This window comes from Arachidicoccus sp. BS20, assembly GCF_001659705.1.
Classification (GTDB): Bacteria; Bacteroidota; Bacteroidia; order Chitinophagales; family Chitinophagaceae; genus Arachidicoccus.
The window spans coordinates 1785194-2246566 of record NZ_CP015971.1 but is presented as its reverse complement, the minus strand read 5'-3'; the positions used below and the strand labels follow the sequence as shown (position 1 = coordinate 2246566).

417 protein-coding genes, 5 tRNA genes, 1 other RNA gene, 1 pseudogene and 1 riboswitch (2 of these 425 only partly in view) are annotated in these 461373 nt (G+C 39.5%); of the genes and pseudogenes, 233 read left to right on the top strand and 191 right to left on the bottom strand.

What is annotated here, in order from left to right; all coding sequences use genetic code 11:
- The 7 genes from A9P82_RS10115 to A9P82_RS10085 form a co-directional block, all read left to right on the top strand.
- Positions 1-949, top strand: the 3' end of a protein-coding gene (locus A9P82_RS10115; protein WP_197492141.1) for a SusC/RagA family TonB-linked outer membrane protein. It extends 2462 nt beyond the left edge of the window; only the last 949 of its 3411 coding nucleotides appear in the window; the start codon falls outside the window, past its left edge; its stop codon occupies positions 947-949.
- A gap of 188 nt (positions 950-1137) precedes the next feature.
- On the top strand, positions 1138-2520 hold the full coding sequence (locus tag A9P82_RS10110; RefSeq protein ID WP_066207488.1) for a RagB/SusD family nutrient uptake outer membrane protein: 1383 nt from the start codon (positions 1138-1140) through the stop codon (positions 2518-2520).
- 23 nt (positions 2521-2543) lie between these two features.
- Positions 2544-3479, top strand: a complete 936-nt coding sequence (locus A9P82_RS10105; RefSeq protein WP_066207486.1) for an ABC transporter ATP-binding protein — start codon at positions 2544-2546, stop codon at positions 3477-3479.
- 40 nt (positions 3480-3519) lie between these two features.
- Positions 3520-5832: a DUF4350 domain-containing protein gene (locus A9P82_RS10100; protein ID WP_066207484.1), complete on the top strand. Its 2313-nt coding sequence runs from the start codon at positions 3520-3522 to the stop codon at positions 5830-5832.
- Between the two features lie 187 nt (positions 5833-6019).
- A complete protein-coding gene (locus tag A9P82_RS10095; RefSeq protein ID WP_066207483.1) occupies positions 6020-7375 on the top strand; it encodes a MutS-related protein in 1356 nt (451 codons plus the stop codon).
- 53 nt (positions 7376-7428) lie between these two features.
- Complete coding sequence (locus A9P82_RS10090; RefSeq protein WP_066207482.1) at positions 7429-8772, top strand: MutS-related protein; 1344 nt, start codon at positions 7429-7431, stop codon at positions 8770-8772.
- A 282-nt stretch (positions 8773-9054) separates the two neighbouring features.
- Entirely contained in the window at positions 9055-11853 is a 2799-nt protein-coding gene (locus A9P82_RS10085; protein WP_066209824.1) for a M16 family metallopeptidase, read from the top strand.
- Between the two features lie 158 nt (positions 11854-12011).
- Here A9P82_RS10085 and A9P82_RS10080 read toward each other — a convergent pair whose 3' ends face one another.
- A complete protein-coding gene (locus tag A9P82_RS10080; RefSeq protein WP_066207480.1) occupies positions 12012-13028 on the bottom strand; it encodes a nucleoid-associated protein in 1017 nt (338 codons plus the stop codon).
- A 232-nt stretch (positions 13029-13260) separates the two neighbouring features.
- On the opposite strand from A9P82_RS10080, the gene A9P82_RS10075 reads away from it, so the two are divergent.
- The 8 genes from A9P82_RS10075 (at position 13261) to A9P82_RS10040 (ending at position 24615) form a co-directional block, all read left to right on the top strand.
- Positions 13261-13980, top strand: coding sequence for an SDR family oxidoreductase (locus A9P82_RS10075; protein WP_066207478.1), 720 nt, complete (start codon positions 13261-13263; stop codon positions 13978-13980).
- A gap of 56 nt (positions 13981-14036) precedes the next feature.
- Complete coding sequence (locus tag A9P82_RS10070) at positions 14037-14954, top strand: helix-turn-helix domain-containing protein (protein WP_066207476.1); 918 nt, start codon at positions 14037-14039, stop codon at positions 14952-14954.
- Positions 14955-14977: 23 nt separating this feature from the next.
- Entirely contained in the window at positions 14978-15955 is a 978-nt protein-coding gene (locus A9P82_RS10065) for an amidohydrolase family protein (protein WP_066207474.1), read from the top strand.
- A 250-nt stretch (positions 15956-16205) separates the two neighbouring features.
- Positions 16206-16802 carry an RNA polymerase sigma factor gene (locus A9P82_RS10060; RefSeq protein WP_066207471.1) on the top strand — a complete coding sequence of 199 codons (597 nt, stop codon included), beginning with the start codon at positions 16206-16208 and terminating at the stop codon, positions 16800-16802.
- A gap of 69 nt (positions 16803-16871) precedes the next feature.
- Complete coding sequence (locus A9P82_RS10055) at positions 16872-18050, top strand: FecR family protein (protein ID WP_066207470.1); 1179 nt, start codon at positions 16872-16874, stop codon at positions 18048-18050.
- Between the two features lie 128 nt (positions 18051-18178).
- Positions 18179-21430, top strand: coding sequence for a SusC/RagA family TonB-linked outer membrane protein (locus tag A9P82_RS10050; protein WP_197492140.1), 3252 nt, complete (start codon positions 18179-18181; stop codon positions 21428-21430).
- A 20-nt stretch (positions 21431-21450) separates the two neighbouring features.
- Positions 21451-23235, top strand: coding sequence for a RagB/SusD family nutrient uptake outer membrane protein (locus tag A9P82_RS10045; RefSeq protein ID WP_066207466.1), 1785 nt, complete (start codon positions 21451-21453; stop codon positions 23233-23235).
- Between the two features lie 63 nt (positions 23236-23298).
- Positions 23299-24615: an alkaline phosphatase family protein gene (locus A9P82_RS10040; RefSeq protein ID WP_082915307.1), complete on the top strand. Its 1317-nt coding sequence runs from the start codon at positions 23299-23301 to the stop codon at positions 24613-24615.
- Between the two features lie 89 nt (positions 24616-24704).
- Here A9P82_RS10040 and A9P82_RS10035 read toward each other — a convergent pair whose 3' ends face one another.
- Positions 24705-25082, bottom strand: coding sequence for an STAS domain-containing protein (locus A9P82_RS10035; protein ID WP_066207465.1), 378 nt, complete (start codon positions 25080-25082; stop codon positions 24705-24707).
- A 503-nt stretch (positions 25083-25585) separates the two neighbouring features.
- Between A9P82_RS10035 and A9P82_RS10030 the strand changes: the two genes are divergently transcribed.
- Positions 25586-28129, top strand: coding sequence for an ATP-dependent Clp protease ATP-binding subunit (locus tag A9P82_RS10030; RefSeq protein WP_066207463.1), 2544 nt, complete (start codon positions 25586-25588; stop codon positions 28127-28129).
- A gap of 96 nt (positions 28130-28225) precedes the next feature.
- On the opposite strand, the gene msrB is transcribed toward A9P82_RS10030, so the two are convergent.
- The 7 genes from msrB to A9P82_RS09995 all read right to left on the bottom strand — a co-directional run bounded on the left by msrB (position 28226) and on the right by A9P82_RS09995 (position 32891).
- Positions 28226-28741, bottom strand: a complete 516-nt coding sequence (gene msrB / locus A9P82_RS10025) for a peptide-methionine (R)-S-oxide reductase MsrB (protein WP_066207461.1) — start codon at positions 28739-28741, stop codon at positions 28226-28228.
- An 11-nt stretch (positions 28742-28752) separates the two neighbouring features.
- A complete protein-coding gene (msrA, locus tag A9P82_RS10020) occupies positions 28753-29454 on the bottom strand; it encodes a peptide-methionine (S)-S-oxide reductase MsrA (protein ID WP_082915306.1) in 702 nt (233 codons plus the stop codon).
- A gap of 30 nt (positions 29455-29484) precedes the next feature.
- Positions 29485-29961, bottom strand: a complete 477-nt coding sequence (locus A9P82_RS10015; RefSeq protein WP_082915305.1) for a DoxX family protein — start codon at positions 29959-29961, stop codon at positions 29485-29487.
- 3 nt (positions 29962-29964) lie between these two features.
- On the bottom strand, positions 29965-30258 hold the full coding sequence (locus A9P82_RS10010; RefSeq protein ID WP_066207457.1) for a putative quinol monooxygenase: 294 nt from the start codon (positions 30256-30258) through the stop codon (positions 29965-29967).
- Positions 30259-30282: 24 nt separating this feature from the next.
- The gene (locus A9P82_RS10005) at positions 30283-30741 is read right to left on the bottom strand and encodes a thioredoxin family protein (protein ID WP_082915304.1); all 459 of its coding nucleotides are present in this window, start codon (positions 30739-30741) and stop codon (positions 30283-30285) included.
- Between the two features lie 7 nt (positions 30742-30748).
- Positions 30749-31459: a peroxiredoxin-like family protein gene (locus A9P82_RS10000; RefSeq protein ID WP_066207455.1), complete on the bottom strand. Its 711-nt coding sequence runs from the start codon at positions 31457-31459 to the stop codon at positions 30749-30751.
- Positions 31460-31595: 136 nt separating this feature from the next.
- On the bottom strand, positions 31596-32891 hold the full coding sequence (locus A9P82_RS09995) for a spondin domain-containing protein (RefSeq protein WP_066209815.1): 1296 nt from the start codon (positions 32889-32891) through the stop codon (positions 31596-31598).
- Positions 32892-33038: 147 nt separating this feature from the next.
- On the opposite strand from A9P82_RS09995, the gene A9P82_RS09990 reads away from it, so the two are divergent.
- The 3 genes from A9P82_RS09990 to A9P82_RS09980 all read left to right on the top strand — a co-directional run bounded on the left by A9P82_RS09990 (position 33039) and on the right by A9P82_RS09980 (position 37104).
- Positions 33039-33749 carry a response regulator transcription factor gene (locus A9P82_RS09990; protein WP_066207452.1) on the top strand — a complete coding sequence of 237 codons (711 nt, stop codon included), beginning with the start codon at positions 33039-33041 and terminating at the stop codon, positions 33747-33749.
- Between the two features lie 192 nt (positions 33750-33941).
- On the top strand, positions 33942-35426 hold the full coding sequence (locus A9P82_RS09985) for a HAMP domain-containing sensor histidine kinase (protein ID WP_066207449.1): 1485 nt from the start codon (positions 33942-33944) through the stop codon (positions 35424-35426).
- A gap of 184 nt (positions 35427-35610) precedes the next feature.
- Positions 35611-37104 (top strand): carboxylesterase/lipase family protein, encoded by a 1494-nt coding sequence (locus tag A9P82_RS09980; RefSeq protein ID WP_197492139.1) that lies wholly within the window; start codon positions 35611-35613, stop codon positions 37102-37104.
- Positions 37105-37114: 10 nt separating this feature from the next.
- Here the strand turns inward: A9P82_RS09980 and A9P82_RS09975 are convergent, their stop codons facing one another.
- Both A9P82_RS09975 and panC read right to left on the bottom strand, forming a co-directional pair.
- Entirely contained in the window at positions 37115-38353 is a 1239-nt protein-coding gene (locus A9P82_RS09975; RefSeq protein ID WP_066207445.1) for an MFS transporter, read from the bottom strand.
- 148 nt (positions 38354-38501) lie between these two features.
- A complete protein-coding gene (panC, locus tag A9P82_RS09970; protein ID WP_066207441.1) occupies positions 38502-39347 on the bottom strand; it encodes a pantoate--beta-alanine ligase in 846 nt (281 codons plus the stop codon).
- Positions 39348-39417: 70 nt separating this feature from the next.
- Here panC and A9P82_RS09965 point away from each other — a divergent pair, with 70 nt between their 5' ends.
- From A9P82_RS09965 to A9P82_RS09945, 5 genes are all read left to right on the top strand, one after another.
- Complete coding sequence (locus tag A9P82_RS09965; protein ID WP_066207439.1) at positions 39418-40263, top strand: hypothetical protein; 846 nt, start codon at positions 39418-39420, stop codon at positions 40261-40263.
- A gap of 90 nt (positions 40264-40353) precedes the next feature.
- Positions 40354-41169 carry a glycogen/starch synthase gene (locus tag A9P82_RS09960; protein ID WP_066207437.1) on the top strand — a complete coding sequence of 272 codons (816 nt, stop codon included), beginning with the start codon at positions 40354-40356 and terminating at the stop codon, positions 41167-41169.
- A 92-nt stretch (positions 41170-41261) separates the two neighbouring features.
- Positions 41262-42515 (top strand): methionine adenosyltransferase, encoded by a 1254-nt coding sequence (gene metK / locus A9P82_RS09955; protein WP_066207435.1) that lies wholly within the window; start codon positions 41262-41264, stop codon positions 42513-42515.
- A 67-nt stretch (positions 42516-42582) separates the two neighbouring features.
- The gene (locus A9P82_RS09950) at positions 42583-44493 is read left to right on the top strand and encodes an SPFH domain-containing protein (protein ID WP_066209814.1); all 1911 of its coding nucleotides are present in this window, start codon (positions 42583-42585) and stop codon (positions 44491-44493) included.
- A 182-nt stretch (positions 44494-44675) separates the two neighbouring features.
- A complete protein-coding gene (locus A9P82_RS09945; protein ID WP_066207433.1) occupies positions 44676-45800 on the top strand; it encodes a bifunctional riboflavin kinase/FAD synthetase in 1125 nt (374 codons plus the stop codon).
- A 3-nt stretch (positions 45801-45803) separates the two neighbouring features.
- Here A9P82_RS09945 and A9P82_RS09940 read toward each other — a convergent pair whose 3' ends face one another.
- From A9P82_RS09940 to A9P82_RS09925, 4 genes are all read right to left on the bottom strand, one after another.
- Positions 45804-46175: a DMT family protein gene (locus A9P82_RS09940; RefSeq protein WP_066207431.1), complete on the bottom strand. Its 372-nt coding sequence runs from the start codon at positions 46173-46175 to the stop codon at positions 45804-45806.
- 7 nt (positions 46176-46182) lie between these two features.
- Positions 46183-46485, bottom strand: a complete 303-nt coding sequence (locus tag A9P82_RS09935) for a type II toxin-antitoxin system RelE/ParE family toxin (RefSeq protein WP_066207430.1) — start codon at positions 46483-46485, stop codon at positions 46183-46185.
- Entirely contained in the window at positions 46478-46702 is a 225-nt protein-coding gene (locus A9P82_RS09930) for an addiction module protein (RefSeq protein ID WP_066207428.1), read from the bottom strand. Before A9P82_RS09930 ends, A9P82_RS09935 begins: the two co-directional genes overlap by 8 nt.
- A gap of 223 nt (positions 46703-46925) precedes the next feature.
- Entirely contained in the window at positions 46926-48734 is a 1809-nt protein-coding gene (locus A9P82_RS09925) for an ABC transporter ATP-binding protein (RefSeq protein WP_066207426.1), read from the bottom strand.
- 62 nt (positions 48735-48796) lie between these two features.
- Between A9P82_RS09925 and rbfA the strand changes: the two genes are divergently transcribed.
- From rbfA to A9P82_RS09910, 3 genes are read left to right on the top strand one after another with little or no spacing between them, the layout of a single operon-like run.
- Entirely contained in the window at positions 48797-49159 is a 363-nt protein-coding gene (rbfA, locus tag A9P82_RS09920; protein ID WP_066207422.1) for a 30S ribosome-binding factor RbfA, read from the top strand.
- Positions 49160-49188: 29 nt separating this feature from the next.
- Entirely contained in the window at positions 49189-49539 is a 351-nt protein-coding gene (locus A9P82_RS09915) for a four helix bundle protein (protein WP_066207420.1), read from the top strand.
- A gap of 42 nt (positions 49540-49581) precedes the next feature.
- Entirely contained in the window at positions 49582-50808 is a 1227-nt protein-coding gene (locus A9P82_RS09910; protein WP_066207419.1) for an FtsX-like permease family protein, read from the top strand.
- Between the two features lie 107 nt (positions 50809-50915).
- Here A9P82_RS09910 and A9P82_RS09905 read toward each other — a convergent pair whose 3' ends face one another.
- Positions 50916-51614 carry a YjjG family noncanonical pyrimidine nucleotidase gene (locus A9P82_RS09905; protein WP_066209812.1) on the bottom strand — a complete coding sequence of 233 codons (699 nt, stop codon included), beginning with the start codon at positions 51612-51614 and terminating at the stop codon, positions 50916-50918.
- A gap of 110 nt (positions 51615-51724) precedes the next feature.
- Here A9P82_RS09905 and A9P82_RS09900 point away from each other — a divergent pair, with 110 nt between their 5' ends.
- The 3 genes from A9P82_RS09900 (at position 51725) to A9P82_RS09890 (ending at position 54987) form a co-directional block, all read left to right on the top strand.
- A complete protein-coding gene (locus tag A9P82_RS09900; protein WP_066207417.1) occupies positions 51725-53113 on the top strand; it encodes a dihydroorotase in 1389 nt (462 codons plus the stop codon).
- 9 nt (positions 53114-53122) lie between these two features.
- Positions 53123-54436 carry a MutS-related protein gene (locus tag A9P82_RS09895; RefSeq protein ID WP_066207415.1) on the top strand — a complete coding sequence of 438 codons (1314 nt, stop codon included), beginning with the start codon at positions 53123-53125 and terminating at the stop codon, positions 54434-54436.
- 104 nt (positions 54437-54540) lie between these two features.
- Positions 54541-54987, top strand: coding sequence for a DUF3276 family protein (locus A9P82_RS09890; RefSeq protein WP_066209810.1), 447 nt, complete (start codon positions 54541-54543; stop codon positions 54985-54987).
- A gap of 59 nt (positions 54988-55046) precedes the next feature.
- On the opposite strand, the gene xerD is transcribed toward A9P82_RS09890, so the two are convergent.
- Complete coding sequence (gene xerD / locus A9P82_RS09885; protein WP_066207414.1) at positions 55047-55949, bottom strand: site-specific tyrosine recombinase XerD; 903 nt, start codon at positions 55947-55949, stop codon at positions 55047-55049.
- A gap of 60 nt (positions 55950-56009) precedes the next feature.
- Between xerD and A9P82_RS09880 the strand changes: the two genes are divergently transcribed.
- From A9P82_RS09880 to A9P82_RS09870, 3 genes are read left to right on the top strand one after another with little or no spacing between them, the layout of a single operon-like run.
- Entirely contained in the window at positions 56010-56777 is a 768-nt protein-coding gene (locus A9P82_RS09880) for an HNH endonuclease (RefSeq protein ID WP_066207412.1), read from the top strand.
- Positions 56774-57544, top strand: coding sequence for an HpaII family restriction endonuclease (locus A9P82_RS09875; RefSeq protein ID WP_066207411.1), 771 nt, complete (start codon positions 56774-56776; stop codon positions 57542-57544). Before A9P82_RS09880 ends, A9P82_RS09875 begins: the two co-directional genes overlap by 4 nt.
- Positions 57545-57562: 18 nt before the next feature.
- Positions 57563-58066: a YkgJ family cysteine cluster protein gene (locus A9P82_RS09870; RefSeq protein WP_066207409.1), complete on the top strand. Its 504-nt coding sequence runs from the start codon at positions 57563-57565 to the stop codon at positions 58064-58066.
- Positions 58067-58151: 85 nt separating this feature from the next.
- On the opposite strand, the gene A9P82_RS09865 is transcribed toward A9P82_RS09870, so the two are convergent.
- The 3 genes from A9P82_RS09865 to A9P82_RS09855 all read right to left on the bottom strand — a co-directional run bounded on the left by A9P82_RS09865 (position 58152) and on the right by A9P82_RS09855 (position 60615).
- Positions 58152-59123: a YeiH family protein gene (locus A9P82_RS09865; protein ID WP_066207407.1), complete on the bottom strand. Its 972-nt coding sequence runs from the start codon at positions 59121-59123 to the stop codon at positions 58152-58154.
- A 69-nt stretch (positions 59124-59192) separates the two neighbouring features.
- Positions 59193-60086: a LysR family transcriptional regulator gene (locus tag A9P82_RS09860; RefSeq protein ID WP_066207405.1), complete on the bottom strand. Its 894-nt coding sequence runs from the start codon at positions 60084-60086 to the stop codon at positions 59193-59195.
- A gap of 175 nt (positions 60087-60261) precedes the next feature.
- Entirely contained in the window at positions 60262-60615 is a 354-nt protein-coding gene (locus A9P82_RS09855; RefSeq protein WP_066207402.1) for a YraN family protein, read from the bottom strand.
- A gap of 41 nt (positions 60616-60656) precedes the next feature.
- Between A9P82_RS09855 and manA the strand changes: the two genes are divergently transcribed.
- Entirely contained in the window at positions 60657-61871 is a 1215-nt protein-coding gene (manA, locus tag A9P82_RS09850; RefSeq protein WP_066207400.1) for a mannose-6-phosphate isomerase, class I, read from the top strand.
- Between the two features lie 56 nt (positions 61872-61927).
- Here the strand turns inward: manA and A9P82_RS09845 are convergent, their stop codons facing one another.
- Complete coding sequence (locus A9P82_RS09845) at positions 61928-62683, bottom strand: L,D-transpeptidase family protein (RefSeq protein WP_231891136.1); 756 nt, start codon at positions 62681-62683, stop codon at positions 61928-61930.
- 331 nt (positions 62684-63014) lie between these two features.
- Here A9P82_RS09845 and efp point away from each other — a divergent pair, with 331 nt between their 5' ends.
- The 5 genes from efp (at position 63015) to fusA (ending at position 68561) form a co-directional block, all read left to right on the top strand.
- Positions 63015-63581, top strand: a complete 567-nt coding sequence (gene efp / locus A9P82_RS09840) for an elongation factor P (RefSeq protein WP_066207398.1) — start codon at positions 63015-63017, stop codon at positions 63579-63581.
- Between the two features lie 264 nt (positions 63582-63845).
- The gene (gene accB, locus A9P82_RS09830) at positions 63846-64328 is read left to right on the top strand and encodes an acetyl-CoA carboxylase biotin carboxyl carrier protein (protein ID WP_066207393.1); all 483 of its coding nucleotides are present in this window, start codon (positions 63846-63848) and stop codon (positions 64326-64328) included.
- 73 nt (positions 64329-64401) lie between these two features.
- Positions 64402-64794: a four helix bundle protein gene (locus A9P82_RS09825; RefSeq protein WP_066207391.1), complete on the top strand. Its 393-nt coding sequence runs from the start codon at positions 64402-64404 to the stop codon at positions 64792-64794.
- A gap of 53 nt (positions 64795-64847) precedes the next feature.
- On the top strand, positions 64848-66191 hold the full coding sequence (gene accC, locus A9P82_RS09820) for an acetyl-CoA carboxylase biotin carboxylase subunit (RefSeq protein WP_066207389.1): 1344 nt from the start codon (positions 64848-64850) through the stop codon (positions 66189-66191).
- 210 nt (positions 66192-66401) lie between these two features.
- Complete coding sequence (fusA, locus tag A9P82_RS09815; RefSeq protein ID WP_066207387.1) at positions 66402-68561, top strand: elongation factor G; 2160 nt, start codon at positions 66402-66404, stop codon at positions 68559-68561.
- Between the two features lie 265 nt (positions 68562-68826).
- On the opposite strand, the gene A9P82_RS09810 is transcribed toward fusA, so the two are convergent.
- On the bottom strand, positions 68827-70341 hold the full coding sequence (locus tag A9P82_RS09810) for a peptide MFS transporter (RefSeq protein WP_066207385.1): 1515 nt from the start codon (positions 70339-70341) through the stop codon (positions 68827-68829).
- Positions 70342-70436: 95 nt separating this feature from the next.
- Here A9P82_RS09810 and A9P82_RS09805 point away from each other — a divergent pair, with 95 nt between their 5' ends.
- Positions 70437-70943: a DUF2480 family protein gene (locus A9P82_RS09805; protein WP_066207382.1), complete on the top strand. Its 507-nt coding sequence runs from the start codon at positions 70437-70439 to the stop codon at positions 70941-70943.
- A 93-nt stretch (positions 70944-71036) separates the two neighbouring features.
- On the opposite strand, the gene A9P82_RS09800 is transcribed toward A9P82_RS09805, so the two are convergent.
- The 5 genes from A9P82_RS09800 to metE form a co-directional block, all read right to left on the bottom strand.
- On the bottom strand, positions 71037-72257 hold the full coding sequence (locus A9P82_RS09800) for a pyridoxal phosphate-dependent decarboxylase family protein (RefSeq protein ID WP_066209807.1): 1221 nt from the start codon (positions 72255-72257) through the stop codon (positions 71037-71039).
- A 43-nt stretch (positions 72258-72300) separates the two neighbouring features.
- Positions 72301-73038 (bottom strand): PmeII family type II restriction endonuclease, encoded by a 738-nt coding sequence (locus A9P82_RS09795; RefSeq protein ID WP_066207381.1) that lies wholly within the window; start codon positions 73036-73038, stop codon positions 72301-72303.
- Complete coding sequence (locus A9P82_RS09790) at positions 72998-73876, bottom strand: DNA-methyltransferase (protein WP_066207380.1); 879 nt, start codon at positions 73874-73876, stop codon at positions 72998-73000. Before A9P82_RS09790 ends, A9P82_RS09795 begins: the two co-directional genes overlap by 41 nt.
- Positions 73877-73962: 86 nt before the next feature.
- Positions 73963-74859 (bottom strand): ribonuclease Z, encoded by an 897-nt coding sequence (locus A9P82_RS09785; RefSeq protein WP_066207378.1) that lies wholly within the window; start codon positions 74857-74859, stop codon positions 73963-73965.
- A gap of 112 nt (positions 74860-74971) precedes the next feature.
- Positions 74972-77281 (bottom strand): 5-methyltetrahydropteroyltriglutamate--homocysteine S-methyltransferase, encoded by a 2310-nt coding sequence (gene metE / locus A9P82_RS09780; RefSeq protein WP_066207377.1) that lies wholly within the window; start codon positions 77279-77281, stop codon positions 74972-74974.
- 150 nt (positions 77282-77431) lie between these two features.
- Positions 77432-77621: riboswitch (cobalamin riboswitch) on the bottom strand.
- A 132-nt stretch (positions 77622-77753) separates the two neighbouring features.
- Here metE and A9P82_RS09775 point away from each other — a divergent pair.
- From A9P82_RS09775 to arsB, 11 genes are all read left to right on the top strand, one after another.
- The gene (locus tag A9P82_RS09775) at positions 77754-78665 is read left to right on the top strand and encodes a polysaccharide deacetylase family protein (RefSeq protein ID WP_066207375.1); all 912 of its coding nucleotides are present in this window, start codon (positions 77754-77756) and stop codon (positions 78663-78665) included.
- 116 nt (positions 78666-78781) lie between these two features.
- The gene (locus A9P82_RS09770; RefSeq protein ID WP_066207372.1) at positions 78782-79549 is read left to right on the top strand and encodes a Bax inhibitor-1/YccA family protein; all 768 of its coding nucleotides are present in this window, start codon (positions 78782-78784) and stop codon (positions 79547-79549) included.
- Positions 79550-79736: 187 nt separating this feature from the next.
- A complete protein-coding gene (locus A9P82_RS09765; RefSeq protein ID WP_066207369.1) occupies positions 79737-82187 on the top strand; it encodes a TonB-dependent receptor domain-containing protein in 2451 nt (816 codons plus the stop codon).
- A 108-nt stretch (positions 82188-82295) separates the two neighbouring features.
- The gene (locus tag A9P82_RS09760) at positions 82296-84404 is read left to right on the top strand and encodes a peptidylprolyl isomerase (protein ID WP_066207366.1); all 2109 of its coding nucleotides are present in this window, start codon (positions 82296-82298) and stop codon (positions 84402-84404) included.
- Positions 84405-84583: 179 nt separating this feature from the next.
- Positions 84584-85531: an N-acetylmuramoyl-L-alanine amidase family protein gene (locus A9P82_RS09755; RefSeq protein ID WP_082915301.1), complete on the top strand. Its 948-nt coding sequence runs from the start codon at positions 84584-84586 to the stop codon at positions 85529-85531.
- A gap of 172 nt (positions 85532-85703) precedes the next feature.
- Positions 85704-86717, top strand: coding sequence for an MlaD family protein (locus tag A9P82_RS09750; protein WP_066207360.1), 1014 nt, complete (start codon positions 85704-85706; stop codon positions 86715-86717).
- Positions 86718-86720: 3 nt separating this feature from the next.
- Positions 86721-88868 (top strand): OstA-like protein, encoded by a 2148-nt coding sequence (locus A9P82_RS09745; RefSeq protein ID WP_066207356.1) that lies wholly within the window; start codon positions 86721-86723, stop codon positions 88866-88868.
- Between the two features lie 96 nt (positions 88869-88964).
- On the top strand, positions 88965-90113 hold the full coding sequence (nhaA, locus tag A9P82_RS09740; RefSeq protein WP_066207354.1) for a Na+/H+ antiporter NhaA: 1149 nt from the start codon (positions 88965-88967) through the stop codon (positions 90111-90113).
- Positions 90114-90184: 71 nt separating this feature from the next.
- The gene (locus A9P82_RS09735) at positions 90185-90511 is read left to right on the top strand and encodes an ArsR/SmtB family transcription factor (RefSeq protein ID WP_066207351.1); all 327 of its coding nucleotides are present in this window, start codon (positions 90185-90187) and stop codon (positions 90509-90511) included.
- A gap of 52 nt (positions 90512-90563) precedes the next feature.
- Positions 90564-91070, top strand: a complete 507-nt coding sequence (locus A9P82_RS09730) for an arsenate reductase ArsC (RefSeq protein WP_369815710.1) — start codon at positions 90564-90566, stop codon at positions 91068-91070.
- A 5-nt stretch (positions 91071-91075) separates the two neighbouring features.
- On the top strand, positions 91076-92104 hold the full coding sequence (arsB, locus tag A9P82_RS09725; RefSeq protein ID WP_066207348.1) for an ACR3 family arsenite efflux transporter: 1029 nt from the start codon (positions 91076-91078) through the stop codon (positions 92102-92104).
- 41 nt (positions 92105-92145) lie between these two features.
- On the opposite strand, the gene A9P82_RS09720 is transcribed toward arsB, so the two are convergent.
- From A9P82_RS09720 to A9P82_RS09705, 4 genes are all read right to left on the bottom strand, one after another.
- Entirely contained in the window at positions 92146-93144 is a 999-nt protein-coding gene (locus tag A9P82_RS09720; protein ID WP_066207345.1) for a vWA domain-containing protein, read from the bottom strand.
- Positions 93134-94054, bottom strand: coding sequence for a hypothetical protein (locus A9P82_RS09715; protein ID WP_156522658.1), 921 nt, complete (start codon positions 94052-94054; stop codon positions 93134-93136). Before A9P82_RS09715 ends, A9P82_RS09720 begins: the two co-directional genes overlap by 11 nt.
- Before the next feature lie 129 nt (positions 94055-94183).
- The gene (locus tag A9P82_RS09710; RefSeq protein ID WP_231891135.1) at positions 94184-95092 is read right to left on the bottom strand and encodes a DUF58 domain-containing protein; all 909 of its coding nucleotides are present in this window, start codon (positions 95090-95092) and stop codon (positions 94184-94186) included.
- A gap of 109 nt (positions 95093-95201) precedes the next feature.
- Positions 95202-96197, bottom strand: coding sequence for an AAA family ATPase (locus A9P82_RS09705; RefSeq protein ID WP_066207336.1), 996 nt, complete (start codon positions 96195-96197; stop codon positions 95202-95204).
- Positions 96198-96351: 154 nt separating this feature from the next.
- Between A9P82_RS09705 and A9P82_RS09700 the strand changes: the two genes are divergently transcribed.
- From A9P82_RS09700 to A9P82_RS09680, 5 genes are all read left to right on the top strand, one after another.
- Complete coding sequence (locus A9P82_RS09700) at positions 96352-97563, top strand: HD domain-containing protein (RefSeq protein ID WP_066207334.1); 1212 nt, start codon at positions 96352-96354, stop codon at positions 97561-97563.
- 213 nt (positions 97564-97776) lie between these two features.
- The gene (gene lpxD / locus A9P82_RS09695; RefSeq protein WP_066207331.1) at positions 97777-98811 is read left to right on the top strand and encodes a UDP-3-O-(3-hydroxymyristoyl)glucosamine N-acyltransferase; all 1035 of its coding nucleotides are present in this window, start codon (positions 97777-97779) and stop codon (positions 98809-98811) included.
- Positions 98812-98903: 92 nt separating this feature from the next.
- Positions 98904-100313, top strand: a complete 1410-nt coding sequence (locus A9P82_RS09690) for a bifunctional UDP-3-O-[3-hydroxymyristoyl] N-acetylglucosamine deacetylase/3-hydroxyacyl-ACP dehydratase (RefSeq protein ID WP_066207328.1) — start codon at positions 98904-98906, stop codon at positions 100311-100313.
- Between the two features lie 71 nt (positions 100314-100384).
- Positions 100385-101302 (top strand): helix-turn-helix domain-containing protein, encoded by a 918-nt coding sequence (locus A9P82_RS09685; protein WP_066207322.1) that lies wholly within the window; start codon positions 100385-100387, stop codon positions 101300-101302.
- 103 nt (positions 101303-101405) lie between these two features.
- The gene (locus A9P82_RS09680) at positions 101406-102011 is read left to right on the top strand and encodes a DNA-3-methyladenine glycosylase family protein (RefSeq protein WP_066207320.1); all 606 of its coding nucleotides are present in this window, start codon (positions 101406-101408) and stop codon (positions 102009-102011) included.
- An 81-nt stretch (positions 102012-102092) separates the two neighbouring features.
- Here A9P82_RS09680 and A9P82_RS09675 read toward each other — a convergent pair whose 3' ends face one another.
- Together A9P82_RS09675 and A9P82_RS09670 are read right to left on the bottom strand one after the other, a co-directional pair.
- Positions 102093-102698 carry a hypothetical protein gene (locus A9P82_RS09675; protein WP_066207317.1) on the bottom strand — a complete coding sequence of 202 codons (606 nt, stop codon included), beginning with the start codon at positions 102696-102698 and terminating at the stop codon, positions 102093-102095.
- A gap of 270 nt (positions 102699-102968) precedes the next feature.
- Complete coding sequence (locus tag A9P82_RS09670; protein WP_066207315.1) at positions 102969-103364, bottom strand: hypothetical protein; 396 nt, start codon at positions 103362-103364, stop codon at positions 102969-102971.
- A 149-nt stretch (positions 103365-103513) separates the two neighbouring features.
- Between A9P82_RS09670 and A9P82_RS09665 the strand changes: the two genes are divergently transcribed.
- On the top strand, positions 103514-103942 hold the full coding sequence (locus A9P82_RS09665) for a helix-turn-helix domain-containing protein (protein ID WP_066207312.1): 429 nt from the start codon (positions 103514-103516) through the stop codon (positions 103940-103942).
- A gap of 63 nt (positions 103943-104005) precedes the next feature.
- On the opposite strand, the gene A9P82_RS09660 is transcribed toward A9P82_RS09665, so the two are convergent.
- The 3 genes from A9P82_RS09660 to A9P82_RS09650 form a co-directional block, all read right to left on the bottom strand.
- On the bottom strand, positions 104006-104593 hold the full coding sequence (locus tag A9P82_RS09660) for a hypothetical protein (protein WP_066207309.1): 588 nt from the start codon (positions 104591-104593) through the stop codon (positions 104006-104008).
- A gap of 81 nt (positions 104594-104674) precedes the next feature.
- Positions 104675-105994, bottom strand: a complete 1320-nt coding sequence (locus A9P82_RS09655; protein WP_066207305.1) for an MFS transporter — start codon at positions 105992-105994, stop codon at positions 104675-104677.
- 8 nt (positions 105995-106002) lie between these two features.
- Positions 106003-106632, bottom strand: a complete 630-nt coding sequence (locus A9P82_RS09650) for a deoxynucleoside kinase (RefSeq protein ID WP_066207302.1) — start codon at positions 106630-106632, stop codon at positions 106003-106005.
- Between the two features lie 112 nt (positions 106633-106744).
- Here A9P82_RS09650 and A9P82_RS09645 point away from each other — a divergent pair, with 112 nt between their 5' ends.
- Entirely contained in the window at positions 106745-107221 is a 477-nt protein-coding gene (locus A9P82_RS09645) for a DUF983 domain-containing protein (protein ID WP_066207299.1), read from the top strand.
- A gap of 69 nt (positions 107222-107290) precedes the next feature.
- Here the strand turns inward: A9P82_RS09645 and A9P82_RS09640 are convergent, their stop codons facing one another.
- Positions 107291-107887 carry a TetR/AcrR family transcriptional regulator gene (locus tag A9P82_RS09640; protein ID WP_066207297.1) on the bottom strand — a complete coding sequence of 199 codons (597 nt, stop codon included), beginning with the start codon at positions 107885-107887 and terminating at the stop codon, positions 107291-107293.
- A gap of 90 nt (positions 107888-107977) precedes the next feature.
- Here A9P82_RS09640 and A9P82_RS09635 point away from each other — a divergent pair, with 90 nt between their 5' ends.
- Both A9P82_RS09635 and A9P82_RS09630 read left to right on the top strand, forming a co-directional pair.
- Complete coding sequence (locus tag A9P82_RS09635) at positions 107978-108304, top strand: hypothetical protein (RefSeq protein WP_156522657.1); 327 nt, start codon at positions 107978-107980, stop codon at positions 108302-108304.
- A 19-nt stretch (positions 108305-108323) separates the two neighbouring features.
- Positions 108324-108734 carry an acyl-CoA thioesterase gene (locus A9P82_RS09630; protein ID WP_066207293.1) on the top strand — a complete coding sequence of 137 codons (411 nt, stop codon included), beginning with the start codon at positions 108324-108326 and terminating at the stop codon, positions 108732-108734.
- 8 nt (positions 108735-108742) lie between these two features.
- On the opposite strand, the gene A9P82_RS09625 is transcribed toward A9P82_RS09630, so the two are convergent.
- Entirely contained in the window at positions 108743-109705 is a 963-nt protein-coding gene (locus A9P82_RS09625; RefSeq protein ID WP_066207290.1) for a polyprenyl synthetase family protein, read from the bottom strand.
- 296 nt (positions 109706-110001) lie between these two features.
- On the opposite strand from A9P82_RS09625, the gene A9P82_RS09620 reads away from it, so the two are divergent.
- The 9 genes from A9P82_RS09620 to A9P82_RS09580 all read left to right on the top strand — a co-directional run bounded on the left by A9P82_RS09620 (position 110002) and on the right by A9P82_RS09580 (position 122664).
- Positions 110002-111678 carry an OmpA family protein gene (locus tag A9P82_RS09620; RefSeq protein ID WP_066207288.1) on the top strand — a complete coding sequence of 559 codons (1677 nt, stop codon included), beginning with the start codon at positions 110002-110004 and terminating at the stop codon, positions 111676-111678.
- A 150-nt stretch (positions 111679-111828) separates the two neighbouring features.
- Positions 111829-112542: a peptidase associated/transthyretin-like domain-containing protein gene (locus tag A9P82_RS09615; protein ID WP_066207285.1), complete on the top strand. Its 714-nt coding sequence runs from the start codon at positions 111829-111831 to the stop codon at positions 112540-112542.
- Positions 112543-112637: 95 nt separating this feature from the next.
- Positions 112638-114977: an efflux RND transporter permease subunit gene (locus A9P82_RS09610; RefSeq protein WP_066207282.1), complete on the top strand. Its 2340-nt coding sequence runs from the start codon at positions 112638-112640 to the stop codon at positions 114975-114977.
- Between the two features lie 175 nt (positions 114978-115152).
- Positions 115153-115986 carry a glutamate racemase gene (gene murI, locus A9P82_RS09605; protein WP_066207279.1) on the top strand — a complete coding sequence of 278 codons (834 nt, stop codon included), beginning with the start codon at positions 115153-115155 and terminating at the stop codon, positions 115984-115986.
- Positions 115987-116064: 78 nt separating this feature from the next.
- On the top strand, positions 116065-117051 hold the full coding sequence (locus A9P82_RS09600; RefSeq protein ID WP_066207277.1) for a Gfo/Idh/MocA family protein: 987 nt from the start codon (positions 116065-116067) through the stop codon (positions 117049-117051).
- 93 nt (positions 117052-117144) lie between these two features.
- Positions 117145-118560 carry a sugar transferase gene (locus A9P82_RS09595; RefSeq protein ID WP_066207274.1) on the top strand — a complete coding sequence of 472 codons (1416 nt, stop codon included), beginning with the start codon at positions 117145-117147 and terminating at the stop codon, positions 118558-118560.
- A gap of 139 nt (positions 118561-118699) precedes the next feature.
- Positions 118700-120850: a gluzincin family metallopeptidase gene (locus A9P82_RS09590; RefSeq protein WP_156522656.1), complete on the top strand. Its 2151-nt coding sequence runs from the start codon at positions 118700-118702 to the stop codon at positions 120848-120850.
- Complete coding sequence (locus tag A9P82_RS09585) at positions 120851-121756, top strand: hypothetical protein (RefSeq protein ID WP_066207268.1); 906 nt, start codon at positions 120851-120853, stop codon at positions 121754-121756.
- A 29-nt stretch (positions 121757-121785) separates the two neighbouring features.
- Positions 121786-122664: a radical SAM protein gene (locus tag A9P82_RS09580; RefSeq protein WP_082915300.1), complete on the top strand. Its 879-nt coding sequence runs from the start codon at positions 121786-121788 to the stop codon at positions 122662-122664.
- On the opposite strand, the gene A9P82_RS09575 is transcribed toward A9P82_RS09580, so the two are convergent.
- The gene (locus tag A9P82_RS09575) at positions 122654-123337 is read right to left on the bottom strand and encodes a 2-C-methyl-D-erythritol 4-phosphate cytidylyltransferase (RefSeq protein ID WP_066207265.1); all 684 of its coding nucleotides are present in this window, start codon (positions 123335-123337) and stop codon (positions 122654-122656) included. The two genes, A9P82_RS09580 and A9P82_RS09575, sit on opposite strands and share 11 nt — an antisense overlap.
- A gap of 10 nt (positions 123338-123347) precedes the next feature.
- Positions 123348-123884 (bottom strand): ORF6N domain-containing protein, encoded by a 537-nt coding sequence (locus tag A9P82_RS09570; protein ID WP_066207262.1) that lies wholly within the window; start codon positions 123882-123884, stop codon positions 123348-123350.
- Between the two features lie 85 nt (positions 123885-123969).
- Between A9P82_RS09570 and A9P82_RS09565 the strand changes: the two genes are divergently transcribed.
- Both A9P82_RS09565 and A9P82_RS09560 read left to right on the top strand, forming a co-directional pair.
- The gene (locus tag A9P82_RS09565) at positions 123970-124896 is read left to right on the top strand and encodes an SPFH domain-containing protein (protein ID WP_066207257.1); all 927 of its coding nucleotides are present in this window, start codon (positions 123970-123972) and stop codon (positions 124894-124896) included.
- A complete protein-coding gene (locus A9P82_RS09560; protein WP_066207254.1) occupies positions 124886-125350 on the top strand; it encodes an NUDIX hydrolase in 465 nt (154 codons plus the stop codon). Before A9P82_RS09565 ends, A9P82_RS09560 begins: the two co-directional genes overlap by 11 nt.
- Here the strand turns inward: A9P82_RS09560 and ytxJ are convergent.
- Positions 125347-125673 (bottom strand): bacillithiol system redox-active protein YtxJ, encoded by a 327-nt coding sequence (gene ytxJ, locus A9P82_RS09555; protein WP_066207251.1) that lies wholly within the window; start codon positions 125671-125673, stop codon positions 125347-125349. The two genes, A9P82_RS09560 and ytxJ, sit on opposite strands and share 4 nt — an antisense overlap.
- An 87-nt stretch (positions 125674-125760) precedes the next feature.
- On the opposite strand from ytxJ, the gene A9P82_RS09550 reads away from it, so the two are divergent.
- The 3 genes from A9P82_RS09550 (at position 125761) to A9P82_RS09540 (ending at position 128764) form a co-directional block, all read left to right on the top strand.
- A complete protein-coding gene (locus A9P82_RS09550; RefSeq protein ID WP_066207246.1) occupies positions 125761-127119 on the top strand; it encodes a UDP-N-acetylmuramate--L-alanine ligase in 1359 nt (452 codons plus the stop codon).
- A gap of 79 nt (positions 127120-127198) precedes the next feature.
- Positions 127199-127966 carry a 3'-5' exonuclease gene (locus tag A9P82_RS09545; RefSeq protein WP_066207243.1) on the top strand — a complete coding sequence of 256 codons (768 nt, stop codon included), beginning with the start codon at positions 127199-127201 and terminating at the stop codon, positions 127964-127966.
- A gap of 57 nt (positions 127967-128023) precedes the next feature.
- Positions 128024-128764: a polyprenol monophosphomannose synthase gene (locus A9P82_RS09540; RefSeq protein ID WP_066207240.1), complete on the top strand. Its 741-nt coding sequence runs from the start codon at positions 128024-128026 to the stop codon at positions 128762-128764.
- On the opposite strand, the gene A9P82_RS09535 is transcribed toward A9P82_RS09540, so the two are convergent.
- The 3 genes from A9P82_RS09535 to A9P82_RS09525 form a co-directional block, all read right to left on the bottom strand.
- A complete protein-coding gene (locus A9P82_RS09535; protein ID WP_066207237.1) occupies positions 128765-129001 on the bottom strand; it encodes a hypothetical protein in 237 nt (78 codons plus the stop codon).
- A gap of 75 nt (positions 129002-129076) precedes the next feature.
- Positions 129077-131536 (bottom strand): cytochrome c biogenesis protein CcsA, encoded by a 2460-nt coding sequence (gene ccsA, locus A9P82_RS09530; protein WP_066207234.1) that lies wholly within the window; start codon positions 131534-131536, stop codon positions 129077-129079.
- 31 nt (positions 131537-131567) lie between these two features.
- Entirely contained in the window at positions 131568-131987 is a 420-nt protein-coding gene (locus A9P82_RS09525) for a cytochrome c maturation protein CcmE domain-containing protein (protein WP_066207231.1), read from the bottom strand.
- Between the two features lie 247 nt (positions 131988-132234).
- Here A9P82_RS09525 and A9P82_RS09520 point away from each other — a divergent pair, with 247 nt between their 5' ends.
- From A9P82_RS09520 to A9P82_RS09500, 5 genes are all read left to right on the top strand, one after another.
- Complete coding sequence (locus tag A9P82_RS09520; protein ID WP_066207229.1) at positions 132235-132705, top strand: LSm family protein; 471 nt, start codon at positions 132235-132237, stop codon at positions 132703-132705.
- A 37-nt stretch (positions 132706-132742) separates the two neighbouring features.
- Positions 132743-133990, top strand: a complete 1248-nt coding sequence (nusA, locus tag A9P82_RS09515) for a transcription termination factor NusA (protein WP_066207226.1) — start codon at positions 132743-132745, stop codon at positions 133988-133990.
- Positions 133991-134043: 53 nt separating this feature from the next.
- Positions 134044-137058, top strand: a complete 3015-nt coding sequence (infB, locus tag A9P82_RS09510; protein ID WP_066207222.1) for a translation initiation factor IF-2 — start codon at positions 134044-134046, stop codon at positions 137056-137058.
- A 134-nt stretch (positions 137059-137192) separates the two neighbouring features.
- A complete protein-coding gene (locus A9P82_RS09505) occupies positions 137193-138656 on the top strand; it encodes a peptidylprolyl isomerase (protein ID WP_156522654.1) in 1464 nt (487 codons plus the stop codon).
- A gap of 81 nt (positions 138657-138737) precedes the next feature.
- A complete protein-coding gene (locus A9P82_RS09500; RefSeq protein WP_066207217.1) occupies positions 138738-139889 on the top strand; it encodes a hypothetical protein in 1152 nt (383 codons plus the stop codon).
- Between the two features lie 11 nt (positions 139890-139900).
- Here the strand turns inward: A9P82_RS09500 and A9P82_RS09495 are convergent, their stop codons facing one another.
- Positions 139901-140275, bottom strand: coding sequence for a winged helix-turn-helix transcriptional regulator (locus A9P82_RS09495; RefSeq protein ID WP_066209798.1), 375 nt, complete (start codon positions 140273-140275; stop codon positions 139901-139903).
- A 101-nt stretch (positions 140276-140376) separates the two neighbouring features.
- On the opposite strand from A9P82_RS09495, the gene A9P82_RS09490 reads away from it, so the two are divergent.
- Both A9P82_RS09490 and purL read left to right on the top strand, forming a co-directional pair.
- Positions 140377-141036, top strand: coding sequence for an NAD(P)H-dependent oxidoreductase (locus A9P82_RS09490; protein ID WP_066207214.1), 660 nt, complete (start codon positions 140377-140379; stop codon positions 141034-141036).
- A gap of 205 nt (positions 141037-141241) precedes the next feature.
- Positions 141242-143470, top strand: a complete 2229-nt coding sequence (gene purL / locus A9P82_RS09485; RefSeq protein WP_066207211.1) for a phosphoribosylformylglycinamidine synthase subunit PurL — start codon at positions 141242-141244, stop codon at positions 143468-143470.
- Between the two features lie 716 nt (positions 143471-144186).
- Here the strand turns inward: purL and A9P82_RS09480 are convergent.
- Both A9P82_RS09480 and A9P82_RS09475 read right to left on the bottom strand, forming a co-directional pair.
- Positions 144187-144867, bottom strand: coding sequence for a hypothetical protein (locus A9P82_RS09480; RefSeq protein ID WP_066207208.1), 681 nt, complete (start codon positions 144865-144867; stop codon positions 144187-144189).
- A 36-nt stretch (positions 144868-144903) separates the two neighbouring features.
- Positions 144904-145611, bottom strand: coding sequence for an HmuY family protein (locus A9P82_RS09475; protein ID WP_066207204.1), 708 nt, complete (start codon positions 145609-145611; stop codon positions 144904-144906).
- 188 nt (positions 145612-145799) lie between these two features.
- On the opposite strand from A9P82_RS09475, the gene A9P82_RS09470 reads away from it, so the two are divergent.
- Positions 145800-146129 carry an antibiotic biosynthesis monooxygenase family protein gene (locus A9P82_RS09470; RefSeq protein WP_066207201.1) on the top strand — a complete coding sequence of 110 codons (330 nt, stop codon included), beginning with the start codon at positions 145800-145802 and terminating at the stop codon, positions 146127-146129.
- A 184-nt stretch (positions 146130-146313) separates the two neighbouring features.
- Here A9P82_RS09470 and A9P82_RS09465 read toward each other — a convergent pair whose 3' ends face one another.
- The gene (locus A9P82_RS09465) at positions 146314-147303 is read right to left on the bottom strand and encodes a helix-turn-helix domain-containing protein (protein WP_156522653.1); all 990 of its coding nucleotides are present in this window, start codon (positions 147301-147303) and stop codon (positions 146314-146316) included.
- 270 nt (positions 147304-147573) lie between these two features.
- On the opposite strand from A9P82_RS09465, the gene A9P82_RS09460 reads away from it, so the two are divergent.
- The 4 genes from A9P82_RS09460 (at position 147574) to A9P82_RS09440 (ending at position 153324) form a co-directional block, all read left to right on the top strand.
- Positions 147574-149934, top strand: a complete 2361-nt coding sequence (locus tag A9P82_RS09460) for a TonB-dependent receptor plug domain-containing protein (RefSeq protein ID WP_066207192.1) — start codon at positions 147574-147576, stop codon at positions 149932-149934.
- Positions 149935-150117: 183 nt separating this feature from the next.
- Complete coding sequence (locus A9P82_RS09455; protein ID WP_066207190.1) at positions 150118-151092, top strand: ribonucleotide-diphosphate reductase subunit beta; 975 nt, start codon at positions 150118-150120, stop codon at positions 151090-151092.
- Positions 151093-151125: 33 nt separating this feature from the next.
- Positions 151126-152835: a ribonucleoside-diphosphate reductase subunit alpha gene (locus tag A9P82_RS09450; RefSeq protein WP_082915298.1), complete on the top strand. Its 1710-nt coding sequence runs from the start codon at positions 151126-151128 to the stop codon at positions 152833-152835.
- Positions 152836-153000: 165 nt separating this feature from the next.
- Entirely contained in the window at positions 153001-153324 is a 324-nt protein-coding gene (locus A9P82_RS09440; RefSeq protein ID WP_156522652.1) for a DUF6686 family protein, read from the top strand.
- A gap of 152 nt (positions 153325-153476) precedes the next feature.
- Here the strand turns inward: A9P82_RS09440 and gcvH are convergent, their stop codons facing one another.
- Positions 153477-153857 carry a glycine cleavage system protein GcvH gene (gcvH, locus tag A9P82_RS09435; protein ID WP_066207179.1) on the bottom strand — a complete coding sequence of 127 codons (381 nt, stop codon included), beginning with the start codon at positions 153855-153857 and terminating at the stop codon, positions 153477-153479.
- A gap of 288 nt (positions 153858-154145) precedes the next feature.
- Here gcvH and ileS point away from each other — a divergent pair, with 288 nt between their 5' ends.
- The 6 genes from ileS to tgt all read left to right on the top strand — a co-directional run bounded on the left by ileS (position 154146) and on the right by tgt (position 161128).
- Positions 154146-157568, top strand: a complete 3423-nt coding sequence (ileS, locus tag A9P82_RS09430) for an isoleucine--tRNA ligase (RefSeq protein ID WP_066207176.1) — start codon at positions 154146-154148, stop codon at positions 157566-157568.
- Between the two features lie 4 nt (positions 157569-157572).
- On the top strand, positions 157573-158520 hold the full coding sequence (locus A9P82_RS15440; protein ID WP_156522651.1) for a TraR/DksA family transcriptional regulator: 948 nt from the start codon (positions 157573-157575) through the stop codon (positions 158518-158520).
- Positions 158521-158592: 72 nt separating this feature from the next.
- Positions 158593-158742, top strand: coding sequence for a hypothetical protein (locus A9P82_RS15655; RefSeq protein ID WP_197492137.1), 150 nt, complete (start codon positions 158593-158595; stop codon positions 158740-158742).
- Between the two features lie 54 nt (positions 158743-158796).
- Positions 158797-159615, top strand: coding sequence for a 5'/3'-nucleotidase SurE (gene surE, locus A9P82_RS09415; protein ID WP_231891134.1), 819 nt, complete (start codon positions 158797-158799; stop codon positions 159613-159615).
- A gap of 19 nt (positions 159616-159634) precedes the next feature.
- On the top strand, positions 159635-159889 hold the full coding sequence (locus A9P82_RS09410; RefSeq protein WP_066207167.1) for a hypothetical protein: 255 nt from the start codon (positions 159635-159637) through the stop codon (positions 159887-159889).
- 99 nt (positions 159890-159988) lie between these two features.
- Positions 159989-161128, top strand: a complete 1140-nt coding sequence (gene tgt / locus A9P82_RS09405; RefSeq protein WP_197492136.1) for a tRNA guanosine(34) transglycosylase Tgt — start codon at positions 159989-159991, stop codon at positions 161126-161128.
- A gap of 10 nt (positions 161129-161138) precedes the next feature.
- Here the strand turns inward: tgt and A9P82_RS09400 are convergent, their stop codons facing one another.
- The 14 genes from A9P82_RS09400 to A9P82_RS09335 form a co-directional block, all read right to left on the bottom strand.
- Positions 161139-162674 (bottom strand): TSUP family transporter, encoded by a 1536-nt coding sequence (locus tag A9P82_RS09400; RefSeq protein WP_197492135.1) that lies wholly within the window; start codon positions 162672-162674, stop codon positions 161139-161141.
- A gap of 20 nt (positions 162675-162694) precedes the next feature.
- On the bottom strand, positions 162695-164350 hold the full coding sequence (locus tag A9P82_RS09395) for an NADPH-dependent assimilatory sulfite reductase hemoprotein subunit (protein ID WP_066207163.1): 1656 nt from the start codon (positions 164348-164350) through the stop codon (positions 162695-162697).
- Positions 164351-164430: 80 nt separating this feature from the next.
- Positions 164431-166131 (bottom strand): diflavin oxidoreductase, encoded by a 1701-nt coding sequence (locus tag A9P82_RS09390; RefSeq protein WP_066207160.1) that lies wholly within the window; start codon positions 166129-166131, stop codon positions 164431-164433.
- Positions 166132-166141: 10 nt separating this feature from the next.
- Positions 166142-166978, bottom strand: a complete 837-nt coding sequence (gene cobA, locus A9P82_RS09385; protein ID WP_082915297.1) for a uroporphyrinogen-III C-methyltransferase — start codon at positions 166976-166978, stop codon at positions 166142-166144.
- Between the two features lie 93 nt (positions 166979-167071).
- Positions 167072-168313 (bottom strand): sulfate adenylyltransferase subunit 1, encoded by a 1242-nt coding sequence (locus tag A9P82_RS09380; protein ID WP_066207155.1) that lies wholly within the window; start codon positions 168311-168313, stop codon positions 167072-167074.
- A 121-nt stretch (positions 168314-168434) separates the two neighbouring features.
- A complete protein-coding gene (cysD, locus tag A9P82_RS09375; RefSeq protein ID WP_066207151.1) occupies positions 168435-169343 on the bottom strand; it encodes a sulfate adenylyltransferase subunit CysD in 909 nt (302 codons plus the stop codon).
- Positions 169344-169372: 29 nt separating this feature from the next.
- On the bottom strand, positions 169373-170074 hold the full coding sequence (locus A9P82_RS09370) for a phosphoadenylyl-sulfate reductase (protein WP_066207149.1): 702 nt from the start codon (positions 170072-170074) through the stop codon (positions 169373-169375).
- A 175-nt stretch (positions 170075-170249) separates the two neighbouring features.
- Positions 170250-172400 carry a carboxy terminal-processing peptidase gene (locus A9P82_RS09365; protein WP_066209785.1) on the bottom strand — a complete coding sequence of 717 codons (2151 nt, stop codon included), beginning with the start codon at positions 172398-172400 and terminating at the stop codon, positions 170250-170252.
- A gap of 201 nt (positions 172401-172601) precedes the next feature.
- Complete coding sequence (gene hpt / locus A9P82_RS09360; protein ID WP_231891133.1) at positions 172602-173180, bottom strand: hypoxanthine phosphoribosyltransferase; 579 nt, start codon at positions 173178-173180, stop codon at positions 172602-172604.
- On the bottom strand, positions 173170-174219 hold the full coding sequence (locus A9P82_RS09355; RefSeq protein ID WP_066207146.1) for a glucosaminidase domain-containing protein: 1050 nt from the start codon (positions 174217-174219) through the stop codon (positions 173170-173172). The genes hpt and A9P82_RS09355 overlap by 11 nt, the downstream gene beginning before the upstream one ends.
- Positions 174220-174867, bottom strand: a complete 648-nt coding sequence (locus A9P82_RS09350) for an O-methyltransferase (RefSeq protein ID WP_066207145.1) — start codon at positions 174865-174867, stop codon at positions 174220-174222.
- A 60-nt stretch (positions 174868-174927) separates the two neighbouring features.
- Entirely contained in the window at positions 174928-175932 is a 1005-nt protein-coding gene (locus A9P82_RS09345) for an N-acetylmuramoyl-L-alanine amidase (RefSeq protein ID WP_066207142.1), read from the bottom strand.
- Between the two features lie 12 nt (positions 175933-175944).
- Positions 175945-176799, bottom strand: coding sequence for an MBL fold metallo-hydrolase (locus A9P82_RS09340; protein WP_066207139.1), 855 nt, complete (start codon positions 176797-176799; stop codon positions 175945-175947).
- 75 nt (positions 176800-176874) lie between these two features.
- Positions 176875-178188, bottom strand: coding sequence for a (Fe-S)-binding protein (locus A9P82_RS09335; protein ID WP_066207135.1), 1314 nt, complete (start codon positions 178186-178188; stop codon positions 176875-176877).
- Positions 178189-178324: 136 nt separating this feature from the next.
- Between A9P82_RS09335 and A9P82_RS09330 the strand changes: the two genes are divergently transcribed.
- On the top strand, positions 178325-179029 hold the full coding sequence (locus tag A9P82_RS09330) for an ROK family protein (protein ID WP_066207132.1): 705 nt from the start codon (positions 178325-178327) through the stop codon (positions 179027-179029).
- Between the two features lie 16 nt (positions 179030-179045).
- Here the strand turns inward: A9P82_RS09330 and A9P82_RS09325 are convergent, their stop codons facing one another.
- Positions 179046-180035, bottom strand: a complete 990-nt coding sequence (locus tag A9P82_RS09325) for a bifunctional heptose 7-phosphate kinase/heptose 1-phosphate adenyltransferase (protein ID WP_066207130.1) — start codon at positions 180033-180035, stop codon at positions 179046-179048.
- 110 nt (positions 180036-180145) lie between these two features.
- On the opposite strand from A9P82_RS09325, the gene A9P82_RS09320 reads away from it, so the two are divergent.
- Positions 180146-181765 (top strand): S8 family serine peptidase, encoded by a 1620-nt coding sequence (locus A9P82_RS09320; RefSeq protein WP_197492134.1) that lies wholly within the window; start codon positions 180146-180148, stop codon positions 181763-181765.
- A 123-nt stretch (positions 181766-181888) separates the two neighbouring features.
- On the opposite strand, the gene A9P82_RS09315 is transcribed toward A9P82_RS09320, so the two are convergent.
- Positions 181889-182698, bottom strand: coding sequence for a helix-turn-helix domain-containing protein (locus A9P82_RS09315; RefSeq protein ID WP_066207128.1), 810 nt, complete (start codon positions 182696-182698; stop codon positions 181889-181891).
- A gap of 157 nt (positions 182699-182855) precedes the next feature.
- On the opposite strand from A9P82_RS09315, the gene A9P82_RS09310 reads away from it, so the two are divergent.
- The 5 genes from A9P82_RS09310 to A9P82_RS09290 are packed head-to-tail and all read left to right on the top strand — an operon-like array spanning position 182856 to position 190011.
- Positions 182856-183998 (top strand): efflux RND transporter periplasmic adaptor subunit, encoded by a 1143-nt coding sequence (locus A9P82_RS09310; protein ID WP_066207124.1) that lies wholly within the window; start codon positions 182856-182858, stop codon positions 183996-183998.
- A gap of 38 nt (positions 183999-184036) precedes the next feature.
- Positions 184037-187234 (top strand): efflux RND transporter permease subunit, encoded by a 3198-nt coding sequence (locus A9P82_RS09305; protein ID WP_066207121.1) that lies wholly within the window; start codon positions 184037-184039, stop codon positions 187232-187234.
- Between the two features lie 38 nt (positions 187235-187272).
- On the top strand, positions 187273-188709 hold the full coding sequence (locus A9P82_RS09300; RefSeq protein ID WP_066209777.1) for a TolC family protein: 1437 nt from the start codon (positions 187273-187275) through the stop codon (positions 188707-188709).
- Positions 188710-188746: 37 nt separating this feature from the next.
- Complete coding sequence (locus A9P82_RS09295; protein ID WP_066207120.1) at positions 188747-189376, top strand: LamB/YcsF family protein; 630 nt, start codon at positions 188747-188749, stop codon at positions 189374-189376.
- Between the two features lie 41 nt (positions 189377-189417).
- On the top strand, positions 189418-190011 hold the full coding sequence (locus tag A9P82_RS09290) for a TetR/AcrR family transcriptional regulator (RefSeq protein WP_066207118.1): 594 nt from the start codon (positions 189418-189420) through the stop codon (positions 190009-190011).
- Positions 190012-190050: 39 nt separating this feature from the next.
- Here A9P82_RS09290 and A9P82_RS09285 read toward each other — a convergent pair whose 3' ends face one another.
- The 4 genes from A9P82_RS09285 to A9P82_RS09270 form a co-directional block, all read right to left on the bottom strand.
- Positions 190051-190863: an O-methyltransferase gene (locus A9P82_RS09285; RefSeq protein WP_066207116.1), complete on the bottom strand. Its 813-nt coding sequence runs from the start codon at positions 190861-190863 to the stop codon at positions 190051-190053.
- 86 nt (positions 190864-190949) lie between these two features.
- A complete protein-coding gene (locus A9P82_RS09280) occupies positions 190950-193559 on the bottom strand; it encodes an outer membrane beta-barrel family protein (RefSeq protein WP_082915294.1) in 2610 nt (869 codons plus the stop codon).
- 195 nt (positions 193560-193754) lie between these two features.
- Positions 193755-194321: a hypothetical protein gene (locus A9P82_RS09275; protein ID WP_066207111.1), complete on the bottom strand. Its 567-nt coding sequence runs from the start codon at positions 194319-194321 to the stop codon at positions 193755-193757.
- A 59-nt stretch (positions 194322-194380) separates the two neighbouring features.
- Positions 194381-194454: transfer RNA gene (locus A9P82_RS09270), tRNA-His, on the bottom strand.
- Positions 194455-194692: 238 nt separating this feature from the next.
- Between A9P82_RS09270 and A9P82_RS09265 the strand changes: the two genes are divergently transcribed.
- Entirely contained in the window at positions 194693-195229 is a 537-nt protein-coding gene (locus A9P82_RS09265; RefSeq protein ID WP_066207106.1) for an LOG family protein, read from the top strand.
- Here the strand turns inward: A9P82_RS09265 and A9P82_RS09260 are convergent.
- The 7 genes from A9P82_RS09260 to A9P82_RS09230 form a co-directional block, all read right to left on the bottom strand.
- Positions 195216-195854, bottom strand: a complete 639-nt coding sequence (locus tag A9P82_RS09260; protein WP_066207101.1) for a hypothetical protein — start codon at positions 195852-195854, stop codon at positions 195216-195218. The two genes, A9P82_RS09265 and A9P82_RS09260, sit on opposite strands and share 14 nt — an antisense overlap.
- 71 nt (positions 195855-195925) lie before the next feature.
- A complete protein-coding gene (locus A9P82_RS09255) occupies positions 195926-197320 on the bottom strand; it encodes an FAD-binding oxidoreductase (RefSeq protein ID WP_066207098.1) in 1395 nt (464 codons plus the stop codon).
- Between the two features lie 34 nt (positions 197321-197354).
- On the bottom strand, positions 197355-198071 hold the full coding sequence (gene dapB / locus A9P82_RS09250; RefSeq protein ID WP_066207095.1) for a 4-hydroxy-tetrahydrodipicolinate reductase: 717 nt from the start codon (positions 198069-198071) through the stop codon (positions 197355-197357).
- Between the two features lie 104 nt (positions 198072-198175).
- A complete protein-coding gene (locus A9P82_RS09245) occupies positions 198176-198877 on the bottom strand; it encodes a DUF5683 domain-containing protein (RefSeq protein WP_231891132.1) in 702 nt (233 codons plus the stop codon).
- A 105-nt stretch (positions 198878-198982) separates the two neighbouring features.
- On the bottom strand, positions 198983-199930 hold the full coding sequence (locus A9P82_RS09240) for a ParB/RepB/Spo0J family partition protein (RefSeq protein ID WP_066207088.1): 948 nt from the start codon (positions 199928-199930) through the stop codon (positions 198983-198985).
- Positions 199931-199953: 23 nt separating this feature from the next.
- Positions 199954-200754: a ParA family protein gene (locus A9P82_RS09235; RefSeq protein WP_066207085.1), complete on the bottom strand. Its 801-nt coding sequence runs from the start codon at positions 200752-200754 to the stop codon at positions 199954-199956.
- 116 nt (positions 200755-200870) lie between these two features.
- Complete coding sequence (locus A9P82_RS09230) at positions 200871-201551, bottom strand: metal-dependent hydrolase (RefSeq protein ID WP_066209775.1); 681 nt, start codon at positions 201549-201551, stop codon at positions 200871-200873.
- Positions 201552-201863: 312 nt separating this feature from the next.
- Here A9P82_RS09230 and A9P82_RS09225 point away from each other — a divergent pair, with 312 nt between their 5' ends.
- The 3 genes from A9P82_RS09225 (at position 201864) to rnpB (ending at position 204045) form a co-directional block, all read left to right on the top strand.
- Positions 201864-203099, top strand: a complete 1236-nt coding sequence (locus tag A9P82_RS09225) for a metallophosphoesterase (protein ID WP_066207082.1) — start codon at positions 201864-201866, stop codon at positions 203097-203099.
- Positions 203100-203139: 40 nt separating this feature from the next.
- A complete protein-coding gene (locus tag A9P82_RS09220; RefSeq protein WP_156522649.1) occupies positions 203140-203667 on the top strand; it encodes a thioredoxin family protein in 528 nt (175 codons plus the stop codon).
- A gap of 17 nt (positions 203668-203684) precedes the next feature.
- Positions 203685-204045, top strand: an RNA gene (rnpB, locus tag A9P82_RS09215) — RNase P RNA component class A.
- A 72-nt stretch (positions 204046-204117) separates the two neighbouring features.
- On the opposite strand, the gene A9P82_RS09210 is transcribed toward rnpB, so the two are convergent.
- Positions 204118-206202 (bottom strand): hypothetical protein, encoded by a 2085-nt coding sequence (locus A9P82_RS09210; protein WP_156522648.1) that lies wholly within the window; start codon positions 206200-206202, stop codon positions 204118-204120.
- 102 nt (positions 206203-206304) lie between these two features.
- Here A9P82_RS09210 and infC point away from each other — a divergent pair, with 102 nt between their 5' ends.
- The 3 genes from infC (at position 206305) to A9P82_RS09195 (ending at position 209278) form a co-directional block, all read left to right on the top strand.
- Positions 206305-206889 carry a translation initiation factor IF-3 gene (gene infC / locus A9P82_RS09205; RefSeq protein ID WP_066207076.1) on the top strand — a complete coding sequence of 195 codons (585 nt, stop codon included), beginning with the start codon at positions 206305-206307 and terminating at the stop codon, positions 206887-206889.
- A 97-nt stretch (positions 206890-206986) separates the two neighbouring features.
- Entirely contained in the window at positions 206987-207892 is a 906-nt protein-coding gene (ypfJ, locus tag A9P82_RS09200; protein ID WP_066207073.1) for a KPN_02809 family neutral zinc metallopeptidase, read from the top strand.
- A 138-nt stretch (positions 207893-208030) separates the two neighbouring features.
- A complete protein-coding gene (locus tag A9P82_RS09195; protein WP_066207070.1) occupies positions 208031-209278 on the top strand; it encodes a PQQ-dependent sugar dehydrogenase in 1248 nt (415 codons plus the stop codon).
- A gap of 72 nt (positions 209279-209350) precedes the next feature.
- Here A9P82_RS09195 and A9P82_RS09190 read toward each other — a convergent pair whose 3' ends face one another.
- The gene (locus tag A9P82_RS09190) at positions 209351-210037 is read right to left on the bottom strand and encodes a FadR/GntR family transcriptional regulator (protein ID WP_066207068.1); all 687 of its coding nucleotides are present in this window, start codon (positions 210035-210037) and stop codon (positions 209351-209353) included.
- 264 nt (positions 210038-210301) lie between these two features.
- On the opposite strand from A9P82_RS09190, the gene A9P82_RS09185 reads away from it, so the two are divergent.
- Positions 210302-212728 (top strand): TonB-dependent receptor, encoded by a 2427-nt coding sequence (locus A9P82_RS09185; RefSeq protein WP_066207064.1) that lies wholly within the window; start codon positions 210302-210304, stop codon positions 212726-212728.
- A 139-nt stretch (positions 212729-212867) separates the two neighbouring features.
- Here A9P82_RS09185 and A9P82_RS09180 read toward each other — a convergent pair whose 3' ends face one another.
- From A9P82_RS09180 to A9P82_RS09170, 3 genes are all read right to left on the bottom strand, one after another.
- A complete protein-coding gene (locus tag A9P82_RS09180; protein ID WP_066209771.1) occupies positions 212868-213680 on the bottom strand; it encodes a helix-turn-helix domain-containing protein in 813 nt (270 codons plus the stop codon).
- A gap of 116 nt (positions 213681-213796) precedes the next feature.
- Entirely contained in the window at positions 213797-214468 is a 672-nt protein-coding gene (locus A9P82_RS09175; protein WP_066207061.1) for a hypothetical protein, read from the bottom strand.
- A gap of 4 nt (positions 214469-214472) precedes the next feature.
- Positions 214473-215285, bottom strand: a complete 813-nt coding sequence (locus tag A9P82_RS09170; RefSeq protein WP_066209768.1) for an oxidoreductase — start codon at positions 215283-215285, stop codon at positions 214473-214475.
- 242 nt (positions 215286-215527) lie between these two features.
- On the opposite strand from A9P82_RS09170, the gene A9P82_RS09165 reads away from it, so the two are divergent.
- From A9P82_RS09165 to A9P82_RS09150, 4 genes are all read left to right on the top strand, one after another.
- Positions 215528-217375, top strand: a complete 1848-nt coding sequence (locus A9P82_RS09165) for an amidophosphoribosyltransferase (protein WP_066207059.1) — start codon at positions 215528-215530, stop codon at positions 217373-217375.
- Positions 217376-217543: 168 nt separating this feature from the next.
- Positions 217544-217879 (top strand): RNA recognition motif domain-containing protein, encoded by a 336-nt coding sequence (locus A9P82_RS09160; RefSeq protein ID WP_066209766.1) that lies wholly within the window; start codon positions 217544-217546, stop codon positions 217877-217879.
- Positions 217880-218152: 273 nt separating this feature from the next.
- Entirely contained in the window at positions 218153-219478 is a 1326-nt protein-coding gene (locus A9P82_RS09155) for a citrate (Si)-synthase, eukaryotic (RefSeq protein WP_066207056.1), read from the top strand.
- 64 nt (positions 219479-219542) lie between these two features.
- A complete protein-coding gene (locus A9P82_RS09150; RefSeq protein ID WP_066207053.1) occupies positions 219543-220700 on the top strand; it encodes an amidohydrolase family protein in 1158 nt (385 codons plus the stop codon).
- On the opposite strand, the gene A9P82_RS09145 is transcribed toward A9P82_RS09150, so the two are convergent.
- The 4 genes from A9P82_RS09145 to serS all read right to left on the bottom strand — a co-directional run bounded on the left by A9P82_RS09145 (position 220697) and on the right by serS (position 224254).
- Positions 220697-221347, bottom strand: a complete 651-nt coding sequence (locus A9P82_RS09145; RefSeq protein ID WP_066207050.1) for an HAD family hydrolase — start codon at positions 221345-221347, stop codon at positions 220697-220699. The two genes, A9P82_RS09150 and A9P82_RS09145, sit on opposite strands and share 4 nt — an antisense overlap.
- 44 nt (positions 221348-221391) lie before the next feature.
- Positions 221392-222069 (bottom strand): ribose 5-phosphate isomerase A, encoded by a 678-nt coding sequence (gene rpiA, locus A9P82_RS09140; RefSeq protein ID WP_066207047.1) that lies wholly within the window; start codon positions 222067-222069, stop codon positions 221392-221394.
- Positions 222070-222258: 189 nt separating this feature from the next.
- Positions 222259-222918, bottom strand: a complete 660-nt coding sequence (locus A9P82_RS09135) for a phosphatidylserine decarboxylase family protein (RefSeq protein WP_066207043.1) — start codon at positions 222916-222918, stop codon at positions 222259-222261.
- A 67-nt stretch (positions 222919-222985) separates the two neighbouring features.
- Positions 222986-224254 (bottom strand): serine--tRNA ligase, encoded by a 1269-nt coding sequence (gene serS, locus A9P82_RS09130; protein WP_066207040.1) that lies wholly within the window; start codon positions 224252-224254, stop codon positions 222986-222988.
- A 106-nt stretch (positions 224255-224360) separates the two neighbouring features.
- On the opposite strand from serS, the gene A9P82_RS09125 reads away from it, so the two are divergent.
- The 5 genes from A9P82_RS09125 to rny all read left to right on the top strand — a co-directional run bounded on the left by A9P82_RS09125 (position 224361) and on the right by rny (position 233144).
- Entirely contained in the window at positions 224361-224708 is a 348-nt protein-coding gene (locus A9P82_RS09125) for a hypothetical protein (RefSeq protein ID WP_066207037.1), read from the top strand.
- Between the two features lie 157 nt (positions 224709-224865).
- Positions 224866-226125, top strand: a complete 1260-nt coding sequence (locus A9P82_RS09120) for an ABC transporter permease (RefSeq protein WP_066207034.1) — start codon at positions 224866-224868, stop codon at positions 226123-226125.
- A 177-nt stretch (positions 226126-226302) separates the two neighbouring features.
- Positions 226303-228708: an ABC transporter permease gene (locus tag A9P82_RS09115; protein ID WP_066207031.1), complete on the top strand. Its 2406-nt coding sequence runs from the start codon at positions 226303-226305 to the stop codon at positions 228706-228708.
- A 96-nt stretch (positions 228709-228804) separates the two neighbouring features.
- On the top strand, positions 228805-231240 hold the full coding sequence (locus A9P82_RS09110) for an ABC transporter permease (RefSeq protein WP_066207025.1): 2436 nt from the start codon (positions 228805-228807) through the stop codon (positions 231238-231240).
- A 335-nt stretch (positions 231241-231575) separates the two neighbouring features.
- Complete coding sequence (rny, locus tag A9P82_RS09105) at positions 231576-233144, top strand: ribonuclease Y (RefSeq protein ID WP_066207022.1); 1569 nt, start codon at positions 231576-231578, stop codon at positions 233142-233144.
- Positions 233145-233236: 92 nt separating this feature from the next.
- Here rny and A9P82_RS09100 read toward each other — a convergent pair whose 3' ends face one another.
- From A9P82_RS09100 to A9P82_RS09090, 3 genes are read right to left on the bottom strand one after another with little or no spacing between them, the layout of a single operon-like run.
- The gene (locus A9P82_RS09100; protein ID WP_066207020.1) at positions 233237-233992 is read right to left on the bottom strand and encodes a zinc ribbon domain-containing protein; all 756 of its coding nucleotides are present in this window, start codon (positions 233990-233992) and stop codon (positions 233237-233239) included.
- A gap of 18 nt (positions 233993-234010) precedes the next feature.
- Entirely contained in the window at positions 234011-235108 is a 1098-nt protein-coding gene (locus tag A9P82_RS09095) for a Nif3-like dinuclear metal center hexameric protein (RefSeq protein ID WP_066207018.1), read from the bottom strand.
- A gap of 12 nt (positions 235109-235120) precedes the next feature.
- Positions 235121-235966, bottom strand: coding sequence for a 1,4-dihydroxy-6-naphthoate synthase (locus A9P82_RS09090; RefSeq protein WP_066207016.1), 846 nt, complete (start codon positions 235964-235966; stop codon positions 235121-235123).
- A 227-nt stretch (positions 235967-236193) separates the two neighbouring features.
- Between A9P82_RS09090 and A9P82_RS09085 the strand changes: the two genes are divergently transcribed.
- Positions 236194-237468: an NRAMP family divalent metal transporter gene (locus tag A9P82_RS09085; RefSeq protein ID WP_066207011.1), complete on the top strand. Its 1275-nt coding sequence runs from the start codon at positions 236194-236196 to the stop codon at positions 237466-237468.
- 50 nt (positions 237469-237518) lie between these two features.
- Here the strand turns inward: A9P82_RS09085 and rho are convergent, their stop codons facing one another.
- From rho to A9P82_RS09055, 6 genes are all read right to left on the bottom strand, one after another.
- Positions 237519-239249, bottom strand: a complete 1731-nt coding sequence (rho, locus tag A9P82_RS09080; protein ID WP_066207007.1) for a transcription termination factor Rho — start codon at positions 239247-239249, stop codon at positions 237519-237521.
- Positions 239250-239482: 233 nt separating this feature from the next.
- Positions 239483-239773 (bottom strand): cell division protein ZapA, encoded by a 291-nt coding sequence (locus tag A9P82_RS09075; protein ID WP_066207004.1) that lies wholly within the window; start codon positions 239771-239773, stop codon positions 239483-239485.
- 6 nt (positions 239774-239779) lie between these two features.
- Positions 239780-240061 (bottom strand): hypothetical protein, encoded by a 282-nt coding sequence (locus A9P82_RS09070; RefSeq protein WP_066207002.1) that lies wholly within the window; start codon positions 240059-240061, stop codon positions 239780-239782.
- Positions 240062-240256: 195 nt separating this feature from the next.
- Positions 240257-242695 (bottom strand): phenylalanine--tRNA ligase subunit beta, encoded by a 2439-nt coding sequence (pheT, locus tag A9P82_RS09065; RefSeq protein ID WP_231891131.1) that lies wholly within the window; start codon positions 242693-242695, stop codon positions 240257-240259.
- Between the two features lie 98 nt (positions 242696-242793).
- On the bottom strand, positions 242794-243870 hold the full coding sequence (locus tag A9P82_RS09060) for an acyl-CoA dehydrogenase family protein (protein ID WP_066209763.1): 1077 nt from the start codon (positions 243868-243870) through the stop codon (positions 242794-242796).
- Complete coding sequence (locus A9P82_RS09055) at positions 243857-246343, bottom strand: PIG-L family deacetylase (protein ID WP_066206997.1); 2487 nt, start codon at positions 246341-246343, stop codon at positions 243857-243859. Before A9P82_RS09055 ends, A9P82_RS09060 begins: the two co-directional genes overlap by 14 nt.
- Positions 246344-246571: 228 nt before the next feature.
- Between A9P82_RS09055 and A9P82_RS09050 the strand changes: the two genes are divergently transcribed.
- The 7 genes from A9P82_RS09050 (at position 246572) to A9P82_RS09020 (ending at position 259187) form a co-directional block, all read left to right on the top strand.
- The gene (locus A9P82_RS09050; protein ID WP_231891130.1) at positions 246572-249559 is read left to right on the top strand and encodes a glycoside hydrolase domain-containing protein; all 2988 of its coding nucleotides are present in this window, start codon (positions 246572-246574) and stop codon (positions 249557-249559) included.
- Positions 249560-249807: 248 nt separating this feature from the next.
- Positions 249808-250482, top strand: a complete 675-nt coding sequence (locus A9P82_RS09045; protein WP_066206987.1) for a response regulator transcription factor — start codon at positions 249808-249810, stop codon at positions 250480-250482.
- Positions 250483-251799 carry a sensor histidine kinase gene (gene porY / locus A9P82_RS09040; RefSeq protein ID WP_066206985.1) on the top strand — a complete coding sequence of 439 codons (1317 nt, stop codon included), beginning with the start codon at positions 250483-250485 and terminating at the stop codon, positions 251797-251799.
- Positions 251800-252189: 390 nt separating this feature from the next.
- Positions 252190-253581, top strand: a complete 1392-nt coding sequence (locus A9P82_RS09035) for a TolC family protein (protein WP_066206982.1) — start codon at positions 252190-252192, stop codon at positions 253579-253581.
- A gap of 31 nt (positions 253582-253612) precedes the next feature.
- Positions 253613-254563 carry an aldo/keto reductase gene (locus tag A9P82_RS09030; protein ID WP_066209761.1) on the top strand — a complete coding sequence of 317 codons (951 nt, stop codon included), beginning with the start codon at positions 253613-253615 and terminating at the stop codon, positions 254561-254563.
- Between the two features lie 117 nt (positions 254564-254680).
- Complete coding sequence (locus A9P82_RS09025) at positions 254681-257959, top strand: efflux RND transporter permease subunit (protein WP_066206979.1); 3279 nt, start codon at positions 254681-254683, stop codon at positions 257957-257959.
- 88 nt (positions 257960-258047) lie between these two features.
- Complete coding sequence (locus tag A9P82_RS09020; protein WP_066209759.1) at positions 258048-259187, top strand: efflux RND transporter periplasmic adaptor subunit; 1140 nt, start codon at positions 258048-258050, stop codon at positions 259185-259187.
- A gap of 190 nt (positions 259188-259377) precedes the next feature.
- Here A9P82_RS09020 and A9P82_RS09015 read toward each other — a convergent pair whose 3' ends face one another.
- Entirely contained in the window at positions 259378-261270 is a 1893-nt protein-coding gene (locus A9P82_RS09015) for a M56 family metallopeptidase (RefSeq protein WP_066206976.1), read from the bottom strand.
- Positions 261267-261638, bottom strand: coding sequence for a BlaI/MecI/CopY family transcriptional regulator (locus A9P82_RS09010; RefSeq protein ID WP_066206969.1), 372 nt, complete (start codon positions 261636-261638; stop codon positions 261267-261269). The genes A9P82_RS09015 and A9P82_RS09010 overlap by 4 nt, the downstream gene beginning before the upstream one ends.
- A gap of 289 nt (positions 261639-261927) precedes the next feature.
- Here A9P82_RS09010 and hemA point away from each other — a divergent pair, with 289 nt between their 5' ends.
- The 6 genes from hemA to A9P82_RS08980 all read left to right on the top strand — a co-directional run bounded on the left by hemA (position 261928) and on the right by A9P82_RS08980 (position 268782).
- Positions 261928-263163, top strand: coding sequence for a glutamyl-tRNA reductase (hemA, locus tag A9P82_RS09005; protein ID WP_066206966.1), 1236 nt, complete (start codon positions 261928-261930; stop codon positions 263161-263163).
- The gene (gene hemC / locus A9P82_RS09000) at positions 263160-264101 is read left to right on the top strand and encodes a hydroxymethylbilane synthase (RefSeq protein WP_066206963.1); all 942 of its coding nucleotides are present in this window, start codon (positions 263160-263162) and stop codon (positions 264099-264101) included. The genes hemA and hemC overlap by 4 nt, the downstream gene beginning before the upstream one ends.
- A 19-nt stretch (positions 264102-264120) precedes the next feature.
- Complete coding sequence (locus A9P82_RS08995) at positions 264121-264825, top strand: uroporphyrinogen-III synthase (RefSeq protein ID WP_197492133.1); 705 nt, start codon at positions 264121-264123, stop codon at positions 264823-264825.
- A 123-nt stretch (positions 264826-264948) separates the two neighbouring features.
- Positions 264949-265557, top strand: coding sequence for a SatD family protein (locus A9P82_RS08990; RefSeq protein WP_066206957.1), 609 nt, complete (start codon positions 264949-264951; stop codon positions 265555-265557).
- Complete coding sequence (locus A9P82_RS08985; RefSeq protein WP_066206954.1) at positions 265554-266279, top strand: DUF3307 domain-containing protein; 726 nt, start codon at positions 265554-265556, stop codon at positions 266277-266279. Before A9P82_RS08990 ends, A9P82_RS08985 begins: the two co-directional genes overlap by 4 nt.
- A gap of 115 nt (positions 266280-266394) precedes the next feature.
- Positions 266395-268782, top strand: coding sequence for an alpha-ketoacid dehydrogenase subunit alpha/beta (locus tag A9P82_RS08980; protein ID WP_066206951.1), 2388 nt, complete (start codon positions 266395-266397; stop codon positions 268780-268782).
- A 73-nt stretch (positions 268783-268855) separates the two neighbouring features.
- Here the strand turns inward: A9P82_RS08980 and A9P82_RS08975 are convergent, their stop codons facing one another.
- On the bottom strand, positions 268856-269296 hold the full coding sequence (locus A9P82_RS08975) for a SufE family protein (RefSeq protein ID WP_066206948.1): 441 nt from the start codon (positions 269294-269296) through the stop codon (positions 268856-268858).
- A gap of 330 nt (positions 269297-269626) precedes the next feature.
- Between A9P82_RS08975 and A9P82_RS08970 the strand changes: the two genes are divergently transcribed.
- On the top strand, positions 269627-270637 hold the full coding sequence (locus tag A9P82_RS08970; protein WP_066206944.1) for a hypothetical protein: 1011 nt from the start codon (positions 269627-269629) through the stop codon (positions 270635-270637).
- 6 nt (positions 270638-270643) lie between these two features.
- Here the strand turns inward: A9P82_RS08970 and porG are convergent, their stop codons facing one another.
- The 3 genes from porG to A9P82_RS08955 are packed head-to-tail and all read right to left on the bottom strand — an operon-like array spanning position 270644 to position 273414.
- On the bottom strand, positions 270644-271507 hold the full coding sequence (gene porG, locus A9P82_RS08965) for a type IX secretion system protein PorG (RefSeq protein WP_066206939.1): 864 nt from the start codon (positions 271505-271507) through the stop codon (positions 270644-270646).
- Between the two features lies 1 nt (position 271508).
- Positions 271509-272387 (bottom strand): NAD kinase, encoded by an 879-nt coding sequence (locus tag A9P82_RS08960; RefSeq protein ID WP_066206937.1) that lies wholly within the window; start codon positions 272385-272387, stop codon positions 271509-271511.
- A 49-nt stretch (positions 272388-272436) separates the two neighbouring features.
- Positions 272437-273414 carry a DUF3078 domain-containing protein gene (locus tag A9P82_RS08955; protein ID WP_066206931.1) on the bottom strand — a complete coding sequence of 326 codons (978 nt, stop codon included), beginning with the start codon at positions 273412-273414 and terminating at the stop codon, positions 272437-272439.
- Between the two features lie 175 nt (positions 273415-273589).
- On the opposite strand from A9P82_RS08955, the gene miaB reads away from it, so the two are divergent.
- Positions 273590-275011 (top strand): tRNA (N6-isopentenyl adenosine(37)-C2)-methylthiotransferase MiaB, encoded by a 1422-nt coding sequence (gene miaB / locus A9P82_RS08950; protein ID WP_066206929.1) that lies wholly within the window; start codon positions 273590-273592, stop codon positions 275009-275011.
- A 100-nt stretch (positions 275012-275111) separates the two neighbouring features.
- Positions 275112-276383 (top strand): sigma-54 interaction domain-containing protein, encoded by a 1272-nt coding sequence (locus A9P82_RS08945; RefSeq protein ID WP_066206925.1) that lies wholly within the window; start codon positions 275112-275114, stop codon positions 276381-276383.
- A gap of 82 nt (positions 276384-276465) precedes the next feature.
- Here the strand turns inward: A9P82_RS08945 and A9P82_RS08940 are convergent, their stop codons facing one another.
- Entirely contained in the window at positions 276466-277053 is a 588-nt protein-coding gene (locus A9P82_RS08940; RefSeq protein ID WP_066206921.1) for a hypothetical protein, read from the bottom strand.
- A 168-nt stretch (positions 277054-277221) separates the two neighbouring features.
- Here A9P82_RS08940 and A9P82_RS08935 point away from each other — a divergent pair, with 168 nt between their 5' ends.
- Positions 277222-278112: an AraC family transcriptional regulator gene (locus A9P82_RS08935; protein ID WP_066206918.1), complete on the top strand. Its 891-nt coding sequence runs from the start codon at positions 277222-277224 to the stop codon at positions 278110-278112.
- A gap of 186 nt (positions 278113-278298) precedes the next feature.
- On the opposite strand, the gene A9P82_RS08930 is transcribed toward A9P82_RS08935, so the two are convergent.
- Complete coding sequence (locus A9P82_RS08930) at positions 278299-279714, bottom strand: alpha-L-fucosidase (RefSeq protein ID WP_066206915.1); 1416 nt, start codon at positions 279712-279714, stop codon at positions 278299-278301.
- A gap of 430 nt (positions 279715-280144) precedes the next feature.
- Here A9P82_RS08930 and A9P82_RS15435 point away from each other — a divergent pair, with 430 nt between their 5' ends.
- The 3 genes from A9P82_RS15435 to dinB (A9P82_RS08920) all read left to right on the top strand — a co-directional run bounded on the left by A9P82_RS15435 (position 280145) and on the right by dinB (A9P82_RS08920) (position 283311).
- Positions 280145-280327 carry a hypothetical protein gene (locus A9P82_RS15435; protein WP_156522647.1) on the top strand — a complete coding sequence of 61 codons (183 nt, stop codon included), beginning with the start codon at positions 280145-280147 and terminating at the stop codon, positions 280325-280327.
- A gap of 248 nt (positions 280328-280575) precedes the next feature.
- A complete protein-coding gene (gene chrA, locus A9P82_RS08925; protein ID WP_066206910.1) occupies positions 280576-281730 on the top strand; it encodes a chromate efflux transporter in 1155 nt (384 codons plus the stop codon).
- 483 nt (positions 281731-282213) lie between these two features.
- A complete protein-coding gene (gene dinB, locus A9P82_RS08920) occupies positions 282214-283311 on the top strand; it encodes a DNA polymerase IV (RefSeq protein ID WP_255363934.1) in 1098 nt (365 codons plus the stop codon).
- A 479-nt stretch (positions 283312-283790) separates the two neighbouring features.
- Here dinB (A9P82_RS08920) and A9P82_RS08915 read toward each other — a convergent pair whose 3' ends face one another.
- Entirely contained in the window at positions 283791-284879 is a 1089-nt protein-coding gene (locus A9P82_RS08915) for an IS110 family RNA-guided transposase (RefSeq protein ID WP_066206903.1), read from the bottom strand.
- 547 nt (positions 284880-285426) lie between these two features.
- On the opposite strand from A9P82_RS08915, the gene A9P82_RS08910 reads away from it, so the two are divergent.
- The 5 genes from A9P82_RS08910 (at position 285427) to A9P82_RS08890 (ending at position 288499) form a co-directional block, all read left to right on the top strand.
- Positions 285427-285717, top strand: a complete 291-nt coding sequence (locus A9P82_RS08910; protein WP_066206900.1) for an RNA recognition motif domain-containing protein — start codon at positions 285427-285429, stop codon at positions 285715-285717.
- 357 nt (positions 285718-286074) lie between these two features.
- Entirely contained in the window at positions 286075-286506 is a 432-nt protein-coding gene (locus A9P82_RS08905; RefSeq protein ID WP_066206896.1) for a cold-shock protein, read from the top strand.
- 184 nt (positions 286507-286690) lie between these two features.
- Positions 286691-286978 (top strand): RNA recognition motif domain-containing protein, encoded by a 288-nt coding sequence (locus tag A9P82_RS08900; protein ID WP_066206893.1) that lies wholly within the window; start codon positions 286691-286693, stop codon positions 286976-286978.
- A gap of 113 nt (positions 286979-287091) precedes the next feature.
- Positions 287092-287355 (top strand): hypothetical protein, encoded by a 264-nt coding sequence (locus A9P82_RS08895; RefSeq protein WP_066206889.1) that lies wholly within the window; start codon positions 287092-287094, stop codon positions 287353-287355.
- 106 nt (positions 287356-287461) lie between these two features.
- Positions 287462-288499 carry a fatty acid desaturase gene (locus tag A9P82_RS08890; protein ID WP_066206887.1) on the top strand — a complete coding sequence of 346 codons (1038 nt, stop codon included), beginning with the start codon at positions 287462-287464 and terminating at the stop codon, positions 288497-288499.
- A 101-nt stretch (positions 288500-288600) separates the two neighbouring features.
- Here the strand turns inward: A9P82_RS08890 and A9P82_RS08885 are convergent, their stop codons facing one another.
- Positions 288601-289389, bottom strand: a complete 789-nt coding sequence (locus A9P82_RS08885) for a Fic family protein (RefSeq protein ID WP_066206884.1) — start codon at positions 289387-289389, stop codon at positions 288601-288603.
- 3 nt (positions 289390-289392) lie between these two features.
- Positions 289393-290460, bottom strand: coding sequence for a site-specific integrase (locus A9P82_RS08880; protein ID WP_066206880.1), 1068 nt, complete (start codon positions 290458-290460; stop codon positions 289393-289395).
- A gap of 383 nt (positions 290461-290843) precedes the next feature.
- Here A9P82_RS08880 and A9P82_RS08875 point away from each other — a divergent pair, with 383 nt between their 5' ends.
- The 9 genes from A9P82_RS08875 (at position 290844) to A9P82_RS08835 (ending at position 296798) form a co-directional block, all read left to right on the top strand.
- Positions 290844-291782, top strand: a complete 939-nt coding sequence (locus A9P82_RS08875; protein ID WP_066206878.1) for a CHC2 zinc finger domain-containing protein — start codon at positions 290844-290846, stop codon at positions 291780-291782.
- 56 nt (positions 291783-291838) lie between these two features.
- A complete protein-coding gene (locus A9P82_RS08870) occupies positions 291839-292096 on the top strand; it encodes a hypothetical protein (protein ID WP_156522646.1) in 258 nt (85 codons plus the stop codon).
- 49 nt (positions 292097-292145) lie between these two features.
- A complete protein-coding gene (locus tag A9P82_RS08865) occupies positions 292146-292556 on the top strand; it encodes a plasmid mobilization protein (RefSeq protein WP_066206871.1) in 411 nt (136 codons plus the stop codon).
- Between the two features lie 23 nt (positions 292557-292579).
- Complete coding sequence (locus A9P82_RS08860) at positions 292580-293632, top strand: relaxase/mobilization nuclease domain-containing protein (RefSeq protein WP_066206866.1); 1053 nt, start codon at positions 292580-292582, stop codon at positions 293630-293632.
- A gap of 40 nt (positions 293633-293672) precedes the next feature.
- Positions 293673-294215 (top strand): hypothetical protein, encoded by a 543-nt coding sequence (locus A9P82_RS08855; RefSeq protein ID WP_066206860.1) that lies wholly within the window; start codon positions 293673-293675, stop codon positions 294213-294215.
- A gap of 141 nt (positions 294216-294356) precedes the next feature.
- The gene (locus A9P82_RS08850) at positions 294357-295391 is read left to right on the top strand and encodes a helix-turn-helix domain-containing protein (protein ID WP_066206857.1); all 1035 of its coding nucleotides are present in this window, start codon (positions 294357-294359) and stop codon (positions 295389-295391) included.
- Positions 295392-295648: 257 nt separating this feature from the next.
- On the top strand, positions 295649-295867 hold the full coding sequence (locus A9P82_RS08845; protein WP_066206855.1) for a hypothetical protein: 219 nt from the start codon (positions 295649-295651) through the stop codon (positions 295865-295867).
- Between the two features lie 6 nt (positions 295868-295873).
- Positions 295874-296320, top strand: coding sequence for a MauE/DoxX family redox-associated membrane protein (locus A9P82_RS08840; RefSeq protein ID WP_066206853.1), 447 nt, complete (start codon positions 295874-295876; stop codon positions 296318-296320).
- 85 nt (positions 296321-296405) lie between these two features.
- Positions 296406-296798, top strand: a complete 393-nt coding sequence (locus tag A9P82_RS08835) for a hypothetical protein (protein ID WP_156522645.1) — start codon at positions 296406-296408, stop codon at positions 296796-296798.
- Positions 296799-296852: 54 nt separating this feature from the next.
- On the opposite strand, the gene A9P82_RS08830 is transcribed toward A9P82_RS08835, so the two are convergent.
- Genes A9P82_RS08830 through A9P82_RS15285 form a run of 3 tightly spaced genes read right to left on the bottom strand, consistent with a single transcriptional unit; the run spans position 296853 to position 302030 of the window.
- Positions 296853-298235, bottom strand: a complete 1383-nt coding sequence (locus tag A9P82_RS08830; RefSeq protein ID WP_082915289.1) for a RagB/SusD family nutrient uptake outer membrane protein — start codon at positions 298233-298235, stop codon at positions 296853-296855.
- Between the two features lie 17 nt (positions 298236-298252).
- Positions 298253-301465 (bottom strand): SusC/RagA family TonB-linked outer membrane protein, encoded by a 3213-nt coding sequence (locus A9P82_RS08825; RefSeq protein ID WP_066206843.1) that lies wholly within the window; start codon positions 301463-301465, stop codon positions 298253-298255.
- A gap of 10 nt (positions 301466-301475) precedes the next feature.
- A complete protein-coding gene (locus tag A9P82_RS15285; RefSeq protein ID WP_082915288.1) occupies positions 301476-302030 on the bottom strand; it encodes a TlpA family protein disulfide reductase in 555 nt (184 codons plus the stop codon).
- Positions 302031-302626: 596 nt separating this feature from the next.
- On the opposite strand from A9P82_RS15285, the gene A9P82_RS08810 reads away from it, so the two are divergent.
- The 7 genes from A9P82_RS08810 (at position 302627) to A9P82_RS15280 (ending at position 309657) form a co-directional block, all read left to right on the top strand.
- Entirely contained in the window at positions 302627-303157 is a 531-nt protein-coding gene (locus A9P82_RS08810; RefSeq protein WP_066206835.1) for a helix-turn-helix domain-containing protein, read from the top strand.
- A gap of 141 nt (positions 303158-303298) precedes the next feature.
- Positions 303299-304774 (top strand): hypothetical protein, encoded by a 1476-nt coding sequence (locus A9P82_RS08805; protein WP_082915287.1) that lies wholly within the window; start codon positions 303299-303301, stop codon positions 304772-304774.
- A gap of 85 nt (positions 304775-304859) precedes the next feature.
- Positions 304860-305333: a hypothetical protein gene (locus tag A9P82_RS08800; RefSeq protein WP_066206829.1), complete on the top strand. Its 474-nt coding sequence runs from the start codon at positions 304860-304862 to the stop codon at positions 305331-305333.
- Between the two features lie 152 nt (positions 305334-305485).
- The gene (locus tag A9P82_RS08795) at positions 305486-305860 is read left to right on the top strand and encodes a hypothetical protein (protein WP_156522644.1); all 375 of its coding nucleotides are present in this window, start codon (positions 305486-305488) and stop codon (positions 305858-305860) included.
- Positions 305861-306111: 251 nt separating this feature from the next.
- Positions 306112-307428 carry a hypothetical protein gene (locus A9P82_RS08790; RefSeq protein ID WP_156522643.1) on the top strand — a complete coding sequence of 439 codons (1317 nt, stop codon included), beginning with the start codon at positions 306112-306114 and terminating at the stop codon, positions 307426-307428.
- 128 nt (positions 307429-307556) lie between these two features.
- On the top strand, positions 307557-309215 hold the full coding sequence (locus A9P82_RS08785) for a hypothetical protein (protein WP_156522642.1): 1659 nt from the start codon (positions 307557-307559) through the stop codon (positions 309213-309215).
- A gap of 10 nt (positions 309216-309225) precedes the next feature.
- On the top strand, positions 309226-309657 hold the full coding sequence (locus A9P82_RS15280; RefSeq protein ID WP_156522641.1) for a hypothetical protein: 432 nt from the start codon (positions 309226-309228) through the stop codon (positions 309655-309657).
- A gap of 26 nt (positions 309658-309683) precedes the next feature.
- On the opposite strand, the gene A9P82_RS08775 is transcribed toward A9P82_RS15280, so the two are convergent.
- The 5 genes from A9P82_RS08775 to A9P82_RS08755 form a co-directional block, all read right to left on the bottom strand.
- Complete coding sequence (locus A9P82_RS08775; protein WP_156522640.1) at positions 309684-310313, bottom strand: hypothetical protein; 630 nt, start codon at positions 310311-310313, stop codon at positions 309684-309686.
- A complete protein-coding gene (locus A9P82_RS08770; protein ID WP_066206810.1) occupies positions 310310-311593 on the bottom strand; it encodes a hypothetical protein in 1284 nt (427 codons plus the stop codon). Before A9P82_RS08770 ends, A9P82_RS08775 begins: the two co-directional genes overlap by 4 nt.
- A gap of 20 nt (positions 311594-311613) precedes the next feature.
- On the bottom strand, positions 311614-313125 hold the full coding sequence (locus A9P82_RS08765; protein WP_066206807.1) for a glycosyltransferase family protein: 1512 nt from the start codon (positions 313123-313125) through the stop codon (positions 311614-311616).
- Between the two features lie 25 nt (positions 313126-313150).
- Complete coding sequence (locus A9P82_RS08760) at positions 313151-313531, bottom strand: GtrA family protein (RefSeq protein WP_066206804.1); 381 nt, start codon at positions 313529-313531, stop codon at positions 313151-313153.
- Positions 313532-313763: 232 nt separating this feature from the next.
- Positions 313764-314495 carry a hypothetical protein gene (locus A9P82_RS08755; protein WP_066206803.1) on the bottom strand — a complete coding sequence of 244 codons (732 nt, stop codon included), beginning with the start codon at positions 314493-314495 and terminating at the stop codon, positions 313764-313766.
- Positions 314496-314698: 203 nt separating this feature from the next.
- Between A9P82_RS08755 and A9P82_RS15430 the strand changes: the two genes are divergently transcribed.
- From A9P82_RS15430 to A9P82_RS15735, 3 genes and pseudogenes are all read left to right on the top strand, one after another.
- Complete coding sequence (locus A9P82_RS15430; RefSeq protein ID WP_156522639.1) at positions 314699-314839, top strand: hypothetical protein; 141 nt, start codon at positions 314699-314701, stop codon at positions 314837-314839.
- A 61-nt stretch (positions 314840-314900) separates the two neighbouring features.
- A pseudogene (locus A9P82_RS15865) lies at positions 314901-315629 on the top strand (recombinase family protein); the annotation flags it as partial.
- Between the two features lie 34 nt (positions 315630-315663).
- Complete coding sequence (locus A9P82_RS15735; protein ID WP_231891129.1) at positions 315664-315885, top strand: hypothetical protein; 222 nt, start codon at positions 315664-315666, stop codon at positions 315883-315885.
- Between the two features lie 522 nt (positions 315886-316407).
- On the opposite strand, the gene A9P82_RS08735 is transcribed toward A9P82_RS15735, so the two are convergent.
- Positions 316408-316494 (bottom strand) — tRNA-Leu (locus A9P82_RS08735).
- A 147-nt stretch (positions 316495-316641) separates the two neighbouring features.
- Positions 316642-317361 carry a tRNA1(Val) (adenine(37)-N6)-methyltransferase gene (locus A9P82_RS08730; protein ID WP_066206791.1) on the bottom strand — a complete coding sequence of 240 codons (720 nt, stop codon included), beginning with the start codon at positions 317359-317361 and terminating at the stop codon, positions 316642-316644.
- A 90-nt stretch (positions 317362-317451) separates the two neighbouring features.
- Here A9P82_RS08730 and gatC point away from each other — a divergent pair, with 90 nt between their 5' ends.
- From gatC to A9P82_RS08715, 3 genes are all read left to right on the top strand, one after another.
- Positions 317452-317745 (top strand): Asp-tRNA(Asn)/Glu-tRNA(Gln) amidotransferase subunit GatC, encoded by a 294-nt coding sequence (gene gatC / locus A9P82_RS08725; RefSeq protein WP_066206788.1) that lies wholly within the window; start codon positions 317452-317454, stop codon positions 317743-317745.
- Positions 317746-317887: 142 nt separating this feature from the next.
- A complete protein-coding gene (locus A9P82_RS08720) occupies positions 317888-318595 on the top strand; it encodes an ABC transporter ATP-binding protein (protein ID WP_066206785.1) in 708 nt (235 codons plus the stop codon).
- Between the two features lie 95 nt (positions 318596-318690).
- Entirely contained in the window at positions 318691-319254 is a 564-nt protein-coding gene (locus A9P82_RS08715) for a cob(I)yrinic acid a,c-diamide adenosyltransferase (RefSeq protein WP_066209756.1), read from the top strand.
- Between the two features lie 125 nt (positions 319255-319379).
- Here A9P82_RS08715 and A9P82_RS08710 read toward each other — a convergent pair whose 3' ends face one another.
- From A9P82_RS08710 to A9P82_RS08700, 3 genes are read right to left on the bottom strand one after another with little or no spacing between them, the layout of a single operon-like run.
- Positions 319380-320174, bottom strand: a complete 795-nt coding sequence (locus A9P82_RS08710; protein WP_066206783.1) for a TIGR00266 family protein — start codon at positions 320172-320174, stop codon at positions 319380-319382.
- Between the two features lie 24 nt (positions 320175-320198).
- The gene (locus tag A9P82_RS08705) at positions 320199-320648 is read right to left on the bottom strand and encodes a hypothetical protein (protein WP_066206780.1); all 450 of its coding nucleotides are present in this window, start codon (positions 320646-320648) and stop codon (positions 320199-320201) included.
- Positions 320649-320669: 21 nt separating this feature from the next.
- Positions 320670-320867 carry a hypothetical protein gene (locus A9P82_RS08700; protein ID WP_066206777.1) on the bottom strand — a complete coding sequence of 66 codons (198 nt, stop codon included), beginning with the start codon at positions 320865-320867 and terminating at the stop codon, positions 320670-320672.
- A 100-nt stretch (positions 320868-320967) separates the two neighbouring features.
- Here A9P82_RS08700 and yihA point away from each other — a divergent pair, with 100 nt between their 5' ends.
- The 4 genes from yihA to A9P82_RS08675 all read left to right on the top strand — a co-directional run bounded on the left by yihA (position 320968) and on the right by A9P82_RS08675 (position 325349).
- The gene (gene yihA, locus A9P82_RS08695; protein WP_066206775.1) at positions 320968-321588 is read left to right on the top strand and encodes a ribosome biogenesis GTP-binding protein YihA/YsxC; all 621 of its coding nucleotides are present in this window, start codon (positions 320968-320970) and stop codon (positions 321586-321588) included.
- Positions 321589-321719: 131 nt separating this feature from the next.
- Positions 321720-322793 (top strand): 3-phosphoserine/phosphohydroxythreonine transaminase, encoded by a 1074-nt coding sequence (gene serC, locus A9P82_RS08690; RefSeq protein WP_066206771.1) that lies wholly within the window; start codon positions 321720-321722, stop codon positions 322791-322793.
- 178 nt (positions 322794-322971) lie between these two features.
- Positions 322972-324201 (top strand): DUF1015 domain-containing protein, encoded by a 1230-nt coding sequence (locus tag A9P82_RS08680; RefSeq protein ID WP_066206766.1) that lies wholly within the window; start codon positions 322972-322974, stop codon positions 324199-324201.
- A 134-nt stretch (positions 324202-324335) separates the two neighbouring features.
- Positions 324336-325349, top strand: a complete 1014-nt coding sequence (locus A9P82_RS08675; RefSeq protein WP_066206763.1) for a tetratricopeptide repeat protein — start codon at positions 324336-324338, stop codon at positions 325347-325349.
- Between the two features lie 71 nt (positions 325350-325420).
- On the opposite strand, the gene A9P82_RS08670 is transcribed toward A9P82_RS08675, so the two are convergent.
- From A9P82_RS08670 to A9P82_RS08660, 3 genes are all read right to left on the bottom strand, one after another.
- The gene (locus tag A9P82_RS08670; protein ID WP_066209754.1) at positions 325421-325996 is read right to left on the bottom strand and encodes an adenylate kinase; all 576 of its coding nucleotides are present in this window, start codon (positions 325994-325996) and stop codon (positions 325421-325423) included.
- Between the two features lie 92 nt (positions 325997-326088).
- The gene (gene gatB, locus A9P82_RS08665) at positions 326089-327540 is read right to left on the bottom strand and encodes an Asp-tRNA(Asn)/Glu-tRNA(Gln) amidotransferase subunit GatB (RefSeq protein ID WP_066206761.1); all 1452 of its coding nucleotides are present in this window, start codon (positions 327538-327540) and stop codon (positions 326089-326091) included.
- 62 nt (positions 327541-327602) lie between these two features.
- A complete protein-coding gene (locus A9P82_RS08660; RefSeq protein WP_066206759.1) occupies positions 327603-327947 on the bottom strand; it encodes a winged helix-turn-helix transcriptional regulator in 345 nt (114 codons plus the stop codon).
- A 95-nt stretch (positions 327948-328042) separates the two neighbouring features.
- Between A9P82_RS08660 and A9P82_RS08655 the strand changes: the two genes are divergently transcribed.
- Positions 328043-328642, top strand: a complete 600-nt coding sequence (locus tag A9P82_RS08655; RefSeq protein ID WP_066206756.1) for a nitroreductase family protein — start codon at positions 328043-328045, stop codon at positions 328640-328642.
- A 56-nt stretch (positions 328643-328698) separates the two neighbouring features.
- Here the strand turns inward: A9P82_RS08655 and A9P82_RS15425 are convergent, their stop codons facing one another.
- The 5 genes from A9P82_RS15425 to A9P82_RS15270 form a co-directional block, all read right to left on the bottom strand.
- Positions 328699-328839, bottom strand: a complete 141-nt coding sequence (locus tag A9P82_RS15425) for a hypothetical protein (RefSeq protein ID WP_156522638.1) — start codon at positions 328837-328839, stop codon at positions 328699-328701.
- A 203-nt stretch (positions 328840-329042) separates the two neighbouring features.
- Positions 329043-329115: transfer RNA gene (locus A9P82_RS08650), tRNA-Phe, on the bottom strand.
- A gap of 64 nt (positions 329116-329179) precedes the next feature.
- Entirely contained in the window at positions 329180-330376 is a 1197-nt protein-coding gene (locus tag A9P82_RS08645) for a DegT/DnrJ/EryC1/StrS family aminotransferase (protein WP_066206755.1), read from the bottom strand.
- 89 nt (positions 330377-330465) lie between these two features.
- Positions 330466-330966 carry an ankyrin repeat domain-containing protein gene (locus tag A9P82_RS08640; RefSeq protein WP_066206753.1) on the bottom strand — a complete coding sequence of 167 codons (501 nt, stop codon included), beginning with the start codon at positions 330964-330966 and terminating at the stop codon, positions 330466-330468.
- 70 nt (positions 330967-331036) lie between these two features.
- Positions 331037-331771 carry a MerR family transcriptional regulator gene (locus A9P82_RS15270; RefSeq protein ID WP_231891128.1) on the bottom strand — a complete coding sequence of 245 codons (735 nt, stop codon included), beginning with the start codon at positions 331769-331771 and terminating at the stop codon, positions 331037-331039.
- 101 nt (positions 331772-331872) lie between these two features.
- On the opposite strand from A9P82_RS15270, the gene A9P82_RS08630 reads away from it, so the two are divergent.
- From A9P82_RS08630 to A9P82_RS08610, 5 genes are all read left to right on the top strand, one after another.
- Positions 331873-332868, top strand: a complete 996-nt coding sequence (locus A9P82_RS08630) for an NAD-dependent epimerase/dehydratase family protein (RefSeq protein WP_197492132.1) — start codon at positions 331873-331875, stop codon at positions 332866-332868.
- Positions 332869-333140: 272 nt separating this feature from the next.
- A complete protein-coding gene (locus A9P82_RS08625) occupies positions 333141-333983 on the top strand; it encodes a murein L,D-transpeptidase catalytic domain family protein (RefSeq protein WP_066206750.1) in 843 nt (280 codons plus the stop codon).
- A 119-nt stretch (positions 333984-334102) separates the two neighbouring features.
- Positions 334103-334486 (top strand): RidA family protein, encoded by a 384-nt coding sequence (locus A9P82_RS08620; RefSeq protein WP_066206747.1) that lies wholly within the window; start codon positions 334103-334105, stop codon positions 334484-334486.
- 122 nt (positions 334487-334608) lie between these two features.
- Positions 334609-336813 carry a catalase/peroxidase HPI gene (gene katG / locus A9P82_RS08615; protein WP_066206745.1) on the top strand — a complete coding sequence of 735 codons (2205 nt, stop codon included), beginning with the start codon at positions 334609-334611 and terminating at the stop codon, positions 336811-336813.
- Between the two features lie 200 nt (positions 336814-337013).
- Positions 337014-338006, top strand: coding sequence for a fatty acid desaturase (locus tag A9P82_RS08610; protein ID WP_066206742.1), 993 nt, complete (start codon positions 337014-337016; stop codon positions 338004-338006).
- 63 nt (positions 338007-338069) lie between these two features.
- Here the strand turns inward: A9P82_RS08610 and A9P82_RS08605 are convergent, their stop codons facing one another.
- The 5 genes from A9P82_RS08605 to A9P82_RS08585 all read right to left on the bottom strand — a co-directional run bounded on the left by A9P82_RS08605 (position 338070) and on the right by A9P82_RS08585 (position 345521).
- The gene (locus A9P82_RS08605; protein ID WP_156522636.1) at positions 338070-339236 is read right to left on the bottom strand and encodes a BamA/TamA family outer membrane protein; all 1167 of its coding nucleotides are present in this window, start codon (positions 339234-339236) and stop codon (positions 338070-338072) included.
- 12 nt (positions 339237-339248) lie between these two features.
- Entirely contained in the window at positions 339249-340817 is a 1569-nt protein-coding gene (locus A9P82_RS08600) for a peptide MFS transporter (protein WP_066206738.1), read from the bottom strand.
- A gap of 644 nt (positions 340818-341461) precedes the next feature.
- Positions 341462-343249, bottom strand: coding sequence for a helix-turn-helix transcriptional regulator (locus A9P82_RS08595; protein WP_066206734.1), 1788 nt, complete (start codon positions 343247-343249; stop codon positions 341462-341464).
- 133 nt (positions 343250-343382) lie between these two features.
- Complete coding sequence (locus tag A9P82_RS08590; RefSeq protein ID WP_066206731.1) at positions 343383-344684, bottom strand: radical SAM protein; 1302 nt, start codon at positions 344682-344684, stop codon at positions 343383-343385.
- An 81-nt stretch (positions 344685-344765) separates the two neighbouring features.
- Entirely contained in the window at positions 344766-345521 is a 756-nt protein-coding gene (locus A9P82_RS08585) for a hypothetical protein (RefSeq protein WP_066206728.1), read from the bottom strand.
- 129 nt (positions 345522-345650) lie between these two features.
- Here A9P82_RS08585 and A9P82_RS08580 point away from each other — a divergent pair, with 129 nt between their 5' ends.
- Positions 345651-346337 carry a VIT1/CCC1 transporter family protein gene (locus tag A9P82_RS08580; RefSeq protein ID WP_066206726.1) on the top strand — a complete coding sequence of 229 codons (687 nt, stop codon included), beginning with the start codon at positions 345651-345653 and terminating at the stop codon, positions 346335-346337.
- A gap of 585 nt (positions 346338-346922) precedes the next feature.
- On the opposite strand, the gene A9P82_RS08570 is transcribed toward A9P82_RS08580, so the two are convergent.
- The 16 genes from A9P82_RS08570 to mobV (A9P82_RS08495) all read right to left on the bottom strand — a co-directional run bounded on the left by A9P82_RS08570 (position 346923) and on the right by mobV (A9P82_RS08495) (position 360412).
- Positions 346923-347552, bottom strand: a complete 630-nt coding sequence (locus A9P82_RS08570; protein WP_066206719.1) for an NADAR family protein — start codon at positions 347550-347552, stop codon at positions 346923-346925.
- A gap of 1 nt (position 347553) precedes the next feature.
- The gene (locus A9P82_RS08565; RefSeq protein ID WP_066206716.1) at positions 347554-348678 is read right to left on the bottom strand and encodes an RHS repeat domain-containing protein; all 1125 of its coding nucleotides are present in this window, start codon (positions 348676-348678) and stop codon (positions 347554-347556) included.
- Positions 348679-349175: 497 nt separating this feature from the next.
- Positions 349176-349454 (bottom strand): Imm53 family immunity protein, encoded by a 279-nt coding sequence (locus A9P82_RS08560; protein WP_066206715.1) that lies wholly within the window; start codon positions 349452-349454, stop codon positions 349176-349178.
- Positions 349455-349464: 10 nt separating this feature from the next.
- Positions 349465-351084 carry an RHS repeat domain-containing protein gene (locus tag A9P82_RS08555; RefSeq protein WP_066206712.1) on the bottom strand — a complete coding sequence of 540 codons (1620 nt, stop codon included), beginning with the start codon at positions 351082-351084 and terminating at the stop codon, positions 349465-349467.
- Between the two features lie 29 nt (positions 351085-351113).
- Positions 351114-351416: a hypothetical protein gene (locus A9P82_RS08550; RefSeq protein ID WP_066206711.1), complete on the bottom strand. Its 303-nt coding sequence runs from the start codon at positions 351414-351416 to the stop codon at positions 351114-351116.
- Between the two features lie 12 nt (positions 351417-351428).
- Positions 351429-352409 (bottom strand): RHS repeat domain-containing protein, encoded by a 981-nt coding sequence (locus A9P82_RS08545; protein ID WP_066206709.1) that lies wholly within the window; start codon positions 352407-352409, stop codon positions 351429-351431.
- A 469-nt stretch (positions 352410-352878) separates the two neighbouring features.
- Positions 352879-353100 (bottom strand): hypothetical protein, encoded by a 222-nt coding sequence (locus A9P82_RS08540; RefSeq protein ID WP_066206705.1) that lies wholly within the window; start codon positions 353098-353100, stop codon positions 352879-352881.
- A 9-nt stretch (positions 353101-353109) separates the two neighbouring features.
- Positions 353110-354327, bottom strand: coding sequence for an RHS repeat domain-containing protein (locus A9P82_RS08535; protein WP_066206701.1), 1218 nt, complete (start codon positions 354325-354327; stop codon positions 353110-353112).
- Positions 354328-354411: 84 nt separating this feature from the next.
- Positions 354412-354666, bottom strand: coding sequence for a hypothetical protein (locus A9P82_RS08530; protein WP_066206695.1), 255 nt, complete (start codon positions 354664-354666; stop codon positions 354412-354414).
- A 238-nt stretch (positions 354667-354904) separates the two neighbouring features.
- Positions 354905-355294: a hypothetical protein gene (locus A9P82_RS08525; protein ID WP_066206692.1), complete on the bottom strand. Its 390-nt coding sequence runs from the start codon at positions 355292-355294 to the stop codon at positions 354905-354907.
- Between the two features lie 121 nt (positions 355295-355415).
- A complete protein-coding gene (locus tag A9P82_RS08520) occupies positions 355416-355976 on the bottom strand; it encodes a hypothetical protein (RefSeq protein ID WP_082915283.1) in 561 nt (186 codons plus the stop codon).
- A gap of 4 nt (positions 355977-355980) precedes the next feature.
- Positions 355981-357171 (bottom strand): RHS repeat domain-containing protein, encoded by a 1191-nt coding sequence (locus A9P82_RS08515; protein ID WP_066206689.1) that lies wholly within the window; start codon positions 357169-357171, stop codon positions 355981-355983.
- 361 nt (positions 357172-357532) lie between these two features.
- Positions 357533-358000, bottom strand: coding sequence for a hypothetical protein (locus A9P82_RS08510; protein ID WP_066206686.1), 468 nt, complete (start codon positions 357998-358000; stop codon positions 357533-357535).
- Entirely contained in the window at positions 357981-358835 is an 855-nt protein-coding gene (locus tag A9P82_RS08505; RefSeq protein WP_066206683.1) for an RHS repeat domain-containing protein, read from the bottom strand. The genes A9P82_RS08510 and A9P82_RS08505 overlap by 20 nt, the downstream gene beginning before the upstream one ends.
- Positions 358836-358955: 120 nt before the next feature.
- The gene (locus tag A9P82_RS08500) at positions 358956-359339 is read right to left on the bottom strand and encodes a hypothetical protein (RefSeq protein WP_066206676.1); all 384 of its coding nucleotides are present in this window, start codon (positions 359337-359339) and stop codon (positions 358956-358958) included.
- Between the two features lie 77 nt (positions 359340-359416).
- Complete coding sequence (gene mobV, locus A9P82_RS08495) at positions 359417-360412, bottom strand: MobV family relaxase (protein WP_066206673.1); 996 nt, start codon at positions 360410-360412, stop codon at positions 359417-359419.
- Between the two features lie 519 nt (positions 360413-360931).
- Here mobV (A9P82_RS08495) and A9P82_RS08490 point away from each other — a divergent pair.
- Complete coding sequence (locus tag A9P82_RS08490) at positions 360932-361135, top strand: hypothetical protein (protein WP_156522634.1); 204 nt, start codon at positions 360932-360934, stop codon at positions 361133-361135.
- Here A9P82_RS08490 and A9P82_RS08485 read toward each other — a convergent pair.
- From A9P82_RS08485 to A9P82_RS08470, 4 genes are all read right to left on the bottom strand, one after another.
- Positions 361119-361679: an ORF6N domain-containing protein gene (locus tag A9P82_RS08485; RefSeq protein WP_066206668.1), complete on the bottom strand. Its 561-nt coding sequence runs from the start codon at positions 361677-361679 to the stop codon at positions 361119-361121. The genes A9P82_RS08490 and A9P82_RS08485 overlap by 17 nt on opposite strands.
- A gap of 80 nt (positions 361680-361759) precedes the next feature.
- Positions 361760-362692 (bottom strand): tyrosine-type recombinase/integrase, encoded by a 933-nt coding sequence (locus A9P82_RS08480; protein ID WP_066206664.1) that lies wholly within the window; start codon positions 362690-362692, stop codon positions 361760-361762.
- Between the two features lie 15 nt (positions 362693-362707).
- Entirely contained in the window at positions 362708-363679 is a 972-nt protein-coding gene (locus tag A9P82_RS08475; protein WP_066206659.1) for a tyrosine-type recombinase/integrase, read from the bottom strand.
- Between the two features lie 39 nt (positions 363680-363718).
- Complete coding sequence (locus tag A9P82_RS08470) at positions 363719-365362, bottom strand: hypothetical protein (protein WP_066206656.1); 1644 nt, start codon at positions 365360-365362, stop codon at positions 363719-363721.
- A 143-nt stretch (positions 365363-365505) separates the two neighbouring features.
- Between A9P82_RS08470 and A9P82_RS08465 the strand changes: the two genes are divergently transcribed.
- Positions 365506-365838, top strand: a complete 333-nt coding sequence (locus tag A9P82_RS08465) for a helix-turn-helix domain-containing protein (protein ID WP_066206653.1) — start codon at positions 365506-365508, stop codon at positions 365836-365838.
- A 66-nt stretch (positions 365839-365904) separates the two neighbouring features.
- On the opposite strand, the gene A9P82_RS08460 is transcribed toward A9P82_RS08465, so the two are convergent.
- Both A9P82_RS08460 and A9P82_RS08455 read right to left on the bottom strand, forming a co-directional pair.
- Positions 365905-366354, bottom strand: coding sequence for a hypothetical protein (locus A9P82_RS08460; protein ID WP_156522633.1), 450 nt, complete (start codon positions 366352-366354; stop codon positions 365905-365907).
- A gap of 18 nt (positions 366355-366372) precedes the next feature.
- Positions 366373-367206 (bottom strand): HEPN domain-containing protein, encoded by an 834-nt coding sequence (locus tag A9P82_RS08455; protein WP_066206650.1) that lies wholly within the window; start codon positions 367204-367206, stop codon positions 366373-366375.
- A gap of 143 nt (positions 367207-367349) precedes the next feature.
- On the opposite strand from A9P82_RS08455, the gene A9P82_RS08450 reads away from it, so the two are divergent.
- Entirely contained in the window at positions 367350-367721 is a 372-nt protein-coding gene (locus A9P82_RS08450; protein ID WP_066206647.1) for a helix-turn-helix domain-containing protein, read from the top strand.
- A 175-nt stretch (positions 367722-367896) separates the two neighbouring features.
- Positions 367897-368409: an O-acetyl-ADP-ribose deacetylase gene (locus tag A9P82_RS08445; RefSeq protein WP_066206645.1), complete on the top strand. Its 513-nt coding sequence runs from the start codon at positions 367897-367899 to the stop codon at positions 368407-368409.
- Between the two features lie 31 nt (positions 368410-368440).
- On the opposite strand, the gene A9P82_RS08440 is transcribed toward A9P82_RS08445, so the two are convergent.
- From A9P82_RS08440 to mobV (A9P82_RS08425), 4 genes are all read right to left on the bottom strand, one after another.
- Positions 368441-368737, bottom strand: coding sequence for a hypothetical protein (locus A9P82_RS08440; protein ID WP_066206643.1), 297 nt, complete (start codon positions 368735-368737; stop codon positions 368441-368443).
- A 2-nt stretch (positions 368738-368739) separates the two neighbouring features.
- Positions 368740-369750 (bottom strand): TreTu family toxin, encoded by a 1011-nt coding sequence (locus A9P82_RS08435; protein ID WP_231891232.1) that lies wholly within the window; start codon positions 369748-369750, stop codon positions 368740-368742.
- A gap of 132 nt (positions 369751-369882) precedes the next feature.
- A complete protein-coding gene (locus tag A9P82_RS08430) occupies positions 369883-370266 on the bottom strand; it encodes a hypothetical protein (RefSeq protein ID WP_066206676.1) in 384 nt (127 codons plus the stop codon).
- 77 nt (positions 370267-370343) lie between these two features.
- On the bottom strand, positions 370344-371339 hold the full coding sequence (gene mobV / locus A9P82_RS08425; protein ID WP_066206673.1) for a MobV family relaxase: 996 nt from the start codon (positions 371337-371339) through the stop codon (positions 370344-370346).
- Between the two features lie 519 nt (positions 371340-371858).
- Between mobV (A9P82_RS08425) and A9P82_RS08420 the strand changes: the two genes are divergently transcribed.
- Entirely contained in the window at positions 371859-372062 is a 204-nt protein-coding gene (locus A9P82_RS08420) for a hypothetical protein (RefSeq protein ID WP_156522634.1), read from the top strand.
- Here the strand turns inward: A9P82_RS08420 and A9P82_RS08415 are convergent.
- From A9P82_RS08415 to A9P82_RS08400, 4 genes are all read right to left on the bottom strand, one after another.
- Complete coding sequence (locus A9P82_RS08415; RefSeq protein ID WP_066206668.1) at positions 372046-372606, bottom strand: ORF6N domain-containing protein; 561 nt, start codon at positions 372604-372606, stop codon at positions 372046-372048. The genes A9P82_RS08420 and A9P82_RS08415 overlap by 17 nt on opposite strands.
- Positions 372607-372686: 80 nt before the next feature.
- Entirely contained in the window at positions 372687-373619 is a 933-nt protein-coding gene (locus A9P82_RS08410) for a tyrosine-type recombinase/integrase (protein WP_066206664.1), read from the bottom strand.
- Positions 373620-373634: 15 nt separating this feature from the next.
- Positions 373635-374606 carry a tyrosine-type recombinase/integrase gene (locus A9P82_RS08405; RefSeq protein WP_066206659.1) on the bottom strand — a complete coding sequence of 324 codons (972 nt, stop codon included), beginning with the start codon at positions 374604-374606 and terminating at the stop codon, positions 373635-373637.
- Positions 374607-374645: 39 nt separating this feature from the next.
- Positions 374646-376289, bottom strand: coding sequence for a hypothetical protein (locus A9P82_RS08400; protein WP_066206656.1), 1644 nt, complete (start codon positions 376287-376289; stop codon positions 374646-374648).
- Positions 376290-376432: 143 nt separating this feature from the next.
- On the opposite strand from A9P82_RS08400, the gene A9P82_RS08395 reads away from it, so the two are divergent.
- Positions 376433-376765: a helix-turn-helix domain-containing protein gene (locus tag A9P82_RS08395; RefSeq protein ID WP_066206653.1), complete on the top strand. Its 333-nt coding sequence runs from the start codon at positions 376433-376435 to the stop codon at positions 376763-376765.
- 66 nt (positions 376766-376831) lie between these two features.
- Here A9P82_RS08395 and A9P82_RS08390 read toward each other — a convergent pair whose 3' ends face one another.
- Together A9P82_RS08390 and A9P82_RS08385 are read right to left on the bottom strand one after the other, a co-directional pair.
- Positions 376832-377281, bottom strand: a complete 450-nt coding sequence (locus tag A9P82_RS08390; RefSeq protein WP_156522633.1) for a hypothetical protein — start codon at positions 377279-377281, stop codon at positions 376832-376834.
- Between the two features lie 18 nt (positions 377282-377299).
- Positions 377300-378133 carry a HEPN domain-containing protein gene (locus A9P82_RS08385; protein ID WP_066206650.1) on the bottom strand — a complete coding sequence of 278 codons (834 nt, stop codon included), beginning with the start codon at positions 378131-378133 and terminating at the stop codon, positions 377300-377302.
- Positions 378134-378276: 143 nt separating this feature from the next.
- Here A9P82_RS08385 and A9P82_RS08380 point away from each other — a divergent pair, with 143 nt between their 5' ends.
- Positions 378277-378648 carry a helix-turn-helix domain-containing protein gene (locus A9P82_RS08380; protein ID WP_066206647.1) on the top strand — a complete coding sequence of 124 codons (372 nt, stop codon included), beginning with the start codon at positions 378277-378279 and terminating at the stop codon, positions 378646-378648.
- A 175-nt stretch (positions 378649-378823) separates the two neighbouring features.
- Complete coding sequence (locus tag A9P82_RS08375; protein ID WP_066206645.1) at positions 378824-379336, top strand: O-acetyl-ADP-ribose deacetylase; 513 nt, start codon at positions 378824-378826, stop codon at positions 379334-379336.
- A gap of 31 nt (positions 379337-379367) precedes the next feature.
- On the opposite strand, the gene A9P82_RS08370 is transcribed toward A9P82_RS08375, so the two are convergent.
- The 13 genes from A9P82_RS08370 to A9P82_RS15645 form a co-directional block, all read right to left on the bottom strand.
- Positions 379368-379664 (bottom strand): hypothetical protein, encoded by a 297-nt coding sequence (locus A9P82_RS08370; RefSeq protein WP_066206643.1) that lies wholly within the window; start codon positions 379662-379664, stop codon positions 379368-379370.
- A 2-nt stretch (positions 379665-379666) separates the two neighbouring features.
- Entirely contained in the window at positions 379667-383680 is a 4014-nt protein-coding gene (locus A9P82_RS08365; RefSeq protein WP_066206640.1) for a DUF6443 domain-containing protein, read from the bottom strand.
- Positions 383681-383771: 91 nt separating this feature from the next.
- Positions 383772-387701: a DUF5977 domain-containing protein gene (locus A9P82_RS08360; RefSeq protein WP_082915280.1), complete on the bottom strand. Its 3930-nt coding sequence runs from the start codon at positions 387699-387701 to the stop codon at positions 383772-383774.
- Between the two features lie 10 nt (positions 387702-387711).
- Complete coding sequence (locus A9P82_RS08355) at positions 387712-389085, bottom strand: T9SS type A sorting domain-containing protein (protein WP_197492131.1); 1374 nt, start codon at positions 389083-389085, stop codon at positions 387712-387714.
- 66 nt (positions 389086-389151) lie between these two features.
- Complete coding sequence (locus A9P82_RS08350; protein WP_066206631.1) at positions 389152-390045, bottom strand: tail fiber domain-containing protein; 894 nt, start codon at positions 390043-390045, stop codon at positions 389152-389154.
- Between the two features lie 189 nt (positions 390046-390234).
- Positions 390235-391056 carry a hypothetical protein gene (locus tag A9P82_RS08345; protein WP_066206629.1) on the bottom strand — a complete coding sequence of 274 codons (822 nt, stop codon included), beginning with the start codon at positions 391054-391056 and terminating at the stop codon, positions 390235-390237.
- An 894-nt stretch (positions 391057-391950) separates the two neighbouring features.
- Positions 391951-392850: a DNA-methyltransferase gene (locus A9P82_RS08340; protein ID WP_066206623.1), complete on the bottom strand. Its 900-nt coding sequence runs from the start codon at positions 392848-392850 to the stop codon at positions 391951-391953.
- A complete protein-coding gene (locus tag A9P82_RS08335) occupies positions 392851-393417 on the bottom strand; it encodes a hypothetical protein (protein WP_066206620.1) in 567 nt (188 codons plus the stop codon).
- Positions 393411-394253, bottom strand: a complete 843-nt coding sequence (locus A9P82_RS08330; RefSeq protein WP_066206617.1) for a type II restriction endonuclease — start codon at positions 394251-394253, stop codon at positions 393411-393413. Before A9P82_RS08330 ends, A9P82_RS08335 begins: the two co-directional genes overlap by 7 nt.
- The gene (locus A9P82_RS08325) at positions 394237-395160 is read right to left on the bottom strand and encodes a DNA adenine methylase (RefSeq protein ID WP_066206615.1); all 924 of its coding nucleotides are present in this window, start codon (positions 395158-395160) and stop codon (positions 394237-394239) included. The genes A9P82_RS08330 and A9P82_RS08325 overlap by 17 nt, the downstream gene beginning before the upstream one ends.
- A gap of 293 nt (positions 395161-395453) precedes the next feature.
- Positions 395454-395771, bottom strand: coding sequence for a hypothetical protein (locus A9P82_RS08320; RefSeq protein ID WP_066206612.1), 318 nt, complete (start codon positions 395769-395771; stop codon positions 395454-395456).
- A gap of 86 nt (positions 395772-395857) precedes the next feature.
- Positions 395858-396034 (bottom strand): hypothetical protein, encoded by a 177-nt coding sequence (locus A9P82_RS15420; protein ID WP_156522632.1) that lies wholly within the window; start codon positions 396032-396034, stop codon positions 395858-395860.
- A gap of 10 nt (positions 396035-396044) precedes the next feature.
- The gene (locus tag A9P82_RS15645) at positions 396045-396458 is read right to left on the bottom strand and encodes a DUF6934 family protein (RefSeq protein ID WP_066206609.1); all 414 of its coding nucleotides are present in this window, start codon (positions 396456-396458) and stop codon (positions 396045-396047) included.
- On the opposite strand from A9P82_RS15645, the gene A9P82_RS08310 reads away from it, so the two are divergent.
- On the top strand, positions 396436-397281 hold the full coding sequence (locus A9P82_RS08310; protein ID WP_197492130.1) for a RagB/SusD family nutrient uptake outer membrane protein: 846 nt from the start codon (positions 396436-396438) through the stop codon (positions 397279-397281). The genes A9P82_RS15645 and A9P82_RS08310 overlap by 23 nt on opposite strands.
- Positions 397282-397423: 142 nt before the next feature.
- Here the strand turns inward: A9P82_RS08310 and A9P82_RS08305 are convergent, their stop codons facing one another.
- Positions 397424-397822 (bottom strand): hypothetical protein, encoded by a 399-nt coding sequence (locus A9P82_RS08305; RefSeq protein WP_066206605.1) that lies wholly within the window; start codon positions 397820-397822, stop codon positions 397424-397426.
- Between the two features lie 640 nt (positions 397823-398462).
- Here A9P82_RS08305 and A9P82_RS08295 point away from each other — a divergent pair.
- Positions 398463-398732, top strand: coding sequence for a hypothetical protein (locus A9P82_RS08295; RefSeq protein WP_066206599.1), 270 nt, complete (start codon positions 398463-398465; stop codon positions 398730-398732).
- 100 nt (positions 398733-398832) lie between these two features.
- Here A9P82_RS08295 and A9P82_RS08290 read toward each other — a convergent pair.
- Both A9P82_RS08290 and A9P82_RS08285 read right to left on the bottom strand, forming a co-directional pair.
- A tRNA-Arg gene (locus tag A9P82_RS08290) sits at positions 398833-398906 on the bottom strand.
- Between the two features lie 68 nt (positions 398907-398974).
- A complete protein-coding gene (locus A9P82_RS08285; RefSeq protein WP_066206596.1) occupies positions 398975-400552 on the bottom strand; it encodes a S41 family peptidase in 1578 nt (525 codons plus the stop codon).
- Positions 400553-400744: 192 nt separating this feature from the next.
- Between A9P82_RS08285 and A9P82_RS08280 the strand changes: the two genes are divergently transcribed.
- The 15 genes from A9P82_RS08280 to A9P82_RS08210 all read left to right on the top strand — a co-directional run bounded on the left by A9P82_RS08280 (position 400745) and on the right by A9P82_RS08210 (position 414789).
- Complete coding sequence (locus tag A9P82_RS08280; protein ID WP_066206592.1) at positions 400745-403291, top strand: DNA translocase FtsK; 2547 nt, start codon at positions 400745-400747, stop codon at positions 403289-403291.
- A 98-nt stretch (positions 403292-403389) separates the two neighbouring features.
- Positions 403390-404208 carry a 3-methyl-2-oxobutanoate hydroxymethyltransferase gene (gene panB, locus A9P82_RS08275; protein ID WP_066206589.1) on the top strand — a complete coding sequence of 273 codons (819 nt, stop codon included), beginning with the start codon at positions 403390-403392 and terminating at the stop codon, positions 404206-404208.
- Positions 404209-404336: 128 nt separating this feature from the next.
- Positions 404337-405392: a sensor histidine kinase gene (locus A9P82_RS08270; RefSeq protein ID WP_156522631.1), complete on the top strand. Its 1056-nt coding sequence runs from the start codon at positions 404337-404339 to the stop codon at positions 405390-405392.
- 173 nt (positions 405393-405565) lie between these two features.
- Positions 405566-406264, top strand: coding sequence for a LytR/AlgR family response regulator transcription factor (locus tag A9P82_RS08265; RefSeq protein WP_066206584.1), 699 nt, complete (start codon positions 405566-405568; stop codon positions 406262-406264).
- 70 nt (positions 406265-406334) lie between these two features.
- The gene (locus tag A9P82_RS08260; protein WP_066206581.1) at positions 406335-407105 is read left to right on the top strand and encodes a Rossmann-like and DUF2520 domain-containing protein; all 771 of its coding nucleotides are present in this window, start codon (positions 406335-406337) and stop codon (positions 407103-407105) included.
- A gap of 167 nt (positions 407106-407272) precedes the next feature.
- The gene (locus tag A9P82_RS08255; RefSeq protein ID WP_066206578.1) at positions 407273-407614 is read left to right on the top strand and encodes a hypothetical protein; all 342 of its coding nucleotides are present in this window, start codon (positions 407273-407275) and stop codon (positions 407612-407614) included.
- Between the two features lie 103 nt (positions 407615-407717).
- Positions 407718-408734 carry a c-type cytochrome gene (locus A9P82_RS08250; RefSeq protein WP_066206573.1) on the top strand — a complete coding sequence of 339 codons (1017 nt, stop codon included), beginning with the start codon at positions 407718-407720 and terminating at the stop codon, positions 408732-408734.
- Positions 408735-408766: 32 nt separating this feature from the next.
- Positions 408767-409234, top strand: a complete 468-nt coding sequence (locus A9P82_RS08245) for a DsrE family protein (protein ID WP_066206571.1) — start codon at positions 408767-408769, stop codon at positions 409232-409234.
- Between the two features lie 30 nt (positions 409235-409264).
- On the top strand, positions 409265-410170 hold the full coding sequence (locus tag A9P82_RS08240) for a molybdate ABC transporter substrate-binding protein (protein ID WP_066206569.1): 906 nt from the start codon (positions 409265-409267) through the stop codon (positions 410168-410170).
- A 132-nt stretch (positions 410171-410302) separates the two neighbouring features.
- Positions 410303-411262, top strand: a complete 960-nt coding sequence (locus A9P82_RS08235) for a cytochrome P460 family protein (RefSeq protein WP_066206566.1) — start codon at positions 410303-410305, stop codon at positions 411260-411262.
- 23 nt (positions 411263-411285) lie between these two features.
- Positions 411286-411774: a cytochrome P460 family protein gene (locus A9P82_RS08230; protein ID WP_066206563.1), complete on the top strand. Its 489-nt coding sequence runs from the start codon at positions 411286-411288 to the stop codon at positions 411772-411774.
- 4 nt (positions 411775-411778) lie between these two features.
- The gene (locus A9P82_RS08225) at positions 411779-412210 is read left to right on the top strand and encodes a hypothetical protein (protein ID WP_066206561.1); all 432 of its coding nucleotides are present in this window, start codon (positions 411779-411781) and stop codon (positions 412208-412210) included.
- A gap of 38 nt (positions 412211-412248) precedes the next feature.
- The gene (locus tag A9P82_RS08220) at positions 412249-413259 is read left to right on the top strand and encodes a sensor histidine kinase (RefSeq protein ID WP_231891127.1); all 1011 of its coding nucleotides are present in this window, start codon (positions 412249-412251) and stop codon (positions 413257-413259) included.
- Positions 413234-413989: a LytR/AlgR family response regulator transcription factor gene (locus tag A9P82_RS08215; protein WP_066206559.1), complete on the top strand. Its 756-nt coding sequence runs from the start codon at positions 413234-413236 to the stop codon at positions 413987-413989. The genes A9P82_RS08220 and A9P82_RS08215 overlap by 26 nt, the downstream gene beginning before the upstream one ends.
- Positions 413990-414180: 191 nt before the next feature.
- Positions 414181-414789 (top strand): DUF3347 domain-containing protein, encoded by a 609-nt coding sequence (locus tag A9P82_RS08210; protein ID WP_066206557.1) that lies wholly within the window; start codon positions 414181-414183, stop codon positions 414787-414789.
- Positions 414790-414857: 68 nt separating this feature from the next.
- On the opposite strand, the gene A9P82_RS08205 is transcribed toward A9P82_RS08210, so the two are convergent.
- A complete protein-coding gene (locus A9P82_RS08205) occupies positions 414858-418607 on the bottom strand; it encodes a DEAD/DEAH box helicase (RefSeq protein WP_066209739.1) in 3750 nt (1249 codons plus the stop codon).
- 294 nt (positions 418608-418901) lie between these two features.
- Here A9P82_RS08205 and A9P82_RS08200 point away from each other — a divergent pair, with 294 nt between their 5' ends.
- From A9P82_RS08200 to A9P82_RS08155, 10 genes are all read left to right on the top strand, one after another.
- Entirely contained in the window at positions 418902-419603 is a 702-nt protein-coding gene (locus A9P82_RS08200; protein ID WP_066206554.1) for a hypothetical protein, read from the top strand.
- Positions 419604-419750: 147 nt separating this feature from the next.
- Positions 419751-419948 (top strand): 30S ribosomal protein S21, encoded by a 198-nt coding sequence (rpsU, locus tag A9P82_RS08195; RefSeq protein ID WP_066206551.1) that lies wholly within the window; start codon positions 419751-419753, stop codon positions 419946-419948.
- A 70-nt stretch (positions 419949-420018) separates the two neighbouring features.
- Positions 420019-420948, top strand: coding sequence for a tyrosine-type recombinase/integrase (locus A9P82_RS08190; protein ID WP_066206549.1), 930 nt, complete (start codon positions 420019-420021; stop codon positions 420946-420948).
- Positions 420948-421319, top strand: coding sequence for a diacylglycerol kinase family protein (locus tag A9P82_RS08185; protein ID WP_066206546.1), 372 nt, complete (start codon positions 420948-420950; stop codon positions 421317-421319). The genes A9P82_RS08190 and A9P82_RS08185 overlap by 1 nt, the downstream gene beginning before the upstream one ends.
- Positions 421320-421669: 350 nt before the next feature.
- Positions 421670-421936: a histone gene (locus A9P82_RS08180; protein ID WP_066206544.1), complete on the top strand. Its 267-nt coding sequence runs from the start codon at positions 421670-421672 to the stop codon at positions 421934-421936.
- Positions 421937-422031: 95 nt separating this feature from the next.
- The gene (locus tag A9P82_RS08175) at positions 422032-423699 is read left to right on the top strand and encodes a DNA polymerase/3'-5' exonuclease PolX (RefSeq protein WP_082915278.1); all 1668 of its coding nucleotides are present in this window, start codon (positions 422032-422034) and stop codon (positions 423697-423699) included.
- 124 nt (positions 423700-423823) lie between these two features.
- Complete coding sequence (locus A9P82_RS08170; protein ID WP_066206542.1) at positions 423824-425329, top strand: SprT-like domain-containing protein; 1506 nt, start codon at positions 423824-423826, stop codon at positions 425327-425329.
- A gap of 33 nt (positions 425330-425362) precedes the next feature.
- The gene (locus A9P82_RS08165; protein WP_066206540.1) at positions 425363-426208 is read left to right on the top strand and encodes a hypothetical protein; all 846 of its coding nucleotides are present in this window, start codon (positions 425363-425365) and stop codon (positions 426206-426208) included.
- An 8-nt stretch (positions 426209-426216) separates the two neighbouring features.
- Complete coding sequence (locus A9P82_RS08160) at positions 426217-426477, top strand: hypothetical protein (RefSeq protein ID WP_066206538.1); 261 nt, start codon at positions 426217-426219, stop codon at positions 426475-426477.
- A gap of 17 nt (positions 426478-426494) precedes the next feature.
- Positions 426495-427205 carry a hypothetical protein gene (locus A9P82_RS08155; RefSeq protein WP_066206536.1) on the top strand — a complete coding sequence of 237 codons (711 nt, stop codon included), beginning with the start codon at positions 426495-426497 and terminating at the stop codon, positions 427203-427205.
- Between the two features lie 195 nt (positions 427206-427400).
- Here the strand turns inward: A9P82_RS08155 and A9P82_RS08150 are convergent, their stop codons facing one another.
- The 3 genes from A9P82_RS08150 to A9P82_RS08140 form a co-directional block, all read right to left on the bottom strand.
- A complete protein-coding gene (locus tag A9P82_RS08150) occupies positions 427401-428795 on the bottom strand; it encodes an OmpA family protein (protein WP_066206533.1) in 1395 nt (464 codons plus the stop codon).
- A 99-nt stretch (positions 428796-428894) separates the two neighbouring features.
- Complete coding sequence (locus tag A9P82_RS08145) at positions 428895-429974, bottom strand: Ldh family oxidoreductase (RefSeq protein ID WP_066206530.1); 1080 nt, start codon at positions 429972-429974, stop codon at positions 428895-428897.
- A 105-nt stretch (positions 429975-430079) separates the two neighbouring features.
- The gene (locus tag A9P82_RS08140) at positions 430080-431342 is read right to left on the bottom strand and encodes an aspartate kinase (RefSeq protein ID WP_066206528.1); all 1263 of its coding nucleotides are present in this window, start codon (positions 431340-431342) and stop codon (positions 430080-430082) included.
- A 162-nt stretch (positions 431343-431504) separates the two neighbouring features.
- Between A9P82_RS08140 and A9P82_RS08135 the strand changes: the two genes are divergently transcribed.
- Genes A9P82_RS08135 through A9P82_RS08110 form a run of 6 tightly spaced genes read left to right on the top strand, consistent with a single transcriptional unit; the run spans position 431505 to position 434907 of the window.
- The gene (locus A9P82_RS08135) at positions 431505-431936 is read left to right on the top strand and encodes a hypothetical protein (protein ID WP_156522630.1); all 432 of its coding nucleotides are present in this window, start codon (positions 431505-431507) and stop codon (positions 431934-431936) included.
- A 47-nt stretch (positions 431937-431983) separates the two neighbouring features.
- Positions 431984-432745: an ABC transporter ATP-binding protein gene (locus A9P82_RS08130; protein ID WP_066206523.1), complete on the top strand. Its 762-nt coding sequence runs from the start codon at positions 431984-431986 to the stop codon at positions 432743-432745.
- Positions 432746-432785: 40 nt separating this feature from the next.
- Complete coding sequence (locus A9P82_RS08125; protein ID WP_231891126.1) at positions 432786-433349, top strand: YfiT family bacillithiol transferase; 564 nt, start codon at positions 432786-432788, stop codon at positions 433347-433349.
- 19 nt (positions 433350-433368) lie between these two features.
- Positions 433369-433938, top strand: a complete 570-nt coding sequence (locus A9P82_RS08120) for an NUDIX hydrolase (protein ID WP_066206520.1) — start codon at positions 433369-433371, stop codon at positions 433936-433938.
- A 12-nt stretch (positions 433939-433950) separates the two neighbouring features.
- The gene (locus A9P82_RS08115) at positions 433951-434343 is read left to right on the top strand and encodes a hypothetical protein (RefSeq protein WP_066206517.1); all 393 of its coding nucleotides are present in this window, start codon (positions 433951-433953) and stop codon (positions 434341-434343) included.
- Positions 434344-434346: 3 nt separating this feature from the next.
- Positions 434347-434907 (top strand): AAA family ATPase, encoded by a 561-nt coding sequence (locus A9P82_RS08110; protein WP_231891125.1) that lies wholly within the window; start codon positions 434347-434349, stop codon positions 434905-434907.
- A gap of 23 nt (positions 434908-434930) precedes the next feature.
- Here A9P82_RS08110 and A9P82_RS08105 read toward each other — a convergent pair whose 3' ends face one another.
- Together A9P82_RS08105 and A9P82_RS08100 are read right to left on the bottom strand one after the other, a co-directional pair.
- Positions 434931-435944 carry a cytochrome d ubiquinol oxidase subunit II gene (locus A9P82_RS08105; protein WP_066206514.1) on the bottom strand — a complete coding sequence of 338 codons (1014 nt, stop codon included), beginning with the start codon at positions 435942-435944 and terminating at the stop codon, positions 434931-434933.
- A gap of 1 nt (position 435945) precedes the next feature.
- Positions 435946-437274: a cytochrome ubiquinol oxidase subunit I gene (locus A9P82_RS08100; RefSeq protein WP_066206511.1), complete on the bottom strand. Its 1329-nt coding sequence runs from the start codon at positions 437272-437274 to the stop codon at positions 435946-435948.
- 260 nt (positions 437275-437534) lie between these two features.
- Here A9P82_RS08100 and rplS point away from each other — a divergent pair, with 260 nt between their 5' ends.
- Positions 437535-437885 (top strand): 50S ribosomal protein L19, encoded by a 351-nt coding sequence (rplS, locus tag A9P82_RS08095; protein ID WP_066206508.1) that lies wholly within the window; start codon positions 437535-437537, stop codon positions 437883-437885.
- 73 nt (positions 437886-437958) lie between these two features.
- On the opposite strand, the gene rfbD is transcribed toward rplS, so the two are convergent.
- Positions 437959-438828, bottom strand: coding sequence for a dTDP-4-dehydrorhamnose reductase (rfbD, locus tag A9P82_RS08090; protein ID WP_066206505.1), 870 nt, complete (start codon positions 438826-438828; stop codon positions 437959-437961).
- A gap of 1 nt (position 438829) precedes the next feature.
- Positions 438830-439954, bottom strand: a complete 1125-nt coding sequence (locus tag A9P82_RS08085; RefSeq protein ID WP_066206502.1) for a DegT/DnrJ/EryC1/StrS family aminotransferase — start codon at positions 439952-439954, stop codon at positions 438830-438832.
- Positions 439955-440065: 111 nt separating this feature from the next.
- On the opposite strand from A9P82_RS08085, the gene A9P82_RS08080 reads away from it, so the two are divergent.
- Both A9P82_RS08080 and A9P82_RS08075 read left to right on the top strand, forming a co-directional pair.
- Positions 440066-440139, top strand: a tRNA-Arg gene (locus tag A9P82_RS08080).
- Between the two features lie 215 nt (positions 440140-440354).
- Positions 440355-441926 carry a site-specific integrase gene (locus A9P82_RS08075; protein WP_066206500.1) on the top strand — a complete coding sequence of 524 codons (1572 nt, stop codon included), beginning with the start codon at positions 440355-440357 and terminating at the stop codon, positions 441924-441926.
- A 63-nt stretch (positions 441927-441989) separates the two neighbouring features.
- Here the strand turns inward: A9P82_RS08075 and A9P82_RS08070 are convergent, their stop codons facing one another.
- From A9P82_RS08070 to dinB (A9P82_RS08060), 3 genes are read right to left on the bottom strand one after another with little or no spacing between them, the layout of a single operon-like run.
- Complete coding sequence (locus tag A9P82_RS08070; protein WP_066206498.1) at positions 441990-443381, bottom strand: exonuclease domain-containing protein; 1392 nt, start codon at positions 443379-443381, stop codon at positions 441990-441992.
- 10 nt (positions 443382-443391) lie between these two features.
- Positions 443392-446328: a DNA polymerase III subunit alpha gene (locus A9P82_RS08065; protein WP_066206495.1), complete on the bottom strand. Its 2937-nt coding sequence runs from the start codon at positions 446326-446328 to the stop codon at positions 443392-443394.
- A 3-nt stretch (positions 446329-446331) separates the two neighbouring features.
- Positions 446332-447489, bottom strand: a complete 1158-nt coding sequence (dinB, locus tag A9P82_RS08060; RefSeq protein WP_066206487.1) for a DNA polymerase IV — start codon at positions 447487-447489, stop codon at positions 446332-446334.
- A gap of 263 nt (positions 447490-447752) precedes the next feature.
- Here dinB (A9P82_RS08060) and A9P82_RS08055 point away from each other — a divergent pair, with 263 nt between their 5' ends.
- The 13 genes from A9P82_RS08055 to A9P82_RS07995 all read left to right on the top strand — a co-directional run bounded on the left by A9P82_RS08055 (position 447753) and on the right by A9P82_RS07995 (position 460639).
- Positions 447753-448088, top strand: coding sequence for a helix-turn-helix domain-containing protein (locus tag A9P82_RS08055; protein ID WP_066206484.1), 336 nt, complete (start codon positions 447753-447755; stop codon positions 448086-448088).
- Positions 448085-448378, top strand: coding sequence for a hypothetical protein (locus tag A9P82_RS08050; protein WP_066206482.1), 294 nt, complete (start codon positions 448085-448087; stop codon positions 448376-448378). Before A9P82_RS08055 ends, A9P82_RS08050 begins: the two co-directional genes overlap by 4 nt.
- Positions 448368-449342 carry an AAA family ATPase gene (locus A9P82_RS08045; protein WP_066206479.1) on the top strand — a complete coding sequence of 325 codons (975 nt, stop codon included), beginning with the start codon at positions 448368-448370 and terminating at the stop codon, positions 449340-449342. The genes A9P82_RS08050 and A9P82_RS08045 overlap by 11 nt, the downstream gene beginning before the upstream one ends.
- A 111-nt stretch (positions 449343-449453) precedes the next feature.
- Positions 449454-449588 (top strand): hypothetical protein, encoded by a 135-nt coding sequence (locus tag A9P82_RS15775; protein WP_255363920.1) that lies wholly within the window; start codon positions 449454-449456, stop codon positions 449586-449588.
- Between the two features lie 27 nt (positions 449589-449615).
- Positions 449616-450083: a hypothetical protein gene (locus tag A9P82_RS08035; protein ID WP_066206472.1), complete on the top strand. Its 468-nt coding sequence runs from the start codon at positions 449616-449618 to the stop codon at positions 450081-450083.
- 2 nt (positions 450084-450085) lie between these two features.
- Complete coding sequence (locus tag A9P82_RS08030) at positions 450086-451075, top strand: CHC2 zinc finger domain-containing protein (RefSeq protein WP_066206470.1); 990 nt, start codon at positions 450086-450088, stop codon at positions 451073-451075.
- A gap of 259 nt (positions 451076-451334) precedes the next feature.
- Positions 451335-451724, top strand: coding sequence for a plasmid mobilization protein (locus A9P82_RS08025; RefSeq protein ID WP_066206468.1), 390 nt, complete (start codon positions 451335-451337; stop codon positions 451722-451724).
- Positions 451709-453190 carry a relaxase/mobilization nuclease domain-containing protein gene (locus A9P82_RS08020; RefSeq protein ID WP_066206465.1) on the top strand — a complete coding sequence of 494 codons (1482 nt, stop codon included), beginning with the start codon at positions 451709-451711 and terminating at the stop codon, positions 453188-453190. Before A9P82_RS08025 ends, A9P82_RS08020 begins: the two co-directional genes overlap by 16 nt.
- 21 nt (positions 453191-453211) lie before the next feature.
- On the top strand, positions 453212-455200 hold the full coding sequence (gene mobC / locus A9P82_RS08015) for a conjugal transfer protein MobC (RefSeq protein WP_066206462.1): 1989 nt from the start codon (positions 453212-453214) through the stop codon (positions 455198-455200).
- Positions 455201-455720: 520 nt separating this feature from the next.
- Entirely contained in the window at positions 455721-456605 is an 885-nt protein-coding gene (locus tag A9P82_RS08010; RefSeq protein WP_066206458.1) for an IS982 family transposase, read from the top strand.
- On the top strand, positions 456605-457855 hold the full coding sequence (locus A9P82_RS08005) for a Gldg family protein (RefSeq protein ID WP_066206455.1): 1251 nt from the start codon (positions 456605-456607) through the stop codon (positions 457853-457855). The genes A9P82_RS08010 and A9P82_RS08005 overlap by 1 nt, the downstream gene beginning before the upstream one ends.
- A 31-nt stretch (positions 457856-457886) precedes the next feature.
- On the top strand, positions 457887-459242 hold the full coding sequence (locus A9P82_RS08000; protein WP_231891124.1) for a MutS-related protein: 1356 nt from the start codon (positions 457887-457889) through the stop codon (positions 459240-459242).
- Positions 459243-459295: 53 nt separating this feature from the next.
- On the top strand, positions 459296-460639 hold the full coding sequence (locus A9P82_RS07995) for a MutS-related protein (RefSeq protein WP_066206450.1): 1344 nt from the start codon (positions 459296-459298) through the stop codon (positions 460637-460639).
- A gap of 243 nt (positions 460640-460882) precedes the next feature.
- Here the strand turns inward: A9P82_RS07995 and A9P82_RS15415 are convergent, their stop codons facing one another.
- Positions 460883-461053 carry a lmo0937 family membrane protein gene (locus A9P82_RS15415; RefSeq protein ID WP_156522629.1) on the bottom strand — a complete coding sequence of 57 codons (171 nt, stop codon included), beginning with the start codon at positions 461051-461053 and terminating at the stop codon, positions 460883-460885.
- A gap of 259 nt (positions 461054-461312) precedes the next feature.
- Here A9P82_RS15415 and A9P82_RS07990 point away from each other — a divergent pair, with 259 nt between their 5' ends.
- On the top strand, positions 461313-461373 hold the start of the coding sequence (locus tag A9P82_RS07990) for an ATP-dependent helicase (protein ID WP_066206447.1). 2318 nt of this gene lie beyond the right edge of the window; the window shows 61 of its 2379 coding nt (coding positions 1-61); its start codon is at positions 461313-461315; its stop codon lies off the right edge, out of view.

The following is a 461373-nucleotide window of genomic DNA, read 5'->3' as shown; positions in this document are numbered from 1 at the left end:
TGGCGGTTCGTGGTATCAAAACAGGACGGGTAACCAGCTTACCAGCTATCCGCTTCCTGCCATCACGGGCTTCAATTCCGTTGTGGAAAACATGAAAGCAAATGTACAGGACAGAGGTGTTGAATTTACCCTGAGTACTAAGAATATTCAACATAAAAATTTCAGTTGGAATACAACATTCAATATTTCTACCAACAGAAACAAATTGTTGTCATTTCCCGGATTGGCAAATTCCTCTTACTCGGGAACTTATGAAATTGGTAAATCCGTGACACTTTTACGCGGTTTCAAATATGCAGGTATCAATGATACAACGGGCGTATTCCAGTTTTATAAAGGCGATGGTAAAACCATAACGGCACCAACCGGTTTGATTTATACATCTGTATCTAAAGGTGGCGACCAGGTAATAATTGGAAATTCCGAACCTAAGTTTTATGGTGGCTTCGGCAATGATTTTACCTATAAAGGAATTTCATTAAGCATATTCTTCCAATTCAGCAAGTCGTATGCAAGAAACTATTTGACAGCTATTTATAATGGTGGAGGTGGTCCGGGATATATGGCTAACTATCCGGATTTTGTTTTAGGCAAAGTATGGCTGAATCCCGGCGATGCTGCTAAAGGTGCGATATTCCAGAGACCAACAACAGGAGCCAGCTATACGACTTTGGCATCGCAGGCACAGAGCGGGGCATATTATTTTGCGTCTTCTTCAGGAGCGTATAGCGACGATACTTATATGCGGTTAAAAACTTTGTCAATCTCTTACACATTGCCGCCCAAATGGGTAAAGGCGATGCACATGACCAATTTTAGCATATATGTAAATGCGCAAAACGTATTGACATTTACCGATTACAAAGTTGGCGACCCTGAACTTCCGGGACAACTATACGGTATTCCCACACAAAGGACTTTTCAAGGTGGACTAAGCATGAGTTTTTAATTGAAATAATCAAAAAACGAGAGTGAGCTGTAGTGGCTTATACATCGGTCTTCAGCTCATTTTTTGGACTATTAAAAAACAATAAAAATTAAACCGGATGAAATGCCCATAAGAATTGAGCTTATCCAAAGCAATAATTATTTAGGAGCATTCCGTGTGGCAATTAAAAACATTAAAAATATAAACACATGAAACTATATCATCGTATCATCAATAAATTATCTGTCGCACTTATGGTTATGTCTGTGGCAGGAATTACTTCTTGCAAAAAGCTGATAGAAATTCCTGGCAATCCGCCTACGGAGGTGCAGCAAGAAATGGTGTTTAACGACAGCTCGGATATTATGAGCGCTATGGCAGGCGTTTACCTGAATTTCAAAATAGCCGGCGGCGGACAGAATATATTCAGCGGTATGATTACAGAATATATTGGATGTGCTTCTGATGAGCTGGCTTATTCCTATGGCAATTCATTTTTGACGAATACTTATGTGGCTACCGATGGAACAGCCGGCAATTTCTGGTCATCGGCATATCAGAATATTTATTACATAAATGCTTGTTTGCAAGGTATTACTTCTACCGGTGCTATCAGTGATTCTTTAAAGGAATCGTTGCTCGGAGAGTTGAAGATGGTAAGAGCTATGAACTATTTTTATCTTGTCAATTTGTATGGTGGAGTTCCCATTGTTACGAGCATAGATTATAAAGCAAATGCTATTTTACCGCGCTCATCGGTAGATTCGGTATATGATTTTATTCTTTCTGATCTCATGGATGCCCGCAAAGTACTGAAACCTTCTTATCCCTCTGAGGGAAGGGCACGCCCCAATTTGTACACAGCTGATGCGTTGCTCGCCCGTGTTTATTTGTACAGAGGGCAATATGCACAAGCCGATGCATTGGCAAGTGACGTAATCAATTCCGGTTTATATAGTTTGGTGGCGCCCGGCAGCGTTTTCCTGCAAGGCAGTAATGAAGCAATATGGCAAGTACCGGCAATAGGTACAAGTCAGCAAACAGCAGAAGCTTATGCTTTATTACCTTTTAGCATCTATTCCGCTCCAAACTGGCAGGCTACAAATTATCTTTTGGATAGCTTTGAAACAAATGACCTGCGGAAAACCTCGTGGATTGGTGTAAGTACAATTAACGGAACGAGCTATAATTATATAAACAAATACAAACAACGTTCTAAAGATTCACTTCCGGCTGAAGGCTATGTAATGTTTCGCCTGGCAGAGCAATATCTGATACGCGCAGAGGCATTGGCACAGCAGAATAAATTAGATAGTGCATCCGCTGATTTGAATAAGATTCGAACCAGAGCAGGATTGCCAAATAGTACGGCATCTACCAAAGAAGAAATCATCAATGCCGTGATGCACGAAAGAGAAATAGAGTTTTTCTGCGAATGGGGACACCGTTGGTTTGACCTGAAACGCACAGGAAGAATTGATGCGGTATTGAGCAAAATCAAATCGGGCTGGGTGCCGGAAGCGGCGCTTTTACCTGTGCCTTATAACGAATTGCAGAATGACCCATACTTAACGCAAAACCCCGGCTATTAATTTCAATTATTTATATTAAAAATATGGAAGAACCAATCGTACGTATCAGTCATTTGTCCCACAAATATAATGGCAGCAATTGGGCGATACGCGACATCAATATAGAAATATATAAAACAGGAATAGTAGGTTTACTCGGCTCCAACGGAGCCGGTAAATCCACTACGATGAATATTCTGTGCGGCGTCATCAACCAGACGGAAGGTAAAGTTGTTATTGGCGGTATAGATATGCGCGAGCATCCCGAAGAGGCAAAAAAGCAAATCGGTTTCCTGCCGCAAAACCCGCCGTTATATACCGACCTTACAGTAGATGAATACCTTGAGTTTGCTGCCAATATGCGGGATATTCCCCAAAGTAATATCAAAAGCGCGATGGATGAAGCGAAAGAACGTTGCGGTATTGCACATTTCAGCAAGCGTTTGATTCGTAATCTTTCCGGCGGTTACAGGCAGCGTGTGGGCATTGCGCAGGCAATTATCCATAAACCCAAACTGGTTGTTCTGGACGAACCGACCAATGGTCTTGACCCTAACCAGATTATCGAAGTAAGGGCTTTGATTAAAGAAATAGCAGAAGAAAGGTCGGTCATTTTTTCTACACACATCCTGTCGGAAGTGCAGGTATTATGTAAGGATATTAAGATGATTGACTCAGGAAAGATTGTTTTTTCCGACACAATGGATGCTTTCAACAATTACGTTACACCGCACAGTATGATACTTATTCTTGCTAATCCGCCGGCAGAGAATGCTGTTTTGCAAATACCGGGAGTAACCAAAGCGGAATTTCTGACAGCGCAAAGGCTTCGTATTTATTTTGATGGTTCGCAAGACGTGTCGCAGAAGATTATCGAAACGGCGGTTTTAAACAAATGGCTTGTACAGGAAGCTTTTCTCGAAAAAAGTTCCTTGGATGAAGTGTTTGCAGAACTATCCGGAAAAGGAAAAAATAAATAAAGCATTCTTATTTAAAGATTAAAATTCATTCAAATAAATAATGAAAAAAATATTCAAGATAGCGAAGTTGGAGTTAAGCAATCTTTTCTATTCGCCTATTGCATGGTTCCTTTTAATTGTGTTTGTGTTTCAGGCGGCATTTAATTTTACCCACACGCTGGACGGACTGATGCGGTCAAAACATTTGATGGACAAAGATGATATATTTGGCTTCCTTACCAATTATATTTTCAGCGGTTGGGCTACAAGTTTGTTTCCCGGTTTGTTGGATAAATTGTATCTCTATCTTCCGTTGCTGACAATGGGGCTAATCAGCCGGGAAATGAATAGCGGTACTATCAGCCTGCTATATTCATCGCCTGTAAAAGTCCGGGAAATTGTTTTCGGTAAATTTCTGGCGATGGTAGGCTATGCACTCGTGCTTATCGGTGTTTTGATGCTGTTTGGGATTACTGCGTTTTGGTTTATTCCGCACATGGATGTAGCATTATTTCTTTCGGGTTTGTTTGGTGTTTTTCTGTTGCTGTGTACTTATGCGGCTATCGGTTTGTTCATGTCCTGTTTAACGAGTTACCAGGTGGTTGCAGCGCTCAGCACGTTTGTGGTATTTGCTGCTTTGACTTATGTGGGACAAATATGGCAAAAAGTAGATTTTGTGCGCGACCTTACGTATTTCTTGTCCATTTCCGGGCGTACAAGCAAAATGATTGCCGGGCTTATTACGACAAAAGATGTTTTTTATTTTGTGTTGATAGCCGGGATGTTTTTGGTTTTCAGTATTATTAAATTACAATCCGGCAGGGAAACCAAGGCGTGGTATATCAAAGCCGGAAAATATGTGGGTATATTTGCGTTTGTATTACTGGCGGGCTATATTACTTCAAGACCGGGATATGTCGGTTATTGGGATGTAACGGCTACTAACGTGAATACAATTACCGAAAGTGCGCAAAAAATTATTAAGGAGCTGGATAGCCCTTTAGAAGTAACGACGTACATTAATTATCTCGACCGTAATTATTATCTCGGTTCTCCCGATAAGCGCAATGCAGATTTGGACAGGTGGGAAAAATATATCCGCTTCAAAAAAGATATTACATTGAAGTATGTGTATTATTATGACGATGTACCGAGCGACCCTTATCTGCACAAATACATGAATAAAAATAAGACCATATTGCAAATTGCACAAAAACGGGCGGAAGCGGATAAGGATGACTTGGACCGGTTTAAAACGCCGGCTGAAATACATAAGGAAATAAATCTTCTCCCGGAAGGAAACAAATACGTAATGCGGCTGAAATACAAAGGCAGAACTACTTTCCTGCGAATATTTGACGACCCTGAAACTTGGCCCAGCGAAACAGAAGTATCTGCTGCTTTAAAAAGGCTGATTTCCATTCCGCCGAAAATAGGCTTTCTGCAGGGCGACTATGAAAGAAGTATCGACAAAGATGGAGATGATGCGTACAAAAATATTGTCAATCTCAAACCATTTCGTTATTCGCTCATCAATCAGGGTTTTGATGTAACACCTGTTATGGCAGACAGCACACACAGTATCCCTGCCGATATTGCGGCATTGGTAATTGCCGACCCGCGAAAAGAATTAAGTCCGGCAGCCTTGAATGCAATCAGGAAATACGTTGCTGCCGGCGGTAACTTGATGATTCTCGGAAAGCCCGGCAAACAGGAGATACTTAATCCGTTATTAAAAATGCTGGGCGTTCAGTTAATGCCGGGTCAGATTCTCCAGGACAGTAGCGCTTATGCGCAAAATATCGCTACCGTTTATCTTACCAAAGAAGCGGCACAATGGTCGCCTGTTTTGCAAGGCGCATATAACGACAGTACTTTCGTAAGTATGCCGGGCGTGTGCGGTATTAATTATAAAGACAGTGAGGGATTTAGGATAACGCCTTTATTATTAACAGACAGCGCCAAAAGCTGGAATCATGTTGGTAATGTTGTTTTAGATTCTTCGGCTATTAAATATAATCCGGCTTTAGGAGATGGGAAAGGTCCGTTTGCGACCACAATTGCATTAACGCGTACCGTGAATGGCAAAGAGCAACGTATTATTGTGAGCGGCGACGCTGATGTGATGAGCAATGCGGAATTAGGGCGCAAGAATATGGGTAGAACGGTAAATTTTCAATTCAATACTGTGTTGTTCGGCTGGTTTACTTATGGAAAATTTCCCGTGAACTCTTACCGTCCGAAAGCAAAAGACCACTTTTTTACACTAAGCGATGCCGGTTTTAAAATTATCAATATCGGATTGTTATGGATATTGCCTGTAGCGTTATTGCTGTTCGGAACTATTTTATTAATCAGGAGAAGACGGAAATAATGTTGAAATAATATTCTAAAACAGGTTATTAATGAGAATTGATTTTTATTGCAAGTAATAAAAAGACTTTTCCTTGTGAATGTAGGAATGTTCTACCTCAAGAGTTTTATAACAGCTTGATTTGAAGTAAAATAACATTTATAGATACTGCAATAAAATTCTTTGTTTTTAAAAAAATAGGACACTCATGTTTTTTACAGACAGTCAGACGTTAGTTGATTTAGGTATATTTGGAAAGGGCGGTGGTATTTTTGGTATGTATGACCGTTCTTTCACGCGTGGCGGTGGAGCGGTGCTGGAAGAATGGCTTCGTTATCCTTTGGATAATGCGGACAGCATCAACCGCCGCACGGGCATTATTCGGTACTTCGGGGCAGCGGGCACATCTTTTCCGTTTAACAGAGAGCTGTTCGATGGGGCGGAGCAGTACTTGTCGGAGCGTGACGAGCGCACGCGTCTGACGGCACAGCAGCAAAGCCTGGGGCAGAAGCTGTCCGGGTTGGTAGCGGCAGATACAGGCTATAAAACGATTGTTAAAGGCATCAGCTCGCTGACAAGGCTGCTGCAACAGCTGAACGCTTTTATACAGGGGGAAGCTGCCCTGCACAACAAGGATTATTCGGAAGAAAGAAAAAATATAGAAGCCCTCTTGTCGGAAGCAGCTTTTGTTCCGCTGTTATCGGAGAACACCCAAGGCAAGCTGCCGCAGGACAAGCTCGTTGCTTATGACAACATCCTTCGCTTCCGGCACTACAAGGAATCCAAAAGGCTGCTGCACTATATGTATTGTGTGGATGCTTACCTTTCCGTGGGTCAAACTGCCAAAGAACACGGGTGGAATTTTGCGGCAGCAAAATATGCAGAGGGCAATGCAACAAGCCTTCAGCTGAAAGACGTGAAACACCCTGCTGTAGCCAATGCCAAAGGCAACGATATCACGATAGACGAAGAGCATAATGTCGTCTTTCTCACAGGGGCGAACATGGCAGGCAAGAGCACGTTTATGAAAAGCGTGGGGATTGCTGTTTATCTGGCGCATTGCGGTTTCGCGGTAGCTGCAAAGGAAATGACGTTCACGCCGCTGGAAGGCATGTTCTCCACCATCAACCTGCCGGACAACCTCGGGATGGGCGCCAGCCATTTTTACGCAGAAGTACTGAGGGTAAAAAAAGTAGCACAGGAACTGCACGCCGGCAAAAGACTGTTCGTGTTGTTCGATGAACTGTTTAGGGGAACGAACGTGAAAGATGCCGGGGAAGCCACGGTAGCTGTAGTCGAAGGGTTCGCCAAAAAGACGGGCAGTTTGTTCATCATCTCCACGCATATCATTGAAGCCGGGGACATCTTACAACAACAAACGAATCATATCCAATACCAATACCTTCCCACGAAGATGGAGGGGCACAACCCCGTCTATACCTACAAGCTGGAAGAAGGCATCACGGCAGACCGCCACGGGATGGTCATCATCCGCAATGAAGGTATCATAGAGATGCTGGAAAAGAATGCCGCCGGGCAATTAACAATGGACAATCGACCGTAAACAATTATCCCTTATCCGCTTCAATTATTCATTACTCATTATTCATTTAGAAAATGTCTTTTATAACCGATAAGCAAACGACGGACGAGCTCAATCTTTTAGGCAGGTACCAGTCCGGTTCGGTGTATGCACTATTCAACCGGACACATACACCCGGCGGGGAACAATTGCTGGAAAAGCTGCTGAAAACGCCGCTGACGGACGAAGAGCAAATCAACCGGAGGGCAACCGTTTTCCGGTACTTTCAGCAAAGCGGCTACCGTTTTCCCTTAGAGCGGGAACAGGTAGAGCTGTTCTCCAACCGTTTAGACGGCGGCGGCAGTAAAACGACTGTCGGCAGTATGTTCTCCACGCTAAAGAAAAAGGCGTTATCGTCATTAGTGCATGACGAAGCGTACGGCTTACAGGCAAAAGGACTGACCGCAGCGGCAACGGTGCTGCAACTGCTATACGGTTTTCTCACAGAAGATATGAATATGCAGGACAATCCTTACGAAGAAAAGATAAGGGAAGTCCAAACCATTCTTACAGACAAAGACATCACGAAACTGCGGTTGCTTTCCGGGAAAAAGGGAGAAAAAGAAGGAGAAAAAAAAGAAGACCTTTCCGTAAAAGACACTGCTTATTTTGACCGGCTGCTGACGCACACAAAGCGGAAAGACATGGAAGTTGTTTTGCAGTTTATTTACGAGCTGGATGTCTTCATGGCGGTAGGGAGCGTAGCCGAAGATAGGAACTTTACGTATGCCGAAGCCAAACCAAAGGAAGGCAATGAACTAAAGGTAAAAGGGCTAAGGCATCCTGCATTAAAAAATGCTGTTGGAAACGACATAGCCTTCAACCGGGAACACAACCTTCTTTTTCTCACGGGAGCGAACATGGCAGGCAAAAGTACGCTGATGAAAAGCATCGGCATAAACCTTTATCTGGCGCACTGCGGTTTTCCGGTAGCAGCGGACGAGATGTGTTTTACGGTAAAAGACGGCTTGTTCAGTTCGATAAATGTGCCTGACAACATCAGTCTGGGTTACAGTCATTTTTATGCGGAAGTATTGCGGGTAAAGCAGGCAGCGGAATTGGTATCCCAAAAGAAGAACTTATTGGTAATGTTTGATGAGCTGTTCAAGGGTACGAATGTGAAGGATGCTTACGAAGGCACATTGGAAGTAACGAAAGCGTTTTCGAAATACCGGGATTGTTTATTCATCATTTCTACACACATCATCGAAGTAGGGGAAGCCCTACAAAACAACATGAATATTCAATTTGGTTACATGCCGACGGAGATGGAAGGCAGCACGCCGCGCTATCCGTACACATTAACCGAAGGTATCACGGAAGACCGTCAGGGTATGCTCATTATCCAAAATGAAGGAATCTTGGATATGTTGAAATAGGCATTAAACAATTGGGGCAGAAAGCCATATTAGCCGAAATAATTGTTAAAAACTTATTTTGACACAGGGGTAAACACTTTTTATTCGTCTTTATTATAAACAATGTGTAACTAACTAAGGATAATACAAATACCTGTACAGGCTTTTTGTGATGATATTGGCTTGGCAGGTTTCTTTTGCCTAAGAACTTAGGTACACCGGAAATACTCGCTTAAACGGGAAAAAATTTATTTAAAAAGAACAAGTGCAGTCTGCCTGCACATGGTACAAAAACAAGACAGAATGAAACTAAACAACAAATGGCTACTGACCGCTTTACTTTCAACGGCTGCCTGCGGATTGTATGCACAGCAGATTCCGTTGGATACTGCTATTCACACGGGAAAATTACCTAACGGACTTACTTACTATATCAGGCACAATGAAGAGCCGAAGAAACGGGTAGTGATGTACCTGGTAAATAAAGTTGGCTCTATATTAGAAGATAATGACCAGCAAGGTTTAGCGCATTTTATGGAGCACATGAACTTCAACGGTACAAAGCATTATCCCAAAAACGAATTGGAAGATTATCTTCAAAAAGCCGGTGTCCGTTTCGGTGCAGACCTTAACGCTTATACAAGTTACGACGAGACCGTATTTGAACTTCCTATTCCATTGGACGACCCGTCTATGCTGAATAAAGGCTTGGGCATTATCAGAGACTGGGCACAGGATGCTTTGCTGGACTCGACCGATATTGCGCAGGAGCGTGGCGTGGTGTTGGAAGAAGAAAGGCTGGGCTTGGGTGCAGGCGAAAGAATGCGCCGTCAATATATGCCGATACTGCTGAACAATTCGAGATATGCCGTGCGCACTCCTATTGGTTTACACAGTATTCTTACAACTTTTAAACCGGAACAAATCAGGCGTTTTCACAGCGACTGGTATCGTCCGGATTTGCAGGCGGTAATCGTGGTCGGAGATATAAATGTAAAGCAAGTGGAAGCTTACATTAAAGCGCATTTTAGCGATGAAAAAAATCCAAAGAACGAAAGAGTCCGCACACATTACAGCATTCCGCTTACTGGCGAAAATCGTTTTGTAGTTGTAACAGATAAAGAGCAACCGCAAACGGAGTTGAATCTTATTATCAAACACAAAGCCGGCAATATCAAAACCGAGGCGGACTATTTAGCAGCAATCAAGCGCGGACTGTTCGGTCAAATGTTGGGCGCGCGTTATGGCGAACAAAGCCTGAAACCGGATAAAACTTATTTGTCTGCAAGCGCCGGAATTTCCGGGTTGCTTGGCGGTTTGGATGCCTTTAGTTTTTCGGTGGTACCAAAACAAGGACAATTGGAAGCAGCCGTAAAGCAAGGCTGGACAATTGTAAAGCAGGTAGAAAAATACGGCTTTACGCAAGATGAATTGGACAGGGCAAAAAAGAATTATCTCAGCGGCATGGAAGCCTCGCTAAAAGAAGCAAGCAAAGTATCATCCCAAAATTATGTAAAAGCCTTACAATCTTTGTTTTTGCATGGCGAAGCGCAACCTTCTATTCAATGGGAATATGATTTTGTAAAATCGCATCTGGATGCTATCACCACACAAGAAGTGAACAGCGTAGCATCGGAATATATCAAAGATAATAATCGCGACATTTTGCTGATAGCGCCTGACTCGGCAAAAGCAAATCTACCGGACTCTGCAACGGTTACAGGCTGGTTCAGCAGTATAGAAAACGGTAACATTGCACCATACAAAGAAATCGCAACGGCGGCAAATGCTATGCTTTTGAAAACATTGCCCACTCCGGGAAAAGTTGTTAAGGAAGACAGTATTCCGAAGCTCGGTATCACGGAAATGACTTTGAGCAATGGCGTTAAAGTATTACTTAAACCTACCACTTACCAGAATGACGCCATCAGTTTTATGGGATTTGCGCCGGGAGGCACGTCGTTAAGCACATTGAGCAATTATGTATCTGCGGGTAATGCAACATCTATGTTGAGCAATATGGGCTTGGGTAATTACGACCCGATACAATTGTCAAGATTATTGACAGGAAAAATAGCGAGCGCAGGCACGTTTATCAGTGATAGAACTGAAGGTGCGCAAGGTTCATCTAACCAAAAAGATTTGGAAACAGCGCTGCAACTTTTATATCTGAAATTTACGCAGCCGCGTATGGATACGGCTATTTACCGTAACATCATCACAAGTGCCAAACAGAGTCTTGCGCATAAATATTCCAATCCTGCGAATATTTTCCGCGATACGGTCAGCTATTTCCTGAGTAACTATAATGAACGCAGCCGCCCGTTTACGGTGGACAGGATCGATGAATTGAATCTGGATACCGCATATAATTTCTATAAAGAACGCTTTGCAGATGCCTCGGCTTTCACATTTGTTTTTGTAGGTAATTTTAATGTGGACAGCATTCGTCCGTTGTTGGAAACTTATCTCGGCAGCTTGCCCGCTACACACGCAAATGCAGCGGCAAAGGATTTAGGTATTCGTCCGCCAGAAGGCAGACTCACAAAAATAGTGAGAGCCGGAACGGAAGATAAAGCGAGCGTAGAAATATTGCTGACTGGCAAGTATCAATACAGCGCTGTGAATAACTTATTGTTATACACTGCCGGCGAGGTATTGGAATTAAAACTGCTTCGCGACATCCGCGAAAAAGAAGCGGAAGTGTATTCTCCTTCGGTAAAGACCAATGAAGCCAAAGAGCCGGAACAGCGTTATTCACTGGCAGTTTCTTTCGGCTGTGCTCCCAAAAATGTGGACCATTTGGTAGCTATGGTCGAACAGGAAATTGATTCCATGAAAAACAACATTTCCGACGAAGATGTGCAGAAAGTAAAACTTGCTTATCAAAAACAAATGGAACAGGCTATGGAGACCAACGGTTTCTGGCTGAGCTATATTGTCGGAAAAGAACAAGTGCATGAAAACCTGAATGATATTTTCGACAGACAGAAAAACCTGGATGCCGTAACGCCGGAAACAGTTCGGAATTGGGTTAAAGAACATCTGACCGGTAAGAATTTTATATCACTGGAATTATTGCCGCAGGAAGATGTGAAATAACAAACACGTTTAATGATTTTTTCTCATGTACTTTTTAAGTACTACAGCCTGCTTTTCTAAGCGGGCTGTTTATTTTGAGAAAATCAAAATGCTTTTGGACGAGATATTGGTTTGGATAAAATTTCTTTCAGGAATATAAGGCTTGAATGCCGGAAGAATTAAGACTCCGTCTCATAATAAATCTTGTAAAATTTTCTTCCTTTTTCGTCTATGCCATGCTCAATCAATTCGCGGTTGCCGTGAACATAAATATGGAAATTTTTGTCCAGCTTAATCACGCTTTTGTAAGAACGGTTTTGCCGTTTTACGGCAGCGTCTGAAATAGTAAAATTGTCGGCGATTTCAATATCGCGCTCTTTTTCATATTCTTCTTTGTATTTATCAAAACTGTTGATATATTCAGGATATTGAAGTACCTCGTTTTTAAATTCGTCCAGTTCAAAATTATCTTTTTCTTTAAAAAATTTCATGGAACGGTTCAGGAAATCTGCCTGGTCGGCGCGCGTTACACTATATTCTTCCGGCAATTGTTTTACAATATAATCTTTGTATAACGACATTGTATTTTCCGTATTATAATATTTATCCTGCCGTTGCCGCAGATGCAAAAAATTATCCGTCCAATACTGTGCTTCTGCACCTTTATTGGTATTGTCCACAACGGATACGATATAACCGTTTTCTTTTTCGGTATTGAAGATGATGCAACCTTTGTCCAGCTTGTTGATATTAATGCCCTGCTCGCTTTCTATTTCAAAGCCTTCGTCTTTGGGAAATACTTTTAAGAAAGTGTCTTTATTTTCCGATTTGAATAATCCGACGGCATCCATTCTGTCTCCGCTCAATGCTGCATCTTTAAAATACGCTACATAGAACTCGCCGCCTTTTATTTTGGGATGCGTGCTTTGATTATATAAATGTTTTGCAAGGTTTATCGATTGTTCATGGAGCGCTGCAACATTATCAAAGATTGCGGAAACATACGCATATACTTCGTTTAACGCTAAGTCCGCATCGTGGTGTAATTGATAATATTCTTCGGATTTAAAAGAAGAAAGAAAATAAGTTGTAAGCAATTCAGAAAGTTCCTGGTTAACCGCAATCTCCGAACCGGACAAAGAAAGCGTTTCTGTTTCTTTATTGCCAACTTTATGAATGGATAAATTGAGTTCCAATGTTTAAATTTTAAAATATAAAATCGTATTGAATGCCTCAAAAATAGTGAAATTCATTTCTCCAAACCTTGTCTTGCAGATTAGTTATCAGAAAATCGCGTATTGGAAATTCTTTCATTTATGGATAAAACAGTTCGGGTAATTGTATTCTTTTTGGCTACAACAACCTGTCTTTCGGCTACAATTGTTTTTCGTTTAGTGAGGAACTTTGCACCAACAAAAACAATTAAAAATGAAAACAGTATTTATAACAGGTGCCAATCAGGGAATCGGTTTTGAAACTGCCAAGCAATTAGCAGAACTTGGCTATTATATCTATCTCGGAAGTCGAGATGAATCCAAAGGAATTGAAGCAACAGAGCAATTAAAAGCATCGGGATTGAACAATGTGGAATGTATAGAAATAGATGTAACGGATATTGTATCCATAAAATCTGCAAGAAAAGAATTGGGAAATAAAACGCCGCATTTAGATGTGTTGATAAATAATGCAGGCATTGCAGGCAAACAACCTCAGAATATTTCCACTGTTGATATGGAAAATCTGCGGACAGTTTTTGAAACCAATTTTTTCGGTGCAATACAAACAACACAGCAATTTATCGACTTATTGAAAAAATCGGACGAACCACGAATTATAAATGTTTCAAGTCCGTTAGGCTCGCTGTCGTTTCAAAGCAATTCGCAAAATCCTAATCACAGAATTTACGATGTGTACAGTTGTTCAAAAACGGCATTGAATGCTTTTACCGTATTGCTTGCAAGGGAGTTTCAGGATACAAATTTTAGAATTATCAGCATTGAACCGGGCTACACGGCAACCAATCTCAATCAGCATCAAGGAACGCAAACTGCAGCACAAGGTGCAAGCATCATTGTAAAATTTGCCACCTTAGCAGATGTGCCGACGGGAAAGTTTTTCGACAGGAACGGCGATGAACTGGCTTGGTAAAACAAACGCTGTGGGATTAGACTATTCATCAAAAAAACAATTTCTACTTTTGTATTATGGAACAACGGCAAACGATAAGGATAAAAACCATCAGCGAATTTCATCAGTCGCGCGGATTGCCTGCGCCGGAGCATCCGCTGATTAGCGTGATAGATTATTCAAAAATCGAACGCCCTGCCGATATTGGCGAAACAAATTGGATGTTTGATTTTTACCAGATTGCCGTAAAGCGCGGAACACCGAAGATGAAATACGGACAGCAGGAATATGATTTTGATGAAGGCGTAATGTTTTTTATTTCGCCGAACCAGATTTTCGGAATAGAACCCGATGCAAATACAAAAGTTAAACGTTCAGGCTGGATGTTATTAATTCATCGGGATTTTTTGTGGAACACATCCTTAGCGAAAACCATTAAGCAATACGAATACTTTGATTATTCCGTAAACGAAGCTTTGTTCCTTTCGGAAAAAGAAGAAGAAACCCTCAATTGCATTATTCAAAATATCCGGCAGGAATATCATTCCAATATCGATAAGTTCAGCAAGCAAATTATTATTTCTCAAATAGAAACTTTGCTGAACTATTCCGAGCGGTTTTATAACCGGCAATTCATTACCCGCGAAAAATCCAGTCACAAAATATTAGAACGATTGGAAGAAATATTGAATGATTATTTTAAAAATGATGATGTTGCAATCAAAGGATTGCCAAGCGTTCAATTCATCGCCGGCGAACTGAATGTATCGCCTAAATATTTAAGCAGTCTATTAAAGGTGTTGACAGGACAAAATACGCAACAACACATTCACGAAAAACTGATTGAAAAAGCCAAAGAGAAACTTTCAACAACCGATTTGTCTGTGAGCGAAATTGCTTATGAGTTAGGCTTTGAACATCCGCAAAGTTTCAGCAAATTGTTTAAGACAAAGACAAGGCAAAGTCCGTTAAAGTTTCGGGCGAGCTTTAATTGAGAAACAATAAATAAAATTGTCAAATGAAATTAATCGCAATAGAAGAACATTTTCTTACAAAAGCCGTCCGCAATGAATGGCAAAAATATGCCGATAAAGACGACCCTACACAAAATCTTCATCTTGGCGAAATCGAAAATCGCTTAGATGACATTGGCGATACACGCCTGAAACTGATGGACGAAACGGGCATTGATGTGCAAGTACTTTCGCTCACAAGTCCGAGCCTGCACAATCTGGGAAATGAAAGCGTTGCGCTTGCGCAACAAACCAATGACTATGTTGCAGAGATTATTAAAAAACATCCGGAAAGGTTTCAGGGATTTGCCGCGTTGCCCATGCCTGTGCCGAAAGAAGCGGCGAAAGAATTGGAACGTTCCGTAAAAAATCTTGGCTTAAAAGGCGCAATGCTTTGCGGTCGCACACGCGAAAAAAATTTAGACCACAAAGATTTTTGGGAATTGTTTGAATGTGCGGAAACGCTTGGCGTTCCTTTGTTTATTCATCCGCAAATTCCGCAAAAAGCCGTAAGAGATATTTACTATTCCGGCTTTGACGATGACACAAATCTTGCTTTTTCCACTTACGGATTAGGTTGGCATTACGAAGCCGGAATACAATTTGTTCGCATGGTATTGGCAAAAGTTTTCGACCGTTTTCCCAATCTTCAAATCATTCTCGGACATTGGGGCGAAGTGATTTTATTTTATGCTGAAAGACTGGCTTCGCTGGGAAGAGCTGCAAAACTTGATAAACAGTTCATAGATTATGTTCGCCAAAATTTGTATGTAACCGCAAGCGGAATGTTCAGCCAAAATTATTTACAACGTTCCGTTGAGATTATTGGCGCGGACAGAATTCTTTTTTCTTCGGATTATCCTTATCAATACCGTGCAGGAAGGGATGCGCGCAATTTTCTGGAAGCAACAAATTTGAATAGTGATGATAAAGAAAAATTTGCTTTTGCAAATTGGGAACGATTGACTTCAACGACCTTTTAGCACATACTGCATGCATCTGGTAAATTGCACGTTTTACTGCTATATTGAGCTTTCTAATTAGTCATAAATTTCGGCGTAGCGATAAAGTTGAAATTTCCAAGACCCGATCTGCTGTTGAAATAACAATTCTCGCTAATAAATAACATTAATATAATCAATACACAATGCAGAAATAATATTTTCTTAATCATTAACATTGAAGTAACCTTTTCTCTTGAGTCTATTTTTGCCGGCAAAATGATGATATTCCATGAGTATATTCTCTAACCGGGAGCTTATTGAGAAGTTGAAGAAGAATGATGAAGCCGTTTTTGCTTATCTGTATAAGAAATATCACAATGCGGTTTATGCTAATATCCGCAAATTGGTAAATGATGAAACCAATGCAGAAGATATTTTACAGGATGTGTTTCTGCTACTGTGGTCGCGCCGGGAAAAGCTTACTTCGGAACAGGAAATAGGCGGCTGGCTGTTTTCGGCGAGCTATTATAAGTCATTGGAGTTTTTGAAAAAGTCTATTAAGCAAAGCCTTGCTGTTTTTGATGAAGCTAAGCACGATATGATTCCGGTTGAAGAAGGAACTTCAGAAGCTGCTTATGAAGAAAAACTAACCATACTTAATGCAGGCATAGAACTGCTTTCTCCGCAAAAGAAGTCGGCATTCACATTGTGCCGTATCTACGGCAAATCTTATGAAGAAGCTGCTGACCAAATGGGCGTATCTGCCGAAACAGTACGCGGTTACGTGAAAGATTCTGCCAAGTTTCTCAAACATTATGTACTGAAGGAATCCACATCTCTTTCAATATTCGCCATTTTTCTTTTTGCGAGATTTCTCGGCGTTTAAGTTTGGTAACAATTCGTTAATGGTAATCTCCACCCCCTTTTTTAAACAATCGGTCATTTTATAGTGTAAATGGAAAAAAATTGGTTTCTTCTTGAGAAATACAGAAAAGGTATTGCTACGGCAAGCGAAAAAGCGTTTTTGTTAGAAGCCTTGTCTGTTGACGAAAGTGAACTTCGCGCATGGTTGCAGAAAGAATTTGATGCGAGCGTGGAGCGCGATATAAAAGTGTTGAACGACGAGAAATCGAAAGAAATTTTTGAAAAAATTTTTGCAAGAAAGTCCGCGCAGGATAAATCTAATGACGAAAAAAAAATTGACTCCTTCCGAAGGAGAAAATTGTTGTATGGCTGGGCGGCTGCTGCGTGCGTAGTATTTGGATTGCTGTTGGGCATTGATGTGTGGACGTCCCACAAAGAAGCGCATATTACAAAGCAAACCGTTGCCAAAATCTTGCCTACTGATAAGCAATTGCCGGCTATAAAAAATATTGTGAATACGACAAATGCGATAATAAAAAGCCGCTTAGAAGACGGGACAGAAGTTGCATTATCGCCGAAAAGTTCTCTTACATACGAGCCGTTTGCCGGCAAAGCGGTAAGGGCAGTAGCGCTGAACGGGAAAGCGACATTCAAAGTTAAGCATGACGAAGCGCACCCGTTTTCGGTTACGGCAAACGGGATTGTGGTTACCGATTTGGGTACAGTCTTTTCCGTCAATTCATTCAACAATAAGGTTTATGTAAAATTGTTCAAAGGAAAAGTAATGATACACGCATCCGATTCGATTTTATCCATGAAAGATGCTTATCTGAAACCGGGAGAACAGTTTAAATTTTCGGCTGCCGACGGAACGTATGCGCTGTCCGTATTTGAAAGAAAAAATAAAAATATTGCATTACCCAAGCCGAAAACAGATTCTGTACAAGCCGAGCCGGTTACATTTTATACCGACAGTTTGAACAGGTTGGTTTTTGACAAAACGCCGTTGCACAGCGTGTTTGATGAGATAAGCAAAAGATATAAAGTGCAAATCGGTTACGATGCAAAAACAGTTGCTAAAATGTCGTTCACAGGGCTGGTAAGTCCCACGGATTCTCTGCCGGTTATACTTGAAATAATATGTAATACAAATGACTTGCGCGCAGAACAAAATGAAGGAAAATATTTTATAGAACGGCAAACCGTAACGCCGTCGCCTGCTGCTCTTCCTCCCGGAGAAAGCGCAGACAGTTTAAGCAACAGGGAATAAACATCTTTGTTTGCTACAGAAGCATTACGAAATAATTATTCACATAATACAATATAAAAAAAAACTGCCTCAAAAGGCAGGTGGGAAATTTTTGTCCATAAACTAAAGCAAATTATATGCATCACAAATTGAAACATTCATTTCTCCTGATTATGCTTCTTGTTGCAGGCATTGCTGTTCTCCGGGCGCAGCAACGCGAAGCAATTGTAAAAGGGGTGGTTACAGATGAGTCCGGAAAATTTTTAACAGGCGTCAATGTTGCCATACAGGAAACCTCCGGTGGCACTGTGCATCATGCACTTACCGGTTCGGGCGGCGAATTTACCGTCGATAATTTATTGGCAGGTCATAAGTACAATTTCCGTTTTAGCTATACGGGATATGAAGATTACAAAATGGAAGCTTACACCATAAGCGCCGATAACAATAATAGCTTACTGGTAAGAATGCAGCCTGCGGAAAAAACGCTGGAAGATTTGGTAATTGTAGGGTACGGTACGCAAAAGAAAATTAATCTTACAGGTGCGGTAACGCAAGTGAGCGGAGCCGTACTGGAAAATAAATCGCTGCCCAACGTTACACAAGGCTTGCAAGGGATGATTCCTAACCTGAACCTGATAATGGGCGATGGTAAACCTATCCAGTCGCCGGTGTATAATGTACGCGGAAACCCATCCATTGGTCAGGGAGGTAACGCTTTGGTATTGATTGACGGTGTGCAGGGCGACCCAAGCCTTTTGAATCCAAATGATATAGCTTCCGTTACCGTATTGAAAGATGCCTCTTCTGCCGCAGTTTACGGAGCGCGTGCCGCATACGGCGTGGTATTGATTACGACCAAATCGCCGAAAAAAGGCTCTACATCCATTACTTATTCTTCGGACTATGCATCTAAAAGCCCAACTGTTGTACCAGATATTGTGAGCAATGGTTATCAGTATGCGTTAATGTTTGATTCGGCATGGTCGTCGTGGAACAACGGACAGATACCGCAGAATATCAACAAAACGCAGCCGTTTTCCATGGCTTATCTGGCAGCATTAAAGCAGCATAATGACGATCCGAGCCTGCCGCAAGTAGAAGTTGATCCCACTACGGGAAACTATGTTTATTATGGCAATACCAACTGGTACGATTTGTTGTACAAAAAAAGTTTGTTAGCGCTTAGCCAGAATTTGTCTGTTTCCGGAAGTACGGATAAAGCAAGTTATTATATAAGCGGAAGGTATTACAATCAAAACGGGCTTTTCCGTTACAATTCCGACGATTATAATATGTACAACCTCACGGCAAAAGGCTCGGTACAGGCTACGCCCTGGTTGTTGATTACTAATAGTACATGGTTCGACAGCAGGTTCTATCACAACCCTTTGAATGTAGGCGAAGGCGGTGGCATCTGGCGCAATATGGCAGACAACTCACAGCCGAGCTCCGTAATGTTCAATCCTGATGGAACGCTTACTGCATCAGCAGCGTATGGTGTGGGAGATTTTTGGTATGGAAAAAATGGTATTGATATGAGAACGCAGGAAATCAAAAATACATCTGCATTTTCAGCGACATTTTTAAACGACCATTTTCATGTTAAAGGCGATTTGACGTTCCAGAATTTGCGTTTAAATCAGGACCAGATAAGGGTTCAGTTGCCTTATAGCCTTGCGCCGGGAGTAATAAATTATTTAGGTACGAGCTATAATGATATTTCCGCAACGCGGCAAACGACCAATTATCTCGCAACCAACCTGTATGCCGATTATGACCACACTTTTGGTAAAGACCATTATTTCAAAGCCTTGATTGGTTATAACTATGAACAATCTGTTTACAATAATATTTCTGTTACCAGAAACGGGTTGGTTTATGGGGATGCAAAAGACTTGAGTCTTGCCACGGGAGATAAAATATCTACTTCAGGCGGATATGAAAAATGGGCAATTTTAGGCGGCTTTGGAAGACTTAATTATGCGTTCAGAGATAAATATTTATTGGAACTTGATGCCCGTTACGATGGCTCGTCTAAATTTCCGCACGACCAGACATATGGTTTCTTCCCGTCCGCATCTGCGGGCTGGGTGGTGTCGAAAGAATCATTTTGGCACGTGTCTCCAAAGTTTATTTCCAATTTAAAAATCAGAGGTTCTTACGGTTCTTTGGGTAACGGTAATATTTCTTCTTACCAGTACGAAGAACTGTTCAATATATCAAAATCGGGTCGTGTGCTTAACGGAATCCAGCCGCAATATACGAGTGTACCGGGCTTGATTCCGGATGGATTAACATGGGAAACAGCCACGACTGCCGATTTGGGATTAGACCTTACCATGCTGTCCAACCGGCTTGATTTTACGGGCGATATTTATCGCCGTAAAACAACAAATATGTATGTACTTGGACCTACGTTACCTGCCGTGTTAGGTACAAGTTCGCCGAAAGGAAACTTTGCCGATATGCGTACTGATGGCTGGGAAGCCAACATCAGTTGGAAAGACCAATTTCGCCTTGCGGGCAAGCTATTCCATTACAACATCGGCTTTTGGATGTCGGATTACATATCAACAATCACAAAATATGTGGGTAATTCTTCAGGACTGTTGAGCGATTATTATCCCGGCGAAAAATTGGGCGAAATATGGGGTTATGTCAATGACGGATATTGGACGGCAGATAACGTATCTCAGGCTAAAGCGTTCCAGCCTTTGGTAAAATCTACCAACAATGGTACATGGTTGCCGGGCGATATCAGGTTTAAAGATTTAAACGGCGATGGTGTTATCAATAGTGGGACAAATACCATTGGCGACCCGGGCGACAGAAAGATAATCGGGAATACTACGCCGAGATATCAATTCGGTTTTAACCTCGGCGGCGATTGGGACAACTTCTTTATCAGCGCTTTCTTTCAAGGCGTGTTGAAGCAAGACTGGTACCCGGGTTCAGAAGCAGATGCCTTTTGGGGGCAATACAACAGACCTTACAATTACCTGATGAAATCTCAATTGGGCAATATATGGTCGCCTACCAATACCAATGCTTATTTCCCAAGATACAGTGGTTATGTGGCACAAAATGGAAGCGGGGAGCTGGCTGTAAATCAAACAAAATACCTGCAAAATGTTCGCTACATCCGGTTGAAAAATATACAGCTTGGATATAATTTCCCTAAAAGCTTTTTCAAAAAAATTCCTATCAGCAATGCACGTCTGTATGTTTCCGGCGACAACCTGTGGACGGCGTCGCCTTTGTACAAGCATACCAAAGCGCTGGATGTAGAAAACATTGGTAAATCTGATGTGGTACTTACAGGAAATTCTAACAATGGTAACGGCAACAACTATCCTATACTCAAAAGTTATACGGTAGGTGTACTGGTTAATTTTTAAAATAAAATTTATTAATAGTTATGATACAGATTAAAACAAATCGAAGCATTGTTGTTCTTTCCCTGGCAATTCTGCTATTTGGCGCCTGCACCAAAGAATTAAATCAGGCTCCTGTAAGCAATGCCGATAAAACTGCCATTTTCGGCAGTCAGGATGGATTGCAGTTGTATGCCAATTCTTTTTACAATATTCTACCTGGCATATCCGATGTGTATAAAACAGACCCAAGCCTTTCCGATTACGGAGCCGTCCAGTCTGTACCTAATTTCATTGTACCCGGCGCTTACACTTCGGTACAGAGTAGCGGTTGGGATTGGGGAGATTTGAGAAACATCAATTATTTTATTGCTGGTTTGGCAACATCTCCGGTACCGGACGCGGTAAAAGAAAATTATATGGCGCTGGCAAAGTTTTTCAGGGCTTATTTCTATTATGCCAAAGTACAGCGTTTTGGCGATGTGCCCTGGTACAGCACGCCGTTGAGTATAAGCGATACAGCATTATTATACAAAGGAAGAGATTCCCGCGTGTTGATTATGGATTCTATTGTAGCGGATTTGGATTATGCTGCCCAACATATTGCTTCTAATAACGATAATACGCGCAGCACCATCAGTAAAGGCGTAATATTCGGGTTTAAGTCAAGAGTATGTTTGTTTGAAGGAACGTTCCGTAAATACCAAACTTCCTACAACCTGCAATCTACGGCAAATGATTATTTGAAAATGGCGGTAGATGCGGCAGATTCCGTTATCGAAAGTAAAGTGTATAGCCTTAATACTGTAGGTGACAGTTTGGCGTACCGGAATCTGTTTATAAGTGCAACGCCGGTAACAAGTGAAATAATGCTGGCAGATGTTTCCAGTACATCTCTTGCGGTCTATAACGATGCCAACTGGTATTATACAAGTGCTACGTACGGACCTCGTTTCAGTTTTATCAAAACATTTATCAATACCTATCTTAACCGTGACGGAACACCATTTACCGACAAACCGGGGTATGATACCATCACATTTGTAAATGAAACCAAAAACCGTGATTGGCGCTTGCAGCAGACCATTCGTACGCCGGGTTACAAAAGAGTAAACAGCAACGGAACTACGTCGCCTGCACCGCCTGTGTTTTCCAATACTTACACCGGTTATCAGCCAATCAAATGGTGCCTGGACGGTACAACTTATGACAATGGTGCAACAAATACGAACTCTATCAGCCTGATGCGTTATGCGGAAATATTGCTGAACTACGCCGAGGCAAAAGCTGAATTGGGTACTATTACAGATCAGGATTGGGCAATGACCATAGGTGCATTGAGAGCACGTGCAGGGATTACCGGCGGATTAACCTCACTGCCGACAACGGTAGATAAATATTTGCAAACACATTATTTCCCCGACATTACCAACCCGGTAATATTGGAAATACGACGCGAGCGCGGAATAGAACTCGCTTTGGAAGGACTTCGCTTTGCTGATTTGATAAGATGGAAAAGAGGCGACCTTTTGCTCAATACCTGGGATGGAATGTACGTGCCTAAAACAGGTGTGCGTATGGATTTGAACGGCGACGGCGTGAATGATGTATTATTCTATACACAGTCTTCTGATACGGTAGGTGTAAGAGATGTAACACTCATTAATGTTTCAAAAGACCCGCAAAAGCTTGACAAAGGTACTTACGGCAATTTGAACTGGCTGGATAATATTCAAAGAGAATGGGCGGATTACAAATATGTGTACCCGATTCCTTTTAGCGATTTGCAGCTCAATCCAAAACTTGGACAAAATCCGGATTGGAAATAAACTTCACATTGTTTATGTGCTTTTCCCACCGCGGGAGAAGCACTTTTTAAAATAAAATAAATTATGATAAAAAAAATATTTTCTGCGGCAGCGGCTCTTTGGTTTATTTCGTGTGCAAACGCGCAAATAGCAAAGCACGTTATCATTGTAACTGTTGACGGTGGTCGCCCCGATTTTTATTTAGACTCGTCGTGGCATACAACAAATATGCGTGCGCTGATGAAGCAAGGCGCTTATGCCGAAGGGGTCAACAGTATGTTTCCATCTATCACTTATCCGTCGCACACGGCAATCGTTACAGGTGTAGCGCCTGCAAAGCATGGCGTCTATTACAACGGTATGTTTGAACCCGACAGTGCTACGGGAAAAATTTATTGGAATTACAGTTCCATAAAAGTTCCCACTCTTTGGTCTGTTGCCGATGAGCACGGCTTGAAAACTGCGAGTTTGCTTTGGCCAGTAACCGGCGATGCGCCTGTAGCATACAACATTCCTGACATCGGTTCGCTGGGCGAAAAAGTACGTGAGCAATATTCCAAGCCGGAAGGATTTGTCGATGAAGTAAAAAAGAATGTGTTTGACAATGCAGCTAAAATCGAATACGGTAAAAATGTAAATATTGCAAAAATTGCGGCTTATGTAATTCAAAAAGACCAGCCGAATCTGATGACGGTTCATTTTTTTGCAACCGATGGAGCACAGCATCGTGTGGGGCGCGAAGGCGATTTGGTAAAACGGGCTGTATTGGATGCGGATAGCGGCGTTGCTATTATTGTCAAAGCTTTGAAAGATGCAGGTATATGGAATCAAACGGTTTTGATTATTACCGGCGACCACGGTTTCTGCACAATTAAAAAAACTGTTGCGCCTAATGTATGGCTTAGTAATGCAGGATTGATAACAGATAAAAATCACGGACAGTGGAAAGCACAGTTCCTTACCGAAGGCGGTGCTGCATTTCTCTATCTGAAAGATAAAAATGATGTGGAAACGCTAAATAAAGTAAAACAGTTACTGAACAACCTTCCTGCTGAACAAAGGGCTTTGTTTCGTGTGATTAATAAAAAACAAATTGACTCCGTAGGTGCAGACCCCAATGTGGTTTTGGCTTTATCCGGTTTGGATGGAACTGCATTCAATGGCGTGCTGAAAGGCGACCCTGTGAGACAAGGTAAGGGCGGTACGCATGGCTATTTCCCCGATTTTCATCAAATACAAACAGGTTTTATTGCCGTTGGTCCCGGCATTAAAAAAGGAACCGTGATTCCTGTAATGAGCTTGAAAGACATTGCACCGCTTGTTGCCAAACTGCTTGGTTTCTCATTTCCGACGGCAGACGGGCATATTCCTGCAAATATATTAATCGGCAGTATTCATTGATTTCTATAGTTGTGATTTTAAGTAAGGGTGTTCCCGCTTTTGCGGGAGCACTTTTTTTATCGTAATGGTTGCATTTTGTGAATAATATTTTACTCTTCATCTCCGAACAATTCTCTCTCGATTTCCTCCATCTGCACAATGTCCCATGCCTCGCTTTCTGTGGGCGTAATGTTTAGAACATCGGTCAAATCCAGCTCGTCCAACAACGTTTTTATTGCCGCTTTTAAGTTGCAGACAACAAATGATGCGCTGTTCTTGTAAACAATTTGGTGTATTGTCGCAAGTTCAATCAGCGCTTGTTTTTCGGCTGTTTCAATGGCGGTAAAATCAACAATTACATTTTTTACTGGCGCTTGCAATCGTTGCATGACGATTGTTGTCAATTCTTCTGCCATATTAACAGAAAACACCGCTTCTGTCGGGCGTAGCACGCTGAATTTTTCTTTGGTATCAACTTTGATTTTCATTCGTGTGTTTTTTCATTTGCAGCTTTGCTGCGATTATATTGTCAAATGGAACCCCCGTTATATCTTTTTCTCCTCGTGAGAAAATTTATCATACTCGGTTTCATTTATATATTTTTAGTTTTAATAGTCGGAAGAAATTTCGCTGATTCATTTTTTACTTTTACAAAAATTATCATGCCTTTTCCACGCCAACTATTTGTCAATTTTTGAAGCAATAACGGGATATTTTATTATGTTATTTACAGATGTGTAAAAATTTTTTTTGTCTTATTCCATTATTGCTTAACTTTAAAAAAGGAAATTAGAAAAGAAGATTAAACTTCTGTTTTACAAAACCGTTCAAAGATAATCTTCAACCAATTGAATTGATACGTTTACTTCGTTCAAATTTTTAAAAAGCTGCATAAAAGTATCCGAAGTATCGCAAAGCAAACGTACCTTGACACAAACAATGAAGTGAAGAGTGTTTTTTGAGGCGTTCACATTTTAATCAAATTATGACTATGGACAATAATTTTTCACCACAAGTAAAGGAAATCATTACTTTCAGCCGCGAAGAGGCTTTGCGTTTGGGGAATGATTTCATCGGTACGGAACATTTGCTTTTAGGCTTAATCAGAGAAGGCGACAATGCCGCTATACGCATATTGAAACAATTGAATGTAGATTTATACGAATTGCGCAAAGAAGTGGAACTTGCCGTGAAAGACAAAACGGGCAAGAACATAGGCGACATCAACAGTCTGCCTTTGACTAAGCAAGCCGAAAAAGTAATACGCATTACCGTGCTCGAAGCAAAGTCGCTGAAAAGCGCACAGATAGAAACGGAACATCTGATGTTATCTATCTTAAAAAATAAAGAAAATATCGCTACGCAAATTCTCGGTCAGTTTGATATTGATTACGATTTGTTCCGCAACGAAATCGGCATTGTACGCGACACGGAAATACGTGCAGAATTTGATGAGCATGAAGAAGATTTTGATGATGAAAAGCGCGGCTTCGGCGGCGTACCACGCGGCGGCGCAGCACGTCCTACAGCAACAGCGGCAAACCCGAAAAGCAGAACGCCCGTTTTAGACAATTTCGGTCGCGACATTACGCGCCTTGCGGAAATGGGGCAGCTTGACCCGATTGTCGGTCGCGAAAACGAAATAGAACGGGTATCGCAAATTTTGTCAAGAAGAAAAAAGAACAATCCTATTTTAATAGGCGAACCCGGTGTAGGTAAAACGGCAATCGTCGAAGGCCTGGCGTTGCGGATTATCCAAAGAAAAGTAAGCCGTGTATTGTTTGATAAACGTGTGGTTTCACTCGATTTGCCTGCATTGGTTGCCGGAACAAAATATCGCGGGCAGTTTGAAGAGCGCATGAAAGCCATCATGAACGAACTCGAAAAAAACCGTGATGTGATTTTGTTCATCGATGAAATTCACACAATTGTTGGTGCCGGCGGCGCAAGCGGTTCGTTGGATGCAAGCAACATTTTTAAGCCGGCTTTGGCGCGCGGCGAATTGCAATGCATCGGCGCAAGCACGTTGGACGAATACAGAATGTACATCGAAAAAGACGGCGCGCTCGACAGACGTTTTCAAAAGGTATTGATTGAACCGCCGAGCGTTGAGGAAACCATTCAGATTCTCAACAACATCAAAAGTAAGTACGAAGATTATCATAGTGTGGTTTACGATCAGGAAGCAATTGAAGCGTGTGTGAAATTGAGCGACAGATATATGACCGACAGGCTTTTGCCCGACAAGGCGATTGATGTGCTGGACGAAGTAGGTGCGCGCGTGCATCTGAAAAATATCAGCGTGCCGCAAAATATCCTCGAACTTGAAAAGAAAATTGAGGAAATAAAAGTCGAGAAAAATAAGGTTGTAAAAAATCAGCGCTTTGAAGAAGCCGCAACGCTTCGCGATACGGAAAAAAGATTGGGCGAAGAACTGGAAAAAGCGAAAGCCGATTGGGAAGAAGAAAGCAAGAACAAACGCTATCCGATTACCGAAGATGCGATTGCAGAAGTTATCAGCATGATGACGGGTATTCCCGTGAAACGCATGGCGGAAGCCGAAACCGAAAAGCTCCGCAAGATGCAGGACGATATGAAAGAAATGGTGATTGGTCAGGACGAAGCAATTACGAAAGTTGTGAAAGCTATTCAGCGCAACCGTGTTGGTCTGAAAGACCCAAAGAAGCCGATTGGAAGTTTCATTTTCTTAGGTCCTACGGGCGTTGGTAAAACGGAATTGGCTCGCTCGCTCGCTCGTCATTTGTTCGATTCGGAAGATTCGTTGATAAGAATTGACATGAGCGAATACATGGAGAAATTCTCTGTAAGCCGCTTGATTGGCGCACCTCCGGGTTATGTAGGTTATGAAGAAGGCGGACAGCTTACCGAAAAAGTCCGTCGTAAGCCATACAGCGTAATTCTGTTAGACGAAATAGAAAAAGCGCATCCTGATATTTACAATATTCTCTTGCAAGTGTTGGACGACGGCGTTTTGACCGATGGATTGGGCAGAAAAATTGATTTCAAAAATACGCTCATCATCATGACGTCAAACATCGGTGTTCGCCAGTTGAAAGAGTTTGGCGACGGCGTTGGTTTTGCAACTGCGGCGCGTATTCAAAACCAGGAAGAGAACAATAAAGCCGTGATTGAAAAAGCTTTGAAACGCACATTCTCGCCCGAGTTTCTGAACAGAATTGATGATGTGATTATCTTTAATTCGCTCACAAAGGAAAACATCTTTGCGATTATCGATATTCTGATGAAGAAAGTTTATGCACGCCTCAACGGTATGGGCTTAACTTTGGAAATAACCGAGGATGCAAAGAATTTTATTGCCGATAAAGGTTACGATGTTCAGTTTGGCGCAAGACCTTTGCACCGAGCTATTCAGAAATATCTGGAAGACCCGTTGGCAGAAGAAATTCTCAATCATGCCGTGAAAGACGGCGATACACTTACGGCGAATTTCGATAAAGAGCAAAGCAAAATTTTCTTTGATGTGAAGAAGAAAGAAACAAGCACGGCAGAATAATTTTTAATTAATAAACAGAAAAAAGCGGCAGGAATAAAATCCTGTCGCTTTTTGTTAAACCATGAGTCGCTTATAAGAAGATGGTTGATTTTTATATCAATTTTCATCCGGCACAAAATCCAGGCTGATGGAGTTCATGCAGTAGCGTTTATAAGTCGGCGCAGGACCATCGTCAAAAATATGCCCTAAGTGCGAATGACATCTTGCGCATTCTACTTCAATGCGGTGCATTCCGTAAGAGTTATCTTCTTTATAAATAACGCTGTGGGGTCTGTCCGTCTCGAAAAAACTGGGCCAGCCGCAGGTGCTTGCAAATTTTGCATCGGAACGAAAAAGTTCGTTACCGCACACGGCACAGTAATAAGTTCCTTTCGCATCGCTGTTCCAGTACTTGCCTGTGAAAGCGCGCTCCGTTCCTTTTTCTCTTGCCACTTCATACAAGTCGGGCGAAAGAATTTTTTTCCATTCTGCATTGCTCACGTGCAATTCAGTTGTGTCTGTTCTTGAGTAATACGGATTGTTTTTGTGCATCATTATATCATTTTGCTGTGCATTGCTCTTGCAGGAGAAAAGTGTGCAAACTGCAAAGAACAAAATTATTGTTGCTTTCATGTGTATACATTTTATTGTTTCAATTTACCTTTAAATACTTCTTCAAATTTATCCACTTTCGGTTTGATGACCAATTGACAATAAGGAACAGAACCATTTTTGGCATAATAATCCTGATGATAACCTTCTGCTTTATAAAAAACAGTAAACGGCTGTACTTCCGTAACAATCGGATTTGGATAAGCTTTTTCTTCGTTCAGCTTTCCGATATAATATTCGGCTAATTTTTTTTGTTCTGCATTATGATAAAAAATAGCGGAACGATATTGCGTGCCTACATCTGCGCCTTGTCTGTTCAACTGCGTTGGGTCATGCGCTACAAAGAAAGCAGCAAGCAATGCGTCGTAAGAAATTTCAGAAGGATTATAAATGATATTACAAGCCTCCGCGTGTCCAGTTGTGCCTGTACAGACTTCCTCGTAACTCGGATGCGGAACGGTTCCGCCGGTAAATCCCGAAACCACTTTTTTCACACCTTTCAGTTCTTTAAACTGCGCTTCTACGCACCAAAAACAGCCTGCGGCAAAAGTGGCTGTGTCGGGTTTTTTATCCATCATCATATTATCTTTTTTAGTTTGTTCCATTTCTTTGAAAGCATTGGTATTGCTGACGTTTGAAGCGTTTTGCGCGCAAGCCGTAAAAGGCATTAAAAATGGAAATATGAATTTGATAATATTGTTCTTAATTTTTATATTAAAAAATCTGTATTGCATAATATTAAATTTTAGATGTCGAAAAGATTGTCATTCTTTTAGTTTTATTTTGTTTATCAAATTATCAACAGAAAATTTACCACTTCCTGTCAGTATGAGGGAAATCAGACATGAGATGTATAATAAATTAATCTCATATCCGGGTGGTCCGAATTTAGGACCTTGCGGTGTTAAACCGATTGTATTTACTGAACTGAAACCATAATGTATCTGAATCGTAAACATTGCCACGAGCATTGTTACAATGAGAGGAATTGATATTATGCTTACGAATATTCCCAACAGCACAAAGATACCGCCTATTAATTCCAAATAAGGAACAATTAGCGAGCTTGCGTGCGCAAATGGCATTCCGGTTTGTAACAACAGCTTTTCAAAGCCTTGAGTTCCTCTGCTTATTTTTGCCCATCCGTGAGCAGCAAAGCCGAAGCCTGTCATTAATCTTATACATAGTGAAGAGTATTGAATATAGTTGCCCTCTTTTGTCATAACACTTCGTTTTATCATTTTTTACTTAAAAGCCAACACATCAGCCTTCTTTATTACAGGCACTTCCGCCAAGAGCTCGGATGCTTTTGCCATTAATGCCTTAGCGATTTCTCCCGCGAGATGTGCGTTACGACCATCCTCGTTTTCAAAAGTATCGAATATGCCGAACGTTGCTTCATCGGTCTGAAACGCGTACCAATTCAATGTTTCGGCTTCTGCCAGAACAAGTGGTAATGCACTTTTTAAAAATTCGGAAACTTCTTTTTCTTTGCCTGCTTTGGCTTTCAAAGTAACAGACAATGCAAGTTTGCTCATTGTATTTATTTTTTGTTGAAAAATTTAGTTATTTAACTTTTTGGATAATGCCTGTTTGGCAAAATCAATTAAATCTTTCGGTTCAACATAGCCTATTTTTTCCAGCACAATTTCGCCTTTCATATTCAAAATAATCAAAGAAGGATAAGCGTCCACTTTCCATTTATCGGCAAGCGCAACGCCTTCGCCTTTTTCCATATCGAAAGAAGCATTGATGAAATGATTGTTGAAAAATGCGGCAACACTTTTGTCTTTAAACGTAGTTGTTTTCAGCAGTTTGCACGGTCCGCACCATGAAGTATTGGCATCCACAAAAATATATTTGTCCTTCATTTTTGCTTCCGACAAAATATGCTTCCAGTTTTTATGAACAAATACAATGCTGTCTTTTGCAGAAACCGAATCCATGCTTTTCTGCTGCGAAAATGCGCTGCAAAAAATGCTTATAAACAGCATTATTAAAAACAATTTATACTTCATCATTTTTCGTTTAAAGATTCTTGTAAAGCGTTTGTGCTGCGGCTTTCAGCAAGTCGGGACTGAGCCTCTGCATAAAATCCGGATTGATATATTCAAACTGAATATCGCCTTTTTTGTCCAATATAAAAACAGAGGGAACAGGTAAAAGGTTGCCCGTATTTTTTCCGCCGGATGAATTTGGCAAAATTTTATCGTAAGCCGCAGGCGCTTTGTAAGCAAGCCCGAATTGCTTTGCAACGCTTAAATCCGCATCGGACAAAAGCGTAAAGTTCAAACTTTCTTTCATTGCTGTTTTTGATAAATTATCAGGACTGTCGGTGCTGATGGCAATCAATTGATAGCCCATATTTTCCAAATCCTGATGAATATCCTGCAAGCCGGAAAGTTGCTTAGAACAATACGGACACCAGCCGCCGCGATAAAAAACAAGTATCGTAGGCTTTGCAGCAACTGCCGCATTCAAATCAAAATTTTTGCCCATTGCATCGGGAATATTAACCATAGGAATTTTTTCGCCGTCGAGCAAAGGGCTTATGTCTTCGGGCTTTGCAGGCACATGATACATCATGGTTTTGTTCATGCTCATGTTGTCATTCATCATGTCGCTTTTTTTATCGCTCATCATTTTATCGTTGCTTTGTGCAAAGGCATTCCCGCCTATAAATAGCATAATGCCGATGAATGCTGCAAGCATACTGTGTTTCAGAATGTTCTTGTTCATCTGTTTGTTTTTTATAATTATGAATAAAGTTTTACATTGTATTGCGGCGATCGCGTATAATATTCATGAGTTGTTTTAAGGGAAGTATGTTGTCTGTTTTGAATGATACAACATACTTCCTTATGATTTATGGATGCTATTGCAACGTAACTTTTATGATGTTGTTGATAGCCGGTAATGTTGTAAATGCGTTCGGATTAGGAACTGCTGCAATTGGTTGGCTTTCCGCAAGTGGCGTACCTGCAAGGTTGAATTGCGTAACGCCCGCGCCGGGATATTGATTCACTGCCGTGCCATCGTCAAACAATCCTACCTGAGAAGATATATCGCCTTTTTGCGTAGCATCAATATCGCCTGTGGTTGCAAAAAACCAGTCGTTGGAAAACCCGTACATAGTTGCTATTGCAATTTTATCGCCTTTTACAACCGCCAGTTGCTGCGATACGCTGCTGCCTTCCGCTCCGTCTATTACCGGAAGCAAAACATTTGAATTAGCCGCCGGCAATACATACACATTTTTCACGCCTTGTACGGTTTTTAAATAATCTGACAATGCGGTGGCATCTCCTTTTTGCGCAATGTCTTTTAAGCCGTGTCCTGCATCATTTTGTCCAACCGTATAAATAGGGTTTTCGATTCCGTTATACACTACAACCAGCACAGGAGATAATGGTGTAAAAATTCCTGTAATGCCTTTGATATAACTGTACAATGCAGTGTTATCGCCGGCTTCAGCAATGTTTGTCAATCCGTTTACAGAAGGTTTTCCTTCGGTATAAAGCGGATTGGCGTTTAATAAATTGCCGCCAACGATATAAGAAATAGACCAGACACCCGGACTGAATGGCGTTTCGTTTGCTGTGCCTTTTGAATTATTTTCAATGGTAAGCGTGAACATAGAATTACCATTGTATTTCAAACTTACTTTCATCAATGAAGATGCAGGCAAGTAAGTGTTACCGGCAGCATCGCTTCCTTTAATTTCCATAATATTTTGCGGCGTGGTTTCTGCTGTGCCGGGATGCGTTACTTCGCTCAGCTTTTGGTTTACGCGCGTTCCATTATCCCACAATTTTATTTGTGAAGACACATCGCCTTCGATTGGATTGCCGTTTGCATCATAAACCTGAATGCCCGGATTTGCCGGCGCGAAAAACAAATCGTTGGATGCGCCGTACATCGTAGCGAAAGAAACGGCTTCGCCTTTAGCTGCCGAAAACTGAAATGATACAGACTCGCCGGGCATAATTAACGGCGATGCGCCTGCGTTTTGAAAAGTGCCCGATTCTACCAAAGGCTGCGACTGCAATACATTTTCAATCGTAATGGTATTGCTTGTAGGCGTAGGTGCATTGTTGTTGTCTTTACTGCAAGATGCGAACGATGCCAATGCCGAGAGTACCGTAAATGATTTTAAGAATGTTGCTTTCATTTTCTTATTTTTTTGTGTTGAATAATTTGTTTGATGATGCAAAAAAATGAAGACAATATCCCAAAGTGGTTGCGGAATTATAACAAAAGTATCACAGCCGTTTTTGCATCGTTTTTTTAATCGACCTTTGTTTGAGATTATATTTTTATGGATACAAAATCGGTTTTAATAATAGAAGACGACGCTAACATTGTGGAGTTACTAACCATTCATCTTCATGATTTGGGATGCAAAGTGTTGTCGTCTTCCGATGGCTGGCAGGGACTGACTTTGGCGAAAGAAGAGCAGTTTGATTTAATCATTCTGGATATTATGCTGCCGGGATTAAACGGTATGGAAATATGCAGAAAGATAAGGCAAACAGACAGACAAACGCCAATACTAATGCTCACGGCGCGCTCTGAAGAAATCGATAAAGTGATGGGGTTGGAAACGGGCGCGGACGATTATCTTACCAAGCCTTTCAGCGTGCGGGAATTTATTGCGCGGGTAAAAGTGATATTCCGCAGGCAGGAAGATAAAGATGCTTTGCAGGATAATGTCGCTTCATCATCCATCGTTAATTATGACGGCTTGGAAATTGATTTGGATAAAAGAAAAGTAACATTGGATAATACAAGAATAGAACTTTCGCCGCGAGAGTTTGAACTGTTGGCTTTGCTGGCATCCAATCCGGGCAAGAGTTACAGCCGAAAGCGTTTACTGAATTTGGTTTGGGGTTACGATTTTGAAGGCTATGAGCACACGGTTAATTCACACATCAATCGCCTGCGCGGCAAGATTGAAAAAGACGTTTCCAATCCGAAATATATTTTGACGAGTTGGGGCGTGGGGTATCGCTTTAATGAAGAATTATGAGTTTAGTTTCACGCGAATAAATCTCTGCGAAACTCTGTGAAATCTTTGTAGCACTCTGTGTAATAGCCGTATCACAGAGAAACACAGAGGTTACACGGAACTACACAAAGAATGGATTTGGCTCAATGTAAATGATAATAAGTTTATCGAATTAAACGTTGCATCGTTGCGTGAAAAAATAAATCAATTTTTATGTCTATAAAAACTATCAAAGGCAATTTGTTATTCTGGAAAATCACGGCTGTGTTCACGGTGCTGTTGATTGTATTGGGTATTGTGTTTGTACAAATCGCTTCGCGTTTTTCCAAATCATATTACACCGCAGCGCATCAGGAATTGTACGGCGATGTTGCCAAGCACCTTGCCACTTTCACGCAACCTTTTAAAAACGGCAAGCCCGATACAAGCGTTACGCACGACATTATTCATTCCACCATGGTTGCCAATCCAAGCGTGGAAGTTTATTTGTTGGATACGGCAGGTAAGATTGTAGATTATGTTGTGCCTGATACAACCGTGCAAATTCATCATGTAAACATTGCCAAAGTAAAACAATGGCTCGCCGCCGATGCCATGCACCGACCGATGGGCGATAATCCGAAACAGCCGAATGAACCAAGTATTTTTTCCGCTGCACCCGTGTATGAAAACAGCAAACTTGAGGGTTATGTTTATGCGGTATTGGCAAGCGAAAAGCAGAAAGAAATTTTAAGCGCGCTCAATATGCATTTGCATTCCCGCTTGAGCAGTTATATATTTTTCACGGCGCTTACTGTGGCGTTTATCGTAGGCATTGTTACTTTCTTTTTGATAACGGATAGTATTTGCAGAATTGCGGCAGTGGTAAAGCGATTTAAAGAAGGAGATTACACTGCGCGCATTCATGGATATGCCGAAGGTAATCTTGGAATGCTCACTTCTACGTTCAATGAAATGGCGGATGTGATTGTAGATAATTTCGACAAGATAACCGCGACCGATAAATTTCGTCAGGAACTGATTGCAAATGTGTCGCACGATTTGCGCACGCCGTTGTCCATAATGCAAGGCTATGTGGAAACAATGATGATGAAAAAAGATTCGCTTTCGCAAAGCGATAAAGAGAAATTTTTATCCGTCATTCACGATAGTACCAAAAAACTTTCAGGGCTTGTAGAACAATTATTTCAGTATGCAAAACTCGAAGCGAATCTGGTAACACCCGAAAAAGAATCGTTTTTAATAAGCGAATTGGCATCGGATATTTTAATGGCTTATCAATTAAAAGCCGATGAAAAAAACATTCATTTAAAGATAGATGCTCCGTCTAATTTGCCGCCTGTTTTCGCAGACATTGCTTTGACCGAACGTGTGCTGCAAAACCTGTTGGACAATGCTTTTAAATTCACGCCCGAAGGCGGCAGCATTACTATACGATTGACTGAAACACAAGCGGGCATTGGCGTTCAGGTTGCAGACACAGGCATCGGTATTGCGCCGGAAGAGCAGGCTTTTATTTTTGAACGATACAAACAATTAGACAATAAAAACGTTCCGAAAAAAGGAATGGGCATTGGTTTGGCAATTGTGAAAAAAATATTGGAATTGCATCAATCTACCATTGAGGTTATCAGCGAGCCGGGCAAAGGGACAGCGTTTAAGTTTGTGCTGCCGATGTTCGGTAAAGCTGCAATTTGAATATTAACGTAACACTTTCATTGGAATACTGCCGTTTTAATTGCTGTTATTGCGGTGTGGGAAAATTGACGACGGTCAATTGTGCTCTGCCAATTTATTTGATATGAAATGTACTACAGATTTTTGAAAAAGAAAAGAGTACCTTTAAATGATTAAATTTTTTGCTTTCTTAATCTGTACAAAAATGTTCATCACGAAAATTATAGGTCGCAACATTGTTTATTGTTTAAGCGTTTTCTGCATGGCTTCTGCTGCAAAAGCCCAGTCTGAAATTGTTCATATTCGCAACGGATATATTGAGGGACTAAAAGAAGAAAATTCTTATGTATTCAAAGGTGTTCCCTATGCTAAAACGCCTGTTGGCGAATTTCGTTTTAAAGCACCGCAACCTACAACAAATTGGATAGATACTTTGGATTGTACCAAATTCAGCCCGGTTGCACCTCAGGCAAGTCATCCTGTTGATGAAGAAAATTTCTTGTCTTTAAATATTTATTCCAATGATTTGAAATCCTCAAAGGCGTGTCCTGTAATGGTTTGGATTCATGGCGGCGGCATGACCGGCGGCACAGGGAAAGACTTTAATGGTCATGCGTTTTCCGACAGAGACAGCATAGTTGCCGTTACCTTTAATTACCGATTGGGTGCATTCGGATTTTTGGAATTAAACGATTTGGGAAAAGATTATGCAACGTCGGGAAACAATGCGGTATTAGATTGCATAACAGCATTGAAATGGATAAAAAATAATATCGGTAAGTTTGGCGGCGACCCCGATAAAATCACGGTCATGGGCGAATCTGCGGGCGCAAAATTAGTCGCGGCATTATTGGCAACACCTTTATCCGACGGGCTAATTCATCAAGCTGTAATGGAAAGCGGTGGCGTGCAGTGCATTCACGATTCTGCTACTGCATTTGCTATTCGGAAGCGGTTATTTGAAGCGTTGAACATTACAAATCCAAAAGATATTCTGTCTATTTCTACGGAAAAAATTATCCGCGCGCAGGAAAAAGTTTTATCGGGTGCGCAGGGAACTAATTATTTCGGTCCGGTTATCGACGGTATTGTTTATAAAGAAAATCCGTACAAATATATTCTCCACCACCGGCGTAAAATCAGGATTCTTATCGGCACAAATAAAAGTGAAGCAAAGCTCTTTATGGATTTTGACAAAAGGTTATATCATCCAACAGAAAAAGTTTTGACAGATTGGTTTGGCGCAAATGGCTCGGTTGTTTACTGCGCATTTAAAAAAGCAATTGCAGGCGTTGCCGATACTGCTTCGGTAGCTGTTCCGTTATTGACACAGTATATGTATCAAATGCATTCTTATCGTTTAGCGAAAGCTTTTTCGGAAGCAAATTATCCGACATGGGTGTATCGTTTTGATTACGGAAAGGGCAAATATGGTGCGGTGCACGGCGACGAACTGAAATACGTTTGGTACATCCCCAATGCTGTACATAATAAAAATATAAATGATTCCTTAGCAGAAGAAATCCATAGCGACTGGGTCAATTTTATTAAAGGAAAAAATGTTGATAACAGCTGGATTCGTTATAATGCCGCGCATCCGGAAATTAAAGTTTATGACAATAAAGCCGGAATCCAACGCCTGTCAAGCGTATATGACGATATAGTATTTCCGTCTTCGGTATTTGTATTGAAGCCGTAATGTTTTTATATCAGTTTGTTTTTTTTTCCGGCGGATGACGAAATATGAGCGTTGCAACCAAACAAATGGTTCCCATGGCGCACATTGCCCAAGTGCCTCCGAACCAGCTTGCGAACGTGCCGGCAACCAGACTGCCGAAAGGCATTGTACCTTGTAAACATACTGTATAAAAGCTCATCACACGGCCGCGCTTATCATCGTCCACATGAAGCTGTAATAATGTGTTCGTACTTGCCGTGTGCATCATTTGCGCAAAGCCTGTGAACGCAATAAAGACCAATGAGAGCGCGAGTATTTTTGAGAAAGAAAAACACATCATCATTGCGCCGAGCAGCAATCCAGTGAAAGAAACAATTCGCCGCAGCATATAAGAATTTTTTCTTTTGGTTAGAAATATTGCGCCGCAAATAGCGCCTACGCCTGCCGCCGTCATCAAAAAACCCAGTGTATTGGCATTACCTTTTAAAACATCCTGTGCAAATACTGGAGCCAATGTGCGCAGTGAAGCATTGCTAAAACTTACAATTGCCAGCAGTAGCAATAGGTTGCTCATTACTTTGCGTGATTTGATATAAACAATTCCTTCTTTCAGCTTTTCAAATACATGACCGCTTTCCTGAACAATCTTTTCCATCGGCAATACTTTCATCAGTAACAAAGAAATTGTAACGACTGCGTAGCTGATAGCATTTGCCATAAAACACCAGCCTTCGCCTACCGTACTAATTAAAATGCCTGCAACGGAAGGACCAATTAATCTTGACAAATTAAACAACGTGGAATTGAGTGCGATGGCGTTGGGTAAAGCTTCTTTGTCGCGATTGACCATTTCTACAACGAATGACTGGCGAATGGGAACTTCAAACGCATTAATGACGCCAAGACATAGGCTCAAAACAATAATGTAAGCGATATGTATTACTCCCGTGAAAGTAAGAATGCCAAGTATTGCAGCTTGAATCATAGCGAGTGATTCAATTCTTATTAATGCTTTATGTTTATCCCAGCGGTCGGCAAAAACGCCAGCAAAAGGTGCAATGAGAAAGATGGGAATCTGCTCGCAAAATCCTACCAAACCCAGCAGAAATGCAGAGTTTGTGAGTTTGTATGCGAGCCAAATCATTGCCAGGCGTTGAATCCATGTTCCGACTAAGGATAACGTTTGCCCTACAATAAATAAACGGTAATTACGATAATAAAAAGCTTTCTGTTGTTTGAAATAAGATTGAAAACCCTGTGTAATGCTCATGAAATATGCCGAACAATTTAAAGTTATAACAATTAATCAAAAATACGACAAAACGATTTTATAAACCTGTTTAAAATTCTACGCATCGGTACGTGTCTCACGTACCGAAACATAAGGCTCGTGAAGACACGTGTCTTGGCAGATGATTTTATAAAATCATGTTATCAATCAATCTTACTTCGCCAATGAATGCGGCAATTAGTGCGACTAATTTTATGGTTTTGTCATATTTTTCCAAGGGCTCCAGCGTTTCCGCATTACAAATTTCTATATAATCAATCTTCTGAAATTCGCTGTTCATCAGCATTTCGGCAACCTGCTGTTTTATTTCAACAAAGAAAAGCCTGCTGATATTTTCTTTAATAAAAATCAAACTTTGGTAAATCGCCGTGGCTTTTTCTTTTTCATCATTAGTCAAACGCATATTTCTGCTGCTGCTTGCGAGTCCGCTTGGCTCTCTGAAGATAGGTACAACTATGACTTTGGCTTTATGATTTTTCAACTCAATCATTTTCTTCACAACCATGATTTGCTGGTAATCTTTTTGTCCCATGAACAGTAAATCGGGCTGAACAATTTCGAGCAATCTGTCCACTACCTGGCACACACCTTGAAAGTGTCCGGGACGGAAAGCACCTTCCAGAATGGATTCTATAAAACCTAAATCGTAAAGCTGTTTTAGTTCTTTTCCGTTCGGATAAATTTCGTTTACGGACGGAAGAAACAGTATATCGCAACGTTGTTTTTCTAATAGATAAATATCGTTGTCAATTGTGATAGGATATTTCTCAAAATCCTTGCTGTCGTTAAATTGTGTTGGATTTACAAATATGCTGCAAATCGTAATATCCACTTCTTCCTGAGAGGCTTTTATGAGCGATAGATGTCCTTCGTGCAGCGCACCCATTGTAGGGGCAAAACCGATGGTTTTGTTCTCCTGTCTGAGCTTTTGAAGATGCGTTTGTAAATCTGAAATTCGTTTGAATAAAATCATTCGTTAAAAATTGATAATGCAAAAGTAATTGACTAATTCATTTTAAATTGCCATATATTTTATACATAAAATGAAAAATAGATTATTCGTTCAATTACTGATAACTGTTTTTTTAGTTATCCCATTTTTTATTTTTTCCCAACCGCACATTTTACGCTCCGAGAAAAACGGCACATACTATGGAACGTGGCGTTACAAAAACTCAAAACACGTGGATACAACATATTTTAGAATTGCGTTTCTCAACGATTCAGCTTTTGCTTTTACAATTGGCGATGCCACAAGCTTAAACTATAATAAAAGCATGGCATTCCTTAGTTTAATCGGAGAGAAAATAAATTATCAGGGACAAGAAAAATGGCTTGCGATATTTGATAATGGCGGAAGTGGAACATGGGGCTTTGAGAACTTCGAGAAAGATTATCCTGATACTTCTCAACGGTTTGATTTGAAAGAGGCGGTAAATAAAGATTTCACTCAACTTACAGAAGAGCAATACACGAAGAATCTCTATACAATTTATGAGTTTAACTTTTTTAAAGATTCTATGCGAATGACTCTCTTTAAAGAAGATGCTCATGAAAGAGATAACGGAGAACTTGGCGTTCATTATAAAATAAATAATATTCCGTTGGATTTCGATATGGCAAAAAATTCATATCTGATTGCAAATTACTCTGCAGAAATAAAGCAGGAATGTATAGGCAAATTTTTGCCGATTGAAGAAGATGTTAAAGGTAATTTGACCAATTATAAATTCAATGCAGGGGACAAAGTTTTGCTTGTAAATGCGTACGTGAAATATGCATTAATCGCAGTTGTTGCCGATGATAGAATAGCAAAATTCGGCTGGATATTGCGAAGCAATCTACAAAATGTACAAAGAAAGCATATTGATATTTCTATTAAGAATTAATGCCGATTGTGTTCATTTATATGCTAAAAAAGCAATTGAACTATTTTCTTTACCTTTGCAGACCTGTTTAAGGACAAAATTGGTATAAGAATGTCTAATAAAAAAAGAATTTTATTTATTTCTACGGAAATGTCGCCCTATTTAGAACTGACAGAATACGCAGAAATAATCAATAAGCTGGCAATTAAAAGTAATGAAGCAGGACTGGAAGTGAGATGTATTATGCCACGCTTTGGCGTTATTAACGAGCGCCGTCATCGTTTGCACGAAGTAGTGCGTTTATCAGGAATTAATGTTCCGGTAGGTAATGACGATTATCCTCTTCAAATAAAAGTTGCTTCGTTGCCCAACGCAAGATTGCAGGTTTATTTTTTAGACAATGAAGAGTTTTTCAAAAGAAAATTTGTTTTTCACGACGAGAACGAACAATGGTTTGACGACAACGGATTGCGTACCGTGTTCTTTGCAAAAGGCGCGCTGGAAACCGTTAAAAAATTCGGTTGGGCGCCCGACATTATCCATTGCAGCGGCTGGATGACGAGCCTGATTCCTTTGTATGTAAAAACGGCTTATAAAAAAGATCCGGTATTTACCAATAGCAAAGTATTATTTTCTGTATCGCCTAACACATTTGAAGAAAAGGTAGAAAAAGATTTTCTGGAACTTGCGGCTATCAACGCAAATATCAAACCGAAGGATTTAGAACCGTTTAAAACGCTCGATAATACAGGTATGAACAAAGGCGGTGCCACTTACGCCGATGGAATTATTTTTGCATCCGATGCTATCGATAAAAAATTAATTGCCGAATTTTCTAAAGCCAAAGGCAAAAAAATATTGCCGTTCAAAGGTTGGGATACCGACCTCAGCGAATACATTGAACTGTACAATGAAATTGCCCCGTAAATAAAAAACGTTTACATCATTTTCTGATTTTGATGCAAGTTGTATATTCGCCTGACACTTTTAATTCATTAAATCAATAGACAAAAGCTTTTATGCCTTATTTGTTTACTTCCGAGTCCGTATCAGAAGGACATCCCGACAAAGTCGCTGACCAGATTTCAGATGCATTAATCGATAATTTTTTGGCGTTTGACCCGCAGTCAAAGGTGGCTTGCGAAACGCTCGTAACCACAGGGCAAGTGGTGCTTGCAGGCGAAGTAAAATCAACCGCTTACCTTGATGTACAAACCATCGCGCGCGACGTAATCAAAAAAATCGGTTACACTAAAAGCGAATATATGTTTGAAGCAAATTCCTGTGGTGTGATTTCTGCAATCCACGAACAATCGCCGGATATTAACCAAGGCGTTGTGCGGAAAAACAAGGAAGAGCAAGGCGCCGGCGACCAGGGAATGATGTTTGGTTACGCAACCAACGAAACCGAAAATTATATGCCTTTGGCATTAGACCTGGCGCATACTTTACTGATTGAACTGGCTGCGCTTCGCAGAGAAAACAAGCAAATCAAATATCTTCGTCCCGATGCAAAATCGCAGGTAACGCTGGAATATGATGATAACAACAAACCAGTTCGTATCGATGCCATCGTAATCTCTACACAGCACGACGATTTTGATACGGAAGAAAAAATGCTGTCAAAAATCGAGAAAGATATTAAGACCATTTTGATTCCGAGAATTGTAAAAAAATATCCTGCCTACAAACACTTTTTCAACGATGCAATTAGATATCATATCAATCCAACAGGTAAGTTTGTAATCGGCGGTCCGCACGGCGATACAGGCTTGACAGGAAGAAAAATTATCGTAGATACTTACGGCGGAAAGGGCGCGCACGGCGGCGGCGCTTTCAGCGGAAAAGACCCAAGCAAAGTGGACAGAAGCGCGGCGTATGCAACACGCCACATTGCGAAAAACCTTGTAGCGGCGGGCGTTGCAGACGAAGCGCTGGTGCAGGTTTCTTATGCAATCGGCGTAGCAAAACCGATGGGTATTTATGTAAATACTTTCGGTACGGCGAATGTGGAATTAACCGACGGCGAGATTTCTACAATTGTAGAAGAAGTATTTGATATGCGTCCTTATTTCATTGAAGAAAGATTGAAATTGCGCACACCCATTTACAGCGAAACTGCAGCTTACGGACACATGGGACGCCAAAACGAAGTGATTACAAAAGTCTTCAAATCGCCCGACGGTAAAGAGAAAAAAGTGAAAGTGGAATTGTTCACTTGGGAAAAACTGGACTATGTAACGAAGGTTAAGAAAGCGTTTAAATTGAAATAAAACGAAATTAAAAAAGGCTTACATTTGATAAAAATTGTAAGCCTTTTTTAATTAACATTACATGAATATGCAATCATTACTAACCAACTATTGGTGGGTTTTACTCATCATTCTTGGTCTTATTCTTTACAAATTTATTCTTCGTGTTTTCTTTGGAATGGTCATTGTTCCCGAAAACAAAATCGGATTGGTTACCAAGAAATTCGTTCTTTTCGGTGCAAATAAAAATCTTCCCGATGGCAGAATTATTGCCACCAATGGCGAAGCCGGCTTTCAGGCAAAAACTTTAGCGCCCGGTTTGTATTGGGGAATGTTTCCCTGGCAATACGGCGTTGAAATGCAGCCATTCACTATTATTCCCGAAGGGAAAATCGGGCTGGTACTTTCCAACGACGGCGCCGAAATTCCTACAGGTTCTATTTTAGCAAGAAGGGTGGAAAGTGACAATTTCCAGGATGCAGAAAAGTTTCTGAAAAACGGCGGACAGAAAGGTCGTCAAACATCTTATATCACGGCGGGAACATACCGTATTAATACTTTCGCATTTACGGTTACGATTACCGACATGGTTATCATCCGCGAAAATATGGTCGGCATTATTACAACGCTTGACGGCAAACCTATCGAAAGCGGACAAATCGCGGGCAAACATATTGAAGGGCATAATAACTTTCAGGACTTTGACATATTCCTCGAAAACGGCGGTAATCGTGGCTTGCAGCAAAATATTATTCTTGCGGGAAGCTACAACATTAATCCTTGGGCTGTACAAATTGAAGAAACACCAATGACTGATGTTCCTATCGGCAATGTAGGCGTTGTGATAAGTTATGTGGGCGAAGACGGCAAAGATGTTACAGGCGAAAGTTTCAAGCACGGTAACATTGTAAGCAAAGGTCAGCGCGGCGTGTGGACAGAACCTTATGGTCCGGGAAAATATCCGTTCAATAAATACACGATGAAAGTGGAACTCGTTCCTACAACCAATCTTGTTTTGAACTGGGCAAATGCACGCAGCGAAGCGCATGCATTGGATAAAAACCTAAGCACCATCACAGTTCGTAGCCGCGACGGCTTCCCGTTCAATTTGGATGTGGCGCAAATCATCCACATACCTGCGAATGAAGCTCCGAAAGTAATTGCACGTTTCGGCAGCATGAACAATCTTGTGTCGCAAGTTCTGGAACCCACGATTGGCAACTATTTCAGAAACTCTGCACAGGACAGTGATGTAATTTCTTTTCTTACCACGCGCAAAGAAAGACAACAAGCGGCACGCGAACATATCAAAGCCGTGTTGGACGAATACAACGTAAATGCAGTAGATACGTTAATCGGCGACATTGTTCCACCTGAAGCATTGATGAAAACGTTGACCGACAGGAAGATTGCAGAAGAAGAACAAAAAACATATCAGACACAGAAAATGGCGCAGGAACAACGGCAAGGCATGGAAAAAGAAACTGCGATCGCCGATATGCAAAAAGAAATTGTGAAGGCGCAACAAAGTGTTGAAATTGCGCAACGAACAGCCGATGCAACTGTGAAGAAAGCAGAAGGTGATGCGAATAGTTTAAAGCTGCAAGTGGAAGCAGAAACCATTGCTACAAAAATGCGCGCCAATGCAGAAGCCGAAGCAACCAAAGCGCGGGCGGGCGCTCAGGCAGAAGCTACGAAACTCAATGCAAGTGCGGATGCAGAAAAAATCAGTAAAACCGGTTTGGCAGAAGCCGAAAAAATTATGGCAATCGGTAAGTCCACCGCTGAAGCGTATGAATTACAAGTAAAAGCAATGGGCGGCGATAATTTTACCAAATTTAAAATCACGGAAGAAATTGCGAAAGGCAATATCAAAATCATTCCCGATATTTTAATCGGCGACAGCAACAGTACAGAAGGCGGCATCAGCGGATTACTTGGATTACAATTGCTGGAAATGGTAAAAAATAAAAAGGAGAAAGACACCAATCAGCAATAACCGATAACAATAAAAAATATTCAAACCGATAGGCAACTAAGTTTATCGGTTTTTTGTTTGTATTTCTCAAAGAATGCACAGAGAAAATGAGGCACGGAATTTTGTTGCTCGGTGTCTCAATTACTTTGTATTCTCTGTGAGAAATCATATCTCTGTGTGAAACATAATTTTATCTTTGTCCCATGCGTGTATTTTACGACTTGGAAAATCTCCCTTTATTCAACAATGCAGTTGTTACAATCGGCACGTTCGATGGCGTGCATTTGGGACATCAAAAAATTATCCATCAACTGAAAGATGAAGCAAAGCAAATCGCCGGAGAGACCGTTATTGTTACGTTTCATCCGCATCCGAGAAAGATTGTACAACAAAATGAAACGCCGCTGCGCTTGCTCAATACGCTAAACGAAAAACTTAGTTTGCTCAAAAAACACAACGTTGAAAATGTTATCGTAGTTCCATTTAACGAAGCCTTTGCTTCGCAAACGGCGGAAGAATATGTGCAGGATTTTCTGGTAAAAAAAATTCATCCGCATACGATTATCATTGGCTATGACCATCGTTTCGGCAAAGGCAGAACGGGCGATTATCATACGTTGGAAAGCTATGGCAAACTGTTGAATTTCCGGGTAAAAGAAATTCCAGAAAAATTGTTGAACGAAGTAACCATCAGTTCTACAAAAATACGCGAAGCCCTGCTGCATGGCGATATTGCGACAGTAACTAATTTTTTAGGTTATCCTTATTTCTTGCAAGGAACGGTTGTGAAAGGCAATCAAATTGGCAGAACCATCGGCTATCCTACTGCGAATATTCAGGTGGAAGATGCGGATAAATTAATTCCCGCGATTGGCGTGTATGCCGTGAAAGTGATTGTGAATGAGGCGGCTTACGGCGGAATGTTAGGCATTAGTTTGCGCCCGACGATTGAAGAAAGTACAAGGATTTCCATTGAAGTAAATATTTTTGATTTCGCACAGGATATTTACGGAAAGAATATCAAAGTTGAATTGCTTGCATGGTTGCGCAGTGAAGAAAAATTTAACGGCTTGGATGCACTGAAAGCTGCGCTGGCAAAGGATGAGGAAGATGCGAGGGAAATATTAAATAAGATTATTACTATTATAAAGGGTGATTTAGTTTATGAAAAGCTAAAACAGCTAACACTAATCAAACAATTAAATTGGGAGAATTATTATCTTGATGAAAAGAATAATGAAAAATGGATTGAAGAATATCCAAATTCTTTTTATCAAGGTGGTGGAGAACCGCAGTTGAGAAAATTGGATAAATTTTCTTGGGAATAAATATTATTTCTTAAAAATAAAATACACCGCCAACACCAAAAATCCGAAGCCAATCAAATGGTTCATTTTAAAAGTTTCTTCCTTAAAAAATACAACAGTGAAAATGGTAAATACCGTGAGCGTTACGGCTTCCTGAATTACTTTTAATTGCCAAAGATTAAACGGTCCGCCGTTTTCGTTAAAGCCGATTCTATTGGCAGGCACTTGAAATGAATATTCAAATAATGCAATTCCCCAACTAATAAGAATGACGCCTGCAAGATTCAGTTTGTTAAACCATTCATATTTGCTGAATTTCAAATGCCCGTACCACGCAAACGTCATGAATGTGTTGGAAATAATGAGTAAACCGATAGTGAGCAAAGTTTTTTTCATAAATAGTTTATTTATTTCTGTTCAACCATTTTTCAGGATTTAACGCAGCATGAAAAACGGCGAGTACAACAACAATATTTTCTTCAACAGTATAATGAATGGCGTAAGGAAATATCGGTAAGTTGGCAATGCGTATGTTGTTGTAACGGATTGCGTGCGTTGTCGGTCGCAATTTTACTTGCTCAATTGTAGTTCTCACTTCTGTTGCAAAACGTCTTGGCAGCGTCGGGCTTTTATCTTTATACCAAAGCTTGGCTTCGCGTATATCATAGCGAACTTCAGGAGCAACAATCAGTTTATACTCACTCATCATCACTTAGTTCTTCTGCCACAAAGCTATCCCAATCAATCATCGCTTCTGGATTTTTTCTGTACGCTTCCACGCGTTCATCAAGCAACCTCTTTTGCCATTCAGGCAAGTCCAAATGCAACTCTTCCGTAATCGCATTCCAATCGTCTATCGGCAAAAAAACACCCACAGGATTTCCTGCGTTGTCGAAGGTATATTGCGGATGAATGTTTTCCATAAAATTATTTTTTGATTACACGAATTTAGAGAAATTATACGAATGTGTTGGATTGTTTAATTGTCTTATTGTTTCAATTGTTTTTGGAGTAAAGGAACGCATATTTTTATTGAGATTGCCACGTCGCTCGTACCTCGCTCCTCGCAATGACGTGCAAGCGTGTTCCGAATTATTCTTTGTGTCCCTTCGTGCCGTTGTGCCTTTGTGGTTCAAATAAAACCGTCTATTTCACTTCCTGCATTCTAACCAATCTACTGTAAATACCATTTTCTATTTTCAGCAATTCATCGTGGGAGCCGCGTTCGGCAATTTCGCCTTTATCCAAAACAATGATTTCATCAGCATTTCGCACAGTTGAGAGTCTGTGGGCAATTACTAATGAAGTGCGGTTTTCCATCATTTTATCAATCGCATCCTGTACCAATCTTTCACTTTCCGTGTCGAGCGAAGAAGTGGCTTCATCCAAAATCAGTATCGGTGGATTTTTTAAAACGGCGCGCGCAATGGTTACACGTTGTTTTTCGCCGCCGCTTAATTTATTGCCTCTGTCGCCAATGTTGGTGTCAAATTTTTCTTCTTTCTGTTGGATAAAATTAAACGCATTGGCAACCTTTGCCGCGTCTTCAATTTGCTGTTCGCTTGCATCATTTTTTCCCAAAGCAATATTGCTTGCAATAGAATCATTAAACAAAATCGGTTCCTGTGTTACAATGCTGATATGCTCGCGCAAAGATTTGAGCGAATAATTTTTAACGTTGATTCCATCAATCAGCAACTCGCCCGAACTCACGTCGTGAAAGCGCGGAACCAAATCGGCAATCGTACTTTTTCCTGCGCCGCTGCTGCCTACAAGCGCCACGGTTTTGCCTTTAGGAATAGTAAGGTTAATATTCTTTAAAACGGCAGTCCCGTCTGGATAACTAAAAAATACATTTTTAAACTGTATTTCTCTTTCAAAACTTAATTCATTCGTTCCTCCGTCTTCAATCACTTCGGGCGTAGCCAGAAAATCTTCAATTCGCGTGAGCGCAGAGCTTCCGCGCTGAATGTTGAAAAATGATGTGGACAAAGTTTTCGCAGGATTAATAATGAAAGCAAACATGCCGATATATGCCAGCAAATCGCCGCCTTTCATCAATTGATATTTTACCACCAACATGCCGCCGAAATACAAAATTGCCGCAAGCACTGTTACGCCCAATACTTCCGTCAAAGGCGAAGCCAGATTGCGGCGATACGACATTTTATTGCGCAGCACAAACATATCTTCATTCACGGCGTCAAATTTTTTGTGCATCATTTTTTCCGCCAGAAAAGCCTTTACAACTCTTATTCCCGTAAGCGTTTCGTCCAAAATAGAGAGCGCAACACTTTGTCGCTCGCTCATGGCTTTGGATTGTTTCTTTAATAAACGACTTACACGACCGATAACAAAACCTGTCAATGGCAAAAGAATTAATAAACCAATGGACAATGCCGGGCTAATCAAAATCATCGCAATCAAATAACCGACTATTGTGAACGGATCTTTGATTAAGCCTTCCAGCGTGCTTACAATTGAACTGTCCACTTCATTAATATCATTTGTCATACGCGACATTACATCGCCTTTTTTCTGCTCGGTAAAAAATCCGATGGGGAGTTGCAGAGCTTTTACATACATTTCATCGCGCAGCCTTTTGATAATGGAACTTCGGACAGGCGCAGAAATAACAGCCGATAAATAAATAAAAATATTTTTCAGCAAGGTGGATACAATAATAATTATACAAACCGCAGCAATAGCAGCGAGTTTGCCGTGTTGCTGTACTTCGCTGTTCAGAAAATTAAGGATAAATTTTCCGCTTGATTTTGACTGCAACAAATTAGCAGAAGAATTTTTTTCATCGCCGATAATCAAGGTAAGAAACGGCGACAACATTCCGATTGATAAAATGCCGAACAATGTTCCTAAAACCGTAAATAATGTATAGCTGAACAGCTTGGATTTGTAATGCCCGAGATACGTGAATATGCGTTGAAATTTCTTCATAATTCTTATTAGAATAGAACGGCAAAAGTAACTAATTTTACAGCCAACAAAACGCAAAGATTATGGAACAGGGAAAAAGACAGCGGCAGGTTGCCAACGTGATTAAAGAAGAGATTAACCAAATCTTTCGTCATCTTGGTTTGAACATGATTGGCGGCGGCATGGTTTCCATCAGCGATGTGCAGGTTACGCCCGATTTGCTGGAAGTGCGTATTTACCTGAGTTTCTTTCAGGTGCAAGACAATGCTGCGGCATTAAAATCAATTGAACAAAAAGCCTGGGAAATAAAAAAAGAATTGTCGCATAAATTGAAAAACCAGTTGCGCCGCATTCCCGTGATTCATTATTATGCCGATGATACGCTGGAACACGTTTTTCATATGGAAGAATTGTTTAAAAAAATTAATGAGGAGTCGAATAAGTGAATTAATAATTAGTAATTAAAAATTAATAATTGAAGGACGATAATATTATATTGGATAAAAGTTTTCTATTTGCATTGAGAATAACCAAGCTCTTCTTGCATTTGCGAAAAAACAAAGTTGAAAGAGAATTATGTGTTCAATTATTAAAAAGCGGAACTTCTGTCGGAGCTAATGTTGAAGAAGCTGTTGGCGGTTCTTCAAGAAAAGATTTTATACACAAACTCGAAATAGCATACAGAGAAGCGCGTGAAACCCGATATTGGTTGAGAATTCTGAAAGAAACTAAATTTATAGAAGAAAAAATTGCAGATTCTTTTATCAATGATTGTGAAGAAATTATAAAAATCCTTACCTCAATTATTAACTCTTCAAAAGGATAACCCACAATTATTAATTTTTAATTACTAATTCTTAATTACTGCATGAACTTCCTCTTCGCATGGCGATATTTTAAAGCAAAAAAATCCACGAATGTCATCAACATTATTTCGTGGATAAGCATTGTTGCCATTGCGGTTGGTTCGGCGGCGCTCATTCTCGTGCTTAGTGTTTTCAATGGTTTTGAAGGATTGGTTAAATCCATGTACGGCGATTTTTATTCTGATTTGCGCGTGTCTGCAACGCAAGGGAAGTATATTCAACCAACGGCGTCTCAGCTGAAACAGTTGCATCAAATAAAGTCTGTAAAAAATTTCAGTTTGACTGTTGAAGAAAAAGCGCTGGTGGTAAATGGCGATTACCAGTCCATTGTTTATCTCAAGGGCGTGGATAGCAATTACTATGAAGTTGTTTCCATAAAGAAAAATATTATCGATAACGGCGAATATAGTTTAGGAACTAAAGATTCTCCATCCGTTGTTCTTGGCGGCGGCATTGCCAACGCCATTGGCGCAGACCCTTTGTCCACAGACCCTTTGACGGTTTTTTTCCCAAACAGAAATGCTAATGATTTTTCCAATCTTCAAAATGCCACTTATTCGTTCGATATTCACGAAGCAGGTATTTTTAGAATACAGGAAGATTTTGATAATAAATATGCTTTTACCAATATCGGTTTTGTAAGATATATGGCAGATATTCCCGAAAATAGTTATACGGCGATTGATATAAAAATAAATTCGGAAGAGAATGTTTCAGGTGCGCAAAAGCAGGTGGCATCAATATTTGGTCAGCATTATAAAGTGCAGACACGCTTTCAACAGAATCAAAGTTTGTTCAGCGTGATGCAAATGGAAAAATGGATTATCTACATTATTCTTTCCATCATTTTAGTGATTGCAGCGTTCAATATGGTGGGCGCATTAACGATGTTGATTTTGGAAAAACGAAAAGATATTGCTGTGCTGAAGGCGTTGGGCGCGCACAATGGTTTTATACAAAAAATATTTTTGAATGAAGGCTTTTTATTAGCTGGAATCGGCGGCATTGCAGGAATGTTGATTGCATTTTTAATTTGTTACGCGCAGCAAAAATATCATCTCATAAAACTCGAAGGCGGTTCGTTTGTTGTAGATTATTATCCGGTAACTATGCGTATTGCAGACTTTCTGATGGTAACGGCGACTATATTTATCGTTGCTGTTTTGGCTTCGTGGATTCCAGCACGAAAGGCGGCAGTAAAAGATTTTTCTTTGAAAGGAAATGAATAAAATTTCCCGCAGACAGCGCAGATTTTCGCAGATTGAAAACTCGCAGATAACGCGGATTTTTCTGCGCATATCAGCGAAAAAATCTGTGTTATCTGCGGGGAAAATTCTCAAAAAATATCTTCTAATTGTTTTAAGTGAGTTATCTCAAACGTCGGCTGCACTTCGGTTTCAGCTTTTATATGATTGACAAAAACTGTATCTAATCCAAAATTTTTTGCACCTCTAATATCGGCTTCAATATTGTCGCCGAGCATAATGCTCTCATTAACTAATGCTTTAGTTTTGTTCAAAGCAAATTCAAAAATTTCTTTATTTGGTTTTAAACTTCCGCTTGCTTCGGATGTAATCAATTCTTCGAAAAAGTGCGTCAGTCCTGCATTTTGGAGCTTTTGTGTTTGAATATAATTGAAGCCGTTGGTGATTAAATGCAAACGATAATTTTTATTTTTCAAATAAGTCAATATCTCAAAAGTGTACGGAAAAACTTTTTTTCTCAACGGAAGAAACTGCAAAAAATCGTCGCTTAATTTTTTCGCCAATGCTTCATCGGCAATTTTATAATCAAGCATAGTAAGCCACATTCTTTTCCATTTTAATTCATCTTGTTTGATGAAACCTTTGGAATATCTGTCCCATAAACGATGATTATGCGCGGCATATTTTTCATAAAAAATTTCATAATTATCAATACCTTTTTCAATCAGCTTGTTTTCGCTGAAAGCCTCGTACAGCGCGTCTTTTGCATTAGCTTCAAAATCCCAAATCGTATGGTCGAGGTCGAAAAATAAGTGTGTGTATTTTGTCATCAAAGATTTCATTCTGTAAAAATAATAAAAGCCGCATTGATGTACTTAAATTAAATTGTTATGTTACGCTTTGCGTCTTAACTTTAAACGCAGATAACAATAAAAATTTAATGAGCAATTATTTAATCAAAAACGCAAACATTGTAAACGAAGGAAAAATTTTTAACGCCGATGTGCTGATTCGCAATAAAAGAATTGAACGCATCGACAACAATATTCAGGTTGATTTTGCGGTTGAAGAAATCGATGCCGAAGGCTTGTATTTATTGCCCGGCGTGATTGACGACCAGGTGCATTTTCGCGAGCCGGGACTCACGCACAAAGCCAATATTTATACGGAATCCAAAGCTGCGGTTGCGGGCGGCGTTACCAGTTTTATGGAAATGCCAAACACGATTCCGCCGGCGTTTACGCACGATTTATTGGAAGAAAAATACACGACGGCAAGCCAAACTTCGCTTGCAAATTATTCGTTTTATCTCGGCACTTCGAATAATAATCTGGAAGAAATAAAGAAATTAAATGACCGGAAAAACGACATCTGCGGACTGAAAATTTTTATGGGTTCTTCCACCGGAAATCTATTGGTAAATGACCCTTTGGTGTTGGACAATGTTTTCTCGACTTGTGAAGTTTTAATCGCCACACATTGCGAAGAAGAAAGCATTATCCGTGCAAATTATGAAAAATTAAAAGCCGAAAAACCAAACCTCGAAGCGAGTGACCATCCTGTAATTCGCAATGAAGAGAATTGTTTTGAATCGTCTTTCAAAGCCATTCAGTTTGCGAAAAAGCACGATGCGCGTTTGCATATTTTGCACATCACTACGGAAAAAGAATTGCAACTTTTTGGCAATATGTTGCCTTTGGAAGAAAAGAAAATTACGGCGGAAGTTTGCGTGCATCATCTGCATTTTTCGGCGGACGATTATGCCGAAAAAAGTTATCTGATTAAATGCAATCCTGCGATTAAAGCCGCGTTCAACCGAGATGCAATCTGGCAGGCATTGTTGGACGATCGACTCGATGTAATCGCCACGGACCACGCGCCGCACCTGCTTTCCGAAAAAGGTTTTGAGCGAAATGCAGCCGGAAAATTAGTTCAATTGAAAGATGCGACTTATGAACATGCACACGCCGGTTTGCCCTTGATTCAACATTCGTTGCAGCTTATGTTGCATTATGTGAAAGAAGGAAAAATTTCTTTGGAAAAAGTCGTTGAAAAAATGTCGCACGCTGTTGCCCGTTGTTTTCAAATCAAAGAACGAGGCTTTATTCGCGAAGGATATTTTGCCGATTTGGTCTTGGTCGATTTGAATAAAAATTACAAAATTTCGCCCGAAAACATTTTGTACAAATGCGGCTGGTCGCCGTTGGAAGAGTTTGTTTTTCCCGCAACTATTGAAAAAACTTTTATAAATGGCAACTTAATTTATGGAAATGGCGTGTTTAATGAATCTATTAAAGGAGAGAGATTGAAATTCGAGAGAAACGCATAATTTATAAAAATGGACATCGATAATTCAACGTTACACGATTTAAACATCTTCGGCAGATATGAGCAGGAAACCATTTTGCATTTGCTGAATTATACGCGCACCAATGGCGGCAAGGAAGAATTGAAACGTATCTTTTATGAACCTTTCGGCGATGTTAAACAAATAAAAGAATCGCAGGAAGTAATTAAGAAATTTATAGAAACGCTGCCGCATTTTCCTGAAACTATTACCAACGGAACGGTTATGGTTTTGGACAAATATTATGATGCTCCTGTAACATCTATTCCGCTTGGCGCCGGAGCTTTAACGGGTTTTCTGTATAAAATTTTCAGCCGGGGAGACTATACTACCGTTCGCTATTCCGTGAAACATTTTATCGATTTTGTAAAGGGTATGCGTGAGTTGCTACGACTTTTCCCCGATAATAATTATGCTGAACCGCTGCAAAAAACATTGGACGGAATAAAGCAGCAATTGGACAAGCCGGTGTTTCAAAAAATAGAAACATTTTCAAAAGACTATAAGCCGTCTGTTAAAGATAATCTGGCGCTGGGATTTTTTTTCAATCACAATAAATTAGCCATTCAGTCTTTGGAAGATTTGTTTTTCAGAATCGATGCTTGGTATAGTTTGGCAAAAGCAACGGTTGAACACAACTTTCATTTTCCCGAAATCGTCGAAAGCGAAACGCCTTTGATTGAAGCCAGAAATTTATATCATCCATTGCTGGAAAATCCGGTGGGTTATGATTTTTCTTTGACGGAAAGAAACAATTTTCTTTTTCTCACAGGTGCAAATATGGCGGGCAAAAGCACGTTTATTCGCGCGGTAGGCATTTCGGTTTATCTCGCATCGCTCGGCATGGGCGTTCCCGCGGACGATATGAAAATGAGCAGTTTTGACGGATTGCTCAGCAATATCGAAGTTGCAGATAATACACTAAAAGGCGAAAGCTATTTCTTCAACGAAGTGCAACGTATCAAAACTACCGTAGGTAAAATTGAAAATGGCAAAAAATGGCTGATACTTATTGATGAATTATTCAAAGGAACGAATATTCAGGATGCGATGAAATGCAGTACTGCCGTGATTGAAGGCTTGAGAAAAGTAAAATCATCGCTGTTTATTCTCTCGACGCACTTGTACGAAATAGGAGAGAACCTGAAGCAGTATCCGAATATTCAGTTTAAATATTTTGAAACCGAAGCAAAAGACGATACCTTAATTTTTAGTTATAAGCTGAAAGACGGCATCAGCAACGACAGGCTCGGCTATTTAATTCTGCGAAGAGAGAAAGTGGTAGATATGCTCGACAAACTTTAACTACTGCCTGTAAAAAAAACTGCTCAAAATTTTTGCTGAAAAAAAAACAACATTATATTTGTAAGGGTTTTGAAAAGGTATTTGTTGAATTAAATTTAAAAAACTTGGATTACGAACAAAACGAGCGCAAACAAGATAGCGTGTACAGCAAACGCTTGAAAGCAGGAAAAAGAAGAACCTACTTTTTTGACGTGCGCGCCACAAAAGGCAGCGACTATTATCTGGTTATAACTGAAAGCAGAAAACGCTTCAATGAAGATGGTTATGACAGGCACAAGATTTTTTTGTACAAAGAAGATTTCAATAAGTTTGTAAAAGGTCTAAGTGAAGCGGTTGATTATATCAAAACCGAATTAATGCCCGATTATGATTTTGACGCTTTTAATCATGATGAAAATTTTATTAGCGGCAACGATAATACTAATACAGAAATTCCGGCTGAAAGTAATATCGTTTCGCAAGAAGAAAAAAGCGTACCTAATGAGGAAACCAAAAATACTGCTGCCGCTCCCGATGCTAAATTAGCGTCTGAAGAAGTAGACAAGTGGTAATTGTTTTTATACCAATAAATATTCAAACACGAATAAAAGCAGTCGACAGACTGCTTTTATTATTTTCTGAATGCCGGATGATGTTCCTGCAAAGTGCTGCGCAAAAAATGCTTATCCAAATGCGTATAAATTTCTGTTGTGGTAATGCTTTCATGTCCCAGCATTAACTGAACTGCACGCAAATCCGCACCGCCTTCTACCAAATGCGTGGCAAAGGAATGCCGAAACGTGTGCGGCGAAATATTTTTTTTAATCTGTGCTTTTTGCGCCAGGCTTTTAATGATTAAGAATATCATCACACGCGAAAGATTTTTGCCCCGGTTGTTGAGAAAAAGAAAATCTTCAAAATCCTTTGCGGCATTAAGTTTGCGCCGGTAATCGTTATAATAGATGCCGATATATTTAATGGCTTCATCGCCAATCGGCACCAGTCTTTCTTTATCGCCTTTGCCGATTACGCGCACAAAACCATCTTTCAAATACAAACAACTTATTTTTAAATTCACGGCTTCACTCACGCGCAGGCCGCAACTATACAGCGTTTCAAGAATTGCTTTGTTGCGATGCCCTTCGTTTGTGCTTAAATCTATTTGCGAAATGATTTTTTCAATCTCTTCAAAACTCAATACATCCGGCAATGCGCGTTTGAGTTTAGGAAGTTCTAACAATATTGTCGGGTCTGTATCTGTAATATTTTCGCTCAACAAATATTTATAAAAACCTTTGATACCCGAAATGGTTCGCGCTTGCGAACTCGCCGCTAATCCAAAGCTTGCGATATATTTGACAAATGCTTGTAATGTTTTTAAATCAATTTCCTTCGGCGATTTTTCCAAACCGTTTTCCGCAAGAAAAAAAGTCAATCTGTCCACATCGCGCAAGTATGCCTCGACTGAATTTTCGCTCAGCGATTTTTCCAATTGCAAATAAGCCTTGTAACCGTTTTTATAACTGTCCCACATAATTGTTGTAAAGTTATTTGAATAAAATGTAAGTTTGTGAACAGAGGAAATTTTAAGACAATGGCAAAAAGTAATAATTGGACAAGGGACGAAACTATAATTGCTTTTAATGTTTATTGCAAAGTTCCTTTCAAAAGTAGTAGCAAAAACAATCCAACTATCATAAAATACGCAAACATACTTGGACGTTCGCCTTCTGCTCTTAATATGAAAATTGGAAACTTTGGACGACTTGACCCTGAATTAAAGAAACAAGGAATTACAGGTTTAATAAATGGAAGTAAATTAGAGGAAGATATTTGGAATGAATTTAATGGAAATTGGGAAAAACTTGCTTTTGAAAGCGAAGTCTTAATTGCGAAATTTCAAAATAAGAAAGTTGAGGAAATAGAGGAAATAGATTTGACGGAGTTGCCCGAAGGAAAAGAACGAGAAACAATAATCAAAACAAGAGTAAATCAAAGTTTTTTCAGAAGCACGATTTTATCTTCATACAATTTGAAATGTTGTATCACAGGTTTGTCTATTTCTGATTTTCTGGTAGCAAGTCATATAAAACCTTGGGCGAAAGATAAGGAGAACAGAATAAATCCGCACAATGGTTTATGCTTAAATTCTATTCACGACAAAGCTTTTGACAAAGGTTATATTACGGTTACGCCCGAATACAAAATTTTAGTTTCTAAATTTTTTGATAGCTATTCAAATGAACAAGTGGTAAGCGATTTTTTCAAAAAATATGAAAATCAAAAAATCAATTTACCTGAAAGATTTCTACCGTCAAAAGAGTTTTTAGATTATCACTATCAAATAATTTTTAAAAAATGAGTTCGCTTTTTACATATTCATTTGTAGAAAATAAAGCCGTCGTTGCAGATTTGGATAGGGAAATTACATTTTCTAAAGATGAATTTTACAACCAGTCAGAAGAACTCGGTTTTAGTATAAAATCTCAACTTGGCAGCGCTTCAACTTTGTTGAACGCAGGGAAAACAACCAACTTCATTTACAAAATAAATGAGTTGAATTTGACGTCAAAGCAGATTGCGGAAATCAATGCAATAAACACCAAAAGTAAAATCAAAGACCGTATTGAAAAGCTAAAAGAACTCAAAGGAAAATTACAGTTTGAAAATACCGAGAGTTCTGTCTTTGAAAACAATCTTGTTTTAATTGACAGTGCTTTACCAAAAATTGTTTCAGAAATTTTATTTTTGTTCTTCACTTCTCCTCATTCCAAAATTTCGGACTTGGTTGCCGAAATTTCAAAAGCAAATCCGCTTGGGTACAACTTGGCAAATCATCATCTGTTTTATTCGTACAAAATCAAACATTTTCTGACGGACATTGCTTTAGGAATGATGCCGTCAAAGGTTTGGACAGGCGAACTCGATGGGACAGGCGGCCATTTAGTTGTAAAAGATAACGGAGAAATTTTATGTTATCATATTTACAACCGAAACGAGTTTGAAGATTATCTATATGCAAACACAAAACTGGAAACAGCGAGTAGCACACGACACGAATTTGGAACAGTCTATAAAGATAATGAGCAACTTTATTTTAAACTAAACTTACAAATTCGTTTTTTGTAAGTGTATAGCAATTGCACTATGCCACCCATCAATTTCAAAAAATTCAAAGCCGAATTTGAGCAAAAACGACAATCGTACAGAAGCTATATCACAAAGCTTGAAAACAATATCCCGCGAGGCATTGACAACATTACGGCTGAAACGGACAAAGAAGTCTGGAAAGAAATTGATTGTCTTTCCTGTGCCAATTGTTGCAAGAAAATGACACCCACTTTTACGTCGCAAGACATTAAGCGTATTGCTTCACATCTACGCGTGAGTCCCAAAGCATTTAAAGAAAAATGGCTCAAACAAGAGAAAGGTGAAACAGATTGGGTAAACGTTTCACAGCCTTGCCAGTTCCTTGATTTGAAGACAAATATGTGCACCATTTATGAAGTAAGACCTGCAGACTGCGCAGGTTTCCCGCACTTGGCAAAGAAAAAAGCAGTTGATTATTTACATATTCACAAACAAAATATCGAGTATTGTCCTGCAACTTTAAAGTTTGTGGAGTTGCTGAAAGAAAGAGTAAAAGTGTAAATTTCACACAGAGGATACTAAGAAAATAAGGCAGAGAATTTTATTACTTTATGTCTCGATTGCTCCGTAAACTCTGTGTGAAAAATTATAAATACATTACCGCACTCAACGCTGCAACAGAAATAATTATCCAAAGAAAAATACCTTGTATCAAGGGTTTTACACCAACAGATTTTAATACTTTGGAAGACAATCCGCAACCAATCAGAAACAAAGTCAATGTCAGTCCCGACTTAGAAATTGTAACTATATACGGACTTATTTTCTGTACTAATGGAACAAAAGTGTTTGCCAGCATTGCCACCACAAACAATCCGATGAAGTAAGGAATTTTTACTTTTACGTCTTTTGACTTGAATAAGAATGTAGAAGCAAATGCAACAGGAATAATCCACAATGCACGTGCCAGCTTAACGGTGGTGGCGATTTCCAAAGCCTGATTGCCGTATTTACTTGCAGCGCCTACAACGGAACTTGTGTCGTGTATGGCAATAGCGCACCACAATCCGAACTGAGTCTGCGATAAATTTAATTTATGACCTATGAATGGAAATAAGAACAACGCAACGGAATTGAGGATGAACACAACGCCCAGCGCAACAGAAGTTTGATTTTCTTTTGCTTTGATAACCGGCGAAACTGCTGCAATGGCGCTGCCGCCGCAAATGGCTGTTCCGGCGGAAATGAGGTAAGAAGTTTTCTTATCAATCTTCAAAACTTTACCTGCAATAAATCCTAAAATCAATGTGCCGAAAATGGAAACAATCGTAAACATAATTCCTTCTTTTCCGGCTTTCAATGCGCTGTTCACGTTCATGCCGAAACCCAACCCCACAACAGAAATCTGTAATAAAATGTGTGTAGCTTTATGATTGAGATGCATATACGGATGCCCGATAAATTGCGCAATTCCAAAGCCGAGCAGCAATGCAACAGGCGGCGATACAAAAGGAGAAAGACACAATACCACAGCGATAATGAAAATAATTTCCCGTGTGGTAATGCTTTTGTTTAATAACGTATTAAAACGATTTTCTTGTGCGATTATTTTTTTCATAACTAACTTTTGAACTGCAAAGTTGTTACGATAAATCGCAAAAACGAAATGACTATTAATAATAAGTCATTACTTAAAGTTATAGTGAAGTGCGAATTTTATAAACAAATCCGATAAGCCGTCCGGTTCGCCATGCGGATGAATGATATAAAAATATCGTTCAATGTTCAAGCCTTTTACATCAATTACGGCAAGTTCATTATTTTCCAATTCTTTTAAAACTGAATGGATGGAAAGAAACGACAAACAATTAGAATTAAGCAAGTAACCTTTGATGCTTTCCGAGCTGTTCATGCGCATTTCCACCTGCAATTGCGAGATTTTGATGCCTGCTTTTTTAAGCGCATCGTTGACAACTTCCAAAGTCCCTGAACCCTGCTCGCGCAGCAACAGCGGGACTTTCAGCAATTCCTCAGTTTTTATAAAATTTCTTTTTGTCAAAGGATGATTTGCCGATGCAATCAATACGAGTTCGTCTTTTGTAAACTGTGTGTATTTGAAATTTTTGTTTTTTGATTTACCTTCGATAATGCCGAAATCAATTTCTTTTTGTTCCAGTGCTTTCTCGATTTGTTGTGTGTTTTCGGTAAACAAAGAGACTTTTATGTCTTTGAATTTATTATGAAAATTTGCGAGTAGCGGCGGCAAAATATATTGTGCAACGGTTGTGCTTGCACCAATACGCAGCTTGCCTTTGTGTTGTTGTTTCAGCTCGTTTAGGTCGAACTCAATGTTGCGGTAAATTTCAAAAATTTTTTCGGTGTATTGCAGCAACAATTCGCCTGCGTTCGTCAAAGAAATATTGTTGCCGCTTCGTTCAAACAGCTGGACTTTGTATTGATGCTCAATTTCGCGAATGTGTTTTGTAACCGCAGGTTGCGTAATAAATAATTCTTCCGCAGCTTTGGTAAAACTCAGACGTTTTGCAACAGTATGAAAAACCTGTAAACGAAAATCGAACATGATATTTGTTTTAAAAAATAAAGATACATTTCGGATTTCTGCTCTTCGGAATTTGCAATTCCGAAGTCCTATCGGCGAATTTTTAATTCGCAAATATTGTGCATTACAAATGCACAGATAACAGTTCGCGATTGCAAATCACGAACAGCGAAGTTATTTTCGCATGAAATAAAGTTTAAAAATACACATCTTTATTCAACCAATATTCCATATTTCCATCATTAAAAATTCTTATTGCCAAAACATCAAACTGCACTCGTTTCCATTGAGGATTTCTGTATTGAAATTCTTCTGCGCCAAGCTTCATCTGTTCCATTTTCTTTTTTGTAACGGCTTCTTCCGGACGACCAAACGCAGCGCCCGTGCGGGTTTTCACTTCTATAAAGTGTAAAACATTTTCTTTCGATGCAATAATATCAATCTCCACAAATTTGAATCGCCAGTTGCGATACAAGATTTTGTATCCCAGTTTTTCGAGATAAACAGTTGCTAAATTTTCGCCTTTATCGCCTACATTTTTGTTGTGCATCAATCTTTAATTAACTTGCCCGAAAATAATTTTTACAATCGATGAATCAAGATAAAATTTTTTTACTGAAGGGAAAAATTCAAAATTATGCTTGGGGCGGCTACGATTTTATTCCGCGATTATTAAATGTCGAAAACCCGGACCATAAGCCCGTTGCGGAATATTGGATGGGCGCGCATCCATCGGCTTCATCTAAAATTTTAGTTGATGGAAAAGAAGTTTCGTTGAATGACGAAATCAATAAAAATCCAAAAGTATTTATCGGCGAAAAAGTGGAGCAACGCTTTGGGGAATTGCCTTATTTGTTTAAAATTTTGGACGTGAGAGAATTATTGTCCATACAGGTTCATCCTTCCAAAACCGAAGCAGAGAAAGGCTTTGACGCGGAAGAAGCCGCAGGAATTTTAATTACAGACAAAGCAAGAAATTATAAAGACCGCAATCACAAGCCCGAAGTGATGGTGGCATTGAGCGAGTTTTGGTTGTTGCACGGTTTTTTGGAAAAAGAAAAATTATCAACTGTTTTAAAATCCGTGCCCGAGTTTGAAACGCTTGTTCCTGTTTTTGAAAAAGAAAGTTATAAAGGCTTGTACAAATATGTAATGGAATTGCCGCAAACGCAGGTAGATTCAATATTACAGCCTTTGGTTGAAAGAGAATTAGCAAACAATTCTTCCGACAAATCACAACCCGGATTTTGGGTTCGCCGTGTGTATGAATACGCCCAGACTAAAGAATTAGTCAATATTGACAGAGGTATTTTTTCAATCTATTTTTTCAACATTGTAAAGGCATTGCCGGGCGAAGCAATCTTTCAGGGCGCCGGCATTCCGCACGCATACATGGAAGGACAAAATGTGGAACTGATGGCGAACAGCGACAACGTGCTTCGTGGCGGATTAACGCCGAAACATATTGATGTTCCCGAATTGCTGAAACACACGAAATTTGAAGGTGTTATTCCGAATGTAATGAAAGGAGAACTATTGCTTAATCATGAGAAAAATTATCCTTGTCCTGTCCCCGATTTCGGTATTTCAAAAATTGAATTATCATCTTCTGAAAGTATTGAAAACACAAGCTTTTCGGCGGAGATTATTATTGTAACGGAAGGCGAAATTTCTTTTCAACACGAGGACAAAACATTAACGTTGTTTCATGGCGAAGCAGCGTTTATTTTGCCTGAAACAAAATATACCATTCATTCCGAAACGGAAGGAACTGCGTTTAAGGCTTTTGTTCCAAAGATTGATTAGAATGTTTGCCACAGATGCACAGATAAAAACTCATCCGTGCATCTGTGGCAATAAATTTAATTCATCACTTCATAATCTCCGTTCTTCAAAATGCCTATTAATGGTAATTTTCTATTTGCTTCAAAGTAATCATATACAGGTTTCAGCGAAGAGGTAAAATGCTGCAATTCAATGTTGTCGTAAGAATATTTAGTGTAGTATGCAAGGCTTTTTCTATTGTCGAAACGAATAGGAAACACATGCAACGGCACATAAGTTTCGCCGTTCAGCCGTGCAGCGGAAGCAATTAAATATACTTCATCAATCTGCTCATTTTCCAAAGGAATACAGCCGACAGAAACACAGTCGCCGTGAATATAAATACCGTCGCCTGGATGCGTAGGGTCGCTGAGAATTTTATCCGATTCATTCGGATAATTCATCTTTAAGCTCAAATGATATTCGCTGCGCGGATTAAATCCGGATATATAGTAAAAACCTTCCGGCACCTGGTAATCGCCTTCAACTCTTTTCGGTCCTATAGCGCCTGCCATTACGCACACTTTATAAGTTTTGAACAACTGAAATTTTTCATTACTGTTGTTGCGCACCCACACTTCCATTTTACTGTCGTATTTAAACGAACGGATATACACTTCGCGCGCGGGCCAAATCAAACCTTTTCGTGCAAACTGGTTGCGCAGCGAATCTTCTTTAACCAATAATTCACTGGTTAATGCAGGGGAAACGCCTAACTGTTCTGCTATGGGCGCTTGCGCCATTATTGCCTTTGTGAAGAATGATAGGAGTATGAATGAGAAATATTTTTTCATAATTTTCAAAAGTAGATTTTTATTTCAGAAATTTTATTGAATAAAAACTAAATTTAAAAGCAAAAATTAAACCACATAGAAAAATTGATTTTACATAGCTGAAAGACAAAGATAGTTTCACAAAGAAATTTTCATCGAAGATGAAAATGCTATGATTCCTTAGCTGTTTATATACTCAACGCCATTGATTTTTTCTAAAATACAAACTATGTATTTATATGGTTTATTGCAAAATCTCAACATTTCCGCCGTTTTTGCGCGTATTTTATAAATATCATTACTTTTGTCGCTCTTATCAACTAAAAAACGAAATATTTAAGTAGCATTTTTTATGGCAACAACATCAGATATCAGTCGCGGAATGATTTTGAAACTGGACGGTAATTTGTATTCCGTAGTAGAATTTGGCGAAAATAAAACAGCCCGCGCTGCGGCAAAAGTGTGGGCAAAGCTCAAAGGCGTGGACAACAACCGCACGATTGAAAAAACATGGAATAGCGGCGAAACTGTTTTTCCTGTGCGTGTGGAAAAGCATACTTATCAATATTTATATAAAGATGAAACAGGTTACAACCTGATGAATAATGAGACTTTCGAACAAATTGCTTTGGCAGAAGAAATGATTGACGCACCGCAATTTCTCAAAGACGGCAGCGAGATATTTGTTTATATCAATACTGAAACCGAACAACCCATTGGTGCAGAACTTCCCGAAAAAGTGGTGTTGCAAATTACTTATTGCGAACCGGGTTTGAAAGGCGATACGGCAACGCGCGCAACAAAACCCGCAACTGTGGAAACTGGCGCAACCGTGAATGTTCCTTTGTTCGTGAACGATGGCGAGTTAATTCGCATCAATACGAAGACAGGCGATTATGTGGAAAGAGTAAAAGAATAATTTTCATTCTTAAATAAATAAGGCTATGGGCTTTTCTTTTTTTTCAATTGCTTTGCTTACATATATTGTAATTGCATTACTCATTCTGTTTGTTTTATATGTTGTTTTTGCGATGATAAAAATAATGTTTTTCAATCCTTGGTTGGAATCGAAAGAGAGGATGTTTAAAATGCAATTGGAACAAAAAGAATTACAGCAAAAACAAAATTGATTATCTTACACCACTATTCAAATTTTTAATTATTTAATAATTAATTCAACAAAATGGATTATAAGCAAATTCAGGAATTGATAAAGACAATTAACAAGAGCAACATCGGCGAATTGTCTATCGAAGAAAAGGATTTCAAAATTACCATTAAACAAAAGAAAGAGTACGTTCAGACTTTTGTGAATCCGCAGCCGCTTCCGCAACAATTGCCGCAGGCAGCGCCAACAGTAAGTTTGCCATCAACGCCGGCTGCAACTCCAACAACCGCTTCTGCTCCGGCAAAATCAGACGATAATTTTATAACGATAAAAAGCCCAATGATTGGTACATTTTATCGTCGTGCTTCGCCCGACAAGCCTTTGCTGGCAGACGTGGGACAAGAAGTAAAAGCGGGACAAACCGTGTGCATCATCGAAGCAATGAAACTCTTCAACGAAATAGAAAGCGAAGTAAGCGGAACAATTGTAAAAGTGTTGGTGGACGACGCTTCGCCGGTAGAATACGACCAGCCTTTGTTTCTGGTAGAGCCGAATTAATTTGAAATTTGCAAATTAGCTAATATGCAAATGTGCAAATTGCTCTTCTGTTTCATAGTACAATAATCACTGTATGCGAAAAGAATTGATTGAAAATAATCCGATAGTTAAGCATTCCATAGAATTTGCTTTGCTCGTGATTGATTATTGTGAAAAATTAGAGGCAAATAAAAAGTATGTGATTGCGAGGCAATTATTAAAATCCGGCACTTCCATAGGCGCTAATATAATGGAAGCGCAGAATCCTGAAAGTAAAGCCGATTTTATACACAAAATAAAAATTGCAGCTAAAGAAACGGACGAAACGCAATATTGGTTAATGCTATGTGATTATGCACAATCATATCCCGAATGTAAAAATCTTATAAACAAGGTGGATGAAATAAGTAAGATTATTGCGAAAATTGTATCCACTTCCAAAAAGAAATTACCGATAAGTTATTTACTAAGTTTTTTTATTTTCTAACTGCCATACACATTTGCATATTTGCAAATTGGCACATTAGCATATTGATAAAAATGTTTAAAAAAATATTAATTGCCAATCGCGGCGAAATTGCATTGCGCATCATTCGTACTTGTCGTGAAATGGGCATTGAAACGGTAGCCATTTATTCCACCGCCGATAAAGAAAGTTTGCACGTGCGCTTTGCCGACGAAGCCGTTTGTATCGGCAAGCCGCAAAGCGTGGATTCTTATCTTAACATTCCGCACATTATGGCTGCTGCAGAAATTACCAATTGCGATGCCATTCATCCCGGTTATGGCTTCTTGGCAGAAAATGCAAAGTTTGCGCAGATTTGCGAAGACCACGGCATCAAATTTATAGGACCGACTGCGGAAATGATTAGCCTCATGGGCGACAAAGTAACCGCCAAAGACACGATGATAAAAGCCGGCGTGCCGGTAGTTCCCGGTGTTGAAGGATTGTTGCAAAGTCTGGAACACGCAAAAGAATCGGCAAAAGAAATCGGTTATCCAATTATTTTGAAAGCCACAGCCGGTGGCGGCGGAAAAGGTATGCGCGTGGTGTGGAAAGAAGAAGATTTGGAAAAAAATTACAATACCGCAAAAGCCGAAGCAGCCGCAGCGTTCAAGAACGACGGCATCTACATGGAAAAATTTGTGGAAGAACCGCGCCACATAGAAATTCAAGTTGCCGGCGACCAATACGGAACGGTTTGCCACATGAGCGAGCGCGACTGTTCCATTCAACGCCGTCATCAGAAGTTGGTGGAAGAATCACCATCGCCGTTTATGACACCCGAACTCCGCAAGAAAATGGGCGAAGCTGCTATAAAAGCTGCGGCGTGCATTCGCTACGAAGGCGTGGGTACAATTGAGTTTCTGGTAGATAAGCACCGCAATTTCTACTTTATGGAAATGAATACACGTATTCAGGTGGAACATTGCGTTACGGAAGAAGTGATTAATTTCGATTTAATTAAAGAACAGATAAAAATTGCCGCAGGCGAAAAAATTTCAGGCGAAAATTATACACCTGTCATGCACGCTATCGAATGCCGCATTAATGCTGAAGACCCATACAACGATTTCCGTCCTTCGCCGGGAAAAATAAGAACGTTGAATACACCCGGCGGACACGGCGTGCGTGTGGACAGCCATGTTTACGCAGGTTACACCATTCCGCCTTATTACGATTCTATGATTGGAAAGCTGATTGCTATTGCGCGCACGCGCGAAGAAGCAATTGACACCATGTATCGTGCGTTGAGTGAATATGTAATTGAAGGCGACGGCGTTAAAACCACCATTCCTTTCCATTTGCAACTGATGCAAAATGAAGATTTCCGTAAGGGAAACTTTACTACTAAATTTATGGAAAGCTTTGAGATGAAGTAAAATTGAAATGTTCAATTGCATTCAACAAAAAAACCCGTTCAAAACTGCTGAACGGGGTTTTTGTTGAAAATACTGTCGAATCTTACCTTTCTATAAATAATTTCATCCGAATATTGCGTTTCAATCTATTTCATTACCTTTGCGCCTTGAAAATTGGGGAATAGTATTTATTCGTCCCGTTTTCTCACGATTTTAAAAACAAAACTTTTTATGGCGGACTTAAAATTACAACGCAACTTTGGTATTGCTGCGCACATCGATGCCGGTAAAACTACTACCACGGAGCGCATTCTTCGTTACACAGGCATGATTCACAGAATCGGCGAAGTTCACGACGGCGCTGCTACTACCGACTGGATGGAACAGGAAAAAGAAAGAGGTATTACCATTACTTCCGCAGCCGTTAGCTGTCAATGGAATTTTCCTACCGATGATAAAGGAAAACCGGTCGCAGATACAAAAAAATATTCTTTCAACATTATTGATACTCCGGGTCACGTGGATTTTACCGTTGAGGTAGAGCGTTCCATGCGTGTATTGGATGGCTTGATTGCATTGTTCTCGGCTGTTGACGGCGTTGAACCTCAGTCAGAAACAGTTTGGCGTCAGGCAAACCGTTACCGCGTTCCACGTATTGGTTTTGTAAACAAAATGGACCGTCAAGGCGCTGATTTTTTAAACGTTGTTCATCAGGTAAAAGAAATGTTAGGCGCTAAAGCCGTGCCTTTGCAATTGCCGATTGGCGCAGAAGACAACTTCAAGGGCGTTGTGGATTTGATTAAAAATATCGGTATCATATGGGACGATGCGACTGAAGGTATGAGTTACGTTCATGTACCTATTCCTGATGATATGAAAGAAGAAGTTGAAGAATGGCGTGCACAATTAATTGAAGCTGTTGCAGAATATGATGATACTTTGATGGAGAAATTCTTTGAAGACCCGAACTCTATTAGCGAAGATGAAATTCACGAAGCAATCCGCAAAGCAACAATCGATTTAAGCATTGTTCCGATGATGTGTGGTTCTTCATTCAAAAATAAAGGAGTGCAAACAGCTTTGGATGCTGTGTGCCGTTACCTGCCTTCTCCGGTAGATATTGATGCTATCGAAGGTACAGACCCGGATAATCCGGAAAAAGTGCTTGTGCGTAAACCCGATGCTAAAGAACCATTTGCAGCGTTGGCTTTCAAAATTATGACAGACCCTTTTGTTGGTCGTTTAGCATTTTTCCGCGTATATTCAGGTCATCTGGATGCAGGTTCTTACGTGTTGAACGTACGCAGCGGAAAGAACGAGCGTATCAGCCGTATCATGAAAATGTTTGCCAATAAACAAAATCCGGTAGATTTTATCGAAGCAGGCGATATTGGCGCGGCAGTCGGTTTTAAAGAAATCAAGACCGGCGATACTTTGTGCGACGAAAAGCATCCGATTGTTTTGGAAAATATGTTTATTCCGGAACCGGTTATCGCTATCGCGGTTGAACCTAAAACGCAGGCTGACGTTGATAAAATGGGTATGGCTATCGCCAAATTGGTGGAAGAAGACCCTACACTTCGTGTAAATACAGATGAAGATACAGGACAAACAATTTTGCGCGGAATGGGCGAATTGCACTTGGAAATCATCATTGACCGTATGAAACGCGAGTTCAAAGTTGAAGTAAACCAAGGCGCTCCTCAGGTTGCATATAAAGAAACGTTCCAGGCAACAATCCAACACCGTGAAGTATTGAAAAAACAATCCGGTGGTCGTGGTAAATTCGCCGATGTTCAGTTTGAAATAGGACCTGCCGAAGAAGAGTGGTTGAAAGAAAATGAAGGAAAACGCTTCCAGTTTGTAAACAATATTGTGGGCGGTGCTATTCCTCGCGAATTTATTCCCGCTATTCAGAAAGGCTTTGAAACAGCGATGAATACAGGTGTTTTAGCCGGTTATCCTGTTGAGAACATGAAGATTCGCATTTTCGATGGTAGTTTCCACGCGGTGGACTCAGATGCAATGTCTTTTGAACTTTGTGCTAAAGCCGGTTTCCGTGAAGCAGGTAAAAAAGCAAAACCTGTATTGCTTGAGCCAATCATGAAAGTGGAAGTAACTACCCCTGACCAATACATGGGCGATGTTACCGGCGACTTGAACCGTCGTCGAGGTATGATGGAAGGTATGGATTCTCGTGGAAATGCACAGGTTATTAAGGCGAAAGTTCCGTTGAGCGAAATGTTCGGTTATGTAACGCAATTGCGTTCACTATCTTCGGGACGTGCGGCTTCTACCATGGAATTTGACCACTATGCTCCTGCTCCAAACAATATTGCCGAAGAGGTAATTGCTAAGAATAAGGGTAGAGTAAAAGTGGAAGAAGATTAAGTATAGTTTTCTTTTTATAAGATTGGAAAATAAAAATGGGCTGTCCGAAAAACCGGACAGCCCATTTAAGTTTAGCAGTAGTTTTGGAATTTTAAACAAACGAACAGAACGAATATATATGAGTTTGTACTTGCGACTCAATTGCAACGCAAATATATTAAAAGTCTATTAAATTTATAGACTTTTAAAAGAAATATATTTTTTACAAAGAAAAAGCGTTCCGGAAAATCTCCGGAACGCTTTTTCTTTGTAAAGTTTCAGCCATTTATCTTATACCACGCATCATTTTAATTAATCGTCCGCTTACGAGGAAAAGTATCAATGAAGCAACACCTGTCATCACAATAAATATCATGAAAAAATCAAACAAATTAGTAACCTGAAATCCAAGTATGTGCGGAATTTTTGCGCCTTTTGCAATATCGTCGCTGCTCGGCGGAATGAGCGAACTTAATGTTCCTGCGAATTTATTTGCCGCTGCATTTCCCAAATACCAGGTCGCCATTATCAAGGACGAAAACCGCATAGGCGCGAGCTTTGAAGCCATTGATAAACCGATTGGAGATAAACACAATTCTCCGATTGTATGTAAAAAATATAAAGCAATTAACCACCACATACTTATTCTTACTGTGCTGTCCACACCGTGAACACCGATGGCGATAACTACAAACCCAAGTGAAAGAAACAGCAGCCCGAAAGCCATTTTGCGTGGAGATGCCGGGTCAAGGTTTCTTTTGCCCAATTTTATCCAGATAGCGGATAGTACAGGGGCAAATAACAAAATACACACTGCATTTACCGATTGAAACCATGCAACCGGCACCTCAAAACCAAGAATATTTCTATCGGTTTGTTTGTCGGCAAATATGGTCAAAGAAGCGCCTGCCTGCTCATAAGCACTCCAGAAGAAAATCACGAAGAATACCAGAATAACTAAAACCCAGATACGGCTTCGTTCATCGGAAGTCAGGGTTTTATTGGTTAAAATAATGGTCGGAATAATGATGAGTGAACCGTAAATCACATAATTGATAATGTCAAGGTCGGAATGGAATATTTGTTGAAAATTGAGAAAGAAAAATATCAACCCGATAGAACCTATGATATAAATAACCGATTTTATGTCCAGTGGTTTTACAGGCATTCCTACATCGTTGCCTTCGTGGCTCACAAGCATTTTTCTTTTATACAAAATGAATGCGAACATACCAATCAGCATTCCGATGCTTGCGGCAAGAAAGCCCCAACGATAATTAATTTTTTCGGCAAGCGTACCGCAAATAATCGGCGAAATCATTGCACCGAGATTTACGCCCATATAAAAAATAGTAAAAGCAATATCCACTCTCCGGTCGCCGTTCGAGTACAATTGTCCAACCATTGTGGCAATGTTTGGTTTGAAAAAACCGTTGCCGCTAATGAGGAAAGTTAAACCCGCCCACATCATTGTAATAGCATTTGCGCCGCTTGTGGATGCACTCAAAAAGAGAAAAAACTGCCCGATTGCCATTATTAAACTTCCGATAATAACGCTTTTTCGGTTGCCTAAATACCGGTCGCTTAAATAACCGCCAAGCAGTGGGGTAAGATAAACCAAACCTGTGTAACTGCCGTAAATGTTGGAAGCCGTTGCATCGTTCAGCATGAGAATGTGAATCATGAACGTCATAAAAATGGCACGCATTCCATAATAGCTGAAGCGTTCCCAAGTTTCGGTAAAGAACAATAAATACAATCCGCGCGGATGAGATTTTTGGTTTGTGTTTGTTGAATCCATATTTTGAAAAGTGATTGTGTAAATATAAAGGATAAAAAATATAAGCAAACATTTAGAGAAGAAATACAGAACTTTGCATTTGAAAATATTGTGTGATGGAAGATGTAATCGTTAATAAAGTGGCGGCAAGCGGCATTGTAACAATTGATTTGGAAGAATATTATCCGAAGGAAGAAATTGTTGCTTTTGATTTGAAACCTTTGCTTTTCATGGAAATGCTTTTGAAAGAAAAAGATTTTCGGCAAAAATTAAAAGAAATAAATTGGCAAGAATATCAGGATAAATATGTTGCCGTATTTTGCTCTTCCGATGTCATAATTCCGCGCTGGGCATTCATGTTAGTCGCGACTTATTTACAACCTTTTGCAAAGGATTTTATTGCAGGGGCAAAAGATGAATTGCTCAATTCATTATTTATCAAAAACTTGGAAAGTATCGATTTTGCTACATTTCAAGGAAAGCGTGTTGTAATTAAAGGTTGCGGCGATTTGGATGTTTCCGCTTCTGCATACTTGGAAATTACAAAACAGTTATTGCCTTACGCGCAAAGCATTATGTACGGCGAACCTTGCAGCACCGTGCCGGTGTTTAAAAGGAAATGAACCTTGACCTAAACCACAACGAGACAAAGGGACACAAAGAAAAAAAATGAAACCGTTTGCACGTTATTGCCGCTTGAGTGGTAACCTTAACTTTTACAATTCTTCCACAAACTGTTGCAATCTGTCAATATCTACATGGTCCATTACAACAATTTTATACCAACGCATATTTCCGTTGTGTGTATCGGGAACTAAATAATATTTCTCTGCAATTTCCCGTGAAATATCTTCTGCACGAATGGTAATAATATTCATCTTTGGATGACGGTAATAACGAATTTTCTTTTCATCCAATGCCTTGCAACACCAATCAGTACGGAACAAAAGCGTATTGATTTTTTCCAGCCAACCGTGGTAGCCATATGTTTGTAAAATCATCCAAACGGCGATTGCGTTTGCACCGGAACGGCTTCCGCTTAGTGTTATGTCCATGCCGTTTACATATTGAGCTTCTTCGGTATAAACGTGTTGTATTAATCCTTTTCTTACCAAAAAAATGCCTGTGCCGTAAGGAGCCTGCAACATTTTGTGTGCATCCAAAGTGATGGAAGAAACAACAGGATTTGCAAAATTCAAATAATTATCCGGCTCGCTGAGAGGATATATAAATCCGCCGAAAGCCCCGTCCACATGGAGTTTAAATGGAACAGCATATTTTTTCATTGCTTCTTCGTACACGGAAATATCGTCCACGCTGCCAAACATCGTTGTTGCCATATTCGCAATGATGATGAAATATTTTTTGCCTTTTTCAATCGCATTTTCAATGATTGCTTCCAGATTATCCTGTAAAATTTTTCGTGAATTAAAATCAACTTTTACCTGAAAAAATTCAATCCCGAAAATGTTTGACGCTTTGGACACAGAATAATGTGTGTCTTCGGATGCAAGCAGGGCAATGCTTTCAGCCGGTGCGCCAATTTCTTTTTGAAAGTAATTTCTATAAATCCATACAGCTTGCAAGTTGGCTTCCGTGCCGCCGCCCGCAATATATCCGTCGCAGGAATGTGGTTGCGCGTGCATCATATCAACACTCAGCAGTTCGATTACTTCGCGCTCGATGTCTTGCGTTCCGGCGAAAAATGGCTCGGATTCGCCTAACGTGTGGCAACCAATATGATTCGGGTTTTGCACATAAGTCCTCAGCAATGGCGCGTCTTTTAAAAAAGGCGCATCGTCGTAGAACACTTTGCTGTCGAGCTTGGATGCGGGTATTCCCAACGTTCCGTTTTCGCCGAAGGCAAAATTTTGTTCCAACGCTTTGGATATTCGTTCGTCTTGTTGCTTGTGTGTAAGTTTTTTCCAGTATTGCATGAATGATTTTATGAACAATTTTACTCTTAGTAAATATTTAATCTTATCGAGTTGTTGAAGAATTAAAGTAAACAAGTTTATTCCAATTTATAGAACCGTTTTCATTACAAAATGTATCCGCAAATTCTTTTGTAAATACATTTATCATTTGAGAATAAGATTGAATGAACTCATCATTTCTTTCTTTGGCTTTATGTCCTAATGGCTCGATAATTTTTAGATATAATTCTTTGTCCCCGGAGATAAATTCCCAAAAATGTTGTCCGCAATATTTGAAATAATCGCCTTTATCGGGTCTGTTATCTCTGCCATAACAACAACCATTGACTGCAACAATGTTCAATTTTGAGTTGCTTGTACGAAGTGTTCTTTGTGCAGTTTTGAAATCTGCTTTCATTTTTCCAATTTGAGAACTATTGCCCCAATTTGGACCAGATTTTATTGTAATAATATAACGGGTGTTGTCTTTATCAAATTCCAAATCAATTCCTTGAATGCCCGATTTACGACCATTATAAACTTTACTGTTAATAAATATTGCAAGTCCCTCTAACCAATCTCCAAAGATTGTTTCTTCTTGCGATGAAATAAAAGCGTCTGTCAAGTTTTTAATAATATCTTGAGCAGTTAAAATATATTTTGCTTTGAATAAATAAGGATTTTTTTTGGCAAGAACTTTCTTTAATCTCAAACCATTCAAACCTGCAATTCTTTTTTGATGAAAAGTTCCAATATTGTCTTCAACGTACTGCGTAACGTCCTTTAGATTTAGGGGTTTCATATTTTACTTTTGACTCTAATAAATATAATTCAATAGGCTCTACTTGTTCTTTTACCATTTTGTAATATTCGGGCACAATATCAATTCCAATTGAATTACGTTTCATTCTGTTAGCAACATGAATCGTCGTTCCTGAGCCCATAAATGGGTCAAGCACCACGTCATTTTCCATTGTAAATAATTTAATAAACCACTCAGGAAGTTCTTCAGGAAATGCTGCACTGTGATTCTTGTTGTTACATTCTGTCGCTAAATGCAAAACATTTGTTGGATATGCTTTATCTCTTGTTAGCCAATTTGAAATGTTCTTACCAAAGCCACTTCCTACTTTTGAATTATCTCTTACTTTATCTGTATCGCTTAAATTCTTTAATCTTGATTTTGCCCAATCGCCCATTGGAACCATTACTTCTTCTTGATACATATTGAATTTTTTGTCTTTGTTGAATTGAAGTAATCTTTCCCATGCGTCACGAAAACGATTAGGCCATTTTCCCGGATAAGAATTTTTCTTATGCCATATAAATTCCTCAGTCCATAACCAGCCTTGTTTACGCATTTCAATAATCAATTCCATCACATAAGTGCTACGTTCTCCATCAACAACTTTTTCTTTTATATTTAAAATAAATGTTCCTGTTGGTTTTAAAACACGTAATAGCTCTTCTGTTATTGGTAAAAACCACTCAACATATTTATTGTGTGAAATACCACCATAAGTTGCTTTGCGTTGATCTGCATAAGGCGGAGAAGTAACGATTAAATCAACAGAATTATCGGGAAGTTGTTTCAATATCTTTTTGCTGTCGCCAAGAAATAAATCTGTTCTAATTTCCATAATTAATTCTCTTTTTACAAATATAAAACCTGTGTATGAATGCTGCCAAAAAATTTAGTAATAATTTTATTCTTGAAAATTAAATCTTACACAATATACGTTACGCCTTCGCACGAAATTTCGGTATTTGGAAAAATTTCTTTTGCCTGTGTTTCAAACTCATCAAGCTCTTTGTATTTGCTGCTGAAATGTCCAAGCAGCAAGCGTTTGGCATTTGCTTTTAGTGCGATAGTTGCGGCTTGTGCGGCTGTTGAATGAAAGCGTTCTTTTGCTTGTTCCGTTAAATCGTTCAAATAAGTTGATTCGTGGTAAATCAAATTCGCATTCTTGATAAAAGGCAAAAAAGTTTCGGTGTATAAAGTGTCTGCACAATAAGCGTAAGATTTATTTTCTTTTCCCGTGAATGTGACCGATTCGTTGGAAATGATGCTTCCGTTTGGCAAAACATAATCTTCGCCAAGCTGCAATTCTTCAAAATCTTCGGGCGGAATGCCTGCCTGTAAAGCCGCATCAGCATTGACTTTTCGCGGTTTATGCTTTTCTTTGATTAAGAATCCGAAGCATTCGATTTTATGAATAACGCGGAAGCTGCTCACAGTAAATTTTTCTTCTTCCAAAATCAATTCATTGCCTTCCAGCGGATGAAAATTAATCTGGAAAGACAACTTGTTGTTTGCAGTTTGCTGTGCAATGATTTGTTGCAGAGGTGCGGGCGAAAACAAATGCAAATCCTGCGTTCTGCCAAGCAAAGACATGGACGACAGTAACCCGATTAATCCAAAATAATGGTCGCCGTGTAAATGTGAAATAAAGATGTGATTGATTTTGCTGCGCTTTACACGAAAATCACGGATGCGAAATTGTGTTCCCTCGCCGCAATCCAGCATCAGCAGCTGGTCTGCAATCGTTATGATTTGCGAAGTCGGATGCCTGCCGTGCGCGGGAAGCGCCGAATTATTTCCCAAAATAGTTATGCCAAACATATATCGAAGATAGTTCGTAAATGGTTATCATGTTGGTAAAATTTTAGAAATTGATAAAGCATGAAAGCTATAAGATTGTATGTCTTATAGCTTTCTTTGAGTTTGCTTATTATTACGCTTCAACTTCGATTTTTACTCTCAGTTGCTTAGCTGCATTTACCATATTTTCCAATGCTTTTTTGGTTTCGTTCCAACCGCGCGTTTTTAATCCGCAGTCAGGATTTACCCAAAGATTTTTCGCGGGAATTACGGCTAATGCTTTTTCCAGCAACGCTTCCATTTCTTCAACGGTCGGCACGCGCGGCGAATGAATATCGTAAACGCCGGGTCCAATTTCGTTAGGATAATTAAACTGAACAAACGCATCCAACAATTCCATTTGCGAGCGCGACGTTTCAATCGTAATTACATCGGCATCCATATCCGCAATAGATTGAATGATATCGTTGAACTCGGAGTAGCACATGTGTGTATGAATCTGCGTTTCGTCTTGCACGCCGGAAGCTGCGATTTTAAAGGCTTTCACAGCCCAAGCCAAATAGGTTTGCCAATTTTCTTTGCGCAAAGGCAAGCCTTCACGAATGGCAGGTTCATCAATCTGGATAATTTTTATGCCTGCCTTTTCCAAATCGACAACTTCATCTCTGATTGCCCAAGCGAGTTGAAAAGCTGTTTCCGAACGCGGTTGGTCGTCGCGAACAAAAGACCATTGTAACATCGTAATCGGACCTGTGAGCATTCCTTTCATCAAGCGTTTTGTTTGGCTTTGCGCGAAGGATGACCATTCCACCGTAATTGGATTTTTGCGTTCAATATCGCCGTAGATAATCGGCGGTTTCACGCAGCGCGAACCGTAGCTTTGCACCCAACCAAAATTTGAGAAAGCATAACCATCAATGTTTTCTCCGAAATATTCCACCATGTCGTTACGTTCAAATTCGCCATGAACCAACACATCAATATCCAACTCTTCCTGCAAGCGGATTGTTTCAATAGTCGCAGCCTGTAATGCTTGTGTATACTCGGTTTCAGAGATTTCGCCTTTCTTCAGTTGTGCGCGCAATTTGCGTACATCGGTCGTTTGCGGGAACGAACCAATCGTTGTTGTTGGGAACAAAGGAAGATTAAATAATGCGTGCTGCTTTGCTTGCCTTTCTGCAAAAATGCTTTGTCTTTCCGCATCTTTATCCGTGATATTTTTCACACGGTTTTTCACGGCTCCTTTGTGAATGCGCGTAGAGTTTTTGCGTGAAGCAATTGCCGCTTTATTTTTCTCCAATAATTCATTTGCTTCGGGCGCGTTATCAACAATCTTGCTCAGTTCGGCAAGTTCGTTGATTTTTTGCTTCGCAAATGAAAGCCAATTCTTCAATTCATCATCCAGTTTTTTCTCACTGTCTAAATCGCACGGCGTATGCAATAGCGAACATGAAGGTGCAAGCATTAATCTTTCTTTTCCGAAATGATTAATGGCTTTATTGATGATTGCCAATGATTTTTCATAATCATTTTTCCAAATATTTCTTCCGTCAATTACACCAAGTGAAAATATCGTTTGTGAACTAACCTTTTCGGAAGCAATAATATCATCCAATTGTGAAGGGCATCTTACCAAATCCAAATGAATAATATCGAAAGGCAAACCTAAAACCGTTGAAAGGTTTTCGCCGTAACATTCAAAATAATTTGCGAGTACAAATTTAATGTTCGGGAATGCACTTTTTAATTCGGTATAAATCGCTGAAAGTGCCGTCAATTCTGTGTTTGAGAGATTTGTTGCCAAAATGGGTTCATCGAACTGAACATATTGCACATTCAAATCCGACAGCTGTTTCAATATTTCTTTATAAACGGGCAACAGGTTTTTCAACAAATCAAGACGATTAAATTCCGTTTCTTTTTCCTTGCCCAACAATAAAAAAGTAAGCGCACCGATGATGACAGGCTTCGTTTCGATGCCCGCTTGCTTGGCTTCTTTATAATCATTAACTATTTTGTTAGATAAGAAATTAAAAGATTGGTTTTCGTAAAATTCTGGAACGATGTAATGATAATTCGTATCGAACCACTTGGTCATTTCCATTGCCGTAATGTCGAAGCCGTCGCTTTGAAAGCCTCGCGCCATCGCGAAATATAAATCTGTTTCGGATAATTTTTTGTCTTCAATCAACGGATGGAAACGATGTGGAATGGCGCTTACCGTAAGGCACATATCCAGCATTTGGTCGTACAACGAAAAATCGTTCGACGGAATTAAATCAATGCCTGCATCTTTTTGCAGTTGCCAATTGTGCAGGCGGATTTGTTGTGCAGCCTGCTGCAAATCCGATTGGGAGATTTTCTTACTCCAATAAGCTTCTACGGCTTTTTTAAGTTCGCGGTTACCACCGATTCGCGGATAACCTAAATTTTGCGTAAACATGGTTTTTAATTTGTTTAGAACGTGAAACAATAAAAATCATGCTCTGAATTATGCGGAGTTTTTGTTGATGTAAGTACATGAAGATGTGCTTCAACTTGTGGAGAAGAATTTGTTGAAATGCCCATCAGCCGCCGCTTTATATCGTGAAAGCTCCGACCAAAATTAAAGGCAAGTATCCCGGCTTGTTTCCGGTGCAACATCCTTCCCAATAAAATTTTATCAGTGGATATAAATTGTTGCATCGTGTGGTACGAAACTTACGGTAGCACGTCTGCCCGTGATTTACACACGGTTCCTTTTTAATTTTCCTTTCGGAAAAACCTGTAACTTATGGTGTATAACAAAGAACAAGGCTGCGAAGTTAATAAAGATACATGAATGTAGATGAAGCACGAGAAAGCTTGTTCTATAAATCAACAATTTATTAACCATCAAACGACTATCTTCGCTCTTGTTTTATAAAAAATACAGCATGAAATATTCTTTACTCAAAGTTGGTATGTGCGTTTTCATATTTTCAGCATGCAACAATAATCGCAGCGAAAAAGCTCCGGTACCTGCGAGCGTAGCCGATACTGTTTTAACGGTTGAGAAGCACGATACAGCTGTAAAAAGCGAAACAATTATTCCTCCAGACAGTACGGTAAAAACAAAAACGGTCAATACGATAGCAGCCACAGACACGGCTGCTATCGACTCAACTAAAAAGTATGTTTTTCTCACATTTGACGATGGTCCGCAACCCGGAACAATGAATGTATATCACAATCTGAAAGCGCTTGGACTAAAAGGAACTTTCTTTATGGTAGGGCTTCATGCGACTTATGGGAAAGCTATGCACGATGCAGTTGATACGATTCGTAATGCTTATCCCGAAATTCTTTTGGCAAATCACAGTTACACGCACGCCAGAGATAAATACATTGCATTTTATCATCATGTCCGTTCCTGCTTTGACGATTTTATGCAGGCGCAAGCGAGCCTCGATGTTCAGAAAAAGTTCATTCGTTTGCCGGGCAATAGTGCGTGGGTTTTAGCTACGGGTATGCAGGCGCATCCATTGGTAAAACCTGTGTGTGAGTTGCTGGATTCCGCAGGGTACAACGTTATCGGTTGGGACACGGAATGGAATTTCAAACGCGACCCAAGCGGTCATGGTTCCGTGCCTGTGCAAACGCCGGAAACAATGGTGCGCATGGTGGAAAATGCCTTGAACAATCATCACACGCATCGTAGAAATGCGGTGGTTCTTTTGTCGCACGACAGAATGTTTAACCGACCGAATTATTCCGACTCTTTATACAAATTTATGCGGCTGCTAAAAACACGCAATCCCGGATATGTGTTTGAAACGGTGGAACATTATCCCGGCGCGAAACAATAATTGGAGTACCACAGATGCACAGATAAATGGTAGAAAATCATCCGGGCACCTGCGGCAATATTTTTTAATAATGTATTAGACTTTCAAGTATTACCTTTACTTCAAATTTTTAAACTATGGCTCTATTTAAATCAAGTAATCCGGCAATGTCGGAAAAAGTTTTCGGAAATGCTACGCAACAATATGATACGACCGAAGGAGTAATGACTGTTGCAGGCTCGGCGGGAAAATTTGCTTTTTTATTGTTAATGGTAATGGCAGGCGCTTTTTACAGTTGGAGCTTGTACGCAAAGAGCGAAATATCGCAAATGCAAACATGGATGATGGTGGGCGCAATTGCAGGATTTATATGTGCAATGATTATTTCTTTCAAGCCCAAAACAGCAAAATATATTGCTCCGTTATATGGTATTTTGGAAGGTTTGTTTTTAGGCGGAGTTTCTGCTGTGTTCAATGATATGTTTGCACAAAGTTATCCCGGAATTGTAATGCAGGCTGTGGGATTGACTTTTGCGGTAGCCGTTTCTATGCTTGCATTATATGCATTTAGAATTATTAAGGTTACAGATAAGCTTCGCTCAGTAATTATATCTGCAACAGTAGGTGTTTTATTGTTCTACGGCATTGCAATGATATTGAGTTTGTTTCATGTAAATTTGCCGTTCATGTATAATTCTAGTGCACTCGGTATTGGTATTTCTTTAGTGGTTGTGGCAATTGCTGCGCTGAATCTTTTATTAGACTTTGATATGATTGAACGCGGTTCGCAAATGGGTGCGCCGAAATATATGGAATGGTACGGTGCATTCGGATTGCTCGTAACAATGGTTTGGCTGTACATGGAAATCCTGCGCTTGTTGAGCAGGTTTGCCGGCAGAAAATAATTTTTCATTTTTTAAATTTTGTGATTAAAAAATAAGGAGGCGTTTCTACGCTTCCTTTTTCTTTTTAAACCACTTCCTTCCGCTTATCCTTTCTGAAAACCGTTAATGAATTTGCTTGTACTTTGTATTACATAGTACTTAATTTTGTTTTGTAATATGTATTGGTAAGTATTATAAAATATAGAAAATGAAAAAGCAAATCATCTTCGTTCTTATCTTTTTATCAGTATTCGGTATTCAACTATTAAAAGCGCAGAATGTTGATAATCAAATAATTAAAGGAATCGTTATGGACGAGCAAAATCGCCCGGCGGCTTATGCAACAGTTATATTATTACAGACAAAAGATTCTTCGGCGATAAAAAACACTATTTCGGATGAAAACGGTCTGTATAAATTTTCCAATATTCCTGTGGGAAAATACATGGTTAAGGCAAGTCTTACAGGAAAAAAAATGGCGTACAGCCTGCCGTTTTCAGTTGACGGAAAGCAAGCTGAAATAAATGTTTCCAGACTGATTTTGCAGGAAACCGATAAACAGTTGCAAGGCGTAACCGTTACAGCTACTAAACCGCTAATCGAGCAAAAGATTGATAAGATGGTGGTAAATGTTGAAGGAAGCATTATTGCTGCTGGTAACAATGTACTGGAAGTGTTGCAAAAAATTCCCGGCGTTGTGGTTGACCATGACGGCAACATCAGCCTGAAAGGCAAAAACGGCGTAAACGTAATGATTGACGGGAAGGAAACTTATCTCTCCGCCGACCAACTTGTGAATATGCTTCGTTCAATGAATTCGGAACAGCTTTCAAAAATTGAGATTATGACCAATCCGTCGGCAAAATACGATGCTGCGGGAACGGCAGGAATCATCAACATCAAGCTAAAGAAAAATTCCAACGAAGGCATGAACGGCAGCGTGAATGCGGGTTATGCGCAAGGCATTCATCCGCATTACAACGCCGGACTGAACATGAATTATAAGAAAGGGAAAGTAAATCTGTTTGGCAATTTTAATTCTTCCGACGGGAAGAACAGCAGAACTTTTAACCTTACGCGCAAGTTTTATAGCGATAATAATTCAATGCCGAGCTTGATAATGCAGCAATCCAATCCGCAAACGGAAAGCGATAATTATCAAAGTTTCAAAGCGGGAGTAGATTATTCTATCGACAGCAACCAAACCATCGGCGCAATGGTGGACGGCGCTTTTGAATCAGGAACGCATTTGGTTTCCGGTCCTATTCATTTTTACGATGAAAATTACCATCTCGATTCATCTGTTGTATCCCATACAACAGAAAAAAAGCCATGGCATTCGCTCACTTACGATTTGAATTACAAATGGGAAATCGATTCATCGGGACAGGAACTTACTGCGAATTTTGATTATTCACAGTTTAATAGTTCAATGCATCAGCAACTGAATACGGAATTTTTAAATCCCGACGGAAACCGGTTGCACGAGCCGCAACTTCGCCGCGGAAATCTGCCTTCGGACATACAAATAAAATCGGGGAAGATAGATTATACTTTGCCTTTGAAAAATAATGCAAAGCTGGAAGCGGGCTGGAAAAGCAGCTTTGTTACCAGCGACAACAACGTGGAATATGACAATCTTTTGAACAATATCTGGACGAACGATACAGGCGCCACCAATCATTTTATTTACAAGGAAAATATCAATGCGCTGTATATCAATTTGAGTAAAGAATTTAAAAAAGGCTGGTCGTTGCAAGCGGGCTTACGCGGAGAACAAACGGTTTCCAAAGCCGACCAGATAACGATTGATTCTGTTGTAAACAGAAATTATTTTCAGTTGTTTCCAAGCATCTTTTTGCGGAAAAAATTGAACGATAATAATTCTGTCGGCGCATCTTACAGTCGCAGAATCGACCGGCCGGATTATTCCGAATTGAATCCGTTTACTTATTACATCGACCAGTTTACTTACGGGCAAGGCAATCCGTTTTTGCAACCGCAATTCACTAATTCTTTTGAAATAAATTATACCTACAAAAATATTATTACAACACTCAGTTATAGCCACACTTCCAACGCTATTACAAGTATTATAAAACAAAACGATACGGCACATACTGCTTATGAAACCAGCGCCAATCTGGCAAATTTTAACAATCTGAATTTAAGTTTTTCTGTTCCCATACATATTACAAAATGGTGGAATAGTAATAATTACATAAGTATTTATCAAAAAAATTATGACGGAATAATTAATAATGCAAATTTTAATAACGGAAGAATTGCCTTCAGTTTTAACAGCGAAAATACATTCAGTCTGCCTTGGAATATGAAAGCGGAACTGAGCGGATATTACAATTCAAAAGCCCAACACCAAGTATGGTTATCCAATCCACAGTACAGTATTTTTGCGGGTTTGCAGAAAAGTATCTGGAATAAAAAAGCAAATATAAAATTAAATGTAAACGATATTTTCAATACACAATCCTATATCGCTGTCGAAAAATTTCAGGATATAGATATGCACCTGCACAACAAATGGGAAAGCCGCAGAATAAGTATTTCATTTTCGTACAACTTCGGGAATAAAAATCTCAAAACACGCGACCATTCCGGTTCCGGCATTGACGATGAGCAAAACAGAATCAGTAAATAATGGAATTTTCATCTTTAATTAAACTTTCCGCACCTTTCGGAAATAACATTTGGTACAATCATATATTACGTTATTTTTGCGATTCTTAAAAAATAAGTTAGAAAGGTTATGTCTATTATTCAGAAGATTCAAGATAAAGGCGCTTGGATAGTTTCTATTCTCATTGGTATTGCATTAATTGCTTTTGTGATGATGGATTATTCCAAAGGCGGTAATATGTTTTCCAATACTTCGGTTGTAGGAAAAGTAAACGGCGACAAAATTGAACTTGCCGACTTTAATGCAAAAGTAGATGCCGCTACGCAGGCAAACCAAACTGCACCGCGCGAGCAGGTGGAAGAAAGTGTGTGGCAAGGTTTGGTACAATCAACTTTGCTGAAACAGGCTTACGCGCAGTTAGGTGTTGTGTCCACGCAAAAAGATATGAGCAATGCACTTTACGGAGCTAATCCTCCGCAAGAGTTCAGACAAGCGTTTGTCAATCCGCAAACAGGACAATATGACCCAGCATTAGCCGCTAACAGATTGGAAGAAATCAAGCGAAGAGGAAGTGCACAGGATAAAAGCGCAGTTGCTCAAATAATCGACCGTACTACCGAACAAATTTTAATGGGAAAATACGGAGCATTATTAATGGGTGGCGTTTACGTTCCGTCCTGGCTGGCTGCAAAAACCTCTGCCGATAACAATGCCATTGCTAAAATTTCTTATGTTACCGTTCCTTACTCAACAGTAAGCGACAGTGCCGTAAAAGTTTCTGATGAAGAAATCAATGCGTATGTAGCTGCACATAAAAAATTGTTTGAACAGAAAGATGAAACTCGTTCTATTTCGGTGGTTGCGTTTAATGCAGCAGCAAATTCGGCAGATACGGCTTCTGTCCTGAATACGCTTAACGGGCTGAAGAAAGATTTTATTGCAGCGTCTGATGATTCTGCATTTGTTGCAGCAAAAGGCGGTAGCCTTCCCTATGTTAATGAATATATAAGCGCAAGCCAAATGCAGGCGCTTCAAATGCCTTATGCGCAAGCCTTGAATACACCGGTTGATTCACTTTATGGACCCTATGTATTCAACAACAATTACATTCTTGCAAAAATGGTAGCGAAAACTTCCATGCCCGATTCGGTAAAAGTGCGTCACATATTAGTAATGACTGCACGGCAAGACCAGCAAACCGGTCAATGGGAACAAGTGCGCAGTGATAGCGACGCATTAAAAAGACTTGACAGTGCTGTGGCTGCTATAAAAAGCGGCGCGAGCTTTGATTCCATTGCTCAAAAATATTCCGAAGACGGCGGCAGTGCAACAAAAGGCGGCATAATAGATTATTTCCCGTCAGGTCAAATGATGCCGGAGTTCAGCAATTTTGCTTTTACCGGAAAAACAGGCGATACCAAAATCGTAAAAACCAGCTACGGCTATCATTATATTGAAATACTTGGTCAAAAAGGCACAACGGAAGGCTATAAAATAGCATCCATCAGCCGCCCAATTGCGGCATCGCAGCAAACAATAGATTCGGTAAACAATGTAGCATCCGAATTTGTCGCCTCAAGCCAAACGCAAAAAGCGTTTGAAGAAAATGCGCAGAAAAAACACCTTGCTGCGCTTCCTTTCAACGGATTGAAAGAAAACGATTATCAAATCGGTAATTTCGGCATAAGCCGTGAATTGATAAAATGGGCATACGCGCACAAAGTAGGCGATGTATCGCAGCCTGTGGAAATAGGAGATAACTTTGTAGTGGCAACGCTTACCGGCGATACAAAAGCCGGATTGCCCGATGCTGCAACAGTTCGCCCTTATGTGCAGGGAATTATTGCCAACCGTAAGAAAGCTAAAATTATTATCGACAGCAAATTCAAAGGCAATACATTGGAAAGCTACGCACAGTCCAGCGGAGCAAGCATTGTAACCGCGGATAGTCTTTCTTTCTCGGGCGGCTTTATTCCTAATGTAGGCAGCGAACCTAAAGTTATAGGCGCAGCATTCAACGCTTCGTTGCTGAACAAAACGAGCACGCCTATTGCAGGCAATACAGGTGTATTTGGCATACAACCATTGAATGTTTCTGCCAAGTCTTCTTTAGATGCCAATCCTGAACAAATAAAAGAAGCCTTAAAGCAAAACTGGTTGCAACAGTTGCAAAGAGCTTTCCTTGCCGGATTGCAAAAAGAAGCGACCATTAAAGATTATCGTTCAAAGTTTTTCTAAAGACTATTTTGAAATAATAAGAAAGGCGGACACAAACAGTCCGCTTTTTTATTTGGCGAATCCTCTATCTTTTTATACAAATAGGAAAAATTTAACGGAGTATATGCCAACATCATTTATTTTTGATTTTCTGCAATTGAAACGTCCCGTTGAACCGCAGCTTTAAAGATTTTTGAGAAATGAACCGAGGAATAATTTTAATTTGTTTTAGTTTGGTAATTGCAGTATGCATGATGTTGCCTGTACATGCGCAATCATCGCGTCAGCAATTGAACACCATCATTGTTGATCCCGGACACGGGTTTCCCGACCCCGGAGCAGAAGGAAAATATAGTTGCGAAGCAAATATTGTATTGGCTATTGCAAAAAAACTGGTAAAAAAAATACAGGATTCATTGCCGGGAATTAAAGTACTAATAACCCGTTCCGACCAAAACCTGCCCGGCGGCTTGCACGATAAAGATTTGGCAAATCGTTGGCGGGCAAAATTTGCCAATGAAAACCACGGAGACTTATTCGTATGTATTCATGCCAATGATGCGCCTCCGGACCATCATTCCAGAATTGTTGATTATAGAACGCGGGTTTACTACACCGGCAAAGGCAAAAGCCGCAAGCGTCATGTGAGAAAAACGCCCATTTATCATCGCTGGACTACACCAAGCAGCGCCGAAGGAACGGAAACCTATGTGTGGGCGGTAAACAAGAATGATGATAAGCAGCAATTTATCCAACGCAACCAGGATTCTGCGGAACTTTATGGCGAGGAAAAAGATTCTACACTACCGGACATGACCACTGAAGAAAAAATTATGGCATCCATCCGTACCCGAAAATATTTCTCCCGCAGCTTGTTGTTGGCAAATTTGATTCAGGATGGATACAAACAGCAAGGGCGAAAAATTCATGCTTATGTTGGCAATGGTGTAAAACAGCGAAATGATAAAGGCATCTGGGTATTGCAAGCGACTGCTATGCCGAGCATTCTTTCGGAAGTAGGTTTTATTTCCAATCCGCATGAAGAAGATTATATGAACAGCCAATCGGGACAAGAACAGATTGCTTCGGCGCTTTTTCAGGCAATTGTCGCTTATAAAAATCAGGTGGATAAAGGCTTGATACACTAGCCGCAAAACAGAGGACACTTATCTTGTTTTAAGATGAAATTGTACAGAGGAAAAATTTTGACTATTTTTATTTTCAATTCACAATCGAATTAAAAAAGGAACGCTTAACTTGCAAAAGCTATGATGCGGAATTTCCCGTATTTTGCAATGAAAAAAGAATAAAAATATACGAATGAAAATATCTAATGAAACAAAAATTGGCGCACTTACTATTGTTGCTATTGTATTTTTATTCTTGGGTTTTAATTTCTTGAAAGGAAAGCCCGTATTCAAAAGCGGTTTTTTCCTGTATGCCAAATTTCCACAGTCCCAAGGGTTAGTTACCTCAAATCCTGTTCTTATTAATGGATTTCAGGCGGGCACGGTTTCTGCTGTTACAGCAAGCAAAGATTTGAAAGAAATTTTGGTAGAAATAAAATTGGACAAAGACTACGACATACCCAAAGGCTCGTCTGCCAATATTAACAGCAATCCGTTAGGCACGCCAAGTGTGGAAGTCGCACTGGGGAAATCTGAGGAAATGCTGCATTCCGGCGATACCTTGGTAACTACGCTAACGCCCGGCGTTTTGGGGCAGGCGGTAAGCCAGATAAAACCTTTGGCAGAACAGGCAAAATCTGTGATGCTGCATACAGATACATTGTTGGGAAACATCAATAATATTCTGGATTCGGAATCCCGGCTGCATATTCGCGAAATAGTGGCTAATTTAAGCATTGTAACAGCAGGCTTGCAACAAACTATGCGTGCATTCAATAATGCGCTTGACTTGCAGCAGGGAGCGTTATCCGGTACAATTAAAAATCTTGATAGTTTTTCCCATAGCCTTGCAGCCAATAACCGCAACATAGATTCCATTATGGAAAATATGAAAATTGTTACCGGCAATCTTTCTCAGGCTGACTTTAAAGGTATTGCAGATAAGTTGAAGACATCGGAAAATAATCTGAATACTTTGCTTGCAGCTATGAAATCGCCCGACAATTCTGTGGGTGCATTGTTAAGCAGTAAGGATATGTACGACAAACTTGCAACAACTATTAACAGCTTACATATTTTACTGGACGATTTAAGAGTACACCCGAAACGTTATATAAATGTGTCTGTTTTCGGAAAAAAAGATAAAAGCAATTATCTTGAAACGCCGCTTGCGAAAGACAGCCTTCCACCGGCAATGCCAAAATAAAAAATGAATATCAGCAAAAATATAACAACAATATACAGGTTCTTTCTAATCATTGTTTTACTCTTTGTGTTCGCAGGCGCAAAGAATGCGGCTTATGGACAAAAGCCCGGCAACAATAAAATTGATACAGGTAGAAACGGAAAAGATATTCTTATCATTCATACCGACAGAAAAGGATTTAAAAAGCTGAACGATACTACTCAAATCACTTTCAATTCCGGCAATGTAGCTATAAGGCAAGGCACTACGCTTTTTTATTGCGATAGCGTTGCCATTAATTCTATTTCGCGCATTATGGAAGCATTCGGTCATGTGCATATCAATGACAATGACAGCGTGAATATTTATTCCGACTATATGCGCTATCAGGGCGCAGACAGGAAAGCTTTCCTGAAAAATAATGTAAAACTTACGGACAGTAAAAGCACGCTTACTACAACGCAACTCGACTATGACCTGAATACAAAAATTGCCACATACAGCCTGAATGGAAAATTAGTTAGTGGAACTACGGTACTTACAAGCCTCAACGGCATTTATTTCGGCGATACCAGAGATGCTACATTTTACAGAAATGTAGTGCTGGTTGACCCGCAATATACCGTAAAAACCGATTCTCTTCTGTATAACACTTTTACGAAGCGTGCCGATTTTGTGGTACATACCAATATTACGAGCGGTCCGAATAAAAGTATCGTTACTGATAGTGGTTATTATTACTTAGCAGAAAGAAAAGGATATTTTGCCAAACGTCCCATTATAATAGACAGCAGCTCTACTTTAATCGCAGACGAGGTCGCAGCGGACGATAGCAGCGGCTTTGGCGAAGCACGCGGACAAGTGGTGTATAAAGACACGGCACAAGGCATCGTAGTTTTGTGCAACGATTTAAAAAGCAACCGTATTCAATCGTCTTTTTTGGCAACAGTTAATCCTGTTGCAATATTGAAACAAGGTTCAGGCGATTCGGTTTTTATTGCCGCCGATACATTGTATTCTGCAAGATATTCGGACAGCGTGATAAATAACACAGGTAAAGACTCGGTACGCAAAACCATTGAAGATACAGTCCATAGTAATGCGCTTGTTTTGCCGAATATTGAACAGGACTCTACCCGAACTATCGATACCGTTCATAATAATATTGAAGTACAACATTCGCCAAAACCAATGTTTAAAAAGGTGGGAAAAACATTTGTATGGCGGCAAGCCGATTCTTCTACGGCAAAGCCTCTTGCTCCGCCGGTAAAAAGTGAAATACAAAAACCGGAAAAAAAAGGTATTTTCGGTATTTTCAAAAAACAACACAACGAAGATTCCATTCCTCATCAGCCGTTAAAAGATTCGGTTCCTTTGGAAAAAGATAAAGGAATTTTTAAGGGAAAAGAAGATAACTCCGGCAAGCGTACACCCGGCATTATCGACACATTAAAAAATAATAAACCGAAAGTTATAGATTCATCTGCTAATAAAAGTTCGGGCATAGACCTTACGCCGGGTGTAAGTAATGCGAGCGGTAGAAAAGATTCTATTCCACAGGAAACGAAAGCGAGCCGCTTTTTAGAGGCTTATTATAACGTACGTATTTACAGCGATTCCATGCAAGCTATTGGCGACAGTATGTATTATGATGGGAAAGATTCGTTGTTCCAGTTATTTAAGAATCCGGTTGTATGGACAACCACGTCGGGCAATCAGGCATCACAAATTATAGGCGATACCATTGACGTATATACTGCCAACAGTAAGCCCAAATACATGAAAGTCTGGTACAACGGGTTAATGATAAGCCAGTCCGATACTTTGCACAGAGCAAGCACGAATGAATATTTCAATCAAATGTACGGTAGAACAATTGAAGGCTGGTTTACCGGCGGGCAGCTTGACAGTATTGCTGCAACAGGGAATGCACAAAGCGTGTTTTATTCACTGGACGATAATAATAAATATATTAATGTAACGACATTAAACTCACGCATACTGAATTTTTATTTTGCCGATAAGGAATTGTCAAAGCTTGCCGGAAGAAAAGATATTTCGGGTAAAAGTTATCCAATGCGGCAGGTAAACCATGTATCTATCCGGTTGAAAGGATTTCAATGGCTGGAAAATAAACGACCAAAATCGAAGTACGAATTGCTGGCGCATTGATAAAGATGATTGGACATTTGATTGGATATTGTTTGTTGAATATTACCTATTGACTATTTTTAGTCTTACCTTTCGGTTGGAAAAATTATCTGTCCTATGCGTAAAAAAATTCAATATACTTTATACAGTTTTATCCACGACAGCCGTTCGGTAGGCATTGTGTTGCTTTGTTGCACAGCGCTTTCGTTAATCATCAGCAATCTTTCTTTCGGGAAAGGTTATCACGATTTTTGGGAAATGGAAATCCCGTTTTTCCAAGCGGTACACTTGCCTCATTCCATGTTGCATTTCATTAACGACGCATTGATGGCTGTATTCTTTTTTCTTGCAGGCATGGAAATAAAAAGAGAAATGCTTGTAGGCGAATTATCTTCTTTAAAACAAGCGATATTGCCTGTAATAGCTGCCATGAGCGGCGTTGCGTTACCTGCAATTATTTTTTTATTGTTTAACAAAGGTACAGATTTTCAAAACGGATGGGCAATTCCAACGGCTACGGACATTGCTTTTTCTCTTGGCATCGTGGCTTTGCTTGGCAAAAAAGTTCCCGATTCATTACGCGTATTTTTAACAGCTCTTGCTATTATCGACGATTTGATTGCGATACTTGTGATTGCATTGTTTTACGGAAGTCAAATTGAATGGTTGTATTTTCTTGGTGCAATTGCTGCAATGGTTTCGTTATTTTTCTTAAATAAAATGATAAAGCAAAAGTTCCAATGGCTGCGTTTGTTGTTTGGCGTTGCGTTGTGGTTCTGTATGTATCATTCCGGCATTCACGCAACGGTCGCGGGCGTTGTATTTGCATTTTTGTTGCCGCGAGAGTTGCTTCACGTCTATGAAGACAAACTGCACACATTTGTCAATTTTGTTGTAATCCCGATTTTTGTTTTGGCAAATACAAGTATTTTGTTGCCGTCGAATTTTCTCGGTGCATTTGAATCGACTTTATCCTGGGGGATTATTGTGGGATTGTTTATCGGCAAGCCGCTGGGCATTGTGGGCGTTTCTCTTGGGTTGATAAAATCCAAGCTGGCTGAAATGCCGCACGGCGCAAACCTGCGCCAGTTCTGGGGAGTGGGCATTTTAGCTGGAATAGGTTTTACCATGTCTATCTTTGTTTCTTCGTTGGCTTTTAATAATGCAGATGTACAATCTACCGCAAAAATTGCCGTAATTGCCGGTTCTTTTTTATCTATGATAGTTGGTTTTATCTGGCTGAAGTTTTCGTGTAACAAACAGTAAAAATTTTTTCAGAAAAAAGAATTTACTTTAAACAAAGTTTATCGTAATATTGCAATATTAAATTTAAAAAAATGGGCGCGACAAAAACAGAGCATTTTACCAATAAGCAAAATACGATTGCGACACTTGCGAAAGCGCTTGGGCATCCTGCGAGAATTGCCATATTGGAACATTTGATGAAAGTGAACGAATGTATTTGCGGCGATATTGTGAATAAATTGCCTTTAGCACAGCCAACGGTTTCCCAACATTTGAAAGAATTGAAAAATGCAGGATTGATAAAAGGGAGCATTGAAGGCAATACCATTTGCTATTGCATTGATGAAAAGGCGATTGAAAAACTACAAAATTATTTTTCCAACATTCTTTCGAAAATAGCTAATCAAAAATGCTGCTAAGGTATTTTTTTGAAAATCATTATTGTAATATTGCAATAATACAAAATATAAAATGAAACTATCTGAAATCAAAGAAATATTGTCAATGCTTAACAACACAATACCACAGCCAATGAACAAGTGCAAAATTTTATTTGTGTGTGTACACAATTCGGCGCGAAGCCAAATGGCAGAAGCTTTTTTAGAGAAATATGGCAACGAATTTTTTGAAGCCGAAAGCGCAGGCTTAGAGCCGGGAATGCTTAATCCAAACGTGATTGAAGTGATGAATGAAGCTGGAATTGACATTAGCAAAAACGGAACAAAAAGCGTGTTTGATTTTCTAAAGCAAGGTAAATCATACGACGCTGTAATTACTGTTTGCGATGGCGCAAGCGCGGAGCGTTGCCCGATATTTCCGGGAAAATCAAAACGTATTGCGTGGTCGTTTAAAGACCCTTCGCTGTTTGCAGGAACAAAGGACGAAATGTTACAGGCAACAAGAAATGTGCGCGATGAAATAGAAGAAAAAATAAAAGATTTCGTTGCGGAAGCACAGCAAATTAAATACTGGATATAAAAACTATGCAGCCGAAATTAAAATTCCTCGACAGGTACTTAACGCTATGGATTTTTCTGGCAATGCTTGCCGGTGTTGCATTGGGATATTTATTCCCTGATATTTCAAATATCACAAATTCTCTTTCCGTAGGCGCCACTAATATTCCGCTCGCAATCGGTTTAATTTTGTTGATGTATCCGCCGTTGGCAAAAGTGGATTATTCCTTGTTGCCCAAAGCATTTAAGGATAAGAAAGTAATGTCTGTCTCCTTGTTGTTGAATTGGATTATTGGTCCTGTTTTAATGTTCCTGCTGGCAATAATTTTCTTGCGAAACGAGTCGGATTATATGGCGGGATTGATTTTAATCGGACTTGCAAGGTGTATTGCAATGGTCATTGTATGGAACGATTTGGCAAGCGGAAACCGTGAATACGGCGCGTTACTGGTAGCGCTCAACAGTATTTTCCAGGTATTGTTTTACAGCTTTTACACATGGCTTTTCATCAATGTATTGCCTGCGAAATTAGGCTTGGGAAATTTCACTATTTCCGTGCCGATGAAAGAAGTAAGCCAAAGCGTTGCGATTTATTTGGGAGTACCTTTTTTAGCAGGATTTTTCAGCCGTTATTTTTTAATAAAAGCCAAAGGAAAAGATTGGTACAACAGAAAATTTGTGCCCGCAATTTCTCCGGTTACTTTGTATGCTCTATTGTTTGCCATTGTGCTGATGTTCAGCCTGAAGGGCGATAAAATTTTGGAATTGCCTTTGGATGTTATAAAAGTTGCCATTCCGTTAATCATCTATTTTGTACTGATGTTTTTTGCGAGTTTCTTTATTAATAAATCGTTGAAGATTCCTTACGACAAAAATGCTTCTGTTGCTTTTACGGCAACAGGCAACAATTTTGAGCTGGCTATTGCCGTTGCCATCGCTATTTTCGGCATTCATTCGCCCGAAGCATTTGTTGGTGTAATTGGTCCGTTGGTAGAAGTTCCCGTTTTGATTTTGTTGGTAAAAGCAAGTTTGCGGATGAAGAAAAAATATTATTGAATTTTCTTACGAAATCCTTTATTTATCAACGTTTCAGCGAATTATGGAAACTTTCTAAACGCCGTAAGTCTCAAAACCTCTTCCACAAAAATCAATATTAATGCAGCAATCAGCCAAGGCAAAAACTTTTCTTCATAACGATTGAATGATGAAATTTTTACGTCAGATTTTTCCAATTGATTGATGCTCGCATACACTTCCTGCAAAGCTTCTTTGTCTTTTGCCTGAAAGAATTTTCCGCCGGTTTGCTGTGCTATTGTTTGCAGTAGTTTAGGATTGTAAACGAGTTCTGAATCCGCCGGGTTTGATTGTTGCCCGTTTACTGTGGGGGCATTAATGCTTCCGATACCAATTGTATAAACTTTTACGCCGAAAGTTTTTGCCATTTGTGTCGCAATGTCGGGCGAAATTTTTCCGCCGAAATCCACGCCGTCCGTGAGCAAGATAACTACTTTACTTTTTGCTTTGCTGTATTGCAATCTGTCCACACTGGTGGCTAATCCCGAACCGATTGCAGTTCCTTCATCCTGTAAATAACCGCTTTGAATATTCTGAATCGCGTTCAGTACCATCGCATAATCTGTTGTTACCGGGCAAAGTGTAAAACTGATGTTGCTGAAAATCACGATACCTATTCTGTCGCCGTTGCGTTGCTGTACAAATTGTGTTGCCACTTCTTTTGCCGCATCGATGCGCGTGGGCGGAAAGTCGCGCAGTGTCATGCTTCCGCTGATGTCGAAACACAAAACAATGTCAATGCCTTTGCCGTTAGATTCCGTTTGAGTGAATTGATAACGAGGTCTTGCCAATGCAATAATCAAACAAGCCAATGCGAGTAAACGCAACACGAAAGGCAGGTTGTGAAAACGTGTTTTAAGTGTTTTTACTTTGTTGATAAAATGCGTGGTGGATACTAAAATATTTGCCTGCGATTTTTTTTGCCTGCGGAAATATTCGATAGCAATTACCGGCAGCAAAATCAGCAGCGTCAATATCCACGGATAAGCAAAGTCTATATTTTCAAACCAGTTAATCAGCATTTTTTTGTTTACGGTCGGTTACTTCTTTTTCAATATTTCTGATAGTTTCTTTCGCGGTTGCAATAGCATCTTTGGCTTGTTGTTCCAAAGGCTGATATTTCGCAAACTTAACGCTGTCGCTGAGTTTCGTGAATTGCTGCAACGCAATTCTATCTTTCTCGCGAATTAAATAGCTGCGCAATTTTTCCATCATTTCAATGGAAGTCGATTGCAAAGTATGCGCCTGCGTGCGCTCGTCAAAGTATGTGCGGCAAATATCGTCCAGCTTTGAGAAGAATAATTTTCCTTCTCCTTTCTCAATTAAATTTTCTTTTTCCAATAAATCTATTTGCTGCAAAGCCCAATCCAACGGAGAACCTTTGATTCGTGGGTTTTCTTTTATTGGTGCGGCTTTACGGCGCTTGAGCCAATGAACAGTAAGGAAAATAATCAATGCCAAAATAAGAACGCCAAGCGTAATATACAGCCATGTATAATCGGTATATTTTACGCGCATAATGTCTTTTACGGGATGAAAATCTTTCATCTTGCTCACATCGACAGGCATTACTTGCAGAGAAACTGAATCGATAGTTATGGAACGAGAAACATCATTATTGTCTTTTATGAGCGGCGGAATTACAGGAATTGTCCACAAGCCGGAGTCGAAAGAAGTAATAATAATTTTTTGTATAAAAGTTGAGCGACCGTCAATTGTTACCGTGTCAATTTTATCGCGGTGAATCACTTCGATATGATTGCCGGTGTCGGGAACATTGAACCATTGTGTAACGGTTTGCGCTTCGCCTGCAACATTGTCGAGTTTTAATTGCAGCGTAACTTGTTCGCCCAAAAGAATCTGGTCTCTGTCGAGCGTAACGGTTGCCTGCTGTGCATTTACACGGATAAACGAGAATGAAATGAAGAACAAAAGACAATACAATTTTAAGTACGAAATTTTTCGTAGATTGAATTTATGCTGTATAAAAAAATTGTTGTTCATTTTATTTTCTGCCACAAATGCACGAATAAAAACTATTCGTGCATTTGTGGCATTAATTTATTTTCTTTTCAAAAAAAACTGCTGTAATATTTTTACAAAATCTTCGCCCGTTTCAATCTGTAACAAATCCGCGCCGCATTTTTTAAACAAATCTTTTCCGTAGCTCGTAATTGTTTCAAACTGTTTTGCGTAGCTCAAGCGCGAAAATTTATCGTTGGTATCCAGCAAAACTATTTGATTCGTTTCAGGGTCGCGCACTTCCATCAAACCTACGCGCGGCAGGTCTTTGTCCATTTTATCAAAAACCTGAATGCCAATAACATCATGCTTTTTGGCAGCAATGCCGATTTGCTGTTCATATTTATCATCCACAAAATCACTTAATATAAATACGATGCTTTTGTGCTTCGCTGTCGTATTTAAAAAACGTAATGCTTTGGAAATATCCGTTTGTGCAGATGCGGGTTTGAATGTCAATAATTCCCGCACAACGCGCAAAATATGGTCGCGCCCTTTTTTCTCGGGAATATATTTTTCAACTTTATCGCTGAAGAAAATCACGCTCACTTTATCATTGTTGCTCGCAGCCGAAAAAGCAATGGCGGCGCATATTTCAGCGATTAAATCTTTTTTGGATTGCTTGTGCGTGCCAAAGAAATTACTCGCGCTTGTGTCCACCAAAAGATACACGCTCAGCTCTCTTTCCTCTTCAAACAACTTGCTGAATGTATGATTCATCCGCGCCGAAGTGTTCCAATCGATAAATCGAATATCATCGCCCGCTTCATATTCGCGTACTTCCTTAAAAGCCATGCCACGACCTTTGAACGCAGAATGATATTCGCCCGAAAATAAATTATTCGTCAGGCGTTTGCTTTTAATTTCCAGTTCGCGCACGCGGCTTGACAGGGGAGATGTTTTTTCTTCCTGAAGCGAATGATTTTTATTTTTTCTGAATGAAAACAAGAGGAATTAATAATTAAAAATTATGAATTAATAATGCTTTGGCGTGAAGTAATTAATGATTTTGTTTCATAACTAAATTATTAATTACTAATTATTAATTACTAATTTACTAAGGTACTTGCACAGCTTTTAAAATATCGTCCACAATTTGTTCCGATGTAATATTTTCCGCTTCTGCTTCGTAAGTAATTCCTATACGATGACGCAGCACGTCTTTGCTAATCGCTTTAATATCTTCAGGAATTACATAGCCGCGCTGCTGCATAAATGCGTGGGCTTTGCCTGCCAATGCAAGATTAATGCTGGCACGTGGCGAACCACCATAGCTGATGAAAGGTTTTAATTTATCCAATCCGTATTGTTCGGGAAAGCGCGTTGCAAACACAATGTCGAGAATATATTTCTCAATCTTTTCGTCCATATAAATTTGGCTCACAAGTGCGCGCGCTTCGTTGATTTCATCGAGTGTTACAATTGCATTGATGTCTGCGCTTTGAGCCGGTTGTGTATTCTGACGAATGATTAATTGTTCTTCTTTTTTGGAAGGATAACCAACAATTACTTTTAGCATAAACCTGTCCACCTGCGCCTCAGGCAAAGGATATGTTCCTTCCTGTTCAAGCGGGTTTTGCGTAGCTAAAACAAGAAATGGTTTTGGAAGTTGATACGAATTTTCGCCAATCGTTACCTGCTTTTCCTGCATGGCTTCGAGTAAGGCGCTTTGTACTTTTGCGGGTGCGCGGTTGATTTCATCTGCCAAAATAAAATTAGCAAAAATAGGACCTTTGCGCACCGTAAATTCATTCTTCGGTTGATTATAAATCATCGTGCCGATAACGTCTGCAGGAAGCAAATCCGGTGTAAACTGTATTCGGCTGAAATGCCCGTGTACAGATTGTGCCAGCGATTTTATCGACAATGTTTTTGCCAATCCCGGAACACCTTCGAGCAACACATGACCGTTGCTCAGCAAACCGATGAGCAAGCGGTCAATCATATACGACTGTCCGACGATTTTTGTTGAAAGCTCTTTTTTGATTTTGCTTATCAGTTCCGATTTCTGTTCAACAGCTTCATTAATTTTGAGTATATCTTCTGCTATCATCCCCTTTGAATTATTTGTGCGTGAAAGTACGGATAATCATCGTTTGATTGGTTAATGATTTTTTAATATTTATTTATTGGAAATGAAGAGTGGAAATGAACATTCAGAAAATGTTTTAATTTTTCCTTTCCCCTAACAACTCTAATTTTGCTTCATGGCGACACAGCGAAAAATCATCAACGACCCGGTACATGGTTTCATTACCATTAATCATCCGTTGTTGTTTAGGATAATTGATCATCCGTATTTTCAGCGATTGAGAAGAATCCGTCAAATGGCGATGGCGAGTTTTGTGTATCCCGGCGCGGTTCATACACGCTTGCATCATGCATTGGGCGCGTATCATTTAATGTGTTGCGCCGTGAACGAACTGAAAGACAAAGGCATTGAAATTTCTGCCGAAGAAGAACTTGCCGTGAAATGTGCAATTCTGCTGCACGACATTGGTCATGGCCCGTTTTCGCATGCGCTCGAACATATTTTGGTCAAAGGCGTTCATCATGAGCAACTGAGCTTACAAATTATGCAGATGCTGAATAAGGAATTCGACGGAGAACTGCAATTGGCGATTGATATTTTTACCAATAATTATCACAAGCCATTTCTGCATCAGCTTATCAGCGGGCAGTTGGATATGGACAGAATGGATTATTTGTCGCGCGACAGTTTTTTCACGGGCGTGAGCGAAGGCGTGATTGGTTATGACAGAATTTTGAAAATGCTTTCTGTTCACGACAATCAGTTGGTGGTAGAAGAAAAAGGATTGTATAGCGTGGAGAAATTTTTGCTCGCGCGCAGGCAAATGTATTGGCAAGTCTATTTACACAAAACGGTTTTGGGTGCGGAAAAGTTATTGGTCAATATTTTAAAACGTGCAAAAGAAATTTTCAGCTTGAATGATAAAGACATTATTCTTCATTCGCCGCTCGATTATTTTTTCACAGAGTTTGATGGAAATATTAATGACGATGTGTTGAAATTGTTTTGCCTGCTCGACGATGTGGACATTGAATTTGCCATAAAAAAATGGAGCAAGCATCACGATAAAGTTTTATCAACATTGAGTAAAAATGTGCTGAACAGAAATTTGCTGAAGTGTAAGTTAGAATCTGAACCTTTTGCAAATGATTTCGTTGAAATGCAAATGCAGAAAGCCGGTCAGCGATATTCTCTTTCGGAAGACGAAGTGAAATATTTTGTATTCACAGGAGAAACAACGAATACAATTTACAGCGTGGGCGATGAAAATATTTTGATGTTGATGAAAGACGGCTCGCTCAAAGAAATATCCGCATTGGAAAATTCATTGATTCATCAAACGCTTTCCGCGCCTGTAAAAAAATTCTACATTTGTTATCCGAAATAGTTTCACACAGAGTAAACGGAGAAAATGAGGTACGAAGTTTTTTCACGCAATGGTGCAAAGAAAAAATGAACACGCTTACACGTCATGCCGAATTTATTTGGCTTCGCCGATTTTCAATTCGGCATCTTCTTTCAAAATTTATAGATTCCGAAACAAGTTCGGAATGACGAATAGATTCAACTTATAACATATAACTTACAACTTATAACATTTATGCAATTCTCTGCAAAGCAAATAGCCGCTTTCATCAATGCGCAAATCGAAGGCGATGAAAATACAATTGTTACTAATTTCAACAATATCGAAGCCGCGCAGCAAGGCGATTTAAGTTTTTTATCCAATCCCAAATACGAAGAATTTTTATACACCTCCAAAGCATCGTTGGTTATCGTCAATAAAAGGTTGCAATTGAAGCAAAATGTTTTGGCGACTTTATTACGTGTGGACGATGCCTATGCCGCTTTCGCAACGCTTCTGAAAATTTATCAGGACTTGCAAACGCAAGGTTTGAACGGCATTGAAGAGCATTCACACATCGCTGCTTCCGCAAAGATTGATGAAAATGTGTATGTTGGCTCATTCGCTTATGTGAGTGACAATGTTGTGATTGGCAAAGGCTCAAAAATTTATCCGCAAGTATTTATTGGTGCGAATGTGAAAGTTGGCGAGAACACGATTATTTATGCAGGCGCAAAAATTTATAAAGATTGTGTTATCGGCAGTAATGTGATTATTCACGCAGGTGCAGTTATTGGCGCGGACGGTTTTGGTTTTGCGCCGAATGCCGACGGCACGTATCAAAAAATTCCGCAAATAGGAAATGTGGTAATTGAAGATAATGTGGAGATTGGCGCGAACACCACGATTGACCGCGCTACGCTTAACTCAACGATTGTCAGAAAAGGCGTGAAGATTGATAATCTTGTACAAATTGCACACAATGCAGAGCTTGGCGAAAATACCGCAATTGCAGCGCAGGCGGGCGTTTCGGGCAGTACTAAGATTGGAAAAAATGTAATGATTGCCGGGCAGGCGGGGATTGTGGGACACATTCATATCGCAGACCAAACAATTGTAACAGCGCAATCGGGCGTAGCAAAATCTACTTCAGAAAAACAAATCGTGAGCGGAAGCCCTGCATTTGAGTACACAAAAAATAACCGCAGCAATGTTGTTTTCAAACGGCTTCCCGAACTGGAGAAGAAAATTTTGGAATTGGAAAAATTAGTCAAAGAATTGTCAAAGTAATCATTCTTTAGATAGTTAATGTATTTTCGCAGCTTCAATTCTATTTTTCATTATTTCGGAGTATTAAATTTATATTATTTCTTTTTGTGATTATGACTGAGCAGTTCAATCAAGACAAGCAACATACATTGGCGAAAGCCGTAACGATTAGCGGAACAGGATTACATACAGGCGCTTTGGTGGATATGAAGTTGAACCCTGCAAAACCGGGCTTCGGCATACAATTTCAAAGAATAGACTTAGAGGGGCAGCCGATTATCAAAGCCGATTGTGATTTGGTTACAGATACGAGTCGTGGTACAACTCTGCAAGTTGGAAATGCCAAAGTTTCTACGGTGGAGCATTTGCTTTCTGCGTTTGTGGGTCTTGGGGTGGACAATGTTTTGGTCGAAATCAACGGTCCTGAAATACCTATTATGGACGGTAGCGCGCAACCTTTTATAGAAATCATTGAGCAGGCGGGCGTAGAAGAACAGGATGCTGAAAAGATTTGGTATAAATTGGATGAAAATATTCATTTCTACGACGAAGAAAAGCGTGTGGAAATGGTGGCGTTGCCCTCTGAAAAATACAGCTTGACGGCATTGATTGATTTCAATAGTCCTGTATTGGGAACACAATACGCGCAGTTGAAAAAAATGAGCAACTTTAAAGCGGAAGTTGCATCATGCAGAACATTTAGTTTTTTACACGAACTGGAAATGTTACTGGAACACAATTTAATTAAAGGCGGCGATTTGAGCAACGCAATTATTGTGGTGGACAAGCCCGTTACCGATACTGAGCTGGAGCGCCTGGCAAAGGTTTTCAACAAAGAAAAGGTTGCCGTAAGTAAAGACGGTTATCTTAACAATCTGGAATTGCGTTTTCCCAATGAACCGGCGCGTCATAAGTTGCTGGACATGGTTGGCGATTTGGCGTTGATTGGTTATCCCGTGAAAGCACGCGTATTGGCAAACCGTCCTGGACACAGCACCAATGTTGCTTTTGCAAAAATGATAAAGCAACAGATTAAGAAAATAAAAAATTTGCCCGACGTTCCCGTTTATGACTATACAAAACCGCCGTTGTACACAACGGAACAGATAGAAAAGATATTGCCGCACCGTTATCCGTTTTTGTTGGTGGATAAGATTATCAATTTAACGGAGACGACAATTGTAGGCGTAAAAAATGTAACATTCAACGAGTATTTTTTTCAGGGGCATTTTCCCGGAAATCCTGTAATGCCGGGCGTTTTGCAGATTGAGGCTTTGGCGCAAACGGGCGGAATACTTTGTATCAGCTCAATGGGCGAAGGACAATTTGATACTTATTTTTTAAAAATAGATAATTGTAAATTCAAGCAAATGATTCGCCCCGGCGATACATTATTGCTGAAAATGGAATTGAACGAACCGATTCGCCGCGGCATTTGCAATATGCACGGAACGGTTTATGCCAACGGAAAAATTGCTACCGAAGCTGATATGGTGGCACAGGTCGTGAAACGAAAAGATTAGGTAAAACCATATAGAAAAATTTGTGTAAAAGTCTATGTTCCTTATGGTTTATTTTAAAAATTAGTGCGATTATGGACATTGTGAAAATGACGGAAAATGAATTTTTGGAATCAGGAATGGAAGTTGTTTTTCAAAAACGATACGACGTTCCGGGTTCGATAAAATCGTCCATTACCTGTTTTGAATTGAACGAATCGTTTTCAAAACCGGACAGCGGCGTTATGATTTATAATGTTCAAAAAAACGAGGAAGATAAAAAGCTGGACTTACGGTTTTGCGTTACAGGAAACCGTTATTGCGACAAAGAAAATTGCAATGAATGCACTGGTAGTATGACCGGCGTTTGCGAAAGCTCAAGAGATATGCTTAGCTTGTTCAGTTTCAGCTTTACACCGAATTATTTGCAACAGTTTACGGGCAGTGACAAGTCTTCAGACAATAAAAAAGATAAGGTTCTTTCGTTTGAATATAAAACTTCTTTTACCAAATTGTTCCCGCTTCGTGCCAGGCACCGCAGCAGTCTTGCCAATTTACTGGAAGGCAACTATTCCGGTGCAATGGAAAATATTTTCTTCAATTCCAAAATCCACGAAGTGCTGTTGTACAGTATGGATTATCTGGCTGATGAAAATGATAAAGAGATTTTTACCTGCCGTTTTTTGGCTGATGACGCCGGTAAAGCAAAGATTTTTCACGCGAAAGATGTATTGTTGGAAAATATTGGAGAGCCAATGACGATTAAGGCTTTAAGCCGTCGTGTAGGTATTAATGAATGCTATTTAAAAAAGGGATTTAAAGAAGTTTTCGGTACAACTATTTTTGATTTTTACCAGCAGCAGCGCATGGACCATGCAAAATATCTGTTGTATCAAAAGGGCTTGAGCGTTACCGATGTCGCTAATATACTCGGTTATTCATCTATCTCGCATTTCTCTTCCGCCTTTAAAAAACAAACAGGTATCAAGCCTTGTGAATTATTGTTGAAGTAACTTCGTGTTTCACAGAGAATACACGAAGTATGAGATTCGGAGAATTTTATTCTGTGCCTTTGTCTCTCTGAGAACTCTGTGTGAAATCTTCAATTCAGAAATTATGTCTTACTTCCTTCATTTACAAAAAGATAAAAAGCTCGTCCCGTTTCTGAAAACTTCGTTTCCACCATTAAAATTCAGGAACAACATTCCGCTTCGCCTTATGGCAAGCATCATGAGCCAACAGTTGAGCAGCCGCGTTGCAGACGTGATTTATAAAAGATTTCTGCAGCTTTTCGACGGAAAGGAACCTACTGCCGAACAGGTGCTTGCTGTACCAAAAGAAACATTGCGCAGCATCGGTTTGAGCAATGCGAAAACTTCCTACATACATAATGTAGCCTTGTTTTGTATCGAAAAAAATATTGACGATAAAATGCTGAAGGCATTGCCTAATGAAGAAATTATCGAACTGCTTACGCAAATAAAAGGCGTTGGTCGCTGGACGGTCGAAATGTTGCTGATGTTTTCGCTTGGCAGGGAAGATGTATTTGCTGCCGATGATTTAGCGCTGCAACAAGCCATGATGCACGCATACAAATGGAAAGACTTGGACAAAAAAATATTGCGGCAGAAAATGCTGAAGCAATCCGAAAAATGGAAACCTTACCGTACGTATGCCTGCCTGCATCTCTGGCATTGGAAAGACAACGCGGCGGATTTGTAATTTCTGTTATTCAGATATTGACGAATGCGCCGCCGACAAAATGATTGTGTAACGTATTTCTTAAGGAACATTTTTGCTGTATTAATTTGGTTTTTCTTCGTTCTTCATTGCAATTAATAAACGCAATTCCAATGGTTGCACTTTTCCTTTCTTATGCCCATTGCTTTTTGGCTGTTCAACAGCGTTCCATTTTTCTTCTATGTAGTTATCCATACGAGGATTTTGTAAATAAAAACATTCTGCCTGATGTTTATATTCTGCAAGTCGGGGAATCGGCAGAGGAAGCAATAGTTGTTGTGCATTTTCTCGTTCATAAAGTGCAATGGCATTGCGATGTACCCAGGAAAAAAACAAGTTATTTTCCCGGATTTTGCTTGCCATAAAACCAACATTGTGGATAATCAGATTTACTGAACCAAACGGCTTCAATAAATCTTCGGTTTCTTTCTTACCTTTCTCATCCGGTTCTTTATTTGCAGGTACAATTACTAATAAAGTGCCGGAAAATTCCCAGCTTTCTGCTCTTTTTTCGGCGGCAAAACAATTTCGCCGGAGCGTTTGGCAAATACTGTTTTCAATAGAATAAATAATCAACGGATGCAATTGCTCTACAATTTTCTTTTTAATGCAATACAACGCATTTTGTTCTTTGTCGCTAAAATGAGCGATGGAATTTTTATTTTTCATTTTGAATATTTTTAGTCGTGATTAAATGATTATGAAATTATATGAAAGAAGGTTCTCATTTATCAATAAGCCTGTGTTTAAGACGACCGTCGATGTGAATAACTTCTCGTACATTTATTAAATGAGTGGCTTCCATAAGTTTCATTAAATGCAAATACACTTCCAATTGGGTTACCTCGAATTCTGCAATATATTTGGACAGTGCATAATCCATTATTTCCCGTAAGTCGCTTTCCCACTTTTCTATTTTTTGATACTTGAAGAATTTTTTTAGTACTGAATAAGGATTACAGAATTCTGCTTTCGATAAGAAACGCGGGAAATCGTCCCATGCCGAAAACTCATCAATGGAATGGCAATAAATATTTTTATTGAGCACAAATGCTTGTCATCAATTTTTAAGGAAATACTTTTATTATTCTTTAAAACATACGCTGCTTTTATAAGAGATTTTAAAGCATTCATATCGAGCAATAAAGTTGTAGGGTCTGGGTCTTTCGGTATCTTGGCGCGTTGAGTATATCGCATAATTTTAGTAATCTCTCTGCGAAAATTAGCAATATCACATAGTACGAAGAACTCTGCAACTACTTGATACGGGTCAGTAATAATCTGCCATTGCCAGCATTGTGTATCAAAAATGTCTTTTGTTTTTTTCTTTTTCATGATATTCGGTTTTGTGTTAAACAATATTTTTTATGAACACAAAATAAAGTTGTGAGCAAGCCGTATTCAACATTTTTAATATGTATGTTACAAATTATTACAGGTATTTTACATAGCTTTATCAGACAATTTAATATTACATTTGCTTTATGGCTAATACGGATAAAAGCAACAAAATACACGAGGGTCGCAACATAAAGCGCTTCCGCGAAATGCTGGGTATAAAGCAGGATGCTTTGGCTTATGAATTGGGCGACGATTGGAACCAACAAAAGGTTTCTTTACTTGAGCAAAAAGAAACAATCGAATCTTCCGTTCTCGAACAAGTTGCAGAAATTTTGAAAATTCCGGCAGAGGCCATTAAAAATTTTGATGAAGAACAAGTAGTGAATATTATTTCCAATACTTTTAATATCGAAAAAGACGCTTATATTGGAAATTCAAAGCCAACATTCAATATCAATCCCATTGAAGAAATAAAAAAGTTGCACGAAGAAAAGATTGCTTTATATGAACGTATGCTGAAAGAAAAGACCGAGATGATTGAAAAACTGGAAAAGCTGTTTGATAAAAAATGAATTAAGTTGTTAGGGTAAAAGGTTGTTTTTCGGAAACCTTTAGTTCTTACAAAATTCCGTAGACTATTTTTTCAATTCGTTAATATGTTTCATTAACCGCTCAAAATATGCGAGTATATTTTCATCTTTCTGAACAGGGAAAGTTTCAAGTGCGAGCATAAAATTATCCATCAATGTATCATAAATTTTAAATTGCATTTTCAGTGTTTCCTCATCGTTTGTTTCCCAATAATTACTTTCGTCAGACATCTTGAAATTATTGAAGTATTTATTGTTTAAGTATTTGAAGAAATGAATAATAAATTGGTGAAACACAACGCCTGCATATTGCGTTTTTACCGAAGTTGTATAAATCCACAAGCGTTCTTCTTCACCTTTGGAATGAGCGAAAAAATTCACTCTTGATGGGCAAACCATTTTGCCGTTAGACAAAAATGAAAAAGAAATTGTTTCACAATTTGGCGGCGTAAAACTAATGCCATAAATATCATCAAAAGAGGTTTGGGTGTTGAATTGATTATCGGGAAAAACAGTATTATAAATGTGATATTTCCAATTGTAAATTTTCGCTACGTCTTTAACTTCTCCAATTAAAGCGGGCAATAATTCCGCTTTCTTAAGATGTCCGCCATAATAAATACTTAAACCCATAAAATATATTTTTATTTTCCTTGTTTTATTTATTAATCATTCATCAGTATTGGTTAAAAGATTCAACAATGGCAAAAAGAATTACTGATACTCCTTATAATCAAACTTTCTCAGTTTCTTCGCGCTCGCAGCAATCAATCCCACGACACTTAGCGTCAAACAGCCGCCAACGATAATGGCGCGAATTGTTCCCAGCCAATGTGCCATTACACCGCTTTCAAAATCGCCTAACTCGTTGGACGAACTGATGAACATGGTGTTTACGGCTGCCACTCGACCACGCATTTCTTCCGGCGTTACAAGCTGTAAAATAGTACTGCGAACGACTACGCTTACGGCGTCGAACATTCCTGTAAATATTAGTGCAATGGTTGCAAGAATTATTTCGTGCGACAGTCCGAATGCAATGGTTGCTGCGCCAAATCCTGCGCAACACCACAGTAGTTTTTTTCCGGGCTGCGTGTTCAAAGGCAGATAAACCAGAAGCATCAGCGTAATGATAGAACCAACGCCGGGGGCTGCACGTAGAATGCCGTATTCCACTTCTGTCATATGGTGAATATCCACGAACGCAGGCAGCAGTGCAATAGCTCCGCCAAACAATACGGTAAACATGTCCAGCGCCTGAGCGCCCAGCAACGCTTTGGTTTTCCAGATAAATTTTACGCCCAGCGAAAGGCTTTGACCCATAGATTCTTTTCTTTCTTTTTTTACGAAAGGCTTCGCCTTGACAAGCATTACCAAAACAATCAAAACCAATTCCGTAAAAAATATAAAAAACATAGAACCTGTAACAGAGGGAATGGCGCGCACCTGCCCGGCAACCATCGTGTCTTTGCTGCTTGTAGCCAGGCTCATAACGGCATCAATCACGCCGAAAGACAGAGGTCCAAGCATGGTTCCTACTTTGAAAAACAAACTGCTCCAGTTGGTGGCATTGGTGTATTGCTCACGCGGAATGACAAGGCTCAGCAGCGCAAATGAAGAAGGCGCAAGAAATGCACGCAGAATACCACCGAAAAAAATCAGTGAAAAAATGAAAATGAGTGTTTTATTTAAACCTAAAAAATCGAGCGAAGCTTTGGTTGATAAAACCGACAGTCCCAAACCGAGGAACGCATAACCTACAGTGCACAGTAATAACATTTTTTTCTTCTCGCGCATATCGATAATGTAGCCGGAAATCATGGAAAACAGAATTGCGGGAACCACTTCCGCCAAGCCAATCATACCCATTTTTAAATTGCTTCCCGTGATTTGGTACACCCAATAATAAATGGCTGTCGATTGAAGATTTAAAACGAAAAATATTCCGAAACGGAAAAACAATAAATATAGAAACTCTTTATTCCTTAGAACAGGATTCTTGTCTAAAAAAGATGGGGACGGAGGTTTACTCATATAAAAAATTAAGGTAATGAAATTCTGTGAATACCTGTATCGTACTTGCGTTCCAGCGCATCCAGTATAGTTTGTAAATGCCTTTCATCTTCTAAAAAATCGGCATTCGACGCGTCTATAAACAGCGTAGGCAAATTTTGTTGCTGAATGTAGCTCAAATATGTTTCCTGAATATGCAACAAATATTCATCGGGAATTTGCTGCTCGTAACTGCGCTGTCTTTTACGAATGTTCTGCTGCAATTTATCTACCGGTGCATGCAGGTAAATCAACACTTCGGGCAACACTAACTGCTGCAAAATTATATCGAATAAACGTTGGTACAACTTAAATTCCTCGTCCGGCAAATTTACTCTTGCAAACAATAAACATTTGGTAAATAAATAATCGGAAATGGTTGTTTGCTGGAACAATTCCGGCTGCAAAATTTCTTTCAACTGTTTAAATCTTTCTGCCATAAAAAACAGTTCCAGCGGAAATGCAAACTGCGCAGGATTTTCATAAAATTTTGGCAGAAAAGGATTATCCGAAAATGCTTCCAGCACAAGGCGAGCATTTAGTTTTTTCGCCAAAAGAGTTGCCAGCGTGGTTTTTCCTGCACCTATATTGCCTTCGATTGTGATGAATTTGTATTGCATTTTTGGAAAGGCAAAAATATAAAGGAAAAATTAAAAAGTGAAAATCGTTGTGTGCCTTTGGTTACATACTCTTATAAAAAAAACAGCTACTTTTGCAGCAAAATTTCACATCATGCAAGATTCCTCCAAGGAAACAGACCTTTCCAAAACGCCGTCTTATCTTTCTGCGACCTTGCGTTGCAAATGTCCGAGATGCAGGCGCGGCGACCTTTTTGTAAATAAAAATCCATACAATCTTGGGAAAAAATTTATGAAAATGAATGAGAAATGTCCCGTATGCGGGCAGCCTACAGAAATAGAGGTTGGCTTTTATTACGGAACAAGTTATGTGAGTTATGCATTGGGAGTGGCATTTTCTGTGGCGCTGTTTGTAGCTTGGAAGGTCTTATTCGGATTGTCTTTTTTGGATAATTCCATTTTCTGGTGGTTGGGAACAGATATTGTATTGCTTATTCTGTTGCAACCGATATTTATGTGTCTGTCGCGTAGCTTGTGGATTAGCTGGTATGTAAAATATAACCCTAACTGGCGCACCGAAAAACCGAAATATTACGAAAGGTTGAACGACGATTTAAAAAATGCATGGTAAAAATTTGTACGGAAATAATAAAAAATCCCGATGAAAACTCATCGGGATTTATATTTTTGGTTAAGAAATTTATTTTTTCTTCATTCCGTCAATCAATATAGAAATCATGTTTTCTTCCAGTTCGTGCGGCGGCACTTTTACTTTTGACCTGTGCCAGGATTCGATACCGTTTACAGCGTGCAATATCAGCCATATTGTTGAAGGAACATTGATGGTCGGTTTTATTTCTCCGACTTCAATTCCTTTGGTAATAATATGGTTTACGCGCTTACGGTAGTTGTGTTTGATATTCTGATAATTGGTAAGATACGCTTCATCCAAATGTACCCATTCGCGCTCGGCAACAATTGCATAATCAGAATTTTCAATCATCTGTTTTATCAAAAAGCGAAGAATTTCTTCTACTTTTTTCAGGCTGCTTTCTTTAGAATTTTCAACAGCTTCCAACTGCTCGTTGTACAGTGCAGCGGTGCTGAAACAAATGTCGTACAGCAACTCGGATTTAGAACGGATGTGATTGTATAAACTTGCTGCTTCTATGCCTATCTTTTCAGCAAGGTCGCGCATACTGGACGCTTTGTATCCGCGCTGCCGGAAAAGGCTTGCTGCGGTGTTTAGGATTACGTCTTTCTTGGTAACGTCTTTATCGGTTTTTATTCTCGCCATGGCAACAAAATTAAAATTACTTTTTTGAAAAAGGGTACAAAGGTTTGCACAAATTTATTCGTAAATTTATTTGTAAACAAAATACATTTTATGTTTATGAACAAAAATGAGGAAAGAATTATCATTTTGTTACAATCTTTTGAGTTAAAACCACATCTTTCCGAAGAAAAAATTTTGCAGGAAATAACAAATGCTATCGAAAATCTTATCGGCAGCGATTTTGCAAAGCTGACCGAAATTTTATACCGTGTTGATGTGGATGAAAAACAACTGAAAGAAAATCTACGTCAAGCCGCGCCGGAACAGGTTGCGCAAATTATAGCGCGTATGCTTTTGGAAAGACATAAACAAAAATTAGCTTTGCGCAGGCAATTTCAAACATCGAAAAACCATATTCCGGAAGATGAAAAATGGTAGCCGGATAATTTTTTAGCCAATGTATAAATCTACAACACAAATACGTGTACGCTATGCGGAAACCGACCAGATGAACGTGGTTTATTATGGAAACTATGCGCAATATTTTGAAGTGGGAAGGGTGGAAGCCATTCGCCAGCTTGGTTACAGTTATAAAGAAATGGAAGACGACGGAATTATTTTACCTGTAGTGGAACTGCATACACGTTATTTGCGTTCTGCCGCTTACGACGATTTACTCACAATCATTACGACTATTAAAGATTTGCCTGTGGCTCATGAGATAGTTTTTCATTCGGAAATTTTTAATGAGAACAATAAACTGCTTACAACAGGAGAAGTTCATTTGTTTTTCCTGAATAAGGAAACAAAGAAACGCACTATAATGCCGGAAAAAATGCTGAATAAACTAAAACCCTATTTTGAGTAACGAAATGTTTAGTATTTTCTGTCTGTTGTAAATCTTACCAACTCTTCCAGCGCATCGCGGGTTTCCGATTGGGGATAATGGAACAGAAGGTTCAATGCTTCGTCGCGGAAGGTGTACATCGTTTTGCTTGCATAATCGATGCCGCCCGTATTTTTTACAGCATCAATTACAAAGTTGACTTTGGCTTTTTGGGTATTTTGGTTTTTGACAATGTAAATGATTTTTTTTCTTAGTGTTTCGTCGCAATTGCTCAATGTATATATTAAAGGTAAGGTCAGTTTTTTTTCTTTAATATCGTTGCCGGTGGGCTTTCCTATTTTGGCAGAGCCGTAGTCAAACAAGTCGTCTTTGATTTGAAAAGCCATTCCCACTTTTTCGCCGAACGATTTCAGCCGCATCACATCGTCTTTATTTTCAAAAGTTGAGCTTGCTCCTGCGCCGCAGGCAGATGAAAGCAGTGATGCCGTTTTACCTTTTATAATATCGTAATAAACGTCTTCTTTTAAATTCAGGTTGCGCGATTTTTCTATTTGCAGCAGTTCGCCCTCGCTCATTTGTTTTACTGCCGTTGACAAAATCTGAAGAACATCAAAATCATTATTGTCGATGGACAATAATAATCCTTTGGACAAAAGATAATCGCCTACCAAAACGGCTACTTTGTTTTTCCACAAAGCATTTAACGAAAAAAAACCGCGTCGCTCAAAAGATTCGTCCACCACGTCATCGTGTACGAGTGTTGCAGTATGCAGCAATTCCACCAAAGAAGCTGCACGGTATGTTTTATCGTTTATGGCTCCGCCAAGTTTCGCGCACAGCAATACAAACATCGGGCGCAATTGCTTGCCTTTACGTTTTACGATGTACTGCATTATCCTGTCGAGCAGGGGTACTTTGCTTTTGACAGCGGCTTTAAAGTGTTCTTCAAACTGCGTTAATTCTGCCGATATTAGTTGAGTGGCTTTTTTCACAAAACAGAATAATATAAATAATTATAAAGCGCAAGATATAATAATAAAAATAAAAAGGAAATTTATGTTGTCGCAAGTCTTATAAGCAACTAACTCGGAGGAACTTGGCACGATATATGCAAAACTGGAATTAACAGGTTTTTAAAGTTAATCTTAATGGGCACAGTTTTTATTTATTTTAAGTATAATCTAATTAATTAAATGTAATAAAAATTTGCAATTTTAAAAACAATAACTATTTTTGCTTCCGAATATTCATTGGAAGCATTAAATTAAAAAAATTTAAATCACTACTTATGGCAAGCAAAAAGTACACGATGATGTTAGGTCTTTTAGGCCTCATTTCGACAGCAGCTTTTGCTCAAGACACAACGAGCACAGCTAAGCCCGCCGGTATTTCTGCCGGTACATCTGCTGATGATTCATGGATTTATGACGGAACAAACTATGTAAACAGTCATAAAGCCGCTCAGCAAAACGCATTTTTGAACCACACCGCAGCGTATCCTGCAAGACCTAAGGATATGTGGGAATTTGGTATCAGTTTAGGTCCGTCTTTCTTATTTACGCCAATTGACCCTAAATTGGGTTATGGAGCAGGTGTTTCTTTAAGAAAGTCTCTGGGTCATGTTTTCTCTATTCGTGGGCAGTATAACTATTCTATCAACTACGGTCAGGATTATCGTTTGAGTTCTGTATCTGAGTTAGGAAATGCGGCTAGTGTTTTGACAAGTAAAGGTCAATCTCAGTATTTGAGAAACTTTAAAACCACTTTTCATCAAGGGTCTTTGGATTTGATTGCCAGCCTGAATAGTGCAAGTGCGTACAGAGGAAATCCGCATGTTAATTTCTATGTATTGGCAGGTTATAGCTTCTTTGTAGGTAAAACCGCTGCAAACTTGTTGAATGGTAATAGCGCTTATAATTTCAGCAATGTTGATTGGAATGCAAGCAGAGGAGATATTAAAGATGCTGTTAATGCAGCTGGCTTTAAAGATGAAAGCAATAGCTTGTTAAAGCCGAGCAACGACCGTTATGAAACTGTGTTAACGGGTAACAGAAGCGGTAGCCGTGATTTTGCAGTTGGTGGCGGATGGGATACTAAACACGCCGCTGATGCAGGTATCGGTGTAGCATTTAAAGTAAGTCCACATTTCAATATCGGTATTGAACAAAAGTTCAGCTATATCTTTGATAATGGTACATACAGCGGTATTATCTTAGCTCCGGAACAAAGAAATTCTATTTTGAGTTCTACTCAGGTGCGTTTCAACTTTAACTTGGGCAACAGCAGCAAACGTGTTGAACCATTGTGGTGGGTTAATCCAAACAACTACATCTACAACAAAGTTCAGGAAGCTCCTTATTTACCGGATGCTGACGGAGATGGTGTAATTGACCAATTCGACCAAGAACCTAACACTCCTGCAGGATGTGCAGTAGATACTCACGGTCGTTCTTTGGATACAGATGGCGATGGTGTTCCTGATTGTCGCGATAAACAACCTTTGACTCCTCAGTCTTGGTTCCCTGTAGATGCTGACGGTGTAGGTACAGAACCTGAACCAGCTTGTTGTAAAGAATTGCGCGACAAATTGGCTAATATGACGGTCGCTCCAAGCTGCGCCGTTACAAGCTTACCAAGCGTGCATTTCAGCAAATCAAGCGTTTCTTTGAGCGATGAAGCTAAATCTACTTTGGATGCAGCAGTTGCACAGTTAAACTCTAACCCTAACTGTAAAGTTAAATTGGTTGGTTACGGTGCTTCTAACAAACGCGCTCAACAGCTTAGCTGGGATAGAGTAAAAGCAGTTGAAAACTATTTGGAACAAAAGGGCGGTATTGCTGAAGGTCGTATCATCTTCACTTATGGTTACGATGGCGATGCTAACACAGTAGATTTACAAGCAACTACTGAAGAAGGTCCAAGTACAGTACCTGCTCCTCATCCAAATTTGCAAAAAGTTGACTAATACTCAATTTTTGAAATAAATTAAATTTTAAGGAACCACGCAAAACCGCGTGGTTCTTTTTTTGTAAAACCTGAAGAATGAATTTTCTTTGTATAAAAAATAAGGTGCTTAATCGAATAATTTCATTCCCGGCACGAAATAAATATAACCATGCGTAAAATCGTATTTATAATTGTTTTATCCTTTATTTCTATACACACTTTTGCGCAATCTGATTATGTGTATGGTAAATTGATTGACAGCATTACTTTATTGCCGGTACAGGATGTTCAGGTACTGAATGTGAATACAGGAGAAACAGATATAACCAATAGCAAAGGACTGTTTTTGCTGAAAGGTCATTTGAATGACACGCTTTCTTTTGTACGGATTGGATATCAGACACAACGCTTTGTACTTGCTGGAAATAAGGCAGCACAAGACACAATTCAGATAATATTGATTCCGAAAACAGAAGAACTCAAAAGCGTAACAGTATCGGCGTATTCCTATGCAGATTATCAGGCTGACAGTACAGAGAGACGACGAAGTTTTGAGCAGAGTGTGGGTTATGCACATCATTATTTTGAAGGATCCAATTCCGGTGCTGGTATTGGTTTTAGCCTGGACAGATTGTTCAGCAAGAAAGAAAAAAAGAAGGAAAATGCTTACAGGATTTATACGCAGTACGAAGAGCAACGGTATGTCGATTTTCGCTTTAATCCTATTATTGTGCACAGTTATACAGGCTTGCGCGGCGATAGTTTACAACAATTTATCAATCGCTATCAGCCAAGCTATAAGTGGCTTCGCTCGCACAAAACGAGCGACGATATTTTTTATTATATCAACGATAAAATGAAAGAGCTCGAAAACAAAAATTAAATTATTCTTTACCTGTTAAGCAGGAAATATCAGCTACCTTAGCGCGTTTTCATTAATCAACCGACGATGTGCTTATCGTCTTTGTTATCTAAATTATGTGGTATAGCTTAGGAAAATTCATTCTCAAAAATCGAACGATACTTTTAATTGTTTTAATTGCTTCAACTGTTTTTATGGCTTATAAAGCGAGTGAAGTGAAAATGAGCTATGATTTTGCAAAATCCATCCCTACCGACAACCCTAAATATATCGATTATCAAAACTTCCTACAACAATTCGGGCAAGACGGAAACACAATGGTAGTGGGAATTTCAACAGATAAGCTCTTTACGGTTGATGTGTTTAACCGCTTGAATGAACTGCAAAAAAATCTGCGTACGTGTAAAGGTGTTACTGGTGTTCTAAGTGTCTCGAATACAGTCAATTTGATTAAAAATGATAGCCTGCAAAAATTTGATGCTGTCAATATTTTTCATGCGCCGTATCAAAATCAAAATGTTTTAGACAGCGACAAAAGTGCTTTTCTCAATCTTCCTTTTTATAGAAACTTATTATACAATCCCGTTACAAATGCTTATTTAATTGCTGTAACGTTGGATGCAAATGTCATAAATTCCAAAGCGCGTGTAAGTATCATTCAGGGAATTGAAAAACCGATTAATGAATTTGAAAAGCAATCGGGTATCAAAACTTATGTGAGCGGTTTGCCTTACATAAGAACTGTTGTGAGCAGTAAAATTGCGCATGAACTGAATTGGTTTCTCGCAGGTTCGTTCTTGCTTTCAGCGATTACCTTATTGTTGTTTTTCCGTTCGTTTTCTGCGATGTTAATGAGCCTTTTGGTAGTTGCAATGGGCGTTGTATGGAGTGTAGGCACAATGGTTTTGTTCGGTTACAAAATTACTTTGCTTACGGCTTTGATTCCACCGTTGATTGTTGTGATTGGAATTCCGAATTGTATTTATTTTTTAAACAAATACCATTCGGTTTATAAAGAATCGAATAATAAGGAAGCATCGCTTGTGAACATGATTGGGCGAATGGGCGTGGTTACTTTGTTTTGTAACATTGCGGCAGCAATCGGCTTCGCGGTATTTGCATTTACGAGCAGCGATTTGCTTAAAGAATTTGGCGTGGTTTCGGGCATCAATATTATGATGTTGTTTGTGATTTCATTAATTTTTATTCCTTCGGTTTTAAGTTTCTTGCCTGCGCCAAAGCCAATACAGATGCGGTATTTGGACAATAAGACATTGACAAATGTTTTATTGAAAATCGAAAAATGGACATTCCATTATACAAAATTTGTCTATGGAATAACTGTTCTTTTAATTATATTTTCCGTTATCGGAATTGTGAAAATGCGCAGTGAATCACACGTGGTGGACGACTTGCCACAGTCCGATAAAATTTATGAAGATTTGAAATGGTTTGAAAATAATTTTAACGGCGTGATGCCTTTGGATATTGTTGTGGACACGAAGAAGAAAGACGGTTTGTTCCGCAACCTGAAAACTATTGAAAAGATTGATAAGTTCTCGGCATACATGGCTTCGCAGCCCAATATTGCAAAGCCTCTATCTTTTGTGGAAGCCTTGAAATTTGTACGGCAAAGTTTCTACGAGGGCGACAGCACTTATTACGGCATACCTACGGATTTTGATTTGCCTTTCATGGCTAATTATATTAAATCATTGAACAGTCAATCGAAGAATGTAGCACAGTCGAAAAGCGTGTTGAGCAGTATGCTGAAAAGCTTTATCGATACCAGCAAACAAAAGGCGCGCATCAGCATCAATATGAAAGATGTAGGTACATTAAAATTGCCCGAAATGCTGAAAAATTATCAACAGAAAGCCAATGAAATTTTTGACACGGCGCATTATAAAGTTACATTTACCGGCACGACTATCACGTTTTTGGAAGGTTCAACTTTCATCATCAATGGATTGAAAGAAAGTATATTTTGGGCGTTTGTACTGATTGCGGTTGCAATGTTATACCTATTCCGTTCAGCGAGAATTTTATTGTGTTCATTAATTCCGAATGTTATTCCGCTCGTTGTAACGGCAGGTGTTATGGGTTGGGTGGGCATTTCCATAAAGCCCTCGACAGTATTGGTTTTCAGCGTTGCGCTCGGTATTGCGATTGATGTAACAATACGCTTTTTAGTCAATTATAAACAGGAGCTTCCTAAGTATAATGATAGCGTTCTTGAAACGTTAAAACAAACTATCCGCCACACAGGGATCAGTATTATTTATACGTCGCTCGTATTGGTTGCCGGCTTTGTGATTTTTTGTTTCAGTGAGTTTGGCGGGACAAAAGGTCTTGGATGGCTTACTTCGCTTACGCTTGCAATTGCAACATTAACCAACCTTGTATTGTTACCTGTGTTAATAAAATCATTGTCGAAGAAAAAGTCTGAACCGTGATTTGTGGGATTTTAAGGATTATAGGAAAAATAAACGAACGCGGATTTCTTATGGTTTTTAAGATTATTTAAGATGAAATATTCAATCATAATAATATCGTCATCATCATAAAAAAATCAGTGTTCAATTATTAAAAATAATTTGTGTAATTTGATAAATTCGTGTAATAAAAATTATGCAAGCAAAGCAACCAATTGGCGTTTTTGATTCGGGGTACGGCGGATTGACGATATTGAAAGATATTAAAAAACTACTGCCGCAATACGATTATATTTATCTCGGCGACAATGCGCGCGCGCCTTACGGAACACGCAGCTTTGAAACCGTTTATGAATACACTTTGCAAGCCGTGAAATGGTTTTTCGAGCAAGGTTGTCCGCTTGTTGTGCTTGCGTGCAACACCGCATCGGCAAAGGCTTTGCGCACCATTCAGCAAAATGATTTACCGAAAATTGATAATAAAAAACGTGTTTTAGGAATTGTAAGACCGACAAGCGAAGTGATTGGAAATTTTTCTACAAATAAAAAAATAGGCGTACTTGCAACAAGCGGAACTGTAAAATCGGAATCGTATAAAATTGAAATCAACAAATTTTTCCCCGATGTGGAAGTTGTCCAAAAGGCTTGCCCCATTTGGGTTCCATTGGTTGAGTATGGCGAATATGCGACCGAAGGCGCAGATTTTTTTGTGAAAAAATATTTGGATGAATTGCTGCAAACCGAGCCGGACATTGATACGATTTTATTGGCTTGCACGCATTATCCTTTATTATTAAAATGGATTGAGAAAAATATATCAAGCGGTATAAAAGTAATTTCGCAAGGCGGTATTGTTGCAGAAAGCCTGAAAGATTATTTGTATCGTCATCCTGAAATGGAAAGTAAAATTTCCAAAAACGGAACACTTGATTTTTATACAACGGACGAAGAAGAAGGCTTTACAAAGCAGGCGAATATTTTTTACGGCAAACCTTTTAAAGCGAAGCAAGTGCATTTGTCTGAACCATGATTGAAAAGATTTTAAGGATTATCGGGTGAACAAAAAACCGATAACAGATAACGAATAACAGAAATAATTTATAGCATAATGAAATTAAAAGTTGGCGTATTTGGAACGGGACATTTGGGCAAGTTTCATTTGAATAACTGGAAAGAAATTGAAGGCGTTGAACTCGTAGGTTTTTACGAACCTGACGATGCAACGGCAAAAGATGTGGAACAAAAATATAAGCTGAAAAGATTTATTTCGCCTGAAGCGTTGATTGAAAAGCTCGATGTGGCGGACATTGTAGCGCCTACCAATCATCATTTTGAACTGTGCGAAGCGGCAATACGAAAAGGCAGGCACGTGTTTGTGGAAAAGCCTTTGGCACATACTTTGGACGAAGCGCGCAAGCTAATTGCTATGATTCGCGAAGCAAATGTAAAAGTACAAGTAGGTCATGTAGAGCGTTTCAATCCTGCATATATTGCCGCGAAAAATTTTGAATTGAACCCGATGTTTATCGAAGTGCATCGTTTGGCGCAGTTCAATCCGCGCGGTACAGAAGTGAGCGTGATACTCGATTTGATGATTCACGATTTGGATATTATTCTCAGTCTTGTAAAAAGCGATGTGAAACACATCTCTGCAAGTGGCGTGTGTGTATTGACCGACACGCCCGACATTGCGAACGTGCGTATTGAATTTAACAACGGTTGTGTTGCCAATCTTACTGCGAGTCGCATCAGCATGAAGAAGATGCGCAAGATGCGTTTGTTTCAGAAAGATGCTTACATCGGTATCGATTTTCTTGAGAAGAAAACAGAAATTATCAAGATGAAAGAAGACTCGGACAAAGACGCTTTCAGCTTTGATATTGATACGCCGAAAGGCGAAAAGAAAACCATTGCTATCGCAAATCCTGTGGTCAAAGATTCCAACGCGATTAAAGACGAATTGCAATCTTTCGTATATTCAATCATCGACAATAAACCTGTGGTCGTGAGCGAAATTGATGGTTATCTGGCAATGGAAGTAGCGCACAAAATTCTGGACACAATCGGCAAGAACGGCGTAGTGAGTGTTCATTAATTTTTTCGTTGCCTGTGTAATTTTTCCTGCTTTTTTACGTTTTATCTAATGTAAATTAACCCTGTGCATTAATGCACTTTTACATTAGGTAACATGAATGAAGACGTAACCTTACTGAAAAATAAATCGAAGCTAACCTATTTATTGATAGATTATGTTGCTGTAGTGCTCGTATGGCTTTGGCTCACTTATTTCAGAGTAGGAACTGAATTTGATTATGCCGAAGGCATAACAACGCATTTGATTACCTTGTTTTTAATCGTACCGTTTTTCTGGATTTTTTTGTTTGCTGTTACCGGTTCATACCGCGATTCCATTTATGAAAAATCCCGCTTTAATGAATTAGTTAAGACATTCTTCCAATGTCTGATGGGGTGTTCTTTTCTTTTCTTCTGCTATTTTTTGAAAAAAGCTGGAACTTATTCATATTATTTCAATGCGCTTTTTATTTATGGGTGCCTGCAGTTTTTTATTGTTTATTCGTTCAGGCTAATCCAGTTGAGTATGGCAAAATCATCTATATATGCCGGGCGTTTTTATTTTAAAACCGTTTTTATCGGCAATAATGGAAAAGTGATGAATGCTTATGACGAATTAAGAAATTATTTTACGATATTAGGATACAGAATCGCAGGATATATCTCCGTAGAACATCGTTTTGTTTCCAGATTGTCTAAGGAAATGAAATGTGTGGGATATGTTGAAAATGTGGAAAGTATCATTGATGAACAAAAGATAGAACAAGTAATTATTGCACTGGAAGATTCACAACAATATTTATTGCAATCGCTTGTAAGCCGGCTGAGTGAAAAAGATATTCTCATAAAAATTGTACCGGATAGCCTGGATATTATCAAAGGTGCAGTACGCACGGAGAATGTGTTGAATGCACCGTTTATTTCCATTAACACCGACATAATGCCCGGGTGGCAATATGATATAAAAATGGTTTTTGATAAGATTGCGGCTGTTTTGTCCATCATCATTTTAAGTCCGCTGATTTTATTTGTGGCGTTTCGTACCTGGATTGCTAATAAAGGGACAATTATTTATGAGCAAAAAAGAATAGGATACAAAGGCAAGCCTTTTACGATGTATAAGTTTCAGTCTATGTATAAGGATGCTGAAAAAAATGGTCCGCAACTCGCCGGCATAAATGATGCGCGTATCACGGGTTGGGGAAAAATTATGCGTCGCTGGCGGTTGGACGAGCTGCCGCAATTCTGGAATATTCTCAAAGGCGATATGAGCTTCGTAGGTCCGCGACCGGAAAGAAAATATTTTATCGATAAAATATCGGAACATAATCCGTATTACAAGTATTTGTTGAAAGTAAAGCCCGGCTTGACTTCGTGGGGAATGGTGCGTTTTGGTTATGCGTCAAATGTGGATGAACTGGAAGAGCGGATGAAATACGACTTGATGTATATAGAAAATGCTTCGCTGATGATTGATTTTAAAATAATGTTGCACTCTTTGAGAATTATTTTATTGGGAAAAGGGAAGTAATTTTCCGTTGTTTCACACAGAGCGTGCAGAGGATTTGAGGCACAGAGAAGTTGTTGGATATGTAAAAATAAATTTGAACACGCTTGCACGTTATTCCCGCGAAGGCGGGAATCTCTTTAAAGAATTAGAATATTATTTAATGAAGAAAAATTTTTTACTCACCTTATTGTTTCCCTGTTTTTGTTTTTCGCAAAGCAAGCAAACGCCTGCGTTGCATTATTACATTTATGCCACGCTGAACGATACTGCCAAAACAATAACCGCCTTTGAAAAAGTTGTATATAAAAACAATACTTCGCAGCCGCAAAATTTTGTTTGGTTCAGATTATATCCTAATGCTTATGCCAATGATAAAACGGCTTACAGCGAATATTTATTAAAACAAAATGATATGCGTTTTTACTTTGCAAAAAACGAACAACGAGGTTATATCAATCAACTAGACTTTAAAGAAAATGATGTTGAACTGAAAACTGAATTTGACTCTTCAAAAAATGATGTAATGAAAGTATTTCTCTCAAACCCTTTGCAGCCCGGCGATTCAGCGGAAATAACCACGCCGTTTTTTGTAAAATTGCCGTATGATTTTTCGGGATTTGGATATAATGATGGAGATAGTATTTATCTTTCTCATTGGTATCCAGAAGTTGCATATCATGACAATAATGATTGGAGTTTGAAGTCTTATATTAATTATTATTCTGTAAAAAGTAATAATGCAAGCTATAATGTACGAATTACCACAAGTGTAAAAGACTATATTGCTTTTGCAACAAAAAATGAAGAAGGAACAATATATTATACTGCTCCTTTAAACATTATTAGTACCGACAAAGGAGATAATAAGACTACAATAAATTATTATTCAAGCAATGCACAAGACTTTGAATTTCTTACTCCTGAAAATGCTGGAGAAGTCGTTCAATTAGATTATTTCCCGCCAACAAATTTTGACAAACTTATTCCGAGATTTTTTAAAAATAAGAAACCTAATGGCGTTGGAACAACTCAACACTTAATCAATCAAAAAATAAACGGCATTGATACACCTCTACACAAATCGCTGAAACCTGCATTCCTGTTCAATTTGAAAGAAACGGATAAGTATCATTATTTGTCGTTTTTGCCGTCGGTTGGTTATAATAATTATGACAAAGCCATGCTCGGCATTATGGTGCACAATTATCAGTTGCCGTTGAATAAATTTAATTTTTTACTCGCGCCCATGTATGCGACCAACAGTAAAACACTTGCGGGTGTTGGTCGCTTGGAATACAATATTTGGAAGCCAAATGCTTGGTGGCGTTTTTCCGTTAGCGGCGAAAGATTTTCTATGAATGATTTAAGCTTGAATACCGTTGAACCTGTGTTTTTGCAAGTGAATAAATTTGTTCCATCCATCGGTTATACAAAATATTACAGGGAAAATGCGCCGTATAAAAAATGGAATTTTTTGTTGAGAGCTTTTGTGTTGAAGCAAGATTATTTTACTTATCCGCAAATAAATGATTCGACTTACACCGTTTCAAAATCTGCTGAAACCAAGACTATTGTTGAGTTTCAGACGACGCTGAAAGATGACAGAGCTTTGTATCCTTACAGCATGAATTTTAAAATCGACGGCGATAAAGATTTTTTAAGATTGGGTTTTACAGGAAATTATTTTCTCAATTATGATGCTTCGGGAAAAGGTTTGAATGTAAGATTATTTGCAGGAAAATTCATTTACTTAAATTCCAATTCGCAATACGGATTGGACAACTATAATCTTAGTCCGTACTTTTTAACGTTAAGCGGGCGCAACGGTTCGCAGGATTTTTCGTACAGCAATTATTTCATCGGGCGCAATGAACAAACAGGTTGGATGAGTCAGCAAATTATGCAAGGTGATGGCTTTTTCAAAGTAGCTTCGCCTTTGGTTGAACCGTCAATTGGCGTGTCGGACAATTGGATTGGCGCGTTGAATTTTACTGCCGATGTTCCCGATAAAATAAATCCGTTTTCGGTGTTGCCGTTTAAAGTTCCGTTGCGTGTATTCTTCGATGCAGGTACGTATTCCGAAGCATGGAATGACAATCCCCAGTCGGGCAAATATTTGTACGATGCGGGTTTGCAGGTTTCTGTTTTGCACGATGCGGTTACGGTTTATTTTCCTCTGTTGTATAGTAAAGTATATCGTGATAATTACAAGAGTGCATTTCCTACGAAGCGTTTCGTACATACCATCAGCTTTTCTATTGACTTAGAAAAATTAAAACCGAAAGTGTTGAATAAAATATTGCCTTTGTAGATGAGTATTTCCATTAAAATATTATCGTCCAAAGACATTGACAAAGACAAATGGGATGCGTGTGTTGTGCGCAACGAGAACGGATTAATTTATGCACGCTCTTTTTATTTGGATGCAATGACGGAGCATTGGGATGGTTTAGTGGTAAATGATTATGAAACGGTAATGCCTTTTGTTTGGAAACGGAAATTTGGTGTGAAATATTTTTGCGGTGTATCGTTTATTCAACAATTAGGTGTTATAGGGATAGTCGCTATTCCAGAAGAAATATTGCTCAAATATATTCGCTCATTTGCGTGGTGTGGCGATGTGGCCTTTAATTTTAAAAATGGGTATTGTTTTTTGAATGTGAGACGAACCAACCAGTTTTTGTTATTGAACAACGGATACCAGAGTGTTTATGATAAATACAAGGATTCATTGAAAAGAAATATCAAGAAAGCTATTAAAAATAATTTAAGAGTTTCGGATGGCATTGTAGAAGATATTAAACGAATGTTGGCGGAGAATACGAATGATTTGGGCGATTACTATAAAAACGACAAAATTGCTGCATTGTTAGAATTGGTTAGTGCTGAAAGTAATTTTCAATATTATTTTATCAGAAAAGTAGTAGATGAGTCGAATAAAATATTATCAATAGCGTTATTTATGAAAGATGAGAAAAGAATATATAATACACTTTTGATAACTTCTGAAATCGGACGAAAACTTTGTTCCATGCCGCTTTTAATAGATAGCGTTCTTAATGAATATTCTGGAACAAACCTGATATTTGATTTTCAAGGGTCAGATATGTCTGGTATTAAAACTTTTAATAGCAAATTCTCATCAAATGAAGAAACTTATTTTATATATAAATATGCGAGGCATCCATTTTTCAGCATTTTGAAGAGATTCATTTAACTTTACTTTGTAACAGAAATAAACTACTGATGTATATAATTGATAAACTGAAGCGGCATAATTACAACTTTTATCTTCGCGACAGGTCGCTTGTCTCACTGAGAAATTTGGAGCTTCATGTAAGTCATGCCTGTAATCTTGCGTGTGAAAGTTGTTCACACTATTCCAATCATAATTTAAAAGGAAGTGTTACGTTAGAGGAAGCCGATGAATGGATGAGCCTTTGGAATGACAAAGTTGCTCCAAAGCAATTTTCGCTTTTAGGAGGAGAGCCCACAATTAATCCACAATTATTAGACATCATTCGCTTGACAAGAAGAAAATGGAAGTATTCGAAAATTCTTTTGGTTACAAATGGCTTTCTGCTTCATCGTCATCCCGATTTGCCAAAAGTTCTGAAAGAGGTCGGCAATGTAATTTTGTCGATTTCAGTACATCATAGTAGTGAGGCATATACCGAAAAAATAACGCCCAATCTTGCCCTTGCTGAAGATTGGAAAAAGAAATACAAACTGGACATTGAGGTACGCCCTTCTGCTAAATATTGGACAAGAAGGTATAAAGGTTATGGTCCGAATATGCAACCTTTTGAAGATAACAATCCAAGGGCAAGTTGGGAAGGATGCTTTGCCAAATATTGTACGCAATTGTTTGAAGGGAAGTTGTGGAAATGTCCGCCACTGGCTTATTTACGAATGCAGGATGAAAAATTTAAGCTTTCGGAAAAATGGATTAATTATCTTAATTATAAAGCGTTGCCACCTGATTGTACAAAGCAAGAATTAGTAGCTTTTACCAGCGAAGAAGAGATTGCTGAATGTTCAATGTGTGCAGCAAACTTGGAGCATTTTGAATTACCTAATCCTTTGATACGACCATCGCTTAAGGCATCGGCGGTTAATAGTTAGAATATCTTTTCCCCAAAATACTTTCAGCTACAACTAAATCAACCGGTCTTGTGATTTTAATATTCTCGCTTTCGCCGTCGATTAAAAATATTTCTTTACCGAATGCTTCTACCACGCTTGCCTCGTCGGTAAAACTATCTTTATAGTTTTGTTGAAATGCAGGTAATAAAATATTGGATTGAAAGGTTTGCGGCGTTTGAATGATGCGGATTTTATTTCTGTCTAATAAAATATTTCTATCGTTATCGTCAATCAATCTAATCGTGTCTGTCGCCGCAATCGCAGGCACAGCGCTGCCTTTAGCGATTGCTTGTGTATAACAATTTTGAATTAAAGTTTTAGTTACCAAACAACGAACCGCATCATGTACAAAAATTATCGATTCTTTATTAATCAATTTTAACCCGTTTTGTGTAGAGTGAAATCTTGTTTCGCCGCCTGCGACAAAATTTAATTTATGTGTTGATGAAAATTCCTTTGCAATCTTTTTTCCTTCTTCAAGAAAATTTTCGGGCAGTACAATGATAAATTCAACATCATCAAACGCATTTGCAAAGGCATTGATGGAATGCCAAAGTATCGGTTTGTTTTGCAGCAATAAAAATTGTTTTGGAATTGTAGATTCCATTCTTGTACCCGAGCCGCCCGCAACAATGACTGCGAATTTTTTCATCTTATAAAAGTTAATCGTCCTGTCTGAATCCGATTTTATTTCTTGGTGCAGGATTGCTTTGTTTTTCTATCAATTCTTTTAGCACTACGAAAATATTTTCTATATCCTTGCTGTTGCCTTTTACTTCTTTTTCCAGCTTAGCAAGCTGTAACAATATTTCTTTGTGTGTAAGCGCATATTCCCGCAACTTCGTGAATACACGGATAATGCGGATATTGACTTCTATAGCTGTCTTGCTATTCAATACGCTTGACAACATGGCGACTCCTTGTTCCGTGAACGCATTTGGTAATTTCCTTCTGCCGCCCCAACTTGATGTCGCATTTTGCGACTTCAAGTTATCAAATTCTTTCTGCGTAAGAGTAAACATAAAGTCCTTCGGAAAACGATTAATGTTTCGTTTCACTTGCTCATTCAGCCGGCGCGTTTCCACATTATACATTACGGCAAGGTCTTCGTCCAGCATTATTTTTTGACCGCGTATTGCATAAATTTTATTCAATATTTTTTGTTCTGCTACTAAGGCTTGCAATTCTTGTTTTGCCATTACGCATAATTTTATCGATTTTTAAAATCGTCTTTTCCTGCTTATCTTCACGCAACAAATATATCTAACTTTTAAAACTTGTTTTATGATTGCACTATACATCATCATCGTTCTCGCGCTCATTATTATTTTCAGCGGATTGGTAAGCGTTAATCAAGGCACCATTGCTGTAGTTACCATGTTCGGCAAATATCGCCGCATTCTTCCGCCCGGTTTGAACTTCAAGATTCCTTTGCTCGAATCGATTTACCGTAGAATCAGCATTCAAAACCGTTCTGCCGAAATGGAATTTCAGGCGGTAACTTTTGACCAGGCAAATGTTTATTTTAAAACCATGTTGCTCTACGCCGTAATGGCTTCTGATGCAGCAACTATCCAGAAAGTCGCTTTTAAATTTATTAATGAAAGAGAATTGATGCAGGCGCTTGTGCGCACCATCGAAGGCAATGTGCGTTCTTATGTTGCCACAAAAAAACAAGCCGAAATACTTGCGCTGCGCAGAGATATTGTGAACTCCGTAAAAGAAGAAGTTGACCATGTGTTGGAAGATTGGGGCTATCATTTATTAGACCTGCAAATCAACGACATTACGTTCGACAAAGTAATCATGGAAAGCATGAGCAAAGTGGTTGCGAGCAACAATTTAAAAGCTGCTGCGGAAAACGAAGGACAAGCATTGTTGATTACAAAAACCAAAGCTGCGGAAGCCGAAGGTAACGCGATAAAAATTTCTGCCGAAGCCGAAAAAGAAGCGGCACGCCTGCGCGGACAAGGCGTTGCGCTGTTTCGTGAAGAAGTGGCAAAAGGCATGACAGACGCTGCTGCGCAAATGCGACAAGCGAATTTGGACACGAATGTAATCTTGTTTAGTATGTGGACGGAAGCCGTGCAAAACTTTGCGGAAAAAGGAAAAGGTAATGTGATTTTCCTTGACGGCAGCAGCGAAGGAATGCAAAAAACGATGAAAGAAATTATGGCAATGGTGGAAATGAAAAAGCTAAATGATGAATAGCTTCAACATTCGTGTATATGGAATTTTAAAAGATGAGCGCGACAGAATTTTAGTAAGCGACGAATTTATTCGCGGCGATTATATTACCAAATTTCCCGGCGGCGGTTTGGAACTTGGCGAAGGAACAAGAGATTGTTTGCAGCGCGAATTTTTGGAAGAAACAGGCTTGAAAGTCAATGTTGGCGCGCATTTTTACACAACCGATTTTTTCCAGCAATCGGCGTTTAACAAAGAGCATCAGATTATTTCCATATATTATTTTGTTCATTGCGATGAAATCGAAAAGTTGCAAACACACACAAAACCTTTCGATTTTTCGCCGGAACAAACAGCCGACCCAAACAGCGAAAGTGAAGTCTTTCGCTGGATTGATTTAAAAGATTTGAGCGAAGAAAGCGTAATGCTGCCGATTGATAAAATAGTGGCAAAAATGCTGAAAGAAAATAAATCTTAAACCTGTTCTGCAATCTCAAATATCTGAATTGCCGTGTGGCTTTCGTGGTAGGTGCAAACGCCGTTTTTGATAACTAATATTTGCGGAGATTCGTGCTGCACGCCGAACATTTCTGCAATAGCAGTCGACACATCGCGGTGTGTCAATAAATCGAGATAATAAAAGTCCGCATCGATATTTTCCTTAGAATTGTTCAATCGCGCTTCCACCATTCTGCTGATGCTGCAAGTAGTGCTATGCTTGTAAATGATTTGTGTCTTAGCAAAAGATTTTTCTTTGATATCATTCAGTTGCACAACATTTATCAGTTCAATCCAATTCATATGTTTGTCGATTTTTAAAATGCAAAGTAAAAACTTATATCCTGAAAAATTATTTAATCTTTGCAATCACAAACAAGGATTCATTTCATGCACATACATTTTATATCCATTGGCGGCAGCGTAATGCACCAACTCGCCATTGCTTTGCACAAAAAAGGAAACGAAGTTACCGGCTCGGACGATGAAATTTTTGAACCGGCAAAATCCAATTTGGAAAAGGAGGGATTGCTGCCAAAGCAAATCGGCTGGAATGCAGACAACATCAATGTTTCCATCGATGCAGTCATTCTGGGAATGCACGCTAAAGAAGATAATCCCGAATTGCTGAAAGCAAAAGAACTGGGTTTGAAAATTTATTCTTTTCCCGAATATATTTACGAAGAAAGCAAAAATAAAAAGCGCATTGCCATCGGAGGAAGTCATGGAAAAACTACCACAACCGCGATGCTGATGCACGTGCTGAAAAAAAATCATTTGGACTTTGATTATCTCGTGGGTGCGCGGCTCGAAGGTTTTGCGCAAAGCGTGAATATTACCGATGCGCCAATCATCGTTTGCGAAGCAGACGAATATCCTGCAAGCACGCTGGAAAAGCGCCCGAAATTTCATTTTCTGTTTCCGCATATTGCAGTATTGACGGGTATTGCGTGGGACCACATCAATGTATTTCCCACGTTTGAAATTTATCTCGAACAATTCAAAATCTTCATCAACACGATTGAAAAAGACGGCATTCTTATTTACAATGAGACAGATGAAGTATTGAAAAATTTGGTGGAAGAAAATAAACGAAACGATATTCGTTACCAGCCATATCATTTGCCCGAACATTCTATCGAAAACGGTAAAACAATTTTGCAAATTGAAGATGCAACAGCAACGCTGCAAGTCTTTGGCAATCATAATTTGCTCAACCTGAATGCAGGCTATTTTGTATGTAAAGAATTAGGAATTGATGCGCAACATTTTGTGGATGCCATCAAAACATTCAACGGTGCAGCAAAGCGATTGGAACAGATTTTTGAAAATGAAAACACAGTTGTTTATCGCGATTTTGCACACGCGCCCAGCAAAGTGAAAGCCACGATTGACGCAGTTAAACAGCAATTTCCCGACAGGAAAATTATTGCCGTTTTGGAACTGCATACATACAGCAGTCTGAATGAAAATTTTATGCAGCAATATAATGGCGCAATGAATAGCGCAGATGTTGCGGCTGTGTTTTACGCGGCGCACGCACTCAAATTAAAACGAATGCCGCCTTTGCCGAAAGCGGCTGTGGTTGCGGGTTTTGGCAAAAACGATTTAGAAGTTATCAATGATAAAAATAAGTTGATTGATTTCTTACAAAATCAATCTTATAACAATTCCGTATTATTGCTGATGAGCAGCGGCGATTATGACGGATTGAATATTCAGCAGTTTTTGAAAGAAACGATTCATTAAAATCAATACCTCGGTAGTGTCTTCACGTACCGAAAAAATGTGATTCGTGAGGACACGAATCACAGCAAATAAAATTATTATGAACATACAACTTCAACGTCCTTTGGCGTTCATCGATTTGGAAACAACGGGCATCAACACTTCGACCGACAGAATTGTTGAAATTGCGATTGTAAAAATTTTGCCGACCGGCGAAGAAATCCGCAAGCGAAAGCTTGTAAATCCGCAAATGAAAATTCCGAAAGCGGCGCAGGATATTCACGGTATTTCGGATGAAATGGTAAAAGATGCGCCTACATTCAAAGATATAGCCAATGAAATAAATCAGTTTCTCGACAACTGCGACATCGGCGGATACAACAGCAACAAGTTTGATATTCCCGTGTTGGTGGAAGAATTTTTGCGCGTGGGTCTCGACTTTAATTTAAGCGGAAGAAGATTTGTAGATGTGCAAAAAGTATTTCACAAAATGGAGCAACGCACACTGAGTGCAGCATATAAATTTTATTGCGACAAATCGCTGGAAGACGCGCATAGCGCGGAAGCCGACGCTGCCGCAACCTGGGAAGTGCTGGAAGCGCAAATACTTCGTTATCCGAATATCGGCAATACGGTCGATAGCATTTTGGCATTTACCGGCGAAGAAAAGTTTGTGGATTTGGCAAGACGTTTCGTGATTCAGAACAACGTAATTGTTTTCAACTTCGGGAAGCACAAAGGCAAATCGGTTGCAGATGTTTTGAAACAGGAACCTCAGTATTACGACTGGATGATGAAAGGCGATTTCTCGTTACACACGAAACAAATTATCACGGAGATTTTAAACAAATCTTTGTTGAAAAAATAAAGTGTTATTAACAAAATTATCCCGATGAATATTTATTTTCGGGCTTAAATCTCTTTTTTGGAAAAGCTCGTTATCATACCTACTTACAACGAAAAGGAAAACATCGAAAACATCGTGCGTTATGTTTTTGCCTTACAGTTGAATTATCATATTTTAGTTATTGACGACGGTTCGCCCGATGGTACGGCAGAAATCGTAAAGTCTTTAATGACTGATTTTCCCAATGAACTATTTTTAGAACAAAGAACAGGAAAGCTTGGTCTCGGTACGGCGTATATTCATGGTTTTAAATGGGCACTGGCAAGAAGTTATCAATTTATATTTGAAATGGATGCTGATTTTTCGCACGAGCCAGAAGACCTTGAACGCTTATATGATGCTTGCAAAAATGGCGGTGCAGACGTTGCTGTCGGCAGCCGTTATGTGAAAGGCGGCAACATTGAAAACTGGACGCTCGACAGAAAAATTTACTCCAAAGGCGGCGCTATTTATACAAGAATTATTACCTGGATGCCTGTGAACGACCCCACTGCGGGCTTCGTTTGCTACACAAGAAAGGTATTGGAAACAATTAATTTTGACGCAATTACTTTCGTAGGATATGCGTTTCAGGTAGAAATGAAATTCGCTTCGTGGAAGCTTGGATTTAAAATTGTGGAAGTGCCTATTACGTTTAAAGACCGCAAGTTTGGTTCAAGTAAAATGAACAAAGGTATTTTAAAAGAAGGCATTCTCGGCGTGCTGGAGTTGCAATGGCAAAGTCTCTTTAAAAGATACCGGAAAAAAGTAGGAAGCTGATTATATTCTGTGTTCTGCTCTCAACATCTTCTCTCTTTTATACCAACGATAACCGATGTAAAAAATCAATGCCAGCGGAATAAACATTAAGTATATAATGCCTTTGTTTAATCCTGTGCCCGGTCCATCGCCCAATTGTTGTGCTGTTTTCGTGCAAAGCGCGCACTGCGCGAAACTCTGCGTAATACCAATGAATAGTGTAAAAACTGAGAGAAAAAAATATTTCAGATTTTTCATTTATAGAATTTTAAATTTATCGCCACAGATGTACAGATGTTTTACTCGTGCATTTGTGGCATTATAAAAACAAATTTACGCCTTTGCCATTAATCTTCTCGCGCCCTGATAGACACTCATCCAAAAACCGATAACCATTACCAGCACGCCAATCCACAATACGCTTACGAATGGAAACTCAATCACTTTCAGTGTTATCGCTGTGTTGAGCGCATTGCTTTCTTTAATACCTATTTCAAGTTTGCCGTTTTGATCGTTCAGTATTCTGTTGAATTTGATAACCAAACCCTGCGACGTAACTGTGTCAGGAATTACTTCTGCTTTATCATTTTTTACCAATACCGAAGGCGTCGATAAAAAACGGCTGCTGTCTTTTCCAATGACAGTCATATCAAGACTCATCAGCATTTCGCCGGTATCAATTTTCGGAACGGCTGCATTCGGCTTATTAATATCAACTTTGTTCAAAATAATTCTGCCGTGCGAATAAAAAACTGTGTCGCCGACTTTCAGCTCTGCTGGTCTGAAAGTAGATGTATCGGCACTTTCATCGCCGCCCGCATAGCCGCTTACGAACGTATAAATATCTTTGTTCCAGAAATGTTTTGAATTAGGTGTGGGTCCGTAGCCGCCCATCTGCCGATTATTTTTTAATAAATACGGATAAAGGTCGAATGTTTTTTTCGTTTGCTTATTTTCAAAATGAATGGTAAACACGCGGTGTCTGTCTCTCTCGGTCAACGAATCATTTTGATAAGTTACCATGTATTTTCCCATATCAATTGGGATACCTTTGAACAAAGGCACATTTTCCGCAGGGTCATAGTCTTTCGATTTTTCCATCAGGTTAATTCCTGTCGTATTATTGCTGAGAATTTTCTTCTTGGCAGAAGATAACAACACACCAAATAATATTAAACCGAAACCAATGTGCGCCACCGATGCGCCGGAAGTTTTTATCTTGCCTTTCAACACTAAAAAGATGTAGCCGATATTGGCAAGAACTGCGTAAATAGCAGCAAATACAGCAATGTAAATCGCAATCAAAAAGCCGATACCGTGTTCTCTGTAATTGATTTTTAAACCGACAAAAAGTACTGCCGCAATCACAATGCTGATGAAAGTGGGCGTTAATAATTTTTCGTACAAGTATTTTTTCGGCGTGTCTTTGTATTTCAGATATTGACCAACTGCAGTTAATAATCCAACGACAATGGCAATGAAAATCTGTATCTGATTATAGCCGAATAAGACGTCTTCCGGCTCGGCAATTTTGCTTCCGAATATTTTATTGATAACGGGAACAGATGTTCTGCCGATAATAATGACTCCTCCCAAAAACAGTACTAAAGAACCGATAAACATCCAGAACTCGCGACTGTACAGGTTTTCTTCTTTTTGCGCAACAGGCATCTGTTTTTGACGAAGGAAGAATAAAATGAATGCAGGAACTAAGAATATCAGTATAAAACTAATCAATTGAATATTCATATCCGCACCCGTGAACGAATGTACCGATGAATCGCCCAAAACCCCGCTGCGCGTGAGATACGTAGAATATAACACCAGGCTGAAGGCAAGAATGTAAAAGATGTAAGTAATCTTTAAAGAATATTTTGAATGATTATACACAAGGTTGGTATGCAAGCCCGCGACCATTACCAGCCAAGGCACAAGCGAAGCATTTTCCACAGGGTCCCAAGCCCAGTAACCGCCAAAGTTTAAACTTTCGTAAGCCCAAGCCGCGCCCATCATTATTCCTAACCCAAGCACGCCGCCCGAAAATGCTGCCCACGCGGTGGAATGTTTTGTCCACGAATTATCTTTATTAATTAGTCCTGCGAAAGCATAGGCAAAAGGCACAATCGTGGAAGCAAAACCTAAGAACAATATCGGCGGATGAATGACCATCCAATAATTTTGTAGTGTCGCATTCAAGCCTTGACCATCTTTTAAAAATTGCAGATAATCTTGTCTGAAACCGCCCGTTGCTTGGTCAAGAAAAATAGGTGCGTTGTCCAAAATTCCTTTTTGACGCATTAGTAGAAAAGGATCGCTGCCTATTTTCAAATGAAAAACATATAAGCCTAAAATCATTGTTGCCAAACAAAATTGCGCAAAGCTGATAACCGTCATCACAGGCGCTTCCCATTTTTTTGCCCGCAACATTAAAATGCAACCCAACACGCAGTTCCAAAAAGTCCACAACAAGAAACTTCCTTCCTGACCTTCCCACAAACAACTAAAAATATATTCGGGCTGCAATGTTTTATCGCTGTGTTCCCAAGCGTAGAAATATTCAAATAAATTATGTGAAAGAATGTAATAAATGCAGCCAATCGTTGTAATTACGGCAATCGTTTCAATAATGAAAGCCGCGCGTGCCATTTTTAGCCAGCTCTTTTTTTCTTCAAGCGAAACTGCTTTATTCGATTTGAAAAATGCAATAGTTGCAATTAGAGAAACTATTAATGAAACCACACTTGCCGCGTGTCCCAACATTCCCGGAAATAAATGCTCGCCTGTATATGTCATATTGAAAAAAATAGAAAATCAGAAGATAGAATTACAGCGATGCGCGCAAGTCTTCATCTTTGAGCGCGTTCGGATTGTCTTTGTATTTCGACGGGCATTTCAGTAAAATGCCGCTTTGGTCTTTGATTTGAAAAATGCCGTTGTTGTCCATTTTGCCTTTCAGCACAATGCGTTCGCTCTTTTCCATATCCTGCGGTTTTTCATAATAATACGCCACCTTCATCGTGTTGCCGAGCGTGTCTGTTACGTCAAATGTCAGATAATTCGGATTTTTAATCGGGTCGTATTGCAAAGTTTGCTTATCAAGTTTTGCAATCACGGTAACGGTTTTACCAATTTTAGTTTTTGCCGAAGCAATGGTTTCGTAAGTCGAAAATGTACCTAATTGACTAATCAGTAAAGCGATTACTGCAGCTATCACAACCAACGCAACTATATGCAGTTTTTTCATTCGTAAAGGAGTATTAAAAAGATGTTCAAGTAAATAGTGTCGCAAAGGTATGGCAAAAAGATTTTCTGTACATTGATTTTGTCTATAATGAAATCATAACAACGTTGAATGGGATGCTTTACCAAATCTTTAATTTCCTTAATCTAATTTTGGTAAGAACAATTGCTTTTACTAATTTTGCACCGGAAAGTGAGGCAGGAGAAGGGAACGGCGGCGTTCCCTTCTCTTATTTTCAAACAAATTTTTTATGTCTGTTCACGATAAAGCGGCGGAAATAGAGCAAATGTTGGACGAAATATTATCGTCCGAAACCGAATTTTTCAAAGTCGGTTTTAAGGTAAAGCCTACCAACAATTTTAAAGTATATCTCGATGGAGACAAAGGCATCAATATTGACCAATGCATCAAGTTCAACAGGGCTTTGCGCAAAATGATTGAGGAAAAAGGCTGGTATCCCGACGGCGATTTTTCGCTCGAAGTTTCTTCGCCCGGTATTGACGAACCGTTGAAAAATATTCGGCAGTACAAAAAAAATACCGGTCGTTTGGTTGAAGTAACTTTGACCGATGATATAAAGAAGCAAGGCATTTTAAAAGAAGTTTCCGAAAGCGGAATTATAATAGAACAAAAAATAGGAAAAGGCAAAAAGACTGTAACGCAAGAGGCAGATTTGCCGTTTGTGAATATAAAAACAACAATTGTACAAATTCAGTTTTAAAAAGCGGCAGAAAAGGCGCTGCGAAAATGGTTAATATATGGCAAGTATCAATCTGATTGAAGCATTTCAGGAGTTTAAAGACGCGGAAAATATAGACCGTCCTACGATGATGAAAGTGGTGGAAGATGTGTTCCGAACACTGCTTCGCAAAAAGTATGGAAGCGACGAAAATTTCGACGTAATCGTAAACGCCGAACAAGGCGACCTTGAAATTTTCAGACGAAGAATGATTGTGGAAGATGGCGAAGTGGAAGACCCTTTGGCGGAAATTGCTTACAGCGAAGCTATTAAAATTGAACCCGATTTTGAAGTAGGCGAAGAATTGATTGAGTCGCTTGATTTATTCGACTTTGGTCGCCGCGCTATTTTGGCTGCCAAGCAAACGCTTGCGAGCCGCATCGGCGATTTGAAGAAAAATGTATTGGTACAAAAATACGAAGAACGTCTCGGGGAATTAATTACTGCGGAAGTATATCAGGTTTGGCGCAAAGAGGTATTGTTGTTGGACGATGATGGTAATGAACTCATTCTTCCAAAATCAGAACAAATACCGCAGGATTTTTTCAAAAAAGGCGAAAACATCCGCGCTATCATTAGCCGCGTAGATGTAAAAAACAATACGCCGGTCATTATTCTCAGCCGTACAAATCCATTATTTCTTGAAAAATTATTGGAAATGGAAGTGCCTGAAATTGCAGAAGGTTTGATTACGATTAAAAAAATCGTGCGCGAGCCGGGCGAACGCGCAAAAGTTGCCGTAGAAAGTTACGATGACAGAATTGATCCCGTAGGCGCTTGTGTGGGCATGAAAGGAAGCCGCATTCACGGTATTGTACGTGAGTTGAAAAATGAAAATATTGACGTTATCAATTATACCAATAATATTCAATTGCTGATTCAGCGCTCGCTTACGCCCGCAAAAATTAGCTTTATGGAGTTGGACAATGAGAAGAAATACGCCGAAGTATTTCTTCCGCAAGACCAGGTGTCATTGGCAATCGGTCGCCGCGGTGTGAATATCAAATTGGCTTGTGAACTTACTGGCTACAATATTGATGTCTTCCGTGAAGATGATGACGCCACAGAAGAATTTGATATTGATTTGGAAGAATTCAGCGATGAAATCGACCAATGGATTATCGATGAATTGAAACGTGTAGGATGCGACACAGCGCGCAGTGTATTGGCATTGAGTCCGCAGGAACTGGAACGCAGAACCGATTTGGAAAAAGAAACCATCGCGGACATCAGGCGCATTCTCGAAGAAGAATTTGAAAAAGAGTAAGAGCAACACTTCATTAAACAAAAGGCTGAAGTTTCTTACCACTAAAAAAAGATATGGCAGAATTGAAATTACCAAGGTTGTTGGCTGCTGCCAAGGAATTTAATATCGGGCAGGATACGCTCGTTGAGTTTCTTGAAAGCAAAGGATTTAACAAAGATGAACTAAAGCCTACGGCAAAATTGTCGGAAGAGCAGTACTATGCCCTTCAGCGAGAGTTTCAAAGTGATAAACTGGCGAAAGATAAAGCCGATAAAATAGAAATTCCCAAAAGTGCAGGCGCGCAGCAGGCGGAGAAAAAAAGAAAAGAAACTGAGGCTGTTGTGGTTGAGGAAGTACAGGAACCGGCAGTCGTAGAAGCGCCACCTGTAAATATTCCAGAAGTAAAAGAAGAAATACCGGAAGAGCCGGCTGCAGTTATAGAGGAATTGCCGGTTATTGTTCCCCGGGAAGAAACTATTCCTGAAGTTGTTGAAAAAATTGAAGAAAAGATTGTTGAAGAAAGCAAAGAATTGCCCGCAGAGCCGCAGTCAGATAGTTCAGACAATAAAACGCTGAAAATAGAAGCACCGGAAATCGAGGGACCAAAAATTCTTAATAAAATTGATTTATCGGCAATAGATTCTTCCACTCGTCCTAAGAAGACCGTAAAACCTAAAAAAGCAGAAGTTCCGGCACCTGTTGTAAAAGCAGAGAAAAAAGAAAAACAGCCTGAAATTCCTGTTAAGCCGAAAGAAGAGAAGAAGATTGTAATAACGGTTAAAGAAGAAAAAACGCCGGAAGTCGTAGAGGCACCGGTAATTGAAAATATCCGTGCAGCGAAGCTGGAAGGACCAAAAATTCTTGGAAAAATAGAACTTCCCATAGATAGCGATACACGCCCAAAAACATCAAAAGACAGTGGACGTAAGCGCAAGCGCATTCCTATTGAAAACAAAAGAAATATTCCGGGTAGCGGGGATAATCGAAATTCCGATTCATCCCACGGGCGTCCTTTCTCACGCGACAACAATGGCTTTCAGCAAGGCGGTCGTTCCGGCGGCGCAGGGCAACGTCCGCAACACGGCGGCGACAACCGTCATCATGGCGGCAGACCACAACCGGCTCGCGGCGGCAACCGTTTTGCAGCTGAAGGACAAAGCGAAATTGACCAGAAACGTATTCAAGATAAAATCCGCGAAACACAGGCTAAACTTGCAGGTGGTTCTTCCGGTTCAAAATCTTCCAAAATTAAAGCCAACCGCCGTCGTGAAAAACGTCAGGAAATGGCAGAAGCAATGGAAGCTTTGGAAAAACAGGACAGCAAATTACAGGTAACGGAATTTATTACCGTAAGTGAACTTGCCAATTTAATGGACGTAAGCTTTGCCGATGTTATCAGCAAATGTATGGGACTCGGCATTATGGTTTCCATTAACCAAAGATTAGATGCAGAAGTCATTGAACTCGTTGCTGAAGAATTTGGTTTTGAAGTAGAATTTATTGGTCTGGACGATGCAGAAGACGATGATGCGGAAGATATAATTGACAACGAAGAAGATTTAAAACCACGGCATCCCATTGTTACGATTATGGGACACGTTGACCACGGTAAAACATCGTTGCTCGACTATATTCGCCGTACAAAAGTAGCCAGCGGCGAAGCCGGCGGCATTACGCAGCACATCGGCGCCTATGTGGTAAATGTAGGCGAAGGCAAGAAAATTACATTCCTTGATACGCCCGGACACGAAGCGTTCACGGCGATGCGTGCACGCGGTGCAAAAGTTACGGATATTGCTGTAATCGTAGTAGCTGCGGACGACGCTGTGATGCCGCAGACAAAAGAAGCCATCAGTCATGCGCAGGCGGCAGGCGTACCAATGATTTTTGCTATCAATAAAATTGATAAAGACGGAGCAAACCCACAAAAAATATACGAACAGCTTTCACAGATGAATATTCTTGTGGAAGAGTGGGGCGGCAAATTCCAAAGTCAGGAAATATCTGCAAAGCAAGGCTTGAACGTAGATGCTTTGCTGGAAAAAATATTGCTGGAAGCAGAAGTGCTTGAATTGAAAGCCAATCCCGACAGGGAAGCTGTTGGTTCTGTTGTAGAAGCCTCTTTGGATAAGGGTCGCGGTTATGTGGCAACAATTTTGGTTCAAAACGGAACATTGCACCAGGGCGATTTGGTGGTCGCAGGTCAGTATTTCGGGAGAATGAAAGCCATGTTCAACGAATTAAACCAGCGTATCAATGAAGCGGGTCCGTCAATTCCGGTACAGGTGCTCGGGTTGAACGGCGCACCGCAAGCCGGCGAAAAAATTCGCGTATATGCCGACGAATCGGAAGCTAAAGAAATTGCTAACAAGCGCGCTCAGATTTTGCGTGAGCAAGGACTTCGTACACGTAAACATATCACGTTGGACGAAATCGGTCGCCGTTTGGCATTGGGCAACTTCAAGCAACTAAACATTATCATCAAAGGCGATGTGGACGGTTCTGTAGAAGCATTGAGTGATTCTTTGCAAAAACTTTCTACCGAGGAAATTGTAGTAAGTGTAGTGCATAAAGCCGTAGGACAAATTTCCGAGAGCGACGTACTGTTGGCAACAGCCTCCGACGCCATTATTCTTGGATTTAATGTACGTGCATCTTCACAGGCTGCAAGACTTGCCGATACCGAAGGAGTTGAAATTAAAAGCTATTCCATCATCTACAATGCGATTGAAGAGGTTAAGAGCGCGATGGAAGGAATGCTTGAACCGAAAGTTCAGGAAAAAGAAGTGGCTACGGTTGAAATACGTGAAGTATATAAATTTGATAAAGCAACTGTTGCCGGCTGTTATGTGCTGGAAGGAAAAGTTAAGCGTGAGCATAAGATTCGCTTGTTCCGCGACGGTATTTTGATATATCCGCGAACAGAAGGAGCTTATGCGGAATTCGGCAGTCTGAAGCGTTTTAAAGACGATGTAAAAGAAGTGGCTCAAGGTTATGAATGCGGATTAACGCTTAAAAACTTTACCGATATCCAGGTGGGCGACAACATCGTTGCTTACGAGCAGGAAGAAATAAAACGTACACTTTAAATTCTGTTTTTATAAAAAATCATTGGCTAAATTGTTCATCCGGTATGTACAGTTTAGCCTTTTGATTATATTGAAAGAATTTATTTTGTTAAATTGAATTAAGAATAACGGAAACTATTTCCAAATACTTACTTTTGAAATTATGTGCAGCAGCACAATACAATAATGTTTACAGCATGACGAAAAAGAGTTTACTGCTTTGCATGGCAACAATACTGATGGTTACTGTATTTGGACAAAAGCAACAAGATACATCCAAAGTAGTTGCGGATAAAATTATCGGGCAGATAGGCAGCGATATTATTTTAAAATCCGAGTTGGACGGAGACCTTTTGCAACAAAGAGCAGCAGGTAATCAGAATGTTGCCGATTGTGAATTGCTGAAATATCAGATTATTCAAAAAGCCTTGGCAATTCAGGCAAAAACAGTCGATTCACTTCCCGTGGATGATGACCAGATAGAGAGTGAATTTCAGCGCAGAGTCAATTATTTCATCCAATATTATGGTAGTCGTGAGAAAGCAGAACAAGTATTTGGTATGACCATAGACCAGTTTCGTCAAAGCACATGGCAGGATATGAAAAACCAAATTCTGGCGGGTCAGGAACAAGCGAAAATCACACAGAATGTAACTGTTAGCCCGGAAGAAGTAAGGGCATATTTCAATGCGATTCCTAAAGACAGTCTTAAATATTTTGAAAGTCAGTACACAGCCAGTCAAATTGTAATGTATCCGATTCCGAACAACGATGTGGTCAATTTTATAAAAGGTCAGTTGGAAGACTGGAAAAAACAGGTGGAGAGTGGTAAAGCCAACTTTGCTGATTTAGCGAGAATTTATTCGGAAGACCCATCGGTAAAACAAAACGGCGGCTTGATGACAATTAACAGAATTGACGATAAAGGCACCCTCGACCCTGATTTTTTTAATGCGGTTTTTCGCTTGCGCGAAGGGCAGATTTCGCCGGTCATAAAAACACAGTTCGGTTATCACATTATTCAAATGGTAAGTCGTGTCGGCAACACTGCAACCATTCGCCACATTCTTAAAAAACCACCGGTAACACAGGTAGAAATTGATGAATGTATTAAGCGCATGGACAGCTTACGCGGTCTGTTGACGGATAAAAAATTAGACTTTGCCGTGGCGTTCAATATGTACAATGAAGATAAAAATGCCAAGTATAATGCAGGCGCTATTACCGGAGGATATCCCAATAATCCCATATCGCCATTTACCATTGACCAGTTGTTGGACAAAGATGTGGAGAAGGTCATAGGAACATTGAACCCCGGCGAATATTCTGCTCCGCAAATATTTACCGACCCATCAACACAACGGCAGGCTGTACGCATTATTTATCTGCAAACGCGCACCAAACCGCACAGGGAAAATCTGAATGATGATTATATAGAAATCCAGGAGCAGGCTTTGATGCAAAAAAAGCAAAGAGTAACAGAAGATTGGCTTACCAATCATATGCAGGATTTTTATATCAGGTTAGATCCGGCTTATTCCCATTGTACCGAGATAGCAAAATGGGTGCAAAATTCCAACGAGCGCGTGGAGCATTTTTCTTCCACCAAAATTCGATAATAAAGTCGTAATTATACAGATTAAAAAAGCCGGATATAATATGTCCGGTTTTTTTTGCGTTTATTACTTAAACGCCCTTATATGCCAAAAAAATGTTTACTGCTATGCTGCGTTTTTTTGTTTGTATATGTAGCACACGCACAAGCAGATTCTATAACAACTGGTTTCGTTTTAAAGCGAATTGCATCTTTACAGGTAAAGCAAGACAAACTTTTTCTTTCCGGAAGCTATCCTACATACATTAATAACAAGCAGCGTTGCACAATAAGGAAAGGCGATATTAATATTTTTTACAACCTTGTGATTGATGTAACGCTGAAAAAATTAAGACCTAAATTAGATAAAGAACAACAAATTTTGGTGGACACTTTGCTCGCGCGTTCTGCAAAAATTTATCCGAGGTTTCTGAATAAATCAAGAGGCAGCTATAATTTTTGGCTGCGCGATTCAGCATACAGATTTCCTTTATCGTGGTGGATTCCGTTGATTAAAAAAGATGGAAATGTTCCTGACGATATGGACGATACCGCACTCGAACAATTGGTTAATACAAATGATTCTGCCGAAGCATTGCATCAAATGATGCAGCAGTTTATCCACTTTCCGAATAAGAAAATAAAATCTGCCGACAAAAAATACCGTAGTTACAATGCATATTCCACCTGGTTTGGAAAGAAATTTCCTGTGGTTTTTGATGCGGCTGTTTTGTGCAATATTCTCACATTTGTACAGACCTATAATCTGGCTTGGACGCACGCCGATTCCGCTTCTTTGAAACTGATTGAACAAGTGATTAAAAACGGAGATTATATTCAAAAACCATTGGAAATTGCACCCAATTATGGAAAGACTTCCATTTTGTTGTATCATTTTTCGCGCTTGATGGAAGTAAAAAAAATCCCTTCCCTCGATTCGCTGAAACCCTTGCTGGTAAAGGAATCTCGTGAGCTACTGGTTTCTTCAAAAAATATTTTGGAACAAATTATTCTCGCCAATGCTTTACATAGATTCGGCGAAAAAGCAACTATTGTATTGCCGCCAAAAAATGAAATGGAAAAACAAATTGAACAAAATGATTTTCCTTTTGTCATCGGCAACATTCCGTCTTATTTTTCAAACACCTTTAAAAAGTTGTTTTATAAATCTGGTTGGTTATTATATTACTATTATTGTCCTGCGTACAACGATGCGTTGCTGTTGGAGTATTTGGTAAACAAAGAAAACAATCCGTAAAAATTAGTGTTTCAATGTTTATTTGTTTCGGATAAATTTTCTTTATGCTCGTTGCCCCATTTTTCAAGGCTTTGTAAAACGGAAAATAATTTTTTTGTGCTTTCTGTCATTCTATATTCCACGCGCGGCGGCACTTCGGGAAAAACAGTTCGTTCAATCAATTGATCGTTTTCCAGTTCGCGCAATTGTAATGTAAGCATTCTATCCGAAATGTTCGGGATATACTCTTTCAATTCTGAAAAGCGTGTATCGCCTTTAGCAAGCGCATAAATAATCTTCAGCTTCCATCTTCCTGAAAGAATAATCGTTGCATACATCGAACCGCAAGCTTTCATTAAAGCTTCGCGATTAATACTATTTGTGCTTGATAATTTTCGTTTTGCCATACTTACAAAATTGTTCGCTGCTAACAACTCGCTGCTTCCTTGCATAAGAAGAATCAGACAAATAGTTTTGCATTCATCTTTTAAAATGTAAAACTACAACAATGAACATTCTTATTGTCTTAGCTCATCCTGAAGAAAAAAGTTTTAACGGCGCCATGTTTCGTAAAGGCATTGAAACATTGAGCAATGCAGGCCATGAAGTAAAAATTTCCGATTTATATCGAATGAATTTTAATCCCGTTTCGGACAGAGGAAATTTCACGAGCATGAAAAACGAAGCCGTTTTTAATCAACAAGCTGAAGAACTTTTCGCTTGTGAAAACGATTCTTTCGCAGATGATATTTGTGCCGAACAAGAGAAAATCATTTGGTGCGATGTAATGATTTGGCAATTTCCGCTTTGGTGGTTTTCCGTTCCCGCGATGTTGAAAGGTTGGGTAGACAAAGTTTTCGCAAAGGGCAAATTTTATGACAACGGAAAGATTTTCGGCAATGGATTTTTAAAAGGGAAAAAAGCTATCTTGTCTTTAACCGCAGGCGGACCCGAAAAAAATTATGTTTCTGATAAATACGGAACGATTGAAGAAATTTTATTACCGATTCAACGAGGCGTTTTACAATTTACGGGCTTCTCGCTTCTGCAACCCGAAATACATTATTCGATAGAAAGAATCAGTAACAAAGACAGGCAACAGATTTTGGAGAATTGGGCTAAGCGGTTGGGAAATATCGAACAAGAAATAAGCTTAGAACACGTTTAAATTAATCTCTATTTTGCATTTAACTTAACCTGCTGCTTATTTCCTCACGGTTATGCAACTAGTCCTGTGAAGCAATGAAGCTGGCAAACAGCACGTTGTTTTCGGATATGATACTCTCTGCAATTATCAAAAAAAATTGGGTAAATTCGGTAATCCCATTATATAATAATAATTTTGCAGCGCATTTCACAATCAAAAAATCTCAATGGAAATCACAGCAAAACACGCCGAAGAATTACGTTTAACAGCCGAAGAGTTTGAGTTGATAAAACAAAAACTCGGACGCACGCCCAACTTTACTGAACTCTGCATTTTCAGCGCCATGTGGAGCGAACATTGCAGTTATAAAAACTCCATCAAATGGCTGAAAACTTTGCCGCGCGAAGGCGGCAGAATGCTCGTAGCCGCAGGCGAAGAAAACGCCGGATTAATGGATATGGGCAACGGCTACGGTGTGGTGTTTAAAATTGAAAGCCATAATCATCCAAGTGCGATTGAACCTTTTCAAGGCGCAGCTACGGGCGTTGGCGGTATTCAGCGCGATATTTTTACAATGGGCGCAAGACCGATTGCATCTTTAAATAGTTTACGCTTCGGAAACCTGGAAGATAAAAAAACGCAGCGCTTGCTGGCGGGCATCGTTCACGGCATCGGGCATTACGGTAACTGTTTTGGGGTGCCGACTGTTGCGGGCGAAATCTATTTTGAAGATTGTTATCATACCAATCCTTTGGTCAATGCGATGAGTGTGGGCATTGTGAAAGCGGGTAAAACCGTGAGCGCCACTTCGGGGAATGTAAAAGGTAATCCTGTTTTCTTTGTCGGCAGCGCAACAGGAAAAGATGGCATCGGCGGGGCAAGTTTTGCATCTGCAAACATCACGGAAGAAAGCGCAGAAGAATTGCCTGCGGTGCAGGTGGGCGACCCTTTTCAGGAAAAGAAATTATTGGAAGCTTGTCTGGAAGTAATTGAAACAGGCGCAGTTGTGGGAATGCAGGATATGGGCGCGGCGGGCATTATTTGTTCCACTGCCGAAATGAGCGCCAAAGGCGGGGCGGGAATGCACATTGATTTGGACAAAGTTCCTACACGCCAGCAAAATATGAAAGCATGGGAATTATTACTCAGCGAAAGCCAGGAAAGAATGTTATTGGTGGCGGAAAAAGGTAAAGAGCAAGCCATTTTAGACGTGTTTGAAAAATGGGATTTGCCTTGCAGTGAAATCGGTTATGTAACCGACGACGGCTTGCTGAAATTCTATATGAACGGCGAACTCGAAGCGGAAGTTCCTGCGGAAGAATTGGTGCTTGGCGGCGGCGCTCCGCAATACACGCGCGAATTCAAAGAGCCTGCTTATCTCGAAAAAAACAAAGCATTTTCTATCGATTCGATTGAAGATATTAAAGACAATGCAGAACTGAAAGCTGTTGAGGAAAAAATGATTACCAATCCGAATATTGCCAACAAAAGATGGGTTACGGTTCAATACGACAGCATGGTAGGCACAGCAAATACGCAAACCAACGCGCCAAGCGATGCGGCGGTTGTTCTGGCAAAAGGAACGGGCAAAGCATTGGCAATGACAACGGATTGTAACGGTCGTTATGTATTTGCCAATCCGAATGTCGGCGCACAAATTGCGGTAGCGGAAGCGGCACGAAACATCGTGTGCAGTGGCGGCGAACCGATTGGCGTAACGAATTGCTTAAACTTCGGAAATCCTTATAATCCCGAAGTATATTACCAGTTTGTGGAAGCCGTCAAAGGAATGGGCGAAGCTTGCCGGAAATTTAACACGCCTGTTACGGGCGGCAACGTAAGTTTCTATAATCAAAATCCTTCCGGCGCGGTGTATCCGACGCCAACGATAGGAATGGTGGGCATTCTGGATGATGTCGATAATAAAATGACGCTCGATTTTAAGCAAGCCGGAGACTACATTTATTTAATCGGCGAAAGCAAAAACGACATCGGTTCTTCGGAATATGTACATAAAATAAAAGGTGTGGAATATTCCAATGTTCCAGCGTTTGACATAGAGGAAGAATTGAAAGTGCAGCAAGCGGTTGCTTCTTTAATTAAAAAGAAATTGCTTGCCAGCGCACACGACATCAGCGAAGGCGGATTAATGACGACGCTTTTGGAAAAAGGTTTCAACCGGAATTTAGGATTTGAGGTGGGGAATTATTCTCTTTTAAGAAAAGACGCTTTCTGGTTTGGCGAAGCGCAAAGTCGTGTAGTGGTAAGCGTTTCAGAAGAAAACGCCGCACCTTTTGAAGCGGAAATGGAAATTTCGGGATTGATATTTTCACGATTGGGAACTGTTACTTCCGGCGAAGTAATTATTGATGGAAATGATTGGGGAAATATTTCCGAATGGAAAAATAAATACGATACAGCAATTGAAAATATTATCGGAAATCCGAAGCAATAATTGTTGGGAGATGCAATGTAAATTTTAATTATCTTCGTGAGAGCGTTGAAATTTAATTGAACTTATACAAGGGGAACGCCGGAAAAAAATCTTTCTGCCCGGAAAGAGTGAAGCGTATTGATAAGACAGACAGCATCCCCCGAAAAAAAATTGTTTGTTATCTGTATGGAGTACCGGCGGCGTTGGTAACTTTTCATTCCGGTATCAGTACGAAAGGGCGCGCATTGCGGCGAGACGGCAATCAAAGCAACGATGGTGACTCGAGACACTGTCGTTGCTTTTAATATTAAAAGGCAATACGCATTTTTACTATTACAATCTGCGACCAACATTTTATCTCACAATCATCATACGATTTTGTGTTGCTTTTCCGCCGAATTTTCTTGGATAGAAAGAAAACGACAACATAAAGTATTGTCGTAATCCGTTGGTAACAGTAGTTCCGATGGTGTTTTGATTCAGAAAGTCAGTATGTTTTTATTCTGTCCTAATAAGTCAAAGGCTGTGAATTTCAGTTCGGTTTTGGCAACAGCCAATCAAATTAAATTAAAGTTGAGTGTGTTTATATGATAAAATGAGTGGTATAACAAACCGCGGATAAGCGATTTAAATATTAAAACCGCGGGAGATATTTACAAGAAGAAGGCAAGACTTGTCGTGTCTTGCCTTCTATAAGAATATTTCACAATAAATAATTTTATATGAGTTTCTCTAAACTAATTCAACTTCATATATTCAAAATGGTAGTACGGAAAATTTAACGCTGCTGTCGCAGCATTCGGTTGACCGCCCGAATACATGCTTACGATGTGGAACTTGTAATAGTCGCCGGTAGATTTATTGGTAATTATATAAGTGCGCGTGCTGTATGCCTGTACAATATGCGTAGTAGCGTTATATATATACCAACCTGAAGCGGTGGGAACCGAATCATTGGACGGATAAGTATTATTCATACCTGCCAGTCCTGTCGGTATGAATGTTCCGCCTGTGGTATCCGTAACATCTTCGAATGATTTGTTGATGAATGCAAGCTTGTATTTGGATGTATCTACGGTTAATGCGTATGATTTGTTAAATGAAATATCATAATCTGTGGAATCTCCTTTAAAGCCCGACAGGCTGTAATAAAAATTAGCATTTTTCGTAGCAAAGGCAAAAGTATCCGTAGTATTAACACCTGTGCCTTGTGTAAAATTGCCCACATAAAATGTTTTTTCCGCAATCAGCGTAAGATATCCTTTGGTATAACTGTTATCCAACGAAATAGTATCGCCTATTGACATCCCGTTATCCCCGTTATCGGGAATTGATGTGTTACTATCATTTTTGCTGCAAGAAAATGCCATAATTGTTACGGCTGCCAATAATGCAATGTTTGTTAACTGTTTTTTCATTTTGATTTTAATTAATATTAGATTTATTTGTTTATATTAAGAATTTGAAGACGTCGTAAGATTCGTGCTGCCGTCTTTTTGCAAAAAGTAACGGAATGAAAGATAGGGAGCCGGCCAATATAAGTCTGTAACTACCGCCGGGTGGTCTTTATAAATACTGATAAATTCTACTTTCCCATACAATCCGTCACTCGTTTTGAAGATAAATGTCCTGTCGGTAACTGCAACGCAAATATGATTATTAGTGCTGTAATAAAACCACCCTTGTCCATCCCCCTGGTCCCACCCGATACTCTGCATCGCTGCGGCTTTCATTGCATCGTCGCTTGGCGCCGCAGTTACCTTATCAAAGGCAGTATTTATTGCCATAATAATGAATGAGCCTGGACCTCCGTAACCGAGTGTGTTCTGATAGCTGCCGTTATTGGGAATCACTATGGAATTATATTGTGCCGTAAAGGCAATATCCCAGTTTCCCGTAACGTATTGTGCCGAGTCGGCAGCGGTTTTCAATAAATGAGATTCGCCTGTAGAAAAATCGAATAAAAGCGGGTAGAATGCCCTCTGTGTTTTACCCTCTTCAATACCCACCGATGCAGCGGTATCGCCTGCGAGATTATAAACGTATGTTCCCTGACCGGCGGCACCCGCATCGGCAGATGTTGCATTGTCTTTGCTGCATCCCCAAAATACGGATAAAGCAATTATTAATACTCCGCATTTGTTTAAAACTCCTTTAATCATCCTTTCAGTTTAAAATGCAAAAGTCGCAACACTCGTTTACCAATATGGGAAATACTGACCAAGCGTTTACCATATAAGGTATTTTTAATAATTTCAAGAAATACCGTATTCGGTAAATATTATTCCCCCTATTTAAAATGACATTATTATGACATTTCTATTTTTGTGAGAAATAAAAAATTTAATGTATGAAGAAAAATTTTGCAGCTATCAACTACATAAGTTGTCTGCCCGAATTTGAAGAAACTTTTGAAGAATTATTTGCAACCAGAAAAGGTGCAATCGATAAAGAACCGGGATTTATAGATATGGAAGTTTTAAAACCTGCAAAGCAGGGAGAGCCTTATCTGATACTAAGCCACTGGGATTCAAAAGAAGCATTTGAGAATTGGACAAAATCAGAAGCTTTTTTGGAAGGGCATAAAAGAGGTTTTGCTATTTTGGAACAAGCCAAAAAAGAAGGCAAACCGGCTCCTATGAAAAGCGATTTTAAAGTTTACCAAATTATTGCCGAGTAGTGATTGGTCGGATAAGAGAGCTGCTCAATCGGCCTGTATTTTCCAAAACGCGAAAAAAATACGGAAAATGGTTTTTCCTGTTGATTTTACTTAAAATCATCAGTTGGATAATATTCGCATTATGGATAACAAAATAAAAGAGGGATGTATGATTTCCCTCTTTTATTTTTTATGCCGCAACCCGCTATTTTACTTTATTGGGCGGAAAACCGAAATGCTTTTTAAAGGCTCTGGAAAAATGCGATATCCGGTTGTATCCGGTAAGACCGGCAACATCGGAAATACTATAGCCGTCTTTCAAAAACTGCATGGCTTTTTCCATTTTGAATTGCAACAAGTGAGCAAACACTGTTGTTCCGAATACGATTTTAAAATGTTTTTTGAGATAAGTATCATTCGTTCCTACACTATGTGCCAAATCAATCAGCCGGCATGGTTGATTATGATTTTTTTCAACAATTTCTTTTGCCAGATACATTCGCTCAATTTCTTCTTTCGTTAGTTTTTTATCGGCTTCTTTGTAAGAATGCGTGTTACAAACTTCTTCAAACTGCCTGAGTTGCAGAGAAATAAGCTCTATGGTTTTTGCATGAATGTACAAGCGTTTTAAATGTCCTGTCATCGGACAGTTAAGCATTTGATACAAGATGGCGGTACATTCCGTTCGCAACGGAAGATTGTTTTTGCCCAGCGCACAGTCGCCGCTGCCTTTTTGTAATTTTTCGATTCGGTCATGTATAGGATGGCTTTCAGGCAAAATATGATTAAAGAAATGCTCGGTTACTCCAAGTTCAAAAGATTCCAGTTTTTGGTTGCCTTGCCATTCTATGCACATATCGCCTTTGGGCAAATGCAGGTAATTGTATTGAAGCGATTTTAAATTCAATGCTTCTTTTCCCGAAGATTTTATTTTATATTGTTTGGAGCCGAGAATATTGAAGCTGAGCTGAAAATATGGCGTTTCATTACATAAAGTGATTTCTTGATTTCTTTGAGAAAAAACATTGTAATAACCCAAGATAATTCCGTCGGGAGTTGAAACCTCTTTTACAAAGCCTTTTTTGCTTCCTGTATTATCCGATAAATTTCTCTCGGTTTCTTTTATACTGTCCAGATGTGATAAATGCTGAATATCAAATCGGCATATTTTAGAAGAATCTGTATAAGGAGTCATTTGCTTTTTGTTTTTATCGTCAACCAATAAATTAAGTAACCGGAAACTTCGTATTTTTTTTATACTTTCTACGTAGGATTCCGGCAACAAGAATTTCTATGCTTACAGCTTTGCCCGGACACTTAGGAGATATTAAATCATGTAGTCATTCTTGTTCGGCAAAATTATGACATAGCAATGACAAAACATACCTGAAATGGTAAACACAATAGGATTTATACCGTATCCGGTAAATTACCGCAGGTAAATTTGCCTTTTGGGTAAAATATTATGAGGTCGAAAAATAGCGTCATCGAATGGGCGGTAACAATTTTATTTTTATTAGGGGCGGCAACTGCAAACGGCCAATATACATTTAAGGGTAAAATATCCGGAGCAATAAAACAGAATGACACTTTGGTTGTCCGTCTTAAAAACGATAAACATTCTTTTAGCCGCAAAGTAATATTACCCCATAATCGTTTTTACTTTACAAATATCCCGCACGGACATTACATTGTATCTGTTTTACAGAAAGAGACCCCGCATATTATCGGCTCGTTTAATATTGATAAAAATATTGAACAAAATATTACGCTTCAACATACCGATTCTTTGAAAGACGTTGAAGTTCAAGCATCCGAATCCGGCAGTAGACCAAAGAATGATGACCTGATTTCCTACAACATGATTACAAATGCAAAAAGCCGGGTAAGTAAACATCAAATCGAAATGTCAGGAGCTCAACGCTTAGATGATGTGCTGAAAGAACAGCCCGGTATTGCTGTAGTGAGCGACCTTGGAGCCGGCAACCGAGCCGTAGGAATACAAATGCAAGGCTTCAGTTCGGAATATATAAAAATATTGTTGGATGGGATGCCGATTGAAGGGCGCATGAACGGGAATCTTGACCTTTCCCGCTTTGACGTTCAAAACATAGACCACATCGAAATAACGAAAGGAGCTACCTCAACGCTTTACGGCGCTGATGCATTAGGCGGCGTAATCAACATTATTACAAACCAAAATATCAGCAGCAGACAACTTTCCGCAGGTATTAATTACGGCAGCTTTAATACGCTTAACGCAAATACTTCGTTTGCAAATCCTTTCGGAAAAAGAAAAAGCTTTTATCAGATAAATGAAGATTTTTATAAAACCGACGGTTTCAATGCCAATCCTCAATATTTGCTTGGCGGTCAAACGACGCCGCCCTATATAAGCAATACATTACAAGGAAGAATGCTGCTGGATATAAGCGATAAAGACCGTATAAATATCAGTACAAGGTATTCATTTCGCAACAGCTCCATGTGGAGAAATTACGGAGATAATTACGTAACGACAGATAAGCTGAATGATAATGACGTAAATGTTTTGGCTTCATGGAACCATAATTTCAGTAACCGTTCCCGTTTCCTGCTGAGATATTATTTAACGCATTATTATTCCGGTGAAGAAGTTGCATTGCAAAACAGTAACAGCGCATTGCAAACATTCCGTTTCGGGGAATGGACTAATCAATTGGAAGCACAATATCTTGCACATTCAGCCGATGATAAATGGCAATCTGTTTCAGGCGCAGGCATCGAATTAAACCAATTGAACGGATATGAGAATGAACAAAGCGGCAGGCAATATGATTATTTCGGATATTCACAAGTACAATATATGCCCGCCGAAAGATTAAAACTAAGCGTCGGCGCACGTGCAACAGGTAATTCAATATATGGAGGAAAAATAACGCCTGCCGCGGGAATAGAATGGAAACCATTGGCACAATTAACCATTCGTCCGTCATTCGGAATGGGATTTAAGTCGCCGACATACACACAAATGAATCAAGTGTTTACAAATCTTACCCAAGGCTACACAGTAATCGGAGCCAATGTTTTATCATCTTCTTTAGCGGCATTGGATTCTGCCGGGCAGGTAAGCAGTATATGGCCTATTGCATCTTCAATAAAAAATCTTAAAGCAGAAACATCCCACAGCTACAATATAGATGCGAAATGGACCGCCGGAAATAAACTAAGCTTTGAAGCGAATATATTTTATAATCATATCAAAAATATGATTTTTACCGAACAAATAGGAATCAAAACAAACGGAGCGCAAATATTCAGCTATATTAATCTTGCCCGCGTGGTAAATAAAGGCTTGGAAATTAACGGTTCCTGCAAGTTGTTTAAAGGAATTCATTTTGCGGCGAATTATCAATTGCTGTATTCTCAAGATTTATCTGTTTTAGATTCCATAAAAGCAGGCAAATTGACTGTTCGAGCCAATCCGGTTCGCACTGCATACGTAAGCGATTATTTCAATCTACCGGTTCGCAGTCGTAATATGTTGCAATTGCAACTTTATTATGACGATAATCATTCTCGCTGGGGCGGCTCGTTCAGAGCAAATTACAGAGGTAAGTACGGCTTTTTGGATTTGGACAACAACGGTTTTATTGATCCTTACGATATTTATGTAAACGGCTTCTGGCTCTTGAATGCAAGCGTTCAATATACTTTTCTTCGGAACAGAAATTTAAGAGTACAATTTTCGATAAACAATATCAATAATGCAATCAACTACCTGATACCTTATCAATCAGGAAGAAGTTATAAGATTGGAATTCACTACAATTTATCTTTTAAGTAAAAGATTGAAAAAAGAATAGATTATTATGCACACTTGTTGATTTCTTTCTTTAAAAAAAGATGAATAAATGATGAACTTTGATTTTACTCCGTAGCGGAGAACGCAATTCATTTAATCATATTCTATTCTGTTGTGTGTTAGCAATAATGCATGAGGGATTTTTACACTAAAAATATTTAAGTTATGGGTTTATTTGACAAAAGGGTGCAATACAAACCGTTTGAGTACCCGGAAATATTAAAGTTTACGCAGGCAATTAACACTTCGTTTTGGGTGCATTCCGAAGTGGATTTTACGGCAGATACGCAGGACTTCCATTCTACTTTGAGTATTCCGGAACAGAACGCCATCAAAAACAGTTTGTTGTCCATTGCACAAATCGAAGTTGCGGTAAAATCGTTTTGGGGCAATTTGTATCATCATTTTCCGAAGCCCGAAATAAACGGCTTAGGCGCCACTTTTGCCGAATGCGAGTTCAGGCATTCGGAAGCCTATTCGAGGCTTTTGGAAGTGCTGGGCCACAACAATCAGTTTGAAAGCCTGCTGCAAGTACCGGTAATTAAGGAACGTGTGGCTTATCTTTCGGAAGCCTTATCCACCGCAGGTTCCAGCGATAAAAAAGAATATGCTTCCGCACTTATTTTATTCAGCATTTTGATTGAAAACGTAAGCTTGTTCAGTCAGTTTGCCGTAATACTTGCATTTACACGTTTTAAAGGACTGATGAAAAATGTAAGCAACATTATCGCATGGACTTCGGTGGACGAACAGGTTCATGCCAATGCAGGTATTTTCCTTATCAATAAACTGAGAGAGGAGTATCCCGATATTTTTTCCGCTTCCACTATTGAGCACGTACAGGCTATTGTAAAAAAATCTATCGACACGGAAGCCAATATTCTCGACTGGATTTTCAGTGAAGGCGAAATTGAAATTATCAACAAAAAAGATTTGACCAACTTTATGAAAAAGCGTGCGGATGAAAGTTTGGTACAAATAGGTATTCCTGCGGTTTTCAATGTTACCGCCGAAGAAATCAGTCCGATGCTTTGGTTTGAAGAAGAAGTTTTTTCCAATACACTTGACGATTTTTTTGCAAAGCGCCCGGTAGAATATACCAAGTTTGACAAAAGTATTTCGGCACACGACCTATTTTAATTTATAACAATCATATTTAAAAATACAATTATCATGAGTAACTTATTTGAAACCATATTACCCGAAGCGGAATCTTCCGCCGTTGCAAGCGACAGCTACGAAAAGCTGTGGTGGAAAAACGAAGAAAGCGAACGCATCCTGAACAGTGGTTATCTGCTGAAAGGCGAAACCGTAGAAGGAGCCATAGAACGTATTTGTGCTGCCGCAGCGCAACGCCTGTATAAACCTGAACTAAAAGATGCTTTTAAAGAAATAGTGGAACGCGGCTGGATGAGCCTAAGCTCGCCGATATGGGCAAATATGGGAACGGAAAGAGGCTTGCCTATTTCCTGCTTCAACGTGCATATTCCCGATAATATCGAAGGCATTACGCACAAGCTTGGAGAAGTAATTATGCAAACCAAATTAGGCGGTGGTACTTCTGCCTATTTCGGTGCGTTGCGCGAAAGAGGAAGTTCTATCACGGACAACGGAAAAAGCACGGGAGCCGTGAGTTTCATGCGTCTTTTCGATACGGCTATGGATACTATTTCGCAAGGCGGCGTACGCCGCGGCGCGTTTGCCGCTTACATGGACATTGACCACGGCGACATCGAAGAATTTCTTTCTATAAAAGATATTGGTCATCCTATACAAAACCTGTTTTACGGCGTATGTATTCCCGATTACTGGATGCAGGATATGATTGACGGCGATATGAAGAAAAGGGAAATTTGGGCTAAAGTATTGGAAAGCCGCCAGCAGAAAGGATTGCCTTATCTTTTCTTTTCGGACAATGTGAACAGAAACAGACCGCAGGTATATAAGGATGCGGACCTTACCATACACGCAAGCAACCTGTGTTCCGAAATCATGCTTCCGTCAACGGAAGATGAATCATTTATTTGTTGCCTTGCATCCATGAATATTGAACTTTATGACGAGTGGAAAGATACCGATGCCGTTAAGCTCGCCATATTTTTCTTAGATGCCGTGTTGCAGGAATTTATTGCAAAATCGGAAGGCAACTTTTATCTTGAAGCGGCGCATCGTTTTGCCAAAAGACATCGTGCATTAGGCTTAGGAGCGTTGGGCTGGCATTCATATTTGCAGAAAAATATGATTCCTTTTGAAGGATTAAGGGCAAAGCAATTGACTACATCCATATTCAAAGACATTAATGAAAAAGCGCTAAAAGCAAGCCGTGACCTTGCGTGGATTTACGGCGAGCCGGAATTGCTCAAAGGATACGGAAGACGCAATACTACGCTTTTGGCAATTGCGCCTACAACATCTTCTTCCGCGATATTGGGACAAACATCTCCGGGTATAGAGCCTTTCAGCAGTAATTATTATAAAGTAGGATTGTCCAAAGGCAATTTCATGCGCAAAAACAAATACCTCAAAAAATTGCTGGAAGAAAAAGGTATTGATAATGAAGATACATGGAGAAGCATTATGCTCAATCACGGCAGCGTGCAACATTTAAACGAACTTACACCTGAAGAAAAAGAAGTTTTTAAAACGTTTAAAGAAATAAGCCAGTTGGAGATAATTCAGCAGGCGGCTATTCGCCAGCAATATATCGACCAATCGCAAAGCTTAAACGTGAATATTCCGGCGAACCTTCCTATCAAAGAAGTAAACAAGCTTTTTATCGAAGCATGGAAACTTGGAATTAAAACGCTTTACTATCAGCGCAGCCAAAGCGTTTCCAAAGAAATGGTTACGAATCTGGTAAGCTGTAAAAGTTGCGAAGCGTAGTTGTTTCGCAAACTTTAAAGAAAAAACAGAGCAGGATTTGAACTATTCAAATCCTGCTCTGTTTTTTCTGACAGAAAAAAAATTCCGCATTGCGTAAATATCTTTTCCGCATCTCGAAACTCTTTTCTTTTGATGCTGCGCACCTTTGTACTGAAACAGAAAATTATGTGCGACATACAAACAATGTTTTTCGATAAAGACGGTTACGTGGTCTTTTGCAGACATTGCAAATGCTATCAGGTGGGTTACGGTACAATGTTGTTAAACCTGTCTTCCTACGATTTTAAAATGCTGATGAACGTTTTAAAGAATGAATGCGATATAGACGATTTGTCCGTAGAAGAAAACGCTAAAACCATTGTTATTCCTACGTCTTCACAGGAAACCTATATGATATTCACTAAAAAAGAAGCCTCGCGATTGCTTGCTATTTTAGAAGAGGCGGACAATGAAGTGAAAACGGAACAGTTGCTCAGCCTGTTCCAATAATATTAAGTCCGGGCAAATAATCCGCAACGTTTTAAACCTTTCGGCAAAATGATTACAGCGGATTATTTGTTCCGGCACAAATTAGTTAGAAAAATAAAAGAGAGATACTCTGAATAAAGTATCTCTCTTTAAATATATCTAAATGCTGTAAATTATCCCACTAATGCCTGATATGCAGCAGCATCCATTAAGCCGTCGATATCTGCGGGATTGGCAAGTGCTAACTTTATCATCCAGCCTTTTTCGTAGGGGTCTGTATTAACCAGTTCCGGCTGATTTTCCAAATCGGGATTTATTTCCAGTATTTTGCCCGCAACGGGAAGAAATAAATCGCTTACCGTTTTTACAGCTTCAACAGTTCCGAAAACTTCTTCGGCTTGCAGGTCGTTGCCGATGGTGTTGATGTCCACATAAACAATGTCGCCCAGTTCGCTTTGTGCAAATTCGGTAATGCCTACAAGCGCTGTATTGCCGTCAATAACTTTAATCCATTCGTGGTCTTTTGTGTACTTTAATTCTGCAGGAAATGCCATAAAATATTTTTTAAGTGCTGCAAACCTACAAGATTTTTTGAAATAAAAATGAAGCAAAAAATTAAAGCGCTAAAAAATATTTAGATGGTTTTTAATGGACCTTGTTTCGGAATGAGGAAGCGAAGCAACTTTGCTCCGATAAAGTTAGATTTCGTTCCAACATAAAAAATATATGAACAACATACGCTATGCTATAAAATGGCAGAGTGTAGGGCATTAGAATATTTGCATCCAAAATATTTGTAACTTTGCACACATTTTATCAATATATTACACGGATTTTCTTTTATGGCTAATAAATATAAAGAATTTTCATCACTCAATTTGCCGGACATCGAGAAAGAAATGCTGGAAGTATGGCAGTCCGGGCAGGCATTTGAAAAAAGCATTTCGCTACGCGAAGGCGCTAAAACTTTCGTTTTTTACGAAGGTCCGCCAAGTGCAAACGGAATGCCCGGCATTCATCATGTGATTTCCCGCACTATTAAGGATATGATTTGCCGTTACAAAACCATGAAAGGTTTTCAGGTGCAGCGCAAAGGTGGTTGGGACACGCATGGTTTGCCTGTGGAATTGGGTGTGGAGAAAGAATTGGGCATTACCAAAGAAGACATCGGCACGGGTAAAAAAGATAAATCCGGCAACGAAGTTACCGTTGAATATTACAACCAAAAATGCCGCGAAGCGGTGTTGCGCTATAAAGACAAATGGGATTTGCTCACGACCAAAATGGGTTATTGGGTGGATTTGAAAAATCCGTACATCACATTTGAAAACAATTATATCGAGTCGCTTTGGTGGCTGCTGAAAAAGTTGTACGACAAAGGTTTGCTGTATGAAAGCATCAGCATACAACCTTATTCGCCTGCAGCAGGAACAGGTTTGAGTTCGCACGAACTGAACCAACCGGGCACATACAAAGACGTAAAAGATACGAGTGCGACCGTTGTTTTCAACGTTGTCAAAAACGAAAAATCACAATTTCTTTTTGATAAAACGAACGGCGAAGAACTTGGTCTCATGGCTTGGACTACCACGCCCTGGACGTTGCCTTCCAATCTCGGTTTGACGGTAGGCGCAGGTATTGATTATCTTTTAGTTCAGACCAAAAACCCTTACACGGAAATTGACCAGAATGTTGTCATTGCCAAAGCATTGTTCCATAAATATTTTGAAAATCCGTTGAATCTTTCTCTCGAAGAAGGCGATGCGGAAATATTTGAAAACAGCGACGGCAAGAAAAAACATTTCGGCTGGAAAATATTAAAGACTTTCAAAGGCAAAGATCTTGAAGGCGTTTCCTATCATCAACTGATGCCTTACGAAGCAAATCAAACCGATAATCCGAATGCATTCAAAGTATTGCTCGGCGATTTCGTTACAACAGAAGACGGAACGGGCATTGTACATACTGCGCCTGCGTTTGGCGCGGACGACTATAAAGTCGGGCAGAAATCCGGCATCGGCATATTGGTAATGGTGGACAAAGAAGGCAAATTCATCGACGGACTTGGCGAGTTCAGCGGACGATATGTAAAAAACTACAAGGACGATCCGAATTACGAAGATGTGAACGTGGATATTTGTGTAAAACTGAAGAAAGAAAACAAAGCTTTCAAAGTTGAAAAATACGAACACAGCTATCCGCATTGCTGGCGCACCGACAAACCGATTTTGTATTATCCGTTGGATGCATGGTTTATTAAAACCACCGCGTTGAAAGACAGAATGGTTGAATTAAATAAAACCATTAACTGGAAACCAAAATCGACTGGCGAAGGACGTTTCGGCAACTGGCTGGAAAATATGGTGGACTGGAATTTGTCGCGTTCTCGTTTTTGGGGAACGCCGTTGCCCGTGTGGCGTACTGAAGATAAAAGTGAAGAAATCTGCATCGGCAGCGTGGAAGAATTAGAAAAAGAATTACAGAAATCTTTTAATGCAGGTGTTTCGCAAGTCCCTCCTTCGGAGGGATTTAGGGAGGCTTTGGATTTACATAAACCTTACGTGGACGATATTACATTAGTTTCTCCTTCGGGAAAACCGATGAAGCGCGTTTCCGAGTTGGTAGATGTTTGGTTCGATAGCGGCGCGATGCCTTTTGCACAATGGCATTTTCCGTTTGAAAATAAAGAAGTTTTTGCAGATAACTATCCTGCGGATTTTATATGCGAAGGCGTTGACCAAACACGCGGCTGGTTCTATACGTTACACGCCATCAGTTCACTCGTCAAAGAAGATGTTATTGATGAATTGAAAAATGCAAATCTTCCGACAGAAAATGTGGACGGTCGCGCATACAAAACCGTTGTTTCAAACGGATTGGTGTTGGACAAATACGGCAACAAAATGTCCAAACGTTTGGGCAATACCATTGACCCTTTCGACACAATTGATACTTACAGCGCGGATGCTACACGTTGGTATCTGATGACCAACGCATCGCCTTGGGACAATCTGAAATTTGACCTCGACGGCATCAAGGAAGTACAGCGTAAATTCTTCGGAACATTATACAACACTTATCAGTTTTTCGCGTTATATGCCAATGTTGACGGATTTTCGTTTTCCGAAGCATATACTCCTGTAAATGAACGTCCTGAAATCGACCGTTGGATTTTATCATCGTTGCATTCTTTAATTAAAAATGTAACAGAGAATTTAGATAATTACGAACCCACTTTGGCGTTCCGTGCGGTGGAAGAATTTTTGGATGAGCATTTGAGCAACTGGTACGTTCGTTTGTGTCGCCGTCGTTTTTGGAAAGGCGAATATGAAGCGGATAAAATTGCGGCATATCAAACGCTTTATGAATGTCTGGAAACTTTGACAAAATTAATAGCACCGCTTTCGCCGTTTTTCAGCGATGAAATTTTCAGAAATCTGAACGCAGTTGCAAAACGATTTGAAGTAGAAAGTGTGCATCATTCCGATTTTCCTATGGCTGATGAATCGCTGATTGATTTGTCATTGGAAGAAAGAATGCAATTAGCACAAGACACATCTTCTTTGATTCTTTCATTAAGAAAAAAAGAAAATATCATCGTTCGCCAGCCTTTGCAAAAAGTGTTGATTCCCGTGCTGAATCCCGAAATGCAGGCTCAATTTGAAAAAGTGGAAGATTTAATCAAATCCGAAACGAATATCAAAGAAGTGGAATATATAACCGACGCACACGGCATCATTCATAAAAAAATAAAAGCCGATTTTAAAGCGCTCGGAAAACGTTTAGGCGGAAAAATGAAAAAAGCCGCCGAGCTTATCAATAATTTTTCGCAGGACGATATTGCAGCATTGGAAAAAGACGGTTTTTTCAAAATAGATATTGACGAAGAAATTATCGAAATCACGCCTGCGGATGTAATTATTACGGCGGAAGATGTGCCGGGTTGGAGCGTCGCAGGCAAGGGAAATTTGACAGTCGCGCTCGACATTACCATTTCCGAAGAGCTCAAACAGGAAGGAATCGCGCGAATGTTTGTAAATCGTGTACAAAATATCAGAAAAGAATATAAATTTGAACTCACAGACCGTATCTTTGTTAAAGTAGCGGAAAATGAAAAAGTGCGTGCAGCGATTGAAAAATTCAGTAATTACATTTGTTCTGAAGTTTTGGCAGACGAATTGCAATTCGTTCCCAATTTACAAGATGGAACAGAGATTGATATAGACGACACAACACTCAAAGTTAGTGTCAGCAAAAACAGTTAAGTCTATGGCTACAAAAAAGAAGATTGCCACTAAGAAGCCGGTAAAGACTGTCAAAAAAGCAGTTAAACCCGCACCTAAGAAAGCAGCTAAGCCGGTTGCGAAAAAAGCCGTTGTTACGAAAAAACCGGCTCCGGCAAAAAAAATTGCGCCTGCTAAAAAAGCGGTTGTGAAAAAAGCCGTTTCCGTTAAAAAGGTAGCTGCTAAAAAAGTTGCGCCTGTGCAAAAGAAAGCGGTAGTTGCAAAAAAGCAGGTTGCAAAAAAGCAGGTTGCGAAAAAAACGATTGTAAAAAAATCGATTCCCCTTAAAAAGGAAGCGGTAAAAAAAGTTGTTGCTCCTGCAAAAAAGCCGGTTGCGGTACCCAAAGCAAAAGCCATAGTAGAAAAGAAAAAAGAAACAAAATCCGTAAAAAAAGAAAACATTTCATCTGTGGCAATAAAAAAACCAGAAAAGAAAAAAGAAGTTCCTTTTAAAGAAGTAAAAGTGCCTAAAACAAGTGTAAAAACGAGCAAGCCTTATTCTCCGGGTTATCAGCCGTTGGAAGAGCGCTCGGTAAGTGGCAGCGATAATGGACCGGTATTGCGCTACTCTGATGCAGAACTGGAGGAATTCAGAGCTTTAATCAATAAAAAGTTGGAAGACGCTTCACGAGAGGTCGCTTATTTGCAAGGTATTATTACCCGCAAAGACGATATGGGTAGTGATGTGGAAGGTCGTTATATGACAATGGAAGACGGTACTGTAAGCATGGAACGCGAACAAATGAGCCAGATGATGAGCCGCCAGATTTCTTTCATCGACAACCTGAAAAAAGCATTGATGCGCATCGAAAATAAAACGTATGGCATTTGCCGCGTTACAGGGAAATTGATTGACAAAGCCCGCTTGCGTGCCGTACCTCATGCGACACTCAGTCTGGAAGCAAAGTTGGGGCTGGTACAATCCAAAGAGTAAAAAATTCAATTATCTTTTTAACCCCAAAAGCAGTTGAATTATTTTTCGGCTGCTTTTTTTAGCAAAAATTTTATGCAAGAATTAGTAAATAAGTTAGTAGAACAAGCAAATCTTTCGCCTGAACAGGCAGAAAAGTCCGTTGAAGTAGTTATCGATTTTGTAAAAGAAAAATTCCCGATGCTTAGCGGGGCTGTTGACCAGATTTTTGGCAAGAAAGAATAATTGTCAAAAACATAACGCTTGCTTTACACCAAGTAACTTAAAAATTAACTTAGTTTGTTACCGGAAGTTATGTCGAAAGGAAAGAAAAAAGAAAAAGAGCCTGTAATATTAATCGTGAATGACGATGGCATTTTGGCGCCGGGCATTCGCGCATTGGTAGAGGCGGTGCGTGGACTGGGAAAAATTGTGGTAGTAGCACCGGACAAAGCCCAAAGTGGTATGGGACACGCTATTACCATCGGACAGCCGTTGCGCTTGACAAAAGTGGACGTTTTTGACGGTATTGAAAGTTACCAATGTTCCGGTACACCTGTTGATTGTGTGAAACTCGCGGCGGATAAAGTGCTGCATAAAAAACCGGAGATTTGTTTAAGTGGAATTAATCATGGAGCCAATCATTCTATCAATGTGATTTATTCCGGTACTATGTCAGCGGCGCTGGAAGCGAGTATTGAAGGCATTCCGAGTATCGGGTTTAGTTTGCTCGACCATAGTGTGGAAGCCGATTTTTCCGCAGCTAAATATTATGTACGTCTTTTGGTCAATGAATTGCTGGGTAAAAAATTGGATAAGCATTTTTGTTTGAATGTCAATATTCCCGCCATTCCGCTTGAATTAATCAAAGGTGTAAAAGTATGCAGGCAAGCTTATGCCAAGCATCAGGAAGATTTTGAAGAACGCATCGACCCGGCAGGAAAAAATTATTATTGGCTCGCGGGAGAATTTGTTAGCTTTGATAAGAAAAAAGATACGGACGTGTGGGCGCTGGAAAATAATTATGTAAGCGTGGTGCCTGTACAGTTCGACCTGACTAATTACAAATTAAAAACTGAGCTGGATAAAAAACTTCATTTCGATATTCGCAAAAGATAATCTGAAAACGGGCGTACTGTTGGGATTGGTTGCACCGGTTATCGGCGTGTTGTTATTTTATTATGTCAAGTTTTTTCCTACTTTTTCTTTTTCCGAATATTTTCATGCACTATTTGACAATAAATCGCTGCTGACGGCAGTTTCCAGCATTTCGCTGATGTTGAATGTAGTGCTTTTTACTATTTACATCAATCGTAAAATCGATAAAACGGCAAGAGGAATTTTCCTCATTACCTGTATTTATATTCTTGCAGTAATTATCTATAAATTATAGCTTTTTAAATGGCTTTGTTGGGCAAAACAATTTGCCTACGAATCACACCCGGTTTTTACGCCAACTTCTTTTACAACCAATTTCATTTACCTTTGCCCAATGGCAGCATTGCAATTTTCTCTCCGCTCAAAAGACAATCATACAAAAGCCCGCGCAGGAAAAATTACCACAGACCACGGCGAAATTCTTACACCTATTTTTATGCCCGTAGGCACCGTAGGCAGTGTGAAAGCTGTAAACCAGCAACAGCTGAAAAGTATTGTAGCTGCGCAAATTATTCTTGGCAACACGTATCATTTATACCTGCGTCCCGGAACGGACGTTTTGGAACAAGCCGGCGGTTTGCATAAGTTCAATGGTTGGGACAAGCCGATTCTTACGGATAGCGGTGGTTATCAAGTTTTTTCTCTTTCAGGAACAAGAAAAATTAAAGAAGAAGGCGTGATTTTTCAATCGCACATCGATGGCAGCCGACATTTATTTTCTCCCGAAAAAGTAATGGATATTGAGCGCAGCATCGGTGCAGATATTATTATGGCTTTTGATGAGTGTCCGCCTGCAGGTTGCGAATATATTTATGCGAAAAAAAGCATGGAACTTACGCATCGCTGGCTCGACAGATGCGTTGCACGAGTAAACGAAACCGAAGGCAAATACGGTTATACGCAGAACCTTTTCCCGATTGTTCAGGGCAATACGTTTAAAGATTTGCGCACGGCTTCGGCGGAATATATTGCTTCTAAAAATGCTGTGGGCAATGCTATCGGCGGTTTGAGCGTAGGAGAGCCGGAAGATGTAATGTATGAGTTTACAGCGCTTTGCTGCGATATTTTGCCGCAGGCTAAACCGCGTTATTTAATGGGTGTGGGCACACCATGGAATATTCTCGAAGGTATTTCACTCGGCGTGGATATGTTTGATTGTGTGATGCCTACGCGCAATGGTCGCAACGGAATGTTGTTTACATCGCAAGGCGTTATCAATATTAAAAATAAAAAATGGGCAACCGATTTTTCGCCGATTGATGATGGTTTTGTATGCGAAACGAGCAATTATTATTCAAAAGCATATCTCCGCCATTTATTTGTAAGTCAGGAATTGTTGGGTTTACAGTTGGCGAGCATACATAATCTTGCTTTTTATTTATGGTTGGTAGGCGAAGCAAGAAAACATATACTTGAAGGCGATTTTGCAAGCTGGAAAAATGAAATGGTTGTACGATTAAAGCAGCGTTTGTAACAAATTATTTTTACAAAAAGGCAGCGAAAATATTGCGCAGACTGCAAAGCATTACCAGAATGCCCACACAAATAAACATGGTTTTTAAAGGAAATTTTCCCGATAGTTTTGCGGCAATAGGTGCAGCAATCATTCCGCCGAAAATCAATCCCGCAATTATCTGAAAGTGCATTTGATGAAATACGATAATGAATGTTGCGGTGCTTGCAATAGAAGTAAAGAATTTTGTAAAGGTAGATGAACCGATAGTGTATAACGGGTCGCGCCCACCGGAGATTAAAGTGCTTGTAACAAGCGGTCCCCAGCCGCCGCCAAACGCATCCAAAAAACCGCCGACGAATGCAACAGGACGGACGTTGATTAATTTTCTCTGCCGTTGCATCCGTAAATTTTTAAATGCTTTTTTCAGGATTTTAAACCCTAAATAAAAAGTATAAGCTGCAACAAGAGGCTTTGAATACGCACCGAAAGTCTTGCCCAATGTGCCGATAAATATTGCGCCAAGCACCGCGCCTACTGCACCCGGGATAACCAATGCTACCCACAATCTTTTATTGACGTGTTTATATTTATAGTGGCTGATGCCTGCCGTACCTACGGAAAACATTTCTGCCATGTGAACGCTGCTGCTGATACCCGCAATCTGAATACCGGAAATACTTGATAACAAAGTGGTAGATAATACGCCGTAACCCATACCCATGGCGCCATCGACTAACTGTGCAAGAAAGCCTGCCGCGAACATCCAAAAGAAATTTGTATCTAAACTGTTTGACAGATAATGAAAGCTATTATCAATCCAATGAACAGGTAAAACAAAACCGAATAACCAATAGCCGAACAACATAATTGCTAAAACTGACATTGCATATAAACCGGCTTTCTTCCAAAACGAAACCCGTAACACAAGCGGCTTTTGAACGGTTTCTTTTTCTTTCGGTTTGATTAAAATTTGCGTAACCTCATTCAGCTTTTCCACTTTGGAATGAAAATCTCCGTTCAGGCTTTTTCTTAATTGCTGAAGATTGTCCAAAGAAGTTTCCAACTCTTCGGGCAACGATTGATTAATAATTTCTTTTAACCGCTTCGCGACGGTCGGCGATTTTCCATTGGTAGAAATAGCAACTTTAATGCTGCCTTTTGAAGCAATCGAGCCTAAATAAAAATCGCACAGAGCTGGCTTGTCGGCAACGTTTACTAAAATATTTTTTTGTTGCGCATCTGCTTTTATTTGTTGCGCTAAAGCAATATTATTTACGGCAATAATTGCAATATCACAATTGTTCAAATCACTGTTGTCATAAGGCTTTTCAACGATTTGGATATTTTCTTTATTGCTGAATAATTGCTTAAAATCTTCATTTACCTTTTTTGCGACAACAGTAACTTTCGTTTCCGGCGCGTTGGACAAAACGGCTGAAAGCTTCTCCACGCCTACATTTCCGGCGCCAATCAACAGTAAATGCAATTGCTCCAATTTTAAGAAAATGGGGAACAACGGATTTGTTGTTGGTTGAACGATATGTTTAGTTGTTGTGTTAGACACGCATTTATAATTATTCATTCTTAATTAACAATGCCTTTTCTTACCACAAAATCCCCGAAACTTTCTTGCGCATTTTTCTGCGAAGCATAGCTTCCAAGCAAATTATCCAACTCACTTAAAATGCTTTCTTCGTCCAAACTCTCTTTATAAATTTTGTTCAGTCTTTCGCCGATGCTGTCTGCGCCAAGCATCAAATTATAATGCCCGGAAGCCGTGCCTACAAAACCTATTTCCGCAGCGTAAGGTCGCGCGCAACCATTTGGACAACCCGTCATGCGAATAGAAATATTTTGATTGTTTAATTGATGTTTGTTGATAAGTGTATCAACTTTATCAATCAACGAAGGCAAATATCTTTGACCTTCCGCAAGTGCCAGCGGACAAGTGTTTAACGCGACACAAGCAATGGATTCTTTGCGAATTAAAGATGCGTTTTCCGTTGCTTTAACAACGCCGTATTTTGTCAAAATCTCATCAACCCAAGCCTTATCTTTTCCTTCAACATCGCTTATGATAATGTTTTGATTTGCCGTAAAACGGAAGTTGGCTTTACGCGCTTCGGCTATTTCCAAAAACGCTTGTTTGAAAGAAACATTGTCGCCGTCATATACTCTTCCTGTTTCCACAAAAGCGGTGTAATACCATTTATTTTCATGATTTTTTGCCCAGCCGAAATCGTCAATTCTGTGTGTAAATTTATAAGGCTTTGCAGGCTGAAACGTAATGCCCGTACGCTTTTCCACTTCTGCTTTAAACACATTCAAACCCAATCTATCAACTGTATATTTCAATCGCGACAACTTTCTGTCTTCACGATTTCCGAAGTCACGCTGCGTTGTGGCAATTTCATAAACCACTTTATCCAAATCTTTTTTATCGATATAACCAAGCATAGATGCCAGGCGCGGATAAGTCGCGCTGTTACCGTGCGTTGTTCCCATGCCGCCGCCTGCAGCAACATTGTAACCGATTAATTTTTTATTCTTGACAATCGCAATCAACGCAACATCATTTGTAAAAACATCCACATCATTATAAGGTGGAATTGCTAACGCAATTTTGAATTTGCGCGGCAAATAACTGTCGTGATACAAAGGGTCTTCTTCTACTTTTTCCGAAATCTTTTCTTCGCCTACGAAAATTTCGTAATACGCTCGTGTCTTGGGTTTCAGCAGTGCACTCAACTTGTCCGCCGCTTCAAAAACTTCCTGATGAACAGGCGATGCCTTCGGATGTGCGGTTGCCAAAACATTTCTGTTTACATCGCCGCAAGCCGCGATAGAATCGAGTTTCATCAAATTAAATTCCTTGTGCGTAGGCTTTGTATTTTGCTTTAAAATGCCGTGCAGTTGCACCGTTTGGCGTGTCGTAATTTTAATAATGCCTGTCGAATATTTTCCCGCAATATGATGCAGGCTTTCCCATTGTTCCGCCGTGAGAAAACCGCCGGGCAACCGCAATCGTAACATGAAAGACCACAAACGGTCGAGCTTTTTCTCGGCGCGTTGTTCGCGCCTGTCACGGTCGTCTTGCAAATACATTCCATGAAATTTTACAAGCGCCTGGTCGTCTTCACGTATTGCGCCTGTATATTCATCATTCAGGCTTTCGACCAAAGTGCCGCGTAAACCTTTGCTGTTCTTTTTTATTTTTTCTAATGGAGATTCATTGCTCATTACTGTTGTCCGTTATCAGTTATTTGTTATCCGTTTTTATAATCCGGTAAATCTTTAAATCCTTTAAATCATGGTTCAGACTAATACACATCTTTCAACAATCGTCCCTCTTCTTTCAATTGTTCAAAATAGGTCTCAGCCTGCGATTCATCAATGTTTTTTTGCTGCGCAATAATTTCAATCAATGCTTTTTCAACGTCCACACTCATCGGTTCTTTTGCGCCGCAGATGTAGATGTACGCACCGTTTTCGAGCCAGTCAAAAACATCCGCCGAATGCTGTAGTAATTTGTGCTGCACATAAATTTTATGTTCCTGGTCGCGCGAAAAAGCGGCATTAAATCTCGTGAGCAAACCTGTTTCAATGAATGATTGAATTTCGGTTTGATACAGGAAATCGCTTGTGAAATGTTGGTCGCCGAAGAAGAGCCAGTTTCTTCCCGAAGCGCCCTGTGCATCGCGCTCAAAGAGGAACGAACGGAACGGCGCAATGCCTGTGCCGGGACCAATCATAATCACATCTTTATGCTCCGCAGGAAGACGGAAAATTTTATTCGGATGAATGTAAAAATTGATTTTTGTTTCCGTATCTAACTGCGAAAGATAACCCGAACACAAACCAACTTCTTCCTTATCGTTCACAATAAACTTATCTCTTGCAACCGTGATATGAACTTCGCCAGAATGTGCCTCCGGAGATGAAGAAATCGAATACAAGCGCGGCGCAATGGGTTCCAAAATTTGCAATACCTGTATAAATTCATCTTCGTTTTTAACGGGATAAATTTTCAATAAATCAGTAAGATTAATTCTCGTTTCGGGGATGTCCTGCTGAACGATTGAAGCATATTTTTTTACCACTCTTTCGTGCAGATAAATGATTTGCAGTTTCTTTGTCAAAAGTTCTGAAACGCTGTATTCATCATCTTTCCAGGCGATTTTAGTATCTGCATCAACGTTGGTTAAATGCAAAATTTCTTTCACAACAGCCTTCGGATTTTCGGGAACAATTCCCAAAGCATCGCCGGAATTATACGCAGCATCTTCCGCCGAAATTTCTATATGATATGTTTCTTTATTGGAATCAATATCATTCAAATTGATGTTGGTAACAATTGTTCCTTCATATATTTTCTTTCCTGTCGATTTCGCGGAAGCCTTTTGTGGCGTTGGTTTCGCGTCGTTGTTATTTAAAAGCGAAATAGTTTTTTCAAACCATTCATTTGCCGCATCTTCATAATCGGTGTCGCATTTTTGTAAATCGATAATGCGTTTTGCGCCGCGCAAAGCCAACTGTTCATCCACATCTTCACCAGCTTTGCAAAACAAAGGATATGATGTATCGCCTAAGCCAAGCACGCCGTATTTCAGCTTGTTCAACTGCAAGTCATTTTCGTGAATCGCATTATAAAATTTCGCTGCGGAAACAGGCGGTTCGCCATCGCCTTGCGTACTGATGACAACCAATAAATATTCCTCTTTCGGTAAATCGGAAATGCGATATTGGTCTGCCGAAACGAGCTTTGTTTTAATGCCTATTTTTTTAGTTGTTGAAGCAAATTTTGTGGCAACAGATTTTGCATTTCCTGTTTCGGTTGCATACAAAATCGTGAGCTTGTCAATCTTGGTTGTAACGGACACATTATTCTCTACAATGCCCGAAACATCAGGGTTTGAAGCATTTAGCAAGCCCGTTATAAATCCGTTCATCCAGATTAATTCTTCTCGTGAAGCGGACTTAATCAAATCATTAAAAATTTCTTTTTTCGTTTCGTATAACATTGCAAAAACTTTATGCGCTTAATTTGTTTTCGTTGATAACTTCGATGTGTTTTCTTGTCGCAGGACGGAAATAATTTTCATCAACCTTGCTGTTTTCTTTCCAGGAAAATTCTTCGTGCAGGTTCACAACTTTGCCCACGATAATTAAAGACGGAGAAACAAAATCATGTTCGGGCTTACTCCTTTTTAATTCATCAAAATCATGCACAAACACTTTTTGATACGTCGTTGTTGCTTGCTGCACAATCGCAATTTTTTTATTGTTGGAAATATTGTGCTGAATAAATTGTTCCGCTAAATCATACCAATTTTCGCCGGACATATAAAATACCAAAGTATCTTCCGTAGTTGCCAGTTCGTTCCAATAATTCTCAGAAAATTTATTGTGCGAATAAGTTACGAAACGCACGCTGCGCGCGTGATTGCGCGCCGTCAACGGAATGCCTGAATACGCCGAAGCGCCCGATGCCGCCGTGATTCCGGGAATAATTTCGTAATGAATTTCATGCTCTACAAGCGTGTATAATTCGTCCAAAACATTGGAAAAAAAGGCAACATCGCCGCCCTTCAAACGAACCACCAATTTGCCTTGAGATGCTTCATCTATCAGCATCTGGTTGATTTCTTTTTGTGAAACGGATTGCGCATTGTTACAGCCTTCTTTGCCCACGAAAATAATTTTTGCCAACGGCGATACGTGTTCATGCAAGATTTCTTCGCTTACCAATCGGTCAGTCAAAACCACATCGGCGCGTTGCAGCGCACGCGCGGCTTTCAGCGTGATCAGTTCCGCGTCGCCGGGTCCTGCGCCCGCAATAATTACTTTCCCTTGAGCAATTTTTTTCACTTATTAAAATCTATGTTTTGTATTGAGATTGCTTCGTTGCGCTCGCAATGACGCGAAGAAAAACTTTCAATTTTCAATTCTTCATTTTCAATTTTATTGCAACATCGCTGCGGCAACTGTTACCAGACTCGTTTGGTCAATCAATATCGCTCCGCCGTTTTCTCTTAAAGAATTATATGCGTCGTAAGCTAACGGCGACGCGGTTTTCAGCTTTACTTCAACTACTTCGTTCAACGATGCGCTGCTGATTTCATATTCTTTTTTCAGCTCGTTTACATCAAGCTTGTACTTGATTTCTTTGACGATTGCAGGAACGACTTTACTGTTGTGCTGCAAAAAATATTTACTTCCGATGGTCAAAGGTTTTTCGTCCATCCAACAAATAATTGCATCAATATCCTGCGATACTTTTAAGTTGTCATCGGTTTTCACAATGCTGTCTCCACGACTGATGTCCACATCTTCTTCGAGATGCAGTACCACACTTTGCGGAGCATAAGCTTCATCCACTTCTTTGTTGTTAAGTTCAATTGCTTTAATAATCGCTTCTGCACCTGACGGAAACACTTTTACTTTATCGCCTTTTTTATAAACGCCGCTTTGAATTTTTCCCGCATAGCCGCGATAATCGTGGAGTTCATCGATTTGCGGACGAATCACATACTGAACAGGAAAGCGCGCATTGACCAAATTATGATTTCCTTTTACTTCCACTTCTTCCAGATATTCGAGCAAAGGGCTGCCTTTGTACCAATCAATTTTTTCGGAAACATCTACAATATTATCGCCGTCCAACGCGCTGATAGGAACATATACAACATCGTTTAAATTCAATGCCTGCGCCACTTTCGCGTAATCTTCCACAATGTTGTTATACACTTCTTCTGAATAATTGACCAAGTCCATTTTATTAATCGCGACTACAACGTGCGGAATATTCAGCAACGATGCAATCAAGGAATGCCTGCGTGTTTGTTCCACAACACCGTTGCGCGCATCTACCAAAATGATGATGAGGTCTGCGTTTGACGCGCCCGTAACCATGTTGCGTGTGTACTGAATATGACCCGGCGCATCGGCAATGATGAATTTTCTTTTAGGCGTGGAAAAATATTTATACGCCACATCAATCGTGATGCCTTGTTCGCGTTCGGCGCGCAAACCGTCGGTAAGCAAAGCCAAATCAACCGTTCCGTTGTTCTTTGCTTTGCTGCTGCGTTCGATAGCTTCGAGCTGGTCAATCAATATATTTTTACTGTCGTAGAGCAAACGCCCGATAAGTGTGCTTTTGCCATCATCAACACTGCCTGCCGTTAAGAATCTTAATAAGTCCATATTTTCTAATTGAGAATTAATAATTAGTAATTAATAATTATTGCCTCCGTTTAAAATGATATTGTATAAATGAAATCCTTGAATACTGAACTATTCTTAATTTTTAATTATTCATTACTAATTAAAAATACCCGTTCCTTTTTCTGTCTTCCATTGCTGCTTCGGAAACCCTGTCATCGATGCGGGTTTCGCCGCGCTCGCTTGTTTTCGATGTGATGATTTCGCTGATGATGTCATCCACGGAATACGCTTCAGACGCAACGGCTGCGGTACAAGTCATATCGCCGACCGTGCGGTAACGAACTTTTCTTGTAGCGATTGTATCCGTTTCATCAATCTGAATAAAAGGCGAAATTGCGATTAACTGATTCTGATATTCCAGCACTTCTCTTTCGTGCGAGAAATACACCGAAGGCAATTCGATATTTTCTCTTCTGATATAATTCCAAACATCCAACTCTGTCCAATTACTGATGGGAAATACGCGCACATTTTCGCCTTTATGAATTTTTCCGTTATAGATATTCCACAGTTCGGGACGTTGCAGTTTCGGGTCCCATTGACCAAACTCATCGCGCACGGAAAAAATCCTTTCTTTGGCTCTTGCTTTTTCTTCGTCGCGCCGTGCGCCGCCAATACAAGCGTCGAATTGAAACTCTTCAATCGTATCGAGTAAAGTGAAAGTCTGTAACTGATTACGGCTTGCAAATTTTCCTTTCGGTTCGGTTAAATGTTTCGCTTTAATGGTATCTTCTACATTGCGCACAATTAATTTTTCGCCGAGTTTTTCTGCCAGTTCATCGCGGAATTGCAAGGCTTCGGGAAAATTATGCCCTGTATCGATGTGTACCAAAGGAAAAGGAAACTTGCCCGGACGAAAAGCTTTCAATGCCAAATGCACCAATGTAATGGAATCTTTGCCGCCGCTGAACAACAATGCCGGACGTTCAAATTGTCCCGCCACTTCACGAAAAATGTGAATGGCTTCCGACTCCAACTGGTCTAAATAATCTAACTGATAATTACTCATATAATAAATCCGATAATTAAAATTGATGATTAATGAACGTGTAAACCGCATTCTTTCTTGCTGTTGTCTTCCCACCACCAGCGACCTGCGCGGAAATTTTCGCCTTCGCGGATGGCGCGCGTACAAGGCGCACAGCCGATGCTTACAAAACCTTTATCGTGCAGCGTGTTGTAAGGAATATGATTGGCGGCGATGTAATCTTTTACTTCATCCGTAGTCCAATGCAACAAAGGATGATATTTAAACAATTGGTGCGATTCGTCCCATTCCAATTGTTCCAGATTTTCCCGCTCAGGCGAATGCGCTGCCCGCAAACCTGTAATCCAAACTTTCTTGCCTTTCAACGCGCGGTTCAATGGTTCCACTTTGCGAATATGACAACAGGTTTTGCGCAGTTCGGGCGATTCATAAAATGCATTCGGACCGTTTTCCGTTACATATTTTTCCAACGCTTCGTGCTGCGGATAATAAGGTTTTATGTTTGTTCCGTAGGTTTCATTGGTTCTGTTCCACACATAATATGTTTCGCTGAATAATCTGCCTGTATCTAAAGTGAAAATTTCGATGGGTAGTTTTTCCGATAAAATCATGTGCGTAATTGCTTGGTCTTCCCAACTGAAGCTGCTGGAAAAAACAACTTCGCCGGGAAAAGCATCGGACAAAAAACGAAGCGTTTCCGGTTCGTTTAGTCCACTTATTTTATCGAATAAATATGTAATCGTATCTGTCATTGATTAAAGAAGTATTAGTCTATAAATAATGTAGGATAATTGCAAAGGTAAGGGATGAAGAATAAGTGGCAAAGTTTTCCCGGAAAATTATTGTGCAAACGGTTGCTGTATAATATAAAAAAGGAGTTGTGCAATTGCACAACTCCTTTTTTATATTACAAAATAACTTATAAAATTATTTCTTCGCTATATTGTCCAGTGGTTTTGCACCTATCATATCATTTACGATTTTTACGGATTCTTTTATATAGACATTTTGTGCAATATCTTTCAACCATCCCTGGAAATATTCTTGTGTCATTTTATTGGGATTGTTGTAAAATTTATCGTGGTCTGTTTGCATTACACTTACAGAGAGCGGCGTTTTCAGCGTGGCTTCTTTTACATCTTTGTCCATCATATTTTTTACCAAAAGCTGGCGCGCTTTGTATTTTGCAATGTTTAGGCTGATGGGACTTGAGCTGTTGGCATCCATCCATGTATTGGTTGCACTGATTGCTTTGAACACCGGATTTTCGCTTATGCGTTCATCTGCTTTGCGTATTACGGAATCTTTGTTATAAGCCGTATTCCATGCTGCATAACTTGCCGGTTCTATTTTGTCCCAAGGTAGTGCGCTCGTATTGTCTTTTTCGAGGTCTCTGACAGATTCGTAAATATCGGGCATTACGACATCGGACGATACGCCTTTCATTTGTGTAGAGCCGCCATTGATACGATAAAATTTTTCAATAGTCATTTTGAGACTGCCAAATTCGGGTTCTCCGTTTTCATTCGGTCTGCCGAGAGGCAACATATTTTGCACAGTACCTTTTCCGTAGCTGGTTGGGCTGCCTACGATAATAGCACGATGATAGTCTTGCATAGCTGCTGCGAAAATTTCGGAAGCAGACGCACTGAATTCATTTATCATCACAACTAATGGACCAGTGTACAGCGGCTTGGAACTGTCATCGCCATCGGGGAGTTCCTGCCTGTTACCGGCGCGGTTTCTTACTTGTACTGCGGGGCCTTTTGGAACAAAGTAACCGATAATTTTATTTACATCCTGCAAGGAACCGCCGGGGTTATCTCTTAAATCGAAAATTAATCCGTCGATGTGTGCCGCAGTCAGTTTTTTAAGTTCTTTTGCAATATCTACTGAGCAGGGCGGATTGCTTGAGTCTTCAAAGTCCACATAAAATTCGGGAAGATGCAGGAAGCCGATTTTTTTGCCGCCTTCATTGATGATGGCGCTTTTTGCCAGCATTTCGCTCAGCTTAATTTCTTCACGAATAAGACTTATCGTGATGACACTTCCGTCAGATACTTTTTTAATTGTCAAGGTAACGGTTGAGCCTTTGGCACCACGTATCACTTTTACTGCGTCAAGAGCTGTATAGCCGACCAAATCAATCGGTGCATCGCTGCCGTTTTGCACTTTTAAAATAGCGTCGCCTACATTTATTTTTTTGCTTTTCCATGCTGCGCCGCCGGTAACGATTGATGTGATGGTTACCAATCCGTTTTTATCGCCCAATTGCGCACCGATGCCGTAAAACTTATTGCTGATGCTTTCGTTGTAGGAGCGTTCTTCAACGGGCGCAAAATAATCGGTATGCGGGTCCATAGCGTGTGCAATCACATTGGTGAACATACTGAACTGTGCAGTAGCATCAAAAATCTTTGGGTTGAATTTGCTTTCAAAATATTTGTCATAAGATTTTTTTACCATATCGCGTGCCTGTGTTTGCAGGTCGGCATCGGTTTTTTGTTTGATGCTGTCTGTGGATTTTGCACTTTCTTTTTGTGCGAGCAAGTCGCTGTAAACTTGAAGGGTTCTGTATTTCAAACGAAGGCGCCATGCTTCGACCCACGCTGCGCTGTCGGCAGGATAGTTTAAACTGTCGCCGATGGGTTGGTACATTTCGTCTTTTGTAAAATCAAAAGGCTGCGACAATATTTTTGTGTAAACCGGCTTGGCTTCTGCAACCCTTTGTTTAAGTATTGCAACTGCGGAAGGATAGAACCGCATAGGCGCATCGCCGTGAATTTCGTCGTCAATTTTGTCTTTGTATTGGCTAAGCGCATCTACATCTGACTGCATAAAAAGGTTCTTGTCTCCATCGAGCTGAGATAAAAAACCATTGAATACAACTTCGGAAAAAGAATCGTTGATTGGTCGCGGCGAGTAATGCCGTTGTTCCAGTATCATGCCAATTCCGACCAACAATTGTTGTTGCTTCATAAGCGAATCGTTGTCGTTATTGCCTCTGCATGAACACACACTTAAAATTCCGCCGATAAGCAATACTGCAAATATGGGACGGGCTTTCTTACTCATCATAAATATTAAAATTTTTTTTGCCATTTCTTTGTTGAAAATCCGAAGATAAACATAAACAATCAGAATTTACAAATGTAGTTTTAGCTATATAATATTTTGTTGAAACAAAAATATTTCACACTTTGTTTGTAATGATGCGGTTGTTTTTCTTAAAGATTTTTATCGGGTTTTAACTATTGTAAAATGAAATTGCAGCAATAATTATTGTTCTACAATCTGATAAATCTCTTTGATATTTCTGCCCAGTCCGTCAAAATCCAAACCGTAACCAACCACAAATTTGTTGGGAATGGTAAAACAGAGATAATCGATTTTTATTGGATGAATAGCCGCTTCCGGCTTGTGTAAAAGCGCTACCAGTTTTACCGATTTCGGTTGAGAATGGTACAGCGTAGGAATAAAAGCGTTGAGCGTTCTTCCGGTATCTATAATATCTTCGATAATCACTACGTGCCGGTCGTGAATGTCGGCATCCAAACCGATTGCAGTTAAAACATTTCCCGTAGATGTGGTGCCTTTGTATGATGCGAGCTTGATAAAAGAAATTTCTGCTTCCATATCAAGCTCTTTAAACAGGTCGGCGGCAAACATGAATGAGCCGTTTAGAATGGCGACAAATAAGGGTCTTAAACCTTTGTAATCATTAACAATTTGCGCGGCAACTTCTTTGATTCTTTTCTTTATCTCGGCTTCGGAAATATAGGGAACAAAGTTTTTGTCGAAGATGGTAATCATGGAATTTTTGGCTTTATGATGTGTGAATGATAATTTATTCTTCAATCGTCTGCAAAGTATTATCAATCTTGTTTTTCAAAGCGACTTTTTGCCCTTCCGCCAACTTTGCATCGGACGAAATATGATTGTATTCAACTAATTTTTTCAGTTCGACGGCTTCTTTATCGGAAATATCTTTTAGCGTTTCTCCGTAAGTTGTTACATGAAAATCTTTATTGCCTTTACTTGATTTTTTTTGCAGATAAATCAATTGTCCTTCGGACAAAATGTTTTCGTCTTTCAAATCGTTTAACTTAAGAAGCTTATTATAGTCAAGCCTGAACTTCGACGCTAAAGCCAGTAACGATGAGCCTTTCGGAGCATATATTACCTTAGTATTGTTAATGAAAAACGGCGAAGCCGGATAGCTTGGCAATGCAACAGTTGTTTGCGCTACGCGCATTTTCGGCGTTTCTGATTGGACGGGAATCGCAACATTCGACGATTTTACGGAAGCTGATACATTCATGTCGGCATCGTTGGATTGCGGTGTATTATTTATTGCATAATTATCTGCGTTTGAATTATTCTTCTTAGCCAAAGCCAAATCGGAATAACTTTCGAGATGATAGGTTTCGATGATGCGGATGAGATTTGTGGGATAATCTTTTTCCGTTGCATAACCGTCTTTCTTCAAACCATACGCCCAATCTTTATAATCGCGCGGGTCAAGTGTAAACAAATTGGTATAGTATGGGCGGTTCTTTAAAAAATCGGAATGGTCGCGGTAAGAATCTTCGGGTGTTGCATATACACGAAAACATTCCTGTCGTCTGTCATCGTCGTGATAAGTTTTCGGTCCCGTCCATTCGGTTTTACATTTAATACCAAAATGATTGTTGGATGCTTTTGCCAGTTCGCTTTGTCCGCAGCCCGATTCCAAAATGCCCTGCGCCAGCGTAATGGAAGCCGGAACGCCTGTGCGAATCATTTCTTCCATCGCAATATTTTTAAAACGGTTGATGTAGGCATTTACTTTATCTGACTGCGCAAACGCCGATGAACACAGCGTTACAAGTGATAAAAGCAAAACTGTTTTGCGCATTTATTTTTTCTTTTTAATGAGTAATAAGCCGTCTCTTACGGTAAGCAAAACTTGTTCGGTTCGCACATCCGCTGCGACATAACGATTGAATTGTTCAATTGCAATGGCACTTTTGCCTTTAATTTTCTCTTCAAGAATTTGCCCGTGAAACAATACATTGTCTGCTAAAATTATTCCGTCGTCGTTCAATTGTTCCAAAACCAATTCGTAATAATTAATGTAATTCCTTTTGTCCGCATCTATGAAAACCAAGTCCCACTTGTGTTTCAGCGTTGGTATTATTTCCAGGGCATTTCCCTTGTGCAAATGTATTTTATTTTTATAAATGCTTTTGTCGAAATTTTTTTGCGAAAGCAGCACATCTTCTTCGCGAAGTTCTATGGTATGAAGTTCGCCGTTTTCATGCAAGCCTTCTGCCAAACAAAGCGCGCTGTAACCTGTAAATGTTCCTATTTCTAAAATATACTTTGGCTTCATCATTTGGCTGAGGAATGATAAAACTCTTCCCTGCACATGACCGCTCAACATATGCGGCTGCGCGTGCGAAGTGTATGTTTCTTCATTTATGCGTTGCAGTAATTCATCTTCCGAAGAAGTGATTTGTTCTGCATATTTTTCGACTAACGAATTTATTAGTTCATGGCTCATGGTACATAGTTTACTAGTTAATCCGATAATCATTTCAATCCTTTAAATCACGGTTCACACTTAATACATATACTTCGTGTACAGGCAGTATAAAATTTTTCTTTCGGCAGGCGACAAGCCTTTTTGCGTGGATTCTACGCCGCAAAAATGCCTGCGGAAAGCAATGACTGCACGACCCGCATCGCGCACATCGTAACCAATGATGCGCAATGCCATGATTTCGCTAAAATCCTGCGGTACTTGTATGTTTGTTGTATCGCCCCACCAAAGCCCGAAGCCTTTAGAAGCCATCAGTTTCCAGGGAAAATGCACATTCGGGTCGTTCTTTCTTGTGGGCGCCCAATCTTCATGACCAATGAAGTTGGCAGCGGGAATACCAAATCTTTTTTTCAGACTGGTAAGTACGGCAACCAAACTATTGATTTGCGCATCGGTAAACGGCGCATAACCGTCATTGTCCAGTTCAATGCCTACGGAACATGAGTTCATATCGGTAATATTCCCCCATTTTCCTGCACCGGCTTGCCATGCACGCAAATAGTCATTGACCATGTGGTAAATAGAACCGTCGCGTCCAATCACATAATTGGCGCTTACCTCCGTTCTCTCCAAAGTGAATGTTCGCAGCGTTTCATCAACCGAATTTTGTGAGGTATGATGAATGATAACGAAGTTTGGCTTGCGCATATTAAAATTGACAGAGCCGACAAAATCCTTTGCATAATGCAGCGAAGGGTCGTTTAGTTCCGGATTTTGCGCAATGGTATCGGCGTAAGTCTGCGCCATGGTTTCGTAAGTATAATTGGCATAAGACGAATCAAAATACTTTGTACTGTCTCGCACTACTATGGGACGAAACGCTGTCGTATCAGGCTTTTGCATCGTTACACGCTTTTTTTCTGTGTGCTTTTTATTCTTTTTTTCTGCCATAGCTGTTGAGCTTTTGGCTTGCATTGCCGCTTGCCTTTCGGCTTTCAATTGCTCTACTTTACCCGGAACAGTTTTACGTGCGCAACTTGCCGTAATCATTACTACAATGCTTAAAGGAATAAGTGTTTTTTTCATTTTTCAAAACGGTTAAATATCAGAAACGGAAAATTGTTCTTTTATAACGATTTTATTTTTTTCATTTTTTTGAATCGTGCAACATTCAACAGTTGCATCATGCTCAAAAAATAAAATATAATTATTGCCCAACGCTTCATTCAGAAAAGATTCTTTTTCTGTCATCGAGTCCAATGGAAACACATCGTAACTCGCAATATAAGGCAGGGAAAAATGTGCCGCTGTCGGAATCAAATCTGCCATATAAACTATTGTTTTAGTTTTATAATTGATTTGCGGTAACATCATTGCTTTTGTATGTCCGTAAGAAAAACGAATGGATATGTTTTTTGTAAAAGACAACAGTTCTTCATTATGATACGGAACTCTTAAAAATTGCAATTTCCCGCTTTCCTGCAAGGGCAAAATATTTTCTTTTAAGAAAGATGCTTTTTCTCTTGCATTGGGCTGTGTTGCCCATTTACAGTGTGTTTCATTGCTCCAATAGGTCGCGTTTTTAAAAGCGGGAATTAATTTGTCATCGACCAAATCGACTGCGCCGCCTACATGGTCGAAATGCAAATGCGTGAGAAAAACGTCGGTAATGTCGTCTTTGGAAAAACCATATTTCGACAACGATTTGTCCAATGTATTTTCTTTGTCGAGATAATAATGACTGAAGAATTTTTCGTCCTGTTTGTTACCGATTCCTGTGTCAATTAAAATCAATCTTCCTTCATCTTCAATCAATAATAACCGCATTGCCAAAGTGCACAAATTATTGTCGTCCGCAGGCAATAATTTATTCCATAAAGTCTTAGGAACAACGCCAAACATGGCGCCGCCGTCCAATTTAAAAAGTTCCGTATCGATTGAATATAGTTTCATGCTTAGTTCAAATTTTATTCGTGAAACGTGAGGCGTCAGTCGTGAAAGACTTACTCACGTTTCACTATTCACGCCTCACGCATTCCAGTTAAAACGCTCGTCAGGACTGAATTTCCAGGGTGCAAAGTTGTTTTCAATATTGCTGAACATCGCGTTCCATTCGTCAGGCGCTTTGCTTTCTTCCATGACTAAATATCGACGCATTTGCAGAATAATATCCAACGGCGAAATGCTTACGGGACATTCCTGCACGCAAGCATTACAAGTCGTACATGCATTTAATTCTTCCTCCGAAATATAATCGCGCAGCAAGGATTTTCCATCGTCTGTAAATGTTTTATTCTTGAGAATGTTTTGACCAACTTCTTCCAGCCGGTCGCGCGTTTTCATCATAATTGTTCTTGGACTTAAGGCTTTGCCGGTAACGTTTGCCGGGCAAGCTGATGAGCATCTTCCGCATTCGGTACAAGTGTAAGCGTCAAGCAAATTTTTCCAGCTCAAATCAAACACATCTTTCGCACCAAACTTTTTATTCGGTTCTTCGGAAGCCGCTGTTGGCGCGAGTTCCGGCTGCATGGCGTATAAAACTTCCTGCTGGATTTCGGGCATATTTTTCATTTCGCCTTTCGGGTCTAATGACGCATAATACGCATTCGGAAAAGCGAGAATAATGTGCAAATGCTTGGAATAAGGAAGATAATTTAAGAAAGCAAAAATGCCCACAATATGCAGCCACCAGGCACTTCGCTCGATAACGATTAATGAATGATTACTCAATCCGTGGAACAAAGGATGTAGCAATGATGAAACGATAAACCGGCTGGTAGGCGTATTCGTATATTCTTCCACACCGCGAAAATTCAACAAGGTGTCGCAACTGTTCATTATCAAAAACAATGACATTAAAATAATTTCGGTAATCAAAATGGTGTTGGCATCTGTTTTTGGAAAACCTTTCAAATCCTTGCTGACTAAGCGTTTCACGCGAACAAGGTTTCTTCTTATTAAAAAAACAATACAGGAAACCAACACGAGCAAAGCCAACACTTCAAAAGCATTGATGAGAAAAATATACAAGCTTCCAATGCCAGCAAACAAGCGATGATAACCAAGAATGCCGTCTAAAATTATTTCTACAATTTCTATGTTGATAATAATGAAACCGGCATAAACAAAGAGGTGTAGTACTGCCACCAAAGGATTTCGGAACATTTTCTTTTGCCCAAACGCAAGCAGAATCACGTTTTTGATGCGTTGATTTTTATGGTCAGAGATGTCCTCATCTCTGCCTAATAAAATATTTCTTCGGATGTAGCGACATTTTTTTGCAAACAAAAAAATTGCTGCTAACAGTACTAAAACAAATATGAATTGTGAGGCGATGTGCATATACAAAAACTTGATGCGCTAAGATAACTAATATATTCACAATGAATGACTAAGAATGAAAGAGGCTCTGCACAAATCTTCGACATAACTGTTTGCAGCTTATCTTTGAATAAATTAATCATTAAAATTTTCAATAATGGCTACACAAAAAATCTCCAAAATTTTATCCATTGACATAGGCGGTACGCATATCAAAACCTCAGTTTTAAGCAAAAACGGAAAACTATTATCCGAATACAAAAAGCTGCCAACGCCGCAGCCCGCAACGCCCGAAGCGGTTGTCGAAACAATAAAAACGTTGACGAAAGGTTTGGAATTTGATGTGATTTCTGCCGGATTTCCGGGTTATATCAAAAACGGTGTCGCAATTACTGCGCCTAATTTGGGAACGGAATATTGGAATAATATTTCACTTGCAGATTTACTTACCAAAACTTTTTCAAAACCCGCACGTGTGGTAAACGATGCGGATATGCAGGGCTTGGGTTTGGTTTCGGGTAAAGGCTTTGAAATGGTGGTAACGCTTGGAACGGGTTTCGGTACAGCATTCCTGAAAGATGGAGAACTATTGCCGCATCTGGAACTTGCGCATCATCCGATTAAAGGAAAAAAAGATTACGATGCGTTTATAGGCGAAAAAGCATTGAAGAAACTCGGCAAGAAAAAATGGAATAAGAACCTGCAATTTATCTTGTCTGTATTAAAAACGGTATTCAATTATGATACCTTATATCTCGGCGGCGGCAATGCAGAAAAAATCAATTTCAAACTGGACGACAATATTAAAGTTGTTACCAACATCGAAGGCATTGACGGCGGCGCGAAGCTGTGGAAACAGTAATTTTCAATGCAGCATTTTATAGATTTAAAATGCTGCATTCCTTCAATAATTGTTCTTTATCAATTGCAACTGTACCCACAGTCTCACACACTAAACCGCCTGCAATATTCGCAATTTCGGCTGCAAATAAAATATTTCCAGTAATGGTATAAACTGCTGAAAGTACTGCTATTACTGTATCTCCGGCGCCACTTACGTCTGCAATATTGCGAATTTTCGCAGGGATGATTTGCGGTAAATTATCCTTCTGTTGAAAGAAAACACCTTTTTCCGACAGTGTGATGAACGATATTTGATGCTGCAATTTTTCCCGTAAAGATTGATGAATTGCAGATAAGCTTCCTGCATCAATTTTGTCCTGAGAAATATGCAACGCTTCTTTTACTTCTTTTAAATTCGGTTTGAAAATATCTGCATTTTGGTAAGCGAAAAAGTTCTTATGCTTAGGGTCAACGGTTACAATTACATTATTTGCTTTTGCAAGCGCAATGGATTTCTCGATTAACGATTTTGTAAGAACGCCTTTATTATAATCTTCCAAAATCAATAGTTGCGGTTGTTTTTGAGCAATATAAGACGACAATTTTTCCAGCAGTTCATTTACTAACCCTTCATTAATATCTGTTGTAACTTCACTGTCGAGGCGCATTACCTGTTGGTTTCGTGCGATGATGCGCATTTTATTAGTGGTAGGTCGTTGTGATATTTTGATGATATTTTCTGTCCCGATATTTTTTTCACTCATCAACTTTAGCAAAGTTTTTGCCTGTACATCGTCGCCCGAAACAGAGAACACATCTACGTTTGCGCCGAGCGCCGTTAAATTCAGCGCTACATTTCCCGCGCCGCCAATGCGGTATTCTTCTTTTTCCAGCGCAACAATCGGCACAGGTGCTTCAGGAGAAATTCGTTCGATATTTCCCCAGCAATATGTGTCGAGCATTATATCGCCGAGTACGGCAACTTTTAGCGTTGAAAAACTGTTGAATATTTCCTGTATCGTCAAAGTATGAAATTTTAGCGATGCAATTTAATCATAATTATTCTTAATGATTTTTTACTTTCTTGTCTTCATAAAAAGGATAATGTTATATTGCGTCTTCATAATTGATTAAAATGGTAAAAAGATTTTTGTTTCCTGCAATGGCAGGAATTTTGGTAGCAGGCGTTTCACATGCGCAGATGAAACAAATTCCGCGCGACTGGCACATGCTTGATTATTCCAAAGACAGTATTTACGGCATTAGTGCAAACAGAGCCTATGACGAATTGTTGAAAGGAAAAACTTCTCAAAAAGTGATTGTTGCTGTCGTAGATGCAGGTGCAGATACTTTGCAGGAGGATTTGAAAAATGTGATATGGCACAATCCGAAAGAAATTCCCGGCGATGGTATCGACAACGATAAAGACGGCTATACAGACGATTATTACGGTTGGAATTTCATCGGCGGAAAAAGTGATACATCCAACGTAACAAAAGATTCTTACATCGTGGACCGCGTTTATTTCCGGTATAAATCTTTGTTTGAAAATGTGAAAGACATTAAGGAGGTAAAGAAAAAAGATTTGTATAATTATAAAGAATGGCTTCGCGCGAAAGAACTGGAACTGAAAACTCAATCGCCGCAGGCGAAAGAAGCCGCAGATTTGCAGAGAATCACAGACCTGCTTCCGCAAATCGAAGATTTTAAAAAGACACTGGTAAAAGATACTTTCACATTGGATGACGTTAAGGCGTACGAACCGCTTGACAGAAGAACGAGTGCTGAAAAACAAATTTATACAATCCTGTTTCAGAGGGTAGCCGCGAACACGAATAACTATGAGCTTCCTGCGGCACTAAACAAACTGATTGACAGTCTGAAAAATGCAAGTGTTTTGCCTACAACTCCGCCAATCGATTACAGGGGCAATGTGGTAAAAGACGATTACAACGATTTCAACGATAAGTATTATGGCAACGCCAATATTTCCGCAGGAGATGTAATGCACGGAACACACGTATCGGGCATCATTGGTGCAGAACGCAATAATGGTGTAGGCATCGATGGTATTGCAGATAATGTTGCTTTGATGGAACTGCGCGCAGTGCCCGACGGCGACGAGCATGATAAAGATATTGCGGAGGCTATTCGTTTTGCGGTTGACCACGGAGCAAAAGTGATTAACATGAGTTTTGGTAAGCCTCTATCGCCGCAACGCAAATGGGTGGAAGATGCTTTTCGTTATGCGCAGCAGCACGATGTTTTACTTGTGCACGCAGCCGGCAATGATGGGGAAGATTTGATGGAAAATCCGAATTATCCCACGCAATATTTCGAAAAAGACACTGCCAAATCGTTCGACAATATGATAACCGTAGGCGCAAGCGGACCGATCGAGCCTTTGCTGGTGGCAGAGTTTTCCAACTTCAATGCGCAGGCGGTAGATGTGTTTGCGCCGGGGTTGCAGATATATTCCACGCTTCCGGGCAAAAGCGAGTATGGACCGTTGAGCGGAACAAGTATGGCATCGCCGGTGGTGGCGGGCATCGCAGCTGTTTTGCGCTCTTATTTTTCTTCGCTTACTGCACCTCAGGTAAAACAGATTATTATGCAATCGGTAACGCCGATAGATTTCCCGGTTGTTAATCCTGCAACGGGCAAGCAGGTATCCATGAAATCACTGTGTGTGACAGGAGGTATAGTTAACTTATACAACGCCGTAAAACTGGCAGAACAGGAAACTAAAAAATAAGTTATCAAACGAATAGTTGATAAAACTCTCGCAGTATCAATACTGCGGGAGTTTTTTATGCGGATTGTTTTTCAATATTAATTGTCTTCTCGGTTTGAAAAAATATTTTAGTCTTTAACCCATTTATTGATTTTTGTAATACAACAGGCTGAATTGTTCCGGTGGAACGCCTGTTTTCTTTTTGAAAAATCGACTGAAATATGCGCGGTCTTCAAAGCCTAAATAATCCGAAACTTCTTTGACTGAATATTTGCCGGTAACTAATTGTCTTTTTGCTTCTATTATTAAATGCTCGTGTATGAAGTAAGAGGCGCTATGGTGCGTAAATATGTGCAATATTTGGTTTAAACGCTTTGCGGAAATGTTGAGCTGTCGTGCATAAAACGTAACGCTTTTTTCTTCTTTGGAATGGTTGAACAACAAAAGAAAAAAGTCGTGTACTCTCTGGAGGTTGAGCTTGGGAATGCTTGCATCCAAATGTTGTGCGCGCATCAGCGTCAGCATGAGTATTTTTAAATAAGAATGCAAAATCTGTATGGAGGCATTTGGCTTAGTGTATTCTTTGTAAAGTAAAAGTGCAATAATTCTAAATTCTTTAAATTGCTCTGTGCTGATGTCGACTACAGGATTTTCTATAAGTACGAAAAACAATCGAAATATGTCGCTCGTATAATCCTTGCCATCCATCTGTAAAAAATCAATGGAGAAAACCAGAACACCACCTTTTATACCTTTGCTTTTGTTTATCCTGCTTACACTTTCAGGACCTAAAACATACAATTTCTTTGTCTTTAACCGGAGCGGTTGAAAATTGAAAATAATCTCTGCGCTGCCTTCATCCAGCCAGAGCAAAACAAAATTTTTATTATCGACTAAAGGTGCGAGCGACTTTTCCGAGAATATGCCCACATTTAAGTATTCATTCTTTTTCATTGCCTTTAAATTTCCCAAAAGTACACATCAATTGCTTAATTGTTACGGATTGATATCTTTTTGTCGGGCTATTTTTGCACTCGATAAAAAGCTTGAACCACTTTTATTACAGGCTTTTTACTTAGCAACTATTTATCTATAAATCATTTTACCGTATATGAGTACATCAATCCGGAGAGCTATTTTTATGCCTGCTGTTTTCCTTTTTGTCCTATTGATTGCAGGGTGTGGAAATCATAATCAGGCGAATCAACAAGTGCAGGCAGCGCAATCTTTACCCGTTACAACAGTACAAATGGCAGATGCAAATGATACGCTGCAATATGCAGCCTCCATACAAGGCATTGCCAATGTGGAAATAAGACCGCAAGTGTCGGGCTATCTCAGCCGCATTTTGACGGAAGAAGGCGCATTTGTAAAAGCAGGACAAACGCTTTTTGAAATAGACGACAGACCTTATCAGCAACAGCTTGCCAACGCACAGGCTGCATTAAAATCGGAGGAAGCAAATTTATTATCTGCAAAACTGGAAGTTGATAAACAACAGCCATTGGTAGAAAACAAAGTAGTTGCTCCCATCAATTTAAAGACTGCACAAGCCGCTTATGAGGCAGCACAGGCAAATGTGGCACAGGCAAAAGCGGCTGTACAGTCTGCACAAATCAATTTGAACTTCTGTCGCATACAATCGCCTGTAAGCGGTTATGTGGGCAGCATTCCGCATAAGCGCGGAAGCCTGGTTAGTTCGCAGGACGCAGCCGCATTAACTACGGTTTCCGATATACACAATGTGTATGCTTACTTCAGCATGGGCGAAGACGGGTACCTTAACTTTCAGAACAAATACGCCGGAAATTCCATCTCCGAAAAAATCAAACATACGCCTGCTGTTTTATTGCAATTGTCCAACGGGGATTTATATAGAGATTCCGGACGCATACAGCTTGTAGAAGGGCAGTTTGACGCCAATACCGCTTCCATACAATTCCGGGCAATATTTCCCAACGCCGGCAGCTTGTTACGTACGGGAAACACAGGTACCATATTGATTCCCGAACATACAAATAACGCTGTACTTGTGCCCATTGCATCCACTACCGATTTACAGGATAAAGTATTTGTGTGGCGTGTGGATGAACAAAATAAAGTCCACCAGGCAATTCTTACCGTAAAAGGAAAAAGCGGCGTGTATTATATTATTTCCGACGGTATAAAATCCGGAGATAAAATTGTGGAATCGGGCTTTGACAGACTTAGCGAAGGCGCGGCAATTGTCCCGTCTGTGTCCAAAGCCAAATAGCCTCCTTTTTATAACAAGCTCAAGCAATTTTAATTATCATGTTGAGAAAATTTATTACAAGACCGGTACTTGCTACCGTTATTTCTATCATATTAGTCATTTTGGGATTGGTTGGTTTATTTACATTGCCCATTACCAGATTTCCCGAAATAGCGCCGCCAACTGTGGAAGTTACCACGACTTACACCGGCGCGAGTGGCGATGTTATTGCCCGAACGGTAGCGCCGCCATTGGAAGATGCCATTAACGGCGTGGAAAACATGACGTATATGACATCCACTTCCAGCAACGATGGCACACTTACTATAGACGTTTATTTTACTTTGGGAACTGACCCTGACCAGGCAGCCGTAAACGTGCAAAACAGGGTTTCTCAGGCAACAAGTCAATTACCGGCGGAAGTAACGCAATACGGTATTACTACGGTAAAAAAGCAAAACAGCATTGTCCGTATGATGACAATTTATTCGGACAATAAGAAAATGGACGAAACTTTTTTGCAGAACTATGCGAAAATCAATATCGTGCCGGAACTGAAGCGTGTCACTGGCGTAGGGCAGGCGCAGGTTTTCGGCGTGAAGGATTATTCGATGCGCGTATGGCTCAATCCCGAAAGAATGGCGGCTTATAAACTTACGCCGCAGGAAGTAATGGGAGCCATACAAGATCAAAATCTGGAAGCCGCACCGGGACGCTTCGGGCAAAACTCTTCGGAAGCAATGGAATATGTTATCCGTTACAAAGGGAAACTATTTGTTCCTTCCGACTATGAAAACATCATCATCCGTGCAAATAAAGACGGTTCGGTATTGAAGCTGAAAGATGTGGCAAGGATAGAATTCGGCTCGTTCAACTATTCGTCCGACGCTAAATACGGCGATGCGCCTACTTGTGCAATTGCGATATACCAGACATCCGGGTCGAACGCAAATGAAATCGAAGTAAACCTTGAAAAGACTATGGAACGGTTATCTAAATCGTTTCCCGCAGGTGTCAAGTATTCCGTTCCATACAGCTCAAAAAAATCACTGGATGAATCTATTGAACAAGTGGTGCACACTTTAATAGAAGCATTTGTGCTGGTGTTTATAGTCGTGTTTTTGTTTTTGCAGGATTTTCGTTCAACGCTTATCCCGGCAATTGCCGTTCCGGTATCCATTGTAGGTACATTTTTCTTCATGCAGCTTTTCGGTTTTTCTATTAATATGCTGACGCTGTTTGCGCTTGTGTTGGCTATCGGGATAGTGGTGGACGATGCGATAGTAGTAGTAGAAGCCATTCATGCGAAAATGGAACACCGGCATTTGCCGCCCAAAACGGCATCTGTTCATACCATGAGTGAGATTACCGGTGCATTGGTTTCCATCACGCTGGTAATGTCGGCTGTGTTTTTGCCCGTCGGATTTATGAAAGGTCCCACCGGCGTGTTTTACCGGCAATTTGCATTTACATTGGCAATCGCTATCATTATTTCGGCTGTGAATGCCTTAACCTTAAGTCCCGCGCTTTGCGCTTTGTTCCTGCGCCCGCCGCATGACTATACCGATGAAAAAGGTGTATTTCACGCCGTTCCGAAAAAGAAATTCGGCAAGCGTTTTTTCGATGCGTTCAATATCGGTTTTCAGAAGTTGACTAATCGTTATGTGTATTCAATAGTATTTCTGCTAAAGAAAAAATGGATTGCGGTAATAATGCTGTTAGCGATTGTTGCGGGATTTGCTTATATGACAAAAACCACACCCACAGGATTTATTCCCGATGAAGACCAGGGGTTTCTTATAGCCACCGTAACGCTGCCGTCGGGCGCTTCGCTCGACAGAACGACTGAAGTGATAAATGAAGCACAAAAAATGATAGAAGGTCAACCTTATATTAAAAAAGTGCTTTCTATATCGGGCATAAACTTACTGAACAATACAAGCTCGCCGTCTTCGGGAATTCTGATGCTTCAACTGAAAGATTTGAAGGAGCGTGGTAAGGTTTCGGATGTTAACCAAATTGCCGGACAATTGCAGGGAATGCTTGGCAGCATTACCAAAGCATCGTTCTTTGTGTTGAGTTTCCCCACCGTTCCCGGCTTTGGTACAACGAGTGGCATAGAAATGGTATTGCAGGACAGAACGGGCGGCAGCCTCAGCAAATTCAACAATGTGGCCCAACAGTTTATCGGGCAACTGATGCAACGCCCCGAAATACAATTTGCATTTACCACCTTCAATACCAACTTCCCGCAATACGAAATGGAAGTGAACGACGAGAAAGCAAAGCAACTTGGCGTAAATGTAAAAGACCTGATTACCGTAATGCAGACGTATTATGGCAGTATGCAGGCTTCTGATTTCAACCGCTTCGGTAAATATTACAGAGTGATGATTCAGTCCGAAATTGCCGACAGAAAAGACCTCGCCAGCCTCAACGGGATTTTTGTAAAAAATTCGCTTGGAGAAATGGTTCCTGTCAACACACTCATTACCATGAAGAAAGTTTACGGAACGGAAGCGGTTGACCACTTTAATATGTTCAACTCTATCAGTCTTACGGTTTCTCCAAAACAAGGTTACAGCACGGGGCAGACCTTAAAAGCCATCCAGGAAGTTGCCGCTAAAAACTTGCCGAACGGTTACACAACAGACTTTAAAGGTATGAGTCGCGAAGAGCAATCTGCGGGAAGTTCTTCGGCAATTATTTTCGCGCTCTGTATTGTTTTCGTTTACTTGTTACTTTCGGCACAGTACGAAAGTTATATTCTTCCGTTAGCAGTTATTTTGTCTATTCCTACGGGTTTGCTCGGCGTGTTTGTGGGCGTGCATTTGGGTGGATTGAACAATAATATTTATGTACAGGTAGCAATGATTATGCTCATTGGGCTGCTGGCAAAAAATGCCATTCTTATTGTAGAATTTGCCTTGCAAAGACGACGTGCTGGCAAAAGCATTATAGCATCGGCGGTAGAGGGTGCAAGAGCGAGGCTGCGCCCGATTATTATGACATCTTTTGCCTTTATCGTAGGGTTATTGCCGTTGTTGCGTGCTATTGGTCCGTCGGCGCTGGGTAATCATTCCATCGGTTGGGCGGCAGTTTTCGGAATGCTTTTCGGTATTGTTTTCGGCGTGTTTTTGATACCTGTTCTCTTTGTGATATTTGAATATTTTCAGGAGAAAGCATCAGGTCCGCCCACAAACAAAGACATTGATTTTGATATAAACAAACTCAACATTACCGAGGCTCATTCATAAAAATGTATTCATCAGTTAATATAAAAATTTTACCGGGAATGAATAAACATATCATCCAATATATTGCAGCATTCATTGTAATAGTAGGGTTTTTCTCTTGTGCAACAAGGCATTATGAACGTCCGTCGTTAGATATGCCGGACAATTACAGAAGCACAGACAGCATATCCACAGATTATATTGCCATGAATGATTCCGGCATTGCTACTGTTCCTTATAAATCTTTTTTCGATAATAAGGAATTGGTTACGCTGATTGATAGCGGCATTGCGCGCAATTACGATTTGCAAACAGCAATTAAACAAATAGCTTATTCACAGGAAGCTCTCAAACAGGCAAAGCTCGGAAACATACCGACCGTAAGCTTTACTGCTGCAAATGCAAGCATTACGCGCTCTTCCGACAACAGTCTTAACGGTTCGCTGGCGAGCCAGTTTTTGGGAAAAAGTTACGTTACCGATTATACTTCATATCTCGGCATCAGCTGGGAAGCAGATATTTGGGGAAAAATAAAAAACAGGAAAAGTGCGGCATTAGCCGCTTATCTGCAAACGGAAGAAGCAAAAAAAGCCGTGCAGACACAATTGGTTGCTTCCATAGCACAGGGATATTACAATTTGCTGTTGCTGGACGAGCAGCAGCGTATTACGGAAAACAGCATTCGTTTATACGACAGTACCATACAAATGACAAAGGTGCTTCAGGAATCGGGCAGTGTAAATGAGCTTGCTGTTCAACAGCAGGAAGCTGCGCGGGAAGCCGCCAAAGCTACGCTTCCGCAAATTGAACAGCAGATTGCTGTTCAGGAAAATGCGTTGAAAGTTTTAACCGGCGATAATCCCGGAAAAATCAGCAGGGGAAATTCGCTTGAAATGCTGCATCCCGCAGATGCATTGTCAACAGGTTATCCCGCAAATATTGTGAGTAACCGTCCCGATGTGAAGCAGGCGGAGCTTGGAATTGTACAAGCTTTAGGCTTGGAAAATGTGGCGCACGCAAGTATGTATCCGTCTCTCAATATATCTGCGCAAGGCGGGCTGGATGCTGTTGATTTTAAAAACTGGTTCAACATTCCCGGTTCTTTGTTTGGCGCGGCGTTGGGCGGTATTACGGCGCCTGTATTTCAGGGCAGGCAATTGAAAACACAATACCGGCAGGCAAAGATTTCAACAGACATTGCCGAACTACAATTCAAAAAATCGGTACAAACTGCTTTGCAGGAAGTGTCCAACGCTTTAGTCGAAACCGATAAGCTGAAAAGCCGTGAAACTTATCTGCAAAATCAGGTAACGCTGTTAACGGGCGCAGTGGCGAATGCGCGACTGCTGTTTGCCAATGGTCAAAGCAATTATTTAGATGTACTTACAGCGCAAGGCAACTTGTTGCAGGCTCGTTTGACACTTGCAGCAGTAAAAAGCCAACGGCTGGATGCAGATGTAACATTGTACCAGGCTTTAGGCGGCGGCTGGAAATGACAAAGAACTAAGGAAAGTTTATGCAATAAAAATAATAATGTGTATTGATGTTAATTGCAATATTGGTAAAGGTTTTGAAGGCAACGCCGGTTTCGTGCCTTATGTAAGCTCTGTGAATATATGCTGTATAAATCATGCAAAAAATGAACGCATGATATGTGATGCTGTTACTGCATCTATTCAGTGCAATGCAGTGCCCGGAGCGCTTATTATGTGCGAAACGGGAGGTAAGAGACAAATATGCAGATTTGAAGGCGAATATATTTATCAAATGGTATATGAGCAATTGAGTATTGTCCAAAGTTACCTTGCTTCCTACGGAGCAGCCATTCATCATGCGAAGTTATCCGGACACTTGTATCGTGTTTCGGCGCAAAATTCTTACGTTGCTTTATGTATTGCCAAAGCCATTAAAGATTTTGATAACCAAATAAGTGTATATGGAATAGCAGAGAGTTGGTTAACAATGCAGGCGAGAAAACTACACCTGAATGTATGCAATGAAGTTTATACAGATATTTTCAGCTGTGAGAAAAGCCGCATGGCTAAAGATAAAAACGCATTTGTTAAGCAATTGAAAGATTGGGGAAAGCGGTGCAATACCTTTTGTTCCTTACAAAACCCCGATGTGAAAATTGATTCCATAGCAATTGACAGGTATTATTGACTTTGTTACATGATATTTCATGTATTTAATTTTCGGGATTTATGGAAGGAGGCAATTACAGCAAAAGACGGATACATTTATTAGACGCTGCGGAAGAAATATTTGCATCTCACGGATATAAATCATCATCTATAAGGCAGATTGCAACGGGCGCAGGACTAAGTGTTGCTATGGTTAGCTATTATTTTGAATCTAAGGAAAATCTTTTACTTGCGGTCATTTTGCGGAGACTGGATGAATATGAGTTGAAGATTACAGATGCAGTAAAATCTTCCGGCAATATTTATCAGCAATTGTTCATATTTATAAATCTCAGTATGGAACTTATTTCGGAACACCGGCAATTTTTTCGTTTTTTGTTGAATGGACTTAACAACGAATCGCCAAAAGAAGCCGTAAGTATTATCAAAACATTTTTTCGTTCAAATTACACAATACTTGAAAGAATTATTAACACGGGCGTTAAAGAAAAAAGACTTAAAATTGTAGATGCTGAACTGAGCAGCTATGTTATTTTTAATGCACTTATACGTATAGTTGCGGAAAATGAATGTGGCGCGCAACAATCCGAAGTTCAAAAAAAGAACCGAATTAGACGTTTCTTTATGTGTTACTTTTTAGACTCGGCAAATTGATGTTGCATGGAATTTGATAGCGATATAAACAAAACGATTTCACAAAAACTTTATCTCAAAGTCCTGCTTCGCTTTAAATTCTTTCCGAAAGAAAACAATACCGATAAAAAATAAATCGATGCTTAGGGTTATCGCTTCATGTGCAATAATTTCTTTCCACGCATTCTCCATTTCTTCGCTCCAGTGAATATCATCAAAAATTAAAATGGAGTTTTCGTTTATTATTTCAAGCAAAGAATGAAAATAGCGTACAGTCGGCTCGTAACGGTGGTTTCCATCGATAAAGGCAAAGTCAATCGTTTTATTTTTTGCCTGAAATTGTTGAATAAATTCGGGTAAAGTTTCATCAAAATTCCCTTCAATCAATTCAATATTTTTCAGCGATAATTTTTCAAAATCTTTCTTTGCGACAGCTGCAATTTGCGCCGCTCCTTCCATTGTGGACACCTGTGCACCTGCATTTCCATTGGATAGGTATGACGTTGTAATGCCAAAGCAGGTTCCCAGTTCAAGAATAGTTTTTGGCTGGTAATGCTGCACCATCCTGTACAATAATCTTCCGAATTTTTTTGGCTTTAGCGCAGATTTTGCGACGGCTGAAATTTTTCTTTCGTTGGTAGCATTTACGCGCGAACCGGCACCAAAATCTTCAATTTTCAAAACTGTTTCATCTTTCAATAACGAGGAACGCAGTGTTTCAATTTCTTTATAGCAACGATAATTTTTTTTGTCGTTCAATACTTTTGTAACAAAGTCAAATACAAACGGAGAGTGTATTCCGTGTCCTTTGCCGTTGGATGCATATAAAAGATAATGCAGGTATTTTTTCGTCAGCTGATACTTTGAGTACATGCGGCAAAGATAAAGCCGCAGATGCACAAATTTCATTTAGAAATTATTCGTGTATCTGCGGCTTTGTATTAAAAATATTGGGTCGGTTAAATGCCCATAAATCCGCCGTCATCGCCGCCGTTGTCCTGCGGTTGCTGATTATTTCTCTTTTTAAACAGATTGGTATCCAGCTTGCCAAAACGATAGCTGAGTGTAAAGCGTACAACTCTTGGCTGGCGCAACCTGTAATTATTTTGTACCATGTAAGAAGTAACAGAATAGCTTTCTGTTTTGTTCGTCGCAAAAATATCGCTGATGGCTGCTGTGAAAGAAAGTGTGTTGCCTTTGCCCCATTTCCAATCTTTTTTAATAGCTGCATCTACGTCGAAATGGGATGCAATGTAGCCTTGTGCCGTTCCAATATTGCTGTTGCCCCAGCCATGACCATTTCCGCTGTTATTCGGTAAAACGGTTTTTGCGTTGTATTGCCCGCTTAATTCAAATGTAAAACCTGCCGGCAATTTGATATTGTTGTTCATTTTTGCAAACCAGCTCACACGTTGATTTTGCCCGCCGCCTGTAGAGTCGATGTTCTTAATGAGAGAATTAAACAGATTAAAGTTGGCATTCATATCCCAAATTTTGGCAATGGTCATCATGTCTGTCAGTTCCAATCCGTAAGTCTGGCTGCTTGCAGCATTGGCATAAGTGTTGAGGAATGTATCGCCTTGTTTGTATTGGTAAGACACAATTAAGTCGGAAGAATGACGATAATAAGCACTTGCCATAAAGTTACTTCTGTTGCCATAGCTGTTGTCGTAAGACAATTCATACATACTGGTAAACTCCGGCTTCAAATCCGGATTACCTACCTGAATATTGTACGGGTCGGAATAGTTGTACACCGGTAGCAACTGGAAGAAGTTGGGGCGGTTTACTTTTCTTGAATAATTAGCCTGTAAATTCTGCTTGTCGGTCAAGTTGTAAGTAGCAAATGCACTTGGGAAAAGTTCTGCGCCGTATTTTACTTTAAACGGCGTAGCTACATTTGCCGGAATGGTATATTGCGTGCCTTTATAATTGGAGCTTTCCACGCGCATTCCCAGTTCATAAGAAAGTTTTTCGCCCACTTTTGAAGAGAAAATTCCGTAAGCCGCATACACCTGATTTTTGTAAGAATATTTGCTCGATGCGAGTGGGTCTAAATATTCGTCCGATATAAGATTTGTTGCCGTTCCGGTAGAATCGGTGTATTGTAACGACGTGCTGGCGACTTGTTCTATTTGCCCGCGTATGCCTGCTTCAAGTTTTGTGTTTTTTGTAATAGGATTTGCATAATCTGCCTGAAATACAAGGTTTTTGTGCGGACCGTTTCCTGTAATGTTACGCAATACGTCGGGCAGGTATTGATTTTGAAAATCCGGGTCGGTAAAAGTGCTGCTGGTTGTGGATGTAAAATTATGCGATGTCGCATGACTATAATTCACATCAAACAAAATGTTGTGGTCGCCGTCTTTTGAAAAATTGTGCTGATATTTGAAGTCGCCTTGGAAGTTTTTAAACCCAAAGCTCGATTTTGATAATAAATTGCCGTAAACTTCCGGTTCATCTGCGAAGATAGAGTCGATTAATTGAGGATTATTTCCATCGAAAGTACCTTTTACATAATTGCCGGAAAGCGTTACATTATTACTTTTATTGAAGCTGTATTTCGCTCCGAGATTGGCAAATGTAAACGAACCGGTATTTTTATTGTCGTCGCTGCGCTGATAAATGGAATTGCCTGTTGGCATACCATTATCATAAAAATCTCTTTCGGAATGGCTGGTTTGTTTGGAATTTCTTGACCTATGGTTTGCAGTGGCGAAAATGTTCCATTTGCCCATGCGTACATTAAGGTCGCCGCCAAAATTATAAGAACCGCGCGTGTCCGAACCGGCGTTTAGTCCACCGTTATAGCCTGTAGTATTGTTTTTCTTTAAAACAATATTGATGATTCCGCCGCCGCCTGTTGATGCGTCAAATTTTGCAGACGGATTTGTAATCAACTCCACTTTGTCAATCAGGTCCGAAGGAATTTGGTCAAGCGTAAGTTGTGTAGGCATCCCGTCCACATAGATTTGAGGAGCTGCGCCGCGCACCGTTACATTCCCGTCGATGTCCACGTTTACAGATGGAATTTGCGCCATTACTTCCTGCGCCGTTTGTCCGGTGCTTACTAAGCTTTGGCTTACGTTGAATATTTTTCTGTCCGTTCCCATTTCAAAAAAGGGTTTGGTCGCAGTTCCGTTTACGACAACGGTCTTAAGATTTCCTTCGGTAGATTGTAAAAGAATATTGCCGATATTTTGTTCGTTATTTGCGCGGGTAAGCACAACGGTTCTTTCAAACGTTTCTTTTCCTACTACCGAAATCTGGATGTTGAGTTTTGCCGGAGAGGTTAGATTGCTGATTTCAAATTTCCCGTCTTTTTTAGAAACAGCATTGCCTGCCAATAATTTTTTTGTTGAACCGCTGGCGCTGTCTTTGACTTCTGTAAAAACAAAAACAGTTGCACTTTCAACCGGTTGTTTTGTGGCGGAATCAAGCACTATACCGGAAATTATACCGTTTTTTTGCTGTGGGAATTTTGAAAACTGATGATTGTTACCAGCCTGTTGTGCGAATGAAAGAGTCGTAAAAAATAATCCTGTAACCAATGAGAAAAAATACTTCATAAAAATAATTGATAAATTTGATTGAGCTTTAAGTATGCTTGTTTAAATGTTATTCTGATTGCTTTTTGCTACACAAAATTGAGCAGTAAAAATGATAACAAATGCACTTGCTTTATGAGTGGTGCAAAGGTTAGACTTATAATGAAATGATTGGTTGAATTAACAATTTGTTGATTCGGCAGTTTCGGTAAATCTTTAGGTAAGCAGATGTATAGCCAATATAAATATGACGCCCAAGACTAAGCCGAAAATAAATGCGATAGCTTTTATTTTCAAAAGCAATGGTTTATATTTTTGCTGTAACGCCTGTGCTATGCTTGTTTCAGAAGAACCGGATAATTGTTGTTCGGCTATTTTTCGTAGCTTTTCTTCCGAAAATACTTTGTCAAAGTATTGTGAAAGAACTACCGGAAACAAAGCACTCAATTCTTTCATAAAAATCTCTTTAATTTGATGAGTGGTTTTTTCGCCGATAAACATGGCTATCATCGGCATTTCCTTCGGAACTTTTACGGCAATAAATTCATGTATATGTTTATCCAGTTCGGGAATAATTTTTTCAACATTGTCTTGCGACGCGATACTGTTTTTAATTACTTCTTTATTTGACAGCAGCAATTTTGAAAACTCTTTTGCCAATGCGTCTTTTAACGATTTTTGTTTTTTTCTGAAAAAATAAATCAGGAGACAGACAAACCCCCAGGAACTGAAGGCACAGGCAACCGGCATTGCCCAATAATAAACGGGAGTGTGAAAAGGCATATCATTGTTTTAGAAAAAAAGCCCTGAAAGCTATTAGCTTACAGAGCTTTTAAAGCGGGGGAGAACAATGGGTCTCGAACCCACGACCTTCGGAACCACAATCCGACGCTCTAACCAACTGAGCTATGCTCTCCGTACGGGGCTGCAAAGATAAAGATTAAAATAATTCCTGTCCAAAAAATAGAAAATATTTTCACAAATATCGCTTCGGGTACTTTTTGAGGAAGCTGTTTTTGGCTTGATGATAACCTGTCAATATTTATTGGCGGAAAAAGAATGAAAAATATCGTTGTAAAATTCATCAATCCATAATAAAATGAGTTATTCATATTTGCCGCTGCCTTTCTATCTTTAACCCCAAATATTTCATTATGCTACAATCGGTCGCGGTCTTTTGCGGTTCACAAAACGGGAATAATCCAATCTATATTCAACATGCAGAAACATTAGGAAAATTATTGGCAGAAAATAAAATAGATATTGTTTACGGCGGCGGAAACTCAGGTCTTATGGGCGCTGTGGCAAATGCGGCTTTGGAAAACGCCGGAAAAATTATCGGTATTATTCCCAAAAGGTTAGTCGATAGAGAACGTGCGCACAAATCGCTTACGCAAATTCATATTGTGGACGATATGCACACGCGCAAACAAATGATGTATAGCTTGAGCGAAGCCATTTTGATATTGCCCGGTGGCAACGGCACGCTCGATGAAATGTTTGAAACCATTACCTGGAATGTGTTGAGTATTCACGACAAAAAAGTAATTTTATTGAACTCCGCTGGCTTTTACAATGCACTTGTTCAGCACATTGAGAATATGTTCAATGAAGGATTTTTGTATTCCGAAAATAAAATAGAAATATGTTCAACGCCCGAAGAGGTATTGCAATTGCTTACCAAAGATTGACGCCAAAACCTGTGCGGACAATCGGTTGAACTTTTGAACGAAGCACATTATTTTCATCATAATACTGTTCGCGATAAGGCGAATTTTTATTATTGAGAAAATCCATTCCCACGCTAAAGAAAAAATACGATTGCCCGTAAACCCGCTGCGCATAACCAATTGAGCCGATGATGCTCGGCACATTCCAATGGTCGCTGTAAGATTGTTCGCCATAGGGAATGTATTTTGAATGCACATAATTATCTTCAAACGATGCTTCAAAGAACAAAAACGGAACAGGATAAATTCTCGCAAACGGCGCTGCGCCTATGTTCCACGTGTGTTGCTTATCGTCGTTATAATATTTTTGATAATTATAAACAGCGTTTAACGCAATGCCTACATCTACATATTGATTAACAGAATAACCGATGGACGGATTAATCCCAAACGCTCCGCCACCGTCGCCGAAGCCTGCAACCAAATTACCGCCGACAAAATAATGATGAAATTTATTGGCGCGTGAAGGTTGATAATGCACATTGCTTACTTCGGGAATGTCATCGTTTATATCGGTTGTGTCTTGCGCAAACACTGATGCAGCAAGGGTTACAGAGAATACAAGAATAAATAATTTCTTTATCATAAAAATTGTTTTGAAATAAGCCACAGATACACAGATGAATTTTAATTTTATCTGTGCATCTGTGGCAAAAATTATATATCAAAAATTTTCCCTACATTCAAAATATTATTCGGGTCGAATACTTTTTTAATGCCGCGCATCAAATTTAATTGCACTTCATCAAACACAATCGGCATATATGTTTTTTGTATCAACCCTATTCCGTGTTCTGCACTAATCGTTCCGCCAAGTGTTTTTACCAACTTAAACAATTCCGCCAGAATGCCCGTCATCTCTGCATTTCCATGACTATTCGATATGCCTTCTTTCCGAATCCTGATGTGTAAATTTCCGTCTCCTGCGTGTCCGTAACAAACCACATCAAAGTTATGTTCAACGCCTAAGGCTTTCGCACCGTTGATGAGCGCAGGCAATTCCGCACGCGGCACAACGGTATCTTCTTCAATCGTATAACCTTTCAATTTTACGGCTTCCGCAGTTTTGCGACGGAGCTTCCAAAGTTCTTCTTTTTGCTGCGCGTCATCGGCAAAAAAGATTTCGTCGGTGTCATAGTTTTCCAACAAAACCGCGATGGCTTGCATATCCTGCATCAACACATCTTGATTATTACCGTCCACTTCAATAATCAAATGTGCAGCAATGCCGTCATGCACGGGAACTGTTTGATTATCGACATAATCGCTTGTAATTTTCAATGCATTTATCTCTACCAATTCCAACGCACTCGGCGTGAAACCCGCGCAGAATATGGCACTCACGGCTTCGCCTGCTTTTTCAACAGAATGAAAAGGCACGAGCATAAGCAAATCAAATTTGGGTAGAGGAATTAATCGCAATACAATTTTTGTAACAATGCCAAGCGTTCCTTCACTGCCGACAATAAGTTGCGTAAGATTATAACCTGTTGCATTTTTTATCACATTTGCGCCCGTCCAAATAATTTCGCCTGTAGGCAAAACCACTTCAAGGTTCAACACATAATCTTTTACAGTGCCGTATTTCACGGCTTTGGGACCGCCGCTGTTTTCCGCAATGTTGCCGCCGATAAAGCACGAACCTTTACTTTGCGGGTCAGGCGGATAAAACAGATTCTTTTCTTTTACGGCGTTTTGCAGTTCTTCCGTAACCACGCCGGGTTCTGTAATCACTTGCAAATTTCTTTCATCAATTTCTAAAATTTGATTGAGCCGTTCCGTTGAAAGCAGCACGCCGCCTAAGTTTGGCAATGCGCCGCCGCTCAAGCCTGTTCCCGCGCCGCGCGGCGTTACAGGAATTTTTTGTTCATTACAAATTTTTAAAATTGCACTTATTTCTTCTGTTGTTTTTGGTTTTAAAACAACAGAAGGCAAATAAGAAAGCTTCTCTGTTTCGTCATGCGAATAATGCTGCAATGTTTCTTCATCGGCAAAAACATAATTGTCGCCGATGATAGATTTGAATTGTTGTATGAGTTCTGGAGAAAACATTTATGAATGATGATTTGTGATTTATGAATTGTGCCTATCTAAACAATACATCCTGCATTGTAAAAATACCTTTTTTGTCTTTGATAAATTCCGCTGCAAGTACCGCGCCGCCTGCAAATCCTTTGCGGTTATGCGCCGTATGCGTGATTTCAATATCGTCAATTTCGGAACTATATTTTATGGTATGCGTGCCGGGCGCAGGGTCAATTCTTTGCGAAAGAATAACCAAATCTTCTTTATTACCGCTCGGCGCATTTACCCAATTTTTCTTTGAAGTAATTTCATGCAACACTTGTTCCGCAAGCGTTATAGCCGTTCCGCTTGGCGCATCTTTTTTATGTGTATGATGAATTTCTTCCAGCGAAACATCATAATCTTTGTATGGCTTCATCAACTTTGCCAAATATTTATTCAGCTCAAAAAACAAATTTACACCGATGCTGAAATTGCTTCCGTACAAAAATGCGCCTTGTTTTTCGTTTACATAATTTACAACTTCATGCCAGTTTTTCAGCCAGCCCGTTGAGCCTGAAATGCACGGCACGCCTGCATCTGCGCAAAGTTTAATATTTTGTACAGCCGATTCGGGATTGGTAAATTCAATCGCAACATCGGCTTGCTGCAAGTTTTCTTTGGTCAGCAAATCAATTGTTGAAGAAGAAATTTTCAATACAATTTCATGCCCTTTTGCTAAAGCAATTTCTTCAATGGCTTTGCCCATTTTTCCGTAACCGATTAATGCTATTTTCATATTTTTTTATTACACGAATTTTTGCAAATTACACGAATTTCATTTTGTAAAACATGAATGCAGGTGTTCTCACTACTGACGTTTCACGACTCATGCAATTTGGTTCATTTTATATTCATTATCACTGTTATTCCCGGCGCTTTTGCATATTGAAAATACGCAGGTGCAACTTTCAAACTCAAATCAGGACTTACATCAAACTCCCGCAAATGTCCGAAAACAGTGGCATCCGCGACTTGTAAACCCCACAATAATATGGTTGCCAAAATGGAATAATCGCGATAGCTGCGAAAGGTATTTCTATACGATTGCAGAAAAGTAAGAAACTGAACCTTGTTTGCCGTAGTCGCTTGTCCGGAAATATATTGATTGTACGCTTTTAAAAACCGTGGGTCAATGTTTTTGATTTGCGAATCGTCGCCCGTTGCTCCGGGATATTGACCTGCCGGCAGCGAGATAAAAATAGCGTGATAGGCAAACTGTGCTTTGTGGTATTCGTTGGTATTATCAATATATGTATAAATAGGGATGCCTACCGCAGCCCAAGCCAAAGGTACTTTCCAGTATTCGTGATTGTAGGCTTGTCCCCAACCGGGAAAAATCAATGAACGCAAAGTTGCGCCTTTGGGCGTGTGTTTTTTACGAAAGAGAAAAAAAGTGTCGCGTGCGGGTTTTGCAACGGGTTGCACAGGCTGCATCATTGCGTTTTTTGCAATAGAATCGCCGACGTTTTTTATGGGTTGAAGCGAATCTTTTGCTGTAACGGAATCTTTTTTCACGAGCGGAAAAAGTGTGTTTTTGCTCATCACCCGACGCAAAGAATCGTTTCGCTGTGCCAACAAAAAATTGCTCTTGCTAAAAAACAAAAAGAAAAGTAAAATGAATATTTTAAAATATCGCATTAAGTAAAATTAACCCACATGAACGTTCATCGTTTCCAATAGTTTGTTAAGTTCCTGCAAGGAATAATATTCAATAGTGATGCTGCCATTGCCGTTCTTGCTATGTGCCAATTTTACTTTTGTCCCAAAATACGAAGCAAGATTGTCTTCGATTTTTTTATAGGCAGGCGGCAATGTGTTGGCGGGTTTTGCTTTTGCCGTTGTATTTTTATCTTTACTCAACTCGCGAACCAATGCTTCGGTTTGGCGAACGCTCAAGCCTTTTTCCTTGATTTCTTTGAAAGCGAAAAGCTGTTTATCCACCGTTTCCAAAGTAATCAATGCGCGCGCGTGTCCCATGCTCAGCGTTCCGTAGCGAACTGCCAATTGCACGTCCGGCGGAAGTTTCAGTAAACGGATGTAGTTTGCTACCGTGCTTCTTTCTTTGCCCATGCGCTCTGCAACTTGTTCCTGCGTGTAAGCAAGTTCGTCCATCATGCGCTGGTAGCTCAAACCAATTTCAATGGCATTCAAATCTTCGCGCTGCAAATTTTCCAACAGCGCCAGTTCCAATAATTCCGCATCATTTGCCTGACGAATGTAAACGGGGACGTCTGCCAAGCCGGCGATTTTTGCTGCGCGAAAACGGCGCTCGCCCGCGATTAAACGATATTTCCCGTCAGCAGTTTTACTTACGGTTAGTGGTTGAATAATGTCGTGCAGCTTAATAGAATCTGCCAGTTCATTCAAAGCTTTCTCGTCAAAATCGTTGCGCGGATTTTTCGGATTTACTTCAATAGCACTAATAGCTACACGCATGGTGGTTGTAGCTTCTTCAACCACTTTTGGCTTCAGATTGCCGGAAGTGGTTTTTAAATCCTCATCAATATTTGCCAGCAAAGAACGAATACCTTTGCCCAATGCTTCTTTGCCTTGTTTAAATGCTTTTGGTGGAGTTACTTTGTTTGATACAGCCATTATTTATTCCCGATTGTTTTAATTTATTGCTCAGCTTTGGCTTTGCCTGCGCTTTTGACCAAATTATTTTTTTGCAACACTTCTTTTGCTAAATTCACATAGTTGATTGCACCCTTGCTTTCCGAATCATAGAGTACAACAGGTTTTCCGAAGCTCGGCGCTTCACTCAATCTTGTATTGCGATGAATGATGGTGTCGAAAACCAGATCGTCAAAATGTCTTCTTACTTCGCTCACAACCTGATTGCTCAGGCGCAAGCGACCATCGTACATTGTCATTAAAATGCCTTCGATTTGTAAGTCGGGATTCAAGCGGTTTTGAACAATTTTTATGGTGTTCAATAATTTCCCCAAACCTTCCAGTGCAAAAAATTCGCATTGTACAGGAACAACCACGCTATCTGCAGCAACTAAAGAATTTACAGTAATCAAGCCGAGAGAAGGCGAACAATCAATCACGATAAAATCGTACAAATCTTTCACAGGCTGCAATACATTTTTCAACACATTTTCGCGGTTGGGCGAATTAATCATCTCAATTTCCGCGCCCACCAAATCAATGTGCGAAGGAATCAAGTCGAGATTGGGTACATCGCTTTTCAGTATTACTTCTTTTGCCTGCATTCCATTGACCATGCAATCGTACAGGCTCGATGTAACGTTGTGCAAATCAAAACCGATACCCGTGGTACTGTTTGCCTGCGGGTCGGCATCAATCAACAAAGTTTTGTATTCCATTATAGCAAAACTTGCAGCGAGATTAATCGCCGTTGTTGTTTTGCCTACACCGCCTTTTTGATTTGCTACTCCAATAATTCTTGTCATAAATATTTTTTGTCCGCTTCAAAGATACATTTTGATAACAAATAGTTCATGGTTCATGGCAAATAGTTCATAGATTGTGAAAACTATGAACCATGAGCTATCTGCTATGACCAATATTAAAGGTCAATTACTTCATTCGGTTGAAGCAACACCAATGTTTTTCCTTTGCTTTTGAACAATTCTTGCGCAGCTTCCGTATCTATTTTGATTAAATCAAATGTATTGTAATGAACACCTACTATTTTATCGCATTTAATAAAATCGGAAGCAATCGCAGCATCATTGTAATCCATTGTGAAATTTCCGCCAATGGGCAAAACGGCAAAATCCAACTTTGTCCAATAAGGAATCAGTTGCATATCCATTGCCAAGCCTGTATCGCCTGCGAAATAAAAATTGCCTTCGCTCGAAGTGAATACGAAACCGAAAGGGTTTGCTCCATAGCTGCCGTCGGGCAAGCCGGATGAATGTAACGCATTTACGGCGCGTACTTTTCCGAAACCGAAATCAACAGGCGAACCATGATTAATCGGATGTAATTTTTCAACGCCTTGCGTACTTAACCAATGACCAACTTCGGGCGCTGCAACTACTGTGGCGCCTGAGTTCTGTGCAATCGCAACCGCATCGCCAATATGGTCGCCATGACCGTGTGTGATGAAAATAAAATCGGGTTTCAGCGAATTGATGTCCACATTTTTGATGGAAGGATTGCCTGTAAAAAACGGGTCGAACAAAATTGTTTTTCCGTCGATATTTACCGAAAAAGTCGCGTGTCCGTAAAAAGTAAGCTGCATACGATTTGAATTTTTAATTGTATAATATTGTAAGCAAAAATAATTTTCCCGTCGCATATTTCCACGAAAGCAAAAATGTTTCACATATTGTTTACCGAACCATTCGCCGATAATTCGTAAAATCGTTTTTGCTTCTGAAGATTTTTTTTGAAAATTGAAAATAATTACGTGAAAAAGGACACGTCAGCGCGTCCTTCCCACGAAAGCGGGAATCTCTTGGCAATATTTTTGAGATGCCGAAACAAGTTCGGCATGACGCGCAAAAGTTTTTATTATTTTTCAAAACAACTTAATTTTTAAACGTTTTAATTCATGCGTCGTTTAATTCAAATCCGCACCATTGTCGTTGTTTTTCTTTTACTGATTGATATTTATTTGTTTTTCGTATTCAAATATCTCACGCAAAATTCGTCGCCAAAGCTACGGCTCACGGTACTTTCGGCGCATTGTATTGTTTCCGTCGCGAGCATTGTTTCGCTGTTTGTGCTAAACATTGTGCCGCAACAAACACGTTATTATATCATCAGCATTATTCTTGGAATTTTAATTGCAAAATTGTTATTCGTTCTTGTTTTATTGGTCGATGAAATTCGTCGCGGCATCTTTTGGACAGTCAAGAGAATTGTTCCGTCAAAGCCTGCAAACACAAATGTTTCAAACAATTCCATTCCGCGTTCATCGTTTTTGGTTTGGCTGGGCGCAATTCTCGGCGGCGGATTTTTAGCCACGTTTTTGTACGGATTTTCCAACAAATACAATTACCGCGTTCGCACCGTAAAAATCAATTTTCCCAATTTACCAAAATCGTTCAAAGGCTTACGGATACTGCAACTCAGCGATATTCACAGCGGAAGTTTTTCCAACAAACGCGCCGTAAATGACGGCGTTTCGATGGCTTTGCGCGAGAAGCCTGACATCATTTTATTTACGGGCGATTTGGTCAATGACCGCGCCGTTGAAATGATAAATTATAAAAATGTATTCAATCGTCTTACTGCGCCGATGGGTGTTTACAGCACTTTGGGCAATCACGATTACGGCGATTACGCAGAATGGAACTCGCCCGAAGAAAAAGCCGCAAATCTCGAACAATTAAAAAATATTCATGCGGAAATGGGCTGGCGTTTGCTGATGAATGAACACATTATTTTTGAACGCAACGGCGAAAAAATTGCTTTGCTCGGCATTGAAAACTGGGGAGCAAAAGGTCATTTTCCAAAATACGGAAAGCTCGATGTAGCATACAAAGGCACGGAAAATGTTCCTTTTAAAATACTCATGAGCCACGACCCAAGTCATTGGGACGCGCAGGTTCGTCCCGATTATCCCGGCATTGATTTGACACTTGCAGGGCATACGCACGGAATGCAGTTTGGTGTGGAAATTCCGCACTTTAAATGGAGTCCCATTCAATATATGTACAAGCAATGGGCTGGACTGTACAAAACGGGAAAGCAATATTTGTATGTCAATCGTGGTTACGGTTTTCTCGGCTATCCCGGTCGCGTAGGCATTTTGCCGGAGATTACGGTAATTGAGTTGGTGTGAGAAATTCTCTTTAAATTCGGTAATTAAAAATTTTATTACAATGAAAAAATATCTTTTCGCTTTCATCGCATTTTCATTTTTCGGGCTCATTTCAAAAGCTCAAGATGCGCCAAAAACTGCCGACGAAATTTTAAGCAGCGCCATCGCGCAAGCAAAGCAGCAACACAAAAAAGTATTGATTATGTTTCATGCTTCGTGGTGCGGCTGGTGTAAAAGAATGGACGCCTCCATTGAAGACAAATCTTGCAAAAAATATTTCGACGACAACTTTGTAATAGACCATATTGATATTATGGAACACGGCAAAGAGGTTGCTCTTGAAAATCCCGGTGGACAAGCCATGTATGAAAAATATGGCGGAGCAGAAGGCATTCCGTTTTGGCTGATTTTTGATGAAAACGGCAATTTGCTCAGCACTTCAAATTTAGCCGAAGGCGGTCATAACGTCGGCTGTCCTGCACAAGAAAATGAAGTGAATACTTTTGTAGGCTTACTGAAAAAATATACATCTATCAGCGATGCAGATGCAAAAGCCGTTCACGACAGGTTTATAAAAAACAAAGGATAATTCTATCTTTGCAAATGCTACAAGCCCGATCCATCGCGGCGTTCGCGTCGAGGAAAGTCCGGACAGCACAGAGCAGTTTACCGGCGAACAACCGGGTTTCAAAAATCATTTTTTGAAAACAGACAGCGCCACAGAAAATAACCGCTGAATTTTTTCAGTAAGGATGAAAACGTGCGGTAAGAGCGCACGGCAAAGTGCAGCAATGCACTTTGCGGGCAAGCCTTAAACGCTGCAATGCCACGTATAGTTGTGTTTGAGAACGGCTCGTTCAAAACTTCGGTTACACAACAGGGTAGGCAGCTACACCGCAACAGTAATGTTGCGGGCAGATAAATGATGGTTTAGAAACAGAATCCGGCTTATGAGGCTTGTAGCATTTTTGACCAAGATTTGGTATGATTTGTCGGATTATCCGGATTCTTTACTATCATGCAAATCCTTAAAATCCTTTTAATCAAGGTCAACGTTCATCACTTTTACTTCAAAAGGTTTCAGTGTAATCGTAGTTGTTTTATCCGATTCAAAAATGCCTTCTTCTTTATCATTTACCACATTGAATAATTTATATTTTCCGTTGAAATTGGCGGGCAATTCTAATATATCTTTTAATGTAAAACTAAAAGTTTGGTTTTTATCCGAAGGGTTTCGTAAAGTCAATGTTCCGTGCTTCGGGTTCCACGAAGCAAAGCCGTAAACTTCTTGCTTTGCAGGGGCGCCGCCAACCCAATGAACATCGGCTAAAACGTCTTTGTGTTCCTTTGACCACTTGATGGCTTTTGCCAAAACGTTCCATTCGTAGGTATCCAATTTATGCGGGTTGATATACATTTCCTGCAAGCTCGTGCCACAGCCGAAGAAAGCCCATATGTCGTCCGAAACGTCCGTATCATCAATGTTTGCCGGCGCAGCTTCGCCGTGGTCGGCAATCATTATTCCATGATTCATTACTGCATTTAAAGGAAATAACTTTGAACGTGAAACTACTTCTTCATAAATATCGTGGTCGCGGTAATTGAGCCATCGTTGTCTTTTGTTCCCAATGCCCGTGAAACCATAATCGCCGCCGCCGCGCCAAATATTATTACCACAAAGCAATAAGTACGGCGACGCCCAAGTGCCGACTGTGAGGCTCAAATAAATATCAGGTTTTACTTCGCGCAACGATGAAATAAATCGCAGCAACGATTGTATATCGCTTTGATATTGCAAGCCCGCACCTGTAGTATGAGTTCCCGAACCGATGCCGTCGAATTTAAAAATAGCGACATGCTGTTGCTGAATAAAATTTGTTGCCAGTGATTTGAAATAATTAAAATAATTTTTTCCCGATAAAGAAAATCCGTGCGCATTGATTTCATAAGGCGGAATATGATTTTTCCCGAAAGCCAAGCGTTTTTGCTTTGGCTCGCCATAGCCGCCCCAAGGCGAAATCCACACGCCCATTGCCGCACCATATTTGCTTGACAAAGCATATAAATTTTTAAACCCGTTTGGCAAGCCTTTATTGAATTGCCACAACGTATTATAATCGTCCCAGCCATCGTCCCACAAATAACCGTCGAGTTTTACACCACGTTTTATGGTTAAGCTGTCGCTCCAGATTTTGATACGGTCGAGACAATCCGCTTCGCGCAAACGCAGCGTATCCCATGATAAATCAAACCAGGAATTGTAATGCAAAAACTGCGTATAAGGCATCGCTCGTTCACGTTCGAGATAATACTGAAACCCTCTCCTCAATTGACTTTCAGGCGTTACGCCAAAAACAATTGACACATGAAAAGAAGAATCATCATTACTCAAAACAGCCGTGCGATAAATGTATTCCTTAGTACTATCAATTTTCGACATGGGATTTTCAATAGCAAAGAAATTTTGTTTTACTATCAAAGGCAACCCGTCAACAATGCCGGATTTTTCAGGTTTTTCGGAGGATGGCAAATTGATTAAATACAACTTATCAATCTTGACCGAAGGGTCTTTCCCCTTGAAAGAAAAAAACTGTTGAATGTAGTTTGAATTGTCTCGTAAAACTGCGCTCCATTGTAAAGAAATTTTATATTTCTCATTATAGAACAAAATATTTAGTTTTTTGCCTGCATCTTTTTCGGAAAGCTTTACTGCGTTTGGATTTGCAGCAATATCTTTTACGGAAGAAATAGTTTTTATTACAAAATCATTTCCGTTTACAATTGTTCCGGTATTTAATACAAGCGAAAAGAATTTTGTAGAATCAAAATGGAAAATTTGCTTTGTAACTGCGTTTTCAAAATTAATCGATATGAATTTATTTTTTGCAAAAGAAAATCCGGTTTGCAGCACATTGTTTTTAAGGAAAAAATTTCCTTTATGATTTTTTACAACAGCTTTCCCGGGTTGTTTCCCTGCATAAAAAATTTGTCCGTAAGAAAGAAAAGGTACAATGCAAGTGAGAATGACTACTATTTTCCGCATATTTAAAATATCTTTCGCTAAAAATACTCGTTTTTCTTTATGACTTACAGTGCAAACGATTGCCGGTAAAATGAATAGCACGTTAAACCATTTTTTGTCAATTGAAACTATTGTACAATATTTGCATTTTAGATTAATTTTTTTAAGTCAAAATCCACCAATTTATTCACTAAAAAATCGTGAATGGCATTAGTAAGAAGAAACAATAACAGACATTTCCCAAGGCAACAAGAAGCGGAACACCGTATTAATGAACGTATCAGAGTTCCTGAAGTGCGTCTGGTGGGAGATAATGTAGAAACCGGTATATATTCGATTGAAGCAGCACGCAGAATTGCGGAAGAAAAAGGGTTGGACCTGGTGGAAATTTCCCCAAATGCAAATCCGCCTGTATGTCGTGTGGTAGAATACAAAAAATTTCTTTACGAGAAGAAACGTAAGGAAAAGGAGATGAAAGCCAATTCCAAGCAGAACGAAGTAAAAGAAATCCGCTTTACGCCAGGAACCGACGACCACGATTTTGACTTTAAAGCAAAGCACGCCGAAAAATTTTTACAGGACGGACATAAAGTCAAGGCTTACGTTCAGTTCAAAGGTCGCGCTATGATGTTTCAGGACAGAGGCACATTGCTATTGCTGAAATTTGCAGAAAGACTGGCAGATTTTGGCGCGCTGGAAAATATGCCGAAAATGGAGGGCAGAAGAATGCATGCGATGTTTGCACCTAAAACTTCGTCGAAGAAAAAAGAATCGAAAGACAAAGCATAACACATTTTTCAATTGATTGAGGCGCCGGACATTTTTGTTCGGCGTTTTTGTTTGTTCGCAGAAAAATTTAATTTGCATCCAATTAAAACCTATCCGTATGAAATGGCTAAAAACTGATGACAACACCGATAATGTAGAAGTAGAAGAAAGCGGCGGAAGCGGCGGCGGTAATGGCACCGGAAGAATGTTCGGCAAAATTGGTGGCGGTGGAGCAATCGTAGTTATCATTATTTCTTTGTTGCTTGGCAAAAATCCTTTGCAGATGCTTGGCTTTGTGAACAACGTGCTACCCGATAACTCACAAGCACAGCAGGGCACGGGACACATAGGAACTATTACCAATGTTCATGCGGATAATGATTCGACATTTACACTGCATGTTTTCAATAGCACGAATGATATTTGGCAAAATATTTTTTCTACCCAGTTTCATAAAGTATATACAAAGCCCAAATTATATTTGTTCTACAATCATACCACCACAGGCTGTGGCAGCGCATCTTCTGTTTCGGGACCGTTTTATTGTCCTGCCGACAGTAAAGTTTATCTCGATTTGGCTTTCTTCAAACAACTTTCGCAGGAGTTTCAAGCGCCCGGCGATTTGGCAAAAGCCTACGTGGTAGCGCACGAAATGGGACATCACATCCAGCATTTGCTTGGGATTACTGACCAATTGGATGCGGCACGTTCACGCCTGAGCGAAGCTGCTTATAACAAACTTTCTGTGAAACTGGAACTGCAAGCCGATTTTTATGCGGGGCTTTGGGCGCATTATGCCGAACAGGAAAAAATAATTTCCCTTGATGATGCGGATATTAACAGCGCGCTTTCGGCTGCGAATGCCGTAGGCGACGACAATCTGGAGAAGCAGGCGCAAGGTTATGCCGTGCCGGAAACCTTTACACACGGGACTTCCGCGCAGCGAATGTATTGGTTTAAGAAAGGATATACGACCGGAGATTTTTCGCAGGGAGATACTTTTCACGACCCAAGTTTGAATTGATTGTATTCGACAATTTTTTTAGAAGCCCGATGCGTTAATTACGTTCGGGCTTTTTTTAATATTTCCCTAACGTAAAATTTTGTATAAAGAAGTAAATTTATTCGTTCATTTTTCTTTCATACAAAAACTATTCAAATTATGTCGTCTCGTCTTAAGCTGCTCACAGTAGCAACGGTACTTTATGTGTTTGCCGGTTGCGGCGGCAATAGCACTTCGCAAAGCAATAATACAGTAGATAGTCTTCCTGCAAATTCTCCCGAAACCAAGCCGCCTGTAGCAGATTACAAGCCAGCGTTTCCGGGACAAACCCGCGCGCCGGAAGTGAAAACGCAAACACCGATTTCAATAACTGTTATAGATACAACGCTCAGACACCCATGGGGAATTTGCAATTTGCCCGATGGAAGATTATTGATAACGGAAAAATTCGGCACGGCACGAATTGAATCGTTGGACGGAAAGTCGGTTAAGAAAATTACCGGATTTCCAAAAGTAATTCCAAACGGACAAGGCGGTTTGCTTGATATTAATGCCGACCCGAATTTTGCAACAAACAGAACTATTTACTTCGACTATTCCGAGCTGCAACCGGATAGCTCTGCTGTGCTGGCAGTTGCGAAAGCTACGCTTTCAAAAGATGAAACAAAGATTGAAAATGTCAAAGTTATTTATCGTGCAACGCCGGCATACAAAGGGCTTGGTCGGTACTTGCAATACGGCTCGCGCATAGTGTTTGACAAAGACGGAAATTTATTCGTAAGTACCGGCGAGCGTTCCGACGACTCAGTGCGTGTACAGGCGCAATGGCTAAGCTCTTCTTTGGGAAAAATTATTCATATCACGACCGATGGTAAACCTGTACATGATGCAAGTTTCCCCGATTCCACCAACGTAAAACCGGAAATATATGCAAGTGGTTTGCGTAGTCCGGAAGGCTTGGTTATGAATCCGCAAACCGGCGAACTGTGGGAAGCGGAATTTGGACCAAAGGGCGGCGATGAAGTGAACATTATTCACGCAGGAAAAAATTATGGCTGGCCCGTTATTACTTACGGAATTGAATATCGCGGTGTGCCTGTGGGCGACAGCATTCAGCAGAAAGCAGGCATGGAACAGCCGATTTATTATTGGAGCCCGAGTGTATCTCCATCCGGCATTGAGTTTTACAACAGCGACACCATTCCTGAGTGGAAAGGCAATTTGTTCTTAGGTTGTTTAAGCGGTTCGCATATAGACCGTCTCGTAATTAAAGACAATAAAGTTGTGGGCGAAGAGTGGCTGTTTGGAGATAAAGGCGAACGTTTCCGTGCGCTGCGCACAGCTAAAAACGGTGCATTATATGCTATTACAGATGCGGGAAAATTGTATAAAATTGCGAAGCAATAATGATAAAGTATAAATAATAAAAACATCGGGCTGTCAATATTGGCAGCCCGATATTTTTATGTGTGTAAAGAATTATTCTTTCGGCATTCCCAAACGCCAGTAATTATTGTGCAAAAGTTTGTTGAGCGTGTTTAATCCTTCTTCCTCGCTGCGGCGGATGATGTTTTGCAATAATACGGAATGCAAGCCGTGAACCATTGCAAAGTGAGAAGTATTGCCTCTGTCGCGACTTCTGAAATATTCGCGCAATTGCACGGTAAAATGTTTATATACTTCGCTCAAAGTGCTGTTATGCGTAGCTTGTGCAATTGCTACGTGAAAACGAATATCGGCATCGAGGCTCAATTCAAAGCGTCCGCGCATGGTGGCTTCCCTGCGGTCGTCCAGCGCTTCCGAAATATTTTTAATGTCTTCATTGGTTCTGTAACGAAGTGCCTGAATGAGAATTTCTTTTTCCAACAGGTAGCGCACGTCGTTTACTTCTTTCAACAAATAACGTTTCATTTTCAGTTCGTCGGTTACACTTCGTTCTATCTGCGTATTTACAAAAGTACCCGACCCCCTTTTTACGGTAAGTATGCCAATGTTTTCAAGTGTTTTCACGGCTTCTCTTATAGTCGAACGTCCTGCATTGTATATTTTCATCAATTCCGGTTCTGGCGGAATTTTTTCGCCGGGTTTGTATAATCCGAAAGAAAGATCGTCTTGTAATTTTTGTATAATATGCGCGGTCAGCGTTTTGGAAATATCGTTTTTCATATTTAAATCTCTTCAATTCATCTGATGTATTTTTCTTTTAGAATACTATTTACAATAGCGGATAAAACGGGGGCAAAGCTAAATAATTACACCAAACATCTGATGTATTGACAATTTTATGACAAATAACAAACGTGTCGCTTTTCTTAACATTTTGCGCCGCAGCTACATTTGCGCAGCCAAGTAAAAACTATAAAATCTTTCTTAGCCGGCTATAAAGAAAATTCTTGCGCAATTATATTTTTTAACCGTAAAAAGTAGTTCATGAAGTTTGCTCATGTAAGTGTATTGGTGTGCCTTTTGTTTATGTCTGTACGAAATGTGCAGGCGCAGACGATCCGAGTGAAAGGCAAAATTATTAATGAATCGGGCGAGCCTGTGGCATCGGTTTCCGTAATGACGAAAGGTTTGTCAAAATCGACTGTATCGGACAATGGCGGCAACTTTTATTTAAATGTTCCCGATAATTCGGATTCTGTTATTTTAAAAATATCAAGTGTAGGTTATCGTACGGAGGAATTGCATTTTGCGATTCCTTTGCCAAAAGAACTTGTAATTAGGTTACAGGCTTATGATAAGGCATTGTCGTCTGTCGAAGTCTTCGGCCATCCGCGTGTGCAGCCCGATAAACTTGATGCTTTAACGGGTTTGCCGTTGCAGGCAAATCAGCAAATACAAAGTGTTTCGGTTATTTCCAACAGATTGATTCAGGAGCAGGATAATCAGGACATCGGAGATGCACTGCACAATGTTACGGGCGTAATTTCTTTTTCGTCGTTCGGAGGTATGGGAAACGCTTACACCATTCGCGGCATACGCGGCGTTACGACTTTGGTCAACGGAATACAAATGAATAACGATTTTCGCGGGCACGGCGTAATGCCCGATATGGAAACCGTGGATAATGTTCAGGTTTTAAAAGGTTCGTCAGCGATTGCGCAAGGCGTGTCGGCGTCTATTGGTGCGGTTGGCGGAATTATCAATGCCGTAACTAAAACGCCGGATTTTGTAAACGCGGGAACTGTCGGCATCCGTTACGGAAGCTGGGACAACGTGAGGGGCTTTTACGATTTTCAACATATAATCAACGACAAACTTGCGTATCGCATTGACGGCGCCGCGCAAAAAGGAAACGGCTACAGGGCTTATACAAAGAACGACAGATTTGTAATTAATCCGTCTTTGACCTGGAAGCCCGATGATAAAACAACCATTATTGCAGAGCTGCATTATCAGCACGATAATAAAACACCCGACAGAGGAACCGTCAATCTGGGCGCAGACAGCGTGAACGGATTGTGGAATATTCCGAATAATAAATTTTTAGGATTTACGACAGATCACAATACAACAGATGCAAAATTCTGGGGCATCCGCCTTGTACGAAAACTGACCGATAAGCTGGATTTTAAAATCAATTATTATGGCTCTGCTTTCAAGCAGGATTTTAATTCTGCGATTGCAAACCTTGATTCCGCTGCGTTTAAAGCCACAGGCGATAGAAATGTGCGTTACCGTTACATGAACCACGTAACGGAAAACGATAAAAGCGCTACATATAACATTGCGCTGGTGGGACACGATTTGCATACAGGTTCCATTACGCATACGTTCCAAATCGGGTTTGATTACCGCAACAGAGATTGGTTTTCGCAGGCATTTAATTCCAATCCTATTGATACCATTGATGTGTTTTCCAATTATTCCAATATTCTGTCTAATCAGAATCTTACTTACACAGAAAATAAAGGAAGATATTATAACAGAAATTATAACGAATACGGCTTGTTCGGTCAGGATATGATTACGTTCAATAAATACCTTTCCGCCTTGGCAGGCGTGCGTTACAGCTATGTTTCGAGTGTTGATAACAAAATCAATACTTATTCTTCCGGCAACGGAACAGACCCGATTTTCGGTGTGTTTATCACACCTGTTTCGCAGTTACATTTTTTCGGTTCTTATACAACCATTTCCGATATTTCGACTGCGGAATACGTGGATGAAAACGGTAAAAAACTGGGAAATACAATTACACACCAATGGGAATTCGGTCTGAAATCGAGCTATTTCGGGGATAGGCTGCGTTTTAATTTCACTTATTTCATCATGGATAATAATGATTATACTTATCAATTGACCAACACTGAAACCGGTAATGTGTATTACAACCAAAGCGGAAGCCTGAAACGCAATGGCATTGAAACGGAAGTTACGGGACATGTATTTCCGAATTTTGAGGTGTTGCTTGGTTACACACATTTGAATGCGAAGTACGACGGTGTGAAATCTTTTGTTGACGGTGCCGAACCAATGGGAACTGCAAAAAATTTGGCAAACGGCTGGCTGAATTATGTTGTAAGAAAAGGCTCACTCAAAGGCTTGTCTTTCGGCGGTGGCGTTTATTATGTGGGACAACGTCCGGTGGACGATTACAGCAAATCAACAAGAGTAAACGTAACTACCGGCGGCGGCGAAGTGCAGAAAATTACGCCCGGCATAAGACCTTTCGATTTGGCGGCTTATACAACCATCAACGGGCAGATTGCTTATTCTTTCAAGCAATATACAATTCGCGCGGTGTTGAATAATATCGGAAATTCAAGAGGGTATACTGCTTATTATCCGCAAGCATTTTTGAACCCGACAGATCCGAGAAATATAGGAGTAACGTTTACTTACGCCTTCTAAAAAATTGGTTTAGATATAGAGAAAACCACGTAGTTACATAGCATTGAAGTTTGATATTCAGGTGTTATGTAGCTATGTGGTTATAATATTTCTTGAGCCGAAAGAGAGAATATGCTGATATTTTAGTTTACGAAATTGGTTACTTTCCAATGTTCAAACTACTCGCATTATACCCAAACATTTTTTTAAACGAATCGGAAAAATGAGACAGATTTTCAAAGCCTACTTCCAAGTAAACTTCCGAAGGTTTCTGGTGTTTTTCAGCAATAAGATAATGCGCCAGTTGCAGGCGTTTTTGCTGTAACCATTTTTCGGGCGAAAGGGAAAATATTTTTTGAAAATCGCGCTTGAACGTGGCGAGACTGCGTCCAGTAAGCTTTGCAAAATTTTTCAATGGAACGTTGTAATGATAATTGCGGTTCATGTACGCTTCTAAATCTATCTTGTGCGGCTCCTGAAAATCGAATAGAAAACTTTTTAATGAAGGATTTGTTTGCAACAACAATTCAATGGCTTCATTGGTTTTCAGTTCGGCAATTTTTTGCGTGAGTTTTTGCGGATTTTCCACATAAGGAATCAACGATTCAAAATATCCTTTCAGAAAAATATTGTTTGACAAATCAATCATTGTTGCGCCTGCGTACGGTTCAACTTTGCCAATGTTGTTTGCCGATGCATATTTTCTCAAAGTTTCCTGGTCGAGAAAAATGTTGATAGACTTAAATGGTTGTCCGCTTTCGGACGGCAATTTCAAAGACTTCACCAACTGATTTTTGCGCAGCAAACCAATCGTTCCTTCTTTCGCAACAAAAGTTCCTTCATTGGTAAAAAATTTTGATTCGCCCGAAATCAAATAACCCAAAGCGTGTTCTTCCACAAACTGCTCATGCCCGCGTTTTTGTTGATATTCGCAGGAATATAAAAGGTTATAATGAAAATAATTGTTGTCCATTTTTAGGAAGTTTTTCCGCAGATAAATACGCTGATTTTCGCTGAAAGAAATCTGCGTATTCCGCGAAAATAATCCGCGCAAATCTGCGGGGAATATCATTACAAAATTGCCAAAGATTATTGATTGTAAAACTTATTATTCAAAAATGTTTTCGGCATTTCCTTTTTATGTTGATGATGCTTTTTCGGCTTATCATTTTGTTCCGAATGCAATTGATTATTTGTCGTATCAAAAGATGAATTGTTGGACGAATGGGTCCCATTATTCAGCGAAACGCTATCATTTTTTACAGCTTCCTCAAGCACTTCTTTATAATACTTTTCATTAAAGTTTTTGGAAATCGCTTCTTCGGTATGTCCTGCCAAACTTAATATGATTGTACCTAAAGCAACGCCTTTTAAATAATCTTTTTTAGCGGCAAAAAGCAATGTAATCCCCGTTAAGGTAATTACACTCCAAATGATTCTGATGTCTTTCCAAGATTTGTGTATTTTCTCAACTTTCGGCACTTCCTGATTGAAAAATGCTTCTCTGTTGTTTTCATACAGACTGATTTGTTCGGTAATGGATTTTCTTGCAAAATGTCCGTCTGTAACGCCGCCCAACCCCATGATTAATCCGATAAGAAAAGACGGAATTGCCAACCCTTTCAACAGCGATAATGGTGCGGCAAATTTAAACAGCAAGATTGCCGCAATCAATAAAATCACACCGAATATGGTAGAGCCGTAACCTTGCTGCGATTCGCGGATGTAATGCTTCAATATATTTTCTACAAAATGATTCATAAGTTTATTTCATTTGACTCATAACCATTTTGTCCAACATCTTATCGGACACGATTTTTCGTGCAATCAACAATGGTTTTGCCATATAACCGTCGGCATATCTTGTTTTCGGATTTTTGACTTCAATAGCTTTTTTAATCAGCTTCGCAATGAGTATCGGCTCGGGGTTTTTGTCCAGTGTTTTGAGGGTAGCTTTCTGCATTTTGCTTACCATATTTTTATATGCTGTATTGCCGGAAATTTTTACCATACTGTCGAACGCAATATTGCCCCATTCGGATTTTATTCCGCCCGGTTCAATCACTATTACATCAATGCCGAATTGTTTCACTTCGTTTCTCAAACTATCGCTCAAGCCTTCCAATGCAAACTTACTTGCATGATACCAACCGCCGAGCGGGAACGCAATTTTCCCGCCGATGGAAGAAATGTTCACGATTTTTCCGTAACCGTTTTTCCGCATGTGCGGTAACACCAATTGCATCAATCGCGCTGCGCCAAAAACATTTACTTCGAGCTGATATTTCGCATCGCTCATCGGCACGTCTTCCACCGCGCCGTAAGAGCCGAAGCCTGCGTTGTTGATGAGTATATCAATTTTTCCTTCGGCTTTGATAATTTCATCAACGGCATTTACCATCGATTCATCGTGCGTAACATCGAGCGGGATTACTTTGATGCCCAAAGACAAAAGTTCATTCATCTTTTCTACCCTGCGTGCTGCGCCGTAAACCGTGTAACCGTTTTCTGCGAGATATTTTGCGGTCGCTTTTCCGATGCCTGCGGATGCGCCCGTAACTAAAACTACTTTGCTCATTTTGATTAATTTTTTATGCTGCAAAGTTGAAAACGTGAATTGAAAGTGCATTTGGTCAGCAGCTCAAAGTTGTTTGGCGAAAGGCTCATGGAAATAGTCAGGAAGTCATTAGTCAATTTTGCGTAAGCAATGGCTAATTGACTTTCTGACTTCTAAACTTTCTCACAAATTCACAACATTATTCTACATTAAGTTTTTACTAAATTTTCTTGTCGTAACTTTGCGCTTTCATTACATCTACAATGAGCGACGAAATAAAACACGAATGCGGCTTAGCCTTCATTCGCCTCAGAAAACCTCTCTCTTTTTATCTGGAAAAATACGGAACAACTTTGTACGGTCTTAACAAACTGTACCTGTTGATGGAAAAGCAGCACAACCGCGGACAAGACGGCGCGGGCGTAGCATCTATAAAGTTGAATGTGAGCAATGGTTACGAATTTATGCACCGCCTTCGCAGCAATGCACCGCAGCCGATTGCAGATATTTTTTCGCAGATAGGAAAGCAGGTAGATGACCTCGAAAAGTATTTGCCCGAAATTCAGTCGCAGCCCGACATAATGAAAGGACACGTTCCTATGTTAGGCGAGTTGCTGCTTGGACATTTGCGCTACGGCACACAGGGTAAAAACAATGTAGAATTTTGCCATCCGTTTATTAAGAGAAATATTGCAAGAGAAAAAAATCTTGCACTTGCAGGCAATTTTAATCTTGTAAATACTAAGGAATTATTTGCATCCGTACATATTCAGCCCGGCGATTTTCAGCGTCAAAGCGACCTTGCCGCGATGATGGAAGTGGTACATCATTTTCTCTCCAAAGAATCTGACGAAAATGCCGGAAATCCAGATGTGGCAAAAGTCTTGAAAGATGCGGCTTCGTTGTTTGACGGAGGTTATACCATCGGTGGATTAATCGGCAATGGCAATAGCTTTGTGTTGCGCGATGAACACGGCATTCGTCCTGCATATTATTATGTGGACGATGAAGTGATTGTTGCGGCAAGCGAGCGCGCCTCTATCCGCACGGCATTTAACGTAGGCGAAAATGTGGTTAAAGAATTAATGCCCGGAAATGTGCTGATTGTAGATGAAGTGGGCGAATATAAAGTAGAACAAATTCTCGAACCGAAAGAAAGACGTGCGTGCAGTTTCGAGCGCATTTATTTCAGTCGGGGAAGTGATGAAAAAATTTACCGCGAGCGCATTGCATTGGGTTATCATCTCAGCGAACGCATTCTGAACGAGATTAATTATGATTTAAAGAATACCATTTTCTCTTATATTCCAAATACGGCGGAAGTTGCGTTTTTTGGTTTGGTAAAAGGCATGGAAGATTATCTGAACAAAGTAAAAGTTCAGAAAATCCTGAGTTGGGGAAATGATTTCACGCCCGACAAATTAGAAGAAATGGTTAATCGCAAAATCCGTCAGGAAAAAATTGCGATTAAAGATGTGAAGATGCGCACTTTCATCACGGCAGATTCCGGCAGAAACGAAATGGTGCAGCACGTGTACGACATCACTTACGGAACAGTTCGCAAACACGAAGACACCCTTGTAGTGATTGACGATTCCATCGTGCGCGGAACAACTTTGAAAGAAAGTATTGTGCGTATGTTGTCGCGCCTTGAACCGAAAAAGATTATCGTAGTTTCCTCTGCCCCGCAAATCCGTTATCCCGATTGTTACGGAATCGACATGAGCAAGATGGGCGATTTTATTGCTTTCCGCGCAGCGCTTGCTTTGCACAAAGAACACGGAACGGAACATGTTCTGGACGAAGTTTATTACAATTGTAAAAAGCTGGAACTGGACAATGAGCTTCATTCGGAAAATCTGGTAAAACAAATTTATGCGTCGTTTACACCTGATGAAATTTCCGGAAAGATTGCGCAATTGATTACTCCGGAAGATATTGATATTCCTGTGCAGGTAATTTATCAAACCATTGAAGATTTGCATGACAGTTGTCCGACCAATACAGGCGACTGGTATTTCACGGGCGATTATCCAACGCCGGGTGGCAATCGCGTAGTGAACAAAGCATATATCAATTTTAAAGAAGGAAAAGACGCGAGGGGTTACTAAAAAACTTCATTGTTTTTTCATATTGAAAAAATTGGCAGTATCATAAATAGATATATCTTTGTTCCAGAATTGACAGTTTTTCCCATCCTTTTAACGGACGTTTTTTACGTAATTGTTTTTGGGCTTTGGTTACTGTTTTTATTAATTAACAAGTTCAAAAAATTAAAAATGAACATTTACGTAGGAAACTTAAGCTGGAGCTTAACCAGCGATGACTTGCACGAATTATTTGCTCCTTATGGAGAAGTTATTTCTGCAAAAGTTGTAACAGACAAGTTCAACAACAACCGTTCTAAAGGTTTTGGTTTTGTAGAAATGGCAGATGATGAAGCTGCAAACGCTGCAATTTCAGGCTTGCACGAAACTGAAGTTGGCGGTCGCAAAATCATTGTGAACCAAAAACAAGAAAACGCAGGCGGTGGCGATTACAAAAAGAAAAGCTATGGCAACGGCGGCGGTTATCGCGACCGTAACAGCGGTGGCGGTTACAGAAACAATTATTAATATCTGTTGACGTACAAATAAGTAAAACCCCGATGAAATTTTCATCGGGGTTTTTGTTTTGAGAGAATAGTTGCATTCAATTTTTAATAATAAGTTTTGCATAATTTTTCAAAACAAATCTTCGTTATGAAGTATCTTTACGGCACACAGCCAAAAGTTTAGTGAAAGTGCATTTCGCCGGACTCTTTTGAAAATATCCCGTAATCATTTTTATTGTTTTGTTTGTCGGCAAAAAATTTTAGTGATTACAAAAGAAATTGAAATACACACCCGATGATTGAGATAAAGAAGAAGTTTCGTGAGAAAGCAAATATCGATGCTGCGGACATCAAAGCATTGATAAAGGATTGTGGCTCTACGCCTGTGGAAGACGTTACGGTTGCGCAGCTATATCAGGGAATGCGTGGAATTACCAGCATTGTAAGTGAAATAAGTTTGCTCGACCCTAAAGAAGGAATACGTTTTCGCGGCTATACCATTCCCGAATTAAGAGAAAAACTACCTAAGGCAGAAGGAGGTACAGAACCTTTGCCCGAAGGACTTTTTTATTTAATGCTCATTGGCGAATTACCAACGGAAGAAGATGTAAAAATCATTTCTAAGACCTTGGCGGAACGCGCCGAAATTCCCACTCATGTTTATAAAACCATAGATGCACTGCCTGTTTCCGCGCATCCGATGACACAGTTCGTAACGGGCATTATGGCTTTGCAAACGGAAAGTCTTTTTGCAAAAGCGTATCATGACGGCATTAATAAAAAAGATTATTGGGACCCTATTTTTGAAGACGCTGTTAATCTCATTGCGCGTGTCCCGTACATTGCAGCGTACGTGTATAATCGCAAATACAGAAACGGAGCGGCTTTGAGTGACGATAAAAGTTTGGATTGGGCGGCAAATTTTGCACACATGCTTGGTTTTGAAAATGAAGGATTTTTAAAGCTCATGCGTTTATACATGACCATTCATGCCGACCATGAAGCAGGTAATGTTTCTGCACACGCTACGCATTTAGTTGGTTCAGCATTGAGCGACCCGTATTTGAGTTTTGCTGCTGGCATGAACGGACTTGCCGGTCCTTTGCACGGCTTGGCAAATCAGGAAGTGATTAAGTGGATTTTTGAAATGTTGAAAGAGCTGAAAACCGATGACCCGACCAAAGAACAGATTGCACAATACACTAAAGATACACTCGCCGCAGGCAAGGTTGTGCCGGGTTATGGGCACGGTGTGTTGCGCGTAACTGACCCACGTTTTATAGCACAAATGGAATTCGGAAAAGAAAATATGCCCGATGATAAATTGGTGCAAACTGTTTGGAAAATATATGAAGTAGTTCCGGAAATTCTCGGTGCAACGGGGAAAATAAAAAATCCATATCCCAATGTGGATGCACATAGCGGCGCATTGTTGGTTCACTACGGATTGAAAGAATATGAATTTTATACAGTACTGTTCGGCGTGTCGCGTGCACTGGGCGTAATGACGAATTTGTGTTGGAGTCGCGCTTTAGGCTTTCCGCTTGAAAGACCAAAATCCATCACAACAGAAGCCGTAAAAAACTGGTTGAGCAAAGGCGCAGAAAAAGGGAAAATATAAAGATACTTTAAAAACTATAAACAAAGCGCAGCATTATGTTGCGCTTTTATTTTTAAATTTAACTATGAGCATACGAAAATTAAAAGCCGATAAAATTTTTGACGGAAGAAATTTTCTGACAAATAAAATTTTGTTGATTGATGAAAATGCAGTCGTAGCAGGCATTTCAGAAGACAATAATGAAGATGATGTTGAAATTTATAAAGGAATATTGTCGCCCGGATTTATTAATGCGCATTGTCATCTTGAGTTGAGCCATTTGAAAAATCAAATCGAAGAAGACACGGGCTTGGTAGATTTTGTTTCAAAAGTTATTCGCTTGCGCAATTTTGATAAAGAAGAAATTCTACACGCGATTGATGTTGCTGAACAAGAAATGTACAACAACGGAATTGTTGCCGTCGGCGATATTTGTAACACAACGGATACTTTAGTTCAGAAACGAAAAAGTAAAATTCTATACAGAAATTTTGTAGAAGTGTTGGGTTTTGTACCGCAATTCGCACAAAGCAGATTTGACGGAATTGTGCAAAATGTATATGAACCTTTTTTTGCTGAAATGCCCGACACATCAATCGTTCCGCACGCGCCGTATTCTGTTTCGGACGAAATGTTTGCGCTCATTAATCAACATTCAGAAGGCAAAATCATTTCCATCCATAATCAGGAAACAAAAGAAGAAAATACATTTTTTAAAACCGGCGAAAGCAAGTTTCAAGATTTTTATCAATTGATAAATACGAATATTGATTTCTTTCAGCCTTCGGGAAAAAGCAGTTTGCAAACGTATTTGCCGAAGCTGAATTTGCCGAAACAAATTCTCTTAATTCACAATACACAAACTTCGGAAGAAGATATTTTGTTTGCCGAAAATTTAGCGAAAGAAAACGGGCAACAACTCTTCTGGATTCTTTGTCCGAATGCAAATTTGTATATCGAAAATCAGTTGCCGAACATTGATTTATTAAGAAAACATAACTGTACAATTGCTTTGGGAACAGACAGTCTTGCAAGCAATCACGAGTTAAATATTTTATCTGAAATACAATCTATTCAAAAATACTTTCCGCATCTTCCCAAAGAAGAACTCTTGCAATGGGCAACGCTGAACGGCTCGCAAGCATTGGGTTTCAGCAATTTGTTCGGAAGTTTTGAAGATGGAAAAACCTGCGGCGTTGTGTTGTTGAATGAAGATTTTACGGAAGTAAAAAGAATTGTTTAAAACAACTCCTTCAACCTTTCATCCTCATAATCATCAATCACAAAAAGCACATTATCAAATTTGTCAAAGTCTTCTTTCGCATGAAAACTTGTAATCGCAATTGCTTTGAAACCTCCGTTGCGTGCAGCTTCTATGCCTTTGGGAGAATCTTCAAATACAATCGCATCTTCGGGAAAAACATTTAGCAACGAAGCGCATTTCAGAAAAACTTCAGGGTCGGGTTTACTGGTAGTTACATCTTCCGCACCTACTACTGCACTGAATATTTCGTGTAATTGCAAGCCGTCCAATACATAGTCCACATTGGTTTTCGGAGCAGCTGTGCCGATTGCCAAACCGATATTTTTTTCTTGTGCTTTTTGTAAAAATTCATGCAAACCTTTTATCAATTTTAAATGCGGACGAAATTCATCCTGATACGCGAGTTCTTTCTGCATAATCATTTCCTGCATTTCATTATCGGTAAATTTTCCTTTACCGAAAACGCGGTCGAACATTTCTTCGCCCTTGCCGTACATCTGCAATTTGGTTTCTTCGAGAGAAAGATTTGCATTCAGATTGTTCAGCACTTTGTGCCACGCGATGGTGTGATATTGCATATCATCAATCATCGTTCCGTTCATGTCGAAAATAAAAGCCTTTGCCATTAAGTTTATAGTTAATAGTTCATAGAGAATAGTTCCTAGCAGAACTATTTAGTTTTTTCAAAAATTTCAACTTCGCCGTCGCTATGCCCGACGATTAAAGTATTCGTTCTATCGATAAACAAACCGATTTCCACCACGCCCGGAATCTCATGAATAGCGGCTTCCAGCGATTTCGGATTTTCTATTTTTTTAAAATCGCAGTCGAGAATATAGTTGCCGTTGTCGGTAATAAATGGTTGATTATTTTTTTGACGTAATGTTGGAACGCATCCTAAATTTTGCAAATGGTCAAACGTTCTTTGCCAACCGAACTGTACTACTTCAACAGGCAAATGAAATTTTCCAAGTGTTTCCGCAACCTTCGATTCATCTACAATGATGATGTAGTGTTTGGTAATGTATGCGATAATTTTTTCCCGCAACAGCGCGCCGCCGCCACCTTTGATAAGATTAAAATCTTTGTCCACTTCGTCGGCGCCGTCAATGGTAATGTCAAGTTCTTTGATTTCATCAAAACCGTAAATCGGAATGTTTAATTCGCGTGCTAATTTTTCCGACTCGTTGGAAGTGGCGATACACTTGAGTTTCAGCCCTTCGTTCTTTACGCGGTCGCCTATTTTTTGTATCGCGAAAAATGATGTCGAACCTGTTCCGAGTCCTACGTTCATTCCGTCTTTAATGTACGATGCGGCTTTTTCGCCTGCAATTTGTTTCGGGTTCATCTTAATTTAATTTGAATAATTGTAACCACATAGAAACATAGCTTTTGCATAGATGAATGCTGCGAAAGTTAAAGCTGTACAATAGATTTTCATCAAAGATGAGAATACTATGAATTTCTGTGTGTCTAAAAATATCAATTCTTAATACTTCGCTTAAATTCTATCTTTCTATGTGGTTAAATATTTGTTTTACCAGGTTGCCAAAACGGTTACGCCGCCTTGTACTTTTTGATTGAGTTGCACTTTTATTTCTATGCCAATTGGCAACAATACATCCACGCGGCTGCCGAATTTTATAAAGCCCAATTCATCGTTTTGTTTTGCTTCTTCGCCCACTTTTGCATAGTTGCAAATACGTTTTGCGAGCGCGCCTGCAATTTGTTTTACCAGAATTTCGCCTTTGCTTTTTTTATCAATCACAATGCTTTGACGCTCGTTATCCGTTGAAGATTTCGGATGCCATGCAACTAAATATTTTCCTTTGTGATATTGATTGTACACGATTTTACCGCTAACAGGATATCGGTTCACATGCACATTTGCCGGACTCATAAAAATGCTCATTTGCAATCTTTTCCCTTTAAAATATTCATCATCAACCATCTCTTCAATGACCACAACCTTTCCATCTGCCGGCGCGATAATTTTATTTTCCCCTTCGGAAAAATGCCTGTTCGGAATACGGAAAAATGAAACGATGAACAAAAATAAAACGATAAGTATAAAAAGAATCGCGAGATAAATGTAACCGAATGCCGGCATCAGAAAATAATTTGCCGTAAGACTTGCAACTGCTACAATAATTGCTGCAATTACGATAGATGTCGTTCCTTCTTTGTGTATGGTCATAAATAAAATTTGCGAGGCAAAGGTAAATTAAAAAGCCCACGATTTAAATCGTGGGCTGAATGGTAAATTAAATTTTCTCTGCACCGAAATATCCATGCAATACTTTCGGTAAATTAATGCTATTTTCCGTTTGATTGTTTTCCAGCAAAGCCGCGACAATTCTCGGCAAAGCCAATGAGCTTCCGTTTAATGTATGCACCAATTGCGTTTTGCCTTCCGAATTTTTAAAACGACACTTTAAACGGTTTGCCTGAAAGTTTTCAAAGTTGCTCACGCTGCTTACTTCGAGCCAACGCTGTTGCGCTGCGCTAAAGACTTCAAAGTCGTAAGTAATGGCGCTGGTAAAGCTCATGTCGCCACCGCACAAACGCAAAATTCGGTAAGGCAGTTCCAACGATTGAATCAGTTTTTCGACGTGCGCAACCATTTCGTTCAATGTTTCTTCACTTTTATCGGGATGAACAATCTGGATAATTTCCACTTTTTCAAACTGATGCACACGATTCAATCCGCGCACATCCTTTCCAAAGCTTCCCGCTTCGCGGCGGAAGCATGGCGAATGTGCCGTGAGCTTCAAAGGTAAATCGATTTCTTTCAAAATTTCGTCGCGGTAAATATTGGTTACAGGCACTTCCGCAGTCGGAATGAGATAAAAATTATCTTCCGTTGCGTGGTACATTTGACCTTCTTTGTCGGGCAATTGTCCTGTTGCGTACGCCGAACTTTCATTGACCATAAACGGCGGAATATATTCCGTGTAACCCGCATCAACATTGAAGTTCAGGAAATACTGAACAAGCGAACGTTGCAGCTTTGCACCTTTACCTTTATACAAAGGAAAGCCGCTTCCCGTGATTTTTGCACCTGTTTCAAAATCAATCAAATCATATTTCTTTATCAAATCCCAATGGGGCAAAGCATTTTCATTCAACGTTGGTTTTGTGCCGCCTTCACGCACAATTTCGTTGTCTTCCGCAGATTTCCCGAGAGGAACTAATTTGTTAGGCAAATTGGGCAATTGCACCAAAGCATTGTGCAATTTTTCTTCCGTTTCCGCAGCTTGTGCTTTCAAAGGTTCGAGCGTTGGCTTTAAAAACGCGACTTCATTTTTCAGATTTTCCGCTTCTTCTTTTTTGCCTTGCGCCATGAATGCGCCGATGCTTTTTGATGCTGAATTTATTTTCGACTGAAGATTATCAAACTCCGTTTGCAGTTTTTTTCTTTCATCATCCAAAGCAATAATTTCGTCCACTAAATCAAGACGAGTGAAATTTTTTACCTGCAATCTTTCTTTTACCCAATCGGGGTTTTGCCTCAAAATACTTACTTGTAACATCGAGAAATTTTGGCGCAAAGATAGTTAAATCGGTTCATGGTTCATAGCGAATAGGTCATAGTTTGACATAACGATAAGCAATGAACTTCTTTCTTACTTTTGCAAAATGAATATCAACGACGATTTGACGCAGCGCTGGTGGAATCTGGAAGCGAAGCTCGCAGAAAAGTTTGGCAAGAAGCCGGATATGGAAGCAATTTTATTTCTGATAGGAATGCAGGAAACCGGTTTTGTGCAACCAAAGATTACCAAAGAACAAAAGCAGGACTTGATGCACGTAGCCGTTTGCACGGTATTAACCCCAAGCGGATATTATGAATTGGAAAAAACAGACGAAGACGGTTTTCCGCATTTTAAACAACTGAAAGAGCATAAAACGCTGTCGCTCGCCGAGCAGGAAAATTTTCTGAAAGACCATATTCTTTTTTACTTTGAACAGCAAGGGTTTATTTGAACATTTCACACAGAGAATAAAGAAATTAAGTCATAGAGTAGCGTTTTACAACCGGTAGCAAATTTCTCTGTGTCCCATTTACTCTGATCTCTGTGTGAAACCTCGCCGTTCATCACAAAAATTTTCGCGCACGGTTTTCGCTGCTTACCTTTATTTCATGGATATTTCCGATTCATTTTCATTGGCTTTCCGCACCGTGCGAAGCAATAAGTTGCGCACAGGTATTACTGTAACCATTATTGCACTCGGCATTATGGCGCTTATCGGTATCGTTACATCTACTACGGCAATGAAGGAAAAAATGCGTTCGACATTTTCGGGTATGGGCGCAAACGGGTTTACCATTACTTTTAAAGACCAGCAACGTTTCGGCAACAGCGTGCGCGTAAAAACGGGCAAGCTGCACAAAAAATCAGATTTGGATAAACCCATCAGTCTGACCGAAGCGGAAGCATTTAAACGGATATACAAATTTCCAGCAAGTGTGAGTATTGCATTGGCTGTAACCGGAAGCGTGGAAATTCATTATAAAAATATCAAGACCAATCCCAATATTTCTCTAAGCGGCGGCGATGAAAATTATATTTTAGTTAATGGCTTTAGGGTTCAGAGTGGACGGAATCTTTCATTGAGCGATGTGCAGTCCGGCAGAAATGTGTGTGTACTGGGAAATGATGTAGCCGCAAAACTTTTTGGCGATAATGTATCTCGTGCGGTTGATAAAATGATTTTGCTGGGCACATTGCCTTATCGTGTCATTGGTGTACTTGCGGCGAAGGGTTCAGGTTCGGGTGGCAGCCAGGACAATTTTGTGCTTACTTCTTACAACAATATCCGCCGTATGGGATTAAGTTCGGCAAATTCTTTTTCACTCGGTATTGCCACAAACAATGTACAGCAGGTTTCAAATGCTGTGAGTGAAGCCACTGGCATTTTTCGTGCCGTGCGGAAGTTGCAGCCGATGGAAGATGATAATTTTGTAGTTAATAAAAGTGATGAATTTATTGAGAAATTGCTGAACAATCTGAAATATATCGAATGGGGTTCTATTGCAATTGGCGCTATTACATTGCTTGGTGCTGCAATTGGTTTGATGAATATTATGCTGGTGTCGGTAAGCGAGCGCACCAAAGAAATTGGTTTGGTAAAAGCTATTGGCGGGAAGAAGAAAAATATTCGTCAGCAGTTTTTATTTGAATCTACCATTATCAGTTTGCTTGGTGCAGCATTTGGTATTTTGTTGGGCATTTTGGTCGGCAATCTGTTCGCGATGCTGTTAAAGACCGGCTTTGTAGTTCCCTGGGCATGGGTGCTTGGCGGTGTTATTGCGTGTGCCGCTACGGGTTTGCTGGCAGGCATTTATCCTGCGGTAAAAGCATCGAAACTGAATCCTATCGAAGCCTTGCGGTACGAATAAAAAAGTGTTTAATTTTTTTAAAAAAGTGTATCAAAATCGGACAGTAGGTGTTCGGTTTTGATACACTTTTGTTTTTGGTAAAATGTTAAGTAATTGATTATCATTTAGTTGAAAAATTGGCATATCGTGTGATATTTTTCAGGGGGTATTTTTTTCAAACTATACAAATTCGACACTATGTGGCTACATTATTTAAAAACGGCATGGCGCAATATCAAAGCCAACAGGCTTTTCAGTGCGCTCAATATTTTTGGCTTGGCAATCGGCATTGCCGTATGTATTCCTTTGTTTTTGTTCGTAATGGAAGAACTGAGTTTCGACAATATGTACAAAAACAAGCAGGATATTTACCGTGTCAATTTACAAACAATTGCGGGAGGTTATACGACTTCAAGTGAAAAATGGGCAGCGGTTCCCAACGCTGTTGCACCCAATGTTACAAAAGAAATTCCCGAAGTAAAATATGCGGCGCGTATGCTCAAAAACAATTTTGGCAGCCCGGCATCTTTGAAAGTAGAGCAGAATACTTTCGTAGAAAAAGGCTTGTACTGGTGCGACCCGGATATTTTTAAAATTTTTGACGTGCCGTTTGTTTATGGAAATCCCGCAACGGCATTGTCTCAACCGAATACGATTGTCATTTCTCAAGCCGCAGCGCAGCGACTATTTGGAAACGAAAACCCGCTCGGTAAAACCATTTCCATCGACAACAAGCACCAAATGCTGGTAACGGGCGTGTACAAAACTTTGCCTTACACAAGTACGATTGATTGCGATATGATGGCGACTTTTTTGTCGAGCTGGGCGTACAAATCCGTTTCGTGGAGCAATGCAAGTTTTGAGACTTATTGTTTGCTGAACAAAGGTGCAAACATCCATGCCGTAAATGCAAAACTTAATGCTTTGGAAAATAAAAACGTATCGAAAGACGACCGTTGGTTTAGCTTGTATTTGCAGCCTTTGAAAGATGTTCATTTATATTCCGCAGGTATTGCCGATAGTTACAGTTCGCGCATCGGCGATATTAAAGAAGTAAGAAACCTCGCGTTGCTGGCTTTTCTCATTTTGTTTATTGCGTGCATCAATTATATGAATCTTTCCACGGCGCGTAGCGAAAAGCGCGCGAAAGATGTAGGTATCAACAAAACATTCGGCGCATCGCGCGGGCAAATGATAAAACGCTTTTACGTAGAAACCGCGCTCATTGCATTCTTCGCCATTTTGCTTGGTTACGCTTTGTCGTTCGGCAGCATTTATTTGTTCAACTATGTTACCGGCAAGCATTTAATGTTAGACGGATTGTATTCTTTGGAAATGCTTGCAGGCGTGTTGTTGCTTTGGCTTGTTGTAACGCTTGTTGCCGGCAGCTATCCCGCGTTGGTATTATCTTCTTTCTCGCCGCTCACTCTGATGAAGAAAAAAATATCCAAGAATCTGTTTGATATATTTTTCCGAAAGGGCTTGGTGGTTTTGCAATTCACGTGTTCCGTTGTATTGATAATTGCCGTGATGATTGTTTCCCAACAGATGAAATTTATCGGTAAAAAGAATTTAGGTTTCCAACCAAATGGTGTTGTTTCTATCGGTTTAAGCGGCATTGAGAATAAGCAACAGTTTGATGCATTAAAGAATAATTTTAAAAATATAAGCGGTGTAATGGATGTTTCTGCTGTACAGGCTATTCCCGGAGAAGGCGCAAGTGGACGTTCCTTATATAAATCGACGGACGACAAAAACGGTTTGCAAATACAAACTTGTCATACAGATGCACACATTATTAATACACTTGGTTTAAAACTGATTGCGGGAACTACGCTGCCCGAAAATTTGGCTAAAACAGACACGACTGTTTATACAATTTTAAATAAAAAGGCGATTGATTATCTTGGTTATACGCCTCAGCAGGCAATCGGTAAAGAAATAAGTGCGATGGGCTTTCATACAAAAGTAGTTATTACCGGCGTTGTGGACGATTTTAATTTTGAATCTTTGAGAAAACCGATTGGCGCTTACCTGTATTACACAAGTGTGCACGCACCTGAATCGGTTGATGAAATGCTTGTAAAATTTAATACAGGCAACGTACCGCAAACCATGCAGCAATTGCAAACTGCGTTTAAAAATGCCGCGCCCAATGCGGCTTTCGATTATAGATTTTTGGACAATTATTTAGCTACTTTGTACGCTTCGGAACAAACAACCTCTAAAGTTTCCATGCTGTTTTCTGTGCTGGCAATTTTTGTTTCCTGTCTCGGATTGTTCGGTTTGGCGGCATTTACGGCGGAGCAAAGAACCAAAGAAATCGGTATTCGCAAAGTGCTGGGCGCAAGTGTTTTCAGCATTACAAAATTGTTGAGTAAAGATTTTATAAAACTGGTTTTGATTTCCATCGTCATTGCACTGCCTGTTTCCATTTGGGCAATGAACGGTTGGCTGAACAATTTTGCTTATCGCATACATATTTCTGTATGGATTGTTTTAACGGCGGCATTAACAGCTATAATAATAGCGATGGCTACCGTTTGCACTCAAGCAATTAAAGCAGCGAGAGCCAATCCGGTAAAGAGTTTGAAGACGGAGTAAGCTTGTCTGAACGGAGATTTGGATAGATTTTTTGGATTAAGAGGAATATCAAATTATTGAATTAGCACATTATCCCATCATCAAATTTAAAAAACCATGTGGCTACATTATCTCAAAACTGCCTGGAAAAACCTACAGCGCGACAGGGTATTTTCTTTCATTAATATTTTTGGTTTAACCATCGGGCTGGCGGCTTGTATGCTGGTGGCAACCGTTGTATTGGACGATTTGAGCTACGACAGGCAGTGGAAAAACAGTAATCAATTATATAGGATTGTTACGGTAAATAAAATGGGCGATGGTCTGTACGACAAATTTACTTCATCTTTTACTGGGCTATCAACCAAGTTAAGAACAGATTATCCTGAGGTAAAGGCTGTGAGTGAATTGTTCAATTATGATGATGACAGATTTAAGTTTAGTAATAGCGACCCGAACGGCATAAAAATTTCTATCATGGCTGCCGATACTTCGATATGGAGAATGCTCGATTTGAAAATACTTGCGGGCAATCCGAGAAATTATGTAGCGGGAACAGGCAATATTGTTATAACCGAAAGTTTTGAAAACGAATATTTCCCGAAAGAAAATGCGGTTGGAAAAATTATTTACAGCGTTCCTACATTCTCTCAAAAGTCCAATCCTTATCTGATTACAGGCGTTATCAAAGATATTCCTTCCAATAGCGTGTTTCGCACACAAGCCATTATCATAAAGAAACCACGTAATGAAGAATTGGTTAAAGAACAGTATGGAACGTTTACACCCAATAATTATATTTTGGTAAAACCAGGAACTGATATTGCAAAATTTACAGAGAAAGTAAATAAATGGTATGCAAGTTTTGTCACAACAAAAACGCCTTATCAATTCGAGTTTCAACCGTTGAAAAATGTTTATCTGCATTCTGATTTTGCAGAGAACCAACAAGTAAAAGGCGATGTGCAAAACATTTATATTTTTTCAGGTGTTGCATTGTTGCTGCTTATAATTGCTTGTGTAAATTACGTAAACCTCAGCACGGCAAAAGCCGTAAAGCGGTTAAAAGAAACCGGCGTGCGTAAAATATTAGGAGCGGAGCGCAGGCATGTTGTACAAATGTTTTTAACTGAATCCGTTATGTATTTCAGCATTGGTTCTGTGTTGGCAACAGGCATTTACTGGTGGACGTTGCCTTTGACGGAAAAGTTTTTAGGGCATCATCTGGAAGTAACTCTTATCTCCCGTTTTTATTTGTTTGTTATTGCTTATGCTGTTATTCTTTTATTCAGTTTATTGATTGGTTTTTATCCCGCGTGGATTATGTCGGGCTTCAAACCCACAACGGCTTTGAAAGGAAAATCATTTTCAGGAAAATTTTCTATTCAAACGCTCGTGCGGAAAAGTCTGGTTGTGTTGCAGTTTTCTATTTCCATTTTGGTAATAATTGCATTGATTGTAGTGTGGCAACAAGTTTCGTTTATGAAACATAAAGACATCGGATTTAATAAAAATAATTTACTGAACATTGGCTTTGTATCGTGGGACAATAAAGGACAATCTTTTAAAAATGAATTATTGAATTTGCAGGGAGTTGAAAGCGCAAGCATTACTTCGTGGACAATACCAAGCGCAGGATATATGACGAGGGAAATTGACGACCCGAACCATGCGGGTAACAAATTGACTGTGTGGTATATCGACGGCGATATTGACCTTGTAAAAACACTTGGGCTTCATTTAAAAAGCGGACGATTATTTGATGCATCATATGCAGATGATAAGATGAGTCAGGATTCATTGATGAATTTGGATTCCGCAAAATATGTGGCGGCAGAAAGTGCGCAATCATCTGTCTTAACTTCTTACACCGCAAAATTGTTACAGGTAAAAAATCTTAATACGCCTATAAAACACGCTCTTACAACGCCTGTGGGAATTGTGGAAGACTTCAATGGCGAATCTTTAAGAAAACCTTTATTGCCAACCATTATTCTCGCAGACAAATCACTGAATTATGGCGGTATGCTTATAAGAGTAAAACATGGATATGAAAATCAAGTGATGACAGGCATCAATAAATTGTGGCGAAAATTTTATCCTGAAAAATTCCTCGATATGAAATGGATAGACGATATGCTGAACAACCAATACAAAGCTGAAAGCCGTTTGCAGCAAATATTTTCGTTCTTCAGTGTGCTGAGCATGTTGCTTGCAACATTAGGTATTTTCGGTTTGGTAATGCAATCGCTTGTACAACGAACCAAGGAAATAGGCATTCGCAAAGTATTGGGTGCATCGGTACAATCTATTGCAAGATTATTCTCAATAGAATATTTGAAACTGTTGATACTTGCAGTTGTCATTGCATCGCCTGTTGGTTGGCTGCTGATGCATAAATGGCTGCAGGATTATGCTTACAGAATCAATATTGAATGGTGGGTGTTTGCTGTTGCGGGCATTGTTGCTGTAATTGTTGCAATAGGCACGGTGCGTATTCAAACAATCAAAGCCGCACGCGCCAATCCCGTAAAGAGTTTGAAGACAGAATGATTTTAATGAAGAATGAAAAATTAGTAATTGAAAATGAAAACAAATATGAACACACCGGCTCGTCATGCTGAACTCGTTTCAGCATTTCTTGGCGACTATTTTTGAGATGCCGAAATAAATTCGTGATAACGGGATAGGTCTTCCATTTTTTTATAAACATTATTAAATTTCCATATAGCTATGTGAAGCCTTTGCAACTTTGTGGTACATCTATTTCATTTTCAACTTTTCATTTTCCATTATCAAAATTCATTATCTTCGCCCGCAGTAAGCCTTGGCTGCGCTTTGTAGCAAGGCATTTTTTTTAAATATATATTAAACAGGATACATAACAAATGGATAATTTAGGAATTATAGATGCAGTTGTCGCGGTCGTGGGCGTTATTGTTGGAATTGTTGTAGGCAGATTGATTTTCTCAAAAGATACAAAAAAGCGAATTGAAGATGCAGAAAGTCAGGCTCAAACAATCATCAAAGATGCAGAACTCAGAGCCGAAACCATTAAGAAAGAAAAACAACTGGAAGCCAAAGAAAAATTTGTTCAGCTAAAAGCCGAGCACGACAAAGAAGTTCTGGAACGCAACAAAAAAGTGGGCGAAATTGAAAACAGAATAAAGCAAAAAGAAAATACTATTAACCAGAAAGAAGCCAATCTGGATAAGCAGCTGAAAGAAAATCTGGTTATTAAAGAAAACCTTAACCGCCAGATTGAAGTTGTAAACCAAAAGCGCACGGAACTGGAAAAGCATCAGGAAGAACACATTCGTCGCTTGGAAAAAATTTCCAATCTTTCTTCAGAAGAAGCGAAAGAACAATTAATCGAAAGCCTGAAAAGCGAAGCCAAAACACAAGCGTTGAGTTTGCAGCAGGAGATTATCGAAGATGCGAAACAAAAGGCAAATAAAGAAGCGCGCAAAATCATTATTCAAAGCATCCAGCGCACGGCTGCGGAACAAACGATTGAAAATACAGTTACGGTTTTCAACCTCGAATCTGACGAAATTAAAGGGCAAATTATTGGTCGCGAAGGTCGCAATATTCGTGCCATCGAAGCTGCAACAGGCGTGGATTTGATTGTGGACGATACGCCGGAAGCTGTGGTGCTTTCGAGCTTTGACCCGTTGCGCCGTGAAGTTGCACGTTTGTCTCTGCAACGTCTGGTTGCCGACGGTCGTATTCATCCTGCGCGTATTGAAGAAGTGGTGGAAAAAACACGTCGCCAGTTGGAAGAACAAGTAATGGAAATCGGCGAGCGTACAATTATCGAATTAGGTATTCACGGTTTGCATAAAGAACTCGTGCGCATTGTAGGTAAGATGCGTTTCCGTTCGTCTTACGGACAGAACTTATTAATGCACAGCCGAGAAACAGCAAATCTTTGCGGCATTATGGCTGCGGAGCTTGGTATGAATCCGAAGTTGGCAAAACGAGCCGGTTTGCTGCACGATATTGGTAAAGTGCCCGACGAAGAAACCGAATTGAGCCACGCTTTGCTCGGCGCAAAACTTGCCGAAAAATATGGCGAAAATCCCGCAGTCGTAAACGCCATTGGCGCGCATCACGATGAAATGGAAATGCTGTACGTGATTTCCCCGATTGTACAGGCTTGCGATGCTATCAGCGGCGCAAGACCGGGTGCACGTCGCGAAATTATGCAGCAATATATTCAGCGTATTAAAGATTTGGAAACGCTGGCGCAAAGCTATACAGGCGTGGAAAAGGCATATGCAATTCAGGCAGGACGCGAACTGCGCGTGATTGTGGAAGCCGATAAAGTTACGGATGATGAAAGCGGAAAACTGAGCTTTGAAATTGCCCAAAAAATTCAAACGGAAATGACTTATCCGGGACAGATCAAAGTAACCGTAATCCGTGAAAAGCGCGCCGTGAATGTGGCGAGATAATAATAAGCCTGCTGTTTTAAGCGATAGGCTGTCGAAATAAAAAAATCCCGCGATCTTAAATCGCGGGATTTTTTTATTTCGATAATTTATTCTTATTTAATCTCAACTGATTCAGCCAATTCTTCATCTGTCAAAATACGTCCGCAGTTTTCGCAAACGATAATTTTTTTACGCTGGCGGATTTCGCTTTGCTTTTGTGGCGGAATCGCGTTGTAACAGCCGCCGCAGGCGTCTCTTTCCACAGCAACAACGGCCAAGCCATTGCGATAATTTTTGCGGATGCGGTCGTAAGAAAACAAAAGACGTTCGTCAATATCTGTACGTGCGTTATCTATTTCTTTTTGAACGGCAGTTTCTTCTTTTTCTGTTTCTGCGATGATTTTGCCTAATTCTTTTTGCTTGGTTTCAAGTACAGTGCTCTTATCGTCGATTTTCTTTTTAACTTCATCAAGTTGCTTTACTTTCTCGGCAAGTTCAACATTTGCATCGCGAATGTGCTTTTCTGCTAATTTACCTTCAAGTTGTTGCATTTCAATTTCTTTGTTGATAGCTTCAAACTCGCGGTTGTTTTTTACATTCTCGCTTTGCTTTTCGTATTTCTGAACCAAGGCCTCAGCTTCTTTGATGGCAGCCTTCTTTTGATTGATGTAATCGGAAATGCCGTTGATTTCTTCTTCAACGCGGTTTTTGCGGCTGTTCAGTCCGGCAAGGTCATCTTCCAAGTCACGCACTTCCATCGGAAGTTCGCCTTTCAGAATCTGAATTTGGTCGAGCTTGCTATCGAGCTTTTGCAATTTAATCAGAGAAACCAGTTTTTCTTCAACAGAGAAATCTTTTACGATTGCCATATTTTTTTGAATGATTTTTTACGAAAAATACTTTACCGGATTGGTACACAATGCCGATTTTAAGACCGCAAAGGTAGGAAATTTTGCAACCAAAATGTCAAATAATAATTCTATGGTAAACTGCTCACTTTCCCAATGCCCTATATCGGCGATAATCAAATGATTATCAGCATCAAAGAACTCGTGATACTTCACATCTGAAGTGATGTAAAAATCTGCTTTTGTGCCAATGGCATTTTTGATGAGAAAACTTCCCGCGCCGCCGCAAACTGCCACTCGCTTTACTTTTTTATTCAGTAATTGTGTATGACGAATGCTTGGCGTACCAAAAGTTGCTTTGATTTTTTTTAAAAAATCTTCTTCCGTTTCTTCATCTGCAAGTTCGCCGATAATGCCGCTTCCGATATTTTCATACACATTGTTCAGCGAAATTATATCAAATGCGGGTTCTTCGTAAGGATGTGATTTTTTTAATGCATCTACTAAAACAGGTTGCAGATAATTTGGAAAAATTACTTCAATTTTTTCTTCGTCCACTATTGCTCTTTTGCCTTGCTCGCCAATAAAAGGATTTGTATTTTCTTCCGGTTTAAAAGTCCCTTTTCCTTCGGAAGAAAAAGAACATTCAGCATAATTACCAATGTGCCCTGCGCCTGCATTAAATAGCGAAAGCCTTACAGCTTCTGCATTTGCAGACGGAACGTAAGTGATTAATTTACTGAGTAAATTATTTTTCGGGGAAAGAATTTGTTGATTTATGAGACCGAGTTTGTCCGCAATTTTTTTATTTACGCCAAGATGAACATTATCCAGATTGGTATGAATGGCGTAAATAGCAATATCATTTTTAATCGCATCAATCACGGTTCTCTCCACATAATTTTTTCCATTCAGTTTTTTAATTCCTGAAAAAATAATGGGATGATGCGAAACAATAAGATTGCAGTTTTTTTCTTTTGCTTCTTTTACGGTCGCTTCCAAAGTGTCGAGCGTACAGAGAACGCCTGTGCATTCCCAGTCGGCATTGCCTGTAAGCAAGCCGCTGTTGTCATAATTTTCCTGATAAACGGGTGGCGCAATATTTTCCAGTACGCGAATAATTTCCCTGATTTGCATGGGAAAAGATTTTTAGTAAAGCTTGCTTGCGAAAATTTCAAGTTCGCTCAGCTTTGCTTCAGGGTGGATGTTCAGATATACTTTCAGCATTTCGCGCACGGCGTCGCGCCCTGCCTTGCCCAGTTTGAAACTAAAACTGTTCACATACAACTGAATATGCTGGCGCATTACGTCTTCGCTCATTTCCTGTGAATGTTCTTTGATATAATCGGGCAGATTATCGATGTAATGATTTTCGTAAGCATATTCCACGCTTTTGCGAATGGCGTTGTCAATTTTTTTAATCATCGGCAACGGAATATTTCTCTTTGCGACAATACCGCCAAGCGGAATAGGAGAGCCTGTTGTTTTTTCCCAATAATCGCCGAGGTCAACCACTTTGGTCAGACCTTTTTCCGCATAAGTGAAGCGGTTTTCGTGAATAATTACACCAAGACCTTTTCTGCTCAAAACAAAATCTTCAATTTCATTAAACACTTTGAACACTTTGTTTTTTGCATTGGGATAAGCCAATGAAAACAGCATATGTGCGGTAGTGTTTTCGCCCGGAATGGCAATCACACTTTCGTTAATTTCTGCTTCGGAAACTTCTTTATTACTAATCAACAATGGTCCTACGCCCTGACCTAAAGCGCCGCCGCTTGCCAGCACCACATGGCTTTCCGTTAATAACGGTAATACGCCGTAGCTGATTTTGGAAATATCCAGCTTGCCTTCTCTTGCCCAGTTATTGAGCGTTTGAACATCTTCGAGATGCACATCAAAATGAAGACCTTCTGTATCAAATTTGTGATTAATTAATGCGTCAAAGATAAATGTGTCATTAGGACATGGGCTAAAACCTAAAGTAAATTTCATTCGTTTATTTTTAAAATCCTGTTGTGGTTCAAAATTATGTATGTTTTGTATATAAACAAACGGCGGTAAAGATAAAGTATTTATCTGTTACGTAATATCAGAATGTAAAATTCGTCCGTAGCGGAATTTTTAGAGCGTGTAAAAGATCGATTTTATATAGATGTTAATATTTCTTTTTCTGACAATACATTATATCGCTTACCTTAGTTGTAATTTATTCGCACTTTATGCGTTTTTTTAGACTAAAGGGAAAACACACTGCTAAATTTTTCCGTTTTTGGAAACAGCTTGGTCCCGGCTTAATTACAGGGGCAAGCGACGATGACCCGTCGGGCATTGCAACATATTCGCAAGCCGGTGCGGCTTACGGATTATCCACTTTGTGGACAGCGTTGATTACATTTCCGTTGATGGCTTCCATTCAGGAAATGTGCGCGCGTATCGGCATGGTTACTTCACAGGGCTTGACGGGCATTCTCAAAAAACATTATTCCAAAACAGCTTTGTATCTGATGCTTTTGTTCAGTTTTCCCGCTATTGTGATGAACATTGGCGCGGACATTGCAGGCATGGGCGCTGTAAGTAATTTGTTGTTTCCTTCCGTTCAATCGTCTTATTTCTGTATGGCGTTTACGATTGTTTTATTGGTGCTGATTATTTATCTGCCTTATCAAAAGATTGCAGCCGTTCTCAAATATTTATGCGTTGTATTGTTGGTATATTTAGTTGTTCCATTTTTGTGTAAGCAGGACTGGACAGCTGTTTTGAAGCATACATTTGTTCCGAATCTCAACTTTAATAAAGATTTCATCAACATACTTGTCGCAATTCTTGGTACTACTATTTCGCCATACTTATTTTTTTGGCAGGCGACAATGGAAGTTGAAGATATGAAGCATAAAAAGCAGCTCATCGTGGATAAAAAAATCATTCACGAGATGAAACGCGACGTTGATTTGGGAATGTTGTTTTCCAATATCGTCATGTTCTTCATTATTCTCACGGCGGGTACGGTTTTATTTAATGCAGGCATTCATCGCATTGACACGGTGGAGCAGGCGGCGGAAGCGTTGAAACCATTGGCGGGCAGCGCGGCGTATTGGCTGTTTGCCATCGGCATTATCGGAACGGGATTGTTGGGCATTCCTGTTTTGTGCGGCTCGCTTTCTTACATTATTTCTGAAACATTCGACTGGCAGGAAGGTTTGGATAAAAAATTTCATGAAGCAAAATCTTTTTACATAGTTATTGCCGTGTCGCTTGCGCTTGGTCTGTCTTTAAATTATATCGGCATCACACCCGTGAAAGGGTTAATTTATTCAGCTATTTTGTACGGAGTTACCGCGCCTGTTTTGATTGCGATTGTGCTGCACATTGCCAACAACAAAAAAGTAATGGGCGAATTTACCAATAGCAAGCGGTCAAATATTTTTGGCTTTATTACATTAATATTAATGACAGCGGCGGCGGTTGTGTTGGTCTATTTGGAATTTTTTAGCTAAACAAAAAGAACGCATTTCGCGTTCCTTTTTGTTATAACTATTATTTTATTTTATCCGTTCATGCTTGCCAGAAACTCTTCATTGTTTTTCGTTCCGCGCATTTGTTTCAGCAAATCATTCATAGCTTCTTCCACTTTCATGTCGCCGAGATAAACACGCAGAATGTTCATGCGTGAGAGCACTTCTCTGTCCAACAACAAATCGTCGCGGCGTGTTGAAGATGCCGTCAAATCAATTGCAGGGAAGATGCGTTTGTTTGCCAAACGTCTATCCAGCAAGAGTTCCATATTGCCGGTTCCTTTAAACTCTTCAAAAATCACTTCATCCATTTTACTTCCGGTATCGACCAAAGCTGTTGCTAAAATTGTCAATGAACCGCCAAATTCAATCTTACGCGCAGCGCCAAAAAATTGTTTTGGTTTTTGCATCGCGTTGCTTTCCACACCACCGGATAATACCTTACCCGATGCCGGTGCAACCGTGTTGTGCGCGCGCGCGAGGCGCGTAATGCTGTCTAATAAAATAACTACATCATGCCCACATTCTACCAAACGTTTTGCTTTTTGCAAAGCCATTGTAGAAACTTTCACGTGCTTTTCCGCGGGCTCATCAAATGTCGAAGCAATCACTTCGGCTTTCACACTGCGTTCCATATCGGTAACTTCTTCGGGACGTTCATCAATCAGCACAACCATTAAGTAACATTCAGGATGATTGGCTGCGATGGCATTTGCCACTTCTTTCAGCAACACTGTTTTACCCACTTTCGGCGGCGCTACAATCAAGCCGCGCTGACCTTTACCGATGGGTGTAAACAAGTCCATAATGCGCGTGCTGTAATGCGTCGGACCTTGGAATAAATTTAATTTTTCAAAAGGAAATAACGGCGTGAGATAATCGAACGGAACGCGGTCGCGCACTTCGTCGGGGCTTTTGCCGTTGATGGTTTCCACACGCAACAAAGCAAAATATTTTTCGCCGTCTTTTGGCGGACGAACCGCACCAAAAACCGTATCGCCTGTTTTTAATCCGAATAATTTTATTTGTGATGGAGAAACATATACATCATCCGGAGACGACAAATAATTATAGTCCGACGAGCGCAAAAACCCGTAACCGTCGGGCATCATTTCCAAAACACCTTCACTTAAAATAATACCGTCAAATTCAATATTAAACGCAGGTTCTTTTCTTTGATTTTTCTGTGGATAACGTGGTGGTTTTGATTGTTCCTGTGCAGAAGCAATTAATTCATCCTCATCCATTTTTTCCAAATCTTCAGCAGAAATATCGCCCTCTTCGTTACTTAATAATGCAAGCAGGGAGCTCGGAATTTCCGGAATATCATTGTTACTGTTTATGTCTTCTTTTGGAGTCGTATCTGCGGCAGGGGAAGGTGCAGGAGTTGTTTGTTTTTGCACAGGTTGCTTGTTATTTTCTTCTGCAACATCTTCCGTTTTTGGCGTGCGTGCTGCGGCAGATTTTTTGATGATTTTTCTCTCCCTCTTTCTTTCGGGAGCTGCATCCGGTTTTTCATCGCCGCTCATCACTTCAGCATCTTCAGTTGTGTTGGCTGTTGTTGCTTTGACGGTGCGCTTGCGCGTACCTTTAGTTGTTTTTTCTCCGTCTTGTTTATCGGCAGTGTTTACGGCTTGTTTATCAAGAATTTTGTAAATGAGTTCCTGCTTATCGCTTTTTTTACCCACATTTACTTTTAGTTGCTCCGCAATGTCCAATAGTTCGGGCAGCAACATGTCGTTTAATTGCAAAATGTCGTACATAGAAAGTTTTAGATTGAATTGAAATTATTCATTCTTTGCTTGAGTGCAGATAATAATAGTGCGCTCGTTGGTTTTTTGAATTAAGAATAAAAGAATAAAATTGTTGAAATTATTTTTTGAAGAGAACAAACATCGATATGTATTTGGCTGTAAACTTATCGTTTGTTTCCGGTGCAATATTACAACAATAAATTTATTTACAAATTTTTTTTATATTTCTTTAGCAAAATGGGTTATTCATTTAAGAGTTTGTCTAAACGGTTTTCGAGACTGTTGAGTTTTTGATTGGTTTCCTGCTGTTCAATCATAAGACTGCCGGCTTTGTTTTGCTCGGTGGCGAACCAAAGCAAAGCCATTGACACGTAATCCTGCATATCTTTCCCGGCGAAATTGGTTTTGTATTCCAATACTTTGTCGTTAACCAATTTTATGGTTTTGCGTACCACTTCTTCGTCTTTGCGGTTTACTTTAAGGCGAAAAGTTCTGTCGCCGATGACAACTTGTATGACAATTAAATCAACCATAATTTTTTACGCATCCAATAACGATAAACATTTTTCAATGTCTTTCAAGTAGCCGTCAATTCTTGCCTGCAGGCGTTTTTTTTCTTCCGGCGACCAATGTTGCACGCCAATTTTTAAAGCATCATTTTGCCGCTGAATTTCTTCGATTTTTTTATTTGCCTGTGCCAGAGAAGTTTGTGTTTTGTCCAATTCGTTCCTCAGTTTTTGATTGTCTTTTCTCAATTGCTCAAAGCGTTGCAGCAGCTTTTGCAATTTATCTTCCAGACTTTGAAGCGGCGAATTTTCCATAAACTAAAAATTAAAATTTAAAACCACATAGAAACATAGTTTTTCATAGACGAACGAAGCGAAATAGAAAGCTACACAATAGATTTTCATCGAAGATGAAAATACTATGATTTCCTGCACATTCAAATTCTGAACACATTTCAACTCTTAATTTCATAACTAAATTTCCTATGTATCTATGTGGTTTAATATTTTCTACTTCCTTATCTCTGCGTTCAGTTCTTTTTCAAAAGCAGTGATAAGATTGTTGATGACATTATCCACATCTTTATCCGTCAGCGTTTTTTCTTCATCCAAAAATGTAAAATTGATGGCTAAAGATTTTTTATCTGTGCCCAGTTTTTCGCTTTCAAAAATATCGAACAAACGTGTTTCTTTTAAAATGGAAATGTTTAATTTTTTAATAATCGAAAGAATATTTCCATACTGAACCGATTTGTCCAAAACCATTGCCAAATCGCGCTGCACGGCAGGAAAACGCGGTACTTCTTTGTATAAAATTTGCTCGGTTGATTTTATAGAAATTATCATACCAAAATCTATATCTACAAAATAAACCGGCGATTTTATGTCGAAAAAATCTCTTTGCTGCTTCGCAACGGAAATGATTTTTCCTATTCGTTTTTTATTTGCAAGAACTGAAATTCCTGCTTCATCTTCCAAGTTTTTATACTGAATATTCTGAATGCCCGAAAGCTTCAAAACCGCTTCTGTCAAGCCTTTCGCGCGATAGAAATCCAATGCTTTTCCTTTTTCATTCCATTCGTCTTCATGATTTTTTCCTGTGATGTATAAAGATAAATGTTCCTGTTCCGTGTAATTGCCGATGCCTGATGTATGATAGGTTTTACCAAATTCAAAGAATTGCAGATTCGTATTTTTGCGATGAATATTATACGCCAGACTTTCCAAGCCGGTTTCCAGCATCGAAGGTCGCATCACATCCAAATCAGCACTCAAACTGTTGAGCATTTTCACGGTGTGATTCAGAATTGTTTCGTCGTAATATTTGCTGTTGGTAATCGAGTTGGTCATAATTTCATTGAAACCCTGACCAACCAGATAATTAGCGATTCTTTCGCGTACATCTTCTTTAAAACCCAACGCATCCACCGATGGCGAAAGGCGAATAGAAGTTGGAATTTCAATATTATCCAATCCGTCGATACGCAAAATTTCTTCTACAATATCCGCAGGCAAACTGATGTCCGGCTTGCTGAAAGGTACAGCCCACCAAACTTCATCCAGCGAATCTTTTATTTTCTCAAAACCTAAGGCTTCAAGTACATCAATAATCGTTTCCTGATGATAATTTTTCCCGCTCAATTTTTTAAGGTAATGATATTTTAACGCGACCTGCGTTTTCTCTTTCGGCGCAGGATAAACATCCACAATATCCGAACTGATTTCTCCGCCCGCAATTTCTTTAATCAATAACGCTGCACGTTTCAGCACATACAACGTGTTGGAAATATCCACGCCTTTTTCAAACCGCGTAGCAGCATCGGTGCGCAAACCATGACGCACGGATGTTTTGCGAATGCTGGTTGCATTGAACACCGCACTTTCGAGAAAAATATTTTTAGTTGTTTCCTTAACACCGCTTTTTGCACCGCCGAAAACGCCCGCGATACACATTCCTTCTTCCGCATTGCAAATCATCAAATCTTCGGAAGAAAGTTTGCGCTCCTTTTCGTCCAGAGTAACGAACGGCGTACCTTCCGGAAGATTTTTTACAATCACTTTGTTGCCTGCAATTTCATCTGCATCAAAAGCGTGTAAAGGTTGCCCGGTTTCGTGCAACACAAAATTGGTAATGTCCACAATATTGTTGATGCTGCGAATGCCGATTGCTTTCAGTTTGTTCTGCAACCATTCCGGCGACGGCGCAACTTCCACGTTGGAAATAGTAACGCCCGTGTAACGCGGACAAGCATCGGTATTTTCAATAGTTACATCAATCGCGAAATTTTTAGTATCCGGCTTGAAACTATTGACAGAAGGGATTTTATAAGAAGTTTTTTTATGTTCGTGATGTGTGAGATAAGCGCATACGTCGCGCGCCACGCCAATATGACTCATCGCATCCATACGATTGGGCGTAAGACCGATTTCATAAATCCAATCTTCATACACAGAAAAATATTCTGCGGCAGGCGTTCCCGCTTTTACGTCATTTGGCAAAACAATAATGCCCGAATGGCTTTCGCCCATGCCCAATTCATCTTCCGCGCAAAGCATTCCGAAGCTTTCTTCGCCGCGAATCTTCGCAACTTTCATCGTTAAAGGTTCACCGGTTGTCGGGTAAATTGTAGTGCCAACAGTCGCCACAATTACTTTTTGTCCCGCAGCAACATTGGGCGCGCCGCAAACAATTTTTAAAGGTTCGCCCGCACCTATATTGACGGTTGTCAATTTTAATTTATCTGCATTCGGATGTTGTTCACAAGTTAGAACTTCGCCCACAAGCAAGCCTTTCAAGCCGCCTTTGATGCTCTCGTATTTTTCCAAACTCTCCACTTCCAAGCCAATAGAAGTAAGGATTTTGGATAATTTTTCCGTATCTATTTTTTCGGGTAAATATTCGTTCAGCCAATTGTATGAAATAGTCATTGATAAAATCTTATCGTTCAAAAATGAACGCAAATTTAGGATAATCCTACGGATAATGAATTTTTAGCCACAGATGCACAGATTTATTCTTTTAAACATTATCCGAGTATTTTGACAGGTTATACATCCATAAAAATTGCGTGCTGGCTTCCCGTCTGAAAGTCGCGCCACACGCGGTTTATATCAGCATTTCTATTTGCACCCGTCAAACCTGTCAATGGATATAAATTGTTTACAATCTGCCGGCAAACTTTTGCTAATTTCTGCGAAGCATTTGAAACTTCCTGTAAATTTTCATCGGAAATCGTATGCTTATCCAGCAATTCATTCCAGGAAATTTCGACTGATTTGTGCAATTGATTTCTTGCATTTTGCCAATTGCTTTTTTCTTTTTGGAAAATGGATTGAATGTTTTTATTTTCCCACAAAACATTTCCGCCGCGATATTTTTTCTCTTTGAATAATGATTCGCATTCTTCGATAAAATGCAGAGCCATGCCCGAAACGTTAGCTGCAATTGTACTTTCAGCCAATTGCAAAAAAGGATATTGATATAAGGGCGAAGAAATAATTGTTTTATTTGCATCAATTTCAAAACATCTTTCTTTCGGAATAACCACATTGTTCACGGAAAATGATTCGCTCGAAGATGCAATCAAACCAATGCTGTTCCATGTTTTGGAAATGGTTACTTCATCTTTCAGAAAACAAAATGCTTTTATTTTTTGCTCGTCTTCCACAACACAATTTGCCGTAAAAACGGTAGCGAAAGGTGCACCGCTGGCGTATTTCCAACTGCCCGAAACAAGATAATTTTCGTCGTTTATTTTCTTCGCAATACCCGATGCTGCGCCGCTTCCGGCAAGGCAAACATTTTTTTCAGAGAAAATTTTATTTGCAAAATCCCGATTCAAAAAACCGGAAAACCAAGCTGCACCGCTGCATAATGTAAATACCCAGCCTGCGCTTCCATCTGCCCAGCCGATGGCTTCTTCAAACGAAACAATTTGCGGCAGCGACCATTCTAATCCGCCATAATCCTTTGCTGTCAATGCTTTCAGCCAATTGTTGTTAAACAATAACTGTATTTGCTTTGGATGTAATATTCCGTTTTGTTCCGCTTCTTCGGAATAATTTCTTAAAATATCAATCCAATCTTGCTGTAATAATTCTCTGGGATGATTAATGATTTCCATTGTTGTTATGATGCACGAATGCGATAAAATTTGCCAATAATTTGAACGCATCCGGTTGAGCGTTCAATGCCTGCGAAGGTATGTCCAAATTACAATAAATGGCAATGCCGTTTCCGTCGTGTGTATACAATATCGGCGCAACAAATGAATTGTCTTTTAGTGACTGAATTTTTAACGCCGGCTGAAAATGATTGTCGTATTGCAAAGCAAAACCATAAGCGAGCTGATTGTTCCAATTTGCAATGCTGTTAATATCAATTTTGTTTGGATAGCTGAATAGGGAAGAGTCGCCTGCTGCAACAAATTTTAGCGCCAAAGGATTTTTGATGATACTTTGTGAAGCTGTTGTGATTGAATGCGGCAATAAAAAATTCAGCTCGTCATCGTTCGCAAAGCTGATTAATGTGCCGCCTTTGTACACATAATTTTCTAAATTGAATTGTGTCGTTTTCAAAACATTTGTGTCTAAATCTTCTTTTGGTAAATAATTGCCGATAATGATTGCATCATAATTTTTCAAACTGTCCAAATTCAGTTTTTCCATGCTTACATCGTCTGTTTTATAGCCAAGTTGATACAGTGCGTTGTTGAGCGCATCATCCGGCAAACCAAATAAATAAGCAACATGTTTTCCTTTAGTTTTTATTTCATCATTCACAACAGTTGTTTCGTCATGATAATTGTACAGCACATTTGGAATGTAATTGTAATTGATTTCTTTTATGTTTGAGTCAAACGATTCTCCATTACCCGAAAAATTCATTAATACAGAGGGAATCAGCGATTTTGTTTTCGCAACATTCTTTTGCACATCATTGTCTTTGAAAGGAATTTTTATTTTAAAAACGTCGTTTGGCTTAAAGCTGACAGTAGTATCGGAACGATACAAATATTCAGGAATGTCGGACGTAGTAGCTTGCCCGTTTTTTGTTGAAATCTTTCCAAGTTTTTGTATTTCAACAATCGTGAACATGGTGCCGGAGAACATGGTGCGGAATTTTAAATTAATATCCGTGTTTTTATTCGCTTTGGTATCGCCTGTAACATTTGTCAATAATACGAGCGGTTGCTGAGAAACCAGCACAGGCTCTACGGCGTAAAACGGTTCAACAATATCGCCGTTCATCCTGTCAAATGTGTGATAAACAAGCGGCGTTTTAATTGTCAATGGCAGATTGTTGACAATCAAAGTAAAGGTTGCGGAATAGCAGGCTGTATCAATTAATTTGTCCGTCATTGAATCATCGATGCGATAAGACTGAGTTGTTCTTATCGGTTTGTTGAGCCAGAAAGGCTGGTAAGCATTATCGTCCAAAGAAAGATGAAATTTCTTTGTAAAAAGATAATTGCTTTTTGCAGCGAGCGAAGTGTCAAATTGATAAATGGAATCGTTGATGTGAAGATTGGAAATTTTTATATCAGACAAATTATTTTTAACTGAAACAGAAAAATCATAATCTTGCCCAAGAACGCCGAAAGGCTTATCGCAAAAGGCTTCTGTGGAAATTCCTGCACAGCAAAGAATAATGTTTTGCAACTGTTGCAGCTTTATTTTTTTCCAAAAATTATCAATACCGGATTGATTAATTTGTTGATATAAATCAGTCAAATTTTTCAACGATTTTTCAGGATGAAGAAAATCAAATTGTGCAGCAATTGAATCAACCTCATTATGAAAGTCATTGCCGGTTCTCGACCACGAAGTATCAATATTTTCAAAAAGGCTTTTTGAAGAAGACAATAATGGTTTCAAATATTGTGTGTCTTTTCTCAAAGGAAGATTGCCCAAATCTTTGAACACGCTTCGCTCGCAGAGATAAGCTTGCTTCGCAATTTCATTATAGGTTATTCCGCTTGACTCGTCGGTTTGATTGGTATAAACGGGAATGCAATCGTTTCTGTTTATTTGTAAAGAATCAGGAACGTCCCAAAAAATTTGTTTAGCGGAAACGGTATCTAAAAAATTAAAACGCCCGGCTAATTGAATGGAGTTATAATCTTTATTACTTGCTCTTTTATTTGCTTCAATTATCAGCGAAGCAAGTATGCCGCCTGCGCTGTCTTTATCATTGTTATAAGGCGTGATAATAATATCAGGACGGAAATAACGAATTGCCCAAACGAGATTTGACATAATCAAATCTTCGTCCCAAACGCCGAAAATCTCTTTTGTAGAAGGATAGTTTCCCAAGTCCATCGCACAAGTTATCAGCGGCTCAAAACCAGCTATTTTAGCGGCGTTGGACAATTCTTGCGTATGAATAATTCCTAAATCAATTCCTTTTTCATAGCCTGCATAATTCGCCATTTCTTCTCCGCGCGTAAGACTTAGATAGCCGATATCACAATGTTTATGCTTTGATAAATATGCAAGCAATTGCGTATCTTCATCGCCGGGGTGCATACCAACATACAACACGCGTGCAAACATATTCAGCGATTGAATGTTGTTGAAACTTTGAGAATTATTCATCTGCGCGAAGCAGGCATTTACGCAGATAACAGATATAATTATGATTATCGGTTTCTTCATGTTTTAAAAATATAGGCTAATATACTAATTATTTAGTTTAATAACGTACCAATAGTTTAAATATCATTTGTCTGTCTTTCAATTTTTTAAAAATGCACTTACGCAACCGATTGCTTTTTGTACAAAACGCATAAAATATTATCTTTCCAATCTCTATAAAATATTTTTATGCAGAAATTTTTGTTCACAAGTTTAGTGTCTTTATGTATGCTCGGAGCTATGGCGCAAACGCCTGTTTTGAAATATACAAATGCGCATGACGATTGGAATGCAGATAGTTTGGGAACGCATCGCGTTATAGTCAATGTAACATCCAAAGGCGATGTTGCGAAGGTTATAATTCCCTGGCGAAGACGAGATGAGAATCCGCAGAATAAAGATGTAATTTTGGTGGATGCGCAAACATGTTCGGTTGTGAAAAATGCATTGTTGAAAGATGTTTCGCGCGAACAGGGAACCATTTATTTTGAACCTACTTCGGGTGTTGGCAGATACTATGTTTATTATATGCCGTATCATATCAAAGGCGTTTATTATCCCAAGACAATTTATTTACCTGTAAAAAATACGGCAGATGAAAATTGGTTGGCAAAAACCACAAAATCTACGCTACAAGCAGTTTGCAGCGAATTGCAATCGGTAAACGGATTTAATAATTTTTATCCGATGGAAGTAATTGCAACACAAAAGGAAACAGATGATTTGATAAAAAAGAACAGCGATAAAAGCTATCTTGTTTTCCCCGAAGACAGATTGCATTCCATAAAAATGACGAATGATTTGCCTTTTCGTTGGATTAAAAAAGGTGTGCAAAATTCTTTCAAAGATGAAGCTTTGCGCGGCGAAAATTTTGCTTACCAACTTGGAATTTACCCGGCAAAAAAAGATTTGAAAAATGTGCGCGTTGAGTTCTCAGACCTGAAATCCGCATCTGGCGCGGTTTTGAGCAAATCGATTATGCAATGTATCAACAACGAAGGCGTGAATTGGATTGGAACGCCTGAAACATTTATGGTAAATGTTCCGCAGAAAAAAGTACAAGCATTGTGGTGTACAATTGATATTCCGGAAGATACAAAAGCAGGCGTTTATGCAGGCGCAGTCAAAGTTTCAGTCGATAATGCTCCAACGACAACTGTAAAAATCTCTTTGAAAATAAACGACCAAATTGCTAAAGACCACGGCGTAGATGAGCCTTGGAAACAAACGCGACTGACTTGGCTGAATTCCACTTTGTATGAAAAAAATACCGTGATTGCGCCCTACATTCCTTTGAAAAAAAGTGGTAATGAAATTTCTTTGTTGGGAAGAAAAGTAACAATTGCCAAAACAGGTTTTCCCGCACAACTGCAAAGCTTTTTCACACAGGAAATGACAAGTATCAGCAATCAACCGAAAGATGTTTTGACCGAACCCATTCATTTTCATTTTACAAAATCCGATGGAAAAGATATTGCTTTCAATTCGTCGCTGGTTGATTATACGGAACAAAGCGAAGGCACCATTTCCTGGCAAGTAAAAAATACTTCGCCCGAAATTGAAATGGATGTAAACGGCTCGTTGGAATTTGACGGATTTATTAATTATACTGTGAAAGTAATTGCTTTGCAAGATGCAGATTTCAACAATATTAATTTGCACATTCCGTTTCAACCAAGCGTTGCAAAATATATTTTGGGCTTGGGAAATATCGGGCAAAAACGTCCCGACAGCATTGCGTGGAAATGGCACGTTGATACTTTAAATCAAGACGGCGCGTGGCTTGGCGATGTAAATGCGGGCTTGCAATTTTCGCTGCGCGACCAACATTATGTTCGCCCATTGAACACCAATTTTTATTTGCAAAAACCTTTGTTGTTACCAAGTTCCTGGGGCAACGACAACAAAGGTGGTATCAGCATTTGGCAGAAAGGCAAAGCCATTTTGGTCGATAATTATTCCGGTGCGCGCAGCATGAAAAAAGGCGATACTTTATATTATAATTTCAGAATGTTGTTCACGCCGTTTCATACGCTCGATACCAAGTCGCATTTCGCCAATCGTTACATTCACAAGTACATTAATACAGATACAGCGAAGGCGTTGGGCGCAACCGTGATTAACATTCATCAAGGCACGGCAATCAATCCGTACATCAATTATCCTTTCATCAAAACCAGCGAAATGAAATCATATATTGACAGTGCACATGCGCTGGGAGAGAAGGTAAAAATTTATAACACAGTGCGCGAATTGTCCAACCGCGCTTATGAATTGCCTGCATTATTCAGTCTTGGAACAGAAATTTTTTCGCCCGGAAAAGGCAACGGTTATCCTTGGCTTTGTGAGCATCTTGACACCAATTACATCGCGGGTTGGTACACGCCCGAAGCCAACGATGCGGCGATTGTGCAAAACGGCATGAGCCGCTGGCACAACTATTATGTGGAAGGAACTAAATGGTTAGTTAAAAATGTTGGCATTGATGGTTTATACTTGGATGATGTTGCTTTCGACCGCGACATTATGAAGCGTGTGAAACGTGCTTTGTTGCAGGATAATCATCCCGGATTGATTGATTTACATTCTGCCAATCAGTTTGACAAGGCAGACGGTTGGAATAACAGTTCTATTTTATACATGGAATTATTTCCTTACTTAAATCGTTTGTGGTTCGGAGAAAAGTTTGATTATGAAAATAATTCCAAAGATTATTATCTTACGGAAATGTCGGGCATTCCATTCGGTTTAATGGGAGAGATGCTTGAAAATAACGGCAATGCGTGGCGGGGAATGCTCTACGGCATGACAGACAGATTGCTTTGGTTTGACAATGCAGACCCGCGCCCGTTGTGGAAAGTGTGGGACAGCTTTGGCATTGGCGATGCCAAAATGATCGGGTATTGGGTAGATGATAATCCCGTAAAATCGGACAATGAAGATGTGCCTGTAACCATTTATAAAAAAAATAATTCAGTTTTAATATCGCTTGCAAGCTGGGCAAAAAACGATGTAAATATTCACTTGAAAATTGATTGGAAAGCGCTTGGCATCAATCCTTCAACAGCAACGATTGTTGCGCCTGTGATTGATAAATTTCAACCTGCAAGAGCGTTTAAAATTGATGAAGCGATTCATGTTGAGAAGAATAAAGGCTGGTTGTTGATAGTGAAGTAAGATTGACTTTTGGCGGATTAAAATTTGTCTGCTGCTTGTATCACAATATGAGCTGGAGTTGTAAGTAGTGCCCTCTGCTTCAGCATCCGGTACATATTTGGTTTGCAGAGAAATACACCCTGCTTATCGCTCAGCCTTTCAGCTGACGATTGGCAACGTAAAAAATCAGCGGTTCAAACCCGGTATTCTCCACGATGTTCTCTTTTCTTCTTCAAATTTTCTATAAAATTAAGGCATAGCTTTGCCGCATGAAAATTCTTATTGTAGAAGACAACAAAGAATTGGCAAGTAGTATGTTTACTTACCTTAGTGAGGAAAAGTATGTGTGTGAATGTGTATTTGATGTCGAAAGCGCCAAAGAAAAGCTCTCACTTTTTACCTATGATTTTATTCTGCTTGATATTATGCTGCCCGACGGCAACGGATTGCATTTGTTGAAATTTATCAAAGACGAAAATATCGCAAGCAGCGTATTGATTATTTCCGCACAGGATTCTTTGAATAATAAAATTCAGGGTCTCGAAGAAGGTGCGGATGATTATATCACGAAGCCATTTTATCTGCCCGAACTGCACGCAAGGCTGCGCGCCATTTTCAGAAGAAAAAACCTGAATGGCTCTCACATAATTTCCTTCAATGAAATTATTTTAGACACCGATAAAGTCGAGGCAAAAGTCAATTCCGTAGTGTTGGATATTACGCGAAAGGAGTTTGACCTGCTGTTATATTTCCTGGTCAATAAAAACCGTGTGCTTTCACGCCAGGCTATTGCGACACATCTTTGGGGCGACTATACCGATAATCTTTCTAACTTTGACTTCGTTTATCAGCATGTAAAAAACCTGCGAAAAAAAATAAGCGCCGCCAATGGCAACGATTATATTGAAACGGTTTATGGTTTAGGTTACAAATTCAAATCGTAAATGAAGCTCATCAACAAAATATCTATCCGCTTTCTCGGCGTTGTGCTCCTGCTCACGCCCGTGTGTGTTATTATCTCATACAACAGCATCCGTAACAAAATAGACAATACGCAAATTGCACGCATGAAAACCATGAATGACAATGTTGCACAATTGCTGAAAGAAGGAAAAATCTCCGACAATTATACCTTGGGAAAACCTATTCAAATCACAAAATTAAATTCTTCGCTGCCTTCTCAAAAAGTTGAAATCATTAACGGCTCTCGCAACCAAAAAGACGTTGATAAAAAAGGATGCCTGCTTACCGTAAATTCTTTCTACAATATCAACGGGTCCACATACAAAATTACTTCCTACAATTATACGACCAACGAAAGTCAAATCTTTTGGGGAATGATGTACGGAATGACATGGAAACTCCTGCTCATCATTATTGCAATAATTATAATGGCGAGAATAATGTCTAAAAAAATGTTCGCACCCTTCCGAGAATCCATTCACACACTGAGCAGTTTCAATTTAAAAAACAGGCAGAAAATACAATTGCCCAAATCCAATATCAAAGAGCTTCAGGAGCTAAATTCTTTTATACAAAACATGACCAATAAAGCTGTTGAAGATTATAACCGCGCAAGAGAATTTAGTGAAAATGCCTCGCATGAACTGCAAACGCCATTAGCTGTAATGCGCACAAAAATGGAATTGCTTGCAGAAACAAATATTACAGAAGAGCAAGCCGCACTTATTGCGGATATGCAAAATGCGATTGAGAAATTATCCAGTATCAATCGTTCTTTGGTATTGCTTTCAAAGTTGGACAATCATGAATTCAGTACACAGGAACAAATAAAATTTTGCAGAATTACGCGCAGCGTTTTGAGTATGTATGAAGACTGGATTTCGTTGAAAGAACTGTGTGTCTCCACAAAACTTGACTCGAACATTATTTTAAACATTCATCCTTCGCTTGCAGAAATTTTGGTGGCAAATCTCGTGAGCAATGCCATCCGTCACAATATTGACGGAGGCAAGCTGGACATTGTGCTTACCAATAAAATGTTGCGCATCTGCAATACCGGCGAACCTTTAGACATTCCGCACGACGATATATTCCGCCGCTTCAAAAAAGGCAATCAAAGCAGCGATGGCATAGGACTTGGATTGTCGATTGTACAACAAATTTGCAATAAAACTAACTTCTTCGTTAATTACAATTACATCAATCAGCAACATACTTTCAGTGTGTATTTCGATAAAAATTATAGGGAAGAAAACGTTGTAATTTCCGAAGAAAAAACTGTTGCGGCGGAAGCATGAAACAATTCTATGTGGTTAAATATTACTACCTCATTTTATATCGTTTTTAAATCTAACCAAAAATAAATTGTTTGATTTTTTTTATTTCTTGTTTGATTATTGTTATTAAATACAACTTTGCCAAAACTAATTTTGCGTTTATAAATTTTATCTCTAAAATCATTTTATGTTTTGGCATAAAAGTAATTTTTGTTTTATGATGTTGAACGATTTTTACAATTCAATTTGTAAACATTAGGCGGAAAACCTTTGCTCACAAACATTTGTACTAAATCAAATAATCTTATAAAATTTTCCAACTTCAAAATTGCTTCAAAAAGTTATGATTGTTTTGTACTCGATTTCCAAACGCTCACACAGTTTATCTGATTATAAAATTGATGTCAAACAATGATTATTAAAAAATGTTTCATCACTTGCTTATTATTTGGTTCTGCATATTTTTCTCATGCCCAACAAATACTCACGCTGCGCGATGCAATTGATTTGGCAGTAAAAAATTATCCATCCATCAAAGCAAAAAATGCGTATGCAAAAGCTTCGCAAAGTTTGGTAGATGAATCTAAGAGAGAAGCATTGCCCAATGTTAATTTCAGCGCACAACAATATTACGGGACAGTCAACGGGCAATACGCGCCGGCGTATGGTTTCGGTGGTTTGGGTGCAGCTTCTTCGGGCCCGACTTTTGATAAACAAAACTGGAACTCGGCATTCGGTTCGTTGTATCTCGCCAATGTGAATTGGGATTTCTTTTCTTTCGGCAAATACAAAGAAAAAACCAAAGTAGCACAGTCTGTTGCCAATATAGATTCCAAAGATTATCAACAAGAAATTTTTCAACAGCAGGTAAAAGTTTCCGGCGCCTATCTCAATCTGGTGGCGGCGCATCAGTTGGTATATGATTATGAACAAAACCTCGCGCGCACCGATTCTGTAAGGCAACTCGTTATTCGCAGAGCCGTAACCGGCTTGGTTGCCGGCGTAGATTCTTCGCAGGCAAATGCGCAATATTCAAGCGCCAAAATCACGCTGATACAAGCTATTGATAATGAAGAACAGCAAAAGCACAATCTAAGTTTGTTGCTTGGCGTAGATACAAGTACGTTTGAGGTTGATACGACTTTTATTTCAAAATTGCCGCAATTGCAGGTTGAGGATTATTCGGTTGATTCTGCAAATCATCCCATACTTCAATATTACAAAAGCCGCATTGCAGCAAGCGAAGAACAAACAAAATATTTGAAGTCGCAATATTACCCTACGTTTTCTCTGGTGGGTGTGTTGCAAACAAAAGGTTCGGGCTTCGGCAATGACTATGCAAACAATCCAAGCGATTATACACACAATTATTGGGACGGCGTGAAACCCGCGCGCGGCAACTATTTGCTCGGCATCGGTGTTACGTGGAATATTACGCAGCCGTTCAGATTGTCCAAATCCGTAGCTGCGCAAAAATGGCAAAGCGAAGGTTTGCAGCAGGAATACAATCTGGCAAGCGAACAAATAAATACGCAATTGAAAATTGCCAAAGATAAAATGACCAACGCTTTGACAATTTATAACGAAGTACCTTACCAGATAACGGCTGCGCAAGATGAATACACCCGTGCAAATACTTTGTACAAAAACGGTTTGACGAATATGGTTAATGTAACGCAAGCGTCTTACGATTTAATCAATGCAGAAACAAATAAGGATATTGCCAACAACAACATTTGGCAGGCGCTTTTGCTGAAAGCTGCAGCGGCAGGGGATTTCGGCGTGTTTGAAGGACAGCTATAAAAAAATAATTGAGAACAAAAAAACGAAAGTTATGGCGACAAAAATAAAATTAGATAATACAGATTTAGAAGTTGCCCGCATCAATCTCGGCGGTAATGTTTTCGGTTGGACGTTGGACGAAGAAAAATCCTTTGAAATCCTCGATGCCTTTGTGGACGCAGGTTTCAACTTCATCGACACGGCAGATATTTATTCGCATTGGGCGCATGGCGGTACCGGCGGACAGTCGGAAAACATTATCGGAAAATGGCTGAAAGCAAGAAACAACCGTGATAAAATCGTGATTGCAACCAAAGTGGGCGGCGCATCAGGCACGCATGGAGCGGACACGACAAAGCAACACATTCTCAAAACGGTTGATGAAAGTTTGCAACGTTTGCAAACCGATTATATCGATTTGTATTACACACATTTCGATGACGAAAAAACACCTGTTGAAGAAACTTTATCGGCTTACGACGAAATTGTAAAAGCCGGGAAAGTACGCTATATCGCGGCTTCCAATGTTTCGCCTAAAAGATTAGTTGAGTCTTTTGAAGCTTCGGAGAAAAACAATTTTGTAAAATATGTTGCGCTGCAACCGCATTACAATTTGTTGGAAAGAACAAACTATGAAACCGAGTATTTGCCTTTAGTAGAAAAATACGGCTTAACTGTTTTTCCGTATTGGTCTTTAGCCGCAGGGTTTCTCTCGGGAAAATACCGCAGCGAAGCCGATTTGAGAAAAAGCGTTCGCGGCGGCGGCGTTGCAAAATACCTGAACGAAAAAGGCTTTGCCGTTTTAAATGCTTTGGATAAAATTTCTGCAAAGCACAATACGACACAGGCAACCGTTGCATTGGCGTGGCTCTTGGCGCAGCCACGCATTGGCGCTCCTATCGCAAGTGCAACAAGTCAAAGTCAGTTGGCAACATTGTTCGCTGCGACAGAATTGAATTTGGATGCAGAAGATTTGACATTGCTGAATGAGGCAAGTAAATAATAGAGTTGTTTAAATATAATTATTGAGATTTCTCCCTATGGTCGAACTTCTTTCCGAACGAGGCACGAGTGAGAAACCTCTTCTCAAATTTTTCAATTTTCAACTTAGGAAAAAATTATGGGCTTAATAAGATTTGCATTAAGAAAACCGATTACGATTCTGGTATTGGTGGCGGCATTATTCTTCTTTGGAATAAAATCTGTAATGTCGATAAAGATTGACATTTTTCCAAAATTAGACTTGCCCGTAATTTATATTTCCCATCCGTTTGGCGGATATACTGCCAACCAAATGGAAACTTTTTTCGGAAAGCAATATATTAATATATTGTTGTTTGTGAACGGAGTAAAAAGTATCGAAACAAAAAATATTGACGGCTTAACGCTTATCAAAATCAATTTCTATCCCGGAACAAATATGGCACAGGCGGCAGCCGAAGTAAGCGCTTATTCCAATCGTATTCAGGCAATATTTCCGCCGGGTTCAAATCCGCCGTTTATCGTGCGTTTCGACGTTTCTACTTTACCTGTGGGACAGTTGGTTTTGAGCAGCGACAAGCGAAGCAGCAACGAGCTGCTCGATATGGCAAATGTATATGTACGTTCATCTTTCACATCCATTCCGGGACTTGTAGGCTCAACACCGTTTGGCGGCAATATGCGCACTGTGGTTATCAAAGCCAATCCTGACTTGTTGCGCTCACATAATTTGACACCACAGCAATTGGTAGAAGCATTGAGCAAATACAACGTAACCGCGCCTGCGGGCAATGTGCGTATCGGCACACTTAACTATGTAACGCCTGCCAATACTACAATTAAGGAAGTTAAAGACTTCGGCGATATTCCCATTTATAAAAATTCTGTAAACAATGTATATTTAAAAGACGTAGCAACTGTGGAAGACGGTGCGGACATTGCTGGAAGCGTTGCCTTGATTAACGGACATCGTTCTGTATATGTGGACATTGCGAAAGCTGCGGATGCATCTACTTGGGAAGTAGTACAAAATCTGAAAAAAGCTTTGCCGAAAATTCAGTCGCAGTTGCCTGAAGATGTAAAATTGAGTTATGAATTTGACCAATCGACTTATGTAATTAATTCCGTAAAAAGTTTGTTGAGCGAAGGCGCCATTGGTGCAATTCTTACCGGCTTGATGGTATTGTTGTTTTTGGGCGATTTGCGCGGCGCATTGATTGTAATTATGACCATTCCTACGGCAATTATTTCATCTGTTTTATTTCTCAGTTTGTTCGGTCAAACAATTAATATTATGACCTTAAGCGGTCTTGCTTTGGCAATTGGAATTTTGGTGGATGAAAGTACCGTAACGATAGAAAACATACATCAGCATCTCGATATGGGCAAACCGAAATCGCTTGCAATTTGGGATGCGTGTAAAGAAATAGCGTTTCCGAAACTGCTGATTTTATTCTGTATTCTTGCAGTATTTGCACCCGCGTTTACGATGGGGGGCATTCCGGGCTCTTTGTTTTTGCCGTTGGCATTGGCAATTGGTTTCAGCATGATTGTTTCTTATTTTTTAGCGCAAACTTTCGTTCCCGTTATGGCAAACTGGATTATGAAAGTAAAGCATCATCATAAAAAAGACGGAAGGGAATTAAGCGATGCAGAAGAATTTGCACATGCTCATTTGAAAAGTACGGAAGAAGACACCTGGGCACAGAAAGAAAAAATTATTCAGCATGACGAAAAAGAAGGCAAAAAAATTAAGGGCTTTGAAAAATTCCGTATGAGCTACCTGCGTTTCATCGAAAGAATGATGCCTTTCAGAAAAATTATTGTATCGGCATATATTATTATCGTTGCCATTGTTGTGGGCTTTTTAATTACACATATCGGTCGCGATGTATTGCCAAAAGTAAATGGTTCGCAGTTTCAGGTGCGCCTGCGCGAGCCGGATGGTACACGCTTTGAAGAAACAGAGTTAAAAACATTGGATGTACTCAAAGATATCAACGATATTGTTGGAAAAAATAATGTGTCTATCACATCGGCATTTGTAGGTACACACCCGCAATTGTTCTCCACCGCACCGATATTCTTGTGGATGGCTGGTCCGCAGGAAGCCGTGCTGCAAGTAGCTTTGAAAGAAGGGTATAAAACTAATCTGGATGAGCTGAAAGATAAAATTCGTGCAAGCGTAGCAAAGTCCGACCCTGAAATGAAATTATCTTTTGAGCCGATTGAACTGACGGATAAAATTTTGTCCCAAGGCTCGCCTACACCTATTGAAGTACGCTTTTCGGGCAGAAATAAAAAGCTTAATGAACAGTATGCAAATATGCTGATGGCAAAGCTGAAAAATATTTCTTACCTGCGCGATGTGCAGATTGGTCAGTCCACCCATTATCCGGCATTGAATATTCATATCGACAGAATTAAGGCGGCTCAATTAGGCTTGGACATCAATCAGATTTCAAATGTGATTACGGCGGCAACCTCATCTTCCCGTTTGACAAATAAAAATATCTGGGTTGACCAGAAAGCAAGTTTGAGCTACAATGTACAGGTGGAAGTGCCTGAAAATCAAATGGTCAGCAAAGAAGACATGGCAGAAATTCCTTTGTTGCCCAATAGCAATCGCCCGGTTCTTGGAGATGTTGCAACCATTACCCGCGACACGACTTATGGCGAAAACGATGACCTTGGCGCTGTACCAATGCTTACCGTTACTGCAAATCTTAATAACAAAGATTTGGGACACGCGGCAGATGATGTACAAAAGGCAATTAATTCTTTAGGAAAATTACCGCGCGGTTTAAGCGTTGATTTAATTGGTTTAAGCGAAACACTTGGCGATACGCTTAACAGCTTACAAAGCGGTTTGATTGTGGCTATTGTTGTTATCTTTTTGATGTTAGCCGCTAATTTCCAATCGTTTAAAGTATCGTTAATTGTGCTGGCAACCGTTCCCGCAGTACTATTAGGTTCGCTTGTATTGCTGATGGTGTGCGGTTCTACATTAAACCTTCAATCATATATGGGAATGATTATGTCCGTAGGTGTATCTATTTCCAACGCGGTGTTATTAATTACCAATGCAGAGCAAATACGAAAACACAACGGCAATGCGCTTGCGTCTGCAAAAGAAGCGGCAGCGTTGCGTTTGCGCCCGATTTTGATGACAGCGCTTGCAATGGTTGTAGGTATGATTCCGATGGCAAGCGGACTTGGCGAAGCCGGCGACCAATCATCGCCGTTGGGAAGAGCCGTGATTGGCGGATTGATTTTATCAACATTCGCAGCGTTGTTTATCCTGCCTTTGGCATTCGCCTGGGGGCAGGGAAAAGCAACCACGCAAAGCGTTTCGCTCGACCCTGAAGATAAGGATAGTGTTCATTTTATTCCACATCTTCATCCGGCAGTGAGTTAGAAAAATAATCATAGATGCACAGATAATTTTTCATCTGTGCATCTGTGGCAAACTATCCATAAAATTCAATTTTATCATCGATATGAAAATGAAATCCATTAATAAAATTTATGTTCCCGTTTTTGCTGTAATGCTTGCAGGTACAGCGTTGCAAAGCTGCGGCAATGCAAAATCAGAAAAGGCTTCCGATGCAACGACAGACAGCTCTTCGAGCGCCGTTACCGTCAATGCTTTTAAGCTGACTCAGGGCAAACTATCCAATTCTTTAACAATGCCAGGCGAATTGATTGCATTTCAAAACGTGGATATTTATGCCAAAGTCAGCAGTTTTGTAAAGAAACTGTATGTCGATGTGGGAAGTCAGGTATCGCAAGGACAATTGCTCGCTGTGATGGAAGCACCGGAAATAAATGCGCAATTAGATGCAGCCAACTCGCGCGTGGAAGCACAGAAAGCGATTTATCTTTCCGATAAAGCAACGTATGACAGATTGTTGGAAACAAGTAAAACGCCCGGAACGGTTTCGCCGAACGAATTGGAAATTGCCGATGCAAAACAAAAATCGGATTACGCACAATATCAATCTGCATTGGCTGCGGTAAAAGAAGTGAGCGACAATCGTAATTATCTTGAAATAAGAGCGCCATTCAGCGGCGTTATCACGGCGCGCAATGTGAGCGCAGGCGCATTTGTGGCGACGGCAGGTGCAGGTGCAGCGCTTCCTATTTTTACATTGCAGGAACAAAAGAAATTGCGCTTGGTAGTGGACGTTCCGCAAAGCAGCGCGGGAACTTTGCACTTGAACGATAAAGTTAGTTTTACTGTAAAATCCTTGCCGGGAGAGACTTTCAATGCAAAAGTGTCAAGGCTTGCAGGTGCGCTGGACAGCAGGCTTCGTTCACAGCACATCGAAGCCGATGTTGAAAACGACGATAAAATTTTATTACCAGGGATGGTTGCGGAAGTATCTATGCCATTAAGCAACAAGACTAATAAAACATCTTTTGTAATTCCTAAAACTGCATTGCTAAATTCTACTTTAGGCATCTATGTAATTAAAGTTGAAAACGGGAAAACAGTTTGGATTCCCGTAGCTACGGGCGGCGAAAATGACAGCGCCGTCGCTGTCTTCGGTAATGGCTTAAATGAGAACGATACATTGGTCAAAAACGTGACTGAAGAAGTAAGAAACGGAGCCGAGCTGAAAGGGAAATTATCCGTGCAATAATTTGCTATTCTGTATGGTTAATAAATTAAAATCGCTCCTGAATTTCGGGAGCGATTTTTTTGTTGGATTTTGCTGTTCAAGATGTTAGCGTTGGGTATTTTGAACAGTAGATGAATAGGATTATACATCCTTTATATCTGTCGTTCGGAATGCCCAACGCTAACATTCCGAACAGGAAAATTTTTATTCATCAGTTAATTAATCTAATTGATGGAATTATAAAAATTTTATTATCGGATGAAGATTTTAATTCATCAGGCGAAGGTATTTTGATGATACCAACTTTTTGTTCTGCCGACATCTTTTCATAAAGTGGGTATAATTTTTCCAATGTTTCTTTATCTATATTATAACCTCTTTCATATTTGCCATTAGGCAAATCTTTTCTCGACCATGTTGAACGAAGCATATATGTAAAAGATTCGTATTGCTCTTCAGATATGTTATCCTTACTCACAATGTATTTTGGAGGCATGGGCGGATTAATTGGTTTCCCTTTAATGTATGGATACGGTGGAGGAGACGGAACTTTATAATTTGCATCTTTCACAACTGTCGGTGGCGTAAAAGATTTCTTCACTCCATTTTCAATAACTGTTTTTGTTATAGGTATCTTATGAAATTCCGTACCTCGAATTGGGTCTTGCCATCTTTGATAGCCTTTTGTGCTTTCTTCATAATGGGCTTGGTCGTAAATATGAATTTCTACGTTGTAGCCCATTTTCGGTCTTATGTATTCTGCAAGTGCATCAACACGATAATGAGCCAATTCGTTTTTGCTATAATTTTTTAAATCTGTGTTTTTAATTCTTTCATCATTATACCAGATAGCCCACAACTCTGGATGAGCTGACCACTTTTTGATTTGGGTTTCAGTTGGTCTCTGCTGTTTCGGATAAGTGTGGGGATTGTCAAGTGCGATAATTGCAAATATCGGCAAAGTATCAGTACCAACTTTCGCTTTTTGAGAAGCGTCCATAGATTGATACATACTTTGAAGTCTTAAAAATTGACTCCTGCTTCCGTCGTAATGAATCGAATCATATCCGTTATCCGCTTTCCCCTTTTGTATTATAGAATTATATAAAGTTTTATAAGCTGAAACAATATCCGAATCATTCTCATCATTTGTTGCAAATGGTACTACTGTTTCGCTGAAATCCTTTTGTGCTGTGGCTTTTGGATTTGTAACTACTTTTTTGCTAAACCCGAAAATCATTATTCCGGCAACCGGAATAATACCGAGCTTTAAACACATTGCTTTAATGCGTTTTGTTCTTTTCGTCATCATAATAAAACGTTTTTTAGTGATGGAATAATTTGAACTGCTGACCAATTGCGAAATAGGTATCTGTGTAATTTTTGAAAGAAGAAGATTTTGATAATTAACAACATTGTTGTTTTCAACCACAACTTCATCCGCAAGAAATTCATGATTTAACTGAATTGCTCTTTTATATAAAAAAATGGAAGGATTGAACCAAAGAAACACTTTGCACAGTTCCATGAACAAAATGTCTATGCTGTGCATTTTTCTTGCATGAACCATTTCGTGCAGAAAAATACTGTGTTCTATTTGTCCGTTTTCATAATCGCTTTCCGCCGGAAAAATATAGTTGAAAAATGAAAATGAAACGGCATTATTCGGGACAAGTACCAAAGAATAATCGGCAAATTTTTGAACAACATTTTTACGAATCAATCTGTTGATTTGAGCCATGTTCATCACAAATCTTATCAACAGAATCAAAGTAACAATTCCGTAAATACTCCAAAGAATCATTGGCAAATAATTAATCGAAGTTTGCTGAACCTCAGTATTCATCAATATTTCAGAAGATTGTTCCGGAACAAAATTCGGAACGAAATTATTAGTCGCAGGCAATACTGTGTGCTGTATTTGTTCCACAACTTTCGGCGCCTGCATTTTAAATGTGATCAACGGAATGAACCAGGAAACAATCCACGCCGCCAACAAATAAAGTCTGTTGAACCTGTGCATCTTTTCTCTTTCCAAGAACAGCGCATATACGCCGAGCAACAAGCCCGAACATACAACGCATTTAATGAAATAAGTAATCATGATTTTTTCTTTTTAATCTGTTCATCAATAATATTCTTCAAACTTTCCAGTTCTTTTTTCGACAGTTTTCCCGATTGTGTGAAAAACGATGCGAACTGCAAAGGCGAGTTGTCAAAAAACTGTTCAATAATGCCGTTCACATACTTTGAAAAATAGCTCGCTTTCGTTACCAAAGGATAATATTGCCGCGAATTGCCGAAAGTTTTGTATGCCACGAAACCTTTTTCCTGCATACGTTTTAGCAAAGTCGCAACTGTTGTAGGCGCAGGTTTCGGTTCGTCGAAACAATCGATTAAGTCTTTCATAAAAACTTTCTTTTCGCGCCAGATATATTCCATTAATTGCTCTTCTGTTTTTGTCAGTTTCATTTCTATAAATTTAGAATTATTTCTACAAATGTAGAATAATAGTTGAACAAGCAAAAATTTTTTGATTATCTAAAAGCATCTTGCCGGAAACTTGGAAATAAACCGGAGTTTTAGTAAACTATAAGCGTTTCACGTTTTCCCGCAAATACCGGTTACATCCGCCATTTTTTTTACTTAAAAATGACATTCGTATGACCAATATCATTTTTTCTCATAGCCGCGCACGCATAACTTTGCAGGCACAAGAAATAGGACTATAACTTTACTATTCAGACAAGCATTGAGGGAGATGGACATTCAACATTTTTACATTACAGGCATCAACTATAAAAAAACAGATGTAAACATTCGAGGAAAGTTTGCGCTGAATGAAGAACAATATTCTTCCATTTTACAAAAGGCTAACGACAACGGATTAGAGAACGTATTTGTGCTTTCTACCTGCAACAGAACCGAAATTTATGGCGTTGCATCTTCGTCGAGAGAGTTGAAATCGCTTTTGTGCGAAGAAGCCGAAGGCGACATCAATGTTTTTGAAGAAATATCATATACTAAGAAAGGAAAAGATGCTATTGAGCATCTTTTTTCAGTTGCGTCGGGCTTGGATTCACAAATACTCGGCGATTATGAAATTGTAGGACAAATGAAGCAAGCTGTACGCATTGCAAAATCAAACGGCAATATTGGTGCATTCATGGAAAGGCTTACCAATACTGTATTTGAATCGTCCAAAGCCATTAAAAACCAAACGGATTTCAGTGGTGGTACGGTGTCTGTCGCGTTTGCCGCAATACAGTTTATCAAATATCATTGTACTGATATTTCCAATCAAAAAATATTGATTATCGGCACAGGTAAAATCGGGAGAAATACCTGTAAAAATCTGGTCGATTATCTCGGTACAAAAAATATTACGCTCATCAATAGAAGTGCTGATAAAGCCAAAGAACTTGCGGATGAATTGCAACTTCAATTTGCACCTTATGAACAACTTTACGAGAAGGCAAATGAAGCCGACATCATTGTTGTAGCAACTAATGCGCAACAACCTGTGCTGTATAAAAATGATTTGAAGAATAACGATAAAAAGATATTAATCGACCTTTCCATTCCCAATAATATTGACGTTGCATTGAAAGAAAGACCGCACACTATTATGGTCAATGTGGACGACCTTTCCAAAATGAATGACGCTACTTTACAAATGCGTGAGCGCGAAATTCCGAAAGTAAAAAGCATTATCGGAGAATATATGGATGAATTTTACGATTGGTACAAAATGCGCCGAAACGCACCATTCATAAGAGCTGCAAAAAAATCCTTGTCCGATATTAATGTTTGTCCCTGGTATCAAACATTGAAGCCCGAAGCTTTGCAAACCGAAGCGCAACAGGAAGAAGCCGTGCAAAATGCAGTAAAAAAATTAGCCGTAAAGATGCGCGAACAACATAGTGCACCCGGCTGTACTTACATCGAAGCGCTGCACGATTTTATTGCTCATCATCCCGAAAAAAGCGAAGCATGAGCAATGTGATTCGCATCGGTACGCGCGACAGTAAGCTCGCGCTTTGGCAGGCTGAAACCGTTCAGTCTTTACTCAAAGACAAAAATATAGATTCCGAACTTATCCCCGTCAAAAGTGAAGGCGATTTGGATTTGATAACGCCGTTGTATGCAATGGGTGTAGAAGGCGTATTTACAAAAACATTGGACGCTTATTTGTTGAGCAATAAAATTGACGTTGCCGTTCATTCTATGAAAGATGTGCCTACGCAATTGGCGCAGGGGATTGCACAAGGTGCAGTATTGAAACGCGCAAATCATAAGGATTTATTTGTGTATAAAAATAAAGCCGTTTACGAAAAATATTTTCACTCAAATGCTGATGAACAAAGGCTTTTACAAGGAGTTGTAGCAACAGGTTCTGTAAGAAGAAAAGCGCAATTGTTACACAAATTTCCGAATCTCACGGTTGAAAATTTGCGTGGTAATGTGCAAACGAGAATGAAGAAATTACATGAAAATAATTGGGATGCGGCAATTTTTGCAGCAGCAGGTTTGGAACGAATTGATGAACGTCCGCAAACTTCGGTTGAGATGGATTGGATGTTGCCCGCGCCCGCACAAGGCGCAATCATGATTGTATGCAGGGAAAATGATAAAGAAGCGTTTGAAAAAATCAATTCACTAAATGATGAACAAACGGCTTTGTGTGTAAAAATTGAACGCGATTTTCTCAAAACATTGATGGGCGGATGTTCAACACCGATAAGCGCCTTAGCAGAAATCGTCGATGATACAATGGTTTTCAAAGGCAATATTCTTTCGCCCGACGGAAAACAAAAAGTGGAAACGGAAAAAGAGATAATCGCTTCAAATGCTGATGAATTGGGCATTTTAGCAGCGAAAGAGTTGCTTAGAAATGGCGCAGATGAAATTGTAAAAGCGATAAAGAATGCTTAGCCGCGAGTGTACGAATAAAATGAACAAATTCGTCAAAATATTAAGTACAAAAACGATTCCCGCAGACTTGCTTCAACAAGCAAAATCGGCGAATATTATTATTGATACGATTAGTTTTATTGAAACAAAACCTATTGCTGATTTTTCAACAATAGCCAAAATCAAACAATTTTCCGGCGAAAAAATTATTGCTATTTTCACAAGTGTAAATTCGGTAGATGCAGTTTTTTCTCAATTAAATACAAAGCCCGATTGGAAAATATTCTGCACTTCGGGCGCAACAAAAAATGCATTGCTGAATTATGTGAGTGAAGGAATAATTGTAGGTGCCGAACATAATGCTTCGGGGTTAGCAGACAAAATTTTATTAGACAAAGAAATAAATTCGTACATATTTTTTTGTGGTAACCAACGCCTGAATACCTTGCCCGATAAGCTTTTGAAACATAATATACATTTGGAAGAAGTAATTGTGTACGAAACGATTTCATCTCCGGAAACGATAAATGAATTTTATAATGGCATCTTATTTTTCAGTCCGAGTGCGGTGGAAAGTTTTTTTTCTGTAAATAAAATTGATACTCAAACGGTTTTGTTTTCCGTAGGAAAAACAACTACAAAAGCGATTAGAAGATTTACCAATAATACAATTATTACAGCCGTTTTCCCAAGCGCCGAGAGTGTGGTAAAAGAAACAAGAGCTTTTGATTTTCACTCTGATTAGGCGAGATTTTATACTGATATCCTTTTACTAATTAAAATTTATAAGCCATTCTCCTGATAAATTTAATTATAAGCGATTTTGCTTATAATTTGAAATATAAGCCAATCAGCTTATATTTGTGCCATGATAGCCGTTTTAACAGGAGATATTATCCATTCCGAAAAACAACAGAAATCCTCATGGTTGAAGGCTTTGAAAAAAGTTTTATCATCTTTTGGTAAGTCGCCGAAGGATTGGGAAATCTATCGCGGCGATGAATTTCAGTTGCAGTTGCCCGATGCGAAAGAAGCTTTACTTGCCGCACTTCGGATAAAATCGTACATCAAATCCGTTGAAAATATAGACGCGCGCATCGCCATCGGTTTGGGCGATAAAACCATAAATGCCGCAAAAGTTACGGAATCCAACGGTTCGGCTTTTGTAAATTCCGGGCGCTTGTTAGATGATTTGAAAAAAGAAAAAACAAGTCTTGCCCTTGCTTCTGGCAACGATGACTTTGATAAAGAAATGAACTTAATGCTGCGGCTGGCATTGGTCAGTATTGACAGTTGGTCGGCGGTTTCGGCGGAAATAGTTTATTTGTTTTTAAGCAATCCAAAGTTGCAGCAAACGGAAGTTGCGCAGCAATTAGAAATCCGGCAATCCGCTGTGAGCCAGCGTTTGCGGCGGGCGAATTATGATTTGCTGGTGGCTCTGATTGATTTTTACCAACAAAAAATCCAATCGTTATGATTACGTTCATCAAATTGTTGCTGGCGCATTTATTAGGCGATTTTATGTTGCAACCCAACAGTTGGGTGCGCGAAAAGGAACGCCTAAAAGCCCGAAGCCCGAAAATTTATTTTCACGTTTTACTGCACGGCGCGCTGTCTTTTTTGTTTATCGGAAAATTAAATTTCTGGATTTGGGCGCTCGTCATTACGCTGGCACATTGCATCATTGATTTGGCAAAACTTTATTTTCAAAAAGAAAGAAACAAAAGAACATGGTTTTGGCTCGACCAATTATTACACATTATTGTTCTGATAATTGTAAGTTGTTTTTGGGAAAATAAACCGATTGATTTTTCCGGTTTGTGGAGCGGAAAAAGTATTTTGTTGTACACTTGCATTTTGCTGCAAACCACGCCGGCTGCGGTTTTCGTGAAAATGATGATTTCGGCGTGGACACCTTCGTACAACAATTCCATCGAAACCGATTCGCTGCAAAACGCCGGGAAATACATCGGCATTTTGGAACGATTATTTGTCTTTATTTTTATCATTATCAACCATTGGGAAGGCGTTGGTTTTTTGTTGGCGGCAAAGTCTGTTTTCCGCTTCGGCGATTTAAGGGAAGCCCGCGACCGGAAGCTCACGGAATATGTGATGATTGGCACTTTCCTGAGTTTTGGTATTGCTATCGTTACGGGAATTTTGTTTAAGGCAATTGTTCCGTATTTTATCAATGCTTAATATATTTTTTTCCGAAATTTTTTATTGCACAATCTTTCGGTTTTTCATTGTTTTGTTGTTCACATTTTCCCACACTTGCAACCAACAACCCCAAAAAATTTCTTACTTTTATCCAATGGAAAATGTAGCGAGAAATAGTGAAACCGAAGAAATGTTGTCCTTTGAAGATTTCAAAAAATCGGTTTTGAATGATTTCAAAATTGCAGTGGAAAGCCGCGAAGCAAGTTTACTCGGAAGAAGAGAAGTATTGACAGGCAAAGCAAAATTCGGCATCTTCGGGGATGGCAAAGAAGTAGCGCAGGTGGCGGTAGCACGTTTTTTTCAAAACGGCGACTGGCGTTCCGGTTATTACCGCGACCAGACTTTGGCATTTGCCACAGGTATAGGCACGATTGAACAATTTTTCTCCCAACTCTACGCCGATACCGACATTCATAACGAACCTTTAAGCGGCGGCAGAAATATGGTGGGGCATTTTACTTCGCAGAATATGGATGAAAATGGTAATTGGCTGCCGTTAGTGAATATGAAAAATTCGGCTACGGATTTTGCGCCCACCGCAGGACAGATGCCGCGTGCGCTCGGTTTGGCGCTGGCATCCAAACAATTCAGAATTAATCCTTCGCTGAAAAATGAAAAATATAGTCATCTGTCCAAAAACGGCAATGAAATTTGCTTCACAACCATAGGCGATGCTGCCACTTCGGAAGGGCATTTTTGGGAAGTGATGAATGCAGCGGGAGTATTGCAGGTTCCGTTAGCTGTTTTTGTTTGGGACGATGGTTACGGCATTTCCGTGCCTACGTCTAAGCAAACCACGAAAGGCTCTATCTCAGAAGCGTTGCGCGGATTGCAAAAAGAACGTGGTACGAATGGTATCGATATTTATACGATGAAAGGCTGGGATTATGCCGGTATGTGTGAAACGCTTGAACCGGCAATTGAAAAAATAAGACAAACACATACGCCTGCCGTTTTTCATGTGCAGGAAATAACACAGCCACAGGGGCATAGTACTTCGGGCAGCCACGAGCGTTACAAATCCCAGGCTCGCTTGCAATGGGAGCGCGATTGGGATTGCATCAAGCAAATGAAAAACTGGATTGTGGAAACAGGAATTGCGACTGAAGAAGAAATCGAAAAAATCAGGCTTGATGCTAAAAATTACGTCAAAGAATGCCGCAACCGTGCGTGGGAAAAATATATTACCCCGTTAAAGGCAGAGCGGCAAAAAGCCGTTGAAATACTGAACAGCATTACGTTTCAACAAAATGAGCTGAATAAAATTGCAACCGGTTTAGCATCTATCAAAGAGCCTTTGCGAAAAGATATTCTTTCGTCTGTGGCTGAAGCGTTGGCGCTTCTTCGCTATGATAAAAATATTGCAAAGCCTTTGCTCGATTATTATCGGTTTTCCAAAAAAGAATGGAATAAATTGTATGATAAATTTCAATACGACGAAGGACCAAAATCAGCTGCAAATATTAAAGAAATAAAAGCTGAATTTTCTGCCGATTCTCCTGTCGTGAGCGGCTACGAAGTGCTGAATAAATATTTTGACCAACTGTTTGCCAACAATAGTTCCGTGGTGGCTTTCGGCGAAGATTTGGGAAAAATCGGCGATGTGAATCAAGGTTTTGCAGGATTGCAGGACAAGCATGGCGAAGCCAGAATTTTTGATACAGGCATTCGTGAACTGTCAATCATGGGTAAAGGCATAGGACTTGCGCTACGTGGCTTGCGACCGATTGCGGAAGTCCAGTACATGGATTATCTGTTATATGCGCTTGAACCATTGAGCGACGATGTTGCTTCGCTGCATTACCGCACGGCAGGCAAGCAAAGTTGCCCCATCATCGTACGAACACGCGGGCATCGCTTGGAAGGAATGTTCCACAGCGGCTCACCAATGGGTACACTGATTAATTCGTTACGAGGATTTTATGTATGCGTTCCGCGCAACATGACACAGGCTGCGGGAATGTACAACACTTTACTGCAAACGAATACACCTGCGCTATTAATTGAAAGCCTGAACGGCTATCGTTTAAAAGAAAAACTGCCGGCAAATCTTTCAATATTTACGGTTCCTTTAGGTGTGCCGGAAACCATCCGCGAAGGTGCGGATATTACGATTGTTTCGTATGGTTCTGTTTTACGGATTATTCAGGATGCGGCGGAAAAATTGGCTGCGCAAAACATTTCCTGCGAAATAATTGATGTGCAAACTTTATTGCCTTTCGATACCCATCATCTCATTAAAAAATCATTGGAAAAGACAAACCGGATTTTGTTTGTTGATGAAGATGTTCCCGGCGGCGCGGCAGCGTTTATGTTCAACAAAGTAATGGAAGAACAGCAAGGTTATAAATTGCTCGACGTTGCGCCGCGAACGATTACCGGAAAGAATCACAAGCCCGCGTATGGCAGCGACGGCGACTATTTCAGCAAGCCGAATGCAGAGGAAATTATTGATGTAGTGAGAGAAATGATGGAAGAATAAGTCATCTTCGTTTCTCGGACAAGTAAAGCGGCATACCGAAATCGGATGCCGTTTTATTTTAGAAATATAAAAGTCAAACCGAAAAAGAAGCTGCCCTAAAACCTATTGCCAATGATTTCATTTTCTGCATAATTGCCTGAACCTCTTTTACCCAAACAGTGTTCAGGCGGTCATATAAATTAATCTCGTGAAGAAAATACAGGTTTGAATTAATAATTTCTTTGGGCGTATGTCCCGAAAAAACCTTTGACAATAACCCTGCGATGCCTTTGCTTACGGCATTTTCGCTATCCGTTCTGAAGAATACTTTTCCGTTTTCGCAATATGCTTTCAACCATATCTTGTTTTTAGTACCATGAACTACAATTTGCTCATTTCTTTCTGTCGGCTCAATAGACTGCGATGCGCGCATTCCCAAGCGAATAAGATGCCGAAAATATTTGAAGCGACTAACTCTTTCGGTCAGGTTTTCAAATCTTTGGATGATAGCATCCTGAATTTTATTGATGTCCATAGCTTTCAATTTTTTAAGGTTAAAAAATTAACTTAATCAAGCCGGAATATGCTGGTGGGAAAAGGGTGTTAGATTGATTTTAATCTAACATAAAATTAGATAGAAAGCCGGAATAAAACAAATAAATTTTCTTCTATAAAATGGCTGAAAGCCTGTACATACAGGACTTTCGGAAGAAATAAATCTTTTAAATTCATTTTCAATTTCATATAAATTTTATTCACTTGTAATTTAGTTTTTTATAACAGTTCGAACTTATATGAAAATTTTATCTTTGATGATATTTCCTACTATAGTCAGAAACACAAATATCTTTAATAATTCAGGCAGATGAAATATCTTATACTCGGAATAATGATTGTCTATTCATGTTTTGCAAAAGCACAAGTGAAGCTAAAAGCATATCCTATCAAACTTCCTTCCAATGTTTCTTATTACAACAATCAATATTCGAGCTTATATATCAGCAATCAAAAATTGTATTTAATGAGTGAAAGCAGGCTGGAAGATAAGGCTTCGGCATTTCTCACTTCGGTTAATTTAAGCGATTTGGAAAGAGCAATTAAAGATAGTTCCTTTCAGCCGACATTTATCAAAAACCCTATTCACGGTTTGGATGTACTGCGTAAAAAAATGAAAGCCGAAAACCAGTCCTATGAGGGTTTGGAAGCAACTGTAATAAATAATGTTACAGTTTATTTGTCGGTAGAAACCGCAACGCCTTCGGATTATTGTTATTTATTAAAAGGATATTTTGTTGGCAACGATATTTATATGGACACAACAAAAATGCTGCGGCTCGCGAAACCGAAAGATACGGCGGGCAAAAATGTTTATAATGCTGGTTTTGAATCTTTGGAATTAACCGGCAATAGACTGTATGCTTTTTTTGAGTATAATTACTTTGACAAGGAAAACAATGTCATAAGCGTTGATACATCTTTGCAAGAATCTTCTTTACAAAAAATCTCTCTTGAAAAAATGCCTTTCAGAATTACTGATATAACAAAGTCCTGCAAGCGAAATCACTTGACCGGCATTAATTATTTTTACAAAGGAGGCGGCGGCGACGCTGTGTATCGTGTACCTAAAAACGATAATGCAAATTATACTTTAACGCGCGATTCTTCGGGTTACAGAAGTTATTGCAGACTGGTAGATATAAAATTTCACAAGCAACATGTTACATGGAAGACACTGACCGCCTTGCCGAAAGAATATTGGGCTTATAACTGGGAAGGACTTGCTTTGTATAAAAAGGGATTCTTTATTATAAACGATGTGTTCACGCCAACGCGACCTTACAGAACAAATTTGATGTATCTGAAAATTGAAAAATAATTTTTCTTAAAATACGCCCGGACAATTACAGTTGCTGAAGTTATAAGATATGCCTATTTGCATAAGCAAATAACTATCTTTTACGGCGCTATTACCACGCTGCCAGCCTTTTATCCCTAAAGATTGATTTTGACTTCTGTCCTGCAATTGCTTTGCAATGGAGGCTTGTGTTGGGGAGCCTTTGTAGTTTGCAGCATCAAAAGCACTTGCCCCGGCATAAGTCGTACTTGCGTCATCAAGATAATCTGTAGTTGTAAAACGGTAGCCGACTTCGGCAAACAAATTTATTCTTTGGCTTAAAGCCTGTCTCACGCCGACCGAAAGTGGAAACACCATTGCAAATGGACCATACTTTTTTCCGTCGTGAGAAGTTGTACTTTTTTGTCCTTCCGTACCGAGCGAGCGCAAATAAACCTTTTTCCCTTCATCATCAAAAGTGTAAGGATTTGAATATACCGTACCAATGCCGAGTGAAACATACGGAGTAAAATTGTGCCCGGAAAAACCCGGTGCATAATTGAAAAAGTTGAAGCTGCCCGTTAGCGACATTTCCAGCATATTATTGGAGAAATTCAGGTTGCGCGTTTTGTATGCAATATTTTTACTGTCGGCATCGGAAGCATGCAGATGAATGTAATTCGCAGATAATCTTACGCCGATATAATTGCTGAAGTATTTTTGATAAAATGCGCCTGCAGAATAATGTATGGGTGTTACTTTGCCCGAAGGATTCAAATCGCCGAAATAAGTGGAACTGCCAACGCCAATGCCTAATTCGCCTTTGGCCTGATAACTTTGATATTGCGCCTGCAACAAATTGCAAACAGAAAAAATCCCCAACAACAAAAGGCAATATTTTTTATATATCATCTTAATTTCTTTTATCGAATCCCCATGAAAGTTTATTGCGCAGCGTAGAAAGAAAAGTATTTTCCTTAAACCGGATGAGCTTTATGGTAAAGCTTTCTTTTCGCACGGCAAGCTGAATATTTTTACTTACAATTTCGCGCCGGGCATCTAAGGTGCAAAGAATATCATCGGAGCGACTGCTTATTTCAAAAGAAATTACACTGTCGTCGGGCACAATCAGCGGTCTTGTGTTCAAGTGGTGTGGCGCAATGGGTGTAATGACAAAGCTTGCAGAATCGGGAAACAAAATTGGTCCGTTACAACTCATGTTGTAGCCTGTTGAGCCTGTCGGGGTTGCTACAATCAAACCGTCTGCAAAATATGAATTAATAAATTCTCCGTTCAGGAAAGTGTGCACTTGCACCATTGGGTCAATGTCGCGTTTGCCAATCGTAAAATCGTTCAGCGCAAACGGCGCATCGGCAAACAAGGGAATGCTTGCATCCAGGTGCAACAATGTTCTTTTGTCAATGATATAATTCCTGTTGAGCAAATCGTTCAGTACCTCTGAGAAGCTCTCTTTACTTGTGCCGGTAAGAAAACCCAACCTGCCGAAATTCACACCGAGAATGGGAATGTTTTTACTTTGAACCAAAGAAACAGTGTCCAGGATAGTTCCATCTCCGCCAAGGCTTATCAAAAAGTCAATGTCTTTAGGCAAATCTTCTGCCGAGTCAAAAATTTTCACGCCGGGAAATAAAGAAGTTATTTGCGGATATTGCTCATACAAAGTTTTGAATAAGCATAATTGAATTTGATGATTATTCAATTCCGTCAGCAATGACAATACATCATTGCCGTATGCTTCGGGCAAAATTCTTCCGTAAATGGCTGCTTGCATGTAACAGGTTTTATCTGAAAATATTAATGCAAAAATACTATAACGTTTTTTACATGCTGATTCTTGTGTAGCCTGTTTTAAACGGCATGGAAAATCCTATTCCGATTTGGCTTTGCAATTGCAAACCGGGACTGTTGCTGTTTGGACCGAAGAGTTTTATATCATCATCATACATCAGGTTGAGGCTATATGTTGCAGATATATATTTATTGATTTTGAAATTGATATAATTACTCATATCCATATCCACATCCTGCGCGTTGTGGGTGTAGTCGGAGAATAAGTTAAGATTGGCTTTATAATTAATATTCTTCATAATCTCCTTGTTGTAATTAATGGCAACGAAAGCGCCCGGCGCCACCTTATAGCGGTGCGTGCCAATGCCGTATAAATTTTTCTGCGCCAGACTTTCTTTAAGCACAACGGTAAGTCTCGCTGTCAAAGGAGATGCAAAAATAGAAAGTGCATTATCCGGCTGATAGTCCAAACCTGCAGATGTAACGCCGTATGCCGGAGAAAGAAATGAAGATATTAACTGCGAACTGTCTTTGGTAAAATATTGTCGTCCGTCAAAAAGCTGCGACCTGCCATTGACCAAAAAGGAGGCAAGTAATTTTCCCGAACTGTCTATTTTGTAGCCGTATTTGGTAGTGACCGCAATCCTGTCGTCGTTTTTCCTGCCACCGGTAGAAGTTGCCTGCATATAACCGAAATTGAAATCGAGATTATTATCCCAGGTGTTTTTATTTTTCCGGTAATACAGAAAAGCATTGACGTATGTATTGATGGACATGGCAAAATTATCGCCGCCTGCCGCCCAGTCTCTCTGCGAACTTTGCGACAAATTGAGATTGCCCGTTCCGCCACGTTTCCAACGCCATTTGATAGTATCCTTTGATGCTTTCTGAACCGTAACAAAAATTTCTGAAGGAAGCGAACGAACCGGAATATTGTCCTGCGCATGTGCAGAGCACAATGCAAAGAACAGAATAAACAATAAATATAAATGCTTATTAAATTTTCTCAACTTGAAAAATAAGTTTTTATAATTTCAGCTATGGAATTATTTAATTTAAAGATGTTTCAAAAAATTAAAATTAAGAACAATCGCTAATTTTAAAAAGCTAAAATTTTAATAATTGCCTGTCAATCTGACGTTGCTGTTATTTTTATTTAATTTTGCAATCTTAATAATTTTTTTGATGGAAGCATTACAATTAGAAAAGAAAGAAATCAACGAAGCGCGGCAGGGTGAAGCTTATGCTCCTTTTGCGCACGATGAGAATGTATATAAAAAGAAATTTTATATAGAAAGTTACGGCTGTCAGATGAATTTCAGCGACAGCGAAATTGTTGCGTCTATCCTCAACAAAGAAGGTTTTGGCGCAACGCGCAACTGCGAAGAAGCCGATTTGATTTTTGTAAACACCTGCTCCATTCGTGAGAAAGCGGAGCTCACGGTGCGTAAGCGTTTGACGGAATTTCGCAAAATAAAACAAACAAAACCCGGCACACTTGTAGGCGTACTCGGCTGCATGGCCGAAAGATTAAAATCGAAATTTCTGGAGGAAGAAAAATTGGTCGATTTGGTCGTAGGACCTGATGCTTATCGCACACTTCCCGCGTTGGTCGAAGAAGCCGAAACCGGACAAAAAGCCGTAAACGTTTTATTAAGCAGAGATGAAACTTATGCCGATATTTCGCCCGTGCGATTGAACAGCAACGGCGTTACGGCATTCATTTCCATCATGCGTGGTTGCAACAATATGTGCAGCTTTTGCGTAGTTCCTTTCACGCGCGGGCGTGAACGCAGCCGCGATGCACAGTCCATTGTCGCAGAAGCACAGGACTTGTTTAATCGTGGTTTCAGAGAAGTAACTTTATTAGGGCAAAATGTGGACAGTTATTATTTTGTCAATGAAACAACGAATGAGATTATAACATTTGCAAAGTTATTAGAGTTAGTCGCTCTCGTGAATCCGTTGCTACGCGTGCGTTTCAGTACTTCGCATCCGAAAGATATTACGGAAGATGTGTTGCATACGATAGCGAAATACGAAAATATTTGCAACTACATTCATCTTCCTGTACAGAGCGGCAACACAAGAATTTTGCAATTAATGAACCGGACTTACACACGCGAATGGTATATGGCAAAGGTTGACCAAATCAAAAAAATAATTCCCGACTGTGCCATCAGCAGCGATATGATTGCGGGCTTTTGTACGGAAACGGAAGAAGAACATCGCGATACGTTGTCCATTATGGAATATAGTAAATACGATTATTCTTATATGTTTTTTTACAGTGAACGTCCCGGAACACTGGCTGCACGCAGGTTTCAGGATGATGTACCTTTGGAAATAAAAAAACGCCGCTTGCAGGAAATTGTTGATTTACAAAACCGGCTTTCCCTTGAAAGCAATCAGAAAGATGTAGGCAAAACTTTTAAAGTATTGATTGAAGGACAAAGCAAAAAAAGCGCCGACGCTTGGATGAGCCGCAATTCACAAAACAAAGTTGTGATTTTCCCGAAAAGAAATTATGATTTTCAAAAAGGTAGCTATGCAACTGTAAAAATTACAGGATGCAGCCAGGCGACACTGTTTGGAGAAATAGTTTAAAATTTTATGGAACGCAGATTTTTTATGATGCTTTAAGATAAGATTACAAATCATAACAATCATAATTTATCAGCGTTCTATCAATATACCTAAAATAATTATGGATTTACAAACCGTAAAAAACCGCTTTAATATTATCGGCAATTCGCCTGCGCTCAATCATGCGTTGAACGTGGCGATGCAGGTTGCTAACACCGATTTGAGCGTTTTGATTGTGGGCGAAAGCGGCGTGGGCAAAGAAGCATTTTCGCAAATCATTCATTCGCTTTCCGCACGCAAGCACAATCAGTTTATTGCCGTGAACTGCGGCGCCATCCCCGAAGGAACGATTGACAGCGAATTGTTTGGACACGAAAAAGGTTCGTTCACAGGCGCAGTTGATAGTCGCAAAGGATATTTTGAAACAGTGAACGGCGGCACTATTTTTTTAGATGAAATAGGCGAAATGCCCTTAGGCACGCAGGCGCGTTTGCTGCGCGTATTGGAAACGGGCGAATACATTCGTGTAGGTTCGTCCAAAGTGCAGAAAACCGATGTGCGCGTGATTGCTGCGACCAACCGCGATTTATATGATTTTACGCAGGCAGGGAAGTTCCGTGAAGATTTGTATTATCGTTTGAGCACAGTTCCTATCAGAGTTCCGGCGCTGAAAGACAGGAAAGACGATATTGTTTTATTGTTCAGAAAATTTGTAACGGACTTCGCCGAAAAATACAGGAAGCAGGCTTTGCAATTAGACGAAGGTGCAAAACAATTGTTGACCAATTATCCTTGGCCCGGCAATGTGCGCGAACTAAAAAATATTGCGGAGCAAATCTCCGTTTTAAGTACCTCTACAATCCTAACTGCAAATGAACTGCAACAGTTTTTGCCTGAATACAACGAAAGCCGTTTGCCCGTACTTTCTTCGCAAAAGCACACGAGTGGCGACTTTGCAAACGAAAGAGAAATTTTGTACAAGCTCTTTTTCGACATGAAAAAAGATGTAACAGAACTAAAAAAGATGTTTTTTGAATTATTGCAAAATCCATCGCTTGCCGCTTCGATGAATGATTTTACAAAAGAAAAATTGCTGAATAGTTTTAACGGACAAAACGAAGAAAAAAGCATTCAGCCATATTTTTCCAATACAAATCTGCCTACAGTTGCAAGTACAAACCAGCAACCGGTCATACTTTCGGCGAATCGCGGAAACGATATTCAGCCACACGAAGAAGTGGAAGAAACACTCAATATTATGGAGAAAGAAAAAGAGCTGATTGAAAAAGCGCTGAAAAAACATCGCGGCAAACGCAAAGATGCAGCTTATGATTTAGGCATCAGCGAGCGCACTTTGTATCGCAAGCTGAAAGAATATGACATCGACGGATAAAAAAGAATTTCAATCAAAACCGAAAAAGCCGCATACATACATAAAACGTAGCGGCTTTTTCGGTTAAAAATCTAAACCAAAGTTACTCATTCACAAAACTCTTGGAGAAAATATTGTCTCCTTTATCTGTCGAAAGCACTATTTCATAGTTCCCCTGAAGTACTTTAGAGAAGTCAAGACTTTTCTCGATTACTGCATCATTGGAAGTAAAAGAATTTATTAATGTGCGGTCTTTGTCGTAAACATCTACCTCTACATTTGAATTATTCAGGTTTACAAAATAAAGATTCAGTTTATTTTTGCCTTTTTTCTGGAACAGCGGCTTTGCCACAAAATCATAGTTCTTAGAAATCTTCAACGCATGGTTCACTTTGGTTACAAGTGTAGTTTCGATAGTTCTGTCGTTTTCCATTTTGATGAAATAACGACCATCGGGCACGGTGCTGAAGTTGAATCCTTTCGCACCTGCAGCTACATTATCGTATTGGTAAAGTACGGAACCACTTTCGTCTGTTACGGAAATAGAAACATTTTTTTCCGAGTTGTTTACTTCAATTTTAACAGTTTCGCTATTTGCCAGACTAACATTAAATTCTGTTGCAGCCTTTGCAAATGATGCAGAAAGTACAAATACTGCTGCACCGATTAAGTTGATAAATGACTTTTTCATAAAAATTTTTATTTAATGATTAAATAGATTCCTGATTTAGCACCACAAAAGTAGATTAGTAAAACAGTCTATAAAACAAGAATATAATCCAAAATGTGTATTATTTTGCTCAATAATCGTTAGTTTTGCAAATATTTGAATCAATATTACACATATAAATGTTAGTTTATGGGAGCAAAAACTTCTTTCAGCCCGATATTTGAAAGTATAGAACCAACTTTCGGAACTTCATTTTTATATAAGCGGTACGATGAAAAGCGGCTGAATAATTATGAATCGCTTTGGCATTACCATCCGGAGTTGGAATTGGTATATGTAAACAGTGGCGCCGGCAAAAGGCAAATAGGAAGTCATCTATCTCACTATCGTAACGGCGACCTGATATTGATTGGCTCTAATCTTCCGCATTGCGGATTTACCGGCGCGCTGAAGAGCGACCAGCAGGAAACCGTAATACAATGGAAGCCCGAAGCTTTTGGCGCAGGATTTTTTGATATACCTGAAATGTACAATGTAAAAATGTTGTTTGAAAAGGCAAAAGGCGGTATTATTTTTCACGGGCAGACGAAACGCGATATTGGCGCAAAAATGGAATCGATAGCACTGCAAGACAGTTGCAGCCGGTTATTGACTTTGCTGGATATTTTCAGGGAGATGGCGGCAGCAACCGATAATTATACAATGCTGAATGCAAGTCATTTCATGCTTGAGGCAAAAGTCGAAGACCACGACAGAATTAATAGGGTATTCAATTTTGTAAAAGAAAACTTCAAAGGGCAAATGAGCCTTGATGAAATGTCTAACCATATCAATATGACGCCCACGGCATTTTGCAAGTATTTCAAAAAAATTACCAATAAAACATTTGTGCAATTTCTTACCGAATACCGTCTGGTACATGCTGCCAAATTATTACACGAAAGTAATATGGGTGTTTCGGATATTTGTTATGAGTGCGGTTTTAATAACTACAGTCATTTCACAAAAAAATTTAAAGAGATGTCCGGAAAAACGCCTTTGCATTACAGGAACGAACTGAAGTTTGCATTAAAAAATTAAAGAGGTAAAAGCCCTGTAAAAAAGTTTACAAGACTTTCATTTTACGTAATACAGTCGTTATAAAGTTGAAATTGTGTTTTATTAGCAATTCTAATTTCCAAATCCATTTTGTCAATTTCACTTAATGTATTCTCGAAAAAAAGTTAAAGATTAGTAGGTTTTTCGGCGTGCACGCAGCAATCTCTCTTATATATGATTATTCTTTTCTTCCTTTTCGGTCTTACCTTTTGTTAGGTCCAGTACAATTACAAACGGCTGATTAAAAGTTTCGTTTGGCAGGGCAATTTGCGATACGCCGTTATCCGACTTTTCTATATTCAATCTTTTTTTATCGGATAAAAATGTTGCGTTTTTAACCTGTATATTTTTCGCCGGCAGAATTTTTAAATTATGCGAAATAGGCACGTTAAAAACAATCATGTATACTTTTGAGTTGTCTTTGCTTTCGGTGTAATAACCCCAATCCTGTTTCTTCCAGTTTGCGTAATGTACATTATAGATTGCTTCATGATTAAGTTTCATCCAATCGCCTATTTCTTTTGCTTCATCTGTTTCTTTTTTACGAAAAGTGCCATCGCCTTTCGGTCCGAAATTAATTACCAGATTCCCATCTAATGAATTGCAATTCGCCAGAATTTCTTCCAGCTCATACGCTGTTTTCCAATGCCCGAGCCATTGCTTTTGATAGCCCCAACCGTTTTCGGGAATCGTCATAATACAATCCCAATCATTGCCGTGTGTGTCTGCAAAAGTTGCCGGATATTTTCTTTCCCAGCCTTGCTCGTAATCGCCCATGAGATGACCGTTTGCGTCAAAATGTCTGTTGCCGAAATCATCTGCACGTAAGCGGCTTCCGATAATTAAACCGGGATGCAATTGTTTTAAATATTGTTCCAGCGAATCGGTAAACGCGCCACTTTTTTGCCAGCTCTTGTCCCAGGTTCCGTCGAACCATAAACCCTTAATGGATGGATATAATGTGAGCAATTCCGTGAGTTGATTTTTGGTAAATATTTTGAAACGATTGAACGCTGCGGAATCGCCAGTATTTGTTAAATCATATCGCCAATCAGGATTGCTCCAATCCATGATAGAAAAATATAAGTAAACATCAATGCCTTGCTTGTTGTACGCATCTACCAGCGGACCGATAATATCTCTTTTGTAAGGCGAATTGGCAACCGTGAAATGCGTGTATTTACTTTGCCATAAACAAAATCCATCGTGATGTTTCGTAGTAATAGTTACATATCTCGCACCCATTTGTTTCGCCATCGCAGCCCATTGCGCAGCATTAAAATTCGTTGGATTGAATTGCTTGTACAAAGAATCATACTCGGCTTTATCAACTTTATCCCAAGAGCGAATCCATTCTGATGCGCCGGTATAATGCTCGCCTTTCCAATCGCCGCCGAGTATGGAATATAAACCAAAATGAATAAACTCGCCAAGCCCGTAATCGCGCCAGCGCTGCATCAAGCTATCGGCTCTTTTACCAACGCGATGCGCCCCATGCAACAAGACAATTTCTTTCTTTTGTTGTGCAAAAGAATTTTGAAAAAGAAGAAAGATTACTATGATACTTGAGATAGTTTTTTTCATGTGCTTATTTTATTATTTTTTATTTGCCACATGGAATTAGCTTCGCCGAACTCCGTTTCGCCATAAATAATCATCGCTTTGGGTATGCGAAGTTCTTATGGCTCATTTCATAAAAATATATCGGTTAAGCACTCAAGATAAATCTATTGAGGAATAATTATTAAAAGAAACGATTGCGTTATTTTTTAAACAGAAAATAATATGGTCTCTTATAATCATTAAGAGCTTGTTTAAGTTACTTGTGCAAAAAAGATTATGCGGATAAAAATTTATTAAGAACAGAACAAAAGAAAGAACATTGGCAGAAGATAGTTTATGCAAAAAGGTTATCTGTTGACAACCAATTTTCAGTGTCAAGTTATAGGAAAATTATTTAAAGGACAAAGGAAACCGAAGTGGACTTATAAATCAATATGCGAAAGTCTTTGTTATGTTACGAAAACGGGTATCGGCGAGCGTAGGCGTCATACACAGCGCGAGTGTAAGAATGAGTTGTACAGGCGCGCTTTACCGTATGCAGAAATCTTTAAAGTATCCTTTCCTTACATCGCTTGTAGGTTGCAGGTACCTGTTAATTATCTACGGAAATAATACGCATCTGATACGGATTTGATACGGGCTTAATACGGACTTGATCCTTAATATATGGACTACTCTTTAAACGTTGCAGTCAATCGAAAGAACTGTTTTTTGTTTAATGGCGGTGTTGAGCAAAATGGTTCATTTCGGGAACAGAAACCGCTACGGAATTTTCGGGCTATATGGAAGGCGCGGTTATCGCTGCACAATCCGTCGCCGGTAAGCTGTTTTAAAGCAATATGATTTATTGTAATTTAGCTCTTTCCATATTAACCGGATGATATGCAGATAGACAATGAGGAACAAGCTGTTGAAAGCACCGCCAAAAAGTTAGGGCAGATTGCCGTTTCCTGTTTTAAATTGGGAACGATAGGCTTTGGCGGTATTGCGGGAATGGTGGCTACCATAGAAAATGAAATGGTGGTCAGGCGTAAATGGATAGACCACAAACATTTTATGGATGTATTAAGTACTTCTTACATCATACCGGGTCCGAATGCAGTTGAAATTGTGATGCACTGCGGGAAAGAACGGAGCGGTCGTTTAGGATTGGTTGTAGCGGGGATTTGCTATATATTTCCTGCTATGCTGATATGCCTGCTGTTCGGCTATTTTTACAAACGATACAGCGCCTTGCCCGACGTCCAGAGTTTTATTTACGGCATCAGACCTGCCACTACTGCATTGGTTATCGGAACGGTCTTCCGTCTTTGGGATAAGACTTTAAAAAACAACACGGTTCTTATTGTATTGTGCCTTATGGTATTCGCGGCTTCCCTGTACGGAATGAATGAAGTGCTTTTGATACTTGGCGCAGGGCTGATAAATTACCTTGTATATACGTCAAAAAACAAGCTGAATGTATTTACCGGAATACTTTACACACCCGTATTACTGGAAATCAGCAACAAATTTTCGGATAACAAGCTCTTTCTTATTTTCTTAAAAATCGGAGCCGTACTGTATGGCAGCGGTTATGTGCTTTTTGCCTATATGGATGAGGCTTTGGTGCGCAAAAACCATTGGCTGACGCATCAGCAATTGACCGATGCGATTGCCGTAGGGCAGATTACGCCGGGTCCAATATTGTCGAGTGCCACGTTTGCGGGATATCTGATTAACGGAACAACCGGGGGCATACTTGCAACCGCGGGTATTTTTCTGCCGTCGTTTTTCATTTCCTTTTTCCTGCACAGGGTACTATCATCGGCAAGGAAAAGCCAAAAGTTGCGACTCTTCCTGGATGGATTGAGTGCCGCCTCTGTTTCTATCATTGCCGTGGTCGGGTATCATTTGTTCAGGTTGTCCATGCAGGATTGGCACGAAGCCGTAATTATGGGGGTATGCCTCGCCTTAATGCTTTTTTGGAAGAAATTAAGCACTGTTGTGATTATACTGATAGGCAGTATCGGCGGTTTCCTGCTGCTTAAAATGTAAAAAGAGCTTTTCTCAAAGTCTTTTTTTATACTTCTTGATGTATCAATACTGTAAATTCAGGTCGTTCTTCATTCGTACCATTTCATGTTCTAAAATAGGTTAACTGTACTTCCGCCACTTTGTAATTTGCTGCCGTAACTATATTTATCGTTTTTTTGATACTATGATTTATTTTAATCTTCTAAGGTTTTTATTCCCTGGCCGTATTTGTCTTGGATTTCAGAAAGGGATTTTCCGCTTCCTTTTTACAAACGCCACAAAAGAAAGCTGCAAAGAAAAACGCTTTAACCGGATGGTAACCTGCGGTTGAAATATCGGATGGTTTGTTTTGGGAAGTACGCAAAAAAATAAACCCCTATGAAAATAGGGGTCGCAACCAAAACTAACTGCTTATGAGAAAAATTTAAACTGCTCTTGTTATACACTAAACCAAAGAATGTGCCATGTCTTAATTAATTTTACTTTTTAAATCGAACATAACAATTGCCCGATAAAGAGTATAGAAAGATAATCCATATCGATATGGACGCATTTTATGCCTCTGTGGAGCAACGCGATTTCCCCGAGTATCGCGGCAAACCTCTGATTGTCGGCGGCTCGCCCGAAGGTCGGGGAGGCGTGGTGGCTACGGCTTCTTACGAAGCGCGAAAATTCGGGGTGCGCTCGGCAATGCCGTCCAAAACGGCGCAACGCCTTTGTTCCGAAGCCATCTTTGTTTATCCGAGATTTGATGCATACAAAGCAGTCTCCAAACATATCCATGAAATTTTTCATCGCTATACCGATATTATCGAACCTCTGTCTTTGGATGAAGCATATTTGGACGTAACCAATGATAAACAAAACATCGGTTACGCGATGGACATCGCCAGGCTGATTAAACAGGCAATTAAAGAAGAACTCCATCTTACGGCATCGGCAGGCGTCTCGATTAATAAGTTTGTTGCAAAGATTGCTTCGGATATGAACAAACCCGACGGACTGACTTTTATCGGTCCGTCCAGGATTGAAGCTTTTATGGAAAAACTTGCCGTAGAGAAATTTCACGGTGTGGGCAAAGTAACCGCCGCCAAAATGAAAGCAATGGGCTTGCACACTGGCGGCGATTTGAAAAAATTATCGGAGCAGGAAATGCTTCAACACTTCGGCAAGTACGGAAAATTTTGTTACCAGATTGTGCGAGGCATTGATAACCGCGAGGTGCAGCCTTTCCGCGAAACAAAATCCGTCAGCGTAGAAGATACTTACCAAGAGGATTTAACTACAAGGGATGCGATGTTTCGGGAGTTGGAAACACTTGCAGAACGTCTTGTTATAAGATTGCAGCGCACAGGACTGAAAGGCAGAACCATAACGGTAAAGTTTAAGTTCCATGATTTTACCATTATGACCCGCAGCCGCTCCCTTACAACACTGATAAACAACAAAGAAAACATTATTGATGCAGTGCGATTGATAGTATATGCCGCTCCCGTTGAAGATAAAAAAGTTCGTTTGCTCGGTGTCGGCATCGCTAATTTTGAGTTGCCTTTGCAGAAGAAGAAAAACAACGATATTGATAAGCAGCTACGTTTATTCTGATAAGCGGTTGTATAAAATAGTACCGCGATAATTGCTATGAAGAAAAATTCAAAATAGATAGTAATATGTAATTTTTACTTATAACATAAAGATATATTTAATTTGCATTTTTATCAAAAAAATCTCAAACTGCTATTTGTGGTCATCCAAAAATTTGGAGCCACCACTAATTGTTAAAGTTTAAAAAGAGGTGCGAATACTACAGATTAGTTATCAAAGTAACAATTATCGCGCTGCGCTTTCCTCTCAAGAAAATCGAGATATTTTAAAATGCTATTTTAAATTCTATACAAATTTTAGTAATTTCAAAATGTCAAGAGAAGCGGAGAATGGCTCTGCTGCGGAGCAACTATTCAAGGAATAACTTGACCCGATAGAATGAGCCAATTCAATTGAATTGGCTTTTTATAATCATTCATTCGGAGATGCCTTAGAAAACCGATTCGAACTTATTGAATGCGTGACCTATATTTTCCATTCTACTCTTTTCTTATTACTAAATATTCTGCGTTATAGGGCTGATTCTTTGTGACTACACCTTTGGCTATTAATGCTATTTTACGTGCCACCTTAACAATGGCATGTTTATTATTTGAAGCTGCATGCTTCTTGTAATAAAGTAACAGTCTACTGTCTTTTCGTATTGCTACCCAAGCGGCTTCTATCAGCATTGACCGAAGATTTTTATTGCAACGAGGCTGAATACCATTTGTTCTTATGTTTTCTCCACTACTGTGTTCCCAAGGAATCATACCTAAATAGGAACAATATGATGACGGGTTATTGAACCGACTAAAATCTCCGATTTCTGTAATGAGAGCAATTGCTACAATTGGACCTATTCCGGGAACAGTAAGTAAATTTTTGTATGCATCCCCAAAGTGTTGGATAACATATTCCCTTAGTTGTCTCGTAACTAAATTAACCTTGGATCTTTGATCTTTATAATCTGAGATATACTGCTGTAAACACGTTGTCCCGACTGGAGTACTTAATTGCAAGCTTTCTAACCATGTGATTTTTTTATTGGCAAACCCCTTTCGATCTGGAAATTCAAGAGGAATTTTTATACCAATGAAATATATAAAACCTTTTAAACGATTCATAGCTCTTGTTTGATTTCGCACCTCTATATTCCTCAAGCGATATAAGCTTCTTAATTCCTGTTGTTCTTTGGTTAGGATATGAATTGAATGCAACAAACCTTTTTCCAAATATTTGGCTATAGCACGGCTGTCATGTATATCGGTTTTGTTTTTCTTTTCTTTGTCTGTATTAGGGATATCTGCAGCATGGATTATTATGTTGTCAATACCAAGTTCACATAAATCCGTATGAGCGGATGTTCCGCAAAACCCTGCTTCGTAAGCACAGTGAAAAGAGCCGGAAGGAAATCTTTTATTCAGATGGTCAAACAAAATCTTAGCCTCAGGAAGTTGTGAAAAATGAGCTACTTCAAGATTAGAGGTTCTTACAGTTACATTCCAGTTCTTTTTATGAACATCAAGCCCAATATAAAAATCTTCATTGCTAAAATTGACAGGATGTTTTAAATTTGTTGTAGACATGATTCAAGATTTTAATTTTAATAATTATTCCGATCCCACTCGATGGTAATCGCATCTTAAAATTATGCAGAATCTTAGTGATTACTGCTCCATCTTGAATCATGCTTTTCTTGCATAACTACTACGATATAACCAAAGTAATTAGTGCAAACACACCTTTGCTTGCTATTCCTGAAACTTTTGGATAATTAATTCTAAATGAAAAGCAAAAAACAATGCTACATTGTGCCCATTATAAATGCACATATTTTTAAATACCACAAAGAGAAAGCTGCAAAAAAGACTGCGGTTAATACAGAAAAATGCGTTCCCGATAAAAATTAATGCTATGTAAATAATATAAAGTTTTGTGCGCAATCGCCGTATATCTTGGCTTTTTAGCCGTCAAAAAATTATTTTATAACCCGCTGTTTATTTTAAGTTACCTTTGTGTGCATAGATTATTCAGCGCCTCGTAAGTTAGGTAAAGCATTACTGTCTCACTTCCTCTTCTTTACTATTCTCTGTTTTTCTTGGGGTTTATTTTATCATCATTAATTTGTCTGTCATGAAAATTTTTGTTTCAAATTTAGGCGCGGGGATTACGGATACTGACCTGAAAGGTCTTTTTGAAAGCTATGGAACGGTTGCTTCGGCAACGGTCATACTCGACAGGGAAACCGGAACAAGCCGCGGGTTCGGTTTTGTAGAAATACCGGATCATGGAGGAGCCATTAAAGCAATCGCTGAACTCAATGGTCGCAATGTGAGCGGAAAAACCTTGAAAGTAGTTGAAGCCAGACCTAAAGAAGAAAGACCTAACAACGCTTATTCTTTTGGCAGCAAAAGGCGTTGGTAATCCGTGATTACCGTTATCGGATATAATCCGGTAGGTAACTTATTGAAGGTATTTCTTAAGCGGAAAATGATATTTTGTATGTGCTATTCTTATTTCGCAAAGACAGAATATCTCAATAGTTTCTATTGAAAGTGATGCGAAAGAAATGAGCAAGAAACACGTAGAACAGTTTTTCAGCTTTTCGGGAAGTGAATGCCGAACAAAGAAAATTCTGTCATAAGATAGATGCCAAACGCGCATTACTATTGAAAGAATTCTTGGTGTGGCAGGCGAATGAATATCCCAACTGGGAAAATATCCGGCGCTATGCAGTACACTTTTGGAAGTATTTTTATTTTATCACACTTAATATTTTAAATGGCAATTACAACAGCAAAAAAAGAAAAAGAAAAAAAGAAAGCAAAAGAAAAACAGGAGAAAGCACAAAAAATGCTTGAGCGCAGACAGAACGCTAAAAAAGGCAAAAGCCTTGAAGAAATGATGGCTTATGTAGATGAAAACGGCAACCTCACTTCCTCTCCACCGGGTGTAACCAAGAAGATAAATGCTACGGCAATATCCATCAATGAGATTGATAAGAAAGGACAAAACACAATAAGAAAAGGTATGCTTACTTCCTTTAACGATGCAAAAGGCTACGGCTTTATTACCGACCTGAATACACAGGAAAGCATATTTGTTCACATGAATAGTTTCAAACAGATCATCAAGAAAAACGACGTTGTCGTATTCGAAGTAGAGAGAACCCCCAAAGGACAAAATGCCGTGAACGTAAAAAAGCTGATATAACAGAGATGTTTTGAACAGGTAATAATATTATATTTCGGACTATGGGATTTTAAGCGTATCTTTGGGGAGATTTAGGTTTTTACAGTATTGAGTGAACAGAAAGTATTCCTACCTTAGTTATAAATTCTCCTTTGCCATTGCCGTCTTTTCTTAGATTTTATTTATTTATTTTTAATTTATTTACATGAACATTTATGTTTCAAACCTGAGTTTCGACATTCTTGACGAAGACTTGAGAGGTTTTTTTGAAGAATTCGGCAAAGTCGATTCCTCTAAAGTTGTATTTGACAGGGAAACCCGCAGAAGCCGTGGTTTCGGCTTCGTAGAAATGCCAGACGATGATGAAGCCCGTAAAGCTATCAAATCATTGGACGGCGGCTCCGTTGACGGAAGACCGCTGAAAGTAAACGAGGCAAAGCCCCGTGAAGAACGTACAAAATCTTACGCACCATCCGGCAGAAGCCGTTGGTAGTTGATTTTTTTGTTGTTTTGCATTCGCAATTCTAAAAAGCCGGGATATCTCAGACCGGCTTTTATGTTTTATCATTAACTGATTATTGGTAATCAAATAAACAATCCCACACCATGACACAAAATGAAATTGAAGGTTTCTTATCCGGCCGAAAAAACAAAACAGGGAATAGCCTCATGAATATCCGGTTCAAAAAAAGAGCGGATATCGACGGCATTATTATTCGCAGTACGGACTTTGAAGATTTAAAAGAAAAAAACTTCTGGAGAATCATACTGTTGAAAGACTTGTCATTATGGGAAAACACACATAATATCCACCTTTCCAGGATATTTAACGGGCATGATTTTAAAAAACTCGTTTACTCCAACCGCTGAATGATGACCAAGAGGCTAAAACTAAGCCAATTAACACATTACCAACTGTGCAACGTAAGGAGTAAAGCATACCTTGTTTACTTTATTACTTTTTACAATTCTCACAATGCCTTTTTTAGACCACGTACTACAAACTCCTGCTTACGGCTGGAAAGACAGCAACGGAACTTTTATAAAACCTACTGTCGGGCAAATATTCAGGGAATTTTTTTCACGCCTCAATGTTTTCAGCAGCCGTAAAAACTGGCTCCCTTTATTCGGTTGGCTGAAGGTGTTGGCGCTTGTGCCCTGCTTTATCTTGTTTTTTGCCTGCTTTTTCCATTGGTGGACGCTGCTGGCTGCATTTATCTACAGTATGATTATTATGGGTACGCACGGTACAATTTGGCACCATCGTTACTGCACGCACAATGCCTTTACTTTTCGCAATAAGTTCTGGCGTTTTATTACGCAACATCTTACTGTGAATATGGTGCCGGAAGAAATATATGTCGTTTCACATCATGTACACCATGCCAAATCAGACCAACCGGGAGACCCTTATAATGCTGAAGGTGGTTTTCTGTATTGTTTTTTAGCCGATGCTAATCATCAACCGATTGCTAAAGACCTTAATGAAGAAGACTATAACAAAGTAAAATTATTGATGAAGCATACCGGCGTTCGCGCCAATACATACAAACAATATAAACGATGGGGTTCCTATGCGCATCCGGCAAGAGCTATAACGGCATCTTTGCTTAATTGGTTGTTTTGGTATTTGGTTTTTTACCTGATAGGCGGCAATGCTTTGGCGTGTACGCTTTTTGGCGCAGCAGCATTCTGGGCGATAGGCGTTCGTACGTTCAATTATGAAGGTCACGGAAAAGGGAAAGACAAACAACGCCTAAGTACGGATTTTAACAAGGATGATAAGTCTGTTAATCAATTCTGGCCGGGTATCGTCGCAGGCGAATGGCACAATAATCATCATCTCTATCCCCGCAGCGCCCGTAGCGGGTTTAAGCCCTATCAAATAGATTTTGCATGGTGTTATATTTTTCTGATGAAGAAATTAGGCATGGTAAGTAGTTACCGAGATTCTAAGAAGGATTTTTATAAGTATTATTACCTGCCATATCTCCAGCAGAAAAATCGAAAATAACCATACATTGAACAGAGGGTAAAGTTATCCGCCAGCAGCATTATCAAACTGCTTATAGTGTAGTTAAAATGAAATAGTTCCGCTTTGATTGTCAATTAGCTTTAATCAATCGGTTTATAACAAACGGCTTTGGGCAATAGGGTTAAAAAGGGTAAAATCTTGTTCGATTGTTCCAAAGTGTCATAATAATTTATGCCCACATTCAACCCGGCATAATACGCTTGTCGGTTATCATAATAATATTTTTCAGTAGGTATGCCCCACACGGCTTGCCCCAAACATTCCGCCAAAAACCATTTTTCCAAAAGCCGCGCGGCGCGTCCGTTGCCATCTGCAAAAGGGTGTATTTTGGTAAACATAAAATGTATGTAAGCTGCATAATAAAGCGTTTGTTTCAAAGTTAATGGTTGCTCCAAAATCACTTCAATATCGGCAAATAAGGCATCCATAGCTTTCGGCACTTTTTCCGGCTCTATTGCCAAATAAACAAGTCCCTGCCAACTTCTTATACCTACCTGTGTTTTTCTGTATTTCCCTTTTTGAGTTTGGGTTATATTACTGAAAGTTGCAGCCAAAATTTGGTGGCATTTCAACAAACCTTTTTGAGAAAGTGAATAACGTTTTGCATATTGGTAAGCCTTTAGCAAATCTTCAATTTCTTTTACTTCCTTATTGTTTTTGTTGTTTGCCTTGCTTTGGAAAAAGCTGTTTAAATCTAATGTGCTACCCTCAATTTGGGACGAAGCAACCGCGCCCGCCAACATATAGTGTTTAAAATTCTGTATAGTAAATTCTTTATCGGTAAGCTCGTTAAAACATTTGCTTACTGTGCTTTTTACTTCCTTTTCAAAAGGCTTTAATAAATCGGTTTTAATTAGTTGTAATTGCATTGTTTAAATTTCTATACTTAATTTTTCACTTGCCGTCTGTTTCATTTCATCGGCGGCATCTATATAACGCTGTGTATGTGCAAGTGTGCTGTGTCCCAGCATTTTACTTGCCGTTAATACACCTACATCATTCAAAATAAGGTTTGTACCAAAGCTGTGGCGGCTATTGTGCCACGTGATTTTTTTAGTTATTCCGGCACGCTTTATCAATGCCTTTATGGTTTTGTTTGCACCATCGGCGGACGGCAATTTGAAAATAGTTTTATCCTCTTTGTTTTGACGTTCCAATATTTTCAACGCTGTACTGTTCAGATTCTGCCATATTTCCTTTTGCGTTTTTCCCTGCAATACTTTCAACTTGCTTTCCTTTACATCAAAATCTTTCCATGTCAAACCCTTTACATCACACCACCTTAAGCCTGTCATGCAACTGAAAATAAAAGCGTTTTTAACTTCATTACTTTGACATGGAGTGTTATTAATCAATTTAATTTCATCCAGCGTCAATACATCTTTTTTTCTTGCATCGTACTTTATAGTCTTTACATCTTCACAAGGATTTTTGAGCATCAAGCCATCTTTGTATGCCCGCTTAACCATTTTTTTAAATCGTGCAAAATAGCTCGCGCCGCCCTCGCCTATGGATATATGGTTAAGATAGTTTCTAAAATCAACTGCTATGTTCTCACTAAAATCGCCAAAGGTCAATCCATTTTGTTTTGTTTCGTTCAAGAATGTAATAAATCTGTTCAAAACACCCTGCACATTTCTTTTATCCTTTAATTGATATTTATCCACAAAGGCTTGCATCCATTGAATTACATCGGCTTTTCTGCCGGCATCAACAATTACTTTATAATTGTGAGATTCCAATTCATTAGCCCTATGCGCTGCAATTTTTTTCGCCGTTTCTAATTTGTCTTTGTTGCGTTGGCGTTCGGTCAAAGTTGTTCCCTTGTCCAATTTCAAATGTTTCAGAAACTCATAACGCCGCTTACCATTGTGGTATATGTCCAGCAACAAAGATTGTGAACCATCGGCATTTTTTCTTTTTCTTAAAGTAACGCTCATAATACCCTTTATTTTTTCCTTTGGTTTCCTTTATTTCCAAAGGTATGAATTTTGTGGATGTTTTTTGTTACTTGAATAACAATAGAGTAACAAGAATTGTGAAAGTAACAGAAGGTAACAAACAAATAAAAGAAAGTATAAATATTTATAATCGGCTGAAAGGCTTATAAACAGTAAGTTTTAGGCATTAAAAAAGCCACTCGTTTGAGTGGCTTTGTGCCCCAAGTTGGAGCATTTTCGAATCATTTCTTAGAAGATTTAGAAAGACTTGCTAGTATAGCGACACTTTAGGCTATGCTTGCAGGTCTTTTTTATTCCCTTGATTGAAGCCTCAAAGCCGATGGAATAACTCTTTCATTATTGACTCCTAAAATTGTTTCATCATGAATGAACAATTAAATATCCAATCAGCTAAACAAATCAGCCTTGTTGAATTGCTTGCAGAACTCCATTTTCAGCCTGCAAAAATTCGGGGCAATGATTACTGGTATCGTTCGCCGTTGCGGGAAGAAAGAACAGCATCCTTTAAAGTTAATCGGCAAAAAAATATTTGGTATGACTTCGGCACAGGCGAAGGAGGCAATATTATCAATTTCGGTGTGCGGTTTTATCACTGCAATGTATCACAACTGTTAGATATTTTGGGTTCAAAAGTTTTTTCTTTTCACCCGCAAAATGTACAAAGGCAAAATCCGGTTGCTCAAACGCAACCCGCTTTTAACGCCAAAGAAATCAGGGACATTCAAAGCCCGCAGCTGATACAATACATTCAATCGCGCGGAATAAAGTTGAAAACCGCACAACAATTCTGCAAAGAAGTTGTATTGTACAATAAAAAAACGAATGCTGAATTTGTCCTGCTTTGCTTGCAAAATAATAGCGGCGGTTGGGAACTAAACGCGCCGAATTTTAAATCCTGCATTGCTCCGAAAGATTATACTTTTTTCAATGACGATCAATCATCCGTTGCCGTAACGGAAGGCGTGTTTGATTTTCTGTCAGCGGTACAGGAAAAATTCATTTCCAAACAGAGCAATTGGCTTGTGCTTAATTCACTTTCCATGGCGGAAAAAGTAAAACCGATTTTGTTGCAACACGACAAAGTTTTTTTGCTGTTGGACAACGATACGCCCGCAAAAAATTGTACGCTCACACTCCAAAAATATGGTAAAGCAAACAACATTGTTGCCGAAAATTTGGCAACAAAATATGCCTTATACAAAGACATTAACGAGTGGTTGATGAATGAAAAAGAACAGCTTTCAAAAAAGCAAATCCAACAACAAAAACAGGAACACAAAAAGTTGCGCTTCCGTTGGTAGAAATCTGCCGGCAATAAATATTAATTGAATAAGCAGCAACAAAAAAATAAGCCTGCATGGGCAATACTTTTTGTAACAAAAAATATCATTTAGCAATGAAACAACACAAAAAAAATCATGAAAAAAAACAGCCGGCGGTTGAAAATAAAAAGGCTGATGAAAATGCAATCCTCGATTCGGCTAATGAGCGTGTTCAGGATGATAACTGCGCTTGGAAGAAGCCAGCTATGTTTTGGTTATACCAAAACCGCCGGCCGCCTCATGCTACCGCATTCGGCGGGGATTTTTTTCATGCTAACGCATTCAAAAAATAAAGGAACAAGATAACACAAAAGTTACAAGACACGACAAAAAGGTAACGAGATGGAAACGGAAATAAAGACAATAACAGAAGCAAAAAATCAGAAGAAAAATGTTGGCGGAAGACCGAAAAAGTCCGTCAAACGCGACAGGTTTATTGCTGTGAAATGTACAGCCGTGGAAAGAAAACTGATTGAAGCAAAAGCAAAAAGTTTCTTTCTTTCCGTATCCGAATACATCCGGGAAATGGCACTCAGAGGAACAATTCTTCCGAAAATAAAAACGCTTCCCAAAGAAGTTTTAGGCTTCACTGCAACACTCAATCATCTCGCGGCGAATCTCAATCAAATTGCCAAAAAACGGAACGGCTTTGAAGAATTGAGTGTTTCCGAAAGATCAGAACTAAAAGTGCAGTCGGAAGAAGTAAAAAATCTTACAACGGAAATTAAAAATTATTTGCAGGAAAATAATTAAGAAAGATAAAAAATTAGCAGAAAATGATTGGCAAGGTCATCATAGGAAAATCATTCGGCAGGTGCATCAATTACTGCCTGAACGACAAACAAAAATTGTCGCCGGCAGAAAAATTATGGTTATCACAAATGGAAAATGTACAGCATTTGCATCGCGCAGAAATTTTGGAATACAATAAGTGTTTCGGTACAGCCAAAGAGTTGGCAAAAGACTTTGAAGAAGTCAGAAAACTAAGCAGGCGGATTGAAAAACCGGTACTGCATCTGACACTCCGGTTGGCTCCCGAAGACAAAGCGCTTGATAAAAACCAACTCACGGAAATCGCAAGAAAATGCGCAGAAAAATTTGGGGTAGCGGAGCATCAGTATATTGCCGTGCTGCATAAAGACACCGAACAGCAACACATCCATATCGTTGCCAACCGTGTCGGCTTGGACAGCAAGGTTGCAAGCGACAGCAATAATTACAGAAGAATGGCAGCTTTTTGCAGGAGCATCGAAAAGGAATACCGCTTGACACAAGTGTTGAGCCCGAGAGCTTTTTTGTCGCCAAAAGAAAGACTAATTCCAAGACACGACAGCAGAAAAGAAAAACTGAAAAATACTCTTGCAGATTTGTTGAAGAGCGAACAGATAAAGAGCTATGAACATTTTGCTCAAAAGATGCAAGCACTGGGTTATCAAATTGAAAAAGGCAGGGGCATTTGCTTTATTGACGAGAAGAAAGTCAGCATCAAAGGAAGTGAAGTCGGATTTTCACTAAAGACCATAGAAAAAATATTGTCGCTTAAAAATAAAATTACCCAAAAAGAAAATGTACTCAATATTATCAACCGGCAAAAAGCATTCGACTGGCAAAAGCAACAACCGCAACAATCCTCAAAATTATCCTTATACAAAACACAAAATCAAGCTGCCCCCGGTAGAGAAACACATATTATCAACGTATTGAAAACAGAAGTGAAAAATATCATTGCGGAAATTCTCAAACCGGTTCCAATGGATTCCGGTGGATATGCGCCGACTCCCACTGATGAAGAAAAAAAGAAACGGAAACGAAAGAGATTGCATCTGTAATAAAACGATAGAAATAGTTTACTGATTAAAATGAACAACCATGAACGAAAAAGAAAGAAACAACATTATTGAGCAAGAGAGTTTTAAAATGCTGCTGGAAGAATTTACCAAAGAACAGGAAGTACATAACAAATACATGAATGAACTGGTTGCAACAATCAACGGCTTGTCCACGAAAGTTGCGTCATTGGAAACAAAATTGCATAATCCCCAACCTGTAAAAGTTCATATTGATACGGCAACCATCGAACAAGTGGTTGGAAAAGGCATTAAGGATATGAAAATAATAGCCTCTGCAAAACCACAGCCTGTTATCAAGAAATGGCAAATCTTATTATTTCCCGAGAAGGATGCAAAACAATTTTATAGAATAGTTTTCGGACGATGGTTCTTATGGTTGGTCATTATATTTTTTCTTTCTTGTTTATATAAGTTTGGTATTCATTGGAGCGATAACCAACAACAAATGAAACTGGAACAATTGGAAAATGATAAAATTAAAAAAGCATGGATAAAATTATACGGGCAGGAAAATAAAGCGGGAAAACAACACATGGATAAAATGTATGAACAGTCCCGATAAAATACAGGATATACAATCTTTTCTTATGTTGTTTATACATAAAACGATTTGTGCAGTCTAAAAAAAATTTCCATATTCAATATTTCTGATAAAACTTTTGGAACTTTATGCGGAACCATTGCGTGCAGGTAGTTTTATGTCATGGAAATTGATTTTACACAAATCGTAAAACTCTTTGATAAGAATCTTAAGGAAATACCTATTATGAAAGGATTTCCCGAAGGGAAGGACTATGATAAATATAAAATAAACGGTGCAAAACGTTTTCATGCACAGATTGAGATGGAAGACCGCAAAAAGAAGATTAGGAAAAACATCTTGTTGTTCCAATGTATAGAAATTGGCGATATGACTATCTGGGTCAGCGATTATCTCATTTACGTCCCTATGTATATCCAATGTATTGCCGACAGTGAAAGCCTTGAACTGCACACTACCTTACTGGGCGAAACACAATACCGGCTCAAAGGATTTGACTGGCGCAGGACAAAAGCCGGGCAATACAATCTCATTTACCTTCCTGCCATTGAAAACGAAGTCAACTTCAGGGGATTTCTCAAAACGTTTGACCTACACGTGAGTAAAGAACTGCTTTACCGTATGTCCGAAGAATTCCCTCAATTGCAACCGCTGGTTGACAGCATCCGCATCGGGGAAATTAATAGCCTGTATGAAGAATTTGCCGACATCCCGCTAAAAGCTATGTATCAGATAGTGATATTGGCAATGACCATTCAATCCGGCGATGCACAAAACACTGAAGCAAAAACAACCGCCATGAATGCTTTGCGGGCATTGGTTGGTGCAAAAGGCAAAGAATCCAGAAAATACCGGTATAATTATGAAGAGGTAAAAACCTTACACACTATATCAGAACGTTTAACTGCACTGATGAATAAGCAGGATGCGCTTACTTCCCTTTTAAAGGAATACCGACAGAAAAACAAACTGACGGGAGATAAAATCTGGGAAGGCTTTAAATTGATTTTCGAGTGCAGCCCGAAGCATTACTTATTAAGCAAAAGGATGGAGAAAGGTAAAAGCCTGTTGGAACAAGGCTTCCTGTTGCAGGATATTTGCGAGCAAACCGGTTATTCCAAAGTATCTCATTTTGAAACGGCTTTTTTAAAATTCTACGGCTATCCTGTAAAAGATAAAAGACCACAAAAAAGTTGATTTGTTGCTATCCTTTGATTTAGAATAATTTATAAAACTACTGCGGTCGTAGGGGTAAAATAATTGCGGTCGTACAGGTATTTTTTCTGCGGTTTTCGCGGCAATCATTGCCGTAAAACTTTCCCAACTTTACATCAGAAAATAAATCATGCTCTTTGAAGAAATTATGACTGGTCGGTGCGCCTGTTCTTGGGTGCGGTTTGAAATGGGGAGCGTAGTTAACAATTCACTCAGCCTTAAGTGAATGACGCCTGTTGATGGGGCAGGGAATTAAAACAGATGTTGCCACGCATTCTTTTAATTCCATAAATGGCGGTATCCCCTTAATTATATGTGCCGCCTGCCTGAAAGCCGGCTACGCTGGTAACATACATACCGGTATCGACAGGAAAGGGCGCCAGCTGCGGCGAGACAGCAGTAAGGGCAACGACGGTAACACCGCCGCCGTTGCTTTTTTTAAAAAGAAAAAGAAGTAAAATAAAATGAAAAAGCAACAATTCATAACATTCATTTCTGCGCTGCTCATCATCCTGTGGGTATATGCAGCAGGCAGTAAGTTGTGGTTTTATGCGGCATTTAAAACCCAGCTTGCACGGCAGCCGTTACCGGGTTGGTCTATTCCTGTTTTAAGTTGGCTACTTCCTTTAGTTGAACTTATTGCGGTTGCTTTATTGAGTTTTCAAAAGACATTAAGAATAGGGCTTTTGTTATCTTTTCTTTTACTATTGGCATTCGCGGTGTATGTGGGTTTAGGGTTGGCGCATGTGTTTAACAAAGTTCCGTGCAATTGCGGCGGCATCCTGGGAAAAATGGAATGGGGAAGTCATTTTATTTTCAATATATGTTTTACAATCGTTGCATTTTGGGGTTGGCGTTTGACAAAAACAAGTGATGAATTTTTTATCAAGCGTAAACTTCATAATGCCTGAAAATATTTTTGCAAAAAGTCGGGAATGGTTCCGAACACCCGTAGAAAAAAGTAGGTTTATTGCTCTACAACAAAAACAAATAATCATGCAAAGACGCAGATTATCACGTTTACTACCCGTTTTCGCCATTGCGATTGGGGTAGCACTGGTGGCGGTTACCAGTGCGTTTAAAGAACAACCGAAAAGTAAAAGCGGACAGACTTTATACACTTTTGAATATTCGGGTGGCGATTATTCACAAGCAAGTGTTGAGGACGTTGGGAATTGGGACTTTACGAGTAATAATGACCCATGTATATCCGGTGTCGCTAAAGCCTGTAAAATTTATGCCAGCCACGTGGATGCTTCAGGAGATGAACCTGTATTGGATTCTTCTGAAAATATTGTTGCAGCATATAACAGCGCGACTCAAACATATCGGGTCGGTTCAACCGCTGACGGTACTGGTTCTGCCTATATTTCAAATAAACCCAATTAGATTTATTTGAAGTTTAGCGGGGATGCCAATTTTTACTGGCATCCCTTTTTAATTTTAAAGTGGATTCTGCGGCATCCCTGTTGTCCGAATAATATCTTCCGGTAAAGGCAGCGCATAAAAATTGGCGTTGGGTTGCAACGTATATGTTTTCCCGGCGATAATTCTTTTCAAAATAATATTTGCTCCTTCTTTATTCAAGCGCTTAATGTCCATCCACCGGTTATCCCGCAGCAAAAGTTCTTTTCTTCTTTCGAGCAACGCCCTTGTCAGCGCATCATTTTGAGATAATCCTGTAGGCGGCACGTATGTTCCTGTTTTATACCTTTTTGATAGTAATGTATTAATATCATCCAGACCTTTTTGTACCTGCCCTGTTCTGATATAACATTCTGCGCGGGTAAGATACATTTCATCCACAGCGATACCGGTAAAATTCATAAAATAATCATTACCGTATGATGCCTTAAAATAACTGCCTGTTCCGTTATCTCCGAAATAAGCAATAAGCCGTAAATCATTGGAATCGTAAGAGCGGAGAATTGCCGTATCGATATTGCCGACATAGCTGAAGATATCGTATTCATAATTCATGGTTGTGTAAAAGACTGTTTCTTTATTGAGCCGCTTAAACGGCTCATCATTGGCAATACTGCCGATAATATCTTCATCGCCGTTAAAATCAATGAGACTATTGTTTAATTGCAAACAAGAGTCTGCATACGATAAAGCATCTTTGTAATCCCTCATGGATAAATAACACCTTGCCAAAAGCCCATAGGCTGCACCTTTAGAAGGCCTGGTAAGTGCCAAAGGATAATCAGGCAATAATGGAATAGCTGCTTTTGTATCACTGATGACCTGTTTATAAGATTGTTGCACTGTCGCTCTTGCAGACGGCACATTAAAATCTGAAGTTAATCTTAATGCAATGCCCAAGTCTTTATCGGCTGTGCTGCTGTCATAGGCTTTGGAATAATCCCATAAGAGATTTAAAAAATTATATGACCTGTAAAACAGGGCGCTTCCCTTCGCATTATCCCAAGCAGCGGCGTTTGCTGAATTTCTGTCGATATTTTTTATTAAGTCTAAAGCAAGGTTCGCATTGTAAACAGGATAATAGCTGTCGTGCCAATCATTGCTACTGTTAGCCGCAGTTACCGTAAACGGAACCCATGTGTACATATCTTGACCGTATTCACTGAAAGAACTATATACATCATCGGTCAGAAAGTATTCATCCGAAGATGCCTCCATATAAGATGGCGATACGGATTCAATCATAATGTCTTCATCCAATAAAGCCTGTATATCACTCAGTGTGGACGGCACTACTGCAGAAGCATTTTGTTTTTTATCAAGAAATTTTTTGCATGAGGGCAGCAATAAAACTGCTACGCATAGCAAAAGGAATGTTTTTATTTTAATTCTATAAAGCATGTTTGAATATTTAATCGTTAGAAATTTGCCCGGACGCCTATCGTATAAGTTTTGGGATTAGGAATAGTGTTCACGAAATCGGGGTCTATATGGTCATGATTTGCACGCCATAAGATGCCCAGGTTCGCGGCATTGACATATACCTGCAAACTTTTGAAAGGCAGGCTATGCGAATGAGTTCCAAGAAAGGAATACGACAGGTTGATAAATTGTAACCGTATCTGATCTCCTTTGACGACATTGGCAGCAGACTGGCTATAAAACAAATCTCTCGTGCTGTTTAAGGGATAAACAAAAGCCGGTACATTTGTTTTTGTTTCATCGCCCGGTTGTTTCCACTGTTTTTCATAACCCATTCCATAAGTTCCATAAGCGGCAAGATTTGTATAAGATAATGCCGGTTTTAGAAAGTAATATCCCAATTTATACGTGATGTTGAAGGAAAGCGAGAATCCTTTGAATGAAAATTCGTTCATCAGGGAGCCATAGCTCACTGGCGTTGCAGAGCCGATGTAAATAATACTGTTGTTTTTTATTCCCGTGTCCACGGCGGTCTGTTCTATTGCCATGTAATTCGTGCTCAGTGTATCATTGAGATAGCCTCTCGGATTGCCTTGCCCATCCAAGCCTCCCCATTTATAAGCCGCAATTGCGTATAACGGTTTGCCGATAACCGGCGTAATAACATTGCTGCCCGCGCCCAAAAATGAAGAAACAGATGATGCCGTAGTTGTAAAATATCTGGTAGTAACGGATTGATTGTAATTATACAGGAAATCGGTAGTCCATTTAAACACGCGGTTGATGTTTATACTATGCAAAACAATGTCTACACCTTTACCCTTCATATTGGCCACATTTGCAGTAATGGTAGATGTAAGCCCGAATGTGGTATAGTCATACGGTGTGGGAGCATATAAATTTGTCCCCTTCTTCCGGTAATATTCAACAGAACCGCTGACTGTATTTTTAGCGGTAGCAAAATCCAGTTTGAAATTAGTTTGGTAAGCGTGTTCCCAACTTAAATCAGGATTGTTGATTTGCAAAATCTCCATGGCACGAAAATTATTATATATCCTGTTCTGCTGATATGTGCCCACGGGGAGCGCAGTCCTGCTTAGGTCCACATTGCCGCTTACGCCGTAAGTTGCCGATAATTTTAAAAACGGCAGCCATGAAACATGGTAAAAGTTTTCTTTGGAAAGCTGCCATCCCAAGCCCACAGACCAAAGCGGTTTCCATTTATCATTGGTGTTGGCACCGAAAATATTGGAGCCGTCCCTGCGCACGCTTCCAGATACGATATACCGCTCTTTATATGTGTAAGACGCATTGGAGAAAAAAGAAACAAAGCGGTTATCGGTTGAACTCAGGCTATTTCCGTTTGGGATTTGCGTTTTGCTTCCAGTGATAAAATTCGGATAAGCAGTTGAATAATCTATATTGGAAGTATAGCTTAGCGGGTCGGCATTGTAACCGTAATAGGTTGTACTGTTGCTTGTAACCCATTCGTCCCTTACTTCAAAACCGGCAATGGCATTAACATGATGAACACGATTAAATATTCTGTCAAAATTCAGCTGACCTCTAAAATTATATGCGTTGAGAGAAGTATAAGTTTTACCTAAGATACCCCCAACGGGAATAATATAAGTAACTACACCTGTCGTTCGATTAAGTTGGCTATATCCGTTAATCAAATTACGGGCATAATAACTTGATGTATCACGCAGGGTTGTTAAAGCGGTATTCTGTTTATCATACTGATACATGAGGCTTGCATCTAACCCTTTAATAATGTGATAATCCAGGCTGATATGCGCAATGATTTCTTCGACATTGGTTTTGCTGTAACTATGTTTATAGTCATCTAAGGGATAGTAATCCCAGTTCAGCAGGCGACCGGCACCTGCCGTATCAAGGTATCGTTGATTATAATCATGAATTACAGGAACAGCTGCTCCGCCCGCACCTACAAGATTCATATACGGAACAAGCCTGTTAGAACCGATGGCAGCGACCATGTTATAAGCGGATAAGCCAGATTGATTGGTGCTGTTGGTATAATATACGCCTGCATTTACTGTCATGTTTTTTATAGGACGATACGTATTCTCAAACCGAAGATTGATTCTATTGTAGCCCGCCCGCAGATTATTGATATCCCTGTCATAGGTTCCGGAAACCAGCCAGCCGATGTTTTGACTTCCACCATGAAGGTTTAAAGCATATTGCTGCGTAACGCCTTTGCGGTAAAAGTATTTGGTGTACTGGTCGCGGTTATCGATTTGCTTTAGCGCATCAATCTGCGATGCGGAATCTTCTGCGGAAATCAACCCATTCTTTCTGTCCTGAAATATTTGCATAGCTGGCGATACCGCAGGATGTGTTTTGCTCGTAAACTGCGAGTTGTAGTAACCATTATTAAACAAGATTTGTTCAAAATTGATGTAATCCGAAGAAGAAATCTGCGGATTGTAATACAGGTTCGGCTTATCCGTTACCATCACATCTGTATTAAAATCGACCTGCAATTTTTGATTGAACTTTCCTTTTTTTGTTGTAATTACGATTACGCCATTGCCTGCACGTGCGCCCCAAATGCTTGCTGCGGCTGCATCTTTAAGCACTGTAACACTTTCTACATCATTCGGGTTGATATTGGCAATATTACCATCGTAAATAAAATTGTCCACAACTATCAAAGGGCTTAGCGGCCCATTGATAGTACTCAATCCACGAATGGAAATACCCGAATATTCCTTACCTGTATTAACCAACAAACTACTTGTAACACCATTCAGCCTGTCTAAAATATTCATCCCTGTTTGCTGATTAAGCGTCTTGTTGTCAATAACAACATAAGAACCGTTTACTTCATTTGGTTTCAAACTTTGATAACCTGTATTAATGGTTACATCGCTCAGATTATTGCTTATCGGTTTTAATGTGATGCGCATGTGTTCCGTACCGGGAGCAACAATGACTGTTTGATTTTCATAGCCGATGCGGGAAATAACAAGCGTGTCGTTTTGCATCACGCGGATAGCAAATGCTCCGGTGCTATCGCTGAATGCAGTTGCCTTTGATTTAATGGCATGAACAGTTGCATTCGCAACTGCTTCTTTAGTTTCGTCACTAAATACGCTGCCTGTAACGGAACGCATCGTTTGTGCTGAAAGCTTAATTGCGAAGGATGCAATCAATATGAGGATAATATATTTCTTCATAAGCGGATAATTAATTTTTAGTGATTGAATCTGTTGTGTAGCCTGTTCTTACCAATTCTTCGGGCAACTGTTTGAGATAAGCTTTTACAATGTCTTTGTTGAGAAAGAAAAAGGAAGATTGCGCTACAAGCCTGTTTTCGGGCGCGAGCCACGCATAGTGCGGTTCGTACCAGTGCCTGAAATACTGGTGCAATACAGTATCATTTACAACGACAGGTATTGTCCATTTTACATGATGCAGCCGTTCGTATTTTTGAATGAACGGCAGTACCAATTTCAAAGGGTCTTTCGTAACCATGATAACCTGCAACTCGCTGCCATAAAGCTTTTGCAGCGAATCGAGTTTTGGCATAGCTTCTATGCAGAAGCTGCAATGTGTAAACCAAAAGTCAAAGAGTATGAGTTTGCCTTTGAAGTCGGCTAAGGTTGCCGAACTATCTTTATAGTTGATGATTTTTCCAAAGGAAATATCAGGCAAAGAATCGTCTATATACAACGGTTTTATTTGCCCGAAGCTGTTGAATGCAAAGCATAGCATTACCGGTACGATAAATATCGATTTCATTTATTGTCATAATAAAGAGATGAGAAGTTTGATTGAAAACTCAGGGCCGGCGGGCTTTGCAGGCAATGCGTAGAAAGTACATGAGAAGATACGATTGCCTGCGCTACCCGCCATAAACTATACCGGATATTTAGGTTTGCAGGCAAATAATATTTTGATGGAGATGCATTTTGACAAGCATTCGCAGGCACGGTACAGCGAACGCTGTACGTGTAATTGTGCAATTAGAATATGTTGTTTATATATCGAAGGAAAAAACATCCATGACTATGGATAAGTCTTATAAGTAGTTCCAAAATTCGACCTCAATATTCACAAGCAAAAATGACCGTGGAACTCTGCTTATTCCGCCTTAGAGGTCCTCGGAGACCCTGCACACGGACAAGCGAGCCCACGGCTTTAACGTGGGCATTTTGCTTACCGTCTCGCGTGCTTGAAATTTCCGAGGTTTCTAAGACGAGACTCATGAGCGAATGCACCAAATTATTTTAATGATGTGTTCGCAAAATAATTTTCTATTTACAAAGTAACAATTTATTTTTTAAATAGACAAATATTTATCCAAATAGAAATTTATTGTTTTTGTCAATTTGTCTATGCAAGATTTGGCAAATAAAGAGAAAAAGCAAATTGGTAAGAATTTAAAATTAATACGAAAGAAACTTAATATTACTATTGAGGAATTGGCGAATACCCTTGTCTTATCTACGGGAACAATTAAAGACATAGAAGCAGGCAAAGCTGCAAGTATGGACAACATTATTAACGTTGTTTATTTTTTAGGCTTGACACTTAAAGAAGCTGCGGATACTAATTATCAAATTCCTTTAGAGCCTGAGCTAAGAAATCGGATTGTTCTTTTTCATAAGAAACATAAAATTGTTGATACATATAATCTACTTGACAAACAACCCGCAATTAAAATAATTATCACTGATAGATTTATTCCGAATGGTTATTTGGATAAAGCCGTATATGTAAAAGATTTAATATCGTTCTACCATAATGATTATGGAATTTCATTATCCCCTTCAAGTTTATCCAATGAGTTGAAGAATTTAGTAGAGAAAAACACTTTAATTATTACCAATCCAGACGAGAAATATCATAAATATAAAAAGAAATAGAAGTCAACCTCTCAATTGGCTTCTATTTAGAAAGCTCTCTTGGTAACAGAAATATAATTAGCATAAATTTTGGTATTTTAAAAGAATTGTTATATTTGTTGACGAGATTTAATTTTCTTCCTGTGCAAAAACGCTTTATGTATGAGAAAACCAAATGTATTAATATGGGGGATGATAGCCATAGCTGTCCTTGTTATTAATTTATATTCGTGTTCCAAGTCAGATACTTATTGGAGTTCCCCTGCAGCCCAAAGTGATTCCTTGTCGGTTAGCGATGCACGGGCATGGTTTCAAAACGAATATTCCGGTAACATAGCTGATGTTAAAAGCATTGCCGGCAGCGATAAAACAAGACTGGTTTCTTATGCACGCGGTGTTTTCGCTGGCGAGCCCGATTGGAACTATCATCATCAGTACAGGCACAGTTCCAATGCGCTGATGATACCGTTAGATTATGCAGATACCAGCACAAAATACAGGGGGTTCAGAGATGTCGTTGTTGTCAGGAATAAAGCGCGTAAAACTTTCAATGCTTATGTTCAACTGGAGATATTCAAGAAATCGTATTTGGATTCATTAATAAAAGCCAAAGGTAATCTTCCGGATATTCGTTCCTATTCCGAACCGGCTACTTTTACAGGAGAAGTATTGTTATTCAGTATTAACAATGAATTCATACGCGGAGCGGTGTACAAGAACGGTAAAAGAGTGGCAAGGATATTCCCTAAGAACGGCATCGGCAGCATGGTACAAGGGATAGCCAATTCGTTGCACTCGGCAGAGACTTATGTGCGGTTTAGTGGCGGTGCGAACTTAGCAGCGATGACAAAAGAGGGAGATTCAAAGAAAGTTGCGTTAAATACCACTGCCCCAACACCGAGCTATGAGGAAGCTGCGGTACACACCGCAACAAGTTCGAGCGGAACTGGAGATACGGATTCTGACGGAGATTCTATTTGGGATGGCACTGATTTAGGGGAAGTATCGGTAACATCAGATCCGACGGATTCTAATCCCAGTGGAATCGGCTGGGGCAATGATCCGGGCGATTCTTATCCGACAGGTAATGACCCTACACCCTCAGACCCTTCTTCTGGCGGAGGGGGTGGTGGTGGGGGTGCTACAGGAACTACACCACCATTAAAAATGTCAAAAGATGATCAACAAAAATATCCTAGATTGACTGAAATGGTAAAGAATCTTCGTAATTACGTTTTAAATGATCCTAAAGTATTGCAGGCATTGATTGATTTTTCTGGATTGACAAAGTCGGAAATCTTGAACGATTTGACTTTTGGCAATGGTCCCACGATAAACATCGTAGATTTAGATGATGAATTTGGATATTTTGACGGGTCTGAAAATCCGAATGCAATAAACATAGATGCCTCCTATGTGCGTGGTCTTGAAATCGCAAAATTGCAAAGTACGATAGAAGCAACCTCTTTTCTACTGGCAGTAACTGCTTTACACGAGTTTGTACATTACGGTCGTTTTTTTAATGGTCTTGACCGCACTTATGAATATGGTCTCGGTTTTGAACATGAAGCCTATGGAATAACCATAGACGAAACAAATGCGTATGAGTACAGTTGGAGATTTTATAAGAAAAATTAAGAATAGTTAATTTTAGAAATTGATTACTATGTATAAATGTAAATCTATCTACTTTTTTTTTATAGCCTTGATAATCACATTGGCTATGTTAAATTGCACTAATAGAGAGAATTCAAATACGAGCGTCAATAATTACAACCAAATTGATACAGCCCAAGTTTTGCAATCCTTTTTAAATTCTATTTCATTATTAAATGATTTGCTGCCTTATAGAGATTCCATATTGAAAATAGTTAAAAATGATATTATAAGTTTTCCTTTTATCATAAACTGGTTAGGGAAAAGAGTTGTATATATTGAAGCCAATGAAAAAGTATTCATACCTGACACTGTAGGAATTTCTAAACGGCTCCGCATGAAGGAACAAGATACTACTATAGCAGCAAAGTCTAATTACAGAATTTCTTCGTTTGAAATGTTGATTAAAAAACTTTCGTTAACGAATGATACAGCATCAATTTCCTGCAATTTCAAAAATACTGGTCTTGTTATTAATTGTTTATTTGTTAAAAGGGAGCCAGGTTGGGAATTGGATAAGTATTCTTGGGGATGGAAATAATCAAATGAGATTGTTATAAGTAATTTTTGCAAAATAGTTATTTTAACATTGGATGTTTTATGTGCTGGTTACCGTTTGAGTAAACAAATTCCTCAGTAAACTCTACATCGCCGGATAGTGGAGCAATAGGATGTAATTAATAAATCCAAATTATGAATAAATATTTTACAACGCGACACTTCATGTTTTTGGTTGTTATTAGTTCTTTCATCTTTTCTTGTAAGACAACTTCTCTTTCGTCGAAACAAGATAATGGAGTAACTATAACAAAAGTGGAAAACAAAGAGAATGGTCTATTTGAATCAGATATTTCAAAAGTTGATTTCAATATTTGTTCAAAAGAAAATAAGAAATCTTATACAGCATTCACTAAGATATTAATTAATAAAACATTGTTTATTCCTGATTCTGTAGGTAGTATATCGGCTAAGCTATATTCTGGAAAATACACTGCTGAGGCTCTAACAATGGGGTTTAAGAGGAAGAGCATTAAATTAATTTTGGATAAGGGTAGCAATATGATATAAATATTTATTTAGATGCAGATAAAACACGATTGAATTAGAAAGCGGAATTATTATCTCTTAGTTAGACACTTAGCTGCTGCCGAAGCAACACCCTGCCTGTCAACTACGAGGTTGAAGAAAGAATATTCGGCGGCATAGCAAAAGTCAAAAATACTGTTGCCAATAATAACAAAATATCGCCCACTATAATTACCAACATTCAAATATTGAAAATTGCAAATTATTAAATCATAAGCTATCTCTTTTTAAAATTGAATAAAAAGATTAATCATAAGATTATAAAAAATTTTACCGACTACCAGCTGCCTGCCAGTATTATTTGCCATATTGTATGTTTTACAATGGCTTATTTTATTCTTTATCAATTTGGGTATATAAATGCTTATCCGACAAATAAAAATTTAATTAATTGGGATGCGGTATGGTATAAGAAAATACAGGAAGCCGGATATCATTATAGCGAAGCAACAGGAGGAACTATGGCATTTTTCCCGCTTTTTCCATTTTTATGGAGATGGTTTGGTTTAAATGTAATAGGCATTACTATTTTTAATTACCTGATTTTTCTTTTAGGGTTTTATTTACTTAGTAATAACCAGAAATGGAGTTTTAAGCAAAATCTTTTATTTCTTTCCACACCCAGTTTGTTTTTCTGTTTTGTCCCTTATTCCGAAGCTCTTTTTTTTCTTGGAAGCTCACTTTTATTGATAGGATTGAACAAAGACCGCATTGCAATCATTTTATTAGGTCTCATCATTACAACACTTACCAGATCTGTGGGAGTCGTATTTATCCCTGCTTTAATTTTTACCTACTTCTATTTAAGTAATGAAAAATCGTATAAGCATAATCTATTAAGGATATTATTAGGCACTGCTGTAATAATATCCGGTAGTTTAATTGCTTTTTTAGTTCAATATCTATATACGGGCAAATGGTTTGTATTTTTTGAAGTACAGAAGCATTGGAGGCGGCAATTTCAGATACCTACTTTGCCATTGACAACAATAAGTAACTTTAATATGTTATGGTTGGACGGCATGGCATTCTTATTTGCTCTATTGGCAGGCTTTTATATTTTGTTTTTATTACTGTCCAATTACAAAAATCCTTTGAATAAAATTAAAGTAAGACCGGAAGTTTTGTTTTCTTTGGTCTATGTTGCTATGATAGGTTTTATAGCTACTTTTTTTAGCGGTGTGCGGTCAAAAGACTATGGCACGTCGTTGATGAGCATAAACAGATTTATTTTTGCAACACCTTTCTTTATCATTTTTACACTTGAATTCTCGAATAATAAAGAGATAGATAGAAAATTAAAAGGATTGGCATTTACAGTAATAATGATGATTTCCTGGCTAATGTTGGGACTTGACAGAAAGATACCCGGAAATGAAAGTTATTTTCCTACATTATCTTATTTTTTCAATATGACTGTTTTTGTTGTTCTATATATGTATATTCAATTTAAACCCGGTTCCAAATGGCTATATTTTATCTACTGTATTAACTTGATAATTATGGCTTTCCTTTTTAATAGATTTTTGAATGCCGGTTGGGTTGGCTGATTCAAAAAATTTTATAGAAAGCTCCCTTGGTAATAGAAATATAATTAGCATAAATTTTGGCATTTTGAAAGAATTGTTATATTTGTTAACGAGATTTAATTTTCTTCCTGTGCAAAAACGCTTTATGTATGAGAAAACCAAATGTATTAATATGGGGGATGATAGCCATAGCTGTCCTTGTTATTAATTTATATTCGTGTTCCAAGTCAGATACTTATTGGAGTTCCCCTGCAGCCCAAAGTGATTCCTTGTCGGTTAGCGATGCACGGGCATGGTTTCAAAACGAATATTCCGGTAACATAGCTGATGTTAAAAGCATTGCCGGCAGCGATAAAACAAGACTGGTTTCTTATGCACGCGGTGTTTTCGCTGGCGAGCCCGATTGGAACTATCATCATCAGTACAGGCACAGTTCCAATGCGCTGATGATACCGTTAGATTATGCAGATACCAGCACAAAATACAGGGGGTTCAGAGATGTCGTTGTTGTCAGGAATAAAGCGCGTAAAACTTTCAATGCTTATGTTCAACTGGAGATATTCAAGAAATCGTATTTGGATTCATTAATAAAAGCCAAAGGTAATCTTCCGGATATTCGTTCCTATTCCGAACCGGCTACTTTTACAGGAGAAGTATTGTTATTCAGTATTAACAATGAATTCATACGCGGAGCGGTGTACAAGAACGGTAAAAGAGTGGCAAGGATATTCCCTAAGAACGGCATCGGCAGCATGGTACAAGGGATAGCCAATTCGTTGCACTCGGCAGAGACTTATGTGCGGTTTAGTGGCGGTGCGAACTTAGCAGCGATGACAAAAGAGGGAGATTCAAAGAAAGTTGCGTTAAATACCACTGCCCCAACACCGAGCTATGAGGAAGCTGCGGTACACACCGCAACAAGTTCGAGCGGAACTGGAGATACGGATTCTGACGGAGATTCTATTTGGGATGGCACTGATTTAGGGGAAGTATCGGTAACATCAGATCCGACGGATTCTAATCCCAGTGGAATCGGCTGGGGCAATGATCCGGGCGATTCTTATCCGACAGGTAATGACCCTACACCATCTGACCCTTCTTCTGGCGGAGGCGGTGGTGGTGGGACATCAACTCCACCTCCACAACCGGATGACCCTTGCGCAGCCGCAAAAGCCGGATCACAGAATGCAACGAATATCTCAAAGACAGCTGGCTATTCTGGAGGGTTAAGTGCTGTTGACAATGCCGCATCTGATGGACAAGAACATTCCGTTGCCTTAAACAAAGGAAGTAATGGAAGCATCACTGCCTCATCTGTATCTTCAGGAGGCGAAACCAACACAACCACAGGAATAAATAGTAACACTGTAGCCACAATACATAATCATCCAAATGGTGTCCCTCCTTCCGCCGGTGATGTGTATGGCTTAATTAGCGGGAACAAAGAATTTACCTCTTTTTCCACGAAATATGTAACATTGCCAAATGGTACGGTGTATGCTTTGGTTATAACAAATCCGACCGCCGCTTCGAGTTTCTTTACGAATTATCCAGAAAGTCAGATATCTGGATACCCTCCAGATTTTCCCGATGCCTTGGCAGACAAATTTAATGACATCTACCAGACTGCTAAGGACCAAGGCAATCAAATGGCAGATGAAATGGCATTATCCTATATTTTAGACAACTATAATGCAGGGGTAGCGTTGCTTAAAGTAGATGCTAATGGAAATTTTAATAAATTAAATACGAATACATCAACATCATCCGATGGTAGTACCACTTACAGTCAAACAAATTGTAATTAAATTGAAAATTATGAAAACAAATCTTGTATATGTTCTGTGCTTTGCATTCATTACAGTAACAACTTCATGTAGGGCTCAATTGATGCAAAATCTTAACGATGCCCACAAAATAGCGGATAATAAAAATCAATTTATTGGAAAACCTCTGAAATATTTATTGAGAGAAATAAAGCCGGACATCAAGATGGTTATTCCCGGTGAAGGAAACAATTATAAACCATCATCATTTTCCTTTCTTTTTATTACTAAGAAGCAATATGAAGAGTATAGCACAAAAAAAGCGACCCCATTAACTATCAAAGTGATGGTTAAAGAAAATTTTAAGTGGGATTGGAAAGAAAGATCAGCCCAGGAAAAGAAAGAATTTCTTTGGACCAAAGCTGACGACAAAAAATATGGAGACCTAACCATTGTTTACATTAATGTATATGGATCAAATTAGTCTTAATGGATTACATTATGTAACAATTATTTCAAATGAGAGAGGCTGTACATAAGGTATTTGTCCGTTATTTCTGATATTTCTTTTCTCGGAACAAAGAGATTTTCCACTTTAGTCTTATCTGATATCTCAAAAAAATAAGATAAATTGGGCTTTTCCAGATAAATCGGGAGGTGGTTCTTTATCAAAAATATTTTATCAGACCATTTCAATGTATCTAGGTAGTTCGGCAGAAGACTCAGCGATGACTTGTCAGTTAAAATAATAATATTACTGTCAATCTTAGTTATTGATGAAAGAGTTTGCTGATAAACTGTATCATTCCCTTTAATATAATGGAATCTATAAAATATGTCATTAGATTCTTTGAGATATTCTTTTAAGTCCTGGTATTTTTTTAAAGTTGTATCGCAATCCAAATATCTCGATAAATGGATATACTCACCGGTACTGATTAATATGTAATATGGATAGTTATCCCAAAATTTCGGGTGAGCTAACGAATCTTCGGTTGCTGACCTTACATTTTTGTTATACATAAATAAAAATACAGGAGAGGCGGCCTTATGTTTTCCAAGCAAAGCATAAACTGAAAAACAAGTTGAAAAAATCAACAAGACAATTAATAAATTAATTATTCTTTTATTGTAATTCATGATTTAATTAAATTAAGGTGTTGCCAATAATTTGCCATTTGGTAGCAATATAGCGATAAATATAAAATGTATATTATGAAAATAGGATCCAATATCTGCCTAATGGCTTTATTTCTTTTAAATTTAAATAGAAAGACCAACATGGTCATTATTAGAGGAATTAACGGGAAATACATATATCTATCAGCGACGACAGCTGGACGTGTCATCGGAAGTATTTGTAATTCCAGAGAAATCTGAACGATGCAAAGAAATATACAGAAGATATTAAAATATTGGTTTTTAGACTTTTTAATCGAATAAAAAACCGCGACGACAATGACGAGTATTATAAATGGATAAATCTTAAATTCCGGTGGAGTGATGTCATAAGGATCAAATGGAAACTGATAATTATAATGCAGACCGCTTGGGAAAAAGAAATTGGAAATATAAAAATAAGCACAGTAACAAATCAAGAGAAACTTCTGTATCAAGGGATAATATTTAATCGGCGGGAATTCAAGTGCGGGTCCATAATTTACTTGGATTGTAATTCGAATAAAAAAATATGAAATAATAAAAGAGACAGCAAGAAATGTAATTTCACTAATAGTAAAGAATAATTTTCCTGACTCATTTAATTTATAGCATAGAATAAAAATCAGATACATTATTGGCGTAATTATCGCCTGCTCTTTAAAAAAGAATGAAATAATAAATAAGAGAAGACTACCAATTTGTTTTATGATTTGCTTATTGGTATAACCCACAATAAAAAGGTTGAATGATACTATAGTCAAAAGTGTACAAATCAATATTTTTGAACCGGAAATCCAAGCAACGGCTTCTACGTTTAAAGGATGAATTCCCCAAATCATTGCGGTTAAAAATGAAATTGGCAGAATATTATCGATTTTGAAAGCAATTAAGATATTTTTGGCGAAATAGAAGACAGATATAGTACTCAGAAAATGAATTATTATATTCATTACATGAAAATAATAAGGATCGAAACCGTTGATTTTATATATAAAGCTATAATAAAGTGTATTTAAGGGTGAATATTGTAAATTATTGACCCTGTGAAAAATAGCATTGAAGTATGCCCAATCGTAATGAGCAGGCTTTATATATGGGTTTTTTAACAACATCCAATGGTCATCAGGTCCTGAAAAACTTAAATATGACACCGGGCTATAAACGAAAGCTACCATTAAAATAAGAGTTGCAGCCCCTATAAAAAAATATACTTTATGCAGGTATTGGTCTGATTCTATATTAATTAAATTATTTGTCATTTCTAAAATTTTATCTTCGCTTATTTATATTTACATAGTATATACTCACTATTATTAATGCCTACCAGATCCCTAATTTTATCAATCCATAAAGGGTTTGCTGTTTTTACAATTGTAATTTTCGACTGATGAATTAAATTTGATATCGTTGAATCTGTGAAATCGTTCCGCCTGATAACGAGCAGTTTAATTGTCGAGAATGGTATTATTTTAATCTGTGGCAATGTATCATAATGGTTGATGCTGACGTAATCTAAATTTTTCATCTCGTAAAAAGATTGTCTCAATACAGAATAAGGTTTAAAAGGGTTATTCTGCTTGAATGATAACAATTGAATTTGCTCATTTGGGTAATGATTGTATATGTATTTGGCTATTGCCATTCTCCCATGGATTGGTGGGGAAAATAGTGCTACAACTAGATAAATAATATTGATAGTTATCGGCAATAGATAAATAAAGTCAATAGATTTTGTTAACCATCTATTGTCTTTGATAATATTTCTTTGAAAGTGATTTGCGATTAAGCTCGCTGCTTTAAAGATAATAAATGGTATAAAATATATAATAGGAAATAAAAACCTTACCTCTTTATGAGGTACTATCAAATGGATAACAAGTAAAGGTGCAACGCACCAGACCACAAACGATTTAGGAGCTCTAATTATAAGAACAACCAAACAAAATAGAATCAAAATACCAAAAGGGAATAAGGCTTGGTTTATTGCAGCGACCATAAAAGAATAAGCGCTCATTACTCCAAAATCAGAAGCCATATCATTAACGATATTCATATTGAAATAGTTCCAGACCGTTAACGTCCAATCTCCATAATACAGATAGTCTATATAAACGCCAAAAATAATTATTAAAAAAATGGAGAGAGACAGTATTATAATTTGCTTGAACTTCCTTTTTTGTATGATTAGCAGCCAAAGTACAAGTCCAATTATCATTATTGCAGATTGGAAACGACAGAGATAAGAAAGCCCGAAAAAAATACCTCCAATGACGGAATACTTGAAACCACGATTTATATCAGGAATCAAATAGCATACCGCTAATAAAAAGAATAACCCAGACCAAATCTCAGAACTAAATCTTATACTCAAATACGGCAGAAACCAAATAATAAAAGATAGCCATTTATAGGGTACTTTAAATTTTTCGTCTAATTGATTACTGGTTGTCCGTATAAATTTACTTATTGCATAAATGCTAAAACAACCTGTCATTAATCTTAATGCAAGGGCAATTATAAACGGGTTACACACTTGAAACAGGTTAAAAAACTTTATTGCCAGATAAGCAATCCATGGCTGAAATGAGGAGCGCATTTCATAATTAAACTCCCATGGCATTTGTCCAGCGTCAATTTTGCCTAACTTATAATTGGCAAATTCAAGAATTTGATAATGTTCATCTGGGTGAAAATAGCCATCAAGATTAATGGCTGCTATAATATATATAATTGAAGAAACCCCCACGATAATGGTATCATTACTGAGAGTTTTTTTAATACAAAATTTCATTTTTAACTTTCTGAACATTACAAAATCAAGAGAATGTAATATAACTATTAGCAATGAAATTCCAAAGAAAAACTAATGCTGTCGCTAAAAACTTTGCCCAATAGAAAGGAATACGTAAAAATTTATGTAATAAATATAAGAAAAGACTATTCAAAGAAAGTCCGACAAGGCTAATTGCCGCGTATTTTGAAAATTGCATTGCCGTTAATGTACGAAAATCATGAAAGGTCCAATACTTATTTAAAAGAAAATTATTGATAACTGCAAGTGCGAAACCGATAGCATTTGCAAGATATTCATTCATTTTAGCTTTCTCCCTCAAAACCCAAGTCGCACCGAAATCGACGATCATTCCAGTTGTTCCGATAACGGCAAAACTTATCATTCTCATAATCCATATTTTCATATTTCAGTTTTAGGATTATACATAAGTAAATATATGAAAGCTTTTATTTATTCTGTAATGGCTGCCGCATTATTTATATTCTCATTCATTTTTCGTTACAGCAACTAGGCAATTCTGGTGCATCATAAATCCTTTCCATTTCCGTTTCGACAATAACAAAGACATCTAATTTGTCCGTCATGCCTAAATATTTTAGAACTAGTGCCGTTGTGTGCCTGCGAATCATGGTTGGCTATGTAGGCAATTCCGCCTTTTTTCTTAGCCGCTCCAGCCACTTGTTTACGTCTTTAATTGTTTCGGCAGTATCAATATTCGGGAAATGGCTTTTCACATACTCCTCAAAAGATGCCTGCATATTGCCCGACTCCCATTCCATTACGGAAAGGCTAAGCGCTGAGGATTTTTTCATTTCCTGCACAAAGCCGTATAAAGGAAAATACGGCGGCGCATAGTAAAATGAATTCTCCACCAGCTCTTCATACAGCTTCGGTGTAAATGCTCGTTTCATATCGCGTACCACTTCATAAGCGGTACGATACCTGCTGCCTTCCTTTACCACAATTGCCAATGTCGGCATTCCTTTGTCCTGTAAAAATGTATAGAGATAATCAATAAATCCTTCTTCCATCGCATCGCACAAATCCTGCGTGTAGAAGTCATATTCTTTCTTGAACAGCTCCAACGAAAATGCATCCGCGTACTTATCAATAATAAACTCGATAACGGCATTTTCCAATTTTGTGATTATTTCAATGGACGGCGCTTTGCCGCCAACGCCCGGAACAAATAAAAAATATTTCGGCTTGGAAAACAGTTCAAAATAATAACTCTTAAAGAAAATGGTCTTCCTGTCAAAGGTTATCTGCACATATAACGGATAAGTATGTTTTCCATGAAAAGATACTTCTTTCAGACGGTCGTTGAAATAAGTTTTGTAACTTACTTTATAGCTGCTCTTTGCCATTTTTTTGTTTGGACTTTGTTGAGGTAAAGTTCATTTCAGGTCAAATGAAATTAAACGGTATAAAGGTCTGAAAAATTTTGAGAAATTTCCAAAAAAAGTTTTGATTATTTTGTTTTTTACCAAAACATAATTATTATATTTGCTTTTGGCGGTCTCTCGCCATGAGGGAAAAGTATTTGTGAATGTGATTAAATCGGAGAGCAATGGAAACAATCCAACCTGAAAAAATTTTGGCTATCTTAAAGCAACATGGTACGCAGCTTACATTGGAGCAGGCGCGCCTTGTGCTGGAGTTTATGTACAAGCTTGCGACAATCGCCATCAGTACCTATCTGGGTAATTAGCTTTTTATTGAGGTCTTTTTGAGTCTTTGGCATTAACTTTAAATCACTAAATCCTTCGCATATGACAGCAGATTTATACATCCGCGTAAGTACGGACGAACAAGCCGACAAAGGTTTTTCGCAGCGCGACCAGGAAGAAAGGCTGCGCAAGCATTGCCTGCACAATCAGATTACAGTCAGGAAAGTCATTTACGAAGATTATTCCGCGAAGACATTTGAGCGTCCCGAATGGAATAACGAGTTGTTTGACCTGAAAAAGCGAAAGCATCAGGTAGATGTTATCCTGTTTACCAAATGGGACAGGTTCAGCCGTAATGCAGGCGATGCGTATCAAATGATTAATCTTTTGCGGAAATTAGGCATAGAGCCGCAGGCTATTGAGCAGCCTTTGGATATGTCCATTCCCGAGAGTAAAATTATGTTAGCAGTTTATTTAGCCACTCCCGAAGTGGAAAACGACCGCAGGGCATTGAATGTTCTTTACGGAATGCGGCGGGCAAAGAAAGAAGGGCGCTGGATGGGGCAGGCCCCCGTGGGCTATGCCAACAAAATTACGGAAGACGGACGTAAGTATATTGCGCCGAAGGAGCCGGAAGCCGGCATCATGAAATGGGTTTTCACGGAAATGGCAACAGGTCATTATATGGTAGAGCAGTTATACAAAGAAGCGAAAATAAAGGGAATACGTTGCTGCCGTTCCCATTTTTGGAACTTGCTGCGCAATCCTGTTTATTGCGGCAAAATATATCTTTCTGCTTACAAAGACGAAGAAAGCAAACACGTACCGGGATTACATGAACCGATTATTTCCGAAGCATTGTTTTATGAAGTACAAGACCTTCTGGATGGTAAGAAGAAAAGTTATCGTACACAGGTCGGTGCAAAAGAAATTTTGCAATTGCGCGGCTACCTGGTTTGCCCGCGTTGCGGAAAGCTGCTCACGGGAAGCGGTTCAAGGGGCAGGAACGGGTTGTATTACTATTATCATTGTATTTCATCATGCGGCACAAGATACCGGGCAGGCGAAGCCAATGACCTTTTTCTGAAAGAGCTTCGCCAATATGTTCCCCGCCCGGGCATGGCGGAAGCCTACAAATACGTGGTAGGGGAAGCTTATAAAGAACACGGAAAAGGCAGGCGTTCGGAAGCAAGGCTTTTAAACGAGCAACTGAATGAAGCGCAAAATGATATTGTCAAGGCGCGCAGGTTACTGTTGAATGAAGATATAGATGCTGCCGATTATCGTCTTATAAAATCGGAAAGCGAAAGAAAAGTCGCAGAATTGGAAGCGAAACTGATGCGGGTTTCCGAGAGTTCCGCGAATGTCCGCACCCTCTTGGATAAAGCAATGGACTCACTGGTTAACTTGGAAGGCTTATACACAGACAGCGATACAAAGAAGAAACGGCAAATTATCGGTTCGATATTTCCTGAAAAGCTGGTTTTTGACGGATTGCAATATCGAACCGCGAGGCTTAATGAAGCTGTCCGCCTAATATACGCGCTGGGCGCGGGTTTCAGCGAAAATAAAAGTGGACAAACCGAAGAAAATTTCGACTTGTCCACTTTGGTGCCCAGAACAGGAATCGAACCTGCACTCCCTTGCGGAAACCAGATTTTGAGTCTAGCGCGTCTACCAATTCCGCCATCTGGGCTTCTCCGATAAATTTGGATTGCAAATGTAAGCGCAATATTTATTCCGACAAAAGAATTTTAAATATTTATTCGCAGCAACTCTTTTTACGCCAAAATATTTTGCGCAACACCTTCCATATTTTTTTCACTCTTTCCATTCGGCAAATTTACAGATACAAATAATAGTCTTTTAATAATTCTGTAAATCTTAACGAATAAACATCGTTTTCTTTAATTACAATCTCTTCCGTTTCGTAACCGGAGTTTTCTTTTTTGAAAAATAAAATACTCCTGAAGAAATGATGCTTCGGCGTTTGCTTTACCAATATTTTTTTCTGCAAAAACAAATTTTCTTTTTCTGCGAGATTGACAAAATATTCTGTTCTTGAAAATGGAAGCAACACGCAAAATGTCCCTTTTTCGGCAAGCAATTTATTTACAATTTCAACCAATTCTTTCAAGCTCAAATCAGATGAATGCAGCGCTTTGTTTCGTTGTTCATTTATACTTTTTAAATCATTTTCAAAAAACGGCGGATTGGACACAATTAAGTCATAGCAAGCATTTCGGTCTTTTGTAAACTCCTGAATCGGTTGATGATGAACCTCAACGTTTTTCCAAATTGAATGAGAAATATTTTCTCTTGCCTGCTCAAAAGCATCTTTGTCAATTTCAACGGCATCAATTTTTGCGGCAGTATTTTTTTGAGCAATCATAAGCGAAAGCAAACCCGTTCCTGCACCAATGTCCAACACTGTATCGTCTTTAATTACAGTTTCATTTTCCGTAATCAACGCGCCGAACAAGCAAGCATCTGTACACACTTTCATTGCGGTTTTATCCTGCTCTATTTTGAATTGTTTGAATTGAAAATAAGTTTGCGCCATGCGGCAAATATACCAATTGGCTGCTGCCGCCGTAATTACCGTTTGTCCAAAAATTTCTTTTACTTACAATCAAATAACTATTTTTGTTTCATGGTAGAAATTACGGACAAACTGGTGGATGATTTGGCGCATCTTTCGCGGCTTAATTTCAATAACAAAGAAAAAGAAGAAATCAAAAACGATTTGCAACAAATGATTGCTTTCGTAGAAAAACTGAACGAAATTGATACGTCGAATGTTGAACCTTTACTGCATATTACGCCGCGCGAAAATGTTTTTCGTGAAGATATAGTTGCACAAAATATTTCGCGTGAAGAAGCATTGCAAAACGTTCCAAACACTGATGGCACGTATATTTTAGTGCCGAAGGTTATTAAAAAATAAACAGATGAGAAATGTTGTACCACAGAGTTACACAGAGATTTTACAAGGAGTTGCACAAAGACTTGGTATAACTCCGTGTTTTCTTCGCGGTACTTTGTGGAATAGTTTTCTCGCAAATCATACATCTTAAATCATACATCAAATGTCATCCGTTATTCATCTGGAAAAAATTGAGAAGCAGTATTTCATGGGCGGCGTGGGCGTGCCTGTGCTGAAAGGCATTTCGCTCGACATTTTTAAGAATGAATATGTGGCGCTGATGGGGCCTTCGGGCAGCGGCAAAAGTACGCTGATGAATATTCTCGGTTGTCTCGACACGCCTACGAGCGGCGCTTATATTCTGAACGGACAAGACGTAAGCAAGATGCCCGACGATGCACTTGCCGATGTACGCAATGTTGAAATAGGTTTTGTGTTTCAGCAATTCAATTTGCTGCCGAGACTGACGGCTGCGGAAAATGTGGCGCTGCCGTTGATTTACGCAGGCGTGGGTAAAGAAGAAAGAATGGAACGTGCATTGGCGGCATTAGAAAAAGTGGGTTTGGGCGAGCGTGCCAATCATAAATCGAATGAGATGAGCGGCGGGCAAATTCAGCGCGTGGCAATTGCGCGTGCAATTATCAACAATCCCGCGATTTTGCTGGCAGACGAACCGACCGGAAATCTGGATACAAAAACTTCGATTGAAGTTATGGAAATTTTCGGGCAAATTCAAGCCGCAGGTAATACTGTTGTATTGGTTACGCACGAAGAAGATATTGCGGAATATGCCAAACGTATCGTTCGTTTGAGAGACGGTTTAATTGAAACCGATACGCTGAATGCCCCGAAAACAGAGGCTTTGGTGTAATAACAAATTAAAATAATTTTCCATTAAGAAGTTAAGGATATTAAGAATTTTGTCTTAATTCTCTTAACTGCTTAATGGTTTTTCATTTCAAAATCATGGCAAAAATCTATACAAAAACAGGCGATAAAGGAAAGACTTCTTTAATCGGCGGAACGCGCGTAAATAAAAATGATTTGCGGGTAGAATGTTACGGAACTGTTGATGAATTGAACGCACACATCGGTTTGCTGAACGATGAACTGAAAACCATTTCGCTTGAAAATATTTTGCCCGAAATTCAAAATAATTTATTCATCATCGGTTCTTTGCTTGCGGCTGATGCGAATAAATCTTCCAAATTTTCTTTGCCCGAATTGCGTGAAGAAGACGTTGTTTTATTGGAAAAAGAAATTGATAAAATGAACGAATCGCTTCCGAAAATGACGCATTTTATTTTGCCGGGCGGACATATTTTTGTTTCTCAGGCGCATATTGCACGAACTGTTTGCCGCCGCTCGGAACGCTGGTGCGTAGAGCTTCTTAGCGAATTGAATGATGCAAATATTTTGCTGATTGTAAAATATCTTAACCGTTTAAGCGATTATCTTTTTGTATTGGCAAGGTTTATTGCAAAGCGGTTGAATGTGGAAGAAGTGAAGTGGATTCCGAGACACGAATGAATGCGAATTTGAACTGCTTTAATTTTTGAGACAAATAGAACGCAGGTAAATTATTATGATTTTGTATGATTGCATCTCAATTCATCATAAAATCATAACAAATCTGCGTTCTGTTTTGTATAAAACTAAAAGCTGTTATCTCCGTCCAGCAATCTTCCCAAAGGACCGAGAATGCTGCCTTCGCCTTTTTGTTTTACGGTTGCATACGCCAATATTCTTCTTGCCAAACGGCTAATCGGCAACGTTTGAATCCACACAGTTCCCGGACCTTGCAGCAACGCAAAGAACACGCCTTCGCCGCCGAACAACGTATTTTTAATGCCGCCTATAAATTCAATGTCGTAGCGCACACCGCCTGTAAATCCTACGATGCAGCCTGTGTCCACTTTCAGGATTTCGCCCGGCTGCAATACACGCTCCGTAATGTGTCCGCCTGCGTGCATAAACGCCATGCCGTCGCCTTCCAGCTTTTCCATGATGAAGCCTTCGCCGCCAAACAAGCCTGCACCCAATCTTTTCTGAAACTCAATGCTGATGGAAACGCCTTTTGCCGCGCAAAGAAAAGCATCTTTCTGGCAGATGATTTTTCCGCCCAAAGCATTCAGGTCGAGCGGAATAATTTTTCCGGGATAAGGCGCCGCAAAACTTACATGGCGCTTGCCTTGCGGCGCAACATTGGTGTACGCTGTCACAAATAAATTTTCGCCTACAAGCAAGCGTTTTCCGGCAGAAAAAAGCTTGTCCAGAATGCTGTTGTTTTGTCCGCTGCCGTCGCTGAAAATGGTTTGCATCTGCACACCATCGTCCATCATCATAAAGCTGCCCGGCTCGCCTATCGCTGTTTCCTGCGGATCAAGTTCCACTTCGACGTATTGCATTTCTTCGCCGAAGATTTTGTAATCAATTTCATGGTTTTGCATAAGATTATTTTTAAGTAAATGAATTTATTCAAAAGTGATTTTTCCTTTTGTGTCAATTACAATTCTTTTATCAAAAACAAAATCAACATATTTCGCTTCGCCTTTTTTGCCAACTATTTTTTCGGAAGTTCTTCCATATTCATTTCCTGCATTATCGAAAAGTTTTGCGGTAATATCTTTTGAAAAATCATTATTAAAAATGAAATAAACGGAGAGAATGTTATCTGTTGAAGTATCTGAACTTCTGATTATTATTTTATCAGACGCTAATCCATCTTGTTTGAGTTTATTAGAAAAATCAGTTTCATTCTGAAACGTTTTTTCAACGCCTTTTGAAACGCCTGAAATAAATTCAGAGCCGGTTTTTCCAACAACTTCGCCTGTTTTGTTTACAGCATTTTTCGCTTTGTTTTTAAACCAATTGCACGATGCAAAAGTTAAAACGCTAAAGAATAGTATAATTGATTTTTTCATATAGATTTTTACGGTTTAAAATTATTTCTTTTTTCTCGAATCTCTTATAGTTCTACGTTCGGCTTCCCAATCAAGAAACGGGTCACTACTTTCTTCTTCATCCGAATCATCATTCAAAGGTTGTTCATCAATATCCAGCACTTCAAAATTCAGTTGGCTCATCAGTTCCAGAAAGAACGCTTCTTTGTCGTCGGGGACATTTACAATAAACGATTGCATACAAAACGATTTATTATCAAAGATAACGATTTGAAAAATGTATAATGAGGAATGTTTAATGTGTAATTTTTTCAATGATTATTACATATTACTTTTGCGTATGACTATCAAAAAAGCCGTTTACGTTATTTCTTCGCCATCGGTGGAAAAATGTCCGCAACCCGACCGTCCCGAATATGCTTTTATCGGGCGAAGCAATGTGGGCAAATCTTCACTGATAAATATGCTCGTCAATCAAAAGTCTTTGGCTAAAACGTCCGGCACGCCGGGCAAAACGCAGATGATTAATCATTTTGCGATTGAAAGCGCGGGTAAAGAAAAATCGAAAAACGATGCGTGGTATTTGGTGGATTTGCCGGGCTACGGCTACGCAAAAGTGGCGCAGAAAGAACGGAAAGTCTTCAGCAAGATGATTGAAAATTATATCCGCAAACGGGAAAATCTGGTGCATCTTTTTGTGCTGATTGACAGCCGCCACAAGCCGCAAAATATTGATATAGATTTTGTGAATGTGTTGGATAGCTTTCAAATTCCTTTTACGTTGATTTTTACCAAAGCCGATAAAGAAAAGCCCGCCGTTGTTGAACGCAACGTAAATGCTTTTCTCGATGTGCTGCGCCAAACATGGCAATTTTTGCCGCAAGTAATTGTTACAAGTTCCACAAAAAAACAAGGGAAAGATGAAGTGTTGGATTTGATTGAACAATTGAATAATAATTAGCCCGCAGAATACGCAGATTTTTTCGCTGATTAACGCAGAAAAATTAGCGAAATCCGCGTGTCTTTCATCTGCGAAAATCTGCGGGAAAATTTCCCAAATCTTCGTTTATCTTCGCGACTCAAATTTTTCTTATGAAAAAATACAATTTCAATTCCGGTCCGTCCATTCTTCCGCAGGAGGTGTTGCAGCAGGCGAGCGAAGCCGTGTTGGATTTTAACGGCATCGGTTTGTCGTTGCTGGAAATCGGGCATCGCACACAATGGTTTCTCGATGTTTTGAGCGAGGCGCAAAGTCTTGTAAAAGAATTGATGCAATTGAATGATGATTACGATGTGCTGTTTTTGCAAGGCGGCGCAACCATGCAGTTTATGCAAGTGCCGATGAACTTGCTCGGAAGCAATGATACTGCGGCTTACGCCGATAACGGCATTTGGGGAAAGAAAGCGATTGAAGAAGCAAAATATTTCGGCAATGTGGATGTGGTTGCTTCTACGAAAGATAAAAATCATTCTTACATACAAAAGAATTTTTCGGTACAGCCCGATGCAAAATATTTTCATTACACATCGAACAACACGGTAGAAGGAACACAATGGCATTTCGTCCCGAATGTAGATGTGCCGTTGGTTGTGGACATGAGCAGCGACATTTTTTCCCGTCCTTTTGATTATGCAAAACACGATTTGATTTATGCAGGCGCACAGAAAAATGCAGGTGCAGCGGGCGTTACGTTGGTTGTTGTGAAAAAAGATATTTTAGGAAAAACAGGCAGAAAAATTCCACCGATTCTTGATTACCAAAAACATATTGAAGCGGATGCTTTGCTGAACACACCGCCTGTTTTTGCCGTGTATGTTTCTTTGCTTACGCTTCGCTGGATTAAAAAAGAAGGCGGATTAATCGAAATGGAAAAACGCGCAAAAGCCCGCGCAGACTTGTTTTACGCGGCATTGGATACTTTGCAAATCTTTAAACCTTTGGTGGAAAAAGAAGACAGAAGTTTAATGAACGCAACCTTTACGATTGAAGATAAAGACATTGAAAATAAATTTTTGGAAGAGTGTAAGCAGCACGGAATGGTTGGCGTAAAAGGACACAGAAGCGTTGGCGGTTTGCGCGTTTCGATGTACAATGCAATGCCTTTGAGCAGCGTTCAAGCGATTGTGGATTTGATGGAGGATTTTGATAAGTCTGAACGAGGATGAAACGGATTTTAAGGATTACCACGATGGCAATTAAGAGCACTTTATACGTCATTGCCGCGAAGGCAGCAATCTCTTGGCAAGTATTTTTTGAGATGCCGAAACAAGTTCGGCATGACGCGCAAGCGTTATTAGAGATTTTAAGAAGCAAACCATTTTTTACTTTTTACTTAATAACAACATGGCAATCATAAAACCTTTCCGCGCATTACGTCCCGCGCAAAGTTTTGCAAAGCAAGTAGCCAGCCGTCCTTACGATGTGCTGAACAGAGAGGAAGCTAAAGAGGAAGCCAATGAAAACACGGCTTCATTTTTACACATTACCAAAAGCGAAATTGATTTGGACAATGATGTGGATATTCATTCTCCCGAAGTGTACGAAAAAGCAAAAGCCAATTTACAGGCTTTCATAGACAATCACATTTTGTTTCAGGATGAAAAACCTTGCTATTATATTTATCGGTTAATCATGAACGGCAGAAGCCAGACGGGTTTGGTTGCCGCGAGTTCGATTGACGATTATGACAATGATGTAATTAAAAAACACGAGTTCACACGCCCGGAAAAAGAGCAGGACAGGATTAATCATATTACAACAACAGGTGCGCAAACGGGCAATGTTTTTTTGGCTTACCGAAACAATTCTTCGATAGACGAAATTATTAGTCAATGGAAAAACAACCATGCGCCGGAATACGATTTTACTGCCGACGATAATATTCAGCACACGATTTGGATTATCGACGATGAAGCTGTAATAAAAAATATTACAGATATTTTCCGTGAAGAAATTCCAAACACTTACATTGCCGACGGGCATCATCGTGCGGCATCTGCGGCAAAAGTTCGTCAGGCTTTGGGCGGCAAAAAAACACCCGATGCAGATTATTTTCTCACAACATTATTTCCTGCCAATGAATTACAAATTCTTGATTACAACCGTGTAATTAAAGATTTGAACGGCTTGAACGAAGATGAATTGCTTGAAAAATTACAGGGAAAATTTACTGTCGAAAAAAGAGAATTTGCTTTCAAACCTGCGCAGCTGCATAGTTTTGGAATGTATCTCAATGAACATTGGTACAAATTAATTTCCAAAGAAAATACTTATACCAACGACCCGATTGGCGTGTTAGACGTAACCATTTTGCAGGAAAATATTCTGTCGCCCGTCTTCAACATACAAGACCAAAGAACTGATGAAAGAATTGATTTTGTCGGCGGCATTCGTGGCTTGCAGGAATTGGAAAGGCGCGTGGATTCGGGCGAAATGGCAATTGCTTTCAGTTTGTTTCCTGTAAGCATTGAACAATTATTCGACATTGCCGACAGCGGAAATGTAATGCCGCCGAAAAGCACCTGGTTCGAACCGAAGCTGCGCGACGGTTTGCTCACACATTTGATTATTTAAAGTTTGCTATGTGAAGTGTCCTCGCTTCGCACAGTGTTATATAATGTGCTAATTTTTCATAAAAGCGCATTGGTTATGCACATTACATTTTCTTTGGCTTTTTAATTTTTACTTTTGATTTAAAAGATTAGCAAATGAAAAAAATATTGATATTTCCCATGTTGCTTATTGGCGCAATTTCTGCTAATGCACAAGCCGGTGCTGCTGATGCACACACCCAGGCAATGGACAAAGCAAAAGACGGCAACATTGACAAAGCGCTTTCGATTATTAAAACAGCGGAAGCAAACTATCCCGACAATGCAACATTGCTGAAAGATGATGCCTTATTCAGCACTATGAAAAAAGATTATGCTTCAGCAATAGAAGCAGGCAAAAAATTGATTGCCTCGCCCGATGCGGATGAACAATCTTATCAGGTTCTTGGCTCGGCATATACGGCAAGTTCTAAATTTGGCGATGCGGAACGTACTTACCAGGAAGGCATTCAGAAATTTCCGAAAAGCAGCATTTTATACGCCGAATACGGTAAAGCGCTGAACGATAACAATCAGCCGAAAAAAGCGGCGGCGGCTTGGGAAAAAGGCATTGAAACCAATCCATCCATCAGCAGTAACTATTATTTTCTTACAAAATATTACGCTACACACAACAATCCTTTGTGGAGCGTTTTGTACGGCGAAATATTTATCAATATAGAAACATTTTCGGCGCGTACACCCGAAATCAAAGACACAGTGTTTAAGCAATACAATGCTTTGTTTGCAACAGACAATGTTTTGCAAAATTATATTGACAACGGGCAGCCGTTTGAAAAAGCTGTAGCATCTACATTACAGCAGTTTAAAGACATTGTTTCGGGCGGCGTAAACCCGGAAAGTTTGTACGCGCTGCGCGGACAATTTTTGGTAAGCTGGTTCAACAGCGATAACGTAAAAACATATCCGTATAAATTATTCGACCGCTTGATTCAGCTTTCAAAAATCGGCGTGTTTGAAGCATATAATCAGTGGCTGTTTTCAACTTACAATCAAAACCAGTTTGTTACTTGGGCACAAACAAATAACGGAGAAATAAAAGAGTTTTCAAAGTTTCAGCGTTCTTCTGTTTTTACTATCCCGGACGGACAATATTACCAGCATAATTAAAAAAATCGACGATAAACAAAAAATGCAACTCAGCCGAGTTGCATTTTTATTTTGACTTAAAAGAAAATTGTTCAAATATATTGTTCAACAATCGCAGATAACTTTTCAAAAATTTCATCAACACTTCCTTCGCCTTCGATGGATTTTACCTTGTTGAACTTTTTGTAGTAATCAGCTACGGCTTCCGTTTTTTTGCGATATTCTTCAATACGGCTGCGGATAATCGTTTCATCGGCATCGTCGCTTCTGCCACTGGTTTTGCCGCGACCGAGCAAGCGCGTTACGAGTTCTTCTTCACTTACTTCGAGCGCAATTACCACATCAATTTCGGCATCGCTCAATTTCAATAATTTGTCCAGCGCTTCGGCTTGCGCTACGGTGCGTGGAAATCCGTCGAACAAAAAGCCTTTTGCCTCTTTATTGTTTTCAATCAGTTTACCAATCATACCGATAACCACCACATCGGGAACAAGAACGCCGTTGTCCATAAATTGTTTTGCTTCCTTGCCAAGTGCTGTGCCTGTAGCGATTTCGCTGCGCAGCAAATCGCCGGTACTGATGTGTTTCAATTGAAACTTCTCGACAATTTTCTGACTTTGCGTGCCTTTGCCGCTTCCGGGCGCACCAAATAAAATAACATTAAACATTTGCAGATAGATAAAATTTGAGTTGCGAAAATAATAATAAAAAATCAAATGAGTTCCGCGCCGCGCATACGTTTTAGGAAACATGTGTTAGTCTAACCGCTCAATTTTTCCTGCAACAATTCGGTTACTTTTTTGGGATCGGCTTTGCCTTTGCTCAGCTTTTTTACTTCGCCTACAAACAAACCGATTAATCCTTTTTTACCTTTTTGGTATTCTTTTACTTTATCCGGCATACGACTAATAGCTTCGTTTATCCATGATTCGAGTTGGCTATTGTCGCTTGTTTGCAATAAATTTTTGTTTGTTGCAATGTCGATTGCCGAAGCGTTTTTATCTTTTACCAATTCAGGAAAGATTTGTGAAGATGCCACAGAGAAATTTACTTTTCCTTCATCAATCATAGCGATTAATTCAGCTAACTGTTTAGGCAAAAAAGATAATTCTTCAAGGGAAATTTTTGCATCATTCACGTAAGAACGAATTGGTCCGTTAATCCAGTTGGCAACGGCTTTATAATTGTTTGAAAAAGGCAAAACATTTTCAAAAAAAACGGCAATTTCTTTTTCCGAGCAAAGTTGTTCCGCATCGTATTCGCTCAAGCCGAGTTGTGTTTGATATTTTTCAATCAAATCGTTGGGAAGCGCAGGCAGCGAGGATTTCAGCGAATTGATATATTCGTCTGACAAGTTTAACGGCGCTAAATCAGGTTCGGGAAAATAGCGATAATCATTCGCTTCTTCTTTATCACGAATTGAAAACGTCGTGTCTGTTGAAGCATCGAAACTGCGCGTTTGTTGTTGTACTTTTCCGCCGCTTTCTACCAATTTTATCATGCGTTCGATTTCGTATTCAATCGCTTTTTTGATGTTGCGGGTAGAGTTTAAATTTTTTACTTCGGCGCGTGTTCCAAGTTTCGTGTCGCCTTTCAAACGAATGGAAACATTCGCATCACAACGCAGGCTTCCTTCTTCCATATTTCCGTCCGAAACGCCCAGCCAGCGAACGAGTTTGCGAATTTCATTTACATATTGCCAAGCCTCGTCAGCCGTGTGCATATCCGGCTCTGAAACAATTTCTACCAATGGCGTTCCCGCGCGGTTCAAATCCACGCAAGTATAATCGTCATACACATCGTGAATGCTTTTGCCTGCGTCTTCTTCGAGATGAATGTGGTGCATTTGTATAAGGCGTTTTCCCTGTTCCGTTTTTATTAAAACAGTTCCGCCAATGCAAATCGGATGTGTATGTTGTGAAGTTTGCCAGCCTTTCGGCAAATCGGGGTAGAAGTAATTTTTTCTTGCAAAAAAATTGTATTTGGAAATTTCGCAATTGCATGCTAATCCGAGTTTTACGGCGTATTCAACTGCTTTTTTATTAAGCTTCGGCAACGTTCCGGGATGCGCCAAAGTTATTTCGCTGATGTGCGTATTCGGCGCTGCGCCAAAGCTTGCATCATCTGCACAAAACAGTTTGCTTTGCGTTGCGAGTTGCGCGTGAATTTCCAAGCCGATGACGGCTTCATATTTATCTGAAATAGAGGTCATGAGGCAAAGATAGTTTTCTAATACAACAATTTAAGATGCTTTCATAAAGCAAACTTTGTTTATTATACGACGCTTATTTTTTTATTCTTTTTTGCAGTTTCTTTTCCCCATTGCGCAATAGCATTAAGTACAGGAATAAGCGTTTTTCCGAATTTGGTTAATTCATATTCTACCTTAAGCGGCGGCTTGGTTGTATGAACAATTCTGGTAATGAGACCGTCTGCTTCTAATTCTTTCAACTGTATACTCAATGTTCGTTCCGTTACCATAGAAAGTTCTTTTCTTAATTCATTATAGCGCTTTTTTTCAATTAAATGAATAAGAATTACCGCTTTCCATTTCCCGCCAATAAATTTCATTGCAAGGCTTGTGCTGCAAGGATATTGCTTGTTATCTATACAATACATCTGTTACTATATTTTTTGACCGTTATTGCAAAGATAATATACTATACTTATTTTTGCAACTATAAAAATTATTGTTTAATTTAAAATCATAAAAAATGAATTTTTTAGACCTTGCAGAAAACAGGTACACGACAAAAAAGTACAATCCGAATGAAAAAATTGCTGAAGAGAAAATCCGGCAATTAAAAGAAATTTTACGATTAAGTCCGTCATCTATCAACAGTCAGCCTTGGAAATTTATTTTCGTTTCGGACGAAAAAACAAAAAGAGAATTGGCAAGTGTTTCTTATTATAACGAACCTAAAATCAACGACGCAAGCCATTTAATTGTATTCAGCGCGATTGATGATATTGATGAGTTTGAAGAACAAATTCACAAGCACTTGCCGGAAGGTTCTGTAAAATATTATAACCAATTCTTGAAGCCTTTATCAGAATCGGAAATTAAATCTTGGTTTCAACATCAAGTATATCTTTCGTTGGGCTTCTTTTTGAGCGCTTGCGCTTCAATGGAAATTGATTCTACTCCAATGGAAGGAATTAAAAATGAAGAATACGATAAAATACTGCAACTAAACAGCTATAAAACTTTGTTCGCAGTTGCGATCGGTTACAGAAATCCCGATGATGCCAACCAACCGTCCCTCAAACCAAAATCTCGATTGACATTAGAAAGTGTTATTCAATCTGTATAAAAACTTCAAAAGACCTATAAGGCTTTTAAAGCCTTATAGGTCTAAAATCTTATGCATTACTTCAAAATTAATAACCAATCTTTATTCAGGTTATGGGAAATAGTATTGTCCGAATAAAACAGCTTGCTTTGTATAGCTAACTGCGCATGAATTTTCACGCCGCTGACGGCTTCGTATTTATCTGAAATAGATGACATGGGTAAAGATAGTTTTCTAAACTGATTTTACTTCACTGCCGCTTAAAGCCCCAAGTAAGCACAGCCGTCGTTTAGCAAAATCATAACCTTTTTCCTCCGTTGTTAACGTTCTTGTTAACGCTTTCGTTTTCTGCTGTGAATTCTGCCAATCGCTTATCTACAAAAAAAGACGAAACTCTTGCTACGCTTGAGTTCCGTCTTTGTGGTGTGAGCCGGGATCGAACCGGCGACACAAGGATTTTCAGTCCTTTGCTCTACCAACTGAGCTACCGCACCATTCCTGAAAGGAGTGCAAATGTAAAAGCTATATTTTAATAAACAAAATTTCTGCGAACAAAAATTAAAATACGCTTTCAATTGCTGCTTTCAGTTTATCCGCTTTTTCTTTCGCCTGCTCTTCTGTCCATGTAAGACTGATGTTTGTCGTAATGCAGCGCGACATTATGGTATCGCTTGCGGAAAAATCCCGCGATGATAATCTTTCCAAAGCATCAATCTGTTCAGGATTTAATTTATTATAGGTAGAAAGGTTTTTTAAGTGATGCCAGTTGCGGATGTAATGCCAGTTATTATCGTACCAATAAAAATTTCCTGCCAAAATATTTTCCGCTTTCAGCTTCGTAACTAAAGCTTTCGCTTTCTCTTCCGAAGGTAAAAACCAACTCACAGAGCCGCAACTGTCGCCGCTTTCATCTGGGATTTTTCTGAAAGAGATTTGCGGAATAGTTGATAAAATTTCTTTTACAATTGCGTGATTTTTTTTCTGCAAAGAAAGAAATTCGTTTAGTCTTCTCATCTGCGCCAAACCAACAGCTGCGTGCAGTTCAGAGATTCTGAAATTATATCCGAGAAAAGGATGCAGGTCTGCGCCTCTGTCCACGCCTTTATGGTCGTGTCCGTGGTCGCTGTACGCATCAAGTGCCGTGTAAGTTTGTGCATCGTTGGTAACTACTGCACCGCCTTCGCCGCAAGTAACGGTTTTTACAAAGTCGAAAGAATAGGCACCTGCATCGCCGATGGTGCCTACATATTTCCCCTTGTATTTCGCACCGAGACTTTGACAAGCATCTTCCAACAACAACAAACTATGCTGCTCGCAAATTGCTTTCAGCGCATCCAAATCCGCCGGCGCACCGCACATGTGAACGGGCATTACGCATTTTGTCGCAGGTGTAATTGCCGCGCGAACAGCTTCTGGATTTAAGGTTAATGTTTCATCTACATCCACCAAAACAGGAACTGCGCCTACACTCAACACAGCTTCAAAACTTGCTACAAAAGTGAACGTAGGCATTATCACTTCATCGCCGGCGCCTATACCGAGAACAGCCAAAGCTGTTGTCAGCGCTGCCGTTCCGCTTGATACTAACTGTGCATGATTTACGCTGAGCTGACTGCAGATTTCCTGTTCGAGTTCTTTCGCTTTCCATCTGCCTTTGCGTGCGCCGTCGAAACCGTAACGCATAAGTATTCCTGTTTCTAAAACTTCGTTTACTTCTTTTCTTTCCTGTTCGCCAAATAATTCAAAGCCGGGCATTTGATGTATGATTTAATGAATTAAGATTTATGAATTGTGGAGCAAAAGTAGGATGTTTTTATTACACGGATTTTATCGAATTTCACGAATTATTTCAATAGGTTGTCAATACTTGTTTTGTAGATTTGTTCAAACAAACTTTTGGAACTTCTACCATAATTATTTATAATTTCTGTATTCGCTCCATATTCAAGAAACAACTTTACTATTTCAAAATTTCCACGCGCATTAAATACCGAAGTCCATAATGGAGTATTGCCGTGTTTATCTGTGATGTTGACATTTGCGCCTTTACTCAGAAGTAATTTTCCAATATCAATTAATTTTTCTTGCCCTACAAAATGTAATGCCGTATAGCCAAGATTGTCTTTTAAATTCAAATCTGCATTGTTTTCGATTAGCCAATTAATAAAATCAATTTTTTGTTCAATAACAGCATTGATTAATGTAGTTCTGTTGTAGCTGTCAGTAATGTTTATACCAAATTCTTTTAGGGTTTGTTTGGCAATTTCGTATTTTTCTTGATGAATATTATTTCTTAATTCATCAACTTTTGGGTCGGATTTTTTTGGTCTTCCTGACTTTGACATTTGATGCAGATTTTGTATAAAAACAAGCAAAAATTATTTCTTCAAATCTTTAAATTATTCAAATCATGGTTCATGTGTTTGCTTTCAATTCCAACAAAAAACTTTTAAAATTATTCAATGACTGAATCAATTGGAGGTTTTCTTCCGTGTGTTGCTTGTGAGCCTTCAGATGTTTATTGGCACCGTCGATTGTGAGTTTTTTCTGGCGAAGCAAATAATATATAGTCTGCAAATTCTTTACATCTTCCGGACGAAAAAAACGGTCGCCTTTTTTATTTTTTTTCGGTTTTAAAATCTTGAATTGATTTTCCCAAAAACGCAGCAGCGAAGTGTTTACGCGAAACCATTTTGCAACGACACTAATAGGATAATATTGTTTTTGAAACAATTCTTCATCGCTCGGAACATTGATTAAATCAACTTCATTGTCAATTTCTTTAAATGATTTTCTGCCGCGTTTTTTAGGAATAATTTTTTCTTCTGCTTCTTTAGTTTCAACAATCGGTTCCTGCTCAATTTTTGTCTCTTTAGACTGATTGAGCGATTTTATTTTCACACCTATTTTATCATCTGAGAAAACAAGGCTTTCTTCTTTTTGCTCATTTTCTTGTTGAATAGTTTCCTCTAATTCTTCTACAATAAAATCTACTGAAAAATCAGGCGCCGCAGGTATTTCAGCCCTTGTTTCCCCATCTTTCGGGAACAGCGGTTCTCCGGAAAAAGTCTCAGGAATTTTATCCGTTTTATCTGTTTTTTCTTTCTTTTCTTCTTTGGGCTGTTCGCCGCCGAAATCGAATAAAGACAACTGTTGCATTTTGTAAAAATAATAATCCCCGACAATTTAGTTTAATTTCTCTTGAATTGAAAAGCTAAACCCTTTATTTTGTAAAAATTTTAATAGCTGTTTTGAATACGCAACAATCAAAAGAAATCATTCTTGTTACAGGCGCAAGCGGACTCGTGGGGTCGCATATTTTACAGGAATTAAAATCGTCGAATGCACATATTATCGCGGTTTGCAGAAATATTCCCGAAAATGCAGACGAAAGATTTGAATGGGAAAGTTGTGATATTTTGGATGTGATTGCATTGGAAAATTTGTTTCACGGCGTTGATAAAATTTATCATTGCGCAGCTGTAGTTTCTTTTGACCCGAAAAAGAAAAAGGAGCTTTTTCAAATAAATGTTGAAGGCACGGCAAATGTGGTAAACGCGGCGTTGAATTGCGGCGTGAAAAAATTATTGCACGTAAGTTCTGTTGCAGCAATCGGCGAATCGAAGGGCGAAGATAAAGTTGTGCAAGAAGATTTGGAATGGAAAGATGAATGCGCAACCGATTATGGTAAAAGCAAACATCTCGCCGAAATGGAAGTGTGGCGCGGCTTGAGCGAAGGCTTGAACGCTGTAATTATTAATCCGACGATAATTTTAGGTTGTGCAGATTGGAACAGCGGTTCAACCGAAATTTTCAAAACCGTATATGAAGAATTTCCTTATTACACCGAAGGTGTTCACGGTTTTGTAGATGCACAAGATGTCGCCCGGGCGGCTGTAATGCTGATGAACAGTGATGTTCAAGCACAGCGTTTTATTTTAAACGGGGCAAATATTTCTTACAAAGATTTATTTCTCAAAATTGCAAATGCCTTCGACAAGAAACCGCCACATAAAAAAGTAACCAAGCTGCTTGCAGAAATTGTGTGGCGCGTAAGTTACTTCAAAGGGAAAATTACAGGCAAGCCTTCTATCTTAAATAAAAATTCTGCGCGCATTGCGTTGGCAAATATCCAGTTTGACAACCGGAAATTATTTAAGTATTTTCCTGATTTTCAATATACTGCCGTCGATGTTTCAGTAGAGCGTATCTGCAAAGCTTTGAAAGGTGTATATCATTTGGAATAGTATTTTTAACATTTTTACTTAAAATCTATTTAAACATCGGTCTATTTCTGCGGTCAAAATGCCTAAATTTGCAACGCTCCTGAAAAAATTTTAGGAAAATCTTTGTAAAACACAATATTTTTTACGATTATTACATTTTAATTAAATTAATTGTCTAATCGTATTTTAGCTAAATTTATTTGTTCATCCTTTTAATTGTCTCTTTCCAGTTTGGAAGACAATTGACCAAAAACATTTTTAGAAAAGTGAGAAGATTTCTTTTTCTATGCACGATGAGTGTAAGTTTATGTTCATTTGTATCGCCAAAATCCGGGTTAAACAGTGTTTTTCTCCCTGTTGATAAAAGTTTTCCGTCTTTATTGCCAAATAAGCCTGTCGGGCAAACTAAGGCGTATATGTATGTCGATTCGATTTATACAAAAACAAGATTGGAAACCTATGGTTTAAAGCGCGAGGTATTTTACAATGCATTCAAAGGTTATGAATATTTATTGAGCAAAGGGATGCTGGACAAAACCAATTTATTGACGATTATTGATTACAGTCAAAGCAGCACCCAAAAGCGTTTGTATGTAATTGATTTGGCGAGTGGTCGTGTATTATATAATACTTATGTTTCGCATGGTCAGCGCTCGGGCAAAGAGTTCGCAACGAGTTTTTCCAATGTTGATGAGTCGCACAAAAGTTCTTTGGGATTCATTGTTACAGGAAGTCCGTATCGTGGCGGTTCGGGTTACAGTCTGCATTTAAAAGGTGTAGAACCCGGCATTAATGACCATATTTATCGTCGCAATATTGTAATGCACGGCAGTCATTATGTAAATGAAAAACGTGCAGATGAAAGTGAGCTTGGCAGAAGCTTTGGCTGTCCTGCAGTTCCTTACGGACAACAATATGATATCATCAATACTATTAAAAACGGAAGTTGTGTGTTCATTTGGGCGCCGGACAATCACTATCAAATGGCATCCAAAATTTTGAATGCAGCATTTGAATGGCCCGCATTGAAAGGCGGTAAGGCACAGCAGTTTCCCGATTTATTACCGCCGGCATTGAATAACACAACTGAAAACAATAAACTACCCGTTCAACCATCTACAAACAATAAAGGGTAAATAAAATTTTAGTAATATTAAATTTCTTTTAATCCGCTTCGGTAAAACGCGAGCGGATTTTTTATTTCTGGCAAATTCCCTAACTTGCTTACAAATATTATTTAACCGGAATTGATACAATGTCAAAGCAAATTATTATTACAGAAAACGCACCGGCGCCTGTCGGTCCGTATAATCAGGCAATTAAGGCAGGAAATTTTCTCTTCGTAAGCGGGCAAATAGCCATCGATCCCGCAACAAATCAGTTGTTTTCAGGAAGTCTGGAAGATGAAACTCGTTTAGTCTTTAAAAACTTAAAAGGCGTTTTAGATGCTGCCGGGTACGATTTTAAAGATGTAGTCAAAGCGACCGTATTTCTGAGCGATATGGGTTTATTTGCAAAAGTAAATGAAATATATGCAGAATATTTTACGGAAAATCCGCCGGCAAGGGAATGCGTTGCCGTGAAAACTTTGCCCAAAAACGTGAATGTAGAAATAAGCGTAATTGCTTATGCTGAATAAATGTTTTCTATGAGTGAATAATAATTATCGATAAATTCTATTGATAATACAACATACATTTGTTACCGATATTTTGAAGGATAAACTAATTTTAAAATCTATACTATTCAAAATTAAAGATTATGGAAGCAAATTCAGGAGACATCAGCAAGTGCCCGTTTCACAATGGTACGCTTAAAAAAGAAAACATCAGCACTGCAGGAACACAAAACAAAGATTGGTGGCCCAAGCAGCTTACGCTGGACATTTTGCGGCAACATTCGTCTTTGACCGACCCTTACGGCGAAGAATATAATTATGCAGAAGAATTTAAAAAGCTCGATTACGATGCTTTGAAACAAGACCTCACCGATTTAATGACCGATTCACAAGATTGGTGGCCCGCAGATTTCGGGCATTACGGCGGGTTTATGATTCGTATGGCCTGGCACAGTGCAGGCACTTATCGTGTGCAGGACGGTCGCGGCGGCGGCGGTCGTGGGCAGCAACGCTTTGCGCCGTTAAACAGCTGGCCCGACAATGTAAGTTTGGATAAAGCACGTCGTTTATTATTGCCTATTAAATTAAAATACGGTAAAAAAATTTCCTGGGCAGATTTAATCATTCTCGCAGGCAATGTTGCCCTCGAATCAATGGGTTTCAAAACCTCCGGTTTTGGCGGCGGTCGTACCGATGTTTGGGAAGCAGATAAAGATGTTTATTGGGGTGATGAAAAAGCTTGGGTAGCACAACACAGAAATCCTGAAACACTTGAAAATCCGCTCGCAGCTACGGAAATGGGATTGATTTATGTAAATCCCGAAGGTCCCGACCGCAATCACGACCCGTTGTCGGCGGCAGTCGCCATTCGCAAGACCTTTGGAAATATGGGCATGAATGACGAAGAAACCGTTGCGTTGATTGCCGGCGGGCATACTTTCGGAAAAACGCACGGCGCAGCCGACCCCAACAAATATGTAGAAGCGGAACCCGAAGCTGCTCCAATAGAACAACAAGGTTTTGGTTGGAAAAACAGTTATGGAACAGGCACAGGCTCCGAAGCTATTACAAGCGGCATCGAAGTTACCTGGACAACCACGCCTGTTCAATGGAGCCACGATTTCTTTAAACATTTATTTGAATTTGAGTGGGAACTTTCCCAAAGCCCAGCGGGCGCTTACCAGTGGGTGGCAAAACAAGCAGGCGAAATTGTTCCTGACGCGTTTGACAGCTCTAAAAAGCATTTCCCTACCATGCTCACGACCGACCTTTCCCTGAAATTCGACCCGGTTTACGAAAAAATATCCCGCCGTTTTTATGAACATCCCGATGAATTTGCCGATGCGTTTGCTCGCGCCTGGTTTAAATTGATACATCGCGATATGGGACCAAAATCCCGCTATCTCGGACCGGAAGTTCCGGCAGAAGATTTTATTTGGCAAGACCCTATTCCGGCGGTTGATTTTAAATTGATTGATGAAAAAGATATTGCCGATTTAAAAGCGAAAGTTTTAAGTTCAGGCTTGTCGGTTTCTGAATTGGTAACAACGGCTTGGGCTTCCGCATCTACTTTCCGCGGCGGCGATAAACGCGGTGGTGCAAATGGTGCGCGCATTCGTCTTGCTCCGCAAAAAGACTGGGCAGTGAACAATCCTGCACAACTTTCAAAAGTATTGAGCGCATTGGAATCTATCCAAAAAGAATTTAACGATGCACAAACAGACGGCAAAAAAGTTTCCCTGGCAGACTTGATTGTATTAGCCGGAAATGCAGGCGTGGAAAAGGCTGCAAAAGATGCGGGCGTAGAAATTTCCGTTCCTTTTGCCGCAGGAAGAAACGATGCAACACAAGAGCAAACCGACGTAGAGTCGTTCGCTTATCTTGAACCGTTTGCAGATGGTTTCCGCAATTACCTGAAAGCAAAATCTACCGTTTCTACCGAAGCATTATTGATAGATAAAGCGCAATTACTCACACTTTCCGCACCGGAAATGACTGTGTTGGTGGGCGGATTACGCGTGTTGGGCGCGAATTATGACGATTCTAAAAACGGTGTTTTCACGGACAAAGTAGGAACGCTGAGCAACGATTTCTTTGTGAATTTGTTGGACATGAACACAGTATGGAAAGCGACCGACGATTCCAAAGAATTGTTCGAAGGAAGCGATCGCAAAACAGGAGCGCCAAAATGGACGGCAACACGCGCCGATTTGGTTTTTGGTTCTCACTCTGAATTAAGAGCCTTAGTCGAAGTTTATGCAAGCAGCGATGCTAAAGAAAAGTTTGTAAAAGACTTTGTTGCTGCCTGGACTAAAGTGATGAATTTGGACAGGTTTGATTTGGCTTAGTGATTCAAAATGAATTTTTATTACTCTTGTTACAAAAGGCTATGCAAATTTTTGTATAGCTTTTTTGTTAAGCAAGTTGTTAATTTAGGTTTTGTGATATTATCGTAGATAATATAATGAAAAAAAAATCGTTTTTAGTTGATATTGACAAATAATTTCCCCTATCTTTCAATCCCATTCATCATCCATAAATATTTTCAATGAACTGTAAACAACAATTCAGTTGGTCGGACGAGTGCGAGCCGCATAAATTGCGCACAAAAAAAATTCTTAGTCAGCATCCCGAAATCAGGGAGCTAATCGGACGAAATCCTTATACATTTTTAATCATTCTGCTTTGCGTTGCCTTGCAAAGTACTATTGCTTATTTTTTGCGCGACAGCTATTGGTGGCTCGTTTTTGTACTCGCGTATTTTGTAGGTGCGTTTGCCGATCACACGCTGTTCGTATGTATTCACGAATCATCACACAATCTTATTTTTAAGAAGAGAGGATTGAATACTGTTGCAGGTTTTATTGCAAATCTTCCATTGATATTTGCAAGTTATTCTTCGTTTAAAAAATATCATTTAAAGCACCACGCATTTCAGGGAATTGAAGCGCTGGATGCCGATATGCCGAGCTATTGGGAAGCAAAGCTGGTGGGAAATTCTACTATTAAAAAAGCGTTGTGGTTGCTGTTTTATCCGATTGCGCAGGCGAGCCGTTTGACGAGAATGAACAAAGAAGTAAAGTTGTTTGACAAAGAGATGTTGTTGAACTGGCTTCTGCAAATTATATATGTCGGAGCCGTTTATTATTTCTGCGGATGGAAAGGAATTGTATTTCAGTTGGGAAGCTTCTTTTTCTCGGTTGGCTTGCATCCATTGGGTGCACGTTGGGTACAGGAACATTTTTTGACCGACGGCGAGCAGGAAACAAAAAGCTATTATGGTCCTTTGAATGTGGTAAATCTGAACGTAGGTTTTCACAATGAGCATCACGATTTTCCATCTGTTCCATGGCACAATTTGCCCAAGATAAAAAAGATTGCGAATGAGCATTATGACTGTTTGGCTTCGCACACATCATATACGAAATTGCTATTCAAATTTTTGTTTTGTCGCGAACTGTCTGTGTTTTCACGTATGGCAAGAAGCAACAAAGGTAAAAGTGTAACAAAAGTAGCCGCTGCAATTGAAGTATCGGCGTAAAAAACAGATTTATGATAAAGCCACAGATGTATCAGATGATTTTTCTGTACATCTGTGGCTTTTTTAAAACGCTTCATTCATGGAAAAATAAACACCGGACAAACGTTTTTCATTTGGCAGCTTTTGTCCTACGCCGTAATCCAGCCGCATGGTTAAATCTTTGCTTAAATCAAAGAAATACCGAATGCCTATTCCGTAACTTGGTTTTAATATTCCGAAGGAAAAATTTTCCTGCCCGTAAACCGTACCATAACCGCCAAATGCGACCGCTGCAAAGCGTGGAATAAAACGGTAACGAAATTCGGCTTGCGCAGCCAGCATATTTTTGTCTCTGAACCGCCCTTGATAATAACCGCGCATCATATCTTCGCCACCCAGCTTCGGCAGCAAATAAAAGGGGACATCTTTACCCGAAATTTCCCGGTATATTCCATTGAATGCCAAAGTTATTTTTGAGCTGACAGGCGTAAAATATCTGCCATCAAAATTGATAAAGCTTCCATGAAAATTATTCCCACCGAAAAAATCAGGTGTATAATTAAATGAGACTTTTCCGTATAAACCGTTTGTCGTATAAGTAACATTGTTGCGCGAATCATATATTTGTTCAATACCAAAATAAACTTGCTTGCCGCCGTATTTACCGTAATAATCTCCTGAAGCGAGTGTGCCACCTGCATCCATATTATGGTATGCGTATTTTTCAAAACCACTCCTTAGCCCAATATAGTAATGCCGTACAATTTTTTTATCCACTGCAACAATTGCGAGTCCACGTTTTTCATTAACCACATCTTTGTCGGCTGCGACGGTATGGGCGCCAATTCCGTAAAAGTCGTAAGGGTAATTTTGATAACGGAATTCTGCATAATAATGATACTTGTTCTGTTTGCTCCACACGTCTGCAAGCAATTTCAGAGAGGTCTGATTTTTAGTGGTGTGTGTGCCCAAAAAATTCAGGGTAGATACGCGGGTTTCTTTATCCAGCTTGTCTGTATAAAAAGAATAAATAGCGGTAAAGCCATATTCCAAGCCTGTTTCCGGCGCAATGGATCCCACGGGAAAAGGGAAGAAAGAATTTTTCCTTACCGTATCTTTTTCGTTGGACAGATACCGGTGCATCAGCTTTTTTACCCAGGAAGTATCTTGCGAAAAAGAAACATTTGTATATAAGCAAAATGCAGTTATCATTGAGAGATAAACTGCATTCTTTTTAAATAATATTTTCAAAGGTCATAATTTTTATCTTACACCGCGCATCAGCTTTTTTATCAGCGGCGCACACACGATTAACAATATGCCTGCGGCAACGCAAATGTATGCCATTTGTTTGTAACCATCTGTATAGCTTAGTAAACGGTCGTAATTGGTGGTTGTGCTTCCGCCGGAAGACATAGCTGCTCCTAACAATCCCGCGCCGTATTGACCATAAGCGCTTGCCAGAAACCACATACCAATCATCACGCCTTGTAATTTTTTAGGAGAAAGCTTGGTAACGATGGACATTCCAATCGGCGATAAACAAATCTCTGCAATGGAAATAAGCAGGTAAGCAAATGTAAATATGCCGAGCGATGCTTCCGTGCCCTGCGCATTGGCTGTATATCTTAAATAGAAAAAGAAAAAATAAGATGCTGCCATAAACAAAAAGCTGATACCGAATTTGTTAATCGTATTAGGTTCGGCTTTTCTTTTCGACATCCAAAGCCACACCATGCCGGCTACCAAGCCAAGAAAAATAATGAAGAATGAGTTGGCTGAATTATTAACCATATTCGGGTCGAGCGTGATAAAGCCGAGTAATTTGTGCGACAGATTTTTCTCTGCGAAAATGGCGAGTGAACCGCCGGCTTGCTCAAAAAATGTTTCAAACACGAAATAGAAAAAGATAAAAATGAATGCTGCAAACAGCTTTGATTTTGCACCTTCTTCTTTCTGGCGAAATACTTCAAACAAAAAATAAAGTACCGCGACTATTGCAAGCGAATACATAAAAACGGAAGTGAAGCTCGCATTTTTTATCAGCAATAAAATAATAGGAATAGCGATAATACCACCTGCATACACAGCATATTCTTTCCATGCGGGATTGGAGTTTTTTACAGGTGTATCTATTTCCACTTTTTGTAAAGTGTCGTTGATGTCCACAACATGAAGATTTTCATTTGTTCCGGGCTTATTACCGATTGGTTTAATGAATTTTTTCGTTAGTAAAAAGGTAATCAATCCTACAATCATTACAGTCCCTGAAGCTATAAAAGCATAAGACCAACCGAAATCGGGAGATTTACCAAGATATACACAAACAATGCCGCCAAACAGTGCACCTAAATTAATACCGGAATAAAAAAGACTGAAACCCGCATCGCGCCGCACATCGCCATCTTTGTAGAGCCAACCGACCATTGAGGTAATATTCGGTTTAAAAAATCCTGTTCCTATAACGCTGCAAGTAATTCCAAGATAAAACCAATCGTGCGGATTTGCTGCTATGATAAAGTTTCCCGCAATCATCACAAGCGCACCGAAAACGAGTGAGCGCTTGAAGCCTAAAATTTTATCGGCAAACATTCCACCTAAAAAAGTAAACGCATATACAAAAGCCTGAATAGTGCCATACTGGAGATTTGCAGATTTTTCGGCAAGCCCAAGTCCGCCGCGCAAATGGTCAATCATAAAAATGGTAAGTACGCCACGCATTCCGTAAAAGCAAAAACGTTCCCACATTTCTACGAGAAACATATACCAGATTTGCTTGGGATATTTCCCTTTGAAGTTTTGTATTTGGTCTAAAGTCAGGTCTTGAGCCATTTGTACTTAAATTATTAAATGATAGAATATATTTTCCAAATATATTGAAGTTGAACTACACGCCAAAAAATTAAAAAGAGAAGAACATGCTGATATTATATTTCTATTAAATGGAAAATGATTTCATTTTGTCTTTTCTCTTTCGCAATAAGAACGGCAAAGGCGCAGAACATACCCGGGAAACCGGACAAGAAGCCGCTGTCGTTTTGCGACAGCGTATAACATTAATATATGTACTCTTGCCGTCATTATTCACGGGGTTCAATCTGTAATAAGCAGTAGTTTCAGATTGCGGCGCGTCGCAGGTGTAAGTTGTATTATTTCCCCTTAGCAATAATGGTTACGACCTTACAAAGTTTTTGTATCTGTACCTTTTTAAAAGGTAATGAAAGAATTTTTATGGAAAATAGCTCCGTTAAATTTACTCCGTCATATTTTCAATTCGCTTATCAAAATACCACCATACCAATACCATAACCAAGAGTGTAAGCAATATTAATAGCCCGTACACGAGTGTGTCTTTTGATGGTTTTTTCACACACATAAAATTACCTTAGAGGTTGCTGTGTGAGAAGAAAACAGCGTTACAAATGCATTACATGGTCGTTACAAAAGCGTTACAATTATTGTCTTATTTTAAGTTGTCAGATGTTTTGCGCGATAGAGCGAATGTTGTCTGTTTCGGAAATATTTATTTTTTTTCGCAGGCGGAAAATGGTTACACGGATGCTCTGCGGCGATACGCCGGTAGCAGCTGCCATTTCTTTGTTGTTCATTCCGAGCTTGGCGAGCGCCATAAATCGTTGTTCGCCGGTTGTAAGTTCCGGCATTTTTTGATTGAGCCGTAACCAATAACCGGGATAAATTTTTTCAAAAGAATCTTTGAAGCGAATCCAGTCTTCTTCGGTAAGGATAGTAATATCGTTTAATGCTTTATTGGCGTTTGTATCATTGTTGAGGCGAGACTGAAGTGTTTCTATTAATATATTTTTTTCGGAGATATTGCGGGTAAAAGCGTCGAGTTGCTGTTGTGCATTGGCAATTTGCTGTTTCGTTTGCGCAGCTTCCCATTCGGCGGCTTGTTTTTCTTTTTGTAGTCTTTCGTAATGAAGATTTTGCTGCAAGCGATAGCGGTTATACAAAAGCCCCGCAAAAATGGCAAGCAGCGCTACTGCCGCCAATATGTAGTTGCGCAGCCGAACCTGAGCCACTTCCGCGTTTTGTGCATGTTGAAGAGATATTTGCATGTCCTCGTATTCGATGCGCGCGTTGATAGTAGCAAGTTTGCTGTTATTGATTTTGGCTTGTAATGTATCGGAGTAAGTATGATACCTGTCATTGTAAACGTAAGCGCTGTCGTATTTGCCGAGCATTTTGTAGGTGTCGGAGATATTTTGTAGTGCGGTAATGGTATTTTGCAGGTCGCCGCTTTGAGATGCCCATTGGTAAGCGAGCTTGCTTTGGTACAATGCGCTATCGAATTGTTCGTGAATAAGGTTGATTTTCGCTAATGTATTTTGCGCCAGCGCTGCGTCGCTAAACTGTTTTGTTGCTATGCTTGATTGTATATTTTGTGAAAGCAAAGGTATCGCTTCATCGTATTTGCCCTGCAAAAATAAACCTTGTGCAATTCCGCCTTTGGCAACACCTTTCCATATTTTTACGAAAACTGAATCGGGAAGCGCGGAATGATAAACATAATCCTTCGGGTTGTGAATATAGTCTGCAAGAATGTTTTGAAGTTCTTGATAGTAATAAATAGTGCTGTCCGCCTTTTTTAGTGCTTTGTACGATGCACCTAAAGCATCTAATTGCAAACAATAATTGGAAATATCAGTATGCGGAGTATGCATCAGCGCCAGCGTTTGCAAACCGTAATGAATGCTTTGTGTATAATTGGTAGTTTGATACAGTACTGCGCTTACACTTAAATAACGCAGGTAAATAAGTGGAAAATGCTCCACACCTATTTGTTGTTGCACGTCTATTGCTTTCATTATGTAAAAAAGAGACGCCGCAGTCTCTCTTTCGCTTAGAATTGCTGCATACAGCGTATATATTTCAGAAAGAAGTTGCTTGTCTCCGATGGAAGACGCAGCAGAAACTGCCTTTTTGATAGAAGAAACAGCAGAAGTATCAGGAATATTAAGCTCTCTTTTCCCTAATATTTTATAGATGATTATTCGCACCGCCAAACGCGGGCTGTAATGATTTTGCAAATAATTGTCTAATTCAAGAGTGCGTTGCCGAAAAGCAGAAGGCTTGGCGTACGCTTTTAAATCTGCGTAAGTAGCTTCGGCTTTAGTAGTTTGAGAAGTATCGCTTGCGTTCCATGCTTCGATAAGCGCATCGGTAGGCAGGTGTTGAGCTTTTAAGCTGAAAGGCGAAATGCAGATTGTGATGAGAAAAAGTATTGCAGCAAAAATTCGCATTCAAGAGTATTATGAATGCAATATATTAAATTTCCGGCAAGGAGAGAAACGACTGCCTGAGGATTTTTAATACATAAAAAGTGCATTGCAAATACACCGCTCAATGTTTGAAATTGCAGATTACAGTAATAAATTAATGCGCAAAATCACTCTCGTATTCGCCTCTAATACGTTCAATCGGTGGATTGTAATAACCAAATTTTACCAGCGGAAATTCTTCGTGAATCAAATCCATCATTTGTTTAATGCCCATAATCTCCGAAGTTTCGGTAATGCCGATATGCCCGAGATACCAATCGGGGTCAATGTTGAAATTGCGCCATTGAATCATGGTTAAATCCGATTCTTTGATGAGCTTGCGTAATGCTTCGTATTCCGCTTCCGTATCTGTCATGCCGGGAAAAACAAAATAGTTGATGCTTGCCCAACCGCCGAAACTGCGTACTACTTTGAGGCTTTCGACAATGTCTTCAAACTCGTAATTGTTCGGGCGGTAATATTTTGTATAAATATGTTTTTGTGCAGAATTTAAGCTTACGCGAATGCTGTTCAAACCCGCTTCACACAAGGCTTTCACGGCATCCGGCTTAGAGCCGTTGGTATTAATATTAATACTTCCGTTTTGCGTATGCCTGCGGATTTCGAAAATAGAATTTCTGATGGTTTCCCACATCAGCAAAGGTTCGCCTTCGCAGCCTTGCCCGAAACTCACGATAGGATAGGGCGCGTTCAACAAATGCGGAACGGTAAATTCTACAATCTCTTCCGGCAATGGTTTGAACGTTAATCTGTCTTGTGTAGAAACAATGGTTTCTTCTTCCGGCTGGAAAGAGATACAGCCAATGCAATTAGCATTGCACGCAGGCGAAGCCGGCACGGGGCATTCCCAACGTCCCAATGCAAAATTGCGCGCCGCCGGGCAATGATATGTGTTGCAGCAATTATCCATCAGGTGTTTTACCAACCGGTTGTGCGGATAATTTTTTAATAATTCAACCGCGCCTGTTGCAACTTTTGTATCATCATATCCTGCACATTCTTGTCGTATATCGTCTTCAATTCTTACGGCAGGAACATAAAATTTATTGTCATACCAACCTGCTGCCGTATAACAAAACAAAGGCAAAGTTGGCGCATCATCTTGGGTAGTTTCATAAGCCGCGAGATACAAACCTGTATGCGCCGGCGGAATGAAAGCCGCAACCGCCCAGCCTTTATCACATAGACGCATTTCGCCTGTTTTTACATCAATGCCAATGCCCCGTCGCCCGGGTAATTCATAGAGGTTCCCACCGTCGGGCAGTTCAATCCAATCTTCGTCGGGAACGGGAAATGCATCCCAGCCTGCACGACCGACAACATACAATGATGTGTCTTCAAAGATGTTTCCGTTGCCGTCGGAATATAAAATGTATGGAGACTGCGGTAATGACATAACTGTTTTGAATAGTGTGCAAAGGTAGGGAAAAGTGTGGAAGTCATTGAGTTTGCAAAACAAATGGTCAAATATGAAAAATTAATTTCTTGATACTTTGCACTTTGTGTATTCTTTGAATTGGTCAACGATAAATTGGTTGAGCGCCAAATCGTTCATTATGCGTAATTGCATAGCTGTCGGCTTTGCATAATTCATAAAAACAGCCAGTTCTTTATCATCGTCCAAATGCGTAATACTGCCCACAAGGCTTCGTGTGAAACGGCTGTTTACATACAATTCTTCTTCGCTTTGCAATGCAAATTGTTTATTGCGCCACTTTTGCTTGGTTCGGTTAATTTGTGCAAGCCGAATCAGCGCGTCAATATTTACTGCACCGCCCAAAGGCGTTAAAATCCATTCCTTTCCATAACGGAATTTCGGCTTTTCATACGTGAAAATATCATTGTATTTTTCTCTTGTTTGTAAAGAATCTTCGTGATAATTTCTTGCATGAAGTTTTACTTCAGGCAATTCATGTGCAACAGATGAATCGGCAAAATTCGGATTGTCAAGATAAATGTCAAACTTATCGGTTGCGGTAACATAATTTACAGGAAAGCGTATCATTTCTTTGTCTTCATGAAACACAAATAATGTATCATTTTCTTTATTCATGTTAATTGTGTATGCGCCGTCTGCATTGGTGTAAGCAGTATTGCCGGACGATGTTACAAGTTTTACATTTTTCAACGGATGCTCTTTATTGGCGCTGCCGTACACGTGTCCACGGATAGTTTGTGCGTGAATGTGAATAACAAAAGAAGAAACAAAAAAGATACAGAATAAATTTTTCAAAATATCAAGTTAAACAGCCAAACAAATTAGCTGAATTATTGCAGTATAAACAATTTTGTGATGTTAAAAATAATCCATGATTTGCTTTGTGGTTATTGTCATATTTTTACGTAATAACAATAACTTATTATGGCTGCACATTCAGAAAAGCATTTTACTTCTTCTCAGTTTATTAGCGATATTATCATCGGAATGTCCGATGGATTGACTGTTCCTTTTGCACTGGCTGCGGGTTTGAGCGGCGCCGGAGCACACAACAGTATCGTAATTACTGCCGGGATTGCGGAGCTTGTCGCGGGTTCAATTTCTATGGGGCTTGGCGGATTTCTTGCGGGAAAAACGGAGCAGGAACACTACGCCACCGAGCTTCAGAGAGAATATGATGAAGTAGAAAAAGTACCCGAGACAGAAAAAGAAGAGGTCAAGGAAGTATTTGCAGAATATGGCATTAGCAGAAAATTGCAGGATGAAATTGCGGAGGAATTATGTAAAGATAAAAAACTTTGGGTCGATTTTATGATGCGCTTCGAGCTTGGTATGGAGAAGCCGGATGAGCGTCGTGCAACAAAGAGTGCGCTTACAATAGGACTGTCGTACTTAATTGGCGGCATCGTTCCGTTAATCTCATATTTTTTTACAGATACGCCTTTAGCAGGCTTGAAATGGTCTGTGATTATCACATTGCTTTTTCTGTTTTTGTTTGGTTACGTAAAAACAAAATTTACCGGACAGTCGCCATTCAAAGGCGCGTTGAAGACGGTATTAATTGGAGTGATTGCTGCATTTGCGGCGTATTATATTGCAAAGCTGATTTAAAGCCGGCGGTTTTACTTTTTTGATGTATCAAATGAAAAAAGCAGCTACATTTGAAAACTCTAATTAACGCTGGCACTAAAATAAGGGAAGCTTACAATAACAATAAAAGCGAGCCATTGCAAAGCCATCCAAGTACAGATTTTTGTTTCAAATCGAATAAGCAACGCTTTGAAAGCATCCATCCACGCATTGGCGTGTTCAATTTTCGTTCGCCTTTTATACAATAGTTTATCAAAATATACATACTCGTCATTTATTGTTTTATTGCGGGGATTGTTTTTAATATTGGCTTCTATTTTTTCTTCTTTAATCCGAAGTTGTCCTATTTGTTGATGAATAACAAACCACCAAACAAATAATATTCAACTATTATATGCATAGGACATTATTAAACACAAAATTTTTAGGACTAATTAATGGTGTGGAAGTCGGGCGTGCTGTTGCCCAAAAGCCAACATAAAATGAATGTTCTCCTGAAGGGCTTTTTCTATCTTGCGTCAGGGGTAGATATTGTTCAGATAAGCGTAGACAAGTCCTTACCCTGCCAACTCGCTGCTAAAGTTCATAGAGGTTGTAAGACAAATGCTAATCGTAAATTCCTTCCCATTCTTTAGTTTCTGGATATTTCTTTCTGTATTCACCTTTATTGGCAGCCAAAAAGTATTTTGACCATTGTGTCAGATATTCTTCACCTAGTCCCATTCTCCAAAACAAATCATATTGACTTATTGTTGGAAAAGCAATCCATGGTGGCAAAACGGCTAATTTATCATTTACGAGTTTCAATAGTTCATCCCTAACTTTCATTAATGCAATTCCCAGTTTATTTTTTCCCATACCATCACCGCCATCTCCCCAATAATTATCATTCCGTGTGTGCTCAATAATTAAACAATCTTGAGTTGAAAATAATTTATGCATTAAATTAGGATGTTGTAAAAATTTACATTTTAAAGCCTTATACATAATGTCGTCCTTTATCAGCTCCCAATCTTCTCGAAGAATATTCTTTTTATTTCTTCCTTCGATTGCTGCTTCCATTGGCGACACTATTAATTGAATCTTTTTTTTAATCTCTCTATCATTAAATTTACTGGCTTGAAAATAATGCTCAACAGTATTCCATCTTTCATCGTCTATAAAAATAGGGAAAGGGGAAAAATTTGAAAAATAACCATAAGGTTCGTCCACTTTGTAAAATCTTATTTCTCTCATTTTATTTCACAGTTTTAATTGCATCTTGTGGAATATATCCAAAAATTGAAACTTCTTGTTGCCAAATAGAATAATGATAACCCGCAGATGTTCTAGGTAAATTCATCCACCCTTGTTGTATTGCATTTGCTGGAATTTTTGATAAATCAATCCTGATTAGCCCATTTCCACTAGAGAATGACCTTGCAACATTTATATCAGTTGATGTGGCTATCCAAGGATCATACAGAAATGATTTAGGGCTTGAACCTTGAATTAGATGTTGTTCCAATGTCCAAGAACCGCCTGGTGCTTTTGCAAAAATTCCTTTACCAACACTTAATGATTCACTATTTGCACTTGTTAATGAACGATAAACAAAATTTCCTCCATCTTCAGTTATACCAAAAACATTTTTTAATGATAAATTAGCTACGGAAGATTTCATTTCTAAAGTCATATCCGACATTCCAGAAATAATATCTTTACTTTCCATCAAAACAGTAGATAATTCTTCACCTTCACCCACCGGAGTTAATGAAGCTATGGCATTGTAGGTTTCTAATTGGTCAACCAAAGGTTTAGATGCAGAAACAGCATCTTGAATAGTAGCAGATATCTTAACTACATTTTTCGATATGCCATCGGGCATATGGTCTGTTGCCGATTTACCGGATGTTCCTGAAGATAATCTTATTCCTGCATTTATTGCTTCCGGATAACTATTTTTCCATTCGGAGAATTCTGCAGAGGCTAATCCATAATTTCCACTTATAAAATCGCCAACAGCTCGCCAAAACTCTTTTCCCTCTAAATCAATTCCATCTATAGGTCTATTTTCCGCATATGCAAACGGACTATTATAAGGATAATCTGAAGCAACCGGGTCAATTTCTACGAAGCGCCCAATTTGCGGATCATGATTGCGGTATTTAAACTGATACCAGTTTAATCCTAAATCGTCATCTAAAAGCTGTCCAACAAATTTCTTTTTATTATTCGGATAATTTGATGTTGAAGTTATTAATCCTATCTCTTTTTGCTCTAATCCGAATGGGTAATAACTATTTGCTTCCAGTATGGGACTTGCCACATTGTAATCATCTGTAACGACCATACGTGTATTACCTAAATGGTCTTTCAGCATATAGTCATACACCCAGCCAGCCTCCCCCGACCCCTCCGAAGGGGGGGAGACCGGTCGCGCTCTGCCTTCCGGTGTGCCAAAGAACTGTAAGGTATCATTCTGGTAAACGCTGCTGCCTAAGTATAAAGTAACCGTTTTCCTCGCCGGAAGTACCGTACTGTCAATCGTGACTTTGCGTAGCTTATTGCCAATCGCATCGTACGTATAATAAATACTTCCTTTACCGCTTACCCTGATAACCGAGGGTAAATTTAAGTAGTTATACGTTATCGAAGAAATACATTATGATTTTTCAATCATCAACATATCTGAAACACTTACAATCAATTCCTTTCGGTAAACGGCTTTTATAGCCTAAAAAATGATGTTGCCATAATTGCGCTTACATATTACATTCCTATTTTTCATTTTTCTATTCATCTGCGACTTAATCACATTAACTATTCTAAAGGATATCAACATATTTGATACACTACCCAACACAAACGGCGAGAAGATTATAATATATTTCCTATTTTGTCTAATAAAAAAATTATCTTATTAATATCGCCAGTAGCAATTAATTGCCTTTCCTTTGTATAAATATAATACCAATCATTTTCCGAGAGAGACTTACTTTCATTAACCGATAAATTTTCTAATGGCGTGTCTTCTAAATCAATAGTCACACACCATCCAGGATTATCAAGTGTTTCTATCTTTATTCCAAAATCGTGTTCCCAATCTCCATTACAATTTGATTGGAACCAATTCTGTATAATTACTAAACTATTCATATTTCTTATTTTAATTAGACCTCGGCATTGGGTCTTTTTTAGGGTCTAAAGGAATAACGTCTTTTTGTTTTGGAATATGTTTATGAGGCGTTGGAACTACGGTACCATCTGAATTAGTATGCGGCTTCCCTTTTGTGTCAATTCGTTCTCCTTCTTGCCATCCTTTTGGATTCTTGTCATTTTTATGGAAAGTTGTAGAACCTCTATCATTAATTACACTATGATCTCCTTCTGCTTCAGAATCGGGTTTCCTATTATTTTTACCTCGTCCTTCTCCTGAACCTTGTTGCGATTTGCTATCATCTTTTTGAGAAGTAGATTCTCCTTCGGTATGAAGCACTTTAGGTTTCATATCAGCAGGCTTAGGCGGGTCAATTAAATTCTTTATTTTTTCATAGCCGATTGCTAAAATAACAGTTGTTGTGGTTATTAGATTGCTTGCTGCTTTTGAAACGTCATTTCCAAATTCTCGAATAGCATCCGAATTACTCATACCGTTTCCACCGTGTGCAGAACCCGGATTAAATATTGGAGATAATGGAATTGGCATTGTAGCTTCCAAGCCATCCAACTCTATATGGCTTGTAACTTTATCCTCACTAAAAGCGTAGGGACTGTTATATTCGTAATCATCCGCCAGCGGGTCAATCTGCCAGAACCTTCCAATCTGCGGGTCATCCATACGATACTTGAACTCATCAATATCAACACCCAAGTCATCATTGTATTCCTGCTTCTGGAAAGTCCATTTTTTGTTGTGTAAAGAACCTGATGCTTCAAGGTCAATGTTCTTCATCTGTTCGCCGAATGGATAATAACTAGTGGCTTCCAATATCGGACTCGCCACATTGTAATCATCGGTAATTACCATACGTGTATTACCCAGATGGTCTTTCAGCATGTAGTCATACACCCAAGTATTGCCGTCTGCCCTCACCCTGCCTTCCGGTGTGCCAAAGAACTGTAAGGTATCATTCTGGTAAACAGAACTGCCTAAATATAGCGTTGTTGTTTTTACCGCAGGTAAAACTGTGCTGTCGATTGTGACTTTGCGTAGCTTATTGCCCGCAGCATCATACGTGTAGTAAATGCTTCCCTTACCGCTTACCCTGATAACCGAAGGTAAATTTAAGTAGTTATAACTAATCGCAGAAATATTTTTATTGAGGTCTTGGGTAAGGTTACCGTTGACATCATAAGCATAGTCATTGCCCGTGTTTGTTCCGTCCTGGAAGTCGCCCAGATTTTCCGTTGCCGTGCCGGCAGCGGCATCGGCAACCTTCAGTAGTTTGTTACTGTAGCTGCTATAAGTATAAGCCAGCTGGTCAATAAGCGGAGAAGAGCCGTCGGACTTCAGCCCGTACTGGTACATCTTTGTAATGTTGCCGTTGTAGTCATAAGCAAGGTTATTGACCGTATAGTTGACCGGGGAAGTGCTGAATGCATGTCCGACATACTGCCCGAAATTGGCGACAGTTAAACGATTGGCGGCATCGTAGCTGTAATTATACTTCCTTGCCTTGCGGTCATTAGCGCCTTTCCATATCATCCCGGCGATATTGTTATCAAAGAACTTTTTGGGATTTGCAAATCCTGTTTTATATATCGGTCGGGATGTTCCGTAGGGCATCTCGACCAGCGGGAATATTACAATTAAATTTAATCGCCATAAAAAACTAAATATAGATGCGACTCTTCCATGCATCTTTTTGCCAATAATATAAGGTTATCAATTAATAATTTACTGCCGAAGCCTCTATTTGATAATATTTTTAAATCTGTAATTAAGTCTTTCATTTGCAGATTGTTAAAAATCGTATCTCCGTATGGATTTAAATATTTAACCAATTTAAAATCGTCATTATTAATAATATCATCTTCAAATGAGTTTAGAAAAAATTCTGTATTAAGAGATTCTATTTTAGATTTCTTTTCATCTTCCAAAACAATTGTCCATCCCATATTATTACTGATTTATGGTTTACCTGGAAATGCTGTAACTAATTCTCCACTTGAATTGGTAATTACAGTGTAAAATGAGGTTGCGTGACCTGTGGCTCTATCAATACCAACTTCTTTTCCTGCATTAACAATTCGCGCAAAATTACCGTTAGCTTGCTTTACCATAGGCTGTTGAGTTGCTTCTTTTACTAATTTAGGAACATCAGCAGCATCAAAAAATTTGCTTTTGCCAGCAAATTTCGCAATATCATTCGCTGTGTGCCGCTCTAAGGTATGATTTAAGCCTTTTTCTGTCATCTCAATACTAGGATTCAAAAGAGCCTTTGCCCCTTGTTCTGTTGCATCTTCAGCAACCAGTTTTCCTATGCCTATAACAGTCAGCTTTCCTACGGCAGTAACAGCGGATTTTACTAAAAATAAATCGGAAATTGTCATTACCGAGTTAAAGATACCCCAACCCCAATGACCCGTCTGAAAATCATTAATAGCAGCCCTGCCTGAACCCCAAACAGGAATAAGGCTTTCTCCTGTGCCAGGCGCACCTACAGAATTGTTTTTAAAAGCAACAACAACATCTTGTGTTTTATTTTCTCCTTCATATATAGCGCTTCCGTCTTTAGCCTTTTGTCCTGTATTGATTAATGTATCTAATCCCAAAGGGTCATTATTCAGAACTGGATTATTAGCAGCATAATTAAAAAGTGATAAATTTTCTGTGCTTTCTGCATCGGGATCAATCTGCCAAAATCTTCCAAGTTGTGGATCAAGACTGCGATAGTCGGTTGCATAAAGGTCTATATTAAAATCTTCCTGCAACTCTGTCCCTTGATTGAATAGGTATTTATCGTGCAGCGGGTTAGTTTCCTGTGTTAACCCTATTGCTTTTTGTTGGAGTCCGAACGGATAATAACTATTTGCTTCGAGAATAGGACTTGCCACATTGTAATCATCAGTCAGCACCATACGTGTATTTCCTAAATGGTCTTTCAGCATATAATCATAAACCCAAGTATTGCCAGCAGAACGCGCCCTGCCTTCACTTGTGCCAAAGAACTGTAAGGTATCATTTTGGTAAACGGAGCTGTTTAAATACAGCGTTGTGGTTTTTACCGCAGGAAGTACCGTGCTGTCAATCGTAACTTTGCGTAGTTTATTGCCACTTGCATCGTACGTGTAATAAATACTTCCCTTGCCGCTTACCCTGATAACCGAGGGTAAATTTAGGTAGTTATAACTAATCGCAGAAATATATTATGATCTTTCAATTATCAACATATCTGATACACTTACTGCCAAATTGTTTTCTTAAATAGCTTCTATTGTTTGAAAACCGATACTATAATAAAAACACATATACATTATTGCGATGTTTTTATTTCCCCAATCTGTTATGACCCACATTTGTCGCGCCTTTCAAGAAATATCAACATATCTGATACACTACAGAATATTAACATATTTGTTATACTACTGAGATTGCTGGGGGATTATCCAATACTTGTTGTATTGCTTCTTCCCAATCATCCCATAAAGCTGGATCCATTGGTTTTCCATCATATGAACTTAATCGTATATCACCTAAATAACTTGCTAAATCATCGGAATTAGTTCTTGATTGAAGGCTTTCTAAAAAATAAAACATTGCTAAATAAGCTTCTTTATCAGTTAAAGTAATTTTATTCATACATATAAATTATGGAGTTAAATTTTGTTGCAATCCTGTCTGATTGTTATAAGACTTTGGAATATCATTTATACCACCGTTAGTTATTTTCCCATTTCTAACTCTTGCCCAAACTTGTTTGCCATCTTCTCGTGTTTTAGCATACCAATCATTACCATATTTATCTGTTCCAAGCTTATTTTTAGGATTATTTGCAGTATTTTCAAGTTCACTTCTATTCTCTTTAGTATCATCTTTAAAATGTCCATCTTTATCTCTAAAAATATGATTTTTGTTTTTTTCATCAATTGTTGTTTTTGATTCTTGCTCTGAGCTTTCTTTTTGTTCATCATCAGGAGAAGGTGGCGCATTAGTTGCAGCAGGCGTTTGAGTACTTGTTTGGTTTTGCAACCCCTGTTCCTTATTGTCTTCATATAAACGATAGCCTGTGTAAAGTGTTGCACCTATGTCAAAAATAGTAATGAGCGTTTTAGTTATAGGCTCAGGGTCTTCGGCAGCAAGCTCCCAGCCAACTGCATTTCTTTTAAATACTTGTAGAGCAATCGCACCTATGGAAGTGCTTGGATGAGCCTTCTTTATATGATAATCTAGTATAACTGTCGGTAATTCAGCAGTGTCGCCCGGGGCTCTTCCTGTCGGGTCATTAAATAATATCGGATTATCAAAAGAAAAAGCATAAGAACTCCATCTACGCATATATTCCTGCATGGGGTCTTGCTGCCAGAATCTTCCGATTTGCGGGTCGTACATTCTTGCTTCAAAATCCATTGCGTCAAGTCCGCTACCGTCGGCAAACTCACCGCTTTGCAGTTCATTACCATTAAACAAATACTTATTTTGTTGATTAGAAAGTGTTGCGGTTAACCCTATTCCCTTTTGTTGTAGCCCGAACGGATAGTATGACGTAGCCTCGAGAATAGGGCTTGCCACATTGTAATCATCGGTAATAACCATACGTGTATTACCCAGATGATCTTTCAACATGTAATCATAGACCCATGTATTGCCGTCTGCCCGCGCCCTGCCTTCCGGTGTGCCAAAGAACTGTAAGGTATCATTCTGGTAAACAGAACTGCCTAAATATAATGTTGTTGTTTTTACCGCAGGCAACACTGTGCTGTCTATTGTTGTCTTCCTTAGTTTATTGCCCGCAGCATCGTACGTATAATAAATACTTCCCTTGCCGCTTACCCTGATAACCGAGGGTAAATTTAGGTAGTTATACATTATCGAAGAAATATTTTTATTCAGGTCTTGGGTAAGGTTACCGTTGACATCATAAGCATAGTCATTGCCCGTGTTTGTTCCGTCCTAAAAGTCGCCTAAATGCTCTGCACTATCTACAGGTGCCGCATCGGCTACTTTTGCCAGTTTGTTGCTGTAACTGCTGTAAGTATAAGTCAGCTGGTCAATAATGCTTGAACTTCCGCTTGACTTCAGCCCGTACTGGTACATTTTTGTAATGTTGCCGTTGTAGTCGTAGGACTTTGTGTTGTTGGTGCGCTGCGCTAACAACAACGGCGAAAAAATAAAATAAGCCGTTTGATGATGTTTTATCGGGAGCATGGATTTCTCCTCGAAAGAGCCGTTTACACCGCTTGTCGAATATCCGAACTGTTTATTATAGAAAGTCCGTGTAGTTGCTGTGGATATAGTCGTTGCCGCTTTGTTGCAGTCGGTGCGGACACCAACCGATAGAGGGAATAAAATCGCAAAGTCCCCTGCGGGAGCCTGTGCGGGAAAGGAAGCATTTCAGGGAATATCAACATATCTGATACATTACTCCCTCTCTTCATAATTCGTGCTAAACGATATTCCAAATCTTTCTTCCAATAATTTCTTCATACCCTTTACAATCTTCATTATAATTAATAAATCTTGTTTTTTTTCTTTCAGTATCATATTCTATAATATTATTTATTTTAAACCAATAAAAGCCTTTAGAATTTGGTAACGAAACAAATTCTAATCCCGCATAATTTTCTTTTTCGCAGAACAGTTTGAATTGTTCCGACACAATTGTAAAGCCATCGCGTATATAGAATATATTTTTTTTCGATTTAATTTTTAAAGTTTCACTTACCTTATTTATGGAATAAATATCACCATATCTGGCACAATCATCTAAAATAATATCGTCGCCATACATATAAAAATCATTCTCAGAAAGATCAATTGTGTAACCTAATAACATATAATTTATTGTTTTAAAGTTGGATGCTGTTCAAAAAAATCATGTGCAGCCTGCTCATATTTACTTCCCGGACCTTGATAAAAATCGAGAAGGACAGCCAGTACTTCTTTGATAATCAATCCTACTTCTCCCAATCGTATTTATCTAAAATCTCTTTGAAAAAAATTTCCTTAAAACCAGCAGCCGAAAGTTTTTGCTTCGTTTCTATACCAACCATTTCTATGGGCGATTTTCCTGCATAGCTTCCAAAACATACATCGCTACGAAAAAAACCGTTTGCTAACGGAATATTACACTTTAAGCATACAGGAGTGGCTCCAATAATTTCCTCATATCCTTGGCATTCTTCACTATAATTGATAAATCTTGTTTCTCTTCTCACAGTATCGTATTCAACAACATTATTTATTTTAAACCAATAAAATCCCGGAGAATTTGGGAGTGTTATAAATTCTAATCCTGAGTATTCCTCAGCTTCACAAAACGCTTTAAAAACATCTGACACAATTGTGAAACCATCGTAAGTACATGACACATTTACTTTCCTCTTTTTGTTTGAATAGGTTGGGTTTATGGCATTAAGTTCATAAATATTACTATACTTAGAACACTGGTTTAACACAACATCATCTAACATATTACATTTATTATCCGATGGGCTTATTGAATATCCTAATAACATATTTCTATTGTTTTAAAGTTGGATGCTGTTCAAAGAAATCTTTTGCCGCTTGTGTATATTTACTTCCCGGACCTTGATAAAAATCACGTAAAGCTTTTAAGCGGTCTTCTCTCGAAAAGTTTAGCTGGATTTCTCTTCCAGGATTACCAGGTTGCGGTCTCATGTGATTTCCTTTGGCATCTTTATAATTAACTAAATGGTCGTTCAAATCTCTATGCAACTGCTGATGCTCACTTTGTGGCATATCGGTAAGTTTCTGCTTCTCTTCTCCACCCATAAATTTAGGGTCAGAATGATGTCCGTGCATCTTTTCAGCCTCAACTTCAGCTTTTTCCGCGACTTCCTCTTCCGCTTGTACTGCAGTTTTATCCGCTAATTCTTCCACTCCATGTTCGACTAAACTTTCTCCTGCATGGGCTACGGCTCCTTCTTCCCCTAATGTTGCAGCATCTCCTATTGCTGCCAATGTAAATAAGGCGGCTTTCCACCAATGCCCTCCTTTTGCAGCATCATACGCATCTGCAGCGAACCCAACCACAGGAAGCCATTCAACAATTTTTCTTGCCGTGGATTGTTGTGGTTTTGCTTGTGTAGTAACTGTAACGTCTGCCAAAGTTCCGCTTGCTTCTGTTGTTGATTGCTGACCTGCCTGCACAGAGCCATCTATCATTGGCGGAGTAATCTGGGTTGTATCTCCGGGCATCATCCCAAAGGGGTCATTAAACGAAACCGGGTCATCAAAAGAGAAAGTATAAGGACTCCATCTGCGCATATATTCAGTTAGTGGGTCTTGCTGCCAATATCTCCCTATCTGCGGGTCGTACATTCTTGCTTCAAAATCCATTGCGTCAAGTCCGCTACCGTCGGCAAACTCACCGCTTTGCAGTTCATTACCATTAAACAAATACTTATTTTGTTGATTAGAAAGTGTTGCGGTTAACCCTATTCCTTTTTGTTGGAGCCCGAAAGGATAATAACTATTTGCTTCGAGTATAGGACTCGCCACATTGTAATCATCCGTGATCACCATGCGGGTATTCCCTAAATGGTCTTTCAGCATATAATCATAAACCCATCCCGTGTTTGCTGCATTTGCCCTCGCTCTGCCTTCACCTGTGCCAAAGAACTGTAAGGTATCATTCTGGTAAACAGAATTGTTTAAATACAACGTAACCGTTTTCCTTGCAGGAAGCACCGTACTGTCAATTGTGGTTTTCTTTAATTTGTTTCCACTTGCATCGTACGTATAATAAATACTTCCTTTGCCGCTTACCCTGATAACCGAGGGTAAATTTAGGTAGTTATAACTAATCGCAGAAATATATTATGATCTTTCAATTATCAACATATCTGATACACTTACTGCCAAATTGTTTTCTTAAATAGCTTCTATTGTTTGAAAACCGATACTATAATAAAAACACATATACATTATTGCGATGTTTTTATTTCTCCAATCTGCTATGACCCACATTTGCCGTGCCTTTCAAGAAATATCAACATATCTGATACACTACCCATCATCAGGAGAGGGGCACATTGGTTGCAGCTTTTTATCAAAATTCTGTGGACGTTGCTGGGAAGACTATAAAATTTTCTAAACTTACTTTTCTATTTATTTCTTTATAAGATGCATCCAATAAAAATAATTTATTATGGGAGAAAGGATCCTCTTTCCAAATCCAATTCTCATTGAGAGTTCTATCAATATCAAACCAATAGAAAAGCAGCATTTGATATCTTATTAATTCTTTGTTTACTTTCTTAATTGCCGATATCATACTTTCATTAATATCTTCATAAATATCATAAATAGTATTTATGTCATTATTAAGCCATTCATGGTACAAGAAAGCATATTCTTTATACCATGTAGAAATATTTATGTGCTTTTTCAAATTTTCTATAATTATCTCAATATCAATGCTGGATGCTTTCTCTTCTGTTTTCATTAATCTTACAACCTCTTGTTCATCTGGCAACCAAAGAAATTTATAAAGTGTGTTATTTTTTAAATCTTCCATCTTTAAGTAATTTTAAAGCTTTCTTGGCTTCTCTATCTGTTTTTGCTGCCTTTTCAATTTCTTTTAATGTTTTTTGCCTGTATTGATCAGGAAATTCTCTGTTAATAGATCCTTTCCGATCTTTTTGAATAATTTCATCTGCTTTTCTATTATCTTCTTGATTATTTATATTCTGCTTTCCTGTGTTATCTATCTTCTTTTTCGATTCTTCCTCTGAAGGTTCTGGTACTTCATCATCAGGAGAAGGTGGAATATTTACAGGTGTTACAACAGAAGTAGAGTCAGGTATTTGGTTTTGCAACTCCTGTTCCTTATTGTCTTCATATAAACGATAGCCTGTGTAAAGTGTTGCACCTATGTCAAAAATAGTAATGAGTGTTTTAGTTATAGGCTCAGGGTCTTCGGCAGCAAGCTCCCAGCCAACTGCATTTCTTTTAAATACTTGTAGAGCAATCGCACCTATGGAAGTGCTTGGATGAGCCTTCTTTATATGATAATCTAGTATAACTGTCGGTAACTCAGCAGTGTCGCCCGGGACTCTTCCTGTCGGGTCATTAAATAATATCGGATTATCAAAAGAAAAAGCATAAGAACTCCATCTACGCATATATTCCTGCATGGGGTCTTGCTGCCAGAATCTTCCGATTTGCGGGTCGTACATTCTTGCTTCAAAATCCATTGCGTCCAATCCGCTACCGTCGGCAAACTCACTGCTTTGCAGTTCATTACCATTAAACAAATACTTATTTTGTTGATTAGAAAGTGTTGCGGTTAATCCTATACCTTTCTGTTGGAGTCCGAAGGCGGTGTAATTAGTCCGCACTTTCTCCCGCACTTCCCATTTTGCCTATGCACAACACAAAAAATTACAACGATTTCCTAAGCCCAACCTTTTATCGATACAAAATTTTCCCAGCGCATCCCAGCATCAAAGAACTTCGATAAAGATAGATATTTATCGAACTATCAAGTTATTTTTTCTAAAAATTTTTGTGGCTTCATCGATTATTTCATCCAGCCTGTTTTTATTTAGGCGTTGCATATTTACAAGTTCAGTACGTAAAGTTTTAAGTTGCTGTACGTCTTCTTCCGTAGCGGCGGCATTCTGGATTTCTCTTATACCGACAAGCATTGCATCTTCAACATACCGCCGAACTTTCATAAAGGCATTACGATAATCATTTTCTTTTTCTTTTTGCGACTTACCCCAGAGCGGGTCGTTTCGATGCCACTCGGCTTGTTCAAGTCTGCGATAAATATCGGCATTAGCTCCGTTGTCATTATTTCTGCCGCAGCCATATATCATGCGCAACAGGTATTCATAATTCATTGCTTCCATACCATTTGTTTTTAGAACACAAAAGTACATTGCTCCACAAGGGTTATCCAAAAAGTTGGGCAACCTTTGCCCAACTTTTATCTGCGCATACCTCTGCGTTTGTCCTGATTTTCATTCTGGGTATTTTTTCTTGGCAATAACACGCCGTCCATATATTTTGCTTTGACCTGCGGAGTAATGGTTTTGCTTGTTATAATGTTGCGTATATCTTCCAACTGCTTTTGGCTGGTTTTATGCAGCTTCACATTTTCGGAAGACAAAGTTTTGATTTGCTCTTTCAGTTTTTTATTCTCGTTTTTAATAAGAGCAACAGCCTCCACCATTCTTTTGTGTTCGGTAACCAACTTTTTTATTTGCTGGTTGATGAGCTGCTCCTGCATTTGCTTCCATTGTTTTTGCCCGATGAGTTTCGGTATATCATCCAATTCAATGCTATAATCCTGTTGCGGCAGTTCTGCTTTTTCGGCAATGGCTTGGGCTTGTTTCAGTACGGCATAATATTCTTTGATGTCGGTATGCTTGGCTCGGCTGCCTTCTATGCCGCGCTCCAAGCCGATGCCTTCCACCGCACCAGCAAAACTTGTTTGCAGCCCGCGCATCTTTTCCCTGCCGCCCAGCAATGCCCTGCAATTTAATTTGCCCTCGACAACAGGCACGATAACCGCATGGATATGCGGCGCGCCTTCATCTTTATGCACAGTAAAATTGACGATGTTTTCTTTGCCGTAAAGTTGCTCCAGCCATTGCATGGATGCTTTTTCAAAAGCCCTCCATTTGTTTACTTCGCCTTGCAGCTTTCCGTCTTCGGCTTTATGGTAATTAAAAAATTCCGCGCCCGATGTCAAAAGGTTTTCTACGGCAAGCACGGCATTCTTTCTCGGTTGGATGCCTGCTTCTTTTATCCGCTTTTGAATGTCGGCATTGAGGTCTTCCGAACCGATAGGACGGCTGTTGTATTTTAATAATTCGGGGTCGGCATTAGGAACGTCCATTGTTCGGGTAAGGTGCGCATTTAAGCCTCCCGCATTCGCTGCCGTCTTTATTTTGCAAGTGCGCAAAACAGCATAAGACATAATCTTTAGATTTTGAGGTTATCGTATGTGCTTGGCAGGATTTGTATCGGCAATTTTTCCTGATTGTGTAGTAAGTACACTTTTCAGTTTTCGTCTTCCCCTAAAGGGTCGGTTGGCGGCGAAGAGATTACCGATGACAAAACAAAGATAAAATAAAATCGGTGCAAAAAATAATAATGATTGCCGTTTATTTTTTTGATTTTACCCACTCATCATGCAGGCAATCGTTATTATTTTTTGTGCGGTCAAAGCCGCCTGATAACGTTTTGCATCGCATCATCTTTGCGGCGGCTGCGACAGTACGGATAACGCCTGTATCGGTGTGCGTGGGTAAGGCACGGCTTCCACAAAAAATAAAACACAGCGTTGGTTCTGTGTGTAAGCGTTTTATTCTTTAGTGGCTGCGGTCTTGGATACTTAACATAAGGTTCTTATAGGCTTTTTGGGATTGGGATGCTTGCATAAGGGTTGGCAAAAACGCCTATAAGGCAACCTTATGTTTAATGTAGCCCTCCGCCTGTGTGTAGAGCTTTTTTGCGGCTTGTGAAGCATGGGCTGTGCGGCTCTTTGGCATTCGCCAATGTGCCGCACGAAGCAAAGGCAAGCGGCAAAAAAATATGTGAGCAAGGCGGCAAGACCGCAGGACAGCAATTGGGTTGGGTTTGTGCGTTCGCTTGCTGCAAGCCGTGCCGTGCGTGGGCTGGACTTAATCGTTCGGCTTAAATCCGATTTTATTTCTCGGCGGATTGGTGCTTTGTTTTTCTATCAGCTCTTTCAATACCATAAAAATATTTTCAATGTCTTTGCTGTTGCGTTCAATATTTCTGTTACTGCTCACGATTTCTTTTTCCATTTTGGCAAGCTGCATCAGTATTTCTTTATGGGAGAGTGCATATTCACGCACCTTCACAAAAACCCTTATGATGCGTATGTTTACATCAATAGCAGTTTTACTGTTCAGTATACAGGACAACATCGTTACACCCTGCTCCGTAAAACAAAAAGGTGTAGCGCCGCCAAAATAACTTTTAGAGGGTATCACATTTTGTGATACCATGCCGTCGATTTCCTTACTTGTCATCTCGAACATAAAATCTTTCGGGAAGCGTGCAATATTTCTTTTGACAGCTTGCTTTAAAACTCTGGTTTCTACGCCGTACAATTCCGCGAGGTCTCTGTCCAGCATAATTTTTTCGCCGCGTACCACGTAGATTTTATTCAATATTTTCTGTTCGGCTACCAATGCCTGTAATTCCTGCTTTGCCATCTTTTTTCAATGCTTTTTCGATGTGTAAAAGTAATTGTTCTGTAATTGGGTATCACAAAATGTGACCTCCATTTTTTTATTTAAAAAGGATGATAATGTTTAATATCTTCTTTCAGGTCTTCTAAATTATTGGCTTGGTACTGCTCCGTTGAACTGATGTAGCGATGCCCTGCCATGACCTGAACCTTGCGCAGGTTGTACCTTTGCAGCCAATGCACTATCACGCTTGCCCTTATCTGGTCAATGTTTTTTACTTTCCCGTTCATCTGTTTTAAATGTTTTACCAGCATTTCAAAGAGGTTGTTTTTTCTCGGACTCTCGCCTATATTTAAAAATAAATCCTGTACCGGTTCGGTAATATTCCTGCGTTGTAAAATCTGTTTTCTCGTATCGTTGATATAATCCAGCAAGTCAAACACCTGCCTGCTTTCCAAAGGCAAGGTGCGTTCATTACTGCGCTTTGTACCTGCAATAAACACCTTGCCTTCCCTTAACCGTAAGTCCTGTAATTGCAGGCGGATAATATCCTCTGTGCTTAATCCCTGATACACCAGCAAGCCCAACACCGCTTTGTTCCTTTTTCTTGCCAACTGCTGCAAAACCTGCGGCGGCGGGCTTTTCAGCGTTTCCGTTTTCTCTAAGACAATATCGGTTCGGTAGTTTTCATACAGCGCATTTAATGCTTCTTCGGATAAAATCTCATACAGTACTTTTCTTTTGATGCCTTTGATAACAATATTGCTGCAAGGATTGTCGCTCACTTCGCCTTCGCTCATCAACCATTCAAAATATTTTTTCAGTTGCCATACATAATGGGCAATCGTCTTGCTGCCTGTGCCTTTGAGGCGGTAATGCTGCACATAAGCGATAATATCGTTGTGGGTGGTTTCCGTAATGTCGGATAAGTTTTCTTTTTCCGCCCACGCAAAAAAATATTCCGTTACCCGCACAATAGTATCAATGGTGTTACTGCCGTAACCTTTTATCCGCAACCATTCTTTAAACTTTTCCATGATGATTATGTTTTATTATTCCACTTTTAATTCTTCATTGATTAAGTGCGTATAAATCTGCGTGGATTCAAGGCTGCTGTGTCCCAAAAAATCTTTTATCTTTTCCAAGCCCATGCCGCGCGCCAACAGGTGCGTGGCAATACTGTGCCGCAACGTATGCAAACCGATTTCTTTTTGTTGCAGGCTTTCTGTTGCGGTAATCGCAATCAGGTGTTGCAAGCATAACAACAGCATTTGCCCGCCCAATCGTTTGCCGCTTTTGCTGCTGACAAAAAAGGATTCTTCTTTATTATCCCTGATGAGTATGGGTCTTGCATCATACAGGTAAGTGGTAAGATGCTCTAAGCCTTTGCTGCTGACAGGTACAAAGCGTTCTTTGTATCCCTTGCCTTTGCGCACGTGTACCAATGAACTTTCTATGTGGATGTCGGATACATTCAGCTGGCAGCCCTCGTTTCTTCTTAGCCCGCAGCCATAGAATACGGCAAGCATGGCGCGGTCTCTCTGTTGTAAGGCAAGATGCAGTTCTTCATTGGTTCCGCGCCGCTTCCTCTCATAAGGTTGTTCGGTCGCTTGGTATAAAAGATGTATTTCTTTTTCAGTAAGTACGGCGGGGATTGCATCAAGGATGCTTTCCTGCCGTATGTTGAGCATCGGTATTTTTAACTTGCCCGTTTGTCGCAGGTATTCGACAAACTTCCGTAACGCCTGTAAATTTTTATTGAGGTGCTTACTGCTTAATGTGCCTGCACCGACCATATAGTTTTTCCGTTGTTTCAGCTCATCATAATAATACGCCTTTATCGCTTCTGCGGTTATATCCTGTAAAGCGGTTTTGCCTTGTTGCTCTAAATAATGCAGCAAGCCTCTGACCTGTATCGGCATATAATACACGCCCTGCCAGGCGTAACCCAATGCTTCGAGCCATTCCTTAAAACTTTGCTCCACATAACGGTAAGCGGGCGAACGGACAGGTAAACGTTTCATTTTTTAATATTTTTTTTGCCTTGCTTGCATTTTACAATATCATTGGTCGTTTGCGCTTAAAGCCTTTGCTGGCTTGCGTTTCAGTGCGCCATTTTCTTTTTGGCGCATGGGTGGCGCACCGGCTTGCAGGTTCTGTAAAATAGTATCCAGCACGCTGCTGATACTGTTTTGCAACTGTACATATTTTTCATAGCTGACGATTTCATAGAGATAACCTTGCTGTTTTTTATCGTCCTGCAATCTGATGTAACCGTTTTGTAATAGCTCATGGTGGTAACGCCTTACGGTTGTTGCAGGCAGGCGTAAATGTTTGCGGATGTCGCGGTTGGTAAACGTGCTTTCTTTTTGTTCCTGCAAAAATTGTTTGAGCAACTCAAAATAATTTCTGGTCGCGCCGCTTAACTCATCGGCTTTGCGCAAGAGGACGGATTTCATGAGCTTGTTGGCTTCGGCAATATCTTCCAACGTAGTGCTGATAAAGGTTTCGCCTGTGTTCGGGTCGGTGTATCTTTCCCTTTGGTGCTGATGATAAAACGTTACGGCTTCGATAAATTGCAGGTAATGCGCATTGGTTCTTCGCGGCTTGAACACTTCACTCGGTATCTGTAATAATTCCGCATAAGGATTGATGACCGATACTTGCTCTAATAACCGTTGCGTGTTTTGCAAAAATTGTTTGGTGTTGTTTTCTTCCGTTTTATTGATGCGCCCTGCCGATACGGCGCGTTGGTATTGCATAATGTTTTCATCCTGTGTTTTACTCTCGTCTATGTAAATCAAAAAAGAACGGTTGGCGTTGTCTTCGTATATCTTTTCCTGCGTGGTACAGCCTGCCACGCTCACAGGTCCGTTTACTTTAAACGTAATGGTCTTGGTTACGCCCTTACTGTCTTTGAGTGGCACTAACTTGATGATGTGCTTCTTGCTGATGAGTTCGCGCAGCGCATACAGCACAGGCTCTGCGCCGTCCATGTCTTCTATCAAGATTAATTTGTGTTGTAAATCGTATTCGCCAAAATAATACAGTGCGTTGCTGGTAAGGCTGGTGCTTTCTATCTTATCTTCTTCGGGCATGAGTTCGGCGACCTTTTCCTGCAAGTGGCTTTTGCCCGCGCCCGAACTGCCAAAGCTGATGACGTGTAAAGGGTTTGCGCGCTTGCGGCTGGTAAAAATGATATACATTAAAAGACGGTTGCTTGCTTCGCCGATAACGCCGCTTTGCCCGATGAGTTCATTGGTTCTTTGCATTAAGTCCGGTTGCATTAAAAAATTCATCGCCGCTTCTTTTTCTTCGGGGGTCAATATCTTCCGGGCTTTTACTTTTTCCTGTTGGCTGGTTTCGATTTGTTGCAGGCGGTACAACTCCAACTGTCTTGTAATGTCGGCAATGGCTTTGGTCAATGGCAATGTGCCGACCTCTAAACGTTCTGCGGCTTTACGGATGAGTTTTTCTGTTTGCACGTCATTGTATAAATCCAAGTTATGGTTCACAGGCAACGCGGCAATATCGGGATTGTTCATGTAATGCTCGAACTTTCGATTAATGACTTCTATACGCATCGTTACACGCAATCTGTCCAAGCCGTCCATGCGGATGCCGCCAAGTATCGTAAAGCCTAATTCTTCCGTGCAGTACGTGATTGCATTAGGATTTGTAATGTCTATGAGGATGTCTGCCGCCATGTGGATAAATATTTAATCTGACATATTTATCGTAAAAGTAGCAGATTTGTTAGAATTACACAAATAAAATAGTTCTTGTTTCAGTTATTTATATCATCTAATTTTACAAAACACTTATTATATCAGCATCTTAAACGATAAATATGACTTTCGGCGAACACATAACGACCCTGCGTAAACGTAAAAACCTCTCGCAAAGCGAGCTGGGCAAAACGGTAGGAACAAGCGGCGATATTATCGGCAAGTATGAACGCGATGAGGTAAAACCTTCGGTAGAAGTAGCGGCAAAAATCGCTGATGCGCTGGAAGTGTCTTTGGATTATCTGGTGGGTAAAACAACCGTGGAGATTGACAGCAAAGCCCTGAACCGTTTGCAGGATATTCAAAAATTAAATGAGCAGGATAAGGCTACCGTCTTTGAGATGGTGGATGCTTTCTTACGCGACAGGAAAGCTAAAAAAGCGTATGCTTCGTAAAAATTTATACATCACAGTAAAACAACAAAGCCCGGCAAGCCGGGCTTTGTTGTTTTACTGATAACACTATTTTTTTCGCCGGATTTTCCGCCACCATTTTTTAAACCAGTAATTGTAATGTTTATTCCGCCATTTGGCATACAGGTCTATCATTTTCGAGTTGCCTTCATCAGGCCACGAGACGCCGATGGCATCCAGCTCTTTAAACATCGTCCGTATATCATCTTCGGTGTAATAATCCTGCCCGTACCCATGCGCTATAAAATAATCCACTAATTTTTCTTTGGCTTTGTCCCGCCCTTCACGCTTCCAGCTTCCGCAAGACAGGTTGTCCATAAAATCGGTTACAAGGTCATCAGGCGGTACGTTTACAAGTTTTGCTATCAATAAAAAAGAATACGGCAATATGTCCTCCCATTCAACGTATCTGCTGTAAGCGCCTGTTTGCCATTTGAGTTGCGGCGGGCGTTTTTTTCTTATCCTTTTTAATTTGGCAGATGGAAGCATTGGTCTCATGATAAAATATTTTACGGTTTATAAAGAGGATTGTATTTGCCTGTCCAATATTTCCAAGCCTTTAAGGCAAAGTTTCCTTGCCATTTCAACAAAAGTGCTTACACGTTCTCCCACCGTATATGCGTCTTTTTGCCCTACTTCAAAACCGCGCTTGTACCTTGTCTCGGAATAACTTTTCATCAAGAGGGAAAACAACCTTTCTTCTTCCGGCGTTTGGGTAAACAAGGTTATCGGCTCTTCGGAAAAACACCGGCAAAGATTGATAAGCCTACCCAGATTGTGGATGTCTGCACGGTAACCTATATGCACGCCGAGCAACGCAATACAGGCTTGTTCAACAGTCTGGTGCATGAGGAATACCGCGGTGGTATATTTTCCCTTTTCGAGACTGAACGCCGATGCTTCATTAAAACTTTTAGATAATTCGTAATGGTATAAATACTGTTCCCTTGCCCTATAAGCGGTTTCGTTACTGATGGTTATCCCGGGATTGATTTCCTGTACCGGTGCTGCCCCGTCTTGCGTATAACAAAGAATACCGTTGGTGTAAACGCTATAAAAGAAACGGCTTTGCTTTTGCAGGGCTTCCCGTATTGTCCCTTTGCCATGGGCAAGAATGGTTACATATCCTGTCGTAAAATGCCGGTTGGCAAATTCCTGAATCCCATGTTCTATCCGTGTATCTTTTTGTGTTACTACCAAAAGGAAGTAGTGATAGACAAAGTTGTTTGTATTGTCTATAAAACAGCCGGAAGCGCTGTATTGCGTGGTTACTTTAGCAAAGCAGATAACCCATACCGGCGTATAGTTTTCAACAATTTCTTTTATAAGCGGGGAGATAACGGCATCCATGATATTTGTTTTCTACACAAGTTCGAGCGCGTAAAAACGGTATCCTATTCTTAGAGCAGGTACTTTACAGGATTGCCAAAGTATTTTAGCGGATGCTTTACAGCCGTTTTTGTTATTTTTGTACGAACGGCAACACACTTAATATGGAAAAAACAATACATCAGGGAAGGAACATTAAACGTTTTCGCGAGATGCTGGGCATTAAGCAGGAAGGGCTTGCCTACGGGCTTGGCGAGGACTGGAACCAAAAGAAAGTATCTACACTGGAGCAGAAGGAAGTAATTGAACCCGATGTGTTGCAGCAAGTCGCCGCTATCTTAAAAGTGCCTGTGGAAGCTATTAAAAATTTTGATGAAGAAACGGCTATCAACATTGTTTCCAGCACATTCAATGATAATGCTTCTATCAATTACTATCCGACATTTAATCCGATTGATAAAGTCGTGGAACTCTACGAACGCATGTTCAAAGAAAAAGATGCTATCATCGAAAAACTTTTACAAGAGAAAAAATAATAAAGAAGTGGCAGTTTCAAAAGTCCGAGACAACCATTTTTATTCAATAAGGTAATGGAACATAAAAATCAAATACGCGATTCTCAGAGTTTTCAAAAAGATTTTGAGACAGTTTCTTAGTTTTTATGTTTATCTCTAAACTGCTTATTGTAAATAACAAACATTGTTGTGTATAATGGTTGAACTAATAAAAGGCAATATTACTAGAATAGAAGTTGATGCTATTGTCAATTCAGCAAACACATCACTACTTGGTGGAAGTGGCGTTGATGGTGCGATACATAAAGCAGGTGGAAAAACTATACTTGAAGAGTGCCAAAAAATAAGAGCCAAACAAGGAGGTTGTAAAGTTGGCAACGCTGTAATAACAACAGCAGGAAAACTCCCTGCAAAATTCGTTATCCATACAGTTGGTCCAGTGTGGAATAACGGCAAAAACAACGAAGTGAGTTTACTATCATCAGCATATCTCAATACCCTTAAACTTGCATTAAATAATCAAATCCACTCTATTTCATTTCCAAACATTAGTACTGGAATTTATAAGTTTCCGAAAGAAAAAGCGGCTAAAATTGCTATTGAAACTGTGTTTAATTTCTTAGAAAGAACTGACAAGATAAAAAAAATAATCTTTGTTTGCCATGATGATGAAAATTATGAAATTTATTCCAAACTTCTAAAACAATAAAATTCTTAATACTAAATACGATACTTTGTTGTTATTGCTCTATAATTAGCTCTTCCAACAGTTTGAATGTTTCTTCTTTCTCTTGTCTTTGGTGTGGTTCTAAAAGAACATTTAGTAGCTGTTCTTCTGTTTCATAGTTCCACACAAAAACACCTAACCATTCTCTACTCCAAAAGTCAATATTACCACCTATTTTTTTTGAATTAAACTCGACTTGGTTTAACGAACCGAAATCGCCCTCTTTAAAAAATCTGTAATTAAATTCATAGCCTTTTAATTTAGGAGCTATATTATTTTTAAACCATTCAATATCTTTTACATCTTCCATAATTATTTGATTTCTAGGATTGGTGAAAGGTTTTGAATTTGCGGGAGGAGCTGTCCCCCTTGTTTCTGCAAAGCTGCTTGCATCGCTTGCCCAGCATTTGGGCCAATTGCCTTGAACCAATTTGCTTGCCCCCCCTGTAAAAGACTGTTTGCAGGAACTTGAAACTCTGCATAAACTGACCCTTTTGATGCTGCTTGGAATGCATCTGCTCCTCCGATTGAAACAAAAGTCTGCCCCCCTGCACCTTCTACCATTTGTCCTGTGGTAGCCATCGTTTCGTATTCCGTTACCGACATCCAACGCCCCACAGTAATCATTTCACCTCCCTCTGCTGCGATTCCAACGCCTTTAGTCGCAGCCAGCATCGTAAGTTTCAAAAGAGCATAACTTCTTAATGTCGGCGCAGTATAATAGCTCGCTGTACTTTTTCCAGTAACAAATTCTAATAACCACGAAAGAGGATTATACTTAATATTAAAGGTATGTATCCATGGATGAACTGGCGATAAGTCATTCCATGTATGATACTGGCTGATAGTAGCAATAGACGGCATATATGGTCGCATAGGAAGTGGGGCGACATGGTTGACTCTTGTGTTGTCACTACCATTTAACCCAATATATCCACCACGTGAAGAAGTGTTTTCAGAACCAGATACAACTAAATCTGGCAGGTTATTAGCGGGACTCTTTGTTCCAAATCCAGGCGTATTTTCAGGATGAGTAGTTCTAATTGTATCTAAACCAAATGGGTCATTGGCAAAAATAGGATTATTGTTGGCATAGGTATATGCTGACCAATCTTGAGAAGATTCCGCTAATGCGTCAATTTGCCAAAACTTTCCGAGTTGCGGGTCAAGTATTCTAAATTTAGTCGAATACAAATTAATGCCAAAATCTTCCTGTAATTCTGTCCCTTGATTAAACAAGTACTTATTATGCAGTGGATTAGTTTCCTGTGTTAACCCTATTGCCTTTTGTTGGAGACCGAAGGCGGTGTAATTAGTCCGCACTTTCTCCCGCACTTCCCATTTTGCCTATGCACAACACAAAAAATTACAACGATTTCCTAAGCCCAACCTTTTATCGATACAAAATTTTCCCAGCGCATCCCAGCATCAAAGAACTTCGATAAAGATAGATATTTATCGAACTATCAAGTTATTTTTTCTAAAAATTTTTGTGGCTTCATCGATTATTTCATCCAGCCTGTTTTTATTTAGGCGTTGCATATTTACAAGTTCAGTACGTAAAGTTTTAAGTTGCTGTACGTCTTCTTCCGTAGCGGCGGCATTCTGGATTTCTCTTATACCGACAAGCATTGCATCTTCAACATACCGCCGAACTTTCATAAAGGCATTACGATAATCATTTTCTTTTTCTTTTTGCGACTTACCCCAGAGCGGGTCGTTTCGATGCCACTCGGCTTGTTCAAGTCTGCGATAAATATCGGCATTAGCTCCGTTGTCATTATTTCTGCCGCAGCCATATATCATGCGCAACAGGTATTCATAATTCATTGCTTCCATACCATTTGTTTTTAGAACACAAAAGTACATTGCTCCACAAGGGTTATCCAAAAAGTTGGGCAACCTTTGCCCAACTTTTATCTGCGCATACCTCTGCGTTTGTCCTGATTTTCATTCTGGGTATTTTTTCTTGGCAATAACACGCCGTCCATATATTTTGCTTTGACCTGCGGAGTAATGGTTTTGCTTGTTATAATGTTGCGTATATCTTCCAACTGCTTTTGGCTGGTTTTATGCAGCTTCACATTTTCGGAAGACAAAGTTTTGATTTGCTCTTTCAGTTTTTTATTCTCGTTTTTAATAAGAGCAACAGCCTCCACCATTCTTTTGTGTTCGGTAACCAACTTTTTTATTTGCTGGTTGATGAGCTGCTCCTGCATTTGCTTCCATTGTTTTTGCCCGATGAGTTTCGGTATATCATCCAATTCAATGCTATAATCCTGTTGCGGCAGTTCTGCTTTTTCGGCAATGGCTTGGGCTTGTTTCAGTACGGCATAATATTCTTTGATGTCGGTATGCTTGGCTCGGCTGCCTTCTATGCCGCGCTCCAAGCCGATGCCTTCCACCGCACCAGCAAAACTTGTTTGCAGCCCGCGCATCTTTTCCCTGCCGCCCAGCAATGCCCTGCAATTTAATTTGCCCTCGACAACAGGCACGATAACCGCATGGATATGCGGCGCGCCTTCATCTTTATGCACAGTAAAATTGACGATGTTTTCTTTGCCGTAAAGTTGCTCCAGCCATTGCATGGATGCTTTTTCAAAAGCCCTCCATTTGTTTACTTCGCCTTGCAGCTTTCCGTCTTCGGCTTTATGGTAATTAAAAAATTCCGCGCCCGATGTCAAAAGGTTTTCTACGGCAAGCACGGCATTCTTTCTCGGTTGGATGCCTGCTTCTTTTATCCGCTTTTGAATGTCGGCATTGAGGTCTTCCGAACCGATAGGACGGCTGTTGTATTTTAATAATTCGGGGTCGGCATTAGGAACGTCCATTGTTCGGGTAAGGTGCGCATTTAAGCCTCCCGCATTCGCTGCCGTCTTTATTTTGCAAGTGCGCAAAACAGCATAAGACATAATCTTTAGATTTTGAGGTTATCGTATGTGCTTGGCAGGATTTGTATCGGCAATTTTTCCTGATTGTGTAGTAAGTACACTTTTCAGTTTTCGTCTTCCCCTAAAGGGTCGGTTGGCGGCGAAGAGATTACCGATGACAAAACAAAGATAAAATAAAATCGGTGCAAAAAATAATAATGATTGCCGTTTATTTTTTTGATTTTACCCACTCATCATGCAGGCAATCGTTATTATTTTTTGTGCGGTCAAAGCCGCCTGATAACGTTTTGCATCGCATCATCTTTGCGGCGGCTGCGACAGTACGGATAACGCCTGTATCGGTGTGCGTGGGTAAGGCACGGCTTCCACAAAAAATAAAACACAGCGTTGGTTCTGTGTGTAAGCGTTTTATTCTTTAGTGGCTGCGGTCTTGGATACTTAACATAAGGTTCTTATAGGCTTTTTGGGATTGGGATGCTTGCATAAGGGTTGGCAAAAACGCCTATAAGGCAACCTTATGTTTAATGTAGCCCTCCGCCTGTGTGTAGAGCTTTTTTGCGGCTTGTGAAGCATGGGCTGTGCGGCTCTTTGGCATTCGCCAATGTGCCGCACGAAGCAAAGGCAAGCGGCAAAAAAATATGTGAGCAAGGCGGCAAGACCGCAGGACAGCAATTGGGTTGGGTTTGTGCGTTCGCTTGCTGCAAGCCGTGCCGTGCGTGGGCTGGACTTAATCGTTCGGCTTAAATCCGATTTTATTTCTCGGCGGATTGGTGCTTTGTTTTTCTATCAGCTCTTTCAATACCATAAAAATATTTTCAATGTCTTTGCTGTTGCGTTCAATATTTCTGTTACTGCTCACGATTTCTTTTTCCATTTTGGCAAGCTGCATCAGTATTTCTTTATGGGAGAGTGCATATTCACGCACCTTCACAAAAACCCTTATGATGCGTATGTTTACATCAATAGCAGTTTTACTGTTCAGTATACAGGACAACATCGTTACACCCTGCTCCGTAAAACAAAAAGGTGTAGCGCCGCCAAAATAACTTTTAGAGGGTATCACATTTTGTGATACCATGCCGTCGATTTCCTTACTTGTCATCTCGAACATAAAATCTTTCGGGAAGCGTGCAATATTTCTTTTGACAGCTTGCTTTAAAACTCTGGTTTCTACGCCGTACAATTCCGCGAGGTCTCTGTCCAGCATAATTTTTTCGCCGCGTACCACGTAGATTTTATTCAATATTTTCTGTTCGGCTACCAATGCCTGTAATTCCTGCTTTGCCATCTTTTTTCAATGCTTTTTCGATGTGTAAAAGTAATTGTTCTGTAATTGGGTATCACAAAATGTGACCTCCATTTTTTTATTTAAAAAGGATGATAATGTTTAATATCTTCTTTCAGGTCTTCTAAATTATTGGCTTGGTACTGCTCCGTTGAACTGATGTAGCGATGCCCTGCCATGACCTGAACCTTGCGCAGGTTGTACCTTTGCAGCCAATGCACTATCACGCTTGCCCTTATCTGGTCAATGTTTTTTACTTTCCCGTTCATCTGTTTTAAATGTTTTACCAGCATTTCAAAGAGGTTGTTTTTTCTCGGACTCTCGCCTATATTTAAAAATAAATCCTGTACCGGTTCGGTAATATTCCTGCGTTGTAAAATCTGTTTTCTCGTATCGTTGATATAATCCAGCAAGTCAAACACCTGCCTGCTTTCCAAAGGCAAGGTGCGTTCATTACTGCGCTTTGTACCTGCAATAAACACCTTGCCTTCCCTTAACCGTAAGTCCTGTAATTGCAGGCGGATAATATCCTCTGTGCTTAATCCCTGATACACCAGCAAGCCCAACACCGCTTTGTTCCTTTTTCTTGCCAACTGCTGCAAAACCTGCGGCGGCGGGCTTTTCAGCGTTTCCGTTTTCTCTAAGACAATATCGGTTCGGTAGTTTTCATACAGCGCATTTAATGCTTCTTCGGATAAAATCTCATACAGTACTTTTCTTTTGATGCCTTTGATAACAATATTGCTGCAAGGATTGTCGCTCACTTCGCCTTCGCTCATCAACCATTCAAAATATTTTTTCAGTTGCCATACATAATGGGCAATCGTCTTGCTGCCTGTGCCTTTGAGGCGGTAATGCTGCACATAAGCGATAATATCGTTGTGGGTGGTTTCCGTAATGTCGGATAAGTTTTCTTTTTCCGCCCACGCAAAAAAATATTCCGTTACCCGCACAATAGTATCAATGGTGTTACTGCCGTAACCTTTTATCCGCAACCATTCTTTAAACTTTTCCATGATGATTATGTTTTATTATTCCACTTTTAATTCTTCATTGATTAAGTGCGTATAAATCTGCGTGGATTCAAGGCTGCTGTGTCCCAAAAAATCTTTTATCTTTTCCAAGCCCATGCCGCGCGCCAACAGGTGCGTGGCAATACTGTGCCGCAACGTATGCAAACCGATTTCTTTTTGTTGCAGGCTTTCTGTTGCGGTAATCGCAATCAGGTGTTGCAAGCATAACAACAGCATTTGCCCGCCCAATCGTTTGCCGCTTTTGCTGCTGACAAAAAAGGATTCTTCTTTATTATCCCTGATGAGTATGGGTCTTGCATCATACAGGTAAGTGGTAAGATGCTCTAAGCCTTTGCTGCTGACAGGTACAAAGCGTTCTTTGTATCCCTTGCCTTTGCGCACGTGTACCAATGAACTTTCTATGTGGATGTCGGATACATTCAGCTGGCAGCCCTCGTTTCTTCTTAGCCCGCAGCCATAGAATACGGCAAGCATGGCGCGGTCTCTCTGTTGTAAGGCAAGATGCAGTTCTTCATTGGTTCCGCGCCGCTTCCTCTCATAAGGTTGTTCGGTCGCTTGGTATAAAAGATGTATTTCTTTTTCAGTAAGTACGGCGGGGATTGCATCAAGGATGCTTTCCTGCCGTATGTTGAGCATCGGTATTTTTAACTTGCCCGTTTGTCGCAGGTATTCGACAAACTTCCGTAACGCCTGTAAATTTTTATTGAGGTGCTTACTGCTTAATGTGCCTGCACCGACCATATAGTTTTTCCGTTGTTTCAGCTCATCATAATAATACGCCTTTATCGCTTCTGCGGTTATATCCTGTAAAGCGGTTTTGCCTTGTTGCTCTAAATAATGCAGCAAGCCTCTGACCTGTATCGGCATATAATACACGCCCTGCCAGGCGTAACCCAATGCTTCGAGCCATTCCTTAAAACTTTGCTCCACATAACGGTAAGCGGGCGAACGGACAGGTAAACGTTTCATTTTTTAATATTTTTTTTGCCTTGCTTGCATTTTACAATATCATTGGTCGTTTGCGCTTAAAGCCTTTGCTGGCTTGCGTTTCAGTGCGCCATTTTCTTTTTGGCGCATGGGTGGCGCACCGGCTTGCAGGTTCTGTAAAATAGTATCCAGCACGCTGCTGATACTGTTTTGCAACTGTACATATTTTTCATAGCTGACGATTTCATAGAGATAACCTTGCTGTTTTTTATCGTCCTGCAATCTGATGTAACCGTTTTGTAATAGCTCATGGTGGTAACGCCTTACGGTTGTTGCAGGCAGGCGTAAATGTTTGCGGATGTCGCGGTTGGTAAACGTGCTTTCTTTTTGTTCCTGCAAAAATTGTTTGAGCAACTCAAAATAATTTCTGGTCGCGCCGCTTAACTCATCGGCTTTGCGCAAGAGGACGGATTTCATGAGCTTGTTGGCTTCGGCAATATCTTCCAACGTAGTGCTGATAAAGGTTTCGCCTGTGTTCGGGTCGGTGTATCTTTCCCTTTGGTGCTGATGATAAAACGTTACGGCTTCGATAAATTGCAGGTAATGCGCATTGGTTCTTCGCGGCTTGAACACTTCACTCGGTATCTGTAATAATTCCGCATAAGGATTGATGACCGATACTTGCTCTAATAACCGTTGCGTGTTTTGCAAAAATTGTTTGGTGTTGTTTTCTTCCGTTTTATTGATGCGCCCTGCCGATACGGCGCGTTGGTATTGCATAATGTTTTCATCCTGTGTTTTACTCTCGTCTATGTAAATCAAAAAAGAACGGTTGGCGTTGTCTTCGTATATCTTTTCCTGCGTGGTACAGCCTGCCACGCTCACAGGTCCGTTTACTTTAAACGTAATGGTCTTGGTTACGCCCTTACTGTCTTTGAGTGGCACTAACTTGATGATGTGCTTCTTGCTGATGAGTTCGCGCAGCGCATACAGCACAGGCTCTGCGCCGTCCATGTCTTCTATCAAGATTAATTTGTGTTGTAAATCGTATTCGCCAAAATAATACAGTGCGTTGCTGGTAAGGCTGGTGCTTTCTATCTTATCTTCTTCGGGCATGAGTTCGGCGACCTTTTCCTGCAAGTGGCTTTTGCCCGCGCCCGAACTGCCAAAGCTGATGACGTGTAAAGGGTTTGCGCGCTTGCGGCTGGTAAAAATGATATACATTAAAAGACGGTTGCTTGCTTCGCCGATAACGCCGCTTTGCCCGATGAGTTCATTGGTTCTTTGCATTAAGTCCGGTTGCATTAAAAAATTCATCGCCGCTTCTTTTTCTTCGGGGGTCAATATCTTCCGGGCTTTTACTTTTTCCTGTTGGCTGGTTTCGATTTGTTGCAGGCGGTACAACTCCAACTGTCTTGTAATGTCGGCAATGGCTTTGGTCAATGGCAATGTGCCGACCTCTAAACGTTCTGCGGCTTTACGGATGAGTTTTTCTGTTTGCACGTCATTGTATAAATCCAAGTTATGGTTCACAGGCAACGCGGCAATATCGGGATTGTTCATGTAATGCTCGAACTTTCGATTAATGACTTCTATACGCATCGTTACACGCAATCTGTCCAAGCCGTCCATGCGGATGCCGCCAAGTATCGTAAAGCCTAATTCTTCCGTGCAGTACGTGATTGCATTAGGATTTGTAATGTCTATGAGGATGTCTGCCGCCATGTGGATAAATATTTAATCTGACATATTTATCGTAAAAGTAGCAGATTTGTTAGAATTACACAAATAAAATAGTTCTTGTTTCAGTTATTTATATCATCTAATTTTACAAAACACTTATTATATCAGCATCTTAAACGATAAATATGACTTTCGGCGAACACATAACGACCCTGCGTAAACGTAAAAACCTCTCGCAAAGCGAGCTGGGCAAAACGGTAGGAACAAGCGGCGATATTATCGGCAAGTATGAACGCGATGAGGTAAAACCTTCGGTAGAAGTAGCGGCAAAAATCGCTGATGCGCTGGAAGTGTCTTTGGATTATCTGGTGGGTAAAACAACCGTGGAGATTGACAGCAAAGCCCTGAACCGTTTGCAGGATATTCAAAAATTAAATGAGCAGGATAAGGCTACCGTCTTTGAGATGGTGGATGCTTTCTTACGCGACAGGAAAGCTAAAAAAGCGTATGCTTCGTAAAAATTTATACATCACAGTAAAACAACAAAGCCCGGCAAGCCGGGCTTTGTTGTTTTACTGATAACACTATTTTTTTCGCCGGATTTTCCGCCACCATTTTTTAAACCAGTAATTGTAATGTTTATTCCGCCATTTGGCATACAGGTCTATCATTTTCGAGTTGCCTTCATCAGGCCACGAGACGCCGATGGCATCCAGCTCTTTAAACATCGTCCGTATATCATCTTCGGTGTAATAATCCTGCCCGTACCCATGCGCTATAAAATAATCCACTAATTTTTCTTTGGCTTTGTCCCGCCCTTCACGCTTCCAGCTTCCGCAAGACAGGTTGTCCATAAAATCGGTTACAAGGTCATCAGGCGGTACGTTTACAAGTTTTGCTATCAATAAAAAAGAATACGGCAATATGTCCTCCCATTCAACGTATCTGCTGTAAGCGCCTGTTTGCCATTTGAGTTGCGGCGGGCGTTTTTTTCTTATCCTTTTTAATTTGGCAGATGGAAGCATTGGTCTCATGATAAAATATTTTACGGTTTATAAAGAGGATTGTATTTGCCTGTCCAATATTTCCAAGCCTTTAAGGCAAAGTTTCCTTGCCATTTCAACAAAAGTGCTTACACGTTCTCCCACCGTATATGCGTCTTTTTGCCCTACTTCAAAACCGCGCTTGTACCTTGTCTCGGAATAACTTTTCATCAAGAGGGAAAACAACCTTTCTTCTTCCGGCGTTTGGGTAAACAAGGTTATCGGCTCTTCGGAAAAACACCGGCAAAGATTGATAAGCCTACCCAGATTGTGGATGTCTGCACGGTAACCTATATGCACGCCGAGCAACGCAATACAGGCTTGTTCAACAGTCTGGTGCATGAGGAATACCGCGGTGGTATATTTTCCCTTTTCGAGACTGAACGCCGATGCTTCATTAAAACTTTTAGATAATTCGTAATGGTATAAATACTGTTCCCTTGCCCTATAAGCGGTTTCGTTACTGATGGTTATCCCGGGATTGATTTCCTGTACCGGTGCTGCCCCGTCTTGCGTATAACAAAGAATACCGTTGGTGTAAACGCTATAAAAGAAACGGCTTTGCTTTTGCAGGGCTTCCCGTATTGTCCCTTTGCCATGGGCAAGAATGGTTACATATCCTGTCGTAAAATGCCGGTTGGCAAATTCCTGAATCCCATGTTCTATCCGTGTATCTTTTTGTGTTACTACCAAAAGGAAGTAGTGATAGACAAAGTTGTTTGTATTGTCTATAAAACAGCCGGAAGCGCTGTATTGCGTGGTTACTTTAGCAAAGCAGATAACCCATACCGGCGTATAGTTTTCAACAATTTCTTTTATAAGCGGGGAGATAACGGCATCCATGATATTTGTTTTCTACACAAGTTCGAGCGCGTAAAAACGGTATCCTATTCTTAGAGCAGGTACTTTACAGGATTGCCAAAGTATTTTAGCGGATGCTTTACAGCCGTTTTTGTTATTTTTGTACGAACGGCAACACACTTAATATGGAAAAAACAATACATCAGGGAAGGAACATTAAACGTTTTCGCGAGATGCTGGGCATTAAGCAGGAAGGGCTTGCCTACGGGCTTGGCGAGGACTGGAACCAAAAGAAAGTATCTACACTGGAGCAGAAGGAAGTAATTGAACCCGATGTGTTGCAGCAAGTCGCCGCTATCTTAAAAGTGCCTGTGGAAGCTATTAAAAATTTTGATGAAGAAACGGCTATCAACATTGTTTCCAGCACATTCAATGATAATGCTTCTATCAATTACTATCCGACATTTAATCCGATTGATAAAGTCGTGGAACTCTACGAACGCATGTTCAAAGAAAAAGATGCTATCATCGAAAAACTTTTACAAGAGAAAAAATAATAAAGAAGTGGCAGTTTCAAAAGTCCGAGACAACCATTTTTATTCAATAAGGTAATGGAACATAAAAATCAAATACGCGATTCTCAGAGTTTTCAAAAAGATTTTGAGACAGTTTCTTAGTTTTTATGTTTATCTCTAAACTGCTTATTGTAAATAACAAACATTGTTGTGTATAATGGTTGAACTAATAAAAGGCAATATTACTAGAATAGAAGTTGATGCTATTGTCAATTCAGCAAACACATCACTACTTGGTGGAAGTGGCGTTGATGGTGCGATACATAAAGCAGGTGGAAAAACTATACTTGAAGAGTGCCAAAAAATAAGAGCCAAACAAGGAGGTTGTAAAGTTGGCAACGCTGTAATAACAACAGCAGGAAAACTCCCTGCAAAATTCGTTATCCATACAGTTGGTCCAGTGTGGAATAACGGCAAAAACAACGAAGTGAGTTTACTATCATCAGCATATCTCAATACCCTTAAACTTGCATTAAATAATCAAATCCACTCTATTTCATTTCCAAACATTAGTACTGGAATTTATAAGTTTCCGAAAGAAAAAGCGGCTAAAATTGCTATTGAAACTGTGTTTAATTTCTTAGAAAGAACTGACAAGATAAAAAAAATAATCTTTGTTTGCCATGATGATGAAAATTATGAAATTTATTCCAAACTTCTAAAACAATAAAATTCTTAATACTAAATACGATACTTTGTTGTTATTGCTCTATAATTAGCTCTTCCAACAGTTTGAATGTTTCTTCTTTCTCTTGTCTTTGGTGTGGTTCTAAAAGAACATTTAGTAGCTGTTCTTCTGTTTCATAGTTCCACACAAAAACACCTAACCATTCTCTACTCCAAAAGTCAATATTACCACCTATTTTTTTTGAATTAAACTCGACTTGGTTTAACGAACCGAAATCGCCCTCTTTAAAAAATCTGTAATTAAATTCATAGCCTTTTAATTTAGGAGCTATATTATTTTTAAACCATTCAATATCTTTTACATCTTCCATAATTATTTGATTTCTAGGATTGGTGAAAGGTTTTGAATTTGCGGGAGGAGCTGTCCCCCTTGTTTCTGCAAAGCTGCTTGCATCGCTTGCCCAGCATTTGGGCCAATTGCCTTGAACCAATTTGCTTGCCCCCCCTGTAAAAGACTGTTTGCAGGAACTTGAAACTCTGCATAAACTGACCCTTTTGATGCTGCTTGGAATGCATCTGCTCCTCCGATTGAAACAAAAGTCTGCCCCCCTGCACCTTCTACCATTTGTCCTGTGGTAGCCATCGTTTCGTATTCCGTTACCGACATCCAACGCCCCACAGTAATCATTTCACCTCCCTCTGCTGCGATTCCAACGCCTTTAGTCGCAGCCAGCATCGTAAGTTTCAAAAGAGCATAACTTCTTAATGTCGGCGCAGTATAATAGCTCGCTGTACTTTTTCCAGTAACAAATTCTAATAACCACGAAAGAGGATTATACTTAATATTAAAGGTATGTATCCATGGATGAACTGGCGATAAGTCATTCCATGTATGATACTGGCTGATAGTAGCAATAGACGGCATATATGGTCGCATAGGAAGTGGGGCGACATGGTTGACTCTTGTGTTGTCACTACCATTTAACCCAATATATCCACCACGTGAAGAAGTGTTTTCAGAACCAGATACAACTAAATCTGGCAGGTTATTAGCGGGACTCTTTGTTCCAAATCCAGGCGTATTTTCAGGATGAGTAGTTCTAATTGTATCTAAACCAAATGGGTCATTGGCAAAAATAGGATTATTGTTGGCATAGGTATATGCTGACCAATCTTGAGAAGATTCCGCTAATGCGTCAATTTGCCAAAACTTTCCGAGTTGCGGGTCAAGTATTCTAAATTTAGTCGAATACAAATTAATGCCAAAATCTTCCTGTAATTCTGTCCCTTGATTAAACAAGTACTTATTATGCAGTGGATTAGTTTCCTGTGTTAACCCTATTGCCTTTTGTTGGAGACCGAACGGGTAATAACTCGTAGCTTCGAGAATTGGAGAACTTACATTGTAATCATCCGTGATAACCATACGTGTATTACCTAAATGGTCTTTCAGCATATAATCATACACCCAAACCCCCGCCCCTGGAGGGGAGACCCTCGCCCTGCCTTCACTTGTGCCAAAGAACTGTAGTGTATCATTTTGGTAAACGCTGCTGTTAAGGTATAATGTTGTTGTTTTCCTCGCCGGAAGTACCGTACTGTCTATTGTGATTTTACGGAGCTTGTTACCACTTGCATCATACGTGTAATAAATACTTCCTTTGCCACTTACCCTGATAACCGAAGGTAAATTTAAGTAGTTATAACTAATCGAAGAAATATTTTTATTGGCATCGCTAATTAAATTTCCGTTGGCATCATACGCATAGTCATTGCCCGTGTTTGTCCCGTCCTGGAAGTCGCCCAGATTTTCCGTTGCCGTGCCGGCAGCAGCATCCGCAACTTTTGCCAGTTTGTTGCTGTAACTGTTGTAAGTATAAGTCAGCTGGTCAATAAGGGGAGAAGAGCCATCGGACTTCAGCCCGTACTGGTACATCTTTGTAATGTTGCCGTTGTAGTCGTAGGTAAGGTTATTGACCGTATAGTTGACAGGGGAAGTGCTGAATGCGTGCCCGACATACTGCCCGAAATTGGCGGCAGTTAAACGGTTGGCGGCATCGTAGCTGTAATTATACTTCCTTGCCTTGCGGTCATTAGCGCCTTTCCATATCATCCCGGCGATATTGCCCGTGTACTGCAAGCCTCCCCAGGTTCCCCCGAAATAGGGATTTTTATCATAACCCAACTCAAAGCCGAAGTAATTGGTATTGGGGTAAGTAACCGTTTGTGCCGTTTGTGTTTCTTCGGTAAACATTTCCCCGCTCTCCGTTTGTGTGGACTGTCCTGTAGTATTGGTGGTATCTGTCGAAGCAATGGCTTTGGCGTAAGCACGGTTCACACCCAGCAGCCACCCGCGGATGTTGTAATCAAAAGCCTGTGTTTCTAACGGTGTGGTGTTGTAGGTGGTGGCATTTGTCCGCCTGTTGCCCAGCTTTTTATTCTTTACCTGTCCCAAAGCATCGTACTCTATCTGCGATATGGTGGCATAAGCCGTCATGGCATTATTGTTCACTTTGGTATTGCTTTGCCGCATTTCAGTCTTGACGAGACGGTTCAGGTCGTCATAGGTCATTTTGGTAACCACCAGCGTGGTATCCGCTCTTGTCCCTTTCTTCTGCTGCCAGTTGACCACAATAAGCGGCTGCCCCGCCCAGCTGTACTGCGTGGTGGTTACATCAACACCGCCGGTAATGTTCCTGCTTTGTGTCTGGATAACCCTTCCTTTATCGTCATAGATATTGACCGTTGCCACAAATGCCGCAGGTGTGCTGTCCTGTATCTTCTGCTCCGTCCATGTAACCATGCCTTTGGTGGTAATGGCGCTGTTTTGTTGCGGCATCACAGGGTAAGGGGCTGTTGTGGTGCTGGTAGCCGTAAAATAACTGTTCCAGGTTGTTTTATAGGTACCGCTCAATCCGGAAGGTATGCCGTTATAGTCGTCGTAATGCGTTGCCGTCAGCAGGTTGGACGAAGTGGGTAATGTAGCGGGATAAGGGGTTGTTGCAGCAGCAGCCCCGGTCAGCAGGGTTGTAAACGCCGTGGTCGTGCTGTCGAGCCAGGTGGTATCGGCACGGTTCAGGTTGTCATACCTCGTTACGATCCACTTGTGCTGTGTCCGCAGGTCGGCATCCTGTGTCATGACCAGCCTGTCCCTGTTGTCATAGACCATATACACCGCACCTGCTCCCGGCACCTGCTTCAGTATCATGCGGTTTCTGCCATCGTATTCATAACGGAAGCATTGTTGGGATAAAATGGTGGTATTGGTAAGGTTCCAGTTGTTGGCAGCCAGCCACTGCACGCCGTGCGGCTGTACCACGCAGCGCAGGTTGCCCAGGTCGTCGTAGATATAGTACGTACACATCCAGCCGGTATGGTTGCTGCCGCTGCCATCATCTGTAACGGCTGTTGAAAGCTGTACTTTCTTGAGTACTACCTGCCCGTCTTTGTCTTTAAACTCGATGACCTGCTTGTTGTTTTCATCGGTAGTAATATTCTTGTACAAAGTACCTGCCGCATAGATACCGGGCGTTGTGTAACTGCCCCAGCTGCCTTGTGCAGGATAGGTGCAGTTCCAGATACGGACGGAGTCGGCGGTCGTATTGCTCCAGTAGCCCTGCTGCACACCCCTGCCGGCGCCTTTCCAGCTGTTGCCGGGAGCCATTGTTTTCAATACCCTGTTCAGCGGCGAGGCTTCATAAAGGATGCTGTCTGTGGCATTCTTGCCTGTTTCTCCCTGTCCGGTAATGGGGGCGCTGCTGCTGCCGTACCATGCAGGTTGTTCACTTAGTGCATTAGGTTTATAACTGCCGTCGTTGCTGTTTGCTACATAAGGCAGGTATTTGTTGACTTCCCTGCCGAAGCCGTCATATGCTACGGGTGTTACCAAATCGCCTGTTGTGCCTGTTGCCGTTACCAAAGAGCCTTGCTTGGCGACCGTCTGTAAGGGCCTGCCTAAACCGTCGAAATACTGTACCGTGAGCTTAACATCGGAAAGCTGTTTGGTAATGAGCGTATTGGGGTCGCTAACAGGTGCAGTCGCTGTCCAGGATGCAATATAGTTCTGGGTAGAGGATAAGGAAACAGGTGCGGTCGTAACGGGAGGGTTCTGACCGCCGCTATCAACAGGAGGAGTGCCGGAGGAGATAAAAATATGTACACTGTGCCCATTCGTATTAAAACCACCGGTCAGCGTGATAGTACCATTATTATATGTAGTGATGACAGATTGCCCACTATAACTGTTTAAAGTGATGTTTTGCGCTTTGACAGCCTGAAAGCCGAAAGCCCAAAACAGGAAGCCTAATAAAAGGGAAAAGCAGGTTGCAGGCTGAACGTGCCCGGTGTTTTTGCTCCTTGTAGCCTTATTCGGTATCAATCGAAACATAGATAGTATATTGAAGGGTACTGGTATTTTGGTTTCTGATTCTATTGCCGATAAAAAACATGTATTTTTCCTGCTTATCATATTAATCGTGTTATTGCTCCCGGTAATGATAATCGTATCTCTTAATCACATTGCTGTCTTTATCCTTCGTATCTTTTAACCTGCCGAATCCATCGTACTCGTAATACTTTGTATTACCTGTATGGTCGGTCATAGATATCAAAGGATAAGAGTATGTAGATGCTTGTGACTGATTAGTATAAGCCCTTTCGATCTTCTGTGATTCAATAAGGTCAACAGGAGCTTGACTTTTTGCTTCAGCAGAAGTACTACTGCTGCTGCTGCTTTCATCGCTTATATATTCAATAAGGTCAATGCGAAGCGGGTCATTGGGGTAATTGATAAATGTTACGTTAGAGAGGTTAACAGCCGTGTCAGTAATATCTGTTGAATGACCGGTTCCGGTTCCTAATTCAAAGAAAATCCGGCGGGTATTGCCCGTTTTATATACTCTCACATTGTATAATCCTGTATCAATTATATTATTCAGAAACCCGCGATGAGATTTCGGAATGGCAAAATCATAGGTTGTGCCTATAAGCAAATTGGTTAACTGAATATGCCAACCAGAATCGTTTAAATAATCATTGCCATTAAACGCCACCAAGTACTTTGAATTTATGCTGCAATTACAATGGGTATTGGCATAATTCTGTCCGTTTTGTTGTATATCCTGCAATGCAAGGTTATTGGCTGCGGCTTTACTTATGCCGGAAGAATAGCTGCTTTCAGGAATCGTATAGTCAATACTGCCCGCAACATCATAAGAAGGACAATTATTTCTGGTAAATGTTTGGGATTGTTGGTCATTGTAATATAAGTCGTGTAAAACATTATAATTGATTTTCTTTAATACATGCATGTCATTATCCAGAATTGTTATAAGGCGCCCGAGATTATCGTATTGATAAAAAGTATTATTGCCTTGCGGGTTTGTTGTACTTGTTATCCCTATTCCGGGCTGGTAGGTGTACGTCCAGACCTGTGCGCCGGTCAATCCGGTACGCAGCTTATTGAGTTCGGTGCGCATAGCGGCGTCGGTAGTGGAAGGATTATCCAAAACAGATTGGTTCACAAGCGCTGAAGCTGCCGTATAATTACTTCCGATAATCCTGGCTACCGGGTACAGGCTGTTATACCCCCACAAATAGGTTTCCCTTACACTGTCGATGCCTTGCTGCTCCCGTATATTAAAATAGGTGTCGTAAGAAAGAATCTGTTTCACGGGAACGGCAGGATTGTCTCTGGTCGCCGTATATAAATTACCGGGCAATAAATTGCTTCCCTGTAAAAATTCCTGACGTACTGTCTGTGCCAGGCTTCCGTTTATGCTGTCCGTAGTTTCAACAACGGGAGCAATACGTCTCAAGGCGGTAAGGGTCGTCAGGAAGCTCTGTTGCGAAGTAGAATAGCCCGGTACGGCAGCGGATTGATACGCATACCAATAGTGTGTTATTTTTGAAAATCCTCTGCTATCTGTCGTAGTTGCTGCTGTTTTATATAGGTAAGCAGGATCATAAGTATAAGCTGTTTGTGTGGCTACATAGCCGGAGTTGGAAGGCTGGTTGTACAGCGTATCTTTTTCCAAAGTAAGTTTATTGGCACCCGTTACAATAGAATAATCCATGTGCGCATATTTGCTGATGCCATGTTCGTTCGTATTAGTAACTTCAGTCCCGCCATTTAGTGGATACATGCTGTAATAACGTAAGTAAGTTTGTGCGGCAGGTATGGGTGCTTTAGGGTAAACAGTATAGGTATATGTTTTACTCTGAACAGGATAATAAGTGCCGTTTGCATAACCATATTGCTTTACGGATAGAGGAATTATTGAATTCCAGTCATTTCTCGCATCCGCGGCAATAGGGGTCATATTTACCCAGGTAACGTCTGTTGAATTAATGCGGTAACTGTAAACCGTTTTACCTAAAGGAATATTGTCTCTTGCCGAGATATCATATTCAGTTACCATCGGATAAAGGACGGCAGCCCCGAAAGAAAATGAATTATCCAAAAATGGCCTTGAGTTGATATAGGTATTCTTGATAAAAACATTATATATGTCTGATGAGTTAGTAGTGTTTACCCATTGCTGGAACATAAAATTGCTGCCATAATTGTGGTATTTAGTTAATCCCCAGCCATTCTCCGTAGTGGTGCCGTAGGTATATCGCTTAACCAGTGAATCCTGCCCCTGTGCCGTAACATAACGGATGCTTTTGATACGGTGCCCGCCGCCATATACAATCCTGCCTGCCTGTGCAGGGGATTCATATTCATTTTCTTCAAAAGTAAAAATCGCTTTTCCCCCGGTCGGATAGGTTAACTGTGTTAAGATTCCGGGTATTGTATAGGGTGGTTGTGTGGTTTCCATATTGCTACCCACCTCCATCCATGTTGGACCGGAATTGAATGTGCCGATATGCGTGCTTACAGTATCGGAATAATCGCCTGAATAAGTATTGTAATAATCCAAGTGATAAACCAAATGGGGAACCGAAGAACTACCCGATTTCCAGTAACCCCAATAATCGTTTTGGTAATTGTCATATATACCGAAAACGCCATTATAAGATAGTCCGTAGCGAAGTCCCGGCTGGGTGCTGTCGCTGCCTGTTATGATTACGGAATCCAGTAAAAAACGCTTGCAATATTCGTCATAGAGTCCTCCAGCCATAGGTATCGGCTTGCCGCCATCATCATTGCCTATATATCTATGCTGAACCAGTTTCACAACTTTAACAAGCCTGTTTCCTGCGTAAACTCTGATACTTGTTAATTGATAATCAGCCGAGTAAGAAAGTTCTATTCTGCCGCCTCGGAAAGTTATTGTACTTAGTACTTTTTCAAATACAAAATTATTAGAGTAAATACTGGCTGCGGAATCTCTTCCTAAATCTCCCAGCATTTGCCACATATATTTATGTTTACCGTCTGTCTGACTTGGAGTCGTGCTGGTCATGGATACTTTAATATCGTCATTGGCAGGGGCGCTGCCCAGATCATAGGGGAAATCGAAACTGCTTACATCAAAATCCCCGGTATGCGCATAATTGGGGCGCATCACTCCATAACCCAGAGATTGAGTCCCTCCGGGTAAACTTAAGACCTGCGGTTCTTTTTGATTGATTGTGTAATCATTGTTACTACTAAACTCAGCTATCTTCCATTGTTTGTTGAAAAAGGGAACCATCTCTGCTTTTTGGTGCGAGCCATAAGTAAAACGAATCGTATCTCTGGTATCAAAGGAAATAATCTCTGCTATTTTCCAGGCGCTCAGGTTGATAAGGCTATCTGATTCATTAGTACCTGTATGTTCTGTTAAGAGTCCCGAATGGTCGGCATATTTTCCAAAATAATAGCGTGTACCATCGTCATCGGTAACTACAAAACTGTTATCGTCCGTACGGTCAATTGCTATCGCAGCGTAAGGTAATGTCGCAAAAGAGCCATTGCGTGTATATAGAAATCCGCCGCTCTTACTAAGCAAAGAATAAAAAAAGTCATCTGGCTGCTCATCCAGCCCACCTGTGGAAGCCGAGTAATAATAAGCGTCTGAGGTGCTCCCAAACTGACTGTTAAAAGGATATCCTCCCTGATTGCTATCATCTGCTTTTCCATGTACAGACCTGGTAATGCCTAAGTCCGGCGTTAAAGACCATCCCGTACCGACAATACCGGATAATTCCGCAGGTTTTACTTTGCCTACGTGATAATTCAGGCTGAATGGAATTTCTCCCATCTTCGTCTTTATACTAAAAAGGGGTATGTTTATTTGGGGGGCACCGGTAACATAGTCTATCGGATAATTCTGATACAAGGCAATAGTACTTGCTTCCGGTGAAGCAATTACCATCCTGCTGGCTGTCGTGCTTGAAAGACCGATTTGACTGTATACAATACTATTCAGGAACAATAATGCAATAAAGAGAACCGAAAAATAAAAAGCCGCTTTCCTCATATATAATTTTTTATTTTTTAATCACTTTTGCTTCCACACTTCCTCCTTGATACACCAGCCTCAGGATGTAAGTTCCACCCGCGATATTTCCCGGCCGGAGTGTAATGGTATATTGGCTTGCATTCAGGATTCCATCGGAAGACTTGCTGTACACCATCTTACCGTCAATCGTCCATAACTGCACATCGATGTTACTTGGTGCAGACAGCTCAAACTTGACACTGACCTGTGTACGGAAAGGATTGGGATACACCTGTAACAGCTTTGCCGTGATTTGGTTGCTGTTGTTGTTCTTGCCTGTACTGTCTTTGCTTCCATCCTTCGTCTTCGTCGTATTGTTATTGGTTGCATTACCGTTATCCGCACTCGTCCTGACCAGCGCCACAAACAAAGGCTTCGACGGTTCATTCCGCTCCGGGGAAAACATATTGATGCTTCCGGCAAGGAACACGCTGTCGTCTTTCCTTACTAAACTCAGCGCAGCATCCCGGAAATTATACGTAACGGCTCTGTTGATGCTGTAATGGTCTTTTCTCCGGTACTTTGTATCGGCAAATACTAAAGAGTCCTTGCCGAGGGTTGCATGTAGTATCGCCGTATCCGCCCCTTCTTCCAGCCATTGACCGCTTAGTCCGGTATTGGCTGCTGAAGATGATGCATCGCCGGCTTCAATACTTAAATGCAGCTTTTTGCTGCTGACCACATATTTACCGCTCCAGTCATACTGGATGATATAACCTTCATAATCTCCCTGTATGACGGAAGAATCGGGCAGTTCGGCTTTTACGGGGATAAACTGGTTTAAGACGGCTTCCTGCGGCAAGGCAGCATTGTGTATTTGCCGTACCAGTTTCTTTGCATCGTTATTGCTGTTTTCAGGCGTTTTGGCTTGCAGTTCCCATACAGCTTGTTTGTAACCTAAGTCTGCTGCTTTTGTCAGCCAGTACTTTGCGGAATCTTCATTTTGTTCTTCGCCGTAACCGTTTCTCCAGCACAGCCCGTAGAAATACATACTGTTTTCCCTGCCGGTGTAAGCTCCCTGCCGGAACAGCCTTGCTGCCAGTTCATAATCCTGTGTGGTGCCCAATCCTTTATAATGCAGGTAACCTAAAGCGTAGGTGCTCTGCGCATCGCCTAATTCGGATGCCTTTTCAAAATAATAATAAGCTTTGTCGAAATCCTGCGCCACGCTGTCGCCGTCCTTGTAGCGCAATGCGAGCGCATAATATTTTTTGACAGCTGCTAAACGGGCATTGTCAGGATTGCTATCGGACTGTGATACCGTTACAACAGGATGTATAGATTGGCTTGCAGCTTTATACGGGCAATAGCAGCATAAACAAATAAGAGTGCCATAAATGTTTTTGAGTAACAATCGCTTCAAGATGGAAATATTTGACATTAGGTTTGCTCTTTAGCTTTGGGTTCGCACAACAAAATCTTTTTTTTCTTATTGTATATTGGTATCTGCTGCTTTATTTTTATCTAATGTTGAAGAATATACATACTTCTCTGCAGGTATTCCAGAAGGGTCTGTCGCCGATTGCTGTTTTACCGCACTATATTGTTTCTGTAAGGCCGAACCGCCTGAGAGATAATAAGCGCCCATCGGCTCCGCCTCATTTGCAACAGGTAAATAAGTCAATCCCGCCTGAATATTATTTCGGTATATAGCAGCTCCGTTATTCATGCTGGTCGACGTTTTATGATTTGATGTTAAACTATCAATACGGGATTGAAGACTATCTACTTTGTCTGAAAGCTCTTTTACCGCCTGCGTAAGGACAGAAACTATGGCATTATAATTAAGCATTTTGACATCTGAAGTGGTATCGATAAAATCATTAACGGCGTCCGGGATGACCTGTTCCACATCTTGCGCAATGAATCCAACATCTGTTGCAGGCTTTCCCTTGGCTTTCATCCTTACTTTGTCGCTACCCATCCGCTCTCTCCAGGTAAACGATACGGGTTTTAATCTTTTTATTTTGTCTAACCCGCTGGTAAGCGGCAAAATATTCATCTTTGCCCTTCTGTCCGACATCGTGCTTACACTCTGTACCTGGATGGTATTAAAAGTAGATGTTTCAGTATTATAAAATACAATCTGATTGCCTGTGCCTGCAATTCTCGGATTGGAGGTAGATACATTCATTTCAAGAAAATCACCGGGCGAAGATGAGGAAGTAAAATAAAATCCATAACCGTTAAAATTGGTGGTGTATGCACCATAAGGACTTACATTGCCAAATGTCAATGTACCATTGGAATTATATTGTAACTGCGCATTTGTGCTTACAATAGTTCCTAACAACGAAAACAATAACAAATAAAACTGTTTCATAAATTTATTTTATTTAAAAAGGTAAAAGCAGATTATTTTCTATAGCATTGCCCCGTCAACAAGGGAATCATTTACATACCCACAAGCACTCGAAGTACATATGAGTAGGGTTCTTAACCTATATAACAGTAAACGAATAAATAACAAAGGAAAAAATTATACTCTCTTTATGCGTTCGGTTTTTTGTGCTTATTTATGTTCAGCATCATTGATTTTGGTTTCCAGCTTACGCATCTCTGCCTGTAGCTCTGCCATCTCAGATTTCTGGGTATCATAGCGCTTTTCTAACTCTTCTAATTGTCCCGATGTTTTTTTCAAAAGCGAATCCTGCCGGATTCCATATAACGTAAGCTCTTCAATTTTTTTAAGCAGCAGCGCATTTGTTTGACCGAGTAAAAGCCCATTTGCTTTGACTTCTTCTGCTGAAGGAACATCCGGCAAACGCTTATTGATAAGTATATAATCCTTGACTTCTGACAAGGGTCTTAACTTATAGTTATCGTCAAAAACATAATCAGCCCAACCCACTGAATCAACTTTGACTTCTTTGGTATGTATGAGACCATTTACATCTAACAGGCTTTGGGGATTAATGGTGCCAATCCCAACGTTGCCATTGGGTCTGACAGTAAATCCCTGCACAATCGCCAGGGTAGAGGCAGAACGGGAAATAACGGTATTCGGACCCGAAGGCATGGATAATTCGTAATTATTAGGAGTATAATTACGGGCGAACGCCAATAATGTGTCGGACGCCCGGCCTCGAGGTACGATTGCAGGGTAGTTATTCACAACCTTATCCGTCGTGTCATTTTCAAATGAATTATACAATGTATAATTACCGTTAAGGTAATGAGCATCAACAGATGCCAGCTCAAATGCTTCCGGATAGGCATTCCTAAGGTTAGCAACAGCAGAATTTGGACTGATCCCAGCCGCCCATTGTTGGGCGTCGCTACCAGAAATACACATACTACTCAGAATAATACATACGGTTAAATATTTTTTCATATACGAACTATATTTTAGATGAAAACATGCAAATAGGTTGTATTAGCAATTTTAGTAAAAGAGATATAAGCCGTTTGTTAATAAGATTGGTCATAAAATAAGGTATCAATTAGCTCTTTTGTACTTGTCTTAGGCTCTTTTGCCCGTAATTCTTTCTCTCCACAACCGGTTGGGTTATCCAAGCCTAAACATATTTTCATAAACAAAAAATCAACTCCCACAATTAACTTCTATTCATCAATTACTTGCTCACTGAAACCAAGCAGTTCAAAGCCGGGTAGCAGTTAATTTGTTTTGCACTGATTATTTCTGTCAAAGCCCAAACGCTTTTATTTTTCAAATTCATCAACCTGCATTTTGTCGATTATTTATGATGCGTGCGGACATACCATGACGTAATTTCCTTTAACAGAATTGACAATTAAACAAAATTTTCTAAAATTATTTCAAAGTAAACAGAAAACATATTTGATATTCCCCCTTTGCAAAAGACAGGCAGCTCGGTCACAATATATTTTTATTTGTTCATATTGATTGTTTTCCTTGCTGTTGAACCTGTGCATGTTCCTTCACTTTGGTATGTCAAATGTGAAGGAAAGCCCTTCACAGTCAAAATATTTTCGACGAAATTTCAGATTTATCCGACGAAATAAACGATTCCGTCGATAAAGTAAAATAAGATTGAAGGAGATTTACTGCTTTATGTAGGATTAGATAGCAATTCTTTTTGTATCGATTATTCCCTGTCAAAGCCCAAAAGCTTTTATTTCCAATTTTACCAACCTCCATTTTGTTGATTATTTATTATGCGTGCAGATACGTACCGTAGCGTAAAAATGCCTCTAATGGTTCCAGACTTTTTCGTTATGAGGATGTTGTGAACAGCTACCGATGTTAACAGATCGCCCGTTTTTGGTTAAAGTTTATTTCTGATTTATATTCAGTTTTTGGTTCTTCGACGAGGAATAATTCAAGTTCTTTTTTGTCGTTGAAACCACCAATTTTTTGTCTGTATGTCGCTGCAATTTTAGGATTCTCAATTTCTAATTTTCTGTTTTTGCTGATTGTCAAAAAATCTTCTTCCTGGTCAATTCCTAAAAATCGTCTGTTCAACAAGTTTGCAGCAATACCGGTTGTCGAACTGCCCGCAAATGGATCTAAAATCCAAGCATTGGGTTTGGTCGAAGCCAAAATAAGTCTTGTCAAAACGGATAAAGGCTTTTGTGTCGGATGCTTGCCACACGTTTTTTCCCACGAAGCAATGGCTGGCAATTTCCAAACATCTTTCATTTGTTTGTCGCCATTCAGTTGTTTCATTAGTTCATAGTTGAAATAATGAGGAACTTTTTCATTTTTTCTTGCCCAAATAATTTGTTCGGTTGAAAACGTAAAGTAGCGACAAGAAAAATTTGGCGGAGGGTTGGTCTTTTCCCAAGTCACGATGTTCAGGATTTTGAAACCTAATTCCATCAAAATTTGTCCAACTGAAAAAATATTGTGTATTGTTCCGCTTATCCAAATAGTTGCGTCATCTTTCATTTTGTTACGTACCAATGAAAGCCATTTACGATTAAAGTCGTTGATAAATTCAAATCCTTCTGATTTATCCCACTTTCCTTTATTGACACTTACAATTTCTCCGTTTTGAATAGAAAGCCCGTTATTCGATAGAAAATAGGGAGGGTCGGCAAAAACCATATCAAACTTATGTTCAAATTCAGGCAAAAGCTCCATCGTATCTCCATGAAGAAGACAGAAATCTTTGTCCGAAGATTTGAAATAAGGTTTAAGCATTTATCTTCTATTATGTGTTGCTATGGAAACAATTTTGTAAATGTCTTTATGTGCTTCAAGTGCTTTTAGTAAATTCTTAAACATAAAAGCCGTTGATAAATTAGTCTTTTCTTGTATCATCAAAAGTTTTGCGATAAGGTAAAGAAACTTAATGCTGTATTCTCCTTTATTTGCTAATTCGGGATATTTAACTGCTTCTATATTGGCTTCATTTTTTAATTTTTCTACATCTAAAAGCAAGTCTCTTTCTTCATCTGTTTTTAATGGTTGGATTTGATTATCCCATAAATCAATTAAAAATTGTAAAAACTTTTTGGTTTCATTGTCATTATGGTGCATTTTAATAATTGCATCTACTGCCCAATGTATATGTTTTGGCGTTCTAATTCTCGACCAACCTGATTTTGTACTCTCATCTTTTTGTCTATATCTGAGTAATAAGTCATAATCAGACAAAGCCCCTTGATAAACGCCTAAAATATAAGTGTCGTTTACTTCAACAATGACCAAAGGTTCAACTCCTTTGATTTTCATATGTGGCGTTTTATGTACTTTGTTTTTTACCATTCGCTAATTATTTGTTCTTCTTGAATTTTCTTGATAAAATCTTCAAGCGTTGTCAAGTTATACAAACTTGGTATGATGTTGTACGCTTCTTCCAATTTGTTCTTTGCTGAAAACCAACCTTGTCCGTCTGTTATCCAAACAAATTCGTAGTTTTTGTATTGATTTATTTTCGGCGCAACATCAGAATAGGCTCTTGCAGTTTCATTCAGTTTTGAACCACCACCATTGTAATAATTGGTTTCAATCAGATACGTTTTCTTTTTGGTTTTGATGACAAAATCAAAACGTTTTACATCTGCTCCCAAACTGATAATTTCTGGAAATATCGTATTGTTAACTTCCTTTTTATAGAAAACTCCTGCTTTGTCGAAAATAAGTGAAACGGCTTTTGACATATTGTCGCCACCTCTGTTTTTTCTTGCATTTGTATCTAAACCAACCTCAATTCCAAAAACATAATCAACTAAATTGGTAACATCTTTATTTCTAAAAATTTCTGCCAAACCTGTTTCTTCGATGTATTCCAAAATCAGTTCAGGCGAAGTGAAATAAGTGTCCAACAAAACAATTTCGCCTTTGTTGTTGAATGTCTTGGCGTTTTTATTTTTACGAATAGCAATCAAGATGTCCAAAACTTCAAAGACTTTCGGATTTTCTTCATAAAGCTCATTTACGGCTTCTTTCAAATTCTCTTTTCCAATCAGGTAATTTAACTGATTGAGTTTGATTGCAATTTTGTTTACGTTGCTTTTTATTTTCTTGAAATCCGTGAAATAATCAAGCGTTGCATTAGTTTCCGAAAGTTGCGATAAGAAGATTTTAAATTGCTCTGACATAATTTTTGCTATTCACTTGATTGGTTATTAGTAACTCTTTTAATTTTCCTCTCTTTTCAGGATTTGCATTAATGTTCCTTTTTGCTTCAACCCTTTGAATATTGAAATCTGAATACAAATTGTCAAAGAAATTATCGTTTTCATCTTTCCCTTTCACATCAGAGTTGCTTAAAATCCAAGTATGATTTAGCATATCCAACTTTGAACAAAATTCTTTTAATCTTACTTGCTCGTTATCATTAAACTCGTCTTTTGCATAAGAGTTGAAACTCGAAGTTTCGCTTAATGGTTTGTATGGCGGATCGAAATAAAAAAGAGTATTATTGTCAGCATATTCCAAAGTATGTTCAAAATCTCCACATAAAATTTCAACTTTTTGTAAGGCTTCGCTAACTGCTAAAATGTTTTCTTGGTCGCAAATTGTCGGTTTTTTGTAACTACCCATTGGAACATTATATTCGTTCTTTCTGTTCACTCTGTACAATCCATTGAAGCAAGTACGATTGAGAAAAATGAACAAAGCAGCTTGTCCGCTTTGTGTTTCTTTTCTTGAATTGTATAATTCTCTTTTTTGGTAGTAATAAAGTTTTTTGTTGTCTTCATTACCTTCTAAACTATGATACTCGTTTTGCAAAATTTGCAAAATTGAGATTAGTTCGCTTGGTCGTGAAGCAATGGTTTTGTATGTGTTTATCAGGTCTTTGTTGATGTCGTTAATTATGGCTTTTTTCAAGTTTGGGAAGTTGTTGAGTACCCAAAATAAAACTGCACCGCTACCAACAAATGGTTCAATGTAGGTATAATTTGTATGTGCTATGTTTTTAGGCAGCGCTTTTTCAATAACGCCGATGAGCTGTGTTTTGCCGCCTGCCCATTTCAAAAAAGGTTTTGCCGGTTTTCCTGCCATTACTTTAATATTCGGTTATATTGCTTACAAATTTACGGTTTCTGAACTTGTTGTCAATCTCAAAATAGAAAAACAAAACTTACAAGCCATTCAAGGCTAAACAGCAATTCGTTTTATATCGATTATTTCCCGGCAAAGCCCAAAGCCTTTATTTCCAATTTTCTCAACCTGCATTTTGTTGATTGTTGATGATACGTGCGGACACGCACCACGGTGTAAAAATTAGATAGATTTCTCCGAATAAACAAAAATGCCCTCAGAAGAGGGCATTTTTGTTTATTACTTTTAAGAAATCAATGTTTCATCAAAACGGCATTTTTAAGAAGCTCATTTGCTTTTTTTAACTTCTCGGGAAATAATGATTCTTTAGCTGAAATCCTTTGCTTCGTAATCATTACCACACCTCGCTCTTGAGAGCGCGTTGTTTTTTTTGCTTCTGCCTTAGTGGGATTTTTAGAAACCGTATGTTTTTTAACCGCTTCCATGACTACAAATTTAAGAAATTCTCTGAATAAAAAATGCCCCCCTTTGTATTGGATAGCAATTTGCTTTGTCTCGTTTATTTCCCTGTAAAGCCCAAAGCTTTTATCTTCAATTTTCTCAACCCGCACTTTGTTGATTTGAAATTTGGGGTACTTACACTCTCAACAAAAATGCCCTCTTTCGAGAGCATTTTTCATTTATTTTTTTGAAGAAATCAATGTTTTATCAATACTGCATTTTCAAGCATCTTATTTACCTTTTTTAATTTATCGGGAAACAATGACTTCCCTGCGGGTATCTCACTTTTAGTAATGTAGATTACATCTTCTTTCACAGCAACTCTTTGTACTTTAGAATTTTTACGGACGGTATGTTTTTTTTCTGCTTGCATTTGTACAAATTTAGACAATTCTGCGAATAAAAAAAGCTAAATATTCTGTTTCACTTTTGGGTTCAAATATCACTTCTTTATAATGACCTTTTTCCAATATAAACCCTGTGATAATAAATTCTTCAGAAAATTCAACATAGTATGTTTTAAGAATACGTCGATACAACACTAATCGTTCTGGCGTACTTCCCGTAAAAACGACTTTCCCATACGGACGTAACCGGGTAAATTCTTTTAAGATATGCACTACGGTTGCTAATACTTTAATGATGTCTCCATTATTGGAATTTACCGAATCATCAACAGAACCATCGGGTAACAAATCCCCAAAGCCAAGATTATATAAGCCTGCAACAGAAGTAGGAGTAAACTCCACAATCTTTCCAATATGCTTTTTTCCTTTGCTGATAAGAGCATCCAACAAACAATGCTATGAACAAGTCATTAATGATGCCAAAAAAGCAATCCCTTTATTGCCTGAATACCCACTACATGTTTTCCGTCCGTCCAAAGGTGCTGCTTACGGGCTTTTGGCAAGATGTTATTTATCCATGCGGGATTACAAAGATGCATTGGTATATGCCGATTCATGCCTGCAACTAAACAACCAGTTGATAGACTATAATTCCAATGATGATTTTAACGGTAGTATTTCTGCAAGCTACCCATTTAAACAATTCAACAAGGAAACTATCTTTTACACGGAAATGAACCTTGAATTCAGCTCATTAGTTCTAACCATTTCAAAACCAAAAATTGATACATCACTTTACAATGCCTATGATACAACCGATTTAAGAAAACAAGCCTATTTTTCCCCGGGAAGCAATGGTTATCCTGCATTTAAAGGGAGTTATGCGGGAAGTTATTATCTGTTCACGGGTATCGCTACCGATGAAATGTATCTCACAAGGGCTGAATGCCTGATAAGGGTTGGCAATATACAACAAGGATTGGATGACCTTAATACATTATTGGCAAAAAGATACAAGACAGGAACTTATACTGCGGCATTCGGCATCTCAAAAGACAGCGCTTTAACATTGGTATTGAATGAAAGAAGAAAGGAACTTGTGCAGCGGGGGCTACGGTGGATGGACATCAAAAGACTAAACAAAGAAAATGCAGCAATCATTATAAAAAGGGTAATAAACGGCAAACAATATACTCTTCAGCCAAATACGGCATTTTATGCTTTGCCAATACCGGACGATATCATCAAGCTAAATAATATGGAGCAAAACTAAAAATAAGGACGCCTGAAAATAGGCACCATATGAGCAATGCTATAAACAACACTATAGGTTTATTCGTTACCTGAACAAAAAAGGACTGTCCAAAATATGGGCAGTCCCTGAGTTTTCCTCAATCTGGATGAGCATTACTATGCTAATCATCCTGATTTGCGATAACAGCATCATCTCCCGCAGCAGTAGATGTTACTTTGGCTATTCCTCCGCTCTCAAGAGCTTGGATAGTGAAAGACGAATCCAGAGTAGGAGTTGTTGTTTCCTCGCCATCCACATAGCCCATACCACCCGGTACTGTAATACTACAAGCTTTGTCCAAACCTGCACAAGGTGCAGGCGCTGCGTTATAATGCCAGTTCGCTAAATCCTGAACGGCATCGGCGGAATAATCTGTTCCACCGGGAGGTGCATATTCAAACGTGTATGTATCATCCACACCTTTTGGATGATGTACCTGCTTAAAAGCGCTGGTGGTAAATGCCAGCACTACGCCCATTGCCATCGCAGCAAAAGGGGCGATTTTCTTTAACTGTGTCATGTTTATAAAATTTAAAAGTGAACAAAAAATGCCATGCACTCGATTTTAAGTGTCGCAACGGCGGTTAAACAATAAGACCTGCTTCTTGTCAGGCGTTAGGTCGTTTGCCTGTTTATTCGCGAATAATATTTTAAACACTTTGCTCGTCATGCTGAAGTTGTTTCAGCATCAGATGCCGTGGTTCGTGTCCCCACGAACCATAAATAAACGCAGTTGGTCGTGATGTGCCTGCTGTTCCCTCCGCTGTTCGGGATTTGCAATCCCGAACCCGTAATTTGCTCCGTGTCTCTTATCCTCCGTGCTCTCTATGAGAAACCTTGCTTGCATCTTTGTCCCTTTGTGTGAAATAAGTTCCCCTGTCTGGCAATAAAACAATGCAGCAATAAATACAAAGTATCTTCTTTGCTGCTTCCTGTTCTTATAAACATCTCCGCGCAATTATTAATTACTAATTATTAATTATCAATTAATCTCCGTGTACAAAGCTATAAGCGTATTTTCGGCAGGTAGTGGCAAATTTGATTTTTTTTCGACTGGCAAAAATTTCACGAAAAATCGCTCGGAACATCCATTTGCCAATGTCTCACATTGAAAATCAACAGGTTAAAAATTCAGGAGTATTGGCAAATCAAACACGGCAATGCTTGTTTTTCATAACCGGCATACTAAAATAATTTCACAGGAGGCTTTTACAACAGAAATATCCGGTACTGAAATAGTCTTACACAGGGTAATCAAAGTGCAGGCAAAGTGCAATCAAAGCGCAATCAAAGGGCAGGTTAATGGCTGGAAAGGAACTTCTTTGTTCATGGCTGGTCAAAACAGGCACAGATGTTCAAAAGAAGTCATTTTGTATCTGTATGAAAAAGATGCAAAGCATCGGCTGAAGAAAAACCGGTGGGTGTGCTAAGCAGCGTTAAGATTTTGGTTGTTAATTTTTATTTGCAGTAAAACATGTATCAAATGAAAAAAGCAGCTACGAATTAACTTCATAGCTGCTTGATTTTTAGTGACCTCGTCAGGATTCAAACCTGAAACCTTCTGATCCGTAGTCAGATGCTCTATTCAGTTGAGCTACGAAGCCATTTCCCGATTCTGGGCTGCAAAGATAAGATTATTGCATTTATTTCCAAATCTTTTGTAGAGAAAAGTTTATTGTGCCAAAGTCTCAATTGCTTTTTTTATTACATCGTCCCGACGGTTGTTGATTTCAAAATACCCTTCCGAACCGAAACGGTCTTTTGCGACAAAAGAAACAAACTTTTGCAGAATATTGCTTTTAGCTTTCTCGTCTAATTGACTAAGGTCGATGCTGTCTTTTTGCGCAAATACCGATAAAGACCGCCACAGTGCATCGTCGGGCTGTAAATTGTTTGCCAGCTCAAACGGTGTTTTAAATGTTTGCAACGCACTTATATGCTGAACATAATAAAGGAATGCAAACTTTGTGAGCGTTCCTTTCAAAAACAAATCGACAGAAGGTTTGGGCAAAATGGTAGAATCATAAGGAACAAAAACATCCGGCGTAATGCCGCCGCCGCCATAAACAATATGTCCGTTTGGTGTTTTGAATGCTTTCCCTTCTGGCGAAGATGTATCGGCAAAAAAAGTTTCTCCATCGTGGAAACGGGCAGCCAGCTTTTCTTTGTAATTTTTATATGGCTTTTGAATATTGCGACCAAGCGGTGTAAAATATCTTGCAACGGTTAAGCGTAAAGCAGCGCCGTTGTTAAGCCGAAACTGATTTTCCACCAAACCTTTTCCATAGCTTCTGCGTCCGACAATGGTTGCTCTGTCCCAATCTTGTAATGCACCTGCAACAATTTCACTCGCCGATGCCGATGTTTCATCTATCAACACTTCAAGTTTTAAGTCCGGATAAAAACCATCGCGCTTGCAACGATATTCTTTTTTACCAACTTTAGAACCTTCGGTGTAAACGATGAGCTGATTGTCCTTCAAAAATTCATTTACGATTTGCGTAGCTGCGGTAAGTACGCCGCCGGTGTTGCCGCGCAGATCTATAATCAGTTGCTGCATTCCCTTTGCTTTCAGCTTGTCGAGTGATTGCATAAACTCACTATACGTAATTTCTGAAAATTTATTTAATCGAATATATGCCGTTTTTGCATTGAGCATATATGCCGCGTCAATAGACGAAATGGGAAGAATGGCTTTCTCGATTTTGGTCTCAAATGTTTTTCCCGAGCGATAGATTTTCACTTTGACAGAATTGTTCAGTTCTCTCAAAATATTGACTACGCCCAAATTTAAGCGGTTGTTTCCGGAAATAGCAATAGTATCATTGAACGACAAAAATATGTCTCCAACGTGCACACCGGCTTTTTCGGCAGGTCCGTTTTTCGTTACGTCCGTGATATAAACCGAGTCGTTGATAAGTTCAAATCCTATACCGATGCCTTTGAAATTGCCTTTGGTTTCATCGTTCAGTATGCGAAGCTGCTGTGCCGTAACGTAGGTGGAATGCGGGTCTAACTGTGCCAGAATATTATTGATGGTGTGCGTTTGAAGCGAATCGGTATTTACATTATCAACATACATTTTATTAATGATATCGAGCACCTGCGACGCGGCGGTGTTTTGTTTATTTTCTAAAAATGAGTTTGCGCCAACTGTATCTTTTCTCAGCTTATAACCGATAGTCATTCCTGCTACCATAATTGCTGAAAGCAGCAACGGCAGCCATATTTGTAATTTATTTTTCTTCATGCTTAACTTACATCATTGTAAAACTGTGCGAATATCTTAATTTATCTCCATAGAAAAATGTTTAGTTCGCTTTAATTGAATAATGGGCGCTAAGATAATCTTACAATATTTTCCGGGTTTCAAAAATTTAGATAACCCGTTCATGCTGCTAATTCCCTGTAAATTCGGTAATTTGCCGCTTTATTTTTTGATATGGCTAATAAATTGAAAACGACTAAGAAAACGATTCCTTCGCCCGATAAGCTGAATGATGAACAAGATGTAAAAGTTTCTGTTTCGGAAATCGTAAAGGATGAGCGCACGTATAAAATTACCGGTGTAATACTTTTATTGATTTGCTTTTTTCTTTTCATTTCCTTTGCATCTTATCTTTTTACCTGGCAGGACGACCAGGACAAAGTGATGAATTTCGGCGTAAAAATATTTTCTACAAAAGATGTAAAAGTTTCCAATCTTTTCGGGGTTCTCGGCGCGTATGTTTCGCACAATTTAATTTACAACGGTTTCGGTATTGCGTCGTTTTTGTTGTGTACCATCTTTTTTGTGGCTGGCGTAAATTTTTTGTTCGGCAAAAAAATATACAGCCTTAAACGCAATCTCAAATATGTGGTAACGGGTTTGTTGGTTATCAGCGTGGCGTTTGCACTGATAAATACAGAGATTTTCAAAAGCGGTTTTTCCTGGGGCGGCGCTGTGGGCGAATTGATGTACGAATGGCTGAAAAAATGGATAGGCGTGTTGGGCGCGGCGTGTATTGTATTGGTCATTGTGGGTATTTATCTGATTTGGCGTTTCGACCCGGAATTTTCATTAGCTATTTTTAAAAAGAAAGCGAAATCCGTTTTTCTGCCTGTTGAAGAAAATGAAACGGAAGAAGAAATCCATGAAGATGAAGCTGACGAGCAGGAAGAAAATCAGGATGCGAAACTCTTTATACAAGAACCGGCAAATCAACTGAAAGGCAAAGGCACAAATGTTTCTGTAATTATGCCGAAGCTGCCCGAAGAAAAAGATGATGAAGGTCTTTCCTTGAATGAAAAAGATGAAGATGCTTTGCCGGCAGCTGAAGAAGAAAAAATAATTGCGCCAAAAGCAACAATTGTTGTAAAGCCAAAACCTGCCTCATTGGACGAGCCGATGAAGCTGGAAATAACGCCGGACATTGAAGAAGTCCCTTCGGAAATTATTGTAAATCCAAGCGCGCCCGAAGCGAAAGCAAAAGCGCAGGGCAATTACGAACCTTCTTTGGATTTGAGTAATTACCAGTATCCGTCGATTGATTTACTGGAACAGCACGGCACGGAAAAAACTGTTCACGATCCGGACGAGCTGGAGCAAAACAAAAACCAGATTATCGCTACGCTTAAAAATTACGATATTCTTATACAAAGGATTTCTGCAACTGTCGGTCCTACGGTAACGTTGTACGAAATTGTTCCCGCGCCCGGCGTGCGTATCTCGCGTATCAAAAACCTGGAAGATGATATTGCGTTAAGCCTTGCTGCGCTTGGTATCCGCATTATCGCACCAATTCCGGGAAAAGGTACCATCGGTATCGAAGTGCCGAATATCAACAAGACTATTGTGAGTATGCGCAGTATGCTGGCTTCGGATAAATTTCAGAACAATAATTTTTCTTTACCTATTGCCATTGGTAAAAAAATCAACAATGAAAATTTTATTGTTGATTTGGCAAGCATGCCGCATTTGTTGATGGCAGGCGCAACCGGGCAGGGTAAATCCGTAGGAGTGAATGCGTTGCTGGTTTCATTGTTATACAAAAAACATCCGTCGCAATTGAAGTTTGTTTTGGTTGACCCGAAGAAAGTGGAATTGAGTTTATACAAAACAATCGAGCATCATTTTCTCGCGAAATTGCCTAACGAAGAAGATGCAATTATTACTGATACTAAGAAAGTAGTTACTACACTAAATGCGCTTTGTATTGAGATGGATAACCGCTACGATTTGCTGAAAGAAGCAGGTTGCCGCAACATCAAAGAATACAATGAAAAGTTTGTAAACAGAAGATTGAACCCGCAAAAAGGGCATCAGTTTTTACCGTTTATCGTTTTGGTGGTTGATGAATTTGCCGATTTGATTATGACTGCCGGCAAGGAAATTGAAATGCCGATTGCACGTTTGGCACAACTTGCGCGCGCTGTGGGTATTCATTTGATTATTGCAACGCAGCGCCCATCTGTGAATATTATCACGGGAACGATTAAAGCGAATTTCCCGGCGCGTATTGCGTTTAAAGTTTCTTCCAAAATTGACAGCCGTACCATTCTCGATGCGGGCGGCGCAGAGCAGTTGATTGGTAAAGGCGATATGCTCATCAGCTATAACGGCGAAATTACACGTTTGCAATGTGCTTTTGTAGATACGCCGGAAGTGGACAAAGTTTGTGACTTTATTGGCTATCAGGACGGTTATCCGCAGGCATTTTTGTTGCCGGAATATGTGGATGAAAAAGAACTGGAAAGTGGTGGTAACAGCAACGATTTGAGCGACCGCGATCCTTTGTTTGAAGATGCTGCACGGTTGATTGTTCAAAACCAAATTGGTTCTACCTCCTTAATCCAACGCCGCATGAAGCTCGGCTATAACCGCGCAGGACGCTTAATGGATCAATTGGAAACCGCAGGCGTTGTAGGCGCAAACCAAGGCAGCAAAGCACGCGATGTGTTGATTAAAACAGACGCGGAATTACAGGAATTGCTGGATAATTTGCCGTGATATTTTGCCTCGGTGCGTGTCTTCACGCACCGAAAATTGTGGTTCGTGCGACACGAACCACGGCGATGAATTTATACATCATTAAATCATAGATAAAAATGTCTTCCGCAACACAAGAAATAAAACGGGTAACTACGAACACGCTTCAAAAAATGAAGTCGTCGGGCGAGAAAATATCTATGCTTACGGCGTATGATTTTTCTTTCGCAAAAATTTTTGACGAAGCAGGCTTGGATGTCATTCTCATAGGCGACAGCGCCAGCAATGTAATGGCAGGACACGAAACCACTTTGCCCATTACTTTAGACCAAATGATTTATCACGCACAGTCAGTGATTCGCGGTGCAAAGCGCGCTTTGGTGGTTGCGGATTTGCCTTTCGGTTCGTATCAGTCGAATGAAGAAATTGCTTTGGCATCTGCCATCCGTATGATGAAAGAAGCCGGCGTTCATGCGTTGAAACTGGAAGGCGGTGTTGAAATTTGTGACAGCGTAAAAAAGATTGTTTCCGCAGGCATTCCCGTGATGGGACATTTGGGCTTGACGCCGCAAAGTATTTATAAATTCGGCACTTACACCGTGCGTGCGAAAGCCGAGACAGAGGCTGAAAAATTAAAAAGCGATGCGCTTGCTTTGCAGGATGCAGGTGCGTTTGCCGTAGTGTTGGAAAAAATTCCGGCAGCGTTGGCGAAAGAAGTTTCGCAATCATTACACATACCTACAATCGGCATTGGTGCGGGAAATGATTGCGACGGACAAGTGCTTGTAATGCACGATATGCTTGGAATAAACAACGAATTTAATCCGCGTTTTGTGCGCAAGTATCTTAACTTGCATGAGCAAATTATCGGTGCGGCACGGCAATATATCGACGATGTGAAGTCTGGCGATTTCCCGAGTGAAAAAGAATCGTATTGAACCATGATTTGCAGGATTGAAATGATTTTAGAAACAAAATAGAACGCAGATTTTTATGATTGATTAAAATAAATCTGTGTTCCATTTTCACAAAACAATTCAACAATAAAGCAATCAGACAATTTAAAATGCAGAGTAAAAGCAAAATATCGCAAATCGCTTACACGCTTATTTTTTGGTCGTGTTTCTTGATGTTGCCGTTTTTGTTTTTTCCGCATGGGCACGAAAAATCTGCGCTCGACAGTGAACGTTTTGTTTCCTGGTCTGTTTATTCTGTGCTCTATCTGGCGGCGTTTTATTATTTTAATTCGGGTGTGTTGATTCCGAAATTATTGGCGTATAAAAAGATATTTTTGTACACGCTGATTGTTGTCGCGCTCTTTTTTTTATACCTCGCTATATATTACCTTATCTGGAAATATTCTTCTGAAACCATCCAGTTTATGGCGACACATCCCAATCGTCTGCCAAGAAATTTTTGGCTCATTTTCTTTTCCTTTGGTCCCACGTTTTTGTTTTTGATTGCATTCACTTTTAGTAGTGTTTCCAATATTATTTCGCGTTGGTTTTATGCAGAAGAAAGAAAGGATGAAATTACAAAGCAGCAGTTGGAAACGGAACTTTCATTACTGCGTTCGCAAATGAATCCGCATTTTTTATTCAATTCATTGAACAGTATTTATTCGCTCACGTTGTCCAATAATCCAAAGTCTTCCGACGCTGTAATGAAGCTTTCGCGCATCATGCGTTATACGCTCGAAGAGTCACAGAGTGAATATGTTCCGCTGAACGATGAACTGGCTTTCATCAACAGTTACCTGGAGTTGCAACGCCTGCGTGCAACGGAAAAAACACATATTGTTTTTGATGTGGACGAAGCGGTAAATGATGTGAAAATTCCGCCATTGTTATTGATTCCTTTTATTGAAAACGCTTTTAAATTCGGCGTAAGCGCGCGACAGGAAACACAGATAAAAGTTGCTATTCATGTTGTTGAAAAGACATTGTTTTTTACTTGCGAAAATGATATTGTTCCAAATTTATCAACGCCGGAAGGCACCGGAACCGGTATTATAAATGTTAAGCGAAGATTGGAGTTATTGTACGATAAAAATTATCAACTAAATATTTCTAATGATAACGGAAAATATAGTGTTTTATTGGAATTGAAAGTTGAAGCATAATTGTCTGAATCGATGATTTATGGGGTTGAAAAGATTTTAGGAAAATAAAATTGAACGCAGATTTATGATAATTTTTTAAGAGAATAATTATCATAATTTAATTACCATTATCACAACAAATCTGCGCTCAATTAATTCGTGTAATTTGTAATCATTCGTGTAATAAATAAAAAATGAACGCAATCGCAATAGACGACGAGCCGTTGGCGCTTGAACTTATTCAGCAGTATGCACAAAAAATTGACTGGCTGAATGTGGAAGCCGTATTTTCCGATGCTTTGGAGGCAAAGGAATATTTGAAAGAGCATGAAGTGGATTTGCTTTTTCTTGATATTCAAATGCCTGAAGTAAATGGAATGCAGTTTTATAAAAGTCTGGATGATAAGCCGGAAGTTATATTCACAACGGCTTACAGCCAATATGCGGTCGATGGTTTTACGTTAAACGCAGTTGATTATTTATTAAAGCCTTTTGATTTTGAACGTTTCCTGCAGGCGGTTGAAAAAGCAAAGGAGTTAATCGATTTTAGGCAGAGTAAAGCAAATGACGAAGGACATTTGCTGGTAAAATACAATTATCAATGGCAGAAAATTGCGTACAAAGACATTGAATACATTGAAGCTTTGGATGATTATATTAAAATTGTAGTTGCACCGAAACCTCTGTTGGTCCATATGAGCATGAAAGTGGCGGACGAGAAATTACCTTCGGAAAAATTTGTGAGAGTGCATCGTTCGTACATTGTAGCGCTCGATAAAATTACGAGCTGGAATAAAAATACGATTACTGTTCGTGGAAAATCTATTCCTATTTCGTACACATACCAAAAGCAAGTGCAGGATATTTTGAATAATCTGATGGAAGAAAGTTGAACCATGATTTTCTGGATTTGAAAGATTGTGAGGGAAAATTGATTTCATAATCATTCTTGTAATAAAAACAATGAACATAACACTCATCGGAACGGGCAATGTCGCAACGGTTCTGGGAAAATCTTTTATACAAAAAGGACATCACATTCTGCAAATTATCGGCAGGAGAGAAGATGCTGCAAAAGAATTGACTGATACGCTGAAATGCCCGCACTCATTGAGCTTTAAAGAAGTGAATCAGCAATCCGATTTGTATATTATTGCTGTTTCCGACAATGCAGTTGAGCAAATCATAGATGAAATAATTATTCCTCCGAAAAGTATTATCGTTCATACGGCAGGAGGCGTTTCCATCAATGTTTTTAAAAACAGGTTTAAAAATTTCGGTGTTTTATATCCATTGCAAAGCCTGCGAAAAGAAAATAAAGAACTTCCTGAAATTCCTTTTTTTGTTGATGCAAATAATGAAACTGCAAAAATAGCTTTGTATAATTTTGCAAAAACCATCTCCGAAAAAGTTAGTTATGCAACTGATGAACAACGCCTGAAACTCCATGTAGCCGCAGTTTTGACGAGTAACTTTCCGAATTTTTTATACGCGCTTACGAATGATTTTTGTACAAAAGAAAATATCGATTTCAAAAATTTATTGCCTTTGATGCAGGAAACGATAAATCGTTTGCAACGATTTAATCCTGCTGAAATGCAGACGGGTCCTGCGATTCGTAAAGATATGAGCACGATTGAAAAGCATCTCGATGTTTTGGAAGGTTATCCTGAAACAAAGAATATTTATCGTTTTTTGTCGGATGAGATATTTGCTTATTTCTTTAAGAAATAATCCTTCGCGTTATTGATGTCAATAATTAATCAAAACTTTTATTTATAGCATTTTTATTTTGTTATAACTTTTGGTTATTGCAGATTACTATTAGCAATTTCCCTTCTAGTGTGAACGGTGGTAGCTTTGTGTTGTCAAAATAATTGTATAACACAAAATTATTAGCGATGAAAAATGTATATATTCCTAAAGAAAAAAGCAACAAAGCAAATAATGCAGCTCGAATAAGAAAAGTCGGCAAACAACTTCACAAAGATATAAAATTAAACCTTGGTGTAAAAGAATGCATCATCAGATTTGTGATTACTTTGTTTGTGCCATGGATTCCATGTCTTCTTGACAAACGTTATATAGTGTATGCTTTACCTGTAATGTGCTATTTGTTATTTACTGTGCTGACACATTTTTGCCCGATAAAATATTTGTGGCATCACGTTGTTAAGCATGAACCAGACCCGGAAATCTGTCCGTGGGCGAAAGACTTGAACATAGAGGTTGAGCATTTATAACTCAACTGAAATTCTCCCTGATTTTATTGAATAATTAATTTCTTTCTCTTAAGCGCTCCTGTTTAAGAGCCGGTAAAAGTTTGCCTGTATTTAATGTTATATCATGAAGAAAAATTGGTTTATTATTACGCTTGTATGTGTTACAGTTCTTGTAGTGATTAATGGTATTGTTTCAGATAATAAAGAGCAAAAGCGCAAAGAAAAAGAATTTGCTGCATTCTTAAAATCGGAACCTGTCGATACGGTTTGGCGGGGTTCTCCGTCATCGCAGATTCCGTATTACAGCGACCCGAAAGGTAAATTGATTTATTACGGATATCAATTAATTTCAAACACATCTTATTATCTTGGACCAAAGGGTATAGTTGCTCATGTTACCAATGGAATGAATTGCCAGAATTGTCATCTGGATGCAGGTACACGACCTTTCGGGAATAATTTTGGTAAAGTGTTGCCGACTTATCCTCAATTCAGGGCAAGAAATAATGGTGTGCAAACAGTTTATCAGCGCATCAATGATTGTATGCAACGCAGTATGAATGGTCGGTCGCTTGATTCAAATTCCACGGAAATGAAAGCGATTTATGCCTATATTCAATGGCTGGATAAAGACATTCCAAAAAATGTTAAGTATGGCGGAACGAGTTTGAAGAAGTTGCCTTATATGGATTCGGCAGCGAATATTGTTTCGGGAAAACAAGTGTATATTACCAAATGCCAGATGTGTCACGGTGCCGACGGGCAAGGGCAATTGAATATTGATGAAACCGGTTATGCGTATCCGCCGTTGTGGGGTAAACACAGCTATAACGATGGTGCGGGAATGTATCGCCTTACAAATATCGCGGCTTTTGTAATGGCGAATATGCCTTACGGAACAGATTATCATCATCCTGCATTGACTGCGGAAGAAGCGTGGGATGTAGGCGCATATATTAACAGCCAACCGCGCCCTCATTTGGACCAAAGTGCTGACTGGAAAAATATTCTGAAGAAGCCTTTTGATTTTCCGTTCGGTCCTTATGCCGATAATTTTTCTGAAGCGCAACATAAATACGGACCTTATCCTACGGTTATTAAAGCGGATAAGGCGTTACAAAAAGCATCGGCAAAAAAATAAATGTATTTTCTAACTATTAAATAAATAAACAAATGAAAAAGGTATCATTATTTGTCCTCGCAATTTTATTAGGTACAGCGGTATTGCATGCGCAATCGCTTCCGAAAGCATTACAGCAAAACAGGGATTTTGCGGGTGCAAAAGCTACATTAAGTATGTATCACGCCATTTATCAGATTGATGTAAGCGATTCCAACGTTATCAAAAAAACATTGCGTAATATCAACAATGCGTTGAACGACCCGCGCCTCAAAGGAAAAGTGCAAATTGAATTAATTGCTTTTGCCGATGGTGTTACGGCGTACCTTAAAACAAGTCCGTATGAACAGGCGTTGAAAGATTTGGTAATGAAAGGCGTGATTGTTGCGCAATGCGCCAATACACTGAAAGAAAAGCACATAAGCCGGGATAAGATATACGACTTTGTGGGTGTTGTGCCAAGCGGCAACGGCGAGTTGATTATTCGTCAGGCTGAAGGCTGGTCTATCGTAAAACCGTAATTAATTTTCTATCGTTTAAATAAAAGTACAATGAAAAAAATAATTTTTTCTCTTCTAATGATTGTGATAGCGTTTGGCGCTTATTCTCAACAACACAAGTTTGACCCGCCGTGGAACCAGCCGCCCGAAAGTAAAGTTATATTTACCGTTCCCGGCGTGGACAATGTTCCCGATTTGTTTGGCGACATTACCGACCCGCAGTTGGTAGTCTATTTTGCAGGCAATCAGTTTATGTGTATGGACAGCCTGATAGCAGCTTTTAAAAAAGCCTATCCGCAATATCAAAGAATATTCGTGGAAACCTTGCCGCCGGGCATTCTTGCAAAACAGATAGCGGGTGGAAGTATCACTATCGGTAATATGCGGATAACGCAACTTCCGGATGTATATACGGCAGGTCGAAAAAGAATAAAACTCACAATGGCTTATCTGAAAGATACTGTTACTTATGCGCACAACAAACTGGCAATCATGGTTCCGAAAGATAATCCTAAGCATATTTTGAACTTGAACGATTTAGGAAGAAGTGATGTAAAAGTAAGTATGCCAAATCCTGCGTGGGAAGGTATTGCCGGACAAATTGAGGCGGCTTATATAAAAGCCGGCGGGGAAACATTGAAAAAGACAATGATGGAAGATAAAGTGAAATCGGGCACAACAGTATTGACAAAAATTCATCACAGGCAAACGCCGATGAATATTATGTATGGCAATGCGGATGCCGGTCCCGTTTGGTACAGCGAAGCGTATTATCAACAAATGATTGGTAATCCTGTAAAACTAATCACAATTCCCGATAAAGAAAATGTAACAGCATCGTATGTAGCAGGCATTTTGAAGAATGCACCGCACGCACAGGCAGCGAAAGATTTTAGGAATTTTCTTGTAAGCAGGAGAGCGAAAGAAATTTATAAGTACTATGGTTTTGAAGAATGATGAATAGTGGAATGAGTGTGGCGGATGATTTTCTGCCACATTCACGTTTGAATATGCCACGTTCGGCATATTCTTTTTTTTAGATACAAATATTCCGCTGAACTTTGAAATTGTTCATTCAAATTGTGAAATATGAGCATACTTAAATCAAAGAAAACAAAAACTATTATCGGCGTATTATTGTTGGTGTTTATTGCTATTCAATTTGTGCGACCGAGTATCACTTATTCTTCCGAAAAGAAGAAATTAGACGTCCCCGACAATGTGGAAGCAATTATCCGAAAGTCTTGCTACGACTGCCATTCAGACGAAACGAATCTAAAGTGGTTTGACAAAGTTCAGCCTGCATATTGGCTCGTTGCAGGTCATATTAAAGACGGAAGAAAAGCCTTGAATTTCTCCCGTTGGGATTCGCTTTCGTCAGGCGATAAGAAGAACGATTTGTACTTGTCGTTGAATCAGATATTGTATAAAACGATGCCTTTGCCAAGCTATTTGGCATTGCATCACGGTGCAAAGCTTGACAGCAATGATATTACTGTTTTGAAGAATTATTTGTTGAGCATTTCTCCGTCTAAAGTTTCCGATACAAGTCTTGTTAATAGCAGCAACAAGGAATATCAAAACTGGATAAACGGCAGTGGAACGGTTACGGATAATGTGAAGCCGACATTGAATGGTATTGAATATATCAAAGGTTTTGAGAACTGGAAAGCCATCAGCACTTCGGATAGATTTGATAACGGAACGATGCGCGTAATCTTCGGAAATGATATTGCCGTAAAAGCGATTGCATCGGGCAATATCAACCCTTATCCTGACGGAACCGTTTTCGCAAAAGCCGCATGGAAAGAGCAAACCGATTCTTCGGGAATGGTTTATGCGGGGCAATTTTTTCAGGTAGAATTTATGATTAAGGACAGCAAGAAATATGCGTCCACAGAAGGCTGGGGCTGGGCACGCTGGCGCGGAACGGATTTAAAACCTTACGGCAAAACAGCGCTGTTTGTAACCGAATGTACGAGCTGTCATCAGCCGATGAAGGATAATGATTTTGTCTTCACGATGCCCTTGCATTTAAGCGATAAATAGTTTCATTTTTTAAAAATTAATTTATGCTAAAATATCTTTTTATAATAACAATAATTTCGGTTGCAACTTATGGTTGCTCATCTTCAACGCCAACGCCTGCGGAAGATTTGTACAACAAAACAGCATCTGTGAACACATCAGATTCATTGCCCGAAAATCCTTTGAACTGGCCGGTTGTAACTTCTTTAATCAACAGGAAAGCCGGCAGTATGGCTACGTTGTATGGCAATGATGCCGCCGTAAATTATGCAAGGCATCATGCGGATAAAAATTACCCGTCAGGAGCAAAGCTCGCATTGGTTACGTGGCAGCAACGTACGGATGAGCATTGGTTTGGTGCGAAGATTCCTGATAACATTTTGTCCGTCGAGATGATTATGTTTGACAGTTCTTCTTCGCCCAAATACAGCGTGTATAAAGGAAAGCCTTTGCGCCTGGTTAATGATTCATCATCAAACAGATTGGCAACTATTTTATCTTACAGAGCAGCAGTTGTGCCCGACAGAAATTGATACAATGAACGAGCAAACTTTTTTATACGGCTTCTTCGCCATTGCCATTAATACAATCATATTACAAATCGCCATGCCTGTGTTTCACATTCAAGCCGAAAGCGGCGGTTTGCTGAAGCTGGTACTGCAATTGCCTTTCTTAAAATCGCTATCCTTTTTGCACAGCAAAATATTTTCGGTGTTGTTTCATTTTATGGTCGGCTTTTCAATGGTTTGGTTGTATCATATTTTGTTTGCGAAACGTGCGTGTACAAAGCCGTTCATAAAAGGTATTCTATTTTCATTTATTCCCTGGCTGCTCAACAGCGCGATTGTTTTACCTTTATTGCATCAGGGATTTGCGGGACATCAGATAATTTCAGTGGCAGGCATGATGTATTTTTTCATCGCCAATTTATTATTCGGTTTGATGCTCGGTATTTTTATAAGAACGTAACAGTGAAGAACAGCAGCCTTTTTAATAAAATGAAATGTATGAATTTGTCCAATGCCATCATTTGGATAAGTTCTTTGTTTATCGGTATTTTGTCTTCCATTCCAAAAATTCTACGGCTGCATATTGAGCTGCCCGAACTGTGTATCGATATTTCCATCGCATCTACTTTTACCGTTTTTGTTTGGTATTTTAATTTGTATTTGTTGCCTTCGGTAAGTGTGCTTTCTTCAAAAAATATTTCTTTCCTTCGTTTGCTGAAAAGCCTGGTAATTGGGGCTTTCGTAATGCTTTTGCTTGTAATTGTTCATCAACTTTTATTGACAAAATACGAGTTTGAATCAATGATGCTGATGTACGAATTTCGAGGCTTGATTATCAATTTGACTGTTTCGCTTTTTCTTTATTTGTTGTATCAAAATTATCTGGCGAAGCAAATGAATATTGAACTGGAAAAAGTGAAATCGGAAAACCTGATGGCGCAGTTTGAATTGCTGAAACAACAAATCAATCCGCATTTTTTGTTCAACAGTTTAAACACGTTAAAGTCGATGGTGGAAACAGGCGATGAAAATTCCGCCAAGTTTATTGTAATGCTTTCGGATTTTTATCGTTTTGCATTGGACAAGAAAAAAGGCGATGTAATTTTATTGAAAGATGAACTGGAAATTTTGCAGGCTTTCGAGTTTCTGCTGAAGCAACGGTTTGAAGATGCTTTTCGGTTGGAAATTCTGATTGATGAAAAATATTTCGGGTCGTGTATTCCGCCGTTTACGTTGCAATTGTTATTGGAAAATTGTTTGAAGCATAATGTAGTATCCCTTTCAAATCCGCTTGTGATAAGGGTTTACAGCGATGAAGAAAAAATTTGTGTGGAAAATAATTTGCAGCCGAAACGTTCTTATGAAGAAACTTCAACGAATGTAGGATTGGAAAATATCAATCAGCGTTACCGGTTGCTCAGCGGAAAAGAAATAGAGATTTTGAAAAACGATAAAAATTTTACGGTGCGTTTACCTGTGTTTTATGCGAGTGCTGATTATAGAAGATGAAATAAAAACGGCGAAAGCATTGTCGCGCATTATCGGCATTCTGGAGCCTGATGCGCAGGTAATTGATTGCCTGCAAACCGTGCAGTCTGCTATCGATTTTTTTAATACAAATGCGAACGTGGACGTTGCTTTTATGGACGTACAACTCGCGGACGGCTTGAGTTTCGACATTTTTAAAGAAGTAAAGATTTCTTGTCCCGTAATCTTTTGCACGGCGTATGACGAATATGCGATTGACGGTTTTAAAGCCAATGGCATCGATTATATTTTAAAACCGTTTACCGAAGAATCGATTAAAGGAGCGTTGGAGAAATTTCGTTCTTTGCAGAATTTTTTTCAATCTAATCAAAACAAAGCGCAACAGATAATTCAATCGTTCGGCAATAGTGGTAAGCAGAATTTTTTGGTATTTCATCGCAACAAATACATCGCAATTGCACTTGAAAAAATTGCTTATTTCCATATTAAAAACGATGTAACACTTATTCATACTTTTGATGATGACGAATATGTAATCAATCAATCGTTAGACGCAATTAGTGAACAATTGCCGCAGGGGAAATTTTATCGGCTCAACCGTCAATACCTCATCAGCTTTGAAGCGATTAAAGAAGTAGAACCTTTTTTCTCACGCAAACTCTTGGTACACTTAAAAGTCCGAACAGAAGATGAATTGCTTATCAATAAAAATAAAACGACGGAGTTTTTGAACTGGCTTGATAACCGGTAATATTTATCTTTTATCAAATGCTGTAGGGCTTTTGATGTATTTTTGTTTCCTTTGATAATATATTAATTTCAAAACAGATGAAATGAGCCATAAGAACTTTGCATATCCAAAGCGATGATTATTTATGGCGAAACGGAGTTCGGCGAAGCCAATTCCATGTGACAAATAAAAAATAATAAAAAAATAAACAGATGAAAAAAGGCTTAACCATTGTACTTGCGGTTGTTGTATGTTTTGCGGCTTATCTTTTTTATGCACACAGAAAAGATAATAATAATGCGGAAAAGGCAAAGCCTTTAACCATCAGCAAGAATAGTGATGCTTTTAATAACTCCGTTCAATCTACGCTGGACGAATATTATAAAATGCACGATGCATTGGTTGGCTGGGACTCTGCTGCAGCAATTGACTCGCTTGGCGATTCACTCGCAACGCTCGCAGGTAATATTCAGTTTAACGAATTGAAAGCCGATACTTTATTGGTCCGTACGGCACAAAATTACGCAAGCGCAGTTGTTGCAGAATGTAATGCTATGAAAAATGATGCGGCAATTTCGGAACAACGAAAAAGCTTTTATACTATTTCCGAAAACTTATTTGATTTATTGCGTACCGTGCAATACGACAAAGGCACGGTTTATCATGTGCTTTGCCCAATGGCTTTCGGAGAGGACAATGAAGGGTATTGGTTGAGCGCAACGCGCGAAGTTATCAATCCTTATTACGGCAATAAAGACCCGAAACATGGCGCAGCCATGCTGCATTGCGGAAGCGTGGAAGATTCGATAAGTTTTAAGTAAGACATTTATATGCTCACATTCAAATTAAAGTAACTGACTTTGATTGCTACTATAATAATTCTTTATTTCTAACTGAACAAATACTCAATATCCTCTCTTGAAAGATTTTTCACGAAACCGCCGTCGTCCGAAATAAGTTCGTTGGCAAGCGCACGTTTCTTTTCCTGCAATTGTAAAATTTTATCTTCAACGGTATCTTTACAAATCATCCGGTATGCAAAAATATTTTTCGTTTGCCCTATTCGATGCGTGCGGTCAATCGCTTGCTGTTCCACCGCAGGGTTCCACCAAGGGTCAACGATGTAAACATAATCCGCAGCCGTTAAGTTTAAGCCCACACCGCCGGCTTTCAGCGAAATGAGGAACACACGGCATTCATCGTCGTTCTGGAAATTCTGAATCGCTTTTTCACGGTCATTAATAGAAGTGCTTCCGTCGAAATATTCATATTTGATGCCGAGCGCTTCGAGCTTTGTTTTTATCAAAGAAAGCATTCCGAGAAACTGCGAAAAAATCAATGCTTTGTGATTGCTCAGATTCTCTTCCAGTTCCTTGCCAAGCTCATCAATTTTTACGGAGTAATTGGGATAATCATCGTCTTTCAAAATCGCAGGACTATCGCATATCTGGCGTAGCTTCATCAAGCCTTGCAGAATGGTTAGTTGAGAACGTTGTACGCCTTGCTCTTCAATCAGCCCGAGAATTTTATCACGTACATCGTTGCGGTAAGCATCGTAAATTTTTCGTTGCTGCGTGCCCATTTCGCAGAATAAAACCTGTTCTGTTTTTGCAGGCAAGTCTTTTGCCACTTGCTCTTTTGTTCTGCGTAGAATAAAAGGAAATAATAGCTTGCGCAAATGTTCCTTTTGTTGCTGCTCGCCGAATTTGTCAATCGGAATAGCAAACTGTTGCTTGAACCAATCGATGCTTCCTAACAAACCGGGATTGAGAAAATTCATTTGTGCGTAAATATCGAACGTATTATTCTGCAACGGCGTACCGCTCAAACACAGGCGGTTACTCGCTTTCAGCAAATTGACGGCTTTTGCTATTTTGCTTTGCGGATTTTTTATTGCCTGACTTTCGTCCAATACAACATACGAAAAATTGATTTCGGAAAACTCTTTAATGTCGCTGCGCAATGTTCCGTAAGTTGTGATAATAATATCAATCCCTTCGTCTTTAATGTGCGTGTAAGAACGTGTCGAGCCATGATGAATGAAATAAGAAATATGCGGTGTGAATTTTTTAATTTCATTTTCCCAGTTGTACAACAAGGAAGTTGGGCATACGACTAAGGCTTTAAATGTTTCACTATTTTTTTTCAGATGCGATAAAAATGTGAGCGTTTGGATGGTTTTGCCAAGCCCCATATCATCGGCAAGAATGCCGCCCCAATGCACATCGTTCAAATAGTTCAGCCATTGAAATCCAGACAATTGATAAGGTCGAAGAATCGGTTGCAGATGCTCCGGCGCATCTATGGGCGCAATAGAATATTTCTGCCTGATGTTTTCATATTTTTCTTCTAATTGAAAAATAAGCTCGCTTTCGTCGCGCTGCGCATACAATTCATCCACCACGCTGAAATGATATTTGCTCAAACGCAGAGAACCATTTTGTGCATCGCCTACCTGGAAAAGCAACGAATATTTTTTCAGCCATTCTTCGGGCAATACGCCAAGTGTTCCGTCTTTAAGTTCTACAACCTGCTGCTTGTTGCTCAGCGCTTTTTTAAGTTCTTCGATGCTTACTTTCTGTCCGCCGAAATCAATATTAACTTTCGCGTCGAACCAATCGGTATTGCTGCTGAGGTTGATGAGTGTTGTAGGTTTCGCCGTGTTGAATTTATATTTTTTCAGCGATTCAAATCCGTACACGGGAACGTTCATATCGCGCATGGCATCTACAAAAAGAAAGAACCAGTTGTTTTTCAATACTTCTGTTCCTTTCAGCGCCAACGCATATCGATTGTCGATAACGGCGAAGCCTGAATGTAAGGCTTGTACCTTTTGGAAGAAAATATTTTCCGCTTCTTTATTGCGATGAATAATCAGTAATTTATCGTTTTGCGGAATAATGATTTTGTCATTGTCCTGTGCGGAAATTTTGTGATTCAGGTAAATGAATACAGGTTCTAACACCAGATAATCGCCTTTTTCGGAAAGGTTAACTCTTATTTCGGGTTCGATATTGGCAAGCTCTTCCTGCGCAATACCGGAGAAATTTACTTTGTAATTTTTAGACAAGGGCAATACAAAATCGTATAACGCGACTTCCCAGGTGTCTTGCGGAAAAAACATTTTTCCGCCGGGTAAAAATTTATCGGCAATCATTGCATCTTCTGCATTGTGCCACAAGTAAAATTGATTTTCCACCTGAAAAATCAGTGGACAGTTCAGCTCGTTTTCATCAATACGTTTTTCGCCAAGCAATGTATCTACATTACAAATAATTTCATAGCCGTTTTCGACTGAAAGCACTTCAAACGACGGCGACACGTAATTGATGGAGTAGTTTGCCAGCTCTATGTTTGCCGATTGCAAATTTTTGCCCGAAGGCAGGTAGAACGTGAAATAATTATTGGCTGTGGATTGAAACAGTTTTTTGTATTTGGGATATAAATATTCGATGATGAGCTTGCGCGTATCTTCGGTAAGCGGCTCGTCGTGCTGTTGAATAATGTTGTCCCAGATAGCACTGAACGGCGAGTTTCTGTTGAGATAACGCGAAACTTCCGAAGGCATTATTTTGCGAAGCTGTTGTATAAGCTGTTTGTCTTCTTCATCAAGTTTATCGGCATTGACGAATTTGTTTAAATCAATTATTTCAATTGGACTGATGAATGTATTTTGTTCCTCATTTACTTCGGCTTTTACAGGCGTGAATTTAATGAAAGGATATTGCTGTTCGTCTTGCTGCAACACAATGCCTGCCTTTTGATTTGCTTTTTCTTCAAGCACATCTACTTCTTCTTTCAGAGGCTTTGCCGGCACGGTTTGCGGGTTGTAAACATTCGGATTTGCCACTCTTTTGATGGATGTATCCAGCACGCGTAAATAAGGTTTTCCGTCTTTGTAAGAGAATTCAAATTTGTTGTCCAAATCATCATCCAAAGAATAACCGTATAAGCCGAGCAATTGATTTTTTTCTCTGTCCCAGTTGCGGATGCTGTCGAAAAAGTCTGCACCCGATTTGCCTAACAATTGAAGCAATACAACGGCTTTGTGCATACACACGGGATGATGCGTATCGCTGTTACAGTCGCAGCTTGTATCAAAATTTCTTTCTTTGTTTTTTTGGATGATAACGTTATAAGTATTTTTATCAACGGCAACTTCCGCTTTGACGATTTCGTTTTCGGCAGAGATAATTACGGCTTTATCTGTTCTTAAAAACTCTTCTGCCGCTTCAAAGTTTTCCCGGGAAGTAAGTAAGCGAATTGAAGGTAATTCAATCCGTTTCATGTGGAGCACGGTATGTTGTTGCTGAAAATTTGCTTCCATGCCGCCAAGCCGGTTGCTGTCGCTCATTTGCTGTAATTCAAACAAGACTGCGGCTTCGTGCTTGCACATATCGCTGAGGTTATAAGGGCAAGTGCATCGCAGGCTCATTTCCTGCGGATTTTTGTAATGCAATACATGTACTTTGTACCAACTTGCATACGCATCGTCCTTTACGCGGAAATGTATGGATGCAGCCAGTTCATCGTGCTGGATAATTTCGATATTGCCGGAGTTGAAAATCTTTTTACCGCGTTTGATTACTTCTTCCGTTCCGTTGCTGTATATGTATTTTATGAAATGAGGTAAAGCCAAAATTGAATTTTTTAACCAATAAATTTTGCAAAAAAGCAATTTGCAAAGGTACTCATTTTACAGGTATTTTTTCAGAAGTTTTGGCTTTAATTATCCGGTTTTACAGAAAAATTTATGTTTTTATACAATTATGGTCTGTTCTTTGTTTAATATTAATTTTCGCTATATAACTTACTGATATTTTTTATAAATTCGATGTTTTAACATTTATTTTAAATCGTTTGCGTTGCTTGGCACGGTATCTGTCTTTTTACTAACTGAAGTTTAAACATTCACTTATTAAAAAAATTAGTTATGAAAATCAAACATCTCATGTTGTCGGCAGCTGCAGTAATGGTTGGGATTGCAGCTTTTGCCCAAGACACGCTTCCCAAAAAGGACACAACCACTAAAAAAGACAGTGTGGTATTTGCAATGTTAAGCAATCCGGTAAGTTCAGGAATGTTCCAGGACACAACCAAAAAAGACACGACTACTAAAAAAGACAGTCTTGCTTTGGCTATGTTGAGTGCTCCTGCAAGCTATGGTATGTATCAGGACACGACTAAGAAGGACACTGATACTACCAAGAAAGACAGCCTTGCTTTCGCGTTGTTGTACAGCCCGGTTGCAAACGACGGTATTTATCAGGACACGACTAAGAAGGACACTGATACTACCAAGAAGGACAGTCTTGCTTTCGCGTTGTTGTACAGCCCGGTTGCAAACAATGGTATTTATCAGGATACCACTAAGAAAGACACAGACACTACCAAGAAGGACAGTCTTTTGGCTTTCGCATCTTTCAACGTTCCTGTGAACAATGGCATTTATCAGGACACGACTAAAAAAGATACGGACACAACCAAAAAAGACACGCTTGCTTTAGCTATGCTGAAAGTGGCAAAGCTGAGCAATGGACAGTCTGCCGCACTTTTCAACGGAAATCAGCACGAAGCATTGAGCGACGGAAAGGTATTGTCCGTTGCATCCAAAGAGTTTGACACCACTGCATAAACTTATTTTAGTTTCTGCTAATCAATCAAACGATTTTGAAATCACTCGGAAATATACCGAGTGATTTTTTTATAGATATTTATTTGCTCAGTTGGGCAAACTCCTCTATCTTTGCGCATCTTTTAACCAAAAGGGGGTATATTAAATATGTTAATTATTGACTCAAAAGATTGTGAAAACATCGACAAAGCACTCAAAAAGTATAAAAAGAAATTTGAGAAAAGCAAAACTTTGTTAGAGCTGAGAGAACGTCAGACTTTCACAAAGCCGTCTGTAAAGCGTCGCACGCAAGTGTTGAAAGCTGTTTACAAACAAGGCATCGCTTCGGGCAAAATCGAAAAATAGTTTTCACGCTTTTTGTCAAAGCAACATAATTTTTAGCCGTAAAGTTTTATAACTTTATGGCTAATTTTTTATGGATACATCTGCCGCATATCTTCAATCTTTTCTGGATTATCTGCAATTCGAAAAACGTTTTTCGGAACACACTATTCTTGCGTATAAAACCGATCTGTTGCAATTTTTTGATTTTACAGCCATATGTTATCCGGAAACTTCCGTGAAAGAAATAAATGCGCTTATGATAAAATCGTGGCTGGTTTATTTGAAGGAACTGCTGAAGCCGACGAGCAACAAAAGCATCCATAGAAAAATATCAAGCTTAAAATCTTTTTATAAATTTTTGTTGAGAGAAGAGGTAGTAAAGAGCTCGCCTATAACTACAATTGTGTTGCCGAAAATAAGCAAACGGTTGCCTTCATTTTTAAGAGAAGAAGAAGCCAATAATTTGATAACCGAAAAAGACGACGAAGACAAACCGAAAAAGAAAAAAGAAGAAAGCGCCTGGGATAAAAGAACCAATCTGCTTGTTGTAAAGTTGTTTTACGAAACAGGAATCCGCTTAAGCGAATTGATTAATTTGAAAGAAAATCAAATCGATAAAAGTTATTGTCAGATAAGAGTTGTCGGCAAAGGAAATAAAGAACGCATTATACCTGTTTCAACAGATTTGCTGCATGAAATGCAATTGTATATTTCCGAAAAACCAAGTAGGATAGATGGTGTTGATAATTTTTTTGTAAGCGAAAAAGGCAAAGCGTTATATGCAAAGAAAGTTTATAATGCCGTAAAGTCTTTGATGATTGAAAATGAAATTTCGTTGAAGAAAAAAAGTCCGCATGTGTTGCGTCATACATTTGCTACACACTTGATGAACAATGGCGCAGACCTTAACGCCGTAAAAGAATTACTGGGTCATGCGAGCCTTGCAGCAACTCAGGTTTATACGCACAATACCATTGAGCAGCTGAAAGAAATTTATAAAAAAGCACATCCAAAATCGTGATGAACTCCAAAGAAAAATTTTCATTTAAAAAACGATTGGCAAGTTTTCGTTTTGCATTTAACGGACTGAAATTATTTATCAAAACAGAACATAACGCATGGATTCATATTGCCGCAACCCTTGTAGCTATTGGGTTTGGAGCGATGTTTAAAATTTCAAAAACAGAATGGATTGAAATTTTTATTGTAATAGGTTTTGTATTTTCAATGGAAATAATAAACGCTGCAATAGAACGGCTTTGCGATTTTATTTATCCCGATGAGCACGAAATTATTAAGCAAATAAAAGATATTTCTGCTGCTGCTGTTTTGGTAAGTGCGCTTGTTGCATTGATTGTCGGAGTCATTATTTTCTTGCCGAAAATATTTTAATCGATATCGCTCGTTCGCTGAAGTGCTTTATTCATCAATGTTTCAGCGTGTCTTATTTTTCTTCTCATTTATATTTTATAGAAAAAGAATTGTTTTTTTGGAGGGCAAATGATAATAATAAGAAAAAACTTTTTGAGTGAAAACTTCTTTTTTCGTTATGTAATTATTTTTATAGATGCGCTGAAAGCCTTTATTCATCAATGTTTCAGAGGATGATTATACTTAAGTTGTAATGAGTGTTGTGTGTTGCCGATATACGTGCATAAAAAAATTAATTAAAATTTTTTTTCAGATAATATAAAACGTTATACTTTTACTACATATTTACTAACCATTAAATTTTATTAAACATGGCAACAGCAAAAAAAGCAGCAGCTCCCAAAAAAGCTGTAAAGAAAGCGGCTCCTAAAAAAGCGGCAGCTCCAAAGAAAGCAGCACCTAAAAAGGCGGCAGCTCCCAAAAAAGCAGCAGCGCCTAAAAAAGCTGTAAAGAAAGCGGCTCCTAAAAAAGCGGCAGCTCCAAAGAAAGCAGCACCTAAAAAGGCGGCAGCTCCCAAAAAAGCGGCAGCGCCTAAAAAGGCTGCAAAGAAAGCGGCTCCAAAGAAAGCAGCAAAGTAATGGTAGCTTTTTTGAAACAGATATAGCCCCGAATTTTTCGGGGCTTTTTTGTGCGCATGAATGAATTAAGTAAGTTGCAATAAATTCAAAAGATTATGATTACGAATAAGGGAATCGCTGCGAACTTCAAGCTGCTCGCGCAATTGATGGAATTATACGGAGATGATAGTTTCAAAATAAAATCATATAACAATGCTTCCCGTACCATTGAGAAATTACCTGTTGAATTAAGTTCTTTGCAGGAAGAAAAAATATTTTCAATCGTCGGAATTGGCAAAGCCATCGGCAATAAAATATTGGAACAATTTGAAACAGGCAGTTTCCGTGTGCTGAACGAATACATTGAAAAAACTCCACACGGCATTCTGGAAATGTTACGTATCAAAGGGCTTGGACCGAAAAAGATTGCAACCATATGGAATGATTTGGAAATAGAATCCATCGGCGAGTTGTTGTATGCGTGCAACGAAAACCGTTTGATGTTATATAAAGGTTTTGGCGAAAAAACGCAGAACAATATTCGCGAAGCGATTGAATTTTATCTCGCAAATCAAGGAAGTTTTTTGTTTGCTGAGATTGAACAATATGCTTTGTCATTCGATAATTATTTAAAAAAATCATTTCCCGATTATACATTTTTATTGACGGGTGCATTTCGCCGAAATGCAATCACCATCGATGTTTTGGAATGGCTTACAAATACTCCGCAAAACATTATCGAACAAATTATCGAAGCGAATGAATTTGTTTTAAAAGAAAATACAGATGCATTCATTCATGTAAAAACACAGGCAAATCTTTCGATTCATTTTATTCAATCGCCCAAAGAAAAAATCGTTAACGAATATTTTAGTCATAATTGCAGCGAAGCGTTTTATGAATCATTTATTGAGAAATTTCCTGACGTAAAAACGAAAAATTATTCATCGGAAGAAGAAATTTTTTCTGAGAATAAATTACAATTTGTTCCTGCTTATTTACGAGAAAATAAAAAGTGGATTGATGTTGCCGAACAAAATGCTTTGCCAACATTGATTGAGACAAAAGACATCAAAGGCATTATTCATTCGCATAGCAAATGGAGCGACGGCGGAAGCCCTTTGCGCGAACTAGCTGAATACGTGAAGCAGCAAGGGTTTGAGTATCTCGTCATCAGCGACCACTCGCAGTCAGCATTTTATGCACAAGGTCTTTCGCCCGAAAGAATTGTTGAGCAACACAAGGAAATTGATGAACTAAATATTTCGTTAGCGCCGTTTAAAATTTTTAAAAGTATTGAAAGCGATATTCTCAACGATGGCAATTTGGATTACGAAGAAGCTGTTTTAAAATCATTTGATTTGGTTATCGCATCTGTTCATTCCAATTTAAAAATGAATGAAGAAAAAGCGATGCAACGCTTATTGAAAGCGATTGAAAATCCTTACACAACTATTCTCGGACATCCAACAGGAAGATTATTATTGAGCCGCGCAGGTTATCCTGTCAATCATCAAAAACTGATTGACGCCTGCGCTGCAAACAAAGTTGTGATTGAATTGAACGCCAATCCGCATCGCCTTGATATTGACTGGCATTGGATAGATTATGCCTTGGGAAAAGATGCGTTGATTTCTATCAATCCCGATGCGCATTCGCTGAAAGGCGTGCATGATATACGTTTCGGCGTATTGGCTGCGCAAAAAGCGGGTGTTACGGCAAAGCAGAATTTAAGTAGTTCTGGCTTGAATGAGTTTGAATTATTCATCCAACAAAAAAAATAGATAAAGGAGCGTTCATCTCGTTATCTATCTACTTGCAGAAAAGTTAGGAAAGCCAAAAAAATTTTTTCATTTCAGAAATAATTTGTTAATTTCGATAACAATTAATCATGAAATAACCTTGACTATGAAGACAAAACACTACTTACTTTTACTCTTTGGAATATGCCTGGTTGTATATGCTTGCAGAAAAATAGAACTAAATAATACGCTTGTCGATACAAAGACTAAGGCTGAAGCGTGGCTGAAAGAAAACGGCGGCAATTACAAAAGCCAGACAATGAGAGCACAATTGCCGGATAGTTCCTTTGTTCAGGGGAAATTAAGTTGGGAGCAGGGTTCTGTGTTTATTGCAGACAGTCAAACCTATTTGCGGGTTCCGTTTATTTTTGAGACTTTTGGCAAAAACATACCGGCAAATAATAAAGATGCTTATACGACTTACCAACTTGTGTTCCGGGTAAAAGATACAGGATTTAATGCCGCTTTACAAATTACTTTATTGAATGGTACTATTACCGATGTTTCTACAAAAAAGAAACAGACAGCAACTTTACAAACATATTTTTCTCTGAATGGTAAAAAATTAAATTCCTATTGGCGGCGAGCCTCCGATGTTCGAGCCTCTGCAATAAGCTTTACGCCCATTCCTTCGGATGTAATCTACAAATTGGGAACAACAATCAGCCGGCCGAATAAAAATATCGGCAACACACACGGTACAATAGCATATACAGCCGAAGAAGGGGGTTCTGGCGACGGCGATTGTACGCTTACCGAAGAGACACATACCGTACCCGGCCCTTCCTATTCATTATCGGACGGCACGGTAGTAGTAACAACTATTAGGATTACCGATTACAATTATGTATGTACCCCCCACACACAACAGGAAATAAGTTGGCTTGATGATAGTCCCGGTGGCGGCTATCCTGATGATATCCCCGAAGCACCGCCGGAAAAAACAGAGACTGATAGTTTTTATTTTGATACAAGTATATTGAATAATCCTTGTTCTAACGCTGCTTTAACTAAAGTATTAGGTGCTAATGATTCTATTGTAAATCTTGTAAAAAATGTTTTTGGTACAAGTGCTACTGTAAATTTAATTTTTAAAGAAGTAAGCGGCTTAACAAGTGCAGATGGCACAAAGCAAGTATTGGGGCGGACGGACTACACTAATAATGGCAAACAGGATACAATCTATTTGAATAGCTCATTATTGAACGGCACTTCTCAAGAATATATAGCAAGTGTAATTATACATGAAATGACACATGCGTATTTAGCCAATACAAACCCAACCGAGTTTTATAACCAATTAGCATCGCATAAAGAAATGGCAATTGATTATATAGGAAAGTTTGTAGCTACATTAACCCACTTATATCCTACTTTACCAGAAAAAAATGCTGCTGCATTATGTATCCAAGGTTTAAATGATGTAAGTAAGAATTATCCCGAGCTTATTGACGCTTTAAGACTACAATACGGATTTGACGATAGTTCTGAATATGGCGACTTAAATTCCGTAGTTCATTATGCTGAACCATATTCGGAGGATAACAACTATATATTGGACCCAGACCCTTCAGTACCCAATCAAGGTCGTAAGGGAACTAGATGCCAGTAAATATTTTATAGCATACGTCTTATAAATAAAAAAATGAATATGCACTCTGTAACAAAAAGAAGGATTTCAAAACTATTGTTTCTTACAACAATAGTCAACGTACACATTTCCTTAATAGCACAGACAAAAGACCATAGAAATGAAACAGAAACAATTGCGTTTATGAATTATATTCGAGATAGTGTTTTAAAAATAGACACTTGGGCTACTCGCCTTTATTTCCAAAAGATAGAAGCAACAAATATGTTTGGAGAACCTAATTATGCGCGGGTTTGGAAACTGAAAACAGATAATGTATTTACTGATAAAGAAATTGCTTATATAGGTCGCCATATATTAGATACATCGACCTATATGCTTACAGATAAAATGCTGAGATATGCTTACGCTAAACCAGAGACAGTTAGTTATGATTTTTATAAATTAGCAGATGTACTTAAATTTTTTATTGAATACTACAATAGCGGAACATTCAAAATCGCTGAAAATAGTATTGACACTATACATATCGATTCATCTGTTTATAGAGCGATTGTAAATACGTATCCTCCTAAAAAGGAAATTCATACTAAATTAGATAGTATGGGAAATCTGTTTGGCAAGGCTATCGCTGACAAAGTCACAAAAGATGTTAATGAGTATAATCAAACTGCAATTAAAATTCAAAACTATATTCAATCTATGATAAAATCATATAGGTACCAATTTGCACGCCCTATTTTTATAAGGCATTATACATATTGTGTTCTGATATATTCTTATGGAAACGATACTTTTAACGGTAGTGGCACTATACAAATATTCAAAAAGCAACATGAAAAATGGACGCTATATAAAACATTGGTCAAACGTTTTTCTACAGGACACGATGTATATTAAACTTTCTTTTGACGACGGACATTACAGGGGACAAGAATTCTATAGACTTCAATAAGATAGCGGGAGTTTTAGAAGATATTTTTAATATACCTGATAGAGATGCTGAAGCTTTGGGTATTGATGGATTGAGAGATATAACGACTCCTATCACGTTTCAAGAATTATTGTCTGAGTATGGGTTTAATGATGATGAAACTAGTAGAGAAAGTATAGCCTTTTCTGTAATGCCATATGGGCAAACTGGTGACAGTGGAACACGATGTCAATAATACTAACCAAATACACTATGAATACTATCAAAAAAATAATATTATCCACAGCGCTTCTGACCGTTTATTCCTTTATCTATGGACAGAGCACACAAAAAAGCGATAAAGAAGTAATTGCATTCGTAAATTATGCAAAAGCAAATATTTTCAAAATAGATGTTTCGCCCATTTATCAATTCAATAGAATAAAGAATGAATCCATTTTTACGTTTCCTGAATATGAGCATAATTGGCACGGTGTTTTTAGCCGAAAAGAGTTAGATTATATTTTTAAGCAGATGAAGGATACAACTAATAAATCTGTTTATATCGCCCAGAATCATCCATCTCAAAGTGATTCTTTAGGATTTTTGTTTTATAAATTATTTGATTTGAAAGCACAAATCGAACATTATGGAGATAAGGATTCTATAGACATTTACTCTTTAAAACAAATTTCTGCTGATTGCTCTGTGTGTAGTACAGATACTGTACGCCGTAGCTTAGTAAACCGTTTTACAAACGAGTATAATCAATCAATTAATTCTATTAGAATTTTTATAAAAAAGTCGATTAATGAGTATTCATACAAATATTCAAAACCAATTTTCGTAAGAAACTTCAAATATTGTGTTTTTATATTTAGCCATGAAGGAAGAGGACATATTCAGGTTTATAAAAAAGCAAACGGAATCTGGAGTCTTTATAAAACAATAGTTGATTTTTCGACAAATGAAGGGCTTTATTAGTTTTTGATTTGCTTATATTTTTATTTACTGCTGAATGACTACTTCTGAAAAGGAACATGATGTGATAATTAAAAACAACGATGCTATGGGGCATAAATTACTACCGAATTGCTACAAACATATATGAGTTTTCAACCTAAAACAAAAAAGCAGGTAGAATTTTCTACCTGCCTTTTATTGGATTTTATTAAATGATTAATATAAAGTAAATTCCACGCGACGGTTTTGCTGGCGACCATCAGGCGTGTCGTTGGAAGCAATCGGTTGTGTATCGCCATAGCCCACAGCTTCGATGCGCGAAGCGTTTGCGCCTTTCGATACCAGATATTGTTTTACCGCTTCTGCCCTTTCTTTTGAAAGACGCATATTCAGTTCGGAACTTCCTGTGTTATCTGTATGTCCGGCAAGTTTCAGGCTGAAATTTTTATTGATTAATAATTCCGCTACGCCATCCAGGCTTTGGAATGATTCAGGACGAATGGTTGCCTTATTGACATCAAACTGCAAATCTTTAATCGCTTCATCCACCACTTTTCTGTCTTCCTGCGTTACCACTACTTTTTCTTGCTTGATGATTTGTTTAGGTTGCGGCAAAGGACATCCCGAACCATCCACACGAATGCCGCTTTCCGTACCGGGACATTTATCATGCACATCGGGAACGCCGTCGCCATCGCTGTCTTTGTTTAAATCATCAATCTTTTGTTGAAGCGATGCAACATCTTCATCATGCTTTTGATTGGCTTCGTCTAACTGGTTTTTCAGGTATTGGTTTCTGTCCCACAAATCCATTGCAAGCTGCGCTGCAGGATTTACAACCGCCAATTGCGGTTTACTTTTTTTACCCAAAGCAAATTCAACTCCAACATTTACGGAAGAAAATTTATCATTGTGTCCGCTGCCTGCAACACCGTCGAAGTATTGACTATTCACGAAATTTACTTTATATAACAAATCAATATTCACGCCGCGTGCAACATTGAATTTTGCACCAACGCCAACAGGTATGAAGAATGGTTTTCTGTCGCCCGGCTTTTGGTTAATCGCATAACCCTTATCATCAATGTAATCATAATCGCTACTGCCTGAGACTTGCGGACGATAAGCAATAGCACCGCCACCGGCAGAAATATAAGGAATCACGGTTGCCTGTTTGTTCAACCAATTAATAGTGCCAAGTGTAAACACGCCGCTTAACGATGCAGACCAGTTAATATCCGTTTTAAATTTGGAAACCGGCGCAAACACATCATCTCCAATGGGTGTTGTCCTAAATGAAGTTTGATTTGCTTTCTGCGAACCTTTTACTTGCCCGCGCATAAAATCCAATTGCAAACCGAAGGCGTGAAAAATTTGTTTTTTGATATATGCGCCGTAAGTCAATCCTGCATTATGAAAGTCATAATTCTTAAAGTCATTATTACCAAACGGACTGAAAGCCCAAGAACCGCCGCCATACACGCCAATCGACCATGTACGGTAATCTGCCGTTCCCGTAAAAGGCGTAACTCTTGGTATAGAATCGTTCTGCGCCGTTGCGCAACCTGCAGCCATGAGCGCTGCTGTCGTGAAAACTGTTTTTAATTTCATATTTCTATTTTAAGTGAAAAGTATTCTCCTATGAGGAAAATTTATTTCGTTATCATATTCCAAAAAAAGTGCCTGTTTGTAAAATTTATTTATGAATTATTACAATTGAGGCACATTTAATTTTTCAGCCAGCTGCGACAAATCTTCTGTAACCTTTGCCAATAAAGGAATTCCGTGTTCTTTGTGCTTTGCTTCCGCTTCTCTTTCCGGGTCGCCGGGAATGAGAACACGTTCTTGACCTTCTACGGTTTTTGCACTTCTGAAACGCTCAATCCAATTATCTATATGCTGAAAAAAATCTTCTTTCGGACGAAAAGCATCTACGCGCATTGCCCCGAAAAAATGTCCCAAACCTTCGCCGGGCATATTTTGCGGCATCGGAATATATGCAGGAAACGGCGGTGCCCAAGGTCCGTAAGACGCACCGCTCAACACGGCAGAAAAAATATCAACAATGCTGCCAAGCGCATAACCTTTGTGACTCGCGTGTTCTCTGTCGCTGCCAAGCGGCAACAATGCACCACCATTTTTTATGACATTTGCATTTGTTGTGTTCTTACCGTCTTTTGTTTGCGCCCAGCCAAGCGGCATATCTTCGTTCTTTCTTTGCAATACTTCGAGCTTTCCGTTGGCTGCTGTTGTAGTTGCAAAGTCTGCAACAAAGGCCGGCTGCGACTTTGCGGGGATTGCAACTGCAATTGGATTTGTTCCCAACATTCGTTCAATGGAAAAAGTTGGCGCGACCAAAGCGCTCGCATTCGTCATCGCAATGCCAATCATATCGTGTTCCAAAGCCTGCATCGCATGACAACCTGCAATGCCGAAATGGTTGCTGTTCTTCACACTTGTCCAACCTGTGCCAACATTTTTCGCTTTATCAATCGTCGCTTGCATTGAATAATGTGCGACAACTAATCCAAGTCCTTTATCGCCGTCAATTACAGCCGTCGATGGCGTTTCATGAATGATTTTTATATCAGGATTTGCATTCACCCTTCCTGTTTCCCAAAGACGAACATAACCGCTTAAGCGCGCAATTCCATGACTTTCAATTCCACGCAAATCTGCGCTCAGCAAGGCTTTTGAAGCAATGGTCGCGTGTTCATCGGAACAGCCGATTTTTTTGAAAACGGAAAATGTGAATTGATATAAAGTGTTGTATGAAAATGTTGTGGTCATTGTTCAATTGCTTTATTGTTTAATTGTTTTGAGAAAACGGAACGCTAATTTTTTATGATAATTATGATTAATCTTCTCATCCAAAAAATCTTACAAAATCCTCGTTCAGACAAATAACACTTGAACAATAGCCTCGCTTTGCTGCAACAAAATTTTTTCTTTCCCTTCTACATATTTTTCTAAAGCAGAATCGTTGTAATGCCGCAAAGTCAATAAGCTAAAGCCTTTCGCGATTTGCACATCAAAAGCCTCGCTTGCTTTTTGTCCGAATGCTTCAATTTTTTCTGAAACATCATCTACTGCAATTTGCAAACTGATGGCGCCTGTCTGAATAAGATTCGGTTTTATTTTCAACGAGTTGAAAATTTTGTAGAGTTTTGTTACAGGTTCGTCTTCGATGAAAGAAAAATCCAATGTGCGCAAAGTGAGCAAAGCTTGGTTATTCTTTAAAATTATAATAGGTGGAAGTTGTGATAACTTTTGGTTATCAATGGTTGTTCCGGGCAAACCTGTATCAAGAAAAGATTTTACAAGCAACGGAATATTTTTATTCTGCAAAGGCTTAATCGTTTTCGGATGAATTACCTGCGCGCCGTAATATGCCATTTCGATTACTTCGGCATAATTGAGGTGTGAAATATATTCCGCTTCTGGAAACGTTTTCGGGTCGGCGTTCATCACGCCTTCAACGTCTTTCCAAATCGTCAGGCTTTCCGCATTAAAAATATTCGCAAAAATTGCCGCGCTGAAATCGCTTCCTTCACGACCCAAAGTCGTGCTTTCATTGTCTGAAGTACAACCGATAAAGCCTTGCGTCAAAACAATGTTCTTTTCTTCAAACATAGGCTGCATCAGCATTTCAGCGGATTTTGTTGTGAAGCTCCAATCAACAATCGCTTCCCGGAAATGACTATCTGTGCGCAATACGTCGCGCACGTCGAGCCAAGAATTTTTTATTTTTACTTCGTTGAGATAAGCGCTCACAATGCTTGTACTCAGCAACTCGCCAACGCTTACAATTTGGTCGTAATAATAATTGTATTCCCGCACAGGTTTGTCGTGCAGCAGCCATTCAATTTCGGTAAATAAATCTGCAAGCCGCGCGATACATGCGTTGAACTCCAATACCAGCAAGTATTTCGCAATCGTAAGGTGTTGTTTTTTGATGTCGTCGAACAAACGCAAAGCATCATCTTTTCTTTGTGCATAAAATGATTCAGCAACTTTTTCCAGAGCGTTCGTTGTTTTGCCCATTGCGGAAACAACAATTAATAATTTTTCATCCTGGTATTGTTCTATGATTTTCGCTACATGCCTGATGTGATCAACATCCTGCACACTTGCGCCGCCGAATTTGAATACTCTCATTTATGGAATTTGGGAGCAAAGATAAGCGTAAGAAAAAGAAAATGTTTATTTGATAATGACAGAGAAAATTGTTTTCACAATACAAAAATCATTAACTTCGACTATGATTAATTGAAACTAAATTTTTTAATTATGAAAACTGCAAAATACGTTCTTAGTGCAATGTTTTTTATATCAATTATCGGCATTTCTCGCGCACAAAAAATTAATGAACTCGGAAGCATAAACATATTTCTGAATAAAAGCAGACTTTTCAAAACCGACAGTTTCAAAAGCATTACTCCATTTGCAGATAAATTCTCAATCATTAAGAACCAATCTTTGCGATTCAAAAATAATTATCGTTTCTACGATTACAAACCGATAATCACTGATGGCAGAAATAATGTAGCCGCATTCTTTCAAAATCGTTTAAAGCAGAATCCTTCTGTTCTGTCACTTGATGTGCCTGCACCTGTTTTTCTCTACAACAACGGCAAAGGCTTCGATGTTTATCAATCTTCGATTGACAGAATGTCGATTTTAAAACCTGATAAAACTTTCAAATCGAATATGCCGAATGCGAAAGTTAAGAGTATATCAACCGGTAAATAATGATCTCTCAAAATCGTTATTCAGATATTCTTTCTTAATTTGCACTCATGCAAACTCCCATTATTTCCGTAAAAAATTTGACAAAAAAATACGGCGATTTTGAAGCCGTAAAGGGTATTTCGTTTGACGTTTATCAAGGCGAAATTTTCGGTTTGTTAGGACCGAACGGCGCGGGCAAATCCACCACGCTTGAAATCATTGAAACCCTGCGCGATAAAACAAGCGGCGAAATCATTGTCGATGGAATGAACCTTGACAAACAACCGAATGATATTAAAAAGATTATCGGCGTGCAGTTGCAGTCCGCAGGTTATTATCCGGGATTATCTTTAGCTGAATTGGTGCAGATGTTTGCAGGCTTGTACAACAAAAAGGTCGATTCGCTGAAACTATTGGATTCAGTGAATTTGCGCGACAAAGCAAAGAATAAATTTAAAGAATTAAGCGGCGGCCAAAAGCAACGTTTTTCTATTGCAACCACGTTAATCAACCAACCGAAAATTATTTTTTTGGATGAACCTACAACAGGTCTCGACCCGCAGGCGCGCCGCAATTTGTGGGACTTGATTTTGGACATTCGTAAGAAAGGAACAACCGTCATCATCACAACGCATTACATGGATGAAGCGGAATTTCTTTGCGACCGGATTGCGATTATCGACTCGGGAAAAATTATTTCATTAGATACACCCGATAAAATGATAGACGATTTGGTGGCAACAGGTTTTGAGCGTCCAAAGCAAGTAAAGCTCGCCAATCTTGAAGACGTGTTTTTAAATTTGACGGGGAAAACATTGCGGGAAGATTGACCATGATTTGTGGGATTTTAAGGATTGTGAGGATAACTTATTGACTAATAACAGACAACAAATAACAGATAACAGAACCATGCCCGACCTTCACTATCCCATCGGAAAGTATGAGCCGCAACCGTTTTCAGAAGATTTAAAAAAACAATGGTTGAACGATATTGCCTCGTTGCCCGAAAGGCTGGAATATGCAATTATTAATTTGGATGAGGAACAACTGCAAACGCCTTACCGTGGCGGCGGTTGGACGGTGCATCAATTGGTACATCATATTGCGGATAGTCATATGAATGCATACATTCGTTTTAAGTGGGTTTTAACGGAAAATAATCCTACGATTAAAACATATAATGAAAAACTTTGGGCAGAACTGAATGATGTGAAAACATTGCCTGTAAATATTTCCATTACGTTGCTTCATGCACTGCATCGCAGGTGGGTATCGGCTTTACAGGATTTGAGCGATGATGATTGGAACAAAACTTTATATCATCCCGAAGCGGAAAAAGAATTGACGCTTTGGTATATGTTGGGAAATTATGCTTGGCACGGAAAGCATCATACAGCGCATATAAATGCGTTGAGAGAAAGAATGAATTGGTAAAACAAAAAATAAATTTTTTATGACCGACGAACAATTAAAATGGAAGACACTTTCATCTGAATATCTTTTTAAAGACACATGGCTTACCGCGCGAAAAGACCGCTGCGAGCGGGCTGACGGCAAAATCATCGACCCGTATTATGTGTTTGAATTTCCCGAATGGGTTACGGCTTTTGCCGTTACCGAAGACGATAAAATTTTGATGGTAAAGCAATACCGCCATGCGTTGGGCGAGGTAGGCATTGAGTTGCCGGGCGGTTGTGTGGATGAAACCGATGCAACTTTTGAAGATGCCATTCGCCGCGAGTTGCTGGAAGAAACGGGCTTTGCTTTTGAGAGCGTTCATGCGTTGGGACGAACGTCCGCAAATCCTTCGACCAACAGTAATTTGATGCATATGTTTGTGGCAACAGGCGGCAAAAAAATACAAGGACAGAACCTTGACGATAACGAAGAAATTGAAGTATTAGAATACAGTTTTGAAGAATTGTTTCAATTGTTGGACGAAAAAAGAATTGTACAGGCAATGCACATTACCACCATTTTTTATGCGCTGCGTTATTTGGATAAATTAAATTTTAAACCATAAAAAAATAAACAAATGAAAACTTTAATCATGCTTCTCATTATGCTTTGCGCGGCTTTTTCGCTTTCGGCGCAGCAGACAGACAGTTTGAATCTGGCAAACACAAAGTGGAGCGGCACTGTTTATGCCGGACAAGATATAGACGCATCTTTTAGTTTTACAAAAGATACACTTTCATTGTTGGACGAAAGCGGAGAAATGATTGAGCAAATGACCTACAAACTAAATGCGGATACCCTTATGCTGAAGAAAATACAAGGTGGAAGCCCTTGTGGCAATGAAGCGGGTGTTTATAAAATCATAATAAAAGACAACAAGCTGTCTTTTATTATGATACAGGACGAATGCGGCGCACGTAAAGCTGCTTTTGAAAATCCATACACGCTTGTCGAACTGAAAAAAGATTAAATATTGTTGAAAAAAATAGTTGTTATTGGTCCCGAAAGTACAGGAAAGTCAAGTCTTTGCGAAGCATTGGCAAATCATTTTCATACGATATGGTGCAAAGAATATGCGCGTGAATATTTATTGAAAAATGGAACAGATTATACATTCGACAATCTTCTTGAAATAGCAAAAGGACAGATTGCATTGGAAGACGATTGTATAAAAAAAATAGAAAACAAAAATCCGGCAACGGACAACAGGCAACAAACAACAGAGAATATTTTGTTCATCGACACCGATATGTATGTGATGAAAGTTTGGTGTGAGTATGTTTTCGGTAATTGCCATTCATTTATCTTGCAACAAATTGTAGAAAGAAAATACGATTTGTACTTACTTTGTAATACTGATTTGCCGTGGGTTCGCGACGAGCTGCGCGAATATCCCGATGAAAAAAACCGCAAGGAGTTATTTCAAATTTATCTGGATATTTTAATCAATCAAAACGTCCCTTTTAAAATTGTAAGCGGAGAAGGCAATGAAAGACTGCAGTCTGCAATTGATGCCGTTCGCAGCTTTATATAAACAGCAAGAGTCATTGAAATAATTTACTCATTTTCCAACAACGGCTTCTTAAAACTATACATCAAATAAAACAGCGCCGGTAGAATAAAAATACTCCCGCCAAGCAGCGCAACTGCCAATGACTGTATGGTTTTTTTATCGCCATGATTGTCCAGTAAAGACAATGTTGAACCGTCTCTAAGTAAAACAATATTGGGAAAGTGCGGATACGTAATCGCCAGCAAAATCATCGTAACCTGAAAGCCCGCAAGCAGCCTGAGAATTTTTGTTTTGCCTTTAAGCAATAAATACCAAAGCAAGACCAGCGATAAAAGCGCGGTTATTATGGCTGTTAAACTTATTGCATTACCGAATATCCATTTAGTCAGAGGAATTTTTTCGAGCCATGCAATGATAAATACCAACGTACCGAAAATGATTGCAAAAATATTGGCACTTCTTGCTTTGATTGTAAATCTTCTTCTGTCTTTATCGTTTTTTACTTCGCCGACTAAAAAAACGGCAGCCAGAAATGCACAAATAGCAACCGTGAAAAGTCCAATTGCGACGTTAAACCAGTCAAGCCAACTAAAAATATAGGCATGAACGAAATCGGTCGCTTGTGTGTCAATTGTTCCGGAAACTGAACTGCCGGCAATAATGCCGAGAAACAAAGGCGTAATCAGGCTCGACCATGTGAAAATTCTGTTATACAAAATTTGCATATCGTCCACAACGGCATCATAATGACGAAAAGAGAAAGCTGTTCCTCTTGCGATAATACCTAATAACATTATCATTAAAGGAATGTGGAGGTAAACAGACATTTCGGAATAAATTACTGGAAAACCCACAAATAAAATTACAATGGCAATAATCAGCCACATATGATTCGCTTCCCAAATCGGTCCTATAGCGCGGTACATTGTGCGCCGCGTTCTTCCCTTGTTTTGTTCTCTTGTAAAAAGTTCCAGAATGCCCGCACCGAAATCTGCTCCACCAAAAAGAAGATACAGCCATATCGACATCCATAAAAAAGCAATTACAACGTACAACATTTTACACTGATTTATTTTCTAAAGGAATATCATACAACTTGCCTACCATTTTTATTTGCCGGTACAACATAAACGCAACAATGAATGACAGCGACAAATACACTGCGGTAAACACATAAAAAGTAACGGCAATTCCGGGCATCGGCGTTACTGCATCTTTAGTACGCATAATGCCGTAAATAATCCATGGTTGCCGTCCTACTTCCGTAACCGTCCAGCCGGCTTCTACCGCGATAAATCCAATTGGTGTAGCGTACGCAAAAAGTTTCAGCAGCCAGCGCTTGTTGCGCCAGCTTTTCTTTTTCAGAACAATAATAAAATACAGCACGGCAATCACAGCCATGAGCATTCCAAAGCCAACCATTATCTGAAACGCATAATGTGTAACGGGAACCGGTGGACGATTTTTGGCAGGGATTTCGTCCATACCTTTTATTGTTGCATTGAAATTATCGTAAGCCAGAAAACTTAAAAGTTTAGGCAATCGAATGGCATACTTTACCTGTTGTGCAGAATCATTCGGAATGCCGCCAATCAATAACGGAACACCGCTTTCGGTATGATAAACAGCTTCCATTGCTGCAAGTTTCGGTGGTTGCAGTTTTGCCACATTTTTTGCAGAAATATCGCCGCTTAGAGGTTGTAACAGCGCGGCGATTCCCGCGAATACCACGGCAATTTTGAACGCTGCCGTATGAAATTGTATGTTTTTCTTTTTCAAAATCATCCAGGCATGAACGCCCGCAACAGCAAAGCCGGTAGCTGACACTGCTGCAATGCACATGTGGAGGGCTTCCGAAAACCACGCAGCGTTAAACATCGCTTTTATCGGGTCGATATTCAGATATTGTCCATTGACAAAATCGAACCCGGAAGGGCTGTTCATCCACGCATTTGCTGCCACTACGAGAATGCCGGAAATAATGCCGCTGATGCCGACAAGCAATCCTGTAAACCAATGAAACCATTTATTGAATTTGTCCCAACCATACAAAAAGAATCCCAAAAAAATGGCTTCGATAAAAAATGCCGTCCCTTCCAGTGAAAACGGCATACCGAAAATTGGTCCCGCGTGTTTCATAAATTCAGGGAAAAGCAATCCTAATTCAAACGACAAGACTGTTCCGGAAACCGCACCTGTAGCGAAAAAAATAGCAACGCCTTTGCTCCATGCTTTGGTTACATTTTTATACACAACATTCCCTGTCTTCAGCCAGTAAAAATGCGCCACTGCCATAAAAAACGGCATTACCATTCCGATACAGGAAAACACAATGTGAAATGCAAGTGAGAGCGCCATTTGTGAGCGTGCAGCCATAAAATCATCCATAGCAAATGTATTTAAAGATGAACTTCAGAAGCAGCACAAAGGTAGTTGAAGAAGTAATGCGTAGTGTGGTGTTTTTTATGGAAATTTAAGAAATAACAAGATAAAAAACAGAGGGTGTAAACAATATTATCTCTGTTTCTTTGCAAATTCAAATAGGGGCAGAATAACCGCAAGCAGCGATTAGCTTTTATAATCTTCAAAATTATTTTGTCAAATAAATTTTAACCCATACCTTTGCAGTCCTTAAAAACTTTTAAGCTATGCAAATCGCAGTAAAATATGTTCAGGAACAATTAACCGCTCAAAAGGAATTTCCGAAATTTAAAGCGGGCGACAATGTTACTGTAAATTATAAAATCGTTGAAGGCGGTAAAGAACGTATCCAAAGCTTCCGCGGTGATGTTTTGAAAATTCAGGGTACCGGCGCTACGACTTCTTTTACTGTTCGTAAAATTTCCAACAGTATAGGTGTCGAAAGAACTTTTCCCGTATCTTCTCCTAACATTGATTCTATCGAATTGAACAAGGTAGGTAAAGTACGTCGTGCAAAATTGTTCTACCTTCGTGAACGCAGCGGTAAAAGCGCAAGAATTAAAGAAAAGCGTTTTTAAGAACAGCTTTTCTTTTGATAAAATAAAGCTATTTAAAAGACCGTTCCAAACGGTCTTTTTTCGTTGTGTATAATCAAGCTGTCGGCTGCATATATTTAAAGCATTCCCGTAAACTGTCTTTCCAGTTTTTGATTTCAATGGAATAATCATTAATAATTTTTGACTTATCCAATACGGAATAATGCGGACGTTTTGCCGGCGTAGGATATGCCGAAGTGGGAATTGCATGAATCGTGCAGGTCGATGCTGCCAGTTTTTTAATTTCGACTGCAAAATCGAACCATGAAATGATGCCGTTGTTTGTAAAATGATAAATGCCGTATTGCTTTTTCTCCGAAGCGAGAATTTTGCAAATGACAACCGCCAAATCCTTTGCATAAGTAGGTGTTCCAAGCTGGTCGTTTACGACACTCATCTCACTTCTTTCGTTCATCAGGCGCAGCATGGTTTTGACAAAATTTTTCCCGAAACTACTGTACACCCAGGCTGTGCGGATGATAATTGTTTTCTCGTTGTTTTCTAAAGCTAATTTCTCGCCTAGTAATTTAGTTTGCCCATAAAAATTTACCGGATTCGTTGTTTCATCGGCTTTATAAGGGATTTTTGCGTTTCCGTCAAAAACATAGTCGGTAGAAATGTGAACCAATGTTGTGTTGTATTGATTGCATAATTCGGCAATATAGCCAACATTTATTCCATTGATTTTTTCTGCCAAATCCCTTTCTGTTTCAGCTTTGTCCACCAAAGTATATGCGCCGCAATTAATAAAATAATCCGGCTGATATTGCTGAAATGCAGCATTGATAGATATTTCGGACGATAAATCCAATTCTTCTTTTCCTAAAAAAATAAATTTGAATTGCGGGTAAGACATGAAAACGGAGAGTAATTCGCTACCCAATTGTCCGTTTTTTCCTGAAACTAAAATTATAGGTTGTTCCATTTTATTTACAATATTCTAAAACATTATCCGTAATAAATTTCAATTGTTCTTCATCCATTTCGGTGTGAATGGGCAAAGAAATTACTCTCTCCGTAAGCCGGTCTGTTGCAGGCAATTCATACTGAATATTATATTTTTCAAACATTTGCTGCTTGTGTCCCGGAACGGGATAATATATCATTGCAGGAATATTTTTTTCGGCAAGAAATGCCTGTAAGCCGTTTCTGTCCACATTTTCCAAAACCAATGTATATTGATGAAACACGTGATTGCTGTATGGTGCACGCGCCGGTGTTTGAATTTTAGGATGATTGGCAAATGCTGTGTCGTAATAATCTGCAACTACATTTCGTGCTGCAATGTAATTGTCCAGTTCTTTCAGTTTGATGTTGAGTATGGCAGCTTGCATTGTATCCAACCGAGAATTGCAGCCGACTATTTCATGGTAGTATCTTTTTGCAGAACCATGCGAAGCAATGATTTTCATCTTTGCTGCCAGTTCATCACTATTGGTAAATATTGCACCGCCGTCGCCATAAGCGCCAAGGTTTTTCGACGGGAAAAAAGAAGTCGTTCCAATCGTTCCGATAGTTCCGGTTTTCTTTTTCGTTCCGTTACTAAAAGTTACGTTGCAGCCGATTGCCTGTGCGTTGTCTTCAATCACGGGAATATTATATTCGGCAGCCAGGGACATGAGCGCTTCCATATTTACAGCCTGACCGTACAAATGAACAGGCACAATAGCTTTGGTTTTTGGTGTAATTGATTTTCGTACATCTTCGATGTCCATACAAAATGTATCCTTATCCACGTCCACAAATACAGGCGTTAAGCCAAGTAGTGCAACTACTTCCGTAGTCGCGATAAATGTAAAGGAAGGTGTAATCACTTCATCGCCGGGTTGCAAATCAAGCGCCATCAGCGCAATTTGTAAAGCATCGGTGCCGTTGGCACAGGGAATGACGTGTTTCACATTCAGGTATTCGGATAAATTATTGCAAAAATCCTGAACAGGTTTCCCGTTGATAAATGCCGCACTTTCCATTACATCCATTACGGCTTTATCTATTTGGGTTTTAAGTTTTTGGTATTGGTTTTTCAAATCCACCATTTGTATCGCGCGCATAGCTTTATTTTTTTGTGTCGCAAAAGTACACCAATTTTGAAGTGCAAGATTTGAAAATTACATTTTGGCAGGTAAAATATAAACCGCTATTTTTGCACGCAATTCACGAACGGCTCGGTAGCTCAGCTGGATAGAGCAACAGCCTTCTAAGCTGTGGGTCATTGGTTCGAATCCAATCCGAGTCACAAACGTGCGATAAATTTCGCGCGTTTTTTTGTGCCAATGCACTAACCACCTGCATTTCAACGAAAAAAGCGATATATTTCATTTCATACGAATTCATCCTGCGCGGGTACCTATTCGGGTACCTATATGGGTTCCTACCTTAGACGGTACCCACGAAAAAAGTCCAACTGAAACTTTTAAGGGGCTTCATTCTTAACACTCAAAAAGTTTCAAGATGAATGTCAGACAAAATCTATTCATTCTTTTCTATCTTAAAAGAGCGAAAACGACAAGGGATAACAAAATTCCTATCTATGTACGCATTACCATTGATGGTCTTAGCGATGAGATTTCAACGGGCTGTAAAGTATTCAGCAATGATTGGGACAACAAAAACAAAACTGTCAAATCTTCAGCACCTGATGCCAAAGCTATCAATAAGAAAATCCGGCAGATAACAACAGATATTGAACGGCATTTCGACCTCATGGTTGCCAAGTATGGTATTGTAACTCCCACAATGGTCAAAGCCTCTTACAGCACTCCGATTAATGGGGAAAAACAACGGCAGGAAAAAAAGGAGAATCTTGCTTTTGGTCTTAAAATAGACAGCATCATCAATGAATACCTGTTATATCACAAAAAAGTACAAAAAGCAGAAAAAAACGATAACGGTAAAGAAGATACTATTTACGATTTACTCAATGAAGAAAAGAAAATGCTGATTGAAAAAATCGAAGAATTGGCAAAAGAGTCTAAACCAATATTTGATAATAAAGAACGGGCAAAAACTTTGCTGTTGGTTATTGACGATTTCCTGCTTAATTTTTTACAATTGGTTACGGTAGGACAACGCTCTGCTAATACTTTGGAGAAGTTAATAGGAAGAAAACGGCGCTATGCAGATTTTATGCAATACCGTTATAAGAAAGATGATTTTTATTTGACAGAACTGGATTATAATTTTATTTCAGAACTGTATAACCATTTAATTATTTATTATAAAATATGCGCCAATACTGCGACCAAATATTGTCAATTCCTTAAAGAGATGATGGATAGAGCTGTTGCTAAATTATGGGTTGGAGCAAATGTGTTTTCCATCTTTAAATGCAAGTATGAAGAACCGGAACATAATTGGCTATCTATGGAAACCGCCATTGATTTAATAAAATACAAATTTGAAGATGAAGACTTGAATGAGATTCGGGATATTTATATTTTCCAAAGCTTTTGCGGTTTGTCATATCAAGAGCTATATAATTTGGATGCATCTGACGTTATCATTGGAATCGATGGAGATAAATGGATTGATAAAAATCGTGGCAAAACAGGTGTTAATGAACCGGTACCGCTACTACCAATTTGTTTAGAAATATTGGAACGTTATGGTAGTCATCCTCTTTGCCAAAGAAGAAGAAAATTACTGCCTGTTCCGACCAACCAACATTATAACCGATGCTTAAAACTAATAGCAAAAGAGCGCGGCATACAGATTATTCTTAGAACGCATAGAGCGAGATATTTTTTTGCTAATGAGGTTACCTATAATAACGGTGTACCTCTTAAGACGATAGGCAAAATGCTTGGACAGAAATCTATAAAAACCACTGAAGTCTATGTTCGGGCAAATAAAAGAAACATCAGCGAAAACATGGAGATGGTAAAAGAAAAACTCTTTAACGAAAATGGTTCTTTGAAAGATTTAGAAAAAGAACAAGCAAAAAATATTACGCCAATGTGGAATAACGGTTCCGTGAACTATGTATCGTTTTCTTACACTGTAAAACAAACTTCAAAAGAATAAATACAGAAAGGACTTTTGTCCTTTCTGTATTTCGGAAGTTTCTTGCTAACCGGCTTCTATAATTCACATCGATTCACGAATAGCTATGTTATTTGTTTTATACACCTTCTTCGGATATTTACACATAAATGAAATAATCAATTGCATGATGTAATGGTTTCCTTGATAACGTGTAAGTGAATCTTTAATATCTTCCATCGAATTAATATCCGCCGAATTATCAATATACCCCATGCCGTAGAAATTACCCTGCTCTACCCAAATGCAGCTTTTCTCATTGCCGGTACGTCCTTTATCCACAATGTAAAAGCCTGGCATATCTTCTTTCAGATAAGACAAGGCTTGCCTCACTTTTTCGTTATAAATTTCCGGCGGCTGATTGGCAGTACACAACAAATCATTTTTCTTGTCAATGAGTTCACACAGCTCGCAACTGCTTAGGCGGCATAAAGAAGCGCATAATCCGAAACGCCTTGTCAATTCTTTCAGTTTATTCATGCCGCCTTCTCTGGTTGTAAAAACCTGCACAGGCAGATGGCTTTTGTTATACTTACCGATGAATAACCGTTGATAGCCCTGCAAATCTTCATAGACAAACAACCCGAATTTAGGGTCATACTTTTTTAAAGCGCGGTTGTATTTGGGATAGATGCGCTTGATTTCCAAAGCCTCTAAAATAAACGCCATTAATTCTGTTCCGCAAACTTCATGAGTAATCGAAAAAATCTCCCGTAAAAAGTTCTGCCGTTGCGGGTTGGGATTATGTCCCGTAAAATGCTGTGCGACGCGCTTGCGCAGGTCTTTTGCCTTGCCTACATAAATCACTTTACCTTTGCTGTCCCGGAAATAATACACGCCCGGTTTGCTCGGCAAAGCTTCAAAATCTTCTTTGGGCAGGTTGGGCGGGAGTTGTTGTTCTTTACTTCCTTTTTTGAGCATCGCTTGGATAATACCTTCATTGTCCCATTCCAATAATTTAGAAAACAACGTAACTGCTGCATCCACGTCGCCGCCTGCACGATGCCTGTTCTCAATTATGATACCTAAATCATTGCACAAATTACCTAAGCTGTATGAACGCAAGCCCGGCTTGATTTTTCTTGCCATGCGCACCGTACATAATTTTGGTGCAGCATAAACGTAGCCTGCATCTTCCAAATGATATTTCAAAAACGAGTAATCAAAATTGACATTATGCGCCACAAACACGCGCCCTTGTAACATTGCAAAAACATCTTTTGCAATATCCTCAAATGCAGGGCTGTCGCAGACCATCTCATAATCGATACCCGTAAGCGCAGTGATATATAGCGGGATATTATGACTTGGTTTGACTAATGTTTCATAACTGTCAATAACACTATTGCCATCAAATATGCGGATGGCGATTTCGGTAATGCCACTTCCCGAAGCATAACCGCCGGTGGTTTCTATATCAACGATAGCATATTCCATTCAATAATTTTTAAACGCTTCGCGGGTCGGGTTTTAAAGGCATCTTGGCGCATTTCTCAGCTTCAATCATCGGGCAGCCAAAGTCCAGCACGACTCTTCCCTGAATTAAATAAACACCGTTGCCCTGTAAAGGATATTGCTTTAACTGATTCGGAAAATGTACCGTGTCTATAAAATCGCCGTTGTGGTCAAAGAAAGTCCCGAACTTCATACGTTGTCCGTTCTTGGCGCGGACATCTTTATCGCAAATAAAATCCCCGACGATACGCACCGTTTCGCCTTCCAAGTTCGGTAAGTCTTTCGCCGTTGCTGTTCCCTTATAATCGCTTCTCGTTAAATCAAACATCGTTGCTGATACAGGGAAACCAATGAGTTCAATCTCGTCATAAATATCTTCGAGCAAAGAGCTTTCGAGTTTGGGCAGCACAGGTTTTTTGGCGTCATTCTCAAACAAGTTGTGTTCGGGCTTTTGGTCTTTGTTGCCGCTTAATAAAAGATGCGCTTCCCATAGCAATTCTTTTTTTCCTGTGCCTGTAAAACGTAGCGCACCGCAACGGATTAAAACGATAACCTGCTCCAAACCCGCGCCTGTACGCAGGATAAAATTTTCAAGGCTTATATAATCGCCGTGCCGTTTTCTTTCTTCGGGGATGTGTTTGGCTAAATTGTTTTCTACATTCAGCAGGCAATCAAATCCCAAGTAAATATCCTTGCCTTCAATGGTCGTATTGTAAATGCTTTTATTGACACAAGGTAAACAGATATTCGCGCCTGCCCGCTTTGCTTCATTGGCATATACTTTTCGGTTGTAAAAGCCTCCGTAGTTGTTTAAGACGGCGACCATAAACTCCAAAGGATAATAGTTTTTCAGATAAAGGCTTTGGTAGCTTTCTACGGCAAAACTCGCGCTGTGCGCCTTGTTAAAAGAATAGCCTGCGAAACTTTCCATCTGCCGCCATATCTCTTTGCTTGTGGCTTCGGGATAATTTTTTTGTTTGCAGTTATTGAAAAATTTATCCCTGATTTCCTGCAACTTTTCGGGGTTGCGGCTTTTACCGCTCATCATGCGCCTCAATACATCAGCATCGGCTAAATCCAGCCCGCCGTAATGATGCCCGATTTTCATCACGTCCTCTTGGTACACCATGACACCGTAAGTATCTTCCAACTGCTCTTTAAAAACAGGATGCGGATAAACCGCTTTGCTCGGATCGTGGTGCCGTTCGATGTAGGCGCGCATCATTCCGCTGCTGGCAACGCCCGGACGGATAATAGAGCTTGCTGCTACCAGCGTTAAATAGTTATCGCATTGCAATTTGGTCAGCAACTGTCGCATCGCGGGGCTTTCTATGTAAAAACAACCGATAGAATTAGCGGACTTTAATTGCTGCGCAATTTTTTCATCTTTGAAAAAACGGTGCGGGTTATCGGTGGAAACCGTTTCGCCTCTGTTTTGTTTGATAATTTTCCGGCAGTCTCTGATATGTCCGATACCGCGTTGAGAAAGAATATCAAACTTTTCAAAACCGATGTCTTCGGCAACATACATATCAAACTGTGCGGTGGGTAGCCCCTTTGGTGGATAGTCCAAAGCGCAATAATTCGTGAGCGGTAATTCTGAAATAAGTACCCCCGATGCGTGAATGGTTCTTTGATTGGGAAAATCTGCCATCTGGTTATAGACGGACAGTATCATGTTCGTCACCTCGTTCTTGTTGAGCATGTGTTCCGGCTCGTGTATCATTCTGTCAATTTCCGCTTTGGGCAAGCCATAGACTTTGCCGAGTTCGCGGATGATACTCCTTGAACGAAAGGTACTCATCGCACCCATCAAGGCGACGTTTCCTTTTGGGTAACGCCTAAAAATATAGTCGTATATATCATCTCTTTCGTTCCATGAAAAATCAATATCAAAATCCGGCGGCGTTTTACGCTTGGGATTTAAGAAGCGTTCGAAGTAGAGATTTAATGTAATGGGGTCAACATCGGTAATGCCCAAACAATAAGCCACGATACTATTGGCTCCGCTGCCTCTGCCTACATAATGATATTGCTTTGAACGGGCATACTTACATATATCATCCGTGATTAAAAAATAAGCAGAAAAATTTAAGCTGTCGATGATATCTAATTCTTTCATCACGCGCTCTTGCGCAATCTTATCATTTTTTGCGTAACGGTTGGCAAAGCCATCCATCGTGTATTTGTACAACAAATTTTTATCGTCATACCTGTTGCCTGTAAACGTTTTTTTGTTTTTGACTTCTTTAAAATCAACATCAAACGAGCATTGCTGTAATAGCTTATGCGTATTACTGATGAGCTGAGGAAAATCTTTGTATCGTTGCAATAAATCAACTTTCGGAAGCATAACTTCATCCGGCTGTGCTATTTGTTGCTGTTGCAATTGAGAAATCAAAATATTGTTATCAATCGCTCTTAATTGCTTGTGTAATTGATAATCTTTTTGATGAAAAGAAACCGTTTGCAGTACCACATAACGTTCATAATGCGATGCAGGTTCGGTAACAATTTTATTAAGACGGTTCGCTTTGATGCCGATATATTCATTTTCTTTCAGTTCACTTGGTCGTATTTTACCATAAGGGTAAACAATAAACGCATGGTGCAGTTCAGGGGCAATATTTGGTAAAGGAATATTTTCCCGCTTTGCTTTTGTCATCAAATCATTTAACTCTTTAAACCCCTGTTGATTTTTGGCAATGCCGATATAGAGCAATTCATTGCCGTTGCGGAACTCCATACCTGCAATGCCGTGCAGTCCTTTTTCTTTCGTCAGCCGGATAAAATCCAATACGGCGGAACTATTGTTGATGTCAGTCAGTACGGCGCTCTCATAACCGCATAGCATCATATCTTCTACTATTCGCTCGAGGCTTAATGTACCGTATCGCAGGCTGTAATAACTATGAACATTCAATAGCATAATTTAGACGGTTTTGCTTTGATAAAAACAAGCAGCGCGCATGACTTTATCCTGCCCGAAACGCATCCGTATTTTATCCATTGCCTGCATTAGGTTCAAATCTTCCTGTACATCATTGAAGAGGTCTATTTGGTAAGCGCCTGCCACGAGGTCGCTGAATTTAATACCGATAAGCCTTATCAACATTCTTTTTGAATACAATTTTTGGAACAAATCCAGGGCTTTTTCCGACAAGGTTTTTTCTGAACAGGTATAGCTTATTTTCATTTGCTTGGTAAAAGTTTCAAAATTGGAATAGCGAATTTTCAGCGTAATGCAGCCTGTTACTTTATTTTCCTTCCGTAAATCAAAAGATAGTTCGTCCACCATTTTAGCAATCACACGTTTCAACAAAACCATATCAATGGTGTCGCGTTCAAATGTATTTTCTTTACTCATGCTCTTTTGCTCGTGATAAGGCAATACCAATGAATTATCGATGCCATTGGCTTTGCGCCATATGGTTACGCCATTTTCTCCCAATACTCTATGAATGGTGTCCACATTCATTTCCTGCAAGGTTTGGATTTTAGAAATGCCCATGTTCCGCAACTGCGTATAAGTCTTTGCGCCAACCATCGGTATTTTACGGATAGACAAAGGCGCAAGGAATGGTTTTTCCGTTCCCGTATCTACCCGTTTTTCGTTACAAGGTTTGGCTTCGCCTGTGGCAATTTTGGAAACGGTTTTATTGACGGATAAACCAAATGAAATCGGCAGGTGCGTTTCTTTTATAATCTTTTGCCGTAATTCCTGCGCCCATTTCCAACAGCCGAAGAATTTATCCATGCCGGTAATGTCCAAATAGTGTTCGTCAATGCTTGCCTTCTCTACAACCGGCGTTCTTTCTTCGATAATCTCTGTTACCATACGGGAAAATCTGCTGTACTCGTCATGGTCGCCGCGAACGACAATTGCCTGCGGGCAAAGCTGTCTTGCCAAGCGCATGGGCATGGCGGAATGCACGCCGAACTTTCTTGCCTCGTAAGAGCAGGAAGCGACAACGGCTCTGTCGGAAAAGCCGCCAACGAGTACGGGTTTGCCGTTCAGGTCTTTGTTCAAGAGCCTTTCTACCGAAACAAAAAAAGTGTCCAGGTCGCAATGAATAATCTGACGTTCCATAAAAACGATTGGAATTTTGCAGCACAATGTTACTAATTATTTTAGTATATAAAACTAATATATTTAGTTGTAAGATGTAATTGCCTGAAAAAGAATTTATCAGATTGCATTCAATGAAATAATATTCTCATTAACCGAATATAATTTAGGTCAATGCGATTCATTACGAACCAATTTTCGAAAAAATAATACAGTAGTATATAGTTGCTTGTGAAACGCCGTGTTTTGCTTCACACACTTTTGTTGTTCAAAACAATTAAACCATGAGCAACAAAAATCAAAAGCCGCTATCGGCAATCACTCCGATAAGAAGAGACCAATTGGTTACGCTCGGCGACCTTGTCGATTTTAAAGCCGAGCTGTTACAAGATTTAAAAAGCATCCATAAAGAGCAGGCAAGTTCAAGCAGTAAGCAATGGCTTAAAAGCTATGAAGTACGCAAACTGTTGGGCATCTCTCCCGGTACATTGCAAACATTGCGGGACAACCGTACATTACCTTTTACTCGCATCGGCAATGTGATATTTTATAACGTAGAAGACATCCATTCTATGATGAACAAATTTAAAAACACACTTATTCAAAATCTAAAGTCATGAAAAAAGAAAACAGAAAAAATGATGTCTGCACTTCAGCTATACCGCCTGATTTAAAATTCGTCAAAATATATTTTTCTCAAAAAGGATTGCCCGAAGCAATGGCTATCACTTTTTATAATCATTACAAATCGAAAAAATGGAAGACGCAGCGTGGTTGCCCGGTCAAAAACTGGATGACGGCAGCCAACCAATGGATTTGGAATAACAGACCTAATAAACCTTTGACGCTGGCAATTAAACTGAATATCCAATTTCCCGATAACATTCCATTGTTCTATCATGGCGACTAAAAAAATAACGGAACAGGTCAGCTTCTATGCACGCCCTACACTCACATCCATGCAGCGTTTGGCAGAAGAAGGCAAAGATATTCCCGATATGAAATTGCTCTTCGGCAATTTCATTCCCGAAGACTGTCTGATACATTTTCCGTCGCCTCGTGGTGTCGGCAAAAGTTGGTTGTGTATGCAACTGTGCATTGCCATTGCAGGGGAATGGGACAGCTATTTGGGCGAAGTAATTAATCATCACGGCAACACACTTTATCTCAACAACGAATTGAGTGAAAGAATTATCAAGCGCAGGGCAAACCGATTATTAAGCAATGTTCCGTTACCGGTTAAAGACAATTTTAAAGCAATGGCTTATACCACAAGGAATAATCTTTTGGATGATTTACCCAACATCATTCAAATCATTCAGAAACTCAATCCCGTGCTGATTGTGATTGATAATTTACGCATGGCATTTACAAATGTGGACACCAATAACAACCGTGAAATCACACGGCTCATGTTTACGTTACTCGCTTTGTGTCAAAGTTCCAAGACTTCCATTGTGGTTACAGACCACTTCAGAAAACACACAACATCCCTGTTAAGTGAAAGTGATTTGCAAACGGGAAGCGGCGTGAAAACAGATTTAGTCGACGGCGATTTTTTTCTTCGGCGCAGTTGTCAGGATAAAAATTTACGCATTCTCAAACGCGGCAAATCCCGCCATTTTGAAGAAGCCGAGCAGTCGAAACTTTTAAAAATGAATCCTTACACGATGTGGTTTGAGTTGAAAGAGGAACAAGTCAATGAAGCGGAACACGTGGGCATTCATCAAATACGGGATAAAGAAGAACAAAAAGATATTGCTGTTGCACTTCGTAAATCGGGCAAGTCTTTTGATGAAATCGCCCGCATTCTGAACAAAGGTAAAGGCACCATTCATCGCTGGTTATCGCCGGGCGACAACAAAGAAACATAATGTTCCTTTTTATGCTCGTCGTTCCATTTTTTATGTGCAGATATGGAACGGGAAAACAGGTATCAATCAGTTGTAAATCAAAAAATTAATTTTTTAAAACGGAACGAAAAATTGAAAAACGGAACAAAAACGGAACGCTGGCGCGCTCAAACCGGAACGGAACGGCAAATGCTGTTTAAATGTTTTACAATCAAAGAATTAGCATTTTCCGGTGGAACAAAAACGGAACGACCGGAACGATTTTGAAATTTTCAACCTTTAAAATAATCAATCATGCCGCAACAGTTACGGGAATTACCCATGATAAAATTCGGCGAAGAAGAATTTTATATTGATACAAAGCTCAATGAATTACGCCAGAAAGATGCGCCGCATAACCGGATTTTTTTCAATGACATGACGGAGATTTTTGACGATTCATCACTGCTTTGTTACGACAAACACACAAAGAATGTGTATCGTTATTACGATGAGAGCAAGCCTTTACCCGAACATATTTTAATTCTTCGCCTGCCGCCGATTCGGTTTCTTGACCCCGTTGGATTGGCTCTTTGGGCAAAGCTGGAAGAAGACACGTTCATCAGAAAAGGACATAAATTCTTCGCTGTTTCGGACAAAAAAATCAAACATCACTACAGCATCAAAGAACCTATTGAACGGGTTTTGCCGACGTTCGGTAGCTATGATGAGAACATCAGAGAAAACAAATTTAACCACAACATTCATCGCAAAAGAAGATAACCATGAACAGTAATTTCAACTTTAAAGAAGCAAAAGCCCGTATTCGTATTATTCCTTATTTGGCAAGTCTGGGACATCATCCGGCTGCACAAAGAGGCAATGATATTTGGTTTCATTCGCCTTTTCATGAAGAAAAAACACCGTCGTTTAAAGTCAATGACAAGCACCGGATTTGGTATGACCATTCACTCGACATCGGCGGGGATTTGATTGACTTGGGCATCAAAATTCACGGATGCAGCCATGCAGAATTGCTGCAAAAGTTCAAAGATTTTGTTGTATTTCCAAGGCAACAAGTTGAAAAAAACGAACGCATCTTTTTGAGAAATGCAACAGAAAATACAGTTGCGCCTGACGATAAAAAAATCAAAATCGTTGCAGAGCGACCTGTCTTTAAATTCTATCTGAAGTCTTATTTAAGAGAGCGTTGCATCCCGCTTGACCTTGCCAATCAATACCTGAAAGAAGTTGATTTTCTGAATAAGAGTGTAGCGGGCAATGAAAGGATTTATACCGCGTTGGGGTTCAAAAATGATAAAGGCGGCTATGAATTACGCTCCAAGAATTTCAAGAGCAGCAGCGCACCGAAAGCAACAACACTTATTCCAAACCTGTCATCAAAAGAAGCAAGACAGCAACCCAAGCGTAAACAATCCATCGCTGTTATTGAAGGGTTCTTTAGTTTTTTATCGTTTCAGTTGTTGCATTTTCACAACCGGATTGATGCACCTGTTCCAGATAATTTTTTGGTATTAAACTCGCTTTCATTTTTAAGAAGTTCATTCGATGTATTGGATGCGTTCGGTAACAAAATGATGTTGCTTGACAACGATACACGCGGCAAGTCCGCGACAGCCGAAGCATTGGTACATGGCAACAATTACAAAGATTATAGTCATATATACAGCGAAGCCAAAGACTTAAATGCGTTATTGGTTTCTCTACATAATCCTTTGGAGCAAATACCGGAAAACATGAAAATCCACAGATAGCAACAATTGACTTTTTCTTTTTTCAACAGCTTCAACAGGCTTATAGCCCCTACCCTGCTAACATTATTAAAGGTCTTAAAAGACGGCTATTCGGGAGCATTGACCTTGCGCGGGCAACGAGCAAGATGAACGTTTGTCTACAAACGAATCTTGCGCTTCTTCCAAAGTCAGAAGCGATGGTTTACAAATGCCTCGCAACTCGGCATTCGCATTTTGAATTTTTGAAATCGTTTTTTGAATAAACCTTAAATACAATTTTATGAAACCTCACGATAAACTTCCTTACAGAATAGAAACAAGAATAGACGAGCAAAAGTTTCTGGAGCTGCAAAGCAAGCTGAAAAATTCGCAGTACAGAAGCATGAGCGAACTGCTGCGCGATATTGTTTACTATAAGAAGATTGTAGTCGTTACACATGATAAAAGTTTGGACAAGGTAATGGAGCGGTTATCAGCCATCCGTTCTGAATTGCACGCTATCGGCGTGAACATTAACCAGATTACACGATACTTCAACAGTGAGGGCAGCCCGACAAAAAAAGTATATCACTCCATGCAGACAGCTTCTTTATTTGAAAGTGTCGGCAAAAAAGTCGATGAATTATATCCCCTCATTACAGAACTTGGTAAAAAATGGTTGCAAAAATAATGACAGGCAAAAGCATTAAAGGCGCGTTGAATTACAACGAAAAGAAAGTATCAGAAGGAAAAGCAGCACTGTTGGATGCGGTGGGTTTTCCTGCGGCAGATGAGATGCTATTTTCCGAAAAGCTGTCGCGTTTTCAACGGCTTACAGAACAAAATACGCGCACCATAGTCAATACAGTGCATATCTCTTTAAACTTTGATGCTTCGGAAAAATTGAGCAAAGAAACGCTGCTTGCCATTACAGATGCTTATATAGGAGGAATCGGTTTCGCAGGACAGCCTTATCTGTTGTACCAACATTTTGATGCTGCGCATCCGCATCTGCACATCGTTACGACAAATATTAAAGACGGCGGCGAGCGTATTTCCCTGCACCATCTCGGAATAGAAAAGTCAGAAACAGCCAGAAAAGAAATCGAGAAATTATTCGGGCTTGTTGTTGCCGACGGCAGGAAAAAATCGCAAAACGAAGCCTTGAAACCTATTGTAGAAAAAGTAATTTACGGAAAATCGGAAACCAAAGCGGCGGTATCCAATGTTGTTCGGGCAATTGTCCGTGATTACAAGTTCACGTCGTTGCAGGAGTTCAATACACTTTTGGAGCGGTACAACGTGACAGCTTATCGCGGTGAAGAAGGTTCGAAAATGTTCGACAAAAAAGGGTTGAGCTATTTTGTTTTGGATGCTGCGAGGAAGAAAATTGGCGTGCCGATTAAAGCGAGTTCTATCTATACAAAGCCGACATTTTCTAATCTTGAAAAACTGTTTGATACCAATAAAAACGAGCGGTTGCGTTTCAAAGAACCGTTGAAGAATACAATTGACAAAGTATTGCAATCCAAATTTATTCCTACAAAAGAAGCGTTCAAAAGTGAGTTGGAAAAGAGAAATATTGACGTGGTGTTTCATCAAAACGAAACAATGGTTTACGGCATCACTTTCATTGACCATAACACTAAAACCGTTTTCAACGGCAGTGATTTGGGCAAAGCATATAGTGCCAAACGATTGATGGAACGCATCGGCATGGGGGGATTGGCAGAACAAAAAGAACGCAAAGAAAACAAAGAATTTGTCGAAAAGGTTTTATCGGAAACCGATTATACCAGAGGTATCTCCCACGCGATTGCATCGCTTTATGCACAGGGATTAAGGATTCATGTGGTTTCAGATGAAGAAGAGAACCTGCATTATGCTTTTGGGAAACAACAAACAGAAGAACACAATTTTGTACCGGCTGACAGAAAATTTGATGCATGGTTCAGAAACAAAAATATCTCCGCTTCCGTCGTAGAGAAGTTGAACGAAGAAGTTGAAAGGCATACAGAAAATTCCGTTCCCCTTGTTTCTTTTGTTCAGCACTTTACCAATTTTCTCAAAGAAGTGTTGACGGACACACCCAATATACCGTCGTTTTCCATGAACACAGACCCTAAGAAAAAGAAAAAACGTAAACCCAATTGGTAATCCCTTTTAAAACCAATCAATATGAGTACAGGAGAAAATGAACAAGGGCTTCGCTCCATTATGGACTTAACAAGGCTTGTCAGCATTGCTGTTCTGCTGATACATTTTTATGTTTATTGCCATGTTGCTTTTGAGTATTGGCATTTAACGGCAGGCATCGTGGATAAGCTGATGCTGAACTTCAACAAGCTTCCGGCATTCCAAAAAGTATGGAAAGTAAAGGTGTCTGTTCTTGGTTTGCTTGCTGTTTTTTTAGCAGGCGTCAAAGGCAGGAAAGACGAAAAGATTTCTATAAAAACAGCATTGGCATATTTAATTCCGGGCATGATTCTATTCTTTGTTGCAGATATTTTATTATATGCTCAAGGCGATGTTGTGCGTTTAGCTTTGTTTTATATGGGCATGACAAGCATCGGCTATCTGCTAACCCTTACAGGCGGTGCTTACCTTTCCCGCATATTAAAAGTGAAGCTTGCCAAGGATATTTTCAACTTGGAAAATGAAACTTTTCCGCAGGAAGAAAGGTTATTGGAAAACGAGTTTAGCGTAAACCTTCCGGCAAAATATAACCTGAAAGGTAAGGTGCATGATATGTGGTTAAATATCATCAACGCTGCAAGGTTGTGTATTATTATCGGAAGTCCGGGCGCGGGAAAAACATTCTTTCTCGTCCGTGAAATCATCAAGCAAACTATTGAGAAAAAGCAATTCAGCGCGTTAATTTATGATTTTAAATATGATGACCTGGCGAAGATTGCTTATAACTCCTGGCTGAAGTCCAAGCACCTTTATACTAAAACACCGGGCTTTTTTATCATCAATTTTGACGAGCCGGTTCATCGTTGTAACCCCCTGGAACCGGCACTGATGAATGATATTACCGATGCTTCGGAAAGTGCAAGAACGATTTTATTGGGCTTAAATATGGATTGGATAAAAAAGCAGGGCGACTTCTTTGTGGAAAGCCCTATCAACTTTACGACAGCGATAATCTGGTATCTGAAAAAATACAAAGACGGCATTTATTGCACATTGCCTCACGCCATCGAAATGATGCAGATGAATTATACGGAACTTTTTCCCGTGTTGGCAAGCGAACCCGAAATTGAAGTCCTCGTCAATCCTTTTATAACGGCTTTTCAAAATAAAGCAATGGAGCAATTAGAAGGGCAAACAGCTTCGGCAAAAATTGCTTTGGCACGCTTGTCATCGCCGCTCTTGTATTATGTTTTAAGCGGCAATGATTTTTCTTTGGACATTAATAATCCGGATGACCCGAAGATTGTTGTATTGGCAAATAATCCAGAAAAGACACAAATCTATGGGGCGGTTGTATCTTTATATCTTACACGCTTGTTCAGGATTTTACCGAAAAAGGGCAAAATGAAATCCGTTATCATCGCTGATGAATTTTCTTCGATTTTTGCCAATGGTATCGAGAACTTTTTAGCAATTGCTCGGGGTTATAAAATCAATACATATCTGGCAATCCAGAATTTGCAACAGTTGCGGAAAAACTATGGAAAAGAACAGGCGGATGTGTTGTTTGCACTGGCAGGAAATATCTTCTGCGGGCAGGCAACGGGCGAAACGGCTAAAGAAGTTTCTGAAACGATTGGTAAAATTGTACAGACGAGAGAGAGTATTTCTATTAATGCGAATGATACGTCACTTAGTAAGTCCACACAATTGGATTTAGCGGTACCGCCTGCGAAAATTGCTAAATTAAGCTCCGGCGAGTTTGTGGGTGTGTTGGCAGATAATCCTAACCAGCAATTGAGCCAGAAAGCATTTCATTGTACGATTCAGAATAACCCCGATGCAATTAATGTGGAAGAAGTTGCCTATAAAAGCATTCCTAAACGCAAGGTGGAAAATATCGTTATTCAGAATAACTTTATCCAGATTAAGAACGATATAATTCGTCTTATCGATGAAGAAATGGAAAAAATTAGGAGTAATCCGAAGTTGTCCTATCTGTTGATGAATAACAAACCACCAAACAAATAATATTCAACCATTATATGCAGAGGACATTATTAAACACAAAATTTTTAGGTATAAAATGTTTTTTCTTATCAATTATTGCTTTTTGGAAGTATAGTGAAAACTTTAAAATTGGAAAACCCGCCGATCTTAACCCCCATATTCCGGGGGATACTTTCAGTGGGATTTACAGCGGGTTGATAAGTACAGCTGCATTAAAGGTTAACGACAATTCTCAAATTTACGAAAGCTGTATTTTATTTTATTGACGGAAAAGTTGCTGATAATGACATTATGTGTAGCCCTTTCCCAATATAAAAAAATCATGGAAAGCCCATTTATCTGTACACTATCAGCGGTCATTGTTGCTTCTAAATTTTTAATATAGTGTTTTAAATATCAATTTACTTTTATGAAATAAGAATTCAACCGACAAGTCCATTCGTGTAATTTTGAGTTAATCTAACTCGTGGTGCATTATAAAAAGAGTTGCTCATTAGACTAAATAGTCGTATATTGTATTGATTACCAGTCAGATACAATTATGAGCAACCTGAAGGCAAGTTACGAACTAATTCTATATGAATTACGCAAAATCACAGAAAGTGAAAATATGTATTACAAACCGATACAACCAAAACTGTCCGATATAGAGTTGATAAGTTTAGTCATTTGGGCGGAGTTTAAATCCATAGACTCTGAACGGCAGCTTTTTAGAGAAATAGACGACCTTGGCATTGCATCCAAGATAGAACGCAGCGTTTATAACAGAAGAAAACGGAAACTATTTCCCTGCATAGAAATGTTGAGAAAGAAAATGGCTATGCAATTTAATGAGTTTGAAAACTATTTTGTAGTGGACAGTATGCCATTGGAAGTCTGCAAAATGTCTCGTTCTTCCAGAAGTAAAATCTGTAAAGAAAATAGCTGTGCCTTTCCCGACAGAGGTTTCTGTGCTTCGCAGAACGTACCTTTTTACGGCTATAAATTGCACGCCGTGTGTTCTGTGAACGGTGTTTTCCAAAGTTTTGATATAACGCCCGCATCCGTTCACGACATTCATTATCTGCAAGATATTAAATCGCAAATGTCCGATTGCACTTTGCTTGCCGACAAAGGTTATCTCTCTCAAAGCATACAATTGGATTTGTTTAACGAAGTAAATATTGAATTGGAAGTGCCTAAAAGAATAAACCAGAAAGAGTATAAACCACAATTTTACCTTTTCAGAAAATGCCGCAAAAGAATCGAAACCTTATTTTCACAGCTATGCGACCAGTTTATGATTAGACGTAATTATGCAAAATCTTTTGAAGGTTTTAAAACAAGAATCCTCGCTAAAATAACAGCTCTCACCACTATTCAATATTTAAACAAATTCATCTTCAATAGAAATATCAACAACATTAAAATAAAACTCGCTTTATAATGCACCACGAGTATATTTATTATTACGACAGTACTTTTGATAAGAATTTCTATAAGTACAATCCCGGTAAGTCTATTAAGGAAATAGCGGAACGCTACGCCAAAGTGTTTAAGATGGATATAAAAGAATTTAAGACACCGGCGGAAATTCATAAAGAAATTAACCTCCGCCCGGAAGGCAACAGGTATGTAATGCAATTGAAATACAAAGGACGGACTACTTTTCTTCGTTTGTTCAATGATTTTATTGTTTATCCTTCTGAAACGGAAGTGTCGGCAGCTTTAAAGCGTCTAACCGTTCAATTGCCTAAGATTGATTTTCTTACGGGAGACCTTGAACGAAGCCCGCAAAAAATAGGCGACAGGGATTATGAAGTGCTGACCAGCGAAAAACCGTTCCGTTATGCATTCATTAATCAGGGATTTGATATAGATACGGTATCATTAAATAGTAATACAAATCTTTCTTCCGGCATCACTGCGCTTGTGATTGCCGACCCAAAGACCGCTTTTACCCCAACTGCATTTAATGAGTTACAATCATATATCAATAGTGGGGGCAATCTGATGATTATGGGAGAACCGGGCAAACAAGATATCTTAAATCCATTATTAAAAACGCTGGGTGTTCAGTTGCTGGACGGGCAACTGGTACAACAGAGTTCAGAATATGCACCGAACCTCGTGTTGCCATACCTTACGCAGAATGCGGCAGGCATTTCAAAGTCGTTACAACGTGTTTTTGAGGACAGCATCCGGGTTTCTATGTCAGGCGTTGCAGCCTTGTCTTATAGTGATACGAACGGATTCAAAGTAAGCCCGTTGCTGATGACGGATAGTTCCAGAAGCTGGCTGAAGAAAGGTAGTTTTGCGCTTGATTCCGCCGCGGTTACTTACAATCCTGAGCTAGGAGATGTAAAAGAAAGATTTCCAACAGTGATTGCCCTTACAAGAAATATTCGCGGGAAAGAGCAGCGTATCATCGTAACAGGCGATGCCGATATGATGAGCAATGCAGAATTAAGTCGAAATAACATACGAACGGCCAACTTTCAGTTGAGCACGGCATTGTTCGGCTGGTTCACATACGGTCAGTTTCCGATAGATACAACCAGGCCAAAATCGAAGGATAATCATTTAAACCTTTCTGATAAAGGAGTAGCTGTATTGAAGATTATTTTCCTTTGGGTATTGCCATGTATTTTACTCATCTTCGGTTCTATTTTATTGATTCGCCGGAAGCGTAAATAAAATTCTTTGTTTTTAAAAAAATAGGATACTGATGTTTTCTACAGATAATCAGACGTTAGTTGATTTAGGTATATTTGGAAAGGGCGGTGGTATTTTTGGTATGTATGACCGTTCTTTCACGCGTGGCGGTGGAGCGGTGCTGGAAGAATGGCTTCGTTATCCTTTGGATAATGCGGACAGCATCAACCGCCGCACGGGCATTATTCGGTACTTCGGGGCAGCGGGCACATCTTTTCCGTTTAACAGAGAGCTGTTCGATGGGGCGGAGCAGTACTTGTCGGAGCGTGACGAGCGCACGCGTCTGACGGCACAGCAGCAAAGCCTGGGGCAGAAGCTGTCCGGGTTGGTAGCGGCAGATACAGGCTATAAAACGATTGTTAAAGGCATCAGCTCGCTGACAAGGCTGCTGCAACAGCTGAACGCTTTTATACAGGGGGAAGCTGCCCTGCACAACAAGGATTATTCGGAAGAAAGAAAAAATATAGAAGCCCTCTTGTCGGAAGCAGCTTTTGTTCCGCTGTTATCGGAGAACACCCAAGGCAAGCTGCCGCAGGACAAGCTCGTTGCTTATGACAACATCCTGCGCTTCCGGCACTACAAGGAATCCAAAAGGCTGCTGCACTATATGTATTGTGTGGATGCTTACCTTTCCGTGGGTCAAACTGCCAAAGAACACGGGTGGAATTTTGCGGCAGCAAAATATGCAGAGGGCAATGCAACAAGCCTTCAGCTGAAAGACGTGAAACACCCTGCTGTAGCCAATGCCAAAGGCAACGATATCACGATAGACGAAGAGCATAATGTCGTCTTTCTCACAGGGGCGAACATGGCAGGCAAGAGCACGTTTATGAAAAGCGTGGGGATTGCTGTTTATCTGGCGCATTGCGGTTTCGCGGTAGCTGCAAAGGAAATGACGTTCACGCCGCTGGAAGGCATGTTCTCCACCATCAACCTGCCGGACAACCTCGGGATGGGCGCCAGCCATTTTTACGCAGAAGTACTGAGGGTAAAAAAAGTAGCACAGGAACTGCACGCCGGCAAAAGACTGTTCGTGTTGTTCGATGAACTGTTTAGGGGAACGAACGTGAAAGATGCCGGGGAAGCCACGGTAGCTGTAGTCGAAGGGTTCGCCAAAAAGACGGGCAGTTTGTTCATCATCTCCACGCATATCATTGAAGCCGGGGACATCTTACAACAACAAACGAATCATATCCAATACCAATACCTTCCCACGAAGATGGAGGGGCACAACCCCGTCTATACCTACAAGCTGGAAGAAGGCATCACGGCAGACCGCCACGGGATGGTCATCATCCGCAATGAAGGTATCATAGAGATGCTGGAAAAGAATGCCGCCGGGCAATTAACAATGGACAATCGACCGTAAACAATTATCCCTTATCCGCTTCAATTATTCATTACTCATTATTCATTTAGAAAATGTCTTTTATAACCGATAAGCAAACGACGGACGAGCTCAATCTTTTAGGCAGGTACCAGTCCGGTTCGGTGTATGCACTATTCAACCGGACACATACACCCGGCGGGGAACAATTGCTGGAAAAGCTGCTGAAAACGCCGCTGACGGACGAAGAGCAAATCAACCGGAGGGCAACCGTTTTCCGGTACTTTCAGCAAAGCGGCTACCGTTTTCCCTTAGAGCGGGAACAGGTAGAGCTGTTCTCCAACCGTTTAGACGGCGGCGGCAGTAAAACGACTGTCGGCAGTATGTTCTCCACGCTAAAGAGAAAGGCGTTATCGTCATTAGTGCATGACGAAGCGTACGGCTTACAGGCAAAAGGACTGACCGCAGCGGCAACGGTGCTGCAACTGCTATACGGTTTTCTCACAGAAGATATGAATATGCAGGACAATCCTTACGAAGAAAAGATAAGGGAAGTCCAAACCATTCTTACAGACAAAGACATCACGAAACTGCGGTTGCTTTCCGGGAAAAAAGGAGAAAAAGAAGGAGAAAAAAAAGAAGACCTCTCCGTAAAAGACACTGCTTATTTTGACCGGCTGCTGACGCACACAAAGCGGAAAGACATGGAAGTTGTTTTGCAGTTTATTTACGAGCTGGATGTCTTCATGGCGGTAGGGAGCGTAGCCGAAGATAGGAACTTTACGTATGCCGAAGCCAAACCAAAGGAAGGCAATGAACTAAAGGTAAAAGGGCTAAGGCATCCTGCATTAAAAAATGCTGTTGGAAACGACATAACCTTCAACCGGGAACACAACCTTCTTTTTCTCACGGGAGCGAACATGGCAGGCAAAAGTACGCTGATGAAAAGCATCGGCATAAACCTTTATCTGGCGCACTGCGGTTTTCCGGTAGCAGCGGACGAGATGTGTTTTACGGTAAAAGACGGCTTGTTCAGTTCGATAAATGTGCCTGACAACATCAGTCTGGGTTACAGTCATTTTTATGCGGAAGTATTGCGGGTAAAGCAGGCAGCGGAATTGGTATCCCAAAAGAAGAGCTTATTGGTAATGTTTGATGAGCTGTTCAAGGGTACGAATGTGAAGGATGCTTACGAAGGCACATTGGAAGTAACGAAAGCGTTTTCGAAATACCGGGATTGTTTATTCATCATTTCTACACACATCATCGAAGTAGGGGAAGCCCTACAAAACAACATGAATATTCAATTTGGTTACATGCCGACGGAGATGGAAGGCAGCACGCCGCGCTATCCGTACACATTAACCGAAGGTATCACGGAAGACCGTCAGGGTATGCTTATTATCCAAAATGAAGGAATCTTGGATATGTTGAAATAAAAGTAATTCAATGTTTTAAGATTTCATACACTTCCAATCATGAAGAAAATTAAATGTTGTGGAAGAACCATCTGTAATATTTATGTATGCAATCTTTCGCTTCATAAGAAGGAATCGAGTTGTATCGCTCGCAAAAAACTTGCCATGAGCGGACCTGGAAAGGTTTCACAAATTTTGCCGGCTCACGTGCATAGGTAAAATGCTTAATAGTTCAACAAAAAACAATTCATCACAATACTTCTATTAATCCAAAGGTTTCCTGCCTGAAATAATATTGTACAGAACTATAATTACCGCAATAACTAATAAGATGTGTATCAAATAGCTCGTACCGATGCCGACTATTACGCCTAAAATACCTAAGAGCCAAACGATAATGCAGATAACCGCAACTAACCATAGAATACTTCTCATAACATAAGGATTTAAAGTTATTAAATAAAAGAAGTCTCTTTCTAAAGAGCAATTTTCTTGCCATTCCGCAATTATTGATGTTCTGCATTGCTTTGATGAGTATATGTTGCTGACAAAAAATGATATTTCCTGTTGTGCAGCGCTTATAGTGGTACAAACCTTAAATCATAAATCAAAACAAATTTTTAAAGAAAAATAAATCTTACTTCTCAAAATCATCCCTCAATTTCCCTCTCGCTTTTTGTAACTTGCACGCCTTATGCAAGACTATTTAAAAGGACTGAACGAGCAACAATACGAAGCCGCCACGCACATCAACG

Excerpts from the sequence above, each read along its gene's own strand:
- A9P82_RS09565 (WP_066207257.1), top strand. The coding sequence starts at position 123,970 with ATGATTGCACTATACATCATCATCGTTCTCGCGCTCATTATTATTTTC.
- infC (WP_066207076.1), top strand. The coding sequence starts at position 206,305 with ATGGCATTAGTAAGAAGAAACAATAACAGACATTTCCCAAGGCAACAA.
- gcvH (WP_066207179.1), bottom strand. The coding sequence starts at position 153,857 with ATGGCATTTCCTGCAGAATTAAAGTACACAAAAGACCACGAATGGATT.
- A9P82_RS08865 (WP_066206871.1), top strand. The coding sequence starts at position 292,146 with ATGGAAACGGAAATAAAGACAATAACAGAAGCAAAAAATCAGAAGAAA.
- A9P82_RS08770 (WP_066206810.1), bottom strand. The coding sequence starts at position 311,593 with ATGACAAATAATTTAATTAATATAGAATCAGACCAATACCTGCATAAA.
- chrA (WP_066206910.1), top strand. The coding sequence starts at position 280,576 with ATGCAGATAGACAATGAGGAACAAGCTGTTGAAAGCACCGCCAAAAAG.
- A9P82_RS09750 (WP_066207360.1), top strand. The coding sequence starts at position 85,704 with ATGAAAATATCTAATGAAACAAAAATTGGCGCACTTACTATTGTTGCT.
- A9P82_RS08265 (WP_066206584.1), top strand. The coding sequence starts at position 405,566 with ATGAACGCAATCGCAATAGACGACGAGCCGTTGGCGCTTGAACTTATT.
- A9P82_RS09075 (WP_066207004.1), bottom strand. The coding sequence starts at position 239,773 with ATGGTTGATTTAATTGTCATACAAGTTGTCATCGGCGACAGAACTTTT.
- A9P82_RS08385 (WP_066206650.1), bottom strand. The coding sequence starts at position 378,133 with ATGGATGCCGTTATCTCCCCGCTTATAAAAGAAATTGTTGAAAACTAT.
- A9P82_RS09055 (WP_066206997.1), bottom strand. The coding sequence starts at position 246,343 with ATGAATAATTCTCAAAGTTTCAACAACATTCAATCGCTGAATATGTTT.
- A9P82_RS08120 (WP_066206520.1), top strand. The coding sequence starts at position 433,369 with ATGACCGACGAACAATTAAAATGGAAGACACTTTCATCTGAATATCTT.
- A9P82_RS09395 (WP_066207163.1), bottom strand. The coding sequence starts at position 164,350 with ATGAGCAATGAATCTCCATTAGAAAAAATAAAAAAGAACAGCAAAGGT.
- A9P82_RS09770 (WP_066207372.1), top strand. The coding sequence starts at position 78,782 with ATGGCTCTATTTAAATCAAGTAATCCGGCAATGTCGGAAAAAGTTTTC.
- fusA (WP_066207387.1), top strand. The coding sequence starts at position 66,402 with ATGGCGGACTTAAAATTACAACGCAACTTTGGTATTGCTGCGCACATC.
- A9P82_RS09460 (WP_066207192.1), top strand. The coding sequence starts at position 147,574 with ATGAGGTCGAAAAATAGCGTCATCGAATGGGCGGTAACAATTTTATTT.
- A9P82_RS09965 (WP_066207439.1), top strand. The coding sequence starts at position 39,418 with ATGAAAAATAGATTATTCGTTCAATTACTGATAACTGTTTTTTTAGTT.
- A9P82_RS09860 (WP_066207405.1), bottom strand. The coding sequence starts at position 60,086 with ATGTTCGATTTTCGTTTACAGGTTTTTCATACTGTTGCAAAACGTCTG.
- A9P82_RS09255 (WP_066207098.1), bottom strand. The coding sequence starts at position 197,320 with ATGTTTTCTCCAGAACTCATACAACAATTCAAATCTATCATCGGCGAC.
- A9P82_RS10045 (WP_066207466.1), top strand. The coding sequence starts at position 21,451 with ATGATACAGATTAAAACAAATCGAAGCATTGTTGTTCTTTCCCTGGCA.
- A9P82_RS09150 (WP_066207053.1), top strand. The coding sequence starts at position 219,543 with ATGAGCATACGAAAATTAAAAGCCGATAAAATTTTTGACGGAAGAAAT.
- A9P82_RS08305 (WP_066206605.1), bottom strand. The coding sequence starts at position 397,822 with ATGACACAGTTAAAGAAAATCGCCCCTTTTGCTGCGATGGCAATGGGC.
- A9P82_RS15420 (WP_156522632.1), bottom strand. The coding sequence starts at position 396,034 with ATGCAAGCAGAAAAAAAACATACCGTCCGTAAAAATTCTAAAGTACAA.
- A9P82_RS10005 (WP_082915304.1), bottom strand. The coding sequence starts at position 30,741 with ATGATGAAGTATAAATTGTTTTTAATAATGCTGTTTATAAGCATTTTT.
- A9P82_RS08350 (WP_066206631.1), bottom strand. The coding sequence starts at position 390,045 with ATGAAACAGTTTTATTTGTTATTGTTTTCGTTGTTAGGAACTATTGTA.
- A9P82_RS09175 (WP_066207061.1), bottom strand. The coding sequence starts at position 214,468 with ATGAATCATTTTGTAGAAAATATATTGAAGCATTACATCCGCGAATCG.
- infB (WP_066207222.1), top strand. The coding sequence starts at position 134,044 with ATGGCAGAATTGAAATTACCAAGGTTGTTGGCTGCTGCCAAGGAATTT.
- A9P82_RS08905 (WP_066206896.1), top strand. The coding sequence starts at position 286,075 with ATGGCAATTACAACAGCAAAAAAAGAAAAAGAAAAAAAGAAAGCAAAA.
- A9P82_RS09450 (WP_082915298.1), top strand. The coding sequence starts at position 151,126 with ATGAGTAACTTATTTGAAACCATATTACCCGAAGCGGAATCTTCCGCC.
- A9P82_RS08045 (WP_066206479.1), top strand. The coding sequence starts at position 448,368 with ATGGCGACTAAAAAAATAACGGAACAGGTCAGCTTCTATGCACGCCCT.
- A9P82_RS09765 (WP_066207369.1), top strand. The coding sequence starts at position 79,737 with ATGAAAAAGCAAATCATCTTCGTTCTTATCTTTTTATCAGTATTCGGT.
- A9P82_RS08430 (WP_066206676.1), bottom strand. The coding sequence starts at position 370,266 with ATGGAAGCAATGAATTATGAATACCTGTTGCGCATGATATATGGCTGC.
- A9P82_RS09475 (WP_066207204.1), bottom strand. The coding sequence starts at position 145,611 with ATGATTAAAGGAGTTTTAAACAAATGCGGAGTATTAATAATTGCTTTA.
- A9P82_RS09845 (WP_231891136.1), bottom strand. The coding sequence starts at position 62,683 with ATGAAAAAATATTTCTCATTCATACTCCTATCATTCTTCACAAAGGCA.
- A9P82_RS09340 (WP_066207139.1), bottom strand. The coding sequence starts at position 176,799 with ATGAAACTATATTCAATCGATACGGAACTTTTTAAATTGGACGGCGGC.
- porG (WP_066206939.1), bottom strand. The coding sequence starts at position 271,507 with ATGATATATAAAAAATATTGCCTTTTGTTGTTGGGGATTTTTTCTGTT.
- A9P82_RS08870 (WP_156522646.1), top strand. The coding sequence starts at position 291,839 with ATGGGCAATACTTTTTGTAACAAAAAATATCATTTAGCAATGAAACAA.
- A9P82_RS09025 (WP_066206979.1), top strand. The coding sequence starts at position 254,681 with ATGGGCTTAATAAGATTTGCATTAAGAAAACCGATTACGATTCTGGTA.
- A9P82_RS08705 (WP_066206780.1), bottom strand. The coding sequence starts at position 320,648 with ATGAAAAAATCAATTATACTATTCTTTAGCGTTTTAACTTTTGCATCG.
- A9P82_RS15435 (WP_156522647.1), top strand. The coding sequence starts at position 280,145 with ATGTTACGAAAACGGGTATCGGCGAGCGTAGGCGTCATACACAGCGCG.
- A9P82_RS10090 (WP_066207482.1), top strand. The coding sequence starts at position 7,429 with ATGTCTTTTATAACCGATAAGCAAACGACGGACGAGCTCAATCTTTTA.
- A9P82_RS09810 (WP_066207385.1), bottom strand. The coding sequence starts at position 70,341 with ATGGATTCAACAAACACAAACCAAAAATCTCATCCGCGCGGATTGTAT.
- A9P82_RS08375 (WP_066206645.1), top strand. The coding sequence starts at position 378,824 with ATGGTTGAACTAATAAAAGGCAATATTACTAGAATAGAAGTTGATGCT.
- A9P82_RS08555 (WP_066206712.1), bottom strand. The coding sequence starts at position 351,084 with ATGCCCTACGGAACATCCCGACCGATATATAAAACAGGATTTGCAAAT.
- A9P82_RS08345 (WP_066206629.1), bottom strand. The coding sequence starts at position 391,056 with ATGAAAAAATATTTAACCGTATGTATTATTCTGAGTAGTATGTGTATT.
- A9P82_RS08360 (WP_082915280.1), bottom strand. The coding sequence starts at position 387,701 with ATGAGGAAAGCGGCTTTTTATTTTTCGGTTCTCTTTATTGCATTATTG.
- A9P82_RS08710 (WP_066206783.1), bottom strand. The coding sequence starts at position 320,174 with ATGCAAAACCATGAAATTGATTACAAAATCTTCGGCGAAGAAATGCAA.
- ileS (WP_066207176.1), top strand. The coding sequence starts at position 154,146 with ATGGCTAATAAATATAAAGAATTTTCATCACTCAATTTGCCGGACATC.
- katG (WP_066206745.1), top strand. The coding sequence starts at position 334,609 with ATGGAAGCAAATTCAGGAGACATCAGCAAGTGCCCGTTTCACAATGGT.
- A9P82_RS09350 (WP_066207145.1), bottom strand. The coding sequence starts at position 174,867 with ATGAGCCATGAACTAATAAATTCGTTAGTCGAAAAATATGCAGAACAA.
- A9P82_RS08885 (WP_066206884.1), bottom strand. The coding sequence starts at position 289,389 with ATGCAATTACAACTAATTAAAACCGATTTATTAAAGCCTTTTGAAAAG.
- A9P82_RS08930 (WP_066206915.1), bottom strand. The coding sequence starts at position 279,714 with ATGAAAAAAACTATCTCAAGTATCATAGTAATCTTTCTTCTTTTTCAA.
- A9P82_RS09045 (WP_066206987.1), top strand. The coding sequence starts at position 249,808 with ATGAAAATTCTTATTGTAGAAGACAACAAAGAATTGGCAAGTAGTATG.
- A9P82_RS09275 (WP_066207111.1), bottom strand. The coding sequence starts at position 194,321 with ATGCCTTTTCACACTCCCGTTTATTATTGGGCAATGCCGGTTGCCTGT.
- A9P82_RS08340 (WP_066206623.1), bottom strand. The coding sequence starts at position 392,850 with ATGCTTAAACCTTATTTCAAATCTTCGGACAAAGATTTCTGTCTTCTT.
- A9P82_RS08295 (WP_066206599.1), top strand. The coding sequence starts at position 398,463 with ATGCTTGTTTTTCATAACCGGCATACTAAAATAATTTCACAGGAGGCT.
- A9P82_RS09645 (WP_066207299.1), top strand. The coding sequence starts at position 106,745 with ATGCAAGATTCCTCCAAGGAAACAGACCTTTCCAAAACGCCGTCTTAT.
- A9P82_RS09825 (WP_066207391.1), top strand. The coding sequence starts at position 64,402 with ATGCGAAAAGAATTGATTGAAAATAATCCGATAGTTAAGCATTCCATA.
- A9P82_RS09035 (WP_066206982.1), top strand. The coding sequence starts at position 252,190 with ATGATTATTAAAAAATGTTTCATCACTTGCTTATTATTTGGTTCTGCA.
- A9P82_RS09755 (WP_082915301.1), top strand. The coding sequence starts at position 84,584 with ATGAACCGAGGAATAATTTTAATTTGTTTTAGTTTGGTAATTGCAGTA.
- A9P82_RS10085 (WP_066209824.1), top strand. The coding sequence starts at position 9,055 with ATGAAACTAAACAACAAATGGCTACTGACCGCTTTACTTTCAACGGCT.
- A9P82_RS08935 (WP_066206918.1), top strand. The coding sequence starts at position 277,222 with ATGGGAGCAAAAACTTCTTTCAGCCCGATATTTGAAAGTATAGAACCA.
- A9P82_RS08165 (WP_066206540.1), top strand. The coding sequence starts at position 425,363 with ATGAATATGCACTCTGTAACAAAAAGAAGGATTTCAAAACTATTGTTT.
- A9P82_RS09630 (WP_066207293.1), top strand. The coding sequence starts at position 108,324 with ATGTATAAATCTACAACACAAATACGTGTACGCTATGCGGAAACCGAC.
- A9P82_RS08410 (WP_066206664.1), bottom strand. The coding sequence starts at position 373,619 with ATGGAAAAGTTTAAAGAATGGTTGCGGATAAAAGGTTACGGCAGTAAC.
- A9P82_RS09180 (WP_066209771.1), bottom strand. The coding sequence starts at position 213,680 with ATGGACAACAATTATTTTCATTATAACCTTTTATATTCCTGCGAATAT.
- A9P82_RS09550 (WP_066207246.1), top strand. The coding sequence starts at position 125,761 with ATGCACATACATTTTATATCCATTGGCGGCAGCGTAATGCACCAACTC.
- manA (WP_066207400.1), top strand. The coding sequence starts at position 60,657 with ATGAATCAAGATAAAATTTTTTTACTGAAGGGAAAAATTCAAAATTAT.
- A9P82_RS10100 (WP_066207484.1), top strand. The coding sequence starts at position 3,520 with ATGAAAAAAATATTCAAGATAGCGAAGTTGGAGTTAAGCAATCTTTTC.
- A9P82_RS09595 (WP_066207274.1), top strand. The coding sequence starts at position 117,145 with ATGAATGAAGACGTAACCTTACTGAAAAATAAATCGAAGCTAACCTAT.
- A9P82_RS09220 (WP_156522649.1), top strand. The coding sequence starts at position 203,140 with ATGAAAAAATATCTTTTCGCTTTCATCGCATTTTCATTTTTCGGGCTC.
- A9P82_RS08645 (WP_066206755.1), bottom strand. The coding sequence starts at position 330,376 with ATGCCCGGCTTTGAATTATTTGGCGAACAGGAAAGAAAAGAAGTAAAC.
- A9P82_RS08170 (WP_066206542.1), top strand. The coding sequence starts at position 423,824 with ATGAAGACAAAACACTACTTACTTTTACTCTTTGGAATATGCCTGGTT.
- A9P82_RS09720 (WP_066207345.1), bottom strand. The coding sequence starts at position 93,144 with ATGCTGATTAACTGGTTTGAAAATATAGACTTTGCTTATCCGTGGATA.
- A9P82_RS08440 (WP_066206643.1), bottom strand. The coding sequence starts at position 368,737 with ATGGAAGATGTAAAAGATATTGAATGGTTTAAAAATAATATAGCTCCT.
- efp (WP_066207398.1), top strand. The coding sequence starts at position 63,015 with ATGGCAACAACATCAGATATCAGTCGCGGAATGATTTTGAAACTGGAC.
- A9P82_RS09640 (WP_066207297.1), bottom strand. The coding sequence starts at position 107,887 with ATGGCGAGAATAAAAACCGATAAAGACGTTACCAAGAAAGACGTAATC.
- A9P82_RS09265 (WP_066207106.1), top strand. The coding sequence starts at position 194,693 with ATGCTACAATCGGTCGCGGTCTTTTGCGGTTCACAAAACGGGAATAAT.
- A9P82_RS08610 (WP_066206742.1), top strand. The coding sequence starts at position 337,014 with ATGAACTGTAAACAACAATTCAGTTGGTCGGACGAGTGCGAGCCGCAT.
- arsB (WP_066207348.1), top strand. The coding sequence starts at position 91,076 with ATGCAGCCGAAATTAAAATTCCTCGACAGGTACTTAACGCTATGGATT.
- A9P82_RS09355 (WP_066207146.1), bottom strand. The coding sequence starts at position 174,219 with ATGCGCAAAACAGTTTTGCTTTTATCACTTGTAACGCTGTGTTCATCG.
- A9P82_RS08975 (WP_066206948.1), bottom strand. The coding sequence starts at position 269,296 with ATGGACATCAATAAAATTCAGGATGCTATCATCCAAAGATTTGAAAAC.
- A9P82_RS09870 (WP_066207409.1), top strand. The coding sequence starts at position 57,563 with ATGCCACCCATCAATTTCAAAAAATTCAAAGCCGAATTTGAGCAAAAA.
- A9P82_RS08270 (WP_156522631.1), top strand. The coding sequence starts at position 404,337 with ATGCAGAGTAAAAGCAAAATATCGCAAATCGCTTACACGCTTATTTTT.
- A9P82_RS10000 (WP_066207455.1), bottom strand. The coding sequence starts at position 31,459 with ATGAACAAGAACATTCTGAAACACAGTATGCTTGCAGCATTCATCGGC.
- A9P82_RS08150 (WP_066206533.1), bottom strand. The coding sequence starts at position 428,795 with ATGAAATTAAAAACAGTTTTCACGACAGCAGCGCTCATGGCTGCAGGT.
- A9P82_RS08030 (WP_066206470.1), top strand. The coding sequence starts at position 450,086 with ATGAACAGTAATTTCAACTTTAAAGAAGCAAAAGCCCGTATTCGTATT.
- A9P82_RS15280 (WP_156522641.1), top strand. The coding sequence starts at position 309,226 with ATGAAAACAAATCTTGTATATGTTCTGTGCTTTGCATTCATTACAGTA.
- A9P82_RS09635 (WP_156522657.1), top strand. The coding sequence starts at position 107,978 with ATGTTTATGAACAAAAATGAGGAAAGAATTATCATTTTGTTACAATCT.
- A9P82_RS08765 (WP_066206807.1), bottom strand. The coding sequence starts at position 313,125 with ATGAAATTTTGTATTAAAAAAACTCTCAGTAATGATACCATTATCGTG.
- A9P82_RS09285 (WP_066207116.1), bottom strand. The coding sequence starts at position 190,863 with ATGTACTCAAAGTATCAGCTGACGAAAAAATACCTGCATTATCTTTTA.
- A9P82_RS09060 (WP_066209763.1), bottom strand. The coding sequence starts at position 243,870 with ATGGAAATCATTAATCATCCCAGAGAATTATTACAGCAAGATTGGATT.
- A9P82_RS09680 (WP_066207320.1), top strand. The coding sequence starts at position 101,406 with ATGTCTTACTTCCTTCATTTACAAAAAGATAAAAAGCTCGTCCCGTTT.
- A9P82_RS08175 (WP_082915278.1), top strand. The coding sequence starts at position 422,032 with ATGATTACGAATAAGGGAATCGCTGCGAACTTCAAGCTGCTCGCGCAA.
- A9P82_RS08400 (WP_066206656.1), bottom strand. The coding sequence starts at position 376,289 with ATGGCGGCAGACATCCTCATAGACATTACAAATCCTAATGCAATCACG.
- A9P82_RS09800 (WP_066209807.1), bottom strand. The coding sequence starts at position 72,257 with ATGCAATACTGGAAAAAACTTACACACAAGCAACAAGACGAACGAATA.
- A9P82_RS08155 (WP_066206536.1), top strand. The coding sequence starts at position 426,495 with ATGAATACTATCAAAAAAATAATATTATCCACAGCGCTTCTGACCGTT.
- A9P82_RS08550 (WP_066206711.1), bottom strand. The coding sequence starts at position 351,416 with ATGGGATGGACAATTGTTTTGGAAGATGAAAAGAAATCTAAAATAGAA.
- A9P82_RS08230 (WP_066206563.1), top strand. The coding sequence starts at position 411,286 with ATGCTAAAATATCTTTTTATAATAACAATAATTTCGGTTGCAACTTAT.
- A9P82_RS09910 (WP_066207419.1), top strand. The coding sequence starts at position 49,582 with ATGAACTTCCTCTTCGCATGGCGATATTTTAAAGCAAAAAAATCCACG.
- A9P82_RS08455 (WP_066206650.1), bottom strand. The coding sequence starts at position 367,206 with ATGGATGCCGTTATCTCCCCGCTTATAAAAGAAATTGTTGAAAACTAT.
- A9P82_RS09070 (WP_066207002.1), bottom strand. The coding sequence starts at position 240,061 with ATGGAAAATTCGCCGCTTCAAAGTCTGGAAGATAAATTGCAAAAGCTG.
- lpxD (WP_066207331.1), top strand. The coding sequence starts at position 97,777 with ATGCAATTCTCTGCAAAGCAAATAGCCGCTTTCATCAATGCGCAAATC.
- A9P82_RS08565 (WP_066206716.1), bottom strand. The coding sequence starts at position 348,678 with ATGCTGAAAGACCATTTAGGTAATACACGTATGGTCGTTACAGATGAT.
- A9P82_RS08970 (WP_066206944.1), top strand. The coding sequence starts at position 269,627 with ATGAAATATCTTATACTCGGAATAATGATTGTCTATTCATGTTTTGCA.
- A9P82_RS08245 (WP_066206571.1), top strand. The coding sequence starts at position 408,767 with ATGAAAAAGGTATCATTATTTGTCCTCGCAATTTTATTAGGTACAGCG.
- A9P82_RS09440 (WP_156522652.1), top strand. The coding sequence starts at position 153,001 with ATGTGCGACATACAAACAATGTTTTTCGATAAAGACGGTTACGTGGTC.
- A9P82_RS08395 (WP_066206653.1), top strand. The coding sequence starts at position 376,433 with ATGACTTTCGGCGAACACATAACGACCCTGCGTAAACGTAAAAACCTC.
- A9P82_RS09335 (WP_066207135.1), bottom strand. The coding sequence starts at position 178,188 with ATGCACATCGCCTCACAATTCATATTTGTTTTAGTACTGTTAGCAGCA.
- A9P82_RS09125 (WP_066207037.1), top strand. The coding sequence starts at position 224,361 with ATGAATATCAACGACGATTTGACGCAGCGCTGGTGGAATCTGGAAGCG.
- A9P82_RS08860 (WP_066206866.1), top strand. The coding sequence starts at position 292,580 with ATGATTGGCAAGGTCATCATAGGAAAATCATTCGGCAGGTGCATCAAT.
- rpiA (WP_066207047.1), bottom strand. The coding sequence starts at position 222,069 with ATGAACCCGAAACAAATTGCAGGCGAAAAAGCCGCATCGTACATTAAA.
- A9P82_RS15440 (WP_156522651.1), top strand. The coding sequence starts at position 157,573 with ATGGCTACAAAAAAGAAGATTGCCACTAAGAAGCCGGTAAAGACTGTC.
- A9P82_RS08085 (WP_066206502.1), bottom strand. The coding sequence starts at position 439,954 with ATGCGCGCGATACAAATGGTGGATTTGAAAAACCAATACCAAAAACTT.
- A9P82_RS08660 (WP_066206759.1), bottom strand. The coding sequence starts at position 327,947 with ATGTATTGTATAGATAACAAGCAATATCCTTGCAGCACAAGCCTTGCA.
- A9P82_RS09665 (WP_066207312.1), top strand. The coding sequence starts at position 103,514 with ATGGCTAATACGGATAAAAGCAACAAAATACACGAGGGTCGCAACATA.
- A9P82_RS08915 (WP_066206903.1), bottom strand. The coding sequence starts at position 284,879 with ATGTCTACAACAAATTTAAAACATCCTGTCAATTTTAGCAATGAAGAT.
- A9P82_RS09980 (WP_197492139.1), top strand. The coding sequence starts at position 35,611 with ATGTTCATCACGAAAATTATAGGTCGCAACATTGTTTATTGTTTAAGC.
- A9P82_RS09370 (WP_066207149.1), bottom strand. The coding sequence starts at position 170,074 with ATGACAGATACGATTACATATTTATTCGATAAAATAAGTGGACTAAAC.
- A9P82_RS10055 (WP_066207470.1), top strand. The coding sequence starts at position 16,872 with ATGGAAAAAAATTGGTTTCTTCTTGAGAAATACAGAAAAGGTATTGCT.
- A9P82_RS08325 (WP_066206615.1), bottom strand. The coding sequence starts at position 395,160 with ATGGCAGGAAAACCGGCAAAACCTTTTTTGAAATGGGCAGGCGGCAAA.
- A9P82_RS10110 (WP_066207488.1), top strand. The coding sequence starts at position 1,138 with ATGAAACTATATCATCGTATCATCAATAAATTATCTGTCGCACTTATG.
- A9P82_RS08985 (WP_066206954.1), top strand. The coding sequence starts at position 265,554 with ATGATTACGTTCATCAAATTGTTGCTGGCGCATTTATTAGGCGATTTT.
- A9P82_RS09985 (WP_066207449.1), top strand. The coding sequence starts at position 33,942 with ATGTCTATAAAAACTATCAAAGGCAATTTGTTATTCTGGAAAATCACG.
- A9P82_RS10060 (WP_066207471.1), top strand. The coding sequence starts at position 16,206 with ATGAGTATATTCTCTAACCGGGAGCTTATTGAGAAGTTGAAGAAGAAT.
- A9P82_RS09365 (WP_066209785.1), bottom strand. The coding sequence starts at position 172,400 with ATGATGAGTAAGAAAGCCCGTCCCATATTTGCAGTATTGCTTATCGGC.
- A9P82_RS09975 (WP_066207445.1), bottom strand. The coding sequence starts at position 38,353 with ATGAGCATTACACAGGGTTTTCAATCTTATTTCAAACAACAGAAAGCT.
- A9P82_RS09945 (WP_066207433.1), top strand. The coding sequence starts at position 44,676 with ATGCGTGTATTTTACGACTTGGAAAATCTCCCTTTATTCAACAATGCA.
- A9P82_RS08620 (WP_066206747.1), top strand. The coding sequence starts at position 334,103 with ATGTCAAAGCAAATTATTATTACAGAAAACGCACCGGCGCCTGTCGGT.
- A9P82_RS08545 (WP_066206709.1), bottom strand. The coding sequence starts at position 352,409 with ATGCTGAAAGACCATTTAGGAAATACACGTATGGTGCTGACTGATGAT.
- A9P82_RS08370 (WP_066206643.1), bottom strand. The coding sequence starts at position 379,664 with ATGGAAGATGTAAAAGATATTGAATGGTTTAAAAATAATATAGCTCCT.
- A9P82_RS09560 (WP_066207254.1), top strand. The coding sequence starts at position 124,886 with ATGATGAATAGCTTCAACATTCGTGTATATGGAATTTTAAAAGATGAG.
- A9P82_RS08775 (WP_156522640.1), bottom strand. The coding sequence starts at position 310,313 with ATGAATTACAATAAAAGAATAATTAATTTATTAATTGTCTTGTTGATT.
- A9P82_RS08180 (WP_066206544.1), top strand. The coding sequence starts at position 421,670 with ATGGCAACAGCAAAAAAAGCAGCAGCTCCCAAAAAAGCTGTAAAGAAA.
- panB (WP_066206589.1), top strand. The coding sequence starts at position 403,390 with ATGTCTTCCGCAACACAAGAAATAAAACGGGTAACTACGAACACGCTT.
- A9P82_RS15285 (WP_082915288.1), bottom strand. The coding sequence starts at position 302,030 with ATGAAATCGATATTTATCGTACCGGTAATGCTATGCTTTGCATTCAAC.
- A9P82_RS08450 (WP_066206647.1), top strand. The coding sequence starts at position 367,350 with ATGGAAAAAACAATACATCAGGGAAGGAACATTAAACGTTTTCGCGAG.
- A9P82_RS08795 (WP_156522644.1), top strand. The coding sequence starts at position 305,486 with ATGAATAAATATTTTACAACGCGACACTTCATGTTTTTGGTTGTTATT.
- A9P82_RS09330 (WP_066207132.1), top strand. The coding sequence starts at position 178,325 with ATGGCTACACAAAAAATCTCCAAAATTTTATCCATTGACATAGGCGGT.
- A9P82_RS09260 (WP_066207101.1), bottom strand. The coding sequence starts at position 195,854 with ATGATAAAGAAATTATTTATTCTTGTATTCTCTGTAACCCTTGCTGCA.
- A9P82_RS08330 (WP_066206617.1), bottom strand. The coding sequence starts at position 394,253 with ATGTCAGAGCAATTTAAAATCTTCTTATCGCAACTTTCGGAAACTAAT.
- A9P82_RS08900 (WP_066206893.1), top strand. The coding sequence starts at position 286,691 with ATGAACATTTATGTTTCAAACCTGAGTTTCGACATTCTTGACGAAGAC.
- A9P82_RS09120 (WP_066207034.1), top strand. The coding sequence starts at position 224,866 with ATGGATATTTCCGATTCATTTTCATTGGCTTTCCGCACCGTGCGAAGC.
- serS (WP_066207040.1), bottom strand. The coding sequence starts at position 224,254 with ATGTTACAAGTAAGTATTTTGAGGCAAAACCCCGATTGGGTAAAAGAA.
- A9P82_RS08875 (WP_066206878.1), top strand. The coding sequence starts at position 290,844 with ATGAATGAACAATTAAATATCCAATCAGCTAAACAAATCAGCCTTGTT.
- A9P82_RS09295 (WP_066207120.1), top strand. The coding sequence starts at position 188,747 with ATGTGTATTGATGTTAATTGCAATATTGGTAAAGGTTTTGAAGGCAAC.
- A9P82_RS09700 (WP_066207334.1), top strand. The coding sequence starts at position 96,352 with ATGGCGACACAGCGAAAAATCATCAACGACCCGGTACATGGTTTCATT.
- A9P82_RS09380 (WP_066207155.1), bottom strand. The coding sequence starts at position 168,313 with ATGGACTTATTAAGATTCTTAACGGCAGGCAGTGTTGATGATGGCAAA.
- msrA (WP_082915306.1), bottom strand. The coding sequence starts at position 29,454 with ATGCAATACAGATTTTTTAATATAAAAATTAAGAACAATATTATCAAA.
- A9P82_RS15655 (WP_197492137.1), top strand. The coding sequence starts at position 158,593 with ATGCAAGAATTAGTAAATAAGTTAGTAGAACAAGCAAATCTTTCGCCT.
- A9P82_RS08510 (WP_066206686.1), bottom strand. The coding sequence starts at position 358,000 with ATGGAAGATTTAAAAAATAACACACTTTATAAATTTCTTTGGTTGCCA.
- A9P82_RS09100 (WP_066207020.1), bottom strand. The coding sequence starts at position 233,992 with ATGGCAATCGTAAAAGATTTCTCTGTTGAAGAAAAACTGGTTTCTCTG.
- A9P82_RS08945 (WP_066206925.1), top strand. The coding sequence starts at position 275,112 with ATGGATTTACAAACCGTAAAAAACCGCTTTAATATTATCGGCAATTCG.
- A9P82_RS09660 (WP_066207309.1), bottom strand. The coding sequence starts at position 104,593 with ATGGGTTTAAGTATTTATTATGGCGGACATCTTAAGAAAGCGGAATTA.
- A9P82_RS08855 (WP_066206860.1), top strand. The coding sequence starts at position 293,673 with ATGAACGAAAAAGAAAGAAACAACATTATTGAGCAAGAGAGTTTTAAA.
- A9P82_RS09090 (WP_066207016.1), bottom strand. The coding sequence starts at position 235,966 with ATGAAATTTACTTTAGGTTTTAGCCCATGTCCTAATGACACATTTATC.
- A9P82_RS09115 (WP_066207031.1), top strand. The coding sequence starts at position 226,303 with ATGTGGCTACATTATTTAAAAACGGCATGGCGCAATATCAAAGCCAAC.
- A9P82_RS08475 (WP_066206659.1), bottom strand. The coding sequence starts at position 363,679 with ATGAAACGTTTACCTGTCCGTTCGCCCGCTTACCGTTATGTGGAGCAA.
- A9P82_RS08680 (WP_066206766.1), top strand. The coding sequence starts at position 322,972 with ATGGCAATCATAAAACCTTTCCGCGCATTACGTCCCGCGCAAAGTTTT.
- purL (WP_066207211.1), top strand. The coding sequence starts at position 141,242 with ATGGAAATCACAGCAAAACACGCCGAAGAATTACGTTTAACAGCCGAA.
- A9P82_RS08480 (WP_066206664.1), bottom strand. The coding sequence starts at position 362,692 with ATGGAAAAGTTTAAAGAATGGTTGCGGATAAAAGGTTACGGCAGTAAC.
- A9P82_RS08830 (WP_082915289.1), bottom strand. The coding sequence starts at position 298,235 with ATGCTTTATAGAATTAAAATAAAAACATTCCTTTTGCTATGCGTAGCA.
- A9P82_RS10035 (WP_066207465.1), bottom strand. The coding sequence starts at position 25,082 with ATGAAAATCAAAGTTGATACCAAAGAAAAATTCAGCGTGCTACGCCCG.
- A9P82_RS08675 (WP_066206763.1), top strand. The coding sequence starts at position 324,336 with ATGAAAAAAATATTGATATTTCCCATGTTGCTTATTGGCGCAATTTCT.
- A9P82_RS09655 (WP_066207305.1), bottom strand. The coding sequence starts at position 105,994 with ATGAGTAAACCTCCGTCCCCATCTTTTTTAGACAAGAATCCTGTTCTA.
- metE (WP_066207377.1), bottom strand. The coding sequence starts at position 77,281 with ATGTTTACGCAAAATTTAGGTTATCCGCGAATCGGTGGTAACCGCGAA.
- A9P82_RS09465 (WP_156522653.1), bottom strand. The coding sequence starts at position 147,303 with ATGACTCCTTATACAGATTCTTCTAAAATATGCCGATTTGATATTCAG.
- nhaA (WP_066207354.1), top strand. The coding sequence starts at position 88,965 with ATGCGTAAAAAAATTCAATATACTTTATACAGTTTTATCCACGACAGC.
- A9P82_RS09225 (WP_066207082.1), top strand. The coding sequence starts at position 201,864 with ATGCGTCGTTTAATTCAAATCCGCACCATTGTCGTTGTTTTTCTTTTA.
- A9P82_RS08000 (WP_231891124.1), top strand. The coding sequence starts at position 457,887 with ATGTTTTCTACAGATAATCAGACGTTAGTTGATTTAGGTATATTTGGA.
- A9P82_RS08415 (WP_066206668.1), bottom strand. The coding sequence starts at position 372,606 with ATGGCAAAGCAGGAATTACAGGCATTGGTAGCCGAACAGAAAATATTG.
- A9P82_RS08220 (WP_231891127.1), top strand. The coding sequence starts at position 412,249 with ATGAATTTGTCCAATGCCATCATTTGGATAAGTTCTTTGTTTATCGGT.
- A9P82_RS08720 (WP_066206785.1), top strand. The coding sequence starts at position 317,888 with ATGTCATCCGTTATTCATCTGGAAAAAATTGAGAAGCAGTATTTCATG.
- A9P82_RS08405 (WP_066206659.1), bottom strand. The coding sequence starts at position 374,606 with ATGAAACGTTTACCTGTCCGTTCGCCCGCTTACCGTTATGTGGAGCAA.
- A9P82_RS08365 (WP_066206640.1), bottom strand. The coding sequence starts at position 383,680 with ATGTTTCGATTGATACCGAATAAGGCTACAAGGAGCAAAAACACCGGG.
- A9P82_RS10070 (WP_066207476.1), top strand. The coding sequence starts at position 14,037 with ATGGAACAACGGCAAACGATAAGGATAAAAACCATCAGCGAATTTCAT.
- A9P82_RS09960 (WP_066207437.1), top strand. The coding sequence starts at position 40,354 with ATGTCTAATAAAAAAAGAATTTTATTTATTTCTACGGAAATGTCGCCC.
- A9P82_RS09290 (WP_066207118.1), top strand. The coding sequence starts at position 189,418 with ATGGAAGGAGGCAATTACAGCAAAAGACGGATACATTTATTAGACGCT.
- A9P82_RS08730 (WP_066206791.1), bottom strand. The coding sequence starts at position 317,361 with ATGGCGCAAACTTATTTTCAATTCAAACAATTCAAAATAGAGCAGGAT.
- hemA (WP_066206966.1), top strand. The coding sequence starts at position 261,928 with ATGGACATTCAACATTTTTACATTACAGGCATCAACTATAAAAAAACA.
- xerD (WP_066207414.1), bottom strand. The coding sequence starts at position 55,949 with ATGTGGGACAGTTATAAAAACGGTTACAAGGCTTATTTGCAATTGGAA.
- msrB (WP_066207461.1), bottom strand. The coding sequence starts at position 28,741 with ATGAAAGCAACAATAATTTTGTTCTTTGCAGTTTGCACACTTTTCTCC.
- A9P82_RS09195 (WP_066207070.1), top strand. The coding sequence starts at position 208,031 with ATGTCGTCTCGTCTTAAGCTGCTCACAGTAGCAACGGTACTTTATGTG.
- A9P82_RS09615 (WP_066207285.1), top strand. The coding sequence starts at position 111,829 with ATGCGTAAAATCGTATTTATAATTGTTTTATCCTTTATTTCTATACAC.
- A9P82_RS08805 (WP_082915287.1), top strand. The coding sequence starts at position 303,299 with ATGAGAAAACCAAATGTATTAATATGGGGGATGATAGCCATAGCTGTC.
- A9P82_RS09730 (WP_369815710.1), top strand. The coding sequence starts at position 90,564 with ATGAAACTATCTGAAATCAAAGAAATATTGTCAATGCTTAACAACACA.
- A9P82_RS09950 (WP_066209814.1), top strand. The coding sequence starts at position 42,583 with ATGCAATCATTACTAACCAACTATTGGTGGGTTTTACTCATCATTCTT.
- A9P82_RS08840 (WP_066206853.1), top strand. The coding sequence starts at position 295,874 with ATGAAAAAGCAACAATTCATAACATTCATTTCTGCGCTGCTCATCATC.
- A9P82_RS08590 (WP_066206731.1), bottom strand. The coding sequence starts at position 344,684 with ATGTCATTACCGCAGTCTCCATACATTTTATATTCCGACGGCAACGGA.
- A9P82_RS08940 (WP_066206921.1), bottom strand. The coding sequence starts at position 277,053 with ATGAAAAAGTCATTTATCAACTTAATCGGTGCAGCAGTATTTGTACTT.
- A9P82_RS08255 (WP_066206578.1), top strand. The coding sequence starts at position 407,273 with ATGAAAAATGTATATATTCCTAAAGAAAAAAGCAACAAAGCAAATAAT.
- A9P82_RS08655 (WP_066206756.1), top strand. The coding sequence starts at position 328,043 with ATGAATTTTTTAGACCTTGCAGAAAACAGGTACACGACAAAAAAGTAC.
- rbfA (WP_066207422.1), top strand. The coding sequence starts at position 48,797 with ATGGAACAGGGAAAAAGACAGCGGCAGGTTGCCAACGTGATTAAAGAA.
- A9P82_RS08825 (WP_066206843.1), bottom strand. The coding sequence starts at position 301,465 with ATGAAGAAATATATTATCCTCATATTGATTGCATCCTTCGCAATTAAG.
- A9P82_RS09805 (WP_066207382.1), top strand. The coding sequence starts at position 70,437 with ATGGAAGATGTAATCGTTAATAAAGTGGCGGCAAGCGGCATTGTAACA.
- A9P82_RS08810 (WP_066206835.1), top strand. The coding sequence starts at position 302,627 with ATGCAAGATTTGGCAAATAAAGAGAAAAAGCAAATTGGTAAGAATTTA.
- A9P82_RS08035 (WP_066206472.1), top strand. The coding sequence starts at position 449,616 with ATGCCGCAACAGTTACGGGAATTACCCATGATAAAATTCGGCGAAGAA.
- A9P82_RS08140 (WP_066206528.1), bottom strand. The coding sequence starts at position 431,342 with ATGAGAGTATTCAAATTCGGCGGCGCAAGTGTGCAGGATGTTGATCAC.
- A9P82_RS08135 (WP_156522630.1), top strand. The coding sequence starts at position 431,505 with ATGTTTTTTATATCAATTATCGGCATTTCTCGCGCACAAAAAATTAAT.
- A9P82_RS08445 (WP_066206645.1), top strand. The coding sequence starts at position 367,897 with ATGGTTGAACTAATAAAAGGCAATATTACTAGAATAGAAGTTGATGCT.
- A9P82_RS08715 (WP_066209756.1), top strand. The coding sequence starts at position 318,691 with ATGGCAAAAATCTATACAAAAACAGGCGATAAAGGAAAGACTTCTTTA.
- A9P82_RS08755 (WP_066206803.1), bottom strand. The coding sequence starts at position 314,495 with ATGGCAAAGAGCAGCTATAAAGTAAGTTACAAAACTTATTTCAACGAC.
- A9P82_RS09020 (WP_066209759.1), top strand. The coding sequence starts at position 258,048 with ATGAAATCCATTAATAAAATTTATGTTCCCGTTTTTGCTGTAATGCTT.
- A9P82_RS08145 (WP_066206530.1), bottom strand. The coding sequence starts at position 429,974 with ATGACCACAACATTTTCATACAACACTTTATATCAATTCACATTTTCC.
- yihA (WP_066206775.1), top strand. The coding sequence starts at position 320,968 with ATGACTATCAAAAAAGCCGTTTACGTTATTTCTTCGCCATCGGTGGAA.
- A9P82_RS09230 (WP_066209775.1), bottom strand. The coding sequence starts at position 201,551 with ATGCAGCTTACTTTTTACGGACACGCGACTTTTTCGGTAAATATCGAC.
- A9P82_RS08020 (WP_066206465.1), top strand. The coding sequence starts at position 451,709 with ATGGTTGCAAAAATAATGACAGGCAAAAGCATTAAAGGCGCGTTGAAT.
- A9P82_RS08005 (WP_066206455.1), top strand. The coding sequence starts at position 456,605 with ATGCACCACGAGTATATTTATTATTACGACAGTACTTTTGATAAGAAT.
- gatC (WP_066206788.1), top strand. The coding sequence starts at position 317,452 with ATGGTAGAAATTACGGACAAACTGGTGGATGATTTGGCGCATCTTTCG.
- A9P82_RS08190 (WP_066206549.1), top strand. The coding sequence starts at position 420,019 with ATGGATACATCTGCCGCATATCTTCAATCTTTTCTGGATTATCTGCAA.
- A9P82_RS08010 (WP_066206458.1), top strand. The coding sequence starts at position 455,721 with ATGAGCAACCTGAAGGCAAGTTACGAACTAATTCTATATGAATTACGC.
- A9P82_RS08785 (WP_156522642.1), top strand. The coding sequence starts at position 307,557 with ATGAGAAAACCAAATGTATTAATATGGGGGATGATAGCCATAGCTGTC.
- A9P82_RS07995 (WP_066206450.1), top strand. The coding sequence starts at position 459,296 with ATGTCTTTTATAACCGATAAGCAAACGACGGACGAGCTCAATCTTTTA.
- A9P82_RS09165 (WP_066207059.1), top strand. The coding sequence starts at position 215,528 with ATGAGCGACGAAATAAAACACGAATGCGGCTTAGCCTTCATTCGCCTC.
- A9P82_RS09790 (WP_066207380.1), bottom strand. The coding sequence starts at position 73,876 with ATGGAAATTAGAACAGATTTATTTCTTGGCGACAGCAAAAAGATATTG.
- dinB (WP_066206487.1), bottom strand. The coding sequence starts at position 447,489 with ATGGAACGTCAGATTATTCATTGCGACCTGGACACTTTTTTTGTTTCG.
- A9P82_RS08500 (WP_066206676.1), bottom strand. The coding sequence starts at position 359,339 with ATGGAAGCAATGAATTATGAATACCTGTTGCGCATGATATATGGCTGC.
- A9P82_RS09570 (WP_066207262.1), bottom strand. The coding sequence starts at position 123,884 with ATGGCAAAACAAGAATTGCAAGCCTTAGTAGCAGAACAAAAAATATTG.
- A9P82_RS09235 (WP_066207085.1), bottom strand. The coding sequence starts at position 200,754 with ATGACAAGAATTATTGGAGTAGCAAATCAAAAAGGCGGTGTAGGCAAA.
- A9P82_RS08025 (WP_066206468.1), top strand. The coding sequence starts at position 451,335 with ATGAAACCTCACGATAAACTTCCTTACAGAATAGAAACAAGAATAGAC.
- A9P82_RS08600 (WP_066206738.1), bottom strand. The coding sequence starts at position 340,817 with ATGGCTCAAGACCTGACTTTAGACCAAATACAAAACTTCAAAGGGAAA.
- A9P82_RS08380 (WP_066206647.1), top strand. The coding sequence starts at position 378,277 with ATGGAAAAAACAATACATCAGGGAAGGAACATTAAACGTTTTCGCGAG.
- A9P82_RS08850 (WP_066206857.1), top strand. The coding sequence starts at position 294,357 with ATGGAAATTGATTTTACACAAATCGTAAAACTCTTTGATAAGAATCTT.
- A9P82_RS09525 (WP_066207231.1), bottom strand. The coding sequence starts at position 131,987 with ATGAAAAAACTGCATATAGTTGCGTTGGTTGTGATAGCTGCAGTAATC.
- A9P82_RS08225 (WP_066206561.1), top strand. The coding sequence starts at position 411,779 with ATGAACGAGCAAACTTTTTTATACGGCTTCTTCGCCATTGCCATTAAT.
- A9P82_RS10010 (WP_066207457.1), bottom strand. The coding sequence starts at position 30,258 with ATGAGCAAACTTGCATTGTCTGTTACTTTGAAAGCCAAAGCAGGCAAA.
- A9P82_RS09520 (WP_066207229.1), top strand. The coding sequence starts at position 132,235 with ATGTCTGTTCACGATAAAGCGGCGGAAATAGAGCAAATGTTGGACGAA.
- A9P82_RS15430 (WP_156522639.1), top strand. The coding sequence starts at position 314,699 with ATGGAAACAATCCAACCTGAAAAAATTTTGGCTATCTTAAAGCAACAT.
- A9P82_RS09575 (WP_066207265.1), bottom strand. The coding sequence starts at position 123,337 with ATGAAAAAATTCGCAGTCATTGTTGCGGGCGGCTCGGGTACAAGAATG.
- A9P82_RS08560 (WP_066206715.1), bottom strand. The coding sequence starts at position 349,454 with ATGAATAGTTTAGTAATTATACAGAATTGGTTCCAATCAAATTGTAAT.
- A9P82_RS09670 (WP_066207315.1), bottom strand. The coding sequence starts at position 103,364 with ATGAAAAAGAAAAAAACAAAAGACATTTTTGATACACAATGCTGGCAA.
- A9P82_RS09785 (WP_066207378.1), bottom strand. The coding sequence starts at position 74,859 with ATGTTTGGCATAACTATTTTGGGAAATAATTCGGCGCTTCCCGCGCAC.
- panC (WP_066207441.1), bottom strand. The coding sequence starts at position 39,347 with ATGATTTTATTCAAACGAATTTCAGATTTACAAACGCATCTTCAAAAG.
- A9P82_RS09580 (WP_082915300.1), top strand. The coding sequence starts at position 121,786 with ATGTATATAATTGATAAACTGAAGCGGCATAATTACAACTTTTATCTT.
- A9P82_RS09050 (WP_231891130.1), top strand. The coding sequence starts at position 246,572 with ATGCAGAAATTTTTGTTCACAAGTTTAGTGTCTTTATGTATGCTCGGA.
- ytxJ (WP_066207251.1), bottom strand. The coding sequence starts at position 125,673 with ATGAATTGGATTGAACTGATAAATGTTGTGCAACTGAATGATATCAAA.
- A9P82_RS09855 (WP_066207402.1), bottom strand. The coding sequence starts at position 60,615 with ATGCACAACAAAAATGTAGGCGATAAAGGCGAAAATTTAGCAACTGTT.
- metK (WP_066207435.1), top strand. The coding sequence starts at position 41,262 with ATGCCTTATTTGTTTACTTCCGAGTCCGTATCAGAAGGACATCCCGAC.
- A9P82_RS08100 (WP_066206511.1), bottom strand. The coding sequence starts at position 437,274 with ATGGATGATTTTATGGCTGCACGCTCACAAATGGCGCTCTCACTTGCA.
- A9P82_RS10040 (WP_082915307.1), top strand. The coding sequence starts at position 23,299 with ATGATAAAAAAAATATTTTCTGCGGCAGCGGCTCTTTGGTTTATTTCG.
- A9P82_RS08880 (WP_066206880.1), bottom strand. The coding sequence starts at position 290,460 with ATGAGCGTTACTTTAAGAAAAAGAAAAAATGCCGATGGTTCACAATCT.
- A9P82_RS08460 (WP_156522633.1), bottom strand. The coding sequence starts at position 366,354 with ATGAGACCAATGCTTCCATCTGCCAAATTAAAAAGGATAAGAAAAAAA.
- A9P82_RS08625 (WP_066206750.1), top strand. The coding sequence starts at position 333,141 with ATGAGTGTAAGTTTATGTTCATTTGTATCGCCAAAATCCGGGTTAAAC.
- A9P82_RS09775 (WP_066207375.1), top strand. The coding sequence starts at position 77,754 with ATGAAATATTCTTTACTCAAAGTTGGTATGTGCGTTTTCATATTTTCA.
- A9P82_RS15415 (WP_156522629.1), bottom strand. The coding sequence starts at position 461,053 with ATGAGAAGTATTCTATGGTTAGTTGCGGTTATCTGCATTATCGTTTGG.
- A9P82_RS09300 (WP_066209777.1), top strand. The coding sequence starts at position 187,273 with ATGAATAAACATATCATCCAATATATTGCAGCATTCATTGTAATAGTA.
- A9P82_RS09880 (WP_066207412.1), top strand. The coding sequence starts at position 56,010 with ATGGCAAAAAGTAATAATTGGACAAGGGACGAAACTATAATTGCTTTT.
- A9P82_RS08995 (WP_197492133.1), top strand. The coding sequence starts at position 264,121 with ATGAACAAATTCGTCAAAATATTAAGTACAAAAACGATTCCCGCAGAC.
- A9P82_RS09585 (WP_066207268.1), top strand. The coding sequence starts at position 120,851 with ATGAGTATTTCCATTAAAATATTATCGTCCAAAGACATTGACAAAGAC.
- A9P82_RS08700 (WP_066206777.1), bottom strand. The coding sequence starts at position 320,867 with ATGCAATCGTTTATTGTAAATGTCCCCGACGACAAAGAAGCGTTCTTT.
- tgt (WP_197492136.1), top strand. The coding sequence starts at position 159,989 with ATGGCAGCATTGCAATTTTCTCTCCGCTCAAAAGACAATCATACAAAA.
- A9P82_RS09795 (WP_066207381.1), bottom strand. The coding sequence starts at position 73,038 with ATGAAACCCCTAAATCTAAAGGACGTTACGCAGTACGTTGAAGACAAT.
- A9P82_RS15735 (WP_231891129.1), top strand. The coding sequence starts at position 315,664 with ATGAAGTACAAGACCTTCTGGATGGTAAGAAGAAAAGTTATCGTACAC.
- A9P82_RS09245 (WP_231891132.1), bottom strand. The coding sequence starts at position 198,877 with ATGAGCAAAAACACACTTTTTCCGCTCGTGAAAAAAGATTCCGTTACA.
- A9P82_RS08210 (WP_066206557.1), top strand. The coding sequence starts at position 414,181 with ATGAAAAAAGGCTTAACCATTGTACTTGCGGTTGTTGTATGTTTTGCG.
- A9P82_RS08240 (WP_066206569.1), top strand. The coding sequence starts at position 409,265 with ATGAAAAAAATAATTTTTTCTCTTCTAATGATTGTGATAGCGTTTGGC.
- A9P82_RS09160 (WP_066209766.1), top strand. The coding sequence starts at position 217,544 with ATGAACATTTACGTAGGAAACTTAAGCTGGAGCTTAACCAGCGATGAC.
- A9P82_RS10065 (WP_066207474.1), top strand. The coding sequence starts at position 14,978 with ATGAAATTAATCGCAATAGAAGAACATTTTCTTACAAAAGCCGTCCGC.
- A9P82_RS10015 (WP_082915305.1), bottom strand. The coding sequence starts at position 29,961 with ATGATAAAACGAAGTGTTATGACAAAAGAGGGCAACTATATTCAATAC.
- A9P82_RS08910 (WP_066206900.1), top strand. The coding sequence starts at position 285,427 with ATGAAAATTTTTGTTTCAAATTTAGGCGCGGGGATTACGGATACTGAC.
- A9P82_RS08640 (WP_066206753.1), bottom strand. The coding sequence starts at position 330,966 with ATGTCAAAGTCAGGAAGACCAAAAAAATCCGACCCAAAAGTTGATGAA.
- A9P82_RS09735 (WP_066207351.1), top strand. The coding sequence starts at position 90,185 with ATGGGCGCGACAAAAACAGAGCATTTTACCAATAAGCAAAATACGATT.
- rny (WP_066207022.1), top strand. The coding sequence starts at position 231,576 with ATGGATAATTTAGGAATTATAGATGCAGTTGTCGCGGTCGTGGGCGTT.
- A9P82_RS09545 (WP_066207243.1), top strand. The coding sequence starts at position 127,199 with ATGAACATACAACTTCAACGTCCTTTGGCGTTCATCGATTTGGAAACA.
- A9P82_RS09390 (WP_066207160.1), bottom strand. The coding sequence starts at position 166,131 with ATGTTATACGAAACGAAAAAAGAAATTTTTAATGATTTGATTAAGTCC.
- A9P82_RS09900 (WP_066207417.1), top strand. The coding sequence starts at position 51,725 with ATGAGCAATTATTTAATCAAAAACGCAAACATTGTAAACGAAGGAAAA.
- A9P82_RS08895 (WP_066206889.1), top strand. The coding sequence starts at position 287,092 with ATGACACAAAATGAAATTGAAGGTTTCTTATCCGGCCGAAAAAACAAA.
- A9P82_RS09600 (WP_066207277.1), top strand. The coding sequence starts at position 116,065 with ATGAAATTAAAAGTTGGCGTATTTGGAACGGGACATTTGGGCAAGTTT.
- A9P82_RS08890 (WP_066206887.1), top strand. The coding sequence starts at position 287,462 with ATGCCTTTTTTAGACCACGTACTACAAACTCCTGCTTACGGCTGGAAA.
- miaB (WP_066206929.1), top strand. The coding sequence starts at position 273,590 with ATGGAAGCATTACAATTAGAAAAGAAAGAAATCAACGAAGCGCGGCAG.
- ccsA (WP_066207234.1), bottom strand. The coding sequence starts at position 131,536 with ATGACATATACAGGCGAGCATTTATTTCCGGGAATGTTGGGACACGCG.
- gatB (WP_066206761.1), bottom strand. The coding sequence starts at position 327,540 with ATGACCTCTATTTCAGATAAATATGAAGCCGTCATCGGCTTGGAAATT.
- ypfJ (WP_066207073.1), top strand. The coding sequence starts at position 206,987 with ATGAAATGGCTAAAAACTGATGACAACACCGATAATGTAGAAGTAGAA.
- A9P82_RS09010 (WP_066206969.1), bottom strand. The coding sequence starts at position 261,638 with ATGAAACTGACAAAAACAGAAGAGCAATTAATGGAATATATCTGGCGC.
- A9P82_RS09305 (WP_066207121.1), top strand. The coding sequence starts at position 184,037 with ATGTTGAGAAAATTTATTACAAGACCGGTACTTGCTACCGTTATTTCT.
- mobC (WP_066206462.1), top strand. The coding sequence starts at position 453,212 with ATGAGTACAGGAGAAAATGAACAAGGGCTTCGCTCCATTATGGACTTA.
- A9P82_RS08050 (WP_066206482.1), top strand. The coding sequence starts at position 448,085 with ATGAAAAAAGAAAACAGAAAAAATGATGTCTGCACTTCAGCTATACCG.
- A9P82_RS09345 (WP_066207142.1), bottom strand. The coding sequence starts at position 175,932 with ATGAAAAAAACACTTATTCCTTTAAGCATTGTAGTAATGATTACGGCA.
- A9P82_RS08485 (WP_066206668.1), bottom strand. The coding sequence starts at position 361,679 with ATGGCAAAGCAGGAATTACAGGCATTGGTAGCCGAACAGAAAATATTG.
- A9P82_RS08595 (WP_066206734.1), bottom strand. The coding sequence starts at position 343,249 with ATGCGAATTTTTGCTGCAATACTTTTTCTCATCACAATCTGCATTTCG.
- A9P82_RS09930 (WP_066207428.1), bottom strand. The coding sequence starts at position 46,702 with ATGGAAAACATTCATCCGCAATATACCTTCGACAACGCAGGAAATCCT.
- A9P82_RS08570 (WP_066206719.1), bottom strand. The coding sequence starts at position 347,552 with ATGAGAGAAATAAGATTTTACAAAGTGGACGAACCTTATGGTTATTTT.
- A9P82_RS09315 (WP_066207128.1), bottom strand. The coding sequence starts at position 182,698 with ATGAAAAAGAATGAATACTTAAATGTGGGCATATTCTCGGAAAAGTCG.
- mobV (WP_066206673.1), bottom strand. The coding sequence starts at position 371,339 with ATGTCTTATGCTGTTTTGCGCACTTGCAAAATAAAGACGGCAGCGAAT.
- A9P82_RS09170 (WP_066209768.1), bottom strand. The coding sequence starts at position 215,285 with ATGAGCAAAGTAGTTTTAGTTACGGGCGCATCCGCAGGCATCGGAAAA.
- A9P82_RS09145 (WP_066207050.1), bottom strand. The coding sequence starts at position 221,347 with ATGGCAAAGGCTTTTATTTTCGACATGAACGGAACGATGATTGATGAT.
- A9P82_RS09185 (WP_066207064.1), top strand. The coding sequence starts at position 210,302 with ATGAAGTTTGCTCATGTAAGTGTATTGGTGTGCCTTTTGTTTATGTCT.
- A9P82_RS08130 (WP_066206523.1), top strand. The coding sequence starts at position 431,984 with ATGCAAACTCCCATTATTTCCGTAAAAAATTTGACAAAAAAATACGGC.
- A9P82_RS08520 (WP_082915283.1), bottom strand. The coding sequence starts at position 355,976 with ATGTTATTAGGATATTCAATAAGCCCATCGGATAATAAATGTAATATG.
- A9P82_RS09085 (WP_066207011.1), top strand. The coding sequence starts at position 236,194 with ATGCGTTTTTTTAGACTAAAGGGAAAACACACTGCTAAATTTTTCCGT.
- A9P82_RS08285 (WP_066206596.1), bottom strand. The coding sequence starts at position 400,552 with ATGAAGAAAAATAAATTACAAATATGGCTGCCGTTGCTGCTTTCAGCA.
- A9P82_RS08280 (WP_066206592.1), top strand. The coding sequence starts at position 400,745 with ATGGCTAATAAATTGAAAACGACTAAGAAAACGATTCCTTCGCCCGAT.
- A9P82_RS08115 (WP_066206517.1), top strand. The coding sequence starts at position 433,951 with ATGAAAACTTTAATCATGCTTCTCATTATGCTTTGCGCGGCTTTTTCG.
- rpsU (WP_066206551.1), top strand. The coding sequence starts at position 419,751 with ATGTTAATTATTGACTCAAAAGATTGTGAAAACATCGACAAAGCACTC.
- A9P82_RS09990 (WP_066207452.1), top strand. The coding sequence starts at position 33,039 with ATGGATACAAAATCGGTTTTAATAATAGAAGACGACGCTAACATTGTG.
- A9P82_RS09940 (WP_066207431.1), bottom strand. The coding sequence starts at position 46,175 with ATGAAAAAAACTTTGCTCACTATCGGTTTACTCATTATTTCCAACACA.
- A9P82_RS08760 (WP_066206804.1), bottom strand. The coding sequence starts at position 313,531 with ATGAAAATATGGATTATGAGAATGATAAGTTTTGCCGTTATCGGAACA.
- A9P82_RS08215 (WP_066206559.1), top strand. The coding sequence starts at position 413,234 with ATGCGAGTGCTGATTATAGAAGATGAAATAAAAACGGCGAAAGCATTG.
- A9P82_RS08250 (WP_066206573.1), top strand. The coding sequence starts at position 407,718 with ATGAAGAAAAATTGGTTTATTATTACGCTTGTATGTGTTACAGTTCTT.
- A9P82_RS09015 (WP_066206976.1), bottom strand. The coding sequence starts at position 261,270 with ATGATTACTTATTTCATTAAATGCGTTGTATGTTCGGGCTTGTTGCTC.
- A9P82_RS08105 (WP_066206514.1), bottom strand. The coding sequence starts at position 435,944 with ATGTTGTACGTTGTAATTGCTTTTTTATGGATGTCGATATGGCTGTAT.
- A9P82_RS09760 (WP_066207366.1), top strand. The coding sequence starts at position 82,296 with ATGTCTATTATTCAGAAGATTCAAGATAAAGGCGCTTGGATAGTTTCT.
- porY (WP_066206985.1), top strand. The coding sequence starts at position 250,483 with ATGAAGCTCATCAACAAAATATCTATCCGCTTTCTCGGCGTTGTGCTC.
- A9P82_RS09495 (WP_066209798.1), bottom strand. The coding sequence starts at position 140,275 with ATGGCAAAACGAAAATTATCAAGCACAAATAGTATTAATCGCGAAGCT.
- A9P82_RS09610 (WP_066207282.1), top strand. The coding sequence starts at position 112,638 with ATGTGGTATAGCTTAGGAAAATTCATTCTCAAAAATCGAACGATACTT.
- A9P82_RS10075 (WP_066207478.1), top strand. The coding sequence starts at position 13,261 with ATGAAAACAGTATTTATAACAGGTGCCAATCAGGGAATCGGTTTTGAA.
- A9P82_RS09590 (WP_156522656.1), top strand. The coding sequence starts at position 118,700 with ATGAAGAAAAATTTTTTACTCACCTTATTGTTTCCCTGTTTTTGTTTT.
- A9P82_RS08530 (WP_066206695.1), bottom strand. The coding sequence starts at position 354,666 with ATGCTCCCGATAAAACATCATCAAACGGCTTATTTTATTTTTTCGCCG.
- A9P82_RS08070 (WP_066206498.1), bottom strand. The coding sequence starts at position 443,381 with ATGGAATATGCTATCGTTGATATAGAAACCACCGGCGGTTATGCTTCG.
- accC (WP_066207389.1), top strand. The coding sequence starts at position 64,848 with ATGTTTAAAAAAATATTAATTGCCAATCGCGGCGAAATTGCATTGCGC.
- A9P82_RS08800 (WP_066206829.1), top strand. The coding sequence starts at position 304,860 with ATGTTAAATTGCACTAATAGAGAGAATTCAAATACGAGCGTCAATAAT.
- A9P82_RS09995 (WP_066209815.1), bottom strand. The coding sequence starts at position 32,891 with ATGAAAGCAACATTCTTAAAATCATTTACGGTACTCTCGGCATTGGCA.
- A9P82_RS09535 (WP_066207237.1), bottom strand. The coding sequence starts at position 129,001 with ATGAAAAATCTGAAATATTTTTTTCTCTCAGTTTTTACACTATTCATT.
- cysD (WP_066207151.1), bottom strand. The coding sequence starts at position 169,343 with ATGAGTAATTATCAGTTAGATTATTTAGACCAGTTGGAGTCGGAAGCC.
- A9P82_RS08235 (WP_066206566.1), top strand. The coding sequence starts at position 410,303 with ATGAGCATACTTAAATCAAAGAAAACAAAAACTATTATCGGCGTATTA.
- A9P82_RS09280 (WP_082915294.1), bottom strand. The coding sequence starts at position 193,559 with ATGAAGTATTTTTTCTCATTGGTTACAGGATTATTTTTTACGACTCTT.
- A9P82_RS10095 (WP_066207483.1), top strand. The coding sequence starts at position 6,020 with ATGTTTTTTACAGACAGTCAGACGTTAGTTGATTTAGGTATATTTGGA.
- nusA (WP_066207226.1), top strand. The coding sequence starts at position 132,743 with ATGGCAAGTATCAATCTGATTGAAGCATTTCAGGAGTTTAAAGACGCG.
- A9P82_RS08055 (WP_066206484.1), top strand. The coding sequence starts at position 447,753 with ATGAGCAACAAAAATCAAAAGCCGCTATCGGCAATCACTCCGATAAGA.
- A9P82_RS08335 (WP_066206620.1), bottom strand. The coding sequence starts at position 393,417 with ATGGTAAAAAACAAAGTACATAAAACGCCACATATGAAAATCAAAGGA.
- A9P82_RS09935 (WP_066207430.1), bottom strand. The coding sequence starts at position 46,485 with ATGAGTGAGTATAAACTGATTGTTGCTCCTGAAGTTCGCTATGATATA.
- A9P82_RS08835 (WP_156522645.1), top strand. The coding sequence starts at position 296,406 with ATGCAAAGACGCAGATTATCACGTTTACTACCCGTTTTCGCCATTGCG.
- hemC (WP_066206963.1), top strand. The coding sequence starts at position 263,160 with ATGAGCAATGTGATTCGCATCGGTACGCGCGACAGTAAGCTCGCGCTT.
- A9P82_RS09155 (WP_066207056.1), top strand. The coding sequence starts at position 218,153 with ATGATTGAGATAAAGAAGAAGTTTCGTGAGAAAGCAAATATCGATGCT.
- A9P82_RS09685 (WP_066207322.1), top strand. The coding sequence starts at position 100,385 with ATGGACATTGTGAAAATGACGGAAAATGAATTTTTGGAATCAGGAATG.
- A9P82_RS09135 (WP_066207043.1), bottom strand. The coding sequence starts at position 222,918 with ATGACCATACACAAAGAAGGAACGACATCTATCGTAATTGCAGCAATT.
- rfbD (WP_066206505.1), bottom strand. The coding sequence starts at position 438,828 with ATGGAACAACCTATAATTTTAGTTTCAGGAAAAAACGGACAATTGGGT.
- A9P82_RS08185 (WP_066206546.1), top strand. The coding sequence starts at position 420,948 with ATGAACTCCAAAGAAAAATTTTCATTTAAAAAACGATTGGCAAGTTTT.
- A9P82_RS08535 (WP_066206701.1), bottom strand. The coding sequence starts at position 354,327 with ATGTATAACTACCTAAATTTACCCTCGGTTATCAGGGTAAGCGGCAAG.
- A9P82_RS08260 (WP_066206581.1), top strand. The coding sequence starts at position 406,335 with ATGAACATAACACTCATCGGAACGGGCAATGTCGCAACGGTTCTGGGA.
- A9P82_RS10105 (WP_066207486.1), top strand. The coding sequence starts at position 2,544 with ATGGAAGAACCAATCGTACGTATCAGTCATTTGTCCCACAAATATAAT.
- A9P82_RS09865 (WP_066207407.1), bottom strand. The coding sequence starts at position 59,123 with ATGAAAAAAATAATCGCACAAGAAAATCGTTTTAATACGTTATTAAAC.
- mobV (WP_066206673.1), bottom strand. The coding sequence starts at position 360,412 with ATGTCTTATGCTGTTTTGCGCACTTGCAAAATAAAGACGGCAGCGAAT.
- A9P82_RS08465 (WP_066206653.1), top strand. The coding sequence starts at position 365,506 with ATGACTTTCGGCGAACACATAACGACCCTGCGTAAACGTAAAAACCTC.
- A9P82_RS09875 (WP_066207411.1), top strand. The coding sequence starts at position 56,774 with ATGAGTTCGCTTTTTACATATTCATTTGTAGAAAATAAAGCCGTCGTT.
- A9P82_RS08525 (WP_066206692.1), bottom strand. The coding sequence starts at position 355,294 with ATGTTATTAGGTTACACAATTGATCTTTCTGAGAATGATTTTTATATG.
- A9P82_RS09470 (WP_066207201.1), top strand. The coding sequence starts at position 145,800 with ATGAAGAAAAATTTTGCAGCTATCAACTACATAAGTTGTCTGCCCGAA.
- rplS (WP_066206508.1), top strand. The coding sequence starts at position 437,535 with ATGCAAATCGCAGTAAAATATGTTCAGGAACAATTAACCGCTCAAAAG.
- A9P82_RS15425 (WP_156522638.1), bottom strand. The coding sequence starts at position 328,839 with ATGTCATCTATTTCAGATAAATACGAAGCCGTCAGCGGCGTGAAAATT.
- A9P82_RS09690 (WP_066207328.1), top strand. The coding sequence starts at position 98,904 with ATGACTGAGCAGTTCAATCAAGACAAGCAACATACATTGGCGAAAGCC.
- A9P82_RS08670 (WP_066209754.1), bottom strand. The coding sequence starts at position 325,996 with ATGTTTAATGTTATTTTATTTGGTGCGCCCGGAAGCGGCAAAGGCACG.
- A9P82_RS08470 (WP_066206656.1), bottom strand. The coding sequence starts at position 365,362 with ATGGCGGCAGACATCCTCATAGACATTACAAATCCTAATGCAATCACG.
- A9P82_RS09675 (WP_066207317.1), bottom strand. The coding sequence starts at position 102,698 with ATGAAAAATAAAAATTCCATCGCTCATTTTAGCGACAAAGAACAAAAT.
- A9P82_RS09620 (WP_066207288.1), top strand. The coding sequence starts at position 110,002 with ATGGCAAGCAAAAAGTACACGATGATGTTAGGTCTTTTAGGCCTCATT.
- A9P82_RS09490 (WP_066207214.1), top strand. The coding sequence starts at position 140,377 with ATGAACATTCTTATTGTCTTAGCTCATCCTGAAGAAAAAAGTTTTAAC.
- A9P82_RS08960 (WP_066206937.1), bottom strand. The coding sequence starts at position 272,387 with ATGCAAGCAGCCATTTACGGAAGAATTTTGCCCGAAGCATACGGCAAT.
- serC (WP_066206771.1), top strand. The coding sequence starts at position 321,720 with ATGAAAAAATACAATTTCAATTCCGGTCCGTCCATTCTTCCGCAGGAG.
- A9P82_RS09905 (WP_066209812.1), bottom strand. The coding sequence starts at position 51,614 with ATGACAAAATACACACACTTATTTTTCGACCTCGACCATACGATTTGG.
- A9P82_RS09480 (WP_066207208.1), bottom strand. The coding sequence starts at position 144,867 with ATGAAAAAACAGTTAACAAACATTGCATTATTGGCAGCCGTAACAATT.
- A9P82_RS09745 (WP_066207356.1), top strand. The coding sequence starts at position 86,721 with ATGAATATCAGCAAAAATATAACAACAATATACAGGTTCTTTCTAATC.
- A9P82_RS08540 (WP_066206705.1), bottom strand. The coding sequence starts at position 353,100 with ATGAATAAAATTACTTTAACTGATAAAGAAGCTTATTTAGCAATGTTT.
- A9P82_RS09310 (WP_066207124.1), top strand. The coding sequence starts at position 182,856 with ATGAGTACATCAATCCGGAGAGCTATTTTTATGCCTGCTGTTTTCCTT.
- A9P82_RS09925 (WP_066207426.1), bottom strand. The coding sequence starts at position 48,734 with ATGAAGAAATTTCAACGCATATTCACGTATCTCGGGCATTACAAATCC.
- A9P82_RS09500 (WP_066207217.1), top strand. The coding sequence starts at position 138,738 with ATGCCAAAAAAATGTTTACTGCTATGCTGCGTTTTTTTGTTTGTATAT.
- A9P82_RS09190 (WP_066207068.1), bottom strand. The coding sequence starts at position 210,037 with ATGAAAAACGATATTTCCAAAACGCTGACCGCGCATATTATACAAAAA.
- A9P82_RS08200 (WP_066206554.1), top strand. The coding sequence starts at position 418,902 with ATGAAAATCAAACATCTCATGTTGTCGGCAGCTGCAGTAATGGTTGGG.
- dapB (WP_066207095.1), bottom strand. The coding sequence starts at position 198,071 with ATGAAAATAGCATTAATCGGTTACGGAAAAATGGGCAAAGCCATTGAA.
- accB (WP_066207393.1), top strand. The coding sequence starts at position 63,846 with ATGGATTATAAGCAAATTCAGGAATTGATAAAGACAATTAACAAGAGC.
- A9P82_RS09455 (WP_066207190.1), top strand. The coding sequence starts at position 150,118 with ATGGGTTTATTTGACAAAAGGGTGCAATACAAACCGTTTGAGTACCCG.
- A9P82_RS08990 (WP_066206957.1), top strand. The coding sequence starts at position 264,949 with ATGATAGCCGTTTTAACAGGAGATATTATCCATTCCGAAAAACAACAG.
- rho (WP_066207007.1), bottom strand. The coding sequence starts at position 239,249 with ATGTACGACATTTTGCAATTAAACGACATGTTGCTGCCCGAACTATTG.
- A9P82_RS09030 (WP_066209761.1), top strand. The coding sequence starts at position 253,613 with ATGGCGACAAAAATAAAATTAGATAATACAGATTTAGAAGTTGCCCGC.
- A9P82_RS09240 (WP_066207088.1), bottom strand. The coding sequence starts at position 199,930 with ATGGCTGTATCAAACAAAGTAACTCCACCAAAAGCATTTAAACAAGGC.
- A9P82_RS09110 (WP_066207025.1), top strand. The coding sequence starts at position 228,805 with ATGTGGCTACATTATCTCAAAACTGCCTGGAAAAACCTACAGCGCGAC.
- A9P82_RS08075 (WP_066206500.1), top strand. The coding sequence starts at position 440,355 with ATGAATGTCAGACAAAATCTATTCATTCTTTTCTATCTTAAAAGAGCG.
- murI (WP_066207279.1), top strand. The coding sequence starts at position 115,153 with ATGCAAGCAAAGCAACCAATTGGCGTTTTTGATTCGGGGTACGGCGGA.
- A9P82_RS09095 (WP_066207018.1), bottom strand. The coding sequence starts at position 235,108 with ATGCAAATCAGGGAAATTATTCGCGTACTGGAAAATATTGCGCCACCC.
- A9P82_RS10030 (WP_066207463.1), top strand. The coding sequence starts at position 25,586 with ATGGACAATAATTTTTCACCACAAGTAAAGGAAATCATTACTTTCAGC.
- A9P82_RS09705 (WP_066207336.1), bottom strand. The coding sequence starts at position 96,197 with ATGATAGCAGAAGATATACTCAAAATTAATGAAGCTGTTGAACAGAAA.
- A9P82_RS08845 (WP_066206855.1), top strand. The coding sequence starts at position 295,649 with ATGGGGCAGGGAATTAAAACAGATGTTGCCACGCATTCTTTTAATTCC.
- A9P82_RS09895 (WP_066207415.1), top strand. The coding sequence starts at position 53,123 with ATGGACATCGATAATTCAACGTTACACGATTTAAACATCTTCGGCAGA.
- A9P82_RS08065 (WP_066206495.1), bottom strand. The coding sequence starts at position 446,328 with ATGCTATTGAATGTTCATAGTTATTACAGCCTGCGATACGGTACATTA.
- A9P82_RS09320 (WP_197492134.1), top strand. The coding sequence starts at position 180,146 with ATGGTAAAAAGATTTTTGTTTCCTGCAATGGCAGGAATTTTGGTAGCA.
- A9P82_RS09650 (WP_066207302.1), bottom strand. The coding sequence starts at position 106,632 with ATGCAATACAAATTCATCACAATCGAAGGCAATATAGGTGCAGGAAAA.
- A9P82_RS08580 (WP_066206726.1), top strand. The coding sequence starts at position 345,651 with ATGGCTGCACATTCAGAAAAGCATTTTACTTCTTCTCAGTTTATTAGC.
- A9P82_RS08390 (WP_156522633.1), bottom strand. The coding sequence starts at position 377,281 with ATGAGACCAATGCTTCCATCTGCCAAATTAAAAAGGATAAGAAAAAAA.
- A9P82_RS08980 (WP_066206951.1), top strand. The coding sequence starts at position 266,395 with ATGGAAAATGTAGCGAGAAATAGTGAAACCGAAGAAATGTTGTCCTTT.